The 450,171-nt window shown below is 56.1% G+C and carries 458 protein-coding genes, 5 tRNA genes and 1 riboswitch (2 of these 464 running past the window's edge); of the genes, 224 read left to right on the top strand and 239 right to left on the bottom strand.

The features are described from left to right. Window positions 1–624: the 5' portion of a ZIP family metal transporter gene (locus tag MY069_RS09675; RefSeq protein ID WP_482793575.1), read on the bottom strand. 210 nt of this gene lie to the left of the window's left edge; the window shows 624 of its 834 coding nt (coding positions 1–624); it begins with the start codon at window positions 622–624; the stop codon falls past the left edge of the window. A 132-nt stretch (window positions 625–756) separates the two neighbouring features. Here MY069_RS09675 and MY069_RS09670 point away from each other — a divergent pair, with 132 nt between their 5' ends. From MY069_RS09670 to MY069_RS09645, 6 genes are all read left to right on the top strand, one after another. Next, window positions 757–1,497 carry a ZrgA family zinc uptake protein gene (locus tag MY069_RS09670; RefSeq protein WP_482793574.1) on the top strand — a complete coding sequence of 247 codons (741 nt, stop codon included), beginning with the start codon at window positions 757–759 and terminating at the stop codon, window positions 1,495–1,497. Then, window positions 1,498–2,208, top strand: a complete 711-nt coding sequence (locus MY069_RS09665; protein ID WP_482793573.1) for an ABC transporter ATP-binding protein — start codon at window positions 1,498–1,500, stop codon at window positions 2,206–2,208. It abuts the gene before it with no gap. Beyond that, window positions 2,208–3,476, top strand: coding sequence for an ABC transporter permease (locus MY069_RS09660; RefSeq protein ID WP_482793572.1), 1,269 nt, complete (start codon window positions 2,208–2,210; stop codon window positions 3,474–3,476). The genes MY069_RS09665 and MY069_RS09660 overlap by 1 nt, the downstream gene beginning before the upstream one ends. 55 nt (window positions 3,477–3,531) lie before the next feature. Next, window positions 3,532–4,224 (top strand): DUF3299 domain-containing protein, encoded by a 693-nt coding sequence (locus tag MY069_RS09655; RefSeq protein WP_482793571.1) that lies wholly within the window; start codon window positions 3,532–3,534, stop codon window positions 4,222–4,224. A 75-nt stretch (window positions 4,225–4,299) separates the two neighbouring features. Next, window positions 4,300–4,509, top strand: a complete 210-nt coding sequence (locus tag MY069_RS09650) for an HIG1 domain-containing protein (RefSeq protein ID WP_482793570.1) — start codon at window positions 4,300–4,302, stop codon at window positions 4,507–4,509. Between the two features lie 7 nt (window positions 4,510–4,516). Then, the gene (locus MY069_RS09645; RefSeq protein ID WP_482793569.1) at window positions 4,517–5,089 is read left to right on the top strand and encodes a cob(I)yrinic acid a,c-diamide adenosyltransferase; all 573 of its coding nucleotides are present in this window, start codon (window positions 4,517–4,519) and stop codon (window positions 5,087–5,089) included. On the opposite strand, the gene uvrC is transcribed toward MY069_RS09645, so the two are convergent. After that, window positions 5,086–6,960 carry an excinuclease ABC subunit UvrC gene (uvrC, locus tag MY069_RS09640; RefSeq protein WP_482793568.1) on the bottom strand — a complete coding sequence of 625 codons (1,875 nt, stop codon included), beginning with the start codon at window positions 6,958–6,960 and terminating at the stop codon, window positions 5,086–5,088. The genes MY069_RS09645 and uvrC overlap by 4 nt on opposite strands. A gap of 32 nt (window positions 6,961–6,992) precedes the next feature. Beyond that, complete coding sequence (locus MY069_RS09635; RefSeq protein ID WP_482793567.1) at window positions 6,993–7,310, bottom strand: hypothetical protein; 318 nt, start codon at window positions 7,308–7,310, stop codon at window positions 6,993–6,995. Between the two features lie 161 nt (window positions 7,311–7,471). Between MY069_RS09635 and MY069_RS09630 the strand changes: the two genes are divergently transcribed. Continuing rightward, entirely contained in the window at window positions 7,472–8,683 is a 1,212-nt protein-coding gene (locus MY069_RS09630) for a pyridoxal phosphate-dependent aminotransferase (RefSeq protein WP_482793566.1), read from the top strand. A gap of 103 nt (window positions 8,684–8,786) precedes the next feature. Further along, window positions 8,787–9,251, top strand: a complete 465-nt coding sequence (locus tag MY069_RS09625) for a Dps family protein (protein WP_482793565.1) — start codon at window positions 8,787–8,789, stop codon at window positions 9,249–9,251. Here MY069_RS09625 and MY069_RS09620 read toward each other — a convergent pair. From MY069_RS09620 to MY069_RS09610, 3 genes are all read right to left on the bottom strand, one after another. Next, window positions 9,248–10,378 (bottom strand): diguanylate cyclase domain-containing protein, encoded by a 1,131-nt coding sequence (locus MY069_RS09620; RefSeq protein WP_482793564.1) that lies wholly within the window; start codon window positions 10,376–10,378, stop codon window positions 9,248–9,250. The genes MY069_RS09625 and MY069_RS09620 overlap by 4 nt on opposite strands. Before the next feature lie 53 nt (window positions 10,379–10,431). After that, window positions 10,432–12,321, bottom strand: coding sequence for a DNA mismatch repair endonuclease MutL (gene mutL / locus MY069_RS09615; protein WP_482793563.1), 1,890 nt, complete (start codon window positions 12,319–12,321; stop codon window positions 10,432–10,434). Between the two features lie 100 nt (window positions 12,322–12,421). Continuing rightward, complete coding sequence (locus MY069_RS09610; protein WP_482793562.1) at window positions 12,422–12,724, bottom strand: aa3-type cytochrome c oxidase subunit IV; 303 nt, start codon at window positions 12,722–12,724, stop codon at window positions 12,422–12,424. A gap of 164 nt (window positions 12,725–12,888) precedes the next feature. On the opposite strand from MY069_RS09610, the gene MY069_RS09605 reads away from it, so the two are divergent. Continuing rightward, the gene (locus MY069_RS09605) at window positions 12,889–14,364 is read left to right on the top strand and encodes an MFS transporter (RefSeq protein ID WP_482793561.1); all 1,476 of its coding nucleotides are present in this window, start codon (window positions 12,889–12,891) and stop codon (window positions 14,362–14,364) included. 11 nt (window positions 14,365–14,375) lie between these two features. Here the strand turns inward: MY069_RS09605 and MY069_RS09600 are convergent, their stop codons facing one another. Then, complete coding sequence (locus tag MY069_RS09600; RefSeq protein WP_482793560.1) at window positions 14,376–14,954, bottom strand: TadE/TadG family type IV pilus assembly protein; 579 nt, start codon at window positions 14,952–14,954, stop codon at window positions 14,376–14,378. Window positions 14,955–14,962: 8 nt separating this feature from the next. Then, a complete protein-coding gene (locus tag MY069_RS09595) occupies window positions 14,963–15,544 on the bottom strand; it encodes a TadE/TadG family type IV pilus assembly protein (protein WP_482793559.1) in 582 nt (193 codons plus the stop codon). Window positions 15,545–15,715: 171 nt separating this feature from the next. Between MY069_RS09595 and ispG the strand changes: the two genes are divergently transcribed. Next, entirely contained in the window at window positions 15,716–16,855 is a 1,140-nt protein-coding gene (ispG, locus tag MY069_RS09590; protein WP_482793558.1) for a flavodoxin-dependent (E)-4-hydroxy-3-methylbut-2-enyl-diphosphate synthase, read from the top strand. 6 nt (window positions 16,856–16,861) lie between these two features. On the opposite strand, the gene MY069_RS09585 is transcribed toward ispG, so the two are convergent. Both MY069_RS09585 and MY069_RS09580 read right to left on the bottom strand, forming a co-directional pair. Next, complete coding sequence (locus MY069_RS09585; RefSeq protein ID WP_482793557.1) at window positions 16,862–17,368, bottom strand: DUF1254 domain-containing protein; 507 nt, start codon at window positions 17,366–17,368, stop codon at window positions 16,862–16,864. After that, window positions 17,368–17,979, bottom strand: a complete 612-nt coding sequence (locus MY069_RS09580) for a DUF1214 domain-containing protein (RefSeq protein WP_482793556.1) — start codon at window positions 17,977–17,979, stop codon at window positions 17,368–17,370. The genes MY069_RS09585 and MY069_RS09580 overlap by 1 nt, the downstream gene beginning before the upstream one ends. 115 nt (window positions 17,980–18,094) lie before the next feature. On the opposite strand from MY069_RS09580, the gene MY069_RS09575 reads away from it, so the two are divergent. The 11 genes from MY069_RS09575 to MY069_RS09525 all read left to right on the top strand — a co-directional run bounded on the left by MY069_RS09575 (window position 18,095) and on the right by MY069_RS09525 (window position 26,886). After that, the gene (locus tag MY069_RS09575; RefSeq protein ID WP_482793555.1) at window positions 18,095–19,369 is read left to right on the top strand and encodes a glucuronyl esterase domain-containing protein; all 1,275 of its coding nucleotides are present in this window, start codon (window positions 18,095–18,097) and stop codon (window positions 19,367–19,369) included. A 40-nt stretch (window positions 19,370–19,409) separates the two neighbouring features. After that, window positions 19,410–19,895 carry an MAPEG family protein gene (locus tag MY069_RS09570; protein ID WP_482793554.1) on the top strand — a complete coding sequence of 162 codons (486 nt, stop codon included), beginning with the start codon at window positions 19,410–19,412 and terminating at the stop codon, window positions 19,893–19,895. Window positions 19,896–19,921: 26 nt separating this feature from the next. After that, window positions 19,922–20,995 (top strand): peptide chain release factor 1, encoded by a 1,074-nt coding sequence (prfA, locus tag MY069_RS09565; protein WP_482793553.1) that lies wholly within the window; start codon window positions 19,922–19,924, stop codon window positions 20,993–20,995. After that, window positions 20,992–21,852 carry a peptide chain release factor N(5)-glutamine methyltransferase gene (prmC, locus tag MY069_RS09560; RefSeq protein ID WP_482793552.1) on the top strand — a complete coding sequence of 287 codons (861 nt, stop codon included), beginning with the start codon at window positions 20,992–20,994 and terminating at the stop codon, window positions 21,850–21,852. The genes prfA and prmC overlap by 4 nt, the downstream gene beginning before the upstream one ends. A gap of 166 nt (window positions 21,853–22,018) precedes the next feature. Continuing rightward, a complete protein-coding gene (locus MY069_RS09555) occupies window positions 22,019–22,669 on the top strand; it encodes a DUF4167 domain-containing protein (RefSeq protein ID WP_482793551.1) in 651 nt (216 codons plus the stop codon). Between the two features lie 94 nt (window positions 22,670–22,763). Continuing rightward, on the top strand, window positions 22,764–23,111 hold the full coding sequence (locus MY069_RS09550; RefSeq protein ID WP_482793550.1) for an ArsC/Spx/MgsR family protein: 348 nt from the start codon (window positions 22,764–22,766) through the stop codon (window positions 23,109–23,111). 85 nt (window positions 23,112–23,196) lie between these two features. Next, window positions 23,197–23,460, top strand: a complete 264-nt coding sequence (locus MY069_RS09545) for a hypothetical protein (protein ID WP_482793549.1) — start codon at window positions 23,197–23,199, stop codon at window positions 23,458–23,460. Between the two features lie 56 nt (window positions 23,461–23,516). Next, window positions 23,517–24,554 carry a MaoC family dehydratase gene (locus MY069_RS09540; RefSeq protein WP_482793548.1) on the top strand — a complete coding sequence of 346 codons (1,038 nt, stop codon included), beginning with the start codon at window positions 23,517–23,519 and terminating at the stop codon, window positions 24,552–24,554. Window positions 24,555–24,598: 44 nt separating this feature from the next. Then, complete coding sequence (locus tag MY069_RS09535) at window positions 24,599–25,006, top strand: hypothetical protein (RefSeq protein WP_482793547.1); 408 nt, start codon at window positions 24,599–24,601, stop codon at window positions 25,004–25,006. A 77-nt stretch (window positions 25,007–25,083) separates the two neighbouring features. Next, the gene (dapF, locus tag MY069_RS09530) at window positions 25,084–25,893 is read left to right on the top strand and encodes a diaminopimelate epimerase (RefSeq protein ID WP_482793546.1); all 810 of its coding nucleotides are present in this window, start codon (window positions 25,084–25,086) and stop codon (window positions 25,891–25,893) included. A gap of 3 nt (window positions 25,894–25,896) precedes the next feature. After that, entirely contained in the window at window positions 25,897–26,886 is a 990-nt protein-coding gene (locus MY069_RS09525) for an endonuclease/exonuclease/phosphatase family protein (RefSeq protein ID WP_482793545.1), read from the top strand. Here MY069_RS09525 and MY069_RS09520 read toward each other — a convergent pair. After that, complete coding sequence (locus MY069_RS09520; RefSeq protein ID WP_482793544.1) at window positions 26,883–27,227, bottom strand: hypothetical protein; 345 nt, start codon at window positions 27,225–27,227, stop codon at window positions 26,883–26,885. The genes MY069_RS09525 and MY069_RS09520 overlap by 4 nt on opposite strands. Window positions 27,228–27,332: 105 nt before the next feature. Here MY069_RS09520 and mtaB point away from each other — a divergent pair, with 105 nt between their 5' ends. From mtaB to MY069_RS09480, 8 genes are all read left to right on the top strand, one after another. Then, on the top strand, window positions 27,333–28,610 hold the full coding sequence (gene mtaB / locus MY069_RS09515; RefSeq protein WP_482796694.1) for a tRNA (N(6)-L-threonylcarbamoyladenosine(37)-C(2))-methylthiotransferase MtaB: 1,278 nt from the start codon (window positions 27,333–27,335) through the stop codon (window positions 28,608–28,610). Then, window positions 28,607–30,325 carry a signal recognition particle-docking protein FtsY gene (gene ftsY / locus MY069_RS09510; RefSeq protein ID WP_482793543.1) on the top strand — a complete coding sequence of 573 codons (1,719 nt, stop codon included), beginning with the start codon at window positions 28,607–28,609 and terminating at the stop codon, window positions 30,323–30,325. Before mtaB ends, ftsY begins: the two co-directional genes overlap by 4 nt. Further along, window positions 30,322–30,927 (top strand): 5-formyltetrahydrofolate cyclo-ligase, encoded by a 606-nt coding sequence (locus tag MY069_RS09505; protein WP_482793542.1) that lies wholly within the window; start codon window positions 30,322–30,324, stop codon window positions 30,925–30,927. The genes ftsY and MY069_RS09505 overlap by 4 nt, the downstream gene beginning before the upstream one ends. Before the next feature lie 91 nt (window positions 30,928–31,018). Then, window positions 31,019–32,086 carry a hypothetical protein gene (locus MY069_RS09500; RefSeq protein ID WP_482793541.1) on the top strand — a complete coding sequence of 356 codons (1,068 nt, stop codon included), beginning with the start codon at window positions 31,019–31,021 and terminating at the stop codon, window positions 32,084–32,086. Further along, window positions 32,083–33,504, top strand: coding sequence for an MBOAT family O-acyltransferase (locus tag MY069_RS09495; RefSeq protein ID WP_482793540.1), 1,422 nt, complete (start codon window positions 32,083–32,085; stop codon window positions 33,502–33,504). Before MY069_RS09500 ends, MY069_RS09495 begins: the two co-directional genes overlap by 4 nt. Before the next feature lie 92 nt (window positions 33,505–33,596). Further along, entirely contained in the window at window positions 33,597–34,622 is a 1,026-nt protein-coding gene (locus MY069_RS09490; protein ID WP_482793539.1) for a LacI family DNA-binding transcriptional regulator, read from the top strand. Between the two features lie 77 nt (window positions 34,623–34,699). Further along, window positions 34,700–36,907 carry a prolyl oligopeptidase family serine peptidase gene (locus tag MY069_RS09485; protein ID WP_482793538.1) on the top strand — a complete coding sequence of 736 codons (2,208 nt, stop codon included), beginning with the start codon at window positions 34,700–34,702 and terminating at the stop codon, window positions 36,905–36,907. Between the two features lie 35 nt (window positions 36,908–36,942). After that, on the top strand, window positions 36,943–37,785 hold the full coding sequence (locus MY069_RS09480) for a TauD/TfdA dioxygenase family protein (RefSeq protein WP_482793537.1): 843 nt from the start codon (window positions 36,943–36,945) through the stop codon (window positions 37,783–37,785). Here MY069_RS09480 and MY069_RS09475 read toward each other — a convergent pair. Then, window positions 37,782–38,678 (bottom strand): hydroxymethylglutaryl-CoA lyase, encoded by an 897-nt coding sequence (locus tag MY069_RS09475; RefSeq protein ID WP_482793536.1) that lies wholly within the window; start codon window positions 38,676–38,678, stop codon window positions 37,782–37,784. The genes MY069_RS09480 and MY069_RS09475 overlap by 4 nt on opposite strands. A gap of 29 nt (window positions 38,679–38,707) precedes the next feature. On the opposite strand from MY069_RS09475, the gene MY069_RS09470 reads away from it, so the two are divergent. The 3 genes from MY069_RS09470 to MY069_RS09460 are packed head-to-tail and all read left to right on the top strand — an operon-like array spanning window position 38,708 to window position 40,654. Continuing rightward, window positions 38,708–39,910: a CaiB/BaiF CoA transferase family protein gene (locus MY069_RS09470; protein ID WP_482793535.1), complete on the top strand. Its 1,203-nt coding sequence runs from the start codon at window positions 38,708–38,710 to the stop codon at window positions 39,908–39,910. Next, a complete protein-coding gene (hisI, locus tag MY069_RS09465) occupies window positions 39,900–40,286 on the top strand; it encodes a phosphoribosyl-AMP cyclohydrolase (RefSeq protein WP_482793534.1) in 387 nt (128 codons plus the stop codon). Before MY069_RS09470 ends, hisI begins: the two co-directional genes overlap by 11 nt. A 50-nt stretch (window positions 40,287–40,336) precedes the next feature. Continuing rightward, a complete protein-coding gene (locus tag MY069_RS09460; protein WP_482793533.1) occupies window positions 40,337–40,654 on the top strand; it encodes a hypothetical protein in 318 nt (105 codons plus the stop codon). 612 nt (window positions 40,655–41,266) lie between these two features. Here the strand turns inward: MY069_RS09460 and MY069_RS09455 are convergent. Genes MY069_RS09455 through MY069_RS09445 form a run of 3 tightly spaced genes read right to left on the bottom strand, consistent with a single transcriptional unit; the run spans window position 41,267 to window position 42,117 of the window. Continuing rightward, window positions 41,267–41,482, bottom strand: coding sequence for a helix-turn-helix transcriptional regulator (locus MY069_RS09455; RefSeq protein ID WP_482793532.1), 216 nt, complete (start codon window positions 41,480–41,482; stop codon window positions 41,267–41,269). Beyond that, window positions 41,479–41,886 (bottom strand): hypothetical protein, encoded by a 408-nt coding sequence (locus tag MY069_RS09450; protein ID WP_482793531.1) that lies wholly within the window; start codon window positions 41,884–41,886, stop codon window positions 41,479–41,481. The genes MY069_RS09455 and MY069_RS09450 overlap by 4 nt, the downstream gene beginning before the upstream one ends. A gap of 21 nt (window positions 41,887–41,907) precedes the next feature. Then, window positions 41,908–42,117: a hypothetical protein gene (locus MY069_RS09445; protein WP_482793530.1), complete on the bottom strand. Its 210-nt coding sequence runs from the start codon at window positions 42,115–42,117 to the stop codon at window positions 41,908–41,910. A gap of 116 nt (window positions 42,118–42,233) precedes the next feature. Between MY069_RS09445 and MY069_RS09440 the strand changes: the two genes are divergently transcribed. Next, on the top strand, window positions 42,234–43,517 hold the full coding sequence (locus MY069_RS09440; protein WP_482793529.1) for an MFS transporter: 1,284 nt from the start codon (window positions 42,234–42,236) through the stop codon (window positions 43,515–43,517). On the opposite strand, the gene MY069_RS09435 is transcribed toward MY069_RS09440, so the two are convergent. Continuing rightward, window positions 43,514–44,971, bottom strand: a complete 1,458-nt coding sequence (locus tag MY069_RS09435) for an ABC transporter permease (RefSeq protein ID WP_482793528.1) — start codon at window positions 44,969–44,971, stop codon at window positions 43,514–43,516. The genes MY069_RS09440 and MY069_RS09435 overlap by 4 nt on opposite strands. Continuing rightward, a complete protein-coding gene (locus MY069_RS09430) occupies window positions 44,968–45,936 on the bottom strand; it encodes an ABC transporter ATP-binding protein (RefSeq protein ID WP_482793527.1) in 969 nt (322 codons plus the stop codon). Before MY069_RS09430 ends, MY069_RS09435 begins: the two co-directional genes overlap by 4 nt. Before the next feature lie 102 nt (window positions 45,937–46,038). Here MY069_RS09430 and MY069_RS09425 point away from each other — a divergent pair, with 102 nt between their 5' ends. Then, window positions 46,039–46,347: a TraR/DksA family transcriptional regulator gene (locus MY069_RS09425; RefSeq protein WP_482793526.1), complete on the top strand. Its 309-nt coding sequence runs from the start codon at window positions 46,039–46,041 to the stop codon at window positions 46,345–46,347. Here the strand turns inward: MY069_RS09425 and metZ are convergent. Next, window positions 46,334–47,521 (bottom strand): O-succinylhomoserine sulfhydrylase, encoded by a 1,188-nt coding sequence (metZ, locus tag MY069_RS09420; RefSeq protein ID WP_482793525.1) that lies wholly within the window; start codon window positions 47,519–47,521, stop codon window positions 46,334–46,336. The two genes, MY069_RS09425 and metZ, sit on opposite strands and share 14 nt — an antisense overlap. A gap of 62 nt (window positions 47,522–47,583) precedes the next feature. Here metZ and MY069_RS09415 point away from each other — a divergent pair, with 62 nt between their 5' ends. Continuing rightward, window positions 47,584–48,609, top strand: coding sequence for a 2'-deoxycytidine 5'-triphosphate deaminase (locus tag MY069_RS09415; protein ID WP_482793524.1), 1,026 nt, complete (start codon window positions 47,584–47,586; stop codon window positions 48,607–48,609). A 33-nt stretch (window positions 48,610–48,642) separates the two neighbouring features. On the opposite strand, the gene MY069_RS09410 is transcribed toward MY069_RS09415, so the two are convergent. Together MY069_RS09410 and MY069_RS09405 are read right to left on the bottom strand one after the other, a co-directional pair. Beyond that, a tRNA-Ala gene (locus tag MY069_RS09410) sits at window positions 48,643–48,718 on the bottom strand. A gap of 50 nt (window positions 48,719–48,768) precedes the next feature. Next, entirely contained in the window at window positions 48,769–49,293 is a 525-nt protein-coding gene (locus tag MY069_RS09405) for a TIGR02300 family protein (protein ID WP_482793523.1), read from the bottom strand. A 109-nt stretch (window positions 49,294–49,402) separates the two neighbouring features. Here MY069_RS09405 and aroA point away from each other — a divergent pair, with 109 nt between their 5' ends. From aroA to mscL, 5 genes are all read left to right on the top strand, one after another. Further along, entirely contained in the window at window positions 49,403–50,728 is a 1,326-nt protein-coding gene (gene aroA / locus MY069_RS09400; RefSeq protein ID WP_482793522.1) for a 3-phosphoshikimate 1-carboxyvinyltransferase, read from the top strand. Further along, window positions 50,725–51,372, top strand: a complete 648-nt coding sequence (gene cmk / locus MY069_RS09395; protein ID WP_482793521.1) for a (d)CMP kinase — start codon at window positions 50,725–50,727, stop codon at window positions 51,370–51,372. Before aroA ends, cmk begins: the two co-directional genes overlap by 4 nt. A 112-nt stretch (window positions 51,373–51,484) precedes the next feature. Continuing rightward, entirely contained in the window at window positions 51,485–53,281 is a 1,797-nt protein-coding gene (gene rpsA, locus MY069_RS09390; protein ID WP_482793520.1) for a 30S ribosomal protein S1, read from the top strand. A 95-nt stretch (window positions 53,282–53,376) separates the two neighbouring features. After that, window positions 53,377–53,676 (top strand): integration host factor subunit beta, encoded by a 300-nt coding sequence (locus MY069_RS09385; protein ID WP_482793519.1) that lies wholly within the window; start codon window positions 53,377–53,379, stop codon window positions 53,674–53,676. 102 nt (window positions 53,677–53,778) lie between these two features. Then, entirely contained in the window at window positions 53,779–54,195 is a 417-nt protein-coding gene (gene mscL, locus MY069_RS09380; RefSeq protein ID WP_482793518.1) for a large-conductance mechanosensitive channel protein MscL, read from the top strand. 85 nt (window positions 54,196–54,280) lie between these two features. Here the strand turns inward: mscL and MY069_RS09375 are convergent, their stop codons facing one another. The 3 genes from MY069_RS09375 to MY069_RS09365 form a co-directional block, all read right to left on the bottom strand. Continuing rightward, window positions 54,281–54,763 (bottom strand): Smr/MutS family protein, encoded by a 483-nt coding sequence (locus MY069_RS09375; protein ID WP_482793517.1) that lies wholly within the window; start codon window positions 54,761–54,763, stop codon window positions 54,281–54,283. 10 nt (window positions 54,764–54,773) lie between these two features. Further along, on the bottom strand, window positions 54,774–55,973 hold the full coding sequence (mltA, locus tag MY069_RS09370) for a murein transglycosylase A (RefSeq protein WP_482793516.1): 1,200 nt from the start codon (window positions 55,971–55,973) through the stop codon (window positions 54,774–54,776). Window positions 55,974–56,072: 99 nt separating this feature from the next. Further along, a complete protein-coding gene (locus tag MY069_RS09365) occupies window positions 56,073–56,687 on the bottom strand; it encodes a Tim44/TimA family putative adaptor protein (protein WP_482793515.1) in 615 nt (204 codons plus the stop codon). Window positions 56,688–56,811: 124 nt separating this feature from the next. Here MY069_RS09365 and secB point away from each other — a divergent pair, with 124 nt between their 5' ends. Then, the gene (gene secB, locus MY069_RS09360) at window positions 56,812–57,327 is read left to right on the top strand and encodes a protein-export chaperone SecB (RefSeq protein WP_482793514.1); all 516 of its coding nucleotides are present in this window, start codon (window positions 56,812–56,814) and stop codon (window positions 57,325–57,327) included. Here the strand turns inward: secB and dnaQ are convergent. The 5 genes from dnaQ to MY069_RS09335 are packed head-to-tail and all read right to left on the bottom strand — an operon-like array spanning window position 57,318 to window position 60,843. Next, window positions 57,318–58,016: a DNA polymerase III subunit epsilon gene (dnaQ, locus tag MY069_RS09355; protein ID WP_482793513.1), complete on the bottom strand. Its 699-nt coding sequence runs from the start codon at window positions 58,014–58,016 to the stop codon at window positions 57,318–57,320. The genes secB and dnaQ overlap by 10 nt on opposite strands. After that, window positions 58,009–58,620: a dephospho-CoA kinase gene (gene coaE / locus MY069_RS09350; protein WP_482793512.1), complete on the bottom strand. Its 612-nt coding sequence runs from the start codon at window positions 58,618–58,620 to the stop codon at window positions 58,009–58,011. Before coaE ends, dnaQ begins: the two co-directional genes overlap by 8 nt. Continuing rightward, window positions 58,617–59,429 (bottom strand): shikimate dehydrogenase, encoded by an 813-nt coding sequence (gene aroE / locus MY069_RS09345; RefSeq protein ID WP_482793511.1) that lies wholly within the window; start codon window positions 59,427–59,429, stop codon window positions 58,617–58,619. Before aroE ends, coaE begins: the two co-directional genes overlap by 4 nt. Continuing rightward, on the bottom strand, window positions 59,426–60,019 hold the full coding sequence (locus tag MY069_RS09340; protein WP_482793510.1) for a Maf family protein: 594 nt from the start codon (window positions 60,017–60,019) through the stop codon (window positions 59,426–59,428). Before MY069_RS09340 ends, aroE begins: the two co-directional genes overlap by 4 nt. Next, window positions 60,019–60,843, bottom strand: a complete 825-nt coding sequence (locus tag MY069_RS09335; protein ID WP_482793509.1) for a pyruvate, water dikinase regulatory protein — start codon at window positions 60,841–60,843, stop codon at window positions 60,019–60,021. The genes MY069_RS09340 and MY069_RS09335 overlap by 1 nt, the downstream gene beginning before the upstream one ends. 352 nt (window positions 60,844–61,195) lie before the next feature. On the opposite strand from MY069_RS09335, the gene hemE reads away from it, so the two are divergent. The 9 genes from hemE to MY069_RS09290 all read left to right on the top strand — a co-directional run bounded on the left by hemE (window position 61,196) and on the right by MY069_RS09290 (window position 71,207). Further along, a complete protein-coding gene (gene hemE, locus MY069_RS09330) occupies window positions 61,196–62,236 on the top strand; it encodes a uroporphyrinogen decarboxylase (RefSeq protein WP_482793508.1) in 1,041 nt (346 codons plus the stop codon). A 2-nt stretch (window positions 62,237–62,238) separates the two neighbouring features. Continuing rightward, on the top strand, window positions 62,239–62,670 hold the full coding sequence (locus MY069_RS09325) for a CopD family protein (protein WP_482793507.1): 432 nt from the start codon (window positions 62,239–62,241) through the stop codon (window positions 62,668–62,670). A gap of 126 nt (window positions 62,671–62,796) precedes the next feature. Continuing rightward, complete coding sequence (gene rho / locus MY069_RS09320) at window positions 62,797–64,092, top strand: transcription termination factor Rho (RefSeq protein ID WP_482793506.1); 1,296 nt, start codon at window positions 62,797–62,799, stop codon at window positions 64,090–64,092. A gap of 2 nt (window positions 64,093–64,094) precedes the next feature. After that, window positions 64,095–65,414, top strand: a complete 1,320-nt coding sequence (mnmE, locus tag MY069_RS09315) for a tRNA uridine-5-carboxymethylaminomethyl(34) synthesis GTPase MnmE (protein ID WP_482793505.1) — start codon at window positions 64,095–64,097, stop codon at window positions 65,412–65,414. Window positions 65,415–65,468: 54 nt separating this feature from the next. After that, the gene (gene mnmG, locus MY069_RS09310) at window positions 65,469–67,346 is read left to right on the top strand and encodes a tRNA uridine-5-carboxymethylaminomethyl(34) synthesis enzyme MnmG (protein ID WP_482793504.1); all 1,878 of its coding nucleotides are present in this window, start codon (window positions 65,469–65,471) and stop codon (window positions 67,344–67,346) included. Beyond that, on the top strand, window positions 67,339–67,965 hold the full coding sequence (rsmG, locus tag MY069_RS09305) for a 16S rRNA (guanine(527)-N(7))-methyltransferase RsmG (RefSeq protein ID WP_482793503.1): 627 nt from the start codon (window positions 67,339–67,341) through the stop codon (window positions 67,963–67,965). Before mnmG ends, rsmG begins: the two co-directional genes overlap by 8 nt. Then, the gene (locus tag MY069_RS09300; RefSeq protein ID WP_482793502.1) at window positions 67,958–68,770 is read left to right on the top strand and encodes a ParA family protein; all 813 of its coding nucleotides are present in this window, start codon (window positions 67,958–67,960) and stop codon (window positions 68,768–68,770) included. Before rsmG ends, MY069_RS09300 begins: the two co-directional genes overlap by 8 nt. 2 nt (window positions 68,771–68,772) lie before the next feature. Continuing rightward, window positions 68,773–69,702 (top strand): ParB/RepB/Spo0J family partition protein, encoded by a 930-nt coding sequence (locus MY069_RS09295; protein ID WP_482793501.1) that lies wholly within the window; start codon window positions 68,773–68,775, stop codon window positions 69,700–69,702. Window positions 69,703–69,878: 176 nt separating this feature from the next. Next, window positions 69,879–71,207 (top strand): cytochrome P450, encoded by a 1,329-nt coding sequence (locus tag MY069_RS09290; RefSeq protein WP_482793500.1) that lies wholly within the window; start codon window positions 69,879–69,881, stop codon window positions 71,205–71,207. 50 nt (window positions 71,208–71,257) lie between these two features. Here MY069_RS09290 and MY069_RS09285 read toward each other — a convergent pair whose 3' ends face one another. Beyond that, window positions 71,258–74,575: a S41 family peptidase gene (locus MY069_RS09285; RefSeq protein ID WP_482793499.1), complete on the bottom strand. Its 3,318-nt coding sequence runs from the start codon at window positions 74,573–74,575 to the stop codon at window positions 71,258–71,260. A 245-nt stretch (window positions 74,576–74,820) separates the two neighbouring features. Between MY069_RS09285 and MY069_RS09280 the strand changes: the two genes are divergently transcribed. Then, entirely contained in the window at window positions 74,821–75,123 is a 303-nt protein-coding gene (locus tag MY069_RS09280; RefSeq protein WP_482793498.1) for a hypothetical protein, read from the top strand. 45 nt (window positions 75,124–75,168) lie between these two features. Here the strand turns inward: MY069_RS09280 and MY069_RS09275 are convergent. Together MY069_RS09275 and MY069_RS09270 are read right to left on the bottom strand one after the other, a co-directional pair. After that, window positions 75,169–75,242: transfer RNA gene (locus MY069_RS09275), tRNA-Gly, on the bottom strand. Between the two features lie 36 nt (window positions 75,243–75,278). Next, window positions 75,279–75,363 (bottom strand) — tRNA-Tyr (locus MY069_RS09270). Window positions 75,364–75,457: 94 nt separating this feature from the next. Here MY069_RS09270 and MY069_RS09265 point away from each other — a divergent pair. Together MY069_RS09265 and MY069_RS09260 are read left to right on the top strand one after the other, a co-directional pair. Then, complete coding sequence (locus MY069_RS09265) at window positions 75,458–76,228, top strand: TrmH family RNA methyltransferase (protein WP_482793497.1); 771 nt, start codon at window positions 75,458–75,460, stop codon at window positions 76,226–76,228. 67 nt (window positions 76,229–76,295) lie between these two features. Continuing rightward, window positions 76,296–76,424 (top strand): hypothetical protein, encoded by a 129-nt coding sequence (locus tag MY069_RS09260; protein ID WP_482793496.1) that lies wholly within the window; start codon window positions 76,296–76,298, stop codon window positions 76,422–76,424. Here the strand turns inward: MY069_RS09260 and MY069_RS09255 are convergent. Continuing rightward, on the bottom strand, window positions 76,421–77,293 hold the full coding sequence (locus MY069_RS09255; RefSeq protein WP_482793495.1) for an ATP-grasp domain-containing protein: 873 nt from the start codon (window positions 77,291–77,293) through the stop codon (window positions 76,421–76,423). The two genes, MY069_RS09260 and MY069_RS09255, sit on opposite strands and share 4 nt — an antisense overlap. A gap of 84 nt (window positions 77,294–77,377) precedes the next feature. On the opposite strand from MY069_RS09255, the gene MY069_RS09250 reads away from it, so the two are divergent. After that, a complete protein-coding gene (locus MY069_RS09250; RefSeq protein ID WP_482793494.1) occupies window positions 77,378–78,376 on the top strand; it encodes an adenosine kinase in 999 nt (332 codons plus the stop codon). A gap of 123 nt (window positions 78,377–78,499) precedes the next feature. Further along, window positions 78,500–80,734: a TonB-dependent receptor gene (locus MY069_RS09245; protein WP_482793493.1), complete on the top strand. Its 2,235-nt coding sequence runs from the start codon at window positions 78,500–78,502 to the stop codon at window positions 80,732–80,734. Window positions 80,735–80,794: 60 nt separating this feature from the next. On the opposite strand, the gene MY069_RS09240 is transcribed toward MY069_RS09245, so the two are convergent. Then, window positions 80,795–81,397, bottom strand: a complete 603-nt coding sequence (locus MY069_RS09240) for a 2-hydroxychromene-2-carboxylate isomerase (protein WP_482793492.1) — start codon at window positions 81,395–81,397, stop codon at window positions 80,795–80,797. Window positions 81,398–81,487: 90 nt separating this feature from the next. On the opposite strand from MY069_RS09240, the gene MY069_RS09235 reads away from it, so the two are divergent. Continuing rightward, window positions 81,488–81,826, top strand: coding sequence for a winged helix-turn-helix transcriptional regulator (locus tag MY069_RS09235; protein WP_482793491.1), 339 nt, complete (start codon window positions 81,488–81,490; stop codon window positions 81,824–81,826). A gap of 336 nt (window positions 81,827–82,162) precedes the next feature. Then, on the top strand, window positions 82,163–83,125 hold the full coding sequence (locus tag MY069_RS09230; protein ID WP_482793490.1) for a sugar-transfer associated ATP-grasp domain-containing protein: 963 nt from the start codon (window positions 82,163–82,165) through the stop codon (window positions 83,123–83,125). A 28-nt stretch (window positions 83,126–83,153) separates the two neighbouring features. Here the strand turns inward: MY069_RS09230 and rbfA are convergent, their stop codons facing one another. From rbfA to trmB, 9 genes are all read right to left on the bottom strand, one after another. Further along, window positions 83,154–83,573, bottom strand: coding sequence for a 30S ribosome-binding factor RbfA (gene rbfA, locus MY069_RS09225; RefSeq protein ID WP_482793489.1), 420 nt, complete (start codon window positions 83,571–83,573; stop codon window positions 83,154–83,156). After that, window positions 83,570–84,097, bottom strand: a complete 528-nt coding sequence (locus tag MY069_RS09220) for a YcxB family protein (RefSeq protein ID WP_482793488.1) — start codon at window positions 84,095–84,097, stop codon at window positions 83,570–83,572. Before MY069_RS09220 ends, rbfA begins: the two co-directional genes overlap by 4 nt. A 106-nt stretch (window positions 84,098–84,203) precedes the next feature. After that, window positions 84,204–86,780, bottom strand: coding sequence for a translation initiation factor IF-2 (gene infB, locus MY069_RS09215; RefSeq protein ID WP_482793487.1), 2,577 nt, complete (start codon window positions 86,778–86,780; stop codon window positions 84,204–84,206). Window positions 86,781–86,832: 52 nt separating this feature from the next. Next, window positions 86,833–87,507 (bottom strand): RNA-binding protein, encoded by a 675-nt coding sequence (locus tag MY069_RS09210; RefSeq protein WP_482793486.1) that lies wholly within the window; start codon window positions 87,505–87,507, stop codon window positions 86,833–86,835. Continuing rightward, a complete protein-coding gene (gene nusA, locus MY069_RS09205; protein ID WP_482793485.1) occupies window positions 87,488–89,302 on the bottom strand; it encodes a transcription termination factor NusA in 1,815 nt (604 codons plus the stop codon). Before nusA ends, MY069_RS09210 begins: the two co-directional genes overlap by 20 nt. Before the next feature lie 5 nt (window positions 89,303–89,307). Further along, a complete protein-coding gene (locus tag MY069_RS09200; protein ID WP_482793484.1) occupies window positions 89,308–89,904 on the bottom strand; it encodes a ribosome maturation factor RimP in 597 nt (198 codons plus the stop codon). Between the two features lie 103 nt (window positions 89,905–90,007). Then, window positions 90,008–90,217: a cold-shock protein gene (locus MY069_RS09195; RefSeq protein WP_482793483.1), complete on the bottom strand. Its 210-nt coding sequence runs from the start codon at window positions 90,215–90,217 to the stop codon at window positions 90,008–90,010. A 181-nt stretch (window positions 90,218–90,398) separates the two neighbouring features. Further along, entirely contained in the window at window positions 90,399–91,313 is a 915-nt protein-coding gene (locus MY069_RS09190; RefSeq protein ID WP_482793482.1) for a TonB family protein, read from the bottom strand. A 47-nt stretch (window positions 91,314–91,360) separates the two neighbouring features. Beyond that, complete coding sequence (trmB, locus tag MY069_RS09185) at window positions 91,361–92,071, bottom strand: tRNA (guanosine(46)-N7)-methyltransferase TrmB (protein ID WP_482793481.1); 711 nt, start codon at window positions 92,069–92,071, stop codon at window positions 91,361–91,363. A gap of 133 nt (window positions 92,072–92,204) precedes the next feature. Here trmB and MY069_RS09180 point away from each other — a divergent pair, with 133 nt between their 5' ends. From MY069_RS09180 to MY069_RS09155, 6 genes are all read left to right on the top strand, one after another. After that, window positions 92,205–93,326 (top strand): glycosyltransferase family 2 protein, encoded by a 1,122-nt coding sequence (locus MY069_RS09180; protein WP_482793480.1) that lies wholly within the window; start codon window positions 92,205–92,207, stop codon window positions 93,324–93,326. Next, a complete protein-coding gene (locus MY069_RS09175) occupies window positions 93,245–93,865 on the top strand; it encodes a class I SAM-dependent methyltransferase (RefSeq protein ID WP_482793479.1) in 621 nt (206 codons plus the stop codon). The genes MY069_RS09180 and MY069_RS09175 overlap by 82 nt, the downstream gene beginning before the upstream one ends. After that, window positions 93,862–95,391 carry a hypothetical protein gene (locus MY069_RS09170; RefSeq protein WP_482793478.1) on the top strand — a complete coding sequence of 510 codons (1,530 nt, stop codon included), beginning with the start codon at window positions 93,862–93,864 and terminating at the stop codon, window positions 95,389–95,391. The genes MY069_RS09175 and MY069_RS09170 overlap by 4 nt, the downstream gene beginning before the upstream one ends. Before the next feature lie 77 nt (window positions 95,392–95,468). Further along, window positions 95,469–96,710, top strand: a complete 1,242-nt coding sequence (locus MY069_RS09165; RefSeq protein WP_482793477.1) for a multidrug effflux MFS transporter — start codon at window positions 95,469–95,471, stop codon at window positions 96,708–96,710. Between the two features lie 69 nt (window positions 96,711–96,779). Beyond that, window positions 96,780–97,718, top strand: a complete 939-nt coding sequence (locus MY069_RS09160; protein ID WP_482793476.1) for an NAD(P)H-dependent flavin oxidoreductase — start codon at window positions 96,780–96,782, stop codon at window positions 97,716–97,718. A 68-nt stretch (window positions 97,719–97,786) separates the two neighbouring features. Next, the gene (locus tag MY069_RS09155; RefSeq protein ID WP_482793475.1) at window positions 97,787–100,003 is read left to right on the top strand and encodes a M3 family metallopeptidase; all 2,217 of its coding nucleotides are present in this window, start codon (window positions 97,787–97,789) and stop codon (window positions 100,001–100,003) included. Between the two features lie 399 nt (window positions 100,004–100,402). Here the strand turns inward: MY069_RS09155 and MY069_RS09150 are convergent, their stop codons facing one another. The 3 genes from MY069_RS09150 to MY069_RS09140 all read right to left on the bottom strand — a co-directional run bounded on the left by MY069_RS09150 (window position 100,403) and on the right by MY069_RS09140 (window position 104,456). Beyond that, entirely contained in the window at window positions 100,403–102,481 is a 2,079-nt protein-coding gene (locus tag MY069_RS09150; RefSeq protein ID WP_482793474.1) for a cadherin repeat domain-containing protein, read from the bottom strand. Between the two features lie 396 nt (window positions 102,482–102,877). Next, window positions 102,878–103,297: a VOC family protein gene (locus tag MY069_RS09145; RefSeq protein ID WP_482793473.1), complete on the bottom strand. Its 420-nt coding sequence runs from the start codon at window positions 103,295–103,297 to the stop codon at window positions 102,878–102,880. A gap of 70 nt (window positions 103,298–103,367) precedes the next feature. Then, window positions 103,368–104,456 (bottom strand): glutathione S-transferase family protein, encoded by a 1,089-nt coding sequence (locus MY069_RS09140; protein WP_482793472.1) that lies wholly within the window; start codon window positions 104,454–104,456, stop codon window positions 103,368–103,370. A gap of 232 nt (window positions 104,457–104,688) precedes the next feature. Between MY069_RS09140 and MY069_RS09135 the strand changes: the two genes are divergently transcribed. From MY069_RS09135 to MY069_RS09100, 8 genes are all read left to right on the top strand, one after another. Continuing rightward, window positions 104,689–105,393: a MotA/TolQ/ExbB proton channel family protein gene (locus MY069_RS09135; RefSeq protein WP_482793471.1), complete on the top strand. Its 705-nt coding sequence runs from the start codon at window positions 104,689–104,691 to the stop codon at window positions 105,391–105,393. Next, entirely contained in the window at window positions 105,393–105,836 is a 444-nt protein-coding gene (locus MY069_RS09130) for an ExbD/TolR family protein (protein WP_482793470.1), read from the top strand. The genes MY069_RS09135 and MY069_RS09130 overlap by 1 nt, the downstream gene beginning before the upstream one ends. Before the next feature lie 3 nt (window positions 105,837–105,839). Next, window positions 105,840–106,739, top strand: a complete 900-nt coding sequence (locus tag MY069_RS09125; RefSeq protein ID WP_482793469.1) for a hypothetical protein — start codon at window positions 105,840–105,842, stop codon at window positions 106,737–106,739. A 22-nt stretch (window positions 106,740–106,761) separates the two neighbouring features. Further along, the gene (gene tolB, locus MY069_RS09120) at window positions 106,762–108,135 is read left to right on the top strand and encodes a Tol-Pal system beta propeller repeat protein TolB (protein ID WP_482793468.1); all 1,374 of its coding nucleotides are present in this window, start codon (window positions 106,762–106,764) and stop codon (window positions 108,133–108,135) included. Window positions 108,136–108,270: 135 nt separating this feature from the next. Beyond that, complete coding sequence (gene pal / locus MY069_RS09115; RefSeq protein WP_482793467.1) at window positions 108,271–108,819, top strand: peptidoglycan-associated lipoprotein Pal; 549 nt, start codon at window positions 108,271–108,273, stop codon at window positions 108,817–108,819. A 108-nt stretch (window positions 108,820–108,927) separates the two neighbouring features. Then, on the top strand, window positions 108,928–109,971 hold the full coding sequence (gene ybgF, locus MY069_RS09110; RefSeq protein WP_482793466.1) for a tol-pal system protein YbgF: 1,044 nt from the start codon (window positions 108,928–108,930) through the stop codon (window positions 109,969–109,971). Continuing rightward, entirely contained in the window at window positions 109,941–111,125 is a 1,185-nt protein-coding gene (gene tilS / locus MY069_RS09105; RefSeq protein ID WP_482793465.1) for a tRNA lysidine(34) synthetase TilS, read from the top strand. The genes ybgF and tilS overlap by 31 nt, the downstream gene beginning before the upstream one ends. A gap of 74 nt (window positions 111,126–111,199) precedes the next feature. Then, window positions 111,200–112,063, top strand: a complete 864-nt coding sequence (locus MY069_RS09100) for an aminotransferase class IV (protein ID WP_482793464.1) — start codon at window positions 111,200–111,202, stop codon at window positions 112,061–112,063. Here the strand turns inward: MY069_RS09100 and MY069_RS09095 are convergent. Beyond that, on the bottom strand, window positions 112,058–112,624 hold the full coding sequence (locus tag MY069_RS09095) for a hypothetical protein (RefSeq protein WP_482793463.1): 567 nt from the start codon (window positions 112,622–112,624) through the stop codon (window positions 112,058–112,060). The genes MY069_RS09100 and MY069_RS09095 overlap by 6 nt on opposite strands. 39 nt (window positions 112,625–112,663) lie before the next feature. Then, window positions 112,664–112,948 (bottom strand): SemiSWEET transporter, encoded by a 285-nt coding sequence (locus MY069_RS09090; protein WP_482793462.1) that lies wholly within the window; start codon window positions 112,946–112,948, stop codon window positions 112,664–112,666. Between the two features lie 171 nt (window positions 112,949–113,119). Here MY069_RS09090 and MY069_RS09085 point away from each other — a divergent pair, with 171 nt between their 5' ends. Further along, window positions 113,120–115,105 (top strand): methylmalonyl-CoA mutase family protein, encoded by a 1,986-nt coding sequence (locus tag MY069_RS09085; protein ID WP_482793461.1) that lies wholly within the window; start codon window positions 113,120–113,122, stop codon window positions 115,103–115,105. A gap of 3 nt (window positions 115,106–115,108) precedes the next feature. On the opposite strand, the gene MY069_RS09080 is transcribed toward MY069_RS09085, so the two are convergent. Beyond that, window positions 115,109–115,693, bottom strand: a complete 585-nt coding sequence (locus tag MY069_RS09080; protein ID WP_482793460.1) for a hypothetical protein — start codon at window positions 115,691–115,693, stop codon at window positions 115,109–115,111. Between the two features lie 140 nt (window positions 115,694–115,833). Here MY069_RS09080 and gpmA point away from each other — a divergent pair, with 140 nt between their 5' ends. The 4 genes from gpmA to MY069_RS09060 all read left to right on the top strand — a co-directional run bounded on the left by gpmA (window position 115,834) and on the right by MY069_RS09060 (window position 117,809). Beyond that, entirely contained in the window at window positions 115,834–116,547 is a 714-nt protein-coding gene (gene gpmA / locus MY069_RS09075) for a 2,3-diphosphoglycerate-dependent phosphoglycerate mutase (protein WP_482793459.1), read from the top strand. Continuing rightward, entirely contained in the window at window positions 116,544–116,987 is a 444-nt protein-coding gene (locus MY069_RS09070; protein WP_482793458.1) for a bifunctional diaminohydroxyphosphoribosylaminopyrimidine deaminase/5-amino-6-(5-phosphoribosylamino)uracil reductase RibD, read from the top strand. Before gpmA ends, MY069_RS09070 begins: the two co-directional genes overlap by 4 nt. Window positions 116,988–117,108: 121 nt before the next feature. Then, the gene (locus tag MY069_RS09065) at window positions 117,109–117,513 is read left to right on the top strand and encodes a PTS sugar transporter subunit IIA (protein WP_482793457.1); all 405 of its coding nucleotides are present in this window, start codon (window positions 117,109–117,111) and stop codon (window positions 117,511–117,513) included. Continuing rightward, window positions 117,510–117,809, top strand: a complete 300-nt coding sequence (locus MY069_RS09060; RefSeq protein ID WP_482793456.1) for an HPr family phosphocarrier protein — start codon at window positions 117,510–117,512, stop codon at window positions 117,807–117,809. The genes MY069_RS09065 and MY069_RS09060 overlap by 4 nt, the downstream gene beginning before the upstream one ends. A 2-nt stretch (window positions 117,810–117,811) precedes the next feature. Here MY069_RS09060 and MY069_RS09055 read toward each other — a convergent pair whose 3' ends face one another. The 3 genes from MY069_RS09055 to obgE are packed head-to-tail and all read right to left on the bottom strand — an operon-like array spanning window position 117,812 to window position 121,469. Then, the gene (locus MY069_RS09055) at window positions 117,812–119,245 is read right to left on the bottom strand and encodes an SLC13 family permease (protein WP_482793455.1); all 1,434 of its coding nucleotides are present in this window, start codon (window positions 119,243–119,245) and stop codon (window positions 117,812–117,814) included. A gap of 50 nt (window positions 119,246–119,295) precedes the next feature. Next, the gene (gene proB, locus MY069_RS09050) at window positions 119,296–120,426 is read right to left on the bottom strand and encodes a glutamate 5-kinase (protein WP_482793454.1); all 1,131 of its coding nucleotides are present in this window, start codon (window positions 120,424–120,426) and stop codon (window positions 119,296–119,298) included. After that, entirely contained in the window at window positions 120,423–121,469 is a 1,047-nt protein-coding gene (gene obgE, locus MY069_RS09045; RefSeq protein WP_482793453.1) for a GTPase ObgE, read from the bottom strand. Before obgE ends, proB begins: the two co-directional genes overlap by 4 nt. Window positions 121,470–121,622: 153 nt before the next feature. Here obgE and MY069_RS09040 point away from each other — a divergent pair, with 153 nt between their 5' ends. After that, on the top strand, window positions 121,623–122,537 hold the full coding sequence (locus MY069_RS09040; RefSeq protein WP_482793452.1) for a tetratricopeptide repeat protein: 915 nt from the start codon (window positions 121,623–121,625) through the stop codon (window positions 122,535–122,537). Then, window positions 122,534–123,430, top strand: a complete 897-nt coding sequence (locus MY069_RS09035) for a hypothetical protein (protein ID WP_482793451.1) — start codon at window positions 122,534–122,536, stop codon at window positions 123,428–123,430. The genes MY069_RS09040 and MY069_RS09035 overlap by 4 nt, the downstream gene beginning before the upstream one ends. On the opposite strand, the gene MY069_RS09030 is transcribed toward MY069_RS09035, so the two are convergent. From MY069_RS09030 to MY069_RS09015, 4 genes are all read right to left on the bottom strand, one after another. Further along, window positions 123,427–123,984 (bottom strand): GNAT family N-acetyltransferase, encoded by a 558-nt coding sequence (locus MY069_RS09030; protein ID WP_482793450.1) that lies wholly within the window; start codon window positions 123,982–123,984, stop codon window positions 123,427–123,429. The genes MY069_RS09035 and MY069_RS09030 overlap by 4 nt on opposite strands. 34 nt (window positions 123,985–124,018) lie before the next feature. Then, window positions 124,019–124,573 (bottom strand): GNAT family N-acetyltransferase, encoded by a 555-nt coding sequence (locus tag MY069_RS09025; RefSeq protein ID WP_482793449.1) that lies wholly within the window; start codon window positions 124,571–124,573, stop codon window positions 124,019–124,021. 99 nt (window positions 124,574–124,672) lie between these two features. Beyond that, entirely contained in the window at window positions 124,673–124,942 is a 270-nt protein-coding gene (rpmA, locus tag MY069_RS09020; RefSeq protein WP_482793448.1) for a 50S ribosomal protein L27, read from the bottom strand. A 40-nt stretch (window positions 124,943–124,982) separates the two neighbouring features. After that, complete coding sequence (locus MY069_RS09015) at window positions 124,983–125,663, bottom strand: 50S ribosomal protein L21 (protein WP_482793447.1); 681 nt, start codon at window positions 125,661–125,663, stop codon at window positions 124,983–124,985. 220 nt (window positions 125,664–125,883) lie between these two features. Between MY069_RS09015 and MY069_RS09010 the strand changes: the two genes are divergently transcribed. Next, on the top strand, window positions 125,884–128,064 hold the full coding sequence (locus MY069_RS09010; protein WP_482793446.1) for a caspase family protein: 2,181 nt from the start codon (window positions 125,884–125,886) through the stop codon (window positions 128,062–128,064). A gap of 67 nt (window positions 128,065–128,131) precedes the next feature. Here the strand turns inward: MY069_RS09010 and rpsU are convergent, their stop codons facing one another. Beyond that, window positions 128,132–128,338, bottom strand: coding sequence for a 30S ribosomal protein S21 (gene rpsU / locus MY069_RS09005; RefSeq protein WP_070961778.1), 207 nt, complete (start codon window positions 128,336–128,338; stop codon window positions 128,132–128,134). Window positions 128,339–128,465: 127 nt separating this feature from the next. On the opposite strand from rpsU, the gene MY069_RS09000 reads away from it, so the two are divergent. Together MY069_RS09000 and MY069_RS08995 are read left to right on the top strand one after the other, a co-directional pair. Beyond that, window positions 128,466–129,101 (top strand): COQ9 family protein, encoded by a 636-nt coding sequence (locus MY069_RS09000; RefSeq protein ID WP_482793445.1) that lies wholly within the window; start codon window positions 128,466–128,468, stop codon window positions 129,099–129,101. A 91-nt stretch (window positions 129,102–129,192) separates the two neighbouring features. Continuing rightward, window positions 129,193–129,810 (top strand): TetR/AcrR family transcriptional regulator, encoded by a 618-nt coding sequence (locus MY069_RS08995; protein ID WP_482793444.1) that lies wholly within the window; start codon window positions 129,193–129,195, stop codon window positions 129,808–129,810. On the opposite strand, the gene MY069_RS08990 is transcribed toward MY069_RS08995, so the two are convergent. Both MY069_RS08990 and MY069_RS08985 read right to left on the bottom strand, forming a co-directional pair. Next, the gene (locus tag MY069_RS08990) at window positions 129,793–130,821 is read right to left on the bottom strand and encodes a threonine aldolase family protein (RefSeq protein ID WP_482793443.1); all 1,029 of its coding nucleotides are present in this window, start codon (window positions 130,819–130,821) and stop codon (window positions 129,793–129,795) included. The genes MY069_RS08995 and MY069_RS08990 overlap by 18 nt on opposite strands. A 3-nt stretch (window positions 130,822–130,824) precedes the next feature. Then, a complete protein-coding gene (locus MY069_RS08985) occupies window positions 130,825–131,595 on the bottom strand; it encodes an SDR family oxidoreductase (protein WP_482793442.1) in 771 nt (256 codons plus the stop codon). Window positions 131,596–131,848: 253 nt separating this feature from the next. Here MY069_RS08985 and MY069_RS08980 point away from each other — a divergent pair, with 253 nt between their 5' ends. Continuing rightward, complete coding sequence (locus MY069_RS08980) at window positions 131,849–132,310, top strand: NUDIX domain-containing protein (RefSeq protein ID WP_482793441.1); 462 nt, start codon at window positions 131,849–131,851, stop codon at window positions 132,308–132,310. A gap of 312 nt (window positions 132,311–132,622) precedes the next feature. Here the strand turns inward: MY069_RS08980 and pgsA are convergent, their stop codons facing one another. Continuing rightward, window positions 132,623–133,171: a CDP-diacylglycerol--glycerol-3-phosphate 3-phosphatidyltransferase gene (gene pgsA / locus MY069_RS08975; protein WP_482793440.1), complete on the bottom strand. Its 549-nt coding sequence runs from the start codon at window positions 133,169–133,171 to the stop codon at window positions 132,623–132,625. A 301-nt stretch (window positions 133,172–133,472) separates the two neighbouring features. Between pgsA and MY069_RS08970 the strand changes: the two genes are divergently transcribed. Next, the gene (locus MY069_RS08970; protein ID WP_482793439.1) at window positions 133,473–133,715 is read left to right on the top strand and encodes a DUF1150 family protein; all 243 of its coding nucleotides are present in this window, start codon (window positions 133,473–133,475) and stop codon (window positions 133,713–133,715) included. 13 nt (window positions 133,716–133,728) lie between these two features. On the opposite strand, the gene MY069_RS08965 is transcribed toward MY069_RS08970, so the two are convergent. Then, window positions 133,729–134,715 carry a 2-hydroxyacid dehydrogenase gene (locus MY069_RS08965; RefSeq protein WP_482793438.1) on the bottom strand — a complete coding sequence of 329 codons (987 nt, stop codon included), beginning with the start codon at window positions 134,713–134,715 and terminating at the stop codon, window positions 133,729–133,731. Window positions 134,716–134,871: 156 nt separating this feature from the next. Here MY069_RS08965 and MY069_RS08960 point away from each other — a divergent pair, with 156 nt between their 5' ends. Both MY069_RS08960 and fabA read left to right on the top strand, forming a co-directional pair. After that, complete coding sequence (locus tag MY069_RS08960; RefSeq protein WP_482793437.1) at window positions 134,872–135,333, top strand: SH3 domain-containing protein; 462 nt, start codon at window positions 134,872–134,874, stop codon at window positions 135,331–135,333. 102 nt (window positions 135,334–135,435) lie between these two features. Then, window positions 135,436–135,975, top strand: a complete 540-nt coding sequence (gene fabA / locus MY069_RS08955) for a bifunctional 3-hydroxydecanoyl-ACP dehydratase/trans-2-decenoyl-ACP isomerase (RefSeq protein ID WP_482793436.1) — start codon at window positions 135,436–135,438, stop codon at window positions 135,973–135,975. Here fabA and MY069_RS08950 read toward each other — a convergent pair. Continuing rightward, window positions 135,972–136,775 (bottom strand): hypothetical protein, encoded by an 804-nt coding sequence (locus MY069_RS08950; protein ID WP_482793435.1) that lies wholly within the window; start codon window positions 136,773–136,775, stop codon window positions 135,972–135,974. The genes fabA and MY069_RS08950 overlap by 4 nt on opposite strands. 102 nt (window positions 136,776–136,877) lie before the next feature. Continuing rightward, a complete protein-coding gene (locus MY069_RS08945; protein ID WP_482793434.1) occupies window positions 136,878–137,381 on the bottom strand; it encodes a hypothetical protein in 504 nt (167 codons plus the stop codon). A 172-nt stretch (window positions 137,382–137,553) separates the two neighbouring features. Between MY069_RS08945 and MY069_RS08940 the strand changes: the two genes are divergently transcribed. Next, the gene (locus MY069_RS08940) at window positions 137,554–138,369 is read left to right on the top strand and encodes an enoyl-ACP reductase FabI (RefSeq protein WP_482793433.1); all 816 of its coding nucleotides are present in this window, start codon (window positions 137,554–137,556) and stop codon (window positions 138,367–138,369) included. Window positions 138,370–138,375: 6 nt separating this feature from the next. Then, window positions 138,376–138,963 carry an NAD(P)H-dependent oxidoreductase gene (locus MY069_RS08935; RefSeq protein WP_482793432.1) on the top strand — a complete coding sequence of 196 codons (588 nt, stop codon included), beginning with the start codon at window positions 138,376–138,378 and terminating at the stop codon, window positions 138,961–138,963. 20 nt (window positions 138,964–138,983) lie between these two features. Here MY069_RS08935 and MY069_RS08930 read toward each other — a convergent pair whose 3' ends face one another. After that, window positions 138,984–139,172: a hypothetical protein gene (locus tag MY069_RS08930; protein WP_482793431.1), complete on the bottom strand. Its 189-nt coding sequence runs from the start codon at window positions 139,170–139,172 to the stop codon at window positions 138,984–138,986. Between the two features lie 141 nt (window positions 139,173–139,313). Between MY069_RS08930 and MY069_RS08925 the strand changes: the two genes are divergently transcribed. Beyond that, complete coding sequence (locus MY069_RS08925; protein WP_482793430.1) at window positions 139,314–139,997, top strand: nitroreductase family protein; 684 nt, start codon at window positions 139,314–139,316, stop codon at window positions 139,995–139,997. Here MY069_RS08925 and MY069_RS08920 read toward each other — a convergent pair. From MY069_RS08920 to MY069_RS08890, 7 genes are all read right to left on the bottom strand, one after another. Further along, on the bottom strand, window positions 139,984–140,883 hold the full coding sequence (locus MY069_RS08920) for a CAP domain-containing protein (RefSeq protein ID WP_482793429.1): 900 nt from the start codon (window positions 140,881–140,883) through the stop codon (window positions 139,984–139,986). The genes MY069_RS08925 and MY069_RS08920 overlap by 14 nt on opposite strands. 26 nt (window positions 140,884–140,909) lie before the next feature. After that, window positions 140,910–141,596 (bottom strand): uridine kinase, encoded by a 687-nt coding sequence (udk, locus tag MY069_RS08915; RefSeq protein ID WP_482793428.1) that lies wholly within the window; start codon window positions 141,594–141,596, stop codon window positions 140,910–140,912. Window positions 141,597–141,602: 6 nt separating this feature from the next. Next, window positions 141,603–142,019: a Fur family transcriptional regulator gene (locus MY069_RS08910; protein WP_482793427.1), complete on the bottom strand. Its 417-nt coding sequence runs from the start codon at window positions 142,017–142,019 to the stop codon at window positions 141,603–141,605. Window positions 142,020–142,037: 18 nt separating this feature from the next. After that, window positions 142,038–142,508 (bottom strand): GNAT family N-acetyltransferase, encoded by a 471-nt coding sequence (locus MY069_RS08905; protein ID WP_482793426.1) that lies wholly within the window; start codon window positions 142,506–142,508, stop codon window positions 142,038–142,040. Continuing rightward, window positions 142,505–143,152 (bottom strand): tRNA (adenosine(37)-N6)-threonylcarbamoyltransferase complex dimerization subunit type 1 TsaB, encoded by a 648-nt coding sequence (tsaB, locus tag MY069_RS08900; RefSeq protein ID WP_482793425.1) that lies wholly within the window; start codon window positions 143,150–143,152, stop codon window positions 142,505–142,507. The genes MY069_RS08905 and tsaB overlap by 4 nt, the downstream gene beginning before the upstream one ends. Before the next feature lie 9 nt (window positions 143,153–143,161). Then, window positions 143,162–143,767: a malonic semialdehyde reductase gene (locus MY069_RS08895; RefSeq protein ID WP_482793424.1), complete on the bottom strand. Its 606-nt coding sequence runs from the start codon at window positions 143,765–143,767 to the stop codon at window positions 143,162–143,164. 127 nt (window positions 143,768–143,894) lie between these two features. Beyond that, entirely contained in the window at window positions 143,895–144,359 is a 465-nt protein-coding gene (locus MY069_RS08890; RefSeq protein WP_482793423.1) for a PaaI family thioesterase, read from the bottom strand. A 312-nt stretch (window positions 144,360–144,671) separates the two neighbouring features. Here MY069_RS08890 and MY069_RS08885 point away from each other — a divergent pair, with 312 nt between their 5' ends. Next, window positions 144,672–146,351 carry a hypothetical protein gene (locus tag MY069_RS08885; RefSeq protein ID WP_482793422.1) on the top strand — a complete coding sequence of 560 codons (1,680 nt, stop codon included), beginning with the start codon at window positions 144,672–144,674 and terminating at the stop codon, window positions 146,349–146,351. Here MY069_RS08885 and MY069_RS08880 read toward each other — a convergent pair. Next, window positions 146,317–147,558 (bottom strand): flavin monoamine oxidase family protein, encoded by a 1,242-nt coding sequence (locus tag MY069_RS08880; RefSeq protein ID WP_482793421.1) that lies wholly within the window; start codon window positions 147,556–147,558, stop codon window positions 146,317–146,319. The two genes, MY069_RS08885 and MY069_RS08880, sit on opposite strands and share 35 nt — an antisense overlap. A 309-nt stretch (window positions 147,559–147,867) precedes the next feature. On the opposite strand from MY069_RS08880, the gene MY069_RS08875 reads away from it, so the two are divergent. The 4 genes from MY069_RS08875 (at window position 147,868) to MY069_RS08860 (ending at window position 154,527) form a co-directional block, all read left to right on the top strand. Then, window positions 147,868–148,266, top strand: a complete 399-nt coding sequence (locus MY069_RS08875; RefSeq protein WP_482793420.1) for a hypothetical protein — start codon at window positions 147,868–147,870, stop codon at window positions 148,264–148,266. Window positions 148,267–148,321: 55 nt separating this feature from the next. After that, window positions 148,322–149,998, top strand: coding sequence for an AMP-binding protein (locus tag MY069_RS08870; protein ID WP_482793419.1), 1,677 nt, complete (start codon window positions 148,322–148,324; stop codon window positions 149,996–149,998). Between the two features lie 202 nt (window positions 149,999–150,200). Then, on the top strand, window positions 150,201–152,639 hold the full coding sequence (locus MY069_RS08865; protein ID WP_482793418.1) for a sugar-transfer associated ATP-grasp domain-containing protein: 2,439 nt from the start codon (window positions 150,201–150,203) through the stop codon (window positions 152,637–152,639). Further along, entirely contained in the window at window positions 152,632–154,527 is a 1,896-nt protein-coding gene (locus tag MY069_RS08860; RefSeq protein WP_482793417.1) for a tetratricopeptide repeat protein, read from the top strand. The genes MY069_RS08865 and MY069_RS08860 overlap by 8 nt, the downstream gene beginning before the upstream one ends. A 39-nt stretch (window positions 154,528–154,566) precedes the next feature. On the opposite strand, the gene MY069_RS08855 is transcribed toward MY069_RS08860, so the two are convergent. The 3 genes from MY069_RS08855 to amt form a co-directional block, all read right to left on the bottom strand. Then, window positions 154,567–154,827, bottom strand: coding sequence for an HP1242/YdcH family protein (locus MY069_RS08855; RefSeq protein WP_482793416.1), 261 nt, complete (start codon window positions 154,825–154,827; stop codon window positions 154,567–154,569). Window positions 154,828–154,913: 86 nt separating this feature from the next. Then, the gene (locus MY069_RS08850; RefSeq protein ID WP_482793415.1) at window positions 154,914–157,286 is read right to left on the bottom strand and encodes a DNA translocase FtsK; all 2,373 of its coding nucleotides are present in this window, start codon (window positions 157,284–157,286) and stop codon (window positions 154,914–154,916) included. Window positions 157,287–157,509: 223 nt separating this feature from the next. Further along, on the bottom strand, window positions 157,510–158,850 hold the full coding sequence (gene amt / locus MY069_RS08845; RefSeq protein WP_482793414.1) for an ammonium transporter: 1,341 nt from the start codon (window positions 158,848–158,850) through the stop codon (window positions 157,510–157,512). A 205-nt stretch (window positions 158,851–159,055) separates the two neighbouring features. Here amt and MY069_RS08840 point away from each other — a divergent pair, with 205 nt between their 5' ends. Further along, window positions 159,056–160,282 carry an FAD-dependent oxidoreductase gene (locus MY069_RS08840; RefSeq protein ID WP_482793413.1) on the top strand — a complete coding sequence of 409 codons (1,227 nt, stop codon included), beginning with the start codon at window positions 159,056–159,058 and terminating at the stop codon, window positions 160,280–160,282. Here the strand turns inward: MY069_RS08840 and MY069_RS08835 are convergent. Continuing rightward, window positions 160,236–160,658, bottom strand: a complete 423-nt coding sequence (locus MY069_RS08835; protein WP_482793412.1) for a hypothetical protein — start codon at window positions 160,656–160,658, stop codon at window positions 160,236–160,238. The two genes, MY069_RS08840 and MY069_RS08835, sit on opposite strands and share 47 nt — an antisense overlap. Window positions 160,659–160,715: 57 nt before the next feature. Further along, on the bottom strand, window positions 160,716–160,973 hold the full coding sequence (locus tag MY069_RS08830) for a BolA family protein (protein ID WP_482793411.1): 258 nt from the start codon (window positions 160,971–160,973) through the stop codon (window positions 160,716–160,718). 44 nt (window positions 160,974–161,017) lie between these two features. On the opposite strand from MY069_RS08830, the gene MY069_RS08825 reads away from it, so the two are divergent. Together MY069_RS08825 and MY069_RS08820 are read left to right on the top strand one after the other, a co-directional pair. Next, entirely contained in the window at window positions 161,018–161,635 is a 618-nt protein-coding gene (locus MY069_RS08825; protein ID WP_482793410.1) for a J domain-containing protein, read from the top strand. Window positions 161,636–161,679: 44 nt separating this feature from the next. Then, window positions 161,680–162,558, top strand: coding sequence for a lysophospholipid acyltransferase family protein (locus tag MY069_RS08820; protein ID WP_482793409.1), 879 nt, complete (start codon window positions 161,680–161,682; stop codon window positions 162,556–162,558). Here MY069_RS08820 and MY069_RS08815 read toward each other — a convergent pair whose 3' ends face one another. After that, entirely contained in the window at window positions 162,559–163,299 is a 741-nt protein-coding gene (locus MY069_RS08815) for a hypothetical protein (protein ID WP_482793408.1), read from the bottom strand. 251 nt (window positions 163,300–163,550) lie between these two features. Between MY069_RS08815 and MY069_RS08810 the strand changes: the two genes are divergently transcribed. Beyond that, window positions 163,551–164,849, top strand: a complete 1,299-nt coding sequence (locus tag MY069_RS08810) for an adenylosuccinate synthase (RefSeq protein WP_482793407.1) — start codon at window positions 163,551–163,553, stop codon at window positions 164,847–164,849. A 9-nt stretch (window positions 164,850–164,858) separates the two neighbouring features. On the opposite strand, the gene MY069_RS08805 is transcribed toward MY069_RS08810, so the two are convergent. Beyond that, window positions 164,859–165,902: a hypothetical protein gene (locus MY069_RS08805; RefSeq protein ID WP_482793406.1), complete on the bottom strand. Its 1,044-nt coding sequence runs from the start codon at window positions 165,900–165,902 to the stop codon at window positions 164,859–164,861. A gap of 160 nt (window positions 165,903–166,062) precedes the next feature. Further along, a complete protein-coding gene (locus MY069_RS08800; RefSeq protein ID WP_482793405.1) occupies window positions 166,063–166,845 on the bottom strand; it encodes a 3-hydroxybutyrate dehydrogenase in 783 nt (260 codons plus the stop codon). Window positions 166,846–166,925: 80 nt separating this feature from the next. On the opposite strand from MY069_RS08800, the gene MY069_RS08795 reads away from it, so the two are divergent. The 4 genes from MY069_RS08795 (at window position 166,926) to MY069_RS08780 (ending at window position 171,446) form a co-directional block, all read left to right on the top strand. After that, window positions 166,926–167,357 carry a DUF350 domain-containing protein gene (locus tag MY069_RS08795; protein ID WP_482793404.1) on the top strand — a complete coding sequence of 144 codons (432 nt, stop codon included), beginning with the start codon at window positions 166,926–166,928 and terminating at the stop codon, window positions 167,355–167,357. Between the two features lie 15 nt (window positions 167,358–167,372). Beyond that, the gene (locus MY069_RS08790) at window positions 167,373–168,197 is read left to right on the top strand and encodes a S1 family peptidase (RefSeq protein ID WP_482793403.1); all 825 of its coding nucleotides are present in this window, start codon (window positions 167,373–167,375) and stop codon (window positions 168,195–168,197) included. A 3-nt stretch (window positions 168,198–168,200) separates the two neighbouring features. Next, window positions 168,201–169,061, top strand: a complete 861-nt coding sequence (gene pyrF, locus MY069_RS08785; RefSeq protein ID WP_482793402.1) for an orotidine-5'-phosphate decarboxylase — start codon at window positions 168,201–168,203, stop codon at window positions 169,059–169,061. Window positions 169,062–169,244: 183 nt separating this feature from the next. Beyond that, a complete protein-coding gene (locus MY069_RS08780; protein ID WP_482793401.1) occupies window positions 169,245–171,446 on the top strand; it encodes a PQQ-dependent dehydrogenase, methanol/ethanol family in 2,202 nt (733 codons plus the stop codon). A 1-nt stretch (window position 171,447) separates the two neighbouring features. Here MY069_RS08780 and MY069_RS08775 read toward each other — a convergent pair whose 3' ends face one another. Beyond that, window positions 171,448–171,813: an MmcQ/YjbR family DNA-binding protein gene (locus tag MY069_RS08775; protein ID WP_482793400.1), complete on the bottom strand. Its 366-nt coding sequence runs from the start codon at window positions 171,811–171,813 to the stop codon at window positions 171,448–171,450. An 85-nt stretch (window positions 171,814–171,898) separates the two neighbouring features. On the opposite strand from MY069_RS08775, the gene MY069_RS08770 reads away from it, so the two are divergent. Further along, the gene (locus MY069_RS08770) at window positions 171,899–172,435 is read left to right on the top strand and encodes a hypothetical protein (protein WP_482793399.1); all 537 of its coding nucleotides are present in this window, start codon (window positions 171,899–171,901) and stop codon (window positions 172,433–172,435) included. 22 nt (window positions 172,436–172,457) lie between these two features. Here MY069_RS08770 and MY069_RS08765 read toward each other — a convergent pair whose 3' ends face one another. The 6 genes from MY069_RS08765 to MY069_RS08740 all read right to left on the bottom strand — a co-directional run bounded on the left by MY069_RS08765 (window position 172,458) and on the right by MY069_RS08740 (window position 177,529). Next, window positions 172,458–172,931 (bottom strand): CC0125/CC1285 family lipoprotein, encoded by a 474-nt coding sequence (locus MY069_RS08765; protein ID WP_482793398.1) that lies wholly within the window; start codon window positions 172,929–172,931, stop codon window positions 172,458–172,460. Window positions 172,932–173,231: 300 nt separating this feature from the next. Beyond that, the gene (locus tag MY069_RS08760) at window positions 173,232–174,173 is read right to left on the bottom strand and encodes a prephenate/arogenate dehydrogenase family protein (protein ID WP_482793397.1); all 942 of its coding nucleotides are present in this window, start codon (window positions 174,171–174,173) and stop codon (window positions 173,232–173,234) included. Further along, window positions 174,173–175,252 carry a histidinol-phosphate transaminase gene (gene hisC / locus MY069_RS08755; protein ID WP_482793396.1) on the bottom strand — a complete coding sequence of 360 codons (1,080 nt, stop codon included), beginning with the start codon at window positions 175,250–175,252 and terminating at the stop codon, window positions 174,173–174,175. The genes MY069_RS08760 and hisC overlap by 1 nt, the downstream gene beginning before the upstream one ends. Before the next feature lie 51 nt (window positions 175,253–175,303). Continuing rightward, entirely contained in the window at window positions 175,304–176,269 is a 966-nt protein-coding gene (locus tag MY069_RS08750) for an NAD(P)/FAD-dependent oxidoreductase (RefSeq protein WP_482793395.1), read from the bottom strand. A gap of 79 nt (window positions 176,270–176,348) precedes the next feature. Then, the gene (locus MY069_RS08745) at window positions 176,349–176,693 is read right to left on the bottom strand and encodes a P-II family nitrogen regulator (RefSeq protein WP_482793394.1); all 345 of its coding nucleotides are present in this window, start codon (window positions 176,691–176,693) and stop codon (window positions 176,349–176,351) included. Beyond that, window positions 176,690–177,529: a class I SAM-dependent methyltransferase gene (locus MY069_RS08740; RefSeq protein WP_482793393.1), complete on the bottom strand. Its 840-nt coding sequence runs from the start codon at window positions 177,527–177,529 to the stop codon at window positions 176,690–176,692. The genes MY069_RS08745 and MY069_RS08740 overlap by 4 nt, the downstream gene beginning before the upstream one ends. A 44-nt stretch (window positions 177,530–177,573) precedes the next feature. Between MY069_RS08740 and gloB the strand changes: the two genes are divergently transcribed. Genes gloB through MY069_RS08725 form a run of 3 tightly spaced genes read left to right on the top strand, consistent with a single transcriptional unit; the run spans window position 177,574 to window position 179,929 of the window. After that, window positions 177,574–178,335, top strand: a complete 762-nt coding sequence (gene gloB / locus MY069_RS08735; protein ID WP_482793392.1) for a hydroxyacylglutathione hydrolase — start codon at window positions 177,574–177,576, stop codon at window positions 178,333–178,335. Beyond that, on the top strand, window positions 178,335–178,775 hold the full coding sequence (locus tag MY069_RS08730) for a cupin domain-containing protein (RefSeq protein ID WP_482793391.1): 441 nt from the start codon (window positions 178,335–178,337) through the stop codon (window positions 178,773–178,775). The genes gloB and MY069_RS08730 overlap by 1 nt, the downstream gene beginning before the upstream one ends. A gap of 20 nt (window positions 178,776–178,795) precedes the next feature. Then, window positions 178,796–179,929: a serine hydrolase domain-containing protein gene (locus MY069_RS08725; protein ID WP_482793390.1), complete on the top strand. Its 1,134-nt coding sequence runs from the start codon at window positions 178,796–178,798 to the stop codon at window positions 179,927–179,929. Window positions 179,930–180,137: 208 nt separating this feature from the next. Here the strand turns inward: MY069_RS08725 and MY069_RS08720 are convergent, their stop codons facing one another. After that, window positions 180,138–180,947 carry a DUF6090 family protein gene (locus MY069_RS08720; protein WP_482793389.1) on the bottom strand — a complete coding sequence of 270 codons (810 nt, stop codon included), beginning with the start codon at window positions 180,945–180,947 and terminating at the stop codon, window positions 180,138–180,140. Window positions 180,948–181,296: 349 nt separating this feature from the next. On the opposite strand from MY069_RS08720, the gene MY069_RS08715 reads away from it, so the two are divergent. Next, the gene (locus MY069_RS08715; protein ID WP_482793388.1) at window positions 181,297–182,793 is read left to right on the top strand and encodes a M20 family peptidase; all 1,497 of its coding nucleotides are present in this window, start codon (window positions 181,297–181,299) and stop codon (window positions 182,791–182,793) included. A 125-nt stretch (window positions 182,794–182,918) separates the two neighbouring features. Here MY069_RS08715 and leuB read toward each other — a convergent pair whose 3' ends face one another. From leuB to MY069_RS08645, 14 genes are all read right to left on the bottom strand, one after another. Then, window positions 182,919–183,974 (bottom strand): 3-isopropylmalate dehydrogenase, encoded by a 1,056-nt coding sequence (leuB, locus tag MY069_RS08710; protein WP_482793387.1) that lies wholly within the window; start codon window positions 183,972–183,974, stop codon window positions 182,919–182,921. An 84-nt stretch (window positions 183,975–184,058) separates the two neighbouring features. Beyond that, on the bottom strand, window positions 184,059–184,361 hold the full coding sequence (locus MY069_RS08705; protein ID WP_482793386.1) for a putative quinol monooxygenase: 303 nt from the start codon (window positions 184,359–184,361) through the stop codon (window positions 184,059–184,061). Then, window positions 184,358–184,783: a protease inhibitor I42 family protein gene (locus MY069_RS08700; RefSeq protein WP_482793385.1), complete on the bottom strand. Its 426-nt coding sequence runs from the start codon at window positions 184,781–184,783 to the stop codon at window positions 184,358–184,360. The genes MY069_RS08705 and MY069_RS08700 overlap by 4 nt, the downstream gene beginning before the upstream one ends. Then, the gene (gene leuD, locus MY069_RS08695) at window positions 184,783–185,409 is read right to left on the bottom strand and encodes a 3-isopropylmalate dehydratase small subunit (protein WP_482793384.1); all 627 of its coding nucleotides are present in this window, start codon (window positions 185,407–185,409) and stop codon (window positions 184,783–184,785) included. Before leuD ends, MY069_RS08700 begins: the two co-directional genes overlap by 1 nt. A gap of 9 nt (window positions 185,410–185,418) precedes the next feature. Continuing rightward, entirely contained in the window at window positions 185,419–186,258 is an 840-nt protein-coding gene (locus tag MY069_RS08690; protein WP_482793383.1) for a VOC family protein, read from the bottom strand. Further along, window positions 186,255–186,926 (bottom strand): GNAT family N-acetyltransferase, encoded by a 672-nt coding sequence (locus MY069_RS08685; protein ID WP_482793382.1) that lies wholly within the window; start codon window positions 186,924–186,926, stop codon window positions 186,255–186,257. The genes MY069_RS08690 and MY069_RS08685 overlap by 4 nt, the downstream gene beginning before the upstream one ends. A 507-nt stretch (window positions 186,927–187,433) precedes the next feature. Next, entirely contained in the window at window positions 187,434–188,834 is a 1,401-nt protein-coding gene (leuC, locus tag MY069_RS08680; protein ID WP_482793381.1) for a 3-isopropylmalate dehydratase large subunit, read from the bottom strand. Between the two features lie 139 nt (window positions 188,835–188,973). Continuing rightward, entirely contained in the window at window positions 188,974–190,380 is a 1,407-nt protein-coding gene (locus tag MY069_RS08675; RefSeq protein WP_482793380.1) for a hypothetical protein, read from the bottom strand. Window positions 190,381–190,683: 303 nt separating this feature from the next. Continuing rightward, on the bottom strand, window positions 190,684–191,253 hold the full coding sequence (gene rplS / locus MY069_RS08670) for a 50S ribosomal protein L19 (protein ID WP_482793379.1): 570 nt from the start codon (window positions 191,251–191,253) through the stop codon (window positions 190,684–190,686). Next, entirely contained in the window at window positions 191,240–191,968 is a 729-nt protein-coding gene (trmD, locus tag MY069_RS08665) for a tRNA (guanosine(37)-N1)-methyltransferase TrmD (protein WP_482793378.1), read from the bottom strand. Before trmD ends, rplS begins: the two co-directional genes overlap by 14 nt. Beyond that, entirely contained in the window at window positions 191,965–192,651 is a 687-nt protein-coding gene (locus tag MY069_RS08660; protein ID WP_482793377.1) for a DNA-3-methyladenine glycosylase I, read from the bottom strand. The genes trmD and MY069_RS08660 overlap by 4 nt, the downstream gene beginning before the upstream one ends. Beyond that, the gene (locus MY069_RS08655; RefSeq protein ID WP_482793376.1) at window positions 192,635–193,912 is read right to left on the bottom strand and encodes an HlyC/CorC family transporter; all 1,278 of its coding nucleotides are present in this window, start codon (window positions 193,910–193,912) and stop codon (window positions 192,635–192,637) included. Before MY069_RS08655 ends, MY069_RS08660 begins: the two co-directional genes overlap by 17 nt. Further along, complete coding sequence (aroB, locus tag MY069_RS08650) at window positions 193,912–195,045, bottom strand: 3-dehydroquinate synthase (RefSeq protein WP_482793375.1); 1,134 nt, start codon at window positions 195,043–195,045, stop codon at window positions 193,912–193,914. The genes MY069_RS08655 and aroB overlap by 1 nt, the downstream gene beginning before the upstream one ends. Further along, window positions 195,027–195,599, bottom strand: coding sequence for a shikimate kinase (locus tag MY069_RS08645; protein WP_482793374.1), 573 nt, complete (start codon window positions 195,597–195,599; stop codon window positions 195,027–195,029). Before MY069_RS08645 ends, aroB begins: the two co-directional genes overlap by 19 nt. Window positions 195,600–195,692: 93 nt before the next feature. On the opposite strand from MY069_RS08645, the gene MY069_RS08640 reads away from it, so the two are divergent. Genes MY069_RS08640 through MY069_RS08630 form a run of 3 tightly spaced genes read left to right on the top strand, consistent with a single transcriptional unit; the run spans window position 195,693 to window position 198,176 of the window. Then, the gene (locus MY069_RS08640) at window positions 195,693–195,827 is read left to right on the top strand and encodes a hypothetical protein (protein ID WP_482793373.1); all 135 of its coding nucleotides are present in this window, start codon (window positions 195,693–195,695) and stop codon (window positions 195,825–195,827) included. Next, entirely contained in the window at window positions 195,817–197,415 is a 1,599-nt protein-coding gene (locus MY069_RS08635) for a hypothetical protein (RefSeq protein WP_482793372.1), read from the top strand. Before MY069_RS08640 ends, MY069_RS08635 begins: the two co-directional genes overlap by 11 nt. Next, window positions 197,415–198,176: a cupin domain-containing protein gene (locus MY069_RS08630; RefSeq protein ID WP_482796673.1), complete on the top strand. Its 762-nt coding sequence runs from the start codon at window positions 197,415–197,417 to the stop codon at window positions 198,174–198,176. The genes MY069_RS08635 and MY069_RS08630 overlap by 1 nt, the downstream gene beginning before the upstream one ends. Before the next feature lie 5 nt (window positions 198,177–198,181). Here MY069_RS08630 and hisA read toward each other — a convergent pair whose 3' ends face one another. Next, on the bottom strand, window positions 198,182–198,913 hold the full coding sequence (hisA, locus tag MY069_RS08625) for a 1-(5-phosphoribosyl)-5-[(5-phosphoribosylamino)methylideneamino]imidazole-4-carboxamide isomerase (RefSeq protein ID WP_482796672.1): 732 nt from the start codon (window positions 198,911–198,913) through the stop codon (window positions 198,182–198,184). Further along, entirely contained in the window at window positions 198,910–199,554 is a 645-nt protein-coding gene (hisH, locus tag MY069_RS08620; protein WP_482796671.1) for an imidazole glycerol phosphate synthase subunit HisH, read from the bottom strand. The genes hisA and hisH overlap by 4 nt, the downstream gene beginning before the upstream one ends. A 145-nt stretch (window positions 199,555–199,699) precedes the next feature. On the opposite strand from hisH, the gene MY069_RS08615 reads away from it, so the two are divergent. After that, window positions 199,700–200,839, top strand: a complete 1,140-nt coding sequence (locus MY069_RS08615) for a zinc-binding dehydrogenase (protein ID WP_482796670.1) — start codon at window positions 199,700–199,702, stop codon at window positions 200,837–200,839. On the opposite strand, the gene hisB is transcribed toward MY069_RS08615, so the two are convergent. After that, a complete protein-coding gene (hisB, locus tag MY069_RS08610; RefSeq protein ID WP_482796669.1) occupies window positions 200,836–201,429 on the bottom strand; it encodes an imidazoleglycerol-phosphate dehydratase HisB in 594 nt (197 codons plus the stop codon). The genes MY069_RS08615 and hisB overlap by 4 nt on opposite strands. Window positions 201,430–201,547: 118 nt before the next feature. Here hisB and MY069_RS08605 point away from each other — a divergent pair, with 118 nt between their 5' ends. Genes MY069_RS08605 through hslU form a run of 4 tightly spaced genes read left to right on the top strand, consistent with a single transcriptional unit; the run spans window position 201,548 to window position 206,578 of the window. Beyond that, window positions 201,548–203,533, top strand: coding sequence for a bifunctional diguanylate cyclase/phosphodiesterase (locus MY069_RS08605; protein WP_482796668.1), 1,986 nt, complete (start codon window positions 201,548–201,550; stop codon window positions 203,531–203,533). Between the two features lie 59 nt (window positions 203,534–203,592). Further along, on the top strand, window positions 203,593–204,153 hold the full coding sequence (hslV, locus tag MY069_RS08600) for an ATP-dependent protease subunit HslV (RefSeq protein ID WP_482796667.1): 561 nt from the start codon (window positions 203,593–203,595) through the stop codon (window positions 204,151–204,153). Continuing rightward, window positions 204,146–205,264 carry a hypothetical protein gene (locus tag MY069_RS08595; RefSeq protein WP_482796666.1) on the top strand — a complete coding sequence of 373 codons (1,119 nt, stop codon included), beginning with the start codon at window positions 204,146–204,148 and terminating at the stop codon, window positions 205,262–205,264. The genes hslV and MY069_RS08595 overlap by 8 nt, the downstream gene beginning before the upstream one ends. A gap of 9 nt (window positions 205,265–205,273) precedes the next feature. Next, a complete protein-coding gene (gene hslU, locus MY069_RS08590; RefSeq protein ID WP_482796665.1) occupies window positions 205,274–206,578 on the top strand; it encodes an ATP-dependent protease ATPase subunit HslU in 1,305 nt (434 codons plus the stop codon). A 5-nt stretch (window positions 206,579–206,583) separates the two neighbouring features. Here the strand turns inward: hslU and MY069_RS08585 are convergent, their stop codons facing one another. Together MY069_RS08585 and gluQRS are read right to left on the bottom strand one after the other, a co-directional pair. Then, entirely contained in the window at window positions 206,584–207,516 is a 933-nt protein-coding gene (locus MY069_RS08585) for a DMT family transporter (protein ID WP_482796664.1), read from the bottom strand. After that, window positions 207,517–208,338 carry a tRNA glutamyl-Q(34) synthetase GluQRS gene (gene gluQRS, locus MY069_RS08580; RefSeq protein WP_482796663.1) on the bottom strand — a complete coding sequence of 274 codons (822 nt, stop codon included), beginning with the start codon at window positions 208,336–208,338 and terminating at the stop codon, window positions 207,517–207,519. A 119-nt stretch (window positions 208,339–208,457) separates the two neighbouring features. Between gluQRS and MY069_RS08575 the strand changes: the two genes are divergently transcribed. Further along, window positions 208,458–209,504, top strand: coding sequence for a hypothetical protein (locus tag MY069_RS08575; RefSeq protein ID WP_482796662.1), 1,047 nt, complete (start codon window positions 208,458–208,460; stop codon window positions 209,502–209,504). Here MY069_RS08575 and msrA read toward each other — a convergent pair. Further along, window positions 209,501–210,157, bottom strand: a complete 657-nt coding sequence (gene msrA, locus MY069_RS08570) for a peptide-methionine (S)-S-oxide reductase MsrA (RefSeq protein ID WP_482796661.1) — start codon at window positions 210,155–210,157, stop codon at window positions 209,501–209,503. The two genes, MY069_RS08575 and msrA, sit on opposite strands and share 4 nt — an antisense overlap. A 104-nt stretch (window positions 210,158–210,261) precedes the next feature. Here msrA and MY069_RS08565 point away from each other — a divergent pair. Next, a tRNA-Ser gene (locus tag MY069_RS08565) sits at window positions 210,262–210,352 on the top strand. A gap of 83 nt (window positions 210,353–210,435) precedes the next feature. Continuing rightward, window positions 210,436–211,347 (top strand): EamA family transporter RarD, encoded by a 912-nt coding sequence (rarD, locus tag MY069_RS08560; RefSeq protein WP_482796660.1) that lies wholly within the window; start codon window positions 210,436–210,438, stop codon window positions 211,345–211,347. 126 nt (window positions 211,348–211,473) lie between these two features. Here the strand turns inward: rarD and MY069_RS08555 are convergent, their stop codons facing one another. Together MY069_RS08555 and MY069_RS08550 are read right to left on the bottom strand one after the other, a co-directional pair. Then, window positions 211,474–212,598 carry a serine hydrolase domain-containing protein gene (locus tag MY069_RS08555; RefSeq protein WP_482796659.1) on the bottom strand — a complete coding sequence of 375 codons (1,125 nt, stop codon included), beginning with the start codon at window positions 212,596–212,598 and terminating at the stop codon, window positions 211,474–211,476. After that, complete coding sequence (locus tag MY069_RS08550; protein ID WP_482796658.1) at window positions 212,595–213,077, bottom strand: GNAT family N-acetyltransferase; 483 nt, start codon at window positions 213,075–213,077, stop codon at window positions 212,595–212,597. Before MY069_RS08550 ends, MY069_RS08555 begins: the two co-directional genes overlap by 4 nt. Window positions 213,078–213,160: 83 nt before the next feature. On the opposite strand from MY069_RS08550, the gene MY069_RS08545 reads away from it, so the two are divergent. Continuing rightward, complete coding sequence (locus MY069_RS08545) at window positions 213,161–214,048, top strand: HpcH/HpaI aldolase/citrate lyase family protein (RefSeq protein ID WP_482796657.1); 888 nt, start codon at window positions 213,161–213,163, stop codon at window positions 214,046–214,048. A 132-nt stretch (window positions 214,049–214,180) separates the two neighbouring features. Beyond that, on the top strand, window positions 214,181–216,028 hold the full coding sequence (locus MY069_RS08540) for a DEAD/DEAH box helicase (protein WP_482796656.1): 1,848 nt from the start codon (window positions 214,181–214,183) through the stop codon (window positions 216,026–216,028). Between the two features lie 3 nt (window positions 216,029–216,031). Here the strand turns inward: MY069_RS08540 and MY069_RS08535 are convergent, their stop codons facing one another. From MY069_RS08535 to MY069_RS08525, 3 genes are read right to left on the bottom strand one after another with little or no spacing between them, the layout of a single operon-like run. Continuing rightward, window positions 216,032–216,469: a hypothetical protein gene (locus MY069_RS08535; protein ID WP_482796655.1), complete on the bottom strand. Its 438-nt coding sequence runs from the start codon at window positions 216,467–216,469 to the stop codon at window positions 216,032–216,034. After that, complete coding sequence (locus tag MY069_RS08530) at window positions 216,466–216,777, bottom strand: hypothetical protein (protein ID WP_482796654.1); 312 nt, start codon at window positions 216,775–216,777, stop codon at window positions 216,466–216,468. Before MY069_RS08530 ends, MY069_RS08535 begins: the two co-directional genes overlap by 4 nt. Window positions 216,778–216,789: 12 nt before the next feature. Continuing rightward, window positions 216,790–217,065 (bottom strand): TetR/AcrR family transcriptional regulator, encoded by a 276-nt coding sequence (locus MY069_RS08525; RefSeq protein WP_482796653.1) that lies wholly within the window; start codon window positions 217,063–217,065, stop codon window positions 216,790–216,792. A gap of 410 nt (window positions 217,066–217,475) precedes the next feature. Here MY069_RS08525 and MY069_RS08520 point away from each other — a divergent pair, with 410 nt between their 5' ends. Continuing rightward, entirely contained in the window at window positions 217,476–219,272 is a 1,797-nt protein-coding gene (locus tag MY069_RS08520) for a tetratricopeptide repeat protein (protein WP_482796652.1), read from the top strand. 133 nt (window positions 219,273–219,405) lie between these two features. Here MY069_RS08520 and MY069_RS08515 read toward each other — a convergent pair whose 3' ends face one another. Continuing rightward, complete coding sequence (locus tag MY069_RS08515) at window positions 219,406–221,058, bottom strand: NAD+ synthase (protein WP_482796693.1); 1,653 nt, start codon at window positions 221,056–221,058, stop codon at window positions 219,406–219,408. A gap of 63 nt (window positions 221,059–221,121) precedes the next feature. On the opposite strand from MY069_RS08515, the gene MY069_RS08510 reads away from it, so the two are divergent. Both MY069_RS08510 and MY069_RS08505 read left to right on the top strand, forming a co-directional pair. Further along, window positions 221,122–222,318 (top strand): FAD-dependent oxidoreductase, encoded by a 1,197-nt coding sequence (locus MY069_RS08510; RefSeq protein WP_482796651.1) that lies wholly within the window; start codon window positions 221,122–221,124, stop codon window positions 222,316–222,318. Window positions 222,319–222,390: 72 nt separating this feature from the next. Then, window positions 222,391–224,106, top strand: a complete 1,716-nt coding sequence (locus tag MY069_RS08505; RefSeq protein WP_482796650.1) for an N-acyl-D-amino-acid deacylase family protein — start codon at window positions 222,391–222,393, stop codon at window positions 224,104–224,106. A 242-nt stretch (window positions 224,107–224,348) separates the two neighbouring features. On the opposite strand, the gene rlmN is transcribed toward MY069_RS08505, so the two are convergent. The 5 genes from rlmN to MY069_RS08480 all read right to left on the bottom strand — a co-directional run bounded on the left by rlmN (window position 224,349) and on the right by MY069_RS08480 (window position 227,888). Continuing rightward, window positions 224,349–225,503 (bottom strand): dual-specificity RNA methyltransferase RlmN, encoded by a 1,155-nt coding sequence (rlmN, locus tag MY069_RS08500; protein ID WP_482796649.1) that lies wholly within the window; start codon window positions 225,501–225,503, stop codon window positions 224,349–224,351. A 77-nt stretch (window positions 225,504–225,580) separates the two neighbouring features. Beyond that, window positions 225,581–226,420: a CheR family methyltransferase gene (locus tag MY069_RS08495; RefSeq protein WP_482796648.1), complete on the bottom strand. Its 840-nt coding sequence runs from the start codon at window positions 226,418–226,420 to the stop codon at window positions 225,581–225,583. Window positions 226,421–226,481: 61 nt separating this feature from the next. Further along, window positions 226,482–226,847: a response regulator gene (locus tag MY069_RS08490; RefSeq protein ID WP_482796647.1), complete on the bottom strand. Its 366-nt coding sequence runs from the start codon at window positions 226,845–226,847 to the stop codon at window positions 226,482–226,484. Window positions 226,848–226,906: 59 nt separating this feature from the next. Further along, a complete protein-coding gene (locus tag MY069_RS08485; protein WP_482796646.1) occupies window positions 226,907–227,548 on the bottom strand; it encodes a histidine phosphotransferase family protein in 642 nt (213 codons plus the stop codon). A gap of 61 nt (window positions 227,549–227,609) precedes the next feature. After that, window positions 227,610–227,888, bottom strand: coding sequence for a hypothetical protein (locus tag MY069_RS08480; RefSeq protein WP_482796645.1), 279 nt, complete (start codon window positions 227,886–227,888; stop codon window positions 227,610–227,612). A 187-nt stretch (window positions 227,889–228,075) separates the two neighbouring features. On the opposite strand from MY069_RS08480, the gene MY069_RS08475 reads away from it, so the two are divergent. Beyond that, window positions 228,076–229,407, top strand: a complete 1,332-nt coding sequence (locus MY069_RS08475; RefSeq protein WP_482796644.1) for a peptidoglycan DD-metalloendopeptidase family protein — start codon at window positions 228,076–228,078, stop codon at window positions 229,405–229,407. A 55-nt stretch (window positions 229,408–229,462) separates the two neighbouring features. Here the strand turns inward: MY069_RS08475 and clpB are convergent, their stop codons facing one another. The 6 genes from clpB to MY069_RS08445 form a co-directional block, all read right to left on the bottom strand. After that, the gene (gene clpB / locus MY069_RS08470; RefSeq protein WP_482796643.1) at window positions 229,463–232,084 is read right to left on the bottom strand and encodes an ATP-dependent chaperone ClpB; all 2,622 of its coding nucleotides are present in this window, start codon (window positions 232,082–232,084) and stop codon (window positions 229,463–229,465) included. Between the two features lie 171 nt (window positions 232,085–232,255). Next, a complete protein-coding gene (locus tag MY069_RS08465) occupies window positions 232,256–233,143 on the bottom strand; it encodes an RNA polymerase factor sigma-32 (RefSeq protein WP_482796642.1) in 888 nt (295 codons plus the stop codon). A 541-nt stretch (window positions 233,144–233,684) separates the two neighbouring features. Further along, window positions 233,685–234,209, bottom strand: a complete 525-nt coding sequence (locus MY069_RS08460) for a CarD family transcriptional regulator (RefSeq protein ID WP_482796641.1) — start codon at window positions 234,207–234,209, stop codon at window positions 233,685–233,687. A gap of 178 nt (window positions 234,210–234,387) precedes the next feature. Beyond that, window positions 234,388–235,992: a stimulus-sensing domain-containing protein gene (locus MY069_RS08455; protein ID WP_482796640.1), complete on the bottom strand. Its 1,605-nt coding sequence runs from the start codon at window positions 235,990–235,992 to the stop codon at window positions 234,388–234,390. 29 nt (window positions 235,993–236,021) lie between these two features. Continuing rightward, window positions 236,022–236,486, bottom strand: a complete 465-nt coding sequence (locus MY069_RS08450; protein WP_482796639.1) for a peptidylprolyl isomerase — start codon at window positions 236,484–236,486, stop codon at window positions 236,022–236,024. 74 nt (window positions 236,487–236,560) lie between these two features. After that, window positions 236,561–237,262 (bottom strand): polysaccharide biosynthesis/export family protein, encoded by a 702-nt coding sequence (locus MY069_RS08445; protein ID WP_482796638.1) that lies wholly within the window; start codon window positions 237,260–237,262, stop codon window positions 236,561–236,563. A 110-nt stretch (window positions 237,263–237,372) separates the two neighbouring features. Here MY069_RS08445 and MY069_RS08440 point away from each other — a divergent pair, with 110 nt between their 5' ends. The 3 genes from MY069_RS08440 (at window position 237,373) to MY069_RS08430 (ending at window position 240,929) form a co-directional block, all read left to right on the top strand. Continuing rightward, window positions 237,373–238,884, top strand: a complete 1,512-nt coding sequence (locus MY069_RS08440) for a GumC family protein (RefSeq protein ID WP_482796637.1) — start codon at window positions 237,373–237,375, stop codon at window positions 238,882–238,884. 73 nt (window positions 238,885–238,957) lie between these two features. Further along, a complete protein-coding gene (locus tag MY069_RS08435; RefSeq protein ID WP_482796636.1) occupies window positions 238,958–239,650 on the top strand; it encodes a P-loop NTPase family protein in 693 nt (230 codons plus the stop codon). Then, window positions 239,619–240,929 carry an O-antigen ligase family protein gene (locus MY069_RS08430; RefSeq protein ID WP_482796635.1) on the top strand — a complete coding sequence of 437 codons (1,311 nt, stop codon included), beginning with the start codon at window positions 239,619–239,621 and terminating at the stop codon, window positions 240,927–240,929. Before MY069_RS08435 ends, MY069_RS08430 begins: the two co-directional genes overlap by 32 nt. Here MY069_RS08430 and MY069_RS08425 read toward each other — a convergent pair. The 5 genes from MY069_RS08425 to MY069_RS08405 form a co-directional block, all read right to left on the bottom strand. Then, the gene (locus MY069_RS08425; RefSeq protein ID WP_482796634.1) at window positions 240,880–241,854 is read right to left on the bottom strand and encodes a glycosyltransferase family 2 protein; all 975 of its coding nucleotides are present in this window, start codon (window positions 241,852–241,854) and stop codon (window positions 240,880–240,882) included. The two genes, MY069_RS08430 and MY069_RS08425, sit on opposite strands and share 50 nt — an antisense overlap. Next, complete coding sequence (locus MY069_RS08420; RefSeq protein ID WP_482796633.1) at window positions 241,851–242,855, bottom strand: glycosyltransferase family 2 protein; 1,005 nt, start codon at window positions 242,853–242,855, stop codon at window positions 241,851–241,853. Before MY069_RS08420 ends, MY069_RS08425 begins: the two co-directional genes overlap by 4 nt. Beyond that, the gene (locus MY069_RS08415; protein ID WP_482796632.1) at window positions 242,855–244,390 is read right to left on the bottom strand and encodes an exopolysaccharide biosynthesis polyprenyl glycosylphosphotransferase; all 1,536 of its coding nucleotides are present in this window, start codon (window positions 244,388–244,390) and stop codon (window positions 242,855–242,857) included. Before MY069_RS08415 ends, MY069_RS08420 begins: the two co-directional genes overlap by 1 nt. Window positions 244,391–244,521: 131 nt before the next feature. Further along, window positions 244,522–245,616: a DUF3137 domain-containing protein gene (locus MY069_RS08410; RefSeq protein WP_482796631.1), complete on the bottom strand. Its 1,095-nt coding sequence runs from the start codon at window positions 245,614–245,616 to the stop codon at window positions 244,522–244,524. A gap of 12 nt (window positions 245,617–245,628) precedes the next feature. Further along, window positions 245,629–246,099 (bottom strand): MarR family winged helix-turn-helix transcriptional regulator, encoded by a 471-nt coding sequence (locus tag MY069_RS08405; RefSeq protein WP_482796630.1) that lies wholly within the window; start codon window positions 246,097–246,099, stop codon window positions 245,629–245,631. Window positions 246,100–246,446: 347 nt separating this feature from the next. Between MY069_RS08405 and MY069_RS08400 the strand changes: the two genes are divergently transcribed. Beyond that, on the top strand, window positions 246,447–246,950 hold the full coding sequence (locus MY069_RS08400) for a hypothetical protein (RefSeq protein ID WP_482796629.1): 504 nt from the start codon (window positions 246,447–246,449) through the stop codon (window positions 246,948–246,950). Between the two features lie 75 nt (window positions 246,951–247,025). Next, on the top strand, window positions 247,026–247,331 hold the full coding sequence (locus tag MY069_RS08395; protein WP_482796628.1) for a helix-turn-helix domain-containing protein: 306 nt from the start codon (window positions 247,026–247,028) through the stop codon (window positions 247,329–247,331). Here MY069_RS08395 and MY069_RS08390 read toward each other — a convergent pair. After that, on the bottom strand, window positions 247,328–248,251 hold the full coding sequence (locus MY069_RS08390) for an Hsp33 family molecular chaperone HslO (RefSeq protein ID WP_482796627.1): 924 nt from the start codon (window positions 248,249–248,251) through the stop codon (window positions 247,328–247,330). The genes MY069_RS08395 and MY069_RS08390 overlap by 4 nt on opposite strands. A 111-nt stretch (window positions 248,252–248,362) precedes the next feature. Between MY069_RS08390 and MY069_RS08385 the strand changes: the two genes are divergently transcribed. The 3 genes from MY069_RS08385 to MY069_RS08375 all read left to right on the top strand — a co-directional run bounded on the left by MY069_RS08385 (window position 248,363) and on the right by MY069_RS08375 (window position 250,557). Beyond that, window positions 248,363–249,235, top strand: a complete 873-nt coding sequence (locus MY069_RS08385; protein WP_482796626.1) for an alpha/beta fold hydrolase — start codon at window positions 248,363–248,365, stop codon at window positions 249,233–249,235. Window positions 249,236–249,283: 48 nt separating this feature from the next. After that, window positions 249,284–250,027: a type I pantothenate kinase gene (locus tag MY069_RS08380; RefSeq protein ID WP_482796625.1), complete on the top strand. Its 744-nt coding sequence runs from the start codon at window positions 249,284–249,286 to the stop codon at window positions 250,025–250,027. A 62-nt stretch (window positions 250,028–250,089) separates the two neighbouring features. Further along, window positions 250,090–250,557 (top strand): GAF domain-containing protein, encoded by a 468-nt coding sequence (locus tag MY069_RS08375; RefSeq protein ID WP_482796624.1) that lies wholly within the window; start codon window positions 250,090–250,092, stop codon window positions 250,555–250,557. Here the strand turns inward: MY069_RS08375 and MY069_RS08370 are convergent. From MY069_RS08370 to MY069_RS08345, 6 genes are all read right to left on the bottom strand, one after another. Beyond that, on the bottom strand, window positions 250,516–252,312 hold the full coding sequence (locus MY069_RS08370; RefSeq protein WP_482796623.1) for a carboxylesterase/lipase family protein: 1,797 nt from the start codon (window positions 252,310–252,312) through the stop codon (window positions 250,516–250,518). The two genes, MY069_RS08375 and MY069_RS08370, sit on opposite strands and share 42 nt — an antisense overlap. Next, entirely contained in the window at window positions 252,309–252,731 is a 423-nt protein-coding gene (locus MY069_RS08365; protein WP_482796622.1) for a DUF1330 domain-containing protein, read from the bottom strand. The genes MY069_RS08370 and MY069_RS08365 overlap by 4 nt, the downstream gene beginning before the upstream one ends. 62 nt (window positions 252,732–252,793) lie before the next feature. Continuing rightward, window positions 252,794–253,360 carry an NUDIX hydrolase gene (locus tag MY069_RS08360; RefSeq protein WP_482796621.1) on the bottom strand — a complete coding sequence of 189 codons (567 nt, stop codon included), beginning with the start codon at window positions 253,358–253,360 and terminating at the stop codon, window positions 252,794–252,796. 5 nt (window positions 253,361–253,365) lie between these two features. Continuing rightward, a complete protein-coding gene (locus tag MY069_RS08355; protein WP_482796620.1) occupies window positions 253,366–253,797 on the bottom strand; it encodes a hypothetical protein in 432 nt (143 codons plus the stop codon). 4 nt (window positions 253,798–253,801) lie between these two features. Continuing rightward, a complete protein-coding gene (locus MY069_RS08350; RefSeq protein ID WP_482796619.1) occupies window positions 253,802–256,027 on the bottom strand; it encodes a S9 family peptidase in 2,226 nt (741 codons plus the stop codon). A 148-nt stretch (window positions 256,028–256,175) separates the two neighbouring features. Further along, window positions 256,176–256,787, bottom strand: coding sequence for a type III secretion system chaperone family protein (locus tag MY069_RS08345; protein ID WP_482796618.1), 612 nt, complete (start codon window positions 256,785–256,787; stop codon window positions 256,176–256,178). A 159-nt stretch (window positions 256,788–256,946) separates the two neighbouring features. On the opposite strand from MY069_RS08345, the gene MY069_RS08340 reads away from it, so the two are divergent. Beyond that, window positions 256,947–257,882: an MBL fold metallo-hydrolase gene (locus tag MY069_RS08340; protein WP_482796617.1), complete on the top strand. Its 936-nt coding sequence runs from the start codon at window positions 256,947–256,949 to the stop codon at window positions 257,880–257,882. A 9-nt stretch (window positions 257,883–257,891) separates the two neighbouring features. Here MY069_RS08340 and MY069_RS08335 read toward each other — a convergent pair whose 3' ends face one another. Continuing rightward, entirely contained in the window at window positions 257,892–258,626 is a 735-nt protein-coding gene (locus MY069_RS08335; protein WP_482796616.1) for a hypothetical protein, read from the bottom strand. Between the two features lie 84 nt (window positions 258,627–258,710). On the opposite strand from MY069_RS08335, the gene ettA reads away from it, so the two are divergent. Both ettA and MY069_RS08325 read left to right on the top strand, forming a co-directional pair. Beyond that, window positions 258,711–260,375 (top strand): energy-dependent translational throttle protein EttA, encoded by a 1,665-nt coding sequence (gene ettA / locus MY069_RS08330; RefSeq protein ID WP_482796615.1) that lies wholly within the window; start codon window positions 258,711–258,713, stop codon window positions 260,373–260,375. Window positions 260,376–260,419: 44 nt separating this feature from the next. Continuing rightward, complete coding sequence (locus MY069_RS08325; RefSeq protein ID WP_482796614.1) at window positions 260,420–262,042, top strand: amidase; 1,623 nt, start codon at window positions 260,420–260,422, stop codon at window positions 262,040–262,042. 1 nt (window position 262,043) lies between these two features. Here the strand turns inward: MY069_RS08325 and rfbA are convergent, their stop codons facing one another. The 4 genes from rfbA to MY069_RS08305 all read right to left on the bottom strand — a co-directional run bounded on the left by rfbA (window position 262,044) and on the right by MY069_RS08305 (window position 266,595). Beyond that, window positions 262,044–262,904, bottom strand: coding sequence for a glucose-1-phosphate thymidylyltransferase RfbA (rfbA, locus tag MY069_RS08320; protein WP_482796613.1), 861 nt, complete (start codon window positions 262,902–262,904; stop codon window positions 262,044–262,046). Between the two features lie 3 nt (window positions 262,905–262,907). Then, the gene (rfbD, locus tag MY069_RS08315) at window positions 262,908–263,804 is read right to left on the bottom strand and encodes a dTDP-4-dehydrorhamnose reductase (protein WP_482796612.1); all 897 of its coding nucleotides are present in this window, start codon (window positions 263,802–263,804) and stop codon (window positions 262,908–262,910) included. A gap of 11 nt (window positions 263,805–263,815) precedes the next feature. Then, the gene (rfbC, locus tag MY069_RS08310; protein WP_482796611.1) at window positions 263,816–264,364 is read right to left on the bottom strand and encodes a dTDP-4-dehydrorhamnose 3,5-epimerase; all 549 of its coding nucleotides are present in this window, start codon (window positions 264,362–264,364) and stop codon (window positions 263,816–263,818) included. A 68-nt stretch (window positions 264,365–264,432) separates the two neighbouring features. Beyond that, complete coding sequence (locus MY069_RS08305) at window positions 264,433–266,595, bottom strand: primosomal protein N' (RefSeq protein WP_482796610.1); 2,163 nt, start codon at window positions 266,593–266,595, stop codon at window positions 264,433–264,435. A 68-nt stretch (window positions 266,596–266,663) separates the two neighbouring features. On the opposite strand from MY069_RS08305, the gene MY069_RS08300 reads away from it, so the two are divergent. Together MY069_RS08300 and MY069_RS08295 are read left to right on the top strand one after the other, a co-directional pair. Beyond that, window positions 266,664–267,560, top strand: a complete 897-nt coding sequence (locus tag MY069_RS08300) for a tyrosine recombinase XerC (protein WP_482796609.1) — start codon at window positions 266,664–266,666, stop codon at window positions 267,558–267,560. A gap of 82 nt (window positions 267,561–267,642) precedes the next feature. Further along, the gene (locus MY069_RS08295) at window positions 267,643–268,467 is read left to right on the top strand and encodes a DUF2793 domain-containing protein (RefSeq protein WP_482796608.1); all 825 of its coding nucleotides are present in this window, start codon (window positions 267,643–267,645) and stop codon (window positions 268,465–268,467) included. A 7-nt stretch (window positions 268,468–268,474) separates the two neighbouring features. Here the strand turns inward: MY069_RS08295 and MY069_RS08290 are convergent, their stop codons facing one another. From MY069_RS08290 to MY069_RS08235, 12 genes are all read right to left on the bottom strand, one after another. Further along, on the bottom strand, window positions 268,475–269,782 hold the full coding sequence (locus MY069_RS08290) for a glycosyltransferase family 4 protein (RefSeq protein WP_482796607.1): 1,308 nt from the start codon (window positions 269,780–269,782) through the stop codon (window positions 268,475–268,477). Window positions 269,783–269,785: 3 nt separating this feature from the next. Further along, window positions 269,786–270,655, bottom strand: a complete 870-nt coding sequence (locus tag MY069_RS08285) for a glycosyltransferase family 2 protein (RefSeq protein ID WP_482796606.1) — start codon at window positions 270,653–270,655, stop codon at window positions 269,786–269,788. Window positions 270,656–270,673: 18 nt separating this feature from the next. Next, the gene (locus tag MY069_RS08280; RefSeq protein ID WP_482796605.1) at window positions 270,674–271,774 is read right to left on the bottom strand and encodes a hypothetical protein; all 1,101 of its coding nucleotides are present in this window, start codon (window positions 271,772–271,774) and stop codon (window positions 270,674–270,676) included. Between the two features lie 120 nt (window positions 271,775–271,894). After that, window positions 271,895–272,662 carry an FkbM family methyltransferase gene (locus MY069_RS08275; RefSeq protein ID WP_482796604.1) on the bottom strand — a complete coding sequence of 256 codons (768 nt, stop codon included), beginning with the start codon at window positions 272,660–272,662 and terminating at the stop codon, window positions 271,895–271,897. A 34-nt stretch (window positions 272,663–272,696) separates the two neighbouring features. Then, window positions 272,697–273,365 carry a hypothetical protein gene (locus tag MY069_RS08270; RefSeq protein WP_482796603.1) on the bottom strand — a complete coding sequence of 223 codons (669 nt, stop codon included), beginning with the start codon at window positions 273,363–273,365 and terminating at the stop codon, window positions 272,697–272,699. Between the two features lie 47 nt (window positions 273,366–273,412). Beyond that, window positions 273,413–274,192 carry a hypothetical protein gene (locus MY069_RS08265; protein WP_482796602.1) on the bottom strand — a complete coding sequence of 260 codons (780 nt, stop codon included), beginning with the start codon at window positions 274,190–274,192 and terminating at the stop codon, window positions 273,413–273,415. A gap of 19 nt (window positions 274,193–274,211) precedes the next feature. Next, window positions 274,212–275,168 (bottom strand): hypothetical protein, encoded by a 957-nt coding sequence (locus tag MY069_RS08260; RefSeq protein ID WP_482796601.1) that lies wholly within the window; start codon window positions 275,166–275,168, stop codon window positions 274,212–274,214. Then, a complete protein-coding gene (locus MY069_RS08255; protein WP_482796600.1) occupies window positions 275,165–276,163 on the bottom strand; it encodes an exostosin domain-containing protein in 999 nt (332 codons plus the stop codon). Before MY069_RS08255 ends, MY069_RS08260 begins: the two co-directional genes overlap by 4 nt. After that, window positions 276,164–276,856, bottom strand: coding sequence for a hypothetical protein (locus MY069_RS08250; protein ID WP_482796599.1), 693 nt, complete (start codon window positions 276,854–276,856; stop codon window positions 276,164–276,166). It abuts the gene before it with no gap. After that, window positions 276,856–278,697 (bottom strand): glycosyltransferase, encoded by a 1,842-nt coding sequence (locus tag MY069_RS08245; protein ID WP_482796598.1) that lies wholly within the window; start codon window positions 278,695–278,697, stop codon window positions 276,856–276,858. The genes MY069_RS08250 and MY069_RS08245 overlap by 1 nt, the downstream gene beginning before the upstream one ends. A gap of 14 nt (window positions 278,698–278,711) precedes the next feature. Next, the gene (locus MY069_RS08240) at window positions 278,712–279,656 is read right to left on the bottom strand and encodes a sulfotransferase family protein (protein ID WP_482796597.1); all 945 of its coding nucleotides are present in this window, start codon (window positions 279,654–279,656) and stop codon (window positions 278,712–278,714) included. Window positions 279,657–279,674: 18 nt separating this feature from the next. Further along, window positions 279,675–280,472: a hypothetical protein gene (locus tag MY069_RS08235; RefSeq protein WP_482796596.1), complete on the bottom strand. Its 798-nt coding sequence runs from the start codon at window positions 280,470–280,472 to the stop codon at window positions 279,675–279,677. Window positions 280,473–280,739: 267 nt separating this feature from the next. Here MY069_RS08235 and MY069_RS08230 point away from each other — a divergent pair, with 267 nt between their 5' ends. The 3 genes from MY069_RS08230 to MY069_RS08220 are packed head-to-tail and all read left to right on the top strand — an operon-like array spanning window position 280,740 to window position 283,865. After that, window positions 280,740–282,263, top strand: a complete 1,524-nt coding sequence (locus tag MY069_RS08230) for a hypothetical protein (RefSeq protein WP_482796595.1) — start codon at window positions 280,740–280,742, stop codon at window positions 282,261–282,263. Next, window positions 282,264–283,115, top strand: coding sequence for an ABC transporter permease (locus MY069_RS08225; protein WP_482796594.1), 852 nt, complete (start codon window positions 282,264–282,266; stop codon window positions 283,113–283,115). Window positions 283,116–283,118: 3 nt separating this feature from the next. Continuing rightward, the gene (locus tag MY069_RS08220) at window positions 283,119–283,865 is read left to right on the top strand and encodes an ABC transporter ATP-binding protein (protein ID WP_482796593.1); all 747 of its coding nucleotides are present in this window, start codon (window positions 283,119–283,121) and stop codon (window positions 283,863–283,865) included. A 5-nt stretch (window positions 283,866–283,870) separates the two neighbouring features. Here the strand turns inward: MY069_RS08220 and MY069_RS08215 are convergent, their stop codons facing one another. From MY069_RS08215 to MY069_RS08205, 3 genes are all read right to left on the bottom strand, one after another. Further along, window positions 283,871–286,033: an AGE family epimerase/isomerase gene (locus tag MY069_RS08215; protein ID WP_482796592.1), complete on the bottom strand. Its 2,163-nt coding sequence runs from the start codon at window positions 286,031–286,033 to the stop codon at window positions 283,871–283,873. 86 nt (window positions 286,034–286,119) lie between these two features. Further along, on the bottom strand, window positions 286,120–287,091 hold the full coding sequence (locus MY069_RS08210) for a KpsF/GutQ family sugar-phosphate isomerase (RefSeq protein ID WP_482796591.1): 972 nt from the start codon (window positions 287,089–287,091) through the stop codon (window positions 286,120–286,122). Window positions 287,092–287,133: 42 nt separating this feature from the next. Beyond that, window positions 287,134–288,114: an NAD-dependent epimerase/dehydratase family protein gene (locus tag MY069_RS08205; RefSeq protein WP_482796590.1), complete on the bottom strand. Its 981-nt coding sequence runs from the start codon at window positions 288,112–288,114 to the stop codon at window positions 287,134–287,136. Between the two features lie 257 nt (window positions 288,115–288,371). On the opposite strand from MY069_RS08205, the gene MY069_RS08200 reads away from it, so the two are divergent. After that, window positions 288,372–289,187 (top strand): 3-deoxy-manno-octulosonate cytidylyltransferase family protein, encoded by an 816-nt coding sequence (locus MY069_RS08200; RefSeq protein WP_482796589.1) that lies wholly within the window; start codon window positions 288,372–288,374, stop codon window positions 289,185–289,187. Next, window positions 289,187–289,798, top strand: a complete 612-nt coding sequence (locus tag MY069_RS08195; RefSeq protein ID WP_482796588.1) for a histidine phosphatase family protein — start codon at window positions 289,187–289,189, stop codon at window positions 289,796–289,798. The genes MY069_RS08200 and MY069_RS08195 overlap by 1 nt, the downstream gene beginning before the upstream one ends. Before the next feature lie 180 nt (window positions 289,799–289,978). Here MY069_RS08195 and kdsA read toward each other — a convergent pair whose 3' ends face one another. Then, on the bottom strand, window positions 289,979–290,827 hold the full coding sequence (gene kdsA / locus MY069_RS08190) for a 3-deoxy-8-phosphooctulonate synthase (RefSeq protein ID WP_482796587.1): 849 nt from the start codon (window positions 290,825–290,827) through the stop codon (window positions 289,979–289,981). A 176-nt stretch (window positions 290,828–291,003) separates the two neighbouring features. Between kdsA and ahcY the strand changes: the two genes are divergently transcribed. From ahcY to MY069_RS08175, 3 genes are all read left to right on the top strand, one after another. Next, on the top strand, window positions 291,004–292,398 hold the full coding sequence (gene ahcY, locus MY069_RS08185) for an adenosylhomocysteinase (RefSeq protein ID WP_482796586.1): 1,395 nt from the start codon (window positions 291,004–291,006) through the stop codon (window positions 292,396–292,398). A gap of 23 nt (window positions 292,399–292,421) precedes the next feature. Then, on the top strand, window positions 292,422–293,603 hold the full coding sequence (gene metK, locus MY069_RS08180) for a methionine adenosyltransferase (protein ID WP_482796585.1): 1,182 nt from the start codon (window positions 292,422–292,424) through the stop codon (window positions 293,601–293,603). A gap of 161 nt (window positions 293,604–293,764) precedes the next feature. Further along, the gene (locus MY069_RS08175; protein ID WP_482796584.1) at window positions 293,765–294,763 is read left to right on the top strand and encodes a glycosyltransferase family 2 protein; all 999 of its coding nucleotides are present in this window, start codon (window positions 293,765–293,767) and stop codon (window positions 294,761–294,763) included. 3 nt (window positions 294,764–294,766) lie between these two features. Here the strand turns inward: MY069_RS08175 and galE are convergent, their stop codons facing one another. The 6 genes from galE to MY069_RS08145 all read right to left on the bottom strand — a co-directional run bounded on the left by galE (window position 294,767) and on the right by MY069_RS08145 (window position 299,053). Continuing rightward, entirely contained in the window at window positions 294,767–295,753 is a 987-nt protein-coding gene (galE, locus tag MY069_RS08170; protein WP_482796583.1) for a UDP-glucose 4-epimerase GalE, read from the bottom strand. Window positions 295,754–295,840: 87 nt separating this feature from the next. Then, window positions 295,841–296,017 carry a DUF4169 family protein gene (locus tag MY069_RS08165; protein WP_482796582.1) on the bottom strand — a complete coding sequence of 59 codons (177 nt, stop codon included), beginning with the start codon at window positions 296,015–296,017 and terminating at the stop codon, window positions 295,841–295,843. 2 nt (window positions 296,018–296,019) lie between these two features. Next, complete coding sequence (locus tag MY069_RS08160) at window positions 296,020–296,319, bottom strand: aspartate decarboxylase (RefSeq protein WP_482796581.1); 300 nt, start codon at window positions 296,317–296,319, stop codon at window positions 296,020–296,022. A gap of 24 nt (window positions 296,320–296,343) precedes the next feature. Continuing rightward, complete coding sequence (locus MY069_RS08155; RefSeq protein ID WP_482796580.1) at window positions 296,344–297,105, bottom strand: AAA family ATPase; 762 nt, start codon at window positions 297,103–297,105, stop codon at window positions 296,344–296,346. Between the two features lie 20 nt (window positions 297,106–297,125). After that, window positions 297,126–298,523 carry a class II fumarate hydratase gene (gene fumC, locus MY069_RS08150; protein ID WP_482796579.1) on the bottom strand — a complete coding sequence of 466 codons (1,398 nt, stop codon included), beginning with the start codon at window positions 298,521–298,523 and terminating at the stop codon, window positions 297,126–297,128. A gap of 77 nt (window positions 298,524–298,600) precedes the next feature. After that, entirely contained in the window at window positions 298,601–299,053 is a 453-nt protein-coding gene (locus MY069_RS08145) for a DUF2147 domain-containing protein (protein ID WP_482796578.1), read from the bottom strand. 110 nt (window positions 299,054–299,163) lie between these two features. Between MY069_RS08145 and MY069_RS08140 the strand changes: the two genes are divergently transcribed. Beyond that, the gene (locus MY069_RS08140) at window positions 299,164–299,568 is read left to right on the top strand and encodes a DUF1489 family protein (RefSeq protein ID WP_482796577.1); all 405 of its coding nucleotides are present in this window, start codon (window positions 299,164–299,166) and stop codon (window positions 299,566–299,568) included. Window positions 299,569–299,572: 4 nt separating this feature from the next. Here the strand turns inward: MY069_RS08140 and MY069_RS08135 are convergent, their stop codons facing one another. Then, entirely contained in the window at window positions 299,573–300,061 is a 489-nt protein-coding gene (locus MY069_RS08135; protein WP_482796576.1) for a hypothetical protein, read from the bottom strand. 58 nt (window positions 300,062–300,119) lie between these two features. Then, window positions 300,120–300,857 (bottom strand): enoyl-CoA hydratase/isomerase family protein, encoded by a 738-nt coding sequence (locus MY069_RS08130; RefSeq protein WP_482796575.1) that lies wholly within the window; start codon window positions 300,855–300,857, stop codon window positions 300,120–300,122. A gap of 152 nt (window positions 300,858–301,009) precedes the next feature. On the opposite strand from MY069_RS08130, the gene yghU reads away from it, so the two are divergent. Beyond that, on the top strand, window positions 301,010–301,885 hold the full coding sequence (yghU, locus tag MY069_RS08125; protein WP_482796574.1) for a glutathione-dependent disulfide-bond oxidoreductase: 876 nt from the start codon (window positions 301,010–301,012) through the stop codon (window positions 301,883–301,885). A gap of 24 nt (window positions 301,886–301,909) precedes the next feature. On the opposite strand, the gene MY069_RS08120 is transcribed toward yghU, so the two are convergent. Both MY069_RS08120 and MY069_RS08115 read right to left on the bottom strand, forming a co-directional pair. Further along, on the bottom strand, window positions 301,910–303,145 hold the full coding sequence (locus tag MY069_RS08120; RefSeq protein WP_482796573.1) for an acyl-CoA dehydrogenase family protein: 1,236 nt from the start codon (window positions 303,143–303,145) through the stop codon (window positions 301,910–301,912). A gap of 33 nt (window positions 303,146–303,178) precedes the next feature. Continuing rightward, window positions 303,179–304,309 (bottom strand): iron-containing alcohol dehydrogenase, encoded by a 1,131-nt coding sequence (locus MY069_RS08115; protein WP_482796572.1) that lies wholly within the window; start codon window positions 304,307–304,309, stop codon window positions 303,179–303,181. A gap of 106 nt (window positions 304,310–304,415) precedes the next feature. Between MY069_RS08115 and MY069_RS08110 the strand changes: the two genes are divergently transcribed. The 4 genes from MY069_RS08110 to MY069_RS08095 are packed head-to-tail and all read left to right on the top strand — an operon-like array spanning window position 304,416 to window position 307,385. Then, the gene (locus MY069_RS08110; RefSeq protein ID WP_482796571.1) at window positions 304,416–305,408 is read left to right on the top strand and encodes a Gfo/Idh/MocA family protein; all 993 of its coding nucleotides are present in this window, start codon (window positions 304,416–304,418) and stop codon (window positions 305,406–305,408) included. A 41-nt stretch (window positions 305,409–305,449) separates the two neighbouring features. Further along, a complete protein-coding gene (locus MY069_RS08105; protein ID WP_482796570.1) occupies window positions 305,450–306,010 on the top strand; it encodes a TetR/AcrR family transcriptional regulator in 561 nt (186 codons plus the stop codon). Next, window positions 306,007–306,897 (top strand): sterol desaturase family protein, encoded by an 891-nt coding sequence (locus MY069_RS08100; RefSeq protein WP_482796569.1) that lies wholly within the window; start codon window positions 306,007–306,009, stop codon window positions 306,895–306,897. Before MY069_RS08105 ends, MY069_RS08100 begins: the two co-directional genes overlap by 4 nt. A gap of 32 nt (window positions 306,898–306,929) precedes the next feature. Continuing rightward, window positions 306,930–307,385, top strand: coding sequence for a RidA family protein (locus MY069_RS08095; protein WP_482796568.1), 456 nt, complete (start codon window positions 306,930–306,932; stop codon window positions 307,383–307,385). Here MY069_RS08095 and MY069_RS08090 read toward each other — a convergent pair. Next, window positions 307,382–308,053, bottom strand: coding sequence for a cupin domain-containing protein (locus MY069_RS08090; protein WP_482796567.1), 672 nt, complete (start codon window positions 308,051–308,053; stop codon window positions 307,382–307,384). The genes MY069_RS08095 and MY069_RS08090 overlap by 4 nt on opposite strands. Before the next feature lie 9 nt (window positions 308,054–308,062). Next, entirely contained in the window at window positions 308,063–308,638 is a 576-nt protein-coding gene (locus tag MY069_RS08085) for a TetR/AcrR family transcriptional regulator (RefSeq protein WP_482796566.1), read from the bottom strand. Window positions 308,639–308,753: 115 nt separating this feature from the next. Here MY069_RS08085 and MY069_RS08080 point away from each other — a divergent pair, with 115 nt between their 5' ends. Beyond that, window positions 308,754–310,592: an ABC transporter ATP-binding protein gene (locus MY069_RS08080; protein ID WP_482796565.1), complete on the top strand. Its 1,839-nt coding sequence runs from the start codon at window positions 308,754–308,756 to the stop codon at window positions 310,590–310,592. 28 nt (window positions 310,593–310,620) lie between these two features. Here the strand turns inward: MY069_RS08080 and MY069_RS08075 are convergent, their stop codons facing one another. The 3 genes from MY069_RS08075 to MY069_RS08065 all read right to left on the bottom strand — a co-directional run bounded on the left by MY069_RS08075 (window position 310,621) and on the right by MY069_RS08065 (window position 312,277). Further along, entirely contained in the window at window positions 310,621–311,238 is a 618-nt protein-coding gene (locus tag MY069_RS08075) for a beta/gamma crystallin-related protein (RefSeq protein ID WP_482796564.1), read from the bottom strand. 88 nt (window positions 311,239–311,326) lie between these two features. Then, window positions 311,327–311,641, bottom strand: a complete 315-nt coding sequence (locus MY069_RS08070) for a winged helix-turn-helix domain-containing protein (protein ID WP_482796563.1) — start codon at window positions 311,639–311,641, stop codon at window positions 311,327–311,329. A gap of 15 nt (window positions 311,642–311,656) precedes the next feature. Beyond that, the gene (locus MY069_RS08065; RefSeq protein WP_482796562.1) at window positions 311,657–312,277 is read right to left on the bottom strand and encodes a hypothetical protein; all 621 of its coding nucleotides are present in this window, start codon (window positions 312,275–312,277) and stop codon (window positions 311,657–311,659) included. A 132-nt stretch (window positions 312,278–312,409) separates the two neighbouring features. Between MY069_RS08065 and MY069_RS08060 the strand changes: the two genes are divergently transcribed. From MY069_RS08060 to MY069_RS08005, 12 genes are all read left to right on the top strand, one after another. Further along, window positions 312,410–314,263 (top strand): AMP-binding protein, encoded by a 1,854-nt coding sequence (locus MY069_RS08060; protein WP_482796561.1) that lies wholly within the window; start codon window positions 312,410–312,412, stop codon window positions 314,261–314,263. 9 nt (window positions 314,264–314,272) lie between these two features. Further along, a complete protein-coding gene (locus MY069_RS08055; RefSeq protein ID WP_482796560.1) occupies window positions 314,273–315,172 on the top strand; it encodes a hypothetical protein in 900 nt (299 codons plus the stop codon). Between the two features lie 63 nt (window positions 315,173–315,235). Next, a complete protein-coding gene (locus MY069_RS08050) occupies window positions 315,236–316,189 on the top strand; it encodes an alpha/beta hydrolase (protein WP_482796559.1) in 954 nt (317 codons plus the stop codon). 71 nt (window positions 316,190–316,260) lie between these two features. After that, complete coding sequence (locus tag MY069_RS08045) at window positions 316,261–318,522, top strand: S8 family peptidase (protein ID WP_482796558.1); 2,262 nt, start codon at window positions 316,261–316,263, stop codon at window positions 318,520–318,522. A gap of 35 nt (window positions 318,523–318,557) precedes the next feature. Next, on the top strand, window positions 318,558–319,049 hold the full coding sequence (locus MY069_RS08040; RefSeq protein WP_482796557.1) for a hypothetical protein: 492 nt from the start codon (window positions 318,558–318,560) through the stop codon (window positions 319,047–319,049). Window positions 319,050–319,052: 3 nt separating this feature from the next. After that, the gene (locus MY069_RS08035) at window positions 319,053–319,688 is read left to right on the top strand and encodes a hypothetical protein (protein ID WP_482796556.1); all 636 of its coding nucleotides are present in this window, start codon (window positions 319,053–319,055) and stop codon (window positions 319,686–319,688) included. After that, window positions 319,688–320,851, top strand: a complete 1,164-nt coding sequence (locus tag MY069_RS08030; protein WP_482796555.1) for a M23 family metallopeptidase — start codon at window positions 319,688–319,690, stop codon at window positions 320,849–320,851. Before MY069_RS08035 ends, MY069_RS08030 begins: the two co-directional genes overlap by 1 nt. Before the next feature lie 147 nt (window positions 320,852–320,998). After that, window positions 320,999–322,057 carry a hypothetical protein gene (locus tag MY069_RS08025; RefSeq protein ID WP_482796554.1) on the top strand — a complete coding sequence of 353 codons (1,059 nt, stop codon included), beginning with the start codon at window positions 320,999–321,001 and terminating at the stop codon, window positions 322,055–322,057. An 86-nt stretch (window positions 322,058–322,143) separates the two neighbouring features. Further along, window positions 322,144–322,731, top strand: coding sequence for a NifU family protein (locus MY069_RS08020; protein WP_482796553.1), 588 nt, complete (start codon window positions 322,144–322,146; stop codon window positions 322,729–322,731). A gap of 51 nt (window positions 322,732–322,782) precedes the next feature. Next, entirely contained in the window at window positions 322,783–323,652 is an 870-nt protein-coding gene (locus MY069_RS08015) for an EamA family transporter (RefSeq protein ID WP_482796552.1), read from the top strand. 35 nt (window positions 323,653–323,687) lie between these two features. Continuing rightward, complete coding sequence (locus MY069_RS08010) at window positions 323,688–325,139, top strand: lipopolysaccharide biosynthesis protein (RefSeq protein WP_482796551.1); 1,452 nt, start codon at window positions 323,688–323,690, stop codon at window positions 325,137–325,139. An 8-nt stretch (window positions 325,140–325,147) separates the two neighbouring features. Beyond that, a complete protein-coding gene (locus MY069_RS08005; protein ID WP_482796550.1) occupies window positions 325,148–325,864 on the top strand; it encodes an inner membrane-spanning protein YciB in 717 nt (238 codons plus the stop codon). On the opposite strand, the gene MY069_RS08000 is transcribed toward MY069_RS08005, so the two are convergent. After that, the gene (locus MY069_RS08000) at window positions 325,861–326,397 is read right to left on the bottom strand and encodes an NUDIX hydrolase (protein ID WP_482796549.1); all 537 of its coding nucleotides are present in this window, start codon (window positions 326,395–326,397) and stop codon (window positions 325,861–325,863) included. The genes MY069_RS08005 and MY069_RS08000 overlap by 4 nt on opposite strands. A 105-nt stretch (window positions 326,398–326,502) precedes the next feature. Here MY069_RS08000 and MY069_RS07995 point away from each other — a divergent pair, with 105 nt between their 5' ends. Continuing rightward, a complete protein-coding gene (locus tag MY069_RS07995; RefSeq protein ID WP_482796548.1) occupies window positions 326,503–327,012 on the top strand; it encodes a MarR family winged helix-turn-helix transcriptional regulator in 510 nt (169 codons plus the stop codon). Window positions 327,013–327,015: 3 nt separating this feature from the next. Here MY069_RS07995 and MY069_RS07990 read toward each other — a convergent pair whose 3' ends face one another. The 4 genes from MY069_RS07990 to ccmA all read right to left on the bottom strand — a co-directional run bounded on the left by MY069_RS07990 (window position 327,016) and on the right by ccmA (window position 329,330). Continuing rightward, on the bottom strand, window positions 327,016–327,168 hold the full coding sequence (locus MY069_RS07990) for a hypothetical protein (RefSeq protein ID WP_482796547.1): 153 nt from the start codon (window positions 327,166–327,168) through the stop codon (window positions 327,016–327,018). 3 nt (window positions 327,169–327,171) lie between these two features. Then, window positions 327,172–327,939 (bottom strand): cytochrome c biogenesis protein CcsA, encoded by a 768-nt coding sequence (gene ccsA, locus MY069_RS07985; protein ID WP_482796546.1) that lies wholly within the window; start codon window positions 327,937–327,939, stop codon window positions 327,172–327,174. A gap of 20 nt (window positions 327,940–327,959) precedes the next feature. Then, on the bottom strand, window positions 327,960–328,619 hold the full coding sequence (locus MY069_RS07980) for a heme exporter protein CcmB (protein ID WP_482796545.1): 660 nt from the start codon (window positions 328,617–328,619) through the stop codon (window positions 327,960–327,962). 135 nt (window positions 328,620–328,754) lie between these two features. Then, window positions 328,755–329,330: a heme ABC exporter ATP-binding protein CcmA gene (ccmA, locus tag MY069_RS07975; RefSeq protein WP_482796544.1), complete on the bottom strand. Its 576-nt coding sequence runs from the start codon at window positions 329,328–329,330 to the stop codon at window positions 328,755–328,757. Between the two features lie 146 nt (window positions 329,331–329,476). Here ccmA and acnA point away from each other — a divergent pair, with 146 nt between their 5' ends. Further along, on the top strand, window positions 329,477–332,164 hold the full coding sequence (acnA, locus tag MY069_RS07970) for an aconitate hydratase AcnA (protein ID WP_482796543.1): 2,688 nt from the start codon (window positions 329,477–329,479) through the stop codon (window positions 332,162–332,164). A 58-nt stretch (window positions 332,165–332,222) separates the two neighbouring features. Beyond that, a complete protein-coding gene (locus tag MY069_RS07965) occupies window positions 332,223–332,873 on the top strand; it encodes a DUF1223 domain-containing protein (RefSeq protein ID WP_482796542.1) in 651 nt (216 codons plus the stop codon). Window positions 332,874–332,891: 18 nt separating this feature from the next. Here the strand turns inward: MY069_RS07965 and phaR are convergent, their stop codons facing one another. Continuing rightward, window positions 332,892–333,461, bottom strand: a complete 570-nt coding sequence (gene phaR, locus MY069_RS07960) for a polyhydroxyalkanoate synthesis repressor PhaR (RefSeq protein ID WP_482796541.1) — start codon at window positions 333,459–333,461, stop codon at window positions 332,892–332,894. Between the two features lie 173 nt (window positions 333,462–333,634). On the opposite strand from phaR, the gene phbB reads away from it, so the two are divergent. Then, window positions 333,635–334,360: an acetoacetyl-CoA reductase gene (gene phbB, locus MY069_RS07955; protein ID WP_482796540.1), complete on the top strand. Its 726-nt coding sequence runs from the start codon at window positions 333,635–333,637 to the stop codon at window positions 334,358–334,360. Here phbB and MY069_RS07950 read toward each other — a convergent pair. Continuing rightward, on the bottom strand, window positions 334,357–335,124 hold the full coding sequence (locus tag MY069_RS07950; RefSeq protein ID WP_482796539.1) for a thermonuclease family protein: 768 nt from the start codon (window positions 335,122–335,124) through the stop codon (window positions 334,357–334,359). The genes phbB and MY069_RS07950 overlap by 4 nt on opposite strands. Before the next feature lie 237 nt (window positions 335,125–335,361). Here MY069_RS07950 and MY069_RS07945 point away from each other — a divergent pair, with 237 nt between their 5' ends. Next, window positions 335,362–336,510, top strand: a complete 1,149-nt coding sequence (locus MY069_RS07945) for a tyrosine-type recombinase/integrase (protein ID WP_482796538.1) — start codon at window positions 335,362–335,364, stop codon at window positions 336,508–336,510. Here the strand turns inward: MY069_RS07945 and MY069_RS07940 are convergent. After that, window positions 336,477–337,916, bottom strand: a complete 1,440-nt coding sequence (locus MY069_RS07940; protein WP_482796537.1) for a DEAD/DEAH box helicase — start codon at window positions 337,914–337,916, stop codon at window positions 336,477–336,479. The two genes, MY069_RS07945 and MY069_RS07940, sit on opposite strands and share 34 nt — an antisense overlap. Further along, complete coding sequence (locus MY069_RS07935; RefSeq protein WP_482796536.1) at window positions 337,913–339,163, bottom strand: hypothetical protein; 1,251 nt, start codon at window positions 339,161–339,163, stop codon at window positions 337,913–337,915. The genes MY069_RS07940 and MY069_RS07935 overlap by 4 nt, the downstream gene beginning before the upstream one ends. 163 nt (window positions 339,164–339,326) lie before the next feature. Between MY069_RS07935 and MY069_RS07930 the strand changes: the two genes are divergently transcribed. After that, window positions 339,327–340,565 (top strand): DNA cytosine methyltransferase, encoded by a 1,239-nt coding sequence (locus MY069_RS07930; RefSeq protein WP_482796535.1) that lies wholly within the window; start codon window positions 339,327–339,329, stop codon window positions 340,563–340,565. Between the two features lie 118 nt (window positions 340,566–340,683). Here the strand turns inward: MY069_RS07930 and MY069_RS07925 are convergent, their stop codons facing one another. The 3 genes from MY069_RS07925 to MY069_RS07915 form a co-directional block, all read right to left on the bottom strand. Further along, window positions 340,684–341,496: a hypothetical protein gene (locus MY069_RS07925; protein ID WP_482796534.1), complete on the bottom strand. Its 813-nt coding sequence runs from the start codon at window positions 341,494–341,496 to the stop codon at window positions 340,684–340,686. A gap of 100 nt (window positions 341,497–341,596) precedes the next feature. Further along, window positions 341,597–342,088, bottom strand: coding sequence for a hypothetical protein (locus tag MY069_RS07920; RefSeq protein WP_482796533.1), 492 nt, complete (start codon window positions 342,086–342,088; stop codon window positions 341,597–341,599). A 94-nt stretch (window positions 342,089–342,182) separates the two neighbouring features. After that, window positions 342,183–342,557 carry a hypothetical protein gene (locus MY069_RS07915; protein ID WP_482796532.1) on the bottom strand — a complete coding sequence of 125 codons (375 nt, stop codon included), beginning with the start codon at window positions 342,555–342,557 and terminating at the stop codon, window positions 342,183–342,185. 619 nt (window positions 342,558–343,176) lie between these two features. Here MY069_RS07915 and MY069_RS07910 point away from each other — a divergent pair. The 5 genes from MY069_RS07910 (at window position 343,177) to MY069_RS07890 (ending at window position 348,154) form a co-directional block, all read left to right on the top strand. Further along, complete coding sequence (locus MY069_RS07910; protein ID WP_482796531.1) at window positions 343,177–345,147, top strand: AAA family ATPase; 1,971 nt, start codon at window positions 343,177–343,179, stop codon at window positions 345,145–345,147. A gap of 307 nt (window positions 345,148–345,454) precedes the next feature. After that, on the top strand, window positions 345,455–346,066 hold the full coding sequence (locus MY069_RS07905; protein ID WP_482796530.1) for a helix-turn-helix domain-containing protein: 612 nt from the start codon (window positions 345,455–345,457) through the stop codon (window positions 346,064–346,066). Next, window positions 346,053–346,535, top strand: a complete 483-nt coding sequence (locus MY069_RS07900; RefSeq protein ID WP_482796529.1) for a hypothetical protein — start codon at window positions 346,053–346,055, stop codon at window positions 346,533–346,535. The genes MY069_RS07905 and MY069_RS07900 overlap by 14 nt, the downstream gene beginning before the upstream one ends. 360 nt (window positions 346,536–346,895) lie before the next feature. Next, window positions 346,896–347,693 (top strand): hypothetical protein, encoded by a 798-nt coding sequence (locus MY069_RS07895; RefSeq protein WP_482796528.1) that lies wholly within the window; start codon window positions 346,896–346,898, stop codon window positions 347,691–347,693. An 89-nt stretch (window positions 347,694–347,782) separates the two neighbouring features. Next, window positions 347,783–348,154, top strand: a complete 372-nt coding sequence (locus MY069_RS07890; protein WP_482796527.1) for a hypothetical protein — start codon at window positions 347,783–347,785, stop codon at window positions 348,152–348,154. Here the strand turns inward: MY069_RS07890 and MY069_RS07885 are convergent. The 3 genes from MY069_RS07885 to MY069_RS07875 are packed head-to-tail and all read right to left on the bottom strand — an operon-like array spanning window position 348,097 to window position 350,567. After that, window positions 348,097–348,372: a helix-turn-helix transcriptional regulator gene (locus MY069_RS07885; RefSeq protein ID WP_482796526.1), complete on the bottom strand. Its 276-nt coding sequence runs from the start codon at window positions 348,370–348,372 to the stop codon at window positions 348,097–348,099. The two genes, MY069_RS07890 and MY069_RS07885, sit on opposite strands and share 58 nt — an antisense overlap. 12 nt (window positions 348,373–348,384) lie before the next feature. After that, window positions 348,385–348,984 carry a hypothetical protein gene (locus MY069_RS07880; protein WP_482796525.1) on the bottom strand — a complete coding sequence of 200 codons (600 nt, stop codon included), beginning with the start codon at window positions 348,982–348,984 and terminating at the stop codon, window positions 348,385–348,387. A gap of 8 nt (window positions 348,985–348,992) precedes the next feature. Next, complete coding sequence (locus MY069_RS07875; protein ID WP_482796524.1) at window positions 348,993–350,567, bottom strand: hypothetical protein; 1,575 nt, start codon at window positions 350,565–350,567, stop codon at window positions 348,993–348,995. Between the two features lie 189 nt (window positions 350,568–350,756). Between MY069_RS07875 and MY069_RS07870 the strand changes: the two genes are divergently transcribed. The 3 genes from MY069_RS07870 (at window position 350,757) to MY069_RS07860 (ending at window position 352,954) form a co-directional block, all read left to right on the top strand. Further along, window positions 350,757–350,833, top strand: a tRNA-Arg gene (locus MY069_RS07870). A gap of 50 nt (window positions 350,834–350,883) precedes the next feature. Next, window positions 350,884–352,374, top strand: coding sequence for a sulfatase-like hydrolase/transferase (locus tag MY069_RS07865; protein WP_482796523.1), 1,491 nt, complete (start codon window positions 350,884–350,886; stop codon window positions 352,372–352,374). Window positions 352,375–352,486: 112 nt separating this feature from the next. After that, the gene (locus tag MY069_RS07860; RefSeq protein WP_482796522.1) at window positions 352,487–352,954 is read left to right on the top strand and encodes a hypothetical protein; all 468 of its coding nucleotides are present in this window, start codon (window positions 352,487–352,489) and stop codon (window positions 352,952–352,954) included. Between the two features lie 55 nt (window positions 352,955–353,009). On the opposite strand, the gene MY069_RS07855 is transcribed toward MY069_RS07860, so the two are convergent. Further along, window positions 353,010–353,918 carry an SMP-30/gluconolactonase/LRE family protein gene (locus MY069_RS07855; RefSeq protein ID WP_482796521.1) on the bottom strand — a complete coding sequence of 303 codons (909 nt, stop codon included), beginning with the start codon at window positions 353,916–353,918 and terminating at the stop codon, window positions 353,010–353,012. A gap of 56 nt (window positions 353,919–353,974) precedes the next feature. Beyond that, window positions 353,975–354,496, bottom strand: coding sequence for a dihydrofolate reductase (locus tag MY069_RS07850; protein WP_482796520.1), 522 nt, complete (start codon window positions 354,494–354,496; stop codon window positions 353,975–353,977). A 94-nt stretch (window positions 354,497–354,590) separates the two neighbouring features. On the opposite strand from MY069_RS07850, the gene MY069_RS07845 reads away from it, so the two are divergent. Continuing rightward, on the top strand, window positions 354,591–355,337 hold the full coding sequence (locus MY069_RS07845) for a hypothetical protein (protein ID WP_482796519.1): 747 nt from the start codon (window positions 354,591–354,593) through the stop codon (window positions 355,335–355,337). On the opposite strand, the gene MY069_RS07840 is transcribed toward MY069_RS07845, so the two are convergent. The 6 genes from MY069_RS07840 to MY069_RS07815 form a co-directional block, all read right to left on the bottom strand. Further along, complete coding sequence (locus MY069_RS07840) at window positions 355,334–356,917, bottom strand: FMN-binding glutamate synthase family protein (protein WP_482796692.1); 1,584 nt, start codon at window positions 356,915–356,917, stop codon at window positions 355,334–355,336. The two genes, MY069_RS07845 and MY069_RS07840, sit on opposite strands and share 4 nt — an antisense overlap. Window positions 356,918–356,988: 71 nt before the next feature. Next, complete coding sequence (locus MY069_RS07835) at window positions 356,989–358,125, bottom strand: acyl-CoA dehydrogenase family protein (RefSeq protein WP_482796518.1); 1,137 nt, start codon at window positions 358,123–358,125, stop codon at window positions 356,989–356,991. Continuing rightward, window positions 358,125–359,339 (bottom strand): acyl-CoA dehydrogenase family protein, encoded by a 1,215-nt coding sequence (locus MY069_RS07830; RefSeq protein WP_482796517.1) that lies wholly within the window; start codon window positions 359,337–359,339, stop codon window positions 358,125–358,127. The genes MY069_RS07835 and MY069_RS07830 overlap by 1 nt, the downstream gene beginning before the upstream one ends. Before the next feature lie 102 nt (window positions 359,340–359,441). Continuing rightward, window positions 359,442–359,831, bottom strand: a complete 390-nt coding sequence (locus tag MY069_RS07825) for a SnoaL-like domain-containing protein (protein WP_482796516.1) — start codon at window positions 359,829–359,831, stop codon at window positions 359,442–359,444. A gap of 68 nt (window positions 359,832–359,899) precedes the next feature. After that, window positions 359,900–360,130 (bottom strand): hypothetical protein, encoded by a 231-nt coding sequence (locus MY069_RS07820; protein WP_482796515.1) that lies wholly within the window; start codon window positions 360,128–360,130, stop codon window positions 359,900–359,902. After that, complete coding sequence (locus MY069_RS07815) at window positions 360,088–361,473, bottom strand: glycosyltransferase (protein ID WP_482796514.1); 1,386 nt, start codon at window positions 361,471–361,473, stop codon at window positions 360,088–360,090. The genes MY069_RS07820 and MY069_RS07815 overlap by 43 nt, the downstream gene beginning before the upstream one ends. Window positions 361,474–361,732: 259 nt before the next feature. On the opposite strand from MY069_RS07815, the gene MY069_RS07810 reads away from it, so the two are divergent. Both MY069_RS07810 and MY069_RS07805 read left to right on the top strand, forming a co-directional pair. Next, window positions 361,733–362,326, top strand: coding sequence for a deoxyribodipyrimidine photo-lyase (locus MY069_RS07810; RefSeq protein ID WP_482796513.1), 594 nt, complete (start codon window positions 361,733–361,735; stop codon window positions 362,324–362,326). Window positions 362,327–362,774: 448 nt separating this feature from the next. Then, a complete protein-coding gene (locus MY069_RS07805; RefSeq protein WP_482796512.1) occupies window positions 362,775–362,963 on the top strand; it encodes a hypothetical protein in 189 nt (62 codons plus the stop codon). A 64-nt stretch (window positions 362,964–363,027) separates the two neighbouring features. On the opposite strand, the gene MY069_RS07800 is transcribed toward MY069_RS07805, so the two are convergent. Continuing rightward, the gene (locus tag MY069_RS07800) at window positions 363,028–363,546 is read right to left on the bottom strand and encodes a SixA phosphatase family protein (protein WP_482796511.1); all 519 of its coding nucleotides are present in this window, start codon (window positions 363,544–363,546) and stop codon (window positions 363,028–363,030) included. A gap of 123 nt (window positions 363,547–363,669) precedes the next feature. On the opposite strand from MY069_RS07800, the gene MY069_RS07795 reads away from it, so the two are divergent. After that, entirely contained in the window at window positions 363,670–364,305 is a 636-nt protein-coding gene (locus MY069_RS07795) for a peroxiredoxin (RefSeq protein ID WP_482796510.1), read from the top strand. Window positions 364,306–364,325: 20 nt separating this feature from the next. Here the strand turns inward: MY069_RS07795 and MY069_RS07790 are convergent, their stop codons facing one another. The 3 genes from MY069_RS07790 to MY069_RS07780 all read right to left on the bottom strand — a co-directional run bounded on the left by MY069_RS07790 (window position 364,326) and on the right by MY069_RS07780 (window position 366,944). Continuing rightward, window positions 364,326–364,703 carry a hypothetical protein gene (locus MY069_RS07790; RefSeq protein WP_482796509.1) on the bottom strand — a complete coding sequence of 126 codons (378 nt, stop codon included), beginning with the start codon at window positions 364,701–364,703 and terminating at the stop codon, window positions 364,326–364,328. 83 nt (window positions 364,704–364,786) lie between these two features. Beyond that, window positions 364,787–365,551, bottom strand: a complete 765-nt coding sequence (locus tag MY069_RS07785; protein WP_482796508.1) for an SDR family NAD(P)-dependent oxidoreductase — start codon at window positions 365,549–365,551, stop codon at window positions 364,787–364,789. A 103-nt stretch (window positions 365,552–365,654) separates the two neighbouring features. Next, the gene (locus tag MY069_RS07780) at window positions 365,655–366,944 is read right to left on the bottom strand and encodes a TAXI family TRAP transporter solute-binding subunit (RefSeq protein ID WP_482796507.1); all 1,290 of its coding nucleotides are present in this window, start codon (window positions 366,942–366,944) and stop codon (window positions 365,655–365,657) included. Between the two features lie 148 nt (window positions 366,945–367,092). On the opposite strand from MY069_RS07780, the gene ftsH reads away from it, so the two are divergent. The 3 genes from ftsH to MY069_RS07765 are packed head-to-tail and all read left to right on the top strand — an operon-like array spanning window position 367,093 to window position 370,293. After that, on the top strand, window positions 367,093–369,015 hold the full coding sequence (gene ftsH, locus MY069_RS07775; protein WP_482796506.1) for an ATP-dependent zinc metalloprotease FtsH: 1,923 nt from the start codon (window positions 367,093–367,095) through the stop codon (window positions 369,013–369,015). 3 nt (window positions 369,016–369,018) lie between these two features. Further along, the gene (locus tag MY069_RS07770) at window positions 369,019–369,252 is read left to right on the top strand and encodes a BolA family protein (protein ID WP_482796505.1); all 234 of its coding nucleotides are present in this window, start codon (window positions 369,019–369,021) and stop codon (window positions 369,250–369,252) included. A gap of 39 nt (window positions 369,253–369,291) precedes the next feature. Then, window positions 369,292–370,293: a sensor histidine kinase gene (locus MY069_RS07765; protein ID WP_482796504.1), complete on the top strand. Its 1,002-nt coding sequence runs from the start codon at window positions 369,292–369,294 to the stop codon at window positions 370,291–370,293. Here the strand turns inward: MY069_RS07765 and MY069_RS07760 are convergent. Next, the gene (locus MY069_RS07760; RefSeq protein ID WP_482796503.1) at window positions 370,290–370,460 is read right to left on the bottom strand and encodes a NepR family anti-sigma factor; all 171 of its coding nucleotides are present in this window, start codon (window positions 370,458–370,460) and stop codon (window positions 370,290–370,292) included. The two genes, MY069_RS07765 and MY069_RS07760, sit on opposite strands and share 4 nt — an antisense overlap. Before the next feature lie 114 nt (window positions 370,461–370,574). Here MY069_RS07760 and MY069_RS07755 point away from each other — a divergent pair, with 114 nt between their 5' ends. Next, complete coding sequence (locus MY069_RS07755) at window positions 370,575–371,303, top strand: response regulator (protein ID WP_482796502.1); 729 nt, start codon at window positions 370,575–370,577, stop codon at window positions 371,301–371,303. Window positions 371,304–371,320: 17 nt separating this feature from the next. Here MY069_RS07755 and MY069_RS07750 read toward each other — a convergent pair whose 3' ends face one another. Both MY069_RS07750 and MY069_RS07745 read right to left on the bottom strand, forming a co-directional pair. Further along, window positions 371,321–372,259, bottom strand: coding sequence for a DUF4349 domain-containing protein (locus MY069_RS07750; protein WP_482796501.1), 939 nt, complete (start codon window positions 372,257–372,259; stop codon window positions 371,321–371,323). 75 nt (window positions 372,260–372,334) lie between these two features. After that, window positions 372,335–373,069 carry a DUF6065 family protein gene (locus MY069_RS07745; RefSeq protein WP_482796500.1) on the bottom strand — a complete coding sequence of 245 codons (735 nt, stop codon included), beginning with the start codon at window positions 373,067–373,069 and terminating at the stop codon, window positions 372,335–372,337. Between the two features lie 56 nt (window positions 373,070–373,125). On the opposite strand from MY069_RS07745, the gene MY069_RS07740 reads away from it, so the two are divergent. Beyond that, a complete protein-coding gene (locus MY069_RS07740) occupies window positions 373,126–373,623 on the top strand; it encodes a prolyl-tRNA synthetase associated domain-containing protein (protein WP_482796499.1) in 498 nt (165 codons plus the stop codon). Here the strand turns inward: MY069_RS07740 and MY069_RS07735 are convergent. Further along, window positions 373,544–374,710 (bottom strand): substrate-binding domain-containing protein, encoded by a 1,167-nt coding sequence (locus tag MY069_RS07735; protein WP_482796498.1) that lies wholly within the window; start codon window positions 374,708–374,710, stop codon window positions 373,544–373,546. The genes MY069_RS07740 and MY069_RS07735 overlap by 80 nt on opposite strands. Before the next feature lie 48 nt (window positions 374,711–374,758). Continuing rightward, the gene (gene murI, locus MY069_RS07730; protein ID WP_482796497.1) at window positions 374,759–375,568 is read right to left on the bottom strand and encodes a glutamate racemase; all 810 of its coding nucleotides are present in this window, start codon (window positions 375,566–375,568) and stop codon (window positions 374,759–374,761) included. A 101-nt stretch (window positions 375,569–375,669) separates the two neighbouring features. On the opposite strand from murI, the gene MY069_RS07725 reads away from it, so the two are divergent. Continuing rightward, complete coding sequence (locus MY069_RS07725) at window positions 375,670–376,299, top strand: hypothetical protein (protein WP_482796496.1); 630 nt, start codon at window positions 375,670–375,672, stop codon at window positions 376,297–376,299. Here MY069_RS07725 and MY069_RS07720 read toward each other — a convergent pair. After that, window positions 376,282–377,595 carry an NAD(P)-binding protein gene (locus MY069_RS07720; RefSeq protein ID WP_482796495.1) on the bottom strand — a complete coding sequence of 438 codons (1,314 nt, stop codon included), beginning with the start codon at window positions 377,593–377,595 and terminating at the stop codon, window positions 376,282–376,284. The two genes, MY069_RS07725 and MY069_RS07720, sit on opposite strands and share 18 nt — an antisense overlap. A 169-nt stretch (window positions 377,596–377,764) precedes the next feature. Here MY069_RS07720 and MY069_RS07715 point away from each other — a divergent pair, with 169 nt between their 5' ends. Further along, window positions 377,765–378,679: a DMT family transporter gene (locus tag MY069_RS07715; protein WP_482796494.1), complete on the top strand. Its 915-nt coding sequence runs from the start codon at window positions 377,765–377,767 to the stop codon at window positions 378,677–378,679. On the opposite strand, the gene MY069_RS07710 is transcribed toward MY069_RS07715, so the two are convergent. The 4 genes from MY069_RS07710 to MY069_RS07695 form a co-directional block, all read right to left on the bottom strand. Further along, window positions 378,674–379,492: a PhzF family phenazine biosynthesis protein gene (locus tag MY069_RS07710; protein WP_482796493.1), complete on the bottom strand. Its 819-nt coding sequence runs from the start codon at window positions 379,490–379,492 to the stop codon at window positions 378,674–378,676. The two genes, MY069_RS07715 and MY069_RS07710, sit on opposite strands and share 6 nt — an antisense overlap. Before the next feature lie 116 nt (window positions 379,493–379,608). After that, the gene (thiD, locus tag MY069_RS07705; RefSeq protein WP_482796492.1) at window positions 379,609–380,430 is read right to left on the bottom strand and encodes a bifunctional hydroxymethylpyrimidine kinase/phosphomethylpyrimidine kinase; all 822 of its coding nucleotides are present in this window, start codon (window positions 380,428–380,430) and stop codon (window positions 379,609–379,611) included. Then, window positions 380,427–381,014 (bottom strand): hypothetical protein, encoded by a 588-nt coding sequence (locus MY069_RS07700; RefSeq protein WP_482796491.1) that lies wholly within the window; start codon window positions 381,012–381,014, stop codon window positions 380,427–380,429. Before MY069_RS07700 ends, thiD begins: the two co-directional genes overlap by 4 nt. Next, complete coding sequence (locus MY069_RS07695) at window positions 381,015–382,805, bottom strand: long-chain-acyl-CoA synthetase (RefSeq protein ID WP_482796490.1); 1,791 nt, start codon at window positions 382,803–382,805, stop codon at window positions 381,015–381,017. It lies immediately after the preceding gene. A gap of 130 nt (window positions 382,806–382,935) precedes the next feature. On the opposite strand from MY069_RS07695, the gene MY069_RS07690 reads away from it, so the two are divergent. The 4 genes from MY069_RS07690 (at window position 382,936) to MY069_RS07675 (ending at window position 388,275) form a co-directional block, all read left to right on the top strand. Further along, complete coding sequence (locus MY069_RS07690; RefSeq protein WP_482796489.1) at window positions 382,936–383,814, top strand: acyl-CoA thioesterase; 879 nt, start codon at window positions 382,936–382,938, stop codon at window positions 383,812–383,814. Between the two features lie 48 nt (window positions 383,815–383,862). Continuing rightward, on the top strand, window positions 383,863–385,263 hold the full coding sequence (locus MY069_RS07685; RefSeq protein WP_482796488.1) for a CCXG family PEP-CTERM protein: 1,401 nt from the start codon (window positions 383,863–383,865) through the stop codon (window positions 385,261–385,263). A 173-nt stretch (window positions 385,264–385,436) separates the two neighbouring features. Next, entirely contained in the window at window positions 385,437–387,371 is a 1,935-nt protein-coding gene (locus MY069_RS07680) for a DUF4332 domain-containing protein (protein ID WP_482796487.1), read from the top strand. Between the two features lie 142 nt (window positions 387,372–387,513). Further along, a complete protein-coding gene (locus MY069_RS07675) occupies window positions 387,514–388,275 on the top strand; it encodes a phosphodiester glycosidase family protein (protein WP_482796486.1) in 762 nt (253 codons plus the stop codon). Here MY069_RS07675 and MY069_RS07670 read toward each other — a convergent pair whose 3' ends face one another. After that, window positions 388,276–389,790 carry a hypothetical protein gene (locus MY069_RS07670; RefSeq protein WP_482796485.1) on the bottom strand — a complete coding sequence of 505 codons (1,515 nt, stop codon included), beginning with the start codon at window positions 389,788–389,790 and terminating at the stop codon, window positions 388,276–388,278. It abuts the gene before it with no gap. Between the two features lie 67 nt (window positions 389,791–389,857). Here MY069_RS07670 and MY069_RS07665 point away from each other — a divergent pair, with 67 nt between their 5' ends. The 4 genes from MY069_RS07665 (at window position 389,858) to MY069_RS07650 (ending at window position 392,016) form a co-directional block, all read left to right on the top strand. Further along, the gene (locus tag MY069_RS07665) at window positions 389,858–390,676 is read left to right on the top strand and encodes an MBL fold metallo-hydrolase (protein WP_482796484.1); all 819 of its coding nucleotides are present in this window, start codon (window positions 389,858–389,860) and stop codon (window positions 390,674–390,676) included. Continuing rightward, on the top strand, window positions 390,673–390,912 hold the full coding sequence (locus tag MY069_RS07660) for a DUF2164 domain-containing protein (RefSeq protein ID WP_482796483.1): 240 nt from the start codon (window positions 390,673–390,675) through the stop codon (window positions 390,910–390,912). Before MY069_RS07665 ends, MY069_RS07660 begins: the two co-directional genes overlap by 4 nt. Beyond that, a complete protein-coding gene (locus tag MY069_RS07655; RefSeq protein ID WP_482796482.1) occupies window positions 390,893–391,264 on the top strand; it encodes an ArsC/Spx/MgsR family protein in 372 nt (123 codons plus the stop codon). The genes MY069_RS07660 and MY069_RS07655 overlap by 20 nt, the downstream gene beginning before the upstream one ends. A gap of 71 nt (window positions 391,265–391,335) precedes the next feature. Further along, the gene (locus tag MY069_RS07650; protein ID WP_482796481.1) at window positions 391,336–392,016 is read left to right on the top strand and encodes a methyltransferase domain-containing protein; all 681 of its coding nucleotides are present in this window, start codon (window positions 391,336–391,338) and stop codon (window positions 392,014–392,016) included. On the opposite strand, the gene MY069_RS07645 is transcribed toward MY069_RS07650, so the two are convergent. Beyond that, the gene (locus tag MY069_RS07645; RefSeq protein WP_482796480.1) at window positions 391,994–392,815 is read right to left on the bottom strand and encodes a hypothetical protein; all 822 of its coding nucleotides are present in this window, start codon (window positions 392,813–392,815) and stop codon (window positions 391,994–391,996) included. The genes MY069_RS07650 and MY069_RS07645 overlap by 23 nt on opposite strands. 114 nt (window positions 392,816–392,929) lie before the next feature. Next, complete coding sequence (locus MY069_RS07640; protein WP_482796479.1) at window positions 392,930–393,664, bottom strand: CPBP family intramembrane glutamic endopeptidase; 735 nt, start codon at window positions 393,662–393,664, stop codon at window positions 392,930–392,932. 86 nt (window positions 393,665–393,750) lie between these two features. On the opposite strand from MY069_RS07640, the gene MY069_RS07635 reads away from it, so the two are divergent. The 6 genes from MY069_RS07635 to MY069_RS07610 all read left to right on the top strand — a co-directional run bounded on the left by MY069_RS07635 (window position 393,751) and on the right by MY069_RS07610 (window position 400,913). Next, window positions 393,751–394,425 (top strand): TetR/AcrR family transcriptional regulator, encoded by a 675-nt coding sequence (locus tag MY069_RS07635; protein WP_482796478.1) that lies wholly within the window; start codon window positions 393,751–393,753, stop codon window positions 394,423–394,425. A 235-nt stretch (window positions 394,426–394,660) separates the two neighbouring features. Further along, a riboswitch (TPP riboswitch) is annotated at window positions 394,661–394,792 on the top strand. Next, a complete protein-coding gene (locus MY069_RS07630) occupies window positions 394,784–395,530 on the top strand; it encodes a hypothetical protein (RefSeq protein ID WP_482796477.1) in 747 nt (248 codons plus the stop codon). Its footprint overlaps the riboswitch before it by 9 nt. A 43-nt stretch (window positions 395,531–395,573) precedes the next feature. Beyond that, window positions 395,574–397,451, top strand: a complete 1,878-nt coding sequence (gene thiC / locus MY069_RS07625; protein WP_482796476.1) for a phosphomethylpyrimidine synthase ThiC — start codon at window positions 395,574–395,576, stop codon at window positions 397,449–397,451. Between the two features lie 289 nt (window positions 397,452–397,740). Then, on the top strand, window positions 397,741–398,532 hold the full coding sequence (locus MY069_RS07620) for a hypothetical protein (RefSeq protein ID WP_482796475.1): 792 nt from the start codon (window positions 397,741–397,743) through the stop codon (window positions 398,530–398,532). 731 nt (window positions 398,533–399,263) lie between these two features. Beyond that, complete coding sequence (locus tag MY069_RS07615) at window positions 399,264–399,809, top strand: SixA phosphatase family protein (RefSeq protein WP_482796474.1); 546 nt, start codon at window positions 399,264–399,266, stop codon at window positions 399,807–399,809. A gap of 369 nt (window positions 399,810–400,178) precedes the next feature. Then, complete coding sequence (locus MY069_RS07610) at window positions 400,179–400,913, top strand: DUF3299 domain-containing protein (RefSeq protein WP_482796473.1); 735 nt, start codon at window positions 400,179–400,181, stop codon at window positions 400,911–400,913. A gap of 109 nt (window positions 400,914–401,022) precedes the next feature. On the opposite strand, the gene MY069_RS07605 is transcribed toward MY069_RS07610, so the two are convergent. Together MY069_RS07605 and MY069_RS07600 are read right to left on the bottom strand one after the other, a co-directional pair. Then, window positions 401,023–401,985 (bottom strand): peptidoglycan-binding domain-containing protein, encoded by a 963-nt coding sequence (locus MY069_RS07605; protein WP_482796472.1) that lies wholly within the window; start codon window positions 401,983–401,985, stop codon window positions 401,023–401,025. Window positions 401,986–402,300: 315 nt separating this feature from the next. Further along, a complete protein-coding gene (locus tag MY069_RS07600; RefSeq protein WP_482796471.1) occupies window positions 402,301–402,795 on the bottom strand; it encodes a hypothetical protein in 495 nt (164 codons plus the stop codon). 70 nt (window positions 402,796–402,865) lie between these two features. Here MY069_RS07600 and MY069_RS07595 point away from each other — a divergent pair, with 70 nt between their 5' ends. Further along, window positions 402,866–403,312 (top strand): VOC family protein, encoded by a 447-nt coding sequence (locus MY069_RS07595; protein WP_482796470.1) that lies wholly within the window; start codon window positions 402,866–402,868, stop codon window positions 403,310–403,312. Between the two features lie 24 nt (window positions 403,313–403,336). Beyond that, on the top strand, window positions 403,337–403,741 hold the full coding sequence (locus MY069_RS07590; RefSeq protein WP_482796469.1) for a hypothetical protein: 405 nt from the start codon (window positions 403,337–403,339) through the stop codon (window positions 403,739–403,741). Here the strand turns inward: MY069_RS07590 and fdxA are convergent. The 5 genes from fdxA to MY069_RS07565 form a co-directional block, all read right to left on the bottom strand. Continuing rightward, window positions 403,738–404,079 (bottom strand): ferredoxin FdxA, encoded by a 342-nt coding sequence (fdxA, locus tag MY069_RS07585; RefSeq protein WP_482796468.1) that lies wholly within the window; start codon window positions 404,077–404,079, stop codon window positions 403,738–403,740. The two genes, MY069_RS07590 and fdxA, sit on opposite strands and share 4 nt — an antisense overlap. Window positions 404,080–404,152: 73 nt before the next feature. Next, window positions 404,153–404,596: a tellurite resistance TerB family protein gene (locus MY069_RS07580; RefSeq protein ID WP_482796467.1), complete on the bottom strand. Its 444-nt coding sequence runs from the start codon at window positions 404,594–404,596 to the stop codon at window positions 404,153–404,155. A gap of 7 nt (window positions 404,597–404,603) precedes the next feature. Beyond that, window positions 404,604–404,897 (bottom strand): RNA-binding S4 domain-containing protein, encoded by a 294-nt coding sequence (locus tag MY069_RS07575; protein WP_482796466.1) that lies wholly within the window; start codon window positions 404,895–404,897, stop codon window positions 404,604–404,606. Further along, window positions 404,890–407,673: a helicase-related protein gene (locus tag MY069_RS07570; RefSeq protein WP_482796465.1), complete on the bottom strand. Its 2,784-nt coding sequence runs from the start codon at window positions 407,671–407,673 to the stop codon at window positions 404,890–404,892. Before MY069_RS07570 ends, MY069_RS07575 begins: the two co-directional genes overlap by 8 nt. A gap of 46 nt (window positions 407,674–407,719) precedes the next feature. Beyond that, entirely contained in the window at window positions 407,720–409,342 is a 1,623-nt protein-coding gene (locus MY069_RS07565; protein ID WP_482796464.1) for an ArnT family glycosyltransferase, read from the bottom strand. A 210-nt stretch (window positions 409,343–409,552) separates the two neighbouring features. Here MY069_RS07565 and MY069_RS07560 point away from each other — a divergent pair, with 210 nt between their 5' ends. The 8 genes from MY069_RS07560 to MY069_RS07525 all read left to right on the top strand — a co-directional run bounded on the left by MY069_RS07560 (window position 409,553) and on the right by MY069_RS07525 (window position 419,049). Beyond that, window positions 409,553–412,843, top strand: coding sequence for a TonB-dependent receptor (locus MY069_RS07560; RefSeq protein WP_482796463.1), 3,291 nt, complete (start codon window positions 409,553–409,555; stop codon window positions 412,841–412,843). Between the two features lie 37 nt (window positions 412,844–412,880). Then, on the top strand, window positions 412,881–413,948 hold the full coding sequence (locus MY069_RS07555) for an agmatine deiminase family protein (protein WP_482796462.1): 1,068 nt from the start codon (window positions 412,881–412,883) through the stop codon (window positions 413,946–413,948). After that, window positions 413,945–414,790: an N-carbamoylputrescine amidase gene (gene aguB, locus MY069_RS07550; RefSeq protein ID WP_482796461.1), complete on the top strand. Its 846-nt coding sequence runs from the start codon at window positions 413,945–413,947 to the stop codon at window positions 414,788–414,790. Before MY069_RS07555 ends, aguB begins: the two co-directional genes overlap by 4 nt. A 45-nt stretch (window positions 414,791–414,835) precedes the next feature. Continuing rightward, complete coding sequence (locus MY069_RS07545; RefSeq protein ID WP_482796460.1) at window positions 414,836–415,459, top strand: rhomboid family intramembrane serine protease; 624 nt, start codon at window positions 414,836–414,838, stop codon at window positions 415,457–415,459. Between the two features lies 1 nt (window position 415,460). After that, complete coding sequence (zapE, locus tag MY069_RS07540) at window positions 415,461–416,543, top strand: cell division protein ZapE (RefSeq protein ID WP_482796459.1); 1,083 nt, start codon at window positions 415,461–415,463, stop codon at window positions 416,541–416,543. 181 nt (window positions 416,544–416,724) lie between these two features. Continuing rightward, window positions 416,725–417,708: a M20/M25/M40 family metallo-hydrolase gene (locus MY069_RS07535; protein WP_482796458.1), complete on the top strand. Its 984-nt coding sequence runs from the start codon at window positions 416,725–416,727 to the stop codon at window positions 417,706–417,708. A gap of 179 nt (window positions 417,709–417,887) precedes the next feature. Next, entirely contained in the window at window positions 417,888–418,367 is a 480-nt protein-coding gene (gene bfr / locus MY069_RS07530) for a bacterioferritin (RefSeq protein ID WP_482796457.1), read from the top strand. 28 nt (window positions 418,368–418,395) lie between these two features. Further along, on the top strand, window positions 418,396–419,049 hold the full coding sequence (locus MY069_RS07525) for a CDGSH iron-sulfur domain-containing protein (protein ID WP_482796456.1): 654 nt from the start codon (window positions 418,396–418,398) through the stop codon (window positions 419,047–419,049). Here the strand turns inward: MY069_RS07525 and MY069_RS07520 are convergent. After that, entirely contained in the window at window positions 419,046–419,981 is a 936-nt protein-coding gene (locus MY069_RS07520) for an alpha/beta fold hydrolase (protein WP_482796455.1), read from the bottom strand. The genes MY069_RS07525 and MY069_RS07520 overlap by 4 nt on opposite strands. Before the next feature lie 80 nt (window positions 419,982–420,061). Continuing rightward, window positions 420,062–420,367, bottom strand: a complete 306-nt coding sequence (locus tag MY069_RS07515; RefSeq protein WP_482796454.1) for an SCP2 sterol-binding domain-containing protein — start codon at window positions 420,365–420,367, stop codon at window positions 420,062–420,064. A gap of 165 nt (window positions 420,368–420,532) precedes the next feature. Between MY069_RS07515 and MY069_RS07510 the strand changes: the two genes are divergently transcribed. Continuing rightward, window positions 420,533–422,080 (top strand): acyl-CoA carboxylase subunit beta, encoded by a 1,548-nt coding sequence (locus tag MY069_RS07510; protein ID WP_482796453.1) that lies wholly within the window; start codon window positions 420,533–420,535, stop codon window positions 422,078–422,080. Here MY069_RS07510 and MY069_RS07505 read toward each other — a convergent pair. From MY069_RS07505 to MY069_RS07485, 5 genes are all read right to left on the bottom strand, one after another. Next, window positions 422,077–422,577 carry a hypothetical protein gene (locus MY069_RS07505; RefSeq protein ID WP_482796452.1) on the bottom strand — a complete coding sequence of 167 codons (501 nt, stop codon included), beginning with the start codon at window positions 422,575–422,577 and terminating at the stop codon, window positions 422,077–422,079. The two genes, MY069_RS07510 and MY069_RS07505, sit on opposite strands and share 4 nt — an antisense overlap. 795 nt (window positions 422,578–423,372) lie before the next feature. After that, window positions 423,373–424,086 carry a hypothetical protein gene (locus MY069_RS07500; protein WP_482796451.1) on the bottom strand — a complete coding sequence of 238 codons (714 nt, stop codon included), beginning with the start codon at window positions 424,084–424,086 and terminating at the stop codon, window positions 423,373–423,375. 89 nt (window positions 424,087–424,175) lie between these two features. Beyond that, complete coding sequence (locus tag MY069_RS07495) at window positions 424,176–424,868, bottom strand: MBL fold metallo-hydrolase (RefSeq protein ID WP_482796450.1); 693 nt, start codon at window positions 424,866–424,868, stop codon at window positions 424,176–424,178. 15 nt (window positions 424,869–424,883) lie between these two features. Next, complete coding sequence (locus MY069_RS07490; RefSeq protein ID WP_482796449.1) at window positions 424,884–425,402, bottom strand: paraquat-inducible protein A; 519 nt, start codon at window positions 425,400–425,402, stop codon at window positions 424,884–424,886. Between the two features lie 32 nt (window positions 425,403–425,434). Then, complete coding sequence (locus tag MY069_RS07485) at window positions 425,435–426,028, bottom strand: DsbA family protein (RefSeq protein WP_482796448.1); 594 nt, start codon at window positions 426,026–426,028, stop codon at window positions 425,435–425,437. A gap of 98 nt (window positions 426,029–426,126) precedes the next feature. Here MY069_RS07485 and MY069_RS07480 point away from each other — a divergent pair, with 98 nt between their 5' ends. From MY069_RS07480 to MY069_RS07470, 3 genes are all read left to right on the top strand, one after another. Beyond that, a complete protein-coding gene (locus MY069_RS07480; RefSeq protein WP_482796447.1) occupies window positions 426,127–426,453 on the top strand; it encodes an antibiotic biosynthesis monooxygenase in 327 nt (108 codons plus the stop codon). A gap of 80 nt (window positions 426,454–426,533) precedes the next feature. Continuing rightward, on the top strand, window positions 426,534–427,451 hold the full coding sequence (locus tag MY069_RS07475; protein WP_482796446.1) for a M48 family metallopeptidase: 918 nt from the start codon (window positions 426,534–426,536) through the stop codon (window positions 427,449–427,451). 15 nt (window positions 427,452–427,466) lie between these two features. Next, complete coding sequence (locus MY069_RS07470; protein WP_482796445.1) at window positions 427,467–428,423, top strand: SDR family oxidoreductase; 957 nt, start codon at window positions 427,467–427,469, stop codon at window positions 428,421–428,423. Here MY069_RS07470 and MY069_RS07465 read toward each other — a convergent pair. Then, window positions 428,420–429,052, bottom strand: a complete 633-nt coding sequence (locus tag MY069_RS07465) for a hypothetical protein (RefSeq protein WP_482796444.1) — start codon at window positions 429,050–429,052, stop codon at window positions 428,420–428,422. The genes MY069_RS07470 and MY069_RS07465 overlap by 4 nt on opposite strands. 266 nt (window positions 429,053–429,318) lie before the next feature. On the opposite strand from MY069_RS07465, the gene katG reads away from it, so the two are divergent. Then, entirely contained in the window at window positions 429,319–431,514 is a 2,196-nt protein-coding gene (katG, locus tag MY069_RS07460) for a catalase/peroxidase HPI (protein ID WP_482796443.1), read from the top strand. Between the two features lie 50 nt (window positions 431,515–431,564). Here the strand turns inward: katG and MY069_RS07455 are convergent, their stop codons facing one another. The 7 genes from MY069_RS07455 to MY069_RS07425 all read right to left on the bottom strand — a co-directional run bounded on the left by MY069_RS07455 (window position 431,565) and on the right by MY069_RS07425 (window position 438,507). After that, entirely contained in the window at window positions 431,565–431,951 is a 387-nt protein-coding gene (locus tag MY069_RS07455; protein WP_482796442.1) for a VOC family protein, read from the bottom strand. Further along, entirely contained in the window at window positions 431,948–434,530 is a 2,583-nt protein-coding gene (gene metH, locus MY069_RS07450; RefSeq protein ID WP_482796691.1) for a methionine synthase, read from the bottom strand. The genes MY069_RS07455 and metH overlap by 4 nt, the downstream gene beginning before the upstream one ends. A gap of 84 nt (window positions 434,531–434,614) precedes the next feature. Next, the gene (locus MY069_RS07445) at window positions 434,615–434,968 is read right to left on the bottom strand and encodes a DUF1428 domain-containing protein (protein WP_482796441.1); all 354 of its coding nucleotides are present in this window, start codon (window positions 434,966–434,968) and stop codon (window positions 434,615–434,617) included. Then, window positions 434,965–435,519, bottom strand: a complete 555-nt coding sequence (locus MY069_RS07440; protein WP_482796440.1) for a pyridoxamine 5'-phosphate oxidase family protein — start codon at window positions 435,517–435,519, stop codon at window positions 434,965–434,967. Before MY069_RS07440 ends, MY069_RS07445 begins: the two co-directional genes overlap by 4 nt. Before the next feature lie 29 nt (window positions 435,520–435,548). Then, a complete protein-coding gene (locus tag MY069_RS07435; RefSeq protein ID WP_482796439.1) occupies window positions 435,549–436,625 on the bottom strand; it encodes a homocysteine S-methyltransferase family protein in 1,077 nt (358 codons plus the stop codon). After that, window positions 436,622–437,533: a methylenetetrahydrofolate reductase [NAD(P)H] gene (gene metF, locus MY069_RS07430; RefSeq protein WP_482796438.1), complete on the bottom strand. Its 912-nt coding sequence runs from the start codon at window positions 437,531–437,533 to the stop codon at window positions 436,622–436,624. The genes MY069_RS07435 and metF overlap by 4 nt, the downstream gene beginning before the upstream one ends. Next, complete coding sequence (locus MY069_RS07425) at window positions 437,530–438,507, bottom strand: ArsR/SmtB family transcription factor (protein WP_482796437.1); 978 nt, start codon at window positions 438,505–438,507, stop codon at window positions 437,530–437,532. The genes metF and MY069_RS07425 overlap by 4 nt, the downstream gene beginning before the upstream one ends. Before the next feature lie 167 nt (window positions 438,508–438,674). Between MY069_RS07425 and MY069_RS07420 the strand changes: the two genes are divergently transcribed. The 6 genes from MY069_RS07420 (at window position 438,675) to MY069_RS07395 (ending at window position 442,847) form a co-directional block, all read left to right on the top strand. After that, a complete protein-coding gene (locus MY069_RS07420; RefSeq protein ID WP_482796436.1) occupies window positions 438,675–439,448 on the top strand; it encodes an MlaA family lipoprotein in 774 nt (257 codons plus the stop codon). Between the two features lie 3 nt (window positions 439,449–439,451). Continuing rightward, window positions 439,452–440,084 carry an MlaC/ttg2D family ABC transporter substrate-binding protein gene (locus MY069_RS07415; protein ID WP_482796435.1) on the top strand — a complete coding sequence of 211 codons (633 nt, stop codon included), beginning with the start codon at window positions 439,452–439,454 and terminating at the stop codon, window positions 440,082–440,084. Window positions 440,085–440,196: 112 nt separating this feature from the next. Then, a complete protein-coding gene (locus tag MY069_RS07410; protein ID WP_482796434.1) occupies window positions 440,197–440,883 on the top strand; it encodes a CPBP family intramembrane glutamic endopeptidase in 687 nt (228 codons plus the stop codon). A gap of 39 nt (window positions 440,884–440,922) precedes the next feature. Continuing rightward, window positions 440,923–441,357 carry a PaaI family thioesterase gene (locus MY069_RS07405; protein WP_482796433.1) on the top strand — a complete coding sequence of 145 codons (435 nt, stop codon included), beginning with the start codon at window positions 440,923–440,925 and terminating at the stop codon, window positions 441,355–441,357. Between the two features lies 1 nt (window position 441,358). Beyond that, window positions 441,359–442,309 (top strand): alpha/beta fold hydrolase, encoded by a 951-nt coding sequence (locus MY069_RS07400; RefSeq protein WP_482796432.1) that lies wholly within the window; start codon window positions 441,359–441,361, stop codon window positions 442,307–442,309. Window positions 442,310–442,355: 46 nt separating this feature from the next. Beyond that, window positions 442,356–442,847, top strand: coding sequence for a GNAT family N-acetyltransferase (locus MY069_RS07395; protein ID WP_482796431.1), 492 nt, complete (start codon window positions 442,356–442,358; stop codon window positions 442,845–442,847). A gap of 345 nt (window positions 442,848–443,192) precedes the next feature. Here the strand turns inward: MY069_RS07395 and MY069_RS07390 are convergent, their stop codons facing one another. Next, window positions 443,193–443,639, bottom strand: a complete 447-nt coding sequence (locus MY069_RS07390; protein WP_482796430.1) for a group III truncated hemoglobin — start codon at window positions 443,637–443,639, stop codon at window positions 443,193–443,195. Continuing rightward, window positions 443,636–444,073: an Rrf2 family transcriptional regulator gene (locus MY069_RS07385; RefSeq protein ID WP_482796429.1), complete on the bottom strand. Its 438-nt coding sequence runs from the start codon at window positions 444,071–444,073 to the stop codon at window positions 443,636–443,638. The genes MY069_RS07390 and MY069_RS07385 overlap by 4 nt, the downstream gene beginning before the upstream one ends. A 91-nt stretch (window positions 444,074–444,164) precedes the next feature. Here MY069_RS07385 and MY069_RS07380 point away from each other — a divergent pair, with 91 nt between their 5' ends. Beyond that, complete coding sequence (locus tag MY069_RS07380; RefSeq protein ID WP_482796428.1) at window positions 444,165–444,650, top strand: hypothetical protein; 486 nt, start codon at window positions 444,165–444,167, stop codon at window positions 444,648–444,650. Window positions 444,651–444,661: 11 nt separating this feature from the next. Here the strand turns inward: MY069_RS07380 and MY069_RS07375 are convergent, their stop codons facing one another. The 3 genes in view from MY069_RS07375 to MY069_RS07365 are tightly spaced (each overlapping or abutting the next) and all read right to left on the bottom strand, a layout consistent with a single transcriptional unit that may run on beyond the window. Then, on the bottom strand, window positions 444,662–446,698 hold the full coding sequence (locus MY069_RS07375; RefSeq protein ID WP_482796427.1) for a DUF7408 domain-containing protein: 2,037 nt from the start codon (window positions 446,696–446,698) through the stop codon (window positions 444,662–444,664). After that, window positions 446,695–449,466: a DUF4159 domain-containing protein gene (locus MY069_RS07370; RefSeq protein WP_482796426.1), complete on the bottom strand. Its 2,772-nt coding sequence runs from the start codon at window positions 449,464–449,466 to the stop codon at window positions 446,695–446,697. The genes MY069_RS07375 and MY069_RS07370 overlap by 4 nt, the downstream gene beginning before the upstream one ends. Next, window positions 449,463–450,171 carry the 3' portion of a DUF58 domain-containing protein gene (locus tag MY069_RS07365; protein ID WP_482796425.1) on the bottom strand. The gene runs 155 nt beyond the window's last position, so only the last 709 of its 864 coding nucleotides appear in the window; the start codon falls outside the window, past its right edge; the stop codon is at window positions 449,463–449,465. Before MY069_RS07365 ends, MY069_RS07370 begins: the two co-directional genes overlap by 4 nt.

Raw genomic sequence — 450,171 nt, 5'->3', positions numbered from 1 at the left:
GGCCACAAACAGCAGCAAGCCAGCTGACAAGGCGAACAAGCTGCCCAAGACTGCTTCACCCAAACCAAACATGACCGGTCCGGACACCAATACGCCAAGCGGGGTCGTCGCCGCGGCAGCCAGGAACGCCCATGTAAAAGACCAGCGATTGGAAACGCCATGTCGGCGCAAAATTGCGAACGCGATGATCCCTTCAGGAAACTCGTGCATAATCAGGCCGAGCGCGGCGAAAACGCCAGACGAAAAACTCGCCGCAAACGTGACCGCATAAATCGCACCATCAATGAAGGAGTGGATCGCAATCGCCACAATCGGGGTAATCGCTTCACTCGGCAGTTGCGATGGCGCGCGTTCGGGAAACAATGCTTTGATCGAATAATGGACGACCAAGCCGCCAAAAAAACCTATCGCCAGCCAGGTCGGCGCCCGCGCTGACAGCGCAAAGGCTTCAGGCACAATGTGTAGGAACGCGATGGCGGTCAGCAGACCCGCTGCTGCAACCCCAAACAGGTCGGCATGGCGCAAGCTCCAATCGCTGCGCATCGCCACGGCAAGCAAACCCAATGTCGTGACAAAGGCCGCGATCAATCCGAAAAAGAGAGGAGCTTGAAGCGATTCAAACATGATGCGTGAAAGACGCCCAGGCGGCGCCAGAATGCCCTATTCAATTCAAAGAAATGTTATAGTATCTCAAAACAACGTCTGCGCGAGGTAGTCTTCGCACCTAGCCCTGTCAAATAAAAGCTGGAGTCTCATATGTTTCGGTCATCTCTCCTCGTCGCGGTTAGCGGCCTCGCACTTGCTGCCTGCCAACCCGCCTCTGATGCGCCAACCGAGCTCAGCGCTGAAACGCCGCCGGTCATCGAAGAATCGGTGGATGTGGTTGAGACGGTTGAAGCTGAAATCGAACCTAGCTCGAACGCGGTCGAAGAGGTGGTAGAAGCTGCAGCGGAGCCTGCTGAAGAGCACGATCATGACGACGAAGACCACGCAGATGAAGGCGATGATCATGACCATGACGAAGAACATGAAGATCACGCTGACGAGCACGACCATGATGAGCATGCGCACGAAGATGACGACCATGATCACGCAGGTGGGGAAGCGCATGTCCACGGTCTATCTGAACTCGCCGCGAGCTTGGATGGGTCAACCTTAAGCGTAAATGTCGAAGGCGCGCTGGCAAATTTCGACCTCGAGGAGAGCTTGCGGACCCTAGACGACCCGTCAGCCTATACCGATCGCACGGCGGAAATTGTTGGCGGCGATTGTACCCGCTCCGGCGCAACAGCCAGCATTCGGCCGATTGGTGATCATGGCAATCTTGTCATTGACCTCACCTATGATTGCGCCGCACCCGACACGCTCGAAGCGATCAATGTAACGGGCTTTCAAAGCTTTGCCGGGTTTGTGGAGGTCAATGCCGTCTTCCTGACCGAAACGGGTCAAACCGCTGAAACCTTGACCGAGAGCGACACCCGCCTAGACCTCAACTAGATGACCACACCGATTGTACGTCTGTCTGACCTGCGGTTCGCATGGCCTGGGCACTCGGCTTTGCTCGAGATCAGCTCGTTTGAGCTAGCGCCGAAAGAGCGCTTATTCCTGCGTGGGCCAAGCGGGTCGGGAAAATCGACCCTTCTGGGCTTGATTGCCGGCGTTTTGGAAGCGTCAGATGGTGATGTCTGGGTGATGGATCAAAACATGACCCAGCTGTCTGGCGGCCGGCGCGATCAAGTCCGTGCCGACCATCTCGGTGTGATCTTCCAGATGTTCAATTTGGTGCCCTATCTCTCAGTTGTGCAGAATGTCATTTTGCCCTGCCGGTTCTCAAAGCAGCGGCTGCAAAACACCCAAGCCAATGGCGGCCCAGAATCCGAAGCGAAACGCCTACTCGAGCGTTTAGGGTTGGAGGATGCGGCCCTCCAGGCGCGAAACGTCACCGACCTATCTGTCGGTCAGCAGCAGCGCGTTGCCGCGGCACGCGCACTCATTGGCCACCCTTCTTTGGTGATCGCCGATGAGCCCACTTCGGCTTTGGACACCGACATGCGCGACCGGTTTATTGAATTGCTCAGCGAAGAAGCGGCCCGCACAGGCGCGGCCCTGCTCTTTGTCAGTCATGATTCCAGGCTCGCGCCCTTGTTCGACCGCGCCATCGATTTGACCGAGATCAATCTCGCCGCTTCCCAGCGCGAGGCCGTGTAATGGGCGTTTCAATTCTCGGCCTGGCCTGGCGTAGCCTGATGAACCGCAAAGTCTCAGCGCTGTTGACGGTGTTCGCGATCGCGCTGTCTGTCGCGCTCTTTCTAGGGGTCGAGAAAGCCCGCAACGCGGCTAAATCTGGTTTTGACAATACGATTTCAGGCACCGAACTGATTGTTGGTGCGCCTTCCGGCCAGATCAATTTACTGCTCTATTCAGTGTTCCGCTTGGGGAATGCGACGGCCGAGATTTCATGGCCCGCCTATCAAGAGCTCAAGGCTCGTGAAGATGTTGCCTGGACGGTGCCGATCTCGCTCGGCGACAGTCATCGCGGCTATCGTGTGCTGGGCACAAATCGCGGCTATTTCGAGCATTACAAATATGGGCAAGGCCAGCCGCTCACCCTCGCCGAAGGAGAGGAATTCGAAGATCTGTTTGACGCAGTGATCGGCGCCGACGTGGCAAAATCACTAGGATATGAGCTTCAGACCCCCATTGTTATCACCCACGGGCTTGGCGCAGGCGGGCTGGCAGATCACGAAAATCGGCCCTTCCGGGTTGTCGGAATCTTGCGCCCAACCGGCACACCGGTCGATCAGACGATCCACATCTCGCTAGAGGCCATGACCGCCATCCATGTCGGATGGGAGACCGGCGCGCGCAATCCGCTCGCCGATTCGCTCACCGAAGATATGGTTCGCAGCTTTAATCTTACGCCGAAAACCGTAACCGCAGTATTTGTAGGTCTGAGAAACCGCTCCTCAGTGTTACGCACCCGGCGAGCCATCAATACAAGCATGTCTGAGCCGTTATTGGCGATCATTCCGGGTCAGGCGCTGGCTGAGCTTTGGCAAGTGATGGGTACCGCGGAACGCGTTTTGTTGGCAATTTCAGCCTTCGTGATTGCGGTTGGGCTGGTCTCGATCCTGACCAGCATTTTGACCAGCTTGAATGAACGGCGCCGTGAAATGTCGATCCTGCGCGCGACTGGGGCGAGGCCGGCGCATATCTTTACGCTTTTGGTGGTGGAAGCGGCGGTGCTCGGATTTGTCGGTGCCGTGCTGGGCGCAGTTTTGATCCAAGCGATCTTTGCGATCGCCGCGCCAATTTTATCGGCCCAATACGGGGTCGCACTGATCGGCACCGGCCCGAGCTTGGTCGATCTCTATACGATTGGCGTCGTCACACTCGCGGCATTTGTCTTGGGAATCTGGCCTGCTTTGACCGCCCTCCGCCGCTCGCTCGCTGACGGGCTAACTGTGAAACTGTAATCACAAGCGCGACAAACCCCTAGCCGTTGATCCTGTTCGGTCCTAATTAGGGTTTATGAAAAACATTCTTGTCTCTTCAGTCGCGCTCAGCCTTTTGGTCGCTTGCGGACAATCTGCGACCCCAGATGCCCCAGCAGCGGAAGCGCAAGCCGCTTCGACCTCACCCGATACCAGTTCCAATGAACCGCAAGTCGGCGACAAGATCCCTGAACCGCAAACGTCCAGCAATCGAGCAAATGCCGACCGCCTTGCCGCTGCCGAAGAAAAGGCCAAAGATCTGGAAACTCGCGGTGTGCGCGAGATCGGTTGGGAAGAACTTCTGCCTGAAGGCGAAGAAGAACGCCTTGCGCAACTCTATCAGCAGCAAATGGCGATGCTCTATTCCGGCGGTCCCGTTGCCGAGGGATCTGCCGCCGATCAGATGATTCAGATCGGAACCTTCAATACGGTTCCAGGACTGAATGAGACCAAAATCCGTATTCCAGGATATACGGTGCCGTTCGAGTTTGGCGCCAATGCGGAAATCAAAGAATTTTTGCTGGTGCCTTATTATGGCGCTTGCTTGCACGCGCCGCCGCCGCCACCGAACCAAACGGTGTTTGCAATCGCTGAAGAGCCGATCCGGCTGCGGGACCTGTCGCAAGCGGTTTGGCTTGAGGGCACGCTGTTCACACAAACCCAAGAGTCAGAGCTGGCAGACGCGGCTTACACCATTCGCATCGATCGGATTGAAACCTACGAATATTAGGCGCGGCTGCCTGCCCCATGGCCGAATGCCCCTTTGCGCTCTATCTCTTGCGCATCAGAAGGAAAGGGCCGGAACATGGCCACTGCACTCACTATTGGTCTTTACGTCGCGATCGGGATTCTGGTCGTCATCCTCGCCATGGGCCTGATCAATCTTACCCGCACCGATGACGAACAACGCTCGCGCTCAAATCAGTTGATGCGCATGCGCGTCATGGTCCAGGCGGTTGTCGTCGGCATCCTCGTCCTGCTCGGCATTGTTGTCGGCTCGATCAACCTGTTCTGACCCATCCATGGTCAAACTCGATAAAATCTATACGCGCACCGGCGATGGCGGGAAAACGCGGCTCTCAACGGGCGAACCCGTCGACAAATGGCACCCGCGCGTCACCGCTTATGGCACCGTCGACGAGACCAATGCCGCGCTCGGCGTCGCCGCTTTGCATGCAGACGGAGAATTGCTGCAAGCGATCCGGCGCATCCAGAATGATTTGTTTGACCTAGGCGCCGACCTCGCCACCCCGGACCGGGGCAAGAAGCTCGAATGGGAACCATTGCGGATTGTCAAAACGCAGGTCGACCGGCTCGAAAGCGAAATTGACGCGATGAATGCGGATATTGCACCCCTCGATAGTTTCATCCTGCCCGGCGGGAGCGCTTTGGCGGCGCATCTCCATGTTGCGCGGACACTCTGTCGCCGCGCGGAACGGCAAGTCGCCGAATTGGCTGCGCTTGAAGATGAAATCGTCAGCGCTGAGGCTTTGGCCTATGCCAATCGGCTGTCTGATTGGCTCTTTGTCGCCGGCCGCGTTGCCAATTCGAATGGCACTGATGATGTGAAATGGGTGCCAGGCGCAAACCGTTAGCCGCTATTAAAATGCCCATAAATGCGCTCAGCCAAAGCGGCAGAGACCCCCTCCACTTCTTTCAAATCGGCGAGTTTGGCGCGCGAGACTTCTTTCGCAGAGCCGAAATATTGCAACAGGGCTTTCTTTCGAGACGGGCCAATGCCTTCGATTTCGTCGAGCGGGTTTTTCTTGATATCGGCGCTGCGTTTGGCACGGTGCGCGCCGATGGCCCAGCGGTGCGCCTCATCGCGTAGCCGCTGTAGATAGTATAAAACAGGCGCATTCTCCGGCAGGCGGAAGGGCGCGCGACCAGGCTGAAAGAATTGCTCGCGACCGGCATTCCGCTCCACGCCTTTGGCAATCGACACCAAATTGATGTCGGCGGGAGACAGACCCAGATCACCAATCGCTTCAATGACTGAGCTGAGCTGACCAAGCCCACCATCAATCAAGACAAGATCCGGCCAATTGGCGCCATTGCCCTCTTCGCGTTCTTTCAAAGCGCGGGCGAAGCGGCGACGCATCACTTCGCGCATCATGCCATAATCATCACCAGGCTCGAGGCTCGAATCCTTAATGTTGAACTTGCGGTACTGACCCTTTTCGAAGCCCTCTGGCCCGGCCACCACCATCCCGCCGACCATATTCGACCCTTGAATATGAGAGTTATCATACACTTCAATCCGCTGCGGCGGCTCTTCAAGATCGAAGGCTTTCGCAACTTCCTTGAGGAGACGCACTTGGCTCGCACTTTCCGCGAGTTTTCGGCTCAGCGCTTCAGCAGCATTACGGCTCGCCTGTTCAACAAGTGACCGTTTTTCGCCTCGCTGAGGGGTTCGAATTTCAACTTTGCGATCGGCTTTCAGCTCCAGTGCCTCCGCGATCAGCTCGCGGTCTGACGGATCGTGATTGGTCAAGATGAGCCGCGGCGGCGGTCTTTTGTCATAGAACTGGACCAAGAAGGCGGCCAAGATCTCGGCGTCGCTTTCGCCCTTTTCGTGTCGCGGGAAGTGAACTGTCGCGCCCCAGTTTTGACCCGCGCGAATGAAGAAGACTTGCACCGCCGACAGCCCGCCCTCCATCGCAATGGAGAAAATATCGGCCTCTTCAATCCCGTCCGGATTAATGTCTTGCTGGGCGCGGACATGGGCGAGCGCGCGGATACGGTCGCGCAAACTTGCCGCTCGCTCAAAGTCCATATCCTCCGCGGCCTGGCTCATCTGCGCGGCCAGATCGGTTTGCAGATCCGTCGCTTTGCCGCGCAGGAAGTCCGCGGCCTGATCGGCAAGCGCTCGATATTCTTCAGGTTCCACCAAACCGACACATGGCGCGGCGCAGCGTTTAATCTGATGCAACATGCAAGGGCGTTGGCGGGTGGAATAGACGCTGTCTTCGCAGGTTCGAAGCAAAAAAGCTTTTTGCAGGGTATCAATCGTTCGCGTCACCGCGCTGGCGCTCGCAAATGGTCCGAAATAGTCGCCGCGGTCTTGTTTAGAGCCGCGATATTTCAGCACTTGCGGCGCTTCATGATCGCGCCGGATCAAAATATACGGAAAAGACTTGTCGTCGCGCAGCAGGATGTTGAAGCGCGGCTTCAGCGATTTGATCAGGCTGGCTTCTAGCAGAAGCGCTTCTGTTTCACTTTCGGTGACCACGAATTCCATGCGCGCAGTCGCCATGATCATTGCCGCAATCCGCTGCGTTTGACCGCCAATCCGCGAATAAGACGCTACGCGTGCTTTCAGGCTCTTGGCCTTGCCGACATAGAGAACCGTCTCGTCCTCGCCAAACATACGGTAAACGCCTGGCTTCGCGGGAAGCCGAGATAGATTATCTTTGATGATATCAACCCCGCGCAAGCGCGCCGAGGGAGGAGGCGAGTCAGACATGACGCCAATTTAGGGGTGGAATGCGTCGCCGCCTAGATCCGAAAGATACCGCTATAGCTTCCGCCGCCTGACTCAATCAGTGCGCCGCCGCCAATCAGGACAACCCCAATCAGCAAAACAGCGCCCGCAAATTGTCGGCCAAGGCTGCCAGGATTGTATTTCCGCCGGGCGCGCGCGACAATGACATAGATCAAAAACAGAATGAATGCGCACAGATAAAGTGTCCGCTCTTCATTGCTGAGATCGTTGATATAGCTGCCGATTTCACCAAAATAGAATTCCACATCGATCACGAACTGATCGATGGCTCTTTGGTATAGGTCCGTACTGGCACTACGTATGAACAACATAGCCTTCATCCTTGGTCCCCAAGCCCCGAGACTTATAGTCCTAATGGGTCACAACATTACTAACGTAAGAGTTGAAATTTAATCGATCGCAAATCAATTACAGACGCTTGCACGCATGCGCATAGCGGCTTACACGGGCGGCGTCCTATTGGAGATACGCCATGACCAGCCCTTCATTTCTGAGCGAAGCCGTCAACCGTGTGGCCCCGTCAGCGACTATCGCTGTAACGACGAAAGCTGCGGAATTGAAAGCGGCGGGCGAGAATGTGATTGGTTTAGGCGCCGGTGAGCCTGATTTTGACACGCCTGATCATATCAAAGCCGCAGCGATCCAGGCAATTCAAGAGGGTAAAACCAAATATACGCCTGCCGATGGTCTGCCCGCGCTGAAAGAAGCGATTTGCGCCAAGTTCAAACGCGATAATGACCTGACTTACACGCCTGCACAGATCCATGTCGCTCCGGGCGGCAAGCCGGTCATCTATAATGCGCTCGTCTCGACCCTGAACGAAGGCGACGAGGTGATCGTACCGGCGCCCTATTGGGTGTCTTATCCAGAAATGGTGAAACTGTGCGGCGGCAAACCCGTGATCGTCTCTTGCGGCCCGAATGCCAAATACAAGCTGACACCGGAAGCGCTCGAAGCTGCGATCACGCCGCGAACCAAATGGTTGATCCTCAACTCACCATCTAACCCGACCGGCGCCGCTTATACACGCGATGAACTTAAAGCGCTGGGCGAAGTGTTGCTGCGCCACCCGCAAGTGTGGGTGATGACCGATGATATGTACGAGCATTTGGTCTATGACGGGTTCGAATATAGCACGATCGCGCAAGTTGAACCTGGCCTCTATGATCGCACGCTGACCATGAACGGCGTCTCCAAAGCCTATGCGATGACAGGCTGGCGGATTGGCTTTGCGGGTGGCTCTGAAGAACTGATCAAAACGATGCGTAAAGTCATCAGCCAGACCACTTCTAACCCGAGCTCCATCTCTCAATATGCTGCAATCGCGGCGCTGAATGGTGACCACAGTTTCTTGGCCGAGCGCAATGAAGTCTTCCGCCAGCGTCGGGATATGGTTGTGGCAGAACTCAACAAAGCGGAAGGGTTGACCTGCGACACCCCAGAAGGGGCGTTTTATGTCTACCCATCTTGCGCGGGCGCGATCGGCAAAACGGCGCTATCTGGCAAGCGGATCGAGACCGATACGGATTTCGCCTCTGAGCTTCTGGAACAGGAGAAAGTGGCGGTCGTGATGGGCGAAGCGTTTGGCTTGTCGCCCGCGTTCCGCGTCTCTTATGCGACCTCAACCGAAGCCCTGCAGGATGCGATGGCGCGGATCCAACGCTTTTGCGCAAGCTTGTCATAGTCGTCTAGCCATAGAAACCTTCTATAGAAGCTAGTTCGACTTCCAATTTGTATCCCAAGAAACGCCTCCCATCTCGAAACACACGAGATGAAAGGAGGGTTTCATGGCACTTGAAATCGGATTGAACGAAGCGAGCCGCACACAATCAGTCGGCGCTCTTAAACGCGTTTTGGGAGAGACCTATGCGCTTTATTCCAAAACACATGGCTATCATTGGAACGTCACGGGCCCGAACTTTCAGGCCCTGCATACGATGTTCATGACCCAGTATACTGATCTTTGGAATGCGCTCGACGAAATCGCGGAACGTATCCGCGCGCTTGGAGCGTTTGCGCCTGGATCTTCTGGTGAAATGCTAGAGTTCGCAACGATCGGACCAGACAATACGGTTCCGGATGCGCCCACCATGGTAGCAAATCTAGCGACCGGTCATGAAGTCTTGGCGCGGGCGCTGCGGGACGGCATTCAGGTCGCCGAAAGCGCCGGCGACGATGTCACCGTAGACCTCTTGATCCAGCGCGCCACGCTCGCTGACAAATCGGCTTGGATGCTACGCTCCAGCCTCTAATTGCGAAGAAAAGTTGATGCGGTCGGGGCTTCGAACAATCGATAGCAGCTCCGGCCGGATCCTTTCGCTTCATACAGCGCAAGGTCTGCATATTTCATCAAGGTCGCCGAATCTCCGGCGTGTAGCGGCGCGCAAGCCACCCCGACAGACGCTGAACAGGCGAGATCAACGCCGCCAATCTGATAGGGACGCGAAAGCGCCGTCACCAGTCGTGCCGCCATCAAACAGGCATCCATCGGGTTTGGTGTATTGCGAGTAATCACAACGAACTCGTCACCCCCCAGCCGCGCCGCCCAATCATCTCCGCGAATGGTTTTGCGAATGCGTTTGGCGACCTGGTTCAACAAAGCGTCTCCGGCTTGGTGGCCATAGGTATCATTGATCATTTTGAAATTATCGAGATCGATCGCGAGCATCGCAACATTCTCGTCTTCGGAACTGTTGCCGATGTCTTTCTCAATCCGGTTCTGGAACGCGTAGCGGTTCGCGAGCCCCGTCAGCATGTCGTGTTCGGCCATATGGCGCAGGCGGCCTTGGGCTTCGATCCGGCGGGTCACATTGGTGCCAACGCCAAGATAACCGATCACCTCGCCATGACGATTAAGGCGCGGCGTCGCCGACAAAGAAATATGATATTTCTTGCCCGCGGGATCCTGCATGACTGAAAGGATATCTGAGTAGGGTTTGATCGCTTGTAGCGCGGCGAGCATTTTTTCTCGTTCGCGATCCTCAAGCTTGATCACATGCATATAATGGTGACCAAGGATGGTGGTCTTGTCTGGGGCAATCGTACTCATCATCCGCCCGCCGCATGTGGTGATGTAGCCCTCTAAGTCGGTTTCCCAATACAGGTCTGTGGCGAAATCCGCGAGATTCGTGAGCTGTCGATCCGCGGTCTCATCAGCGAGTTCGGTGCGGTGGCTTTCGCGGGCAATGATCGCGACACAGCTTATCGTGATCAGCAAAGACACAACCACTTCGAAGATCAAAACCTGATGGGAAAACCCGTAAACGACGTCAAAGCAAATAAACGCAAGTTGAACCAAGCCAAAGGCAATAAGCGCATAAAACGCCACGGAATACCCGTTGCGGCTGCCGCTGGTCAGTGCTTGTCCATCACCTGTCATGCCGCATTTATACACGCGCAGGTTGATTTTTCGTTATGTCTCAGGCGTTTGACCTAACGGCGACCGAATAAGCGCTCAATATCCGCGAGCTTTAGCTCAACATAAGTTGGACGCCCGTGATTGCATTGTCCCGAATGCGGCGTCGCTTCCATTTGCCGAAGCAGCGCGTTCATCTCTTCCGCATTGAGGCGGCGTCCAGCCCGCACAGAGCCGCGGCAGGCCATATTGCCCATGACCTCTTCAAACTGCTCTTTCAAAGCCAGTCCGGCATCATATTCAGCAAAATCATCCGCCAAGTCTTGGATCAGACCCGCGACATCCATTTCACCAAACAAAGCGGGCGTGGCGCGGACGCAGACCGCACCTTTGCCGAACGGCTCAAGCTCTAGACCCAGCTCCGCCAGTTCAGGCGCGCGCTCTAAAACCCGCACGGCTTCATCCTCGGTCAGCTCAACCACGTCCGGGATTAGAAGCGCCTGGCGTTTGACGCCGCCAATCTCCATTTGGCGTTTCATGTCTTCATAGACCAGGCGTTCATGCGCAGCGTGCTGATCGACAATCACGATTCCATCATCTGTTTGCGCGACGACATAAGTCTCGTGTAATTGCGCGCGCGCGACCCCTAAAGGGAAGTCAGTGATGGGCGCGGCCTGTTCGGGTTCCACCCGAGCCGACGGCTGCCCATCAGCCGCAGGAGAAGCGGAATCGAAAGCCGTATATGACTGCGACTGCGGCGCTTGGAAGCTTGGGTTTGAAAATCCAGACACAGGCGCTGTGGGCCTTGCGGTTCGCGGGTCCGCCCATAGCGTCGAGGGTCGAAACACATCCGCTTGAACTGGTTCAGCTTGCGCCTTCCCGAGCGCCGCTGCGGCGACGGTCGTGCTGGCACGATGCCCCGCCGCCGCCAGCGTATGCCGCAAAGCACCAATGATTAGCCCACGAACATTGCCAGCATCGCGGAACCGAACTTCAGTTTTCGCCGGGTGGACGTTCACATCCACATATTCTGGATCGAGATCGACAAATAAAGCCGCCATCGGGTGACGGTCGCGTGCCAGAAAATCTTGATACGCCGCGCGGATCACTCCGTTGAGCATACGGTCTTTGACTGGGCGGCCATTCACAAACAGATATTGGCGCTGCGCATTGCCGCGATTGAGCGTTGGCAGCCCCGCAAAACCAGACAGGCGCACGCCCTCGCGTTCGGCATCGACAGCCAGCGCATTGTCCCGAAACTCGCGCCCCATAATCGCGCCTAAACGCTGCAAACGGCCATCCTCGGTATCGGGATGGGCAGCGTAGCGAAACACGCTACGCCCATTGCTTTCCAGCGAGATCGCCACATCCGCTCGCGCCATGGCGAGCCGTTTCAAGGCATCGGTGATCGCCAGCGTCTCTGACCGCTCAGACTTCATGAATTTCAAACGCGCAGGGGTGGCATGGAAGAGATCCCGCACCTCGATCCGCGTGCCGGTCAGCCCTCGGCCTGCAAAGGCGGCGGGTTTCGGGCCTTCAATTCGGCCCGCTTCGACAAACAGCTCTGCCGCGTCTTCGCCTGCCGCGCGGGAGGTTAGTGTCATCCGGCTGACCGAGCCAATGGAGGGCAGCGCTTCGCCGCGAAATCCCATTGTGTGTATATTGAGCAGATCAATCCGCCCATCTTCACCGGGGCTAAGCTTGGACGTGGCATGCCGCTCGAGCGCGAGCCGCATATCCTCACCGCTCATCCCGCAGCCATCATCCTCAACGATCAGACGTTTCAGGCCGCCGCCTTCGATTGAAACGCTGACCGATCGGGCGCCTGCATCTAAAGCATTTTCGACCAATTCTTTGATCGCCGCAGCGGGCCGTTCAATGACTTCGCCGGCCGCAATCCGATTAACAGCATCGGGCGGCAGCTGGCGAATGATGGGTCGCGAGGTCAAGGGGGCGCTGTCAGGCATAGCTCAAAGGTAAGGGCGTTCAGCGATTCGCGCCAGGGATCGGGACATGAAAAAAGCGGCCGCCAAGGCAGCCGCTCGTCTCAATCAATCTGGTCTCTTTCTAGAGGACCAATTGGAACAAGAAAATCAGCAGCTGAACGAACAAAGCCAAGCCGGACAGGGCAATCATCGTGGCCACCCAAGCACCGCCAAAGCCCATGCCGAGACCAATCACAATCCCGCCGCCTGCGCAAATCACCAGCGAAACCAGCCAATTCATGCCCATAGACAGTGTGAAGGTCGCGTGTGCCAGCATGAGTAGCGTAATGATCGCGCCCCATGCGCCAGCCTTCATCGTGCCGACATACATGCTCTTTTGAGCGTCGATATTCATTTCACCGCGGGTATAATCATTCGCAGCCATCATAGTCTCCAAAACAGGTTTGCTTGTCTTTATCTGCGTCATTGCGCGCGTCAAGCGCAGCGTATGTCGCAGCGTGACACCCCAGCATTCGCTCTTCCCAACTGTGTCGGAATGTTTCAGGGTTGTCACAAAGCGCCAAGAAGTAGCGCGATGGGAGTCTGTTTATGAGCCACGCGCCGACCGACGCGACGTCTGAACTTCAACCGGCCACCGGAGGCGCATTTGACATAAAGGGACTGGCCTGGGCGATTTTTGAATGGGCCCGAAACCCTTATTACAATGTCATCGTCATCTATGTGTTCACGCCCTATTTCGCCAGAGAGGTGGTTGGCGGTGGGCCAGCCGGTCAAATCGTTGTCGCAAACACGATCGCCGCGGCAGGACTGATCATGGCAGTGCTTGCGCCAGTCTTGGGCGTAATCGTCGATAAGGGCGGGCGGAAGAAGCTGTTCATTTTCGCGGTGCTTTTATTGATGGGCATTTGCTCGATGGGACTTGGCCTAATCCTCCCGGAAACGCCAGGGGCGGTGCCGATTGGAATGGTGCTCCTGGCCACCGCTTATTGCTGTTACACAATCTCGGAACTTCTGCATAATTCCTTACTCCCCGCTGCCGGTGAACCGAGCGCTTTGCCGATGATTTCGGGATTAGGGTTGGCAATGGGAAATGTCGCCGGCGTTATCATGCTAATCGGGTTGATTGCCCTTTCCTATCTCAACCCCTGGGTACAATCTCAACCGAACGGTATCGGCCCATTGTCGGGCCCAATTGTCGCGATCTGGTTGGGAATTTTCATTATCCCGTTTTTCTTGTTCATGCCTGACCGGGTAGGAAGCATAGGCAGCTGGCGTTCAGGCGCGGTCAAAACCTTCACGCCTCCGAATTTCAAGCTTTGGGGCGCGCCCCCTGTTCTGAATTACTTGTGGTCAGGACCGATAAATGCGTTCCAGTTCGTCTTAGAAAAATTCCGTGAAACGCCAAATGTGATGAAGTTTTTGCTGGCGCGAATGATCTATGCAGACGGGTTAGCCGTGATCCTGACAATGGGCGCCGTTTACGTTGCGAATATCTTGGGTTGGAGCCTCACCGAGGTCATGGTTTACGGCATTGCCGGATCTCTCATTGGCGCTTTAGGCGGTTTTGTCGGCGGCGCCCTTGATGGCTGGCTCGGACCAAAACGCGCGCTTTTGATCGAACTGAGCGCGATTTTGATCCTGCTCATCCTGCAGCTTTCGATCACACCGGATGCTTTGCTTTTCGGACTCATTCCAGCAGGCCATGACGTTTGGAACGGCTTTGGAACAGGCCTGTTCACACGCCTCTCGGATGTCGTTTACTTCTGCATGGTGGCGCCGGTGGGGATTTCGATCGTCGCCTGCATCTCTTCTAGCCGATACATGCTTGTACATATATCTCCGCCTGACCGAATTGGTGAGTTCTTTGGTTTCTACGCGATGGCGGCGAGCGTTACCGTTTGGATGGGGCCCATATTGGTCAGCGTTATGACCGCCGCTTTCAACGATGAGCGGATCGGCTTTTCAGGCGTTGGCTTGCTATTCTTAGCCGGTCTGATCGGAATTGCGTTCTTTGTCGATGCCGACAAAACCCCAGAGCATATGAAGCCTAATCCGATCTACTGACGCCCGCTCTATTAGGGCGAAGCGTAAGCACAGGAAAACGCGCCATCTGAGCGGTCACGCGTAATCTCATCAACCCGGCGCGGGCGCAGATAGAAAGTATCTGACAGCTCTTTGGCCGTGCTGAAGAAATAGCCGATATTTGAGTTATAATCGAACTCAACCTCAGCCATGATCAAAGTGCCATCGGTAGGGATCAGGTTTGGCGGAATGGTCATGGTTTGATCTACGGCATGGGCGGTTAGGTTACAGCCATCGCTCCACGCCACTTTCACGTCGCCGCTGTCTTCATACAGACTTGTCACTCGGATCCGCGCACCGGTCATATCATTTGGCTGCATCACCATCCGGGCCGCTTCGATAATATCGCTCAGCTCATCATTATTGACCGATGCCGCGCGAGAGGTCAGGTCTCCCAGCGCAGCGGTGGCGCCGGTGACTTTGCGGTCAAGCGTCATCATGATCGATAGCTCGATACAGCCAAAATAGATCATCGCCATAAGCGGCGCGATCAGCGCAAATTCGACAGCAGAGATGCCATCCTCAGATTTGCTCAGCTTACGTTTGCGAAACGAAGACAACCCAAACATCATATCAGTCCTTAAGGAGACGCCGAGGAATTACCGAACGGCTCATTCCGAAACGCGATCGTGGCCTGCAGAAGGCGGCGATTATTACTCATATTCGCCAGCGGCGCGCTCATCACAGGGATGATCAAATCCCACTCATAAAAGACGCGAACAACGACAATATCATTCTGCGCGCCTGGAACGAATCCAAATGTGTCGGTGGCCAGATCACCGGTCGCTGGATCTAACGGATCAGGGTTGCCGGTGCCGGCAAAATTGCTGAAGGTTTGAACATCGAGTTGCAGTTTTGAATCGCAGCTCAAGAGTCCAAACAGCTCCGCGCAAACATCAGTTTTGAACTGCGCTTGGTCGAACCCAGCTTGTTGGAATTGGCCAGTTCGGATCGAACGGGCCGCTTCACTGGCGCCGTGCTCCAAGATCGATGACATGATGAAGATCACACAGACTTCAAGCAGTCCAAAAATCAGAAAGAAAAACGGAACCGCGATCATCGCGAACTCGACCGCTGCGACTCCACGTTTGTCGCGCGCAAATTCGTCGAACCGCTTTTTCCACCGCGGTGCGAAAACGCCTAGAGTTGGTAATTCGCGCATGGCCCACTCCGAGATACGTGCCTGTCCCATTGGGTGCACATAGCAGACCATGTTTTCCGGACGGTTTAGTCGATAGATGAAATTTGATCTATTTCCTGCGGCATGTCGGGGCCTTTACCTGACCACAATCTTCCACCAAATGGAGCGGTATAAGACGTATAAGGCGCCGCTATGACGCATAATCCGATCCGCCCTTGGCGTAACATTGACCGCCGCACCTCGCGCCAGATCCAAGTTGGATCCGTCGCGGTCGGCGGTGATGCGCCGATTTCTGTGCAGACGATGACCAATACGCCAACGCCGGATGTCGCTGCGACGCTCGACCAGATTCAACGCGCCGCCGATGCCGGTGCCGACATCGTGCGCGTGTCTTGTCCCGACCAAGACTCAACCACTGCGTTTGCGGCAATCGCGAAGGGCTCGCCCGTGCCGCTCGTAGCAGACATCCACTTTCACTATAAGCGCGGAATCGAAGCGGCCGAAGCGGGCGCCGCCTGTCTGCGCATCAATCCCGGAAATATCGGATCAGCAGACCGGGTCAAAGACGTGGTCAGCGCAGCGCGTAACAATGGCTGCTCGATCCGTATCGGCGTGAATGGCGGCTCGCTCGAGAAGCATTTGCTCGAAAAATATGGTGAGCCTTGCCCTGAAGCGATGGTGGAGAGCGCGCTCGATCATGCCCGCATCCTCGATGATCTTGGGTTTCACGACTATAAAATCAGCGTCAAAGCTTCCGACATGTTCCTCGCTGTGGCGGCTTATCAGCAGCTTGCTGAAGCGACAGACGCGCCGCTCCATTTGGGCATTACCGAAGCCGGCGGGCGGCGCATTGGCACTGTAAAATCCTCAATTGGGATGGGCAGTCTCTTGTGGATGGGGATTGGCGATACGATCCGCGTCTCACTGTCCGATGATCCGGTTGAAGAGGTCAAAGTCGGCTTTGATATGCTGAAATCGCTCGGGCTCCGAACCCGCGGCGTAAACATTATTTCTTGCCCCAGCTGCTCGCGCCAAGGCTTTGATGTCATCTCCACCGTGCAGACATTGGAAGAACGCCTCGCGCACATTGCTGAACCGATCACGCTGTCGATTATTGGCTGTGTCGTGAACGGCCCTGGCGAAGCTGCAATGACCGATCTCGGCTTCACCGGCGGCGGCAAAGAGAGTGGCATGATGTATGTCTCTGGCCGGCCCGATCACAAACTATCAAACGCCGATATGGTCGAGCATATTGTTGAACAGGTCGAAGCCAAGGCTGCTCGTCTGAAAGCGCAGCGCGACGCTGAAACAGACCCTGTCGCGGCAGAGTAAGCCTATTTAATCAACCACAGCGCAGGTCGCGCCAGACACCAGGCTTGCGGCCGCGTCATGTTGCTCTTGGGTGGGCGCCAATCGGCGGATTAGCGCAATCCCGCGCCCGTCCAGTTTCAACGCGCCTTCACGATTATTCTCAGCGGCGCGCCGAACCTCGATGCCTTGGAAATCACTCTCGGGGCCGAGATCCGCAACGAATACATTGTCGGTTTTAGAGTTAAAAATCGACAGCGAGCCATACCCCTCACCCGTCGGAGCATTGATGAAAACGGGTCCCGAAATCGTATCAAACCGGCAAATGGCATAAGCGAGGTCTGGCGATGGCCGAACAATGCGCTGAGTTTGCGGTGTTTGACGCGGGGAGGCGACAAACACATTCTCCGGCAGGCCTTGGGACTCAAAAGTTTGGTGCGCTTTTCCCATGATGAAGCTGGGTATGCTGGTGAGCACAAAAAAATGTCCGAGCAGGCCGCTCAACACAAAGGCAATCAAAGGGACGATCAAACGCATTAGCTGACCCCCGTATCACAAGACAGGCGCTCAATTCGCGGTGCGGGAAGTGAAACCGTAGGCTCCTCGAGCAAACGCGCCTCGGGCTGATACAGACGCAATGTCAGATCAAACGTGTCGCCCGCTTTGCTTGACACCCAGGCGGACCCGTCATCGGGCGCGTCCGCCGATACCTGAAACGCCCAAGCGCTCGCATCCCCCGCGCCGGTCTGTTCGGCTTGGGTTTGATCGAAGGACAGATGCCCATCCTCATTCATCGGCAAACGATTGTCCGGATCGTAGAGCGTAATTGACCACCATGCGGCCGGCATCACGCCGCCGGAAACGCGATAGGTACATGCTTCGCTTAACGGCTCACCGGCATCATCTTCAGTTTTCAGAAAATAGACCGCTTCTTCTTTGCGGAGGCCCATCAAGCCATTGCGAGCGACGCGGGCGCGGACATAAGGATCGGCGCTTTCGGATCCGATTGACCAATCACTGCGCCAACCATCAACATCAATCGCGTTCCCAATGGTTGGACCGCCGGAAATCATTCCACCAAACCAGAGCGCCGTCAGCGCCCCAAAAATGACCCCCAAAATCACGGCGATGATGGACCGAACGAGCATTTGCATACGGCTTTATATCGAAGATCGCGCAGTCGTGAAGATAGATTTCGCGCCCGTCGCTTGCCATCGCCGGTGGTCGAGTTAATCGGAAACGGGGCCAAAGGAGACGCCAAGCATGATCTGGCAAATTCTGAAATGGATGATGCGTCTAATGTTAGGCGCGATTGTCGTTGGCGGCATGTCCGCCTGCACGATGCTGGGCCTGAATTATGCCAGCCTCGAAACCGATAATCGCGCGGCACCAACCCCAGACATCACCCTGCCCTTTGATGCGGACCGCGCACGGGAAATCCTCGAAGCCGAACTTTACGGTCCTTGGCCTGAAAACTTGCCCGTAAGTGCCAGCGAGCCCCGGACAATTGACGCAAATTATCTCGATGGCCGCGGCACGCTCGAGGAAATCACGCTCACCATCGGAGAGGGCGCAGGCGCGCGCAGTTTCCCCGTTGTGATCGCGATCCCAAATGAGGCACAAAATCAACCCGTCCCGCTGCTGATCAGCCAGACGTTCTCAAGCAATTGCTCTGTCTTTCGAAATGACCCCGTCACCCAATTTGGCGGCGGCGTCTGCGAAGGCTCAGAAATGACCGGCACGGTCGGTTTCATCGCGACCAATATTTTTGGCACCTATATCGCTTATGCCCCAATCGACCGCTATTTCGATGCCGGTCTAGCCTATGCAAGTTTCTCGGGTTGGAGCTTTGTCCCAGACACGAACGGGTCCGCGCAAACCACAATGGCCGACCTCGAGCCAGGACCACAACCCACCAGCGCCTTGATGGCTTGGGCCTTCGGTTTTCATGCGGCCGCTGGCGTGTTCGGCGAGGATGCTCGCATCGATGCCAGCTCAATCGCTGCGATTGGGCACTCTCGCTATGGCAAATCAGCTCTCATCGCTTCTGGTTGGTCTGACCAGATTGCGGCGGCTGTGGCCCATCAGTCCGGATTTGGCGGCGGCTCAAGCTCTCGTTCTAAGACGGGAGAGACTTTGGTGCGGATGGCGAAATCCTATCCCCACTGGCTTCGTCCAGACCTTGCGACGGATTTGGAGGCCGGTGTGGAGCTGACCTTGGATCAGCATTTCCTGCTCGCGCTCTCGGCCCCGAAGCCGATCTTTCTAGGCAATGGCCGACGCGATGTTTGGTCGGATCCGAACTCCTCCTTCATCCTCGCCCGCGCTGCCGACCGGGTCTATGAAGCGAGCGGCGTCAACGGCCTGCCGGACGCTGCGAAGATGCGCGATTTCGTACCCGGCGCTGAGATCTCCTACTGGTTGCGCCCAGGTGGGCACAGCGTTGTCTCCGAAGATATTGACGCATTCACCGCCTTCATGACCGCGCATTTCGGACCCGATTCCCGCAACGAAACGGGTTTGCAATCGCATCGATAAGCCCTAGCCTTCCACAATAACAACTATGCGGGAGGCAATAATGGAAATGGAAGCACCGGATTTCAGCGCGGCTTTTTCGACGCTATTGGATGGACAAGTGGCAGAATTGCAGGCGTTTTTGACGCCGGTTCTGATCCTCGTGTGTTGGACCTTGATCATGTGGATATGGATGTACGCGACGCGTATTCCGGCCATGCAGAAAGCCAAAATCGATCCGGATTCGGCGCGCCATCCCGGAACCTATGGCGACAAGTTACCGGCAAATGTTCGGTCGGTCGCTGACAATTACAATCACCTGCACGAACAACCGACCATCTTCTACGCCTTGATGCTGTTTGCTGGGCTCACGGGCGGCGATAGTTCGCTGATGCTGAACCTCGCCTATGCCTATGTCGGTATCCGGATATTGCACTCTTTCGTGCAAATCTTGTCCCCGAAAGTCATGCTGCGCTTCATGGTCTTTAGCCTTGGATCCATCGTTCTAATCGTGATGGGCGCGCTCGAAGCCTTTCGGGTCTTCCTGTAGGGCGCGATCCGGTTTAGAGGCGGGGCATGGCCACAATACCTCAGTCCCGCCTTGAACAAGTCATTGAACGATTCGAAGAGGTCGAAGCCCGTATGGGCGCGACGACCGATAGCGATGAGATTGTTGCGCTGTCGCGTGAACACTCTGAGCTAAAGCCAGTGGTAGATGCTGCGCGCGATTTGATTGCCATGCGCGATGGGCTCGAAGAAGCTGAAGCCATGGTCAAAGGCGATGACCCAGAAATGGCCGAACTCGCCCAAGAAGAACTAAACGATCTAAAGGCCCGCATCCCCGAAGCCGAAAGCGAGATGCAACTCTTGCTCTTGCCCAAAGATGCGGACGACAAAGCCAATATCGTGCTCGAAGTTCGCGCTGGAACCGGCGGTGACGAAGCGGCCTTGTTCGCAGGCGATCTGTTTCGAATGTATTCGCGTTACGCCCAGCTTGAAGGCTGGAAAGTCGAGGTACAAAGCGCCTCAAGCGGCGATGTTGGCGGCTATAAGGAAGTGATCGCAAGTGTCGAAGGCGATGGCGTCTATGGCCGGCTGAAATGGGAATCTGGGGTGCATCGCGTCCAGCGCGTGCCCGCCACTGAAACCCAAGGCCGGGTGCATACGTCTGCCGCTTCAGTCGCGGTTCTGCCCGCGCCTGAAACCGTTGAGATTGAAATCCGCAATGAGGATATTCGCATCGACACGATGCGTGCGTCTGGCTCAGGCGGCCAGCACGTGAACACCACCGACTCGGCGGTGCGGATCACCCACTTGCCGACCGGCATCGTTGCGACCAGTTCGGAAAAGTCGCAGCACGTGAACCGCGATAAGGCGATGCAGCAGCTAAAAATCCGGCTCTATGAAAAAGAGAAGCAAGAGCGCGATGCCGAACGCGCCGAAGCTCGCGCCTCGCAGGTCGGATCCGGCGACCGTTCTGAAAAAATCAGAACCTATAATTATCCCGAAAACCGCGTCACTGACCATCGGATCGGTCTCACACTGTATGCCCTGGATAAGGTGATTGCTGGCGATAAGCTTGAAGATGTGGTCAGCGCGCTGATGACCGAGGACCAGGCCCGCAAACTTGCCGCCATGGAAGACGCGTGAGCGAACCCACTGCGACAGATCTGATCCGCCAAGCCGCTGTCCAACTCGCCGAAGCGGGCGTGCCAAGCCCGCAACATGACGCGAAAAAGCTGTTGCGATTTGCGCTCGGCGCCCAGGGTGACACAACCTCAGATTTGGACCAGAGCCTTATCAGTCCCGAAGACCTGGCCCGTTTTAAATCCTATATCACGCGCCGGACGAAGCGAGAGCCGCTGCAACATATCCTGCAATCTGCGTCGATCATGCATCTCGATCTAAAGTCAGATGCTCGGGCTTTGATCCCACGCGATGACAGCGCAGAGATCATCGCGGTTGCCCAGCAGCGTCTAGACGCTCGGCAAGCCGATCCTCTCACCATCGCCGATCTCGGCACCGGTAGCGGAGTTTTGCTCGCAGAGTGTTTGCACGCCTTCCCCGCCGCCTCGGGCATCGCGGTGGAAGCGAGCGCGGAGGCGTTGAGCCTGGCGGAAGAGAATTTCAGCCGCCTTGGGCAGACAAAACGCGTTTCGACGTTTTTAGGCTCCTGGACCGCATGGACCGGCTGGAGCGCTTGCGATCTCATCGTCTCCAATCCGCCTTATATTGAAAGCGCCGTCATTCCGACCTTGGCGCCGGAAGTGCGAGACTTTGATCCACCCGCTGCGCTTGATGGCGGACCTGACGGGCTCAACGCTTATCGCGAGATCATCGCGCATGCTGCCAACCGAATGAAATCTGGTGCACATCTGATTTTGGAAATCGGATATGACCAAAAGCATTCAGTCTCTAAGCTCTTGGAATCTGCGCAATTTACCGATCTTTTCTACCAACAAGACCTTGGCGGAAACGACCGCGTTATCGCAGCGATAAAATCTTAGCAGATAACCCCTTGGCGAATCCGAAATCGCGCGCTACGTAATCAGCCAAGGTCAGCGATATGGGGGCAACCTATCCGACCTTTAGCCAGCGCGACAGTGTAGGAAAGAGTTCAAGCCTCGCGCGTAAACCGTCCGAAAATCGGACTTTGAAGATCAGGAATTGCCTATGGCCATGCAGCGCAAGCGCCGTCGCCGCTCGGGTGGAAACAATAACAATAATCCAAACCCAAACCGCCACTATGAGAGCAATGGGCCAGATGTCCGCATTCGCGGATCTGCACAGCAAATCTTGGATAAATATCTGCAATATGCGCGCGACGCCCAGACAGCAGGCGACCGGGTAAAGGCCGAAGCCCTGTTCCAACACGCCGAGCATTATGCGCGCATCGTCGCTGTGTTTGAAAAGCAAAAAGAAGAAGCGCGCATCGAACGCGAAGCCCGCGAAGCTGCACGCGCTGAAGAGCGCGCGCAACGCGACGCCGAACGCGCTGCTCAGGCGGGTGATGAGGGAGAAGATGGCGCCGAGGCTCCGGAAACGGGCGAACCAGCCGAAGCCAGCAGCGAAGAAAGCGCTGAGGCACCCAAACCGCGTCGCCGCAGCCGCAAGCCACGCGAAGAATCAGCTGACACAAGCGCCGAAAATGGGCAGGATACCCCAGAGGTGATCGAAGCCTCAGACGACGCGCCAGAAAAGCCGAAACGCCGCCGCTCTTATGCGCGCAAAGCTGACGCCCCTGTCGAAGCAGTGGAAGAAGCAGATGGCGTTATGAAAACGCTGGCCCGCGGAGCCGATGAAGTGGTTGCCGAAGCCGAATAGGCGCTAAACCATGCTGGCATCTGTCGGCAAACCAAATAGCAAACGTCCTGTCGCACCCAAAGCGTGTGCGACATTGCTCTTAGGAAGGTTTCTTATGACTTATATTCTCATACATCACGCAGGCTGCAGCACGTCGAGAAAGGGGCTTGCGCTACTGCAAGAAAATGGCATCGAGCCTGAGATCCGCAAATATATGAATGCTGGGGAGAAACTCAGCGAAGACGACCTCAAAGACATCGCCAAAAAGATGGGTGGCGTATCCCCACGCGCATTCTTGCGCGAAAAGGACGCGATAAAGTTCGAATTGCCGGAAACCGCCAGCGACGCCGATGTGTTTGCCGCAATGGTTGACAATCCAAGACTGATCCAGCGTCCGATCGGCATAAAGGGCGATAAAGCGGTCGTCGGACGCCCGAACGAAAAACTACTCGAAATTGCATAATCGATAAAATTTCATCGATTGAACACACGCCAATTCAACCAGCACCTGCGATAGAGATGATCGATCTCATTCACAGGTGTTTGGTATGTTGGCGCTTCAGCTCCTCGCAATCACATTTCTGGCTTTGTCCGCGGCCTTTATGTTTGGTCCGGTCGTAGTCATGTATGGGCCGCGCGTCATGCCGGCTCTGATGCGAGACGCGCAAGCCCGCTTCGTTCTGGGGTTTCTCGGATCGGCCGCGATCCTGACGCTCGTCTTGCCGCAATTTGGATCGGCGCTCAGCTCAGGCGGTGGTGCGATGACCTTGGTCATGGCGGACCTTTTCACCATGCAGTTTAGCCTCGTCTAAGACGGTTTCGCGGCGATAGGCTTGACCGGGTTGGGGCCATGGCCCTTTAAGGCCCGATGACCAAATCGAATCCAGGCAATTTCTTTGAGGATTTCCATATCGGTATGGAAATTCATCATGCGACGCCGCTCACGCTGACGACCGGCGATATTTCCCTCTATCGCGCGCTTACAGGCTCGCGCCATGCGCTGTACAGCGCTGCCACATTTGCTGAAGCGAACGGGTTTGACGGGCTCGCGATTGATCCGCTGCTGGCCTTTCATGTGGTCTTTGGCAAAACCGTGCCCGATATCTCGCTCAATGCGGTCGCCAATCTCGGCTATGCGGATGGGCGGTTCCCAGTGCCGGTCTATCCGGGCGACACATTGAATGCGGTGTCTGAAGTGATCGGGGTTAAACAGAACTCGAATGGCAAAACTGGCGTCGTCTATGTGCGCACACGGGGCTTCAATCAGCGCGGCGAAGAAGCCTTGTCCTATGTCCGCTGGGTGATGGTCAATAAACGCGATCCAGGTTCTCCAGCACCCGAAACCGTCATTCCAGATTTGCCCAAAGCCGTAGATCCCACCAGCCTAGCCGCGTCACCCGCTTATACGGATTGGAACACAACCTTATCAGGGTCACCGCATCGTTTTGCTGATTATGAGGTCGGCGAAAAAATCAATCATGTCGACGGCATGACCGTCGAAGAAGCCGAGCATCAGATTGCCACCCGGCTCTATCAAAACACCGCGAAAGTGCATTTTGACGCCCATGCGCAGAAACAGAGCCGTTTTGGCAAGCGCCTGATTTATGGCGGCGTGGTGATCTCTATTGCCCGGGCTCTTTCCTTCAATGGCCTCGCAAATGCCGCCGAAATCCTCGCAATCAATGGCGGCACGCATGCTGGGCCACTATTTGCGGGTGACACAATCTATGCCTGGAGCGAAGTCCTCGACAAAGCCGAGCTGAACGACACCACTGGCGCGATCCGCTTGCGCTTGGTTGCGGTTAAAGATCAAGACCCGGCTGAGTTCACGTTGCGCGGCGATGACGGCAAATATGCACCTGGCGTCTGTCTTGACTTCGATTATTGGGCCGCCATCCCGCGCTAAGGTCTCTCCTTTCAGAAATCGTGTGGCCGCCCGATATGGGCTAAATGTCCACGCTTTCCGGCCTTCCGCTTGTTTCTATCGCGCTTGCGACGATGATCTCAGCGTTCATCCGTCTGGTGCAAACGATGCAATTGCGCCAGCGCGTCGCTTTTGGTCATACGGGCGTCCGCGAGCTTGCTGAACTATCCGGTGTCACTGATCCACAAGACTTACAGGATGTGTTTGGCCCGCCCGGCATGAACCGGATCTGGGCGAATGTGAACCTGGCAACGATAGAAGCCAAACGCCGCCTCGCGGGCAGTTTAATGAGCGATTCACGCCTGCATTGGTATTCTATCGCCGCGGGTATAGGGGCCTTCATTATCAATCATTGGGCGGCGCAGATCTTGCTGTTAATCGCGGCAATTATTCAATCCGGGGCCTGGCTCAGCGCCACACGCTTGCCAAAGTAAAGTCTTTCAATCCCCATACAGGACGATTATGTCTCGCGCCGGATAGACCTTAGCCGGATGACCTTAGAGAGGGTGCAATGCGCATTTGGAAAATGAACGGAGCAGGAAATGCTTTCGCCGTGTTCGACGCGCGCGAGGCCAAATTTGCGCCGTCTGAAGCGCAGCTGCGGGAAATTGCCGCCAGTATGAAAGCCGATCAGATCATGGCGATCGAGAATGATTTGCGCGCCGATGCTTTTCTAAGATTCTGGAATGCCGATGGCAGCGAAGTCAAAGCCTGCGGCAATGGCACACGAGCGGTCGCCCACCTTCTCTTAGAGGAGAGCGGCAAAGACGAAGTTCGGATCCAAACCGAAGCCGATCTGCTCAAAGGCGCGCGCGCCGATCAAGGATTGGTCAGCGTTGATATGGGTTCGCCGCTGCTGGGCTGGGAAGACATCCCACTTTCAGAGAAAATGGATGTTCGCGGCGTCGACGTGAAAATCGGGCCAATGGACGATCCTTACTTGTACATGCCGGCGGTGGTCAGCATGGGCAATCCGCACGCGGTTTTCTTTGTCGACGATGTCGACGCTTACGATATTCCCTCCATCGGTCCTCTGGTTGAGTGGCACCCAACCTTTCCCGAAGGCACCAATGTTGGCTTTGCGCAGATTATCGATCGCGAGACGATCAGGCTGCGCGTCTGGGAACGCGGCGCCGGTCTGACCAAAGCCTGCGGCACAGGCGCTTGTGCCGCCCTGGTTTGTGCCGCGCGGGCAGGAAAAACTGAACGCAAAGCGAAGCTCATCTTGGATGGCGGCGATCTGCTCATCCATTGGGACGAGGCGACCGATCATGTCATTATGACAGGCCCGGTTGAGCTTGAAGAGAGCTTTACGGTTTAGTTCATGGTCCTGTTTGGCGGTTTCACGACGAAGCGAGAGTTGATTGTCTTCGGCTTGTGTCTCGCTGCAGCCTTGGCTTGCGCGGCAGCCATCGTTTCGCAGTTTGGCGCCACGTCATTTTTCTTGTTCGAAGTCTATCTCAGCTTGCTGCCGCAAATATTGGTGTTTTGCGTCGCGGTGATCGCCTTGTCTGCCTATTCGCTGCCGCGCCTCACTGCCGGGCTCGCGGCATTGACCTTTGTGACCGCGTTGCCGTTCCTGACCTTTTCAAAGTTTGAACGACCAACCGGCCCGGCGTGTGGACCTGAAGAGTGTTTTCGGATTCTCACCATCAATCTTTGGAGCGAGTCGGATTATCTTCCAGCGCTGGCCGAGCTTATTCGCGAATACGAAGTCGATATTCTTATCGTCAATGAATCATCCGTGGACACAATCGATCCAGCGTTTGAGGATATTTATTTCCCTCAATATGACACTGTGGTGCACGCCACCTATCTGAACATGCCGCGCCGTATGGGCAATCCGATCAGTTTCATGTCACGCGAGCCGGTCAAAGGTTTTGAGCGCGTTCTTCATCCCGATACTGGCGGACGCGCGTACATCGCCGCGGACCTGGACGAACAATGGGATGGTATCCGCGTCATCACCGGACACGGAATGACCCCGACAAGCCAGACCGGCCTGGCACAGCGCAATGCTTTGCTCGAATATCTCACCAATGTGGCGGAAGAATCTGAGAGTTTTATCTTATTAGGCGATTTTAACATGACCCCCTGGTCGCCAACCTTCGCGACCCTACCCGGAAAACGCGCCGGAGACCCAAGGCTCTCTATGACCTGGCCGACTATCTTTCCGCTGCTCGGAATGTCGATTGATCACATCATGTTTTCCGACGATTTGGAGCTGGTCGACTTTCAAATCCTTCGCTCAATTGGTTCGGATCATTATCCGCTCTTGGCGCAGTTTCGGCGGCGTGACCCAACCGCGCCTTAAAAATCCGACGCCGCATAGAGCGCATACCCAACCGAGATGATGCTGAAAAAAGCGGCTAATAAGCCTTTGAGTAACGTAACCTCGCCTGGGCCTGAACGCCAGCGTCTCAGCGCTGTAATCAAGCCCCCCAGCGTGACTCCGATCAAAGCCGGAAAGAATACCAATACTAGGATAAAGCCCCAACCCATTGGGTCCTGGGTATTGGTCGCTAGTTTATAGATTACCGGCACGGCGACCATTGCGGACATCGCTGCACAAGCGCCAATCCAGGCATAGCGGCGGATCATCAAAGCACCCGCCAATGGGAACACAAATGAGAGCAACATTAAGACACCAAGCATGGCGCGTCCCTTTCCAAATCTGTTTGTGAATATACGCTCACTTACATCTACCGTCAATCCCCTCTTGCCCTTCTTGTCCGGCAACGCGATATGCCCCGCAGCACCATGCCCGCACCGAAACCCACTTCCCGGCCCTCGCAGGTCATAACACTTGGCTGTCGCCTCAACAGTTATGAGAGCGAGGTCATGCGCGCGCATGCCGAAAAAGCAGGCCTCGACGGCGCGATCATCATCAATACCTGCGCCGTAACCGCAGAAGCGGTGCGGAGCGCGCGCCAGACCATTCGCCGGGCAGCGAAAGACAATCCAGAGGCTCCGGTGATTGTCACAGGATGCGCCGCCCAGATTGACGCAGATATGTTTGCCAAAATGCCGGAAGTCACCCGGGTCATTGGCAATCATGAGAAAATGCAAGCGGAGACGTGGCGGCCTGTTGATCTGCTTGGCGGCACCGAAAAAGTCCGGGTCAATGATATCATGTCGGTGGAAGAAACCGCCGGTCATCTGATTGACGGCATGGACGGGCGGGCCCGCGCTTATGTTCAGGTCCAAAATGGCTGTGACCATCGCTGTACGTTCTGCATCATTCCATATGGCCGGGGCAATTCTCGCTCAGTTCCGGCGGGCGATGTTGTGCGGATGATCCAGAGACTGGTTGAAACCGGCCATCATGAGGTTGTACTCACCGGAGTCGATCTGACCTCCTGGGGCGCAGATCTGCCGGGCAGTCCCGAGCTTGGAAACCTGGTGCAGCGGATCTTGAAACTCGTCCCAGACCTGAAACAGCTCCGGATCTCCTCGATTGATGCGATTGAGATGGATGAGGCCCTGTTTGAGGCGATGGCCGATCCGCGGATTGCGCCCTTCATGCATTTAAGCTTGCAGCATGGCGATAATCTCATCCTCAAGCGGATGAAGCGCCGTCACTCCCGGGAACAAGCGATCGAACTCGCGCAGCGACTACGATCGATCCGCCCGAACCTAGCGCTCGGGGCGGACATTATCGCAGGCTTCCCAACTGAGACCGAAGCAGCGTTTGAGAACTCGTTGCGACTGATCGAAGATTGCGACATCGCCTTCTTGCACGCCTTTCCTTATAGCCCGCGGCCCGGCACGCCCGCAGCACGCATGCCGCAGCTGGATAAAGCCGTAATCAAGGACCGCGCCGCGCAGCTCAGAGCCGTTGGTGCCGCCGCACTGATTAAGCATCTCGATACCCATATTGGCAGCGAGTCTGAGGTTTTGATTGAGCGTGGAAATCAAGGCCGTTTACCAGATTTCACGCCGGTGACCTTTGACGGTGACAGCGGCGAGGCTGGACGCCCTCTGCAGGCGCGGATAATCGGACATGACAAGACTAGATTAGAGGCGGTCGCTTTATGATCCTGTGGTTCGGCAAGAAAAAGAAAAAAGAAGAGGCGCTGCAAGCTGGCGCCGAGATGGAAGCGCCGGAACTTTCCGCCGAAGAACTCGCTGCGAAACAGGCTGCAGAAGCGGAATCCGCGCGCTTGGCCGAGGAAGAAGCGGCCCGCAAAGCAGAAGAACAGGCCGAAATTGAGCGTAAAGTCGCCGAAGCCAATCGCGCCTGGGAAGAACGCCAAAAGCGCGAAGCAGCAGAAGCTAAAGCTGAATCCGCCCGCCTCGCCGAAGAAGCAGCGGCGAGAGAAGCCGCGCAGCTGCAGGCTGAACGCGACGCAGAGGCTGCGCGTCTAAAAGCCGAAGAAGAAGCCCGCGCCGCGGAAGAGGCCGCACGCGCGCAAGCCGAAGCCGAACGACTCGCCGCCGAAGCGGAAGCGAAGGCCGCTGCGGATGCCGAAGCGCAACGTGCCGCCGATGCCGCGCGGTTAGAAGCTCAACGCCTCGCAGCAGAAGCCGACGCCAAGCGGCGCGCCGACGAAGCCGCTGCAGAAGCCGCACGCCAAGCGGAAGAAGCGCAAAAACAGCGCGAGGCAGAGGCCGCCGCCGCGCGCGAAGCCGAACAGGCCCGCCGCGCCCAGGAAGAAAAAGCCAAGGCCGAGCTTGCATTGCTTGAGCAACGCCGCGCCGATGAAGCGTTGCGCCAACAGCTGGCCGAAGAACGCGCCCGCCGCGAAGCCGAGCGCCAAGCCGCTATCGCTCGCGGCGAACCTGATCCCTATGCCGAGGTGGCTGAGCCTGGATTTTTCTCCAAGCTCTCCTCTGGTTTGGCCAAATCTTCGTCCAAAATGGGCAGCTCGATCACCAGCCTGTTTACACAGCGCAAATTGGATGACGAGGCGCTGGAAGATCTCGAAGACATTCTACTGACCTCTGACATGGGCGGCAAAGTCTCTGCACAAATCGTCCAAAACCTCGCCAAAACGCGCATGGATAAGGATGTCACTGGCGATGAAATCAAACAGGCGCTCGCCGATGAAATCGAAGCGATCATGTCACCGCGTGAGCAGATCGTCGATTTCTCAGACGGATCTCGACCGCGCGTCGTTTTGTTTGTCGGGGTCAATGGCTCGGGCAAGACCACCACGATCGGTAAGATTGCGTCCAAACTCCAGGAACAGGGCGCCAAAGCCTTGCTCGTCGCCGGCGATACATTCCGGGCCGCGGCGATTGAGCAGCTGACCGTGTGGGGTGAACGGGCAGGCATTCCTGTTATGGCCAAAGAACCAGGCGCCGATGCGGCTGGGTTGGTCTATGAGGCGATCGAGAAAGCCAAAGCCGAAGACCTCGATCTGGTGCTGGTCGACACAGCTGGCCGTTTGCAGAACAAAACCGAGCTGATGGCCGAACTTGCGAAAATCGTTCGCGTAACGCGAAAACTGGATCCGGACGCGCCACACGATGTCATCCTGGTCTTAGATGCCACGGTCGGTCAAAACGCGCTCAGCCAAGTCGAAGCGTTCCGTCACACCGCTGACGTCAGCGGCATCGTGATGACAAAACTCGATGGCACTGCCAAAGGCGGCGTCCTGGTGGCAATTGCAGAAGCGCACGCTTTGCCGATCCACTTTGTTGGGGTCGGCGAAAAGGCCGAAGACCTGCAGCCATTTTCCGCCCACGCCTATGCCCGTGCGCTGGTCGGGCTTGCGGATATGCCGGTTGAAGAAACCGAGCCCGCATGAGTGAGGAAAAAGACGCCCTCCGCGCTGCGCTGAAAGAGCGCCGTGAAGAGCTTGCCGCCCGTGATCCGGACGCCGGTGAGACGCTCGCTGATAAGTTTCCGATGAAGCTGTTCGAGCGCTATGGCCCTACCGTTGCGGTCTATTTGCCGATCGGAAGCGAGATTGATCCTCGTCCGCTTATGGGGAAACTCGATGCGGCTGGCGCTAAACTCGCGCTGCCCTGTGTCCAAGACGATGCCACCATGGTCTACCGCGCGTATCGGCGCGGCGATATGCTAGAAAAACGACCGTTTGGTTTGCTTGAACCCAATCCGGAAGTTCCAGAGATTCAACCGACGCTGGTCATCACCCCGCTTTTGGGTTTTGACCGCAGCGGCAATCGGCTTGGCTATGGTAAAGGCCATTATGACCGCGCCCTCACCCGGCTGAGGGATCAAGGCCGCGTTTTTGTCTGCGGCTTGGCATTCTTTGGCCAAGAGGTCGAAGCGGTTCCGGCGGAATCGCATGATGTGCCGCTGGACTGGGTGATGACGGAGCGCGGCTCAATCCCGATCTTCATGATGCGCGCGATGGCAGAAAACACGCCAGACGCAGCGAATTAGTCGCCTAAGACACGAATTGGCAAGCTGTTTGCTTCTAATGAGGCGAACGGGGAGGGGTCGTCCCGTTCTGAAGCGATACAGGAACGACCGAATGCACTGGAGTTTTTTTGCTGTTGCGGCCCTAGGATTGCTGTTGGCGCACGGCCTCCGGCTTCCTCTGGCAGGATCTCGGACTATTGCAGGCGTCGCCTTTTTGGCAGGCTTGCTCGCAACCGTGGTGATGATCAAATCCCTCGCTGCTGCAAACGATATTGGCCGAACCACAGATTTCGACCGGTTCGTGAGCGCCGCCGTTGAGGAGGTCAGCCACGATTTTTCACCGATCATCGTCTTTACCGGCGCCAGCTATTCCCGAAACGGGATCGACCCCGAACGCCTGACACTCGCGCTTCGCGAGCGCGGCTACACGCACCGCGTTGTCAGTCTCTCGATTGAAGCCGCGTCGATCTTAGAGCGCGACCAGCATTTGCAACAATTCATCGACCTGTCCGGCAAAGTGCCTGATCTGGTATTTATTGAGGTGGCCCAGGATTTCGATCATCGCGCCGCATACATGTTTGGCAATTCAAAGTTCAACATGCGCGCCATCGATCAGTTCGACCTAAAAACCTCGGTCTGGACGGGTTTCGGCATTCTTGGTGGCGCCTGTCAGGGCCTTAAGGGGTGCGTTTTGGATGCTGCTTATCTTGGTCTGCATTCAGCTCTAAACGTCTTAAATGTGGGTCTAATCGGCGGCGGCGAGCCGACGGCAAAAGTCGCGGCCAAACCTGCCTATGACCCGCAATCAGAACCACGCGCCGAGTCCGAACACACGCTCAGCCTTAAAATCGAACCCGCTGAAATCTATCAAGGACCGCAATGGGTTCGCTCATTCCGGTATCAGCAACAACAACGTCTGCTCGACCAAGGCACAAGAGCAATCGCTTATTACCAACCCCCAACCCTCGACCCACAGGCCCGCGCCTATGTCGATGGATTGTGCGAAGGGGAGCTGTTCGGCTTTGACTGTTTTTCACCAAATGACCGATCGCTAATGGCGAGCCTGAACGGCGATCACTGGTTCGATCCGAGCCATCTGCTCGATAGCGGCACTGCGATTTATAATGCCTGGCTGGTCGAGGAAATTATTGCATCGGGGATCCTGGAGCGCGGCCAATGATCTTTACCGATGTCATCTTCTTTGTCTTTCTCGGCGTTGTTTTCAGCGCCTATTGGGCGCTTAAAGGCAAAGAGGCACGGCTAAACCTGCTGCTCTGCGCTAGCATTATTTTCTATGGCTGGTGGGACTGGCGGTTTCTCGGCCTGATCGGCTTTGTCATCCTGGTCAGCTGGGGTGTGGCGCTGTTCGCCTCACAACGCAGACCCGGCACACGCGCCCGCCGGATCGCTTTGATCTTGGGAATTTCCGCCAATCTCGCCGTCATCGCCACGTTCAAGTATTTCGGCTTTTTCGCCGATAGCGCCCGAACCATGCTGGCGACAGTCGGGATCGATCCCGGCTGGACCGCGCTAAATATTCTCCTGCCAGTCGGGATCAGCTTCTATGTGTTCCAGGCGATTTCTTACATTGTCGACGTGGCCCGCGGGGATTTAGGCGCTGAGCCGCGTTTGCAGCGGGTCGCGCTTTATGTCGCTTTTTTCCCGCAATTGGTCGCCGGTCCGATTGTCCGCGCTGCCAGCTTCTTCCCGCAAATGGAGCGGGAGAAAAAACTAAGCAGCAAATTGGTCTTCACGGGTCTTCGCGCTTTCGCGCTGGGGTTCGCCTATAAAGCTGGGATCGCTGACAATCTCGCGCAATTTGTCGACCCTGTGTTTGGCGATGCGCAAGTGACGGGTGATACCGACCTCGCTGTCTGGTCCAATCTGGCCTTGATCAGCTCAACCCTGGCTTTTGCCGGCCTGATCTATTTTGATTTTGCGGGCTATTCTTTGATGGCGATTGGGGTCGCGTGCTGGTTTGGCTTCTATATTCCGAAGAATTTTGATCACCCTTATGCAAGCGCTGCGATTGATGATTTCTGGCGCCGTTGGCACATATCGCTGTCTTCTTGGCTGCGCGATTATCTTTACATCCCGCTGGGTGGAAACCGGCTTGGTGAGCGTAAAACCTATCGCAATCTGATGATCACCATGGTGCTGGGTGGCCTCTGGCACGGCGCGGCTTGGACCTTTGTCGCTTGGGGCGCAATGCATGGCGCAGCACTGGCCGTCCACCGGGCGTTTTTCAAAGGCAGATCCGCGATTGGGTTCATCTATGGGCTGATCGCAACACAGGTTTTCGTCCTGCTCACTTGGGTCCCGTTCAGAGCCGAGAGCTTTTCCGATACGCTGGTGATCTGGTCCGCCTTTACCGGCCTCAGAACCGGCGGCAGCGCGGAAATCAGCCTCTGGATTTGGCTTTTGGTGCCTCTAATCGCCTTGGATGCGGCACTCGGCAAAGGCGGGTTCAGCAAAGTCATCAATAGCCGTATTTTGAGGCAACCCGTCATCTATTGGGGCGGATTGGGCGCATTGGCTGGAATAATGCTGGCTCTTTACCCATTAGAAGCTTCGCCCTTTGTATACTTCCAATTCTAGTCAGTTGGGGGGCCAGCGATGCAAGCACACACGGGCAGATTGCGTTCCGATCCAGAATGCGCCAAAAAAGCGTATCAATTGGGAGATGACCTATGGGCCTAAGCCGCCCCCCACGCGCGATTACGATTGATGACGTCGCTGAACGCGCGGGAGTTTCCGCAAAAACCGTCTCTCGGGTTTTAAACAATGAACCCAATGTTCGGCCGGCCAAACGCGAACTGGTGATGAAAGCCGCACGCGAGCTTGGCTATCGCCCGAATCCGGCGGCCCGCAGCCTTGCTGGGTCGCGCTCGTTTTTGATTGCGCACCTGCATGACAACCCGGTCCCGGAATATATCACTGCCGTTAATACCGGCATTTATGAAGCCTGCCGCGCGAATGGCTATTTCTTGCTGCCGGAACCTGTTGATCGCACCGCTCCAGACTTTCTGGATCGCCTGCAAAGCTTTTTGATGACCTCGCGCGCCGATGGCGTCGTGCTTACGCCGCCGCTCTGTGATGACGCAGACATTTTGGCTCTGCTCAAAGACAATGGCACCGCTTATGCGAGTCTGTCACCCGCCCGCCAGCCAGAAAACACGCCGGTCATGCGCCTCGATGACCGCTTGGCCGCGATGGAAATGGTCCGCCATTTGATCACGCTGGGTCATAAGCGCATTGCCTTTATCGCTGGCCCCGCCGGACATAATGCATCGACCGGACGACATGAGGGCTATCTCGATGCGATGAATGAAGCGGGCCTAAAAGTGTCGCCAGCCTTAATTGCGGAAGGCGATTATTCTTTGCGCTCTGGGCTAGAGGCGGCCGGACAGCTGATCAGCACTGACCCAAAACCGACCGCGATTTTCGCAGCCAATGACGATATGGCTGTCGGCGCGATGACGGCGGTCATGGCGGCAGGCCTGAAAGTCCCAACCGAGATCTCGATTGCGGGCTATGATGACACACGATTGGCGTCTGCGGTCTGGCCGCCGTTGACCACTATTCGTCAGCCTGTCGTTGAGATGGGACGTCGCGCAGCCGAACGGTTGATGAGTTCCGACAATAATGACGCCGTCGAGGAAGTCTTCGATTTCGAACTCATCGTCCGCCAGTCAACCGGCAAAGTTTCCGGCTAAATGACGCATTGTTAGACGAAGTCGCTTGTCCTCTCCCGGATCGGCGCTAAACCATTCCTCAAACATGGAGGAATGAGATGCGATTCACGCTTTCAGCAGTCGCTGCCACCGCGCTTCTTGGCGCGTGCACCAGCTTAAGTGAAGACACCCAGACAATTGAAGAACCGGTCGCCGAGGTCAGCGCTGAGGCTGATACCGAGGCGGTTATTGAGGCCCCAGACATGGCAGAAACAGATCCATATCTTTGGATGGAAGAGGTTGAGGGCGAAGAAGCGCTCGCTTGGGTCAACGCCCAGAATGAACGCTCGCTCGCGGCGATCAAATCGCACTCTGTTTTTGAGGACAACCACGCCAAAGCGCTTGATCTTGCGACATCGACGGATCGCATTCCGTACGGTACCGTCCGCGACGGCCTGGTCTATAATTTCTGGCAAGATGAGACCAATGTGCGCGGCCTTTGGCGCCGGACCTCATTGGAGAGCTACAAAACCGCGGAACCAGAATGGGAAACCGTGCTCGATTTCGACAAGCTCGCCGCCGATGAAGACAAGAACTGGGTCTTTAAAGGCTCAAATTGTTTTAAGCCGCAGGGCGCCGAGAAAACGCTTTGTTTCGTCTCGCTCTCTGATGGCGGCAAGGACGCGGTCATCAATCGCGAGTTTGATCTTGACGCAAAAGCCTTTGTGGAAGGCGGGTTCGAAACCACTGAAGCCAAACAAGGCCTAACCTGGATTGATCATGACACCGTCTTGATTGGAACCGATTGGGGCAATGATGGGTCGACCCTGACAGAGTCTGGGTATCCGGCATCGGTTCGCCTCTGGAAGCGGGGGCAAAGCCTTGATGAGGCGACTGAACTCTACGCTGGCCAAGCGTCTGATGTCGGGGTTTGGCCATGGTCGTCAGAGCTGGATGACGGCACCATGATTTATGGGGCGGTTGAATCAGACACATTCTTCACCAGCACTTACTATTTGTTCGAGAATGGCGAAGCGATCGCGTTTCCTTTGCCGAAGAAATCCTCGCTCGGCGCGGATTATGAAGGCTGGCAATTTGTGACTCTGCAAGAAGATTGGACGGTCGGTGACACCACGTTCAAAACCGGCGACTTGGTCGCATTCGATCTGCAGCAATTCCTCGACACGAAAATCCTCCCGCCGGTCGAGCTGGTGTTCCGGGCGAATTCTCGCCAGGCGGTAAATGGAGTCGCGGTCTCAAAATCTGCGGCTCTATTGTCGATCAATGATAATGTGGCTGGCAAAGTCTTGCGCTTGCAGCGATCTGATGCCGGTCTCTGGGAGACCACTGATGTTGCCCTGCCGGGAACCGGCCAAGCCGGCATCGCCTTCGCCAATGATGATGAAGAGGCGGTTTTCATCAATTATGAAGGCTTCCTAACCCCGGATAGCTTGCTCTCCTATGACGCAGCCACCAATTCCACGACCGGGCTGAAATCCCTGCCAACCAAGTTCAATGCGGATGGACTTGTCGTCCATCAGAAAGAAGCCGTCTCAAAAGATGGCACCAAGATTCCGTATTTTGTCGTCCACAAAGATGGCATCACGCTGGATGGATCGACCCCAACTTTGCTCTATGCCTATGGCGGTTTCCAAGTTTCGATGCGTCCGAGCTATAGCGGCGGCATTGGCCGCATGTGGCTAGAGCGCGGAGGCGCCTATGTGCTCGCCAACATTCGCGGCGGCGGTGAGTTTGGACCAAGCTGGCACCAAGCCGGTTTGAAGGGCGATCGCCAACGCATCTATGATGACTTTATCGCGGTCGGTGAAGACTTGGTTTCGATCGGTGTCACCAAGCCAGAACATCTCGGGATTATGGGCGGCTCGAATGGCGGCCTGCTAATGGGCGTCGCGCTGAACCAGCGCCCCGATCTTTGGAACGCGGTCGTGATCCAAGTGCCTCTGCTCGACATGTTGCGCTATCACACGCTACTCGCGGGTGCGTCTTGGGTCGATGAGTATGGCGATCCGGACAATCCGGAAGAACGTGCCTTCTTGGAAACAATCTCGCCGTATCACAACTTTGATGGAAGCGCGGATTACCCAACCCCACTCTTTGTGACCTCCACCAAAGATGACCGTGTCCATCCGGGGCACGCGCGCAAAATGGCGAAACTGTTCGAAGACGCTGGCAAGCCGTTCCTCTATTATGAGAACATTGATGGTGGCCATTCTGCGGCAGCCAACCAGAAAGAGCGCGCCAAGCGGACCGCACTTGAATTCACCTATCTGTACGAGCGCTTGTTTCCGGCAGACGCGGCGGAATAGATAGACTCAGACAATATCGAGCGTAGACTGCCTAAATGGCTTCTACGCTCGATATTCTTCCTATTGCAGGCGCACTTGGCGCTGAGATTTCAGGCGTTGATCTCTCTGGTGAGATTTCAAACGCTGCTTTTGATGAAATCCACCAAGCCTTTCTCGACCATCATGTGATCTTCTTTCGCGGCCAATCGGGTTTGAGCCCCGAGGCGCAGAAACGCTTTGCCAGGCGCTTTGGGACGCTGAATGTGCATCCTTATGTCAAAGGCATGGAGGGTCATCCTGAGCTTCTAGAGATCATCAAAGAACCAGAAGACAAGCTCAATTTTGGCGGTGGTTGGCATTCGGACATGTCCTTCCTCGAAGAGCCAGCCTTGGGCTCCATCCTGTTTGGGATCGAAGTGCCCAAATTTGGCGGAGACACATTGTTCGCCAATCAGATTGCCGCTTATGAAGCGCTGTCAGATGGCATGAAAGAGATGCTAGGGGGCCTGAACGCCATTCATTCCGCCAGCCGCGAATATAGCGCCAAAGGCGCCTCGGCGCAGGCGCGGCAATCGATGCAATCTGATGTCGCGGTTGAAGCCCCAGAATATGAGCACCCCGTGGTGCGCACCCATCCAGAGACTGGGCGCAAGGGGCTTTATATCAATCCAGCCTTCACGCTCCGGTTCGCGGGCATGACCAAGCGCGAAAGTAAACCCTTGCTCAATTTCCTCTTCGACCATGCGCGCGATGAGCGGTTCACCTGCCGGTTCCGATGGAGCGAGGGTGCAGTCGCGTTCTGGGACAATCGCTGCTGCTGGCACTATGCGCTGAATGATTATCCCGGTCAGCGCCGCCATATGCGCCGCGCGACGGTGAATGGCGATCGGCCGTATTAGGCTGGAAATCCGCCCGCTTTGCTGAGGCTTGAGCTCACCGGATGCCCGAGCGCGCCCTCAAGCCATTTCGCCGTCTCGATCAATTTTCCAAGATCGAGCCCGGTTTCAAACCCAGCGCGTTCGAGCATATAAACCACGTCTTCAGTTGCCACATTGCCCGTTGCGGCTGGCGCAAACGGACAGCCGCCAATGCCGCCACAGCTCGCATCAATCACGTCCACACCAGCCTCAACCGCTGCTGCGACATTGGCTAGGCCCGCGCCGCGCGTGTCGTGAAAGTGCAGGCGCAAATAGACATCCGGCGCTTCCATACGCACGCGTTCGATCACAGTGCGCACATTCCACGGGGTTGCGACCCCAATCGTGTCGCCTAAGCCGACTTCTGCAACACCGGCACGCTGCGCTTGTGCCGCAAGATTTGCCACGACGCCCGGATCAACCTCTCCAGAAAATGGATCGCCGAAGGCCACGGAGATTGTTGCCGATAGTGGAATTTCCGCCTCATGCACCAGCGGCGCGCACTGCGCCAGCATGTCCGCGCTTTGCTGCGGCGTCATGCGCTGATTGCGTTCGCCAAAGCCTTCGCCCGCGACCAGAACGAAATTGATTTCATCAGCCTGCGCATCAATCGCACGGCGAATGCCTTTTTCGTTCAAAGCCAGCGCGATGTGGCGGGTTTTCTTGCCACGATCCAAGCCGCGAAACACCGCACCACTATCGGCCATTTTCGGCACCGCTTTTGGAGAGACAAAGGAGCCAGATTCCATGCGTTTTACGCCGCATGCTTCAAGCCTCGCAATGAATTCGAGCTTCTGCTCCGTGCTCAAATCTGCAGGATCATTTTGTAAGCCGTCGCGCGGGCCAACTTCCACAATATCAATACGTCTTGTCATGGGGCCTATTTAGCGGGCATTGAGAGCGAATGACAGAACCGATTGTACAGCCGCCGCTTTCCGGTGTCCGGGTGATTGAGCTCGGCCAATTGATCGCTGGGCCATTTTGCGGGCAATTGCTCGGCGATTTTGGCGCTGAAGTGATAAAAATCGAAGCGCCCGATCGGCCAGACCCCGCTCGCGATTGGGGCGCGGTCAAGGTCAATGGCGAAAGCGTCTTCTGGGCGATCATTGCGCGCAACAAGAAGTCGGTGACGCTAAATCTCCGCCTGAAAAAAGGCCAAGAGATCCTGAAACGTCTGGTCAGCACCGCGGATGTCTTGGTCGAGAATTTCAGGCCAGGCACGCTGGAAAAATGGGGGCTGGGTCCGGGCGTCCTGCACCAAATCAATCCGCGGCTCGTGATTACCCGAGTCTCAGGCTATGGGCAAACAGGTCCTGAGAGCCATAAACCTGGCTATGCGAGTGTGGGCGAAGCCAAGGGCGGGCTGCGGCACCTGATCGGTGAACCAGACCGACCTCCGGCCCGGGCGGGTGTTAGTCTGGGCGACACGATGACCGGCACCTTCGCCGCGCTAGGGACGATGATGGCGCTTTTCCACCGCGAGAAATCCGGTCGTGGCCAAGTCGTCGACGCCGCCATCTATGAAAGCGTGATGGCGTTTATGGAGAGCCTGATCCCGGAATACGCCCTGGGCGACCATGTTCGGCAACGCAGCGGCGGGATCTTACCGCGCATCGCCCCGTCCGGCGCTTATCCGTGCCGTGACGGCATGGTCATTATCGGCGCTAATCAAGACACATTGTTTGAGCGCTTGTCGCAAATGATCGGAACCGATTGGGCCAGCGATCCCCGCTATGCGACCCATGATGCCCGCGGCGAGCATCAGCTTGAACTCGACGAATTGATCTCATTGTGGACGCGCGATCAGACCATGGCGGAGGTTCTGCGCCAATGCGAGGCACATGCGATCCCGTCTGGTCCGGTCAATACAGCTAAGGAAATGCTGGCCGATGAGCATATGAAAGCGCGCCAGGCCATCCAAAACATCTTCTCGCCTTTGCTGGGAAAAGACGTGCCGATGCAAAATGTCGTGCCGAAACTCGAACTGACCCCTGGCACGATTGAAACCGCCGGACCCGCACTCGGCCAAGATACAGGCGCAATCTTAGATATCCTGGGCTACAGCCCCGAGGATCAAGCTGCATTGAGAGACGAGAATGTCATTTGAGCCCCCCCTGCCAAAGGCTGATCAGGATGAAACGCTAGAGCTGCGTCCGAATTTCAATGCTGATGGCCTCGTCGCCGCGATCGCGCAAGATGCGGACACGAACGAGATTCTAATGCTGGCTTGGATGAATGAAGACGCCTTGCGCGCGACCCTCAAAACCGGGCGCGGGACCTATTGGAGTCGATCCCGTCAAGCGCTTTGGGTGAAAGGCGAAACATCTGGCCATGTGCAAAATGTCGTCTCGGTTCAAATCGATTGTGATCAAGACGCGGTCTTATTGCGGGTGCGCCAAACCGGCGGCGCTTGTCATACTGGGCGTAAATCTTGTTTTTACCGAACCATCGATCCTGACACATTTCGCCTGACACGCGAGTAAACTGGTACGTATATTGCTTTTTAAGCTTCATAGTTATTTGTGAGGCTGATGTGTTCGGACTGTTTGGGCGAAAAAAAGAAACGATCGATCTGTCGAATGTGATCGATAAACCCAAGGAACGACGGGCGTCTGTGCGTAACGACACTTTTGCAGATGCGGTTGCGATGACGGAAAAGGGACGCTTTCTCAAAAAGGGAATCGCGCTCGATCTGTCCGCAAATGGGTCACGCCTTCGATTTGAAAACAATGACAGTGTCTCAGATGGTATGGTGATCAAAATTGCGCGCTATGGCATTAAACGACGCGCGCGGACCTGTTGGCGGACTCGCACAGATGTCGGCATCGAGTTCATGGACGAAGTCGAATAGGGCTTCACCCGCCTCTGATTTATCGCTGGACATCACCCAGAACAATGCTATGTCGCGGGCAGAATAGGCATGTCGCTGAACATGTTTGGTTCGAATCCGGAACGAAATAGCTAAACTATCCACAGAATCGCGCTTCCTGTGGAGAACGTCGCCGATTCCGAAGGATTCTGCGCCCCGGCCTATCGACTCTTTTCAGATCTGAGTCATTCTACACCTGTCGGCAGAGAGGACCGGGAAGCCACCGGAAAGACTGTCGGAAGAACGTCGCGCCCGGACGAAGTTGGCTCAAGAGCGAACCTCAGAAATGGGGGAACCGAAGGAGCTAGCGGAGATGAAGGGAAAGGTACCGCGGCGTCTGTCAGACCTCAACTAGAGGGGCGAGACAGGGCCATATCTGCGAACGGGGCACGAGCCGAAGCGCAGACCAGAAAGAACACCGGCAACGGGGAACTGGATGGTGGGACTTAACAAAACCGCGCAAGCGGAACGGGAAGTTTCAGGTCTCAATTGAGACGCCAGAACAGGGACTTAGCGGAATCTGTTCGAGCGACACAAATGAACCAAACGGGGTGCGAGCCGAAAGGTCCGCACCCCTCTTGGTTTTTGGGGTCCTTATTGCGCCGCCATTTGGATTTCGGTCTCATCATCAAAGATTTCCTCAATCGATTTCTCAAACAAGCGCGCGATGGCAAATGCGAGGGGGAGGGACGGATCATATTTTCCGGTCTCAATCGCATTCACAGATTGCCGAGACACTCCGAGATGGTCTGCGAGCGCTGCTTGGCTCCAACCGCGCTCCGCGCGAAGGGCTCGAATAATGTTCTTCACGGGCAATGCCTCCCGCCAATCACATAAGTCGAGATGCCATAAGCAACGAAGAAGAACGGTCCAAACCAGAACACTTCTATTCGATCAATCACATGGAAAAGCTGCAGGAAACCGGCCACGAAAATGGCGCTAACGGTTAGAATGCCGCCCCATGCGAAGCCGCGAAGCTGCACGATTCGGGAATATTCGTCGGTTTCTTCTGCGTAGCGCATCATCACAAACAATGTGGCGATCACTGGTGCTGCAGAGCCAATTGCAAGAGTCGCTTGCAGCCATTTCGGCTCAGGATCGAGCTGATTGAGCCCAAACGATCCGCCGAGAATGACAATCAAGTAGACGACCATCAATGGCCAGAAGGCTCGATGATACCGGCGCTTTGCCGACTTAAAGGTTTGTTGGGTCACGATCCGTGCTCCTATTTTGTCTTAGATGACGAGGTCGTTGAAGGCTTGCGATTTTGCGTGTTGCTGTTCTGCGTGGCGCCACAGCCAGACCATCGCAGCAAGCGCCGGTAAGCTCAGCAGCGGGCTGAGCCAAGCCGGCCCAAAGACGCCGACGGCAAATCCAATCTGGACGATGAGGCTGATCGCAACGGTCACGACCGCAAGCGATTTTATGGTTTTCGTGTCAGGCATGGGAACCTCGTATATGTCAAGCTCACTTGTCACTTAGACAAGGAAGCTTGTCATGTCAAGCGTCATTGACAAAATTTCTCATTGCGAACTTCTCTCTAAGGAGTAGGACCGCGCGCATGGCCATCGCTCCCTCTCTGCAAATCTTTCGCTTCAGAGCTTATTTGCAGTTCTGGTTGATGCGCGTGTCAGTTGCGTCGGCGCGGCAAATGCAATTCGTCGCCATAGGTTGGCAAGTCTACGATCTCGCGCGCGACCCGATTGAAATCGGTGGCATGGGGCTCAGCATCAATGAAGCGGCCTTTATGCTTGGCTTGGTCGGCTTGGTGCAATTCATCCCCGTTCTCCTGCTTTCCCTCGTCGGTGGTCAAGCCGCCGATCGGCTTAATCGCAAGATGATCCTCGTGGTCAGCAACCTGTTCCGCCTCGTCGGAACAGTTGGTTTGCTGCTCACCCTCACCCTGCCTGCAAGCCAAGCCTTACCGCTGATTTTTTGCGTTGCGGCTCTGCTTGGCACCGTCAACGCGTTCACCCCAGCGGCCGCGAATGCACTCTATCCGCAATTGGTCCCGCGCGCGGAGCTGCCCGTCGCCATCGCGTTTAACTCGCTCGGCTTCCAAACCGCCAAAATTGTTGGCCCGGCGATTGGCGGATTGCTCCTCGCCGCCGGTGGGCTCTATCTGGTCTATAGCGTTTCGTTCGGCCTGATCGCCTTTGCTATCTTGTCGATCGCCACCGCAAAAACCCCCGCGCATCAAAAGCTCAACGATGCCAAAGGCTTCGACATGATTTTCGAAGGCCTGCGATATATTGGCCGCAATAAAATCGTACTCGGCGCAATTTCGCTCGATCTCTTTGTCGTCTTCTTTGGCGGATTAGTGGCGCTGCTGCCGGTCTTTGCTCGGGACATTTTGCAAGTTGGCGAGGCGGGTCTCGGTTTCTTAGCCGCGGCACCAGCCATTGGGGCGCTCACCGTCGCGTTCTTATTGGCAAGAAAACCGCTCACCCGCCGGGTTGGCCCGTGGATGTTTTGGGCGGTTGGCATTTTCGGCGCGGCTACTTTGGTGTTTGGCCTGTCTTCGATTTTCTGGCTCAGCTTCGCCGCCTTGATCGTCACCGGCGCAGCGGATGAGATCTCCGTCTATGTCCGTGCGTCGCTGATTCAATTGGCGACACCTGATGAGATGAAAGGCCGGGTCACGTCCGTCTCCTTCATCTTTATCTCAGCGTCGAATGAGCTTGGCGACTTTCAAAGCGGGGTCGCCGCCAGGCTGCTCGGCCCAGTTGGCGCGGTCTTGTTTGGCGGCGTCGTTGCGATCGGCGTCGGCCTGCTATGGATCAGGCTGTTCCCGCAGCTCGCCCGCGCCGATACATTTGATGGCGTAGAAGAACAGGCAATCTAAGCCGCGCTCTTCTTTCCTGGAACCAGTTTGCCAAAGAAAGCCCATACATCATTAACGCCGGCGCCGTGCACGGCCCCTGCGCGATAAACGCGTGTGGCTAGATGAAGAATCACAAACGTCGTGAGCGCCATCAGTCCCAATTGAGACAGAACTTCCCAAAGCGGCGGCTCGGTCGGCATGCGCAAGATGAGCAAGAATGGAGTGAACACTGGTACCCATGCCATGATTTCGATCAGTGCCGATTCTGCGTCCTGAATCGCAAAAGCCAACATCGCCAATGGCGCCATCAGCGTGACAAAGAGCGGCGTCATTAGCGTTTGCGCTTCCTGGATTGTGTCACACAATGAGCCAAGCGCCAGGAAGAGCGAGCCATACATCAAATAGCCCAGAACGAAGCTGATAATCGCGGGCACAAATAGCGCCGGATTGGCCGCCGCGGTGAAAATCGCACCGAAGAATTGCGCCACGTCCGCAGAGATCATGTCCCGCGCAAGCCAGGTCATAATGCCCGAGCCGATGCTCCAGAATCCAACCAGCGTGAGCGATAGAAGCAAGACCGCGAGCAGCTTCCCGGCCAAGAGATGAGGGAGTTTGACCGAGGTCAGAAGACTGTCGAAAATCTTGTTTGACCGCTCCTCAATCGTGCCCATGAGCAGATAATTGATCACCGAGAAGATCAAGAACCAAAGCGAAAAAGCCATCATGATCGAGACAACAAAGGGCGCCTGATCGGCCTGTGTGACTTCAGATTCTATGTCTGCATCCTCGCCGGTTCGCACGCGCTGCTGGGTCACATCGCGCCGCGCGGCGCGAGCCACGTTCAAGATGCTGCGATCGACATTCACGGTCGCCAGCGCACGATCGAGCTGCAATTCGCGTTCGGCCTGACGTGCAAAACTCATCAAAGCCTGGGCTTGCAGGTTTTCAGACCAATACTCAATCTCGCCCGACTCATCATTGACCACAAAAGCCGCAAATAAAGGTTGGGGCCCTTCATCGGTCTCGATCAAAGTGGCGCCGGTAATATAAGGCGCGAGATCGGCGCTATTGGTCACTGGCGGGTCAACTTGAACAAAGTCTTGCCGCGGCAACATGTCTGGAACGCCGCCCGCTTGGGCGAAGGCTTCTTCAACGCTGGCACCGTCTTCGCGGGCCGCATCGAAAGTTTCTAGCTTTTCGCTGTCTTGGTTTTGCGCCACCGCAACAGGATCAAGCATGGCCCGCGCCGTGACAGAGACCGATTCGGTCATTTGTTCCTGCAAAGCGTTTGTGAATGTGTCGCCAGCTTCGATGACCGCAAAATAGCGGGTCGGTTGTGCGTTTTGGGCGAGCGTTGGGGCGAGAATGAAAATGCCGAGAATGATCGGCGTGAACAGCAATCCGAGCCAAAATCCCCACGCGGAGACATAGCCGAGATAATCGCGCATCGTAACAAGATAGGTCGATCGGATCATGCCGCTTCCCTCCCCTCAGCCGCATCAGCGGCGAGTGTATCGGTCAAGTCTTGCGCCTCTGCCTCACTGACCAGCGAGACAAAGACATCTCTCAACCGGGCCTCTTGCGGCGTGAAACTGGTAATCGGCGCGCCAGAATCGAGTGTCGCCCGCAGTGCATCTTGCGAGCTTTGAGTTTGGCTGAGGCTGACCCGCCAATGATCGCCATCCTGGACCGCTTCAAACCCTAACGGGCCAAGCGCCGCGCTAAGATCAAATCCATCCGCAACGCCGATATGGACCGCGCGTCCCAGGGCCGCAAAGGCGTCGTCTAGCGTTCCATCGAACACTTTCCGGCCGCGCGCCATCATCACGATTTTTTCGCAAAGCCGTTCAGCGTGTTCCATCACATGGGTTGAAAACACGATCGTCGCGCCGCGCTTGTGTTCTTCAATGATCAAGTCTTCCAACGCTTGCTGGTTGACCGGGTCGAGGCCCGAAAAGGGCTCGTCCAGGATCAGGAAGTCTGGCCTGTGCGCCAAGGCGGAGAGAATTTGAACTTTCTGCGCCATCCCTTTTGAAAGCTTGGTCACACGGCTGCGCCCAAACTCGCTCAGCCCCATCATTTCAAGCAATTCGTCGGCCCGCGCTTTTGCATCTCGGCTCGTCATGCCTTTGAGGCGCGCGAAATAGGTAATGATCTGGCGCGGGCTCATTTTTTTGTAGAGGCCGCGTTCTTCCGGCAGAAAGCCAACGCGCTTGAGCGATTCTAGATTTGGCGGCGTGCCGAGCAGGCTAACCTCACCGCGATCTGGCGAGAGCACACCGAGCGCCATACGCAGGCTGGTCGATTTGCCCGCCCCGTTTGGTCCCAGAAATCCAACAATCGACCCTTTCGGAACGTCAAAATCGAGATTGCGAACAGCTTGGAATCCTCCAAACCATTTGCTGACCCCACTCATTTTAAGCGGCAATTCTTCGCCCATTCACGCGCTCCGGCTTTGAATCTTCTGTTTATCGATATGTAGAGCAACTCTTTTGCCCGGCTAGACTTGCCAAGCTCTTAAAGAGTGCACAGGATAAAATCCATGAAGACGCCGTTCTTTCCTCCAGGTGGAGGTTTGGCTGACGGGCGGGGGATTGAGACACGTAGAAAACGTGACGAAACACTCCGAAATTCGGATGCCAAATCTTGCGCGCCAGAACACACCTCAAACGGGTGTAATGGAACTGAAACGCTCGCATCAATCGAGCGCGCTTTGCTGCGCCTGGCGTCTGGAACCTTCGGGACCTGTGTCTCTTGCGGTGCAGATATCAGCCTAAAGCGCCTCGAGAAGAACCCCGCGGTTGAGACCTGCGCTTCATGTCAGGATGTCGCCCCGTTTAAAGCGCACTAAGCGCCTGGCTTAGGTCCGCGCAGAGATCATCCGCATCTTCAAGCCCAACCGATAAACGGATCCAGCTTTCGTCTAGACCCATTTCAATCTGCTCTTCTTCAGACAGCGCCCGGTGCGTGGTCGAACTTGGATGGCAAGCCAATGATTTGGTGTCGCCGAGATTGTTTGAAATATCGACCAGATTCAAACCATTGAGGACTTTGAACGCCTCTGACCGCGCCCCTTTGACGGAGAAGGCAACCAGTGTGCCGCCGAGCTCCATCTGCTTTTTGTGCACCTCGTGATGCGGATGATCCTCGCGCCCGGGATAACGCACCGCCTGAACATTTGGATGGGTCGCGATCATATCCGCGACTTTCGCGGCATTAGTGCAGGCCTGGCGCACGCGAAGATCGAGTGTTTCGAGGCCTTTCAAAACCACCCAAGCATTAAACGGTGACGCCGCTGGCCCGGTATGACGCAGCCATGGGTCAATGTGTTCTTCGATAAATTCGCTTTGGCCCAAGATCGCACCGAGCAAAACTCGCCCCTGTCCGTCCATATGTTTGGTGGCGGAATAGACCGCGATATCGGCGCCGAGCTCTAAAGGCTTTTGCAGCACTGGCGTCGCGAACACATTATCGACCACCAGCAAGGCGCCCGCTTGGTGCGCCAGCTCTGCCACTGCAGCAATATCCACCGCCTCCAAAAGCGGGTTGGATGGGCTTTCGATCAAGACGAGCCGGGTTGGTTTTGACAAAGCCCGCTTCCAAGCGTCCAGATCGCTGCCATTTACAAACTCGGTTTCGACGCCATAGCGCGGCAGAATGGTCGAACAAATATGCCGGCAGGAGCCAAACAGCGCATTCGCCGCCACCACGCGGTCGCCAGCGCTGCAGGGCGCAATCATCGCCGACGAAATCGCCCCCATGCCAGAAGCGGTTACCCGACACGTTTCAGCACCTTCAAGCGCGGCCAGCCGCTCAGCCAGCATTTGGTTGGTGGGGTTGCCATAGCGCGAATAGACATAGCCCTCTTCGTCCCCCGACATCCGCGCCGCAGCCTGTTCGGCGCTGTCATAAGCATAGCCGGAGGTGAGGAACATCGCCTCTGAGGTCTCGCCAAATTGCGAGCGCATGGTTCCACCACGCACCAATTTGGTGGCGAGGGCCCATTCATCACTGCGCTTAGTCATAGCGAAATCCTTTGCATTCGAAGCGCATCGTCATAAGCCTTAGCAGGTGAAGGGATCAAGCCATGGCAGATGGAAAATCGGGCGTATTAGCAGACCACGAGCTTGCGGCTCTGTTTGATCGCGGCGCGATTTCATCTCAAAGCGCGCTGGATTCGGACCAGATTCAACCCGCCAGTTTGGACTTGAGATTGGGGTTCGTGGCCTATCGAATCCGCGCCAGTTTTCTGCCCGGTGGCAGCCGCAGCGTTGATGAAGTTCTAAATGAGCCTGGCACCCGGCTCCACCAAATTGAACTGACGGCGCAAGGCGCGGTGCTCGAAACAGGCTGCGTCTATTTGGTGCCACTGCAAGAGGGATTGGAGCTCCCAAGCGACGTGTCTGGCCGGGCCAATCCGAAAAGCTCGACCGGCCGCATTGATGTGTTCACGCGGGTCGTTACCAATCAATCTAAAGCGTTTGACGATGTTCCAGCCGCTTATGCGGGGCCACTTTGGCTTGAGATCAGCCCACGCACGTTTCCGATCTTGGTCCGTCCTGGTGATCGCCTGGCCCAGCTGCGCTTGCGGCGCGGAACCAGCACAGACACATCTGAAGAGACGGTTTCAATTGACTTAGATCAGCCGAAAGGTGAGCCGGTTGGCTGGCGGGCCAAGCGGCATGGCGGCCTAATCGATCTGCGCGCAATCGGTCAGCATGATGTGCATGAGTTTTGGGAACCGCTTTATGCCCGGCGCGGGCGATTGATCCTCGATCCCGAAGAATTCTATATTTTGGCGAGCCGCGAAGCGGTGCAGATCCCGCCCGCTCAAGCCGCTGAAATGGCCCCAATCGCGCCAGAGCTGGGCGAGTTCCGGGCCCACTATGCTGGATTCTTCGATCCAGGCTTCGGCACAAATCAAGGCGGCAGCCGCGCGGTTTTAGAAGTGCGCTCGCGGGACGTCCCCTTCGTGCTCGAGCACGGACAACCCGTCGCGAAACTGGTTTATGAGCCAATGGCGGCTGAACCCAAGGCGCTATATGGCGGCAAAACCAGCAATTATCAGGGCCAAGGCCTGAAACTTTCAAAGCACTTCGCGCGACCGGACTGATCACGCACCGCAATTCTAATTGTCAGAAAAAAATGGTGGAGCCAGACGGAATCGAACCGACGACCTCTTGCATGCCATGCAAGCGCTCTCCCAACTGAGCTATGGCCCCAACTTTATGGGAAAGGCGGGCATAGAATTTCCAGGCCCGCCAATCAAGTCCTATTTATCATCGCCTTGCGGTTCGATGTCGTCAGCATCTGGCTCGCCGAGCTCATTGCCATCATCAAGATCGATATCATCGCCGAGATCAAACTCTTCATCGAGATCGATATCGTCGCTATCATCGTCGTCTTCATCATCGTCGACGCCGTCTTCGCTAAAGCCTGCTGGCATTTTGCCTGGCGCTTCATCGTCTTCGTCGCCGCCTGACATATCGAGGACAACCTCATCCTCATCGCCGCCAAGTTCTTTGGCTTCGTCTTCTGTAGATTCTTCTTCATCTTCTGAAGTTGCAGCGGCTGCTTTGGCGGCCTCTTCTTCTTCCAGATCTTCGTCTTCGTCCTCAGGAACAGCTTCCTTCGCCGCAGCCGCGCGGACTTTGGTCTTCGTGGCTTGTACCGTCTCATCGGCAGGATCGAAGGAATGACCGCATTTCGGACATGTCGCGGGACGCTTGTTTAAGTCGTAGAATTTTGACTCGCAGCTCGGGCAAACCTGTTTGGTGCCAAGTTCTGGATCAGCCATATTTTTCATCCGTCCGTGTGAAATTCATTGCAGGCGCGCTTGCCAGAAACGCTCCCGCCTGTCAAAGCGCTTTTCGCTAGGTACTGTAACTAAAGGAAACCACTAGAACATGGTGTGGACTTCCCATCCGGTGAAACAGATCACCGGAACTCTGCGTGCGCCTGGCGATAAGTCATGCAGCCACCGCGCGCTCATTCTTGGCGGCCTTGCAAAAGGCACCTCTGAAATTTCTGGCCTGCTCGAAGGCGAAGACGTGCTCAATACCGGCCGCGTGATGGCCGCCCTCGGCGCGGACGTCGAACGGGTTGGCGAGGGCGCGTGGCGCGTTGAAGGCGTTGGCCCCCGCGGCCTGCAATCGCCAGAGACCGATCTCGACTTCGGCAATTCTGGCACCGGCTCGCGTCTGATGATGGGCGTTGTCGCTGGGTATCCGATCGAAGCGCGCTTTGTTGGCGACGCGTCTTTGTCGGGCCGGCCGATGGGCCGGGTGCTCGATCCGCTCAGCGAAATGGGTGTGACCTATGAAGCGAGTAACGGCAAAACCCTACCGCTTAAGCTGACGGGTCGCGCCGATTTGAACGCGATCTCTTACCAGCCCCCACATGCTTCAGCGCAAGTGAAGTCGTGCATTCTACTTGCCGGACTGAATGCGCAAGGCATCACCCAAGTCAGAGAGAGCCGGATCACCCGCGATCATTCTGAGCGCATGCTGCGCGGCTTTGGCGCCGAGGTGAAAAGCCAGCGCGCGGGCGCCGCGAACCTGGTCTCAATCGAAGGCGGTCAGTCTCTGACCGCGCAAGAAACGCTGGTTCCGGGCGATCCGAGCTCAGCGGCCTTCTTGGCTGCTGCGGCAATGATCTCGCCGCGGGGCGGGGTCGTGGTGGAAGCCATGATGTCGAACGAGACCCGGGATGGGTTCTATCGCGCCGCCGCTCTGATGGGCGCGCATGTCGGCGCGGAAGATGTTGGCGATGCGGCCGGCGAACGCTTGATTGATATGAGTTTCGAGACCGCTGACCTTCGCGGCGCAGAGATACCCATCGATCTCGTCCCCAGTATGATTGACGAATTTCCCATTCTCGCGGTGCTCGCCGCCTTTGCGACGGGAACCACCGTGGTTAAAGGCGCCGCCGAGCTGCGCGTCAAAGAAAGCGACCGGATTAAGGCCGTGGTCGCGATGTTGCGCGTGAATGGCGTCGAAGTCGAAGAAACTGAAGACGGCTTTATCGTCCAAGGTTGCGGCGGCGCTGTGCCTGGCGGCGGCCTCGTTGAAACCCATCATGACCATCGTATCGCCATGAGCGCTTTGGTCATGGGGACTGCCTCACAAAAGCCGATCTCGATCGATGATGCTGCGATGATCGCGACTAGCTATCCAGATTTCATGGCGCATATGGCAGAATTGGGGGCGGATCTTCAGGAGGGAGCCGCATGATCATTGCGATTGACGGAACCCTCGCCTCTGGAAAAGGCACCATCGCGCGTCGCCTGTCGGCTTGGTATGGCCTGCCGCATATGGATACAGGTCGCCTTTATCGCGCTACTGGCGTCGCGGCTTTGCATAAACAGGCTGATTTCTCTGATCCCATCGCCCTCGCCGATGTCGCCCGGACCCTCGACCTGAACGATTTCGAGGAAGAGGTTTTGCGAACGGCCGAGGCGGGTCAGGCCGCCTCAAAAGTCGCTGCGGTGCCTGAGGTTCGCGCCGCTTTGCTGGAGCTGCAACGTGCATTCGCCAATCAACCAAAAGGCGCGGTTCTCGATGGACGCGATATTGGCACGGTGGTTTGCCCGGACGCGGATGTAAAGCTATGGGTCGACGCCGATGTCGAAACCCGCGCAACACGGCGCTGGAAAGAGCTCACCAACAAGGGCGAAACGCTGTCACTCGAAGAGATGATCGCTCAGCTCAAAGAGCGCGACAGCCGCGATAAAAACCGCGCTGATGCACCAATGATTGCAGCAGCAGATTCAGTCTTGATCGATACCACTCACCTGACTACAGACGCGGCTGTGGATAAAGCGCGGGCAGCGGTCGAGGCCGTGATCGCCCAAAAGTCCGAGCGTTCTGAGCCTTAAAGCTCAAATCTAAAGGCGCTCTCTAGCTTATCCCTGACATCGCAGCGACGTCGGACCGAAGGCATAGGGCCTTCTGCCGTGAACCCCGTAATGCTGCGCTTTTGGAGACCCCATGACTGACTCAATGAATCCCTCAACTGAGGATTTTGCCTCAATGTTTGAGGACAGCGCTGGCGCCGCCACTCTTGTAGAGGGCAAAGTTGTTCCAGCGACCGTCATTTCTAATAATGGCGACTATCTTGTACTCGACGTAGGCCTGAAAACCGAAGGCCGTGTCGCGTCAAAAGAATTCCTGCTCGAAGAGAAGCAGCCTGAAGCTGGCGATATTGTCGAAGTTTATCTCGACCGTATCGAAAACCTGATGGGTGAAGCTGTTCTGTCGCGCGACAAAGCCCGCCGCGAAGAAAGCTGGATCCGTCTGGAAGACAATTACAACAAAGAAGAGCCTGTTAAGGGCGCGATTGTTGGCCGTGTTAAAGGCGGCTTCACAGTCGACCTTGGCGGTGTGAATGCCTTCCTTCCTGGCTCACAAGTCGACATCCGTCCGGTCCGCGACGTGGGCCCACTGATGAACGAAGTTCAGCCATTCGCCATTCTCAAAATGGACCGCGCCCGCGGCAATGTTGTTGTTTCTCGCCGCGCCATCCTCGAAGAGAGCCGTGCCGAACAGCGTGCGGAAATCGTTGGTGATATGAATGAAGGCGATACTCGCGAAGGCGTCGTCAAGAACATCACCGATTATGGTGCGTTCGTTGACCTTGGCGGCATTGATGGCCTCCTGCACGTCACTGATATGAGCTGGAAGCGCGTCAATCACCCAAGCCAAGTCGTCAATGTTGGCGACACGGTGAAGGTCCAGATCATCAAGATCAACCCAGAGACTCAGCGCATCAGCCTCGGCATGAAGCAGCTCGAGAGCGATCCTTGGGACGATATCGAAGCCAAGTACACCGTTGGCACACGCATGTCTGGCCAGGTCACAAACATCACCGATTATGGTGCCTTTGTTGAGCTCGAAGACGGCGTTGAAGGTCTGATCCACGTCTCTGAAATGTCCTGGACCAAGAAAAACGTTCACCCAGGCAAAATCGTGTCTACGTCTCAAGAAGTCCTCGTTGAAGTGCTCGACGTTGATTCTGAGAAGCGCCGGATTTCGCTTGGTCTCAAACAGACTCAAGACAATCCATGGTCGGCCTTCATGGCTGAGCATCCGGTCGGCACCGACATTGAAGGTGAAGTCCGCGGGATTACTGAGTTCGGTCTATTCGTTGGCCTCGGCCCAGACCTCGATGGTATGGTCCACATCAATGACATCTCTTGGGAACAGTCTGGCGAAGAAGCCATTCAGGCGTTCCAAAAAGGTGACTCTGTTACGGCCCGCGTCCTCGACGTCGACACTGAGAAAGAGCGTATCTCGCTCGGCATCAAGCAAGTTGGCGGCGATCCAATCGCAGACAATAGCAGCGTGAAGCGCGGCGCGATCGTCACATGTACAGTGACCGAAGTTGCGTCTGGCGGCATCGAGGTTGAATTCGGCGACCCAGCCGTGAAAGCCTTCATCCGTCGTTCTGACCTGTCTCGCGATCGCAGCGAACAGCGACCAGAGCGTTTCGCGGTTGGCGACAAGCTCGACGCGAAAGTCACCCAGGTCGACAAATCTTCACGCCGCATCGGTGTCTCAATCAAAGCGCTTGAGATCTCTGAGGAGCAAGAAGCTGTTGCACAATACGGGTCTGCAGATAGCGGCGCGTCACTTGGTGATATTCTTGGTGCCGCTCTGGCAACCGGCGAGCCGGCAGAAGCTGAGGCAGAAGCCCCGGTAGAGGCAGAAGCCGAAGCCGCCGTCGAAGAGAAGCCTAAGAAGAAAAAGGCGACCAAAAAGAAAGCTGAAAAAAGCGACGATGCGTAAGCTCGTTTACATCCAAACCTAACAATAAGGTAATGGATAAGTATTTTGCGACGGAGGCCTAGTCTCCGTCGCATTTTTCGTTTAGGTTCAAAGACATGCTGAGATCTGAACTCATCGCTAAACTTGCAGACGAGAATCCGGAACTCCGTCCGGAGGACCTCGAGAAAGTCGTTGGGGTTATCCTCGATGAAATCGCCGACGCTTTGGCGCGGGGGGATCGCGTTGAATTGCGCGGCTTTGGCGCCTTTTCGGTACGCCACCGCAAGGCCCGCAAAGGCCGTAATCCGCGGACCGGCGAATCGGTCAGTGTTGCCGAAAAATCTGTTCCATTCTTCCGGCCCGGCAAAGAGCTTCGGGCTCGGGTGAATGACGGCGTCGATCCCGAATCCCGCTAGGGTTTTCGTAACCCCTCCTGAATATGAAATTTGACGCGGCAGCAGAATTCTCACATTCTGCGCGTATGGGCTTTCGGGTCTGGAGAATAGAAGGGGTATAAAATGTTCAACGAATTCAAAGAGTTTGCCATGAAGGGCAATCTTGTCGACATGGCGGTTGGTTTCGTCATGGGCGGCGCGTTTGCCACTGTGGTCACAGCCTTTATCCAAGGCGTCTTCCTACCAGCGCTAAGCCCCGTACTCGGCGGGCTCGATTTTGGCAGCTGGCAATATGTCATGACACCCGCCGTTCTTGGTGATGATGGTACCGTCGTCACGGAAGCAGTGTCGATCAAGATTGGCGAATTTGTTTCGGCCATCATTTCCTTCCTAATCGTCGCGTTCGTGATGTTCATGATCATCAAGGGCATGAATAATATGAAGAAAAAAGAGGAAGAGGCACCCGCGGAGCCACCAGCCCCGCCGCGTCAGGAAGTGCTGCTCGAAGAAATTCGCAACCTTCTCGCGAAACAGTCGTAAATCATTAACGCGACATCGATATAGACACACACAAGTAGAGTGTGTGGCGTGTTCAGGGGCAGCTTCCGGCTGCCCCTCTTCATTTCTAGCGCCGTCTCAAAAACACATACCACGCGCCGCTGCCGCCATGTTTCGCATGGGCCGGTGCATAGCCGCTAATCAAGCCGCGCGCTTCCGGAAGTTCCAACCAATTCAAAAACGCTTGGCGCAAGACGCCCTGCCCTTCCTTGCCTTTACCCGTAATCACGATCACGCATTGCGAGCCCTTGGCTTGTTCGCGCGAGAGAAATCCCGGCAAGACTCGAAAGGCCGAGTCTCGTGTGTGTCCATGCAGGTCAAAGCTCGCGGAGATGGCTTGGCGGCCGCGGCGAACGCTGCGCTCATTCTGCCGGTTTTGAGGTACGGCATGCGACTTTTTCCGGGAAAGTTTTAGCGGGAGCGGCTCTGCGTCATCTTTCTTACGGGCGGTGCCAGAGGGCGTGCCCCGCCGACCTGACATAGGCGTCACGTTCCGGGACGCGGCCGCCCAGGCTCGTTTTTCTTGGTCAGAAAGTTTCCGTCCGCTCATAAGCGGTGTTCTAGGGCGTTAGCGTCATCGGTCTAGAGCCAGACCCCTGCGCCAAATTGCGCTGCTGCAATCGCTCTGCCACCGCGGTTGGCAGCAGCACCCAAAGCCGGCCCGGCGCATTGACCGTATCTGCCGCTGCTCCGGCCCGCTCTCCCGTGCCGAAATAGAGATCGCCGCGCACCGCGCCCTTAATTGCGCCGCCTGTATCTTGCGAAACCAAAAGCCCAGACCAATCACCGCCAAGGCCGGGCGCGGTCGTCTGCACAAACATCGGCACCCCGCCCGCATGAATGCCAAGATCAATCGCCATCGAACCCAGGGGCGTCAGCGGCACCCCAAACGACCCTTTCGGGCCCAGACGTGGATCACCCTCCGGCTCCAAATTGAAGAACACAAAGCGCGGATTGGCATTCATCGCCTGGCGAGCACGCTCGGGAGTTGTGCGATCCATCCAAGCACGGATGCCTTGCATGCTTGCCTCGCCCCGCGCGATCCAGCCGCGTTCGAGCAGCCAATTTGCAGTTGAACGAAACGGCTGACCATTATTCGCCGCATAAGCCGCCCGCAGGGTTCGCCCATCGGGCAAAAGGAGGCGCCCAGATCCCTGGATCTGAAGAAAGAACACATCCGCCGGATGCGCATAGGCCAGGGGCCGAACTCCTTGGCGGGTGATCTCAGCGCGAATGGGATATTCCCGCCGCGAGCCATCCGGCAGAGTTTGATAGACTTTGCCCGACGAGGTAATCAAATCGTTCGGTCGCCCGGGAACCGGCTCCGTAAAGGGCGGTTCTGGTCGAAGCCGCGCTTCATATGTCGGCTCGAAATATCCGGTGAACCGACTTTTGCCATCCGGCGCGACGATCTCGACTGGGGTGAACAAAGCCTGCAACACCGCGCGGGCGCTGCGATCATCATTGATCACATCAAGCGCGGCGCAGGCCGGAGTCCAATCGGCGACACGGCCCGCCCATGCAGCATTGTCAGAGAGAAGACTTTGCGGAGACCGTTTGGCAAACACTTCACAGCTGCGCCGCAAAGCCGCGAGGCCCGGCGCCAGATTAGCGGCATCCCAGCCCGGTAAAACGTCATAGGCCACCGGTTTCGGAGTAACTGGAAAAGAAGTCGGATCGATCGGCGGGCGGGTTTCTAAAACAGGAGACGGCCGCGGCGGCGGAGTTCGGCCTGCATTGGTCACACACCCAGACAGCAATAAGAGCGCGCCGCATAAGAGCCCTAGAATCCTCATCAGGCGAGACTAGGCGTGTTCGGTAGGCAAGCTCAAGTTACCAATCTAAGGCTTTTTGTGGACCTAGTCAGCGGTATCCACATCATCGAGGATCCAGTTCGGATCGTCCGAGCTGGTTTGACGCATGAAAGTCCAAAGTTCCGAGGCTTTGCTTGTCGTCTCGCCATCGCCTAGTTCAGATTCGTAAAGAACTGTCACGCGTGCCATACCATCACTCGCCAATGAGGCGTCGGTGATTTCAGCCTTACGGACCCGCAACAGTTGCATCCCTTCAGCACCTGTGGATTCCCGCTCTGTGATCGCGGCGTCCCAAGCTTCATAAACATCCGTATCAAGCAGCGGTTTGAGCGCGCCACGATCGCCGCGCGCAAAGGCCCCAACAATCATTTCATAAGCAGAGCGAGCGCCCTGCATAAAGGCGCGCGGATCGAAATTTCCATCCGCTTCGAAGATCGCTTCCATGCCAGCCGCGGCAGGACCTGTGAAAGACGGGCGCAATTGTACGACATCTCCACCTGTTGGTGCCGAGGTCGATGGCGTGGGCGTTGGCGCTGGTGACGGCATGCGACCGCGACCCTCTGGCGGACCCTCATCTTGGCCAAGCGTCACGAAGAGACGCCACCCAACAAAAAGGGCGATCCCAGCCAAAACGAGAAATTCAATCATAGAAGAGGACATGTTCAGTTCTTTTAGCAGTCTTTGTGCCACTCATATAGGTGCTTTTCAGCAAGTGCCACCCACCGTTGCGCCACATTGTGGCACATGTTACGCGCCAGTAATCCTAGAGTTAGAGTGAAGGTCGATGACAGATACCCCAGATATGGCGACTCCGCCGCAAGATAATGCCCCTCAACAGGGTCCCGCCATTCGTGTGCTGAGCCAGTACATCAAGGATCTCTCTTTTGAGAATCCAGGGGCGAGCGTGCAAGCCCAGCCGAATATCGAACTTGGGATTGATGTCGGCGCTGCGCCAAAGCCTGGTGAAGAAGGCGTATTTGAAGTCACCCTTAAACTCAAAGCCCGCGCTGGAACGCAAGACACCGCTCTGTTCCTGCTCGAAATGGATTATGCCGGACAGTTCCATCTGCAAGGCTTTGGTGCCGCCGATGTTGAGCCGGTTTTGTTGATTGAATGCCCGCGCATCCTGTTCCCATTTGCCCGCCGGATTATCGCTGACATATCATCTGAAGGCGGCTTCCCGCCATTGCGGATTGATCCGGTCGATTTTGGCGCGCTTTATAACGCTCAGAAACAACGCGCCGCGGCGGCTGCCGCTGAGCAGGCCAGTGCCGCACCTACCCAAGAGCCTCAGGCGTAACGATTCCAGATCGCATCCTCGCCGAGCGTTCCAATAATCTCGGCGTGGTTGCTCTGCTCTTCCTTTGAAATTTCAGAATTGCGCGGGGTCGGTCTTTGCGCTGCTGGTGCACGCGTGCCGTCTGCGGATTGGTTCTGCTGTCCAAAATCAAATCGGTGCGCACGACCGCCCAGTAATTCGAGATAAACCTCCGCCAAGAGCTGACTGTCCAGCAAGGCGCCGTGATAGGTCCGAGCATCTGAATTCACATCAAACCGTCGGCACAGCGCATCCAAACTCGCTGGCGCGCCGGGGAATTTTTTCCGGGCGATCATGACCGTATCGACCCAGCGCTCTTCCGGGATCTCGGCTTTGCCGCACCGCTTGAGCTCCATGTTCAAAAAGCCGCGGTCGAATTTCGCATTGTGCGCCACGATGGTCGCGTCGCCGACAAATTCTAAAAAAGCATCGACAATGGATGGATCTTCAAAAGGCGGTTTATCGACCAGGTCGGCATCGGTGATCCCGGTGATGCGGATTGTGTCTTCTGATACCGCGCGGCCTGGATTGATATAGGTCTGAAAGATTTTGCCGGTCGCGACATGATTGATCAGTTCAACCGCGCCCAATTCGATCACACGATCATCCTTGTCCCATTCGAGACCGGTGGTTTCGGTATCAAATGCAATTTCGCGAACCACATCACTCATCGGGATTCTCCGCGGCCAATTGGTTTAGAAGCTCGATAATGGAGTGAACCTGTGCGCGGGCGAAGTCAAAGCCAAAAGCGGTGTTGATGATGAAGTCGGCCCGGGCACGTTTGTCGGCATCTGCCATCTGTTTCGCTTTGATCTGTTCGAACTGCTCTTCGCTCATTTCCCCGCGCGCTAAGACCCGATCGCGTTGGACGTCTGCGGGAGCTGTGACGACAGCCACATAGTCGCAACGGGTCTCTCCGCCGGTCTCAAAAAGGAGCGGAATGTCCAGCACCGCAAAAAACGCCCCGCTCTCAAGCGCTTGCTGGCGAAAGCTCATCTGGCTGAGCCCAACCAATGGGTGCACAATCGCTTCTAAGTCGCGCATCGCCTCCGGATTATCTACGACTTTCGCCCGAAGTGCGGCACGATCCACCCCGCCATTTTTGAGGATATCGCCAAACTTTTCGGACAAAGGTCCGACCGCGGCACCGCCCGGTTCATAGATTTCATGCACAGCTGCATCGGCGTCATAGACGGGGATACCGGCCTCTTTGAACATTGCCGCTGTGGTCGACTTCCCCATACCGATCGATCCGGTCAGACCAAGAATAATCATTGCGTTGCCCTTATCGCGAATTGGCAACGCTCGAGCGCCGCATCGAAACTTGGCATTTCGCCAAACCAAGATTCGAAACTATAGGCTGCTTGCGCCACAAGCATGGTCAACCCGTCCTTCGTGTTCCAGCCCTGCTCCGCTGCGTGCGCCAATTGTGGTGCAGCGATCTTGCCGTACGAGATGTCAAAAAAGGTGCGGCCCTCGCCCTTAGGCAGCGCGAGCACATCTCCGCCATATCCCATACTGGTCGTATTGACCACGATCGTTGCCGAATCGATATAGTCTTTATACTGAGCGATATCACCAAAGGCGGTTGCCGATGCACCGAATTCAGCGGCTAACTCTGCTGCTTTTAATACCGTTCGGTTCACAATCGTAACCGGGATATTTCTATTCGTCAGTGCAAAGACGATTGCGCGTGCGGACCCGCCGGCGCCGAGCACCAACACCCGTTCTTCCGAACCTTTGGTCTCGCCTAAGGCGCGCAAGAATCCAGGGGCGTCAGTATTATCCGCATGCCAATGGCCGGGGGACTGGAAGGTGAGCGTGTTCGCAGCCCCAATCTTCGCCGCTGCTTTGGTCGCCTCGGTACAGGCCGCAAGCGCATCGTGCTTATGAGGAAGCGTGACGTTCACGCCAATTATATCTCTGGATTCCAACGTCTTAAGCGCTGAAGAGATTTCTCCTGCGGGGACATGCATTGCCTCATAAGTGGCATCAATCGAAAGATCGCGCAGCCAACCATTATGAATAAGCGGGGACATGGAATGGGAAATTGGATCGCCAATAACCCCCAATAATTTGGTCATGTCTCTAGCAATCCTCGTACTCTGAAATAGTCCAGCAAGGGCAAAAGCGGCAGACCCAAAATAGAGAAATAGTCACCTTCGATTTTTGAAAAAATCTGCGCGCCCATGCTTTCAAGTTGATAAGCGCCAACCGTGGTCAATAAGGCATCTCCGCAGGACTCAATATACGTATCGATAAAATCGTCGCTCAGTGTACGGACAGTCAAATTGGGTCTGGCCAAATGGCGCCAGATCGGTTCGCCATTTTCGGCGATGACGATTGCCGTTTCTAGTGTGTGGGATTTCCCAGAAAGTTTGCGAAGATGATCCGCTGCTGCGGCCAAATCCGCTGGTTTATCGAAGGCGGCTCCATCCAGATTAAGCATCTGGTCGCCGCCAATCACCAAGCCTGGTTCAGATCGAGAAACTTTCACCGCCTTCATTTCCGCCAATTGCATGGCTTGGTCCCGGACGTTCATGCCATCGGCGCGCATGGCCTGTTTGGCGGTCTCTTCGTCAACGTTCGGTTTGAACGAGCGGGCTTCCACCCCAGCACCAGCAAGAAGTGCTCGGCGGCTGGCACTGCCTGAGGCGAGGACAATTTCTGTCATTACACAAACCCTCGACGCTCATTGAGCTTATTCAAAATCGCGGCGGCGGTCTCTTCAACGCTGCGTCGAGAGACATCAATCACTGGCCACTTATTGCGCTGGAACAAACGGCTCGCTTCGGTCACCTCGGCGCGCACCGCTTCTTCATCGACATAATCGGTTTTGCTATTCTCGTTCAAGGAGACGAGCCGCTGGGACCGAATTTGCAACAACCGCTCGACCCCAATTTTTAAACCGACCACCATTGGATGCTCAAGCTGTTCAACCAATTGCGGCAGAGGAATGCCCGGCACCAGCGGAATATTGCCCGCTTTCACGCCGCGATTGGCGAGATAGACGCAAGTCGGGGTTTTCGAGGTTCGACTAACGCCAAGCAAAACCACATCGGCATCAACCAGCCCGCTGACATTCTGCCCATCATCATGATTAAGCGCGAAATCGATGGCAGAGATTCGCTTAAAATACTCTTCATTCAAGGCATGTTGGCTGGCGATTTTTTCACTCGCCGGAATGCCAAGATGGCGGGACAACATATGGATTGAGGGGTCCAAGACCGGCAGGGTTTGGATTCCGCGCTGGCTGCAGAATTGTTCGAGCTTCCGGCGCAAGGCTTCATCGGAAATCGTGTACCAAACCACGCCGGGCGCGGCTTCGATTTCGGCCATCACACGATCTAATTGGCGTTCGGACCGGACCAAATAGTAATTATGCTCGAGCGGAATCGTACGATCGAATTGCGCGGCGGCGGCCCGCATCACGGCATTCAAAGTCTCACCGGTCGAGTCCGACACTAAGTGAACGTTAAAGTAGATCGATAATCGCATAACCAGCCTAAAATCTTCGTTTCTTCCTGTGCCGGAGGTGTGCGAATTCGACAAGCCCTGTGGATGCATTGTGGAATTCGTAGAAAGCGGCCGAATCCGACTCTGAATCGCACAGATGAACGAATCTGACTCCCTCGGTTATCGATCTGTTCCAAACAGGCGTTTCAAGCCATAGTTAACACTTTATTTACTTTTGAATCAGCAGGTTAACAAAAAGTAAATTGCGCGACAAACTGGGGATAGACTGTGGATAGTGGCGGGACAAAAGCTCTCAGGCCGCGTTTTCCACGAGACTCCGCGTTTAATAATGATAAGGCCTACGGATTATTTTTTCTGGGTTTTTAAAGTTCCTATGGCTGATCCTGTTTCATCACGTTTTCTGAAAGTCCTTTCTGGCACCCCTTCCTCCCCAGTTCCCATCTGGATGATGCGACAAGCCGGGCGACATCTCCCAGAATATTTGGAGCTGAGAAGCCGGGCGAAAGACTTTCTGGATTTTTGCTATTCTCCCTCAATGGCCGCTGAAGCGACGCTGCAACCGATTGCGCGCTATGATATGGATGCCGCCATTCTCTTCGCCGATATTTTGCTGATTTTGGACGCTATGGGTCTAGATGTGCGGTTCGAGAAAGGTGTGGGACCTATTGTCGAGACCGTGGAGAAAGAGGCCGATCTCAATCGCGCTTCTGTGGAAACCGCAACGCAGCGCCTGTCGCCAGTTTATGAAACGGTCGATCGGGTCAGATCAAAACTCGCTGATGATAAAGCGCTCATCGGATTTTGCGGTGCGCCTTGGACAGTTGCCCTTTATGCCATCGAAGGGCGAGGCGGCACCGATAAGAGTAGCGCCCGCGGATGGGCCTATATCAAACCTGATCTCCTCAAAGGGCTTTTGGATCGTCTAATTGAAATCAGCGCCCATTATCTCGCCGCGCAAGTGAAAGCTGGCGCCGATGCGCTGATGATTTTTGAATCTTGGGCTGAAGGTGTGCCGTCCGACTTATTTCAAATGCTGGTCGTTGAACCGAATGCGGCGTTGGTCAAACGGGTAAGAGACCTCGGGGTTACGGTTCCGATTATTGGCTTTCCGCGCGGCGCTGCAACCATGCTCGGATCTTATACCAGCCAAGTGCCGATTAACGGGGTTGGATTGGATACCGCGATCTCGCCAGATTTTGCGCGTGCGACAGTGCCAGATACAATCGCTGTTCAAGGTCATTTAGATCCGGTGCTTCTGATTGCAGGTGGTGATGCGATGGAGCGCCGCGTGCGTGAACTACTCGAAGCCTATGAAGGCCGGCCGCATATTTTTAATCTCGGCCATGGGGTTCGCCCGGAAACGCCAATTCCGCATGTTGAACGTGTGGTCGAAATCGTTCGGGAAGGTCGCTAGAGATGTCGCTCTATCTTTGGGTTCAGGCTTTTCACATTATTTTTGTGATCGCTTTGATGGCCGGTCTTTTGATCTATCCGCGTTATAAATTGCACCAGATCAAGTCCCAACCGGGTGAAGAACTGTTCGAGACGATGCGCGAAGCGTCGAATCGTTTGCGCAAGATCATTCTCAATCCGGCTTTGGTCTTGGTTTGGATCCTGGGCATTACGATGCTGGTTCTCAATCCGTCTCTGCTCAGCCAAGGGTGGATGCATACCAAGCTGGTTTTGGTTCTGATCTTGAGCGGTCTGCATGGCTATTTCATCGGTTTGGGGAAGAAAATCGATCGCGGCGATCAGGCCCACACACCAAAGACGATGAAGATGCTGAACGAGCTGCCCTTCGTGATCATGTTCTTCATTGTATTACTGGCCGTTCTAAAACCGTTTTAGACGCTTCACAGCCCGCCCTCTTGACCATATCGCTTCAATTGATCATATGCGGATCAAGTCGCCGTCCGGCGCATAGGCTGATTCCAGCCGACTTTTCCCAACTATAAATTTGGATACCGGCACCCCATGCCTGATACCGCACCCGAACTCGAACTTCCGTCACAAGTTTATCTGCGCGAGCTGAAAGCGAAATCTCCAACCGATCTCTTGGCCTATGCTGAGATGTTGGAAGTGGAAAACGCGTCCTCATTGCGCACACAAGATATGCTCTTCGCGATCTTGAAAGAGCTTGCCGAACAGGAAGTCGAAATTATCGGCCGCGGTGTGGTCGAGGTTCTGCAAGATGGGTTCGGCTTTTTGCGCTCGCCAGAGTCGAATTACTTGGCCGGGCCGGATGATATCTATGTCAGCCCAAAAGTGCTCAAGAAAGCCGGTCTCAAAACTGGCGACACAGTCGAAGGCCCGATTGCCGAGCCGGGTGAAAATGAGCGTTACTTTGCACTGACAGACGTGAGCTCAATCAACTTCGAAGATCCTGAAAAAGCCCGCCAGAAAGTTCACTTTGACAATCTGACCCCGCTTTACCCAGAAGAGCGCCTTTTGATGGAAGGCCAAGATCCGACCAAGAAAGATCGTTCGGGCCGGGTGATCGATATTGTCTCGCCAATCGGTAAAGGACAGCGCGCGCTGATCGTTGCGCCGCCGCGGACCGGTAAAACTGTTCTGCTCCAAAATATCGCCGCATCCATCGAAGAAAATCACCCTGAGTGTTACCTGATCGTTCTGTTGATCGACGAACGCCCAGAAGAGGTGACCGATATGAAGCGGTCTGTGAAGGGCGAGGTGATTTCATCTACCTTTGACGAACCAGCTTCCCGTCACGTGGCGGTTGCTGAAATGGTCATCGAGAAAGCCAAACGCTTGGTTGAGCATGGCCGCGATGTGGTGATTCTGCTCGATTCTATTACTCGTCTTGGCCGCGCTTATAACACGTCGGTTCCAAGTTCCGGTAAAGTCTTGACCGGTGGTGTCGACGCGAATGCGCTCCAACGTCCGAAACGATTCTTCGGTGCCGCGCGGAATGTCGAACATGGCGGCTCGCTCACCATCGTTGCAACCGCGCTGATCGACACCGGCTCGCGGATGGATGAAGTGATCTTTGAAGAATTTAAAGGCACCGGTAACTCTGAAATCGTTCTCGATCGGAAAGTTGCCGACAAGCGAACCTTCCCAGCCATCGACATCATGAAGTCCGGCACCCGGAAAGAAGAGCTCATCACCGACAAAGTCCAACTTCAGAAGATTTACGTCCTGCGGCGTATTTTGAATCCGATGGGCACCTCGGACGCGATCGATTTCCTGCTTGATAAGCTCAAGCAAACGAAGACGAATGACGAATTCTTCGAGGCGATGAAGAACTAAAGATGACCCTGCGCCGGGACACGATTTGTGCTCTGGCAAGTGGTCCGCCGCCCGCGGCGATCGCAACCCTTCGGGTTTCGGGTCCGGACGTTCGCGAGATTATCCGTCAGCGATTATCATATCCGGAATTGAAACCGCGCCACGCCACTTTGGTCGAGATGCGAGATGAATCCGGGAGCGCAATTGATGAAGGCCTCGCGGTCTTTATGCCCGGACCGGCCAGCTATACCGGCGAAGATACACTCGAGCTGACCCTTCATGGGGGGCGCATCATTATTGAAATGGCGCTCAAATCATTGCTCGCGTCTGGCGCGCGTTTGGCAGAGCCCGGAGAATTCACTCGCCGCGCTTTCGAAGCTGGGAAACTTGACCTCACGCGTGCAGAAGCCGTCGCTGATCTGATCGATGCGGAAAGCGAGGCCCAACTGGGTCAGGCTCTGCGCCAAATGGGCGGCGCACTTGAATCGCTTTATTCCGGTTGGCGCGTTCAAATGACCGACTGTCTGGCACTGCTCGAAGCCAGCATTGATTTTCCAGACGAAGAAGATGCGCCTGATCGCGTCGATGGCCCCGTGACGGAAAAGATCAAAAAACTTTTAGGTCAGTTGGATCAGGCCTTGGCCGAAGGGAATATTACCGAAAGGATCCGCGACGGGTTCCGAGTCGCGATCTTGGGCAAACCCAATGCGGGGAAATCGACGCTTTTAAACCAACTTGCCAAGCGTGAAGCGGCGATTGTCACCGATATTCCCGGTACGACCCGAGATGTCGTCGAAGTCAGACTGACACTGGGCGGATTTTTGGTCTGGGTTTCCGACACGGCGGGCCTCCGCGAAACCGATGATATTGTTGAAGCTGAGGGGGTTCGCCGCGCGCGCCAGGCCGGGGCCGAAGCGGATGTTCGGATCTGGCTGGCAGATGCCAGAGAGGGATTCGAAACAGACGCGGTGGGACCAGAAGATCTCTTGGTGTTGAACAAGTCAGACTTGGCCGCACCCGATGTTTCACGTGAAACACTCCGGATCTCTGCCAAAAATGGCGAAGGGATTGATCGTGTGGAAACCGCGATTGTCGAGCGCTTGGCAAACATGACGCGAAACTTAGCCGCGCCGATGATTACCCGAGCGCGGCACCGCCAGGGGATTGAGCGCGCGAAGACCCATCTCGAGATCGCATTGGATCACTTACATTCTGGAATGGGGGCGGAGTTCGCCGCCGAAGAAGTTCGATTGGCGAGCCGCGAATTAGGGTCGCTTACCGGACATGTGAACCCGGAAATGGTGCTCGGCGCTGTGTTTTCTTCGTTTTGTATCGGTAAATAGTCTGTTTCTGCGGCCGTGAGTATTATATGAGGCGCCAAGCATAAGGCGGTTTAGATGAGTGACGTTCAGTCTTTTGATGTGATTGTGGTCGGCGGCGGCCATGCCGGATGCGAAGCCGCGTCGGCCGCAGCGCGTATGGGCGCGCGTACCGCTTTGATCACGCATAAGGTGGAAACGATTGGCGAAATGTCGTGCAATCCGGCCATTGGCGGATTGGGAAAAGGCCATTTAGTTCGCGAAATCGACGCGCTTGATGGATTGATGGCGCGTGTCGCCGACCGGTCCGGAATCCAATTTCGGATGCTCAACCGATCAAAGGGCCCTGCCGTTTGGGGACCGCGCGCACAAATTGATCGCTCGCTGTACCGGCAAGCGATGCAAGAAGAGATCTTGGGTCACGAGAACTTAGACGTCATTGCCGATGGTGTAGAAGACTTGATGGTTGAGAATAATCAGGTCGCGGGCGTGATTGGGGAATCCGGAACCGCTTACTCGGCCCAAGCGGTCGTCATTACCACGGGCACATTTCTGAAAGGGATCATCCATCGCGGCGCCGAGCGCATTCCGGCGGGCCGCGTCGGCGAGAAGCCGGCGATTGGTCTGTCGGATCGCCTCTATGCTTTGGATCTCCCAATGGGGCGATTGAAAACCGGAACGCCGGCGCGCCTAAAAGGAAGCACCATTGATTGGGACCGCCTTGAGATGCAGCCCGCAGATGAGGTGCCAATCCCATTCTCATTTGCCACAGAACAGATTGAGGTGCCGCAAATCGCTTGCGGGATTACATTCACCAATGCGGCGTCTCACGAGATTATCGCAGAGAATATCAATCAATCAGCCGTTTATTCCGGCGCGATTGCTGGGCGCGGTCCGCGCTATTGCCCCTCGATCGAAGACAAGATCCACCGCTTCGCCGACAAAACGCGGCACCAGATCTTCCTCGAACCAGAGGGCCTCGAGGATGACACCGTCTATCCAAATGGGATTTCAACCTCCCTGCCCTGTGAGGTTCAGGACCGTTTCATTCGAGAAATCGAGGGATTGGAGACTGTAGAGATCTTGGAATATGGCTATGCGATTGAATATGATTATGTCGATCCGCGAGCTTTGGATGCTGGCCTTCAAGTCAAAGCGCTAGATGGACTGTTCCTGGCCGGGCAAATCAACGGAACGACCGGATATGAAGAAGCCGGGGCGCAAGGTCTGGTCGCTGGAATGAACGCTGTGCGTTTTACGCGCAAGGAACCCCGCGCGGTATTCGATCGCGCCGAAGCCTATATCGGCGTCATGATTGATGATTTGGTGACACGCGGCGTGACCGAACCCTATCGGATGTTTACATCGCGGGCGGAATACCGATTGTCTCTGCGCTCTGACAATGCCGATCAACGTCTCACCGCGCGCGGCATTGATCTTGGCCTGGTTGGGCCGGATCGCGCCGAGATGTTTCACGTGAAACAAAAAGCGTTGGAGGCCGGGCGAGTTCTTTTGCAATCCTTGGAAATGACGCCGAATGAGGCGCAAAAGCTCGGATGGAAAGTCAATCAAGATGGCCAACGCCGAAGCGCCTGGGAATTCCTCGCCTATCCGAGCATTGATATGGACGCGATTGAATCCGCCTTCACTGATGTGGCGGCTCTTGAGGCCTCGATCAAAACCCAACTCGAAATTGAAGCCATGTATGCCGGCTATATCGAACGCCAGAAAGAAGACGTGGCCGCATTGCGCCGGGAAGAGTCGCTCGCGCTTCCTGGGGATCTCGATTACGGATCCGTCGGCGGGCTGACCAATGAGGTCCGAGCAAAACTAGAAACGATCCGCCCAGCCACACTTGGTCAGGCAGGTCGGATCGAAGGTATGACTCCCGGCGCCCTCACCGCCTTGCTCGCCTATGTGCGACGCCCTGGACGGAAACGCTCTGCAAATGGCTGATCGCGACGGCTTTGGCGCCGATGACTTCCAAAAAGCCACAAATGTTTCACGTGAAACATTGGATCGGATCGAACGCGTGGTGGCGGAGCTCGACGAGTGGCGCACCAAGATCAATTTAATCGGGCCCTCTGAGTTTGATCAGGTCTGGCGCCGACATGTTTTAGATTCGTGGCAGCTTTTTTCGCATATTCCTGTGGATGGAAAAATCGTCGATCTTGGGTCTGGGTCTGGTTTTCCGGCCTTGGTTCTGGCGGCGGGATTCTCCTCAAAAGAGTCTCAGATGACGATGATTGAAAGTGTTGGAAAGAAATGCGCTTTCTTGCGCGCGGCCGTCCAGGCGGTGCAATTACAGGCAAATGTCGTCCAAGGCCGCGTCGAAGCGATTAACCCTGTCCAAGCCGATTGCGTCACGGCGCGCGCCTTTGCGCCGCTTCCGAAACTTCTGGATTATGCCGAACCTTGGTTTAAGAGAGGCGCATATGGAGTCTTTCCAAAAGGACGTCGCTGGCAAGAGGAATTGACGGCGGCGCAGGAATCTTGGAGATTCGCCTATGAAGCGATTCCCAGCCTAACTGGGGATGGGGCTATCTTGAAGATTTCGGAGGTTTCACGTGTCTAACGGGAATACACGCATTCTAGCCATTGCCAATCAAAAAGGCGGGGTCGGGAAAACCACAACCTCGATCAATCTCGGCACCGCCTTGGCGGCGGTTGGCCGTAAAGTCTTGGTCATTGATTTCGATGCTCAGGGCAATGCCTCGACGGGCCTCGGGATTACGCGTCCTGAGCGCCAGCTCACAACTTATGATGTCGTCGTTCACAATGAATTCTTGGGCGATGCGGTCTTGAGCACTTTGGTGCCGCGCCTTGATATTGTTCCGGGCGATGAGAACCTGGCCGGGGTCGAAACCGAATTGTCGAACGATCCTCACCGGTCTTACCGTCTGCGCAACGCGCTTCGGTCATACATCGAAAAGGCCGCGTCCCGTGGAAAGACTGAGTATGACTATATCCTGATCGATTGCCCGCCATCTTTGTCGGCGCTGACGATTAACGCGATGACCGCGGCGGACTCGCTCTTGGTACCGTTGCAGTGTGAATTCCTGGCGCTTGAGGGGTTGAGCCAACTTTTGAAAACAGTTGAGCTGGTGCGGTCCGGGCTAAATCCAGATTTGGATATCCAGGGGGTCGTGCTGACCATGTATGATCGCCGTAACAATTTGTCGGATCAAGTTGCCGATGAGGTACGCTCAGTCCTTGGGACGAAAGTCTATAACACAGTGATCCCGCGAAATGTTCGCCTGTCTGAGGCGCCAAGCTTCGGCAAGCCAGCTTTGCTATATGATTATCGGTGCCCGGGCAGCGAAGCCTATATTCGCCTCGCGTCAGAAATGCTTCAGCGCGAACGCGCACTTCGGGGGTAGGCATGGCGCCAGAACCAGCACGGGGAAAACAAAACCGACTCGGCAAAGGCTTGTCCGCCTTGATCGGCGAAGTTGAGGGCGTTGGCCTTGCAGCTCCAGATGCAGCTGAGTCTAGCGCCAGTGGATCTGCGTCCGGCGCCGTCTTGGAGTTTGCCATTTCAGACATTCGTCCGAACCCAGCCCAGCCGCGACGGACATTTTCTGAAACAGAACTCGAAGAACTCGCTGCCTCCATTCGGCAGCGCGGAATCTTGCAACCGATCTTGCTTCGTCCCGATCCAGATGCGCCCAATCAATATCAAATTGTTGCGGGCGAACGGCGATGGCGGGCGGCGCAACGCGCGGGTCTTTCCACCATTCCAGCAGTTGTTCGCGAACTCGACGAATTGCAGTTGCTTGAAGTTGGGATCATCGAGAATGTTCAACGTGAAGATCTCAATCCGATTGAAGAAGCCGAGGCCTATGGCGCGCTAATCAAACGGTTTGGTCGCACCCAAGAAGACTTAGCCGAAAGCGTGGGCAAATCGCGGGCGCATATCGCTAATACGATGCGGCTTCTCAATCTTGGCGAGACCTCACGGGAGCATCTGCGACAGGGGCGAATTTCAGCGGGGCATGCGCGGGCCGCTTTAGGCGCGCCAGATCCGGATCCGGTGGTCGATATGGCTGTGGCGAAACGCATGTCGGTTCGCGAAGTTGAAGCACTGGTCAAACGTCTCAAGGATGGCAATGCGCTCGATACGGTCGCGCAAAAGATCAACCAAAATGACAAAGACGTCGATACCGAGGCACTTGAAGCAGACTTGGCGCGGGTTTTGGGCCTGAAAGTGGATATTCGGCAAGGCGCCTCTGGCGGTGAGTTGCGGATCAAGTATGGCGATCTCGAACAATTGGACGAATTGTGCCGCCGGTTGACTGCAAAGCGCTCTTAAATATCTGTTTTTATTAAACTTATATAGCATTTTTCGTGATCTATTCGGTGGAGATTTACGTTTGCTTCCCGTGGCGTCATCATCTCAAATCCACGATTTTTGGTTTTCACAGGCGTAAAAACACATAGGCTAGTGCGCATCGTCACTTGTTTTAGAGCGACATGCGGAGATGCCCCATGGCCGATACATCTTTTGAGACGCCTACCAAACTTCAGCGCCCGAAGCTGAGTTACAAAACGCCAGCGCATCCTGGATATTTGGAGCGCGGCGCGAAAGTCACGCCCGCTGCGGACCTAGACCTCGCCACCATCGATCTTGCGGATACGGAAGTGTGGCGGCAAAATAAAATGTGGGATCGGTTCGAACGTCTCCGCAAGGAAGACCCGATCCACTATACCCCAGACAGTTTCTTTGGGCCTTATTGGTCAATCACGCGGCGCGATGATATTCTCGCGGTCGATTCAGACCATAAGCGATTTTCGTCCGATGCCAGTAATGGCGGCATCACGCTGAGCAATATGGGCGAAAGCTTAATCGGTCAAAGCTTCATCACGGCCGACGAGCCGATTCATTCCGCGCAACGCAAAACCGCCCAACCGGCTGTCGCGCCGACGGCGCTGCGAGATTATGAACCACTAATCCGTGCGCGCACCCAAAAAGTGCTGGATGAACTGCCTGTCGGCGAACCATTCGATTGGGTCGACGCGGTGTCGATTGAATTGACTGCGATGATGCTTGCGACTTTGTTCAACTATCCGCAAGAACGGCGCCGTGAATTAACCCGATGGTCGGATGTCACAACCAATCCCGCCGACCCGGACATTTGCCCGGGCGGAATGGATCAGTGGCGCGAAGAGCTTGGTCAATGCGCTCAAGTCTTCTGGGGTATCTATCAAGAGCGCAAAAATGCCGACCCTGCGGCCGATTTGATGAGCTTGCTCGCGCATGGTGAAGCCACCCGCGACATGAACCCGTATGAGATGTTGGGCAATGTTATCCTGCTTATCATTGGCGGCAATGATACGACCCGAAACTCAATGTCGGGCGGGGTTTATGCGCTGAACAAGTTCCCTGAAGAATATGCGAAGCTGAAGGCCAATCCGGACCTGATCCCGAATATGGTGTCAGAAATTATTCGTTGGCAAACACCGCTGGCCTATATGCGCCGGACCGCGCTCGAAGATGTTGAGATGCACGGCAAGCTGATCCGAAAAGGTGATAAGGTGGCGATGTGGTATGTCTCGGGCAATCGCGATGAAAGCTTCTGGGACGAGGACCCCAACCGCCTAATCATCGATCGGAAACAGGCACGCAATCATGTCTCGTTTGGCTTTGGCATTCACCGCTGTGTTGGTAACCGGCTCGCCGAATTACAATTGCGCATCCTTTGGGAAGAGATTTTGGAACGGTTCGAAAATGTCGAAGTGCTCGATGAACCAAGCCGCGTTTCTAGCAGTTTCGTTAAAGGCTATTCTTGGTTGCCGGTGATCTGCCACCCAAAATAAAAGGGCGACACGAAATACGCGCCGCCCTCTTCTATGTTTCTGACACTCGCTTATTCAGCAGCAAGCGATTCTAAGAGCGAATCCACCGCTGCCTCGAGCGGAAGATCGCGGCCGAGTTCTGCAAATTGCGGCGCATTATCGACTAGGATGTCCGGCTGAAGCTCTTGATTTTCAAGCGGACGATTTTGCTGATCCAGTGCGGGCAGCTGCGGAATACCGAACACTAAATCCCCAGATACTTGGCCTTCCCACCAAACCGCGGTGGCCGTGCCTGGCACCGGCATGCCGACTGTCTTCCCAAGATCGAACAGATCATAAGCGTAAGGGAACATGTGGGCGTTGGAATAATTGCCTTCATTCATCACTACGGCAGAAGGTTTGGTCCACCGCTCTTCGGGGGCGCCGGATACGATCCGGCCGCGGGCGCGCAGATTGAAATAGGCCTCGCCATCGAGCAGCGTTACCAAATCATCATGCAACCAGCCGCCACCATTGAACCGAGTGTCGACAATCACCGCCTCTTTATCGAAGTTTCGACCAAAGAGTTCCGAGAAGATTTGCCGGAAGCCGGTATCATTCATGCTTCGAATATGGACAAAGCCAATTCGCCCGTCAGAGCGCTCTTCGACAATTGCGCGGCGGCGATCGATCCAGCGATCATAAAGGGCGGCGCCCTCTTCTCCGCGCGAATAAGTGCGCACCGTGATCGTCGTGTCTTTGTTTCCGAGGGTTAAACGGACGCGATCGCCGGCCTTGCGATTGAGCAGTTCAAACGCGTTTTGGGTGCCGGTGATCGACTGGCCATCGATCGCTGTAATGCGATCTCCAGCCTCAATATTCAGTGTGTCGCGATCCAAGGGTCCATCATCCAGGATTTCGCCAATGCGTAGCCCTTCGCCGCCATCGAGATCGAAAATCACGCCGAGTGCCGCGGTCTGATCGCTCATGCCATTCCGGCCCCCGCGATAAAACATCCCGGTATGACTGGCATTTAGCTGACCCAGCATTTCTGACATGATCACTGCAAAGTCGCGATTGTTCGAAACGGCGGCAACTTTCGGTTTATACGCGGCTTGCATCGCCGGCCAATCGACGCCGTGATAATTCGGGTCATAGAATTTGTCGGCGACTTGGTGCCAGGTGTGATTGAAAATATAGAGCCGTTCCGCGTCCGTGCGCAGGCGCATTTCGGCATTGGTCTCAACCGGTGACACTTTGATATTGTCGCCAAGTTTCGCCTGTTGAAGACGGCCATCGGCCAGGATGACCAGCATCGAGCCATCATCGGAAATCTCCAAGCTCGCCGAGTCCGCGCCAAGTGGCGCAACTTTGCTAGCGCTGCCTTCAACCAAGTCATTCATCCAAAGATCATACCCGCCTTCAAATGCGGCGAGATAATAGAGCTTCTTCATATCTGGTCCGAGCACTGCGTCTGCCAGATCAGAAGATTGCGGGGTCAGTCGAATGGTGCGGTCTTTGATGGCGTCAAAATCGATGGTGACATCATCATCTTCGCCGCGCTTCGCTGCCAGATTTAGAAGCTTGGCGATGTCCGCTTTCGGCGTGTCATCCTCATCTTCGTCTTTGGAGTCTTCGTCTTCATCCTCGTCTTCGTTCTTTCCATCTCCGGATTTTTCCAAAGCGGCACGCTCTTGCTCGGACAAGTTGAACCGGGTCCAGCTCGCTTCGTTTAAGAAGGCGCCAACAATATCGCCTTCAGAGCCCCAAGACCCATGCGTGCGTTCGCCATAGCGGTCGGTGAACCAATAGACTAAGTCGCCGCTGGAATGCCAAACCGGCCCACCATCAAAATAGCCATTGACTGAGATGTCTTTGGCGAGCGCAGAGCCATCCACCGGCGCCAAGCCGATATCGGTATAGAAATAATAGCCGCGCGGGGAAAAGTCCGCGGCGACCCATTTCGAGTCTGGCGAGAAGTTAAAACTGATATCGCCGTCGGCATAAGAATAGTTCTGATCCGCGGTAAACAATGTGCGGAGATTGTCTCCATCCGCATCCATGACCCGAATAGAGTCGCGGTTTTCGATGAAGCCGATCTTCTCGCCATCTGGGCTATAGGCCGGTTGGAAGGCATTGCCGCCGGCGGGTTTGTACACTTGTTTAGTTTCGAACTTCACCGCCATCGAGAAACGCGGCGCGTTGTCTTCGGCAATGCTGGTCTCATAAATGCCCCAGCCGCCTTCTTGCTCAGCCGCGTAAAGCAGCGTGCGGCCATCCGAGGAGAAAGAGACAGAACGTTCTTGGCCCGGCGTATCTGTGACGCGAACCGTGTCGGCAAATTCAGTGTCCGTTACAAAAATCTCGCCACGGAAGACATAAGCGATTTCAGACCCGTCCGGTGAAATATCAAATTCTGAAATGTTGCCCGCTGCTGGCAGCGGTTGGTCTTCGCCGCCAATTCGTCCGGCGGGAACCGTAATCGCAACCGCTTGCGATGTGCCGCCCGGAGCGATTTTTTGGATCACCCCATGATAGGTGTAGACCAGAGTGCCATCCGAACTGATCGACGTGGCGCGGGCCGGGTGTGGTCCATGCTGGGTCAGGGCTTCGCTGTCGCCCGTCTCGAGATTGACACGGCGCAGATTGAATGTGCCGCCATCGACTTCAGACTGCATATAAAGGCTTTGCCCATCAGCCGACCAAGCCGGGGCGTGGTCGCCGCCGGGCGTATCGGTTACTTTAGTATGGGCGCGGCTTTCGAGATCATAGATCCAGACATCACGTGCGAAGGAGCTGACATCGCGTTGGCGCCATTCATTCTCATAGGCTTTCTCATCGCGATAAGCGATCTTTGTGCCGTCTGGACTGTAGCGCGCATCCATGCCCGGAACGGTCGTGACCATGCGCGGGGTGCCGCCTTGGATCGAGACTTCATAAAGCTGCGGCAGCGCGCCAGTCGGGAAATAGCTAGAGCTCGCCGATTGTCCGCGAGAAGATGAGAACAGAACACCGCTGCCATCTGGGGCGAAGTCGCTCGGATAATCATTCGCGTCATGATAGGTGAGGCGGCTCAGGCCGGTGCCATTCGCGTTCATCACAAAGACGTCGAGATTGCCGTTTCGGTCTGAAGCAAAAGCCAGTTTTGACCCATCGCGTGACCAGACTGGCATGCCGTCCCAGCCATTATCGCGGGTGATCGGTGTCGCCACCCCGCCATTGCTGGACACGGTCCATACATCCCCATGTGCGGCAAAAGCGATTGTGCTGCCATCGGGCGAGATGGCCGGTGTTTGGAACCAAGTTTCATTTTCAGAAACCAGGTCGTCCGCGCTAAACCCCTGCGCCAGAGCTGCCTGAGAGACAGCTAAAGCAGCAGTGAGGGTCATGATCGAAAGCGACTTGCGCATATTTTACTCCCAGCTGTGACGTTTGTAATTTGTTAACGAGCTGAGCCACGCCCCTCAAGCAAAGAATAGGGATTTTCCAAGATTTGTTTCAAATCCAACCGATTCTTTCTTTCGGAGGCATGATTGAGGATGATTGATCTCAAAATTCTGGGAGCGAAAAGAAAGACGTGACCCTCTTTGCGGCTTTATCTCGCCTCTCTCAATAGAAGCCGAAAACGACCGGCAGAGCAGATGGAGACGCAGAGATGGTGTTTGGGTGGGGACAGAAATCGAAAGAATGGCCGCTCGACAATGGGCGCTTTCTCGTGGCGTCGTGGTCCTATGTCAGCTTTTTGCTCTGTCCTGTCAGTCGATCGACCCGGTGGTTCATTGTCGGCGATAAGCGCTCTGAGGATCATGAACTAAACAAGCAGCAGCTCGAGCAAATGTTTCCCGAAGGCCGTCCGCAAATTCCACTTTGGAGCCGCTATGGATTTTGGATGGTGTTTGGCAGCCTCTTTGTCATCGGGTTCATAATGCAAACATTCTTCCCCGAGCAGATGCAGTAAACGCGCGCCGGCAGGCAACGGAATAGTTTCGAACGAGAGAAAAGTTGGAGCGGGTACACGGAATCGAACCGAGCTCAACAGCTTGGAAGGCTGCCGCATTACCACTATGCTATACCCGCTCACGGGTGCGGCCTCTATAGCATGGTTTGTGTAAGTGGTGGAGGGGACTGGATTCGAACCAGTGTACGCAAAGCGGGCAGATTTACAGTCTGCTGGATTTAACCACTCTCCCACCCCTCCGGGGTCACTTACACAACGCCATTTGACGCCGCGGTTTCCGACCGTCATTAGGGGGTTTTGACACCTCCGTCTTTCAACCGGAACCGGCCTTATAATGAGCAAGCCCCGCCCGCGCAACCGTCCTAATTCACACAAGCGTAAATCGCCTTCTCGCCCCAGTGGTTCGGGCGAAAATTGGCTTTGGGGCGTGCATGCGGTGAGCGCTGCTTTGGCCAATCCGAAGCGCAGACTAGTGCGTTTGGTCGGCACCAAAAATGGACTAGATCGGTTGGCCTCAAAGCCTGGCCGATCTGAGGTGGTAGAGCCGAGCGCGATTGATAGTTTGCTTCCGCGCGACGCCGTTCATCAAGGCCTGGCGGCGCAGTTTGAGCCTTTGCCAGCCATGCAGATTGAAGACGTGATAGAAAGCGGTGTCACCCGTGTCGTCGTTTTGGATCAAGTCAGCGACCCTCATAATCTCGGCGCGATTTTTCGTTCGGCCGCAGCATTTGGCTTTGGCGCGTTGATCCTACAAACCCGCAACGCCCCGCCAATCTCTGGCATCGTTGGAAAGGCAGCGGTTGGCGCGATCGAGACCGTGGATGAATGCCGGGTGGTGAATATTGCCCGGGCGCTCGATGCATTAAACGAGGCCGGGTTCCACACCATTGGCCTTGCCGGTGAAGGTCGCGCGCAAATCGATCAGGCGGTGGCGGGCGCGGCAAAGCTTGCCATTGTGCTCGGCGCAGAAGGTCCAGGGCTTCGACCCGGCGTTGCCAAGGCGTGCGCAGAACTGGCCCGTATTCCAATCGAGTCAGAGATGGAAAGCCTGAACGTATCCAACGCAGCGGCGATCGCGTTTTATGAGGCCGCTCGCAATACCTAAGGGTTTTTCCCAATTGTAGAAACTGGGCCTCCTTGCTTGGATCGCTGCCAAAGATGGAAGGCAATCCATGGGAAATCTCATCATCGATCCACTTGCGATCGCGGCTTTGGTTGGGTTTGGTGTGCTGATCTTGATCTCGCTCGGGATCACTATTTGGTTGATCCGGAAAGCCGGAAAAGCGCCAGGCGAACGCTAAGCCAAGCGCTCCTTCACCGCTCGCGCCATGCGCGGCCCAAGCTCTGGGCCTTCTTTCGGATAGAGATAAGGCTCAATCAATTCGAGCTCCATCAGAACCAAACGCTCATCCGCATCGCGGATCATATCGACGCGGGCATAGAGCGGCGCCTCGTCCATAAGTCCGAGAATTGTGGTGGCGTCAGCCATATCTTCGGCGCTTGGCGACACGGGAGTCTCCCAACCGCCATAAGTCGACTGGATGCGATAATCGCCTGATTTCGCTTGCTTGAGCAGCGCATGCGAGAAGGTCCCATCGATAAAGATGAAGCTATATTCGCCCTCTTCTTGGATCTTGCTCAAGAAGGGCTGCACCATCATCGGATAAGGCATGTCCGGGAGCGCGTCGGACGGAGATAAGCGATATTGGCCATCTGCCCCGGCGCCGATCTGGCGCTTAAAAACTAGATCCTGACTGCCGAGCTGATCAAAAGCCGCAACGAACTCTGCGGCGCCCACATTATCGATCCAGAGAGTTGGAATGGTCCGCGCGCCCTTGGTGGCGAGCTCTTTCAAATAGCGTTTATCGCTGTTCCAGCGCACTGTGGCGGACGAATTGAACAGGCGGGTCTGGCTTTCGATCTGCTCAAGCGTGGCGAGGAAATGGTCCGGCTGATCCCAATAATCCCAAGTCGTGCCAATGATAGCCGCACCGTATTGCGCCCAGTCTTGGTTTGGGTCAGCCCAATCCACATCTTCGAGGATCAGTCCCTCAGCTTCGAACGACTCCCGCAAAGCGGTCATCATATAATCATGCTCAAACGCATCGCTTCGGCGAAGTGGTGATCCGGGTAGCGTCACTTTCGAGGCGAGATAGGCAATTTTTGTCATGCCGCCCCCTTAACTGGGCTCTTTGGTTGCGTCCAGCATCTGCATCTGGCACATCCCGCCAGGGTTCAATCCAGGGATATCTCAATGACAGCAGTGGTTTATGATGTGGTCGGTCTTGGCAACGCGATCGTCGACGTGATTTCAGCGCAAGACGATGCTTTCCTCGTCAAATGGGGCATCAATAAAGACGCGATGAACCTGATTGAAGAAGACCGGGCGGATTTGCTGACGGAGGCATCTGTCAACGCGGTTGAGACTTCAGGCGGATCTGGCGCGAATACGATTGCCGGCATTGCCAGCTTTGGCGGCAAGGCGGCCTATATTGGCAAAGTTGCCGATGACCGGCTCGGCAAAGTCTTTAAAGCCGATATGGAAAAAGGCGGTGTGCCGTTCGAAACCGATCCTCTGCTCGATGGTCCAGCTACAGCCCGCTCTATTATTTTTGTCACCCCTGATGGCAAGCGCAGCATGAACACATTCCTTGGTGCCTCGGTTGAGTTTGCGCCGTCTGATGTTGACCGCGCCATGGTTGAGGCGGGCGGCATTCTCTATCTCGAAGGCTATTTGTTCGACAAAGAGATCGCCAAATCGGCCTTCGTGCACGCCGCAGAAATTGCGCATGCCGCGGGCCGCAAAGTGTCGCTGACTCTGTCAGACAGTTTCTGCGTCGACCGTCACCGTGACAGTTTCCGCCAATTGATCCGCACCCAAGTCGACATCCTGTTTGCGAATGAAGAAGAATTGCTCAGCCTGTATGAAACAAGAGATTTCGACGCAGCGCTTGAACAGTTGCGCGCCGAAACCGGCCTGGCAGCGGTTACTCGCGGCGAGCATGGCTCTGTCATTATTGGCGATGGCGACCCGATTGCGGTGCCCGCCGAACCCGTAAGTGAAGTGGTCGATACGACGGGTGCTGGTGATCAATATGCGGCAGGATTCTTGTTCGGCGTCGCACGCGGCTTGCCGCTGGCCACCTGTGCCCGGCTCGGTCATATCGCGGCGGCGGAAGTGATTTCTCATTATGGCCCGCGCCCAGAAGTGCCCCTGGCGACCCTCGCGGCGAAAGCCGGCATCGACGCCTAAACGCGCAAGATCTTACACCAACGAGTTCAAATATCGCTCGCGAAAATTTGACTGCCGGCCTCCCTTTCAATGGGGGCCATAATCGAACAGGGAGAGCGGACCTAAGCAAGAAGGTCGTCTCCCATGTTCAAATCTGCGTTAATGTCCAGCTCGCTCGCCGTCCTGGTTTCTTTGTCTCTCAGCCCAAGCGCGACTGCGCAGACTGAAGAAGCAGGCTTACAGCTCGAAACGGTCACCGTGACCGCCACGAAGAAAGAAGAGAATATAAAGGATGTTCCTTCGTCTCTGACGGCCCTCAACGAAGATCAAATCAACGCGTTTGGCGCGGCGGGTGATGATATTCAATTCTTGTCTGCGCGGGTGCCGTCGCTGGTGATCGAGTCATCCTTTGGGCGGATTTTCCCACGGCCTTATATTCGCGGCCTTGGAAACACCGACTTTGATCTGAATGCCTCGCAGCCGGTCTCTTTCATCTATGATGAGGTCGTGTTCGAAAACCCAGTTCTGAAAGGCTTTCCGGTCTTTGATACAGAACAAATCGAAGTGCTGCGCGGGCCTCAAGGCACACTCTTTGGCCGCAACACCCCTGCAGGCGTGATCAAATTTGACAGTGTTAAACCGACCGATGAATTCGATGCCTACGTCAAAGGCTCGTATGCGAGTTTCGAGACGATCCAACTCGAGGGCGCGGTTGGCGGTCCGATCAGCGATACGGTTTCGGTCCGGCTTTCGGCCCAATATCAAGAACGCGATGCCTATATTGATAACCAGGTTCTGGGGTCTGCCGGAGACGCAGGCGCATATGAAGATTTTGCCTGGCGCGCGCAGGTTCTGTTTCAGCCGAACGCGCAATTTGATTGGCTCTTAAACGCGCATGGACGGTCCCTCGATGGCGGCCAAGTGAGCTTCCAAGCCAATGCGTTTGAAACGGGCCGCGCGGGCCCCCGGCCTGGCTTCGATCGGGAGATCAGTTTCTCAGATTCGGCGGCGGATAGCGTGCTCGACACCGATACGTTCGGGATCACGTCGAAAGCCGATTATGATTTTGGCAGCGTCACCGGCACCTATGTGTTCGGCTATGAAACCGTCGAAGTGTTTTCGCGCGGCGATGTCGATGGCGGATTTGGCGCAGCATTCCTTGGGGAGGGGAATTTCGGTCCTGGCTTCATTCCATTCCCGGCTGAGACGGCCGACTCAATTGATGACCATCAGCAAATCACGCATGAATTCCGCCTATCCAATTCTGAAGACGCAGCACTGAACTGGACGGTTGGGCTCTACTTCTTCGATGAAGAACTGGACATTGGATCCTTCAATTTCGATACGATTGCCAATGGCGCGCCAAATGGCGAGGCGTTCCAAACACAAGACACCGAAGCTTGGGCGATTTTTGGCTCGGCCTCTTATCAGTTGACCGACCGCCTGACCGGGACAGTGGGCTTGCGCTATAGCGATGACAGCAAAGACTTCACCGCCATCCGCCCGAACGCGCCTTTTGTCGGAACCGCTGGCGCCCTCGGCCCGATCACGGTGTCGGTTGGCGATGAACAGGTCAGCGGCGATCTCAGCCTGACCTATGCGGTCGATGACGATACCAATATTTATGGACGTTATGCGCGCGGCTATCGCGCGCCAAGCGTCCAGGGACGGATCTTGTTCGGAGACGCCGTCACCACGGCAGATTCCGAAATCGTTGACTCGTTCGAAGCCGGTGTGAAATCGACGCTTCTAAATGGCCGGGTCGATGCAAATGCGGCGGTCTTCTATTATGAAGTGTCAGATCAACAGCTGACCGCGATTGGCGGGGCTGGGAATTTCAACCAGCTTCTGAATGCTGACAAAGGCGTGGGTCAGGGTTTTGAACTTGACCTTCGCGCGTTGGTGACAGAAGCGCTGACTTTCAGTGCGGGCATTTCGTACAATGATACGGAAATTCAGGATACCGGCCTCACCGCCGGGATTTGCGGATCGCCTTGTACTGTGCTCGATCCGATTGATCCGGTCACGGGCGGCGCGTTGATTGATGGCAACCCCTTCCCGCAGGCGCCAGAATGGATCGCCAATTTTGCCTTCGACTATCGCCGCCCCTTCTTAGAGGGTGAGCTCTTTGCCTCCACCGATTGGTCGTATCGCAGCGATGCCAATGTCTTCTTGTATGAGTCGGTCGAGTTTACCTCGGACGGTTGGTGGGAAGGCGGCGTGTCAGTTGGCTATTCGCAAGGCCCATGGACCGCCACCGCTTTTGGCCGAAACATTACCGATGAAGTTGGCGTCGTCAGCGCCATCGACTTCAACAATCTGTCGGGCATCTTCAACCAGCCGCGTGTTTATGGCGTTGAGCTTGGTTGGAAATTCTAAACTGAGCGAGGCGTTGAAGACCTGTTTAAGCCGTCTTCAACGCCTCGCTCATCGGCTGGCTTAAGCGCGTAATGCCTCTTCGGCATAGTCTAAGCGGTCATGGCCAAAGAACATTTCGTCACCGACAAAGAAAGTTGGCGCGCCAAAGGCGCCGCGTGCGACCGCCTCTTCTGTGTTGGCGCGCAGCATGGCTTTGGTTTCGGCAGCGGTTCCAAGCTCCCAAAGCTGGTCAGCATCAAAACCTTCAGACCCGAAGGCTTTTTTGAACTGGGCTTCATCACCGGTATCGATGCCGCCTGCCGGCTGTCCCCAGACATATTTGAAACCCGCATCCAATAATTTGTACTGCTGCTCTGGATTGTCTTCCAAACGGATCGTCGCGCCGGTCAGCGGGCGGGTGTTCATCATTGGAAAGTGCGGGTTTGAGAAGATCTCAATACCATGACGTTTGCAGCAGCGCGCCATATCTTTGAGCATATATTTGCCCTTAGCAGCGACCATGCCCGGAGGCTGGTTTCCGGTCGCTTTCATGACGCCGCCTAAGAACATGGGTTTGACCTTTAAGGTTGCGCCGGTCCGCTCAATCACGCCTGGAACAACGGCCCAGCCAAGAAATGAGGTCGGACTCATATAATCAAAAAAGAATTCTAGTGTCTTCGCCATGATGGATCTCCTGCCGGTCTGAAAGCTGATTACAGCTTTTCACAAAGTTCTGATTTGGAACTTAGAGCAAATCAGGTTAAGCCTGCAAGTATGAAATGGACTGACCTCGACGATAATTGGTGTCCCGTGGCGCGAACCCTCTCTTTGGTGGGCGATCGCTGGACCCTGCTCATTCTGCGCGATTGCTTTCTCGGCCTCTCGCGCTTTGACCAATTTGCCGACAGCACTGGTGCAACTCGGCACATTGTGTCGGACCGCTTGAAGCGCTTGGTCGAGGCCGGGATCTTAGAGAAAAGAGCCTATTCAGAACGCCCTAAACGCTTTGAATATGTCTTGACGGAAAAGGGTCACGAATTCTCGCCAGCTCTGATGGCGTTCAAAGACTGGGGCAAAAAACACCTCCCCGTCCGGCGCGCGACACAGGGTTAGCCGGAAGAGAATCCGCTGACACCTGCGGCGGCAGGTGTCCATGGACCATCAATTGCGACGAAGCACTTGGCAGAGTCCGTGCCTGGATACCTGCCTTCGCAGGTATTGACGGAGTTTCGGGACGAGGCCCGGACCAGTTCAATTCCCTCGAAATCGGCACGGCGTTTGCACCATTTCCCCTAGAAAGCATTATGGGGATTGAGCATCTTGTTGAATCAAATATTGCGGCGTACCGGGACTCAGGCGGCGTCATACATAGAAAACCGCCGACGACATTTGGGGAACAAGAATCTTGCGGCCCGCACTCTCTCGATTCTGGCCGAGAATGGTCAGAAATTGAGCCCGGTAGATCAGCGCAAATGTCGAGACTATGCCACTGAGACATTGGGCGACGCCAAGTACGAGCATTGGTTACGCGTGTTCTCCGTCGTGCGCGAGGGATTCCAGGATGGATGGATTCCGGACGACTATTATTTCGACCATGTCATCCCGCGCTGGAACGGCACGCCCGGTAAGACCTCCTATTTGAAATCAGTCTCCAACGCGCTGCTGAACACAGAAATGCTGCCCGATATTTTGGTTCAGCTAAATGGCCTATTTTCAACGCCAGATGGCAAATTCGTTGCTGACCTCGAGCTCAAAGACCATCTCTTTCAAGGTACCGATCGGATCATCTACAAAGCCGATAGCTCCATCCAAGGCCGCGGCATTCGCGTCTGCACCCCCGAAGACTTCGATCTTTCCGAAATCAAAGCGATGGGAAATGGTGTTTTCCAATCCTTTATCGACCAACACCCTAGTCTGGATAAGTTTGCGCCGGGCAGCGTCTCTGCCTTGCGCATGACCACAGTCAAGACCGATGAGGGTGTGGTTGAGCTTCGAGGATGCGCGCTGCGATTTGGGCGCGCGGGGTCAGATTATGTCAAAAGCGCCGAACATTTGGCTGTCCCGCTCGATCTGCACACCGGCGAATCTGGAGCAGTGGCTTACGATTCCCACTTCCTAACGCGTACTGTACACCCCGATACAGGAGAGCGTTTCGAAGGTCTGATCTATCCTGAATTCGAGGCCGCGAAGCGTGCAGTTCTTGATCTCCATGGTCGGTTGAATCTGTCCAGATGTATCGGTTGGGATGTTGTGGTTGATGCGGACAATCAGACCAAAATCATGGAATGGAACGGATTCTATAACGGCCTGCGTGGGCACGAAGCGATGGTCGGGCCCAGCATGACGGGTCTCGGTTGGGAAAATATGTGGAAAGAAGAATTCGTGACCCGCTCATATACGAACATGAACTAGGTCGCCTAGTCCGTGCGCCCGCCAGGCGCTATTCCACTTCCGGATCAAGATCCCTTGCCACTTCAGCGCGGCGGAAGACCGCGTCCATGTCGGCGGCTTCGTCATAAGAGAGGTCGGCGATGAAATGCAGTTGCGGGGTGAACTTCATATCAATCTCGCGTCCGAGCCGGCCGCGCAGAAAACCAGCAGCCCGGCCTAAAGCCTCGGCAATCTCTTCCATTTCGGCTTTGCCGGATTTACCCAGCGCGGAGCAGAAGACATTGGCGTGCCGCAAGTCTGGAGACGATCGCACCTCGCCAATCGTAATCGCCACCCCTTGCAGCACGGGGTCGCGAAACTCTTCGCGAGCAATAATTTCGACCAGGGCGTGACGCACAAGTTCGGCGGCGCGCAATTGACGCTGCGAGGGCGGACGCTCCCCATGATTTTGTTTTCGGCTTCGGCTCATGCGCTCTTCATGCCCTGCCCAAGGCGCCGCATAAAGATCTCGCACGCAGTTTTTTCGCCAAACCAGTCATGCGGCAGCATTAAAGGTTCAACCCCATCGAAACAGACCAGCGTATAGCTGCGGGTGCTCTTAATCTCGTCAATCGCATCCCAATCGATATGGGTTTCAACCAAGCCGCGCCGAACGATGAGCGCGTCATCCTTCAACTCAATCTTGGTTTCTTGCTGCATTTCGCCGGCCCGGCCATGGCTATGACGATAGGCCCAGCGCATGAAAATCAGATACCAAACAATCCCCGCCATCGCCGCGCACATGGCGGAACTCATCGTCACCCAATACGGGCTCATATCGATCTTATTCAGGGCAGCACGGGATAAGAGCGCCATCCCAGCGCCGATAATCGGCGCGGTCACGCCAGCATAATACAGCGTGGTCGGCCCGATTGTGCCGCTGCGAATGGCATTCGTCAGACGTTTGGCGTCGCGTTTCGTCAGCGCGCCTGAGATGGTTAGGCCGGTCTCCATCGGTTCGGTCTACGGCAAACAGTTTGGCAATTCGAAAAGGGAATAGATAAAAATAAAAAGACCGCACGAAATCGCGCGGTCTTTCTAAGATCAGATAGTGGCTGGCTTAGTCGAGGGTTCGAGCGATCATCTCAACTTCGAAACACTCGATCTTATCGCCTTCGCGAATATCCTCGTATTTCTCGAACGCCATGCCGCATTCCATACCATTGGTTACTTCCGGCACTTCGTCTTTGAAGCGTTTCAGCGTTTTCAGCATGCCTTCATGTATGACGACATCATCGCGCAGTAGACGCACGCCGCAGCCGCGTTTCACGACGCCTTCAGTAACCTTACAGCCTGCCACTTTACCGACTTTGGTAATGTTGAAGACTTCCAGTATGTCAGCATAGCCGATGAAGGTTTCTTTCTTCTCTGGCTCCAGCATGCCGGAAAGCGAGGCTTTCACATCATCGATCAATTCATAAATGATCGAATAATAGCGAATTTCGACGCCTTCTTTCTCGGCCAAGTCGCGTGCTTGTTTATTGGCACGAACGTTAAACGCAAAGACCGGCGCGCCTGAAGATTGCGCCAGCAGGATGTCGCTTTCGGAGATACCGCCTGCGGCACCGTAAACGACATTTGCGCGAACTTCTTCAGTCGACAATTTCTCAAGCGATTGGGTGATCGCTTCGACCGAGCCCTGAACATCGCCTTTGAGGACGATTGGCAGGTCTTTGGTATCGACGGAGCCATCTTTGAGGCTGGTCATGAATTGCTCGAGCGAAGCGCGCTGGGTCGCAACACCTTGCTTCTGGCGCTTCATACGCTGGCGATACTCGGTAATTTCCCGTGCCCGCGCTTCACTATCAACGACATTGAAAGCGTCGCCCGGCTCTGGCGTACCATCGAGACCAAGGATCTCTGCAGGCATCGCCGGCACAGCTTCTTTCATCTGCTGGCCGCGCTCATTGACCAAGGCGCGAACCTTGCCCCATTGCGCACCGGCGACGACAATATCGCCGCGCTTCAGCGTACCGCGTTTGACCAAGACCGTTGCGACCGGGCCGCGGCCTTTATCGAGTTGCGATTCCACGACAATACCATCGGCATCCCGTTTTGGATTCGCTTTCAGTTCTAGCAGTTCGGCTTGCAGCGTGATGGCTTCGGTCAGGGCATCGAGGCCCGTTTTCTTCAGCGCCGAGACTTCAATCGCCTGAACTTCACCGCCCATGGCTTCAACTTGAATGTCATGCTGGAGCAAGTCCGTCAGCACACGGCTGGCATCGGCTTCTGGTAGATCAACTTTGTTGACCGCGACAATGATGGGCACTTCCGCCGCTTTCGCATGGTGGATCGCTTCAATCGTCTGCGGCATGACAGAGTCATTCGCAGCAACCACCAAGATCACGATATCGGTGACATTTGCGCCGCGCGCCCGCATCGCCGAGAAGGCCGCGTGGCCAGGTGTATCGAGGAAGCTGATTTTGTCGCCAGACTTCAATTGCACCTGATAGGCGCCGATATGCTGGGTAATCCCGCCAGCTTCGCCTGCGACAACGTCGGTTGAGCGCAGGGAATCCAGGAGCGAGGTCTTACCATGGTCAACATGGCCCATAATCGTGACGATTGGCGGACGACCTTCGAGATCTTTTGGATCATCATCCACGCCTTCAAGACCGATTTCGACGTCGGCTTCAGACACACGTTTCACGGTGTGGCCAAATTCTTCAGCGATCAGTTCCGCAGTATCAGCGTCGATTATGTCGGTTGAGCGGAGCATCTCGCCTTGCTGCATCATGAATTTCACGACGTCGCCGACGCGCTCTTTCATCCGACCGGATAGGTCTTGCAGCGTGATCGTTTCTGGCAAAGTGACTTCGACAGACACTTTTTCTGATTGCTCGCCACCGGCCCGGCGTTCGCGTTCGCGCTCACGGGCCCGTTTTACTGATGCGAGTGAACGCTGACGGTCACCATCATCGCCGAGCGCTGAGGCAATCGTGAGTTTGCCGCGCCGCCGTTTGGCATCACCGCCGCCGCGGCCACCACGGCCACCGCCTTGGTCACGCCGATCACGGTCATCGCGATCGCGTCCGCCTTTTCGGCGTCCGCCGCCAGAGCTGGCCGCCGCTTCAAGATCAGCTTGGCTTGGCGCAGCACCGCCGCGGCCTTGGCCTTTGCCGCCGCGCTCAGGGCGGCTAGATTTCGCTTCCTCAGCCGCTTTTTTCTTCGCTTCTGCTTCAGCCTTCTTACGCTCTACCTCTTCGGTTTTGCGGCGGGCTTCGGCTTCTTCGCGCTCTTTTTCTTTTTGCTTATTGGCTTCCTGCTTTTCTTGCAGGGCCTTGGTTTGCGCTTGCTGTTTCTGCTGTTCAGCTTTGCGAGATTCTTCCGCCTTCTTGCGCTGCATCAGCACTTTTTGGCGTTGGACAAGCTCTTCGACCGTAATGCCGAGTTTTGCGGCAGCCGCTTCTAGCTTGGACGGTTCTTTGCCGCCCGCACCCGGCTTTTTCCCGGTCGGTTTTCCAGCCGCCCCCGGCTTGGATTGTGCGCCAACTGTGCGACGCTTTTTGGTTTCGACAACCACTTGTTTAGACCGGCCATGGCTAAACGTCTGCTTGACCGTGCCGGATCCACCGCCACGTGAAACAGTGAGGGGCTTGCGCCCAGTTGTCGTACCTTTGTCTTTCGTATCGCTCATGCGTACCCTGGTGTTTAACCTTTCCTTCGAAGCGCTTGCCAACCGCCCCTGTCTACAAAATTTCCTGTCTGCCGGAGAACCAGCCTGTCTCAGGCGCGTCTCTGAATCCAATCAGTCGCTGATAGGCGATTGAAAAAGCATCCGAGAGGGAACCTTGCTCAAGCAGCGCATGTATCACATGCTCCCGCCCAAAGGCTATGCCCAATTCAGCAGACGACAGTGCGCCCGCGACTTTCACGTCTTCATATATCGCCTTGGCAAGAAAATGAACCTTGTTACGGCCATCTTCTGCACCATCACTGGCTTCAATCAGCCAGCCCGGTTCCTGTTTGCGGATATAGGTGCGCACTTGGTCAAACCCAAGCACCGCCACACCACTCTTCTTCGCCATGCCCAGCAGGCCCATGCAGCGTTGTAAGAGTTGGCGTTCAATCTCTTCAGCGAGGCCGTCCATCGGTTGGCTTTGCGCTTTAAAGGCCCGTGAGAAGACCCCTGTATCGAGGCCATCTTTAATCACCGCGCGGTTGGCTGTGACCCAAGCGCCACGCCCAGGTAGTTTTCCGAAAACGTCTGGAACGACGGTCCCGTCTGGGCCGCGAACAAAGCGAATCAGCGCGTCGGGCGCTAAGCGCTCGCGCGTGACCGCACACTGGCGAACCGAGCCGCCAGCGCGCTTGTCCTGTCGCGCCTCTAGGCGCTGGTCGCTATCATTGAGGGTCTGCGGCATCGTCGCCGCCCTCCATGAGTAGATCTTCGTCGAGATCTAAGCCTTCAAGTTCCGCCAGAATGTCCTCGTCGCTGATATCAATGCTCTCTTCCGCGGTGGTCTCACTGTCTTCGCTAACGGATTTGCCGAGCTCTCCAAGCGCCAGCAATGCGCGCTCTTCTTCGGTGAGGTCAGTTTGCTCTGCGCCCGCGGCTTCAGCAGCCATTTCGGCCTCCAGCTGTTCAAGTGCTTCAGGCTCAATCCAGCCAGCAATGACGCGCGCTTTCATAATGAAGAGCTGCGCATCGTCTTTGCGCATTTCGCCTTTTTTCAGGATGCCATCCTGCCAGACGGGCTTGCCTTCTTTATTATTCTCGCGCCAGCCGGTGAGGTCATCTGGCACCAGGCCAGCCACGTCCTCAACGGTTTTGACGTCATTCTCGCCGAGCTTCACGGCAAATCCTGGGGACATGCCATCGAGTTCCATCACAGCGTCTTCGACGCCAAGCTCAAGCCGTTTCGCATTCTGCTCGGCAGCGAGTTTCTCGAGATACTCGCGGGCACGCTCTTGGATCTCTTGAGCAACTTCTTCGTCAAAGCCTTCAATCTGCATGAAGTCTTCGGCGCCGATATAGGCGATGTCTTCAACGGCCTCAAACCCCTCTGAGGCCAGCAATTGCGCCAGGGTCTCATCCGCATCGAGAGCGGTCATGAACAATTCGGTGCGACGCTGGAAATCGATTTGGTAACGCTCAGAATCGTCGCTTTCAGTGACCAAGTCGATTTGCCAACCGGTCAGCTGTGACGCGAGACGGACGTTCTGACCGCGGCGACCAATGGCCAGCGGGAATTGCTCGTCAGCGACGACCACTTCGACGCGGTGCTCATCTTCGTCGAGGACCACTTTCGAAACTTCTGCTGGTTGTAGCGCGTTCACGATGAAAGTCGCATCGTCATAATTCCAAGGAATGATATCGATCTTCTCGCCAGACAGCTCGCCAACCACGGCTTGCACCCGGGCGCCCCGCATCCCGACACAAGCGCCGACAGGGTCAATTGAGCTGTCGTTTGAAATCACGCCAATCTTAGCACGCGAACCTGCGTCACGAGCACATGAGCGAATCTCGATCACACCTTCATAAACTTCCGGCACTTCAGCAGCGAACAGTTTGACCATGAAGTCAGGGTGCGCGCGTGACAGGAAGATTTGCGGGCCTTTGATTTCGCGGCTCACTTTGTAGAGATAAGCGCGAACCCGGTCATTCGGCTGGAAATTCTCGCGCGGAATGCCGTCATTGCGGCGAATAATGCCTTCGGCGCGGCCGAGATCGACAATAACATGGCCATATTCGACACGCTTGACGATGCCGTTGATGATCTCGCCTTCGCGGTCTTTATATTCGTCGAACTGGCGCTGACGCTCCGCGTCACGCACTTTCTGCATGATCACTTGTTTCGCAGTCTGTGCAGCCACACGGCCGAAATCGAAGGGCGGAAGCTCTTCTTTAATCTCGTCGCCAAGCTCGAGACTGGCATCAATCTTCTTCGCTTCGGCTAGCGAAATTTGCTGGGCTGGATCCTCAATCTCTTCCGGATCGACCACGGTTTGAATGCGCCACAAGCTTTGCTCGCCGGTCTCATGGTCGATCAGCGCACGGATATCGTGTTCCTGGCCGTAGCGAGACTTCGCGGCCTTCTCGATCGCTTCTTGCATCGCTTCGATCACGATGGCCCGATCAATCGCTTTTTCTTCTGCGACCGCTTTCGCGATCTGCATGATTTCAAGCCGGTTTGCGGAAACGCCTACATTACTCATGGGGCTCAGGCTCCAGTCTCTTGGTTATCTTCAATTGTATCAGATTCGGCCTCGTCTGTTTCGAGGCTTTCAAAATCTTCATCACCGGGTTGCGGCGGCAGGGTGCCGTCGGTTGTGGCGGCATCAATCAGCTCATCAGTCAAGATGAGGCTAGCTTTCGCCATCTCGTGCAAGTGGGCAACCAATTCGCTGTCATCGTCGAGCAGCATCGCGACGCCATTCTCGTCTTCGCGCTGGATCACGCCTTGAAAACGGCGCCGGCCGTCGAGCGGCATGGTCAGTTCCAGCTTTGCCAGATGTCCGACCCAGCGGCCAAAATCGCCAACCCGGGTCAGGGGCCGATCAATCCCTGGGGTTGAGACTTCCAAGCGATAGGCTTCGCTGATCGGATCTTCCGCTTCCAAAATCGGCGACAGATTGCGCGAGAAGGTGGCGCAGTCTTCAACATCAGTTGGCGCGCCGCCCGCTTTTTCGATCATTATCTGAAGCAAAGGCCGCTTACCGCCCATCACCCGAATGCGCACGACTTCAAGCCCGAGCTCGCTGGCAAGCGGGTCGGCCATGGCCAAGATGCGGTCTTCTTGAGGGCTAAGGGTGATCAATTCTGGTATTCTTTCAGACAAATAAAAGCGGCGGCCCCGTTCCCGGAACCGCCGCCGATATGTTTCGACTTGCCGCCTAGATAGGCGCAAAGTCCGAATTTGTCTACAACAGTTTCAGATCGACCGCAGAGGTTTTTCCGCGACGTTCGTCATTGTAGAGCTCATATTCTACCGGCTGGTCATCCTGCAGACCTTGCAGGCCTGAGCGCTCAACCGCGGAAATGTGTACAAACACATCTTTTCCGCCTTCGTCAGGCACGATGAATCCAAAACCTTTTGTGGCGTTAAACCACTTTACTTTTCCGGTGGGCATATTGGCCCCTTTCCGTTAGTCCGCGCCGGTTCTGCACTGTGCAGTCGGTCGCTGTGTCGATTACGGAGAGGTAGGGACTTTAATTATCCGCCGGTCTGGCGGGGTCTTCTCAATTCAGACCGGCCGTATTCGATGGCGGACCTAAGCTCACATTACAGAGCCTCGGTCAAGCAAAACCGGTTTAGCGGATCTGAAAAACCAAGGGTTGCACGACGTCTGTGCGTTCCAAGCGACACGAGATGCCAACTTGATCCGGATCATCTGGCTTGAACCGCCATTGCCCAACCACGCGCAAAGATTTTTCATCGAATTCCTCAATCGGCACCGATGCTAGCACTTTTGGGTTGATGACCTGTCCTTCATCATCGAATTCCAGACCTAAGATGACGGCCCCAAACTTCCCGCGAAGCGCCTTTCCAGAAGGATAGCGCATTTTTGGACGCTGGATCATCCGCCCCGAGCAATGCGGTAGGCCCGCCTCATCTTCGCTAAGCATTGCCTTTGCGCTGAGGGCGTCTTCATCAATATTATAGCTTTTGAGAATGGCATCGAGCTCGTTGTCGGACGGGTGTTTTTCGCGTTCCGCTTCGAAATAGGCGTCCATAGCCATACCCCAGGCATCGGCTTTCCATTTCAAATCGTCGGCCCATTCTGGTGATTCTTCAGCGTTGCCGATTTGCTGGCGGCAAAAGCCTTCCACATGTGCCATTTCTGACATCGCTTCGCTTTTCTGCCGGTGATTGAACAGCGCTACAGCGGCTACATACTTCGTTTCAGCATATTGCCGCGGCAGAATATCCGCGACGGGCTCCAAATGATTGCTGGCGGCCAGCGCGCTATCACGCATATCGCCATATTTGGCGGCGGCCGTATCGCTCAAGACAAGCGCCAAATGAGCATTCACCGATTCCACGGTCGGGTCGCCTTGATAGCGGTCGAGCGCCTCGGCCAAAGCCGTCCGGGTTTGTTTATCTGCCGCTTGAGTGAACGCGTCATGGGCGGATACAATTTCCGTCACATCAAGCTCTTGCGCATGGCTCGCCGCACCCAGGCCCAAAAGCGCTGAACTCAGAAAAAACAAAGACAAAACCCGCATTCCATACTCCCAGTATAAGAGCAGTATGAGACGCGACTTTGTGGAGGTCAATCAGCCGATTTTTTGATTGAAAAGTCGTAATAAACAGGCGCGATATCGCCGAGTTTTTTCTCTTGATAGCGCGTTTGAACATGATCGGCAGGCGCGTTTCGCCAATCATCGGCGCAGGTAGCGGTCCAGTCAAAAGCCGGGTGGGCCAGAAACCGTTCAAGCGCTTCATCCGCATAGGATCGCACATCTGTTGCGAAGCGAACGCGGCCGCCCGGCTTCATCACGCGCGCGAGGGCATTTAGAAAATCCGGTTGAATAATCCGCCGCTTTTGATGGCGCGCTTTAGGCCAAGGGTCTGGGAATAAGATAAAGGCGCGATCCACGCAGTTCTTCTGCAGGCCGTCCACCAATTCGCGCCCATCTTCCGGCCAGATTCTGACATTCTGGAGCGCCGCATCTTCGACCTGTCCGAGCAGTTTGGCGATGCCTTCGAAGAAGACCTCGCTGGCCAGGATCCCGGCTTTGGGATTTCGGCGCGCTTGGCCGCTGACATGCTCGCCGCCGCCAAAGCCGATTTCGAGCCAGATTTCCTCCGCGTCTGGGAAGAGTTGTTTCGGGTCGAGTTGGCTGCCGGGCTCGATCGGCACCTGCAAGCGCGGCAGTACCTCATCCATCAAGATTTTCTGGCGGCCCGATAACGGTCGCCCGCCGCGCCGCCCAAAGGTTTTGAGCGGCTGAGACGCTGGATCTGTTTTGCGGTCATTCATAGCGATCTAAGCCACGGTTGCAGGCATGAAGTCGCCGCCCTCTGCACCAAAACTAACCATTCCTCAATCTGTTTATGCAAATTTGCCCGCAGGCCGGAACGTATATCGGTCGTGTAGAGTTTTTGAGGACAGTATGGATAAGTTGCCAGAGACAGCGATCCCTGATTGCGTGTCAATCATCGTCCCGACCTTCAATGAAGACGAGAGCGTGGCCCTGCTCGCCGAGCAAGTGGCAACGGCCATGGCCGAGCTTGGATGCGCTTATGAGTTGATCTTCGTAGATGACGGATCGCGCGATGGTACCGCAGCCGCGTTGGCGGCCCTAGCTGAGGCCCATACTGAAATCCGGGTCGTCGAGTTCCGCCGCAATTTCGGCAAAGCCGCAGCCCTTGATGCGGGCTTCCAACTCGCCAAAGGCGATATCGTTTTCACCATGGATGCTGACCTGCAGGATGATCCGGCAGAGATTCCGAACTTCCTCGCCAAGTTGGCGGAAGGCTATGATGTTGTGTCAGGCTGGAAACATGTCCGCCATGACCCGATCGATAAGACCCTGCCATCAAAACTGTTCAATGGCGTCGTCAGCCGCTTGAGCGGGGTCAAGCTCAACGATTTCAATTGCGGCTTCAAAGCCTATCGCCGGGAAGCGGTTGAAGAATTGTCGCTGTATGGCGAACTGCACCGGTTTATCCCCGTCCTGCTACACTGGGACGGCTATAAAGTTGGCGAGATCCCGGTCAATCACCGCGCCCGGCAATTTGGGGTATCGAAATACGGGTTTGGCCGCCTGTTCAAAGGCGCGCTGGATTTCCTGGGCGTGATGCTGAACACCCGCTACGCGACCCGCCCGCTGCACGTGTTTGGCGGCGCTGGCATGGCGTTTGGCGCGATTGGTGGCGCGGCTTTGTTTTATCTCTCCGTGCTTTGGCTGCTCGGCGCTGGCCCGATTGGCAATCGGCCGCTTTTGTTCTTTGGCATGCTGATGGTAATGACCGGTTTCCAGTTCATCACAATTGGTCTGCTCGGCGAGTTCGTGCAGCGGCAAAGCGCCCAGCCGAAACGGCGATTTACGATCCGCGCCCTGCGCAATTTCGAGTCAGAGACAACCAATACAGACCGGCTTCTAGCTGAGCTAAATCGCGCCTCGGCGCGTCTACGAGAGGTGCACAATCAATGGCAGCCACAACCATCCGCGCCGACACAACCGAGCGCCATGTCAGCAAATACAACAACCCAAACCCGATCCACAGGCTAAGTCTCGGGCGCTTCTATGACGAGGTTGCTAAAGAACTTACCGAGATCGCGCCGACCAATGTTTTAGATTTCGGCTGTGGGGAGGGCTACATCCTGGATATGTTGGCGGCCCGCGACGTGTCGCTGCCCGGCTATCAAGGCCTAGACTTGCGCACCGACGCTTTGGATGAGGCGCGCCGCCGCTGGCCGAATACAAGCTTTGAAGAAGCCAATCTGTTTGATCCAAAATTCGATGCCAAGCGCTATCATACCGTTATGGCGCTGGAAGTTTTGGAACACTTGTTTGAGCCAGAAAAAACGCTCGAACGATTGGTGTCTCTGGCCGATGAGTATTTGCTCCTGACGGTTCCGAATGAGCCCTGGTTCCAAATGATGAATCTGGTCCGCGGCCGCGATCTGATCCGGCTCGGCAATCATCCCGAGCATATCAATCACTGGAACAAGCAGACATTTGCGGAATTTGTTGAGCCCTATGCAGAGGTCGTACGGGTGACCACAAGATTCCCATTTGTGATCCTGATTGCCAAACCGCGAAAATGAGCCTGAGCGCCATAAAACCTGAACATATTGCATTAGGCATCGCTGCAACCCTTGCAGCGATGGTGGCGCTATGGCCGCTTGGGATCGGTGTTGACTACATCAACCACTTGGCCCGGACCTATATCGAAGGCCATCTCGCATCTGAGCCCGCATTGCAGCAATTCTATGCGGTCTCGTTTGGGTTCATTCCTGACTTGACCATGGACATGATCGTGCCGTGGCTGTCGCAGGTGATCGGGATCTATGCCGCGGGTGGCGTCACAGTTTGGCTCGCATTGGCGTTGCCGCCGCTGGCTGGATTGGTTCTCGCGCGCAGTCTTCATGGCCGCGTCACCTGGCTCTCGCTGCTCGGCTTTCTGACCGTCTTCAATGCCAATATGGCTTGGGGTTTCGTCAATTATACAATCTCGAGCGGCCTTGCTTTATTGGCATTTGCGCTATGGGTGCGGATGGAGCCGAGTGTGAAGCGGACCATCATATTTGCCCCAATCGGCCTATTTCTCGTCGCCAACCATGCCCTGGCATTTTTGTTGTTTGGCTTCTTGGCATTTTGCTGGGAAGTGATTGGATTCTTTCAGAAAGGCCAAGCACCCGTCTGGAAATTCGCGAGGCAATCGCTGTGTCTCGATCTCCCGGCAATGCTCGGCGGCTTGGTATTTTTGGCTTTGTCGATGCAGAGCGCCGTCGATCTGCCGAAGACCGTCGCGCCAGCCGATAGTTTCAAAGATAATTTGCGCCTTTTATTCGCGGCGACGGAGTTCGGAAATCGCCCGCTCGCGCTCCTCGCTCTGCTCGCAACCGCAGGGTTTTTCGGTCTGGCCATTCGCAATCGGTGGGTCAGTTTTTCCGATCGGACGAGCTGGCTATGCGGCGCATTTCTGGCGCTCGTCATCGTCATGCCAGCTTCGATTTTTGGAATTTGGGGTCTGCATTTGCGATTCACCGCGCCTTTGCTGATCGTCGCGGCTGCATCAATCTCAATGCGTGCTGAATTTCCGTCGCGGTTGAAACCCGCTTTGTCTGCAGGGTTCGCTGCGCTCGCAACGCTTCTATTTGTGAATGCGGGCCTGCAAATGTCTAAAACCCACAGCAAAGCAAAGGGGTTACAAGACCAACTTGCAACGCTCCCCGAGGGCTCAAAACTTCTAGGTGTCTATGCAGATCCCTCATCTCGAACCGCATTCAATTCGCATGCGCTTTCATTCGCAGTGATTGAGCGGGCGGCTTATATTCCGAACCTGTTCACCAACACATCTTTTGTCGATGTCACGCCGGCCATGGTGGACTTGCACATGCCGCAATCGGACGCGGTCTTGGCGCAGAATCTCGCCCTGCTCGCCGAGCGTCCGGCCGTCCCATCAGAGAATGGCTATTGGTCCAAAGACTTCGCGAATGATTGGCCGCGGCGGTGGGACTATTTGCTGATGTTCAAACAGCCGGATCAAGCGGCTTTGTCAGACCTTCCTGTGTGCGCGGTTTCTGCAACGCCGGAAATCATTCTCTATAAAACCGAGCCCTGCGACTAAAATTAACCGAGAAAACGCTTGCGATTGCAACGAGGCAGGTTCACAACCCGCGCCTTGTTTAAGTGTGAGTGAACTCGGTGACCCAACTCGATCCAGCTGCTGCGAAGGAGGCGCCGACCCCGGCCCTACCGCTGCCGCGATGGGAGCTGGTCATCATGGTGGCCGCGCTGATGTCGCTGAACGCCCTCGCGATCGACATCATGTTGCCGGCGCTCAGCAATATTACCGACTTCTACAACCTGCAGCGCGACAATGATCAGCAATTGGTGATTTTTGCTTATATTGCCGGGTTTGGCGCACCGCAGCTCGTTTTCGGTCCGATCTCGGATCGCTATGGCCGCAAAGGATTGCTCAGCATCTGCCTGATTGGTTATGCGATTGCAGGAATCGCCTGCATCATGACCAGCTCATTCGCGACGCTGCTCGTCGCGCGCTTTGTTCAAGGAATATTTGCGAGCGGTGTTCGAGTGATTGCGGTCTCGATCGTGCGTGACTTGCTGGCGGGACGCGCCATGGCGCGGATCATGTCTTTGGTGATGACCGTGTTCATGGTGGTCCCGATCTTGGCGCCGACCATTGGCGCGGGGGTAATGCTTGTAGCGCCGTGGCAATGGACCTTTGCCTTATTGAGCATCGCAGCTGTTTTAAACTTGATCTGGATCCAAATTCGGTTGCCAGAAACCCTGCTGCCAGCCGATCGGCAGCCCCTCAATCTGCACCAGACCGGCAGCGCCTATTGGCAGGTTTTGACCACGCGAATTACGCTTGGCTATATGTGCGCGAGCGGGGTGATTTTCGGCGCGCTATACGCTTTCATTGCAGCCTCAGAGCAAGTCTTCACAGATGTGTTTGGACAGCACGAAACCTTTGCGCTCTGGTTTGCCGGGGTTGCGGCTTCGCTGGCGGGTGCAAATTTCCTGAACTCACGGATCGTCGAAAAGTTTGGCATGCGCCGGATCAGCCATACAGTGCTCGTCCTGTTCATTGTTTTGGCAACGACCAATGTGATCACGCTTTACACAGTCGGTGAGAAGCTTTGGCTGTTCTATCCGCTGTTTTGTTTGACCTTTGGCTGTTTTGGCATGCTTGGGGCGAATTTCACGGCTTTGGCCATGGAGCCGCAGGGCAAGATTGCTGGCACTGCGAGCGCTGCGTATGGCTTTGCCTCGACGACCGTTGCCAGCCTGATTGGCTATCTCGTGGCCGGGCAGTTCAACGGCACGGTTGCGCCTTTCATGCTGGGTTTTGTCACGCTCGGCGTGAGCTCGCTGGCAATCATCTTTGTGACAGAGCGGTTCAAGCTTTTCCAAACCCGTTAGAAACGCTTGCGCTTCCGCAGCGGGAGGCGCTCTATCTCGCCAAAACACATAGACGTTAGAGGACCCAGCATGGCGCTCAAAACCCGTATCACTGAGATGCTCGAGATCGAGAAACCGATTATTCAAGCCGCAATGGGGTGGATCGCCCGGTCGCAACTCTCATCAGCCTTTTCCAATGCTGGCGGCATGGGAATTATCGAGACTAGCTCTGGCGAGTTGGATGCGGTGCGCGATGAAATCTTGAAGATGCGCGACCTCACCGACAAGCCGTTCGGGGTAAATGTTGCCCAGGCCTTTGTTCGCGATCCTGACATTGTTCAGTTCGTGATCGACCAAGGCATCAAATTTGTCACGACATCGGCAGGCAATCCCAAGAAATATACAGGCCTTCTGAAAGAGGCTGGTTTGACTGTGTTTCACGTCGTCCCAAGCCTGAAAGCGGCGCTCGGTGCGATTGATGCGGGCGTGGATGGGCTGATCGTTGAGGGCGGCGAAGGCGGCGGGTTTAAGAACCCCAAAGATGTCGCCTCAATGGTCTTGATCCCGCAAGTCTGTGAAGCGGTGGATGTGCCTGTGGTCGCCGCAGGCGGTATTATGGATGGTTCAACCATGGCGGCGGCGTTTTCGCTTGGCGCCGAGGGCGTGCTGATGGGGACGCGCATCCTCTCCAGCGCCGAAAGCCCGGTGCATGAGAATTGGAAACAAGCGATTGTTGATGCCGACGCCACCGATACGGTCTTCCTCAACCGTGACGGCCCTGGCCCAGCGCTGCGCGCGCTTCGGACCGAGCGCACCACGCGGATTGAGCAAGACGGCGTCGAGAATATTTTCGGCGAGTTTGCGGGCACACAGAATGTCTATTTCGGTGGCGATTTGGAAGCTGGTATCGCGCTAACCGGCCAAGTAGCGGGCCGGATTAAGGCCGTGCGCCCTGTCGCGGACATCCTCAACGAGACCATGGATCAGTATGAAGCGACGGTCGCGCGGCTGAGCCAATTACAAGTGTGACAGCTTTGCTCTAGGCGGCTCGGCTAGAAAATGGTTAGATATCCAACGATTTTCTCAAAGGTGCCCAAATGACCGCAAAAAACTACCTCCTCGGCAGTGCTGCTGCTTTCACGCTTTTGCTCGCAGGATGCGATATTGTTCGCACCCCTGGCACGGAAACAGCAACCGGACCGGAGGCCGCGAGTGTCGAGGCGCCGGATACGACAGAGGTTGAAACCGCGTCGGTCGACACAGCAGCGCTTGCGGATAACCCGCTTCTGCAAGACTGGGACACGCCCTATGGCGCTCCGCCTTTCTCGCAGATCAAGGATGAGCACTACTTGCCCGCTATTGAAGCCGGGATTGCCGAACTCGAAGCTGAGGTAGAGGCGATTGCCAGCAATCCGGACGCGCCCACATTTGAAAACACAATCGTCGCTTTGGACAAAGCTGGCAGCACGCTGACCAAAGTTTCGCTCGCGTTTTCAAACATCACATCCACCGACACCAATGAAACGCTGCAAGGCTTGGCTACGCAAATCTGGCCGAAAGTCACTGCGGTTGGCGACTCAATCAGTTTCAATGCGGATCTGTTTGAGCGTGTGAAAGCGGTGAGAGACGCCGCTGATACGATGGACCTGGACGAGCAAGATCGGCGTCTGATCGAGCTGACTTATCGCGGCTTTGAGCGCGCCGGCGCCACGCAGAGCCCAGAGGTCAAAGAAAAAGTTGCGGCGATCAATGAAGAGATCTCATCGCTGACCACGCAATTTGGTCAAAACCTCCTTGCCTCAACCAAAGCGTTTAAACTCGAAGTCACGGATGAAGCCGAACTGGCGGGCCTGTCTGACAGTTTCAAAGACGCGTTGAAAGACGGCGACAAATGGGTCCTGACCGTCGATCGCTCTGTCTATGAGACTTTTATGGCGCAGTCTGAAAATCGCGATCTGCGTAAGCAAATGTTTGACGGCTATCGCCTGCGTGCCACTGAAGGCGAAACCGACAATGGGCCGCTCCTCATCAAAGTTGCCCAGCTGCGCGCTGAAAAAGCTGAACTGCTCGGTTATGACAATCACGCGGCTTACATCCTCGAATATAATATGGCGCGCACCCCGCAGACTGTGGAAGACTTCCTCGTCCGCGTCTGGGAGCCGGGCCTGGCCCAAGCCAAAGCCGAGCGTGACGAGATGCAGGCCTTGATTGGCGACGAGTTTACCTTCGCTGGCCATGATTGGTGGCACTACAGCGAGAAAGTCCGCCAGGATAAATATGCCTTTGATAGCAATGTCTTGAAGCCATATTTTGAGCTCAGCGCCGTGCGCCAAGGTGCCTGGACTATGGCTGAGCGCTTGTTTGATATCACGCTGGAAGAGGTTGATGTTGAGGGCTGGAACCCGGTCGTCACCGCCTATGACGTTAAAGACAAAGCCACTGGCGAGCATCTCGGCCTGTTCCTGATGGACATGTATGCCCGTGACAGCAAACGCGGCGGCGCCTGGATGAGCACTTATCGCCCGTCCACCAATTATGATGATGCGCCAGAAGTGCGCCCGATCATCAACAATAATCTCAACCTGATCACCCCGGCCGGGGATGGTCCGACCCTGATGAATTTCTCAGAAGTTGAGACTTTCTTCCATGAGTTCGGACACGGTCTGCATGGTCTGCTGACCCAGGTTAAATATGCCGAATTCTCAGGCGTTGACGGGCCGCGGGATTATACCGAATTCCCTGCTCAGATCCTTGAACATTGGGCCGGCGAAGAAGAAATGCTGGCTGAATATGCGCTACACTATGAGACGGGCGAAGCGATCCCGATCGAGCTGATCGAGAAAATGCGCGAAGCGGCGAACCATAATCAAGGTTTCGCCACGACCGAGTTTATCGCCGCGTCCTTGCTCGACTTGGCCTGGCACCGGCTCAGCCACGAAGAGGCGCTGGCAATCACCGATGCGCGCGCATTCGAAAAAGAAGTGCTCGACGGCTATGGCCTGATCGAGGAAATCGAGCCGCGCTATCGCAGCCAATATTTCGCGCACATTTTTTCAAGCCCAGTTGGCTATAGCTCTGGCTATTACGCCTATCTCTGGTCAGAGATTTTGGATGCGGACGGTTTCACCGCCTTCAAAGAAAAAGGCGACATCTGGGACCCCGAACTCGCCGCCACCTTGAAAAAGTGGGTGTATGAATCCGGTGGCCTCCGCCCAGCAGACGAGCTATACCGTTTGTTCCGCGGGTCTGATCCAACCATCGAACCGCTGCTCCGCATCCGCGGCTTCGAAACCGATGAAGCGGGTGAAGGCTAAAAGTTACGTTTCTTATTGGAGTGAGAGACGACTACAGAAAGCCGCTCCGAAAGGGGCGGCTTTTTTTGGTGGGTTTAGAGAAGAGTGGATAAATGGCCTGAGGCGCCAAAGGTGGATAGGCCCTCGTCCTTCGACTTCGCTCAGGATGAGGCTAAAAGGGCCATCTCTACCTGCGTCCCCCTCGACAGCCGCAGGCTGTCTGAGGGCCCATCTCGAACCCATCCACCCGAAGTAATTTAAGCTGGCCCCAAATGGTTTCTTGCAGCAACGGCTTCGGATCAGGTCCGAGGGAGCGCGTGGAAGAACAAGCGAGCCATACGCATCCTCTGCGACAGCCGGAGATGGATCCTCAGACCGCTGCACGGTCGAGGATGACGCCTGCGCCGTCCGCCCCCCCCTTCAGTCAAACGCGTCGCGCAGGTCGAGGGGCGCGGTGGTGCCATGGGCGGCGGCGATTCGGCGGCTTGCGATGAGGTACTCGCCTGACGGGACCGAACCTCGAAAATAGGAGACAAGCAGTTCTGGCAGACCATCTCCATCAACATCCTCAAGCAAACTCACTTGCGACTCGCGAAAGCGCTCATAGGTCAGCATTTCGGGCAGAAGAATTTCCGCCGCTTCAGCGGGGATCGGATCATCAATTGTAAACTGAGAAAGATCTTGAGCGATTAAGCTGCCCGGCCAGATGATGAGTGTGTGCTCAGAAACCGTCACCGCATCGTCCCGCAGGTCACCATCAAGATCGCCAACGATTTTAAGCCCGCGCAAGCGCTCTTTCTTTTCAACCAGGGGCGATAAGAAAACGCTGGGGAGCATAGTGTACTCGAGCTTGACGAGCGCGTTGCCGGCGGCTTGCAAATCCGCGCCAAAAAGGACCGCGGTTCCATCGCCGCTGAGCCGCGTAGGGTCATTAAATTCGATTGCATAGTCGTGAGAGAACACAGAGAAAACGACTTCGTTCAACCCATCACCATCCAGGTCTCCGTTTGGGTCGATTCCCGTGAAATTTCCGAATTGAGAGATTTTGATGAGATCCGGAAATTCGAGCTCATCTAATTTCACTTGGCCATCTGGATCGGTGAAAATAGCTGCCCCGGAGACAATTGAATAGTCTGGACCAAACGTGCTAAACTCAATAATCGGATGTTCTCGTGGCACCGAATCCCCGATGAAAAAATCATCCCAACCATCGCCAGTGACGTCGCCTACACTGCCGAACGCTATATTGGTGGCTCCATAATCGTCTGTTACCTGTTCGACGTCGAGAAACACCACTTCTCCAGATTGCGGCGTAGCGCTTTGCATGTCGAACATTCCAGACTCGCCAAGAACCGGTCCGCGACTGCCAGAGACAAAGATAAAGTCGGCAAAGTCGGACCTAAGCGCCCTCGTATAGACAATATCCGTGGCGCCATCGCCATTAAAATCGCCCGAGATATTGGTCGCCAGCTGCACTGGCCGATTCAGTCTTTGTGGGTCGTTTTCCAACCCCTGGCATTCCATCGTATTTGGATCGATGAAAGAGTTTGCCGCGCCACCTAGGCGAAAGGTGTTTTCTGATTCTCGCTTCATAATTGCAGGCGGAGACAGGGTTGCGAGGTCCAGTGGGTTGGGCAGCGCGCTAAAATTTGTTACATTGAGCCCGACCAGGGCGGTGAACGAGGTGTCATTTGCAAACCGATCAAGGCACCATTCTACGGGCGTATGCGATAGCGCTAAATAGTGCTCACCCAAGCGATTTCGCCCGACAAAGACGGTTTGGGGCGCGATCGTATTGCTCGAACCAATGCCCTGGCCGTCTAAGTCATAATCGACGCCGGGCTCTACCGTGAGGGTGAGCGCGATATCTCCCATCCGCAGCCGCGCATGGGTTTCAGAGAGCATGGTTGAAACAGGAGCGATATAAGCGACATCCGCGCTGCGATTCATAAGTTTGTTCGTCCCCCAGGCGATCGCGCCTGCATCCCCGAAATCTGAGGGTTGGATGACGGCGCGGTGATTCACGTCGTTCGCATACTCAATTTCAATCAGGCCATCGCGCGGAACGTCGTCCACCGCGAGCGTGATCTCCTCGCTTGCCGTCCCGCCATTGCCGTCATCGACCATAACCGTGAACGAGTAGCGATTGTCTTGATCTGTATCGCTGGGGGTTTCGAAGTCGAGCGGCGTAGCAACGACCAGCTCGCCCGCCTCGGTCACCTGAAACGCGCCCGCATCTGGACCGGTGACCGAAAAACTCAAAGTGTCATCATCTGGGTCGGCGGCACTTATAGTCGCAATCAGCAATGCGGTCTCGGGGATAGATGCGGGCGCATTGACGGCCAGCGTGGGGGCTTCGTTTGGGGGTGGTGGAGGCGGCGGAGGCGAGGGTGGATTGGACGCCGTCGACGGTGCAGCCGTTCCAGACGATGAACCACCTCCACAGGCGGCGAGCGCAAGGCAAGATAAGATGAGTACTGGTGTAAGATTTCTCTTCATTCCTGTTCTCCCAGAATAAGAAGAACCTAAATGAAAAATGGATACAAATTAAAAGAATAGAAGACTTGAATATAGAAACACTGGGATAATAATTATACAGAATACCCTAGTTGAAATCTGATCCATGATGGTTTCGGGTTTTGCTAAAGGGCACCGCGCGCCTCATCCTGAGCGAAGTCGAAGGACGAGGCGTGTCGACCTAGAAGCCCCGCCCTTTATCCTTCGACTTCACTCAGGATGAGGGCGTTTGGGGTTAGCCCACCCGTCGACCCCAGCGGAGGCTGGGGTCCACGGACAAATTTGTGCCACCAGCTCAAGGGGTCGTTGCGGGCCGTGGATACCTGCCTTCGCAGGTATCGGCGGAAGTGGGGAAACACGGCGAGCTAGTTCAACCCGCTAAACCTCAGGCCACAGCATTTCAGGGTGTTTCATCGTTTTGATCTCGAGCACATTTTGGTTCGGATCGGCGATGAAGAAGGTTTCTTGCTCATACTTGTCGCCTTTGAAGCGGCGATAAGGGTCGTCGATATAGGTTAGGCCCGCCGCAGCGATCCGGTCTTTAAGCGCGTCAAAATCGTCTTGAGTGAGGTGAATGCCGAAATGTGGCACCAAAACCGCGCCCATATCGACATCATGGCGGACCGTAGGCAGGCGTTCTTCGCTCTGGTGCAGCGTCAACTCATTGCCCCAGAAATTGACATCGACCCAGCGCCCCTCCTCGCGATTGCCGAGCTCGCAGCCAAGGACATCGGTATAGAATTTCACAGTGGTCGAGAGATCGCCTGCAGGGATGGCGAGATGAAGGACGGCCGACATGTTTATGCCCCCAATTGTTTCGTTTGCAACTAATTAGCCTACGATTGGGGGCAAAGGAAGGTGAATTTGCTTACGCAAGTGCCAATTTATAGTTTCGGCGTGTCAGACGGGGATTGATGCGCAGCGTCTTAAACGCCGATGCGTCAATCGCGTCTAAAAATGAGTCCGCCCGCTTTTTGTCAGACGGCAGCATCATCAAATACACGTCCAATGCGTCTTGCAGGCGGAGCAGCGAAAACGTCCGAGCGGCGATCATCCCGCTATGCCCGCCCGTGGTGAACGGGATCATGCCCATGCCGCGCGGCACCTCGGATTTTGGCTCGGCGGTGCGAGCCCATTCGGTGAACAGCTCATTGGTCTTGGAGAGGACCGGCAAGTGTTCCCCGAGCGCAACTTTAAGAATCGGCAATAGCGTGGCCGGCAAATCGTCTTGCGGCACCAACTCGCCAGTCTTGCCGTCGCCGGCGATGACCCGTTCGACATAGTCCGCCACTTTCGGCGCAGTGCGTTTCATATGTTCGCCGGTGAATTTGTCTCTGTATTGGTGGGCGTAGAGCGGCCCGATCATCGCAAAATCGGCATAACTCGCTCGCGTGCCGAGCATATATGGGAGCGTCTCTAAATGCGCGGATAGATCGACGAGGAATTGTTCATAGGCTTTCTCGACCCCGGGGATCGTCTCTGGCGTGATCCCGAGCATGGGAACAAAGGAGCGGAAGCGCTGACCAACGGCTTTGCCCGCTTCATACTGTTCCTCAGGCGTGGCGTTGGGAGCGGCGCTTTTGCCAAACTCGCCATAGATCCATTCTTCATTGTGATTCCAGCGATAATGCATGGCCGGCAGGGTCATCCATTCATCTGCGAACAGTTGCAGCAGGAATGTCACCATGCGCTGTAGCGGGGTTTCCGGTATTGCCTTGGGGTCAGAACTCTTGGCTTCGAAATGCGCGATGATATCAGCTGTGTCTTGGACGTATTCGCCCTCCGGCGTTTTCAAAACCGGGATCACTGGCCAGCCAATATTGGCGATGATTTCCGATTTCATCACGTCTGGGGTTGGAGCAATTTCGTCAAACGCAATCCCGCGCCAGCGCAGATAGGCGCGCGCTTTTCCGGTGAAATAGCTCATCTCGCTGCCAAGCAACGTATTCTTGGTCACTTTGGTGTCTCCTCCGCCGGTTTTGGCGTCATCTTAAGGACCAAAAAAAACCAGTTCCCGCAACTAACAAGTTTCCCAGAATCGAGATTTCGTTAACCCAATCGCGGCATGCCGATGAACATTGCAGATAAGACAGCGGCGCGTCACGTTTCCGCCCGATTCTCCGCAGATAGAAACACGAGCTTTTCAAAAGGCGGCGCTGACCGCCAATCAGAAGGATTGAGAGACGCGTATGGAGTCACAAGCGCTAGGCGACGTTCACGCCCAAGGGGCCTTTTCCATGTTCGAATTGATCATGGCGGCGGACCCGGTGGTTAAAGCCGTTCTGATCGCCTTGATCATTGCCAGTATCTGGTCATGGGCCGTCACCGCCGAGAAATTCTTTGCGATTGGTGGCGCCCGAAAAAAGGCAAATGAGTTTGAAGACGCGTTCTGGAACGGTCGCGCAGACGATTATGAAATGCGACCAGGGCAAACGCCTGACAATGCTGGCGCCCGCTTATTTGCGGCGATTTCACGCGAATGGCGCGATGCCAAAAGTGTGTCTCCGAACGAGCATGGCGCATTGGTCGCGCGGGCCGAACGGTCTTTGCGGGCGACGGTTGATCGCGAAGTCGGCTCTGTCTCGAATGGGATCGGCGCGCTCGCGACGATCGGGTCCTCGTCGGTCTATATCGGTCTGTTCGGGACCGTTTGGGGCATTATGAACGCGTTCTTGAACATCAGCGCCCAAGAAGACACGAGCCTTGCCGTCGTTGGCGGTCCGATTGCCGAAGCGCTGTTTGCCACGGGTCTTGGCTTGATCGCCGCGATCCCGGCTGTGATTTTTTACAATAAGTTTTCTGGCGACTTGAACCGCTATGCCGATACGCTCGATGCATTCAGTCAGGATCTACTTGTGCGTCTGTCGCGCCGTGCCAGCGATGGGCCTGTCTAATGGCGGCGCCTATTAGATCCGGCGGCAGTCGCGGACGGCGGTCGTTCAATGCCGAAATTAACGTCACCCCTATGGTCGACGTGATGCTGGTTCTATTGATCATCTTCATGATCACAGCGACCGCATTGCAGCGCGGTGTTGAGGTCAACCTGCCGCAAGCCGCAACCAGCAGTCTCTCCGTTCCCAAAACAACGCCTCTGCTCGTGACGGTTACCGCGGACGCAAAAGTCTATCTCTCAGAAACCGAGATCGAGGTCGGCGAGCTGACGGCAAAACTCCTCGCGATTGCTGAAGAAGGTTATGAAGAGCGTATCTTCCTGCAAGGTGATACCGATGCCGCTTATGGCGCTGTGCTGGGCGTGATGACGCAGATGAAAAATGCAGGCTTCACAAATATCGCCTTGGTGACCGACCCGAAAGCGCGTGCGGAGCGCGAGGGCTAAGAGATGTTGCGCGGCTTGCCTGCTTCAATCATTGCCCACGCTGCGATTTTCGGAGCGTCCTATGTGACGTTTCCTTATTGGGGCGTGTCGAGCCGCGCCTATGTGGTTGAGGCGGTGGATGTCAATTTTGCTGAGCTTGGCGAGATTACCAATATCGCGCCGCTGATTGAGCAAGAAACCGAAGAGCCAGAGGAAGCCGCCCCAGAAGAGCCCGAGGAAGTTATTCCTGAGGAGCCCGTTGAAGAGGAACTTCCAGAGGCCGAACAAGACGTTTCAAATGAAACCCCTGAACCGGTGGAAGAAACGCCGGAAGAGGTTTTGCCTGATTTTGAGCAGGATCCGCCTGAAGAGCCGGAAGACACGCCCGAACCGGAACCTGAGCCAGAACCTGAGCGCGATATCGCGCCCAAGCCACCCAAAGATCCGCTCGCAGACTTCCTCAATCAGAGCGAAACAACTTTTAAGAGCGAGATCGAAACTCGGCGCGAGCGCCCTGAGCCTAAACCTGTTCCCAAGGAAGTGCCTCAAACCGCTCTGAAAGACGCGCCGAAACCGGCTGAAACACGCAACCGGCGCGGGTCCGGTGAGCGCAATGGAAATACGGCGCGACTAGAAGCGCTAATCGGCTCGCGGATCCGCAATGAATGCTGGGCTGGGGTCGACGATTTGCCGAACCCTGAACGTTACAATGTTCAGATGAAAGTGTTTCTGAACGAAAACGGCACGGTTGCAGATTTGGAAGTGATCGACCCTAAGGGCCGGCAAAGCTCGTATATGGGCGTGGCTGTCGATCGGGCGACGCGCGCCGTCGGCAAATGCGCCCCGTTTAAGCTGCCAGCTGATGATTATGAAATTTGGAAAGAAATCGATGTCTATCTAGGGCTAGGTTATGCCAGTAGGTGAGTCGGAAACCAGGAGTTATGCAATGCTGAAACGACTAATATGTGCTGCTTTTGTAGGGCTTCTAGGGACCTGGTCGATGGCTATGGCGCAATTGGAAGTCGTGGTTGATCGCGCCGATCTAAAACCAGTTCCGCTCGCCGTCCCCAATTTTGAAGCGATCGGCGTTGCACCTGAAACCGCGCAATTGATCAGCGATGTGATCCGCTCTGACTTGGAATCGACCGGCCTGTTCACGATCACGCCGGAAGAAGCCTATATCCAAACTGACCTGAACATTGAGGTCGCGCCGCGCTTTGCCGATTGGAAAATTATTCAAACCGATGCGTTGGTCGTTGGGACGGTCGAGCAAATTACGCGCGACGGTAATGATCTCATTCGCGGGTCGGTCCGGATGTGGGATGTCTATGGCGAAGAGCTGATGCGGTTTGAAGATTCTGCGGGGCGCCAAGTTTCGGGTCGCCGGTTCACCACGACCCCCGAAGATGCTCGCCGGATTGCCCACAAAATTGCAGATGCGATCTATACTCGCCTGACCGGTGAGGATGGATATTTCGATACGCGGATCGTGTATATTGCGGAGACGGGCCCGAAAAACGCCCGCATCAAACGCCTCGCGATTATGGATGCCGACGGCGCGAATGTTAAATATCTCACCAGCGGTGCGTTCACGGTGCTCACGCCGCGCTTCTCGCCGGAAGCTCAGCAGATCACTTACATGTCCGATGAGGGCGGTATTCCGCGCGTCTATCTCTACGATTTACGCCGCGCGCGCCAAGAAGTGCTGGGCAATTTCCGCAGCATGACATTTGCGCCTCGCTTCTCGCGAGACGGCAATTCGGTACTCCTGACGCAAGCCACGAATGGCAATTCAGATGTCTACATTATGGATCTGCAAACGCGCCAGAGCCGCCGTCTGACAGACCATCCAGCGATTGATACATCGCCCTCTATGTCGCCTGATGGCCGCCAGATTGTGTTCAATTCAGATCGCGGCGGCAGCCCGCAGCTCTACATCATGAACACAGACGGATCACCACGCACTTGCCCATCCGGTGGCCGCGATGTCGCGTGCCGGATCACATTCGGGACAGGGCGCTACTCCACACCTGTTTGGAGCCCGCGCGGCGACTTGATCGCATTCACAAAACAAACCCGTGGCCGCTTTCATATTGGCGTGATTGGAATTGATGGCCGCGGCGAGCGTCTGTTGAGCGAATCCTATTTGGATGAAGGTCCAGATTGGTCGCCAAATGGGCGGGTTATCACATTCTTCCGCGAAGCTTTTCCGGGCGCATCACCGACCCTGTGGTCTGTCGACCTAACCGGCCGCAATCTTCGTCCGCTTCCGACGCCCACAGATGCTTCAGACCCGGCCTGGTCGCCGCTGCTCGAATAGGCTATGAGAATCGCGAAGATTCTGAAATCTCAGTAATCTTCCCAAAAACAGAAAAATTGGCGTATACGGTGACACGAAGTTGACAAATATCACGCCTAATGCACGTGGTGTGCGCGTAAGCAAGGAGAGACCTATATGCGTAAGCTTATGATGACATCTGCATCCATCGCCGTTTTTATCGGTGTAGCAGCATGTTCTTCCACCCCTGAACCAGAACCGGTAGTTGTGGACGAGCCCGAAGAAGTCGTGGTCGTTGAAGAACCAGAAGTCGTCGAAACTGAGACTTTGCCACCGGTCCCAACCGGCCCTGTCAAAGGTTCGCTCGAAGATTTTCAAGTAAACGTAGGCAATCGCGTCTATTTCGACCTGGACCAGTATCGCCTTGGCTCCGACGCTCAAGCCATCTTGCAGCGTCAAGCGGCTTGGCTGGCATCTTATCCGAACGTGAACATCCTTGTTGCAGGTAACTGCGATGAGCGTGGCACACGCGAATATAACTTGGCACTCGGTGAGCGCCGCGCGTCAGTGGTCAAGAACTATCTCGTTGACCTCGGTGTTGATCCTGCGCGGATCCAAACCGTTTCTTACGGCAAAGAGCGCCCAATCGCGCTTGGCTCAAACGATGACGCTTGGGCACAGAACCGTAACGGGTTCACACAGCTGATTTCAGGCGCAGTCGGCTAAGCCAACTGCAATTAACGAAATTGAATTGGCCGGGCGTCACATTTTGGCCCCGGCCTTTTCATATCTGAAACGCATTGACTTAAATCGCTGAAGTGGAGCCCGTCTGAAATGCTGCGTAATTCTCTGGTTTCGATCCTGACATTCACAGCACTGGCGATGACGCCTTCGAGTGAGGCCCAAAGGCAGCCTGCTCAAATTATCCAAGGCGCCATAAGCGGTGAGCTTGCTGCTACGGTTGAAGATTTGCGGGTCAGCAACGCGCAATTGCGAGCGCGGATGACAGGAATTGAGTCCGACAAAGCTCAGCTCACCGGAAAAGTGGAAACGCTGCAATTCCAATTGTCGGAAAGCCGCAGTCAGATTGATCGCATGCAAGGTGACGACGCTGAACTCCAACGCTTGATTACCCGTCTCGAAGCGCGGCTATCCGAGCAAGAAGAGACGATTGCCGATCTCAACCGCCAAATTGTTGCGCTGCGCCCCGAGCCAGCCTTCTTGTCCTCCGATGCAGGATCGCTTGGTGGTCAGGACGAGTCAGAGATTGTCTCGACTATGTCTGCGCCTGAGGCGCAATCTATCGAATCTAATACAGGTCCCACGCGGATTATCCGTCGCGTCGAAGGGGATTTAGACGAACAGGCTGGCGATGCGATCACGCAGCTTGGCCCAAATGGGCAGCCAATGCCGCAAGGCTCGCTTGGAACGCTCTCTGCGAGCGCGCTTCCCGGCGATGCTGGAGAACTTTTTGCCGAAGCGAAATCGCGGCTATTACAGTTCGACTATTCTGGTGCGGAGGCTGCGTTCCGGGCATTTCTAACCCAGTTTGGCGATGATCCGCAGGCCGGCGAGGCGCAATATTGGCTTGCCGAAGTCCTCTACCAACAAGAAGCTTTCCCAGAATCGGGGGCGGCGTACACTGACATGATCCGGTCGTATCCGGATGATCCACGCGCGCCTGAAGCGCTGGCAAAACTGGCGCGTTCGATGCGTCTGGTCGGCGACACCGCTCAGGCTTGTAATGCTCTCGATCTGCTGCCGCAGCGCTATCCAAACGCATCCGGCGTGACCAAAAACCTGGCCGCGGGCGAACGCGTGCGGTCTGGTTGCGATAGTCAGGCTAGGTGCGGTTCGGCGCTGATTTTGACGCTCTGATCGAGCGATTTAGCCCCGACAATTCTCGACCTATTGCGATTGCCGTCTCGGGCGGTAGCGACTCGATCGCGCTGCTCTGTCTCGCTGATGATTGGGCGCGGCGCGCGGGCCGAAAACTGATTGCGCTGACGGTCGATCATCAGCTGCGCCCCGAAGCCAAAACAGAAGCCGCGTGGGTCGCACGTGTCTGCGCAGGCCTCGGTCACCCCCATAAGACACTCAAATGGACCGCGCCCCGGCCAAGCCAAGCCGCCGCAAGACTAGCGCGATACGAGCTCTTAGCGCAGACCGCCCGAGCGTATGGAGCGAGCTGCTTGCTCGCAGGGCACACATTCGACGATGTCGTCGAAACGGCCATGATCCGTCGTCGCCGCGGCATTCGTGATGCGACGATTGCTGGGCCAGTCCTCGCCGCACCACTTCCGGTCTGGCCGAGTGGTCGGTCTGTGACTTTGCTTCGCCCTCTAATTCAGACGACGCGATCCGATCTGCAAACTTTCCTAAAGACCCGTCACCAAGGGTGGGTCGATGATCCGGCCAATGCCAATCCGGCCTATGAACGGGTGCGCGTGCGTCAGTTCTTTTCCCGGCATCCTCGCCTGGCGGCGCTCGCGAAAGCGTTCGTCCGGGAGCAGCAAAACCGGCGCGCAGCACAACAACATGCGCTCGCGGAGGAAATGGCGCGGGTGACGGTCGATCCGAGCGGTTTGATCGACACGGGCGCCGCTAAGATCTCCCCTACCCTCCTACGGCTGCTGATCCGGTGCGCGAGCGGGTCAGCGCACGACGCGCGAGATGGGGCGGTTCGTGATCTGATCACTGCGTTGTCGGCCCCTGGGCAGCGTCAAACGCTGGGCGGCGCGTGGGTGCAGCGTACAAAAACGGGCTTCCTGATCGGGCGCGATCCGGCGCACGACGCGGGCGCAGAGGATACAGATCTTTTTGATGGCCGGTTTGAACGAGACCCGGCGGAAACCCAACCCCCTTCGAAGGATCTTCCATTTTTGGTGCGCCAATCCGCTCCGCCCGGGCCGAATTGGCGCGAAATCATCTCCGAGCGCTTGGTCCACCTTATTACTTGTTACCAAACGCCTTTTTTGGAGTCGGTCCAACGCGCCCTGGAACATGAAAAGCAGCTGGTGGATCTTCAATAAAAGATCTGGAAACCGACTCGATTTATACGCCCAGAAAGACGCGAAAAGCGCAGACCAATAAGGAAGAATGGGTCATGTCTGAGACCGATTGGGTGTATCTAAATGGTGAGTTTCTGCCTGCGCGAGACGCGCAGATTTCACCTTTTGATCGAGGTTTTCTGTTTGCTCAGTCGGTCTATGAAGTTACGTCTGTGTTCAATGGCAATCTGATCGATTTCGAGCCGCATATGGCGCGCCTCGCTCGATCGCTTCAAGGCGTAGAGATCGAAATGCCAGCGCTCGATCTTGCCGAATTGCATCGCGATTTGATCGACCGCAATCAGGTACAGGAAGGCCTGATCTATCTCCAAGTCTCAGCTGGAACGCATGGTCCGCGCGATTTTTATGGACCTGAAACGCTGACGCCGTCAGTGTTCATGTTTGCCGCCCATCGGAAACTGATAGGCGATGTCGCCCGCGATGGGCTTACCGCGATCTCGCAAGCCGACACACGCTGGCTCCGGCGCGACTACAAAACCACACAATTGGTGTCGCAATCGCTGGCCTATCGCGCGGCGCGGCGGGCCGGAGCAACGACTGCGATCCTGCATGAGGATGGCATCGTGACGGAAGCGGCCTCTGCCAATCTTTGGATCATCTCATCGTCCGGCGCGCTGGTGACGCGGAACCTGTCAACGGCACTTTTGCCAGGCATCACCCGCGCGCGTGTGAAAGCGCTGTTCGGCGACATCGAGATCGAAGAGCGCGCGTTTTCGCTGGACGAGGTTTGGGCAGCCAAGGAAGCCTTCACCAGTTCAACCGGGGCGATGATCGCGCCCCTCCTAGCGCTCGACGGTAAGCCAATTGGAACGGGCGCTCCAGGACCAATGACGCGCAAGGTCCAAGCCGCCTATTACGGGTATATTGGCGCCGATGTCAGCGCGATCGACTGGTTATGATTTCGGCTCGTCTGGGTCGATAATCTCGCCTTCAAATGTGAACCCGTCCCCATCATTGGTCGCGTCATCGGCCGGATCATTTGATTGCATTTGCGAGAACATATCTTGCATCTGATCCATCATACCCGCCATTTGATTGACCCCGATCCGCGCACCTAGGCTCGCGCCAATGATCGCCACAATGGCTGGGAGAACGAGATATCCAAGATCTGCCATTTGAATTTGAGGTTGGAATTCGGTGGCTTGGAACAGCGCCGCGACCAAAGCTGCAATGCCGAAGGCGAACCCATATCCAACCACACCGATTGCAAGGCGCCGCACCGACCCGCGATAAGGCGAGGGTTTCACTTCTGGCGCATCTGGGGAAAGCGCTGACTTGAGATCAAAGCTTGGAAACGGACTGACCATGCGAATGATGATCGTCGTGGCGGTTGCGGCGAGTGCCAGCAATGGAATGACCATGATGCTTCGATTCATGGCGCCAGCGGCCATGGCTGCGGTCACAAAAGCGATGGGGCCCGCAAGCCGAAGGAGCAATGGAAGAAGCAGTGTCGTTGGCATAGCGCGCCTTAAAGTAGCCCGGCCCCATGCCTAGCCCGATCAGACCTGCGCTGGCAACGGGGCTGCTGGTGTGATCAGCACGGCACGGACCTTAAGGCTCAATATCGTCGCAGCCAGCGCCAATGTGATCGCATTGGCTAGAATGATCGGCAAAGCACCCACCATAAAGCCATAGACGAGCCAACCTGCCACGCCGGCTGTAAACAGGGCATACATGCAGAGCGATATGCCATCTGTCTTGCCAGTCCGAAGCACCATTAAGGTTTGCGGTAAGAATGAAATGGTCGTCAGGATGGCGGCGACCAAGCCGATCATATCTGTCATATTCTACAGCTCCGAGTGAGCGCGCCATTTAGGGGATATGATCGAGGCTGACATCGCATAACAGCACACCGCAGACATGCGCCATTGCATAACATGCTTCGCGCGCCGGAAAGCTTGCGGTCAGGGCAAGCTTCCCGCATCCTGTCCCTCTATCGAGAAACGGAGACGGTCTTGCCAGACACCGCCTATCAGCACGCGCCGGACCGGCCCTGGATCTTCCGGACCTATGCGGGCCATTCCACCGCAGAAAAGTCCAATGCGCTCTATCGGTCAAACTTGTCAAAGGGACAAACGGGCCTCTCGATCGCATTCGATCTGCCGACTCAAACCGCTTATGATGGCGATCATATCTTGGCGCGCGGTGAAGTTGGCAAAGTCGGCGTCCCGGTCGGTCATCTTGGCGATATGCGCACTTTGTTCGATGCCTTGCCGCTCGAAGAAATGAACACGTCGATGACAATCAACGCGCCAGCGGCTTGGCTGCTCGCGCTTTACATCGCCCTCGCTGATGAGCGAGGCGACGATCGGCAAAAGCTGCGCGGCACTACGCAGAACGATATTATCAAAGAATATCTCTCACGCGGGACCTATGTGTTCCCGCCCAAGCCCAGCATGCGTTTGATCAGTGATATGATCAGCTGGTGCTATACCGAGGTCCCGAAATGGAACCCAATGAATGTCTGCTCGTATCACTTACAAGAAGCGGGCGCGACACCTGAGCAAGAGCTCGCTTATGCGCTGGCCACGGCGTGCGCTGTCTTGGACGCGGTCCGCGACGGCGGGCAGGTGCCAGAAGCCGATTTCCCGACCGTGTTTGGACGCCTCTCTTTCTTTGTGAATGCAGGCGTGCGCTTCGTGACCGAGCTTTGTAAAATGCGCGCCTTTGTCGATCTATGGGAAGAAATTGGCCGTGAGCGTTATGGCGTGACGGATGAAAAAGCGCTGCGCTTTCGCTATGGGGTTCAGGTCAATTCGCTGGGCTTAACGGAGCCGCAGCCTGAGAACAATGTCTATCGGATTTTGATTGAGGCATTGGCGGTCACGCTGTCCAAACGTGCCCGGTGCCGCGCTTTGCAATTGCCGGCTTGGAATGAAGCGCTGGGCTTGCCCCGGCCCTGGGATCAGCAATGGTCGCTGCGGATGCAGCAAATCCTCGCTTTCGAAACAGACCTTCTGGAATATGAAGATCTGTTCGATGGCAGCCATGTGATCGAGGGCAAAACCTCCGCCTTAAAAGCGCAAGCGCGGGCGGAACTGGCCAATATCGACGCGATGGGCGGGGCGGTCGACGCGGTTGGTTATATGAAAGAAAGCTTAGTTGGCGCGCACATTGAACGGGTCAAAGGGATTGAAAGCGGCAGCCTACAAGTGATTGGGGTGAACGCCTTTACCCAGTCCGAAGAGAGTCCGCTCGGCGCGGGCAATGAAGCGATCCAGACTGTCGATCCGATGGTCGAGCGGCAGCAAATCGATGCGTTGAACAAATGGCGGGTTGGGCGAGACAATGGAGCGGTCGAGCAAGCGCTATCAGATCTCCTCGCCGCAGCCACTTCCGGCGCGAATATTATGGAGCCGAGCATCGCGGCAGCAAAGGCAGGCGTCACAACCGGCGAATGGGGCGCAACTCTGCGCCAGGTGTTTGGCGAGTTTCGCGGGCCGACGGGCGTCAGTGTCGTCATTGATACGGGCGGAGATGAGAATATCGAAGCCACCAAAGCGCGCGTCGAAGCAGTTTCAGAGCGACTCGGTCGAGACCTCACTTATGTGCTCGGCAAGCCGGGCCTGGATGGTCACTCTAACGGGGCGGAACAAATCGCGGCGCGGGCACGCGCGTGCGGGATGCAAGTCGTCTATGAAGGTATTCGGTTCACGCCGTCCGAAATCGTTGCGCAGGCCGCAGAAGCGAACGCGCATGTCATTGGCCTGTCCATCCTGTCTGGCAGCCATCTCGACTTAGTGCGGGAAACGCTCGCTGAGATGCAGAAGCAAGGCCTGGAGGCCGTTCCGCTCGTCGTCGGCGGCATTGTTCCGTTTGAGGATGAGCAGGCGCTCCGACAAATGGGTGTTCGCGGGGTTTACACGCCGAAAGACTTCAAGATCACCGAAATCATGGATGATGTTGTCGATGTGGTCGAAACTGCCTGGCTCAATGCTTAGTAGCTACCACTGCCCGAGCCGACGGAACCGGATTTCACTTAGCTCGATGCCGCGCGTCTTGTCCGGAACAACCGGACGGACAGAAAGATAGTCGAGCGCCACGCTATTCTCGAGCAGTTTGCGCGGAATATCGACTTCGGCGGTATAAGTGTCCCAGTCCGGTTTGAGGTCAAATTTGATCCAGCCTGTGTCGCCAGCTTTGCCGGTGGAATAATTGAACTCGAACGCCTCCGCCCCAGCGCCAGCGGCGGGTTTTACGGTCAGAGAGATTCGCAATTTGTGGCCGGCATAGACGTTCTCCAGGTCAGGACCGAGCCGGAAATGCGCATTGCGTTGGACATCGGCATCATTCGCGTTTTCCTCGGCGCGGATGGTCAGCACATCATCTTCGAGGTTCAAGTCATAGCCTTCAAAGCCATCCATCCGGCACAGGTCCCGGCCTTTAAGAATGATCAGGCTATAATCAGCTGGGCCGTCGGCACCGCCAAAGGGGCCGCATTTAGGACGCTGCCAGCCGAGATAAAGAGAGGCCGTCACCATGGCCGCGACGATCGCTGCTATGATCGGATAAAATACGTAATCTCTCAAACCATTGTGTCCTGTGGCAAGGTGATTGCTTGGTAGGCTAGCATTCCTGCGTACGCTCTGATAGCAACGCGCTCGACGAAACGCGACCCACATTCTGGTGTCAGTCGCAGCCCTTACGACTTTGCAATGAAAGACGCCCTATGCCGAAGCTCATTCTCACCCGACACGGCCAAAGCCAATGGAACCTCGAAAACCGGTTTACCGGCTGGTGGGATGCCGACCTAACGGAAAAGGGTGTTGCCGAGGCCAAAAAGGGCGGTGAGCTGATCAAAGCCGAAGGCCTCACCCCGACCTTTGCCTTTACCAGTTACCAAACCCGCGCCATTCGGACTTTGTGGCTCGGCTTAGCGGCCATGGACCGGGCTTGGATCCCTGTTGAGAAACATTGGCGCCTGAACGAGCGCCATTATGGCGGCCTGACCGGGCTCGATAAAGCAGAGACGGCTGAAAAACACGGCAAAGACCAAGTCCATATATGGCGCCGCTCTTATGATATCCCGCCGCCGCCGCTGGAGGCTGACAGCCCTTATAATTTGGCGTCCGATGCGCGCTATGAAGGTGTGCCAGTACCTGATGCTGAGAGTCTCAAACTAACACTCGAACGCGTCTTGCCCTATTGGGACAGCGCCATTCGACCGGTGCTGGAAAGCGGCAAAGACACAATCATCTCGGCGCATGGGAATTCGTTGCGCGCTTTGGTCAAACACTTGTTCAAAGTCGCGGACGAGACGATTACGGGTTTAGAAATTCCGACCGGAAATCCATTGCTCATCGATCTCAATGAGGCGCTGCTGCCGACTGCAGCGCGGTATCTCGATACAGAGCGTGCCCGCGATTTGCCGGAGCTGCCATGAGCGCTCATGCCCTGCATATGAAGCGAGCCGTAGAACTCGCAGCCTTTCAAGCGGGGCGGACAGGGAAAAATCCGAGCGTTGGATGCGTCATCTTAGATCGCGACGGGCATAGACTGAGTGAAGCGGCCACCGGCGATGGGGGACGCCCGCATGCCGAACAGCTTGCCTTGGTGAACCTGCCTGTTGGTGCGGCGGTTGGCGGCACAGCCTATGTCACGTTAGAGCCATGTCGGCAGCGATCGACGCAAGAATCCTCGTGTTCTCAACGTCTTGTGGAAGCGGGACTTGCGCGCGTTGTGATCGCGACGCGCGATCCACACCCGCTTGGCAATGGCGGGTTTGAGCGCCTTCGCGAAGCGGGAATCCAGCTCGATCTTGGCGTTTTGCAAGCAGAGGCAGACGCGTTTTACGCCGAATTCTTTGCCAGTGTTGCCTCCTGAAGGCCGTGTCTGGCCCACCACAACACAATTGTAAGTTCGCACAATCCTGACAAAACTGACTTGACCTTAACCTTTGTGGTGTCAGCTTCATTTCAGTACGGTGAGTAATTGGAACGGTCCCATGATCGGAATCGTCGTTGTCAGTCACGGAAAACTAGCGCACGAGCTGGTGCGTGCGGCCGAGCACGTGGTCGGTCCACAAGATGCGTTTGAAGCGCTTTCGATCGAAGCTGAAGACGATATCGATGAGCGCCGCGATGAAATCCGGGAAACGGTCAAAGCCTGCAATACTGGCAAAGGCGTGATCATACTCACCGATATGTTTGGCGGAACGCCCTCTAATCTCGCGCTCTCGAGCCTGACAGCAGGCAAGATCGACGTCATCGGCGGGGTCAACCTTCCGATGCTTATTCATTTGGCACAAATTCGATCTGACCTAACTTTGTCTGAAGCCGTGCAGGCGGCGAGCGATGCCGGTAAGCGCTATATTCGGATTGGGTCGCAAGTGATGAGTCGCGCAAAATGAGTGAGCAGACCCGTCAAATCCAAATCGTAAATCGCAAAGGCTTGCACGCGCGCGCCTCTGCCAAACTGGCAGAACTCGCCCTGAAACTTCCGACAAAAGTGACGGTGAGTTTTGAGGGCGAAGAAGCAGATGCTCGATCGATCATGGATTTGCTTTGTCTCGGCGCAGGAATTGGCAGCACGGTTGAGATTATGGCCGAAGGCGAGGATGCCGTTTTCGCGCTCGATTCGGTCGAAAACCTGTTTGCCGACGGGTTTGGCGAATTGGCAGAAGACGCCGCTTGCGCCTGTAAGTAAGCCTACAGCACTAGCGGTGCGAGCCAGAATCCGATTGCCGTAATCACGACAATGCCAATTAAGTTCACACGGAACCCGCGCTGGATCATTTGCGCGATGGGCACTTTGTCCGTCGCATAAATGATCGCATTCGGGGCGGTTGCAACTGGCAACATAAAGGCGCAACTCGCAGCCACTGCTGCGGGTGCCAAGAGGCTCGTCGGTGCCGCCCCAATTGCTGTGGCCAGCGCCCCCAAGATTGGCGCCAGCGTCGTCATCGTCGCCACATTGCTGGTCAGCTCTGTGAGAAAGATAACCAGCGCCACGACGGCCGCGATAAAGAAAATTGGCGGTAGCACGGATAGGGTTGCCAGCTGATCGCCAATAAAGGTCGAAAGCCCGGTTCGGGTCACCGCCTGGCCCAGGCTGATGCCGCCCCCAAACAGGATCAGCACGCCCCAGGGCAGTTTTACCGCTTCATCCCAGGTTAGAAGCGCCCGTTTCCTTCCCATGCCCGCGGGTACCAAGAACATTGCGATTGCTCCGGCGATAGCGATGCCCATATCCCCTACCGCCATCAGCCAGGGATAGTTCCATCCGCCTGCCTCCGCGGCGAGTTGAACCGGGACGCGCAAGACCCAAAAGGCTGCGACCACACCAAACACGATCGCGGCACGCGCTTCTGGTGCAGTCACCCCGCCCAACTCGCTGCGCTGTTGACGCACTTCCCGCATCGCAGCGGTGCCATCTCCTAAATCAGGAAGCCTGCGGGTCACGGACCACCAAGCGACCGGGATTAGCAGCGCTAACGCGGGCACACCAAAGCTCATCCATTGCCCGAAGCCAATCGTAGTTTGGGTGTTCTGTTCCAGCCAATCAATGGCGATGAGATTGGTCGGGGTTCCGATTGGCGTCGCCACCCCGCCAATTGAAGCGGCATAGCAAACCCCCAAAAGGAGCGCGGACACAAACTTGCCCGACCGGTCTTTCAAGGCGGCGGCCGCGGAAATCGCGATGGGCACCATCATTAAAGTTGTGGCGGTGTTGGAAATCCACATGGACAGCAAGGCGGTTGCGATCATGAAGCCGAAAATCAGCGCTGCGGGATGCGAGCCAACGCGCGAGACGATGTTCAAAGCAATCCGCTTGTGTAGCCCCCATCGCTCAATCCCTAGCGCGATGACAAAGCCGCCAAGCAGCAACATCACAATCGGGCTCGAATATCCCGCAGCAGCTTCTCTTGCGCTGCCCGCGCCGATCAATGGAATAATCACCAGCGGCAGGAGCGAGGTGACAGGGATCGGGATTGGTTCGGTGGCCCACCATATCGCCATCCATGCCATCAGTGCGCCAATTGCCCAAGCTGAGAAAGAAAGTTCTTCTGGAGGACCTGCGAGAAGCATGAGCGCCGCGATAATCGGTCCTAAAAACAATCCGATACGTTTGGTCAGGCTCATAGACTTATCCATTCGCGCACAGGGCAGATCTTAGCGGCGAGTGTCAAGATTTAGCGTTCTAAAACCAAATCATTTCTGTGCACGATGGCGGGACGCCCGCGAAAGCCGAGTTCTTGTTCAACTTGATCAGATTGCAGGCCCGCGATGCGCCCAATATCGGCGGAGCTACAGGCCGAAATCCCTTTGGCGATGGTTTGTCCGCCCGGATCTTTAATCGCGACCGCTGCGCCGCGCGCAAATTCGCCCTCTGTTGCCGTCACGCCCACAGGCAGAAGGCTTGCGCCATCCGCAAGCGCCTTCGCTGCGCCAGGATCGACGAGGATCGCGCCTTCGGGGGTCAGATGACCTTTCAGCCAGATTTGGCGCGCTGTGTCAGGGGTCAGTGCAGATGGGATCCAAGTGGCGCGAGCGCCGCCCAACAAAGCTGTAAGCGGGTAGTCCGCATCACCGCGCGTGATGATCGTGGCGCATCCTGCGCTTTGAGCGATCCGCGCAGCCATCAGTTTGGTGATCATGCCGCCACTGCCTAAACCGGCCTCGCTATTGCTGCCGCTGGCCATAGCATCGTGTTCAGGGCTGAGATCACGAACAATCGCGAGGTGTTTCGCATTTGGGTCTTGGCGTGGATCGGCGGTGTAGAGCCCATCAATGTCAGACAGCAAGACAAGCACATCCGCGCTCATCATCTGCGCAACGCGCGCGGCAAGCCGGTCATTGTCCCCATAGCGGATCTCATCCGTGGCGACGGAATCATTCTCATTAATCACGGGCAGCGCACCGGCGCCGAGGAGTGTTTCAAGCGTCGCCCGCGCATTCAGCCAGCGCCGGCGGTTTTCCGTATCTTCAAGCGTCAGCAACGCTTGGGCCGGGGTAATCTTATGCGGAGCAAAGGCTTGCGCGAGCGCCGCCATGAGGAGCGGTTGCCCCAAGGCGGCGGCGGCTTGTTTTTCCTCGAGTTTTCGAGGTCGTTCCGGGCCGAGATGATGCCGACCCAGCGCAATCGCGCCAGAGGAGACGAGGATAATTTCCTGCCCAGCAGCGCGGCGCTCGGCGATGTCCTGCGCGAGCTGATCGAGCCAGTTTTGGCGCACTTTCCCAGCTTCCGCAATCAGCGCGGAGCCGACTTTGATGACCAGCCGTTTTGCGTTGTGGAGATGGTCTGTAGGCGTCTTTTGGGTCATCCCAAAGGACTCCAATCATCGTCCACAGTATCAGGGTCCTGTTCTTGGACCTTGATATCACCAAGCGCACTGAACATCTGACCAAGCGCGGTTTTGACGCCTTCGCCGGTCACCGCCGAGATGCGCAATGGCTCATGTCCGCATGCGGCTTTTAGGAGCTTCGCTTGCTCATCGATGAGTTCGTCATCCAGAACGTCCACTTTCGACAACGCGACAATTTCCGGCTTGGCCGCGAGTTCTGGATCATAGGCTTCGAGCTCTTCGCGAATGGTCAAATAGGCCTGATCGGGATCGTCTTGGGTGCAGTCGACCAAGTGGAGCAACACCTTGCAGCGCTCGACATGGCCTAGAAAGCGATGCCCGAGCCCGATGCCGTCGGCAGCGCCCTCGACCAGGCCAGGAATATCCGCCAAGACAAAGCGCGAGCCAACCCCGAGATCAACGATCCCGAGGCCCGGATGCAACGTGGTGAACGGATAATCGGCAATCTTTGGTTTCGCCGCTGTGGCGCGGCTCAAAAAGGTCGACTTGCCCGCATTCGGTAGCCCCAAAAGCCCGGCATCAGCGATCAATTTCAGCCGTAACCAAAGGACAAACTCCTCGCCAGGGTCCCCTGGATTAGAACGCCTCGGCGCCTGATTGGTGGAGGTTTTGAAGCGTAGATTGCCCCAACCGCCATTGCCGCCTTTTGCGACCATCACGCGTTGTCCGACTTCGGTGAGGTCAGCGATCAGCGTCTCTTGGTCTTCCTCATAGATTTGTGTTCCAACCGGAACAGCGATTGTTTTATCCGCACCACCGCGACCATGGCGCTGTTTCCCCATGCCGTGCCCACCGCGTTCAGCTTTGTGATGCTGCTGGTAGCGATAGTCGATCAACGTGTTGAGCCCTTCCACCGCTTCAACATAGACATGCCCGCCGCGACCACCGTCTCCGCCGTCGGGCCCGCCGAATTCAACATAGGCTTCGCGGCGGAAAGAGGCGCACCCATTTCCGCCATGGCCGGCTTTGACATAAATCTTGGTTTGGTCGAGGAATTTCATCGCGCTCTCATAGGCGATCATGGCAGCAAAAGCGAGCGAAGCCTGCACGAAGATGGCAGGGGAGATCACGCAGACTTGAAATTGGGTTTCTGGACTCTGGTCAAAAAGCCGCAAGAATATAGATCTTAGCTAGGACCCCGTGGAGGACAGGTGATGAAACGAGCCCTTTTAATAGCCGTCGCAGCGATCGCATTTAGCGGCGCCCCAGCCATTGCAGGCGGGGGTGGCGGGAGCTCTGGCTCATCCGCGCCGAGCAGCTCAGGACCGAGCTATGATCCCGTTGAAGAGTATCAAGCGGGGGTCGAGCACCTCAAAGCAGGCGAATATTCCAAAGCGGAGCGGGCGTTTAAGCGCGTCACCAAAGTCGCGAAAAAAGATGCCAATACGCGCTATATGCTGGGCCTCGCGCATTATGGACAAGAAGAATTCAAAGCGGCTGCGAAGTCGTTTGAGCGTGCGGTAAAATACGATGCCAAGCTCTATCAAGCCCATGGCAAGCTTGGTCTGTCTTATCTTCAAATCGACAAAGCCGACAAAGCCGATGGCGTCTTGTCGGGCTTGCAGGCCGCTTCCGCAGATTGTGCGGAGACTTGCCCAGAGGCGAGCCAGATTGCCGGTGCGATCGCGGAGATCGAATCCGCGAAAGCCGCACCTGAGGCGATTGAAACCTCAAGCGTCGCCCCACTCGTGCAACAGGTCAGTCTCGAAACCGGAGATGTGCTCTATTCGGAAGCGCTCCGGCTAATCAATCTTGGCGCGTATGATGATGCGATTGCTGAGTTGCGCGCAGCGGGCGAAGTCCTCGGGCCGCATCCAGACGTGCTGACCTATATCGGCTTCGCGAACCGCAAGAAGGGCGAGAAAGACACCGCTTTTGCCTACTATAACGCTGCCCTCACCATCGCACCGGATCATCTCAGCGCGAATGAATATCTTGGCGAGTATTATGTTGAGCTTGGTGAGCTGACGCGCGCCAAAGCGCAATTGGGGAAGCTCAACGCGCTGTGCCCGTTTGGCTGCGCGCAAACCGAAGAGCTCTCTAAGTGGATTGCTGAAGCCGAAGCATGAGAATGATCTTTGCGATCGCGGGCCTTTGTTTCGCGATCGCAGCTTGCCTAGGGCCAATAAAAGATAGCCCGGCGCGTGATGTCGATCTCAAGGCATTGCAATGGATCAGTTCGGATGCGGACCGGGTAGACCACCTCACGCAGCAGCCTGCCACATGCTTGAAGCGCCCCGATGATGCATCGGTTCAGCGCGGAGAATTGTTGTTCAACAGTCCGCTCTTACTCGGCGGGCAGGCCGCGAAAGCAGGCCTGAGTTGCGGTTCTTGCCACCGGAATGGGCGCGGTAATCTCGAGTTTGTCTTTGTCGGCATATCCGGCGCGCCAGGCACGGCGGATGTGACCAGCGGTCTGTTCTCTAAAGTGCGGGCCGATCAGGTGTTTAATCCCATTGCGATTCCAGATCTGGCCTTACCACACGGGCAAATCAATGTGGACCGAACCGAGGATGACGCACTCGAGGCCTTCTTGGCCGCGCAAATCACGGAGGAGTTTTCTGGAGAAATGCCAGAATCTAACGTCGTCGCTGATGTCTCAGCCTATCTGCGGGCCTTGGATGCGGCTGCCTGCGATGCTGGTGCCAAAGAACGCCAAACCTGGCGCGATGAGATAAGGCGCTTGCGGGCCGGAGCGTCCTATATTGATGAGCCAGACCATCACGACAGCGCCCCCTACCGCGCCGCCATGCGGGCATCGCTCGGGCGCTTGTTTGAACGATATGCGGGGAATGAATTTGACCGTCTCCGCCAATCTATGATCTCGCTCAGCCGTGACCTTGCGAACACTGATTATGGGGAAGATCTACAATCAAGATTAGATGCGCTCGAAACCAATCTCGCGGCGGGCGAGGCGCAATCTCTATACGATCGAGAACGGTTGAAACAGGTCCTGCCTTAATGCGCGACCAGTTTCAGTGCGAGGTCGGGATCGGTGCCTTTGGTGTAGCGAATACAGGGACTGTCGGTCCCGCGCGCCAGCCCAAACAATGAGGTTTCGCCAACCGGTTCGAACCCGAGTTTACGCAAAATCACGCCAGAAGCAGGATTGTCGGTAAAGTGCCCGGACGAGAAGCGCTCTATTTTTCGCTCATTCTCCGCCCAATGCAGGAGCGCGGATGCCGCTTCTGTTGTGTAGCCAAGCCCCCACCATGGCTCTCCGAGCCAGTATCCAACCTCCCAAACTTCAAACGGTAAGAGACGAAGGCTGACACATCCAATCATGCCATCCAGTGGGTGGGTGATGGCGAATGAATAGCTCGTATCCTCGGACCAACTTTGCGGAATCTTGTCGAGCCAAGCCTCCGCGTCGGCCATTTCGAATGGATGCGGCACACGGCCCAAATTCCACGCAACACCCTTCACGCCAAGGCGCTCGACAATATTCGGCGCATCTTGCGGCAGCGGTGGTCGAAGGACCAAACGCTCGGTTTTGATGATTACGGGATCAGCCATCGCTCCCTCCATTTAGCGAATGCGTGGACTTATCTCAATGTCTGTCTGACAGCCTGTGGGGCGGATCAGCGCGTAAAACATAGCGCCAGGCGGCGTCTTTCCCGCCTCGCGCTAATGAGTAGAGCTGATCTTCTCCGCGCCGCTCAAAGCCAAGTTTCTCTAAAACGCGGCCCGAAGCAGGGTTGTCTTGGAAATGACCAGCAACAAATTGCGTGACCCCAAATTGCGCCGCGCCCCATTGCATCAAAGCAGTGGCCGCTTCCGTGGCGACGCCTTTGCCTTGCACAGCTTTGTCGACCCAATAGCCAATTTCCCAAGCATCGCCGCTGGTGCGATTGAATCCAACAGAACCAATAACGCCCGCCTCTTCATGAGTGATGACAAAGGCGTATTCCGTGCCTTGCGCGCGCGCCTTATCGGCATACGCCACCCAATCGAGGGCATCTTTCGGCGCATAAGGATGGGGCAACCGCGCCAGATTGCGGGCCATTTCTTTGTCATTCACACAGCAAGCGATTTGCCGCGCGTCTTTTGCCTCTGGGGGTCGCATCAAAAACCGCTCGGATTTGAACTCGAATGATCTGGCCATTTGAGGTCTCCAATAGGAAGGCAAAGAAAAAGGGAGGCAGTGGCCTGCCTCCCCTTGGAATTCTTTGGCCACCTCCTCGGCGGCCCTATCGTGACCGCGCTATTCTGCTGCGTCCGCGAGCGGTGCCACTGACACGTACTGGCGGTTGCCGCGCTTACGGGTAAATTCCACTTTGCCTTCTACGAGCGCGTAGAGGGTGTGGTCTTTGCCCATGCCGACGCCGCGACCTGGATAGGTCTTGGTGCCGCGCTGGCGGATAATGATGTTTCCAGGAATCACGTGCTCGCCACCATATTTCTTGATGCCAAGGTATTTAGGATTCGAATCGCGTCCGTTCTTCGACGAGCCGCCTGATTTCTTATGAGCCATAACCGGTCTCCAATCTCTAATTCAGCTTATAGCCGAATGTTTAGCCTTTCGCGAGCTCTTTCGCCTGGGCGACCCAGTCATTGCTCTCAAATTTCCCTGCTGCGCCGATTTTCTCTTCGAGCGCTTCGATGTCAGCTTTCTTCATTTTCGCGATTTGAGCGAAAGTGGTGATGCCTTCGGCTTCTAGCTTGCCAGCAAAGACTTTGCCCAGACCCTTCATCACGGTCAGGTCGTCAGCTTTGGCTGGGGCAGCGGCCTTTTTAGGTGCGGCTTTCTTAGCGGCTGGCTTCTTCTCAGCAGCTTCTTTCTTCGCGGCTGGCGCTTTTGCTGCGGCCTTAGGTGCGGCTTCTTTCTTAGGAGCCTCTTCCTTTTTCGGCGCTGCTTTCTTCTTCGCTGGGGCTTTCTTGCCGTCTGCGAGGATAGATTCGATGGTCACAACTGTCTCGAGCTGACGGTGACCTTTCTTACGGCGGTAAGTGTTGCGCTGACGCTTCTTCATGATCAGCACTTTGGCGCCTTTACGCTGTTCGGCGACTGTGCCGACCACGCTAGCGCCTGAAACCATAGGCTCACCAATGGTTACTTTCTTGTCGTCACCTAGCATCAGAACGTCTTCAAACGTGACGCTTTCACCAGCGTCTGCGGTGAGCTTTTCAATGACGATTTCATCGCCTTCGGCAACTTTATACTGTTTGCCACCTGTCTTAATGACCGCGAACATGACGCTCGTCCTTCTCAGAACTCAAAAAATGAAACTTTGGCCGCTGCCGAGTCCGGCGCGGACATGAAGGCGCGGGTAAACACCAAACAGGATCATGAGTCAAACCCATTTCCGCATGAAATGCAGGGTATGGCGCTTTTCAGACGGGTGAGGGGATTTCAGCCCTATTGCTGCCCCAGTCAGAAGTCACTTAAATATGAGATCGAAAGGGGAGACCGCGATGACCAAAAGGCTCGTGCGCAAAATTTGCGTCTTGTGTTGGATGATCTTTGCCGGGTCCACGCTAACCATAGCGCAGGCGGATGACCGACGGGTTGCCTTGGTGATCGGGAACTCAGCCTATCAAAGCGTCGCCCCACTCGCCAATCCGCGAAACGATGCGGCCGATTTAACCGAAGCGCTGACGCTGGCAGGGTTTGAAGTCATTGAAGGTTTGGATCTCACCCGCGATGAGATGACATCGACCATCCGAGAATTTGTTGACCAGCTGGACGGCGCATCGACTGGTCTTTTCTTCTATGCCGGGCATGGCCTGCAGATCGACGGGCGCAATTATATGATCCCGACAGATATGGTGCTGCGCTCCGAAGCCGACCTGCAGCTGCAAGCCATCGATATGAACCTGGTCCTGGCGCAAATGGAGCGCGATCCACGGGTCAATATCATTATGTTGGACGCTTGCCGGGATAACCCTTTCGCGCAGTCAATGACCCGGTCGCTGGCAGGCGGCTTGGCGCCGATGGAAACTCGCTCCGTGGGCTCATTGATTGTCTACTCGACCCAGCCCGGCGCGGTCGCCGATGATGGCGTGGGCCGGAATAGCCCTTTCACTAGCGCGTTCCTGAAATATGCCAATCAGCCTGGTCTTGAGATCCAACAGATGCTGCGCCGGGTCCGCGGTGAAGTCATCGCTGCGACGGATAATCGGCAAGTGCCGTGGGACCACTCGTCTCTAACCGGCGATGTGTTTCTGATCCCGCCGCGGGATGGTGTTGATACTGATGCGGAGGCGATCCAAGGGCTCGAGCTGACTGACTCGCAAGTGCAATTGCAAGTTTGGAATGATGCCAAACGGTCTGGATCGGTTGATGTGCTCCGTTCCTTCATCAGCCAATTTCCGGCGAGCCCGTTTACCCCGTCTGCAGAAGCAAGAATTCGCGGCCTTGAACGAGAAGCGGCACAATCCGGCGATCCTGTCGCCGATGCGATCAATCGCCAGGTGGCCTATGGCGTGGTCACCGATGCGCCCGAAGAGCCTTACGAATACTACGCCAATGCCCGGGTTTATGAATTGCGCGGTGATGCTGCCAATGCGGTACGGATGTATGAGAAATATCTCACGTTCGCCCCGGAATATGTCGACCCGCACTATCAATATCAGCGCTATTTGAGAGCGACTGAAGGCCGGACCGCGGCGCGCGAAATTTACAATGAGATGAAATTTGATCGCCCGGATGATCGCGTCTTGCAATTTGCCGCGGCACTGCTGCAGAGCCCAACCCAGCGCAAAACCCAACTCGAAGCCTTTGTTGCCGATCATCCAGATTTTGCTCCGGCGCTTTATGCTTTGAGCCTGGATTTCTCGCTGCGCCGGCTGGGCTCGCAGACCACGGCCGATAAGCGCCGCGAGCGGGAACTGCTTGAGGATTTCATGACGCTGCATGAAGACGGCCAATATGTGAAATTCTTCATCGACAAACCAGCCGCTGAAACAGAGTTGGAAGATGCTGAAGAACGCCTTGCCGCGCTATCCGTCATGGCGAGCGAGGCGATGGAAAACCCCGTCTCGATGACGACGATGATTGGCGGCGGCGGGTTCACGTTGACGTTCCTGATCGCGGACTTGGCGCATGGCGAAATCTTTGTTCGCCGCCCCGGCCAAGACTTTGAATCCCTTGGCATGACCAGTTATCGAAACCCGACCACAGGCGCCTTGATGCCGACGATGTATTTCGAGCTGCCAATGGAAGCTGAAGCGATGGACATGGAGGTTAAATATTTCGACGCCAAAGGGGTGGAACAGGGCCCCTATCTGATCAGTTTTGATCCGGTTTCAGCGCTCTACGACTCGATCAAAAACACCTATATGGCGGCAAGTGAGCGGCAATGGGTGCACTTCCAATATTGGGAAGCCGACGAGGACGAGCCGGCTTATGTGAACGTAATATTCCCGGTGCTTGATTATCCATGTGTGGTCGAGAAGGCCTTCTTTGCGATTGATAGCGAGGTGCCGGATCAACCGCTCGAATTTGCCGCTTGCGATCCGTTAAAGCCGCTCAACTCAAGCTGGACAGTCGACTCAATTGTCAAAGTGCCGCCCGAAACCGGTTATGTGTCGCTACAGGTCCACTATAAGGACGGCGAAGTGACGGATGTGAAACGCTATCCAGTGAAATATTAGGCGCAGATACGAAAAAGCCCCCGCGCCATGAGCATGGGGGCTTTCTTAAATCGCTTAATCAGGTCGTTTAAACGAGACCCTCGCGCTGGGCGCGCTTCCGAGCAAGTTTGCGAGCGCGGCGCACAGCTTCTGCTTTCTGACGAGCCTTCTTCTCAGATGGCTTCTCAAAATAAGTGCGAGATTTCATTTCACGGAACAGACCTTCACGCTGCATCTTTTTCTTTAGAGCGCGTAGGGCTTGTTCGACATTATTGTCGCGAACGGTAATCTGAATAATGGTCAACTCTCCATAATGGGTCGGGGCAGCAAGGCTGCAGATGTGCGGTTGTGGCCTATTGGGGCCGAGATCAAGCCGCGCCTATAACATGTGGATACCGCCTTGCCTATCCCCGGACTCAGATATGTCGACTCCTTCACAAATCCTCCTCGATCGATGGCTCGATGCCCTTTTGCCACGGGTCCCAGACACCGGCTGGACCATGGTCTCAGCCAAGCAAGTCGCCCGAGAAATCGATCTCAGCGCCGGCGAACAGGCCCTGGCCGCGCCAAATGGGATAACCGATCTGATCGACCGATTTATCGACCGCGCGGTGGATGAGGCGCTGGTTGGTCTTTCCACGGAAACGATGGTGAACCTGCGGACGCATGAGCGGGTTGCCGCTGGTCTTAAGGCCTGGCTGAATGCGCTGGACCCGCATCGCGAGGCCGTTCGCAAAGCCGCAGGCCACGGCCTATTGCCTTGGGGCGCGGGTGCGGCGGTGAAACGTATCTGGTCGATTGCCGACGCGATTTGGGAAGCTGCGGGCGATACCGCGACCGATTACAATCGCCAAACCAAGCGAGCGCTGCTCAGCGCCGTGATCCCCCGTATTGTCCTGTATTGGCTCGAACAGCCAGATTCGGACCGAGTCGACCGATTTATCATGCAACGCCTACAAGAGGCGATGAAGCTCGGCCAAACCGGCGGCAAAGTTTTAAAACCCGTGCTTGATCTGGCGGAACGACTGAAGCGCCGCCGCGAAGCCCCCGACCTGTAGCGCCAATTACAATTCGTCTCATGGCAGTTGCAATGTCTTTGATCTCAGGTCTACAAAGAAAGGCCGAGCAATTTGGGGTATGGGAGAGAGTATGCCGCGGCCGGCCGGTGTTCGTAATCACGACTTTGAAGCAAAAAAGACCGCATTATTGGATGCGTTGTCGGAATTTGCGTTGAGCGATGATTTGCGGCGCCCCTCGCTTCGCCAGTTTGCAATTGCGGCAAAAGCGTCGGAGCCGACTCTGCGGCACTATTTCAAAGATCGCCAAGGTCTTGTGATCGCGATCCTTGGGCATATCCATAAGCGCGCCATCCCGCTTTGGGAAGTGATCGCAACCGGCGCCACAGATACTGCAACCGCGGTCAAAGAATATTTTCGTGTCACCGAGGCCGGATTAACCCATGGCGGCTTCGCGCGAGCCCATGCGTTTGGGATAATCGAGGGCATGGCGGATGAGAGAGTCGGCCAGGCCTATCTCGAATATTTGCTCGATCCGGCGCTAAAAGCGGTCGCTGATAAAATGGATGCGACGCCCGGAAAGCCGGAAACCGAGGACGAGCGCCGCGCCTCAGCCTTTATGATGCTCTCGCCGATTTTGGTGATGACGCTGCATCAGCAATTGCTGGGCGGCAAAGAGGCCTCCCCCGTCGATACAGAGGGCTTTTTGAAACTGATGCAAGGCTGGCTGTCTTCAGGCCTGAGCCAATAAGTCACGCATACCGTCCAAGGCGCTTTGCGGCGTCGCCCAGCTGCACACGAACCGATATGACCCGCCCGGCCAGGGATAGAATTTTACCCCGGCTTCTGTAACCGCTGCTTCCACGTCCGGCGGTAGGATCGCGAAGACTTCATTTCCGTCGGTCGGATAGGCAAGCGAAACGCCCGGCTTCGAGCAGAGCAAGTTTGCGAGCTGATTTGCTGATTGGTTCGCATCGCGCGCGAGCTCTAACCATAGGCCGTCTGTCAGCATGGCTTCTGCTTGCGCTGCAAGGAACCGCATTTTAGGCGGCATGTGTCCGGATCTTTTAGCGCGCGCTTTTAGGGCTTCGACCTGCCCGCGCATGTCCCCGAACAGGATGATGATCTCACAGCCAATCGCGCCAGTTTTGGTCAATCCGAGCGTCAGGACATCTATGCCCGCTTTCCAGGTCATCTCAGCTGGGCTTGCGCCGGTTTTGACCAGGGCATTGGAAAGGCGCGCGCCATCGAGATGCGTGTTTAGCCCGCCCGCATGTGCGAGTTCGGCATAGTGGCGGATCGCGTCTGCAGAATAGGCCGTGCCGCATTCGGTTAAATTGGTCAGCGAAAGCGTTTCGAGCGGAGTCTCATGAACAAAACTTGGATCATTTTTCGCGAGTGCATCGCGCAATGCGGCTTCGTCAATTTGGGCGCCATGACCCGGCAAAAGGCGTAGTTTTGCGCCGCCGCTAAAAAATTCAGGGGCGCCGCGTTCGTCGCGTTCTATGTGCGCTTCTTCGTGGCAGGCAATGGCCCCAATCGGTGAGCACATTACGGAAAGTGCCAGTGCATTTGAGGCGGTGCCGCTGGCGCAAACCCAAAACTCAAAATTCTCTGTCTCGAATGTCTCGGCGAGCAGTTTTCGAAGTCTGGCGGTCACATCATCCGCGCCATAGCTTCCAGCGGATCCTGTATTTGCCGCGGTGATCGCTTCGATCACTTTAGGGTGGGCTGGCGCGGTTGTGTCTGAAGCAAAGTCCATGGCTTAGAGCATGACGTCGGGCGTTTGCCACATCAAGTGTTGCCCGCCATCGCTGGCGATCATCTGGCCGGTTATGCTATCGGCCTCAATCAAATAGCGCAGCGTCTTTACGATCTCGCCCGGATTTGAGCCTTGTTGGGTCAGCGTCGCTTGCGCTTCAGCTGCAAACTCACCGGGCTTTTGGTGCACATTCTCAAGCGTCGGGCCGGGCCCGATCCCATTGACGCGGATATTTGGCGCGAAGGATTGGGCCAGTGTTCGCGTGGCCGTCCAAAGCGCCGATTTGGACAATGTATAGGTGAAGAAAAGCGGGTTCAGCTTTAGGACGCGCATGTCGACCATATTCACAATTAAGCCGGCTTCATCATGGGGTAGCGCCCGCGCGAAATGCTGAGCGAGTAATACAGGGGCGCGGAGATTAGGCCCCATATGAAAGTCCCAATTCTGGCGTGAATGCTCAAGCGCCGTATCGTCTTCAAAGGTCGACGCGGAATTCACCAGCAAGGTGAGCGGGCCGCCAAGCGCTTCTTGGGCGGCGCGTTCGAGCGTCGCGGTCTGTTCTTCGTCGGATAGGTCAGCTTGCACCAATTCGGCGCGGCCGCCGCGCGCCATGATCGTCGCGGCGGTCGCTTCTGCGCCGGATTTTGATCCGCGATAGTGAACAGCGACCGACCAGCCATCTTCGCCAAGCGCTTCGGCCATGGCTTTGCCCAAGCGCGCACCGGCGCCAGTGACGAGCGCGCGTTTTGGTCCTTCAGATACACGAATAGCCATAAGTGTCCTCTCCGCTCAGATGGCGCCGGACATGCGCAGCGCGCCATTTAAACCGGCGCAGCGCTTAAAGGTCGCGTCTAGTCGAGGCGACGGAAGTCGATCAGATTCAAGATTGCGAATACCGCGACAGTTGCGAGAATGGCCCAGACAGATGCGTGGATCATGATGACAGCCCTTTAAAAATCTGGCGTCCTGTTAAACCGTCTTTGGTGATTTGGCGAGCCCTATTTGCCAGAACAAAAGGAAACATGCTTTGGCAGATCTTCGAACACATGTGTTTCGGGCTTGGTTTCGACTATCTCGGCCGATGACTTTAGGCGCACGCGCCCTGGTCTTGGATGAGGCTGGTCGGGTTCTGCTGGTCCGTCACACGTATATGAAGGGGCTCTTCCTGCCTGGGGGAGGCGTCGAGCGCGGCGAGACTGTGCTCACCTCTCTTGGCCGCGAGCTCGAAGAAGAAGCCGCTCTGCGACTCACAGGGACGGCGAATTTGGTCGGCATTTTTTCCAATCACCGTATTATGAAAAATGACCATGTCTGCCTGTACCGGGTCGAGGCAGCTGCGTGGGAGGACAACGGCACGAACCCAATTGGGCGAGAGATTTCGGAATTGGTCTGGTGTGACCCTGCCGACCCACCAAGCGATACCACGCCAGGGACGAAGCGCCGTTTGCACGAGCATGTTACGGGCGCGCAACCGCCTGCGCATTGGTGAGGATTACGTCCCAGCAAACGCGAACACGGCGGGAAGTGCCATGAAGATCATGGCGGCGAGCAGCAAAAGCATCGGCCCGATTCGTTTCCAAACATGTCTCATAAATCTGCTTAGACGCCGGAAAAAGGGCGCGATTGCGGACCAGATAGCGGCACAATTTTGACGGGAAATTTAAGGGCGTTTTAACGCCTCTATGCGAAATCACGCTCGCTGATCAGATGTCTTAATTCTGATCCGAGCAAGCAGGAAAACGGCGCATCGTCCCACTCCCCCTGATGTCGCTGACACGAACTGAAACGGCCGCGCTATGATTTAGCGCGGTCGTTTTACATCTGCGAGCAAGGTTCCGACATACAGGCCGAGCGTGTAGATCGATAAAACAGCGGCCGCCCAGATCAGCGCAATTCCGAGCGACCAAACCAAGCCGCTGGCGATCGGCCCCGCCAATAAGAGGGCGCCAATTCCGACCATTTCCAAAGCGGTTTTCCATTTGGCGAGTTGAGATACCGGCATCTCGATCTGCGGGAAAAGGCGCAAGACAGTGGCCACAATGTCCCGCGCAACAATCAGGCAGGTTGGAATTAAGATGGTCCAGTCGCCATTTGAGAGCATGGTTAGAGCAATCAGGCTGAGCCCAACTAAAAGCTTGTCGGCGACGGGATCTAAGAACGCGCCAAATTTGCTCACCGCGTCGAAGCGACGCGCCGCCCAGCCATCCAAGAAGTCCGTCAAAGCCACCAGGATGAATGCCAACAAGGGCCACACGGACGATGGCGCGACATTCAAGATAAGCCATCCAACCAAGGCCGCCAGCACACAGCGGCTCATCGTCAGAGCATTAGGCAGCCATTTCAGCGACATCGAAAATTCCTTGCTGCTCAGGGTCATAGAGGGTGCCGGTCTGGCGGTCCAGCAGCGGAATGTGCTGGACGACGCTCCGACCCTTCGACGCTGCTTGTGTCCTGGATGACCCAGGTTTCAGGCTCCGCCATATTCTCGACGTTTCACGGTTTCCTAACTCAATGTGAACGATCATGCCTTGATGGTGACAAGGTGGCTTCCTAGATTCACTCTAACACCGATCCTCTTATGGCGGGCTGCCACGATGGGGCCTTGTGAGTGTCGAGTGTCCTGGTCCTGTCTGAAACGGAAGGAGTAGACCATGAATGACCTTTTAAAGCCGACCACCGGTGACCAAGATTTCAGCCGGTTTGTCTATTTCCGAAATATCAATGAGCGCGAGCTTGCGGAACTGCCGGCCGATGCGCTGAGCGGCGTCGATGATGTCGAAGAGCTTGTCGTCGTGACCAATGGCGATGGCCAAAAACTCGCGATTATCGAAGGGCTCGAGGCTGCTGAAGCTGCCGCTGAAGCCTATAAGCTGCATGCGGTGAGCGTGCACTAGAAGCTGCAGCGTCTCACAATATAGCTGGGATCACGCGATCAGGTGGGCGATGCCCATCGGCGAAGGTCTTGATATTGATAATCACCTTCTCGCCCATCTCGTTGCGTCCTTCGACTGTAGCCGAACCCATATGTGGCAACAGAATGACGTTTGGTAGTCCCACCAAATCTGGGTTCACCGCAGGTTCGCGCTCGAACACATCGAGCCCTGCGCCAGCGAGTCTGTTGGTTTTCAGCGCGTCCGCAAGTGCCGCTTCATCAATCACTTCGCCGCGGGCGGTGTTCACGATAAACGCGTCTGGTTTCATCAGCTCCAATCGGCGCGCATTGAGCAGATGAAACGTCGCTGGCGTGTGCGGGCAGTTTACCGAAACGATGTCCATCCGCGACAGCATTTGATCGAGACTGTCCCAATAGGTGGCGTCGAGCTCTTCTTCGATCAGGTGCGAAACTTTTTTGCGATTATGATAGTGGATTTGCAAGCCGAACGCTTTCGCACGTCGCGCCACGGCTTGGCCGATTCGGCCCATGCCGATAATCCCGAGGCGCTTGCCCGCGAGGCGGCGCCCCATCATCCAAGTTGGCGCCCAGCCATCAAACTTGCCTGCTTCCATCAGCTCGATGCCTTCATGCAAGCGGCGCGGGACGGCGAGAATGAGCGCCATCGTAACATCGGCCGTGTCGTCCGTCAGAACACCAGGCGTATTGGTGACTGTGATGCCGCGCTCATTTGCGGTTTGAACGTCGATATTGTCGACGCCTGCGCCAAATTGCGCGACCATTTTAAACTGATCTCCGGCTTGGCTGAGGACTTTGCCATCAACCTGATCGGTGACCGTGGAGACCAAAACATCTGCGCGGCTTACAGCGTCAATCAATTGCTTTTCTGTGAAAGCTTCGTCGGACGCGTTCAGCTCGGTATCAAATAGTTCCTTCAGGCGCAGCTCGACCGCGTCGGGCAGGCGACGCGTGACAATAACCTTTAGGCGCGTATCTGACATTCTTCCTCGCTTTCTGAACCGCGCTTAGCAGAGCAAATGCACATCGCCAATGCGCTGTTTTACGGACGATTCATCTCAATCGGTAAAAAAGCAGTCATGACTGCGCCGTTTCTTCGTATATTGCTTTGCCTTGTCCTGTTTTTCGGCGCTAGCGCGATGAGCGTAGAAGCGCGGCAATCTGCAGACATTGTGAAGATTAGCCGGTTCTCAGGCAAGCCCTTACCAAGATTTGAATCGCTTCGATATTCAGCTGTTCATGGTCGCCAAGGCCCGAATTTGGATCACCAAATTCTCTGGCGCTATGAGCGTGAAGGCTTGCCGATGCTGGTTGTACGGGAAACTCATGGTTGGCGCCGCGTGCGAGATCCGGATGGCGACGAGGTTTGGATGCAGGCGCGGATGCTCTCGGCGGACCGTACGGTTTTGGTCACGACTGAGGTCGAGCTAAAGCGCGATCCCGAAGCCGCCTCGCGTTCTAAAGCGCGTTTGAAATCGGGCGTCATCGCAGAGCTGATCGCCTGTGACGCAGGATGGTGCGAGGTCAAGATTGAGAGAAATTCTGGATACGTCCCGCAATCGACCCTTTGGGGCACAGAGGTCGCGACCGGCAATCTCTGATCTGCAAAGCCTTGCCGCACAGCCGCCAAGCGTTTAAGGGGCCGGGCTACCCTGTCTGCACCGAGCGCAGATGTCACAAAATCAACAAGCGAGGCCAGTTCTATGAAGGGACCGCACGAGTTTCACACCCCGCAGCCGTCTTACAGCAAGGAAGACCTCCTCAAGTCCGGCGCAGGCGAACTGTTTGGCCCTGGCAATGCACAATTGCCCATCCCGCCAATGCTCATGATGGACCGGATCACCGAAATCTCTGATGATGGCGGTGAATTTGGAAAAGGTCATGTCGTCGGTGAGTTCGATATTCACCCAGACCTTTGGTTCTTTGAGTGTCACTTCCCAGGTGATCCTGTGATGCCTGGATGTCTCGGCTTGGATGCGATGTGGCAAGCCGTTGGCTATTGGCTCGGCTGGACCGGGTCTTACGGCAAAGGTCGCGCCCTTGGTGTGGGCGATGTTCGCTTCACCGGCGAGATCACGCCAGAGACCAAACTGGTTCGCTATGAAATCGACATGAAGCGTGTGCGTCGCGGCCGGTTGGTCCTCGGCATCGCCGATGGCCGAGTCTATGCCGATGATGAAAAGATCTATACCGCCAAGGATATGCGTGTCGGCTTGGTCGATAAACTCGGCCTCAAAGGCTAAGGCACATAGACCGTGTAAACGACCTCGACCTGGAAATCGAAGGTTCCAAGGGAGAGGTCATAGCCGGTTAGATTCGCTGCCGCGATCGAATATTCTGCGTCAAACCGAACCGACTGATCGGCGATGGTGCCGGGCTGCGCAGCAGTGCGCTGATTGCCGGTGAAGACATTTCGCGGCACGCGCAAATCCCATAATCTAAAGGTCGGCGCGAAACCGGCTGTCGCGCCGCCGCTATGCGGTAGCTGTGCGCTCGAGCCAAAGGCCAGACCATCATCCCCGCTTTGCGTCATCGATAGCTGCACGCGCGTGATCTGGAGCAAAATAAATTCAGTGAACGTCGTCGGCGTAAAGGCCTGAGCATCGATGGCGAAGGGCACATTCGAGGCAACATAGAAACTCGAGGATTGCCGCACAGCATCGACCCGCGCATCCGTAATATTCTGAAGCCCGAAAGAAGTGAAAGCATCAGCGCCGCTGACAACGCCATCCCCATTTGTATCGGTACTGATCGTGCCGCGATCGGTATTGGTGAGGAGAAACGGCATCCCGCCGGTTGCGCTGGCAAGCCCGTCTTGGGTCGGGACCAGTGACCCTGTCACCACCGTGTGCACATCGCTAGAAATTAGATCGGTATCGCCGGACGTCGCCGCGCTATTTCCGGTGCCGGAATCGACAATCATATCTGAAACAACAGGGGCGCCGCCCGCTGAGTCCGCGGCCCAAACAATGACCAGGCCGTCCAGCCTAAAATGGGGCCGGTCGACCAGCTCGGCGTGCGCGCTGCCATGTATGAGACACACGCCCGCGACGGCCCCTAATAGGAGCAGTTTGTTTAGAAATGTCCGCCTCATCCTGGTATGGTAAACACCGGAGCGCTAAAATCTGATTAAGCGCAACCGCCCTTATTCGCCCACGGCGCGGATGATCAGGTGATCAAGCGTGTTCTCATCCGATGTGAGTTCCAAAGTCAGGGTTTGGGTTCTGGGCGCGCCCGGCCTGATCGCTGTTCGACCGACTTGTTCGAACAGGCGCGATGATCCGGCGTGGATCTGCCCTTGTCGCACTTGCGCATTGGCGCCTTGATTGATCACGCGAACAGAGATCGCGTCAGAGCCGTCAGCGTGCGGGGCTTCGATCACAAAGCCTGTATTGCTGGCGATCTCGAGGATCATGCGATCCGAGAGGTCTTGAATGGGATCAAGCGTACCCGCGCCAATCATGGAGGTGGCTTGTTGAGGTCCGGCGCCGAGCGCGACCGCTGGGCCTTGGCCGACTTTGATGCCATCTGCCCAAACCAGCACTTGGGCCGATTGTGAAAACCGCACTTCGTGCACCGTCCCAGCCGCCGCGTTCTGCGCGAACGCGGTCGATAGGACCAAAAAGGCACCGATGCGAAGCAAAGCCAATTCCACCCCCGGTTTGGTTAAGGCGCATTAAGGATATGATTCGCACTGCATGATCTATGCCGCATAACTCGCGCCGGAATCGTCGCGCGGCCAGCAGTCACATTGCTTGACGGCGCAGGCGCGCCCGAATAGCCCTCAGAAACTTATAAAAACAGGCAAGGAGCGTGCGCACATGGCTGAATATGGAGACATGCCAACCGGAAATCTAATGGCGGGCAAACGCGGCATCATCATGGGTGTTGCGAATAAGAACTCAATCGCCTGGGGAATTGCGCAGCAACTCGCCGCACAAGGCGCCGAGATTTGCTTCACCTATCAAGGCGAAAGCCTCGAGCGCCGGGTTCGGCCCTTGGTCGAAAGCATTGATATGGACTTCATGGTGCCGGCTGATGTGACCGACGATGCCAGCATGGACGCGGCCTTTGCAGCGGTAAAAGAGAAATGGGGCAAAATCGACTTTCTCGTCCACTCGATTGCGTTTGCGGGCAAAGATGAGCTGATGGGCTCTATGGTCGCCAACACGTCTCGCGAAGGTTTTCGCCGCGCGATGGATATCTCGGTCTACAGCTTCATCGATGCCTCACGCCGCGCCTCAGAGATTATGCCTGATGGCGGCGCGATCATCTGCATGACCTATCTCGGCGCAGAGCGCACCGTGCCGAGCTATAATGTGATGGGTGTCGCCAAAGCCGCACTTGAAGCGTCGACGCGCTATGCGGCACGCGACCTCGGCACCCAAGGCATTCGCGTCAATGCGATCTCAGCCGGTGCTATGCGCACACTCTCACTGGCGGGTATTCGCGGCGGCAAATCTCTGATGGGCACTGGCAAAGACTGGTCCCTGCTCAAAGAAGACACCCGAATGGAAGGGGTTGCAGGTTGCGCGCTTTATCTCTTGTCGCCGCTCGGCCATTCGATTGCCGGTGAAGTTTTGCACGTAGATGCGGGCTTCCATGCGGTCGGGGTTCCGGAGCTGCCGGAGGAGTAGAGGCAAATGGCCGATAAAATATTCCTTTGGGTCGCGCATCCGCGTGAGAACTCGTTTAGCCATGGCATGGCCGACGCGTATCAGCGCGGGGCAGAGTCGAATGGTGCTGAAGTCCGGCGGATGAATCTGCATGATATGCAATTCGATCCGGATCTCACGGACGGCTATCACCAGCGCAAAGATTTAGAGCCGTGTTTGGAAGAGTGGCGGGAAAACCTGCTTTGGTGTGACCATACCTGCTGGGCCTATCCTGTTTGGTGGGGCAATATGCCAGCCAAAGCGAAAGGCGTGATTGATCGGGCATTCTTGCCTGGGTTCGCGATGGAATATCATGAGGATGACCCCTGGTGGGATAAGCTTCTCAAGGGGCGCAGCGGCGATGTCTTGCTGACCTCAGATGCCCCGGCTTGGTTTGATCAGCTCCTCTATCGCCGCCCGGCTGCTAATCAAGCGAAGCGGGCGGTGATGGAATTTTCTGGCATCAAGCCTGTGCGGGTCCTGCAAGTTGGAACCGTGAAAGGCGCCAAAGAAGCAAAACTTAAATCCTGGATGGATAAGGCCTTTCGCCGCGGCGTGGATGCGGCGCGTCGCTAGCGAGTCTGCTCTCTAAAGACCTATCGCGCCAAACGACTGCGGACGCGGCGACGTCGGCGCACGAGCGTGTTTTCGGACAGTAAGATCTCATTGTCATTCTCACCGATCAGATTTGGACCTGACGGATCGCTGGGCGCGCGATCTGACTCAATGGCAATGGCCTCTGTTTGCGATGGCTCGAAGTGGGGTTGTTTTAGGGCGTTCGTCATAATGACCTCCTTGGTGTATAACTAAGGTAGTACACCTACATACTAAGTCTGTCAATTCCGTTTTCAAGATTTTTTAGATGCACCGCTCTCTTGCCTGTTGGCGGCGCCCAGGCTTTATCTCGGCAGTGACTTGGAGGCTTTATGAAGACATCCCCAGATACCCACGTGCCGCTTAGCCCAGACTTCCCTCATTATCCGGAAGCAGAGATGCAAGCGCGGGCAGTCGCGTTTCACACACAAATGCAATCGCGACGCTCAGTTCGCGCTTTTTCGGACCAGGCCGTCCCGCAAGAGATCATTGAGCAATGCGTTCTCGCCGCTGGCACCGCCCCGAGCGGCGCCAACCACCAACCTTGGTACTTCGCTTGTGTGGGCTCCCAAGCAAAAAAATCGGAGATCCGCACGGCCGCAGAAGCCGAAGAGCGCGAGTTCTATTCCGGCCGCGCGGCGCAAGAATGGATCGACGCGCTAGCGCCTATCGGCACTGATGCCGACAAGCCCTATATGGAGATCGCGCCCTGGCTGATTTGCATTTTTGCCCAGCGCCGCGGCGGGGTGCGCGACGGCGAAGACAAGAAGAATTACTATATCCATGAAAGCGTCGGCATCGCGACCGGCATGTTGATCGCCGCTTGCCACAATGCGGGGCTCGCAACGCTGGTCCACACACCCAATCCGATGAAATTTCTAAATGGGATTTGCGGGCGGCCAGAGACCGAAAAACCCTTTTTGATCTTGGTGGCTGGCTATCCGGCTGAAGACGCGATGGTGCCAAACCATGCTTTGATTAAAAAGCCGCTCGGAGACATTGCTAGCTTTCTTTAGCCGAGGTCACCGTGATCTTCGGGCCTGATAGGTAAATCCAAAACACGCTTTTGCGCTTGCCGTCTTCAACCACGCGTTCGGCGCGGACATTGACGCCCACCTCGCCACTCACATCTCGCGGGAGTTTGTTATTCTTGAGATCCTGGGGGTCGCCCTCAACCATGATTGCGTACTGATAGGTCTCCCAATCATCTAAAATGAGGTCGGCCTCAATCGATTGCCCGGCCTCGAACGCCAATGGCAGCGGCGCTTCAAAAGTCCCGACCACGCTGACAAAGAGCTGCGTGACATAGAAGCCGGTATCGCTTCGGCTCACCCCAACCGCCATATGAGTGACCTCAGGGTCGAGGATGTTTTCCCGGTGTCCTTCGCTCTGCATCAATTCCTTGTGCAGATGTTCGACGACATGATTGCGTGTCGGCAACTCAAATCCGGGCAAGAGCAGACAAGAGACAACCTGATCGTTCTGATCGGTGCAAACCGCGGGTCCGAATTGCGCAACATTTTCCGCCGAACGATCCAATACAAGGCGGCGATCAAAGGCGGCAATGCGATCTCCGTGTCGGAACCCGTCAGGCGACTGGTGTGCGAAGAAGGCGTTCACGCCCATATCGAGACTATGAAAGCGCGCTGCGGGACGCGTTTCAGCACGAACTTTCAAGCGTTTGAGGCCTGCTTTTTCGCGCTCTTTATTGATTTCCCGCTCAAACTGCTTCTCGGCCTCGAGATCGAAGCGGAACGTGTCAGGCAGGTTTTCCAGGCAGGCCGTCCCGTTCTCGACATAGGCGGTGAGCGCAGTCGAACGATCCTCAGCGGACATCTCGCACGCAAAAGCGGGCAGCGAGGCCAATACAGCCCCAACAAAAATCGATAAAAAACGCAGCATTTACCGGCAGTGTAGCCGGAAAAACCTTAAATCACACCTTCCGAACGCAGGCGGTCCGCTATTGGCGCCAGCATCCGTGCAATCGCTTCATCGGTGGGTCTCACTTGGCCATAGGCCGGTAAGCCTTCATCGGCGATGACCAAATCGGCCTCAAACATGGCGGGATAGGTGTGCCGATAATGCGATGACCGAACCGTTCCCAAATACTGCCCCAGGACGCTGGCGACGCTTCGTCCGCGATCGAGAACGTCTCGGCGGAGGCGTCGAGCCAGCCGTAAATCGTCCGGCGTGTCCACATAGATCGAGAGATCAATCAACGGCTTTAGCTCCGGTACCGATAGGGCGTGGATCCCCTCTAGGATAATGATTGGCGCCGGTTCGATGGTCAGCGTGTCCGTAGCGCGATCGTGCGCATCATAATCATAGATGGGCTGTTCGATCGTTCGGCCAGCTTTTAGATCCGCCAATTGGCGCGCCATCAGGCTCGTTTCTTTACTGATCGGATCATCATAGTTTACGCGCGCGATGATTTGCGCCCGCTGCTCTTCGGTATCGGCCGGGCCGTAATGGCTCATCGGCCAGTAATAACCGTCCTCGGCAAAGATCACGACGCCGATATCTTGGCAGAGCGTCACTAGAGCTTCAGCGACAGTTGACTTTCCGGAGCCAGAGCCGCCGGTGAGTGCAATCAGATAGGGGCTTGAACGGCTCACGAGGGATTAATCGTCGGACTCTTTCAGGGGTACGGCGTACAGCTCCAATCGATGATCCACCAAGCGATAGCCATGCGCCTTCGCAATCTCGATCTGCAACCGTTCGATTTCCTCATTGTGGAACTCGATCACTTTGCCTGATTTGACGTCGATCAAATGATCATGGTGCTCATCTGGCACTTCTTCATAGCGCGCGCGGCCATCGCCAAAATCATGGCTTTCAATGATGCCATATTCTTCGAACAGCTTCACGGTTCGATACACCGTTGCCAACGAGATGTTCTTATCAACGGCATTGGCGCGGCTATGTAGCTCTTCAGCGTCGGGGTGATCGTCCGCCAAAGAGAGAACGCGTGCGATGACCTTGCGTTGCTCGGTCATGCGGAGGCCTTTTTCGGCGCAGAGTTTTTCCAGTCGATCCATGCGCGTTCCTCTAACCCGTTAGTGAGTTTCCTGTCTAGCCAGGTGTTTCGTCATTAAGATGGCGTCAATCCGCGGTCCTTCAAGGCGATTATAGTAGCCGGAGCGGCGGCCATCGCGCTGAAATCCGATATTTTCATAGAAAGAAATCGCCGCCGGATTGTCAGCCGCGACGTCGAGCAGCCATTTTTTGAGTCCGCTCGCGCTCAGGTCTCGCTCCAAATAAGCTACGAGATCTCGCGCAAATCCCCGGCGTTGAACCTCCGGCGCTGTAGCGATCGTCAATATCTCCGCGTCGGGCGCAACATATTGCACGACCAAAAAAGCGGCGAGCTTTGCGTCTTGCCATCGCCCGATGGCTCGCGAGCTCGCCAAAGAGAGGTTTTGTCGAAACGCGTCAGCGCTCCAAGCGTCGCCAGATCGAAACACGCGTCGATGCAAGTCCGCCATCGCATCAGCATGTTCAGGCAGCAGCCGCGTTGCGCGTGTCATGCTTTCGACTTGCCGCTGGGCAGGGCGGCGTCTGGCGCGCGCGCATAGGTCGGTCGGGCGGGGCGCAAGTCCGGGTCAAGACGGCTCGCCGCGATCGCCGCGCTGATTGCGTTCGGGCGGGCCTCATGGACCGGGGTGTCGGGGAAGGTGGATATGAGCGCCTGAGGATCTCCAAACAGCATATGCGGCCGATCGGTCATCAGCTGGACTAATTCCCTTGCGCGGATCTCCATCGCCGATCCAGTGGCCATCCCAGATCTAAATGTTTGCGTCCAGAAGGTGATGTCCGGCGGCCGTTTTTGGGCGGGCAATGCAACCAAGGCTGAGCCTTGTTGGCCCTCAGGCAGGGCGGCTTCCAGGCTGGTCACGCCGACACACGGTTTGCCGGTGGCGAGGCCGAGGCCGCGCGCGAATGCGACCCCAACGCGGATGCCAGTGAAACTACCCGGACCTGTGACTACGGCGTAGCGCGTGATGTCCTCGAAAGACAAATTGGCGTCGGCGAGCAAGGTTTTCGTCAAACCCGGCAATCTTGCATCTTGGCCGCGCATCATTGGCTCGCACAGCCCAGCCAGCGTCTCGCCGTCGCGAACAATTGCGAGATCGCAGGCGGGACCTGCCGTGTGAATGCCAAGAACGATCATGTAATTGCCCTATAGGATGAGGCAGGCCTCATCAAAACTCAGGCGCGGACTGCGCTCAAAGATGGTCGACTCGTCGCCATGACCGAGATTGCAAAGCCAGTTTGAGCGCCAGGTTTTTGTCGCTTCATTGCCGAGAAAAAACTCCTCATCGACCCCTGCATTGTCGAAACCGGACATCGGTCCGCAATCGAGGCCAAGCGCCCGGGCTGCGAGCATCAGATAGGCCCCTTGGAGCGTGCCGTTTCGGAAGGCGGTCAAATGCCGGTTCTGTTCGTCGGCAAACCAATCTTTAGCGCCTGGATTGTGTGGGAAGAGTTGCGGAATTTTCTCATGGAACTCCAGATCATGTGCGATGATCACCACCCAAGGTGCGGCGAGGGTCTTTTCGACATTTCCTTCCATCAGAAACGGTTTCAATCGGGCTTTGGCATCTGATGATTGCAAAAAGACAAATCGCGCGGGCGAGCAATTTGCGCTCGTCATCCCCATCTTTGTCAGATCATAGGTCGCGCGGATGAGGGTCTCTGGAACGCTCTCTGGCGTCCAGCCATTATAGGACCGCCCAGTCCGCCAAATTTGATCTAGCGCAGAATCATTTACCGGAGTTTTGGTCATCGCCTTGCTCGCCCTCAACACATCATTTGAAACTAGCAAACTTGTTCGCTGAAAGGCGCGCAAGGCGCAAGGGTGCAACCGTCATGCAGTTGCTGAAACGGGTGGTGCTACGGCTTCGGTTTTTTGCTTAAGCGGTCGACTTAATTCGCCAATTGACTTCCATGGTCGCGACCTCGACATCGTCTGCATTGGTCAGGACAACATCGACGAAAAAGTTCACAACGCCGTCTCGGGCGAAATCACCCATGATCTCGTCACCTGTGCGGCGCAGCTTGCCCTCTGCGTGGATCACGCCGCGAGCAGATTTTTTATAGGCAATGTTCGCCTCAACAATGGCGGCGCGGACAACTGCGATTTTGTCGGCAAATAAAGACACAGACGCGGCGCCAGAAGCAGCTTCGCCGAGCGTGAACAAAGCGCCAGCATGTTGCGAGCCCATATGGTTTTGCGTCTCTTTAAGATCTGGTAATTGCGCGGAACCGTGGCCGTCGGCGATCACCAGCAGCTCAATTCCAGTGTGTTTAGCAAAGGGGACATTCTGTTCGAAGAAGGCCTTCATGAGGGTGTACAGTTGGTCTTTTTCGTCAGACATCAATTTTTCCAATTCTTACATTCACGAAAATATACTTTTGGTTTGCGTGCCGGAACAAATCAATCACAAATCTAGTTTTCAATCGAATAATGAGAAGCCGAGACTGCCGGCGTCGCCTGAGCCCTCATTTTCGGTATTGAACATGCTCGAATTCCGTTTCGGCTGACCGGATTTCCATTTGATTAAGCTCGAAAAGCAAATTTCATCGATTAACCAAACAGCAAGCAAGATTTATCCTTCCTAAAAAAACTGAGCGCAGATTGCCGATCTTCGCGACCAGTTTTTCAAGACATATCTGGCATATGCCCGATTATGCGCATTTCCACGGCCTCGGTTTTCAATAGCATCGTTCACGGCACGCTCGACCTCCCTGATGGGCGTTTGCGACAAGCCGTCTTGCGAGAGCTGTTTGATCAACTCGCCTCAGTGATGAAGCCGCTGGCTCTAATCACAGCGATTAACAGCACCGCGGTGACGCTGATTTTCGCCCAATTTACGATGTGGTGGTTGGCCCTGATTTGGTGGGCACCGATTTTGTACTTCGCTTTCTTCCAATGGAAAGGTGCTGTTGCGATGTCTTCAGTGCCAAAGGATGCCGAACTCAAGGGCGGCTTCCTCAAGAAGGGCGCGCGTAATAATTTCTTTTTCGGGGCTTGGTGGGCCTCGAGCTGTCTGATTTTCGCAGGACCTGACCCGGCCGCTAATATCACACTTGCTGCTCTCTCGGTTGGCATGTGCGCCGCAGCTGCGGCCTGTCTTGGCTCAAATGCCGGCATGTCAGCGCGGTTCTCAGCTGGCGCCTTGCCGGTCACGATTTTCTCGCTGCTATTTATTGATGGCACCGCGGCGATCATCACGACCGCGATGGGCAGCACGCTTGGCGTGACCATGGTCTATATGGCTCACCTGAAATATCACGACACGGTCGAAATGCTCCGCGTCCGATTGGGCCTCGAACTCTCTAAGGGGCGCCTCGAGTCTGCTGTGAGCACACTGGGAATTGGCCTCGAAATCCAAGACAGTTCCGGCGATGTCGTGTTCTCTAACCAAACGATGACCGACAATCGGGAAGCAGTGACCCACGGCACGCGAACCCGCGAAGGCTTCTATTTCTGGGAAGGCCGCTATTATCGTCAGACCGAGTTCAATGGCGTTGAAGGTGACCAAATTGAACTGGTAGAAGATGTCAGCTCTTTGGTTGAGAGCCAGCAGACGATCTTGGAATCGCGCAAGCAGGCCGAACAAGCGCTACAAACCAAATCGGCGTTCTTTGAATCGATCTCGCGCGAAGTGATTTATCCAATCAAATCGATCATGAAATATGCACGGCTCTTACAGCCAGATTCGCGTATCCAGTTCGATTCTGAAGAGCTCGGCAATCTCGCCAACCTGATCATGAACGCATCTAAAGACCTTGAGCGACTGATGTCGTCGATGACCCGTCACTCTTTGGATGATAATCAGCATATGGTTGACGCTGAGATGATTAAGCTGCGCGAAATCTTCGCTGAAGAGCTGTCCGAAATGGGCCAAAGCGAGCTCGACAAAGCGACACTCAAAGCTGTGATCAATGCCGTGCCGGAAGAATTGCTCGTCCGATCTTCGGCCAGTGGATCTCTGACGCGCGCCCTGGGCCAAATGTGTCTGAAAACACAGCGGACGGTAGGCGCCTCCGGTAAATTGTCGCTGCATGTGCGGGCGATGCCGGACGGATCCGATGCGATTTGCTTCATTATTCGCGGCGTCTATGGCGACAAGCGAGACGACATTGTCGACAAACCCGCGCTCGTCATATCAGGCGAAGAAGAAGTCACACTCGATGCTTATGCGACTTACATGTCTGCGACGCATATCGAGAATTTAGGCGGCCAGTATCGCGAAGACTTAGATGGTGAAAAGTCTGTCAATCTCATTGCGATCGTGCCGGCTGATCATGTTCAGAGTGTTGGCAACGCGATCAAGGCGCTACCAAAGGCAGCAAACGCGCGTTAAACGCCGAAATCGTAGAGACGGCTTCATGCGAGAAGCTCGAGCCTGAATGGAAAGTTCGTCGTTCGCCCTGCATATCCGTCATCATTTGCAGTAGGCCATTGCGAATATCTTCCGGATCATAGGTCGGCATATATTGCCAAATCACCTGTTGGACGATGCGGGGGTCAAGCGCGCCTTTGCGGCGGGCATCGAACACGGCAAGCTCGGTCAATTCGTCGGGTGTATAGGCGATTGATAGCTGACCGACGCTGAACAAAGTGCGCCCATCCTCTTCTGGGCATTCATAGCGATAGTATAAAAGTTGGCCGTCATTGGCATCGGTGGCGCAGGTTTCGCTCCAGGCATTGACCGGCGCGTCATGAGGCCAGTCTTCAACGGATAAAAGCGTCGTCGTGTATCCGGACCATGAGATCGAGGCGGCAATTTTTTGCTCAGCGTGCGTAGCATCGGTCATGCCGCAAAAGTCAGACATTGGCAGCGTGTTAATGAGGTAATCGGCGTCAAACCACTCACCCGACTCTGTGCCCACGCGGACGCCTGTTTCGGACCGCTCGACTGACTCCGCTTTTGTGTTGAGGTGAATTTTGAGCGCTTCTGCAAACGTATCCCAAAAATGCTGCCAGCCCTTTTCCGGCATCACCGTGAATTTCAGCAGGCCTGTGAGCAGCATGTCGAAATCGACCCAACGCATGGCATGCAGCAAAGGCAATCGGTCGAGATATCCATAGCCGATCGATGTCACCACGCGGTGCATCATATTCTCAATTTTTCCGAGATTATTGGCGCGCAGCCAGTCTCGCGTCGGCTGCGCCAGAATCTCATTGACACTCGTATCGCCCTTGTCGGCCCGCGCCATCAGCGCCCGGCGTTTTAGCGCATATTTGATCGCTTGAATGGGGAAGGCTGGACCACTGCCATCGCGGATATAGCTCATCAGCTCGCGTCCATCGATTCGCTGCGCCCGCATATAATTGCGCTTAATCCCGAGCTTCTTCATCTGTTTGAGGACGTATTTGTGCGACCAAATCGCGTAACAGGTGCCGAACTCAACCACATGGTCACCGATCGGGTTGGACAAGCATTTGCCGCCAACCTTGTGCGACGCCTCAAGAATTTTCACGTTCTGAACGCCGCGATCTTTCAGCATGCGGGCCATAGTTAAACCCGCCGGCCCGGCCCCTAATATTATGAAGGATGAGCTACTCATAAAATAAACTTCACTGCTGAAATCCCAATTGAAGTGAATTCGTTTACGATCTGTGTTTAGTTTCTGCCTAATCGCATTTGGAGAGCACCAGAAAGGTCGCCAGCGGGTAGATTAATGGATTTATTCTTAAGCCTTTTGATCACTGTATTTAGGTCTGTATTAGGACCTAGAGATGCGAACGTATGGGACGGGACACGATTTACCGTCAAGCCGAGACGTTGGGACAAGGACCGGCGCGGACAATTATTCGCATCGCGAATCCCATCCTTCATCGATTTGTCGCTAGTTAAATTCTTCGTAGAGACGCGTATGTCGGCGGTTGTTCGAAAGCATGGTTGGATTCCAATTGTGCTGAGCTCGGTGCAAGTTCGCGCGCAACCAAACATTCCGAACGGCGCTCTGACGATCCACACTCGGGTGGTCGGCTGGCAAGACCAATATGTTGAGATTTGGCATACTTGGAGCGACGAAACCGGCGCCGAAGTCTTGCGCTCCATTTACCTCACACGGGTCACGCACCCGAAGCGCCATAAGGTGACCGGCGCTGATATGCTGCGAGAACTTAAAGAGGCGATTGTCGAACGTCCGCTGTCGCAGACCGCACGGCAGCAATTGTCAGACTATTTCCGCATCAAAGAAGCCAATCGCACGGCCGGGCAGATGTCCGAAGAGTATGCCAATTATTTGAAATTCATCGAACAACCGTAACGAGATTCAAATCCAAATTCGGTATGCCAAAGCGTTCCCAAATTAGAGACGCAATATGGCTATTCAAACCACCGCAAATCCAAAATTCGTTAGCAAGCCAGGCCTTGATCTCAAGCCCGGCTGTCTGCACGAAAAAATCAGCCAAGCGCTGACAGATTATGCGGACCAGCCATTCCTAACCACTGCCCTTCCGACCGGGCATTCTGAGACCACGGACTTCAAAACAGCGATTGAGTCGGCGCAAAAGCTGGCAAACTATTTGCGCGAAGACCTTGGCTATGCGGAAGGCGATGTGGTCGCGATCCAGTCACCGAATTGCACGTCTTACATCGTTTCCATGCTCGGCGTGTTCCTCGCTGGTCTGACCCTAACCAATGTGAACCCGCTCTACACAGCGGCTGAAACCCGGCGACAGTTAAAAGATAGCGGCGCGCGCTGCGTCATTGGTTCGACCATCTTCTCTGAAATGATCGAAGAGGCCGTTGAAGGCACAAAAGTCGACAAAGTGATCGCGATTTCTGTCACTGACTTCTTTCAGCCGATCATGCGCAGCGGCTTGAATTTCCTTCTGCGTAAAGTCAAAAAACTCGACCGCCCGTTCCAAGGCCCGCATTCGACGCTGAAAGATGTTCTGTCTGCAGCAGCGACACCAGAGTTCGACCAGTTTGACCGCGTTGCGGGCTTAGATCCTGAGCGCGACACGATATATCAGTATTCTGGCGGCACCACGGGTGTCTCAAAAGGGGTCCGTCTGTCTGAGCACGGGCTGATGAGCAATATCGCGCAATTCACAATTGCCAGCCCAGAGCTTCTATTGACCCCGAAACAGACCATGTTGCTGGCTTTACCAGTCTATCATGTGTTTGGGATGCTTGCCTCAGTGATTGCGATTACCAATGGCGGGCATTTGGTGTTGATCCCCAACCCGCGTCCACTGACCAATATGAAGCCCGCCTTCAAAAAGTTTAAGCCGGACGTGTTCCCAGGCGTGAATACATTGTTCGAAAAGCTGCTCGAGGAAGATTGGTTCCAAGAGTATGGTCAAAGCATCAAGATCACGATTTCTGGCGCGGCCGCCTTGCACGACCATACCGCTCAAAACTGGATGGCGGCGACCCAATCGAACATCATTGAAGGCTATGGCATGACCGAGGCGACCACGTTGATCGCGGTCCGAGATCACGCCATCAGTAAATCAAGCGGGTCTGCGGGCCGAGCGTTCCCGGGTACCGATATTCGCATCCTGCACAATGACTTGATCACGGATCAGCCTGGTTTGGTTGGAGAAATCCTGATTTCAGGGCCGCAAGTGATGAAAGGATATCTTGGTCGCGAGCAAGAAACGGCCAATGCCTATCTCGGCGAATGGTTCAAGACAGGCGATATGGGCCGGTTTGATGAGGAGGGTGAGCTCTACATTGTTGACCGGTGCAAAGACATGGTCCTGGTCAGCGGCTTCAATGTCTTCCCGAATGAGATTGATGGCGTTCTCGGCACCTGTCCTGGTATTACCGAAGCGGCAGCGGCTGGCATTCGGACAGAATCGGGCGCGGAAGAATTGCATGCTTTCGTCGTGACCTCAGATCCTGATTGCACAGCGGATTCGGTCCTGGCCCACTGCCGAACCCACCTGACCGGCTACAAAGTGCCGCGGAAAGTACACTTTATCGAAGAGTTGCCGAAAAACCCGATCGGCAAGATTCTTCGGCGCCACCTACAGGATTACGCGTAAGCCACGATCTCTGCCTTAATATTGCCCAACCTTAACCTGACTTAGAACATTGCCAGTGCTCCGGAGATGGCATAAATGCCGCCCGGAATTGGTTAATGTTGCTGATTGTTAAGCGGACCACCCCCTCCCTACAGTGTAATAAATACGCCGTTTGGACGAGGTCGTCAGTTATTAACGATCCAATGTGGGATGGGTGATAAGGATGAACTTGCAAGCGCGCCTTTGGGCGACCGTACGACATCCGAGTAGCTGGCTGATCGTGGCCTGCGTGGTGCTGGCTGTCATGCATTTGAGAAGCTCGCCAACGCTGCCTAATCAGTTACGCGCGATTACGATGTATGACTTCTCTCTGGCGATGAGTTTCGTCGGTGATGATCGCGATGTCGATGTCACAACATTCTTGCCGTCAGACGATGAGCGCCAAGATATTGTCCGCGAGAACATTATCTCCGGACAGCTCCAATTTGATGACCAAACGGATCATTCAGGTCGCCGCGGCATGTGGTCTGGCGATCAAGGCCGCGAGATTCGTTATCACGCGCTGATTACCTCAAAAGAGCTGATCTATGATCTCGATCAATCGCTGCAGGTGCCGCAATTCCTGCCCGAACAATACAATCAGTATTTGATCGAAGAAGAAGGCATCCAAGTCGGCCATCCCGAAATTCGTGATCTGTGGTCAAGCATCCAACCGGATGACAGCCGCGAGCTCGTGCCGGTTCTGACGTCGATCTATGATTATACCTATCAGGGCATCGAAGGCGCGCCATTTAAAGGCTTCACCGACGCCCTAACCGCGCTGCGTCTTGGCCGCGCCAGTTGTAATGGCAAAGGCCGCCTCTTTGTGGCGCTCGCGCGCACTAATGGGATTCCGGCCCGTCTGGTTGGCGGTGTGATCATGAATGAAGGGTCTAAGAAGACCTCGCACCAATGGCTCGAAGTTCTGATTGAAGGTCGCTGGGTGCCGTTTGACCCAACCAATGGCCATTTTGCCAGCCTGCCTGAAAACTATCTGCGCCTTTATACCGGCGACCACGCTCTGTTTCGCCACACGCGCAATATCAATTTTGACTATCGGTTTACAATCAATCCGGTCAGCCAATCCCCTGCCCTGTTCGAGTTTGATGAGAACGAGCCGACGCTAAACCGCTTCAATGCCGCACAATTGATGCGCCTGACCGGACTACCGGAAGAGATGATCGGCGTATTCCTGCTCTTCCCACTTGCAGCTTTGGTGACCATCTTCCTGCGCAGCGTGGTTGGATTGAAGACATTCGGTATTTTTATGCCAATGTTGATCGCTGCAGCTTGTGTGAATACCGGGCTCTGGCTCGGGCTCGCTACATTCTCCGGGATTGTTGCCTTTGCCATTTTAGCGCTGATTTATTTCAACCGGTTCAATGTGCTGAAGATCCCCCGATTAGCCGCTGTGATTACGATCTGTACGGTCTTGTTTGTCGGTGTGCTGCTTTGGCTTGGTAATCGGACCAGTTTGCAGTTCGGGATCCTGGCTTTGTTCCCGGTGGTGATTATTTCCTTCCTCGCCGAGCGGATCCACAACATGCTCGATGACGAAGACTGGAAAGGTCTTGCGACGTCTGGTGCTGGCACAATCGTCACCATCATTGCTTGCTATATCGTGTTCTCGTCGGTGCTGTTGAAAGGCCTGTTTGCCTTGATGCCAGAATTGTTGCTGCTCGTATTGGGCGTGCAGCTCGCAATCGGCCAATGGTCCGGCATGCGGTTGCAAGAATTTGTACGCTTCCGCTCGATCCTCGACAAGGGTCCAGTACTTGGGATGAATGCCCGCAATCGCCTTCTGATAAACAAGCTAAACTCAAAAGAACTACTTGATCTTGCTGCGGATAAGTTGCGAACCAAAGAAATTTTACAAGCCGCAAACGTGCCGGTGGCCAAAACCTATGCCGTCTGCGAGTCTTTCCGTGATTTGCCAGAATTTATGCAAACCGTCTCTGATTTCGGCGCTTTCGCGCTGAAGCCTAATCGCGGCTCGCAGGGCAATGGCATTCTGATCATACGTGAGCGGGACGGCGACAATTTCGTCACCGCTGGCGGCCGGACATTAAAGCCAGAACAGCTTTCCAAACATGTCGGCGAAATTCTCCACGGCGCCTATTCGCAAGGCGGTGAAGAAGACTTCGCTTATGTCGAGCCGCTCCTGAAGCAGCATGAAGCAATCAGCAAGATTGCCGATTTTGGTCTGTCAGATATCCGTGTGATCTTGCACGAGAACAAGCCTGTCTCAGCCATGCTGCGCCTGCCGACCAAGAAATCTGGCGGCAAAGCGAACTTGCACCAAGGCGCCGTCGGTCTCGCGATTGATATCGAAACCGGCAAGATAACTAATGCTGCGCAGCGCGGCACCGCGATTGAAGAGCATCCCGATACGGGCGCTAAATTGATCGGTATGAAAATTCCAAAATGGCGTGAGTTGATTGATATTTCGACACGCGCCTCGAAAGCCATCCCTCTGGGCTATATCGGCGTCGATATCTGTATCGACCAAGATCGTGGCCCCCTCATTCTGGAAGTGAATGGCCGTCCCGGCATTGAGATCCAGAACGTTCAACAAAAAGGCCTCGTAGAAGACCTCACCAATAAGGAGCTTGCCCATGCATGAGCAATCACCTTTCTTCTCGGCGCCAGCGCTGAGTGCCTTGGCGCTGGCCATCGCGGCCGTCGCTTTAGTGGCTGAATTCGTTGTTCGCAGCGATGAAGACACCGCTATCTCACGCGCCATTTCCTCAGATGATCAGCAAGAGATCGAGCTCGTAGATACGAGTGATCTATCTGAAGACTTCCACGAGGATCTCGTGGAAATCGTTCAAAACACCTCTTTGTCGCCTTTGTCTTATGACCGGCTTCAAACCACGCCATATTTCCGGCGTGCGAGCGATGCTGATAAGCCAAAATTCGCGGCGCATGTCGGGGAACTACTGACTTCTCGTAAGCGGTTTGAAGAAGCGATTGACGTGCTTAAAGGGTTGCCGCCTGAGCAACGCATCGAGCATGGCGCGTCCTTCTCATACGCGCTTGCCTTTCGCGGTGCTGATCGCATTGATGCGGCGATTGAGGCTTATGCGATCCACCTCGCGGCGAACCCCAATCACAATCCGGGTTATGTGAATTACGGGATCCTGCTTGCAGAGACCGGTCAGCATGAAGAAGCGATCCGTGTGTTCGAACGCTCTGTCGACATCACCAGCAGCTCACGCAAAGGCAAATCCTTGTCTCTGCTCGGTCAATCGCAAGCCGTGTTGGGGCTGTACGAAGACGCCGTCGATTCATTCGATCGCTCAATCCAATTCCGCCCCGATAGTGGCCCAACCTGGCGCCGGTTTGCGACAGCCAAAGCGCGTTCGGGCCTCTACGAAAGCGATGAAATTGAAGCCGACTATCAGCGCGCCTTAGCATTGGCGCCCGATAGCGCTGTAACGCTCTCCGATTGGGCCGAGTTCAACTTCTCTTTTGGCCGGTTTGAAACCGCGCTGCCCATGTTCCGGGAAGCGAGCGCCCAAGCGCAGAACGATTTCGACATCTTATTCTCTCGATCGGTGAACTTGCTGGCGTCCGAACGTCCTCGTGCAGCGCGGCAGATCATTCGCCGGATGGCGAATGTTGAGATGTCGACTGAGCAAGGGCTGTTGCTCAAAGGCCTGCAAGAAGCGAGCGGTGTGATCCGCCCGCCAACGCCGGAAACCAAAGACGATATCTGTATCGAGCGCGCCGATAATGAGCGCCTGATCTATGTCTGTATGCTGCTTCAATTGGAGCTAGACGATCTTGAGGCCGCGTCTGGGATCGCCGCAGAACTGCCTGAAACATCCATCTTCACACAGCCCGCCGCATTTGCGTTGGCGCGCTATGAGTATCGTCAAGGCTCGCCAGAAATGGCCGCGGAGCGCTTGGATGTGCTGCTCACTAAGAACCCGCAAAGCCCGCTCTTCTGGCTTTATAAAGCCCGCAGCCTGGCGATCAGCGAGCAAAACGAAGATGCCTTGATGGCGTTCGGAAAGGCGTTGGAGCTCAATCCAGAAAGCCGCAAAACGACGCTCGAAATCAGCGATCACCTCATGGTCATGGAATATTATGATCAGGCGGAAGAGATTTTGATGAGCTATCTTTTGCTGAAGCCAAATGATGCGCCCATCCTACTCGCGCTGGCCAGCGTGCAAGAAGCCGCTGGCGCTCCCGAAGACGCCGAGACGACACTGCTTCAGCTCATGGATATGAGCGAAGAAGACGATGCGGAAACCACGCAAAAGCTGGTCGCCGTGCAAGTCAGTCTGGAAAAATATGCCGACGCGCTCAGCAATGCCGACAATCTGCTTGAACAAGACCCAGCAAATACAGACGTTCGGCGTCTCCGTGTCGAAGCGCTGGTTGCGCTCGATGAAGATGAAGAAGCGGATGCCGAATTGGATCGAATTCGCCGCTTGGAACCTGCTGAGTCATCGGAAAACGGCGCCTCAGAAGAGTTCGCATCAGCCTCATCAGCCGCACCATAAAGAAGGCGGCGGGGCGCGCTTAACGCCTCGCGCTTTAGGTCAACGTATTGTCCGTGAAAAGCTTCCGGGCTGGAGCATGGCGTAAAGCTGATCCTTCAGCATCATACGCTCCCGCCGAAGCGACAACTCGGTTGCGTCTGCGACCGGCTCGATCCGTTCTTCCATTCGATGAATGGTACGATTGATCTCGTGATATCGCTCCGCGAGTTTAGCGAAGTGCGGGCTTGTCCGACGCATTTCTTGAATACGAGCTTTATCTTGCGGGAAATCGTCCACGAGTTCGTGTGGCGTATGGCTCATAGCAAACGGCTCCTCTGGTGACTTTAGACCAGAGGAGCCGAAATTTTCAGGGCTCGTCACTTAGGAAAAGTGCCTATATCGCCGCGTTATTCGGGGTCGCCGTGCTTCAGAATAGTCCGCTTGCCGGCATGATTCGGAGCAGAAATTACGCCTTCTTCTTCAAGCCGCTCAATTAGCGTCGCGGCTTTGTTATAGCCGACTTTCAAGCGGCGCTGCAGATAGCTGGTCGAGGCGCGCTTGTCGCGCAGTACGATCGCCATGGCTTGTGCGTATAGGTCTTCATCCTTGTCGCCTGTCGACGTGCCCAGCATCGCATCCATGATGACGCTGCCGGTGCCGTCTTCCGGCTCTTCCAGGACTTCAGGATTATAGTCCGGCTCTCCGCCATTCTCGCGCAGCCAATCGACCACCGCTTGCACTTCTTCATCCGAAACGAACGGACCATGGCAGCGCTGAGTTTTCACGCCAGCGGCTTGATAAAGCAGGTCGCCCATGCCGAGCAGCTGTTCAGCGCCTTGCTCGCCCAGAATGGTCCGCGAGTCGATTTTCGTCGTCACCATGTATGAGATCCGAGTCGGGAAGTTCGCTTTAATCGTGCCGGTGATGACGTCGACGGATGGACGCTGCGTGGCGGTGATCAAGTGAATACCCGCGGCCCGCGCCATTTGCGCCAAGCGCTGCACGCATCCTTCAATCTCTTTACCCGCAACCATCATCAAGTCGGCCATCTCGTCGATCACGATGACCAGGTTTGGAACGTGATCGAGCGGCAGGATCTCGGTCTCATATTGCGGCTTGCCGCGATCATCAAAGCCAGTCTGGACTTTGCGCGTCATGTGCTCGCCGCGCTTGCGGAATTCCGCTGCCTTCTTGTTGAAACCCGCAAGGTTGCGGACCCCAGCCTTGGACATCAGCTCATAGCGCATTTCCATTTCGCGCACCGCCCATTGTAGCGCCAACACAGCCTTTTTCGGATCGGTCACCACCGGCGAGAGCAAGTGCGGGATGCCCTCATAGATGCTGAGTTCCAGCATTTTTGGATCGATAAAGATGAACCGGCACTCTTCGGGGGGGAGTTTGAAGATCAGCGACAGAATCATCGCATTGACCCCGACTGACTTACCAGATCCGGTTGTTCCCGCGATCAATAGGTGGGGCATTTTTGCGAGCTCGACCACGGTCGGCGCGCCGCCAATGTCTTCCCCGAGCGCCATTGGAAGTGCCGCTTTGGTCTTGGTATAGGCGTCATTGTCGAGCAATGAGCGCAAATACACCGTTTGGCGTTCGTCATTTGGCAGTTCGATACCGATCGCGTTTTTGCCGGGCACAACCGCAATCCGGCAGGAGACCGCGCTCATGGAGCGGGCGACATCATCGGCGAGCGAGATCACTCGCGCTGATTTCACACCAGCGGCGGGTTCGAGTTCGAACAAGGTGACAACGGGACCAGGACGGACTTCGCGAATGCGGCCGCGAACACCGAACTCGCGGAGCACTTCGGCTAGGCGATTAGCTTTGACGAGGAGCGCGTCCTCGTCGATTTCATGGCGCTGTACCGGCGGCAATTGCAACAGGTCCATTGGCGGAACTTTCGCGCCACGCGCTTTCCGACTGCGTTTGACTTGCGTTTTGGGCACAGTCGCTGAGCGCGGCGCCATGACGGTTAGTGATTTTGGCGTTTGAGTTGGTGCCTCAACCTCTGCTGTCGCTGCCTCCGGCTCTTGCTCTACAAAAGCTTCTTTCGCACGTTCGCTGTCGGCCGCATTGGCTCGGCGGATTTGTAATCCTTCCGGCGCGCCATCGCTGTCGATTTCCGTTTTCTTACGCTTTAGCAGGCTGAATAGACCGCCAGCTTGGCGCGCCGCACGGGCGCCCGATTGGCTGGCGGCTGCTTGGAGAAGGCGGGCATCCCCGCGGCGGAATCCAAGAGCTGCAAAGGCGCAGGTCATGGCTAGTCCGCCTGCGAGCAATCCGGCCAGCAGTTCCGGCATCGGCAATAGAAGGGCTTTGAACGGCATCACGGAAAGATCGTGCAAGCCATCCCCGATCATGCCGCCGAGCCCAGCGCGCAGAGGCCATGAGGTCGGAACTGGCCAAGCTGCGAAACAGGCCGCTGATAGCGGTACAAATAGAAATCCGAGCATCCAGCGACGAATTTTGGGCGCGCCAATCAAAACTGTGCGCATAGCGCCGCCAATCATCAAAGCCAGCCCGGCGACCCATGCTGACCATCCGAGCATTTGACGCATCATATCGGCAAAAACAGCGCCGCCAGACCCAAACAGATTTGCGACTTCGCGATTGGTTGCGGCGTTCCAACTCGGATCGAGCGGATCGTAAGTGCCCACGCTGCCGCAAATAAATACGCCTACGGCAAAGGCGCCGGTCCCGGTTATGATCCGCCAAACAGGGTCTGAGACCTCTCGCATCTGGCCTGCGTCTGCGATTGTATTCGCCATAATCTACACTCCGGTCACGTGGGACGTTCTGAACCAAAAATGAAATTACAAGCGCGGCCTTAAAACGGCGCTAACAGACACGGTTTTGCTGCAAAGAGATTTGATACCGGGCAGAAAAAACCCCCGGTCGCAAAAGCGCCGGGGGTAAGTCGGGAGGAAACGCTTCCAAACTGAGGGAAGCGTAGGATTGCCCGGGCTAGCCAAGCCAGCCCTGGCAAAGGGGTTAGGAGGCGAACTCTGGATAGGCTTCGACACCTGTATCCGCTCGGTCGAGGCCGAGTTGTTCTTCCTCTTCGCTGACGCGAACGCCGATGGTCACTTTCAGCGCGATCCAAATGATTGCTGACAAAACCGAGACCACGATACCGGTCAAAACAATGCCCACGAGTTGGCCAACATAGCTTGCGTCGCCGGTAAGCGCGCCGGCTTCATCGACCGGCGGCATGATGTGATTGCCGTAAGAGGCAGCAACAATGATCGTGCCCCAGATACCGCAGACCAAGTGAGCAGGGATGGCACCAACAACGTCATCGATCTTTAGCTTGTCGAGCAATGGAACCGTCAGAACCACCAGAACACCACCGACCGCACCGATCAGAACTGCAGCCCCCATGCTCGGAGCGAGTGGCTCGGCGGTGATCGAGACCAGACCACCAATCGCGCCATTAAAGGCCATTGTTGGGTCAACTTTGCCTTTGTAGAGCACAGCTGTGAGGATCATCGCAGCAAGCACACCACCGACAGCCGCCATATTCGTATTGGCGAAGATCTTGGCGACGGCATTGATGTCATCGAACGTGCCCGCAGCCAGTTGAGACGCGCCGTTAAAGCCGAACCAACCGAACCACAGAATGAACGTACCCAGCGCCGCGAGCGGAATGTTTGACCCTGGCATTGGGTTCACTTTCTCGCCGAAATATTTACCAGCGCGTGGCCCGATAATGATTGCCCCAACCAAAGCTGCCCAGCCCCCTGTAGAGTGCACGAGCGTAGACCCCGCAAAGTCTGAGAACGCCCACTGAGAATCGAGATAGCCGCCGCCCCATTCCCAGGAGGCTACGATTGGATAGATAAACGCTGTAAGAACGGCCACGAAGGCCAGGAATGACCAGAGTTTCACGCGTTCCGCCACGGTTCCAGAGACAATTGACGCCGCGGTCGCGACGAACACCATCTGGAAGAACCAATCAGAGCTCGCGGCATAGCCGGTGTCTAAGTTTTCTTCGCCACTCCAAATGAAGTCGGGCACGCCAATCAAACCTGCATCGGTGAGTGTGCCGGAAGGATAGGCCATATTGTAACCAATCAGCCAGAACATCAGGCCGGCGACCGAGAAAAGTGCAACATTTTTAAGCGACTGCATGGATGCGTTTTTGGACCGCACCAAGCCAGACTCGAGGCACAGGAAGCCTGCTGCCATGAACATGACGATCAAGCCGCCAATTAGGAACAGATAGCTGCTATCGACATAAGCGCTGACCGCGCTAGCGTCTTGAGCATGAGCTGCCAGTCCCGCCATTCCTGCAAACGGCAGCAGCATTGCGCCCCGCTTCGCTGTTTTCATCCATAAACTCATTGCCCGTAATCTCCCGCAGCTCTGGTTAAGTGACAGAGGCAAAAAACCCGTCTGCCTAGATTTCTACCAGAATTAAAAAGCTACTCGTCTGCGGGGCGGCGGCATTTGACCAAATTTCGAGCAGGCTGCGACCCAAACGCCCGTTTGTCTGTCAGGCATGGACCAGATGCAGTTCTGCTCATACGTAATCGAGATGACTGAGCAACTCTTCGATGTGGCGATCGTCGGCGCAGGCCCGACCGGAGCGAGTTTGGCGATTGGATTGGCCCAGGCCGGACTGCAGGTCGCGGTGATTGATGCCCGCGATCCCGCTGTCACACCGCCAAGAGATGGTCGCAACTTCGCTATCGTCACAGGCAGTTGGCGATTGTTGGATCGGTTGGGCATCGCGGCGCAGCTTTCGGATACCAGCCAGCCGCTCAATGGACTTGAAGCAACCGATGGCGGTACGCATTTTTTCGGCCAGCCATCTGTGCTGTTTACAAAAGAGGATCTTGAAAGCGCCGATCCGGATGAGCCGCTTGGCCAAATGGCCATGGCTGAACCCCTGCAAGCAGCGCTGGATACAGCTCTAAAGAATGAGTCCGGGATTGAATGGTTCGCCCCGGAGCGGTTTGACCAGGTGCAGGTCGACGGCGGTCAGGCGGTGATCAGTTGCGAGAGTGGCCGAAAAATCCAAGCGCGCTTGCTCGTCGGGGCGGATGGGATGAATTCACCGGTTCGCCAAGCCGCAGACATCTCCACTGAAGGGCGCGACTATGGCAAATCTGTTTTCACCGCGAATGTGAAACTCAGCGCCCCGCACAACGGCATCGCCCGGCAATTGTTCACCCCGGAAGGCCCATTTGCCACGCTGCCGCTCCTAGGAGATCGCGCCAATCTGGCCTGGTATATGAAGCGCGGGGCTGCTGAAACGCTCGCGCAAATGCCGGTCGAAGCGGCCGAGGCCGAGCTTAATCAGCGATTCTCAGATTTTGCTGGCGAGATGAAGATTGAAGGCCAGGCAGGATCGTATCCTTTGGTCCTGCAATTGGCGACGGCGATCACAGCGCCGCGGATTGCGCTGGTTGGAGATGCGGCGCGGCGGGTTAATCCGCTCGCAGGTCAGGGGCTCAATCAAGGCTTCCGCGATGTCGCGGATTTGATCGAAATCGCGCAGGACACATTGCGCATTGGCGGCGAGATCGGGTCGCCGCAAATGCTAGAAGCCTATAGCGCAGCGCGACATTTCGATGGCGCGGGTACGGCACTGGCGCTCGACGCCATTGATCGCTTATTCTCAAATGACTCGATGTTGACCAAGCCGGTTCGCACATTGGGCTTGCTCGCGGCGGCGAAACTCCCGCCTTTGCGGCGTTTCCTGGCTCGAAAAGCTAGCGCAACAGAAGCTGGCGTAGCCGGTCCGATGACGGATTGGTAGGTCGCTCCAACCACAACACGCCTGAATTGTAGAGATATAGGAACGCGTCCGTGGACTCTTGCGCCGCCCGTCCCGCGAGCTCGCCTGCCATGCGGCGATTAGAGATGCGCTGTAAACACGCTAGGCCAATCATCGGGATGAAGGTCCACCACGCGACAAAGAAGGTGGTCAGGATGCCGCCCAGCAACATAATGTCTGAGACCATATCGAGTAGCCAAATGCGATTGGCATAATGGGTGCCGAGATTTTTCAGAACGTCCAAGCGGCCATGCAGGTAATCCGCATCAAGCGCCCACGTTTGATCAGGCGTTGCGGGAATCCGCACGGTCATATGCCCTGGATCTTGCGGAAGATCATGTTTCGCTTGTGCAGACATTCTACGCTCCGTCATCAGTAGAATACGCCTGAAGACTTAACGAAATCTGTCCTTAAATTATGAACTTGCCTTAATGGAGAGCGCATGTAGGCCGGTCTCAAATTCGGGCTTTAGCGCGGAGAGGATGGCGCGCTGGGCGGCGACCCGAGATTGGCCTGCGAACGCAGCGGAGACAATTTTGATCGTATAATGGGTTTCACCTTCCGGCCGCGCTCCGGCATGGTCGGCATGTTTGTGGCTATCATCAACCACTTCGAGTTCGCTCGGCGCAAAAACTTTTATTAAAATCTCACGAATACGGTCTGATCTGATCATAAGTTCTGGTCTCTTTAACCCGAAGCAACTATGTTACCTCGCCTATGGATGACGGATATAAATATCGCCCACGTTTCACCGATATAAGAGTGAAGCCCACGGCCGACGAGTCCTCGCGTGCAAAAGCGCAGGAAACGCGAACCTGTGAACACCCGAGTTGTGATTTGGCCGGAGAGCATCCTGCGCCTAAACAGTTTGGGGACGGCAAGCACTATTTCTGCAAACGCCATGCGGCGGAGTATAATAAGAGCTTCAATTTCTTCGACACGATGAACGAAGAACAACTCAAAGCGTTCAACGAGAATGCGCGCTACGGGTTTAAACAGACATGGAAGTTTGGCGCCGGTCCAATGGGCGGCAACAAAGCTGGTAAGGCTGAAGATCCGAGTACGTGGCAGGGCGCCGAGTTCTTTCAAGACCGCGCCGCCGCTCGCGAAGAAAGACGCGCAAACCGGTCCGCGACAGGGCTCGCCAAGCGCGCCCTCGAAGAGTTGGACCTGGACGCGAAAGCAAAACCGCCAGAGATCCGCGCGCGCTATGCCGAATATGTCCGCCGCTTCCATCCGGACTCCAATAGCGGGGACCGGTCTTCGGAAGAAAAACTGGCGCGCGTGATCCGAGCAGGCAAAACGCTGAAAGCCGCAGGCCTTATGAAGGACTGACGTCTTTTCTTGCGAAATTACGAAAATCAGAGCAATTTCAAGGGATGGAAGAGGCCCCTCAGCTCTCTTATGCGCCCGATTTTGATCACCCGTTCAAACGCGGCATGGTCAGAACCATCGAGCGTCTTTCAGGTCAGCCCTATCTGCAAAAACTGTATGAGACCTATCGCGCGGATCTCACACATGAGCCGTTTTTTGCCGCAGCGATCAAACTGCTTGATCTTGATGTAGAGTTTAGTTCCAGACGCCTCGCCCAGATCCCCGCGACAGGGCCTTTGGTGGTCGTCGCCAATCATCCATTCGGTGTGTTGGACGGCCTCCTGATTTCATGGATCATCTCGCTGCGCCGAACTGATTTTAAAGTCCTCACCAATGCGATCTTGGATGGTGCGCCCGAAGCGCGAGACTGGCTTTTGCCGATTGATTTCGCCAACACGAAAGCAGCGCGAGCGACCAATATCGCCACGCGGGCTGAAAGTTTGGCCCGATTGAAGAATGGCGAGTGCATTATTGTCTTCCCAGCGGGCGGTGTCTCGACTTCACCAACGCCATTTAGCCGAAGCGCCGTCGACGACACGTGGAAGCCGTTTACCGCCAAACTGATCAGTCGCAGCGCCGCGCATGTCACACCAATTTTCTTTGAGGGCCAGAACTCACGCCTGTTTCAATGGGCCAGCCATATGTCGATTGAACTTCGACTCGCGCTCATTTTTCGCGAAGTGAAGAGGCGGGTTGGGACAGCGGTGCCGGTACATATCGGCGAAACGCTGACCCCAGATGTGCTCGCCCATGCAGGAAAGCGCCACGAGCTGATGAATTTTCTGCGCGATCAGACATATCAGATGGCGCCGTCCAAACAGCAGGCTTCAATTGCTCGCGCGCAAAAGCGGTTTGAAGCATCGAAGCCCGCCATTTTCCACTGATTAGGGGATATAGACGGTGTAGATCACCTCAGCTTCGACGTCGAACGTGCCGTCGCTGAGGTCGATATTTCCGGTGTTCCAACGATAGTCGAGATCGAAGCGAACCGATTGCTCGACAATGCTGCCGGGTGACTCGGCTGTGCGGCGATTGCCCCGGAAGATGTCATTGCCGCCGGTTAAAGTTGAGAGGCGACGATATCCGCCCCATTGCATCCCTGAAGCGGGCGAATTGCCCGAATGCGGAAGCTGCGCAGCGCCGCCAAATGACAGGCCATCATCAGTTCCAGACTCCGTCATCCGCATGCGCAGGCGGATGAGGTTGAGATCGGCAGGGTCTCCGGCCGAAGATGCGGTGACGTCGATGTTAAACGCTTTGTTTGTGGCGACATAGAAACTGCTCAATATGTCGCTGCGAATGGTGCGAACGTCTGTATCACTGTCGAGGCGGAACGGGTTCAGCACATCCGATGAGGAAGTGAAGCGATCGCCCTGCCTTGTCGTTTGATTGCCACTCCCCGGAATGTCTTGAATACGCAACGTGGCGCCGGTTCCGTCCGCAAAGGATAGGTCCAAGGCTTCGAGCGATCCAGTGACAACGGTGTGAACGTCGGTTCCGATCAGATCGGTGCTTACGCCATTATGCTCAACAATAAAGTCAGAAGCGATGGGCGTTGTGCCAGCTGAATCAGCCGCCCAAACGATCGCCATTCCGTCAATCCGGAAATGTGGTCTGTCGACCATATCAGTCATCGCAGGCTGTGCAGCCCACGCTACGGTTCCGGCACATATTACGCCCATGCGTAAGACGTCGCCGAATTTCTTTCGGTTCGTGTCCCTCATGAGGCTGGGATATCAGAGCTTTGTTCTGATCCAGATAAATGAATCGATGGAATTTTATCGAATTAACCAAGTGAATTGGCCAGTCGGGGCCTTGCCTTTTTAGGCCAAACGGGGTCAGTGGCGCGGGTCTATTTCTGACGGAGTTCTTCGACATGGCAGGAGTTGTGGTTGTCGGCGCCCAGTGGGGCGACGAGGGCAAGGGGAAAATTGTGGACTGGCTGTCCCATCGCGCGGACGTCGTGGCACGCTTTCAAGGCGGCCATAATGCCGGACACACATTGGTCATCGATGGGACGACCTATAAGCTGAACTTGCTCCCCTCGGGTGTGGTTCGGGGCGGCAAGCTTTCTGTGATCGGCAATGGCGTCGTCGTCGATCCATGGCAATTGCTCTTAGAGCTCGACAATATGGAAAAAGCCGGGATCACTTTGACCCCGGATGATCTATTGCTGGCCGAGACCGCCTGTTTGATCCTGCCTTGGCACCAAGATCTCGACGAGGCGCGCGAAGGCGCGGCCAGCGATAAAGCGAAAATTGGCACAACCAAGCGCGGGATCGGCCCGGCCTATGAAGACAAAGTCGGGCGCCGTGCCATTCGTGTCGCCGACCTTGCTGACGAGGCTGCGCTGGATCAAAAGCTCGACCGGCTGATGGCCCATCACACGCCATTGCGGGTTGGATTGGGGCTCGAAGCTCCGGATGCCGCGGCGCTTAAAGCAGAGCTTCTGAAGATCGCCCCGAAAATCTTGGCGTTTGCAGGGCCGGCCTGGAAAGTGCTTGGCGAGAGCCAGAAGCTTGGCCGCCGGATTCTGTTCGAGGGCGCGCAAGGGGTGATGCTCGATGTGGATCACGGCACATACCCCTTCGTGACCTCTTCAAATGTGGTGTCGGGGCAAGCTGCTGCCGGGACGGGTTTAGGCCCGCGCGCGGTCAGTTATGTGCTCGGGCTTGCAAAAGCCTATACGACACGGGTTGGAACGGGTCCTTTCCCGACCGAGCTGTTTGATGAGGTTGGCCAAGGCCTTGGCGAGCGAGGACATGAGTTCGGCACGGTTACCGGTCGCGCTCGCCGATGCGGCTGGTTCGACGCGGTTATGGTCCGCCAAGCCTGCGCCGTGTCTGGCGTGGATGGATTGGCACTCACCAAGCTCGATGTGCTGGATGGGATGGACGAGATCAAAGTCTGTACAGGCTATAAGCTCGGCGATGAGACGATGGACTATTTGCCGGCTACGGCGGCGGCGCAAGAAGCGGTCGAGCCGATTTATGAGACGATGCCAGGCTGGAGTGGATCGACCCGCGGGGCGCGATCGTGGAATGATCTGCCGGCAGAGGCGGTTAAATATGTACGCCGTCTCGAAGAATTGGTTGGCAAGCCATGCGCGCTGGTATCGACATCGCCTGAGCGCGAGGATGTCATCCTGATGCGCGACCCGTTCGAGCAGCGCTAAGTTCGTTTTTTAGAAGTTTGGCATTTGCCCGGTCGCGGCCCAAGGCATGCCGACGGCCAAGATCACACTAATGATGAGCCCAATCAGCGCGCGGCCCGCATCTGAGCTGACATCCACGAGGGCGGCACCGCGTTCTCGCAAGGCCGTGACAAAGGAAATCGCCATTTCGCGACCCGCGAGCAAGCCAAGGAAGACCCAAGTCGTGCTCATCGGCACATCGTTGAGTTCTTTGAAATAGAACAAGACGATCGCGTAAATCAGGTCGACAATCGTGGCCGCACGGATATCGGTTGTGTGGGTTTTCGACAGGACGATCTTTTGGATTTCACCGCCGCGGGTCTTGAATATATAGGCCATCATCGCGGCCATTAAGAGCGCGCCGCCAATGATAATCTCTGGCTTGAACACCATCATCGCGATTGAGCCATCGTCAGCATAGACCGGCTCGCGCGGCATGAAGACGAAAATATTGGCAAAGTCTTGTAACAGCCAAGTCCACCAGAGAAAGCCGGTCGTGCCCCATTGGAACACGGTCCACATCGGATGCAGGCGTTCGTCACCGTCTCGCGTACGCCCGACCCAGACTTCCCACATGCGGGATATGAGCAGCCACACGACAGCCCCGGCCGCGAACGCAACGACATAGCCGGTCAGCGATTTGATCAGCATGCTGCCCATAACGCCTTCGGTTGCCGAGCCGCCTGATAGGGCAAAAACGGTAAGCACCAGGAATGTCGTCGACACAGGAATGCCGTAACGGGTGAGGAATAAGAGCACGATGGGCGGCAGGGCGTGCCACCATTCAATGCCGCCTTCTGGATACGGAATTTTGTTCAGCTTCCCATCGGCGATGTCGCCGCCGCCATAGAAAAGTTGGAAAACGAGCGCCGCCACCATGATCCCAGCAGCGAACATCCAAAGGAGCCACCAAGGCCGGTGCGAGTTTGAGGCAAGGAATGTCCCGAGCGTTTGGATCGAGTCATTTGCGATGACGGCATAAGCGGCAAAGAAAAAACCGATCAGGGCGAAAATCTCATAACCAGCAAGTGACATGAAAGCTCCGAAGCTCGCTCGATTGACGCCCAATCGACTCGCTGGCTAACGGATTACAGAAGTGAGATCAATCATATGAACGGTCATTTCGTGATCCAATTACAGCTGGCTATGCAATAGGTTTTATCGATCAAAGGCAGGCGTTTCATCCGTAACCGGATTATTGTGCCACCCAGCCTCCGTCCATGCTCAATATGGCGCCATTGATACCGTCTCCACCGACAGAACATAGGAAAGTCGCGAAGGCGCCGATTTGTTCGGTTGTGACGAATTCTTTGGTCGGTTGGGCCGCAAGGAGGACATCGCGTTTGACTTCCTCTTCGGTAATGCCGCGTGCTTTTGCTGTATCGGCGACCTGGCCCTCCACCAGAGGCGTGTAGACATAGCCCGGGCAAATCGCATTGCAGCGCACACCATGCTCAGCCCCTTCCAAGGCGACCGTTTTCGTCAGGCCGGCAATCCCATGTTTGGCCGCGACATAAGCTGATTTATAAGGCGACGCGACCAGCGCATGCGCGGATGCGGTATTAATGATGCGCCCCCAGCCTTTCTCTTTCATCCCCGAGATCGCCATCCGGGTTGTATGAAATGCAGCGGATAAGTTGAGCGCAATGATCAAATCCCATCGCGATACGGGGAAGTCCTCAATTGGCGACACGTGCTGCACGCCAGCATTGTTGACGAGAATATCGGCGCCGCCAAAGTCCCGCGCGACATAGCCCATCATGCCTTCAATCGCATCTGGATCGGTCAAGTTGGCTCCGGAAAAGCCAGCCTTTACACCATAAGTGTCGGCGATTTCATCTTTCAGCGCCTCGGCTTCTGAGTCGGTGGCGAGGCCGCTGAGGACGATATCGGCGCCTTGCTCCGCGAGGGCTTTGGCGATTCCCAACCCAATTCCGCTGGTCGACCCGGTGACGAGCGCGGTCTTTCCCTTAAGCATTTTGCGTCCTTTCATCTTGAGTGCTGCACCGGCCTTGGTTAGAGCAATTAGAGATGGCTTAATAGGCGAGACTTTTACCCATGACGGCAACGTTTGAATCTTTTCGCCAAGGCTTCCCAGATTTTCTCTTAATGACGGGTACAGCAGGCATTTTGCTGCTGGTCGCGAGCACGATTTACATTCTGCTCACGCCTTGGAAAGAGCTGGCTTTGGTGCGCGGCGGAAATGGCGCAGCGGGCCTCGCACTCGCAGGCGCGATTGCGGGACTCGCCATCCCGATTGCTTCCTGCTTGGCATCGAGCCTGACTTTGGTCGACCTTCTCCTCTGGGGCACTGTTGCCTTGCTTCTGCAACTTTTGACCTACCGTATTATCGACATGATTTTGCGCGATATTCCCACTCGTATTCAAAATGACGAGGCCGGAGCCGCGATCGTGTTGATCGCCGCGAAAATTTCCGTCGCGCTGTTGCTCGCTGCCGGTCTTTGGGATCCGAATCTTGGACGCGTGTAAGAGGAGCGACTGATTGTGCTGAGACTGATCCCGGATTGGGTCATTTACGCGCTCGTCCTCGGCGTCGTCCTGTGGGCAATTTTTGATGGTGGCTCTGATGATGCGCCGCCGCCGCCGCCTGAAGCCATCAAGGAAGAAGGCGCGATGTTGCCGCCGCCCTCAGCCTTTGATGAGCGGGTCTTGGTTCAGGTGACAGCCCCAAAGAACGGCATCGGAACGGCTTTCGCGATCAATGGACAAGGCCAATGGCTAACCGCCCGGCATGTGGTTGACGGCTGCAATGATGTCTCGCTCTTGGTCGCGCCTGGCCAGTACGACCCCGCACGCAGCATCATCGTATCTGAGCAATTTGATCTCGCCCTGATCGAGACTGAAACCAGCCCCAACCCGGCGCCGATGAATACGCAGAATGATCTCACCATTGGCTCTTACGGGTTCCATGTCGGCTATCCGCAAGGCCGGCCTGGCGAGGCGGCTTCTCGGCTTTTGGCGCGGTCGAACCTGATTTCGCGCGGCCGCCGGTCAAGCAGCGAATCGGTTTTAGCTTGGGCGGAAACCGGCCGCACGCGGGGATTGATGGGCTCGCTCGGCGGCTTAAGCGGCGGCCCTGTCTATGATGAAGACGGCAATGTGCGCGGCGTGATCGTTGCCGAAAGCGCACGTCGGGGACGGATTTACACGGCCGCACCAGAAGCCGTTGCGGCGTTCATTCAAGCCACGGGCGCCCAGACACTGGGAGAGCCTGCACGGGAATTTTCTGCATCGACCTATGGCCATGAGGCCGATCATGCGCGCCGCAATTTGCAGGTGGTCAAAGTCGCTTGCAGCGTAGATGAGTAGACCATGACATTCGCTGATCGTTTTGTTGCTGCCGCGAAAGCGCATGGCCCGCTTTGCGTTGGGATTGACCCTCATGCGGGCCGAATCCCTGACTTATTTGGCGGAGATACGCCTGAAGGCCTCGAGAAATGGGGCATCGCACTGGTTAAGGTCGCTGCAGGCCGGACCGGTATCATTAAGCCGCAAGTGGCGCTGTTTGAACGTCATGGCTGGCAAGGAATGCGCGCTTTAGCGCGCGTTTGCGACGCGGCGAAGGAAGCTGGCCTTTTGGTGCTCGCGGATGCCAAACGCGGCGATATCGGCTCGACAGCGGAAGGGTATGCCGCCGCCTATCTCGCGAAAGACGCGCCATTTGCCTGTGATGCGCTGACCGTGAACCCGTATATGGGCCTTGATACAATTGAACCGCACGTGCGCGTGGCCGAGGCCTCAGGAAAAGGCGTCATCGTCCTCGCGCGGACTAGCAATCCTGGAAATGCAGACTATCAGGCGCGAGATCTTGAAGGCGCGCCGCTTTATGCGCGCGTGGTTGAAAACCTAGCGCCAATGATTGAACGCTTACAGGGTGAGAGCGGGTGGTCGGGCCTGATGTTGGTGACCGGCGCGACGGGGCCAGATGAAGCGCGCAAACTCCGCGCGCTCGCGCCTAGAGCTTTGTTTCTCGTCCCGGGCTATGGCGCTCAAGGCGCTGGCGCATCCGAGGCGGTGGTTAGTTTTGTGTCTGGTGAAGGCGGCTGCGTGAATGCGTCGAGATCGGTGTCGTTTCCAAGCGGGTCTGAAACCGCTGGCTCGATCAGCGAATGGGAATCTCTGATTGCCGCGGCGATTGAGGCAGCTCAATCGGATCTGAAAGCCGCGCTCTAAGCGTTTAGCCTTTGACCAAGGCGGTCGGCCAGGGACGGCTGAAAATCAAAAATGTGACCACGTTTTTTGTCAGTTTCGACACTTGCCGCTGGGTCGTGTCTCGACTGGACGTCGATCTCGTCTAGTGTAAGAACCCTAAAACGGCGCGTCAGACGCCCAGAGTGAGGAAACGAGGAAGCGTTCATGAAACCGCTAAACATTGCGGCCGGTTTGGCTGCGTCTTTATTTGTGCTGACCGCCTGTTCAGGCGAACAGAGCCCAGCGTCCGATGCCAGCGATACTGCGGCAACCGCCGAAACTTCGACAGAAGAGGCGGTTTTTGCAGACGTCTCAGACGACCGATTAAACAATGCGGCAGCGACGCCGGCTGAATGGCTCGGCTATGGATTTGATCGGGAAGAAACCCGGCATTCGCCGCTCACCGGCATCAGCAAGGAAAATGTCGCTGATCTCGGTGTGGCCTGGACCTATGATCTCGCCACCTCGCGCGGCGTGGAATCGACCCCGATTGTGATTGACGGCGTGATGTATGTGACCTCGGCTTGGTCTATCGTGTACGCTTTGGATGCAAAAACCGGCGAAGAACTTTGGGTCTATGATCCCGATGTTGACCGAGCCGTGGGTGTGAACGCCTGTTGTGACGTCGTCAATCGCGGCGTCGCCGTCTATGAAGGCAAGCTATACCTTGGCGTGATTGATGGCCGCGTCGAAGCGCTCGACGCGAAAACGGGCGAGCGGATCTGGTCGAAAGTCACCGTGGATCAGTCCAAACCTTATACGATTACCGGCGCGCCTCGCGTGGTCGATGGCAAAGTCCTGATCGGAAATGGCGGCGCAGAGCTTGGGGTGCGCGGCTACCTTAACGCCTTAGATGCGGAAACCGGCGAACTGATTTGGCGTTTCTATACCGTTCCGAGCGCTGACAAACAGCCAGATGGCGCGGCCTCTGACAGTGCTTTTGAGACGATCGGAAATGTCTCTTGGGGCGATACGGGGGCTTGGACCACCGATGGCGGCGGCGGCACCGTCTGGGACTCTATTATCTACGATGAAGAGAATGACACCGTGATCTTTGGCGTCGGCAATGGCTCGCCTTGGAATCAAACGCTTCGCGACCCGTCGGGTCTCGACAATCTCTTCCTCTCGTCCATCGTGGCCGTCGACGCTGATAGCGGCGAATATAAGTGGCACTTCCAGACCACGCCGGGCGATAATTGGGATTACACGGCAACCCAAACGCTAATCATTGCCACTTTGCCTTTGGGCGCGAATGGCGCTGATCGGCGGGTTGTGATGCAAGCCCCGAAGAATGGCTTCTTCTACGTTCTCGATGCGACGACGGGTGAGTTCATCTCTGGCAATAATTACGTGCCGATGAATTGGGCCACCGGGCTGACTGAGGATGGTCGCCCGATTGAGGTGCCAGACGCGCGCTATTCTGAAATCCCATACTTGCAGACCCCTGGCCCGCTTGGCGGGCACAATTGGCATCCAATGGCATTCAATCCGGATGTTGGCCTGGCTTATATTCCGGCTCAGGAAATTCCGCAGGCCTATGCTACGGATCTGCGCTTCCAAGACAATTCTTCGAAGTGGAATACGGGCGCAGATTTCGCCGCTGGCGTGCCGCAAGTCCTTCCGGGTGAAGTTGCCAAATTCCTACGCTCGGGCCTGAAAGGCCGTCTGATTGCTTGGGATCCGGTTGCGCAAGAAGCGCGTTGGACAGTTGAGCATGACGGTCCGTGGAATGGCGGCGTGCTTTCAACCGCAGGCGGGGTCGTCTTCCAAGGTAAATTGAACGGCGAGTTCGCGGCTTATGATGCTGCGACCGGCGAAGAGCTTTGGGTTCAAGATGTGAAGTCCGGTGCGGCCTCAGGTCCTGGCACATTCGAAATTGATGGCGAACAATATGTGACCATTACGACCGGATGGGGCTCGGCTTATCTGCTTGCAACTGGCGCGCTCGCTGCGCCCGATGCAGTGCCGCCTTCAGTTGGTAAAGTCGTCACCTTTAAGCTCGGTGGCACCGGCGCCATCGCAGATCTCGACGTGGCCATGGTCGAGGCGACGCCGAAAGCGGAGCAGTTTGGCACTGAAGGCCAACTCGCAGAAGGTCTGATCCATTATGCACGTAATTGTACGGTCTGCCACGGGCCGTTCGCGGCAAGCTCAGGCGTTCTTCCAGACCTGCGTTGGTCGGCTTACACAATGAATGCAGAGTCCTGGAAAGGCGTCCTCATTGACGGCAATTTGCAGTCCATCGGCATGGTTTCATTTGCAGATGTATTGTCAGAAGACGAGGTCGAAGCGATCCGCGCCTATGTCGTACAACAAGCGCACAATGCTGAAGGCCTAGCCGCTGACGCAGGTGGCGGGAGCCAATAAACTAGGCGACGAAAAGACCCAGTTCTTTTTGCTTCTTTTTAGACAAGCCATCGGCGACCAGCCGGTGGCTTGTTTCTATATAGGCCTTGAGATCTTCATCCTTCAGGCCGGGCGCTGCATAATGCTGGATCCATTTCATCCCGCGCGAGGCAAGATAGGGCGCGGGGCGTAGACCTGGCTGCTCACTTAAGATCTCGAACGAGAGTGGTGTGACTTTAAACGTCACAGCAAAGACATCTTCATCGCCCCATCCGGCCACGGCGAAGACTTTGCCGCCAACCTTCCAGACATGACTGCCGCCCCATTGCACAACCCGGCTTGTTGCCGGAAGCGCCATACAAAAGTCATTGTATTCATCCAAAGTCATGCCAAGATCATGACAGAGCCAATAGTTGACTTCAATCCATGTTGGATTGCGGTTACGATAGCTTAATATTGAACGGGCGGCATTGATGCAGTTTCTTGCGATCCTTATCGGATTTTTTGGGTTCATAGCGGTGTGGTACTGGCGCATAAAAGCGCTGCAGGAAGTCGCCAAGGATGGCCGCAAGGTCGCTGAAACTGTTGCTAACCTGCCGCGTAAAATGCGTTTCAAGAATAAAACGGGCAAAGGCGGTTTGGCGGTGGTCGATGATCCGCGCGAAGCCGCAACCATCTTAATGCTAGAGATCGCGCAAGCCCGCGGGACGCTGACCGAGCGCCAGGAGGCTGCGATCCGCGGTGAGGTGATGCATCATTTCGAGTTCGATGAGGCTGATGCGAATGCGCTGATTGGCCAAGCAGGTTGGCTGTCTCGGAATGGCGGTGCAAGCCATGTGGTGATGTCCAAGATGACCGATTTTGTGCGCCAATCACCTGGCATGACCGCGAAAGAGCTGGTCGATCTTGATGGCATGCTGGTGGCGATATCAGAAGCTGAAGGTGACCCGACCGACAGCCAATTAGACCTGCTGACCATCTATCGCGACAAAACAGGCCTGCGCGTTTAGCTTTCCAGAGGCTCCCGGCGGCTTAAGCGCCGCCTAGATTGGCTAAGACATCAGATGCGTCATAAGCGTCCGGATTGTCTGGTTTAGCGCCGCTGACGGTGACGATTTCCATCACATGTTCGACCGAGCTCGATCCGCCGCCGAGCGGGAGCGCAATCCCGACACCGACTCCGACACTGCTGCGGCCGCTTGAGCCGCCAGATCCGCCAATCGAGACAGACGATCCGCCGCCAGAGAGTTCGCCCGTGTCGCTATAGGCGGTGACGATTTGGAACCAGTCATCTCCGCGCTCTAGTGTGAGCTCGGCCGCGCGCCTTAAGGCTCTACTTCGTGCCAGTTCTATACTGGTGTCCGTGTAGGTGATGCGAAAACGGTTATTCTCGATCGGTAAGACAGAATAGCCAGCGCCGCCATCGCGGGTGGCCGGTCCGTATGGCGATTGTGTCGCGCAGGCGCCGACCAATGCCAAAGCTGAAATCGCAGCCCATTTCATCATAAGCTCGTCCTCCTCTCCCGATCTGAGACGCGTGCATTTCAGCACGTCCAAATGAACCTGAACAGAACACAACTCAAAATGAACGGTCGCTAACACATTACAACGCGTTCATTCATCTTGCTTCCTGTAATGCTTATTACAGGACGGGGACAGGTGAGGTGATCGAGTATCGCTAAGATCCGCAGGCGTCCGACCGCGAGAGTTGATGTGCACGTCCGTAGGCGCACGATGCTCAGCGCGAAGGGGTCGCTTAATTGCGGCTTAGGAACGGGCGGCGTTTTAAAGGGGAGCGGCGCCCGTTCACTCTTCTTGGTCAAGATCGATGTGGCGGCGCCCAAAATCGGCTTCCGCCGTATCTAGACCGGCATCAATAATCGCTTTTCGAATCCCGCGGGCGCGAGAGAATTCCTTCATCAACATGTCGCCATCACCCCAACGAATGGCGCGTTGCAGGGCAGCAAGGTCCTCGCTGAACCGGCCCAAGGTTTCGAGCACAGCATCCTTATTGGTGAGAAACACGTCGCGCCACATGGTTGGATCTGATGCGGCGATCCGCGTAAAGTCGCGGAAGCCGCCCGCAGAATATTTGACCACTTCGCCTTGCTCGACGCTTTCCATATCATAGGCGGTCGAAACGATATTGTAAGCAATCAAGTGCGGCAGGTGCGATGTGATGGCGAGCACGCGATCGTGTCGATCCACGCCCATGGTTTCAACTTTCGCTCCAAGCCGTTGCCAAAACGCGGTCAGCCGAGCCACGGCTGCATTGTATTCGGTGGATGCGTTCTTTCGCGGCGTTAGGATGTGCCACGTCTCTTGGAATAGGCTTGCAAAGCCTGCTTCCGGACCAGATTTCTCAGTCCCTGCAATCGGGTGTCCAGGGATAAGATGGACACCTTCGGGGCACGCCTCTGCCATGTCGGCCGCGGCTTTCGCTTTTACCGAGCCGACATCGGTCAAGATCGCTCCGACCGACAAGTGACTAGCGACCTGCGCCGTGACTTCTTTTAAAACACCAACGGGCGTGCACAGGATGACGCAATCGGCATTCATGACCGCGCCTTCGGCTGTGTCAAAGACCTCGCCCGGAACAACGCGTTTCGCGCGGGTGCGCACGTCCTCTGAACTGTCCCACAAGGAGATGTGTTCAGCGCCGCCATAAGCGTTCACAGCATGCGCGATCGATGACCCCAAGAGGCCAATCCCGATAATGGCGACGCGTTTAAACTCAGGATCGGCCATTAGCTTTTCGAGAATTTCTCAATCGCGGCGATCAAATCATCATTCTGCTCAACCGTGCCGATTGAGGCACGAAGGCAGGTCGGCAATCCGTAAACATTCACGTCGCGAATCACGATCCCTTCGCCGCGTAAAAACGCGTCGGCTTCGGCACTGGTTCGGCCAGCGTCCTCAGGAAACTCGATCAACACAAAATTTCCGACGCTGGGGAAGGTTTTGAACCCGGCCTTTTCAACCGCGGATTTCACCCGAACCAGCTCAGCCTCATTATGCTCGACCGATTTGGCCATGAACGTGTCGTCGTTCAAAGCCGCTATGCCGGCCGCTTGCGAAACTGCGCTGACATTGAACGGACCGCGTGTGCGGTTCAGAGCATCCGCGACGCTTTCTGGCCCATAGGCCCAGCCGAGGCGCAACGCCGCCAGGCCGTGAATCTTGGAAAATGTCCGGGTGACCAGCACATTCGGCATTTCTCCAGCCAGTTCCATTCCGGCGCTATAGTCGTTCTTTCGGACATATTCGGCATACGCGCCATCCAGAACCAGCAAGACATTTTCCGGCAAGGCGGCGTGCAGGCGCTTCACTTCGGAATAAGGAATATAACTGCCGGTTGGATTGTTCGGATTGGCGAGGAAGACAATTTTGGTGTTCGCATCGACCTGTTCGAGCATTGCGTCGACATTGGTCGTCAGGTCAATCTCAGGCGCGCTCCGGGTTTCGGCACCAGCTTGTTGAGCGATCAGGCGATAGACCAAGAAGCCGTGTTGGCTTTGCACGATATTGTCGCCGGGCCGAAGATAAGCACGACCGAGCAGCTGAAAGATTTCATCCGAGCCAGCACCGCAAACAATCCGGTCAGGCTCGATGCCGTATTTGGCGCCAATCGCTTCGCGCAATGCGCTCGCCGCTCCGTCAGGATAAAGTTCCATATGTTTGGCAGCTTCGATCACGGCCGCTTGCGCCGCCGGGCTGCAGCCAAGCGGGTTCTCATTGGAGGAAAGCTTATGCGCGCCAACCAGTTTTTGGCCGCCTTTACAGGGCGTGATTTCCAGGATATTCGGCAGCGCTTTAGGGCCGGTCATCATTGGTCTCCATCATTGAGCTAGCTGACCTGCCGGGAACAGGCGCGAAAATCAAGTGCCTGAAAGGGTGTCAAACTCATCTGCAAGCTCTGATGCGCTTAAAAAAGCCGCTTCGACTTTGCCGCCGAGACACCAATCGCCGCAGGCGGCGAGTTGCAATTCCGAGTCCAGTAAAAACGGCGCGTCCGTTGACTTTCTTGTCGCGGCATAGCGCCAGCGATGCATGGCTTGGTGGGGCGCAATGGAAAGATCTGTGCCCGCGAGCGAAGACGCAGCCTCTAAAAGCGTTGCGCGGATTTGATCTGGATCAGATTCCAAATGCGCCTCCGCCCATTCATTGTCGGATTGGATCAAGAGCGAACAAGGCGTCGGTCGGCCTGGCTTATCGGAATTGATCGCCATCCAGCCAATCGGCGGCGTGCCAGATTTCAGCGCCGTCCAGGCTAAATCCAGCGGGGATTCGAACCCGAGCATGAGCGCGAAACAGCCCATCATCTCTGCTTTTTGAAGCTCTGACTGACCGGTGAAATTCTTGGGCAACAAAGCTGCACTTTGAGCGCTGGGCGCGGTTGAGACGACCCAATCAAACGGACCAATCTTGGCGCCGTTTAAATCGATCAGAGACCAACCGTCTGGCCCGCGCTTGAGGCGCTCTACGTGAACTTGAGTTTGGAGCGACAGGTCTTCTGCGAGCTTTTTGCAAAGCGCGTTCATCCCTGGGGCTGCAACCCATTTCTCTTTGCTCGAGAGGCGCGCGCCACCAACCAGCTCGACCGTTTCCGGCCATGGTGCGATCGATCCTGTCTCGCGAAACGGCTGCAAGAAGGCTCGGAACCGGTCTGTTTCAGCGGTAAAATATTGAGCGCCGTGATCAAACGCGTATGGATCAGCTCTGCGCGTCGACATCCGGCCGCCAGGACCGCGCGCTTTTTCAAACACGGACACATCGTGGCGCGCCGCTAGTCGGCTGGCGAGGGTTAAACCCGCCAAGCCTGCCCCAATGATTGCGACTTTCATACCTCGCCTCTTATCAATCGAAGTCACGACTTAAGCCATGACCCCGCGATTACGAGGAAATAATTGTCTGAGATCGAGTTTAGTTGCCGATCGCTTGTTCGTTGCGCTCGCCTGTCCTAATTCGAACGATGGTTTCGAGATCAGCCACGAACACTTTCCCATCGCCAATTGTGCCTGTATTGGCGGCATTGGTAATCGCTTCGACGACGCGTTCGGTTTGTGAAGCAGCGCAGGCCACTTCGACCTTCACCTTTGGCAACAACCGGACTTCATACTCGGCGCCGCGATAAACTTCGGTTTTGCCCTGCTGGCGGCCATAGCCGCGAACTTCTGAGACTGTGAGGCCAGACACATCCGCCTCACCCAGCGCGTCAATCACAGCATCCAGACGGCTTGGTTTGAAAATAGCTGTTACGAGTTTCATGTTGGCCCGCCTCCGATTGCAGAATTTGTTGTACTGGTACTGGCTTGAGATGTGACGTCAATTCTAAGGTTTTCGCCATCGTCAGCGCGGATGCGCCCTGCTAGTTTTCTAGGCATGACAGGCTTGGGTTTGCTCGCCTTTACAGCTTTTGTGACCGGTGCCGCCGCGCTTCCACTTGGTTTTGAATAAAGGCGTTTGACCGCCTCCACCAAAACAATGCCGCCGAGACCCGGCAAAGCGAGCTCGCCCGCGCGCTCCCAAGATTTCGAAGCGGCGGTGATCAAGCGCCAATCAAGCGGCGGCATGTGGACTGCGGTTGTCGAGGCGGTGACTTGGAACAGACTGTCATTCAGAAACCGCACCAATTGCCCGCGCGTCCACGGCCGACCATGCCCGAACGGTTTGCTATCTACCAATGACCATAAGCTGCGGCGATTGGTAACGGCCACCACGATCCGTCCTTCGGGCGCTAGAACGCGCCAAGCTTCACGCAATAATTGTCTTGGGCTGTCAGCTTCTTCCAAAGCATGCAGCAAGAAAACCCGATCAAATAGACCTTCTGGAAAAGGCAATCTGTGTTCCGGTGCAACGCATAAGGTCTGGCCGCGCTCAATCGATAATCGAACCTCGCCAATCTCCTCTGGAACCGCCCCGAGACAACATGCAGCTTCCGCCTGCCAAAGCGGCAAAAGCGGGCTAGGAAATCCTATCCCGAGCACCCGTTGACCGTCGCAATTGCCCCAAAGATCCGTCATTCGTTCTGACATCAAACGCGCGGCGCATTGCCCAAGACGGGTTGCGTAAAAGGCTTCTAGGGTTGCCGCGGGCTGGCGCATATGGCTCTAGTCTTTTCAATTGTTTCTACCCAGGAGATGGGATCATGCTGACCATACATCAATTCCCCTGCTTAAGTGATAATTATGGCTATCTCGCTCACGACCCGGTTTCTGGGGAAACCGCAGCGATTGATACGCCAGATGCTGACAAGTATTTGGAGGAGGCAGCGGCCCAAGGCTGGACCATCACTGCGATCTGGAACACCCATTGGCATCCGGACCATGCCGGCGGCAATCTCAAAATCAAAGAGGCCACGGGCTGCACAATCATTGGTCCAAAAGGCGAAGCTGAGAAAATCCCGGGCATTGATCGCCCGGTTGGCGGCGGCGATACGGTCGCGCTAGGCGCCATGACTGCGAAGATCATTGATGTTCCGGGCCACACGCTTGGCCATATTGCGTTTCATATGCCGGATCAGAAGACAGCCTTTGTCGGCGATGCAGTCTTCGCGCTTGGCTGTGGCCGGGTGTTTGAAGGTGATATGCCGATGATGTGGAACTCGATGATGGCGATCAAAGCCCTGCCGCCTGAAACCACGCTCTATTGCGCGCATGAATATACCCAAGCCAATGCCCGTTTTGCTGAAACGATCGAAACCGGCAATGCCGCGCTAAAGTCCTACATCGCCGAGATTGATGATAAGCGAAGCCGTGGGGAGCGGACGGTGCCAATTCAGCTCTCGCGCGAGCTAGACACCAATCCTTTCCTCCGCGCTGACGTGCCAGAATTGCAAGCCGCGATGGGTCATCCTGGGGATGCCGCTGCGACCTTTGGCGAGATTCGTGGGCGGAAGGATCGGTTCTAGTGGTCGCTCTGTCGGGGGACTTTGGCGCTAGTGAAATTATTCGCCTGCTCGGCATGAAAGCCCATCCCGAAGGCGGACATTATGCCGAAACCTATCGCAGCCCCGGCGACGAGCGCGCAAGCTCAACTGCAATCTATTATCTCTTGCAAGCTGATGAAGTATCGGCCTGGCACCGCGTCGATGCTGAAGAGCATTGGCTGTGGCACGCTGGCGGGCCGCTTGCGCTGACCCTGTCGCCGCCGGACGGCACAGGGTCAGCGGCGCATGTGCTGGGGCCTGATCTCCGCGCCGGACAGCGGCCGCAGCTCACCGTGCCCGCCAATCATTGGCAAACCGCAGAGAGCCTTGGCGCGTGGACACTGGTCTCGTGCGTGGTGGCGCCGGGCTTTGAATTTTCAGGATTTGAACTCGCGCCGGAACACTGGCGTCCTGACGTCTAGGGGCCAATTAGGAGGAAACATTGGTAGAAATCCATGGCCATTGCGCCGACAAATTTGCGGGCGTGAAAACCGCGTTCGAAACGAATTTCACTGCCCATGACGAGATTGGCGCCAGCGTCGCGATCACTCATGAAGGGGAATTTGTGGTCGACCTTTGGGCGGGGCATTTGTCACGCGACAAAACCCAGACCTGGGACGAAAACACAATCACCAATGTCTGGTCGAGCACCAAGACCATGGCGGCCATGAGCCTGCTGGTTTTGGCGGATCGAGGCGAGGTCGATCTTCATGCCCCCGCCGCGAAATACTGGCCCGAATTTGCGGCGGCCGGAAAAGACAAAGTCGAGGTCCGCCACTTTCTATCTCATATGGCGGGCTTGTCCGGCATGGACACGAAAGTCGAAGGCGACGCTTTGTATGACTGGGACTGGATAACCCGCGAACTGGCCGCTCAAGCGCCGTGGTGGGAGCCGGGGACGGCCTCTGGATATCACGCGCTCACTCAAGGCCATTTGATCGGTGAAATCGTGCGACGCGTGACGGGCCAATCGATTGGCGCCTTTTTCGCAAGCGAAATTGCCGGACCTTTGGGCGCTGATTTCCATATTGGCACTGGAGACGAGCACGCCTCGCGTATCTCACCGCTCACGCCGCCGCCTGAAAATGTGCGCCCGGCCAATGATGGATCCGTGGCGTCCAAAACTTTTGCCAACCCGCCAATTGAAGCGACCCGAGCGATGGAGCCGGGTTGGCGCAAAGCTGAAATCCCTGCAGCCAACGGCCATGGCAATGCCCGCAGCATTGTCCGCGCGCAAACCGCGATGGCCAATGGCGGTGAGGCATTTGGCAAACGGATCCTGTCTGAAGCTGGCACCCGACGCATATTTGAGCCGCAATCGAATGGAACGGACTTGGTTCTAGGCATCCCGGTGATGTTTGGCATGGGCTATGGACTCAACAATCCCGCTGCCCCGCTTGGGCCTAACAAGCATATTGCTTATTGGGGCGGGTATGGCGGGTCGATCGTGATTGTCGACCAAGACGCGCGGCTCTGCATTTCCTATGTCATGAACCGGATGGAACAAGGCACGACCGGCGATGTGCGAGGCCTATCGCTGGTGATGGCGGCCTATCAGGCCTTAATGGCCGAGTGAAATCGGCGCCGAGAATTTTCTGACGATTGTGTTTCGGTGCGAAGTCGAATTCGCGATTCTTCTGATCGCGCTTTGATCTGGCTGAAGTTAAGAGTCCATTTCAGAGCGCTTCCTGCCATTTAGCTAAGAGGTGGTTCTGGGGCGAGTTAAGGCCTCTCGGTTAGCGCCGCATTCGCAGTCAATTCGGCTCGCAAGACTGCCGAGCGAACTAAGTATCGTCGTCCTCAGTGACGCCTAATTGCAATTCTATCTGCTCCAGCAATGACGTGGCGCTGTTGTGAGCGCCGCCGAGCATCGTCAAATGTCCTTGCCCCCAACCAAGTTGAGTGCGCAGGGTGGCAATGAGTGATGGACTCTCCGCAACTAAATTTAAAAATTCTGCCTTCTCTAAACCATAGTATGGAGACAGGCCGTGCTCTATCCCAACGTCTATCGCGCGATTCCGAGCGGGTCGTAACGTTACATCTTGTGCTTTGATCAATGCTCCGGTGAGATAGCGATAATTTTGCAAATCTCGCACAAGACCCTCGTCCTGGAGCAAACCCAGCTCCCCGCCACTCACCAATACGTCAAATGCGGTTGTGCTAGGCTGTGCATTACCTACAAGAACGGAGTATCCCCATAACTCGCCATCCAAAGTCCCGACGGCGTCATCGAATTCCTTCGTACGGCCGCCAAAGTAAGCTTCCACGAATTCCTCGTATTCGACGCCATCGATCCCGGAAAGAAAGTTTAAATTTCTATCATTCTGGACGGACGCGGTCTCCAGAGTGTAGTTAATAACCGTAATTTTTCCATACGCGCCATCCAATGCGGTCTCATAACTGGCAATGTCGGATCGGAGGTCATTCGCAATATTCTGAAGAATGAGAGTTTCGCGCTGGCGATCACCTTGCGCCTCATTCCAGTTGGCGACCTGAATACCGATGAAGACACCAATCACAACGATGACGAAGTCGATCCCGACTGCGAACCAGTTCTGATCTTTGACGTGTTTTGTAACGCGGCGAAGCAGCATTCTTGTCCCCAATCTCTTTCTTAAGGGACCATGGAACAAAGTCGAAAAAATGCAAAGCCTTACATCTGACGGCGTTACCGTCAGCGACCGGTTTAGGGCGACTTAAGCCGCTCGCTTATGTCGGCTCAGCACTCGAAATCACAGGAGTGACCAAAGGCGGAGACAGGCACTTGCGCGTGTAAGGATTGTGGCCCCTCTTGCGCTTGCCCAAACAGCGCCAACTAAACGCGCGCCTTTATAACGCTTAGATGGGTCGATTGGTCCTGCGCGACATAGCTCGCGCAAGGTGATCCTTGCTAATTCCTGCTCTGCTCGCCAAACTCTGGGAAAGATTTGGGAGGCGGCCAGCATGGTCAAACGTGTTCTTTTCGGGCTCGGCGGGGTTCTGATCCTTGTCATTGGCATCATTTTGGTGCGCACATTCAATTATGGCGGCGCCCCGCAAGATGTGCGCGAGATTGTGCTTCCAGACGTCCCCGAATTTGATGCGATGGTGGCGGCTGAACATCTCGGCGAAGCGATCCAATTCCGCACGATCACCGTCGCGCCCGGCGATCCTCGGGAAGGCCAAGAAGGTCCTTGGCTTGAAATGCAGGCCTGGATGGAAGAAACCTATCCAGCCTTCCACGCCGCGGCGAACAAAGAGACCATCCCGGGCGGCGATAGTTTGCTCTATACCTGGGCCGGCAGTGACCCGAGCTTGGATCCGCTGCTGCTCATGGCGCACCAAGACGTCGTACCGGTCAATATTGGAACCGAAGAAGATTGGGGCGCGCATCCCTTCTCTGGGGATATCCTCGATGGCTATGTCTATGGCCGGGGCGCGATTGACGATAAGGGCTCGATGGTTGGCCTATTCGAAGCTTTGAATGCACTTGCGCTTGAAGGGTTTCAGCCTAAGCGCACCATCCTCCTCATGCTCGGCCATGATGAAGAAGTCTCTGGTTCAGGCGCATCCGCTGGCGTTCAGCTGCTCAAGTCTCGCGGCATCTCCCCGATCATGGCGCTTGATGAGGGCTTTATGGCGATTGAGAACAATCCCCTTACTGGCAGCACGGTTGCCTTTGTTGGGGTTGCGGAAAAGGGTTATGTGACCTTCCAGCTGACCGTCACCGCGGAAGGCGGGCATTCCTCGACGCCGCCGCGCAATAGCGCCACTGTGCGCCTGTCGCGGGCTTTGATCGCGCTGGATGAAAACCAAATGAGCGCGGATTTGAACAACCCGCTGGTCTCGGGCCTGTTCAAAGCAACCGGGGCAGACATGCCCTTTGTGCAACGCATGGCCTTTGCCAATCAATGGCTGTTTGGCGGCTATTTGAAAGGTGCGCTCGGACAGACGCCAGCGGCAAATGCAATGATCCGAACAACCACTGCGCCAACTATGCTGACCGGCTCGGCGAAAGAGAACGTTTTGGCCCAACGCGCGACCGCGATTATCAATTTCCGGATCCACCCAAAGGATACGGAAGAGAGCATTCTGGCGCATATCAAAGAGGTCACCAAAGACATTGAAGGCCTAGAAATCACCTATGGCCGCACCGGTATTCGCGGCGCTGGCGCCTCTCCGGTCAGTCCGATGGACAATCTCGCCTTTGGTGTTCTGTATGCGGTGGCGGCTGATTCAAGCGGCGCACCCGTGGCGCCTGGCCTGGTCCTTGGCGCAACAGATGGACGGTACGCGACCGCGATCACCGATAGTGTCTACCGCTTCATGCCGGCGGTAATGTCGCCCGAAGACCTCACCGGCTTTCATGGCACAAATGAGCGGCTGACGGTTGAGAATATGGGCCGCCTCTCGAAAGGCTATGCCCAGATCATTCTCGCTATGGATGCGAATGCTGAATAGGTTGGCAGGGAGGGGATCAGTGATTTCGCGCGACTCATCCTGAGCGAAGTCGAAGGATGTCTATCCCGAGCTGCACCGCCCTCGTCCTTCGACTTCGCTCAGGATGAGGGCTATTCTTTGCGCGACTAAAGCGCGGCGATAATTGCGTCGCCCATTTCGCTGGTCGACAGTGTGCCGCCGAGATCGCCAGTGCGGGCGCCCGCTTCGAGCGCTTTGCCAACCGCAGCAAATAATCTATCCGCCGCTTCAGGACGCCCGAGAGACCATCGCAGCGCCATTTCAAGCGACAAGATCGCGGCGCAGGGATTGGCTTTGCCTTGTCCCGCAATATCCGGCGCTGAGCCGTGCACGGGCTCATACAGGCCGGGCTTGCCATCATAGCTCAGCGAAGCACTTGGCAGCATGCCGATCGAACCGGTTAGCATTGCGGCTGCGTCTGAGAGGATGTCACCAAACAGGTTGCCAGCCAGAATGACGTCAAACTGTTTTGGGTCACGGACCAATTCCATCGCGCAGGCGTCCGCTAAAACATGGCGGAGGGCCACGCCGTCCCCTTCAGCTTCGTGCAGCGCAATCACGGTTTCGCGCCAGAACAAGCCGCTTTCCATGACATTGGATTTTTCAGTTGAGGCGACCTCACCGCGGCGACCGCGCGCGATTTCAAAAGCGACGCGCGCGACGCGATCAATCTCGCCTTTGGTGTAGCGCGAGGTTTCATAGCCAAAGCTCTTATCGCCAATTCCGCGCTCAAATCCGCGCGGCTCGCCAAAATAAACGCCGGAGGTGAGCTCGCGCACAATCATAATATCGAGGCCTTCGACCACCTCGCGTTTGAGGCTCGAGGCATCCACCAAAGCGGGGAAGCAAAAGGCAGGACGCAGGTTCGCAAATGTATCCATCCCTTTGCGAAGCTGCAAAAGTCCCATTTCTGGACGTAGGTGGCGATCGACGTCGGCCCATTTCGGGCCGCCAACCGCGCCGAGTAATACGGCGTCACTCGACTTAGCTTTGACCATGGCATCTACAGTGAGGGGTTCGCCATGGGCATCAATCGATGCGCCGCCGACCAGGTCTTCGGTAAACTGAAGCTCGGGGACGAGCACTTCCGCGACCCGTCGCGCTTGTTCGGTGACTTCCGGTCCGATCCCGTCTCCGGGCAGCAAAAGCAGGGTCTGGCTCATAGCATCCTCATCCAGCGAAATTCGAGTTTCGCGCCATAGACCAGGTTGTGGGTAAGGAGTCTACTGCGACCAATAGAGCGGCGTTTACAGCGGCAGGGGTTCCGGCTCGGCCTCATACATCCGAACTTTTAGATCTTGCGGACCAATTTCCGCCAGCGCTTGGCGAAACTCCGCCATATGCGGTTCAGCGAAATGGCTGATCAGCGCGTCTTTGTCTTTCCAGCGCTCGATAATCCGCAAGAGGTTCGTGTCGATCAGATCGCGGCGATAGGCGTATTCGATACAGCCTTCTTCGAACCGGCTGGCGACGATCATTTTCTTCATCGCCGCTTCGGCTTTGTCCCAGGCGCCTTCAGGAATGCTGGCGCTGCCTTCAACGATAATCATTCCACCACCTTTATCTTTAGCTTCAGGGTTTCGGCGACATCTTGTGGGGACCGCTCATAAGAGAGGACCAAATTAGATTTGCCCGTTGAAAGCGCTTCGAACACGAACATCTGGTGCCCTCCGCTGCCGGTGATGCCTTCAGGCGCCGGGTCGGCAAAATAGTCATCGCTGAGCTGATCGACTTTTGAGGCATCAATGTCTTTGAGATACCAATAATAGCCGGTGGTCGGATTAGAATCGAGCTTCAGATTGAGCTTGCCGCCCGGGCGCAGCGTGACCTCAGTGCCAGATTCGGGGTCAGTGAAGGTCTGCACGGGCGCAGCGCCTTCGAGGCCGCGCACTTCGGGTTTGGTATTCATGATATCCGGGATACAGGCGCTGAGCAGGAACACGCTGGATAGAATGGCGATCGTGGATTTCATCAGACGGTCTCCAACCAGGGTGTAGCCAGTTTGCGCTGGGTTTCAAACGCCGAGATCGCGTCTTCGGCTTGCAGGGTCAGCGCAATATCGTCCAAGCCATTGAGCAACTTTTCGCGTCGGCCTTCATCATAATCGAAACTGTGCTCCACCCCATCTGGCGTCGTCAGCGTTTTGGTCTCAAGATCAACTTCGAACACGCTATTGCTGCCGCCAGCTTCAGCTGCCAGAGCGTCACAAACCTCAATCGGCAGCGCGATGGCGAGAATGCCATTCTTGCCGCAATTATTGTAGAAAATATCGGCAAAACTCGGCGCGATCACACAGGTAATGCCTTGGTCCAGAAGCGCCCAAGGCGCGTGTTCCCGCGAGGAGCCACAGCCGAAATTCTCACCCGCTATCAATACGCCTGCATCGCGATAGTGCGGCTTGTTCAAAACAAAGTCGGGATTGGGCGAGCCATCTGCCAAAGTCTTCAATTCGTGGAACAGGCCGACGGCGAGACCATCGCGTTCTGTCGTTTTCAAAAACTGTTTGGGGATGATCATGTCAGTGTCGACATTTACCATCAGCTTGCCCTTATCAATTAGGGGCGCGGCGGTTGAGCGAAGTTTTGTGAAGGCTTTCATATCGGCTGTCTAGCGTGAGGAATGGGCGATGAACAGGGTTGGAACGCCTTGCGTGCCATTTCGCACGGTGAACACTTCAGACCCAGGTTTGCGGCCAGTGCGAATTTCGCTGACATCAAGCCCTGTACGTACAAGGCGAGCATGCGCCGCCTTCAAATCATGGGCTTCCCAGGTCAGCCCCCAAATCTGGTCCGGGTCGCTCATGTCTTGCTCGGTTCCGAGCCGGTTGATGACTTCCAATGTCAGCCCGCCTAGACGAAAGAAGAGGAAGCGCGTTTTCCACTGCTCTGCTGTGCGATCAAGCGCAAAGCGAAGGCCGAGCCTGGCGCCATAATTGGCAACGGCACGTTCCGGATTTGGCGTGTTTATGACCAGATGGTCCAGCGCAGAGACCGAGCCTGGTGAGGGGTGCGCTGCGACGACGGGCGTTTCGGTTTGCAGCACGAAGGTTTTGATCCCCGCCATTACCGCATCCGGAATTCGGAATCGCTGCCATGATCGTTCCGCACCGGTATTTTCATCCGTGCTGGCGCCATCGGTTATCTCATCGGGACTGAGGCCGCGGCGGCCCATATCATGATGATCTTGGCCGATATCATCTGATCGATAGACGAGCGAGGTCAGCTGCGCGCCGTCCTTCGTCATGTCTCGTAATTTTTGCGCGGTCTCGCCGTCCCCGTTTGGGGCGAGCAATTCGATGGCTGTATTGCCGACGGCGAATATGGTTGAGGCGGTGTCGGCGGTTTCAGCGCGCCAAACTGGGTCCTCGCCGAGCAGGGTCTGATAGTCGGCGGTCGCGGCTTCGATCTCCGGACAGAGCAAAACAAAATGATCGAGCGACGTGATCATGACCGGAACGCCTCCAATCGCTTTTTCTGCTCACCGGATGCATCGAAATTACTCGGATCGAGCCAGGCTTCAAATGCTGATTTCAAGGCCGGCCAATCTTCATCCGTCATCGCAAACCAGGCGGTGTCGCGGTTCTTGCCTTTGACGACCATGTCATTGCGAAAGACGCCTTCGAACTGGAACCCAAATCGCGCGGCAGCGCTTCGGGAAGCGGCGTTTTCATTGTGGCACTTCCACTCATATCGGCGATAGCCAAGTTCTTCGAAAACATGGTTTGCCATCAGATACATGGCTTCAGTTGCTTCTGGTGTGCGCCTCAGCGCGCGCCCAAACGAGACGCAGCCAATCTCTGCACTGCCATGACTTTCCCGAATACGCATATATCCCGCCATTCCGAGAACAGTGCCGTCCTTAACGCTGCGTATGACAAGCAGTTCCCAACCTAAATCAGCGCAAACGTGGGTTAAAGTTTTTTCAAATTGCGCCTGATCTTTGAAGGGCCCCAGGGGCATAAAGTCCCACAAGTCGGCTATATCCGGCGCTGCAATCGCCTCGTACAGCCCGTTGGCATGCACGCCCCAATCGACCGGCTCGAGCACCACGCGACCTCCGGTCAATGGCCATTGCCCCGGGCGTTCTCGCGGAGTCCAATCATGAAGGTTATTCATTTTTAAGGTGATCCCTTGTTCGCAACAAATTGCTAAACACTCCGACTGCCAGGAAAAAAGCTCCCGAGATTGCGAGCATTGTAGCTGTGAATCTGTTCGATTCTTTCAGTTGTGATACGGGCATCAATACTTCACCCGTGAGCGTCCGAATCTCAGCTACGGTCCTGTCATTAGGTTGGAAGCTCACGATGACTGGTTCGCCTTTAGCAGCATCCAAGCGATTCCGAATGTCTTCAAGTTTCTTCAGATTCAAGGATGAGTGAATGATATGGACCTCAAAATGTGAGTCATCGTAGAGGATTCCAACTTCTATCCGACTTTTTCTCCGAATGAGGCGATATCGCCTGCGTTTGGTCGGTGCCACTTGTTCTGCTGACAGTAATTTTCCCTTATAGGTAATGAATTTCGAAGGCTCTACGGATGTGAATGCATACCCCAAAGACGCAAACAAGAAGAGTATTCCGAACAAACCGAAGAAAACCATCGCAAGTTCTTTGCTTACTCTTTTCACCCCCCGATGACCCCAGTGATTGCGGCTCTGGCGGCGAGATGCGGGCTCATTAGATGGGTGCGCCCCCCGCGGCCTTGGCGGCCTTCGAAATTGCGATTTGAGGTCGAAGCGCAACGCTCGCCAGGCGCTAGGATGTCGGGGTTCATGCCCAAACACATGGAGCAACCCGGTTCACGCCATTCAAATCCAGCGGCCGCGAATACCTCATCCAATCCTTCGGCTTCTGCTTGGGCGCGAACCAGGCCGGAGCCTGGGACGATCATCGCCCGCACGCCGTCTGCTACTTTTCCAGACTTAGCGACATCGGCCGCGGCACGCAGATCCTCAATCCGAGAATTTGTGCAGGATCCAATAAACACACGCTGCACCGGCGTTCCCGCTAGTTTGGCGCCGGCCTCTAAACCCAGATAGTCCAGTGCGCGTTCCGCAGCCGCCATTTTGACAGGGTCACTCATCGAAGCTGGGTTCGGAATAGAAGCTGAGAGGGGGATGGCCTGTTCGGGGCTTGTGCCCCATGTGACGGTGGGTTCGATATCCGAACCATTGATCGCGATCACTTCATCCCAAGCCGCGTCATCATCAGAGTGGAGCGTGCGCCAATGCCGTTCCGCAATTTCCCAGGCGCCGCCTTTCGGAGTCGATGGACGCCCTTTCATATACTCAAAGGTCACGTCATCCGGGGCGATCAGGCCGGCGCGGGCGCCGCCTTCAATCGACAAATTGCACAGGGTCATACGCCCTTCCATGGACAGCGCCCGGATCGCTTCGCCGCGATATTCCATGACATAGCCTGTTCCGCCTGCGGTGCCGATCTTGGCGATCAAATGAAGCGCGAGATCTTTGGCGGTCACCCCATCTGCGAGCGTGCCGCTCACCTCGATCGCCATATTCTTCATTTTTCGCGCACGCAGGGTTTGTGTCGCGAGAACATGCTCGACTTCTGAGGTCCCAATCCCGTGGGCCAAAGACCCGAACGCGCCATGCGTCGAGGTATGGCTGTCGCCGCAGACAATGGTCATCCCGGGTTGGGTGCGGCCCTGCTCAGGACCGACAACATGGACGATGCCATTATTGATATGGCCCATGGGAAAGAACTCGATCCCATAATCCTCAACATTTCGGGTCAAAGCCGCCAACTGATTGCGCGCCGCTTCATCGCGGACCCCATCGAGACCTAAGCCTTGGTTTTCGGTAGGCGTATTATGGTCCGCCACCGCCAGCGTTAAATCCGGACGCCGGACCCCCCGTCCCGCAGATCTCAAGCCAGCAAAGGCCTGCGGGGTCGTCACTTCGTGGATCAAGTGGAGATCGATAAATAGGAGCGCTTCACCCGTCGCCGCGTCTTCACGCACAACATGTTGGTTCCAAATCTTATCGTAGAGTGTTTGTCCGGCCATCTCAGTTCCACCTTTCAGCCGCGTGTATCAGCATGCGCCGACCGTTTTCGCAAGTAGCTGATAGAGAAAAGGGCTGGCAGGAAAATCCCGCCAGCCCCGTTTCAAGTCTATTGTCGGCAAAGTGCCGACAATTATGGGTTTAGTGACAGTCGCAAGGTGCGCCGATATTCAGCACAACCAAGCTTGCGCGAACGGTCTCATAGCGAGTTGCGTTCGTCACAGTCTCAGTTTTTGGAGTGACCTTACGGATCTCAACTGGCTGAATGATTTTGCGGTGAACCGGCTGATAGACATCGCGATGCGTAACCGCCTCGAAATAAGTCTCAGAGTGCTCTTCTTGATACTCTTCGGTCAGTTGCGGGATGTAATTCACAACTGTGTCCGGGATCGCAACTGTATGAGTCTTGCCGGCAAGCGTTTCTGACTCATAGCGTGTGGCACGCGTTTCAGTTTCCGTCCGGCCCTGGAGGACTTCGTTGACGACCGGTTGGATCGTCGTGACCACGACAGGCTGGATGATGTTGCGTGTGACATTGTCGATATACACGTCTTCAACTTCCAACACAGTCCGCTCTGTGACACGTGGTGTGATCGTCTCAACCACTTGTGGTGCGGCAACTGTTTCAACACGAACTGGAAGACGCTCTTCTTCATAGCGCGTATCTTGCGTGACGCTCTCAGTCGTACCGCGCAGGATTTGACGCTCGATTGGTTGAACGGTTGTCACGGTCTTCGGCTGATAGACGTTACGGGTTGCGATATAAGGCACAACGCGTTCTGTGATCTGCTCTTCCGTCACTGTCGTGATGTCTTCAGTGATGTTTTCGATCGTCGCTGGGATCGCGACAGAGTTGCGCTGAACAGGAGCAGTCTTCGTCTCGTAGCGGATCTCATTGGTGATCGTCTCTGTCACAGGGCGGATAATCCGGCGCTGAACAGGCACAACAGTTGTGCGCTCAACCGGCTGAATGATCTCGCGGCGCGTGATCGCGTCATAATAAGTCTCGGTGACTTCTTCGACGGTTTCAGTTGTGACTTGTGGGATGTAATTCTCAACCACGGCCGGAACTTCATCGCGCTCATAGCGGGTCGCCAAGCGATTGGTTTCGTAGATGCGATCTTCGGTGATGTCTTCAACAGACCCCTGCAGCACTTCTTGTGTGATCGGCTGGATCAGTGTGCGTTGAACCGGCTGAGTGATCTCGCGGCGGGTGACCGCATCGACATATTCAGTCGTTTCTTCGATCTCTGTGCGGGTTTCGATCTGCTCTTCGACATTCTCGCAGCAGAGCGTGGTTTCGATCGCTACTTCGGAGCCGCCCAAATAGCGGACGTCCGTGTTGCCACCATTTGCGCCTGAGCGCGAAATGATGTCGCGAATTTCGTCATCCGACAAAGCGCGGTCCGATGTTGCGTCTCCGGTGACGACGTAGCGTTCACCAGCGGCTTTGCCGTCCCAGCTTGTTTGGTCGCCGTCCGCCATCGCGGTGAACGGAAGCAGGCTGACTGCGGCGATGCCGACAAAAATCGACTTAGAAAGTTTCATATCTCTTTTTCCCCTTCTATGTGACTTTTGAAGCCACTTGGCAGGCGTGTTCTTGAAGACCCGACCCATTTCGGGACACGCTTGTGCGCTACGCAAGAACTGCGCCTATCATTTCGTATAGGAAATGAGGGGGGCTTAACCAATCGGATTCCCCCCATGCGAGAAAATCCACTGCTTTTTTAGTGATTTACCTGGCTGAGAAAGCGTTAAGCACCGCACAGAAATAGAAGATATTTACCCTTCCAGGCATGAAAAAACCCCACTCTTTCGAGCGGGGTTTTGTATCTGAGTTCGTTGTGCGAACTATGCTTCGCTATCACCTTCTGGCGCTGCGTCTGCAGCAGCTGCTTCAGCTTCAGCCGCAGCGGCTGCAGACGCATCTTCAGCAGCTTTCGCTTTTGCAGAAGCTTCACGCTCTTTTGCAGCTTCTTCGCGGCGCGCCACTTTCGCAGCATCGCGCTGACGGCGAAGCTCTGTTTTAGAGGTTGTGATCTCTGTGGTTTCCATACCGTGACCGGTGGTCCGTTCGGCGATACGGGCAGATTTACCGCGGCGATCGCGGAGATAGTAAAGCTTGGCGCGGCGGACGCGGCCTTTGCGCTTCACTTCAATGCTTTCGATCATTGGCGACACGACAGGGAATACCCGCTCTACGCCTTCGCCGAAAGAAATCTTACGAACCGTGAAGTTCTCGTTGATGCCTTGGCCAGCGCGGGCAATACAAACGCCTTCATAGCGCTGAACGCGCTCACGGTCGCCTTCTTTAATTCGTACGTTCACCGAAAGCGTATCGCCTGGTGAAAATTCTGGGATGGTTTTGCCAGCGGTGACGCGGGCAACTTCTTCAGCTTCAAGCTGTTCAATCATGTTCATCGTCCGTCTCCGACGCTCGCAAATTGGGTCCATTTCGGAAAGCCGCCCATAAATCGGGTCGGCGGTGTTTTGTCAATGCCTCTGCCTGCTGATTCCTCCACTCTTCGACAGCTTTGTGATCACCGGACAAAAGAACAGCTGGCGTTGTGTGATTTTCCCACTCTCTTGGCAAGGTATAATGCGGGTATTCTAGCAAGCCATTTGAGAAGCTTTCTTCCTCAACCGAAGCCTGATTACCTGCGACTCCAGGGATCAACCGCAGCACGGTTTCGAGCATCGCCATCGCAGCAACATCACCGCCGGCGAGAATGAAATCTCCTAGTGACACTTCGATCAAGTTTCGGTGCTCAATCACGCGTTGGTCGAGCCCTTCAAAACGGCCGCAGAAAAAAGTCAGTCCCGGCCCCTGCGCCCACGTCTCGGCCAATGACTGAGAGAATGGGACGCCGCGCGGGCTAGGATATATGATGGGACCGCGCGCCGGTCCTACATGATCGATTGCAGCGGCCGCAACATCTGGGCGAAGCACGAGCCCGGCGCCACCGCCAGCGGGTTTCTCATCAACTTGCCGATGTTTGCCCAGACCAAAGGCGCGGAGGTCAACTGTATCGAGCGACCACAGGCCCTCTTGGCGCGCCCGCTCCAAGATAGACACGCCCAGCGGCCCGGGAAACGCGTCTGGGTAAAGCGTAATAAAGGTGGCGGCGAAGGTCATGACGGACCGATAGAGAGCGCGAGGAGACGCGAGAGCTCAGCGCGCGGCAGGTTTGATTGTGCTTGAAGCTCTGTAAACGCGGCATCGATGGCTTTCAGTGCGGTTTTGCTCGTGGCGCTCGGTTTATCGAGCACACCCTCGCGCACCAAAGCTGCGCAGACATCTTTTGATGCGATCCAATTGTCATAGCCTGAGAACCGCAAGAAGTATTGCGCGGTCGCGCCGCCAAGGCGAGACCCGTTCTTGCCGAAATAGGCGAGCAGGCCTGACTGATCATCTGCGGGCCAGTCCGACAGAAACGCGCCAAAGCTGCCATACTCTTTTGCGGTAGCGACAATGAAGCGCGCGTTTTCAACCGTCGCCGTAATTTTCTGTCCATTGCGGACAATGGCGGCATCAGCCAGCAGGCGATCAAGATCTTCATCTGAATAGAAGGCCACGCGATTCGGCTGGAAGCCGTCAAATGCGGCTTCGAACCCCGGCCATTTGTTGCGGATCACTTTCCAGCTGAACCCAGCGCTGAACACCGCCTTTGCCATCTCCGCCAAATAGCGATCGTCGCTGACGGATTTTAGGTCGGCGACGGCGTGCTCATTCTTGGCCTGTTCCAGCACGTGTTCTCGCGAGCCGTGATGCTGAGCGGCCAAATCTAAGATCTCTTCAAACTTACGCATCGGGCGCATCGCGTTCTTCGCGCACAGGCATGACTTTTAGGCCTGTAATCTGGTTGCGGTTCTTGCGGGCGATATCAAAGCGATAGCCATAAAAGGCAAAGCGCTGGCCTGGTTCCGGAATAGTCTGGGCTTCGTGGATGACCAGTCCGGCAATGGTCACGGCTTCTTCGTCCGGCAATTCCCAACCCATGGCGCGGTTGAGGTCGCGAATGGTCACCCCGCCTTCAACATAGACCGAGCCATCCGATTGCGGGCGCACGCCCCGCACGACGATATCGTATTCGTCGCGGATATCGCCGACAATCTCTTCCAGAATATCTTCTAGGGTCACAAGCCCTTGCAGGGCGCCATATTCGTCGACGACCAAGGCAAAATGACTGCGTTTCTTCAGGAAGTGATCGAGCTGATCTTCAGCAGCGGTGGTCTCAGGAATGAACCAAGGGTCGCGGCAAATCTCCAAAATATCGAGGCCCGAGGTTTTGCCGTTATTTCCGACGATCGCGCGTAGCAGATCTTTGACGTGCAATATGCCAACAATCTCTTCCTGATCGCCTCGGAACAGCGGCAGGCGGGTATGCGGGCTTGCCAGCGCTTGGCGGACAATCGCATCAGCGGTCTGATCCGCATCAATCATGGTGATATTTTTTCGGTGGATCATGACCTCTTCAACGGTCATATCTTTCAGGTCCAACGCGCCCACCAGGCGGTGCCTGTTCTTCGCGTCGAGGCCTTCTTCAGAATGGTGGAGGTCGATCGTGCCGCGAATATCTTCTTCGGCAGACACGCCGTCATCCGGCGGTTTCACGCCGATCAAGCGCAGCGTGATGTTCACGATGGCCTGAATGCCAGCGACAATCCAACTTGCGACCGCGACAAACCAGGAGATCGGTCGAGACACGGTCATCGCCATCGCATCGGGCCGAGTGATCGCATAGGTCTTGGGCAAGACTTCAGCAAAAACCAATACCAAAACCGTCATCACCGCTGTGGCCACTGCGACGCCGCTTGGGCCGGGCATCAAGCTGACAAATAGGCTGGTGGCGAGCGCCGACGCTAAGATATTGACGAGATTGTTGCCGAGCAGGATCGCGCCGATCAGGCGTTCGCGGTCTGAGATGAGTTTGTTGACGAGGCTTGCGCGCTTGTCACCATCCTTCTCGAGTTGGTGCATGCGTGCGCGGCTTGCGGCTGTGAGCGCCGTTTCAGACCCGGAGAAAAATCCCGACAGGCTGATAAGGACCAGAATGGTCAGTAAAGTGCCGATGATCATCAGCTTTTTTGCAGCTCCTCTTGTAGAAAGTCCTGTACGTCTGACAGGTCTGCATCTGGATAGATAAAGGCTTGCCCAAGTCCTTTCGCAAGGATCAGCGGGACTTTTCCGCCGCGGGCTTTTTTGTCTTGTCGCATTGCCTCAACCAATTGGCCTGCTTCGTAAGGCCCCCCAGCAAGGCTTGGAAGATTGGTTTCAAGGCCAGAGTCTTGGATCAGTTGCACGCCGTGCTGGGCGTCGGATGCTGAGATTAATCCCAAGCGCGCTGAATATCGCAAAGCGAGCGCCATACCGGTGCCGACCGCCTCGCCGTGTAAGAGATCAGGCCCATAACCATTTGCGGCTTCGAGCGCATGCCCGAATGTATGGCCAAGATTGAGTAGGGCACGTACCCCGCCTTCGCGCTCATCTTCTGCAACAATGCCCGCTTTAGCGCGACAAGACACGGCAACGGCTTCGGAGATTGATGCTGAGTCCAATTCAAGGACTTGACTTCCGTGGACTGTTAGCCAGTCGATGAAAGCCGGATCATTGATCAAGCCGTATTTGATGATTTCGGCATAGCCTGCCCGGCGCTCACGCACTGGTAGCGTTTCAAGGACATCCGTGTCAGCCAAAACCAGACGCGGCTGATAGAATGCGCCGACAAGATTCTTACCGTGCCGATTATTGACCGCGGTCTTACCGCCCACAGAGCTGTCGACCTGTGCCAGCAAAGTTGTGGGGATTTGAACAAATTGCATGCCGCGCTTCATCAAAGACGCCGCAAGGCCCGTCAGATCGCCAATCACACCGCCGCCAAAGGCGATCAGCACATCATCGCGGCCAGCACCTTGCTCCAACAACCAGTCCAAGGTCTCACCGAGCAAGGCCCAATTTTTCGTACTCTCGCCAGCCGGTAGGACCTTTTCCAACCCGGTCAGACCGGTAGCGGCCAACCCGTTTTGCAGAGTCGCGCCATGCAGCGCCCAAACGGTCTCGTCGCTAATGATGAAAACCCGCTTTTGTTTGGTGAAGGGGGCAATCAAGCGTCCGGCTTGGGCCATTAATCCGGCGCCAATCAGGATATCATAGCTTCTTGTCCCCAGCTCAACGCGGACTTTTGTGGGCTCGGTCAGGGTTGCGGCGTCCATGTCTCCAGGGCCTTAATAATAGAGGTGACCGTTTTGGAATGCGGCCCGTCCACACTGTGGACCGTTACGTCAGCGAGCTCATATATAGGACGGCGCTGATCAAACAAGTTGGAAAGCACTTGTTTGGCATCTGGACGGCGTAAAAGCGGGCGGTGATTGCGGCGAGATACTCGTTTCCACAAGGTTTCGAGGTCTGCGTTCAGCCAGACGGTGACAGCTTTTTCGCGCATAAGATCGCGTGTCTCAGCATTCAGATACGCGCCGCCGCCTGTCGCCAGAATTTGCGGCGGTTCGCTGAGCAGGCGGCTCAACACTTTATGTTCGACCCGCCGGAACTCTTCCTCGCCATGCAAAGCGAAGATGTCGGCCACCGAGAGCCCGGCGGCTTTTTCGATTTCATCATCGCTGTCGACAAAGGGGCGCCCGAGTTTGTTTGCCAATCGCCGGCCAACCGTAGACTTACCCGCGCCCATCAAGCCAACCAGGGCAACAGTCCGCCCGGCCCACGCCTCATTTCTGTCGGTTTTCAAGGTACTAGATCGGTCTTCAGCCATGGTCTTTTCGGATCTTCCAAACCTGTCCTATACAGGCAAAACGGTTCCGGCAATCTTTGACCATGGCGAAACCCTGCGAAAGGCAAACACTCGATGCGCAAATGGCTGATCATTCTTCTCGTAATTTTGGTGGCAGTTTTCGGCGTGCTTTGGTGGCTCGGCTCGTCTTTAGAAGAGCATAAGCCAGAGGCCGGCGAAACGCGCATGGAGATCGAGCATGTCCTTTAAGGGCATTTTACTCGCTGCCGGTTTTTTTAGTCTCAGCGTATCAGTTCATGCGCAAATCGAATCAGAAAGTCTGGACGATCTTAGCTCATGGGGACAAAGGTTTCTGCCCGAGACCGAGCCAGAATTTTCAAGTGATCTTTGGCGCAACTCAGACAATCAGACCCTACTCGCGCTGCTACAATCGATAGACGTCCGCAGCCTAGGACCAGCCGAGAAACGCCTGCTGCGCCGGATCGTTCTCTCGCCTGCGACACGCCCTCGCGGAGAACGCGCCGAAGATCTACTCGCTCAGCGCGCGCGCTTGATGCTCGAACTCGGCGAGGCCCGGGCTGCAGCCGCGGTGGCGCCAGAGCTTGGCGAAGATTCTCGCGGGCTGGATCCTGAGACATTTGCGATCGATCTTGACTTGGCGAGCGGCCAAGAAGCGTCGGCGTGCCGAGCTTTAAACGGCGCGACGGGTGAAGCGCATTATTGGTACAAATTGCGGGCGGTCTGCGCGGTCCTCCAAGACAATTTCTCAGGCGCGGAACTGGCGATCGAAATTGCCGAAGCGCAAGGCGTTGAAGATGACTGGATGATCGCTGCAATCTTCGCCGCGGCGGGCGATGTGCCCAATCCGCCAAATGCGCGATTTGATACCGGTCTGAACATCGCCCTGTCGGCCAAAGCAGATCTGGATATGTCGAGTTTCACACTGGACGGCGGCCGGCCGGATCTCTCGGCTGCTGCAGCCCGCCGACCAGGGATTCCGAATGATTTGCGCGTCAGGTTCGCCGAAATCGCCAGCGAGTTTGAATTGATCTCGGTCGAAGAACGGCGCGCGATTTTGAAAGACCGGTTCGACTCTGAAGAGGCAGCAACTTTTTCTGCGCTTGAAGTCGCTCTTGCTGACTTGAAAGACCCACTCGTCTCGGATGGAGAGCGTCATAGCCAATTATCTGGCGTGTTGCGCGCGGCGGCTCTGGCAGATCTGACCACATATCGCACCACGGCGAGCCTGTTCTTGCCGGACTTGCAGCAGCTGGTTCAAACACCGGTCGCGGCGGATTTTGCGATCGATTATGCCAAGGCGGCGATGATTGCGGGGGATCGCGAGACCGCCTTGGACTGGCTCAATACGTTCAATTTTGAAGGCTCAGGCGAGCCGGATCCGTATCAGATCGCGGTGATCGAAGCGCTCGATATTCTTGCTGGCGGCGAGGCGTCGCGGCCGTCTTTGGTGGCAATCGAGGCGCGTTTGATAGAAGCGGTTGATTCGAATGAACGTGAACGCCAAGCCGGCGCGATCTTGGCGGCCTGGACCGGGCTGGGATATCCGGTTTCCCCGCTTGGCCGGGATTTTATTGCCCAGCTCTCGGACCGCGGCGAACGGATGGCGCAAGGCCAACAGATTGGGCTTCGGGCTGCGGTATTGTCCGGAGCGGTCGCCGAATCGGGCCTTCTGGTTTTGGCAACGACACGGGGTGAGCCCGGCCGCCTCGCGTCTCCCGATTTTACCGACTTGCTCGCGGCCTTAGTCGCGCTGGGCGCCGAAGATATTGCGCGGGAGCTGGCCATAGAGTCCACAGAGTTTTGGAAGGACCCATAATGAAAATTGCCATCGCCGCCTTCGCCTCGGCAACCGTCCTTGCCGCATGTTCGACCGTCTCGCATGAGCACCATCACACTGACCCAGCTGAAACATTACGTCCCCCGCCGGGCTCGAATCTTATGATGCGTGCGCCAATTACGATCTCAGATGACTTAGAAGTGATCATTTCCGATGTCGTGATCCCGGCAGGCGCAACGGTTCCCCGGCATTTCCATCCAGGCGAAGAATTTGTCTATGTGATTGAAGGCTCCGCTGTGCATGTCGAAGCGGGAAAGCTGGATCAAATCTTAAAAGCTGGCGACGCTTATGTGATCCCGCCGCAAGCCGAGCATGCCCCGCGGGGTGGGCCGGACGGAGCGCGCGCGATTGTGTTCCGCGTCCACAAGCAAGGCCTGCCGGAGCGCGTAAACATGGGCGAGAATGGCCCGGTTGCCGATCAGCAAAGCTTCGAGTTCGACCAACCGTCTGAACAAGTAACTACATTGATGGATAATATTGACTCGCGCGGTGATTATCACTGCCATCCCATGGCGAGGCGGGCTGTTAAGTGCTTTGCCGACAGTGCGCGAGAGCTTTACGTGTTTACTGAGCCTGGCGATCCCGCCCACCCGTCTGCATTGTTCCGAGGGTTCGTCGCTGGTGCGGATGGCGTACCGATTTTGAAAGAAGCAGGATGGTCTGCGGTTGATGAAGAGACCGCGCAGGTATTTTTCAGATCGGTTTATGGCTGGCCGAAAACCAGCACACAAAAAGACTAATCGCTTCAGCGCGCCGCCTCGAGTGCTTCAGCGGGCTGCAAATCGCCATCATAAAGTGCGCGGCCGAGGATTGAGCCGGAAATTTTGCGCTGACTTGTATGGGCCCTCAGATCATGGATGTCCTGAACCGAGGCAACTCCGCCGCTGGCGATCACCGGGATCGAAACCGCGTCGGCTAGCTCGCCCGTGAACGCGACATTCACGCCGGTCTTCATGCCGTCGCGCGCAATGTCGGTCACAATCAGGGCCGCGACGCCGCAGCCTTCAAAGGCTTTGGCGAGATCGACGGCCTTCATATCAGACGTTTCGGCCCAGCCTTCGACGGCGACCATGCCGTCTTTGGCATCAATCCCAACGACGACTTGGCCTGGAAGCGCTTTCGCAGCGGCTTTGACCAAGGCTGGGTCTCTTAGGGCTACTGTGCCTAGAATGACGCGCGAAATACCAGCTTCCAGCCACGCATCAATGTGCGCACGGGTGCGAATGCCGCCGCCAAGCTGAACCGGCACGTCGGTTGAGGCGAGGATCGACTTTACGGCGTCTGTGTTCGCGCTTGCGCCATCGAAAGCGCCGTTCAAGTCGACCACGTGAAGATACTCAAATCCGGCGGCTTTGAATTTTGCGGCCTGATCGCCTGGATCAGGATTGTATTGCGTCGCCTGGTCCATCTCGCCGCGCAAGAGCCGGACGCATTGACCGTCTTTAAGGTCGATGGCGGGGTAGAGCTTAAATGTCATGACGGGGTCCAGAGCACAAAATTAGAAAGCATTTGCAGACCAACCCGTTGGCTTTTCTCGGGGTGGAACTGGGTCGCAAAGATATTGTCGCGCGCCACCGCGGCGATGATGGTTTCGCAATACTCGGTTATTGCCGCCACATCCGTTTCGGCTGGATTGCGATAGGCATAGGAGTGCGTGAAATAGACGTGCGGGTCTTCGCCGAGGTCTTTCAAGATCGCATGATCTTGCCGAAAGCTCAGCGCGTTCCAGCCCATATGCGGTACAGCGAGCCCATTGCCAGGATTAATCCGGTCGACATCGCCTGGGATCCAATCGAGCCCTGGCGTCTCACCATCTTCGAGGCCGCGCGTCGCGAGTAATTGTTGGCCAACGCAAATGCCGAAAAAGGGCACGCCGCGATCAATCACCGCCTCGGTCAAGGCTTCGACCAGGCCATCATGCTTGCGCAAATTCGCGGCGCAGTCGGCGAAATGCCCGACCCCTGGCAAGACGATCCGGTCGACATGCGCGATTGCATCTGGATCTGCCGTGATGCGTATTTCGCGCGTCTTTTTGGCATTGTTGGCGGCCACCCGCAGGGCGCGTGCGGCGCTGTGCAAATTGCCTGATCCATAATCGATGAGCGCGATTGTCTTCATGGCGCTGGCCTTAGCGGAGACAGCGACCCACGAAAAGAGCCCGAAGTGGAGAAATGCTGCGTTTCGCGACGATAGTCTGGTCATTTATCCGCACACTTGGCAGGAGAGAGCATCTATTCATGCACGAGCTTAAAGGGCGCAACTCATGTCACTTCCCGATACCTATTTGCAAATGGTCTCCACCCTCACCGAAGAGGGCACGCTTCGAATGGAGCTGGTGGAAAAAGAAATGCCTGAACCAAAACCAGGCCAGATCATTGTCCGCGTCGAAGCGACACCAATTAATCCGTCAGATCATGGCGTGATGTTTGGCTGGTCGAATATGGCGGCGGCCAGTAGCTCTGGGTCTAGTAAGGATACCGTGCTGACGGCGCCAGTGCCAGAACAAGGCATGCGGATGATGAAAGCCCGAATTGGCCAAGCGCTTCCGGTTGGCAATGAGGGCGCTGGGACTGTGGTTGCCGCAGGCGAAGGCGACTATGCCCAAAGCCTTGTTGGCAAAATCGTCGCCGTCATGGGCGGCGGCATGTATGGCGAGTATCGCGCCGTTGATGCGATGATGGCGCTGCCGCTTCACGAAGGGAATACCGCAAAAGAAGGCGCGTCTTGTTTTGTGAATCCATTGACCGCACTCTGCTTCCTTGAGACGATGCGCATGGAAGGCCACACAGCAATTGTACATACAGCTGCTGCGTCAAACCTGGGCCAAATGCTCAACCGCATCTGCCAGGCCGATGGCGTGGATCTGGTCAATATTGTTCGCAAACAAGAGCAAGAAGATCTGCTGCGCGGCATGGGCGCGAAATATATCGTGAACTCCAGCAAAGACAGCTTCATGGCCGATCTGATCGACGCCATTCACGAAACTGGCGCGACACTTGGCTTCGACGCCACCGGCGGCGGCAAGCTCGGTTCCGACATTCTGACCGCAATGGAAGGCGCTGCGGCGCGGACACCAGGCGCTTACAGCATTTACGGCTCAGTCGCGCATAAACAGGTCTATCTCTATGGCGGGCTCGACACGTCACCGACCACGCTCAGCCGCGGCTATGGCATGGCGTGGGGCGTTGGCGGTTGGCTCTTGCCAAACTTCCTCGCCAAAGCGGGTCAAGACGTGGCGATCCGCTTGCGCCAGCGCGTAGCTGACGAGCTGACAACGACATTTGCGAGCAATTACACCGATGAGCTGTCGCTCTCGGAAGCGCTACAAGCGGATGTGGTTGCGAAATACAATGCGAAAACGACCGGACAGAAATACCTGATCTGCCCCCAAAAGCCGCTTTAAAGGCTGCCTTTAGTGCTGGCGGCGGCCCCGGCGAGTTTTGCGTCCGGGGATACCGCCATGCGCAAGGCGCGCGCGACCGCTTTAAAACTGCTCTCAGCGATATGGTGATTATTCTCACCATATAGGTTTTCAATGTGCAGACACATGCCGCCATTGCCGGCAAAGGCTTGGAAGAATTCTTTGAACAGCTCGGTGTCCATGTCGCCTATTTTGTCGCGCGGAAAATCGACTTTCCAGACAAAATACGGACGTTTGCAAAGATCGATGGCGGCCCGGCTGAGGGTTTCATCCATCGGTAGATAGGCATGGCCGTAACGTGTGATACCAGCAAAATCGCCAAGCGCCTCTTTAATCGCTTGGCCGATGACGATCCCAGTGTCTTCTACAGTGTGGTGGCCATCAATGTGCAAATCGCCTTTGGTGCGAACCTTCAAATCGATGAAGGAATGGCGCCCGAGCGCATCCAGCATATGATCAAAAAAACCAATCCCGGTTGAGATATCCGTCTTGCCTGAACCATCTAGGTTCAGGGTCACCGTGATATCGGTTTCCTTGGTCTTGCGCGAAACTGTAGCGATTCTGTCCGTCATGGCGGTCCAAATAGGGTTTAATTTCTTTGTCGGCTAGCACAGATCTGTTCACGACTCCCTAAACAATTGGCGTCAGAACAGATCTTTGAGGGTCGAGTACGGGATAAAGGTTGCCGGTTTGAAACCAATTCGGGCACTTTCGAGATCGTTAGCGCGGGCGAGCTTTGCCAATGTCTTGACATCGGCCGCGATGCTATTGGGCGGTCTATTGTCTGGGATTTTCACCGCCTTCTATTTCAATCAAGCCTATCACGCCTATGAGATCAGCTCGCTTGAGAATGGACGTCAAGTCGCTCAACTGATCACCGAAGAGCTGGCGCAAAACGAAATGAACGCGATTGATATCGCGATGACCAATACATTGTCAGATCGCGCAATCTTGCTCAGTACAGAAGGCGAAGTTCTCTCTGGCAGCCTATCCGCGGCCGCTGACAAATACGCACGCTCCTACCCGCTCACCTCTCAAGGCACTTTGATCGGCACTTTGGTCTATGCGCCAAGCCTACCATTTGAGCCGCCTATTCCGTATTGGATCGCCTTCCTGATCTGCCTCGGCGTGACGCTGATCTCCGGCATCACGATGCGGTTCTTTGCGCTCACGGTTGTGGATTATGTCGGCCAAGTTACCCGATTGGTCGGCGATTATAGCCTGGTCGATAATAGCCGCCAGAAAGTCTCCAAATTTGCCTTTGCAGAATTCCGGCAGCTCGCCCTTGCGACGACCCGTGCGACGCGTCGGGTGTCAAAAGAGCTCGAAACGCTCCGCGCGACGGCTCGGCTGGACGAGCGTACGGGCCTGATCAATGAACCGGCTTTTCTCGACGAGCTAAAGCAAGCCCTCCAATCCCTCGTTCCCGGTGCGCAAACCGTGCTGGTCACGATTGAGGTTCAGCCGCAACTCCAACATTCAGAATCGATTAGCCTGAACTTGCCTTCTGAAGCCTACGCTATGGTGTCAGAGCGGTTGCAAATGTTCGCGTCGCAATCGGCGATGAAACATGGGCATCAGAAAAGCGATTGGATTCTTGGTAGCTTGTTCTCCGAACAATTTGCGCTGTTGATCAAAGGCGGCAGCTCAAAGGATGAGATCGCCGCGATCATTCGCGAATTGCTCGGCGAGTTCCGTGTGCCGCTGCAAATCAACGGACAGTCTTTGCCAGTGGTGCTGAGCGGCAGCATTGTTTTGGTGCCGCAGGATGGCGACTCACTTAGCAAAATTATGGACCGCGCCCAGGCGACGATCGATGATCTACGCCTGAAATCGCGGTCTGGATTTGCATTCTACTCGCCCAAGCTTGAGCGCCAACGCGACGCAAAGCTGAAACTCGAAAGCGAGTTGCGCCAAGCGGTCCAAGAAGATCGTTTCGTGCCGCTCTTCCAACCGAAAATCAATTTGAAAACGGGTGAGATTTGCGGTGCCGAAGCCTTGGCCCGCTGGCAATTGGAAAATGGCCGCCTGGTTTCGCCCTCTGTGTTTATTGAGCTTGCAGAAGAGTCTGGTCTGATCGGACAGATCGGCGATCAAATCATGCACAAGGCTTGCGTCGAGGCCGCGAAATGGTCCCGCACAGGCTATCCGGTCAGCGTCGCCGTCAATGTCTCCCCCAAGCAGTTTGAGGATGAAAATCTCGCCGAGACGATCTTGGACGCGCTTGCAAAAGCCGGATTGTCGCCGCGCCAGCTCGAGATTGAAATCACTGAAAGCCTCGCCATCCAACAACCGGAACGCGTGCGGGATGTGCTGGAGCCTCTTCGCCAGCTCGGTATTAAACTCGCCGTTGATGATTTCGGCACCGGCCACTCCAACCTCGCCGTGCTGACCCAGATCGATTTTGACGTGTTCAAGATTGATCGCCAATTCTTGATGGGTACGCCGCAAGACACGCAGGCCAATGCGATCGTCGATATGATCCTGTCTATGGCGACGACGCTTGAGATGACAATTGTCGGCGAAGGGGTCGAAACCGAAGAGCAGGCGGCCTTCCTCTACAACCGTCACTGCGATATCGGTCAGGGCTTCTTGTATAGCCCGCCCGTTTCAGCTGTCGCGTTTACAGAAATGCTGAAAACTCAACCCTTTATGCTGAAGAAAAAGTCCGCCTAATTTGCGGAATGAGATCGCAGGGCTTGTCTTTTCGTAGATTCTCAGCCATTTAGAGTTTTATGATAAACGATAAATCCGGAATCGGACCAGAGTGGCACGGAACGACCATTCTAGCCGTCAGAACTAATAAACACGTAGCCATGCTGAGCGATGGGCAAGTGTCCATGGGCCAGACCGTTATGAAGGGCAATGCCCGCAAAGTGCGGCGGATTGGTGGCGGCGATATTCTGGCAGGTTTTGCCGGTGCGACGGCCGATGCGTTCACGCTATTCGAACGCCTAGAGCAGAAACTTGAGCGCTTTCCAAACCAGTTACAACGCGCTGCGGTAGAGCTCGCCAAAGAATGGCGAACCGAGAAATATCTCCAAAAACTCGAAGCGCTGCTAATCGTGGCCGACAAAGAAACGACGCTTGTAATCACAGGATCAGGCGATGTGCTCGAGCCGGAATATCCGGTCGTCGCGGTTGGCTCGGGCGGCAATTACGCGCTGTCGGCGGCCCGGGCTTTGGTCGATTATGAAAAAGACGCGGAAACGCTTGGCCGCAAAGCCATGGAGATCGCCGCCGATATTTGCGTCTACACAAATGCCCATTTCACAGTGGAGGTCTTAGATGTTTGATCGCACGGATCTGCGGGCCGCGGTTGGCGCCAATATTATCAGCGCAGACCAAGCCTCTCGATTGGAAGCTTTTCTCCTGTCACGCAAAGATGATGGCGTCGGCAGCGAGCAGATTGGGCAAGAGAACCTTCGCTTCTTGGCCAATTTCAATGATGTTTTCATCACGCTCGGCCTGGTAATTCTGTTTATCGGGGTAACGACCTTCGTGACCATGATGGCCGCGCCCATGCTCGCCGAAGGGGTGATCCTGGCTGGGGTCGTGTCAGCGCTGATCGTGGGCGGCTTGGCTTGGGTCTTATTGGAGTATTTTTGTGGGCGCCGCCGATTGCTCCTACCGAGCATGGCATTGACCCTCATATTCTCGCTCTTCGTCTCGCTTGCAGTCACGGTTTTTGCGGCCAGTATGATGGGCATTGATCCAGAATATGAGCTGTTCCAAGTCTTCTCGACCACCGGGCGTCTGGGGGTCATTGGCTTCTTAGCCGGCGCAGTTGCTGCTGGCACGGTCTATGCCCGGTTCCGGCTACCCTTCTCGCTGGCTGTTGTCGCGCTCGGTGTAGCCGGCGCGGTCTATGTTTTCCTCGGCTTCTTCGGCAATAGCGGCTGGCTGATCGGCGGCGCAGGCTTCTTCTTGATGGGCCTCGTCACGCTCGCGGCAGCGGTGTGGTATGACATGAAAGACCCCGAGCGGATCCGCAAAGCCTCCGACAATGCTTTCTGGCTCCACCTGGCTGCGGCCCCGCAAGTGATTATCGGGGTCAGCACAATGGTCACGGGCTCTAACATATTTGCCGGCTCAACCAGCGGCACTGACAATTCAACCCAAGGCCTGACATTGCTCGCCGTTCTATTGACGATTGGTGTCGTGTCGCTTGCCCTCAATCGCCGGGCCTTGATTGCGGCAAGCCTTGTGACCTTCATCGTCACGCTCAGCTTTGTGCTGAGCCGAGCAGGCTTAGACGCTTCCAACATTTTCATCATGGTGACGATTTTGATTGGCTCCGGGGTTGTGCTGCTTGGTGCGGGCTGGAAAACCGCGCGCAGAGCGGCGCTTGTAATTTTCCCCAAAGGCGGCACATGGAACCGAGTGTTTCCACCTGAACCTGCTTAGAAGGTCTGCATGACTGAATTGACGCCAGCCGAGATTGTCTCGGAGCTAGATCGCCATATTGTTGGACAACAAGATGCTAAGCGCGCTGTCGCGCTGGCTTTGCGCAATCGCTGGCGCCGCAAACAGGCGCCAGAAGGCCTGCGCGAAGAGATCACGCCCAAGAACATTTTGATGATCGGGCCAACCGGCGTCGGTAAGACCGAAGTGTCTCGGCGATTGGCAAAGCTTGCCAATGCGCCATTCCTAAAAGTCGAAGCGACGAAGTTCACCGAAGTGGGCTATGTCGGCCGCGATGTAGAGCAAATCGTTCGCGATTTGGTTGAAGCGGCGATTGGCATGCTGCGCGATCAAAAGCGCAAAACGGTCGAGGATCAGGCGCGTGATACGGCTGAAGAGCGTTTGCTCGATGCTTTGGTCGGCGCCGACGCACAATCTTCCACCCGTGAAGTCTTCCGCCGCAAGCTGCGAGACGGCGAGCTCGACGACAAAGCCGTGGATATCGATCTGGCCGAGTCACAGGGCCCGATGCCGATGATGGATATTCCTGGTGGCGGTGGATCGATGGGAATGATCAATCTCGGTGATATGCTGGGCAAAGCCATGGGTGGTCGAACCAAACGCGTTCGGACCACGGTGCGCGAAGCCTATCAGCCGCTGATCGACGAAGAAGCTGATAAGCTGATCGATGAAGACACAATTGCCCGCGAGGCCGTGCGTGCGGTTGAGGAAGACGGTATCGTGTTCCTGGACGAGATAGACAAAGTCGCTGGCGCCTCTGGCCGGTCCGGCGCGGATGTCAGCCGCGAGGGCGTGCAGCGGGATCTGCTGCCGCTGATCGAAGGCACAACCGTTTCGACCAAGCGCGGTCCGGTCAAAACCGACCATATCTTATTTATTGCTTCTGGGGCGTTCCACGTCTCCAAACCGTCTGATCTCTTGCCAGAGCTACAAGGCCGCCTACCAATTCGGGTCGAACTGACGGCCCTGTCGCGAGACGATATGCGGCGGATCTTGGTTGAGCCGGAAGCCTCGCTCATCCGTCAACATCAAGCCCTGATGCAGGCGGAAGAAGTGGAGCTGACATTTGAAGAACCTGCCATTGATGCGCTCGCGGACTTGGCCGTGAAAGTCAATGATAGTGTCGAGAATATCGGCGCGCGCCGTCTGCACACTGTGATGGAGCGGCTATTGGACGAGATCAGTTTCACCGCGACCGACCGTAAAGGCGAGACCGTGACGATCACAGAGGACTATGTGACCGCGCAATTGTCTGACCTGGTCGGCAATGCCGACTTGTCTAAATTCATTCTTTAGTCGCTTCAGTCGACAAATGTACTGATTGGTTTGGGCGCGCCGGGCGTCGCGATGGGCTCGCGGCCGCGTTGTGCGATCAAGATCCCGATCAGGATCAAGAAGCCGCCGCCTGCCTGCAGAGGCGCGAGCGGTTCATCAAAGAGCTGCCAAGAGATGGCCGCCGCCACCACCGGCTGCACCAGAACCAACACGCCCGCAATGGCGGCGCGCGTATGGCCGAGGCCTGTCACGATAAGGCCTTGCCCGGCAATCTGAACGGTAAGCGCCAAGAAGAGCGGGACAATGAACCCTGACAGATCCGCTGGGAGGAAGCTTTCTCTAAAGCCGAGCACGAGCACTCCGGCGATGCCAAGCTCGACCACGGTCAGCCAAAAAATTGTCTCCATACCGCCAAGGGTTCGGCGGGCAACTTTTGAGGCGACCAGATAGCCTGAGACCAAAACGGCAGCGCCAAGCGCCAGAAGATCGCCGCGCAAATCTGCTTTTCCCTCAGCCCCGCCGCCCAAAGACAGTGCTGCTGCGCCAACCAGCGCGATCAGGACGGCCAATCCCCAACGCCAAGTCGGGCGTTCTTTGAGGAAAATCCAGGCGGTAATGCCGACACAGATATTCCCCAAATTCACGATGAAGGTTGAATTGGCGACCGTCGTGAAAGTCAGCGACCAGTGCCAAAGGCCTATATCAAGGGCGAAACAGGTGCCCGCGATGATGACAACGGCGTTTGGCTTTGCCGGTAAGCGCCGCTGAACCAAGATGACCAAGAGAAACAATATGGGCAGCGCAAACGCGTAGCGCCAAAACGCGATCGCTTGCGGTCCGAGATCATCTAAGCCCAGCCGCAATCCGATCGGCGCCATACCAATACAAATCCCGCCGGTTAAGACCATTGCGGGCCCAAACCAACCGGGCATCGGTTTCGGAGAATTCAGTTCCGTCATTTACGCAAATCCCAATTGTGCGCGGATCTCAGCAGGCGAGATACCATCTGCTCGAAGGCTGGCAATGGAGGTGCTCTTCTGTCGTTTAGACAGTTTCTGACCGTCATCGTCTAGCAGGAGGGCATGGTGCTGATAGATCGGTTGCGGCCACCCCATCAAGGCCTGCAAGAGCGTGTGGATATGCGGCGCATCAATCAGGTCTTCGCCGCGGATGATATGAGTGATGTTTTGCAGCGCATCATCATGCGTGGCGGCGATATGATAGGCGCTTGGGCTGTCTTTTCGCGCAATCACGATATCGCCATGCGGGGCTGGATCGGCGGTGCGCGTAACCAATCCATCTTGGGTCATCTCTTTGTAACTGAGCTCTAAGTAAGTCTTTCCCAAATGCGCCCGCGCGCGATCAAGCGATAGCCGCCAAGCATAGGGCACGCCAGATTCAAGCAGGCGCGCTTCCTCGTCTGCCGCGTGCGGACCCGGGCGTTGCGGCTGGTCCAAATCTGCGAGCGCCGCGCGGGTCCTGAAGCAGCGATAAGCCAGCCCCATTTCATTTAATCGATCAACGCAAGACTGATAGGCGCCAAAATGCTCTGATTGGATCCGCACTGGCTCCGGCCAGTCGAATCCGAGCCAGCGAAGGTCTTCGTAAATCGCGTCCGTATATTCAGGTCGGCAGCGCGTTGTGTCGATATCTTCAATTCGCAACAGCACCTCACCCCCAGCTGCCTCAGCGGCGCGCCAGACGTGAAAAGCCGACAGCGCGTGTCCCAAATGAAGAAAATAGGTGGGAGAGGGCGCAAAGCGGGTGCGAAAGACGCTCAACTGTGACCTCCTCGCCCCGACTCCTAAGGGAATCGTGACCTAGCAGTCATTTTGCATTGCGAGAATGCCTCCCCGTGGGGTATCGACGTCACAGTTGTGTAATTCCAGGCCTAACACTCATGCCCGAACAGCTTTCTCCTCTGATCGAGTGGTTCAATGCCACGATCGCCGGATCGGCGCTGTGGAGCGGATTGGGCCTTCTCGCAGTCAGTTTCGTTGCTTTATATCTGCTCATCTTGGCCGTCCGAGGGATCACCGCCTTAGTCGGCTTGATCATGACTCATCTAGCAAGCCGCAAGCGGCGGTCGACGCAAGGCTTTGGATTAGCGATCTCGCCGCTCTCTGGTCCCAAAGGCCGGCAGCAGACCAAAGCGGTCATTTCGGCTCTGGAAACGCATCTTGAACAATTCATGTTCGGCTCGCCGTTTGAGATCGTCCGTGCCCCAAAATTGCGGGCACAAGGCGCCAAAGGGCTGCGCGCTGCAGCGACAACCTGGCTCGAAAAGTCTTCGACGGATTTGATCGTGTGGGGCTACCGTCCGAACGGTAAAACAGAGGCTTCGCGCGTTGAAGTTCTGTCTTTAGGCGGCTCGCTACCGCCAAGCGATGCGATGCATTCCGAAGGCCTCTTGCCTTTCGTCACAAGTGCTAACCAAGAATCGACCTCGCGCACCATCGCCTATTTGATCGCCCGCGCCTTGCAGCCGGGTCTCGGCGACGGCTCTGCCTTCCGCGCTGATAAGCTGGCGCCGGTTGCAGACATAATCATGTCCTGCCTGCAGGATGAGGACGCTCTGCCGGCGCGAACCCGCAATACGCTAGAAACCGATTATTGCTCCATGGCGCTGGCGCTTAACACCGAAACCCACTTGACCCGCGTGGTCGAACTCCGTCGGCGCCGCCTGGCCGGAGACGAACCGCTTGCCCCGGCTGCAGAAGTCCAAGCTCGGATTGATCTCGGTCGCGCGCTCTTGCTGCTCTCAAACTCAAATTTCGATCCGGTTCGCGTGCGCGAAGCGATGGATCATCTGAAAGTTGCCGTCGAACGACTGCGCGCCGATCCGATCCTGCAGCTGGCCCAGCAGACCAATCAGGCGGTTCAGCAAGGCCAAGAGATGCTGTCAAACCGCAAGCGTTTTTCAGTCACCGGCGGTTCAACCATCTAGTCGAGCGCGTGCGCGCCGGGCATTGGGCAGGTCACACCAGTCCCGCCAATTCCGCAATACCCCGCTGGGTTCTTCGCCAGATATTGCTGGTGATAATCTTCGGCTGGATAGAACGCATCGAGCGGTTTGATCTCAGTGGTAATCTCTCCGCGGCCGGCGGCGCTTAAGGCCCGATTATAAGCGTCACGGCTGGCGATGACCGCCGCCATATCGCTCGCATTCACTGTATAGATGGCCGAGCGATATTGGGTGCCAATATCATTGCCTTGACGCATGCCTTGGGTCGGGTCATGGCTTTCCCAAAACATTTTCAGCAAAGCATCCAGCGACACAATCTTTGGATCATAGACGACGCGCACCACCTCCGTGTGCCCGGTTTTGCCTGAGCAAGTTTCTTCATAGGTTGGGTTCTGCGTGTAGCCGCCCGCATAGCCGACTTGGGTGACGTGGACGCCCTCAATCTGCCAGAACACGCGCTCTGCGCCCCAGAAACATCCCAAGGCGAAGACAATTTCGCCGAAGCCTTCAGGCACCGGCGCGTTCAAGTCTTGGCCATTGACGAAATGTGTATCGGCCGTCGGGATCGCCATGGCGCGGCCAGGCAGAGCCGTTTCGCGTGTGGGCAAATCTAAAGGTTTGCGAGAGAAAAGCATGTCGCCTCCATGAGCCAGTTCGACCCTCAATATGGGCCATGTGCAGCCAACTGCAATGTCCTCTCTTGCGATATCGCCTCCCTCCAGTATACAGCCCGGCTTATGGTGAGGTGGCCGAGTGGTCGAAGGCGCACGCCTGGAACGCGTGTAGGCGGTATCCCCGTCTCCAGGGTTCGAATCCCTGTCTCACCGCCACTTTCTAGGATTTGCTCTGACTAGCCTCGTTGCAATCACAAGTTTCGGGTAGCGTTTGCATTCGATCAGAGTTACCGGGACGCATGTCTTCGAATCTGCGCCTCGGATTTCTGTGCTGTCTCGGATGTTACACAATCTGGGGGTGTTTGCCGCTTTATTTCCGGGTCTTGGATCACATCGCGCCTGAAGAAATGTTGGCGCATCGGATTATCTGGAGCGTGCCGACAGGCCTGATCCTCATTCTCATTGCGCGCAATTGGTCTCAGCTGAGTGCGGCTTTGACCCGGCAGCATCTCCTGTGGCTCGGGATCTCGGCGCTTTTGATCGGCGCCAATTGGCTCGTCGATATTTGGGCGGTGAGCCAAGAACGGGTGATGGAGGCGAGCCTTGGTTACTATATCAATCCGCTGGTCAATGTGCTGATCGGCGCCGTGTTCTTTTCTGAACGATTACGACCCGCCCAATGGATCGCAGTTTTGTTGGCGGGCGTGGGTGTGGCGGTGATGACCAGCGCGCTTGGATATTTACCCTGGGTGGCGCTGGTCTTGTGCTTCACCTTCGCGTTTTACTCTGTCATTCGCAAACAAGTTCAAGTCGACAGCCGCGCCGGATTTGTTGTTGAAGCCGCGCTCCTCGCGCCGCTCGCCCTAATTTGGCTCGGTTGGTTTGTGGGCCAGCCTGAAGGTCGTTTGATTGGTGATGGCGGGTGGGACATTCCGCTGATCCTCGCCTCTGGGCCGATTACCGCGGTTCCGCTGATCTTATTTGCGATTGCCGCAAAAAGATTGCGCCTCTCAACCATTGGGATGATGCAGTATTTGGGGCCGACGCTGCAATTCTCGATTTCGGTATTTGTCTTCAAAGAAGCCTTTGGTCTGATCCACGCCATCGCTTTCGCGTTTATCTGGACGGCGGTGCTTGTGTTCACCATTGATAGTCTGATGGGCGAGGCAAAGGCGCGGCGTTTGGCGCGCGCGGCCGCCTCAGTGCGCTAAAGAAAAAGACCCGGCCAAGGCCAGGTCCTGAAGTAAGTAAGTGGAGATTACTGAGTTTCCAAACTCAGACCTTACTCAGCAAGGCTCGTGCCAGAATGTGAGAACACAATTACCGGTAGAGTGCGATTACAAACAACCATAAACCGCCTGCAGCAAGCGCGTTGCTCTCGGATCGGCCTGGAGGCTGTTCGATTGGCGGTTCATCACATAGGCAAGGCTGAGCCCGCGATCTGGATCGCCGAGCGCTAAAGACCCGCCCCAACCCGAATGGCACAAAGTCTCGGGGTTCGGGCCGTATAGGCCAATATTATTGCGCATCACACCGGCGCCAAATTCAGTGACATAAGGCAAGACGAGATCCTGGCCCTTCACGCGGCTCTGGATGAGTGCTTCGAAGGCCGCTTCTGAGATCACACGCTTACCTGCCAAATGTCCTTGGTGGGCATAAATGCCGTAAAGTTGTGCCACCGCTTTCGCCGTTCCGATCCCATTCGCAGACGGGATTTCGATCTCGCGCCAAATCGCGCCGCCGCGATCTGGAGAAGCCCATTTGGTTAGGAACGCCGCGCGGGTCGCGTCATTGATCTCGCCCAAATCAGGCAGCGCGCGCGGCCGCATGATATCAGCCACTCGGTCATGATTGGCTGCATGTGTGCCGATCTGGAAGTCGATACCCGCGGGACCTGTAATACCTTCCCGCAAGATGGTTCCAAGACTTCGGCCATCGATCCGGCGCACGATTTCGCCGATTAAATAACCCCAAGTCAGAGGGTGATAGCCATGCTGTGTGCCAGGCTCCCAGAGCGGCTTGAGTGGCGCCAGCGCGGCTGCGCACGCGGGCGGATCAAGCCACAGGCCCGGATCGATCGGGTCGGTAAAGCCGGGCAAGCCGGCTTGGTGTGACACCAGTTCAGCAATCGTCACGGCGCCTTTTCCGTTTGCGCCGAACTCAGGCCAGAGGTCTGCCACGAGGGTCTCATATCCAGCCGGCAGAGCATCGATCACATGTGCTAAGGTCAGAGCCGCAATTGGCTTTGTCGTGGAATAGATCGGGACAATGGTTTCGGCGTCCCAGGTCTTCTCTTTGCGACGGTCGGCATAACCACCATGCAGATCGATGATCAGCTCGCCATCCAGGAATGCCGAGAAGCCAGCGCCCAATTCATCATCGGCAGCAAAATTTGCTTCGAATACGTCACGCACCGGCTCAAAGCCTGCGGCGACGTGGCCTGAGATTGGTGTATCGGTCATGTCTCGCTCCCAAGCTCAAGCCGCATTTCGGCACGCTTTAGTTCTTGTCCGTCCACTTTAACAATCTCGTGTTGAACCACCTCAAACCCCATTGCTTTAAAGGCGGGTTGAGCCATTAGGCTGGCATGGGTCGAGAGCGATGTCTCTCTGCCCGCGAGCGCTGCGGTTTTCACCGCATCGAATAGCTTCCGGAACAGGCCCTGGCCTTGGGCGGAGGGACGAATATAGGCGAAGTCGACATAGCCGCCTGGTTCGAGGCTCATAAATCCAGCGCGCCCCGACGCGTCATCAGCGACGATCAGCGTCTTACCGGACAGCCGCTCCGCCCAGGCCGGGCCTGAGCGCGGCGCTGGCATCCAGGCCTGCGACTGCGCCTCAGAATAGAGAGTCGGTCCATTATGGATCGCGTCATAGATGAGCTGCCCCAGCGCGTCATAATCGGCGGGTCCACCGGCTCTGATTTGCAGCGTCTCTGACATGATTGACCCCGGGCCAGTGGTTGATTTCATCTGCGCGAACGGGCAGTCCTGTCGCACTCTCTACTGTCCGTCAAGGAGCCTCTATGTCGACCCACGCCCACCGTCCGCGCCGCTCTTGCCTCTACATGCCCGGTGCCAATACGCGCGCATTGGAAAAGGCGAAATCATTAGCCGCTGATTGCGTGATTTTCGATCTTGAGGACGCCGTGGCCCCGGACGCGAAACTCGATGCCCGCACCGCCGTCACCGATGCGGTGAAAGCGGGCGGCTATGGGCCACGGGAAGTGGTCATCCGGATCAATGGGCTCGATACAGAATGGGGCCTCGACGATCTGAAAGCCGCTGTCGCCGCGGGCCCAGATGCGATCTTGGCGCCGAAAGTCATTGATGGCGGCGATATTGACCGACTCCATGATGCGATGAGCCGCGCCGGCGCCCCGGACGAAATGGGCTTATGGGTGATGATTGAGATGCCGAAAGCCATCCTCAACATTCAAGACATTGCGGAAGCGGTTGGACGCACACGCCTAACCGCCTTTGTCATGGGCACGAATGATCTCGCCAAAGAGCTGCGCGGGGTCAATGATCCGCCGGTTCGGACTGCGTTCCAGACCTCGCTTGGCCTTACAGTGGCGGCGGCGCGGGCCTATGATTTGCTCGCCATTGATGGCGTGTTTAACGGCATTGGCGATGAAGATGGCCTCACCGCAGAATGCGAGCAAGGTCGGCTCATGGGCTTTGATGGCAAGACGCTGATCCACCCGTCACAGCTCGCCGCCGCGAATACCGTCTTCGCGCCGGCTGAGGCGGATGTTGATCAAGCCAAAGCGGTGATCGAGGCTTTCGCAGATCCGGAGAATGCCGGCAAAGGCGTGCTGAAAGTGAACGGCAAGATGACCGAGCTCTTGCATCTCGAAGAGGCTCATCGGACTGTTGCAGTCGCCGAAGCCATTGCAGCGATGGGCAGTTAAAGCGGCGGGCACTGCGGCTATCTGCACATATCATTATGCAGATCTGCAGATAACGAGTATCTGCAGCGGATTGAACCTCGCCATCTACCCTAGATCGTGCGGGATGCTTCAAGAGCATTTGAAAGCCCGAACATGATATCCGAGTTTGAGATCGCTGCGCCGCTTGCCCAGGCGTTGGCCGATAAAGGCTATGACGCGCTGACGCCTGTACAGGAGGCAGTCTTGGATCCGGCTTTATCAGGTCGGGATCTGCTCGTATCGGCGCAAACCGGATCTGGCAAAACAGTCGCTTTCGGCCTGGCGCTAGCTGCGTCGATCTTGCGCGATGACCGTCTCCCAGACCCAGATATGCCAGCTGCGCTTGTGGTGGCGCCGACGCGCGAACTCGCGCTGCAAGTCACCAAAGAGCTGCAATGGCTGTTCGCTGCCGCTGGCGGGCGGGTCGCGTCTTGTATTGGCGGGGTGGATATTCGCGACGAACGCCGGGCGCTCTCGAAAGGCGTGCATTTTGTTGTCGGCACACCAGGACGATTGGTCGACCATATCCGGCGCGGGTCGCTGGATCTTGCCGAATTGCAAGCCGTCGTTTTGGATGAAGCCGACGAGATGATGGATATGGGGTTCCGAGAAGAGCTCGAATATATCCTCGACGCTGCCCCCGAAGATCGCCGGACGCTCATGTTCTCGGCCACAGTCTCCAAGCCGATCGCGAGACTGGCCGAGGCCTATCAAAATGACGCCGTGCGGCTCAATACGGTGTCGGCGGAATCGACCCATAGCGATATTGCTTATCAAGCGATGACCGTTGTGCCAGCGGACGTTGAGAAGGCGGTGATCAATACGCTACTTTTGCATGACGCGCCAAACGCCATCGTCTTCTGTTCGCGGCGAGATGCCGTCAACAAGCTCACCTCGCGGCTGACCAATCGCGGGTTTTCCGTGGTCGCCCTGTCTGGGGAGTTCAGTCAAAAAGAGCGCAGCAATTCAGTCCTTGCGATGCGCGACGGGCGCGCCAGGGTCTGTGTGGCGACCGATGTCGCCGCGCGCGGATTGGATTTGCCTGGACTCGATTTGGTCATTCATGCCGACCTGCCGCGCAACAAAGAAGGGCTTCTACACCGCTCTGGCCGGACCGGTCGCGCGGGCCGCAAGGGCGTTTGCGCGCTGATCGTGCCGGTGCGCGCCCGCCGCCGCACCGAGCGCCTTTTGCAAGATGCAAAGGTCGAGGCAGAGTGGCGCTTGCCGCCCTCGGCAGAAGAAATTGATGCTGCGCTGAACGAGAAATTACTGGTCAGCGATGTGTTCCAAACCCCGCCCGCGGATTCAGAAGCAGCGCTCGCTTCTGCCCTGCTCGAAAAATATCAACCAGAGCACTTGGCCGCCGCGATCATTCGCCTGACCCGCGCGACAGATTCTGCGCCTGAAGTGTTGCAGGACCCAGGCGCGCAAACACAAGGCCGACCACGTAAAGACCGTTATGACCCCGATCGCGATTTCCCGCGCGAAGATCGCCGTGAGCCGCGCGAGCATGGCGGTCGTCGAGGATCAGATTTCACAGACGGTCAATGGGTGAAACTCGGCGTTGGCCGTAAGAAAAAGGCCGATCCTAAATGGCTGATCCCGATGTTGTGTAAGTCTGGAGGCTTTTCCCGCAATAGTATCGGCGCGATCCGCATCGACCCGGATGCGACACATGTTGAGCTCAAGCCAGAGGCCGCGCAGAAACTGATCGAGGCGGCTGGCGATCGGCAGATTATCGATAAGAGCATTTGGGTCGGCTTGGCGGATGCGCCTGACGAAACGGCTCCACGCCCGAAACGGCGCGATACTGGCAAGAGCAAAGGCCCGCGAAAGGTTCGCCGTCCTGAAGATGACAAACCGAACGGTCAGAAGTTCAAAAAGAAGCGCACCGGACCGAAGAAACCCCGCGGTCCAAACGGAGAGAAAAAGCGCTCGAAAAAGCCCAAGACCCGACCTTAAGGCTTAACCTCGCCGGATCGCCCAATAGACAATATAGGCGGCGATGAGCTGTTCCAGCCAGGCCAGAGGCAATGCCGCCCAGAGGAAGCTGATGGGCGCCAATCCCACGTTCGCCACGCCGATCCAGAGCAGACCAAATACCGGGACGGTGAAACAGACAGACCCAAGCACGACATTTCGGATCGACGCGCCGAATTGCTGCAAATAGATCCAAAAGAAGCCAGTTGCCGCCAGGATTAGGATCGTGTCCCAGATTATCCAGGACGCGAAGATGGCGGGCGTCACAGCGGGGATATGATCGGCCTCTGGAAAGGCATCATGCAGCATTGGTTTCACCAGGCCGAAATAGCGCGCCACTTCGGATATATTGATCCAGATGAAATTCAGTCCGAGCGCCAGCCAAAACGCTTTCGGGACTTTGGATGTGAGCGATGTCGTCATGGGGCAATCCTCGTTTCCAATAGGTCGAGTAAGGTCCCCACATAGTCGCGCAGCTCACTGGCCTGATCCGTCGCTCGAGAGATCGACCACAGCCCTTGTGCCGTGAGGGTCAGAAAGGCACCGAGCGAGGCGATGTCTTTGCCTGAGAGATTTGGCGCAGCCGACCTGAGCGCGGTTTTGAACGCTTCCGTGAGGCGCTGATTATGCTCCGTCACTTTGGTAGCCACATCCTGATCGTGCGGCGCGGTTTCCGTCATTGCATTGGCCACGAGGCAGCCAGGTCCTGGCAGGCCCACACTCTCGGCCATATTGATTTGCGTCTAGAAATAGGCGCGAATGCCATCAAGCCCGGAGGCGCCGGTACCACCTGTCTCCATCGCCGCTAATGCAGGCGCGACCACCGTGTCCCGATAGGCGGCAAACCCCGCCAGGAAAAGCGCCCGTTTGCCGCCAACATCTGAATAGATCCCGTGCCGGCTAACGCCTGTGGCTTTGACCAAATCGTCCATGGATGTGGCGGCATAGCCATAATGCCAAAACCTATGCATGGCCGCTTCGACGAGCGCATCTTTGGTATGGGACTTGGGGCGGGGCATGTGGAAGACGTAGCAGAACGATTGTTCTGTTGCAGGTGGTTTCTCTTTCAGGAGGGCTGTGCCGTGCGTGAGGTAGCGGGAATTACAGTTTCGCCGAAGGATTGCGTCTAAAGGGTAGGGCTCTGCTCTTTCCTAATAGCGGACGTTAGCTAAATGACCGGAACCGCCCTAAACGAATCGCGCACCGTTTCTGTATTGGCGCATGGAATGACGAAACTAATCGAGTATATTTTGGCGCCGCTTTCAAACAACTCGTTGCAATCGATCTTCTTCACACAATTTTTCGTGTGTGCTAGCGCTCTAAGAAGGCGAGAGAGGGCTGGACGCTGAATATTATCAATGAATTGAGGAGGCGAAACGTATTCCGGGTCGCAGGGGCGTATGCCGTCGTCGCTTGGCTGTTGGCGCAAGTGTCCGTCATTCTAGAAACTGCGCTCGAACTGCCAAACTGGTTCGACTCGGTCATCGTCTCAACACTGTTGCTCGGCTTTCCGGTTGCCCTCTTACTGGCATGGGCGTTCGAGATCACACCAGAAGGCGTCAAACGCACGTCCGCAGATGCGGAAGCAGACTCAGAGGCCATGCGGGGCGTCGATTTCGTCGTGATTGGCGGGCTTGCGCTCGTCACTGGACTGATTGGCTGGCAGTTAACCACTATGGGTGGCGAGCGATCGCCAGATGAGCGTGCGCCCGCCATTGAAGCGGAGCCGGAAACAATTGCTGAGCGCAATCTTCCAACAGACCCCGAACTTGCCTCAATCGCCGTGCTGCCCTTCGCCGACCTTTCGGCTGAAGGCGATCAAGACTTTTTCTCCGACGGCATCTCGGAAGAGATTCTCAACGTTCTGTCGCGCGTGGATGGGTTGAAGGTCGCGTCGCGCACTTCGGCTTTTCAATTCAAAACCCGCAGCGACGTCTCCATCCCGGAGATTGCCGTTGAGTTGGGGGTCGCGCACGTGCTCGAAGGGTCGGTCCGCAAGGCGGGCGAAAATGTCCGGATAACAGCACAGCTGATTAAAGCAGGGTCAGACGAACATCTTTGGTCGGGAACATTTGATCGCGAACTCACAGTCGAGAGTATTTTTCAAATTCAGGACGAAATTGCCACTGGCATTGTGAGTCAGCTTGGTGAGCAGATGGACCTTGGCCGCGCCAACACACTCAGATTTGCGGCCGCTGCCGATACGCAAAATCTGCGCGCCTATGAGGCGTATCTTGAAGGGCGCGATTTGCTATCGCAGCGCAACGGCGAGACCCTTCCAGACATTATTGCCTCCTTCCAACTCGCGACAGAGCTTGACCCGGACTTTGCCCGTGCATGGGAAGCCCTCGCAGCCGCCTATAATGTCGCCCCCGCATATTCTCTCGCAAACCCAGACCCGCAAGACTTCCCGGCGAAGTCCAAAGCGGCCGCCGAAGCCGCGTTGGCGATTGATGATCAATTGCCGCTAGCGATCGCGATTTCTTCGGGTGTCGGACAAGAATCCGGAAAACCTGATTTCGCGGTCTGGCTCGCCAGCATCGATGCCGGTCTTGCTGTGGATCCCAATGAGGCAGTGCTGATCGGCTGGCGCGGCCAATATCTGACTTCTCTCGGTTATTTTGAACAGGCCGAGCGCGATCTGCGCCAGGCGCTTGAGCTCGACCCAGCAGACGAGATTTCTGCCGGCTGGCTAGTGCGCAACCTCATTCTCCAGAGACGACTGGAAGAGGCGTATGAGCTGTTTCGTACGCGCGCCGATCTGTCGGAAAGCAACGGCCAGCTGCGGGGAATGGTGGCCTTGGTTTTGGCTGCAGATGGACGGATGGACGAGGCGGTCGGCCTGATGGAAGAAGGGTCGCCGCCCGGCATCGACATAGAGCGTATGAAAGTCGCCTATTTCGAACCCGTGGACGATCCGGATCAAGCGCTGCAAGATTTTCTGGCGGCGCTTGGTCCTTTCGCTCAGTTTTTGGAGTCGCTCGACGAAATGCCAGGCGATTTGCTGCACAATTTTGGCGACTATGCCCGCATCACAGTCAGCAATAGCCGAAGCTGGGACTTGGTTGTGTGGCTGTACCATCGCCCCGAATTCCTGCAATCACCCGACCGCTACCGGCTGATGGATGAGCTGGGTTTGGAGGCCTATTGGCGGACAAACGGCTTACCGCCCCAATGCCGATCGATTGAAACGCTGCCAGATGGCCGCGATTATATGTGCGAATGAAAAAGCATCGCAGGAGATTAGGCTGCTCTCGAAGGTCCGCTTTTGATCCAAATATACTATCATGAACGTCCTTGTTAGGGCGACTTGAGCCGCAGAGCTTATGTCTCCTATTGCTCGCAACGAAGCCCAACCCTTACCCATCCCGAAACCGATTCGTGATCGGATAACGCCTGTCACGCCCGAAATTCTTTGAGCCAACTTTCACGCCGGGTGGCGCTTGGCGGCGTTTGTATTCGGCGATGTAGAGCAAATGTTCGATCCGTTTGACCACGGCGCGGTCATGGCCGCGGGCTAGGATCTCGTCGACCGTTTCTTCGGCATCAACCAGGCCGCGCAGGATGTCATCCAACACATCATAAGGCGGGAGCGAGTCTTCGTCTTTTTGGTTTTCGCGCAGCTCTGCGCTTGGCGGTTTGGTGATGATCCGCTCCGGGATCACTTCTCCGCCAGGGCCGAGCGCGCCCAGAGGCACGCCGGTATTGCGCCAACGTGAGAGGGCGAAAACTTCAGTTTTGTAGAAATCTTTCAAGGCATTATAGCCGCCGCACATATCGCCATAAAGCGTCGCATAGCCGACCGCCATTTCTGACTTATTGCCGGTCGTGACAACCATATGTCCAAACTTGTTCGACAGCGCCATGAGCGTGAGCCCGCGCAGGCGCGATTGGATATTCTCTTCGGTTGTGTCGGGCTCAGTCTCTGCGAAGGCGTCGCCAAGCATCTCATCGAGCGCGCCGACGCCTGGCGCGATATTGATAGTGTCATAGCGCACACCGAGCGCTTCGGCGCAGGCTTTGGCGTCTTCGAGACTATCAGAGCTGGTATATTTGCTCGGCATCATCACGCACCAGACCCGGTCTGGCCCGAGCGCATCGACGGCCATCGCAGCGGTCAGCGCGCTATCAATCCCGCCCGAAAGCCCAAGCACGACGCCTGGAAAACGGTTCTTGTTGACATAATCGCCGAGCGCCAGCGTCGCAGCGCGATATTCAGCTTCCCAGCCAGTGGTCAGCTTGGCCGGCTCATCGGCGGGCACGAAACGGTGGCTCGCACCATCAAAGGTTACAATTGCAGTGCCGGTGACGAAATCGCCAAGCAATTGATGCTCGGTGCCGTCAAAGTCGACCGCATAAGACGCGCCATCAAAGACCAGCTCATCCTGGCCGCCCATCTGGTTCACGAACAAATATGGCACGCCGGTCTTAGCCCAGGCGGAGAAGGTTGTGTGGCGCTCGACATTGACGGTCCGTCGCCACGGCGAGGCATTCGGCACCAGTAGAACCTCAGCGCCTGCTTCGTGCAGAGCGGCTGGGACGCGCGAATACCAAATGTCTTCGCAAATCGCGATGCCGACTTTGACGCCGTGCATCTCGACAAGGGTGTGATCGCCCTCGCCAGGATCAAAGATCCGCTTCTCATCGAACACGCCATAATTGGGCAGTTCACGCTTGTCATAGCGCAGCCGGATCTCGCCCTCTTGGAGCAGGAGAACTGAGTTAAACAGCTTTCCATCTTCGGCCCATGGTGAGCCAATGAGCAAGGCCGGCCCATCTTTGGTCTGGGCTTTCAGCGCTTCAATCGCCGCCATCGAGTGCTCGACCGCTGCCGGTTTCAGCACCAGGTCCTCGGCTGGATAGCCGAGTATGAACAGCTCTGACAGGACGACAAGGTCAGCGCCTTTGGCTTTGGCCTCTTCGAGGGCGGCCTCAGTTAAGGCTTTGTTTCCTTTAATGTCTCCCACCACAGGATTGAGCTGAGCAACGAGCATTTTGAGCGATTGAGTCATGCGCTTCAGGTAGGAAGTTTTTGTCTTGGTGACAATCACCACACGGCGACGCATGGTGCGGAAATGAGCCAAGCGCGAGATATCGGCATTGTTGGCGCTGGCATTGGTGGTCTGGCGCTCGCCAGCTTGTTGGCGCGTGATGGGCATCGCGTGCGCGTCTTCGACCGGTTTGCCGAGCCGAAACCAATCGGGTCGGGTCTAATGTTGCAACAGACCGGGTTGGCGGTGTTGGACCAGCTGGGTTTGCGGGCAGACATAGATGCGCTCGGGACGCGGATTGAGCGGCTTTGGGGCCTGACAACACCCTCGCAACGCCCCGTGCTCGATGTGCGATACGCCAAATGGAAGCCGGAGCTCTATGGTCTTGGCGTGCAACGTGGATTGATCTTTGAGGCGCTCTTAAGGGCGGCGAAGGATGCTGGCACGGAGCTTGTCTTAGACGCGCCTGTCGCGACTGCAGACCCGTCGGCGCCGTCCATCGTGCTGGACAGCGGAGCGCGTATTTCCGGCCTGGATCTTGTGGTCTACGCCCATGGCGCGCGGTCGACGCTGACGCCGAGCGAGAGGGGTGTGGATCTGCCATATGGCGCGCTTTGGGCGACGCTGCCCTGGCCGAAAGACAGCGATTTTGATGCGACGGCTTTGGAACAACGCTATCGCGCCGCGCATCAAATGACGGGTGTCATGCCGTCTGGGCGATTGTCTCAAGATGGACCTGAAACGCTGACCTATTTTTGGTCGATCCGCGGCGATCAAGAAGCGGGCTGGCGCGCGGCGCCATTGGACGCGTGGAAACAAGACGCGATCGCCCTTTGGCCGGAAACAGAGCGGCTGATGACGCACTTTCAAACGCATGATGATCTGACCTTTGCGCGCTACCGTCATCACACGGCTCGCACTCCTGTAGAAGGCAGATTGGTGCGAATCGGTGATGCTTGGCACGCCGCCTCGCCGCAATTGGGCCAAGGGGCGAATATGGCGCTGCTTGATGCTTGGGCGCTGGCTGAGGCTTTGCGCGCGTCTTCAGATCTGCCAGCGGCGCTGCAGCACTATTTGAACCTGCGCCGGGACCACGTGCGCCTCTATCAGATCATGACCTGGCTCTTCACGCCCGTCTACCAAGGCGATAGCCGCATTCTGCCCTGGCTACGCGATTGGCTGGCGGCGCCGCTCAGCAAGATTTGGCCTGCACCGCCTTTGCTCGCCGCCATGGTGTCAGGATCGATTGGCGCTCCGCTCAAGCGCCTCGGTCTGCGGTAATGCTCTCCCGGCGACAGGTTTGACAGCGGGCCGGGGGCTGGCACACTCGGGGGCAGCACGCAGGAGGTCGCTATGTCCGAGCATGATATCGTCATCCGAAATGGCTTTGTCATTGACGGCACTGGCACGCCGGGCCGCGAGGCGGATATTGCGATCCAAGACGGCAAGATTGCCCATATCGGTGAGGTTTCGCGGCAGGGCGCGGAAGAGATCGACGCCAAAGGCAAGCTCGTCGCACCGGGCTTTGTCGACATCCATACGCATTATGATGGCCAAGTGACTTGGGGCGACGCGCTGTCGCCCTCGTCCAATCACGGCGTCACCACCGCGATCATGGGCAATTGCGGTGTCGGCTTCGCGCCGGTGCGCAGTCATGACCATGACCGTCTCATTCGCCTGATGGAGGGTGTGGAGGACATTCCATTTCCAGTCTTGGCCGAAGGATTGCCATGGAATTGGGAGAGTTTCCCGGATTATCTCGATAGTCTCACAGAGCGTCCGTTCGACATTGATGTTGGGGCTCAGCTGCCGCATGCCGCGCTCCGCGTCTATGTGATGGGCGACCGCGGCGCCAATCGCGAAGATGCGACCGAAGAGGATATTGGGGCGATGGCGGCTTTGGCCAAGTCAGCCGTTGAAGCCGGCGCTTTGGGCTTTTCAACGTCACGCACGCTGAACCATCGCACCTCTGATGGTCAGCCAACGCCGACCCTCACAGCATCTGAAGCAGAACTCACCGGAATTGCCAACGCGCTCGGTGAGGCGGGCAAAGGCGTATTACAATTTGTCTCCGACTTTAATGACCCGCAAAAAGAAGCCGCCATGCTCCGCCGGATTGTTGAACAATCGGGCCGCCCGCTCTCTGTGTCCTTGGCCCAGGCCGATGTTGCGCCTGAAGGATGGAAGCTCTTGCTGGGTGAGATTGAAGCGGCGAAAGCCGCGGGGCTAGAGATGCGCGCGCAAGTTGGGCCGCGCCCCGTCGGGCTCTTGCTCGGACTAGAGCTCACGCTCAATCCATTCTCGGGGCATCCGGTCTATCAGACGATCGCGAATGAGCCTTTCGAAGCGCGCTTAGCAGCATTGCGCGATCCAGCTTTTCGGGAGCGTTTGTTGAATGACGAGCCGGATGCCGAGAACCCATTCGTGAAATCGATCCTACGCAGCTTTGGCAAAATGTTCGTGCTGGGCGATCCGCCGGATTATGAGCCGACCGAAGACAAAACCGTTGCCGCGATTGCGAAAACGCGCGGCACGACGCCGGAAGGGGTCGCGCTCGATCTAATGCTCGCAGACGAGGGCAGGGGCATGCTCTATCTGCCTTTCTTGAACTATGCCCAAGGCAGTTTGGATCCGGTCAAGACAATGCTGGAAAGCCCGGCCAGCCTGCCGGGCCTCTCTGATGGCGGCGCGCATGTTGGAATGATTTGCGACGGGTCTTTCCCAACCACGCTGCTGACGCATTGGGGACGGGATCGGTCACGGGGGGAAACCTTGCCGCTAGAATTCCTGATCAAGCGCCAAAGCCACGACACAGCTGCGTGGGTTGGGCTGAAAGATCGCGGGGTCTTAGCGCCGGGCTATCGGGCGGATCTCAATGTGATCGACTTTGATCGGTTAACCCTTCACGCGCCCTATATCGTGCATGATTTGCCCGCGGGAGGACGGCGCTTAATGCAGAAAGCGGATGGCTATGAGGCGACGCTGGTCGCGGGTGAGATCATTCAGCGTGGCGGTGAGGCGACAGGGGCAAAGCCAGGGCGATTGGTGCGCGGGGCGCAGGCGCTTTAACCGCTCCAGATCATCCGCTTTGCCAACGAAAGTTGGCATCCATGGCGGCTGCGTAGACGAATCGAATATGTACTCCACCGCCATAGGTCCTGACTTTCGTCAGGAGTGCGGAACATGGGTGCATCGGCTACAAGCGCCTGAAAAACACATGATCCATAATTGCCTCATCCTGAGCGAAGTCGAAGGATGACTCCGGGACGGGCTCGCAAAACATCCTTCGACTTCGCTCAGGATGAGGACTGTTAGTCCGCTTGCTCTAAGGCCTCGCGGCGTTTCTCAGCGGCTGATTTCTTGACGCTTTCAGACCGGAGCTGGCCACACGCGGCAAAGATATCGCGGCCGCGCGGGGTCCGGATCGGGCTCGCATAACCGGCGCGATTGACCACTTCGGCAAAGGCTTCAATCGTTTCCCAATCTGAGCATTCATAAGGGCTGCCCGGCCAGGGATTGAACGGGATGAGATTGATCTTAGCTGGCACACCGCGCAGTAATTTCACCAGGTCGCGGGCTTCGGCGAGGCTGTCATTCACGCCTTTCAGCATGACATATTCAAACGTCACGCGCTTTGAGTTGTTGAGCTCAGGATAAGCGCGGATCGCGTCGAACAGCGTTTGCAGATCGTATTTGCGATTGATCGGCACGATCTCATTGCGCAGATCATCGCGGACCGCGTGTAGCGAAATCGCAAGCATGGCGCCGGTGCGGGCGCCGAGTTCAGGAATTTTCGGAGCGACACCCGCCGTGGAAACAGTGATCCTGCGACGGCCAATGGCAATGCCGTGACCATCGCTAATCGTGTCGATCGCTTCAGCGACATTGTCGAGATTATAGAGCGGCTCGCCCATGCCCATGAAGACAATATTGGTCAGCCGCCGGTTTTCCATACTGGCAGGCCATTCGCTGATTCCATCGCGCGCAATCATGACTTGCGAAACGATTTCCTGCGCCGTCAGATTACGTACGAGCTTTTGCGTGCCGGTATGGCAGAAGGTGCAATTCAGTGTACAGCCGACTTGGCTCGAAACACAGAGCGCGCCGGATTTGCTAACATCGGGAATGAAGACACTCTCGCCCTCGACGCCAGGTTGAAACCGAACTAGCCATTTTTGCGTGCCATCGATTGAGACTTGATGATCGGCAATGTCAGGCCGGTCGAGCGTATATTTCGCAGCCAGAGTCTCGCGCAAATCCTTGGCGACATCGGTCATCGCCATAAAATCCTGGCAGCCCATATGGTGGGCCCAGCGGCGGATCTGTTTCGCGCGCATGCCAGCCACTTTCGGAGCGAGACCAAGCGTTTCCATCTCCGCTTTCAAGGCAGGCAAAGACAGACCCGCCAGCGATTTCTGGGCAATGGCGGCATCAGCGCGTTTGGAGAGATCAAGCTCGATTTTCATGCCGCGCCTATATCAGAGGGGACCGCGAAATGCACCCATTCGGGCTCAGTTTTGAATGATTGCAAGATTTGGGTCGCTTAAGCGACAGCCACTTTATCTTTGACGGCCTGTTTCTCGAACGCCCCGCGCATGTTCCGAGACGGCTTGATCACGTCTGAAACCCCTTCAACCGATTCATCGGCGCCGAAGAAAAGATAGGCGTCGGGGAGCATTTGCTTGCTCAGGGTTTCGAGCACTTGGCGTTGAGCGGGTTTGGCCAAACCGCCGACCACGTTGCTGCACAGAACCACATCAAAACCGCCAAGATCAGAGGCAGGGTTTAAGAGGTTCTGACGTCGGAAGAATACCGTGTCGCGCAGCTCGTCTTTGATTTCCCATTCGCCATTATCGTGACGATTGAAATTGGTCAGAAGGCGATGAATTGAAAGGCCTTTTTGAACTTGAAAGTGGCCATAGACGCCGCGTTTTGCCGCTTCGATACAGTCGGTCGACAAGTCTGAGCCGATGATCTCGACTTGCGCGCTTGCAAGCGCGGATCCAACTTCTTCGCGCAGCCGCATGGCCAGCGACCAAGCTTCCTGGCCGGTTGAGACGCCGGCGCACCAGACTCTCAGTTTTCCAGATTTGGACAATTCTAACCGTTTTGGCAGGGCATGCGTGACGATTTGCTCGATCACATCACGTTCGCTGAAGAAGCAGGTTTTCTTACTGGTCAGCGCGGCCGCGACCTCTTGTTCAAACCGTGGATTAGGGCGCGCCTTGAGGCATTGAACCAGATCATCCAGGGTCGCAAAACTCTCACGGCGCGAAATGTTGCTAAGACGGGCATCCATCAAATAGGATTTGGTTGGCGCAAAGTGCTGACCACTGTTTCGCAGCGCTAGGTCTGCAAGCTCATTAAATGTGGCTTCCTGCATGCGTCTGCATCCCCCAGGGGCTAAAAGTTACCAAAAAGCGCCATTTTATTAAGAAATACCTTCAGACCAGGCCAACTTCTGCAAATTTGCTTTCGACAATCTCGGCATCGAACGGCTTCATAATATACTCGTTCGCGCCAGCTCGGATCGCCTCACTGATATGTTCGGAATCGTTTTCGTTCGTGCAAAACACAACCACTGGGTCTTTGCCGTGATCCTCTCGGCGGAGCGCGCGCAAGAAATCCAGGCCATTCATAACCGGCATATTCCAATCGAGCAGAATAGCGTCCGGCATGTCTTTACGGCACATTTCAAGCGCTTCCGCGCCATGTGCGGCCTCTGAAACCGTGAAGGATAGGTCTTGAATTATCCGCCCCGCAACAGTGCGCACGACGCGTGAATCGTCGACAATCAAGCAGTGTTTCATGACAGACCCGTTTAAGTTGCAACCGCTCAGACTATGGGTTGAAACTGCTTAACAGAGTCTTATCCAGCGGCCCGCATGCTATGGGCGACGAAGCTGACATGTTCTTCGGCTGCCGTAGCCGTGATCTCGCCGCCCAGGTCACTTGCAACCATTTTCGCGAACAGAGGCTGGATCGTGTGCGCGGACCAACCCTCCTCTGGGGTGCCGCCGGCGAGCACTGTTTCAGTGAAGGCCGATAGGCGCGCGCGGGGGCCTTTGGCATCGGCAGCGACTTTCAATCCTCGTTCATCATTGGCGACCGATAGGGTGACAACTCCGCCGCGCGGGATTGAAGAGGTCGCCATGATCAGCAAATTCATCAATACGCGCGCATGTCCGCAGCTAAAATGTTCAGTATCGATATTCCACTCGACACTTGGTTTGTGGCTTTTCATGAACCCGTCGACGATTTTGCGGACTTCATGCCGATCCGCAGCTGTGTCGGAGAGGCCGGCTGAGCCAAACGCATAACGGAGCAGCTGAATGCGCGCGCCAGCAGCTTCTGCGCCATTGTGCAAGAGCTGCTCTGCCTGGGCTTTCATGTCGGCATCGCCGGGTTCTTCCATCAGCTCTAAGGCCGAATTCACCGACGCAACCGGTGAAATCAAATCATGACAGATACGCGATGCAATGAATGCTGCGAGACGGGATGGTTCAATCATCTCAAAACCCCAATAGACCGATAAGAGATGTGTCTAACCGATTCGCGGGGATTTGACGTGTCTAATCATTCAGGTCTTCAGGGCGATCGATTTCATCATATCCGTCACGCGCACTTTTGAAGGTGAGGAAGAACAATCCACCCGCCAGCGCGAGGCTCATAACGACGCCTAAGCCGTACGCGATCCAGCCATGCAGACTCATATTCACACCAAGATCGCTCCACATGGTGGCGACCGCCCAAAACGTCGCTGCAAGGCCAATGATCGCGGCGAGGATGAGGAGCAAAGTTGATTTCATCTCTTCGGATCTAAAGGTTGGCGGCTTGATGTCTATCGGCATTTTGTCTCGCGGCGGGAGGCGCCGCGTCGCACAATCGATCATGACTGAATTTAAATCTATGCGGGCGTCCAATTGCTTGCCAGCGTGTGCTACAGGTTATTAAGTCTTTAACGGCACAATTCTTGAACGAAACTGGCCAAGAAGATTCAATTGCGACGGGAATTGCCCCGGTGCGGGAGTAAGCCGAGTGTTAAAATCGATGTCAGCTGGAATGCGAAGCCTTGTCGCCATTGGCGCTTTGGTTGGTCTGTCTGCAACGACCGTCTATGTCCTCGATATGCAAACCCCGGAAACGATTGAAGCTGAGGTTGAGCCAGAGATTCCGCCCAGTCTGGCGTCCATCGCCATCGAGCCTGAAGATTTTGGCATTGCCGAGCCGCTGGATGTGCGTACAGCCAAGTTGAAGCGCCGCGAAACGCTTTCTGATGTGATCAATCGTTTGGACCTGCCCAATAATGATGGGCACCGCGCGCTATACAGTTTGACCTCGTCTGATTTGCTCGATGCACGTCGGGCTTTGCCGGGAATGCAGCTGACGGCGCATGTCGCAGACGACACGCTGAACGCGGTCAGTATCGAACTAGATGCGAGCCGGCGCTTGCTCGCTAAGCGGATGCCAGACGGCGAATACAAAGCGATGGCATTGGACGCGCGCCTGATCCCGCAACCAATGATCGTTAAAGGCAGTATCGAAACAAGCCTCTATCAAGACGCTCAACTGCTCGGCGCTGAGGATCAGCAAGTCGTCGATTTCGCGCAAGTCTTTGCTTATGATTTGGATTTCCAGCGCGAAGTTCATCCCGGCGACGCGTTCGAAATGGTCTTCAATGTGATGACCGATGAGCGCGGCAATGTCATTCGTCGCGGCGAGGTTTTATATGCGGCCCTGAACGGCAAAGCAGTGAATAAGTCATTCTATCGTTTCACCACGCCGGACGAAAACATCACTGACTATTTCCAAGCCAATGGCGAGAGTTCCACCAAATTCTTGATGAAAACGCCAATCAATGGCGCGCGGCTTTCGTCGCGATTTGGCAAACGCCGTCATCCCATCAGCGGCTATACGAGACTACACAAAGGCACCGATTTCGCGGCGCCAACTGGCACGCCAATCTATGCGGCTGGGAATGGCGTGGTCGAGCGCGCCAGCCGGTATGGCGGCTACGGCCATTATATCCGTATCCGTCACTCGAAAGGCTATAAAACGGCCTATGCCCATCTCTCGCGCTATGCTCGCGGTATGCGCAGTGGCCGCCGCGTGCGCCAAGGTGAGACGATCGGTTATGTCGGCTCTACCGGGGCCTCAACCGGCCCGCACCTGCATTATGAAGTCTACAAGAATGGCAAACCTGTCGATGCGATGCGGCTCAAGCTGCCAACCGGGCGCAAGCTTGCTATGGATCCAGAAATTCTTGCCGAGTTTGAAATCGAACGCGACCGGATCGACGAGATACGGATGGCAGAAGAGCCGCCTGTGCCAGGTATTCTAACCGCCGCAGCTGCTCCGCCTGCACCATAGAAAAGCCCGCCTCGCTCGCGCGGACGGGCTTTTGGTTTGAGCTATATAGAACTCTCTAGTTCAATGCTGCGGCACCTTTGGCGAAATCATTCGGCACGCCATTGAGGGTGAGGCTATCAGCCTCGGCATCGACTTTGATCGTCTCGCCGTCATGGATACGGCCTTCGAGCAGCAATCTCGCCAGCGGATCTTGCAGCTCCTTTTGGATCACACGTTTCAAAGGACGTGCACCATAAACCGGATCATAGCCGCGATCCGCGAGCCATTGCCGCGCTGCCTCGCTGAGCTCGACTGACATTTTCCGATCTTTCAGCAAGCTGCCAAGACGAGCGATTTGGATATCGACAATATGATCGATTTCGCCGCGTCCGAGGCGTTGGAAGAAGACCGTTTCATCAATTCGGTTGATGAATTCAGGTCGGAAATGAGCCCGGATTGCGGTTGAGACCGCTTCGCGTTGCGCTGGGCTCAGCTCGCCTTCATCACCACTCGCAATCGCATCGGCGCCAAGGTTGGACGTCATGATCACGACTGTGTTCTTAAAGTCCACCGTTCGGCCCTGGCCATCTGTCAGGCGCCCATCATCGAGCACTTGCAGCAGCGTGTTGAACAGGTCGGGATGCGCCTTTTCAACTTCATCGAACAGCACAACTTGATAAGGCCGCCGCCGAACCGCTTCGGTCAAAACGCCGCCCTCATCATAGCCGACATAGCCCGGAGGCGCGCCGATCAGACGTGCGACGGAATGCTTCTCCTGAAACTCAGACATGTCGAGGCGCAACACCGCGCTGTCATCATCGAACAAGAATTCTGCCAGGGCCTTGGTCAGCTCGGTTTTACCGACACCCGTTGGGCCGACAAATAAGAAGGACCCAATCGGTCGGTTCGGATCTTGAAGACCTGCCCGTGCGCGGCGCACGGCGTTCGAGACCGCTTGCAGCGCATCCTCTTGGCCGACGACCCGTGCTCGCAGCGCATCTTCCATGCGGAGCAGCTTTTCGCGCTCGCCTTCCAGCATTTTGTCGACTGGAATACCAGTCCACTTGCTGACGACGCTCGCAATGTGATCTGGACGGACTACTTCGGAGACGAGGCTGCCATCGTCGCTTGCTTCTTCGCTGCCTTCGACATCGGCGATGCGTTTCTCCAATTCTGGAATGGTGGAGAATTTTAGCTCGGAAGCGGTTTGCAGGTCGCCGACGCGCTGTGCCTCAGCCATTTCGGCATACGCCCGATCCAATTCTTCTTTGGCAGAGGCTGCGCCTTTGAGTTTGTCCTTCTCTGCCGCCCAAGCGGTGGTCAGCTCATCAGATTTGGTTTGCAGCTCGCCAATCTCACCTTCGATCGTCTTGAGGCGATCGACCGAGGCGTCATCCTTTTCCTTTTTCAGGGCTTCAGCTTCGATTTTTAGCTGCAGCAGCCGCCGATCGATTTCATCCAATTCTTCCGGTTTGGAATCGACTTGCATGCGGAGGCGCGAGGCGGCCTCATCCATCAAGTCGATGGCTTTATCGGGTAAAAAGCGATCGGTGATATAGCGATTGGACAATGTCGCGGCCGACACAATCGCGCTGTCGCTCACCCGCACGCCGTGGTGGGCCTCATACCGGCCCTTGAGGCCGCGCAAGATCGAGATGGTGTCTTCGACCGTCGGCTCATCGACGAACACCGCCATGAACCGGCGTGCCAAAGCGGCATCGCCTTCAACATATTTGCGATACTCGTCGAGCGTCGTCGCGCCCAGACAGTGCAGCTCACCGCGCGCCAATGCAGGCTTAATCAAGTTCGAGGCATCCATCGCGCCATCGGTTTTGCCCGCGCCAACCAGCGTATGCATCTCGTCAATGAATAGAACGATGCCGCCTTCAGCCTGCTCGACTTCTTTGAGAACCGCTTTGAGCCGCTCTTCAAACTCGCCTCGGAATTTCGCACCCGCGATCAGTGCGCCCATGTCCAAAGCAAGCAGACGTTTGTCTTTGAGACTTTCGGGCACGTCCCCGTTCACGATTCGCAGCGCCAGGCCTTCCGCAATCGCGGTTTTACCGACGCCAGGCTCACCGATCAGCACGGGATTGTTTTTCGTCCGGCGCGATAGAACTTGGATTGCTCGGCGGATTTCCTCGTCACGGCCAATCACCGGATCGAGTTTCCCCGAGCGCGCATCCGCGGTCAGATCGCGGGTATATTTTTTGAGCGCCTCATAGCCTTCTTCAGCATTTGCGCTATCCGCAGTCCGGCCTTGGCGGAGCTGGGTGACAGCCGCTTCGAGGAGGCTTGGCGTGACGCCGGCTTGGGCCAGCGCCTCAGCTGCTTTGCTTTTCTTGAGCCCGGCCAGCGCAATCAGCATGCGCTCGACCGTGATGAAACTGTCGCCGGCTTTCTTGGCGCCGGCTTCGGCCTCTGCGAAGAGCTTGGCGGTGCTTTGGTCGAGGCGTAGACCGCCTTGCCCGCCGCTGACTTTCGGGATCGCGCCTAAAGCGGCATCGAGCATTTGCGCGACGCGTTCAGGCTGACCGCCTGCCGCGCGAATAAGATTCACCGCCAGCTGGTCGCGATCCTCAAGCATGGCTTTGAGAATGTGCTCAGGCAGGAAAAGTTGGTTGGAATTGGCAAGGGCCGCGGTTTGGGCCGCTTGCAGCACGCTTTGCGCGCGTTCGGTATAGGTTTCGAAATTCATTACCGTCCCCTTTCAAAGGCAGATCAGGGTCCGCCAACCAGGTTGCACGGACGAAGGTTTTTGTTTGGGCCCCGCTCAGCAGCGACCCGTTCGGATCTCATGTGGGAATGCGAAAACGGGTTCGCAAGCGGTAAACATGCGAACCCGTCCATCAGGATCTGATAAAGCCGATTAAGTCGCGGGGATGAGTCCCGATTTTTCTGGATCGCCTACCATCTTGGTCAGCGTCTTGCGCAGCTTGTTCAACGCTTGGTGCTCAATCTGGCGCACGCGCTCCTTCGAGATGCCAAGCCGCTTACCGAGCACTTCTAAGGTCACACTATCATCCGTGAGGCGGCGCTCAGAAATGATCAGCGTCTCGCGCTCATTCAGCACTTGCAGCGCTTCGGCGATCCACTCTTTGCGTTTCTCATTGTCGCGCTCTTCCATCACTTGCTGATCCGGCGTGGCGCTTTCATCTGGCAGGAGATCTTGCCATTGCGCGTCGCCATCGACGGCGAGTGGGGCGTTAAGCGAACGATCTGAGGCCGAAAGGCGAGAAGCCATGCTCTCAACATCGCGCTCCGGCACGCCGAGATGTTCAGACACCCATTTCTTATTCTCAGCTGTCATGATCGCGTCGCCGGTATCATCAATTTTCGCGCGCAAGCGGCGGAGATTGAAAAACAGCGATTTTTGCGCCGCGGTTGTCCCGGTTCGGACGATGGACCAATTGCGCAAGACATAGTCCTGAATTGAAGAACGAATCCACCAGGCGGCATAAGTAGAGAAGCGAACTTCACGGGAAGGCTCAAACCGGGCCGCGGCTTGCATCAGACCGACATTGCCTTCTTGCACCAGGTCAGCGAGCGGCAGGCCGTAATGGCGAAATTTCGAGGCCATTGAGATGACCAGCCGCATATAGGCCGTGGTCAATTCGTGGAGGGCGCGTTCATCCTCATGATCACGCCATCGCCGCGCGAGATTGAGCTCATGTTCTGCCTCAAGCATAGGCGCTTTCATGGCTTTGCGAACAAAGCTGCGATCTGGATTACCACCGTTCTGACTTATCGACGCCATGTCACCTCCCAAACCCGTTAAGGGTGTGTTCATAGATGTTTACGAGACCTTTCCGCGCATGGATCAAAAAAAGTCTTGAAAAATTTTTGAGCGCTCTAAAAGCGGAGAAACAAACGGGTGAATGGCTTTTGGTGGGCGCCCCAACAGAGAGCATTAACAGGCGTACTTTCGTCCGTTTTCGGTGTCGGAGGGGACACACCTAGATCATTCATCAGCGTCATCCTCGACCGCGCAGCGGTCTGAGGATCCATTTCCGACAGGTGCGGCGTGAGAACAAGGTTCGAGATGGACCCTCAGACATCCTGCGGCTGCCGAGGGTGGCGCGCACGGTTGGTGCAGTCTATGAGCCTCATCCTGAGCGAAGTCGAAGGACGAGGCGGGCGCACCGCAAGCGCCCGGAAGCACGGCCCTTCATCCTTCGACTTCGCTCAGGATGAGGGCCTATCGTGGGACCGTTCGCTCACTCCCCCCAAACAAAAAAACCCCGCCGTTTCGGGCGGGGTTTTGGTTAAGTCTCTGCGCCGCTTTCCGGCTCGCCCTTTCAGGCGGCTTTTTTCTTTTTCGCAAGCGATTCAGCCAAACGATCCATCGCCACGGCATGGTCGATGCTTTCGACGGCCGCCAGCTCGCGTGCCATGCGATCCAGCGCGCTCTCATAAAGCTGACGCTCAGAATAAGATTGCTCTGGCTGATCTTCCATTCGGTGCAGGTCGCGTACGACTTCCGCGATTGAGATCAGGTCGCCAGAATTGATCTTGGCTTCATATTCTTGGGCCCGGCGCGACCACATGGTGCGTTTGATACGCGCCTTGCCGCCGAGTGTTTTTAGGGCATCGTCGACCAGTTTAGAGCCTGCTAAGGCGCGCATTCCTGACGCAATCGCACGATTGGTCGGCACGCGCAGGATCATTTTGTCCTGATCAAACGAGACAACATAGACTTCCAAGGTCATGCCGGCGACTTGCTGCTGCTCAATCGCTGTAACGGTGCCAACGCCGTGGGCGGGGTACACAATTTTCTGACCTGCTTCGAAATCTAGCTTCGTTGCCGCATCTGCTGTTGCCATATGGGGAACCTCTTCTTCTACGCAAACGAGCCACGTTGCCGGCGAGAATTCTCGTCAATTGCCGACATAAGCATGGCTCGGATATGGTGTTATGAAGATTTTCTATAGCATAAACCGATCCTATTCTCAATAGGCGCCTTAAATTCTCATTTAGATTTGGGAATTTTCCCCGAAATCGCTAGCTGGCAGGCATTTCAACCGTAAATCGCGCGCCGCCGGACTGCCGATTTTCTGCGATGACCGTCCCCATATGGCTGGCGACAATCTGCGCGACAATCGACAGGCCAAGCCCGGAATTGTTGCCAAACGCTGCCCCTTCGGGTCGATCGGTATAGAACCGCTCAAAGATCTTTTCGAGCTTGTCAGCAGGGATGCCCGGACCATTGTCTTCGACCAAGATTCGCGCCGTGGTTTGCGGGCCTTGGCGGCCTTGTTCCAGCGTCACAGTGACTGAATCTCCTTCCGGAGAGAATGAGCGTGCATTGTCGATTAGGTTGCGCAGTACTTGGCCCAGCGGTCCTTCCCGGCCGCGCACGGTGAGACCCGCATCCATGGTCGCGTCCTTAAACGTGACGCTGACATTGCGCTGGTGTTCCAGGCCTTCATAGGTGCGGATAATATCTCGGACAAAGCGCGAAATATCGAGCCGCTCTGTCGGGATCCGCGTATATTCCGCCTCTAAGCGCGAGGCGTTGGAAATATCCGTGATCAGGCGATCAAGGCGCTGAACGTCCTGGGCGATGACTTTTCGCAGCTTTTCGAGCGCGACGGGGTCATCTTGCACCATCTCGGCAGTTTCAACGGCGGAGCGAATAGAGGTGAGCGGGTTTTTAAGCTCATGCGCGACATCCGCCGCAAAGGATTCATTCGCCGTAATCCGCTCGAACAGCGCTTCCGTCATTGCCTCGACTGATTGGGCCAAATGGCCAATTTCGTCATGGCGCTTTGAAATGCGTTCCAGGTTCAACTTGTTGCTGGACCCGCCCCTGATTTTGTCGGCTTCGCTGGCCAATTTTCGCAGCGGGTTGGCAATCCCGATTGTGAGGAGTGCTGACGTGATCAAAGCGACCAGGATTGCGACCGCAATGAACGGCACCAAAGCCGTCCGCTCGGCCCGAATAATCGCGTCAATATCATTAGATTCAAGCGTCAAAACGCCCACCACCGCTGAGACGTGCTGGATCGGGAGAGAGACCGAAATGATTCGCTGCCCGCGATCATTGAAGCGTTGGCTGGCGGCTTCATTGCCGATGAGTGCCTCCGCAAACTCTTCTTCAAAAGTCAGCGTGCGCACCGCATCTTCGCCCTCAGAGGGGCGGAAGGACCCAAGCACGGAGACCGCCCATTCGGACAGGCTCTTGCTCCAGACCGTCAGCCGATCGGGATCTTGTAAAGGCGGCAGGTTTTCGACAATTACCCGGTCAGATAGAAAATAGCTGTCGCCAACCAAAATTCCGTCTGTGCTGTAAATCTTGCCGCGCATGGTTTGCGGCAGAGACAGCGACGCAATCGCGTCCTTGGCCAGCGTATCATCTAAGATCGGTTGCGGTTCGCCATAAGCGGCTTCATCGCCAATCAGGTTGGCCAAAAGCTGGGCTTGGCCAATCAGATCTTGTTTCTTTGAGACGACGAAACTTGCCCGCATCTCGTTTAAGACCATCGCGCCGATGATCAGAATGATTAGCCCAGCGAGGTTGGACGCAAAGATCAGACGCGCGATCCTGGAGCCGAGCAAACGCCCGCCCCAGGCTCGAAAACTGCGTCTGTTTCGCGTTGCCGCCATGTCCCAGTCTCGTCTACCGAAGCTGAACCTTAGCCGTCTGCAGCAACTTTCATAGAGACAATGGAATCTGGATTGCGCGGCGGTTCGCCCTTTGCCAGCTGATCGATGACGTCCATGCCTTGGGTGACTTGGCCCCAGACGGTGTATTGATTGTCAAGGAAGCCAGCATCGTCAAAGCAGATGAAGAATTGGCTGTTGGCGCTGTGCGGTTGATTGGTCCGCGCCATTGAACAAATGCCGCGAACATGCGGTTCAGCGTTAAACTCGGCCTGCAGGTTCGGTTTGTCAGACCCGCCCATGCCAGTGCCGTTTGGGCAGCCGACTTGCGCCATGAATCCGTCAATCACGCGGTGAAAAATGATGCCGTCATAAAAACCCTCACGGGCCAGTTCGCGAATTCGGTCGCAATGGCCAGGGGCGAGATCGGGGCGCAGTTCAATCTTGACGCTCCCTTTTGAGGTTTCCATCAGGATCGTGTTTTCGGCATCAGCCATAGCGAGAAGCTCCTATTATCGGTTTCAATCCCGCATAAGTGCTTCGTGTGGCAGTTAAAAGGCCCGATTAGCGGTTATTGCCCGCGGATATCGTAGAATAGCGAGAAATCGATGGGCAGTGCGTCGCGAATATATTGGCGCACAAACAGGTTTTGATCAGCAATCGCTTTGCGGGTGACATAGACGACGTCGAACCGGCGCAAAGGCGACCAATCGGCAAGGCTCGGATCATAAACGCCCGCTTTCAGATCGAACACCGCTGACTTGACCTCGCCGCCCGGCATCCGGCGCATCAGCACCACGGTGCGGGCATTGCCGGTTTCGGTGACCCCGCCGGCCATAATGATGGCCTGAAGCGGGTCGATTTGGCCGGGCATATCAAACATGCCAGGCGCAGCAACGTCGCCGCCGACAAAAATGCGTTGCGACTGCGTGCCGGTTAAAAGCACATCAATGTCGGGATCATTTAACTCTCTCGCCATCGCGGTTTGAACGCCATCGCGGACTTCATCGACGGTACGCGCAGCGGCTACGATTGGCGGGGAGTAAGGCATCCGAAACAAGCCGTCGGGTCCGACTGTGACCGTGCGCGTCAGCTCCGGGGCGGTGTGGACAATCACTTCAAGCTGGTCGCCAGGCGCCAACAGGTAAAACGCATCGGCGCCATCTTCATGTCGCCACTCCTTTTGCGGGAAGACAGCCGATTCGACCGGCGCCTTCATCTGGCACGCGGATAGAAAAAGAGGGATGAGAGAGAGACCAAGTAGGCGTTTCATGACTCACCTTAAGTCCTAAAAAACTCAACTAAATCGTCGGTGTTAATGTTTAAGGAAGTATCAATCGAATAGGAACAAGTTGTTCGAATTGGCGCTTGGAGCCTATAGGAATGAACGACATAACTGACTGGGGACCTTCCGGCATTTTGCCGGCGGAAGCGGCCATTGTGCCTGCGCGTCCACGGCTGGGCTATGTCGATTTGATCCTTCAGCTTTGGCGGGCGAAATGGCTGATGATGCTGGTCGGATTGCCGATCTTTGCCGCAGGGCTGTTTTTCGCCTTTCAGATGCCGAAAACCTATGAGTCCCATTCCTCGCTCTATGTCACATCCGGCGACGAGGTTCGGGCAAGCTCTGTTCTGAACGATGCAAATTTTGACACTGGCCCAGGCCTTCAAGAGGTCATCCAAGGCGAGCTGCAAATCTTACAAACTCAGCTGGTCGCGGAACGGACCCTGTCGCGCTTCCCGCTGGACCGGATCTATCCGAAACTCGCAGAGGCGCGCGACAAAGAGCTCGCACAAAGCAGCGCCGACGAGGCCGGGGCAATTGAGTTTGAGTATTTTCAAAAAGGCGTCGACGCGCTTCAAGATGGATTTACCGCGGACGCTTCGCCGAACTCGAACATCATCTCTGTGGGGTTTAAGCATGAAGACCCGCGCGCGGCGGCGGAAATTCTCAATGCTGCGATGGCGAGCTATCTGCAAAGACGGGCCGAATTGTTTGGTAGTCGCCCAGTCGATCAGCTTCGCGCTGAGCGCAAACGCTTTGAAGGCGAGCTCTTAGAGGCTGAAGCAGCGATCGCTGAATTCTTGCGAGAGAACAGTATCGGAGACTTCGCGAGCGAGCGCTCAACCGCGCAGACCCTCTATTCGGCCATCTCCAACGAATTGTTCAATGTCCAGTCGAGACGCAGCGCGGCGCAAGGTCAGTTGTCTCGTACGCGGACGCAACTTGGCACCACCAACCCAGAACTCGATTTATATGTCGAAGACTCAAGTGCGCAACGCCTCCGGGAGCTTGAGATTGAGCGCAATCAAGCGCTCGTCAATTACACGCCAGAAAGCCGGCGTGTCCAAGCCATCGATCGCCAAATTGCCGAGCTCCGCGCGTTTTTAGACCAGCAGAGTGCGCCCGTCGGAACCGTCCGTCGCGGTCCCAATCCTACGTATCAAGCGCTCGAATCGTCTCTGAATACGGCCGAAGCTGAGGTCGACTCGCTTGATCGCCAGCGCGTGGAACTCGAACGTCAGCTGCAAGCGGTCCAGGACAAAATCAATCGCTTCACAGCGTTAGAGCCCGAATGGAATGAGCTTCTGCGCAACCGTGATCTGATCGAAGCGAGTGTCCGCAATGTCGCCGAGCGGGAGCAGAGAGAAGACACGGTGGCGGGCCTGGCCACGCAAGAAGCCGATAGCGTGAAAGTCACTGAACCAGCGACGGTGCCGATTAAGGGCAGCAGCCTTAAAGCACCAGTTGCGGCTTTGGCGCTCCTATTTGCCGGCTTCACCGCTTTGTTGGTTGGGCTGTTTCGGGCGTTTACGCGCCGCGGCTTCGCAACCCCAAACTCTTTGCAACAAACCTTGGGGATCCCGGTCTTGGGCATGGTCAGCCGGTCCTAGAATCGGGTGCGGAAAAGAACGTTAACCATGACTATGATACGTCTTAATCCATCAGTTTGAGCTCAGGTGCTTGATGCGCGATCTTCGTGAAGAACTCGATCCAGTTTGGCGATCTGCGATGCGTTTAGGCGCTTCGGCAGACACGGCCCGCATCTTGATGTTCACCTCCGCGCTGCGCGGAGAGGGTGTGTCGAGCATGGCCGCTAGCTTTGCCTGTATGGCGGCGCGCCGGTCGGAGAAACCCGTTTGGTTGGTCGATTTGGATTTGCGCGGCAATCCGCAATTCAAGGCTTTTAAAGAGGGCTTTGCGCGGGACGTCGGCAAACCGGGTCGCGCCTATGATGCCTCGCTTAAACAGACGCCAATCTATCGTGTCAGCCCAAGCGCCAAAGCGGGGCAACACGATCGGCTGCTGACCGCTAACGAGATTGAAGGCCTGCCAGTGCTCGTCACGCGGTTTCGGGGCGAACGCCTGTCGGCGGGCGAAACCGTAAGCCTGCGAGACTCGCCAGATTGGTGGCAAGCGGTGCAGCAGATTGCTGGCTGGATTGTAATCGATGCGCCAGCTTTATCGCACTCGTCCGCGGCGCTTACTATGGCGCGAATGGCAGATGGGATCGCGCTTGTGGTCGCCGCCGACCACACCACGCCCGCCGAGGTGGAGAGCGCTCGCAGTGAACTAGAGGCCCGGCAAGGCCGCGTGCTTGGCGCCGTCCTAAACAGGGTGAAAGCCGATGCACGGTTCGCCAACCGCTTCAGCGCCTAACCCTGCTGCACAGACCGCTGAGACCCCGGTCAGCCGCTATGAGTTCGCGTTTCTCATTGGTCTTTTGCTTATCTTCAGCGAAGGCATTCTGCCGCGATTGGTGTCTTCGGGCGGTAGCTCGGACGGCTCGGCGCTGCTGCGATTGCTCTGGCTCCCGGTCTACGGGATCACCTTTATCGGCCTGGTTTGGAAAGCCAAAGCGTTCGCTGAAACGTGTTTGCGTCTTCCTTTTTTGATGGCTCTGATGATGGTTTGCGCCTTGTCGTTCATGTGGTCGATTGATCCGGGCCTTACCCAGCGGCGAAGTCTCGCAATTGTAATGACCACCGCCGCGGGCCTTTTCGTCGGCACGCGATACTCTTGGCGGACGCTGTTGCGAGCGCTCGCGATCACCTGGTTGATTGTAGCGGTGGCAAGCTTTGTCACTGGTGCGGTGTCACCCTCATTTGGACGCGACTTCGAGGTTCATGGTGGCGCCTGGAAAGGCCTGTTCTATGAAAAGAACCAGCTGGGCGGGCACATGGCGCGGGCCGCCCTGGTCGCGGCCTTCCTGATTATTATGGACCGGCCGTATCGGCGCGTTTGGGTAGGCGTTTTGGTGCTCAGTATCTTATTGGTCCTGCTCACGACTTCGGTGACGTCTCTGTTGGGTTTGCTCATCGGACTAGGCATTCTTGGTGCCGCGATGGTGATGAAGCGCGGCATGGCGACAGGATTGGTGCTGACCTGGAGCGCTGCGATTATGGGCGGCGCCGGGCTCGGGATTTTGCTGCTAGCGCCCGACTTGGTCGTGCAATTGCTGGGCCGAGACCTGACACTTACAGGCCGTACGGACATTTGGATCGTCTTGACCGACTATATCTCTCAGCGCCCCGCCCTTGGTTATGGCTATGGTGCATTTTGGGATGATGGCAGCAATCCGGGCAATTGGGTTCGCGAGACTCTGCAATGGGATGCACCTACCGCCCATAATGGCTGGTTCGAAGTCACTCTGGCGCTTGGATTGGTCGGGTTGGCGTTTCTGGTGCTCGATTTTTTGATGACCCTTTGGCGGGCGGCTTTGACATCGGTAAATCTGTGGACGGGCGTTTTCGCGCTGGCCTTCTGTGCGCAGTTTTTCTTGTTCAATCTGTCGGAAAGCGCGTCGCTTCAGCAAAACTCGCTGATCTGGCTGATCTATGTGGCGATTGCCGCCAAACTGACGCGGCGTCCGAAAGGCTTGATCTTGATCAAGCCTGCTCGAGCAAGTCTGCAGCCTCAGGGGCTGGCACAGACTTAGGCGATTTCTGTTTAAGGGCGGCGGCGCCATAGAAGCGAAAATCAACCCACCAGAATATTTTGGAGATGCCGCGGACCGCTTTGTCCAATTGGAACGCGCGCCCTGGATGCCGGATCAGGCTAAGGCCAAGCCATTGCATCCCGTGGAAGGCGGCTTTTCCAGCCCCGATCACCATCCACTTGGCGATAATATCCGGCCGGTTTCGGTTGCGAAACCGCTCTAGAGTGATCGGCGCTTGTCCATAAGAGAAAGCTCGAAGCAGCGTGTAGCGTAGCGAAACGCGAGCGGGCAGGGGGTGCTCCCAAACCGGCGCTTCAGCGGCCCAGGCAAAACGAGCTTTCGCCTGTCGGACGCGTCCGAACAGGATATCATCCTCACCGCCGCTTTCATTCATTTTGACATCAAACCAGGGCGCTCCACCGGGGATTTGCGCAAAGTCGATGAGCGCGTTTCCGCAGCCAAAGGACGCGTGCGTAAATCCGCTGGCCAGGTCGGGCTCGCGAGCAAAGAAATGTTCGAAATAGGCCTGATGCCGTCTTTGGCCTTCCGGCAAAACAGTTTGCACGGGGCCGAAGGTAACGGCAGCTGGAAAGGCTCGATAATTCTCTAAGATCGATTGCAGCCAATCTTGCGGTGCAGTTTGGTCATCATCCAAAAACGCCACGAGGTCGGTGTCGACGACTTGCATCGCCGCATTACGCGCATTCGCAACACCTGGCTCGGGTTCGTGTAAGGCGACGAGATCGATGTCATCGGGGCATTCCCTGACCAATTGGGCCAGTGCGTCCGAGGCGGTTGCGGTTGGCGTATTATCGACAATGATTAATCGAAACCCATTCGCGGCATAAGTCTGCTCGAACAAGCTTCGCACCGCGGCGAGCAGGCCATTTGGGCGGTCAAACGTTGGAACGACGACGCTGATCATAGATGCGCCCCATAAACGGATGCGCGATAAAGTTTCAGTCCGAACAGCCTGGCTTTGATAGGCGCAGCACGAAACTTTGCGAGCTTGAGGGAAAAGGTTTCAAGCAAAGCGCGGCCTGGAAATTGGCTCAAGGTGCGGGCCAGCCGATAGAGCGGCGTCGATGCCATCTCGTCCGGATGGCGTGCAATCAGTCGGGCGAAATTCTCTGCAGAGCTTGCGTATTTTTCGATCAGTGTCGCGTCCGGATCTAAGCCGAGATGGGTGGCAGTATTGTCGATATGTATGACCGGGTAGTTCGCCACCACGCGCAGACCCCAATCAACATCCTCCCAGCCCCAACCTGTAAAGCCAGGATCAAATTCGATCGTGTCTAAGATATTGCGGTGCGCGAGAATGTTAGAGGTGAATACGTACCGGCCAGGCGCTTCGGCGCGAGCTTTGGCATCAAGGCATTCAGATGCAGACGATTGGGCCGCGTGCAGATCCGTTTCGATTGTTGGACGGACGTTTCGGAGGCTAAAACCGCCAGCGACCAAAGCAGGTTCGGTCTGAGTTTGAATCGCGTCCAAATAGTTCGTCAAAAACCGGTCATCATCCGGCAGCATATCGGCGTCGAGGAATAGGATCCATTTTGACTCCGCCAGCGCTTTCAATCGATTGCGGGCATGACTGCGCCCGACATTTTTTGGCGCGCTGATTAATCGCGCGGGCCCCGGAAAGCGCATCACATGCCGGGCCAGCTGGCTGGTCAGATCTGCATCAACTGAGCCATCGTCAAAAATCAACAGCGTGCATTGATCCGCTCCGTCGAGACGGGCAAGGCGGCAGAGCAGAGCATCCGCGCTGTCTTTCCACGTTGGAACGCAAATCGAAATCTGCGCCTCACCAGACTTGGAATTGGTGAACACATCTTCCCTCGCATCGGTCTTGCCGACGGGAAGGTGATCCTGCGCAGCAGGCCTGCACTTCACATCAAGAGAGGGGCTTAACTTAGTCATCATTAACGCAGTTTTTTCGCATCTCCCAACAAGCGTGGGACGGTCATCAGCATGATATAGAGATCTAACCAGAGCGAAGACCGGTTGACATATTCCATGTCCAACCGCACCCGCTCGCGCACCAATTCTTTGGTGTGGACAGGCCCCCGTGAGCCATTGATCTGCGCCCAGCCAGTGATGCCAGGTTTGGCCCGGTGGCGGTGAGCGTAATCGCCGACGATGCCCTGAACAGCTTGTTCTTCTGTGGTCATACCAACCGCATGCGGCCGTGGACCGACAATCGACATCTCGCCTTTCAGGACATTGACGAGTTGCGGGAGCTCATCAATCGAGGTTTGGCGGATAAACCGGCCGATTCGCGTAATGCGAGGATCATCAGCCAAAGTTTGTTGCGAAATGCGTTCAGCTGCGTCTGGGTCGTCGCGCATTGACCGAAACTTCCAAACTTTGATGATTTGATTGTTAAAGCCGTGCCGCTTTTGGCGAAACAGCACAGGGCCTCTGCTCTCAAGCTTGATGGCAATTGAGAGGATCAGAAAAAGCGGGCTGAAAGCGAGCAACATCAGGCTAGCGAAACCGAAATCAAACAGGCGCTTTGAAATCGCGCGGCGGGCATCGTGCGGGCTGCCTGAGACGTAAGCGGCCGGGGAGTGCGCGATCTTGGCCAGGCTTTCTGTCTCTGGGTCAAAGCCTTCAAGGTCGAGCAAAAGCACGACCCGTTGCGGCAAGACCCGCAGGCGATCAATCAGGACTTTCACGCGATCACGCGCATCAGATGTCACTGTGACAACGATGCGATCAATCTCTGGCAAACGCTCCCAAGCGAGTAAATCATCGAGGCGCCCCAAGAGCGGAGCATCGCCAATCGAGCGCGGCGCGCGCGATAAGCGATCATCGAAAACGCCGACAATGTTAAGCTCACGGGTTTTTGCGTTGCGGGCAATCATCCTGTGCGCGTTTGGCGTGGCGCCAACGATCACAACATTCTCACTGATCCACCCAGCGCGGCTCATTTGGCGGCCCAGCACGTTGAAAATGATGTGCAAACACGTAACCGCTACCCAGGTCGCATAGGTCGCTTGTGTGACCCGATGCGACAGTTCGATGGGATAGAGCCAATGTGCGATGAGCGTCAGGCCGATGAGCGCGAACCCTAGTCCGTACGCAACGGCGATTAGATGATCTAAGATCTGTTGATTGAGGCGCAGCCGGTAGGCCGCGACCGCGCGCAACGCCCATGATGCGCTCACTGGAATCAGCAAAAATGGTAGAATTTGATACAGGGTCGCTGATAGCAGTCCGATTCCGGATTGGAGCAAAACATAAACCGTAATTAGACTTGCAATGGCCATGTCAAACCATCTTAGCGCCACGCGGAGGCCAGCTACGCGAAATGGAATACGCCGCGTCGGCAGCTGCGCTGATGTGACGTCAACTGCATCATTTGCTGGGGTTCCGAGCTGTTTGGAACCAGAAATAGGGGCTGGTTTTTGGCTCGGCGCCAGAACTTCAGCTTCCTGTGATAGACCCGTCGACATTCAACTACCCTGTGTGCGCAATCTCAATCTTGCATAACAAGATCAAGATTAACCTTCGCCCCTTTGGTAAATTTGATGCAATTCCAGGGCCGTATGGCGGGGCGAGCGGGTTTTTATGCCAATCGAGTTTACTAAAGTTTGTCCTTCACCCATTCGCGGGTGAGGAAACCGTCGATGACATCACAGACCAAGCCAATCTCTGTCAGCGCGCTGATATAGCGATCCGGATCGACCAGTGGCTTCCAGACCGACCCGGCTTCAAATTGGTCATCAGCTTCCAGAGCCAGCGTGAGATGGTCGCCTTCAAAGATGCCGCGCAGTTTCCCGCCTTTGAAATGCCGCTCAAGGGCGATCAATCGCTCCATGCGGTCAGGGGTCAAAAGCGCGCGCGCTTCGACTTGATCGTCAGAATAGATGGTAAAATTATCTTCGAGTTCTTTCGCGACCAAGTCGACCTTTTGCAGACTCTTGTCGCCGAAAAAGCCTTTCCACCAGCCCTGGCGCGCTATCAAAGTCCGCCCAAGAAAGCGCTCGGGATACTGAATGTGAAATAAAAGTCCCTGAAAGACCGTGACCGTCCGCCGGTTTTTCCCCGACCCGCGTTCTTCGGTGAGTTTGCATTCGACCAAAGAGAAGTGGGTTTCCGCACGATCGCCTTCGATCAGATCCTCGAATTTGCGATCATCATAGCCTGGAAGCAATTTAGACTCTCTAAGCGTGTCAAAAGCGGGGGTTGGCGCATCGCCATCGGTCGCAACGGTGAATAATTTGTTGGCGCCGCCTGATTTTAGCGCATTGGAGGAGATCCAAGATCCCGCGGACTTCCAATCCGAAATTCCGCTGACATCAGGATGCAGGGTTTCATACTTGAATCCGAACGATTCTGCGGCTGCCCCGACAACCAATTGTTTGGTTTCTGATTTAACTCGAAACAGTGGAATCCAGGAAGCGGCGCTGCCTATGCCTGTGACAGCGACGGCGGCAAAGATCACGAAGATCAAGCCAGCGCCGCGGGTGGCGAAAATAATCAGCAGCGCGGCCGCACCGACAATCAGCCCCAACCATAGAGTCCGATTGCGAGCTTTAGAGATGATCGATCGGCGTTCGGTCTCGCGCTGTGCCAGCGCGGGTTCCAGGACATCCGTCCATACTTTCATCGCGTTCTTAAATTCGGGCCGTTGTGCAACCAGTGCAGAAAAAATCGCGTCAGTGATGCCGCTCGACATAGCCGATCCCTCTTATTCGTCGTCGCCCCATAATGGTCTATCGGGGGAGACGACGCCTGACAATCTGGTCAGCAAACGGTGCAGGGTTTCAGCTTCTTCCCCACTCACAGCGTCTAGAAGTTCCCGCTCGCTTTCAATCGCCCGCGGGATGACGGCAGCATAAATTGCTTTGCCTTCATCGGTCAGGCGCATGGGCGCACGCCGACGATCATCGGAGTCGATATTTCGCTCAAGAATGCCGCGTTCGATCAGGCTGGCCGCAGCCCGGCTGACGGTCGGTTTGTCCATGAGGGTACGTTGCGCAACCTCGGTACTGGTCAGGCCTTCGCGCTCGCCCAGCACAGCAATAATCCGCCATTGCCAGACCGAAAGCTCAAACTCTTGCTCATAGATTTTCGCAATTTTGCTCGAGACGGCATTTGATAGAACAGAAAGCCGATAGGGCAGAAATCCATCTAGACTGAGGGCAGGTTGGTCGCTCATGTAGTCCTCCACGAAGATTGCTCTAGCACTATCCGCCAGACCTGAACACGTTGTCTTGTCACGAAATTATCGCGCAACAGCAAGCACGGAATTCGATCTTGCCCGCAAAAGATCTGCCTAAAGTTTGAGACGTCAGGACAATGACAAATGACCCGTGTTCCATTTTTTGGATTTGAAACACCAAGACAATATCAACGGAGCGGCCAATGTCAGAAGCAGCACCTCATGAGACAGAGCCAGGGCTAGAGGTTGCCTCGACAACATTTCGGGTTTGCGCCGAGGAGTATACTTCATTTCTCTCCCCCTATTTCCGGGCACGTCCGACGCAAAAGGCCTTTGATAACAGGATGACATTGGTACATGCGTGGCAAACCCAAAGCTTTGTCGCTGCACATGCTGAGAATACACCGATATTTCGAAATCGCACGCAGAAAGAAATCCAAGATGTCGGGCATTTGCTTGAGATTACGCGTTTCATCACGGGTGGAGAATACGGCATTTCGGAAGAGTCCATCATCCATCGTATGCCAGGTCCAATCTATGTCATGGATCACCGGCACCCTTTGCAAAGCATGACGAGCGCCTATCGTGTACAGCAGCTATTCGTTTCGCGAGCTGAACTGAACATTCCGGAAGATTGGAGAATTTGCGAGCGTGTGATCGCAGCCGACACGCCGATTGCCCGCCTACTGCATGAGTCTATGACAGAATTTTACACGGCCCTCGTCCAAAATCATGGCTTCATCCCGCCTGAGATTGTGGAGCGGTTTCAAGCGCTTCTCAAAATCAATTTGGGTGTGCATCCGCAACGCAGCGATGTGCGTGCGCAACTGCGACAAGTCTTATTCTAAAAGATCTGTGTCTATATCGAGCAAAATCTTGGAAACCCTCAATTCTCTACGGAAACGATTTTGCAGGCTTTCGGCGTGTCTCGGGCATCCCTTTACCGCATGTTTCAGCGCTATGATGGGGTGCGGAGTTATATCACGCAGCGCCGGTCTGTGCGCGCGATTATAGAGATTGCCGCACCGCCAAAGATTCGCGGCGCCCTCCGGCGAGCGGCGGAACGATGGGGTTTTTCAACCCAGCCAAACTTTAATCGGACGATCAATAAACTCTTTGGCGCGCCGCCCAGCAAGCTGCAGCCCGTGAAATCTGAGTTCCAAAATTTCACCTCTGAAGGGGCTCAAATTCTCGAAGAATTCGCTGAGTTAACCGCAATCGCGGCTTAATTCGCGGCGCGGGTCACTTCGTCGATGGGGATAATGTAGTCTCGTGAGCAGAACTGACAGTCGACTTTGAGCGTACCGTCTGGCTCGACCATTTCCCGCAGGCTCTCATCTGCCATGCCTTGCAGCGTGCCGACCAATCGGTCGCGATTACACGTGCAGACATCATCTAAGGCCTGCGCATCGCTGTCCATTGCGACCCCACCTTCATGGAACAAGCGATAGACGAGATCCGATGCCGGAAGCGCTGGATCTGTCAGCTCCTCATCGGTTACGGTGGAGAACAAAGCTTCGGCTTCGCGCCACCCCTCTTCGGTATCCCCGCGCGCGTCGTCGCCGGCGATTTTCTGGATCATCATCCCGCCAGCTCGCCAGGATCCGCTTTCATCAACATGGACGGAGAGCCGGATCTTGGTTTCAACTTGTTCAGAGCGATTGAAGTAATCTTCCGCACATTGCGCCAGTGAGCCTTTCGCCAAAGGTACGATACCCTGATAGGGCTTCATGTCGGTATTCTCATAGACGATGATCAAGCCGAGCCGTCCGGTCGCGCCAAACAGTTGCGGCATGTGCGGCTTGTCGCCTTTATTGACCTTATTCAGCCACGCCCAACGCTCCGGCTCATGTCGCGCATAGCCGCGCAGTCCCCCGGATTTCGTGTACTCGCCGACCAGCATTGAAACCGGGCCGTCGCCTTCGGCTTGAGCGAGGACCTTGCCCTCAAACTTCATGCCTGAGCCGACCAAGGCCGACAGCATCACGGCTTCACCGAGGATTTCGGCTAAGTGCTCAGGATAAGCATGGCGCTTCAAGATTGGAGAGATTGTGCCTTCTGATAGGCGAATGATGCGTCCGCGCACGGGCAAGCCTTGCGGGCTGAAGCCAGCAACAAAATCATCCATTGGAACATTTGTTTGCGTCATGGCGCTCTCCATAGAAACGAACGGCGCCATGTGGCAAGCCTGTGTGTATCTTACAAGGTTTCTGCGGCAGCAGGGGTCGCCAGGCCGCGCAACGCACACTAGCTAAGCCGCATGACTGCACCAGACCGATCCGACACCTTTACCTCGCAACGCCTGACGCTCTCTTATGCCGAGTGGGGAGACCGTTCGGCGCCGCCGCTTGTTTTGGTTCATGGTGGCCGCGATCAAATGCGCAGCTGGGATCGCGTCGCTGCGCGCCTCGCCAAGGCCTATCGCGTTATCGCTTTTGATCTACGTGGACACGGCACAAGCGATTGGGTGAGCGATGGTGATTATGGCGTGATGGATCATGTGTATGATCTCACCAGCCTGGTGGACCATTTAGAATTTGACCGGTTCACGCTGCTTGGACATTCCTTGGGCGGGAACATAACACTGCGCTTTACTGGCCTTTTTCCAGACCGAATTGAGAAGCTGATCGCGATTGAAGGCTTGGGACCGTCGCCGAAAATGCTGGTCGAGCGTCAATCGCAGCCGCTGACAGAGCGCCTGACCAATTGGATCGAACAGCGTCGTTCGCTTTCAGACCGCGGACCGCGAATCATGGAAAATCTTGCTGCCGCAGAAGCCCGCATGAAGGCGGCGTTTGAACATCTGCCTGATGATCTGATCCACCATTTGACCAAAACTGGGGTCAAAGTGAATGCGGATGGAACCGTTAGCTGGGCTTATGATCCCGCGGGGATGGGTCGATCGCCAGCAGATATAAGTCATGACGATTTCGTTGAGCTGTGGACCAAAATCACCTGTCCGACGTGGCTGGTCTATGGCGCCAACAGTTGGGCGTCTAACCCGGCAGAAGATGGCCGGGCGCGTCATTTCAAGAACGCGCGTGTGAGCCTTATCGAGGAGGCGGGGCATTGGCTGCACCATGATCAGTTCGAAGATTTCATGACCCAGCTTGAAGGCTTCCTTGGCAGCTAAGGTCTCCCGTCTTAGAGACGATGGGACGTCAGTAATGTGGAGCCTTTTATGAGCACGGATCCTATCATCCCCATGACTGTTGGGATCGAGCCGCTGGCCCAGCGCGTCCATGACATTCATGCCGCCGACTCCGGCCTGATCATCGGGCTCACCGGGTCGGTCGCGTCGGGCAAAAGTACATTGGCGCGCCATCTGGAGCAAAGCCTCGAGCCGCCGCTAAACGTTGAAGCCGTTTCAACCGATGGCTTCCTGTTTATGACCGAGTATCTGCGCGAGAACGGGCTGTTCGAACGCAAAGGCTTTCCGGAAACCTATGACTATGCCGCGATGCAGGCAGCGATTGAGTCTGTCCGGTCGGCGCCGACGGACTTTCCGGGCTATAGCCATATCACGTTCGACCCAGAACCCGATCTGACCCGAACCGTGGCCCCATCAGATATCGTGATTTTGGAAGGCTTAGGATTTCGTCCGCGCACGGGCCAAGGGTCGGACAATGAACCTGACCTTCTGATCTATTTGGATGCAGAGATCGATCACATCGAAGCCTGGTATGTTGAGCGGTTTCTGCGGTTCTGGCACGCGGCCGAGCATGACCCAACAAGCTTTTACGCCCAATTCCGACATATGAGCGAGCCGCAACTGATCGAGTTTGCCAAATCGGTTTGGGCCGGCATCAATCTGCCAAACTTGGAAAACCATATCCTGCCGATGCGCGACCATGCCGACCTTGTGGTGAAAAAGGATGCTGACCACGCCATCACCATAACCCATGACCGATGGTCACGCAGCTGACGAGGCCTTGCGCACTCTGCTCACGGGACCGATATGGGCGCTTCAATTCGAAGAGGTGAGACATGGATCGCGCGGCGATTTATCAAGATCTGAAGGATGAAATCGATAGCGTTGTTGCGGGCGAGACTTATATCCCTGCACGCTATGCCAGTGCGGCTTGTCTGCTATCGCAAGCCTTTTCCCCACGCTTTTTCTGGACCGGTTATTATGTGGTTGATCCGCTAAAGCCGGAAGAATTGGTGGTTGGACCTTATCAAGGGACATTAGGCTGCCTGCGCATCCCGTTTGGCAAGGGCGTGTGTGGGGCCTGTGCGGACCGCAAAGCGAGCATCATCGTTCCGGATGTTCACGCCTTTCCGGGCCATATTGCCTGCGACAGTCGTACCAACTCGGAAATCGTGGTGCCTGTGTTTGATGCCAGTGGCTCGCTCGCTGCCGTTCTAGATGTCGACAGCGAGCAGGCCGATGCGTTTGATGAGACAGACCGGTTAGGGTTGGAGGCTATCTGCCGGACCCTCCTCACCGCTTGAGGCCAGCACTGGCGCCTCGACTGGCGGCGTGATTTGAGGGATAGCAGTCTCGATTCGGCTGAACAATTGGCGTTCCATAATGTCCAGCTTTTCAGCGCGGACCCCGGTTTTGGCTTCAATCGATGGGTTAAACGTCATCCACTGATCTTCGACCGGATGATAGATTGGCCAAACCGGCAGGCCGTCGCCATTCGGATCGCCGGTCTTGGCAAAATTCGTCCAATAAAGCCCCATCGCTTCGGTCAGGACTTCATCCTCGTCGGTGAGCCCGGCGAGTGGACTATGGGAGCCAAACACAAAGAAGATTTCAGCCGCATGGAAGGCGCCAATGGTTTGGGTTTTCGACGGCGACACACGAGTGAAATGGTAGAGATAAGTCGGCATGCCGCTGAGCCAGTTTGCGCGCGCCAGAAAGCGCATATGCACGCCAAACAAATCATCGCCCAACATGTCCGTTTCGGCGTTCTGATAAGTCTCCGGATCATCAAGCCCATAGAGTTCAATCAGCGCGTCAGCATCGGCATCGCCATAGAGCTCTCGCAATAAAGCCAGCCGATCTTCCAAAGCATCAGGGAATTCTGGCGCCAGCACGGTTGGGATCTGCATGCTTGGATAAAACAACGTGGCTTCATCCGCATTGTAGCCGGCAAGGATCGGCACATTATGGATTTGATTATCTCTAATCGCTTGACCCATCAGCTGTGGGATCACCACGCCATCAACCGTCGGCAGAGCATATCCGCCGAGGTGCATCTTGTTTGGAATGTGGGCCACAATATCTGCGGCTGGAATGGCGCGCAGGTCGGCGGCGCTGGCATCCGCGGCGGCGATGCCGTCAAAGAATTCCATGCCCGCTTCATGCATGGTCAATCGCCCATCAATCGCAGTGGTCAGACCGTTGGCATTATAGGTTGAAGCCCCGCTCTGCAGGATCGCTTTGTGGAACAGGCCTTCACTCAAAGGCGTCGACATAATCTCGGTCACAGATTGCGCGCCTGCGCTTTCACCGAAGATGGTCACATTGTCTGGATCGCCACCAAAGGCAGCAATATTGTCTTTGATCCAGGCAAGCGCGGCGACTTGATCGAGCAGGCCGTAATTGCCGGAGACGCCGCGCGGATCATCGGCGCTTAGAGCAGGGTGGGCGATATAGCCAAATGGCCCAAGCCGGTAATTAATCGTCACCAAGACGACGCCGTTTTCGACCAACTGATTGGCTTGGTAGATGCTTTGCGAGCCGGCGCCGGTTTGGTGGCTGCCGCCATGGATCCAGACCATGACCGGCTGCAACTCAGACCCGCCGGCATTTGCCGTCCGAACATTCAAGAACAGACAATCTTCGCTCTCTTCCGGCGGTGGGCCGCTCTGCAACGCCACAGTTGCCAAATGGCGCTGCACAGCGTTGAGGCCCATGCCGTTTAAAAGATCATTCAGGAACTCGCCGCTACCCGAGCGTGCTTGCATACATTCGGCGCCAAATACTGTGCCGTCGCGAACACCGTCCCATGACAAAGCCGGTTCAGGCGCGCGCCATCTCAGGTCGCCAACAGGCGGGGCGGCGAAGGGAATGCCATTGACTTGGATGATTTGGTCATTGTTGGGATCGATGCCTGCTTGGATTTGCCCTTGGTCGAGCGAAATTACGGCGCCTTTTTCAAGTGGCGGCGGCGCTTTAGTGATCATCCAAATCAATCCGCCATAGGCTGCTGCGGCGAGCGCAATGATGGCTGCGAGGGCGATCAGAATCCATTTCATGTCTTTTCTCCATGCAACCAAAGCGGCCGAGTCACGATGAGGTCCTGGCATAACAGTCCTGCGTCGCGGTGCCGAGACATTGATTTATAGTCTGGATGATTGAGGGTTTTGATAAAGGCCTGCCGGCTAGGAAATGAGTTCACCAGGACACAATCCCAATTGCCGCCGCCAATGAAATAACGCTCCGTGGTGGCGAGCAAGCTGGTCGTGCCGCCGACTTCGGCCGCTGCTTTGGTGAAGGCTTCCGAATAGCGAATATAAGCGGTCTCGCCTGAACAAACCTCGCCATATTCGGGGTCACCCTCTTGATAGGCGGCTTTGACGCGGAATTTCAGTAAATTGATTTGGCTAACGGGCCCCTCATGCGGGTCATCTCGAAAGGCTCGGAACTGATCGGCGGTCGGTTGAAACGCTGGCATGGAATCTCCTCCAGATGGACTGACGATATTAGTCGTTGAGCGCCTTCGCTTTGCAAGCTTGTCTACGCGTTAGGGCGCAGATTTGGATGTTTGAGAAAATAGCGTTCCGCATAGAACAAGGCTGCAGAGTGGAGGGCGTGTTGGACCTCGAACTCTTCATAGGCGAGGAATTTAGAATAGGGCATTTCGAGCACTTCGATCTCTTCATTCGGATCAAGCGATTGCTGCGCTGATGGAGTGCACCCCAGCGCCAGATAGTAGAAGATCTCATTGTCCTGTGTGGCTGGGTTCGGCCAGCAGCGGCCGACAAGACGCATGTCGCGCGCTTCATAGCCAGTTTCCTCGACCAATTCGCGCCGCCCAACCGCTTCCCAATCGGTCTCACCGGGATCAGAAACCCCGCCAGGAAACGCCGTCAGGATCTTCTGCGCAGCATGACGATATTCTCGCACAAGCACGACATTGCCAGCGTCGGTCACCGGGATGATTGTCACCCATGGGGTTTGCTCGATGACGTGATAGGTCTCGACCACATGACCGTCCGCCCGAACACATTTATCCGTCCGGACGCCCAGAAATTGATCGCGGAAGGTCTGTTTGCTTTCCAGAATTTTCCAGGGTTTGATCACTCTTACTATTCCAGTTTCTTGATGGTTGCCGGGCATTGGGCCAAGGCTTTGCCCAGCTCGAACAAGCGCTCCGGTTGCTGCGCGAGCATTCGGTTTTGGAACTCCTGGAGCTTCTTTTGGTTACCCGAAAACAGATATTGGGTCTCTTCGCTGAAATCCTCTTGGTTCATGACTTCTGAAGCCGTTTCCGCACGGCATCGGCAAGTTTCGATTGCGCCGCCTTGCTCCACACAGATCTTATTTCTCGCTTCGATGGCGGACTCTTTCGACGCGAATTGCCGCTCATTGACTCCATGAGTGTCGGAGGCCGATTCAGGCGTGACGACGAGTGGGACATCCTTGAGCGTTTGGATGGGTTTCACCCAGAATAAATTGTCGGCATCGGCTGTGCTCGCCAATAGAATCAATACGATCGTCCCCACAATCGATCGCAACATTGTCCTACTCCTTCTTCAAATGCCGATCCAGAAAACTCATCCGTGTCTTCATCAAATGCGTGCCTAAGGCCTCGCCACGAATGCCATGCCTTTGGCCGGGATAAGTCATTAATTCGAAGACAATGCCGCGCTGCTGCAGCTCCGCCATCAGGCGCGTGGTATTGTCGAAGGTGACATTGTCATCGGCCATGCCATGGATGAGCATCAAGTTTGGCAGCTCGGTTTCGAGTTTCTCGAGATGATGGAAGACGGAAGAAGCGTCATAGCCCTCGGCATTGTCCTGGGGGGTGTCCATATAGCGCTCGGTATAGAACGTGTCATAGAGCGCCCAATCGGTCACCGGTGCACCGGCGACAGCCGCGGCGAACGTGTTCTCAGGCGCCTGTAGGATCGTCATCAGCGTCATGTAGCCGCCATAGGACCAGCCTTGAATGCCGACTCGGTCGCTATCGACAAAGGGCTGAGATTTCAGCCAATCCACGCCGACCAACAGATCGCGTACTTCGGGGATCCCCATTTGGCGATAGATCACATCCTCAAACTGGCGTCCGCGATTGGCCATGCCGCGATTGTCGAGTCGAAAGACGACATAACCTTGGCGGCTATAGAATTGATCCGACAAACGTTCCCAATTGCGATTGACGGTTTGCGCATGCGGTCCGCCATAAGTCTCAACCAAAGCCGGATAGGTTTGGTTTGGATCAAAGTCCGGCGGCAGCTGAATGGAATAGTAAAGCGTTTGGCCATCATCAGCCGTCAGCGTCCCATATTCCGGCACCGTATGGTTTGCGAGATAGGGCGCATAAGGATGGCTTTCATCGAGCTTGTTTTCCTCGATCCATGTTATCAGCGATCCATCGGCGCGATAAAGCCCGGTTTGTGACGGCTGGGTGGGGCTGGAACTAACGCCGACAAAACTTTCCCCATCGGGCGCCAGGGTCACGGCCCAGAATTTCCCCGCCTCGGTGATCCGCGAGGGGTCCCCGCCATCTATTGGGATGCTGTAAAGATGGCGCTCCAACGGTGTGTCGCCAAAGCCGGTGAAGAAGATTTTCTCGGCCGGCTCAATCACCCCGGCGATGCTATCGACTGTGAACCCCTCTGGCGTGAGCGGCACAAATTCTTCGCGTCCATCGGCTCGGCTGGCGAGGATTTGGCGATGCCCGCCTGGCGGCTCGGCGCTGAGTGTGTACATGAAGGCAGCGGTGCTGAAATCGCTTTGCAGATTGATCCAGGTCTCATGGGTTTCAGTGAATACATAAGCGGGATCGGTTGCCATCGCCTCGCCATCTGCGGGCATTCTAATGGTGGTGATATCATAGTCAGTTTGATCACGATTGATCCGGCCAATGAACAGATTCTCTCCGCCCGTGCGGCCATTGCGGAAATAGACTCGCGCGAGATACTGATCTGTCGCGGGTCCCCAATCTTCGCGGCGCCAATTGATTTTTGTCACCTCGCCGGTCGCCATATTGCGGACGAATAGATCCACAATCGCGTTTGGGCGTCCAGCGCGCGGATAGCGCTGATCGATGACGGTCACATCTTCGGCGGCAATATCGAAGCGTGGGATGATATCGACGGTGCTCTCATCGACTTTCGTATAGGCGATGAACCGGTCGTCTGGGCTCCACCAATAGCCGGTATAGCGGTCCATCTCTTCCTGCGCGACAAACTCAGCGATCCCGTAAGCGATCGCATTTTCAGGCTCCGCAAGCGGGGTCAGAAGCCGTTCGTCGCCGCTGGTCAGATCAATCGCATAGACAGAACCATCGCGGACAAAACTGACATAGCCGCCGCCAGGAGAGACCTTTGCGTCATACTCAAATGCATCGGTATCGGTCAGCTGGCGCGCCTCTGGGCCTGAAGCGGTGAGCGTGACCAAGTGGAGGTCGCCGCCAATCGGGACGAGGATTGTATCCGCTGTGCCCCAATCATAGGAAACAATGCCCTTCCGACCAGCAATCCGCTTGCGTTCTCGAAGGGCCTTTTCTTCTTCAGAAAGCTCAACCTCTTCTGGCTCAAGGATCTTGGAATCGACCAGCAGGCTCTGCTCGCCAGTTGCCACATCAAACTGCCAGAGATCATATCGGTCCCCTTCATCCTCACGCGCTTTGAGGAAGGTGACCCGTTTGCCATCCGGGCTGTATTTGACCCCACTTGGGGTTGGGCCGGACAGGCTTGGGCTGGCAAAGAGACGTTCGATTGTAAGAGGTTCTTGGTCGACCATAGCGCTCGTTTCGGTTGGGGATGTTTGGGCGAGTGATGCAGCACATGCGCTCAACAGCAGCACGCTTGCCGGAAGCATAAGAGATTTCAACATAGTCAGAAGGGCTAACCCGCCCCGCTCCGCTTGTCAGCCCTTCTTCCTAATCGCCTTAAATATCTTCGCCATCATCCCGCAAAATGCGGTCGAGCAATTTCTGGATTTCTGCGTTTGAATCACCGCCGCCAAAGCTCATCGCGCCGGAGGAAAATGTGGTGCCATAGGTTTTCACCAGCGTTACTGTCTGCGCCAAGGCTGAAACGAAATCCTCTTGGCTCAGCGTCGTCATACGATGCATGAAGGTAGACCAAAGCTGACCTTGGGCCACCGCATAGCGCGCATCCAAAGCTGTATCGAAATTGGCTTGCATAAGCCGCCGCAATTGAGCGCCTGATAGGCCATCGCTGGGGGCAATCTGCGAGAAGAGGCGCATCCGATCTGCATTCACGTCAAAGACCAGCGTGACGGCTGTATCGTCTATGCTGAATGTGGCGCCGTTCCCCGTTAGCCGAGCATCTTCATCTATCGCGGTGATGATCTCAAGCAGGCCGGTTGCGGCGATAACCGTCTCTGGCACCTCGTCTGCGGACGGTTCGGTTTCGGGCTCAGCCTCTGGAGCGGAATTACCGTTCGGTTCGGTCTCTTGCGCAAGAGCGATTGGCGCCGCCAGACTCAAAGCGACGGCGAAAATGAATCCGGAAAATGGGACACGATTGAAGGACATGCGGGCTCCTTGGATCTTTCTGTAGATCCTAGACAGCCCCGGCTTGGCGGCAACTCGCATCTCTTCGCAAAACGATCATCTCTTCGTGATAGTGATGAATAAATGATTTGATTATTATTCACAAACTGTGCTAATGATGCCGAGAATAGGAGGTGTCAGATGCTAAAGTGGACCATTCGGATCGTCGGAGTCTTGGCGCTTATCTTCGGCCTACTCTTTTGGTGGCTCATCCTAAGCGGATCGAACGCGACCAAGACGGCACCGGGCGTCTTTGATATTAGCGATTGGCGTTCGAAAGCTGCGGCGCCGACGTCTGACCTGCCACTGGAAATCCGTATTCACGAAATTGGCCGCGATATGGCGCCGCCCTTTGCCGCGCAAGCAGGCCGCTTCGGCGCACCAATTGCGATGAGCTATAATGCAGTTGAAATCGTCTATCCTGATCGCAGCCTGATTGTTGGTGGGGCGGTCGACCGGGTGACCGCCGAAGGCATGACCCAATCCGCCGCCGATTGGCGCTTCAGCGATGCGGCGTATGAAACGCTATTGGCGAATATGTTGAGCGCCGAACACGTACTGATGACCCATGAGCACCTCGATCACGTCATGGCGATTGCGCGTCATTCCGATCCTGCTGCTTTGGCGCCAAACTTGGTGCTAAACGCGCCGCAGATTGAAGCGCTTCCGCTGTTCGCTGATGGCACCTTAGACCCCGCGCTTGCCAATCTATCGCCGCGCTTGTCGGGCCAAGTCGAGACGCTCGCGCCGGGCATCGTTATCGTGCCCGCCGCAGGGCATACGCCTGGCAGTCAAAATGTGTTTATCACGCTCCAAAATGGCGAAGAGATTCTGCTGATCGGCGATATTGTCTGGAATATGGCCGCGATTGAAGCACTGAAGACCCGGCCTGTACTGACCCAATATCTGGTCTTCCGTCCGAATTACGAGAACCGCCAAGCGATCAAAGAACAAGTCCGCGCCCTGCACGACATGATTATGCTGGAACCCGATCTAACCGTCCTGCCCGCGCATGATCGCGCTTGGATGGTCAGCGCTGCCGAAAAGGACGGGATTTCATTTCTCGCGGCCGACTAAACCGGGCGGTTAAAATTGTCCCGCACTCCAAAGTTCGGCGACAGTGCCAGAGGCGGTCGCTGCGATAATATCTGCGACCGTCACAATCACGGCAATCAGAGGGGCTTTAATGATTAGGCTGGTCATGGATAGTCGGCCCTGCATCCCGCGTGCGTAGGTTAGCATATAAGCGAGCATATTGAGGCTCAGCCCAACCAGCGAGTACACCCAGAACGTCTCCGATGAGATTAATGGCATCACAATGACCGATGCGACCGACAAGACGAGACCCACGGAGATGACTGCAAAATAAAGCCTCAGCCGCGCCACCCAAGACGTTCCCTTCCCCCAAAAGAAAAGCATCGAGCCGACAAGACCATGCACCAGCATATAGGCGAATGGATAGATGAAATTGTATCCTGCAAAGATCGTATCAACCCTCTGCCTTAGCGATGGTGCATTATGATCTTCGCCCAGGATGGCTGAAAACTGAGAGAGAAGAGTTTGGTACAGAACACCGTCTTCAGCGGCCCAGAAAAAACTCAAAAGACTGAAAACGGTCAGGATCGAAAAGGCTAGGCGCAGGGTGGGTGTGTATTTGCTGCGCCAATCGAATACGCGGGCGCTTTCAAACACGGCTTTCGGGCGTCTGAATAAGTCATAGAGCGTCTTCACGCCTCGAATATTCAGGCCAAATAGATCAGCAAGCAGTGAATCAAAGTCCGGCTTCTGCAGCGCGGGAGGCGTCTCTTTATCCTCGAGCATCCGGTTCTGTCCCCCATTGCCTCTTGCACTATTCTAGAGCGCGAGTAACACACGGCAAAATTTATCGAATTTGGAGCACACCGCATGGCCGGACCGCAATATGTTTATCACATGCAGGGCGTCTCAAAGACCTACCCTGGTGGCAAGCAGGTTTTTGAGAACATTCACCTTTCTTTCTTGCCGGATGCGAAGATTGGTGTGGTCGGGGTGAACGGCGCCGGTAAATCGACGCTGCTCAAAATCATGGCCGGTGTTGAAACCGAGTTTAATGGCGAAGCCTGGGCGGCGGACGGCATTAAAGTCGGCTACCTGCCGCAAGAGCCACAGCTCAATCCGGATCTCTCTGTGTTTGAGAATGTCGCCGCTGAATGCCCAGAAAAGCAGCTGCTCGATCAGTTCAACGCGATCTCTATGAAGCTCGCCGAAGACTATACCGATGAGCTGATGGAAGAGATGACGGCGCTGCAAGAGCAAGTCGACGCCGCTGACGCTTGGGATATCGACAACAAAATCGAAATGGCGATGGAAGCTTTGCGCTGCCCGCCAGACACGGCCGATGTGAAAGCGCTCTCTGGTGGTGAGATCCGCCGCGTCGCGATTTGTCGCCTACTTCTGTCGCGCCCTGACATGATCCTGATGGACGAACCCACCAACCATTTGGACGCCGAAACCGTCGCCTGGCTGCAAAACTATCTGATCAATTTCAAAGGTTGCGTGATCCTGGTTACTCACGACCGCTATTTCTTGGATGACATCACCGATTGGATCCTCGAACTCGATCGCGGCCGCGGTATTCCGTATGAAGGCAATTACTCGGCCTGGCTGGAGCAAAAAGCCAAGCGGATGGAGCAAGAAGCCCGCGAAGACAAAGGCCGCCAACGTGCCCTCGCCAAGGAACTCGAATGGGTCCGTTCAAGCCCGAAAGCTCGCCAAGCCAAGTCGAAAGCGCGGATCGCGTCTTATGAGGAAATGGCCAATAAAGCGGAGCGGGAAACCGTCTCTAACGCCACGATTCGCATTCCCCCTGGGCCGCGCCTTGGGAATAAGGTTTTGGAAGCTGAAAAGCTGCGCAAAGGCTTCGGCAATAACCTCTTGATCGAAGACCTCGATTTTAAACTGCCACCGGGCGGTATCGTTGGTGTCATCGGGCCGAATGGCGCCGGTAAGTCGACGCTGTTCAAAATGATCCTCGAGCAAGAGCAGCCGGATGCTGGAACGCTCGAACTCGGCGATACCGTGAAGCTCGGTTATGTCGACCAGAGCCGGGATAAGCTCGACGATAAGAAGAATGTTTGGGAAGAGATTTCCGACGGGCTCGATGTTATCAAGCTCGGCAATGTCGAGATGAATTCGCGCGCCTATGTCAGCGCCTTCAACTTCAAGAAGACCGATCAGCAAAAGCCGGTCGGCAAACTGTCAGGCGGGGAGCGCAACCGCGTCCACTTAGCCAAAATGCTGCGCGAGGGTGGCAATTTGCTCCTCCTCGACGAACCGACCAACGACCTGGACGTTGAGACGCTGCAAGCGCTCGAAGAAGGCCTTGAGAGCTTCCCAGGCTGCGCCGTGGTGATCTCGCACGATCGCTGGTTCTTAGATCGGATGGCGACGCATATTCTTGCCTTTGAAGGCGACAGCCATGTCGAATGGTTCGAAGGTGATTTCAGCTCTTATCTTGAAGATAAGAAGCGCCGCCTCGGCCCCGAAGCGGTTGAGCCAAAGCGCGTAAAATTCAAGAAGTTTGAGCGCTAGAACAAATGCGCTAAGTCTGTCACCAGATATTGGAGGCGTTGGAAATGAGAAACCTGTTTATGGGCGCGGCGCTTGTCGCCATGTGCGCGGCTTGCGTTGTCGAAGTTGGAAACTCTGACGACACTGTCACTGAGGAGACACAGGACATGTCCTACACGCCGTCTGCCTTGCTCGCGCAAACCCTTCCAGAACTGTCCGGAGCGCTGGCGTCTGGAGACCTGACATCTGTTGAGTTGGTCACGGCCTATCAAGACCGGATCGATGCGGTGGATCGCAGTGGGCCCACGCTACAATCGGTTCTGGCGCTCAATCCGAATGCGCTCGCCGATGCCGAAGCCAGTGATGCCCGCCGCGCCGCGGGTGAAGCGCTCGGACCACTCGACGGCATTCCGATCTTGCTCAAAGACAATATTGAGAGCCTCGACCCCGTTGCGACAACCGCAGGGGCGCTTGCCCTGAAAGACAATGTCACTGGGCGCGATAGTCCACTTGTGGCAGGTCTGCGGGCGCAAGGCGCGATTATTCTCGGCAAAACCAATCTCAGCCAATGGGCCAATTTCCGCTCTAATGATTCGATGAGCGGATGGTCAGCGCTCGGCGGCCAAGTGCGCAATCCGCATATGCTGGACCGAAACCCATGTGGATCGAGTTCCGGCTCGGGCGCTGCCGCTGCTGCCTCGCTGGCCGCGGGAACTGTAGGCACTGAAACCAATGGCTCAGTGATTTGTCCGTCCAATGTGAACGGCATTGTCGGCTTCAAACCGACCGTTGGCCTTGTGGCACAGGACTATATCGTCCCGATCTCTTCCTCCCAGGACACGGCTGGGCCGATGACCAAATCGGTCATGGGATCAGCGATGATGCTCGATGCGATGGCGACCGGTGCGGCGAAAACCGACTATGTCGCTGCCTTGGATGCAGAGAGCTTGTCTGGTCAGCGCGTGGGCGTGTTGCGCTTCGCGCAAGGCGAAACCGCCGACATCCAAGGCCAGTTCAACGCAGCGCTCGCAATTCTCGAAGCCCAGGGTGCGATCCTGGTCGAAATCGAGTCTTTCGCGCCTGACGCGGAGAATTTTTGGGGCGATGCGCTCTCTGTGCTTCAATACGAGTTCAAGCACACATTGAATGAATATCTCGCTTCGACGCCAGAGACCGTCTCGACACGAACGCTGACGGATTTGATTGCCTTCAATACTGCGAATGCAGAGATTGAATTGGCGCTCTTTGATCAAAGCCTTTTTGACGCCTCTGACGCTATGGGTCCGATTACGGACGAAGCCTATCTGACGGCGGTCGCGAATATCCAATCAGCGTCACGCGAGAATGGCATCGATAAATTGCTCAGCGATTATGATGTCGCCATGTTGGTCTCACCCTCAGGCCCACTCAGCCCGCGGATTGATCCTGTGAATGGCGATAATTGGCCAGCTTGGGCTGGCGCAGGATACCTCGCCGCTATTGCCGGATATCCCCATATCACCGTGCCCATGGGTAGCGTGCATGGCGTGCCGATTGGGTTCTCGATTATGGGCGCCAAAGATGCCGACGCGGACATCCTGTCTTGGGGCTATGCGTTTGAACAGGCGAGCAACTTGCGGGTGGAACCACAATATCTGCCAAATGCCGAAGCGCGGCCTGAAATCGCTGCGGCGATGAAGGCGAAGTGATCTAACTCACCAGGCGTTTCAGGTATTCGCCATACTCATTCTTGTGATCGGCGGCGAGTTTTAACACTTGCTCCCCGTCGATCAGATTGAGATGCCACGCCACTTCTTCCGGGCAGGCAATCTTTGAGCCGGTCCGTTTTTCTACGGCATGTACATATTCAGCCGCTTGCAACAGGCCATCAAAGGTACCCGCATCGAGCCAGGCAGTGCCTCTCGGCAGGACCTTCAACGACAGGTCACCGCGCTCGAGATAGGCATTGTTGACGCTGGTGATCTCAATCTCGCCACGCTTTGATGGCGTTACTGATTTTGCGATATCAACGACTTCATTATTGTAAAAATAGAGGCCGGTCACCGCGAGGTTGCTTTTCGGGTTTTTCGGTTTCTCTTCGATCGAGATGACTTTGCCATGCGCGTCTTGTTCGACCACACCAAAGGAAGAGGGATCGGCGACGGTGTAGCCAAAAATCGTGGCGCCTGTGTTTTCCGTATTGATGGTCTGCAGCTGTTCACCCAGCCCAGCGCCGTGAAAAATATTGTCGCCCAAAGCCAAGGCGCAGGGGTCATTTGCGATAAAGTCTTCGCCGATCAGAAACGCATCCGCGAGCCCGCGTGGTTCGTCTTGCTTGGCATATTGGAATTGGACGCCCCAATTCTCACCGGTTCCCAATAGCTCTCTAAACATCGGCAAGGCTTGCGGGGTCGAGATGATCAGAAAATCCGTCACGCCCGCGAGCATCAGTGTCGTGATCGGGTGATAGATCATCGGCTTGTCATAGACAGGGAAGAGTTGTTTCGAGATTCCGCGCGTGATCGGATGCAATCGTGTTCCGTGGCCGCCCGCCAGAATAATCCCTTTCATGCCCTAGCGTCCTTCATCCATCAGCCGGTTCACAGTCTCTCGCACGCCATCGCGCCAAGGTTGCGGTCTGATCCCAAACGTATCGGTGATCTTGCGCGTGTCGAGGCGAGAATTTCGCGGTCGCGCCGCTGGGGTCGGATAGTCCGAACTGGGGATGCGGTTCAAGCCAATCTTACAGCCGGTGCGGGCTTCATAGAGCTCGAATATGAAGGCCGCGACGTCCGCCCAGGAGGCTTCGCCCGCCGCGCTGAAATGGTAGGTGCCGAAAAGGTCTGGGCTAGGATCTTCGAAAATTCGTTGGGAGATCGCCAAAATCGCCTCGGCGATTTCATGGGCGCTTGTCGGACAGCCAATCTGATCATCGACCACCGACGCGCTACCCTTTTCCTGGGCCAAGCGTAGCATGGTTTTGACAAAATTGCCGCCATATGGGCTGTATACCCAGCTCGTTCGCAGGATGATATGTGCCGCATGCGTATCCCTTAGCCGGACCTCGCCCTCAAGCTTGGATGCCCCATAGACATTGATCGGGGCTGGGGTGCCGGTTTCTAGAAATGGTGCCGATCCCTCGCCATCAAAGACGTAATCGGTTGAGATGTGAATCAATGGCACATCATTCGCGGCACAGAGCGCGGCGAGCGTTCCAACGCCTTCGGCATTGATCGCAAACGCCGCTTCTTTTTCGGTCTCTGCTTGGTCCACCGCAGTATAGGCCGCCGCGTTCACCACCAGATCCGGGCTCGCAAGTTCGATCGCTCTTTTTAGGGAATCGGGATCCGCCAGATCGACCTCGGGGCGGCCCATCGCGGTCAATTCAAGATCGTAAGCCGCATGCCGCTCCTTCAGCGCTCGGGCCACTTGCCCAGATTTTCCGATACATAAGAGTTTCGCTGCCCGCATCACTCAGTAACTCAGAAAACCGGCGCCAAAGCGCTGAGCTTGGGCAGAATCTGGTCTTTTTCAGAGAGCGTGACAGACCGTCCATCGAGCGGCCAGGCGATGCCAAGATCTGGATCATCCCACGCAATGCCGCCTTCTTCGTTCGGGGCGTAATAGGATGAGACTTTATATTGAACATGGCAGTTGGGCGTGAGCGTCAAATAGCCGTGCGCAAAGCCTTCTGGGACGTAAAGCTGTTTGCCGTTCTCAGCGGTCAGCTCAGCACCGACATATTGGCCATAATTCGGAGAGCCCTGACGAATATCGACCGCAACATCGTAAATCGCCCCTTGGGTGCAGCGGATCAGCTTGGCTTGTGCGGCGGGTGGTTTTTGAAAATGCAGTCCGCGTAAGACCCCAGCCTGTTGAGAATACGCATGATTGTCCTGAACAAAGGGTCCGGAAATGCCCGCTGCTTCAAACGTGTCAGCGCGAAAACTCTCAGAGAAAAACCCACGCGCATCGCCATGCCGTTTGGGGGTCACAAGGATCACGTCAGGAATGGCAAGGCGTTCGAACAAGCTTCGATCTCCAAAGGTCTGCTGATGCTAAACGACAAAACAGCGCCGCTTTCAATCTTTAGGCTGCCTCACAGGAATGAATAAGGGTCAATATCCACTGCCACGCGCGCGGCATTGGGGAGTTTCAGGGCTTTAAGCCAGGTTGCCATATAGGCGGAGAGGTCAATGTCGCGCGGCGCTGTGATCAGAAAGCGCAGGCGATGCCGTCCACGTAAAAGACTGATCGGTGCGGGGGCGGGACCGTAGACGGTGACGCCATCGCCATGCGGCGCCGCTTTTCCCGCAAGCAGCCCAATCTCTTTCGCCATGCCCGCATCTGGCGCGGACAAGACCATTGCCGCCATCCGGCCGAATGGCGGGAGCGTCAATTCCTCGCGGACATCGCGCTCGATTTGCAAGAATCCATCGCGATCGCCCGCCGCGAGCGCTTGCATCGCTGGATTGTCCTGTTGATAGGTTTGGATCAGAGCGCGGCCCGGGCGTTCGGCTCGGCCAGCCCGGCCTGCAACTTGGCTTAGTAGTTGGTAGGTTCGCTCACCGGCGCGTAAATCGCCGCCTTGTAAGCCGCTATCGGCATCTACCACCCCGACCAGGGTCAAGTTCGGGAAATTGTGCCCTTTGGCGACGATTTGCGTGCCGACCAAGACATCGATTTCGCCTTCGGCCATGCGTTCGACAATCCCGCGGGTCGCCTCGCCGCCCATGGCTGTGTCCGACGAGAAGATCTCGACATGCGCGTCGGGGAGGAGCACCCGAACTTCTTCCGCCACGCGTTCAACGCCGGGGCCCACCCCCATCAGCGAGTCTTTCGCGCCACAAAGCGGGCAATTGTCTGGTTTCGGCATCGACCAGCCGGTGAGATGACAGACCAATCGATTGGTGTAGCGGTGCTCGGTCAGCCAACTTTCCGTGCCGGGGCTTTTCAATCGCTCGCCGCAGGCTTTGCAGATGACCAAGGGCGCATAGCCGCGACGATTGAGGAAGAGGAGGCTCTGCTCTTTCTTCTCAAACGTCGCGATCAAAGCCTTTTTGAGCACCGGCGACAGCCATTGGCCTTTTTCAGGGGTATTGGACTGCAGATTGACGAGGTTCATATCCGGCAGTCGGGCCGCGCCAGGTCGGGCAGATAATTTGAGGCGTTTATACCGGCCCGATTCGGCGTTCACGACGGTTTCCAGCGCAGGCGTGGCGGAGGCTAAGATGACGGTCGCGGCCTCGAGTTTTGCCCGCATGACGGCCATATCGCGGGCATGATAGCGCACGCCGTCTTCCTGTTTGAAACTGGTATCATGCTCTTCGTCGACAATGATCAGTTTGAGGTTGGAGAAAGGTAGGAACAGCGCAGAGCGTGCGCCCGTGACGATCCGCGCGCGGCCATGCGCGACTTCGCGCCAGGTGCGGCGGCGCTGTTGATCACTCAGCGATGAGTGCCACGGAGCGGGGCCTGCACCAAACCGCGCTTCGAACCGTTCATACACAGCTTGGGTCAGGGCGATTTCCGGAAGCAGGACCAAAATCTGCGCGGTTGGATCTTTTCGGAGCGTTTCCGACATCGCTTCGAAATAGACTTCAGTTTTGCCCGAACCCGTGATCCCATCCAGCAAGAAGGGCTGATAGTCGCCCGCTTGCACCGCAGCGCGGAGGGATTGCGCGGCAAGCGCTTGTTCCTCGGTGAGTGCCGGACCTTCGCGCTCAGGATCTGGAGCGGGAAAAGGGATATCGGTGTCACGCGTTTCTGCGCTGAGGCTCCCTGTTTCGACCAAGCCTTTGACCACGGAGGCGGAAACTTCCGCCGCCTTGGCGAGCTCTGTGGCGCTTGCTGCTCCGATCTGAGCCGCTGCCTCTAAGATTTTCTCCCGCGCCGCGGTCATCCGATTGGTGCGGTGACCGGTCAGTTGATAGACGGTTTGGGTCGGCGACGGTGAAAGCCCGCCGCGCGACCGCAAAGCCATGCCGAGAACTTGGCCTGGCCCCGCAACATTATATCTGGCGCAAAAGGTGATGAAGCGCCGCATCGATTCAGGCATTGGCGGGGTTGGAAAGACACTATCTACAAGTTTCAGCTCGCGCTCTGGGTCCGCTTCAACAATCTCCCACACGACGCCCGTGCGCTCATATTTGCCCAATGGCGCGCGTACATAAGAGCCAAGTTCGACCGCCATCCCGTCCGGGATAAGATAATCAAACGGCTCCGGAAGCGGCAGGGGAAAGAGGATGCGGGCCACGGGCATTTGCTCTCCATAGCAAAGCTCGCTCGCGCGGAAACCCGTCATTAAGCATGATGAGCGACACTTCACTCATGACTTTGATTGACGGCTTTTTAGATTTCATCGAGCGCGAGCAACGCCTCGCGGCGAATACAGTTGAAGCCTATCGCAGCGATTTGGACGAGTTCATGGGCTTTCTGCGCGGTCATTTAGGGGCTGAGCCCGGCATGCGGGCCTTCGCAGAACTCCAGGCGCGGGATATCCGATCCTTCCTCGCTGCCCGCCGACGTGATGGTTTGGCGGATGCGTCGATTGCCCGTCTTCTTTCGGCGATTAAGAGCTTGTACCGCTGGTTGGATCGCGCGCATGGCGTGGAAAATCCTGAGATCGCGTTCTTAAGTGGTCCCAAACGCGGCCAACGTCTGCCGCGGCCGATTTCTGAAGTCGCCGCCAAAGACATGCTCGATCAAGCTGAACTGATCCAAGAAGAGCCTTGGGTCGCGGCCCGCGATGTCGCCGCGCTCAGCCTGATGTATGGCGCCGGTTTGCGGATCTCCGAGGTCTTAGATCTCGCAGGCGACGTCAAAAATGCGCCAGAACGGCTTCGCATCAAAGGCAAGGGCGGCAAGGTGCGGATCGTGCCAATCATTCCGGTCGTTCGCGACGCGATATTGAGCTATGCCAGCCTCTGTCCATATGCACTCAATGCGCAAACGCCTTTGTTTTATGGCGCGCGCGGAAAGCGTTTGCAGGCGCCAATCCTACGCAAACAAGTGCAAATTTTACGCGGCGCGTTGGGCCTGACAGAGAGTGCCACACCGCATGCGCTCCGCCATAGTTTTGCAACTCATCTCCTCGCCCATGGCGCCGATCTTCGCGCCATCCAAACCCTGCTTGGCCATGCCAGTCTCTCAACCACGCAGGTCTATACTGGCGTCGAAGCCGGGCATCTCAGGAAAGTCCATGCGAGCGCCCATCCGCGCGGATAGATGAGGATTCGGTCCGGCCAATCCGACTGAATAGGCGTGAAGCAAATAGTCCGGTTTGATTGCATCAGACAGGACCATGCCTATGGATTTTTCCGCAAATCTCACATTGCCTTATATCTTGCCGAACCAGGCACAGAAACATGTTACCTTGAATGAAAGTCTGCGTCGGCTTGATGCTCTGGTACAAATCTCGGTCATCTCGATGGATGAGACTGATCCACCATCAACTCCAGAAGAGGGCGACCGCTATGTACCTGCGGCAGCAAGCACGGGGCCTTGGGCAGGCAATGAGGGCAATTTGGTTGCCTATCAAGATGGCGCTTGGGAGGTCTATCCACCTGAGATCGGCTGGATTGCGTGGGTCGAGGCAGACGGCGCCTTGGCGATCTATGATGGCGCAGATTGGGTCACGCTTGGACCGGCCTCTGAACTCGAGTCGCTTGGGATTAACGCGGTCGCTGATCAGAACAATCGCCTGATCCTAAGCGCGAATGCCAGCTTGTTTGATCATGAAGGCTCGGGGCATCAGCTTAAAATCAACAAAGCGACGGACGCCGATACGGGCAGCCTGGTTTTCCAGACGGCGTATCAAGGTCACGCCGAAATGGGACTGTCGGGAAACAATGATTTCAATGTGAAAGTCTCGCCTAATGGACAAACGTTCTTGAACGCTATTCTGATCCGTCACGATAATGGCAATGTCGGCGTGGATACGTATTGGCCGACGGCGAAACTCGATGTTTCTGGCCCGGTTCGGATTGGTCAGGTGACCTGGGCTGAGTTGCCGAATCCGGCCAATGTGGGCGCGGGCGCGCTGATCTATGTTTCAGATCAACCAGGTGGCGCTTCGCTCGCCTTCAGTGACGGCACAAATTGGCGAACCGCTCATGACAGGTCTGTCGTTTAGAGGGCGCCTAGGTTCGGTCTGGCGCGGCGGGGATTTGTTCAAGGTGAGTTCGCATTTTGGTGCCGACGCCCGCGGCACTCGCGACGCGTTCGATGTGCGCTTTACCGGCATTCGCTAACTGTGTCCTGGCTGGCGCATCCTCGGCCAGCTTGCGCATTAGGCGGACCGCTTCATCGTGATCGGGATCAGCCCATTCTGCATCTGTGTCGCCATAGATACCGTATTCGTCCTGGCACGGAATGAGGCGAGATCGGACGAGGCCTGCGTTTGCCTCTGTCGTAAAATCCATATTGCCGGACCAATCGGTGCAGATCACAGGCTTGCCGAGCGCCATGGCCTCTGCCAGGCCCAATCCGAACCCTTCAGAGCGGTGAAGGGACACCAAGACATCGCAGGAATTGAGCAGCGCCCATTGATCTTTTTCACTAAGCGATGTGTCGAGGATTTCGATATTCGCAGCACCGTGGATCGCAGCATTCAAATTGCTCATTGCGGTTTCGCTGCGGGCGAGGTTTCGGGTTTTGACAATTAAGCATCTACTCGGATCGTCGCCAAACGCTTCTCTAAAAGCGCGGATCGTAGCGATCGGGTTTTTCCGCTCAAATGAGGACATGCTGTCAGCCATGGTCAGAAAGACCAGCTGATCTTCAGCCATTCCATATTTCGCCCGCGCCGACTGGATGGTTTCTGGCGGCGCGACGGCATGCCCGAAGACGTGGATATCTGGCGCATCCTGATGTTTGCGCAAAGCGCTCGCGGTAAAGCTGCTAATCGTCCAAAGCTCGGACAGGTACCGAAACGCTTTCTCCCAGCCAGTCGGAAAAGTGGGCAGCTCCCATGCCCAATAGCCGATCGTGTACCAGTTGCGCCCACGCTCAAGCCCGAGATGCTGCATAGCAGACATCGTCTCCGGACCGTTCAGTTGAACGATCAGCGTGCCCTCCACATCGTCCGGCATAGGTTGGCAGGCGATCTCGCTGGTTAAATCTACCGGCGCAAAAGGTTCTGATAGATCAACCGCAATCGGATTAAGGCCCGCCGCCTCGAGCGCGCGATAGGTGGTCCGCGCCGCCTCGCCGATCCCATTGGCGGTGCTGAACAGGCCCGCGACAACAAGCGGCGCATTTGGGTCGCTTGGGCGGTGTGGGGCAGGGCGGGCGATCATTGACCTTGCATACGCGCTCTGCCAGCGCGGCCCAGCCAAGGTCCATAGGCGGTGCCGCCAGGATTCCGGCACGCGGCCCCATACCGACCGCAGGGCGTGCATGACGCCCAGCCGCAGCCGTGTGATCGGACTAAGCGACGCCTCTTGCACCTTTTACGGCCTTTCAAATTTCTGCGCCGCCCAGCGCATTTGCTGAAGCTCAGCGGGCTCAAGATATTTCGCAGCTTGGTTCAAAAATGCGTTGGCTTCGCGGGCAAAGTCGTCTTGGCCGATGTCTTCGTCTGCGCGGAGCTCTTCCAAATAGGTTGAGGCCCAGTGGGCTTGTGATCGGCCCAGATGGCGCTGGCTCAGTTCGAGCCCTTCCAGCGCGACCGTCGCCCGCATCGTGTTGGTGATGCAATCTGAGTGCAGTCGCGATTGCGCGATCATTTGCTCAACAAATCCAATTCGATCTGGAAACGCGCGGAACGCCCGGATCCAGTAATCATAGTCAAACGCGGTCTTGAGATCGCGATCAAGATCGCCAATCAGCGTCAGCGCGGAGGTCTTTAGAAACACGGTCGGTTGGCAGATAAAGCTTCCGCCTTCAAAGCCCTTTAGGCCGACGTCTGGTTTCTGTGTCGGATAGGGTGCGATCGAAGCACCGGTCTCATCGACATGCTCTCCGCGACCATAGCACATCAGCCAATCGGGCTGGCTTTGAAAGGCTTCAACAATGCGCGCGATCGCGCCGTCGGCATAAAGATCGTCAGAGTTCAGCCATCCGATAATCTCACCGCGGGCCTTGGAGAAGGATTTGAAGATCGCATCGGCCGGACCCGCATCCGGTTCTGAGACCCATCGCAAGTTCGGGTTCTTCGCGCCAATCCGGGCCAGAATATCGGGCGTTTCATCGGTCGATCCGCCGTCAGAGATAATCAGTTCCACATTCGAATAAGACTGGCCGAATACACTCTCGATAGACGCTTCAATGTACTGAGCCTGATTGAAACTCGGCATAGCGATGGAAACGAGCGGCGTCATGGGTTTTGGATCGTCAGTTCATCGTTTGAGCCAAGGCAGCCATTTGCGCAGTGACGGTGGGTCGGTGGGCTCTTTTTGTGTCGGCGTTGAATTCCACAAAGCGACGGCGACTTCAACCGCATCATTGAAATCAGGCACTACCGACTCCGCCTCTTCGGGATATTGTGAAAAGTCTTCAGAAAAGAGCGGCGCGTCTCGATCAGGAAACGCCATTTGCCTGAGCCGTTCATTGGCTTTGTCGAACTGGCGATAGAATGAAATCGCCTGATGCTGGGACAGGGGGTAGTATTTCCCGGCGAATAATTGTCCGACACGGCGCACCATTTCTGCGCGCCTTTCGTCAGTCCGATCGCCAGGCGGGTTCGGATAGAGATGGTTGAGCGCATGAATGAACTGGAAGCCTTGGCGATTGAGCGAGCGATTGTGGCGATGCGGGACAATGCTCAGCTCCGGCAACCCTGACGCCGCGCAGAAATCAGAGACCAGGCTGTCATTTGGCCAATGGTCTGGATCGTAGATGCGGGGGCGCATGGCGTCCGCTCCAAACCCATCCGCCCAGCGCGCGTAAATTTCGTCATAGGCATAATATTTTGGCGCGCTGTTCAGCGTTTTCAGGATATTGTCCAAGGTGACCTGGGCAGATGATTTGAGCCGTGTCGACAAGAGCGACAGAGCGAGCTCATCCTGGCGGCGAAAATAGACCAAGACTTCAAATGTCTCGACCCAGCGCTCGAGAAACGACTTTAGCGCGGTGATTTCGCGATCAAGATAGAGCCGGCTCTGAAAGTGTTCGGATGATATGATCAGCGTGTCCGCCGACCCGGCCGTCGCAAACTCTTCGTTGAGCGTCTGCGTGAGTGTCTCGCGAAACGCGTCTTGGCTGGCTTTATCCGTGATCCCAAGCTCGCGGCCGGTGTCCTGGTTCCACGGCGCGTGGTGCACGATGGCGACAAATTCCCATTGCGAGGAATGTTCGGTATCGGCAGCAATCGGGTGGAAGTAGCCGTGCTTCTTCAACTCGGTCCGATTGCTCTTCAAATATTCCTGAATTGCAGTGGTTCCGGTTTTTTCCGTACCAATATGGAGGATACACTTTTTGAACGGCTTTGCGGAAGACATTTGATTTAATCTATTCGTCCATCGTTCAAAACGCAGGTGAAAACCTATTAGACCAGCTTTGCAGTGTCGCAAAATCGGAAAATTCAGCTGCGCTGTCTTAGAGGGCGCTCTTGACCCTTGTTATTCCTCGGCAAAAGGATCGGTTACAGGCTCATTGGCGTGCTCGCCGAAGCCGTGCTGCCATTTCGACCAGACGACTTTGCCTTCCGTATATTGCCACGGCTTGAACTTGATTTCCTGATTGCGCAGGCGGTTATTGATCATCACCAGATCGACCAGCGCCAATTGCCCGAAATAATAGGCATTGTCGCAAATATCGAACATCCGGAACCCGCACTTTTCCAGCAAGGCGGCGCGCGAGCACAGGTCTTGGCGTCCAATCGATGCTTCGATAATGACGAAAGATGCCCCGCCAATGACATCTTGTCCGCCGTCGATAATCTTCTCTTCAACACCATCGACATCGAGCTTGATCAGATAAGACAGATCGCCCAGGCCTGCGCGGGTCATCACGCTATCGAGGCGGCGGGTTTCAATTTCTTCGATACTGACCAGAAAATCGAGGTCATCATCGCGCTCTGGTTTGATATGCGAATGCGTGACACGACCAGAGCCATCGACACTCGTATTGTGCAGATAGAGCATGCCATCCACGTCGCTAAGCGCTTGTTTATGCAGCGTATAACTGATCCCCGCATCCTGGTAATTTTTCTCAAGATCCGGATGATAAGTCGAGACGGGTTCGAACAAGTGATGATGTTTGTCGGCATAGACATCCATCAGGAAATCAGTTTTGCGCTGTGCCCCAATATCGATGATCTGCTCCACCGCACCAGGCGCGATTTCGCGATTGATCCGCAAAGATTGTTGAAGAGTTGGGTATCGCATAAACGCTCCAGACTGCCGCAAAGGCGGACTTACATCATGTAACGGCGAGATAGGCTAGTTCCGAAAACGTATCAGAGCGCTTCGTCGCGTCCGCAATGCACTTTCGATAGGCCGTGTGCATCTCTGGCGAACCCCTTTTTTCGTCGTCCGTCCCGGTATAACGGAACGTATTGAGGCGCTCGGATGTGATCGCATTGCGCGGGAAATTGATGGCTTCTAAATAGCTCGCGACATTTTCGCGGGTCAGGTGTGGGCCATAGTGGAGGATATCACCCCCGGTTTCTTCGTAGAGGGCGAAACTCTTAATATAAGTATCCCTAAGCCGGGCTGGGTGATCACCGAATTTTTTGATTGCCGAGGCCATATACCCGCCAGGCGCACGCATGCAGAAAAGAGAGCGGGCAGGTGGGCCGAACATGGACACCAGAAAGCGATACTCTTTTATCGAACTATTTGCCTGCTTATAGATCATGTCGATCTGCTGGCCCCAGCCTTTCCTCGCGTTTTCGTATATATTGTCGGACAAGTGAGAAAGATAGCTTTCGAGATCGAGACCGACGACGAGATCGGCTTGATGCAATACGCGCGCTAGCCCGGGATCAGACGCAAATTTCAGTGCATTCGAGTTAAACAAGCCCAGCATATAGGTCGTTCCGGTGCGGCCTGCGCCATGGATGAACCACCAGTTTTTCAGCTTTCCCATAATCTACTTCAACCCATGCGAGGGCGTCCTAATCGTCCTGAGTAAGACTATCTTTTTTGAATCACTATTATGCGATTGTCTGATTTTATTGGGCTGGGTAACTCAAATCCAGCACAATCGGCTCCCAATGAAAGACTAGAGATCATTTCTACCAGTAGTTTGAAAGTTTTATCTGACATATCCTCGATTAAATACAAGCCATTTTGTTTAATATAGGGCCACACGGTGCTGAGCAGGCAAAGGTTGGATCGAAATTCGTGCAGGCCATCGTCGAGAATGAAATCTATGCCCGATGCGAGATCTGAGTCTTTCAGATATGCAGCAATTTGAACGGGGTTTAGCTGATTGATGTAGTTGGTCTTGATACGGTCCTCTTCGAACAGAACCCGGGGATCGATATCTCCGCCGTTCACAATTGTTTCGCTGTTTCGAAGATATTGGCGCCACCCTCTCAATGAGGCTCCAAAACTGTACGAGTCCGCCATCGCGGATGGGACGTCTTGGTTTGGTGTCCCAATGCCAATTTCGGCGAAAGCCAATTTCGAGTGCCGAAAGGGAGACAGAATCTCATGATAGACTTGAGTATAGTTGTGCGCGACCGGTTTGTTGCACCGATTAGCGATCATATCATCACAAAGCGGGCTGTATGTTTTGCTGTTGATGCGGTCGCAAGCGGTGTTGAACCAAGCTTCGGCCGAGCTCCGAACCAAATCGGCTGGAAATTGTGATGTTCCCGGCGCGAGCTGACGGTCTTCAAAGGCTTTATTGAACTCAAACGGATTCAGGCTTTCAAAGGCATGAAAATTCGCTTCTGTTTCTAGCGGCATGATGAAATACTCCTGCTGTCTATTGGCTGAGGGCGAGCTCAAAATTCGGCTTGCCGTTCACGAAGGCCTGTTGAGCGGTGTTTTGAATGGACAAAGGCCATTCTTTAGAAGAGATGATATCGCCATTTCCGAGCACGATATCTGGCAAATCGATTGCGAGCTGCTCGCGATAAAAGCGCGTGCCGTCCAAATATCCGTCCAGCGGGTTCATCGCGGCGAAATGATAAATCTCGCCGCGGGCCTTGGGGATACCACCTTTGCGCGCGTGGAACTTACGACCCGGGAAATCGAATTTGTGATCGCTTGTATTCGGCGAGGTGAGCTGCAACAGAGCGCCATAATTGTGCTCGGGCACGTCAATATCGGTCTGCGCGAGGCCTATGCCCCAAAGGGGTTCATCGCTCAGCTGACCGGGGCGGCTAAAGTAAGATGTTTTGAACGCTTCATCATCGTTCAGCATCATCTCCAAGAGCTCTCGCCCTTTTTTGAGCACGACATTGTCGCCGGTGTTTTGATAATAAAACACACCCCAATTGGTGATGTAGACACCAGGCGCGAGGCCCGCCTGCACGACTTCATCAATGTCCAGAGTGTCGCGGTAGCACTTTCCCGAGGTTTTCAGATTGGCCATCACGCCGAATGGGCGGTCAGAGAACAGGTTCCAAAACCGGTCAATATCATCACCAATCAGCAGGCAATCGGCATCAATATGCATGCAGCGATCGAATGGGCTGTATTGTTCGAGCACAAACCGGCGGACAAACATGCCGTCATAAGGTGACGGGGGATCGAACGCGATAATATGATCGAAAAGGCCCGAATAGCATTTCGGCACTGACAATCCCCCGGAGATCATCAAGGCAATTGGTCGATCATCATTATATTTCAGCGAACAGGCAGCCGAGACCGCAAGCTCCAGATAATGGTGCTTATTGGCAGCAATCAGAATGTACCCCTCAGAAGCCGGGCCCGTCATGCCAGTGCCTGCTGAATGATCCCGGCATAGCCGCCGGGGCCAACATGATCGAATAGGGTTTTGCCAGCGGCCATCATCTCTAATCGCTCTGCATTTGAGGTGCGTCTCGCGCGCTCGACCGCGCGGCGATACCCGTCCTCAGAGTCTTCCTCAATAATCGCTGCTCGTTCCCACAGATCAGAAGGTCCGGCAAGGTGTAAGGCGCGCGACAAGATGATCGGGATGGAGCCGAGTGCCAAACTCTCGAAAATGCGAATGCTGTTTGGGCCCGATCCGGTTGGGCAGAGGGTGAACCATGACTGGCGGATCGCATCGAGATAGTCCTGTTTCATCTGCGCTTCGGTTGCCAGCTGGGATTCAGAGGCGGTTCGTCCTGCGATTTGCTCGTCATAGACAGCGCGATCAAAATGCCAGCGCTCGCGCTTCACAATGTGTAGGTCGCCAAATCGGCCTTCGTCCTCGAAAATCTTTTCCCGCACATTGGTCAGATAGATGGCTGGATTATAGGCCCCGACGAAATTAGCCAGATGGCGCTTCTCTGATGGTGTGCTGCCCTCGTAATCGGGCGCTTGGGCCGGAAATAAAGGGAAGGGATGAATGCGGATCCCTTTGGAGGTTTGGTAGGAATGCACCGCATGCGCCCAAAAAACATCCGTGATGTCCAGCGCTTCAAATAGGTCGAAATAGTTGATCGCGCGGATATGCTGAGCGACCGTGACACGCCTCTCCGAGCTTGGCAGCGCGGCGGTTTTCTGGCCCTGCAATAGTGCTTGTAGTATGTCAGTCGACTTGCTGGTGCGCGTTTTCAGGCCATCCATTAGGGTCGCCCAAGCTAGTCCATAATAGGCAAAGCCAAGTGGCTCCCGAACCGAGTGCAGGCTGCGATAGGCCGCTTCTTCGGTTGCGGCAGGTCGCTGCCAATGTTTGTCATAAGCGATGATGGTATTGGTGCGCTCAATTGGTGTTTGGATTTCGTCAGATTTCCCCATATCCATCTAACTCGCCAACAGGGCCAACAGATCGCTGCGGCAATCACTAAACCGCCTCGCAGCTTGGCGCTCTTCGTCTGATGCGCGCTGATCTTCCAAAGTCGTCGCATTCAGCTCTCGCAGGGTTTTCATCCCGCCTTTCAAGATCTGGTTTTCATAGGCGATGACCGGGAAATAAAAATCGAGTGTCAGTTTCTCAAACACATCAGGGCATTTTAGATTGCTATCCGGCAAGGCGTCGCGAAGCACCCATAGGTAGCTTTTGGTCAGGCCGTCCATTGCGGTTGGGCCATCGCCTTTTAGATTTTCGCTTGTTTCTGTGCAGTCAACATCGCTGGTCGAGCTTAGCGTATGAAACAGATTTCTCGCCCAAAAATCAGCGACAGAACGATTGTGAGAGCGCAGCGCGAAGATCTTTGCCGCCGGGATTTTGAAGGACTGGACTTGGCCAAGCAGCGGGTAAAATACTTGCGCGGCGTTTGGCACTCGGCGGTCGAGGACATATTGCGAGAGGCCCGACAAGCTGAGGCTCGCTATCGCCCCTTTATCCGCCGCTTCGCAATGAATTTTGACCTGCGAAGGCGCTAAGCTGAGGGCCAAAGCGGACTTTTGCGAGGTCGCTTGAAACAATAGCTGGTCGAAGGCTTCGCAATGGGGCCCCGCTTCTAAAAATTCTGAAACCGAGAAAATGAGCGACATCAGGCACGCTCCAATTCATCGGCTCGCAACAAGCTCTGCCAGTCGGCGTGGGTTTGACTGAGCCATTCGCCGCAGCGTGCGATTTGAATGTCGTTCAGGCCAAGCTCAACATTCTCCGCCATCAGCGTGCCCGCGCGCATGGTTGGCGTATAGCGATGGTACCATTCCGACCCGGAGCTGAGCTCGGTTGCAAATGTCGGACGGTCTTGCGCCAGCGCGTTGAATTTCAGCCAGACATCATCTGCATAGGGTGCATAGCGCATGATCTGATCGGTGTCGGTGACCGCGCTGCTATCGAAGAAACCGGGCGGGTAGAGAACACCGCCTGCACCGGTGGGAACGAGATTGAAGGACGGCTCCGGCGTCCGCGCTTCTCGCTGCCAGTCACTATAGGGGCCGATGCTCCCATCATTTGCCACGGTCATCATGTGGCAACGATTGCCAATCACCGCCTTTGGATATTTGCGATGCCCGCTAAGCAGCCGTTCCATCGAATAAGGCTGATAGATCACGTCATCATCGACGATGACATACGGCATTTGCGTGTCGAAATGCTCCGTATGAGTGAACTTATCGTATTGGTGCCGAGTCGACTCAACGAAGTGGAGTTTCAGGCCAGACGCCTCAAAGGCGCGCAATTGCGATGGCAGCCAGTTCGCGTTCGGGATCTCATCTTGACCTAAGAAGAGGTGGATATGTGCAGGCTTCACGCTCTGCTCAACCAATGATCGGATGACAAAATGCAGGGTCGAAATGCGCGCCGGGAACGACGTCAAACCGATCTGATAAGCGGGATGAGACTCTGCAGCGGCGGGGACGTCCAGCCGAGCCATGCGGGTGTCTTCCTGCTGGCCAAAACTCTGCGTTTGCGTTTTCAGATCGGCTTTTGCCGCGCGCAAATCCGCGATCATGCCTGTGCGCTTTGTTTGCGCCACTAGAAGGCGATCTTCAGCGTCACCCCAATCCTCTCCCAGAGCGGCTTTGGTGGCGGCTTTAAGGGCTTGAACTTCGCCCGCCGGCAACTCAGCGGACTGTTTCTGGAACAGCGTATCGAGCACCGTGTAAGCGAGATGGGTTCGAAGTCTCTCATCCCCGGTCTTCAAAAGCTGCAATATGTCTGGAACATGGGTGCATTTGCGCCGAAACGCGATCAAGGCGCTGGCGGCGGCTTGATCCAAATCTGAATATTCGCTGGTCAGCGTGTCGAGGATCGAGGTCCGGGTCTTGTCCAAATTGGCGGAGATCCCTGGCTCAGCACCGCGAATGGCCCAGACTTCCGGAACGATTGGGATGTTTGCTCCATCCGCATACAGACCGCCAAGCTGCAGCGTATCGCTATCTGTTTTGTGTTTGCGAGAATCGAACCGGTTAGCGCGCAGCAAATCTGTGCGAGCAAATAAAGCTTGGTGGCAAAAACCAAGACTGGCCATTTTGAACGCCTCGCCGGTCTGCCAAGACGCCCAAACATTATCGCCAAGCTGGCCCCAAGCCATGCAGCCATCATAATCTTCTGTTTCAAGAAAGGCTTTCGCTTTGGCCAGAACGTCATCAGAGGCAAACACATCGCCTGAATTCATGAAACACAGATATTTGCCGGTCGCGAGATCAAGCGCCTTGTTCATCGCATCATAAACGCCGGTATCGGGGTCATGGCTGGACCGGTGGACCAGCCCCGCTTGTTTCCAGAACTCGGTGAGCTCCAGCGTACCATCGTTAGAGGCGCCATCAATGATCACATATTCGAAGTCAGCATCTTTCTGTCGGAAGACAGACCGCGCCGTCTTGGTCATCGACCAAGCATGTTTGTATGACACGGTGACGACTGAGAAAAACGGTCTCACGGCTCTCTATCCCCTTACACCGCACTGTCATAGTTCAGTTTTTCGACGAGTTCGCGATAGGAACTGCAGTTCAACTGTTCACGAAGCGTGTCATCAATCGGCGAGGGCGGGCGTGGTTCGATGGTTCCGCTGGTTCGGCCGCTATCGCCCGAGAATTTAAAACTATCGAACACTTCTTGGAACTCAGCGAAATAGTCGAGGTCCAAGTGGCCACATATGGTTTGCATCACCTCATCAGGTGCCGCGACAAAATCCTCATACCGCACAATAGGGATCCCCGAATACGCTGCTAAGAAGGATAGATACCGTTGGCAGTATTCATCAAATGTATTCGGCGTAAGATGGCTGTCCCATCCGGCTTTGACCATGGATTGATAGCTCCGCGCCGGGTGTCGAACCGTGACCAGAGACACGATCGGAAGCTCGGCGCCAGCGAGGATGTTTTTGAGCGTGTATCGATTGTCGCGCCCTTCGCCATAAAGGAAGTGGCTATGCGTATGGTCGCGCAGAACAAGGGCTTTTCCCGACCGCTCTAGGTGTTCCGCGACCTGTTTGATCGAATTGCCAAAAAGGTCGGCAACCAATGCTGGATCCGGCGCTGAGCCCGATTGGTGGAGCAGGGCGACCAGGTCGGTCGGGCTAAAGCGATCCAGATCGCCGCGAAATGGGATTGCGCTCAGCGGATCAACCTCATTGAGGACAATCGTGTTCGCCATTGAGGCGATACATTTAGCGAGCATCGTCCCGCCGGAGCAGGAAAAATGATGGATCGTTCGTAGTTTCAGCCGCGGTGTCTGTTCGAGTTCCTGCAGCGCTGTGATGGCGTTTTGAATTGTCTGGTGCGGCTCTTGATCTGATTTGAGCCGACGGGCCCGCGGGTTTGGCTTCAGACCTGCCCCATGCGCTAGATCTTGGATCTCCGCGAAGAGGGTCGACACCTTTTGTTTCAGCTCAGCCATAAAAGACCCAATTCCATTCTACTCGTCCGCGCTCAAAGCGGACTCAGCGCGCGCGAGACGGGTTAGAATGTCTGCGACCAGTTTTTCAGTCGCTTTGTTCTTGGCGAACAGGTCGGCATATCGCTGCTCCAGCGCGTTGAGGTTGTTGACCGCCAGTTTTCTCTGCTTTTCGACGTTCGAGTCCTGACCGTCTTTGTAAGCCTGTAAATCGGTGGCGATCTGTCCATAATCCTTCGCGAACAGCAAAGTTTCGAGCGACGGGTGCCGCTCTGACGCTTGCACGACCAGCCGAAACCCTTGGGTCGTCATAAATTCGGTTACTTGCTTTGTGGTGTTAAGCTCAGCGTCGGCCTCCCCGGACCAGGACCGCATACTCACGACATCAAACAGGCCGAGACCGTCCGGCGCGCCTTGCAAAAGGTCCAAGCCGTCCAGCCGGTCGATGACCAGCCAGTTAAACGGCGTTTCAGCCTCATCGACAAAGGTCTGCAACGAGGTCGAGGCGATTTTGGTTTCCGAGATCTGCTCTAGATTTTTCCAAATCGGCGTCAGCGCCGACGCGGGCACGAAGCCAGATTCACGATCGAGGCTATTTTTGAAGAATGCCACCTCGCCGCCTGTGGGACTAATCGCAGATTTGCTGAGGGTGAGCCCCAAAGTTGCTAAGGCTTCAACCTCTGAGACATGTTTTAGGAACCCATCATCGGGATGCGCGAGCGTCATCTCCGCCCCGCCCAGTTCTGCAAGTTGGCGTAAGCGCTGCGGCATAACCGCCCCTAAAACCAGAATGGCTTTCGGCGGCAAAATCTTGCTCAAGAGCAATTCTGTGTCTGTGATGCTTGGCTGACCCAACTCAAACCTCAATATCTCTGAACCTTACACGTACAAAATAGACGCGCATTAATCGACCCCGCGTTTACGATCTTGTAAATGCATCAGCCGCTTTGTGCTTTGAAGTTCAAGGATCTTTCACTATTCACTTCCACTGAACATCGGAAGTACACATAAACAGTGGCGTGGACTCAGATTATCTGGTTTGGAAAGCGCTTGTGGGACGCGAAACACCTCGCGGGAGAGTAATTTATGACCATTTTGGTGACATGCGGCATTCATGATGAGTGGTGCACCTTTGCCCAAGGTCGACTCGAAAGTATGGGATTTAACGCGCCGGTCGCGTCTACGCGCTCAAACATGTCGGCGGCGGAGCTGACAGAGAAAATGCTGGCGGTGAGCCGGCCACACGGCAAGACCTCCTATAAAGACGCCACTCCGGAGCTCGGACAAGCCTGGCATATCGCAGCGGCGGATCTGATGATCGCCAATGCCACTCAGGAGAGTTGGGGCTGGGCTCATCCTGACAATTTACGTTTCCTGGAATTTTGGAAATCCTTCGATCCAAATTGCCGGTTCGCGCTCGTCTATACATCGCCGGCCGAGTTTATCGCGCGTGAAGTCGCGGTCGAGGATATGGAAGGCGAGGGCCTTGAAGAGCTGGTCGCGCGCTGGCGTGATTATCATGAAGAAATGCTCCGCTTCTATCATGCCAATAGCGATGTTAGCATGCTGATAAATATGCACAATTTTGAGGATACAGCGCAACCGATCGCGACGCTTTTATCAGATCGTCTCGGGATCAATGCGACGCGTCTCAATGAATCAGAATTTCTGTTCCAATCCGCCTTGATGGATGTCATCGCGGAGCGATTGTTGGATCAAGAACTTGAGCTTGCAAGCCTCTTTGAAGAGCTTGAAAACTCAGCCGACCTGCCGATGAACTCGTCAGCCTATTCGCGCCGCGACTTAACCCGCAAAGCCTATCAGGAACACGAAGAGAACCTATCCGGCCCAGACGCAGCGCAAGACCAATTGCTCGCCGCGCAGAGACAAATCGATCAACTCACCCAAGAGCTTGAGGCTGAACAACGCGCGAAAGAGGCTGAAAAGCAGGAAAAAGAAGCGCTAGAGCGCGCCGCGAGCGAAGCGCATGTTCCGCAGCTTCTTGAGAAACAATTGGAGCAAGTACGCGAAGAGTTGCATCTCTATTTCAATAAATACCAAGAGCTGAAAGCACAGACGGCTAACAGCCAGATTGGCGGGCACTCAGCCGGAGCGGATGATGAGCAATCGAGTCATCCCGCGATTGAAATGGATCTGCGGTCTTACATTGATGGCGAGGGCTGGCACCAAGCCGAAGATCAAGGCCGTTGGGCCGGCGCTGCCCTGAACAGCACCCTCCGCCTTCCCGATTTAGATCAAGGCAAATACCGGGTCAGCGTCAGGATAGTCGATGTGATGGCGCTCGACATTTTGCGGGGCATGTCGCTCGCCATAAATGGTGCGCCCCTGGCTGGGCGTCTCAAGATTTTAAGCGATATGGGTGGTCGCTTGGCCCCGCTGCGCCGGGCCAAAGCCCATGCAAGCAATATTGAAAAGCCGCTGCCTGCAACATTGTCCGCAACTATCGAACCGACCCAATTGCGCGTGAATGACGCGAATTTTCTGTCGATCCTCAGTCCCCGCGCAGTGCATCCCCCCTCTGTCCATGGACCCGATGACCGGTTATTGTCCTGTTGTATCGAACGTGTGAGCTTTCACCGGGTAGCGTAAATGTTAGATTCCCAAAATTTTCGGCAAGTCCAAGTGAAGCAGCAATCGCTGAGCGGTTTCCAGATGCAACCGAAAGCGGCTGTTAATGATATCGTTCAAGGCGCCTTGCTGTGGCGGGTTTGGCTGTCGCTGTCTTGGCAAGAATTTGTCTCAACCTATCGGCGCTCACTGATTGGTGTGTTTTGGGTGATGCTGTCTTTTGCTGCCTTTGTATTCATCAAGCTGACGATTTTCTCCTCGCTACTCGGCGCTGATGATGTTCGCTATTATGACGCTTATTTGGTGATCGGATTTTTCATGTGGGTGTATTCCCAACAGGCGATCATGACCGCCCCAGACACATTTGTTAGCTCCGGTGGCTGGATCCGCAGTGAGGCGCTGCCGCTCTCGACCTATATATACAAGATGGTGATGCGCGAGATTTACAATCTCCTTTTCACCTTCGCTGTGGTTGTGATCGCGCTGATTTATTTGCAATATCCAGTCGAGATTGAGGCGCTCTATGCGGTTCCAGCGATATTATTCCTGTTGCTCAATGCGTTTGCGATCAAGCTGATGCTCGGCATTATTGGCGCGCGTGTTCGAGATATCACGCACTTGGTCAAAGCGATCATGTTACCAATGATGTTCCTGACGCCGATTTTCTGGATGCCTTCGCAAATGCCGAACTTGATGAAAGTTCTATGGTGGAATCCACTTTTCCACGCGATTGAGATTTTCCGAGCACCCATTCTCGACAGCGAGTTTCCGACCGAAAGCTGGATCTTCATGGGCGCCGTATTTGCAATTGTCTCTACGTCGGGCTTCTTGCTGTTCGCGCGCCTACGCCAGCGCATCGTCTTCTGGTTCTAGAGCATGGCCCAGATCGATACGTTTAACCTCTCGCTACACTACCCGCTCACCGGCGGCGCGGATCGCAATATCAATGCGGATCGTGAGCCCGATTCCATCGTTACTGTCGGCCGGAAAAAGTATATTTTGGCCTTGCGCGATATCAGTTTTTCGATCCAGCGCGGTCAGAATATTGGATTGGTGGGGCGCAATGGCTCGGGGAAATCAACTTTGCTGCGAGTGCTCGGTGGCATCTACACGCCGACCAGCGGCCAAGTTGTCACCTCCGGCAAGATTTCTTCGCTATATGGTATGAATCTCGGCATCCAGCCCGATGCGACCGGTCGGCAGAACATTGTTTTTCGCGGCATTATCAAAGGTTGGTCGCGGCAAGAACTGAAGCAGCGCATCCCCGAGATCATTGAGTTTAGTGAACTGGGCGATTTCATCGATTTGCCGCTTCGGACCTATTCCGATGGCATGCGGATGCGGCTCCTATTTGCGATCGCCACCTGTTTCGCGCCGGAAATCCTATTGCTTGACGAATGGATCGGGGCCGGGGATGCGAGCTTCCAGCAAAAGGCTGGAAAGCGCATGAATGATTTGGTCGATGAGGCCGGGATTACGGTCGTCGCCAGCCACAATCGCAACCTCATTCAAAGCGTCTGCGAGCAAGGCATATGGCTCGATAAAGGGGTCATGCGCGCCTATGGGCCGATTGCTGACGTCTATAAAGAAATGGATGCCCATTTCGCCAAAACAGGCGGTTAGTGGTCCTAAAGCAGCGGCGCGAATGCTGTGACGACATGATAGAGCATGCTCGCTGGAACGGCGTTCGAAACCGGCGCACCGCTCGCATCCACCTCATCCATCCAGCCGCCGTCTGGTCCAGCATCGAGATAGGTTTCGAGTATCTTATTCAATAGGGTTTCGGCTTTCGCCCGCGATGCGACCCCAGGGTGCAGCAAGTACGCCCGGAGCATTTCGAGCTGATGCCATAAACGACTATTCGAATTGGTGATCTCGCCGTTTTCACGTAGCGCATTGATCGCAAAGCCGGTTGCAGAATTGAGCCCAGACTCGTCAGCGCGGCGGATCAAACGCCGGCGCCAGCTCAAGGAATCATGGCCAGCGACCTGATCATAGATCGACAAGAGCGTGGCCCATTCATAATGGTGCCCAGGCTCAAAAATCACTTGGCTCGGCGACGTATTTGGTTGCCAATCCTGTTCAAAAAATTCGGCCATGACATCTGTCGATGGATCGAAAAAGTGTTTCTCAAACAGATTGACCGAAATTCGCGCGCGCTCGAGCGCCGAAGCATCGCCGGTGGCTTCATGATAAGCCAGCATCGCTTCAAGCATATGCATGTGCGGGTTAGAGCGTCGCGGCAGCGTTGCGGGCTCAGCATCAAACCATCCGCCATGCGTGGCATCTTTCAGGTTCGCGTCGATGTAAGCGAGTGCGTCATCAGCAATCTTCAAAGCGCGCGCACTGCCAGTGGCTTTGTAAGCGGCGGCGCCTGCTAAGATGATGAAAGCGTGGTCATAAAGATCGCGCTTTGTGTCGATCGGCGTGCCATCGGCAGAAATCGTGTGCACCCAGCCGCCCTCGGGATGCCGCAAGCGGGTATCGATATAGTCGAGCCCCTTTTCGATCAGCGGGGTTGCAGCTTCTGTGTTCGGCCAACCCATTTCGATCGCTTGTGAGAAACTATACACCTGCCGCGCTTGCACACGGACGCGGCGGTCGGCTTCTGTGTCAGGCGTACCGCTAAGATCAAGCTGTTCGACAAACCCGCCATGGACTTCGTCCCAGGCCTTTCCAGACCAGACATCGAATGCCTTCCAGAGCCAATCTTTCGCGCGCTTCTGGACCGTTTCGGAGATGCCGAGCCGGTGACGGTTTTGCTGGACCTCGGCGCCCAGTCGTTTCACCGCGCTATCATCACTGGTCGGCGTGATCATGATTTCACGCTCGGTCGCGACGATCACGAGATCCGACACACCATTCACGGAAACGGCGGGGCCTTCAGAGCGCACATAAACACCCTCGGACTCAGTCAAGACCACTGGACCGGACGTATAATTGTCGCGCGCATCTTCAGTCAGCAGTTCGTGCAAGGCGTGATAGCCGCCAATATCGCTCCAGCCCATATTCACCGGTACGGTTTGGACATTCTCAGCCTTTTCCATCACTGCATAGTCGATCGACAAGCTCGGCGTTGCTTCAAAAGCCTGCGGGTCGAGATGCATAATTTGCCCCTCGCAACTTGCCATGGCCGCTTGCGTGCCGGAGAGAATATCGGGCGAGAAATGCTCGAGCGCCTCGAGCATCACACCGGCTTTGAACAGGAAAATACCGGCATTCCAGTAGTAAGACCCTGCTTCCAAATAGGCTTGTGCGGTGGCGCGATCCGGCTTTTCGACAAATTGCTCAACAGCCTTGATGGCGGCTTCGCCAGCGCTCGCTTTGATATAGCCATATCCGGTAGCGGGATGGTTTGGTTCAATACCGAAGGTGACAATCGATCCCTCAGCAGCGGCCTGCGCAGCGATGGCAATTGCATCTTGGAAAGCAGGCACGTCTTGGATGTCATGATCGGCGGATAAGATCAGGATTAAGTCTTCTGGCGCGCTTACCAGACACGCCGCGGCCACAGCGGGTGCGGAGTTTCGGCCAAACGGTTCTAGGATCTTACGAGCAACAGGAAGGGTTTGTTCCAAGAGTTCTTGGTGCCGCTTCGACCCGACCACAAGCGGGGTCGCAAAGCTCAGACCATGGCCGGTATTTGACGCAAAGCGCAGCGCCGTTTCTTCGATCATGCTGCGATCAGATGTAAGCGCTAAGAACTGCTTCGGTGTTGCTGGGGTGGAGAGGGGCCAAAGCCGTGTGCCGGCACCACCACAAAGAATGACCGGATGGATTTCGTATTTCATCGTGATCCCAGCAATATCTTAGGTTTGGCCGTCCCGACCTCTTACCGCAGAATGATGCAGAATTCATGCCTGAATTCGACGTGCATTTAGACGACGCCAATCGCCAAACAGTCATGGACATGTAGCAAGCCGATCGGCACGTTCTGCGCATCGACAATAAACAACGCTGTGATGCGATACTCGCTGAGCATAGAAAGCGCTTCTGCGGCCAGTCCGTCTTCTTGGATCGTGCGCGGGTTTCGGGTCATGATGTCCGCGGCGACGACATTGCTTTGGCCATTTGCAAGGGCCCGCCGGATGTCGCCATCGGTGATGATGCCGCTGAGTTTTCCAGCCTCAATGATGCCGCAACAGCCGAACCCGCCAGCCGTGATCGCCTCGACCACTTCGCTAAAACCTGCATCCGGCCCGCAGAGCGGCATCTGCTTGTGATGCATCAGGTCGGTGACCCGTTTCAGCGCCGCACCCAACTTGCCGCCGGGGTGGAATGTATGAAAATCGCGTTGGCTAAAGCCTTTGAGACGAAGCAGCGCGACTGCCAGCGCATCGCCAAAGGCGAGCATTTGCGTGGTCGAGGTTGTCGGCGCCTTAGTGATGCCGCACGCCTCGGCGGATTTCGGGACGAGCAGCGCGACATTTGATGCTTCCGCCAGCGTCGACCCGGCGCCCGAAGTCATGCCAATCAAGGGAATATCGAACCGGCCGCAATAGCCGATAATATCGCCCAGCTCTGGGGTCTCACCCGAGTTTGAAAGCGCCAGCACAACATCATCATCGGCGATCATGCCAAGATCACCATGACTCGCTTCACCAGGATGGACATAAAGGGCTGGAGTGCCGGTGGACGCAAATGTAGCTGCGATCTTGCGTGCGACATGTCCAGATTTACCCATGCCGGTGACGATCGTCCGACCTGATGCACTGTTGATCGCGTCCACCGCAGCCTGGAAAGCGATAGCCAGCGGCGCCTCATCGCTCTGCAACGCATCGGCCAGGGCGGAGAGGCCAAGCTGTTCTGTTTCAAGCACTTCAAGGGCGGTCAGCCGGGGCGAAGACATAATCAGGCGTCCTTAGATCAGATGACGAGCGGTCTAAATTGTTTAGCAGTAATTCGTCCAGTGGTGGTTGAACCAGTCAGTGAACCGGCCGAGCCCCTCTTGCAGGCTGACCTTCGGCGAGAAGTCCAGTTCGGTCCGGGCGCGATCAATCACCGCCCAGGTTTTTTCGAGATCGCCTTTTTGCATTGGCTCATAGATTTTCTCAGCTTCCTGGCCAACGCCCTGTTCGGTAAACTGAATTAAATCGGCCAGCGCTTCGGGGCGATCGTTTCCGAGATTGTAGACCCGGTGCGGTACAGGCAGATCTAAGCTGCTGGCGGGGCGATCAAGCGCCGCGATTGTCCCAGCGACGATGTCATCAATGAACGTGAAGTCCCGGCTCATTTTGCCATGATTGAACACCCGGATCGGCTCACCTTTCAAAATCTTCTCAGCAAAGATCCAATAGGCCATATCGGGCCGGCCCCAGGGGCCATAGACGGTGAAGAAGCGAAGTCCGGTCAAAGACAGCCCATATAGCCGCGCATAAGATTGCGACATCACCTCGTTCGACTTTTTGGTCGCGCCATAGAAGGAGACCGGATCATCGGTCTGGTCGCTCTCCTCAAACGGGATTTTAGAATTACCGCCATAGACCGATGATGAGGACGCATAGACAGTGTTTTCCGCCTCAAGTTGGCGCGCCAGTTCGAGCATCGCGAAATGCCCTTGCAGATTGGCTTCGGTGTAAGCGGCTGGATTCTGTAGTGAGTACCGCACCCCTGCTTGCGCTGCGAGGTGTAATATTTTGGTCGGACGCCGACCGTCTAAAGCCAAATGCAGCGCCACTGGAGAGGCCACATCGACCTCATGGAATGAAAAATCACCAGAGGCGCACAAGGTTGCCAAACGATCCTGTTTCAAGCGCGATGAATAATAGTGATTGAGGTTATCAAACCCGATTACTGAGCGTCCTTGCGCCAAGAGGGCTTGCGCGACATGCGCGCCGATAAAGCCTGCAACTCCTGTGATCAGGACAGTCATATTCTTCCTTTGCGGCCAATAGGATGAGGCCTCAGTCTGGTGTCACATAGGTGTTTTCCACCCAGGCGAACACTCGCGCGCTGACATTTGGGTGCAGCTTAGTCGCTCCTCGATCAGAACTTGCTGGGGGTCAAGGGATTTCAAACGATCGTATTCAATTGTGGGCGGGGTTTAATGTGGCGCGCGCTTGGAATTGCCCTAGGGGTTGAGTAAGAGCCGAAATGACAGGTTTTTTGGTTTAAGTTCAAAGGGTGAGCATGAAGACGCTGATCGTTATTCCATCGCGCTATGCGTCAACCCGGTTTCCGCAAAAGCCATTGCATCTGATCGCCGGGAAATCCTTGCTGTCTCGAGTTGCCGAAATTGCCAGAACCTGTGCCGAAGGTTCAGCTGACATTTCCTATGTGATCGCAACCGATCATGAGGCGATCGAAGCGCATGCCCAAGAGATTGGGGCGCCGGTTGTGATGACCGATCCAGACCTGCCGTCTGGCACCGACCGCGCGCTCGCGGCAGCCAATGCGGTTGCGCCGGAGGTTGACTTTGTCGTCAACCTACAAGGCGATGCGCCCTTCACACCGCCTGATTATATTTCGGCGATTATTGAGGCTGGGCGCGGCACCGCGCTCGATGCGGTCACACCGATCGTGCAGATGTCTTGGGAAGATTTGGACGAGGTCCGCGAGCGCAAAATACAAACGCCCTTTTCTGGAACTTCTTGCATTGTGAATGCGCAAAATGAGGCCTTGTGGTTTTCGAAGAATATTCTTCCTGCAATCCGCAAAGAGGAGCAATTGCGGGAGACCGAACCGCGCTCGCCGGTTTGGCGCCATATTGGGCTGTATGGCTATAAACGCACCGCGCTGGAGCGGTTTGTGGCCTTGCCTGAAGGTCATTATGAGCGGCTGGAAGGGTTGGAACAGCTCCGTTTCTTAGAGAACGGGATGCGCATTCAAGCGGTGAAAGTCGCGCCCAAGCAAAGCGCCATGTGGGGCATCGACACGCCGCAAGACGCCGAACATGCCGAGCACCTCATCGCGAAATTTGGCGAGCCGCTCGAGGCGGATCGCTAATGACGGATATCTATATCGTCCGTCACGGAAACACATTCGACAAAGGCGATACCGTCACCCGGGTCGGGGCACGAACAGACTTGCCGCTCTCATCTTCTGGCCAGACCCAAGCCGAGGCACTGGCATTACATTTCATGGTCACGCTTTCTGACGGGTTCGATACTGCCTATTGCAGCCCGCTGCAGCGGACACGGCAGACCGCTGAGGCGATTCTGGCGGTTCGCACCCCCCGTCCAAATTTAGAGACGCTCGAATTCCTGCGGGAGGTCGACTATGGCGTCGACGAGAACCAGCCCGATGAGGCAGTGATTGCACGCCTTGGTGAGGCGGCTTTGCAAGCTTGGGACGAGCAGGCCGTGGTGCCGCCAGGATGGAGCGTGGATCCCGAGGCAATAAAAGCGGCGTGGAAACAGCTGATTGGATCTTTGGCCCACGAGCCTGCTGAGCGCGTTCTGATCGTGACATCAAATGGGGTCGCGCGGTTCCTGTTGGATGCTGTGACCACGTTTGAAACCGAGCCGCAATCAATCAAGCTGAAAACCGGCGCTTACGGGCATATCCGCACCAGCGGCGATGAGGTGAAGCTGATGGCGTGGAACGTTCGGCCTTAATGCATTGAGGTTGTTGGCGTCACCCTCGACAGCCAAAGGCTGTCAGAGGGTCCAGCTCCGAATTTACTCACTTGCCGCACAATATCGAGATGGATCCTCAGACCGCTTCGCGGTCGAGGATGACGCGATGATTGAGGGTATCATCCTTCGACTTCGCTCAGGATGAGGCAAGCTAGTAGCCTAATTCACAATCTCGTGGATGGCTTTCAGCTCGCTGAGGAGCGGCTCGGCTGCGCTCAACGGCAAGCAGCTCGGGCCATCACAGAGGGCTTTATCGGGATCTGTGTGAAACTCTAAAAAGACCCCATCAGCGCCCGCGGCAACGGCAGATTTTGCAATCGTCCCAACCCCTTCCCGGCGTCCGCCGGTAGAGGCGCCGGCGGTGCGCGGGTCGGCGCCTGGCAGCTGTACCGCATGGGTCGCGTCAATCGTCACCGGACAGCCGAGTGATTGCATGTGCTGAATGCCGAGCATGTCGACGACGAGATTGTTATAGCCGAGGCTGGTGCCGCGTTCGCAGAGGATGAGGCGGTCGCCAGGCAAGACCTCGCGGACTTTTGAAACGATATTCTTTGTGTCCCATGGCGCCATGAATTGCGTTTTCTTGGCGTGGACAACGGCGCCATTCTCATCGGCGGCCTTTGCGGTCGCGATGACCAGGTCTGTTTGGCGCACGAGGAAGGCTGGAAGCTGCACCAAATCAGCGACTTTTGCGACGGCATCGGCCTGATGAGGTTCGTGCAAATCGGTACAGATGCCGACCCCAAGCTCTTGCTTGATCTCGGCCAACATCGGCACGCCTTTGTCGAAACCAGGTCCGCGATAAGACGTGATCGACGACCGATTGGCTTTGTCGAAGCTGGCTTTGAAAATGTAGGGCAGTCCCAGCCGCTCGCAAATGGCTTTCAGTTCGCGGCCAACGGTGAGAGCGAGGTCCATATCCTCAAGCACATTCAGGCCTGCAATTACTGCAAGTGGGGCGCCGGTGCCGATTTTCCAATTGTGAGATGGCAGTGTGACCAGGCTCATTCGAGGCCTCCATACTGGGCAAGATATCGCCCGCTCTTAGTCAACCTCAGCCGCCTTGGCCAGAGGCACCCGGCAGGCATCTTCCGGCTTTGCGCAGCCGCAAAGACGAATCCCGGCTGTACAAAGCTTTCCGTCGTGATATAGCCCTCCCAAACTTCATATAAAGGATCGTTGATATGTCTCAGGACTACGCCGTTGCGGACATCAGCCAAGCTGATTTTGGCCGGATGGAAATCGAGATTGCAGAAACCGAAATGCCAGGCCTGATGGCCGCGCGTGAGGAATATGGCGCAAGCCAACCTCTGAAAGGAGCCCGTATCGCAGGCTCTCTGCACATGACGATCCAGACCGCTGTTCTGATCCAAACCCTCGAAGCCCTCGGTGCAGAAGTGCGTTGGGCAAGCTGCAACATTTACTCTACCCAAGACCATGCGGCTGCGGCGATTGCTGATGCGGGTACGCCTGTTTTCGCTCACAAAGGCGAGACGCTGGATGAGTATTGGCAGTTCGCGGACCGCATCTTCGAATGGCCGAATGGCGAGACGGTGAACCTGATCCTCGATGATGGTGGCGACGCGACCATGTATCTGATCCTCGGCGAAAAAGCTGAAGCCGATCCCTCCGTGCTCGACAATCCTGGTTCTGAGGAAGAAGAGGCGCTGTTCCGCCAAATTCGCAAGCGTATGTCTGAAACGCCAGGCTGGTTTGCACGTATCAAAGCCGGCATTCGCGGCGTCTCGGAAGAGACCACGACCGGTGTGAACCGCCTCTATCAGCTGGCGAAGAAGAACGAGCTTCCCTTCCCAGCGATCAACGTCAACGACTCCGTCACCAAGTCGAAATTTGACAACAAATATGGCTGTAAGGAATCGCTCGTCGATGCGATCCGCCGCGGCACCGACGTGATGATGGCCGGCAAGACCGCTTTTGTCGCAGGTTATGGCGATGTCGGCAAAGGCTCTGCGGCCTCGCTCTCAGGTTCTGGCGCACGCGTCACGGTCTCAGAAGTTGATCCGATTTGCGCCCTGCAAGCGGCGATGGACGGATATGATGTCCAAACCATCGACACGATGGCTTCTAAAGCTGACATTTTCGTCACTGCGACCGGCAACAAGGATATCCTGACCGTCGATCATATGCGGGCGATGAAAGATATGGCGATCGTTTGTAATATCGGCCATTTCGACAATGAAATTCAGGTCGAAGGCCTGCGTAATTTCAAGTGGACGAACATCAAGCCACAAGTCGACATGATCACTTTCCCAGATGGCAAGCGGATTATTCTTCTGTCTGAAGGGCGTCTGGTGAATCTCGGTAACGCGACCGGTCACCCAAGCTTTGTGATGTCAGCCTCGTTCACCAACCAGGTCTTGGCGCAGATCGCCTTGTATGAAAACAAGGGTGAGTATCAGAATGATGTCTACACGCTGCCAAAGCATTTGGACGAGAAAGTAGCGATGCTGCACCTCGCCAAGCTTGGCGTAGAGCTGACCGACCTTTCCAAAGATCAAGCCGACTATATTGGTGTCGAACAGCAAGGGCCGTTTAAGCCTGAGCATTATCGCTACTAATCTAAGGCTACAGGAGAAGAGCTATGCCGCTACAGCATCACGAGTTTACATCTGAAAGCGTCTCTGAGGGACACCCAGATAAGGTCTCAGATCAGGTTTCCGACGCCATTGTCGACTTGTTCTTAAGCAAAGACCCCACCGCAAAAGTCGCGGTGGAAACGCTGACCACGACCAATCGCGTGGTGCTGGCTGGTGAAGTTCGAACCAATAATGGCGCGGTCGTCACCAAGGATGAGATGAACCAAGCCGCGCGCGACGTGGTCAAAAAAATTGGCTATGAGCAAGACGGCTTCCATTGGGAAAACATGGTTGTCGAAAACCATGTTCACGGCCAATCGGCCGAAATTGCGCAAGGCGTTGAGGCCGGCCAAGGCCTGCACCAAGAAGAAGGCGCGGGCGATCAAGGCATCATGTTCGGCTATGCCACCGATGAAACGCCGGAGCTGATGCCAGCAACTTTGGTCTATTCGCATCAAATCCTGCGCGAGCTGGCGGAGCTGCGCCACAATGGCACCCATGCTGAGCTCGAACCGGATGCGAAAAGCCAGGTTACGCTGCAATATGATGGCTCACGCCCGGTTGGCGTCAATGCGATCGTGGTTTCCCACCAGCACAAGGATTCCGCGACGCTGGAAGAGCTGCGCGAGATTATCCGCCCCGTCGTAAAAGGCGTTTTGCCAGACGGATGGTTCCCTGAGGAAGACAAGTTTTTCGTCAATCCAACCGGCCGGTTCGTGATCGGCGGTCCAGATGGCGATGCTGGTCTGACCGGACGGAAAATCATTGTCGATACGTATGGCGGTGCAGCGCCGCATGGCGGCGGCGCGTTCTCCGGCAAAGACCCCTCAAAAGTTGACCGGTCTGCTGCTTATGCCACGCGCTATTTGGCCAAGAATGTCGTCGCCTCAGGCCTTGCTAAACGTTGTAATATCCAAGTCAGCTACGCGATTGGCGTCGCCCAACCGCTCTCGCTTTATGTTGATACGTTCGGCACCGGCGCGGTTGGCGAAGACACGATTGCCAACAAGCTCCGCGAACTGGTTGATCTCTCGCCGCGCGGCATTCGCAACCATTTGAAGCTCGAAGCGCCGATCTATAGCCCGTCTGCCGCTTATGGCCATTTTGGCCGCGAGGCGACGCCGGATGGCGCTTTCAGCTGGGAAAAAACCGATCTCGTCAGCGAGTTGCAGGCCCTGCTCAAGTAAAAACCAACTGATTCATGATCGCTCACAGGCTGCCTCCAATATGGGACGGCGGCTTGTGATTTGATATGAAATACAAAATTACAGTTGTCGTCCTAAATCCGATGTGCATACCTCTATAGGAGAATGATCGGGGATCCGTCCTCGGCTTTAGGGAGTCATTCGTGAGTAGTGTAAAGCCGTTCTTCTCTGTGGTCATTGTCAATTACAATGCCGGAGACCTCCTCCAGAGTGCCATCGATTCACTTAAAAATCAGACATTTAGAGATTTTGAGGTGCTTGTCGTGGACAATGATAGCCAGAAGAATCCGATCGGAAATCTCGATATATCTGACCTCCCAGCCGTTCGCGTGATAGGCGAAAAAACCAATCACGGATTTGCCAAAGGCAATAATATCGCCGCCAAAATGGCAGAGGGTAAGTGGCTCGCGCTGCTCAATCCGGATGCAACCGCGGACGAAAATTGGCTTTCGGAAATTTATAAAGCGACGGTGCGGCACGAAAACTGCCGCGTTTTTGCGTGTAGTCAGATCAATATGGATGCACCCGAACTGCTCGATGGAGCAGGGGACGCTTATTTCGCATTCGGTATTCCATGGCGCGGCGGCTTTGAGCACCCGATCTCGGCGCTGCCCAATAAGGATAGTTTTTGCTTCAGCCCATGTGGCGCCAGCGCGGTCTATGAGCGCGATCTATTTCTAGAGATTGGCGGCTTTGACGAGCGGTTCTTCTGCTATTGCGAAGATGTCGATCTCGGCATTCGTTTGCAATTGAGCGATGAGAAATGTGTCTTCCTGCCAGATGCGGTGATCCACCATAAAGGCAGTGCGACATCCGGCCGGTATTCGCACTTCACCATGTATCATGGCTTCAGGAACCGGACCTGGACCTATCTCAAAAATATGCCGCTTTCGGTTCTTCTTCTGACCTTGCCCGGCCACTTGGCGCTGATGCTCTATATCTATCTGCGAAATGTCGGACATGCGGATATTAGCGGCATGCGCAAAGGCATGTGGCACGGTTTGAAAGATGGTTGGGCCTTGCGCTGGCAGACCGACTATAAGGTCAAGCCGACGCGCAAGGCGATTTGGAACCTTGTCCGTTCCATGGCCTGGAACCCGGTTCAGCTGTCACGCCGAGGCGTGCATGTCTGGGCGGTTTAACCCCTAAGAGACTTTCCAAACGCGTTTGTGGAAATTCCACGCTGACGAGACAATCGTGTCCATATCAGAATGTTGCGGCACCCAGCCCAAAACCTCTTTCGATTTCGATGTATCAGCATAAAGCGCGATCGCATCGCCAGCGCGGCGCGGTCCAATCTCAACCGGCACAGGCTTGCCGACAGCGCGCTCGACGGCGTCTAGGACCTGTTTCACGGTAAACCCGTTTCCGGTGCCGAGATTGAGCTGCAGGCTCTCTCCAGTCTCATTGATATGCTCCGCGGCGAGAATGTGCGCCGCGACCAAGTCTGCGATATGGATATAGTCGCGAATACACGTGCCGTCCGGGGTGGGATAATCATCGCCAAAGAGCTTCATGCCTTGGCCGAGCCCTGCTGCTGCCTTGATCGCGTTCGGGATCAAATGCGTTTCAGGATCGTGCTCTTCCCCGACTTCCCCGTCGAGATCAGCGCCCGCGGCATTGAAATAACGCAACGCCGCATAGCGTAATCCTTCAGCGCGCGACATGTCCTCAAGAATGGTCTCGACCATCAGTTTCGAGCGTCCATAGACGCTGACTGGGCGTTTCGGCATGTCCTCAACCAAAGGCAATTTCTCGGGATCGCCATAGATCGCGCAGGTGGAAGAGAAGATAAAATTCTGAAGCCCCAGATCCAGCATGGCCCGAATGACGTTCAGCGTTCCGGCGACATTATTCTCATAAAACGCACCCGGCGCTTTCTCGCCTTCGCCGACTTCAATATTGGCAGCAAAATGCATCACCGCATCGGGGCGGGTTTTCTCAAGCGCAGCGCGAATATCTTCCTCGTTGCGGATATCGCCTTCGATCAGCTCGCCCCATTTCACCGCATGGCGGTGGCCGCTGGAGAAATTGTCGAACACGATCGGCTCGCGACCACTCATCTTGATCGCTTTGCACGCATTGGCGCCGATATAGCCAGCACCACCGATCACGAGAATTTTCTTGATCACTTGGTTTAGTCCCTTTGATTGTCCCAGCCTGGGAAGGCTTTGCCTTAGCCTGGGCAAACACTCAAGGATCGCGCCAATTTTTTGCGTTCAATCTTCCAGTTTGGACTGATCGACATTGTCTTTGTGTCGTTTGGATTGAGCTGCGTCACGGGCCTTTTCAGCTTTCGTGCGGCCATATTTGATCCGGTTCTCCTGCGCGCGCTGTTCTTTGTCAGCGCGCGCTTTGGCTTTACGAAATTTGCCCAAATTAACCGGTTCGACCAAACCTATTCTCCGCGATGAGTGTTCCGCCACTGCTCCATGGCGAGAGAGATGGCAAAGGTCTCACGATATTTCGGGCTCGAAGCGGGACGCGGCGCTTTGGCCGAAGTCAGCGCCATAATCTCCGCCAGCATATTATGCGCAGCCCCCGCTTGGCCGGCTCCAATATAAGCGTGCAGCTCAACCAGAGCGCTCGACAAGGGGTCATTGGCGCGGATCACAAAATAGGGTTCGTCATCGGCCAAACGCGGCATGACATCGAATTCGGACGGATTGGCTTTAGAGCCGACGGGCGCTGTGTTCATAGCGTGATCTTTCAGAATCTAGTTTCAGTCTTCGTTTACATCATCTGATTGCAAAAGCATGTCTAGAAAGACGTCTGGTTTGTTCAAAAATTGACGCGTGAGATCGACATGTTCGAGGGCGTCCCAAGGTAGGCGCTCTGGCCCCGTTTCGGTCATCTGATAAATCCACGCATTTGGATAGGCGAGAATGATGGGCGAGTGGGTTGCGATAATAAACTGACTGCCGTCCTGAACCAGGTTGTGCAAATGCGTTAGGAACGAGAATTGCCGATTGGGGGACAGCGCGGCTTCAGGTTCGTCTAAAATGTAGAGGCCTTTGCCCTCAAAGCGGTTCCAAAACAGAGACATGAAGCTCTCGCCATGCGACTGTGCATGAAGGGCTTTGCCGCCATACCGGTCCGGGTTCGCGACGTCGTCGATGTAAGAACTCTGAGCATAGAAGCTCTCGGCTCTGAGGAAATACCCATCTTTAGGCCGAAAGGGGGCTCGAACGAGCCGAAGGTGTTCATGAAGCTGTGAATGTGTGGCGCGCGTTGAAAATGCGTGATCGCGACTGCCGCCCTCGGGATTAAATCCAGCGGCAACTGCAATCGCTTCGATTAGGGTGGACTTACCGCTACCATTCTCGCCGACGAAAAACGTCACCTTCTCGTGCAGCTGTAGTTTTTCCCAACTTCGAACGGCGGGCAGATTGAACGGATACGCGTCTTCATGCCATCGATCATCTCGAACCTGATCGACATCCATGATGTAGCCATCGAATTCAACGGCGTAGCGTTCTTTCATTTTCTCCCACCCGTTCGGGCTTAGCTTGGTCCGATCATCTTCTCAGGCCGGACAATCGCGTCGAAATCCTCCGCCGGAATGCCGTCTGCGATAGCTTCTTCGCGCAGGGTTGTGCCGTTCTTGTGCGCCGTTTTGGCGATTTTGGCGGCACGGTCATAGCCGTATTTTTCCTTAAGCGGTGTGACCAACATGAGCGAGTTCTCGAGGCCTTTTTGGATATTGTCGAGGCGGGGCTCGATGCCGACCACGCAATTCTCGGTGAAAGACACAGCCGCATCGGCGAGCAAACGGATCGATTGCAGCAAATTATAGCTCATCATCGGATTGAACACGTTGAGCTCAAAATGCCCCTGGCTGCCGGCAAAACCGATCGCGGCATTATTGCCATGAATATGAGCGCAGACTTGCGTCATCGCTTCGCACTGGGTCGGGTTCACTTTGCCCGGCATGATGGATGAGCCGGGTTCATTTTCAGGCAATGCCAGCTCGCCAAGGCCAGAGCGCGGGCCGGAGCCTAAGAAACGGATATCATTGGCGATTTTGAAGCAGGACATGGCCGCGGTTGTGATCGCGCCATGCGCAAACACCATGGCGTCATGGGCGGACAGCGCTTCAAATTTGTTCGGCGCGGTGACGAAGTTCAAACCCGTAATCTGCGCAATCTTTTCGGCAACGCCTTCAGCAAATCCAATTGGGGTGGAGAGGCCGGTGCCAACCGCGGTGCCGCCTTGGGCGAGCTCAAGCAGTGCGGGCAGCGTTTGCTCGATCCGCTGGATCCCCATCTCAACCATTTTCGTATAACCGGAGAATTCCTGGCCGAGCGTCACCGGCGTGGCGTCCTGGGTATGGGTGCGGCCAATCTTGATAATATCTGTCCAAGCTTGGGCTTTGTCATTGAGCGCATTGTGCAGCTGTTGCAGGGCGGGCAGCAGGCGGTGGGTGATCTCTTCGGCACACGCAATATGCATCGCGGTCGGGAACGTATCGTTTGAGCTTTGGCTCATATTGCAGTGATCGTTGGGATGGACCGGGCTTTTCGAGCCGATCTCGCCGCCGAGGATTTCGATCGCACGATTGGCGATGACTTCATTGGCATTCATGTTTGATTGCGTGCCAGACCCAGTCTGCCAGACGACCAGCGGGAAATGCGCATCGAGCTTGCCTTCGATGACTTCATTCGCGGCGGTGATGATCGCGTCACCGAGTTTCGCATCAAGTTTGCCGAGCGCCATATTGGTTTCAGCCGCGGCGCGTTTAACGATGCCCAGAGCGCGGACCAACGGAAGCGGCTGCTTCTCCCAGCCGATCTTAAAATTGCCAAGCGAGCGCTGCGCCTGCGCGCCCCAATATTTATCGCCGGGAACTTCGACAGGCCCCATTGTATCTGTTTCGACCCGAGGTGTCGCATCTGTGCCCATAATGACGTCTCCTTGCTGGCAAAGCCGCGAGGTAGCACGCCGAACCGAATCCGCAAGCGCTAAGGGGTCACAGGGGCCTAATTCGTAGCCGGCGCAGAGGCCTGTAGGGCTTGTGGCGCCTCTTCCCAAACTTGGGTCTGGCAGATTGGACCGATACAGCCTTTGACCTGCAAGCGCCCATCATCCAGGCGCTTCAGCCGTGACGCATAGGTCTTATCATTCTCGGGGTCATAGATCGTACCGCCGCGCCAATCTTTACGGCGCTTCTCAAAGCCTTGCAGCATGAGCAGGCCAAGCACGGGCTCTCCCGCTTCAGTCAGCGCCGTTTCTGGCGTCATCCCTGGTTCCATCGCTTCCGGATCAATCCAAGAGACGCGGCCGCAAGGGCTGCCATTGCCACAGTCTTCGATTGTGACCGTGGAAGTTTTGGCTTGGGTCAGGAAGGTGCCGAACACGTCATGACCATCTTGCGCCTGCGCTGACAGTCCCAAGATCGCAGCGCTTACACCCAGTCCCGCCAATTTCCACATGCTCTTATTCCTCAGATTATCCACAATGCTCTATTGGTTATGACGCGACGCGACAGAATTTCCACCTTCACAGGCATTAATATGCGTTTACCTTTGGATATATGATTCACATGGTGAAACTCTGTGTTGGGGCTGATGATGCAAGCGACATTGAGCGCTGGCAGCAGCGTTTGATGCAGACCTCGCCTTTTCCCTTTCACCAAACGCGCATGGTTCCAAAGCGCGGCGGCGAACTGCGTGATGGCGGCTCGATTTTCTGGGTCACCAAAGGGATTATCTTGGTGCGGCAGCGGATACTAGATGTGAAAGAGATCACCGATCGCGGTGGACGCAAAGCCTGCGAACTGGTCTTTGATCCTGAATTGATCGCCGTCGAACCGACGCCAAAACGCGCCTTTCAAGGCTGGCGCTATTTGAAACCTGAAGATGCGCCGGTGGATCTGAAGGCTGGATCCGGAACCATTGAACTGCCCGCCAATCTGCGCGCTGAGTTGCGGGCCGCAATGGTCTGGTAGCGTTTTAGCGCAGTGTTTCGAGCACGACGCTTGGGTCTGCAGCGCAAGACGCTTTTGCAGATGTTGCCACCAAGCTTGGGGCAGGGGCGCGACGCTGAGCCGCCAAGGCCATAAGCTCCGCATCCGCGAACAAAGACGATAGACGCCGCAAGCTTTCTCGCTTGGGTTTGGCATCTGCGCTGGTTTCGAGCGTGTTGAGTTGGGCTTCGGATTCAGCTGCCATGCCGCGGAAGATGCAGCCAAGATCATTCGGGCCACTGGTGTCATCGATCCAGATCGCGAGGTCAGCAGAGGTCCGTCCAAACCGATATAAATCCAATGCGAATTCATCGGTCAGCGAGAGCTCTTCGCCAAAGTCGACGGCAAGCATCATATCAGCAGTAACGCCTGAGAGGCGCGCGGCTTCTTGGCCCCATTGGCGCGCAAGATCAGCACTCGCATGCGCGGACACTGGCAGCAGGAATAGAATACAGCTTGCAAATAGGCGTTTCATCACGGCACGCTTTCGGTCTTGTTCGCCTAATAGGCGAGCAAAGCCCGTGCCATCGACGCTATTTCTTCATAAACGCGCCAATCCGTGCCTGCATATCTGGCCCGACGCCTTCATTCTCCATAATCTCCCACTGCAGACCGGCATCGAGTGCGTCATTGTCTGTGGCTTCGAGCAGGCGTTTATTCGCGGCGTGTGAGAAGGGGGAATTGGCTAGGATTTGCATGGCGAAAGCGCGCAAATCGTCTTCGAAAGTCGCGTCGGCGAACACCGCTTCGCAGAGGCCCATGCTCAGCGCCGCATCGGCGCGCACGGTCTCAGCGGTGAACATAAGGCGTTTTGCGGTCGCGATCCCGACCCGGCGCGGCAAACGTTGGCTCATGCCCCAAATTGGCGTCAGCGCCCATTTGGCATGCGTATCAGCGAATTTCGCAGACTCTGCGGCCAAGATAAAATCTGCCGCCAGCGCCACTTCCAGCGCACCCGTATAGCAATGATTATGCACTGCCGCGATGACCGGTTTTGGGAGTTTTTCCATCATCCGCAGCGTCTCAGAATGCCAGCCGGGGGAGGGGACCTTTTCGCCCTCGGCGATGTCACCAAGGTCATGCCCGGCTGAGAAACACTTCCCAGCTCCCCGGAGGATGACGCAGCCAATCGAGTCATCTTTTTTGAGATCAATGATGTGCTGGCGAAGCTCGCGAAACATGCCGACAGTCAAAGAGTTCAACTTGTCGGGGCGGTTCAGCGTTAGCCAGCAGAGGCCATCCTCATCTTGCCGCAATACTAAGTCGCTCATTTTGGCCTCCTCCTATTGGGTCTTCCTGCCATCAATCAGGGCTCACCTAGGGTTCGCATAGACCCTATTCCGAATCTATCCCTAGGCTTTCGCGAGGGCATGCGCCTATGTAGGCTTACAGAAAATTGCAAAGTATCAAGAAGGAGCGCCCTGTGGCTGACACCGAATATACCCCTCCAAAAGTGTGGACCTGGGACCAAGAAAGCGGCGGACGCTTTGCCAATATCAATCGTCCCATCGCAGGGCCGACGCATGATAAAGAGCTGCAAGTCGGCAAACACCCGATCCAGCTTTACTCACTGGGGACACCGAACGGCGTCAAAGTTACGATCATGCTGGAAGAGCTTTTGGCGGCCGGACATTCAGGCGCAGAATACGATGCTTGGTTGATCAATATCCAAGACGGCAATCAATTCGGCTCGGGCTATGTCGACCTGAACCCGAACTCAAAGATCCCAGTTATGGCGGATCACTCGACCGATCCTGTCACGCGCGTATTCGAAAGCGGATCGATCTTGGTCTATCTCGCCAACAAATTCGGCGCCTTCATTCCAGACGACCATAAAGGCCGGACAGAAGCGATGAACTGGCTGTTCTGGCAAATGGGCTCCGCGCCATATCTTGGCGGCGGCTTCGGACACTTCTACGCCTATGCCCCCTTCAAGATGGAATATCCGATCAATCGCTTCGCAATGGAAGTGAAGCGCCAAATGGATGTGCTCGACCGCCATCTCGCCGACAATGAATATATGGCCGGCAGCGAATATTCGATCGCTGATATGGCGATCATGCCTTGGTATGGCTCAATGGCCAAAGGCATCCTCTATGAAGCGGCGGAATTCCTGTCTGTGCACGAATATAAGAACGTCATTCGCTGGACAGACACATTGATGGAACGTCCAGCCGTTCAGCGCGGCCAAATGGTCAACCGTGTCTGGGGCGAGCCGCACCGTCAGCTGCCAGAACGCCACGATGCTAGCGACTTCGAAACCAAGACGATGGACAAGCTCAATCCCGACGCGAGCTAATTCAATGTCCGGATCGGCGGTCTGCTAAAGCAGATCGCCGCCTGCTGCTGCTGCGGTGGTGCCGTCTTTTTTGAAAGCACGGATCACGTTTTTACCGGTGATCCATTTGTGCACTTCGTCTGGTCCATCAACCAGGCGTTGCGAGCGGATATGCGTGTACCAGGCGGCGAGCGGGGTATCGGTTGAATAGCCGAGCGCGCCATGTAGCTGGATCGCCGTGTCGACGACCTTGTGCACCATATTTGCGAGGAAGACTTTCGCGATACCGTTTTCCTGGCGGATATCGAGGCCATTCTCGGCCTTGTACGCGATATGCATGAGCATCAGCCGCGCGATGTAGAGCTGGCTTGCGCAGTCGGCCAGCATGAATTGAACCCCTTGGCGGTCTTCTAAGCCTTTGCCGAAGGTCGATCGCTGGGTCACATGCGCAGTGGCAAGATCCAAAGCGCGCTGCGCCATCGCGACATTGTGCATGCCGTGCCGCAGACGCCCATATCCGAGGCGATGCTGGCCCATGGCAAAGCCTTGGCCCTCGCCGCCGAGCAGATTTTCTTCTGGCACAACCAGGTTTTCAATTGCGATCTCGCAATGGGCCGCGCCCATGGCTTCTTGATAGTCTGTATGGAGCGCCATGGTCGGAATGTTGCGGATGATCCGATAGCCTGGGTTGGGCAACTCGACGATAAAAGTTGAGAACTGCTGATGCCTCGGCGCTTCAGGGTTGGTCTTCGCCATGATCACAGCGATATCGGCGACATTGGCGGAAGAGGAATACCATTTCTCGCCGTTTAAAACATAATTGCCTTTGCCATCTTTCTCCGCGCGGGTTTGCATCCCCGTCGCATCAGCGCCCGCGGCTTTTTCCGTCATCGAATAGCAAATGCGCTTTTCGCCGTTCAGGAGCGGCTTGAGGTATTTCTCTTTTTGAAAGTCGGTCCCATGTGCGAGCAAGGTCAGCATGGTCGCGTCATCTGGACCTTGGCTGTTCATAGACAATGCGCCGAGATGGCTTTGCCCGAGTTCCATTTGAACGAGCGCGTTGGCTAAAGGTCCAAGTCCCATGCCGCCATGTTCGGTCGGGATGAAGGGAAGCCAAAGACCTTGCGCGCGCGCTTTCTTACGCAAGTCGCCGAGCACGACATCTAAGGCTTCGCCCGCCGCGAGGCGTTTTTCGGCCGGGATGCATTCATCCTGTACCCATTGCCGCACGCGTGCGCGCACCTCTTTGGCGTCATCTGGGATAACAAAATCGATGGCCATGCTGTTTCCTCCTCAATCTATCCGGCGCGGACTCTACAGCGCTTGTTCAAAAATCCGCTCATAATCGGCCTGCTCGGCGGGGCGGGCATTGCCGCGATGGGCGAGATCATTGAGGGCAAACTCTACAATTCCGGGGCCGTCAGAGGCTTCAACGCCAATCGCGCTGAGCGTGCTTGGAATATTGATCGCCTCATTCAGTTTCGCGATCTCATCACCGAGATCCGCGTTTTGAGACAGACCCATGGCGAACTTTAGACGCTCATATTTTTCCGGCGCGGCGCCTTCATTAAAGCGCAGCAAGTGCGGCAAGAAGATCGCGTTCAGCGTTCCATGGTGGAGTTTTTTCTCTTTCAAACGTCCCGCCGCGTGGCTGAGGGCGTGGACCGAACCGAGACCTTTGGTGAAGGCCAGGGCGCCCTCATAGCTTGCCATCATCATGTTCCAGCGGGCGTCCTTGTCAGACCCGTCGGCGACAGCGCGTTGCAAGGCGCCATTTTTGATCGCGCGGTTGAGGCCGTCATAACCGACGCCTTCCGCGGGCGGGTTCACCGCCGGAGTCAGGACCGCCTCAATACAATGAGTCACCGCATCCATGCCCGTCGCCGCGGTTAGGAAAGCGGGCAGGCCGAGGGTCAGGTCCGGATCGCAAATCGCAGTGGCGGGAATGAGGTGCGGCGAGGCGAACGTTTCCTTCCGACCATTATTCATGGTCGTGATCATGCCCACTGAAACCTCTGATCCCGTGCCCGCTGTTGTCGGCACAGCAATCAAAGGCGGCAGTTTGCCAATATGTTTAGCGCCGCCAGTAATCGCTGCATATTTTTCCAAAGGACCGCCTTGGCTGGCGAGCAGGCCGACCGCTTTGGTCAGGTCCATGGCAGAGCCGCCGCCCAAGGCGACCAAGCCGTCGGCGTTCGCCGCATTATATTGTTCGGCGACCGCGATCGCTTGGTCTTCTGTCGGATTGGCGACGGTATCGGCAAAAACCGCCGCGGGCTCCATGCCGAGATTTTCGAGCACTGTGTCGAGCAGGCCAATGGCTTTAATGCCTGGATCTGTGATCACCATCGGACGGGTCACACCAAAACCGGCCAAGGTCGGACCGAGCTTGGCAATCGCTCCATGATCGAAAATACAAGTGGTCAGAAAGTTCATGACGGGCATGGCTGGGTCTCCAGATTGGTAATTTCCTTATTCGGAGCCTAGAAAGCCTAGAGCCGAAGGGAGAGCAATCTCTCCCCTAGCGGCAGCATGACACAGGAGAGATGGTATGGCGGGACTGGGAATAGGCTTATTAGGGGCTGCGCGGATCACCGACAAAGCCGTCATACATCCGACCCGTGTGATCCCGCAGACTTACATCGCGGCGGTCGCGGCACGCGATCGGACCCGCGCTGAAAGCTTTGCCGCGAAGCATAATATTGGTGCCGTGCTGGATAGCTATGATGACGTGATCGGATCCGAAGATGTCGCTCTGATCTATAATCCCTTACCGATCAATCTGCATGCCGACTGGACCATCAAAGCGCTCGAAGCCGGTAAGCCGGTTCTTTGCGAAAAGCCGTTTGCGATGAATACGGATGAGGCCCGCGCGATGCTAGCTGCGTCGGAGGCGAGTGGGCAGCGGCTGATAGAGGCCTTTCATTATCGCTATCACCCTGCCTTTGAGACCTGCTTGGCCTGGCTCGCAGCAGATGAGATTGGCGAGCTGAAAGAAATTCACGCCGCGTTCGATGTCGAGATCAAAGACAATGGCACTGAAATTCGCCACCGCGTTGAGACGGGCGGCGGGGCAATGATGGATCTTGGCTGCTATCCTCTGCATTGGGCGCTCTCTGTGACTGGTGAAGCGCCGAAAGAGGTGGAAGCTTCTGCGACGCTGACAGCGGCTGGGGTCGATGAAAGCATGCGTGCAGAATTGAGCTTCCCGTCCGGTGCGGTCGCGCATTTAACCACGAATATGGGTCCAGGTGCAGAGTTCCGGGCGGAGATGAAACTGGTTGGAACGGCTGGCGAAATCACCTTTGTGAACCCGCTTGCCCCGCATAATAAATTTATTCCGGGACGCCTTACCAGTTCACGGGGGTGGGAGGCCGAAATCAGTCCGATCAGCACCTATACGTATCAGCTCGCGACGGTTTGGGACGCGCTCCAAACTGGCGTGCCGCTGCCGACCGAGGGCGATATGATTTTGCGCCAGCAAATCGTTTTGGACGCGGTTTACGAGTCGGCTGGGCTGAAGCATCTGCGATATCTGGAATAGCGATGTTGACATATTAGAATCATATGAGACATAAGTGTCTCATGTCAAATTCACTTCGCCTTTCCTCTCGCGATGCGATTATCGAAGCCGCATTCGAGGTCTTTAGCAAGAATCCCGGCGCGGCTTTATCCGACGTCGCGGCGCGGGCAGGTGTTGGTCGGGCGACGCTGCACCGCCAGTTTGCCAGTCGTGACGACTTAATGCGCGCCCTGTCGAAAATTGCCTCTAAAGAAATGGAGGAAGCCGTCGAGACGGCTTGCGCCGATGCCGCCTCTTATTCTGAAGTCGCGCGCTTGGCGTTGAAGGCGCTTATTCCACTCGGCGACCGTCATGGCTTCCTGGCGCTGGAATCCTTCGCCGATGATCCTGAAACGCAGGCCGCTTTTGCTAAAGAGCAGCAAGAGACTGCCGAAATGGTCGAAGCTGCTAAAGGCGAAGGCCTGTTCGACACAGCTGTCCCGACGAGCTGGATCGTGCAGGCCTATGACCACCTCATGTATGCGGGCTGGGAAAGCGTCAAATCGGGCGAAACCACCCATGAGCAAGCCGCCACTTTGGCTTGGCGAACCCTGATTCACGGCCTTGGGAGACAAAAAACATGACCCCAGAAACCCTATCCGAATACGGCACTCATTTTGATGATGCCTTCTTCTTGATTGGCGCTGTCATCTTGCTGATCGAGCTCTTGAAAGGCTTTTTCTCAGGCGAGATGAAAGGCCGAAAACTGCTCGATATGGTGGCCAGCGCTTCGACCCAGATTCCGTATCTCCTGGTCGAGATCTTCCTCATGTCCTTCATCTATGTCGGCATGGTCGTGGTCTCTGAGACCTTCGTCACCTGGCAAATGCCTATCACGCTTTGGACCGTCTTGCTTGCGGTTTTGGTCTGCGATTTCACCTACTATTGGGAACACCGATTGGCGCACCAAATTCGATTGCTGTGGACTCAGCATGCGGTGCATCACTCGTCGCGCGAGATGAATATTGTGGTGGGTGTCCGGTTCGGTCCATTTGAAAGTTTCGCATCGGCGGCGCTGCATTTCCCGCTGGTCTTTTTGGGCTTTCCGCCGGAACTGATCTTCTTCGGGATCATCTTTGTCCTGGCCTATCAAACTTGGATCCATACCGAGCTGATCGGAAAGATGGGGCCACTTGATGGTGTGCTCAACACGCCCGCCAATCACCGGGTCCATCATGGCTGTGACGATAAATATATCGACAAGAATTATGGCGGCGTCCTGATCATCTGGGACAGACTGTTCGGCACCTTCCAGGCCGAAGAGGAAACACCAAATTATGGGCTCAAGCGCGACTATGACAGCGTCAATCCGCTTTCAGTTTGGTTCTCTGAATGGCCGGGTCTGTTCGCGGATATGAAACGGTCTAAGAGCTTCGGTGAGACTTGGATGTACCTGTTTGGACGACCGGGTTGGAACCCAAAAGCGAAACCCGCTCCCAAAACGCTTTCCGAACAAGGACACACCAGTTAAGCCAAGGGGATAATTGCTCCGGAGACATTGTCATGCGCCTCGCTTTATTTGCTGCCGCCTTTGCCATCCTCTCTGCTTGCGAAACGCTCCCGGCGGAAAGTCCAGAACCGAGCGAGATCCGGCATTATGTCAAAGACGCCTATGAGGAGGCCGGATTTCCCTTCTCAAGCGCCGTCGAGACAGATGGCTGGATCTATCTCGCAGGCGAGCTCGGAACGACGCCAGAGGCCGGGCTGGTGCCTGGCGGCATTGGCCCTGAAACACGCCAAACCATGGACAATATTCAAGCCACGCTCGAAGCCAATGGCTTAGGCTGGGACCGCGTGGTTAAATGCACGGTCTTTCTCGCCGACATCGCAGAATGGCCGGCTTTTAATGAGGTCTACAAAACCTATTTCACCGGCGATTATCCGGCTCGGAGCGCGCTTGGTGCCAGTGGGCTGGCGCTTGGCGCCCGGGTCGAGATTGAGTGTATCGCGAAACGCTAAGCGGCTTCGGTTAGCGCCGCCAAGTGTCCAGTTTTGACATAGATCAAACAGCCTTCATCTGACCAAGGTGTGTGCTTAGAGCCATGCGGACTGCGCAACCAAGTGCCGGCGGGATAATCGCCAAACTCATCTTGGAACGTGCCCTCCAGCACAAGGATTTCTTCGCCGCCCCAATGCTGGTGCGGCAAGAATTTTGTGCCCGGGGCCCAGCGCACAAGCGCGGCGCTTTCCGTGCCATGACTGTGCAAAGGCAAAACGGTGAGGCCCGGCACCTGACCGGACAGAAATTCTGCGTCAGCGGTGCCGATGACTTTTTGTTCGGTATCGGCTTCGTCAAATTGGTGCAGCTTCACAAAAATTGTGCAGCCATCCTTAGAATGCGGCGTGTGTTTGGAACCAATCGGATTGCGGACATAAGTGCCCGCGGGATAGTCGCCATGCTCGTCTGAGAAGACGCCCTCGAGGACGAAAAATTCCTCGCCGCCACCATGTGTGTGTTCGCTAAAGTAAGAGTCCGGTGCGTAGCGGACGATCGATGTGGCGCGGGCGACTTCTTCGCCGATCCGGTCAAGCATTTGACGGTCTACGCCAGCCATAGGCGAGGCCACCCAGTCCCGATCTTCAGGGCGAAGCACGACGCGTTCATTGAAATCTGCATTCAGTCTCATCTTAGGCTCCTAATGCGGGCGGGTCGGTGTAAGACGCGACAGAAAGGCTGCTGTCGCTTGATCAAAAAGGGTGACGTCTTCCGCTGCGCGAGCGCTCAGTTGCGCACCTTCCATCAGGGCCAGCGCCGCGCGGGCTTCGGCGTCTGGGTCGCTCAAATAAGCAACGGTGCCGTCTTCTACCCCTTGCGCGAAAACCTGGCTCAACCAAGCCACACTGTCTTGGTGAAATTGCGCGAGGAGATCGAGTACTGGTTCCGAAAAACTATCGCGCCCGGCGCTCATCGAGACACAAAGGCAAAGCTGTGTCCCATCTGCGAGGGCATCGCGATAGACGGATTGATAAGCGCGAAGTTTGTCGGCGGCATTGACATGATCGCGATCAATCTCGGCGAGGGTTTCGGCAAATCGCACGGCATAGCGTTCGATCAAGCCGAATGCGAGATCAGCTTTGACCGGGAAATGGTGGTGTATGCTCGCCTTTCTTATCCCAACTTCGCGCGCGAGGTCGGCATAAGAAAAAGCGTCAAACCCGCGCTCGCGGGCGGCGCGTTCGGCGCTATCGAGAAGGGCGGAGCGTGTATCCATAGCGCCGTACCTAGTGGTAGGTAGTTGCAAATTCAAGTGCACTGATCTGCTTTCTTGACAATTGCCGGGTCATACCGCCCTTTGCCCTACAGATTAGAGTAAAGGCAGACCCCGCGTGACAGCTCCCATCCTGACAGTTCGAGACTTAAAAGTTGCCTTTGATACGCCTGATGGCACGGTCAACGCCGTCAAAGGTATCAATCTGGAGGTCTCTGCTGGAGAATGTCTGGGCATTGTTGGCGAGTCCGGCTCGGGCAAAAGCCAAACCGTGCTTGCTGCGCTTGGCTTGCTTGCCGACAATGGCACCGCCACGGGCTCGGTGATGTTTGACGGAACTGAAATGCTCACCGCCGACGCCAAGACCCTGCGCAATATTCGCGGCGACCGGATGTCGATGATTTTCCAAAATCCACTGACCAGCCTGACCCCGCATATGACAGTCGGCGCGCAAATGCGCGAAGTCCTGCGGCTGCACAAAGGCTTGAAGGGTGAAGAGGCCAATAAGGTTTGCGTCGATTGGCTTGAACATGTCCGCATCCCCGAAGCCCGTCGCCGTATGGATCAGTTTCCGCACGAACTGTCCGGCGGTATGCGTCAGCGCGTGATGGTCGCGATTGCGATGCTCTGTGGTCCGCAGCTTCTGCTCGCTGACGAGCCGACCACCGCACTTGATGTCACCGTTCAGGCGCAAGTGCTTGACCTGATGGATGAACTAAAGCGCGAAACAGGGACCGGGATTGCGCTCATTACGCACGATATGGGCGTGGTTGCGCGGATGTGCGACAGGGTCGTGGTGATGCGGTATGGCGAGATTGTCGAGACTGGCTCGATTGATGAGATCTTCTACAATCCCCAGCACGAATATACGAAAATGCTGCTCGATGCCGTGCCGCGGATTGATCAACCTAATCGTCCAGGTCGTCCAACATTAGGGCCTGAACCGGGCGCGGATATTGAGCCCATCCTCCGTGCCGAGGATTTGAAAGTCCATTTTCCGATCAATATTGGCGGCGGCCTGTTTGGGAAAACCAAGCCGCTCAAAGCGGTCGACGGTGTCAGCTTCAACCTCAAGCCTGGCGAAACCCTCGGCGTGGTTGGTGAGAGTGGCTGCGGAAAATCTACCCTGGCACGTGCGGTTCTGAAACTCGTCCCGCAAACCGCAGGGACCATTGCTTGGATGGGGCGCGATATTTCAAGCGCAGATCGCAAGACGATGAACGCGCTGCGCGACGATCTACAAATCGTTTTCCAAGATCCGATGGCGAGCCTCGATCCGCGCATGACGATTGGTATGTCGATCGCTGAACCGCTGACGGTTCATTCGCCCCAGCTTGATAAGGCGGCACGTGAAGCCAAAGTCCAAGAAATCATGCCGCGTGTGGGTCTGGACCCGGCCCTGATCAACCGCTATCCGCACGAACTCTCCGGCGGCCAGAATCAGCGGGTCGGCATCGCCCGGGCGATGATCTTGGATCCGAAATTGGTGATCTGTGATGAGGCGGTCTCGGCTTTGGACGTTTCAGTTCAGGCGCAAGTCGTCGATTTGCTCATCGAGCTTCAAAAAGAGTTCGGCTTGGCGATGATTTTCATCTCGCACGACCTGTCTGTTGTGCGTGAGATCTCGCACCGGGTCATGGTGCTGTATCTCGGTAAAGTCGTGGAGATCGCAGGCCGGCAAGAAATCTATGAGGATGCTCGCCATCCTTATACGCAAGCGCTGATCTCTGCTGTGCCGAACCCTGATCCTAAAATGGAGCGGGCGCGGGACCGGGTGAAATTGCAAGGCGACTTGCCAAGCCCGCTCGATAGCCGGGCGCCGTTGCGCTTTCTCAAATCCGAAATCATCGATGACCCTGACGCACAGCAATATGCCCCGAAGCTGATCGAAATCGCTCCAGGGCATTTGGTGGCTGAGCACGACCCGTTTGAGGGTTCGGGAGGGTTGCGGGCCTGAGTACGCTCAGCCGGGGGGAGAGGGTCCCCTATTTCGAGCAGAGTACGTCGACGAGATTGCGCCGACCCCGGTCTGCATAAACCACTTTTCCAAGTCCCATTTCGCGACAAAACTGATTGGCATTGCCGCGGCCAACCGGAATGCGGTCGCCATAGGCATCTTTCGGGCGCGGGAAGAAGACTGTGCGGCGACCTTCAATCCCCTGATTGTGGCTGTGATAATTGCCGTGCCCGCGATGGTCACGGTGATCGCGTCTACGATAGCGGTCATCACGGCGACTGCTGATCCGTCGCGGTGAGCCATTGAGCGGACGCAGCGAGCTAATATTGTCATTCATGCGGATCGCACTGAGGTGCCCTTCGGGACGATCAATCACGACACAGCGGCCGCGAAAATCCGGATCGACGCAGACTTCCCAAGCGCCGCGAACATCAATCGAGGAGACAGTGTCGTTAAAGCCGAGTTCGCGCAGATTGTAGACCGGGCCATCAATCGCCAAAGCTGAGCCCCGAAATTCTGGATGCTTAAAGATAACAGCCTCGTCATTGCCGCCGCCGCGATGGCCATAATTATCGGCAGCAGCGGGCAGAACAGATGCCAGGCAAACAGTCGTGGCGAGGGCGAGGGCTTTCAAAGCGCGTGTCATATTGAACGGTCCTTTATTCAGTCTTGAAGAGACCTGTAGGACCCGCAACCTGAACGCGCTGGGAGGGAGATTTTCAGATTGCGTTCAGCTATTCGGCGGCGCGCATGAGGCCCTGCATCCGGTCAATCCAGATCAACCAGGCCTTGCGCCCATCATCCGTCAGGAAGACCCGCGTCTGAGGCCGCCGCCCGACAAAGCGCTTTTCCTGGCGCACATAACCGGCATCTTCAAGCTTGCGCAAATGGGTGGATAGATTGCCATCCGTGGCGCCGACTTTTTCCTTTAACTCTCCGAAGATGGCCGGGCTGACTGTTGAGAGATAGGCCATAATTCCGAGCCGCAAGCGGCCATGAATAACGTCATCAATCTGGGCATGGTCGAATGGATTGGCGTGATCAGACATTTATCTGTCCCTCTCCTAAACAACGCTTTTCGGTTCATTCCGCATTAGGAAGAGGCCCGGGATCAGCACGGTGACAAAAGCACCGAGCGAGGCCACAGCCCAAGTGAGATCTGTCCCGTCGAACCAGATCGCCAAAGCCACCATAGAGAGTGCGCCGAAGCCTGCATAAGTCAGGGTTTTGACATTTCCCATTACACCAGATGTGATCAGGCCGGTGCCATAGATGGCAAAGACAATCGGTAATGACGCTTCAAAGCCCGGGGCGGCGCTGCCTTGGATAATTGATTTGACTATCAGCGTACCAAAATAGGCGAACAGCGCGAACCCGCCCGCCATCCAGACGGTGCCCTCTGAGCGGTTGCCGACGGAATTGCCGCCAGGTTTGTTGCGGATCGAATAGCCTAGGATCGCTTGGCCGATAATTCCGACCACAATGAAACTACCCCAAACCCAGCCATAGGCGGCATCTGGCCAGCCGACCATGTTCGTGGTGATCGCAAAGTGTAGGAAGTAGGCAAGGCTGGTGAGCACACCCCAAAACGTCAGGAAACGGCCACCGAGCAGCGGCGCTTGTTGTCCGGCTTCAGCGAGGTCACGTACATAAGCGAGATCATCTTGCAGGGTCGTCTGGTTCATCGAGAAAACTCCAATAACTTTGAATTACAAAGTACTCTTTATCGAAGGAGTGTCAATGCCCCTGATTTCGCTTGGCGCCGCCGCCCGTCGCGCTAGGATAGAGAAAATACAAAATCACCTGAGGAAACGACCATGCCAGACGCTGCCAGTCAGCCGCCTTTCCGCCCGCTTGCGCAAAAACAGCCAGACATAGAGTGCGTGCGAAAACCGGATGGCACGATCTATCTCAAACAACGTCACGAACCGGGCGACCGCCCGCGCACGATCCCGCATGCGCTTGCAATGCGGGCTGAGATGCATCCAGATCGCGACTGGCTGAAACAGCGCAACCCCCAGACGGATGCCTGGGAGACCATCACTTATGGTGAGGGGCTGAAGCAGACCCGGGCGCTGGCGCAAGCATTTCTGGATCAAGGCGCGGGGCCTGATGCACCGGTTATGATCTTGTCGGGCAATTCGATCGAAACCGCTTTGGTGATGGTGGCCGCGATGACCATCGGCGCTCCAGCAGCCCCGATCTCAGTGCCTTACTCTCTGATGTCGAGCGATTTCGCCAAGCTCAAACACTGTTTCCAATCGGTGCAACCGAAAGTGATTTTTGCTGCGCAGCTAAAGCCGTTTGAGCCTGCGATTGCGGCGCTAGGCGATCATGGCTGTACAGTCATCACAGCCGATGGCGCGAATGGTGCGGTTTCTTATCACGGACTTCTAGACACTGTGGTCACTCCGGCCGTCGATGCCGCGCTTGAGGCTTTGAGCGATGATACAATCGGCAAATATCTCTTTACATCAGGCTCAACCGGCATGCCAAAGCCTGTGCCGACAACGCAGGGTGCGATGTGCTCGATGATCGCCGGTGTTGAAGGGCTTCGCGATGATGCTCGCGATCCTGAATATGATCCGGATGTGCCAGACAATGTCCTCGATTGGCTGCCTTGGAACCATATTTCTGGCTCGAACGTGAACTTCAATGGCGCGCTCTGGACGGGCGCGACTTTCTGGATCGATGGCGGCAAGCCCACACCCGCTTTGTTCGGCGAAACCATTCGCAATGTGCTCGATTGCAAACCATCGACGTTTGGGACAGCCCCGATTGCGCTCGCGATGTTGGCTGAGGCGATGGAAGAAGATGAGACGCTGCTCAAAGCCTTCTTCGCGAATATGCGCTCCATCGGATATGGCGGCGCGACGCTTTCGGATGATTTGTATGACCGGCTTCAGAACTTAGCGATCAAAGCCACCGGGCGCCGCATTCCGATCATCACCATGTATGGCGCCACCGAGACACAAGGCATCACCGTGGTCCATTGGGAGGTTGAGCGGGTCGGCTTGATCGGCCTACCATTGCCGGGTCTGACCCTGAAATTGGTGCCGACCATGGGTAAGCTCGAAGTCCGCGTCAAAGGCGAAACCGTGATGCCCGGCTATCACAATCTGCCTGAGAAGACCGCCGAAGTGTTCGATGAAGAAGGCTATTATCGCCTCGGCGATGCTGCCAAATTCGTCGATGAGGATGACCCGAACCAGGGCATCATCTTTGATGGCCGGGTCGGCGAAGACTTTAAACTCTCGTCTGGCACTTGGGTTAGCGTGGGTGTGCTGCGTCCTGATCTTGTCGCGGGCTGTTCGCCCCTGGTCTTTGACGCGGTGATTTGCGGCCAAGACAAGAATTTCATTGGCGCCATGTTCTGGCCATCGCCGGTCGCGTTCGAAGAATATGTAAAGAACGCCGGCGGCGATCAGATGGCGGCCTTTATTGCCTTTACCAAAGACTTGGCCGCAAAGGTCGCGGCCTTCAATGCGGCTGAACCGGGCTCATCGCGCCGGATCAAACGCTTCTTAGTCATGACCGAGCCGCCAAGCATTGATAAAGGTGAAATCACCGACAAGGGCTATGTGAACCAACGCATGACGCAAGACTGCCGTGCCGATTTGGTCGCCAGTCTATTTGTCGATTCGCCGCCGCCAAATGTCGTGCAGCTCTAGCGCAATCAGATGACGGAACCGCGCCACCAGCCGGGTTTGAAGCTTGGACTGATCAGCCTCGCCATTGTGGCGATTGCCTTCCTTGCGGCTTTCTTGGTCGTGCCAGGTCCGTCCGAGTCGGGCGCGGAAGAAACGGAGTTGCCGCAGCCCATCGCTCTGCTTGACCAACTAGCGGACGCCCCAACCCGCCATGCGGTCGAGGCGCTTCGGGCGGTGGTTCCGGCCACCTATGCAGAGCTTAATCAAACCGCTGCGTTTGCCTTGGCAGATGGCGCTCAAGACGATGCCCTCGCACGCCTCGTTCTAGAAGCTCTGTTTAGCCAGTTTCAAACCCAAGCTCTATCACTGCGGTCTGCCGAGAGCGCGAATTATCAGTCTATCATTGCGGGTCTCTCAGAAGGACTCGGCCAACTCAAAGCCAATCAAAGCGCCTGGTGCAAAGGCCCGACCATTGCCGGGTTTCTAACCCAGAACGAAGATGAGCTGGTCCCAGCGCTCCTTTCAGAATTCCCTTATCAAAGCCCGCAATACGATTGGGCAATGGACTGGATGACCACAATCTTATCTGCGGCAAAACAGGCCCAAGATAGACCTCGCCGCTATGCACGCCCCGGGCCGAGAGACGAGACCATCCTGCAGCAAGAAGGCTTAGCGTTGGGGTCTGAGCAATGGGCCTTGGCCTTGCAAATAGCGGCTTTCGCAAACTCTGAAGGCACCTCTTATAGCCAGATGCAGGAAGTGATTGCCGGGATGGATGTCTGCGACCTGGGCATTGCCGTCGAAACAGTCTCTGCGCGCCTACCCAGCGATGTCCGCGCGCGCATCTGGGCGGACCTGATGCCAGAGATTATGGTCGGCAATACGCCCTATGTCATGTTCCGGGTCACTGATTACTTTTTCATCGGTTGAAGGCTCACGAAAACTTCTGCCTTTAAATCACCATGAGTTCGCGCTTATGGTTCGCGCATGGCGATGGATGACACTCTCAAGTCTTTTATGGACAAGTTTAAAATGCCGGACTTTTCCGGCATGGATTGGAAAGGCTCAACCGATGGTTTGCGGCAGAGTTTCTATCGTGCCAGCCGGTCGGTGGAACGGGATTTACCGGATCTGGCCGAGCTTTCAAATCTCGTCGTCGACGGCGCCGATGGGCCGCTTAAGGCACGTCGATATGTACCGCTGGCAGCGGGCATAGCGCCCGCCCCGGCCATTGTGTTCTTTCATGGCGGCGGGTTTGTGCTTGGCGATCTAGATACGCATGATGTGATTTGTCGGCGGCTCGCTGCGAGTTCGCGTTGCCGGGTCTTGTCGGTCGACTATCGCCTCGCCCCGGAAAACCGCTTTCCGGACGCGCATCGCGACGCGCTTGCCGCCTGGCAATGGGCAACCGACCGGAACAACATTCTCGGCTTCGATCCGGATCGGATTGCCGTAGCGGGCGACAGCGCAGGCGGTAATCTCTCTGCTTTTATCGCTCAAGAAACCGGACGCACTGGCGCGCTGATGCCCGCCTTTCAATTGCTGCTCTATCCGCTCGTGCAATTCGTCGACATTCGCGCCAAGCGCCTGACCTTTCAAGAGGGCGGCTTTTTCATTTCGCCAAACCTGTTTGACTATTTCCGAGACAGCTATGTCGAGAAAGAAACCGACCGGATGGATAAGCGGGTGTCGCCGCTCTTCGCGCCGGATGAAGACTTTGCCGGTCTGGCGCCTACGCATATGGTTTTGTGCGGCTGGGACCCGCTTAAAGACGAAGGCAAAGCCTATGCCGCGAAACTTGCCGCGCATGGCGTGCCGGTGACGATTAAAGAACATCCCGGCATGGTGCATGGCTTTATGAATATGACGGCGGTCTCGACGCCCGCCCGCAAAGCGATTGAAGATGCAGGTCTGGTGGTCGGACGTGCCCTTGGCGCACGCGAATAATTCGCTCGCCACGAGATTGACATATGGTTAAGATACTCCTTCGGGACTGGGTAGATTAGGGACTTAGAACCATGGCTAGAACAGCGAAATGGGTTAAGCGAGCCACTCTAACGGTCAGCGCATTGACCTTGATTGGTCTGGTTGCTTGTGACCGCCAGGATGAGAGATTGAACCGCATTGGCGAGCTTGGCGATGCCGTCCTCGGTCAGCTCGGCGGAGAAGACGTCACCAATAGTGATCGACAAAAATATGCATCCGTCTCAGTTGATGCTCGGGCCTTTGCGGGCACGATCCTTGAGCGCACGGTTGCGGTTTCTGAGGATGAAGCTGCGCCGCGCTTTGTCATCGGATCGATTGTTGCCAAACCTGCCGCGCTTCCGGCTTCCATTGAAATGTCTGCGGTCTTGGCCGAGCCCGAAATGGCGATGGAGGTCGTGGTTGATGAGCAATCAGAAGCCAAGATTATCGTTCCCGACCAGAAAACCTTAAACGAAGCGGTATTAGACCCCGGCGTGATCCGGCGAATTGAGTTGCCGGCCTCAAAACGTCGATCGATCACCGTCGTTGATCCAGAAGACCGCGTCAGGCAAGCGCCTGTGGTCATGGATGATCGTCCGGCCCTACCACGCGCGCCTTTGAATGATACGATTTATCAAAAGCGTGCAGAGCGACAGATTGAAGAAGATCCAGATAATCCGCCGCTCGCCAGAACCCGGTCATTGGCAATCCAGCTGCCGGCAACGCCAGAAGAGCGTATGGCGCAGCTGCCCAAACTCGATCCAAAAGTTGCGCAGCGCGCGTTGATCCTGCCGAATGCGGCTTTGCAGCGCCAATTGGTGGCTGAGGAGCGCATGATCCAAACCGCCACCAAGTTTAATGTCGCGGCGAGCATTCAGCGCTCACGGTCTGGCCAGATGGTGATTGAAATTGGCTCAGATGCATTGAACCCCACCAATTTTACCGAAGCCGTTCTCCAGCAAGGCCGGATCGCGCTTGAGCGTGGGGTTGAGTGCGATGAAGTGGCTGCGACCGGTGAGAACGCCAATCCTTTGGTTTCGATGGAATGCGTGATCCAAGACCTCAAAGCCTCCGGCGAGTTCGAATATGTCGAGAAAGACTGGTTCTATGAGCACCAGATGATCCGCCACCCGGGCCAAAGCGAAGGTCCGACTCTGATCACGCCAAATGATCCGCTTTTCGGTCTGCAATGGCATTATAAGTCGCAAGGCACGGGCGATGGTCAAGCTGCGGGCGGCGCCGGGTTTGTCGATTTCTGGACCAACCAAGAGACCCAAGGATCGTCTGAAGTCGTGGTCGCAATCGTTGATACTGGATTGCAAATGAACCACCCGGATATTGTCAGCTCCGCCAATGTTGTTCAGGGCTGGGACATGGTCTCTGACATCGACGTTGCCAATGATGGCGACGGCCGGGACAGCAATGCAGACGATCCCGGCGATGTTTGCCCAGAGCGGAATGTGCTCACCAACACTTATCATGGCACGCATGTCGCGGGGATTGTTGGCGCCGGCTCGACGAATAATTCAGATGGCGTCGCGGGCGGCGCGTGGAACGTTAAAATCGTTCCTGTTCGCGCACTCGGAAAGTGCGGCGGCAAGCTCTCAGACATTAACGATGCGATCCGCTGGGCCGCTGGAACGATCCCTGAGTTCAATGAGCTTGGCGAGGAGGTTTGGAACGACAATCCCGCCGATATTATCAATCTCTCGCTCGGCCTGTTCAAATCCTGTCCGGCCTCGATGCAGGATGCGATTGATGCTGTGACTGAGCGCGGCGTGATTGTCGTGGCCGCGGCTGGGAATAAAGGCGTGCCAACTGAGTTATTTGCGCCGGCTGGCTGCAATAATGTTGTGACCGTCGCAGGTGGCGATGCTCGTGGTCATCTCGCGCCTTATTCGAACTATGGCCCCTCAGTGGATGTTTTGGCGCCGGGCGGCGACCTGACCCGGGATGATGACGGGGACGGCAATCCGGATGGTGTGCTCTCTACGAAAACCGCTGAAAATTGCGAAGACCCGCTGACCGGAGCGCCCGTTGCAACCTGCTATTATGCCTATGAGCAGGGCACCAGCATGGCGACCCCGCATGTCGCTGCGGCACTGGCTTTGATTAAGTCCAAACGTCCCGACCTAGACCCGAGCGGCGTTGTCTCGACTTTGATGTCCGGCATTAGCCCGATCCCCGAGAACCAGTGCACAGGCCTGTGCGTGAGATTCCCAGGCGCGATCCCAACCGTTGAAGATGAGGATATGTGCGTGTTGCCATGTGGCGCGGGATTATTGAATTTGGCGGAAATAGACTTGTCGGAGTGATGGGCGCTTAGGGCAGCGAAATAAGGGGAGAGGCAATGGCGAAACAGGAGGCGGCACCGCATTATGGCGGTCAGATTGGAATGATGGCGCTAGCAAGCATGCTCGTATTGACTGGCTGTGTCGCGTTCGCAGATCAAAGCGGCAGCACCGGCTTTTTAGCTGGCTGGTCAAAGGGCGGCGGATCGACGGATGCGATCGTGCTCGCGCAATCCAGCCCCAATCCGGCGCCGGCAGCGACTTTCATCGTTCGGTTCAAAAACGAACCAGCTTTGGACTCCATCTGTCGCAATTTCCGTCGCGACGAAGCGGGCACCCGTGCGGCCTATAAAGCTTGGGCCAATGCACATGATCAATTGGACGGACTGTTTTTGGTTCGAGCGAGCTATTCAGGGGAACTGATCCTCGGCTTGCCGAAAAACGATCCGGCTGGACGGAGCGCTCGTGACGTTGTTGCGGCGCTAGAGACCATTGATAGTCTCGCTTATGCCGAAATCGACAGCATCGCGACCACGAGTGAAGAGGGATAATCCATGCGTGCCTATTTAATCTCTGCCGTTACTGCGCTCGCGCTCACCGCCTGTGACCAGGTCATTGAAGTCGAACCCGTGGAACCCGAAACGCCGCCGCCGGTCGAAACCGCTGAGGCGCCATCGCCAGGGGTGGAAGCGCCCACGCTGCCTGCACACAACGCCGCTGAAACCAAAACGGCGACCATCGATTGGGCCGCCGCGCGACAAGATTATGCAGCCCGCGACATTGATGATGATGTGCTTGCGCAAGTCGCGAGTGGAAGCTCGATTGCGGTGCCCGTGCTGCTGCCTGATGCGCCGTTTGGAGTCGCCGCAGCTGGGTCAGATGACGGCTTACAATTTCGCCCGCTCGCCGACGGCTATTTCGCGGTCATGAAGGGCGAAACGTATGACATGGTGATCAATGGCACAGACAAATTGGTTGCTCTGCCGGATGGTGAAGGCGCCGTCACCGATAGCGAACTGGCGTTTGAAGAAACGATGACGGGCGCCCAGGTCTCGTTCAGCCGTTACGGCGCGTCTTATCTGGTCGAGTTTATGTGCCATGACCCTGCCACGGCGATGAAGGGGTCTTGTATTAGTGAGGATGATGCGCTCGCAGAAGTCGAAGCGCTCCTGATTTCAGGAACACAGTGATGAAGAAATCTCTTGGATTAATTGCGGTTTCCGCGCTGGCTCTTGCCGCTTGCGATGCCGTGCGCGTGCCGGGCGATGGCAGAGAAGCGCCGCCACCACCCCAAACGTTCCCGGATGATGCGCCGGGCCCGCCACCCCCCGTCGTGCCCGTAACCGATCCTTGGAATGAGGGCGATATACCGCCCCAAGATCCAGAACCGATTGATGAAACCCCGGCCGAAGAAGACCCTACAGATCCGCCTAAAATTCCCGCCGACCCCGAAGTGCCGGGCGACGGCGACCCTGTTGACCCAGGCCAAGGCGACGATACTCCGCCAGAGCCAGAGCCAGAGCCAGAGCCAGAGCCAGAGCCAGAGCCAGAGCCAGAGCCAGAGCCAGAGCCAGAGCCAGAGCCAGAGCCACCAGTCTCCCCTCCGCCCCCGCCACCCGCGACGGTGAAGTTCGAATATTATGCGCCGGGCGATTTGATCCCTGGCACCGGTTTCGGCCGAGGCGATGACACGGTCTATGCGCCAAATATGCTTTTCCCGATCAAGTCGGCACCAACCTTCCCGCAATCCATGGTCTATCGTTTAGGCGGCGCGGTTGGGGGTGACCAATGCGATCCAGCAAATTATCAAACCGCGTGGCGGGATAATTTCTGTGAGCAGCGGAGCAGAAATCGCAACACGCCGCTATGCCCAACCAATCAAGTCCATCAGGGCCAAGACATTCGTGTCGGAAGCGCGGCCGACTGCAATGCTCTGCGCGCGCAATCGCCGCGCGATCGCGGCCTGCACGAAGTGATCGCCGTTGAAGATGGAATTATCCAACATATCGGGACCTACTCGGTGAAGCTGAAGGGTTCCGAGACGGGTATCATTTACTCTTACCTGCACCTGAATATGCGGCGCTTGCGCGTTTCCGCGATGGATAATGTCAAAGCGGGGGACACGCTTGGCTTTGTTTCGAATGATTTTGGCGGCACGCCGACCACGTTCCACCTCCATTTTGAGATGAAGGCGCCGATCGAAGGCGAAGGGATCGTCCATGTTCCGCCTTACATGTCTCTGGTCGCTGCTTATGAGCGGCGGGAGCAAGGTATTGGGAAAGAAATCGAAGATGATCTGGTTGCAGTTGCTAGCGCGCCGGTGATTGTCGACCCGTCAAAGCTCATCGAATAGGCGGAATCTGCAATTTTATCCACAGATTCCCGTATAATATCAGGGCACGGACTTAGTCTTGCCAAAGTTTAAACCGTTAATGACTTGTAAACGGCGTATTATTTGCGACTAGTGATTTTAACGCCACAGTTCACGAGTTAAAAAACGATGCCAGCTGCTGAAAAGCTCCCCGTAGAATATGTTGATGCAAACACCAATGACGGGAAGCCAGTTGTCACGCTAATCGGCGCGGATATGTCCGAAGCCTACCTCGACGATGCCGAACCCAGCCCAACCATGGAAGCCTTATCCCGGTTTTGGAAGCGTCTCGTCGGCATGTTCAAACTCGGCTTGGTTCTGCTTTTGGTCGGCGGCTATCCGGCAATGACTTTGCTTAGCCATAAAGTTGATTCTAGCGCCATCGTGCTTTCGTCGGCAACGCCTTGGTACTCAAATGATGCCGGCACCGCGACGACCCTGCTCGGGCGCGAATTGAAAGTCACCGGCTGGGCGAATGATCGCTCTTGGTGGCACCCGCAAGCACGTCTGACCGCGCTTCCTGCCTGGCAAGATGGTGTAACCGGCGCTTTGTCTGATTTCACGCTGCTCGCATCTGAGCACGCAGCCCTGGAGCCAGGTGCTCCGGATACGGATCTACTTGCCGCAGCGCGTCTTCTGGTGCCTTCGCAAGAAGCCGAAGCGACCCCGCGCCTGAACGCGGCAGCGGAAGCGTTACAAAGCTATGAGGGGCGTCTCTCGCGCGGCCTTGCAGCGCAGCCCAAGGGGCTGGGGGTGCTGTTGGACGAGCTCGCGCTTTATAAGCGCTGGGCTACAGACTCCGAAACACGGCTCCGTTCCAGCGTCGATCGCGCCGAGGCGTGGCCAGCCTCACAAGCCGATATCGAAGCGATTTATATGAGCCGGGCCTACGCCCAGGTCGCCTCGCAATTGATGATGTCATCGCTGATCCAAGAGCCGGACCTGGTTTACACTCGGTCTGCTGCCGAAGCCCGGGATCGCGCGATTTTCGCTTGGCGCCGCGCCGCGACGTTCAACCCGCTAATTGTTTCCAGCCAAGCGGGCACGGGGAGTTTTCTATCCGATCACCCCGCTGCGATGATGTTCTATCTGAGTGAAGTCAACACAGCGACGACCCAATTCATCGACGCTCTGCAGGCGCAGGCCGATGAAACCATGGCGGTTGCAGAGGCGACGGCGGCCGAATAGGTCGCAGCCTTCTCTCTCTTGAAATATCGAGGCGCTGGGCTCACTTACGAGCTAAGTTACTCCTGTCAGAGAGAGGCCACGGCACAATGTTTATTCAAACAGAACCCACGCCCAATCCAGATACGCTGAAATTCTTGCCGGGTCAGCCGGTCACGGGCGCGACCGGGCCATATGATTTTGCTTCTATCGATGAGGCGGGCACCAGTCCGCTGGCACAGGCGCTGTTCCAGGTTCAAGACGTTGTGCGCGTCTTCCTCGGCAGTGATTTCATCTCCCTGAGCAAATCTCCAGAGGCCGATTGGAAACATGTTCGGCCGATGGCGCTCGCGGCAATCATGGATCATTTTGTGGCCGGGCTGCCCGTGATGGCAACGGGCGGAGCTGATATGGCTGCGCCTCAAGAAGGGGCGTCGGTTGACGATTATGAAGGCGATGCGGCAGAGATTGTTGGCGAGATTATTGAACTGATCGAGACCCGCGTCCGGCCAGCCGTGGCCCAAGATGGCGGCGATATCGTCTTTCACGGCTTTGACGAGGAATCGGGCATTGTACATCTCGCCATGCGCGGCGCGTGCGCCGGTTGTCCGTCCTCCACAATGACCTTGAAACAAGGCATCGAGAACATGCTCAAAGCCTATGTTCCGGAAGTCACGGCGGTCGAAGCGGCGCTTTAATCTCATGGCGAAAACCTTGACTTCCATGCGGCCGATGCGGCACGCGGCGGGATGAGTTCGAGCCTGTTTCCGATTGCATTGTGCCTATTGTCTGCGGTCACTGTCGCAGCGACCAATCTATTCGTGAAACGCGGCGGCGACGTTCTCTCGACAAGGATGATTGTTTCGATCGCGATGGCGCTGAGCGCGCTTCCGTTCGTAGCATTCGTGCCTTTGCCGACCCCGGCAGTTTGGGGCGCGCTCGCTATTTCTGTCGTGGTCCATTGGTTCTATCAGTTTGCGATGATCCGCGCTTTGCATCGCGGTGACCTCTCCTTGGTCTTCCCTGTGATGCGCGGTTTGGCGCCGCTGCTGACAGCGATCACTGCAACGGTGGCGCTCAATGAAACACCGGGATTGCTCGGATGGCTTGGTCTGGTGATCGCAACTGGCGCGCTCATCGTCTTTGCCACGCCAGAAGAAAAAGGCGGCAAACATCCGCCGATCAAACAGGCGGCTCTGTTTTGGGCGATGGTGACTGCACTCGGGATCGCGTTCTATTCGGTTGCGGATGCCAATGGCACGCGTATCGCGGCCGATGCCAGCACGGTCTTCACATTTGTCGTGTGGCTCTTTCTCCTCGACTGGATTGGCATCACGACAGCGATGTTCTGGGTCCGGAAAGGCAAAGTCTGGGCGGATATCGCGCCGCAAATTCGCGACGGTGTGATCGGCGGTTTGCTCGGGTCGGTGTCTTACGGTGCAGCGCTTTGGGCGTTTACCATGACTGAAGCCGCAAACGTTACGGCCATCCGCGAAACATCGGTGGTGTTTGGCGCGATATTTGGTGCGGTCTTCCTGAAAGAGGCGTTCGGCCCGCGGCGCATTCTCGCGGCGGGCGGCCTGGCATTTGGCCTGATGCTGTTAGAATTCGCGCCTTAACCCTGTCTTGGCATAGACAATGCTAAGGCAATTGCATGAAGCTTCTTCGTCATCTAGCCGGATATCTTCCCGTCAATATCGCCAGCGGCATAGCCGCGTTTGGCGGCGTTTATGTCTATACGCGGCTGCTCGGCCCGGAAGATTATGGGCGCTACGCCTTGATGTTCTCGGTAATGACCCTGGTGCACATGCTATCACTAACCTCAGCGGAAGCGGCAACGTTTCGATTTGCTGGCGAGGCCAAAGCTAAGCAAAGTCTACCCGACCATTTCCGCACCACGTTGTCGCTGACCTTCCGGTCTTTGATCGTGGCGGCGGTTTTGATCGGCGGATTGGCCATCGCGCTCGGTAATTTGCCGGAATATCTAAAAATCCTGCCCTGGATTGCGCTACTCATCCCGGTCAACTCGATGATCCAGATGGCGCTTGAAAGTCATCGCGCGAGTGAAAATGTCGGGCGCTACGCTTTGATCGCGACCTCCAAGACGCTGGGCGGGTTTATTTTCGGTGCATTAATTGCCTGGCAAACCGGGTTTGGCGCCGCGTCGCCCTTCATCGGCGCGCTTTTGGCTGGCTCAATTTGGCTGGTGACGGAAACGCGATGGCTGTTCGGACAAGCCAAGACTGGCAAAACGGATGCCGGACGGCGCAGGGCATATCTGATGTTTGGCGCCCCGATCGCGGCGGCTTTGGTGCTGGATTTGATCTTATCGGCTGCGGACCGGTTCTTGATTGCGCTCTTCCTAGGGGAGGCCGCTGTCGGCGAATATGCAGCCGGATACGGCGTCGCGGATAAGAGCGTCTTGCTGATTTGTGCCTGGGCCGCAATGGCCGCGTCTCCATTGGTCATGGCTGCTTATGAGCGCGGTGGTCCCCAAGCCGCCGCAGACGAATCCCGGGGCCTTATTCGCACATTGCTCTTGATCGGCGTCCCAGCGTCAACGGGCCTCGCCTTGGTTGCAACACCGCTCTCTGAAGCCTTGATCGGTGAAGCGGTGCGCGACGGCGCGCGTGAGATCATTCCGTGGATCGCTTTTGCTGGGCTGCTCAATGGTTTGATCATCCACTATTATTCTGAAGTGTTTAATCTGGCGCACCGAACCGGAGAGCTGGCCATGCTGATGTTGATTCCGGCTGGCGCCAATATTGCGCTAAACCTCATCCTGATTCCGCAGCTTGGACTGTTTGGCGCGGTGCTCGCGACCTTGCTCAGCTATGGCCTTGGTCTTGGCATTCTGGCCGTGGTTGGTCGCCGCTTGGTGCCGCTGCCAATGCCGCTCAGTGACCTTGTCAAAATCGGCATCGCCGCGCTCGCCATGTGTCCGGTGATTTGGAGCCTGCCATCATGGGGCAGCTGGCCAGAGCTATTTCTGAAAGTCGCGCTGGGCGGACTAACGTACGGCGTGGTGGCCTTTGCGCTTGACGCTGGCGGCGCACGCGGGTTTGTGAGCGAGAGAGTCACATCCAAAGGACGCGCGTCAGCGTAAACCGCCCTATGAGCGAACAAAAAAACGATCTCGGCACCGCAGCCGATAAAGCCAATCAAATTTGGGCCGATCTGGTGCCTGTTATTGGCTTTATTGGCGTCTACAATGTGATGCGAAACATCAATATTAATGACACCTGGGCGAGCCCAGATACCGCGCTTTACTGGGCGACAGGTGTGTTGATCATCGCCACGCTGTGGGCGGTCTCGAACTATCTTCGCAAAGGCGAAGATGTGCCGCTTTTCCTGATCTTTACAGCGACCATTGTGGGCGGATTTGGCCTGCTTGGCATCATCCTCCAGGAAAAATCATTCCTATTCATCAAGCCGACTATCCAGCAATTATTCCTCGCAAGCGTGATCCTGGGCAGCATTGCTCTGGGGCATAACATTTGGAAAGTGATGTTCGACAAAGTGTTCGATCTACCAGATTTTGCTTGGCGTACGTTGGCGATACGCTGGGCGTTATTCTTCATCGCGATGGCGTGCTGGAACGAGTTTCTGTGGCGGTATTATGCACCCGGTTTTGAAGAGCCTTTGCGCATTCTAGGCGCCACGATTGCACCGGCCGGGAGCTATGAGTTTCTAGGACTCACTTTCGGTTCACGAGACGCGGAAGATGTTTGGGCGAACTGGAAGCTCGGCAATATGGTTATCACCTTCATCTTCGGCGCTGCGAACGTGCCTTACACGCTCAAACATCTCAGAGAACCTGCTGAGGCCTAACGCGTCAGCGCGTCCGTTCCGGGTGGATTCGCAAAGGGCGCAAACGTCTCTTGGTGACGGGTTTCGGCATAGTGGGTGAGTGCCCAAACCACGGTTGGAAAGGCGAGTTCTGACCAGGGAATATCTTTCCACTCGACCAGTTTTACCTCTTCGCTCTCCGGACCAACGCCATAGTCGCCGAGCAGTTTGGCCCGAAACATCACTTGCACTTGGCCAATCCGCGGGACTGAATAGACCGCCAGCAGGCTATCGATTTCGATCTGTGCGAGCGCCTCTTCTTGGGCTTCGCGCTGCGCGGCCTCTTCGACGCTCTCACCCAATTCCATAAATCCGGCGGGCAGCGTCCAGAAGCCTTTACGCGGTTCAATTGCGCGTTTGCAAAGCAGGATTTTGTCGTCTTTTAGAACCACCGCGCCCGCGACGATTTTTGGGTTCTGATAGTCAATAAACTCACAGCGCTGACAGACGCTGCGCTCTTTATCGTCGCCCTCTGGAATCTCCAGAGCGAAGTCAGGACTGGGTTTGACTGTCATTTTTCTGTCAGCCTCTCGCTTTATGGGAGAATTCAATTGATCTGCACACGGTATTTTTGCTTTGTAGATCTATTCAGGGCTGAATCAGGAACTAAGGCGGCGGTGATGAGCAAGCAAGAGACGAATACGGAATTTACGCTGTCGCGCTCCGTGACACACCTTTTGCATCGCGCCCAGCAGGCTGCGGTAAACGAGTCCGCCAACGGATTGGCCGAGAAAGGCCTGACCATTCGCCAGTTTGCCGTCCTCGCGGCGCTGAATGATGAGGACGGACAAAGCCAGGCGAGCCTAGTCGACGTCACCGGCATAGACCGGTCGACCCTCGCCGACATGGTGTCGCGGATGGAAAAGACCGGCCTGGTCAAGCGGGTGAAGTCAAAAGAAGACGCTCGGGCCAAGGCAGTCTCTCTGACCGAGGCGGGCAAGACGGCGTTTCAAGGCGCGGCGCCTGAAGTCATGGAAGCCGATGAAATCCTGACTGAAGAGCTCCGCAAATCGCGCCGCGAAAGCCTGCTCCTCTCGCTTGCCATAATCTCTGGCGATTATGAGGAAGAGGAAGAAGAGCCGCGCAAGTCGAAGAAGAAAAAGAAGAAGAAAAAGAAGAAAAAGAAATAGGCGCTAAGCCTGATCTTCTTCTTGCTGCAGCCGGTCGAGCCGCGCTTTGGACCCGTGAACGCGCAAAAAACTATAGCCGATCATGAGGACCGGGATCACAATTCCTAAAATCGTAATCGACCAAACATAGATCCCGTCATCCGCAAAATCTGGCATCGCTCACGCCCCTTCCAATTTTTGGGCGAGCAGACGGTCGCCTTGTTGGGCATAGACCTCTGCCCGCATCAGCATCATGATCATCGCTGCGGCGAGTAGGGTGTGACCGCCAAAACCCCAAAGGAGCTGCTGCAAATAAACGGGGTTCATCCCGCTGCCTGCTTCGCGCGGTTCTGGGCTGCCAATGCTGATCACGCTGGAGGGTTGGTGGATGGTGGTGGTCTGCCACATATCGACTGAGACTTTGATGATCGGCACATTGACCATCCCGACCATGGCCAAGATGGCCGCGGCCCGCGCTGCTTTTTGGCGGGTTTCGAGTGCGGCTCGGAGCGCCATATAGCCGAGGAATAAAAAGAATAAGACGAGCACGGACATGAGCCGGCTGTCGCCAAGTATGAGATTGTGCCAGCCCGCGCCCCAGCCTTTCTGGCCCCAAATCGATCCCGTGATGAAACAGAGCGCGGTATAGCCAGCACCGATCGGTGCAATCGCGCGCGCAGCGACATCGGCGAGTTCGTGGCGCCAAATGTACCAAACAAAACTCGCGCCTGCGAGCGCCGCATAGAGCCCCATGCAGAGCCAGGCCGAGGGGACATGGGTGAACATGGCGCGCATCAGATCGCCGCCCTGTCGCTCATCGGGCGGCACCACGAGAAGGCCATTGTACAGGCTCCAGCCAATCATTACCGCGCCCAGTACAAAACAGATCGGCACGGCCAGGCGCGAGAACCGCATAAAACGGAGCGGATTGGCGAGATAAGACAGCATGCTGGACAAATAGCCTTCCTCTACTCTGCCGCCAACCGCAAAGCGGCGCCCATCGCAGCAGGTGCGACACCAAGCGCAAACAAGGTGCACGCGGCGAGGAAGAGGAAGCTCGGACTATCGAGCCCAGACTCGACCATCTGCACCCCGAAGATCAATGCCGGGACATAGAGCGGCAATGCGATCAGGGCGATTAAGAGGCCTGCGCGTGACACACTTGCTGATAGAGCCGCTGCGACGCCGCCCCATAGGAAAAACACCAAGCCGCCCATCGCATAGCCGAACATAGCAGGGATCATTTTTTCAGTCGGCACGCCGAGCATGAACCCGATCAGCGGCGTAAGCAGTACCAGCGGAAACCCAGAGACAAGCCAATGGCTGACTGTCTTGATCGCGGCGACCAAGGAAATCGACCCTGTGTCCTGCAGCCACAAATCTAAAGCGCCATCTTGTAAATCGGCTTGGAACACGCGCTCGAGGGTCACCATCGAGGACAGGGCTAACGCTAGCCAAAGAATGCCAGGACCGACATGGCTGAGAAGTTCGGCCTCCGACCCGAGGGTGAAGGGTACCATTGTGGCTGTGCCGGCAAAGAAGCCGAGCGGCAAAAGCAAGCCCGCGCCAGATGCCCAGGCTTCTGATAGCGAGGAGCGGAAGGCTGAGAGGAGGGGAGCTGCGTTCACAATCTCACCTCCTTCCGTCAGGTCCTGCGCAGGCAGGACCCCATGGCATTTGATTTAGCATTGGATGCGTTGGCGTGATCGGTCCGTGGACACCTGCCTTCGCAGGTGTCGGCGGGGGAAGGGAGGTGCAAGTCGTCACAGCACCACCTCCCCATTCGCTTCAATCGGGGACGCGCCATGCAGTGCCGCAATCACGGCGCCACCGTGCGCGCGATGATCTTCAATTCGGCGCGCCAACAGTTTTTGTCCTTCTGTATCAAGCGCATTGAACGGCTCATCCAAGAGCCACAATTTACGGTCTTCGAGCGCGAGCCGGGCCAGGGCCGTCCGTCGCTTTTGCCCAGCTGAAAGCATACGGCAGGGTACATTGGCGGGCCGGGCCATGCCGATCTCCTCCAAGACCAGATCGACAGCCACGTTGCTGCCCCAAACGCGCGCCCAATGTTGCAAATGGCTGCGGGGTGTTTCGTGTGCTTTCAGGCCATTGGTGTGACCGATCCAATGATGCAATCCGTTGCGCTCAATCGATCCTGATTGCGGTTCGGATAGGCCCGCAAGTTGGCGCAGAAGCGTTGTTTTCCCTGACCCATTCGCTCCGCGCAACAGGATCAGCTCGCCCGCGCTGGCGCTCACTGAAATGTCCCGAAACAGCACACGTTCCCCGCGGACAGCGCCCAGGCCCTCGCCTCGTAGAAGCGGCGTTTTACTCACAGGCACTTGTCTCCGTGAGCAAGCGCGTCGTCTTAAGGTCAAACGCGAATTGCCTTGGTGCGAGTGCCACCCTATTTGATGGACAAGACACCAAACGCGCCAATCTCACGCGTGCACTCACACTAAATAGAGAGGTTCGATTGCCCATGCCTTCCCTCGACAGCTTCAAGGCTCGTAAGACACTGACCGTAAACGGTAAGGATTACACTTACTACTCCCTCAATGCCGCAGCCGAGAACGGGCTGGGAGACATTTCCAAACTGCCCGCGTCGCTGAAAGTCTTGCTCGAGAACATGTTGCGCAATGAGGACGGCACGACCGTCACCAAGGACGACATTATCGCGTTCAAATCTTGGCTCGACAATCGCGGCAGGGCGACCCATGAAATTGCTTACCGGCCCGCCCGCGTCCTGATGCAGGATTTTACCGGGGTTCCCGCGGTCGTCGATCTCGCAGCCATGCGCGATGCGGCAGAGAAGCTCGGCTCAAGCGCCGATGCCATCAACCCGCAAGTGCCGGTCGATTTGGTGATTGATCACTCTGTCATGGTCGATAGTTTCGCCGGCCCGCAAAGCTTTCAGCGCAATGTCGAGATTGAATATGAGCGCAACCAAGAGCGCTATGAATTCCTGCGCTGGGGCGCATCTGCGTTTGAGAATTTCCGCGTTGTGCCGCCCGGCACCGGCATCTGCCACCAAGTGAATCTAGAATATCTCGGCCAAACCGTGTGGACCAAAGAGGTGGATGGCGAGACGATTGCTTACCCAGATACCTGCGTCGGCACAGACTCGCACACAACGATGATCAACGCTTTGTCCGTCCTCGGCTGGGGCGTCGGTGGGATTGAGGCGGAAGCGGCCATGCTCGGCCAGCCGGTCTCGATGCTGATCCCAGAAGTGATCGGGTTCAAATTGACCGGGAAACTACCAGAGGGTGCCACCGCCACGGACTTGGTCCTAACCGTCACCAAGATGATGCGTGATTATGGCGTGGTTGCAAAGTTCACGGAATTCTTCGGTCCCGGCCTCGCCAATCTCACGCTCGAAGATGAAGCCACCTTAGCGAACATGTCGCCAGAGTTTGGATCGACCTGCGCCTTCTTCCCGGTGGACGATGATACTATCACCTATTTGACCAATACCGGCCGAGATGCCGACCGGATCGCGCTCGTGGAGGCGTATGCCAAAGCTCAAGGCTATTGGCGCCCCGACATGGACGACCCGGTCTTTACCGATACGATCGAGCTTGATCTCTCCACCGTGGTGCCGAGCATTTCCGGGCCGAAGCGTCCGCAAGACCAAGTGTTGCTCTCAGAAGCCGACAGCAAGTTTGCTGAGGCAATGGCCAAAGAATTCGGCACCGCCGCCGATGATGCCACCGCCATTCAAGTCAAAGGCGAAGACTTTACCGTCACCCATGGCGATGTGTTCATTGCCGCAATCACGTCCTGTACAAATACGTCCAACCCTAGCGTTCTCATCGCAGCCGGGCTCGTCGCGCGGAAAGCGGCGGCGCTTGGGCTTAGTCGCAAGCCTTGGGTGAAGACCTCTTTCGCGCCGGGTTCGCAAGTGGTGACCGATTATCTTGCGAAAGCCGACCTGACCAAAGATCTGGATGCGCTTGGGTTCAACCTCGTGGGCTATGGTTGCACGACCTGTATCGGCAATTCCGGGCCATTGCAGCCTGAGATCGCGGCAGCCATTGCCGAAGGCGACTTAGTGTCGTGCTCAGTGCTTTCAGGCAACCGAAACTTCGAAGGCCGCATCGGCCCGGACATTAAGGCCAATTACCTCGCCTCGCCGCCACTGGTTGTTGCTTATGCGATTGCCGGATCACTCAAGATCAACATCACCACAGACCCGCTCGGCCAAGATCAGAATGGCGATGATGTCTATTTGAAAGACCTCTGGCCGAGCTCGCATGAAATTGCGGAGATCATGGCCGAATGCGTCACGCCGCAAATGTTCTCTGAGCGCTATTCAGACGTGTTCAAAGGTGATGAGCAATGGCGCGATATCGAAGTGTCTGGCGGTAAGACATATGGCTGGCCATTGGGCTCCACTTATGTGCAGAACCCGCCTTATTTTGAGGGTATGACCGGCGATGTCGAAGCACCGGCAGACATTCACAAAGCCCGCGTCTTGGCCTTGTTTGGCGACTCGATCACAACCGACCACATCTCTCCGGCCGGATCGATCAAAGCCTCCAGCCCGGCGGGTGAGTATTTGCAGAGCAATCAAGTCAATGTGCTTGATTTCAACTCCTACGGGTCGCGGCGGGGCAATCACGAAGTGATGATGCGCGGCACGTTCGCGAATATTCGCATCAAGAACCAAATGGTGCCGGGCGTCGAAGGCGGCGTAACGGTTCATCACCCGAGTGGCGACCAGATGCCGATCTATGATGCCGCGATGCGCTATATGGAAAAGAATGTCCCGCTCGTGGTCTTCGCAGGCACGCTCTATGGCAATGGCTCGTCCCGCGACTGGGCGGCGAAGGGCACGATCCTGCTCGGCGTCCGCGCCGTGATTGCGGGCTCGTTTGAACGGATCCACCGCTCCAACTTGATCGGTATGGGCGTGTTGCCGCTTGAACTCGACAATGGCGTGACCTGGCAATCTCTAGGCTTGAAGGGCGATGAAGAGATCACGATTGAGGGTGTTAATTCCATCCAACCGCGTCAGAAAGTCGAGGTACAAATCACACGAGCCGATGGCTCGAAAGTGACCGCAACCACGACGGTTCGCATCGATACAGACAATGAACTCGACTACTATCGCAATGGCGGGATCTTGCATTATGTGCTGCGCAATCTAGCGCATGAGGCGGCATAACGCAGTCTTCACGGGCAAGTGAGTTTTAAGTCTAGGAAGAAACGGCTATGACGACGCCATGATACGTTTCTTTGCTTTGCTTGCGCTGATGGCGCCTGCTTTTGGAACGGCTGCGGCAGATGCCGAGCGGCCGGTCCTGATTGAGCTATTTGCCAATCAGAACTGCCCGGCTTGCCCAAAAGCGCATCGCACGATGAAACAGATTCAAGCCGAACGAGATGATGTGTTCATCCTGACCTGGACGGTCAATTATTGGGATTATCTTGGCGATCCTGATCCAATGGCAATGCCTGTCTCAAAAGATCGGCAGATGGCCTATACTGACCGCCTCAGCCTGCGCGCGCCTTATACGCCGCAATCGTTCTATGACGGTGCAAAAGAATGCCCAGGCACCAAAAAGCGCCAAGTTCGCAAGCAGATCGAGAAACGCCTAGACTTGCGCTCAGAGCAAACGCCAACGCTCGCTTGGGATGGGGAAGCGGTGCGGGTTAGCGGTGAAAGTGACAAGACGCTGGAAGTCTCAGTCGTGGAATATCTCAGTGGAGAGGCCAACCATACGACCATGGTCAATCCAGTGACCAAACAAGACTCCCTCGGATTCTGGTCCGGCGAAGACGCCACGTTCGATCTCAGCTGCGCGTCCACGTGCGCTGTCTTGCTGCAAGAACAAGACACAGGCGAAGTGATCGCCGTGAAAGCGCTGAATTAAAGCAGTAAAGCTCGTGAATTAGTGTTTGCGTGAGAGCGCGTCGAGTTGCTCTTGCATCGCTGCCATTTGGACGCGCAGCAAATCCATGGGATCATCCATGCGCGGCGCGTCTTTATCACCTCGCTTGGCCTTCTTTGTCGCCATGCCCGGCGTGAACATGCGCATCGCATTTTCGAACATTTCCATATTCGCGCGCGCTTGCTTTTCGAACATCGTGAACGGATTAGAGCTGCCCATGGCAGACTTCCAACGCTCTTGGCTTTCGGCAAAGCTGTTCATGCTCATTTCAAGCCAGGCTGGCAGCAGGCTTTGCGATCCCGCGCCATAAAAGCCGATCAGCTTGCGCAAGAAATTCACTGGCAGAGCACCTTCGCCTTTGTTCTCTTTTTCAAAGATGATTTGGGTCAGCACTTGTCGCGTTAAGTCTTCGCCAGACTTGGCATCGACGACTTCAAAATCCACTTCTTTGCGGACCAGATCAGACAGGTGATCCAATGTCACATAGGATGAGGTTGAGGTGTCATAGAGCCGCCGGTTCGCGTACTTTTTGATAATGACGGTATCGCTCGCACCGTTTGATTTCGCCATTTCACACCCTTTCATAGCACGTATGCTAATGTTTTGCTCGTTTCTGCGCCGCGTTCTGCTAAACTCGCGAGACCGACGAAAGTCCGATTGCAGCATCTAGCAGGAAGGTGCTTACATCGAATTGAGCACACGCAGCAAATTTTATGCTGCGCAGCATAACGGGAGGAACTGGCATGTCTAGAACGGCACTGGTGACGGGCGGAACGCGCGGAATTGGCTTGGCGATTTGCGCAGGGCTGAAACAGGCAGGATATGCCGTGGCTGCCAATTATAGCGGCAATGACGCGGCCGCTAAGGCCTGTGAAGAGGCAATTGGGGTCAAGGGCTATAAGTTCGACGTCGCCGATTATGATGCCGTTGGCGCCGGCCTTTCAGACATCGAAAATGACCTCGGCCCGATCGATATTTTGGTCAACAATGCGGGCATCACCTGGGATGCGCCGTTTCACAAGATGAGCCTGGAACAATGGCAAAAGGTCATCTCGGTGGATCTCGACTCAGCCTTCAATGTCACAAGACACGTCTGGGAGGGCATGCGCGAGCGCAGATTTGGGAGGGTGATCAATATCTCCTCGATCAATGGCCAGAAAGGCCAGTTTGGGCAGGTTAATTATTCGGCCGCGAAAGCGGGCCTGATCGGGTTCACAAAAGCCCTCGCCCAAGAAGGCGCAAAAAAAGGCATCACCGTGAATTGCGTTTGCCCTGGCTATATCGACACAGAAATGGTCCGTGCGGTGCCTGAAAAAGTGCTCGACAGCATCATCTCAACCATCCCTGTCGGGCGCCTCGGCAAGGCTGAGGAGATTGCCTCAATGTGCGCCTATCTTGCCAGCGACGAGGCGGCGTTCATCACCGGCGCCACGATGACAGTGAATGGTGCGCAAGATATATCCAACTAGTTGGATGCCTCGAGGCTGAGATGGAACGGATGGCTCAGATCAAGCTCGCCGCCTGAAACCCGACCTCGGATGAAAACCTCCGTACCGTCTGCAAGCCCGCACGCTGTGCCAGCATCCTTGCGAACAGCGAGTAAAAGCGTCGCGCCCTCAAGCCCGCGCAGACAGGCGGGCGGATAACGGGTGTCCGCAGGCACCGGCGCAGTTGCGCCCAAAACCCCGCGGACAAAAAAGAACCCGTTTGCATCCGGCGTGATTTGGTCGGCGCTCCACACTGCATAATCAGACCGCGCCCAAAGTCCGCGTCGCTCTGACCTCGCCGCCGCTTCATGGTCGAGAAGCTCACGCCCCCGCGCCGCCGTACTGGGATAGAGCCTCACCCAGGCTGCGCCCGCCTCAATCATCTCTCTGTTCAGCCACAATTTTGGCCCCGCACCATCAATCGTCACGACGTGTGCTAGGGCGCGATCGTAGCGGTCGCGGGTCAGCCCAGGATAGTAAAGCTGCACCCGCCGGCCGAGCGCCATATCTTCCAATCGCCGCGCACTCTCGCCCGCATGTGGCGCGGGAACACCGCTCTCAGGATACATGGCCGGAGCTTCAATCGAGACCAGCCGTACGCTTTGGCCCGTGTCGAGCACCAAAGCGTCGCCATCAATAATCCGCGTCACCCGCCCGGTTTCCCCCGGCTGCATATTTGGAAGCGGCGAAGACGGCGCGCAGGCTGGAAGCAGCAACAGACCGAAAAAAATCAAAGCGCGGACCATCCACCCTCTTCAATCTGTCCCCACCAAAGCGTAGAGATGACCATACGGTCCCGTAGCTCAGCAGGATAGAGCAACAGATTCCTAACTGCCCGCAAGCCTCCGTCATGCACCATCATTTGACGTCTGGGGCGCTTACAACGCTTTAATATCAGCGCACTGTTCCGTCACTGGCCATCATGCGTCGTCGACGAACCTCGCCGCCGCTGGGCCTCACACTGGGTCTAGAAAGGACGGGACATGACGGTGAAGTTTACTCAGGCGTTGATTGATAAGGCGGTCACTCAGCATGATCGTGGCAGGATTCTCTATGACAGCGAGCTTGCGGGCCTGCGGCTCGTCATCGGCAAGAAGACGGCAACCTACAAGCTGGTCACCAGCATAAATGATGGAAGCAAGAGACACGTGTCGCTAACAGTCGGCAGGTCTAATCTGCTGACGCTCAGAGCGGCTCGTGACCATGCCCGAGAGCTGAAGCTCAAGCTGCAGAGGGGCGAGGACCCGAGGCGACCAAAGGATGAATTTCCGACAGTCCGTGAGGCTCTCGATGACTATCTAAAAGCACCGAACCTCTCGAAGCGCACCGTGGAGTTCTATGGCGGCGCGGGCGAGCGTCTTGGGTCGCTATTGAAGGTGCCAGTCGACAAGGTCACACCGCAACTTTGCGCTGACCTGCACACGAAGCTCACCAATAGATGTGGTCCATCTGCAGCAAATGGATCGCTTCGTACATTGAAGGCGGTCCTCAATCATCAAGCCAGGACACTGGACCTGCCGCCTAACCCGGTGACGCGTGGCGTTCGCATGAATCCCGAGCGGCCTAGAGATTGGTCGATCGCGCCCGAGGACATGCCGGCGATGTGGGAGAAGCTGGAAGCGATCGACGATCCGATCATGCAGGCGCTGTGGACGACGCTTCTTTTCACAGGGCTCAGAAGCGCTGATGGCAGATCGATCAAATGGGAACACATCGATGATGATGGCGTGCTGACCGTGCCGAACCCCAAGGGCGGTGAGCATCGCGCCTTTAAGCTCCCCATCGCCGACTTTGCACTCGAGCGGATCAGGGCGCTGCCACGCTTTAATGAATACGTGTTCTATTCGCCCGCAGCGGAGAAGGGATATGTCCAACAGCTCAGACGGCGAACTGGCTTTCCGTATTCACCGCACCAGATGCGACACACCTTCAGGACGATGGCGTTCGAGGCGGGCGTCGACTTTCAGACGATTGTTGTCCTGATGAACCACTCGTCGCCGCACGTCTCGTTCAACTATGTGACGCGTGCAAACCTGCTGGGGCCGATGCGAGATGCGATCGAGCGGATCGAGGAGAGCATCGTTAAGTATCGAGCATCTTACTCAACAGTCTCATCCAGATCTGACACTTGATCGACTTCAGGCAAGCGGTTCGTGCGCAACAGCTCACACATCTGATCTCTCGAAAGCTGCGAGACTACCTCGCCGACCGCGCCATCCCCCAGAAGGCTACCAGCGAGAATCGACTTTCGCTCCAAAGCGGTAATGATGGCATCCTCGATCGTGTCCGCGGCCAGCAGTCGCGTGTAAGTGACCGGTTGCGTTTGCCCAATTCGATGATTTCGATCTTGGCTCTGAGCGTAATGATCGTATCGCCAAGACAGAGACTCATACACCGTGTGGCTCGCAGCGGTCAGTGTGAAACCAGTACCCGCAGCCGCTGGGTTAGCGATCAGAACTCTCAACTCTTCGCCCTCCTGAAACTCTCGGGCGATGTCTTGGCGAACGTCATTCGGGGTCCCACCGTAAATCGCTGCCGCGCCAAAGCGTTGAAAGCGCTCCAGCATAACCTCAATCGAACGAATGTAGTTCGACCACAAAATCACTTTCCTGCCCTGGACTGACATAATTTCGGCGAGGATGTTATCCAGCGCGAGGAACTTTGCTGGGTCGCGCTCCAGCTCGGGAAACAGAAGCTGAGGGTTAGTGGCAATTTGCACTAGCCTGGTGAGCTGGCTCAATGCCGTACTTGCAAACGCAGTGTACTGTTCGCCGGTCATCGCTTCGATTTCACAGACCATCTGATGACGCATGTCATCGTACAGCGTCCGCTGCCACGGCTCCAGTTCGATACGCACGTCCACAAACGATTTATCCGGAAGGTCGAGGCACTGTTCTTTGGTGCGCCTCAGAATAAGCTCATCCACCACCGAACGGATTCGGGGATCATCGGGACGGGAATCCAGCGTTGCCGAAAACGACTCGACCGTCCCCAGCGGGTTTCGACCAGGGCGAATAATCCCTATCTGCGTATGCAGGTCCGTCGCGGTGTTCGTCACAGGGGTGCCGGAAAGCAGCCATCGATAAAGAGCGTATGGCGCGAATTCCTGGGCCGCAATCGACGTTTGCGAAGACTGGTTTTTGGTCGCGTGAGACTCATCCAGAACGAGCACGCTGCGACGGCGCTGCAATAATGCAAGGATCGCGGTGACCTCTGAGCGCGAAGTTTCATAGCTGGTGACGATCACGCGAGCATCCGGTTGGTGGAAGATTGCGCGCCGCCGTTTCGGAGAGCCTTCTGCGATCGCAACCGTCAACTGTGGTGCAAATTTCTCGATCTCCGCCTTCCAATTGCGCTTCAAAGAATTCGGACACACTACCAGCATTTGCTCCACCTTGTTGCGAAATAGCAAAGTAGAAAACGCGTCTATGGCCACAAGGGTTTTGCCCAGACCTTGCTCGAACGCGAGCAGGCCGCCAGACTGGCCCGTTAGGAATTCTGCCCCTTCCTCCTGATGATGAAGCAACTTGTACGTCACGTGCTAGGTCCTCCGTGTTTCGACACGAGCCCATCGAAGTATTCGTATGCATCGCGAAACTCTGCGATATCCGAGGCCGAAAGGTCCAGCACATCAGCTCTACTCGCTTTGTTTAGCGTTCTCGCGGCCTTTTTAAGGGCCAAGCGATACGGATGAACTCCGTCGTGCACCTGGTCTTCAATCAGATCGATCGTTTGCTGGAGAGAGGCGACATCTTCATCGTCGAATTCTCCATCGCCGCGATCGATTGCCCGCTTTACCGCTTGAGTGATCCCCGCAATCCTGGCCTTCGGTCCGCTATTTTGATCTTGCACTTGTCTCGCTAGCTTGTTGGCAATGTGCTCCTCGCCGGAAGTCAGTTGCTGCCAGCTATCTGGGTCGTCATGAAACTCCTTCAAGAAACGCGCATCTCGGTATTCTTTGAAAACGTTGTTTCGCACCATGTCGAAGACTTCGCCTCGAAGATCGTCGAACGCCGAATTGCCATAGTCCCTTATCTGCGGACCAATCCCCCGCGCCTTGCTAATCTCTTCGAGGACACTGAACTTGTCGGCGGCGAGCCGTTGCGCATTTGGATGATCATCGATGTGCTCAATAAACTTTCGCGCAAATTCATACGCGCTTTTGAGCCGAGCCACCCAAGTTTCTGATCTCCCCATATTCTCTGCCAACTGAGCTTGGTTCATCAACGGCGGGCTACCAGGTGATCCGACAACCGTATCGTAGACAAACCCAGCTTCGATGTACCGACCCCAAGACCGCACACCACTGCCGCGCACGTGAATGCCGGCCAGCAAAATCGCGACGTCCTTTTCTCCAAACTCTGGCGGGAGGACTTTGGCAACAACGGTCCGATAAACGCCTTCGTTCTTGCCGCTTTTGTACTTGCGGTCGAGCTCTCTGAGGATTGTCACGCGGGTCGCGCCCTCAAGAACCAGGTATTTTCCAGTTTTCGTTCGCTGGACATAGATCGGCGTCATCTGCCCGATCTCGTTGATCGATTTCTTCAGTTGATCATATCCGGGGGTTCGCCTCAGAGCCTGTTCCAATTCGAGTTCATTGGAAACGGCTTCGGTGACGGTGGTTTGAAGTCGTGGGTTGTCAGACCACAGAGCCACATCGTCATTCACGTTGAGCTCCAGTTCGCGAAGCTCCCAGTCTTTGTTTCCAATCTTCTCCAAGTGGACCCGGTCAGGCTTACCTGGGAGGCTTTCGAGCGTAGTAGGCGCGTCAGTTGCAGCAGTCATTTTTTTATCTTTCCTATCTTGCCTGCGCAAGACTGCGCAAGATCATGCAAGCGCTTCAAGCACACCGTTTCCGCAAAGTCAAGCGGCCTCCGCGAATTGGCTGATAAAAATGTTTACGAATCTGCCGTATCGATTCATAAGAGAACCAATAGCGAACTTATGGATGACGATGGTCACGCTCACTACCCACCTGGCGACCGTCCGATCGCCCGCAGGAAAAACCTGCGTTGATCTGTTTTCTGGCGCTGGCGGATTTGCTGTCGGTTATCGGCAAGCTGGCTGGAGCGTCGTTGCTGCAAACGATCTAGACTCCGCTGCAGGAGCTACATTTCGCCATAACTTCCCCGAATCCGTGTTCTTCGAAGGCGCAATTTCCTCACTCTCGGTAGAAGCGATTCTCTCATCATGCGACCTGAAGCCTGGCGATTTGGACTGCCTGATTGGGGGACCTCCCTGCCAATCGTTCAGCTATAACAACCACAAGCGAACAGCAGACGACGAAAGAGCAGGTCTCTTTAGAGATTATCTGCGCATCGTCGAGGGCCTGCACCCGAAGACAATTATGATGGAGAACGTCCCAGGGATCCTCACCATCGGAAGTGGTGCAGTAATAGATGAGATCCGAGCGTGTCTCGGAAATCTCGGATACGATGTAGACGCGCGAGTTTTGGCGGCCGAACTGTACGGTGTGCCGCAAGCACGCCGTCGAGTATTTGTTGCAGCGACCCGAATTGGTAAGGCGTCGGACCTACTGCCGAATCCTACCCACTGGTTGAACCGCTTGTGCACCGATCGTGCAGGTCGACCAATCGACAGGCCGACCGGAGATCTCGAGCGGATTCCAACTGTTTGGCAAGCCATCAGCGACTTGCCGGAGTTGCGAAACGGTGAGGGGGACCACTGTTCGACGTACGGTGGCAAACAAGCCACGACGAAGTTTCAGCGCGAGATCCGAAATGGCTCGAAGAAACTGCTCAATCACGTTTGCAGCAAACTCGGAACTGTGAACCTGGAAAGAATGGCGCATATCCCAGAAGGAGGAAATTGGCGGAATATTCCGCGAGAGCTTCTCCCCGCTGGGATGCAACGCGCTAAACTCACGGATCACACCAAACGGTACGGGCGTCTTGAACGTTCAGGATTAGCCTCGACACTTCTGACGAAGTGCGATCCGCATTGGGGTGCCTATATTCATCCAACTCAGGATCGAACGATCTCCGTCCGCGAGGCTGCGCGCATTCAAGGATTTCCAGACACCTTTCATTTCAGCGGTAACCAGATCAGTTATCATTTTGAGCAGATCGGCAACGCTGTTCCTGTTCAACTCGCGAAGGCAATCGCCCTCAGCGTGGGCGAGCACATTACCGACGCTGCGCGGGTTAATGAACGCAGCGCTGCGTGAACACCGACGACAACGGACACTTATCTCAAACAGTTTGCGCGAAATTGGCCGCCAGCCTTGCGGCTGACGGCCTTGGTCGGGGGAGGAGACGTCCCCATCCGGCGAGGACCGGATCTCGTTACTCGGTGACGGCCTCGGCGAGCAGCTCTGGGTTCTCGGCGCCAACGCGGTGGTAGGCGTCGTAGAAGTCTATTCCATCCTTCTCCGCTCGCGACTTTGCAAGCGTCTCCAAACGCTCGTTCGCTTCGCCCGACTTGCGGATGGGCGCGCCCGCTGAGGCCGCCTTCCGCATCGCCGCGAGCGTCGCACCCGGATCCTTGACGTTTCCGAACTGGTCGCGCTCAGCGCCGTCCAGCACACTCTCGGCGGTAGGTCCGCCGTTCAAAGATTTCTGCATTCCGTTTTCCTTTCCTTCTAAGATAGTCAGCGCCTCCGTGCGCGCCGCTTCCACGAAATCGTCTCGGACTTCGCCGCCCGACCTGAGCTTGTCGGCGATGGCATCGAGCTTCACGATGGCATCGATCACGTCGTCGGTCGGTTGCAGCCAGTCGAGGCGCTTTCGGAGCTCGCCGAGATCGGCGGCCGTTATCAGTTCCTGAGTGTCGTTGGCGACGCGGAGCATTGCGTTTGCGGTGTCGACAATACGCATGAGACTTCGACCGAGAGGAGTTTCCATGGCCGCGTTCTGAGCGTCGCGGCGCGTAGCACCTGTGACCTCAACCAGAGAATCCTCGATGTCTCGGATACGCGCGGTCGCGGTTTCTACCAAGCGCTGCATCATCTGACGGACGTTTGCGTCCTGTTTGGCCAGGACGGCAGAAGCCGCGATCGTCGTGAGCTCTTTCGCCTGCTCTCGGCTCTTGAGAATGAGTTGATCGCTCGCCTGCGCCACGAGTTCCCTGAGTTGGTCGAACTGGTCATCTCGTTTCATGATGTCGATCCTCGCTGGTGTCTGTGCCGGTCGGTCCACGGCGGAGACCTCGCTAAGGCGGAACTTCTCCATGCGGCGCCGACGGCCCTGTCTGTGTCTGTCATTGGTCAAGTGGGTTCTCCGATCCGAGAGTTTCGCTGAGGGTGCGCCACTTGCTCGGACCTCCGGGCATACGGATCAATCCCAACCTGGCGCTGAACGATCGGGCACCGTGCCACATGGCAGCGACGAGCATAAACTTCCGCGCATTGACATCGCGGCGCCGACCTCCGTGGCGGACGATTATGGCGCTCTGTTCTTCGATCGCGACGAACGATTCCTCCAGGGCGCCGATCGCCGCGTCCATTCTGGTGGCAGCATCGGCGAGCGCGCGCTCGGCCGCTTCGCGAGCGAGCATCGACTTCTTGGCGCGATCAGCTTCAGCGGCTTTCTCCGCTTCGGCAATCGCCTTTCGCTCGGCTTCGGCCTCGAGCGCCTTTAGCTGCTCATCGAGCGCTGCGTCTTCATTTGCTTTCAGGTCCCTGCGCAGCGCCGTCCGGCGTTCTCGCATGGGCGCCTTGTTACGTATTGCCTCGATGGCGTTGGCGAACATGCGATGCCTCCATGGTTTGCGTTCGTTTCGCCCGTGTGGGCGTAGGCGCTCAACAAGCCGCGAAAGCGGGCACCGCGTAAACCCGCGTGACGGTTCAAAGGGCGTACAATTTAGGGAGGATCTCGCGGTCCCGCTTGCGTCGTTCGCTGCGGAGGCGAGACGCCTGGTCTAGGTTCGAGCGCTGACTGCGCACAAATGCGAAGCGGGCCTCACACTCGTGCACGATGTTGAGCTTGTGGACCAGCGCTGCCATCACGGGCTCGGTCTGCCGGAGCTCCCTCATCGAACCGCAGCGCGATGCGGCCTCGAGAACTTCTTCCACGCTGAATTGCGACCTGGCGCGAAAACCGGTCAGCGGCATGTCTCGCCAGCGGCGGACGTCGTCCGGATGGAGGGCGCGCGAGACACGCAGGTCGAGGTCCTCGAGTCGATGAGCGCCGACGCGGTACAGTACCTCTGTCTTGTTCATGCAGATGCGAACGGCAGTCGCTAGCGGTAATCTGTTTCTCATGAGCGATTGGATGCCGCGCGCGAGCACTTCTCAAAACCAGCGTTTCGGAGGGCTGACGTGCGCCGCTGAGAGCACGTTCAGAAGAGGAAAACCGGTGCGTTAATCATGTAACCTACTGACGCCTGGACGATCGCGCTCCGTCGCAAACAATAGTATCTTGAGGGGTTGACCGCTGGTATATTGGGGTGGCTCGAACTGAGGGTTTGCAGACCTGGAGCACCTGCACATCCTCAAAGCGAGCGGCCGATCTGCGACAACAGACCGGCCAAGTGCATAACCCAACGACGTGTGGAGAACACCGCGCGTCCCAACAGAGAGGAAGCATGATGTGCTCCGAACATATGGCGGATAAACCGCCCCGTAAGCCAGTCTTTTTCACGGCTGCGCAAATGGCCGAGATACTCGGCATCAAACTCCATTCGCTCAGGATGTACCGGTCCCAGCGACCCGATCGACTTCCGCCCCACGTCAAACACGGTCAGCGCCTCGCGTTTGGGCTTGAAGAGCTCCGTATGTGGGCAAAGGAGCGGAGACCCTTCGACTTCGATGCGATCATCGCAAGAGCGGAGGCGCTCCGATGAACAGAGAAATCAAAGCGCTAAAGGCGCTAGATGCGGCCGCACGAAAAGCTGAACTCGAACCGGCGTATGTGCTGCTCAAGTCTGAAAGAGGGGCCTGTCAAAAACGCTGGCAAGAAAGACGTCCAAGCCTCAATGAGTGCGTCGCCTGGATCGGACGCGGCAACCACGTCGGCATCCAGCCAGGCTCAATGGGCGCCGTGGTGTTTGATTCCGACGGCGGATCGGGACCGGAGGCAATCGCCGATTGGGCCGCTCAGCGTGACGCGCTCATCTGCCTGACACCATCCACCAGCGGAAACCCGAAAAAGGGACACGCCTGGTGCCGCGTCGAGGACTACTCGAACGCAGAGGGCGAAGCCACGCACATCAAGAACGGCAAGTGGGCGTGCTCAGCGCCGTTCGATGAATCGGAAGGCGAGATCAGAGGTTGGTCTGCGCAGGTCAGGCTCACATTTAAATCTATGGAGATGCTCACCAAGGCGCTCGTTTCCAATCGCTTCAGCGAGGGAGAGATGCTGCTGGCCGAAGACGTTCGCTCCCTCTACTCGTCCAAGGCACAGACCGCAGATCGGGAATTCTGTTCAAGCGAAGGCGTCGAGCTGACCGGAGCAAACCTGCCCGCTGATGTTGCGGATCGCTTGATGGACCCTGAGCGCGCCGCGCGCTTTGAAGAGCTTTTCGCTATCGCGGGTCGGCTCAAGGGCGAGAGGTTCTCGTTCGATACCGTGCTCGACGTGATCGCTCCCTACGTGCGCGCATGGCCCCCGCAGGACGGTAAGTTCGACGGCGCAGAGATGCATCGTCACCTCGCCGAGGCCTGGCGAAAGCTGCCCGCTGTCAGCGATCCCGCAGATGACTTTGAAGACGATCTCGAAGACCTGGTCGAGATATCTGCGCCAGAGCGAAAGAGTAAGCCACGCTTCCTAGACTACTTCGATCTCAGCGAGATGAAGGATCCAGAATGGTTGGTGGAGGGCATGATCCCGGTCGGCTCGCTCGGGTCCATCTTAGGTGAGTCGCAGACATACAAGACGTTCTTCGCGCTGCGCATCGGTCTCGCGCTCGCGGTTGGTGCCGATCCATTCGAAGGCCACGGGCCTAACGAGCGACTGCCGACCCAGCTCTTCTTCATAGCCGGCGAGGGCGCTGAGACTCTGAAGCACCGCGTAACCGCCGCGCTTGAAGACCTCAATGTATCGCCCAGCAAAGATGGTTCGGACGGCAACTGGGAGGGCTCGCCGCCGATCTGCTTTCAGCCGATGCCGACCGCGATCAACGACCCAAAGGAGTTCGAGAAGCTTCAGAAGGCGATAGCGGCAGCGCGTCTGCCGGACCACCGCGTGCTCCTGATCGTGGACACGCTGTCTCAGAACTTCAGCGGCGACGAGAACTCGACCAGCGATATGCGTGGGTTCGTCCGCAATCTCGATCAGCTCAAGCGATCGCTGCGCGCCCCCGTAGGCGACGGCAAAGAGGAGGATGCCACCGTAGTGTTCATCCACCATCTCGGCAAAGACAGATCGAAGGGCGCCAGGGGGTCTTCTCTTCTGCTGGCAGACGTCGATTTCCAGATTACCCTGTCTCGCGCGAAGAACGCCTTGGCGTCTGAAGTCACGGTGACGAAGCAGAAGGCGGCCGCTATCGGGCCAGTCGGTATTCTGCAGATGCGTCAGACCGCCGGTATGGGTATGGACGCTACATTGGTTTGCGAGCCAATGCTCGTGCCCAATCGTCCGGATCCAGGGCCGGCTCTCGATCGCCAAGCCTGGATCGTTGAAGTTTACCAGCCTGGCATTCGCAGAACCGAATTGATCAATCAAATGGCTGATGAGTTCGGCATTTCACCCAGCACGGCAGGGCGCGCCGTCAGCAAGTTCTTAAGAGACTATCGAGAGCTCTCCGTCGAAACCGGTCCAAACAACAGCAAGATCATCAAGGGAGAACTGCTCCTGGAAGAGCTCGAATAGGCGATCTGGTTGGTCATGGCGTGAACAACCGGTTTGTCGCTCCGGTTGGTCGCGACAAACCCAATAAAAACAAGGCTTAGTCGTATGCGGGAAGTCACGCGACCAACCGGTTGGTCGTCTAGTCGCGCGCTTATATAAAGCGCGACGACGACTAACCAGGTCAGACTTTGCAATCTCGTGGAGATTAGCCCCTTAAGTTGAACCGCCTGCAAGCGCATACGATGCGGGGGTTCGGAAGGCCTTTTAGCGCGTAAACTCAGTCGATGTGGCCGAGAGGCCTGAACTCAAAAACTTTCTGGAGATCAGCATGAGGCAGCATGGCCCGCCCGCCGTTCTGGCCGACGAGCAAAACGAAGATCAGTTCTTCCAGGCTATCGAAGATAATGACGGCAATCTATCTGCCGCAGCGCGAGACGTGGGTCTCAGCCGCGCCGCAATCTACAAGAGGATGCGCCGTCTGCCAGAGTTCGGGCTGCGCGTTGACGCTGCCCAGCGATCTGCACGGCGGCGCAGATCCTCTTCTCTGCATTCGAAAGCGCAGGATCACCTGCAGAGCCTTCTAGACCATTCTCGCCATCCGCTGGTGGACGATAACGGAGAACCTGTTCTGGATGAAAATTTCGAGCAGGTCATGGTCTCGACGCTATCGGTGAAGTCGATCGTGGACGTGCTCAAGGAGACCCGCCAGGCCGTCGAGGGCGAAGCGCCGCTGGTGGCGCTGCAGGTCAACGAAGGCCGCAACGATGATCGAACAACATTCGTTATGGGCGAGCAGAGATCGACCGAGGAGCTCATGAGAGCCTACGGTATAGCTGAAGTGTCACCCGATAGCGCTGAGGCCACCGAGGAGGTCTGCGCTGCTCTCGATGGCCACACAATCGATGCTGAATTCGAGGAGATCGAACGTGACGAGGATTGAGATCGATAACGGCGACGGGACGCTTAGGGTTGATGACGTCTTGGTGCACGCTGTCCCAAGCGCAGAAGCGGTGGCATTCGTCGATCAGAGTGTGAAGGACGATGCACTGAGGTTTGCGGCGCGCATCGAGGACATGGAGCTGCTGGCTCGGATGGAGGCGTGCCCGGTGCTGTCCGACGATCCCGATGCGATCCGCGTGAACTTCGTGACGCCTGATCCTGAGTTAGAGGATTTATTGAAGCGCCTGGGCGATGACGCCTGGGATCCAGAGACGGGTCGAATGCGCGCCTTCATGTGCAGCTTGCCCCAGGTCGTCGATGGTAGGGTCTATGTGGGGTGCGGCCACTTCGACAGCGCCGCCGAGCAGCAGGCGACAATTGAGTTGCTGGCTCGGAGCGCGCTCACGACGGCGCAGAAGCGAAGGCTGATCAAGCGGGTCACAGACACGCCGATACGCCTCAACACCTGATTGTAAATCTGCTGCTCTTCGGCGCGGCGCTGATGTCGCAGCTGAGCCTGACGGTTGAGTTCGAGCGCGAGACCCAATGGAGACCTATTGGCCGTGTCATTGGGCCAAACTCGAATCCGAAAAGCCCGAAGGGCCCCTTCTGCGATTTGGCTCCCCGGCCAGTACGACGCTTTCCGCGTTTCCAAATCCGCCGAGCGTTCCAAAATTTCCCGCTGATTGGCGGGATGCCCTCGCAAATTTCTCTGAAATTTACGGCGAAATCTTCTGAAAGTCTGAACGAAATCTTAAGTGATTGCACGCAAAGTGCACAATGCACATTACGTGTTGTTATGTGCATTTGTTCAGATAAGGAGTAACACTATGAACGCGAAAACTAAGACCGATTCGAAGCCCGCAGTCATGATCGGCGTCTGTATCGACTGCGGAGGAATGCCTGTGATTCACGAGGTGACCGGCGGTGTCGACTTTGCAGAAGCTATCGCTTCTGCGAGCCCGCACCGCATCCCATCTGACGTCAGTGCGGCGGTGGGCTTTCTCGAAACCAACGGAAGGTACAGGGAACCTGGCTCCATCTACTCGTTCGACGACCTGTCCGGTACGGACGGCGTCGAGCCCTCGGGACCATGCCCAGAGGACCCGGGCGACGCGGACGCTGATCCAGCTGAGCGAGGCGACGGGTACCTAGTAAAGGCTTCCAAGCCAGGGTTAGACTTTCGGTTGGGTCACGGATCGACTGTCAGGGAGGCTATTGTGTGGTCCGTCCGCGATATCAGCAGCGAGTTGCACTATGGGAGCATCGGGCCTGCGGCCAAGTGCCTGTCCGGAGGTGCACCTTTTGAGCTTAAGTGTGGCACCGTCCTCGAGGTCGTTGAGATGCGCCCAAGACGCATCGTTATAGTGGAGCACAATGAGCTTGGCCTCGATTGCGTGCGCACCATCGCCGGGCAATCGCTGCCTCAGATAGTAGAGGAGCTTGAGTTCCGAGGCGATCACCGTTCCTGCCTCGCCGAATTGGAACGCGGTGAAACTTACCTCAAAACTGACGGGGCCTGCTCGACCGAGGTCTTTGAGATCGGTGCCGAGGACCTCGGTTTCGTAGAAACGCTGCGATCGTCGAGCTTGTCGGAACCAGTACACCGAAATGTCGTTGCGGCTTAGCCTCAAACGCTTTCAAGATCGGGGGAACCCCTTGCACTATAAGTGCAGGGGGCGCTACTTTTTGAGAGACCGAATCGCGGAGGAGCATCGTGGCCAATCGCATCAACATGACCCTGGACGACGACCTGTTCGAACTCGTCCAGATCGAGGCCGAGAAGCTAGCATGGAGCGAGGCGGCCGTGATCCGGTACATGCTCCGCCAGGCCTTCGACCTGCGTCGTGGCGGCATAGGCGATATGGCCCGTAAACTGATATCTGAGGGGCAGACGAACGCCGAGACACTGGCGGCCGTTAAGGCGGAGTTCCCCGATGCCGCGACGAGTGCCGAGTCTATCGCGTGGTACCGCAGCCAGATGCGCCGCGAGGGTCTGGATGTTTTGACCGATCGCGAGGCGCGGAACGCTCAGACGCGCAGCTCCTTTTTGGCGTCGACCCACTCCGCGATGTCTTCGGCGTCGTAGATCACCCTGCCGCCAATGCGCGCGAAGCGGGGGCCGTCGCCCGTGGCGCGCAGCCGTTCCATCGTGCTGGTCGACACGCGGCATCGCTCGGCGGCCTCATCGGATGTAAGGTATCTGCGGACCCGTGCCGTCAGCGCGGTCTCTATGGCGTCAAGCCTGGCTTCGATCGTCCGTTCCATCTCGCTAAGATAATGCTTGCGACGCAGCTCGTAATCCATCGAATGAGAGCCTCATCGAAAATGGAACATATTGATCCGAGTAATATTCGACACAAAGGCTCGTAATATGATTGCGATATTTCTTTCGATTCTATCGGCATTTTCGGCCGCATGGGGGAGGGTCGCTCCTACTTCTCCAAAAGCTCGTTCCATCATTTTTGTGTTAGTATCGAGAGCGGTATCAACGATGGGGGCGGCCCATTTCTTCGAAAGAAACGTGGGGTCTGGCTTCGGTAAAGCGATATAGAATTTCACGGTCTTCTTGATTCCTTTGCCTAGAAATTTTCCCACGGCCTCACCCGCGGCTTCGTTCCTTCGGCTTTTGAGAAGCGGAGACAAAAAGCGTTCGTCTTTTCCTCCGAAGAGCGAAACACCATAGGAGGATTCATAGGTGTCAGATACGAATGCACTCGAGATTCTCTCTGTTGTTCGGAAACTAATTCTATCACCGATTTCTCGCACGGTGGCGTCTTCTAATTGAACAGAACTGTCATCTTCCGAAAACGATTGAGTATAGAAACTCTCATCATATCGGCTTTCAATGACTGGAGTTTCATCTCTGAGTATTCTCTCAGACGTCCCGTTTTCAGAATGCTCTTTTGGGTGTGTCATGGATTACTCTAGTCCTGATAGGCCAAGACAATCTCTAGCACCACATCATGTACATTGGGCATGCTTTGTGTATCCGGTTGGTCAGACACATAACCAAGCAACTCGACTTTCCATTCCACCATGGGGTTGAGATTGCGTAGAGTTTTCGCACCCAAGAGCTCGACCGATTCTCTCGATGAATTTAGTGTAATATTGGGCAACAGAATAGCACCTGGTGAGTTCGGATCGTTTGGTGAATGCGTTAGCCTTATCTGAAATGGACCCGAACTACTTTCTTCGCTTACGACGAATGCAGTTACTGCGCGAATTCTTAGATTTTTCATGCCCGAAAAATGGGTTTCATCTATTTCGGGCCACCAAATTTTGCGGTTCGAAACAGGAAACTCTTCAGGTATTAGCGCACGCAACGAAATCGGAACTCGAGCTTCTTTATCTTTCTGAAGAAAAGAGTTTACTCTACTAATATGTTGCCGCACCCAAAGCAGACAGTTATCGTAGAACACATCGTTTTCTTTGTTAGTTGGTAGTTTATCCACCTCGTCCAACATCGACAGCATTCCTGTGCGAGCGGACTTCATGCGTTCAATTGCCTCGCCAAAATCGAAATGAATTCGCTTCTCGAGACCAAGCAGTCTTTTCTCGTAGTGTAGTGGTTTTGACCCAGATGTGGATCCTTCAATAATACTTGCGTTTCTGGCTCTTTCCGCAATTAGATTGTCTTTCGTGGCTTGACCTTTTCGATGTGCGTCATCTGCGGCGGTAAATGCCTGATCCAATCGCTTATTTTGCGTATCGAGCGCTTCAACTAAATTAGCCAATGAACTTTTGTGTTGGACAACCCAATCCATCCAAGTTCGCCATGCGCGTTGCTCTCCAGTTCTGGTCAGGTAGTCCTTCGCGTCAATTTCCGTGGAGCTAAAGCGCCCCTTCTTCCGGTTGAAGATCGCTGCCTCAGCGAGTTTTCTACCATTTAGCTTTAGATAATAGAGTGGCCATCCGCCCATGTTCGCCGGCTCCGCGATTGCTGCTTCATGGTCCCACTTCATGCGCAGCGTGAGGTACTTCTTTTTGTAATTTTTGAGTCTCGAAATTTGGTTTTTTATACTTGCTGTCGCCGACTTTTCGGCTTCCCATATTTTGTACAGTCGGCGATACTCATCTTCATACATTTTGTTTTTAAGTTCACTGTTGATAGTCTTGATCCGAGCCGCCGCGTGATTAACTCTCACGCGTTGTTCATAAGAGCTGGCGGCAAGTGCATCATATGTACCTCGATTAGCTAGAACACGATCCAACAAGTCTGCTGCTTCATCCAAATGAAACTCGAACTGGTTGGGGGATAGCGCAGGAGGTGACCGATCCCTGTCGCGTTCAAATGCATCCAAAGCTCCCCTAATCGGATCTTTGTTCTTTATCCTCGGAGTCTTTTCGTCACTGTGACTGTAACCGTCCGATCCGGGCTTCGGTAACGTGCGCCTTGGCGTCTCGCTTAAGATGGATTTCAGCTTTTCTTCGATTGCCGCAATTTCTTCTAGCTCACGATCGATCAACTGATCGTTTTGCGATTTATTGTACTTAGACATTCTCGTCCCCCCGCGCATAGATTTGATTGCACTATTGTTCATAGAATGGTGTTCATCAAGAAATATTCGATTCGAGCTTTTATTTGCGAACTTTATTGAGCCTCATTTGGGTCTAGAGGCAATTCTCAGGTCTTGGCCGTCACCTCCGGAATGGATAAGGTATTGTATCGGTTGCCTTTACCGCCGGTCGGTCCCGTAGCTCAGCAGGATAGAGCAACAGATTCCTAATCTGTAGGTCACGCGTTCGAATCGCGTCGGGATCGCCAATTGAGTGCGATAGGGTTAAGGCTGTGCTGGGTCTAAGTGAGACGTTTTGATGCTATTTGTTCGCGCGTGTTTTGCTGGCCTTTTGATGGGGCTCACGAGCGCGTGCTCTCAACAGCCAGAAGTGCCGGCGCCGCATATTGTTGTGCTGATTGCTGACGATCTCGGGCTAGATCAGGCGCCGTGTCATAGCGAGGAGACGCGGATGCCATATTTGCAGTCGCTCTGTTCGCAAGCTGTCGTGTTTGACCGGGTCTATACCCATCCCTATTGCACGGCGAGCCGGGCCGCCTTGATGACCGGCCGCCATCCGTTTCGGCACGGCGCGGATGATGTGCGAATGAAGGCGCGTAAGCTGCCGCTTTCGGAAGTTACGATCGCCGAACTGATCAAGCAGAAGAGCGCGCTCAATTATCAAACCGCCGGGTTTGGAAAATGGCATTTGGCCGATGACGAGAATGGCGGCAATCGCAATCCTAACCTGCAAGGGTTCGATCACTTTGCCGGCAATCCGCGCCAGCATCACACCTATCGATATTTTGATTTTGAGTGGTTCGAGAATGGCGAGCAGGTCGGCCCGGTCAGCACCTATAAAACAACTTTTCTAGCCGATCAGGTGATCGCCTATTTTCAAGGGCAGGCTGGTTCGCAGCCGCAATTTACATTGGTGAGCTTTACCAGCCCGCATAAGCCGTTTCATGCGCCACCAGAGGCGCTCCATTCTTTTGGAGACTTGCCACCGCAAACCCTCGTAGGCACGCGTTCAGATACGCCGGGGCCAGATGCCTACCGCGCCAATCGCCGGGAACCACGGCTTGATCGCTACTATTTTGCGATGCTCGAAGCTTTGGATACTGAGATCGCGCGGCTCGTAGAGACGCTGACGCAAGAGACTGATCGGCCGATCATCTTTCTGTTTCTCGGCGACAATGGCTCAGCGGCGGAAGTTTTCGCGGCCGTTGATGGCGAAGCGGTCCGCTCTAAAGCGACCCTTTATGATGGCGGTGTTCGCGTGCCTCTAATGGTATGGGGAGAGCCGATTGACCGAGCCGGACGATCCGACCAGCTGCTTCACTTGGCTGACCTCTTCCCGACCCTCGCAAACTTGGCCGGAGTAGAGCGCGATGAGGTTGCGAGCCTAGGCGTGCCATTGGATGGTGTGTCTTTCATCTCAGAATTGGTCGGTTCAGATGACGCGCTTGAGGGTCGCGATTTTGTGTTTTTCGAGCGCGGCAATGATGATGTCTTGCCATTCGCGTTCGGGGCGGTCGATCGGCAAGGCCTCAAACTCATTCTCCGCGACCCTGACCGCGAGACCAATTACAGCCGCGGCCAATTGGTTGAGATTTACGATACAGAGGCCGATCCGCTCGAGGTTCGCAATTTGCTCGAAACGCCCTGCGCGATGCCGGATACACGGGTCACCGATCTGTATGAGTTCATCGTCTCCAAAGCAGCCCAAAATCAAGCTCATTCTGATTGGTTTGAGCCGGAATTGTATGACGCCCTGCTGCGCCAATCGCGGGCGCGCTGCGCGGAATAGAGCGAGCCAAAGCCGCACCCCCCAAACCAATCTCCAGCAGCGTTAAGCAAGGCTTAATTGAAAGCGCGCATTTTGCTTGAAAAATATAAGAGCTTGTCTTGGAGATTAATCAATGCTGCGTGCAACTGCGTTTGCGCTGACCCTGCTCAGTGCGTTTTCTGCGTCCGCCCATGCCACCGGTTTGAAAGCCACACAGATCGTCGAAGTGGCGACGATTATTGTGGATGTCGACGGCAATGAAACAACATCCTATTCGCAGGCGACTGAGGTCGAACCGGGCGAGCGGGTGCGTTACAGCCTAGCCTATGCGAATGAAGGCGCGGACGAAGCAGAGAATGTCAGCTTGGTGATGCCGGTCCCGACCGTCGTAACTTATGTTGAGGGCTCGGCACACGGCAGTGTTGAATTCTCGGCTGATAATGGCCGGTCTTATGCCGCGCGCGAAGACTTGATGATTGGGACGGGCGAATATGCTCGCCTCGCTGTCTCCGAAGAGATCACACATATCAAATGGGCGTTTTCAGATCCGATCGCACCGTCCGCGAACGGCACGGTCAGTTTTGAGGCGGTTCTAAAATAGAGCCTCAAAATCCCGATTGAGATGCCCCGGGCCGCCTGCGGTGCCGGGGCTTTTTCTAGGCATAGTAATTGAGTTTTAGTCCGGGTTCAGGCCAGCGGCATTTAGCGAGTTTGCCGGTACCGGACAGCGTTACCCAGGCCTCGTTCAAGCCCTCGCCGCCAAAGCAAATATTGGTGACGAAGGGGTCTGGGAAGGCAATATGCGAATGGGTACCGTCAGGGGTCAGCGTTGTGATCCCACCATTCAGAATGGTCGCAACACAAATGTTGCCGGAGGCCGCGACGGCGAGACTGTCAAAATATTGAAGCTCTGGCATCGTCGCCACCACGCGACCCGCATTGAACGGTGAGCTTGGCGCGATCTCTCCGGGTGCGGAAAGATCAAACGCCCAGAGCCGCGCTGTCATCGTATCAGCCATGTAGACGGTGTTCTCGTCCGGCGAGAGGCCGACGCCATTTGGCGAGGTGTGGTGGTGGTCGAGCTCCACGGCTTCGCTGGCGCCGTTTGCCAAAAAGAACAGGCCGCCAAAATCGCGATGGCGCGGATACGTTTTGCCATGATCGGTGAAATAGAGATTGCCGTGTCGGTCGAAGACCAGATCGTTCGGGCCTTTTAGGGGGTGGCCTTCCACCGTGTCGAGCAGGCGTTCGACTTTTCCGGTTGAGAGGTCAATGCGTTCGATCCGGCCGCCTGAATAATCATCTGGGCAATGGCCTGGGATCAGGAGGCCGTCGCGCTGATGATATTTAAAACCGCCATTATTGCAGATCCAAAGCGCGCCGTCTGGGCCGATCGCAGCGCCATTTGGTCCGCCGCCGGGCGTGGCGATGACTTCCGTTTTTCCGTCGCCCCAAATGCGCGTGATGCAGCCTTTGGAAATCTCGACCAGGATGATTGAGCCGTCTTCCATCCAAACCGGGCCTTCTGGAAAACCCAAACCCTCGGCGACAATATCAAAATCCATGCGGCGCTCCTGCTGTTTGCCAGCATTTTGACGAGCCCGCAGGAAAGGCGCAAGCGCTAAGCGTTGCGCTCCAATTGCCGGATCACGAAGTCGAACTGGTTTTTTTCGTTCGCGGTGACGGCTTCGCGGCTTGTTTCGTTGAAATCTGACTCATTGAAGTCCGGGAAGGTCGCATCGCCTTCAATCTCGGTGTCGACTTCTGTGATGTAGAGACGGTCGGCGCGGGGCAGGGCAGCGGCATAAATGGCGCTGCCGCCGGTCACGAACAATTCGGTTTTTCCGGCAATCGCTGCGAGGCCTTTGCCAGCCTCAATCGCGGCATCAAGTGAGGTGTATACGCGCGCGCCAGGCGCCGCATACTGGCCGTCGCGACTGAGCACGATATTGTCCCGGCCGGGCAAGGGGCGTTTGGGCAGGCTCTCCCACGTCTTGCGGCCCATGATGACCGGGCAACCTTTGGTGGTCGCTTTAAAATGCTTCAAATCATCAGAGAGGCGCCACGGCAAATCATTATCTTTGCCAATCACGCCATTGCGCGCGCGTGCCACGATCAGGCAGAGCTTTATCGATGTGGTCAAGGCCTTCTCCTGGGGTCGATGCGCGCTAGGTGTTGGCCTTAGGGCGGTTTGCCCCTTATGAGCAACTGTCGATTTGAGTCATGAAAGAAGATCTATGATCCTAGCCTTTTGGGAAACCTTTGTTGCGATCCTGACCAATAATCGGCCAGGATTTTTGATTCCGGTCATCTTGGGATTGGCGGCGTCAGTCGGGATCTTGTGGAAGCTTGGCGGGCGACTTTGGGCAATCATTTATGTGATGATGATCCCGTTTTTGAATTGGTCTTTTGGTGTGGTGCCGAACATTCAATTTGTCGGACCTTGGGTCGATTCCGCGAGCGCCATGTTCTCCTTCATCTTCCCAGCCGACACGCCTGATCCAGCGGGCTTGATGCTTCACCCGCTCACCTTGGTGACGGGCTTGGTGTTCGTTGTTCGCGATTTCGTGCAGCGTGAGATGCGGCAATGGGTTTTGCTCGCCATGGCAATGGCTCTGGCTTGGTCAATGTACTATGCTTGGATTGTCATCGTGATCGCCTCAGGGCTCGCTTTCTTTGTGTCCGAGTTTTTCGATTGGCTGCTTTTCACATTCACCAAGATGAAGCTGTCCAAGCGAATTCTATACTCGAGCGCCGTGGCGACGCCGATCGATACAACCATTTTCCTCTATGGCGCCGATCTCGCCAAGCAGATGCAACTGGGGATGGATCCGGGCAACACGCTGACCCTGGCCAATTGGATCGTCTTTGTCATCGGTAAGATGATTGGCGCCTTTGTTGTATCCGACATGATCCGGCGCCGAGAGAATGCCGGGATTACCGATCCATATGAGGACCTGCCAGCCCAGTCTTCGATGGTTTAAGCGGGCGCGAAACTGTCCGCCTGCGCCATCGCCCAGACCTCGGCGAGACCGGTATTTTCAGCGGCCTCTAAGAGCTCGCCTTTGGCGACCAATTCATAGGCGAGGTGCGCCGGTAGGGCTTCATCTTCAGTCACTCGGTGGATGATATGATGCGGGGCAAGCTCGGACGGGTGCTGGCACCCCGTGGCGCCGACAACTTCCATTAAAGCGGCCACCGTATTCTTATGGAAATGATACACATAATCGGCTTTGTCCGGCACTACGAGCCCGCGCTGACGACCAAGATCTGAGGTCGCGATGCCGGTTGGACACGTGTTCTTATGGCACTTCAGCGATTGCACACAGCCGAGCGCAAACATGAAGCCGCGCGCTGAATTGATCCAATCGGCACCCAGCGCCAATGAGGCCGCCATATTGAAGGCTGAGAGCTGTTTCCCGCTGGCCGCGAGCTTGATGTCGTCTTTGAGCCCGCATCCGACCAGAGCGTTGCGCGCAAAGACCAAGCCTTGGCGAAGTGGTGTGCCGACATGGTCAAGGAATTCGGCTGGCGCCGCGCCCGTGCCGCCTTCCGCGCCATCAATCACGATGAAGTCGGCACGCTGCCCCGTTTGGACCATGGCTTTACAGACGGCTAGAAATTCCCAGCGATTGCCGATGCAGAGCTTGAACCCAACCGGCTTTCCACCGCTCAGCTCGCGCAGCTGATCAATGTAATTGAGCAAGCTCTTTGGCGAGTCGAAAGCGGTGTGGTGCGCCGGCGAGTAGCACGTCTGGCCGATTGGAATGCCGCGCGCTTCGGCGATTTCCGGGGTGACTTTTGCGCCAGGTAAAACCCCGCCATGGCCAGGCTTGGCGCCCTGACTCAGTTTGATCTCAATCATTTTGACCTGATCAAGTTTGGCCGTCTCTTCATACTGGACCGGATCAAATCCGCCATCCTTGGCACGGCAACCAAAATAGCCAGAACCGAGCTCCCAAACCAGATCGCCGCCGCCGGCTTTGTGATAGCGAGAGACGCCGCCTTCGCCGCTATCATGATAGAAGCCGCCTTTTGCCGCGCCGCGATTCAGCGCTTCGATTGCGTTCGCACCGAGTGAGCCGAAACTCATCGCCGAGATGTTGAACACGCTCGCTGAATAGGGTTTGGCGGTGCCAGGCGCGCCGACCAGAATGCGCGGGTCCGTCTCTGCGGGATGATTGGCCGTGATAGAGTGCGCCAGCCACTCATAAGGCGGCGCATCAATATCGAGATGGCTCCCGAATGGCTCAACCGAAGACACGTTGCGGGCGCGATTATACACCATCGCGCGCTCTTCATGATTAAACGGGCGACCCTCAGTTTGGCTCTCAACAATATAGGATCGAAAGAAGGGGCGGAGCTGTGCCGCCAGTCCGCGCAATCGGCCCAGAAGCGGAAAGTTTCTGAGCAGCGTGTGCCGGGTTTGTAACAAGTCGTACACGCCAACCAGAACGAGCAGGCCTAAAAGACCGGCAAGGACATAGAGCCAAGGCGCGGCCTGCGCGCTCCCAATCGCGAGGCTGAATAAAATGACCACGGCCAAAAACGGAATAAAGCGGATCAAAAAAGGCTCCCCTCAGATCTTTGAGGAGAGCCTATTCTTGTCCGGGTTTTCCGGTCAATGCTCAGCGATTAGAAGCCGTTCAATTTCGCATAGCGATCGCGGTGATAACTGGCGCCGCCGAGCAAGGCTTCTTGGACGCGCGCGCGCTTCATATAGAGGCCACTATCATGCGCATCGGTCATGCCGATCCCGCCATGGAATTGCACCGTCTCGTTCGAGACTAAGTGGATCAGTTCAGACGCTTTGGCTTTTGCGAGGCTTGCGAGTTCCGCAACATCATTGCGGTTCTCATCGACCCCAGACAATGCAGCGGCGATGCAAGAACGAGTCAGTTCCAGTTCTGTGAACATCTTCGCTGCCCGGTGCTGCAAGCTTTGGAACGATCCGATCAGTTGACCGAATTGTTTGCGGGTCTGCAAATATTCGAGCGTCATATCAAACGCGGCTTGGGCGCTGCCCAAAGCTTCGGCGGCGAGGGCAATTCGGCCGCGATCGAGCGCAGGCTCTAGAATTTCCCAGCCTGCATCGACCGCGCCGGTAACGTGATCTTCGCCGACCGCAACGTCTTCAAGGTGAAGATGCGCCGCGCCATGGGAATCGACCGTGTTGAGCGCTTGGACGGTCAGTCCGTTCGCGTCATTCGGCACGAGGAAGAGGCTGATCCCATGTGCCTGACCGGCTTCGCCAAAGGTACGTGCGGCAATGATGAACGCATCAGCATGATGCCCGTCAGTGACGAAGCGCTTGGCGCCATTCAGTGTGTAGCCTTGGCCATTGCGTTCGGCTTCGGTCGCGATGTTGAGCGGCGCATGGTGGGTGCCTTCGTCCACTGCCAGCGCGACCGTGGTCTCGCCACTTGCAATCTTGGGGAGCCATTCCGCTTTCAGTGCTTCAGAACCACCGAGGATGAGCGTGCTGGCGCTGAGGACGGCAGATTGCAAAAGCGGTGTTGCGGCAATCGTGCGGCCTTGCGCTTCCATAATTTGACCCATGGCGACCATGCCGAGGCCAACCCCATCAAACTCTTCCGGGACAAGCACGCCGAAAAAGCCGAGCTCAGCTAGTTTGCCCTTGGTGTCAGCATCGATGCCATTAGCGCCGCCATCGCGCAATTCGCGCAGGCGGGTGACCGGCATTTCATCGCGCGCGAACGCCATCGCTGTGTCGCGCAACATTTGTTGGTCTTCAGAAAGAATGAAGCTCATTATTGGTGATCCCGTAGGCCGAGAACGCGTTTCGCAACCACGTTCAGATTAATCTCACTGGTGCCGCCTTCGATCGAATTGCCTTTCGAACGCAGCCAGCCGCGGGTGGCTTTCTTGGCGTCGTCAGCAAAGCCGTCACCTTCCCAGCCCAGACCATCGGTGCCGAGCGCTTCGACCAGAAGCTCGCACTTGTCTTGGTTCATTTTTGCCGCCGCATATTTCATGATCGAAGCTGTATGGCCGACTTCTTGACCGGCTTTGGCTTCTTCAGTTGAGCGCTGCACGGTCAAACTGAAGGCCTTTGCATACATCAAATGATCGGTGATCCGTGCCCGCAAATCGCCATCAGAGACGCGACCGGTCTCATCGACGCCGACATGCTGTTTGGCATATTCTTGCGGCGGCAGGATGCCGGACCCGCCCGTGCCGCCAAAGCCGCCCGCGGAAATAGAAGACCGCTCAAATTGCAGCAGGCGTTTCGCGATCGTCCAGCCGCCATTCAGTTTACCGACAAGCTGCTCTTTCGGGACTTTGACGTCGGTGAAGAAAGTCTCGCAGAACGGCGAAGAGCCTGAAATCAGCTTAATCGGCCGCGCTTCGACGCCTTCTGTTTCCATATCGAAGACCAAGAAGCTGATGCCTTCATGCTTGACGGTTCGATCTGTCCGCACCAGGCAGAAAATCCAATCGGCTTGGTCTGCATAAGAGGTCCAGACTTTCTGGCCATTGATCAGCCAATGGTCGCCTTTGTCTTCGCATTTGGTTTGCAGGTCTGCGAGATCCGAGCCTGCGCCCGGTTCGGAATAGCCCTGACACCAGCGGGTCTTGCCTTTGACAATATCAGGAATGAAGCGCTTCTTCTGCTCATCATTGCCAAATTCAAGCAGAGCTGGACCGAACATCCAGAGGCCAAACGAGAACAGAGCCGGGCGCGCGCGGATGCGGCGCAATTCCTGTTGAAGCACACGGGCTTGGGCTTTGTTGAGCCCACCGCCACCATATTCAGCTGGCCATTCTGGCGCCGTCCAACCTTTTTCGCCCATCCGCTCAAGCCAGACTTTCGAGTCCGGGTTTTTGAACTGTTCGCGTTTGCCGCCCCAGACGATCTCATCGTCCTTCATCGGTTTGCGCATGCTTTCAGGGCAGTTTTCTTCGAGCCAGGCACGAACTTCACTGCGGAAGTCGTCGAGCTCCTCTGGGGCATCAAAGGCCATTATAGTCTCCCGATGAGGTGCCGCGGCACCTTGTTTAATCTATCGTGGGCTGAACATAGACAGCCGACTGGGAGATGACCATGTCTGACGTTGCGGCAGAATTTACTCGCCGATGGCGTAAGCAAACTCCTCGCGAGTGATCTTGCCCGCCTCGTTGACATAATAAGTGCCAATCTCGCGCATTTGCATCCGCTCGCCAGTCTCCTTGGTTGTGACATCTAAATCGAAGATGACGCTAAATCGGTCAGAGCCGTGAACAAATGGCCCCTCGGCGGCGCTGGAGTGAACCTCGTGCGCGCTGTACCACCATTCGCCTTTCGCCTTGATCGCCTCAAGGCCCGCTGCTTCAGCGCTGCCGCTTGGCATCGGCACCGCCTCCATAGAGATCGCATCGGCTGTATAATGAGCGTTTTGGAAGTCGGTTTCCTTTTGCTGATCGCAATGTTCGATCAGAGATTGCCCGAGTTGCATCAATTCTTGTGGTGTTGGCATTCAGTCCTCCTTATGTATGGAACATAAACAGAACAAAATAGTGTAGGAGTCAAGTTATGTTTTGGTGATTAGAAGCGCCCGAACATGCTGTTCTCTGGACCTGTATCGACGCCAACTAAATTCATGATGTGGACGACGATAAGGAATAGGCCAAAAACGCAGGCAATCATGACCAGTCCCCAAGGCACTTGGTGCGGGCGCTGATCTTTTTTGCGGACGGTGCCCATTTTCGATTGCGCAAACACACCCAGCCCAATCAAACAGGCGGCGAGGCTGAGGCTGATGATCCAGTCGAGCAATGTTCTAAGCCTTCATCTGGTCGCGGACGATGCGGGGTCTTTGCCCAGAAAAAAGGATTCTTCGCAAGCTCCCAAATGGCGCGATAGGCAGCGAAAGAGTGAAGCGGCCAATAAAATGGCTGAGTTAGGATCGCGAGGACTCTTTGAACCGTCCACGGTCCGGGCGCGGCGAGCCCGCCTGTCAATCCGTTCGCCAGCCCACTGGCTAATAATAGGCTCCCAGCCAAAGCCAGCTCAAACTCAGGCAAGACCAGTGCGGCCGCGACAAAGGCGAAACAGGGCGCATGAAAAAGCGGCGCAAGAATCCCGGCCCCAAGCGAGAGCTGCATTGAAATAAAGGCTACAAAACCCATCTGGCGGCACGTTTTTACCGGTTTGCGCATCAGAACCAGCCATGTCTGAATGTGGCCCTTAATCCAGCGGCTGCGCTGGGCCATCCAAATGCTCGGGCGGGTCGGCGCGTCTTCATAAGTCGGCACGGATATCGTTGCTGAACAAAGCGAGGCGCGCGCCAAGCGCATCCCAAGGTCAGCATCCTCAGTGACATTCCAGGCATCCCAGCCGCCCAGGCTGAGCAAGGCTTCTTTGCGAAAATGATTGCTGGTTCCGCCCAAGAGTAGGGGCATCTGATAAAGCGACAATCCTGGCAGCAGGAGCCGAAACTGGATCGCATATTCCAGCGCCCATTGTGCCGCGAGCCAGCTTTGATCCGCATTGTCGGCGACCAACGGCGCTTGCAGACAGACCAGCCCTGCCGGACTGTTTTTGAAGGCTTGATAGGTCGCTCGGAGCTGGCTCGGATCAGGAAGGTCTTCGACATCATAGACGGTCACGAAGTCGCCGATTGCATGGTGCAGACCGTGATTGAGCGCGTTTGGCTTTGTCCGCGGGCCACCTGGCGGAATGATACATAGCCGTGTTTGGGCCGGGAACGGCGCGGCTTCAGCAGCGATCAGGGTTTCGGTGTCATCGGCTTCGAGTAGGAGGATAATATCGAGCCGGTCCGCTGGCCAATCGAGCGCGTTCATTGCCATCGCGATTTGCCCCATCAGATCCTGTTCGCGATAGGCGGGGATTAGAATACTATAGATGGGAAGCTCGCTATCCGCCGTATGCGGCACCGTCCGGTCGGTCGGCGATCGGCGCAGCACCCACCCCGCAAATAGGAGCGTGCTGCGCCATGCGATCATCGCGAAAAAGAGGGTAAAGAGCAGGCTAGGCGCAATACGCGCCACACCGCCAGGGAAGAGTAAGCCGCCAATCCCAAGACAGGCCAAGCAAATACTGATTGTGGCTTGTTGCGGCGCGTTGAGCCGCGACTTGTAGGTTAGCTCGTCATCCAATGGCGCGATCGGGATAGATGCGCGGCGGGCATATAAGGTATCAGAGTGCTCAGAAGTGAGTCGATCTTCCGAACTCGTGCGATTTTTATTATGATTGGTGCCAGAATAGGCTTCATTATTGTTTTCGATTTATTTTCACCTCGAAACAATAATGAAATCAATACTTATAATATTCAAACGCCCAGAGGTTGCATTTCCTTAATATTGATTCTGTTGTGAGGGTGTGGACAAAGCGCGAACTTGTTCTATATATGTTCTTATGAGTGGATTGCATATCATCTGGTTTCGGAACGATCTTCGCGCCCATGACCATGCGGCTTTGCGCGGGGCATGCCATGCCGCCGAGCGCGATGGTGGGGCGGTTTTAGCGCTCTATGTCGCATCGAATGACAGCGCGGGCGATCGTGATGCGGCGCGCCGATCCGCGGCTTTAGACGATCTTCGCATCGGTTTAGAACAACGCGGCGCGTTGTTACATCTCCGCGAAGGGGCAGCGCTAGATGTGTTTTCTGAACTGCATCGATTGCACGGTGTGCGCAGCCTGCATCTCCATGATGTTCCATTTGAGGATGCAGAGGCGCCCCCGATTGAGTCTTGGGCGTTGCGGGCGGGGGTCGCGTATCGGACCTATCCGCAATTTGGACCAGCTGAAGCACCGGACGCATTTACCTCGGCAGCGCACCATTGGGACGCGTATATGGCGCGTCCAAGGTTTGAAACGCCAGATATTGAAAAAGCGGCGAATATTGGCATTGGGCGCTGGGCGGAATTTGAGCAGGCTGGGGCCGGGGAGCAAATCGAAGGCGATTTAGGTGGACGTCGCCGCGCCATACAGCTCTTGCGCGCCTTTTAAGGGGCGGTCTCAGATCCGCAGCGTATTGCGATCACGGAGGCAGATTCCGGTGCCGCGTTCTATGATGTCTTAAAGCCGTTTCTCAGGCTCGGCGTGTTGTCGGTCCGCGAGGTTTGGCAAGCCGCCAATAGTGCCCATTATCAAATGCGGCACGCGGGTCAGGATATTCGGGCGGCTTCGATCAAGAGTTTTCTCCGGCGCTTGCCAGAATTGCACCAATCGCAACGGTTAAAACCCGTACGCAAACCCCACAGTCAGGCGCCTGATAGGCCGTCTAAAGGTCAGCAATTGTCTTTGGGCCTATAAAAGGGGCTGAAAAAAATTACCGAAAAACGATAAGAGCATATTGAAAAACAATAAGGGGTGTGTTAGATAAGTCTTCGTCAGAGAGAACTCAAAAGGGTCCTCTGATCCGGGAAACCGGGCTATAAAAAGAAGGATAAAACACATGCAAGCGACTGCCTCCCAAGTCACCTCACCCCGTCTCGACGCCGATTCGGTCTTCATCACCGACATGTTCGAAGATGAACCTGCCGACCACATTCTACCTGTGCTGAAGCAGGAAGCGAAAATTTCCGGCCGCGATCATCTTCTGGTGCGTCGTCGCCGTCGTGAGCGCCGCCTCGCGACGCGCTAGGCCTGTCTAAATCTCGCGCGTACTCGCCCCGTCGTCAAAGCGGGGCGATTTACGTTGTGGGGTTTTATAGATCGAGCAGATCTTTGGGCTTGATGAAGTTGCGCAAGCGGAAGTGCGCTGGCACGAATGCGCCATCTTGTTCGGCTTCAAACAGGACCGCCGCGCCGGTCGGCAATTTGGCGGCGATTCGAATGGCGGCTTGATGATCAAGACTGCCCGCTTCGCGCAAAATGCTGAGCGCCAAATCATGCAGGCCGGGATTGTGGCCGATCACGATAAGCGTGCCGACGCCATCATTGTCAGCAATCAAATCAGCGATGCCGCGCTCTCCGGCGAGATAAAGATCATCCTCGAGCGAGATCTCACAGCTGCTGAATGTGTTCGAGAGGTGCGTCCAGGTTTCACGCGTCCGGCGCGCGGTCGAAACGATGGCGCGTTGCGGCGACCAGCCTTCGGCCTTCAGCGCCCGCGCCATCGCTGGCGCCGCTTCGTGGCCAATAGCAGTGAGCGCGCGCGCATGATCATCGATCCCCTCTGACCAGGGCTCGGTCTTTGCGTGACGCATTAAAATCAGTCGCTTCATCAACGCCCCTTCAGCAATGTGCAGGAAAACTAAACCCGCGAGTCAGACTTGCACGGTTGGAACACCCCTGCATAGGCCTCACTTTCGCTGCAGAAATCAAGCCAATTCCCTAGGAGATGTCAGATGAGCCTGCTGCTTGGCGACACTGCCCCCGATTTTGAAGCTGAAACCACTGCTGGTCGAATCCGGTTCCATGACTGGATCGGCGATGATTGGGTTGTGTTTTTCTCGCATCCTGCTGACTTTACACCAGTTTGCACGACAGAGCTCGGCTATACCGCAAAGCTCAAAGACCGCCTGGCAGAGCGCAATGCCAAAGCCCTGGTGATCTCAGTCGATACTGTCGATCAACACAAAAAGTGGATCGACGATATCGAAGATACCCAAGGCACCACCGTCAATTTTCCGATCATCGGAGACCCGGAAAAGAAAGTGGCGACGCTCTACAATATGATCCATCCGAATGCGGACGCGAAAGTCACCGTCCGGGCCGTGTATGTCATCGACCCGAACAAAAAGATCCGCGCCTCAATCATTTATCCGCCATCTGCTGGTCGGAATTTCGATGAAATCCTGCGCCTGATCGACAGTTTGCAGCTCACCGACCACCATAAAGTGGCAACGCCGGTGAACTGGCAGGATGGCGAAGACGTGATCATCGTTCCTAGCGTCAGCAATGACGAAGCCGATAAGCTTTTCCCGAAAGGCTATAAAGAGATCCGGCCTTATCTGCGCACGACACCGCAGCCAAATAAATAGGAACGAGCCGCGGCGCGCACCTATTCAAACGCGCAGACATATTTACCGTCGCGATCTGTAGAGATCGTGACCTTGGCGCCATTGTTCATTTTCTTTGAATCGTTGCTGCAGGTATCCATCTGCTTTTTGCAGATTTTGCTGCCATTTATATAGAGCTGTACCTTGCAGCGGTTTTTGCCATTGCCGGTGCAGCCATAAGAGTCGGTCTCACCCCCGGAAGCTGTTTTCAGTTTCTCTTCAAAGCTGCAAACTGAATCGCCGCCGCTATAAATATAGACATTGGCCTTCAGCTCGGTTTGGTTTTCGACCGTAAAGCGCGAATTCGCATCAGCTTCCAAGGTCAGAAACAGACCTGCGGCGGATGCCAGCGCGATGGCAGTCAGAGATTTGAAGAGCATAATTTGAGTCCTTTCGCACTACCGGCCTAATGGCGGTGAAAAGGCTCAACAATTGTCGGATCTGACAGTCCAGAACCCGTGCGCTAAACGTGGTTCCACCAAGCGACATCTGAATAGGCGCGCAAGTCGAGCTCATGGGTCCAGGCGGAGCGATGTTGCGTGGCGACGTGATAATAGGTTTCCGCCATCTCTGCAGGGATCAGCAAACCGTCTTCTGCGCCGCGGGTTTCGCGCAGTTTCTGGAACAATTCTGGCCCCAGCATTTTGCCGAGCGTATCGGGCGCATCGACCGCGCCATCGACCAGGATATGCGTCACGTGGATGCCCTTTGAGGCATATTGCGCATTTAGGGTTTGGCAGAGCATCCGGCGCCCGCCCATCGCGGCCGCGTGAGAGTGCTGGCCACGATTGCCGCGCACCGCCGCGGTCGCCGAGGTCACGATAATGGTCCCGCTGCCGCGCTCTTCCATCAGCGGGCAAACCGTTTTGGCGAGCCGGAACAGACCAAAAGTCGCCAGCCGCCAGCCCATTTCGAAGGCTTTGTAACTGGTGTCTTCTAGCGGCCGGTCCCCGATCTGCGCGCCAAGATTATAGATTACCGTTTCGATCGGGCCGATATTCGCTTCGACATGGGTGACAGCGTCTTCGATGGCATTGTCATCAATCGCATTGAGCAAAAGCCCGGTCGCCTCGCCGCCGGCTGACTTGATGCCGTCCACAAGCTTATCGAGGCCCTCTTTGTCGCTGCGTCTGCACAAAACCGCATGATAGCCTTCGCTGGCAAACTTGGTTCCGACCGTGCCGCCAATGCCTGCACCGGCGCCGATAACGAGACAAACAGGTTTCATGACAAAGACTCCTTAGTTCTTTTTTGGAACTATGCCTTTGGGACGGCGCGATCGTCAATCCTGATCGTGGTAAACCGTCTGAATATCTCTGCTGATAAGCGGGTTAGCTATTGCCGGTTTTGGCGGCTTGCCGGGCAATCAAGGCTTCGACGAAATTGATATGGCTGCGCAGATGATAGAGCTCATCATTGTACGAGACCGGCACATCCACCTGACCAACTTCGTGCTGCATGGCTTGAATATCAGACAGAACGCTTTGGCGTTCCACATCGCCTTTGGCGTCGAAGCCGCGCCGTTCAAGCTCGTGCAGATCATTGTACCAGACATAGATTTTCCGGCGGATGCGCCAGCGATAGACAGGCGGCGCCATCTGCACCAATGGGATCAACAAGGCCAATAATGGGATCAGAAAGACCCAAGCGCGCTCGAGAAAGTTCGCCCAGCCAAAGGAAAAATAGCGGCGCAGGAAGGTCGGGCCATTGCGATAATATCGCCGTGCTTCATCCGACAGCGGCAAGTCTGTCCGCGTCTCGTCAGGAAAACTATTTGCCCGGCTGAGGATCGAGCCGCCATTATGGATCGTCTCGGCTGCTTCCAACAAGACAGATTGCAGAGCAGGGTGAAGGTCATCAACGACACCAAGCTGCGCAATCGCTGAGATCAGTTCGACATCCCCGTCGGGGATGTCACGGTCCATATCGACGACGCCATCAAACAAGGTCTCAGGCGACAGCGCATCATCGCGCATGGACAGGCCTTTTGCGCGTTGCATCCCGATCAGGCGAACATTTGGTCGGATTAGTAGGTCTTGAATACAGCCGGTTTCGACGCTGGCCGTGAACACAGCGGCATCGACCTCACCGGCCAGGAGCGCAGACACAGCCGCGCTGCCAGACAGCGCCACGATTGGTTGCCAGGTGCCGCCCCATTCAGACTGCAATCTTTCGGTCATGGCGCGCGTTCCAGAGCCAGCGGCGCCGGCGGCAATCCGCGCCTGTTTCAGATCGCCAAAATCACGGGCGCCATCCATCGCTTCACCGGCCCGCGCGAACACCCAAAAGGGCTCAGCAAACATGCCGCCTAAGGAGAGAAGCTGCTCGCGATCTTCATCGCTCGCGATCCCGCCTTGCAGCAGCGCGACGTCCGCCTCTCCGGACTTGAGCAAAGAGAAATTTTCAACCGTTCCGGCCGTCTCTAGCACTTCGACAGTGATTCCATGTTCGCTAAGCGCGTCAGCATATTGCTGGGCGAGTGCGTAATATTGTCCATCTGCCCCTCCGGCCGCAAAGCGAATGTCCATTGGCGGCGGCGGCGCGATGAAACGCATCGTGATGATCAAAAGGATAAGCAAACCAGCCGCAAGAGGGCCGTAAACCTTCAACACATCTTTCATGAATTAACCCTCAACTCGGCGCGCTTTGGCGCCCAAACTGTGACCATAGATGAAGCTTATGGCATAGATTGACAGGATTTGAGTCGTTTTCATGAAATCATTCCCCTATATTAGGCATCACTGACTTCTCTAACGTCTGGAATGATCGATGAATATGCGGAATCTCGCAGTTTGGGGCCTGATCGCAGTCCTCCTCTTAGGCCTTCTGGCCGTGATGCAAAGCAACCCGTCCCAAGCGGGCGCTCAGAAAGTAGATATTTCTGAGATTTATGATCTGGCTGAAAGCAAGCAGCTCGCGGAAGTGACGATCACCCCGACCAAGGTGACGGCGGTGACAACCGGCAATGAGCGGATCTTTGCGCAGAAGAGCCAAGACCTTGGCGCCTTGCGGGAGCGGATGATTGAGCTTGATGTCCCGTCAGTCGTGGATGACCCTGATACTGGCTTCAATCTCGGCGATTTGATTGTCGGCCTGTTGCCGATCATTTTCATCGTCGCGATCCTGATTTTCTTCATGCGACAAATGCAAGGCGGCGGCGGTGGCCGTGGCGCGATGAGCTTTGGCAAATCCCGCGCCCGCCTGCTGACAGAGAAGCAAGGCCGCGTCACGTTTGACGATGTCGCCGGGGTCGATGAAGCCAAAGAAGAACTCGAAGAAGTTGTCGACTTCCTCAAAGACCCAGCGAAATTCCAGCGCCTTGGCGGCAAGATCCCCAAAGGCGCGCTGCTTGTCGGCCCACCCGGAACCGGTAAAACGCTCCTCGCCCGCGCGATTGCTGGCGAAGCGGGCGTACCATTCTTTACGATTTCAGGCTCTGATTTTGTTGAGATGTTTGTCGGCGTCGGCGCCAGCCGCGTCCGCGACATGTTCGAGCAAGCCAAGCGCAATGCGCCGTGCATCATCTTTATTGACGAGATCGATGCGGTTGGCCGGTCGCGCGGCGCCGGACTTGGCGGCGGCAATGATGAGCGAGAGCAGACGCTCAACCAGCTGCTTGTCGAGATGGACGGGTTTGAAGCGAATGACGGGATTATCATCGTCGCGGCGACCAACCGCCCAGACGTGCTCGACCCTGCGCTTCTGCGGCCGGGCCGGTTCGACCGCCAGGTCACGGTCGGCAATCCAGACGTGATTGGGCGTGAGAAGATCCTCAAAGTTCACATGCGCAATGTACCTCTGGCGAAAGATGTTGAGCCTAAGATCATTGCTCGCGGGACGCCTGGTTTCTCAGGGGCGGATCTCGCAAACTTGGTCAATGAAGCGGCGCTTTTGGCCGCCCGGCGCGGCAAGCGTGTGGTCGCCATGTCCGAGTTTGAAGACGCCAAAGACAAGGTCCTGATGGGCCCAGAGCGCCGCTCTATGGTGATGAGCCAGGATGAAAAAGAGCTCACCGCCTGGCACGAAGCAGGCCACGCCATCGTGGCGATGAAAGTGCCAAAGGCCGATCCTGTGCACAAAGCGACGATCATTCCACGTGGCCGCGCGCTCGGCATGGTCATGCAATTGCCCGAGGATGATAAACTGTCCATGAGCCGGATCGAAATGACCTCTCGCCTCGCGATTATTATGGGCGGCCGGGTCGCGGAAGAAGAGAAGTTTGGCGATGATGCTGTCACCGCTGGCGCGGCCTCTGACATTCAGCAGGCGACCCGCCTGGCACGCGCCATGGTGACGCGCTGGGGCCTCTCTGATGAGATCGGGCCAGTCGACTATGGGGAAGATCAAGGCCAGGTTTTCCTCGGCCAGCAGCTGGTTCAGTCGTCTTCTGTCTCGGAAGAAACCTCCAAGAAGATCGAAGAAGAAGTGCGCAAGCTGATCCAAAAGGGCATGGATGATGCGCGCGACGTGATGACCAAATTCCGCGATCAGTGGAGCGCGCTCGCTGAAGCCTTGCTTGAATATGAGACGCTTACCGGGGACGAAATCCGGGCGCTGATCAATGACGGCAAACTGCCTGAGCGGCCAGACGAGCCGGACGAACCGCCACGTCCAAACGCAGCTGTGCCGGTCATCGGCAAGCGCCGTAAGGACAAAAGCAGTGATTTTGGCGGCGAGCCGGAGCCCGCTTAACCCATGGCGATGACCCGTGAAACTTTGGAAGGCTTCCTAACAGAAGCCTTCCCGGACGCTGAGATTACCCTGACTGATCTCGCTGGTGATAATGATCATTGGCAAGCAGAGATCATCTCGCCGCAATTCAAAGGCAAGACGCGCGTGGCTCAGCACCAGATGGTCTATGCTGCGCTGAAGGGGAACATGGGCGGCGAATTGCACGCGCTCGCGCTCAAAACCCGCGCCCCTGCATAAGCAGCAAAAAACGGCTCGACGGCTGAAAGACTCACCCTAATGTTGGGTGAAATGACTGCGGATCTTCATAAGACAATTTTTCACCGCATGCCGAATGCGGCGATGATATTGGATGCAAATCTCGTATATGTAGACGCCAATGAGGTCTATTGCCGGGCCGTGCAGCGCAGCCGTGAACAGCTTCTCGGACACTTTGTGTTTGACGTGTTTCCAGACACGCCAGAGCGGGTTGCCCAGATCCGTGAAATTTTTGAACGAACGCTTGCCGGCGCAGCCACTCAACTCGAAGCGCAACCTTATCGCTTAGATTTGCCCGACGGTCGGGTTGAGGAGCGCATCTGGCAAATTGCGCAATTCCCGATTCATTGTGACGAGGGGCATGTCCAATATTTGGTTCAGCGGGCCGAAGACGTCACCGAACGCGAAGCGCTTCGGGGGCAACGTGATTTGGTCACCGCCGAGCTCAACCACCGAGTTCGGAACACACTGGCAGTGGTGCAATCCGTCGCCGATCAGACGGGCATGATGTCGAATGACATTGAAAGCTTCCTCACGAGCTTCAATGGTCGGCTAGGTGCAATGAGCCGAAATTTCGCAGCGCTGACCGACTCGCATTGGCAAGGATTGGATTTTGAATCCATATTGCGCACAGAGCTTGAACCCTATGCTGGACCGGTCCTCGATCGCGTCAAAATTGAGGGCGAGCCGATCACGCTATCCGTTAGGGCGAGTAAGTTCACCTCGATGCTGGTGCACGAATTGATCACTAATGCCTCAAAGTACGGCTTTCTAACGTCAGAAAAAGGGGAGCTCTGTTTGCGATGGTGGATAGACAAAGATCGTTTTCATGCGCAGTGGACTGAATCCGGATTGGAAGACATCCGGTCTCCAGAGAAGACTGGATTTGGATTTCAGATGTTCGACATGATGCCAAATGTCGACGTTGACTTTGCCTTCAAGCCAGATGGCCTAGATGTACAGTTCAGCGTGCCAGTTGTATCACACTCAGCCACGGGGGAAATCGAGTTTGAACGCGCTTAACTCTTCTTCGTGCTGCGTTCGGCTTCTTTCAGCGCGTCAATCAGGCGCTGCAAACGGTCTGGAATTTTCTCGTCTTGAACGGCCTGATATTTTCGGCGAAGCGCTGCAGCCAGCGTCTCCTCAGCTTCATCTGAAGCGGGCTTGGCGACTTTTTTTCGATCGATCAAAGTCACCCCTCCCCTTGAGCAAGCTATTCGTCGATTTGCAGGACCATAACTCAGAGACTCCACCGAAAGGTCAATCTGCTTTAAGCAGTTGTCTTTATTGGGAGAAATAAAATCATGTGGGCTTCCGAGCGAATAGAGAAATTGGTTCCATATCTGCGCCGATACGCGCGTGCAGCGACGGGGGACACGCAAATTGGCGACGCCTGTGTTGAACGAAGTTTGGAACAGCTTTTAGAGCGGTCCCTGCACCCCGATTTTGACTTTGATGCCTATGATCGCGAAGGCCTTTTTCAACTGCTCGACGAAGAGCTCCACCGGATTCAATTGACCCGGCAGGCGAAAGCACGGCGCGCGCTATTGCTAACGGCCGTCGAAGGATTCCCGCTGCCCGTTGCCTGCCGCGTCTTGCGGGTTCGGCGGGATGAACTTCTCGAATTGATGGAAATGGCCGAAAAAGATTTTGCCGCTTCTACAGCAACCGGCATGCTAATCATCGAAGATGAACCCTTCATCTCGGCTCAATTAAAGCGGATCGCAGAAGGCTTAGGTCATCGCGTCGTCGGGATCGCGACGACCGCGGGGCAGGCCGTGTCGATGAATGCGGCGCATAAGCCAGATATCGTCTTGTGCGATATTCACTTGGCTGACGGCTCCATGGGAACAGATGCGATCGCGGATATGCAGCTTCCTGAATCGGTGCCGGTTGTGTTCGTCACCGCCTATCCAGAAAAATACCTCTCCTCAATGAATGAGGGGCCATCCTATTTGATCACCAAACCGTTCAATCCGGACTATCTAAAAGCGGTGATCGGCCACGCGCTGATCAATGTGCAAAGCGCATAGCCGATCAAATTCGCGGATTAGCTCTGAGGCTTGGTTTTTCCTTTGCGCCCGCGCAGACGCGGCCAAATCAGCTTCAACCAAATCCACAAGAACAGCGCGAGCAACAAGATCCATGGCAAGCCCACTGCAAAGGCCGTGATGACCGCGGCAATGGCGCTGGAAAGATTGTAGAAAAAGTCTCCAAACGCTTCCCCAAGCGGGTTTTCGCGAGAGCCGCTAAAGGCGGGAACTTTGGTCTGATAACCAATTGTCAAAGATGACATGGAGACCCGCAGACGCAGCGTCTTCAATTGCGCTTCAATGCTCTCAATGTCTCCGGTGACGCGCGCCAATTCCCGCTCGATTTGCAGCAACTCCCCGAGCTCACCATCGCGGCGCTCGAGCAGATTGAGCAAGCGCCCTTGCAGCGTTTTTTGAGCCTCCAGGCGGGCGCCCGTATCGATGATTTGACGGGTTAGGTCTTCGGCATTGGTCGAGCGCTGGGTGATCTCGCCACCTGCGGATTCAGCATCGGCTTCAACACCCGCCATAAAGCTTTCAATCCAATCCGGCGTTGCGCGGATAGATAGATTGCCAGAAGCAAAGTCTTCTTCCTGGCTGTAAATATTGGAATTGATGACGATACACGTATTGGTGCCGGCGCTGCGGCAGGCTGCGGTATGGGCAGCCATCATCGGGTCGACGCCGCCTTTGGGCAAGGTCAGACCGAGATTGTGGCTACAGGCAATATATTGCTCAACCGACGGCTCTCCGGAGGTGGGTGTCGTCGGCGCGGGCTCCATTTGTGGCGCTCCGGCGCTTTTCAGACGCGCGCCACCATCGAATTCCATAGCTTCATCGGCCATCACTGGCGATGGCGCTGCGGGCTCAAACCCGGCTTCATCATATGAATTCCCGCCGCCACAAGCGGCCAGTCCTAACGTTCCAAATGCCAGCATCCAGGTGCGCAATTTCATCTTGTCCTCCATCACCCTTACAATTCTGGGGTTCAATCAGGGCGAAATCGGGATCGAAATCAAGGCGTTCTGGCCCTAAACGTCTTTCGGAGGCTTGAGGCGGCGTTTGGTGACATGACTATCGACCTTGTCGCCGGTTTGCTTCTCGCCGCGCATATAATGGCGCTGCCAGCCCGCTTCGACCGCTTCTTTATCGCCTGAAACCAGTCTCTTATTGAACTCGCCGCGGCTTTCTGCCCAGCCATGAAAGTCTTTTTCCAACTCCGGATTGCTGCTCAGCAATTTCCGCTCCGGTTCGATCTCTTCAAGCTTGCCATGCTCGATCGGCACGATGAAGCAAAATGGCTCGCCTTTCTCGAAGATCACTTCTCCTGGACGCGTCATTTGCCAGTTCATCGTAAACGGGAAGGGCAGCCAATCAGTTTCAACCAGCCCCGTCAGTGGCGCGATCCCGTCTTTGAAAAAGTTCGGCGCGCCCATGGTCATTAGGCCCCAGCCGGGAGGCGTCCGGAACAAGTGTCCGGTATGAAAGGTGACAATGCCGCGCTGAAAGTGACTGTCCGCAAACGAGGGTATCGCCCGCGGATCCCCGCGTGTCTTAAACGAGATATCATCTTTGCCAGGACCGCCATTCCAAATGATCTTAAGGTCCATCGGACACAAAATTTCCCAGCCGGTTGAATTGGCCATGGAGAGCGGCAAGCAGCGGTAGGGTTGCCGATCTGGGAACGCATCCATCCAGTCCCGATTGCTGCGTCCCGGAACGATCTCAGGCGCGACATCATAAATTTTATAGCAATCTAGGTGCATGGCTGGTCTCTCATCCTGGGCTTGACCGTTTGTCGATTTCCTGCCCCAAGGCCGGTATGTCTGCAAGCCCATCTGACCTTTTCGCCTATCTTGATGACCTTGGGATTGTCCATCACACGGTCGAGCATGCCGCCACCTTTACCGTAGAGGAGGGGCGTCATCTCAAAGCCTCGATGCCGGGCGGGCACAGCAAAAACCTGTTCATGAAAGACAAGGACGGCACGATCGTCCTGATCTCAGCTTGGGCGGACAGTCAGTTGAAACTCAATCAATTGCACAAGCTGATCGGGACACGGCGTCTATCATTTGCGAGCGCTGAACTGATGGTCGAGTGTTTAGGGATCGAGCCAGGGTCTGTGACCGCATTCGCGCTGATGAATGATAAAGATCAACGCGTCCGGTTCATCGCTGACGCCGCGCTGATGGGCTTCGACAGAGTTAATTTCCACCCGCTGGTCAACACCGCGACGACCTCTATTGCGCAGGAAGATCTTCGACGGTTTGTTGAGGCGACGGGGCATTCTCTGACGGTTGTGGACTTTTCGACGCTCTAAGCGCCTCCAAGACAGACGCGCGGATCAGGACCCGTTCGTCTTGCGGCAGCGGGATCAGGCCTTTTTCTGCCAAATAACCATCTGGTCCCCAAGCATCTTCCTGGGTGAACTCTTCAATGAACTCAAACAGCCCCGGCACAATGGTCAGATTTTCGCGTTTCACATAGACATACATGCTGCGGGAGACGCCATAATCGCCACTGGAAATATTCTCAAAAGTCGGCGCGACGTCCCCGATCTTGCCGCCTTTCACCCGGTCGAGATTCTGTTCCAGGAAGGAATAGCCGAGCACCCCAACAGAATCCTCATTACGCAGGAGCGTGTTGATAATCGAGCTGTCATTCTCGCCACTATCGATCCAAGCGCCATCATTGCGTATTTCCCGAGCGCGCGTGGAGAACGCTGCTGGATTGCTGTCTCGTAGAGCCTGAAATTCAGGCACCCCAACCGCGCCGCGTTCCATGACGATCTCAGCAAAGGCGTCTCTTGTGCCAGAGGTTGGCGGTGGTCCTGACACCAAGATGCGCATATTTGGCAGCTCAGGGTTGATCTCGCTCCAAAAACGATGCGGGTTGGCCTGCCAACCGCCCGACCCGTCTGGCAACTCAGCGGCAAGTGCGGTGAAGATCTCGGTTTTAGTGAGATTTAAGTCTGGACCCAGCTTCGCGTTCGCTAGAACGATGCCGTCATAGCCGATTTTCAGCTCAAACGGATCGGTGATCCCTGCATCTAGACAAAGTGCGCGTTCGCCATCTTTGATTTTGCGCGAGGCATTGATGATGGACGGCTCATCTGGACCAATTGCACTGCAGAAGGCTTTAAACCCGCCGCCGGTGCCTGTGGTTTCGACAATTGGCGCAGGATGCGGCGAGACCGCTCCAAATTGCTCAGCCACTGTCGTCGAAAATGGCGCGACCGTAGAGGAGCCGACGATTTTGATTTTTTTTGCATCGCCCATGGCTTCCAGCGGCACGGCGAATTCTTGTTCCGGCAAGCTGGACAGATCGGTGCTCGGACCGCACGCGGTGATCCCAAACAGGGCGATGATGGCAAAGGCGTAACGCAAAACGTGCTCCGAGACCGGCATTGGCGGCGTCTTAGATCGATTGTGTGACAGCAAGATGATTGCCGCTCGTTATTCGACAGCGATGAAATCAACCGACTCATAGCCAAAGCGCCGGCACACTTCGATCAGGCGGGCTTGCTTGTTTGGCAGACTGGTCAGCCAGACGTGTCCGCCTTCATGGCCGGATCGAGCACTCTTGGGCAAGACTCGAAGCGTTTGGCGCGCAATCGCTTCGCCGCTATCGATAAAGGTCACTGGTCGCGGTACTGTGGCGGCCAGTTCACCGCGAATGAGCGGAAAATGCGTACACGCCAAGACCACCGTGTCGATGTCGTCACCGCCATCAGCCCCGAATAAAGGGGACTGGGCGTCTCGAAACGCCTCTAGAGACACCGCTTCGCCAGAGGCGATTTGTTCGGCCATCCGTACCAAAGCGACCGAGCCATGCATGATCACGCGCGCCTCTTTGGCGAAATCCTCGATCAGTTTTGCCGTATAGTCGCGCTGCACCGTGCCCGGCGTCGCGAGCAGGCCTATCGTCCCTGTCCGGGTCCGGGCGGCAGCGGGCTTGATTGCCGGGACCGTGCCGACCACAGGAATGTCCAAGACCGCGCGAACTTCTTCCAGAGCAAGCGTGCTGGCCGTATTGCAGGCAATGACAAACACATCCGGCCGCGCCACTTGGCACAGCGCTTTCGCGACTTTGGGCAAGCGGTCGCGCAACTCGGCGTCGGACTTATTACCATACGGAAAGAAGCCGCTATCGGCGGCATAATCGACTGACAGGGTCGGCGCTAAAGCCTGCAATTCTCGCGCAACGGTCAAGCCGCCCATACCAGAATCGAAAACAAGAACATTGCCGGTCAGTTGATTGGTCATGGCTTCTGGTAACGTGGTTTGTTTGAGCTGGGAATTGTCAATGCTTGCTCTCTTTCAAGGGACTTGTTATTGTGCGCCGCAGCAAAGCGTTGGAGCCTGCCATGTCTGATCAGAATCTGCCCCAAGACGCAGCGCCTTTATCTCCATTTGAATATTGGCAAGAAAGCTTCAAGACCTGGGTCGACTTTTCCCAGCGGACATCACGAATCGTTGCCAATCAAATCAATGGAACGCCGAGCGGCAAACGTGGCCTAGAGGCCGATGCAGATACGCTGACAAGCGAGCTGTTGCGGACGTTCTCAGATATGAATTTGCGGCATTGGCAAAACACGGCGCGCTTATTGGAGGGCTTGCCCGGCTGGGTTCAAGTGCCGAGCAATATGACGGGGTCGGCCTTGGTCGATTGGTTCGACAAATTCCAGCGCCAGTCTGGCTATGCGGCAGCGACGCCGCCTGCTCCGAAAACGCCAGCAAAACAAATTGCGCCGGAACTGCTACCAGCGCCGGACGGCACCGCGGATGATTTGACCCGGATCAAGGGCATTGGTCCAAAACTCTCCACCCGCCTCAACGATCTCGGGATCTATCACTTCAAGCAAATTGCCGCTTGGTCAGAGACCGAGGCGCGCTGGGTGGATGAGAATCTCGCCTTTAACGGACGCGTGGCCCGAGAGAAGTGGATCAAGCAGGCGCGCGCGCTGACCGCAAATGGATCAGCCCTCGTCCATTGAGGGCGCGCGGCGGGCGATAAGGCTCTGTAACCACTGGCTGGCAGCCGCAAAGGTTTCCGGTTCGGGTGTTAGGACTTGGTTGGGGGAGGTTGATCGCCAGTGCCTAAGGCTCGGATGGCGTCCCCAAGCGCTTTGATTGGCGAAACTTTGCTGCAACGCTCGGACAAAATCCAAGGGCGTATCTGGACGTGCAAGCGGCCGGCAGAGCGCATTCTTTACATTGTTTGGCCCCGGCAAAAGTTCGATCTCAGCGATCATCCGGGCCGACAGACATGGATCAGCAAGGGCGCAAGCTTGCAGATTGATTTCGTCTTTTTGGAAAATGGCCGGCAACGCACGCGGCAAAACCGGTTTGGCCGAACAATCGATATACAGCGTTTGCTTCGGCATGCCTTCCTCGCCTTCGTTCAAAACCAAGCCTTGCGGAACGATCTGGCGAACATGGCCTTTGCGGATGATCTGCGTGATCGCGCCCAGCGAGGCCAAGTCGGACAAGGGTTTCGGCGCCGCATGATGCATGCTTGGGGTGATGTCAGTGCTGGCTCGCCCCGTATGTCCGCGCTGCACCATGAGCGCGAAAAGCGTCTCCACATTGACTGCTTCTTGAACCAGGTTTGCTAAGTTGAGGGCGATACGCGGATTAGCAATTGAGGGGTCCAAAAACCAGGCTTCCCGGGGTTTCACCCAGCAAATTCGATCGGAATGAATACCGCTGCTAAGCAAGTACAGCGCTGTATCTGTGCCCGAGGTGCCGGCCCCAATGATGCAATATCGCTGATAGTCGCTTTCTAAATGGCGCACGTCTTCCGCCAACGCGTGTGGGCTGACAATGTCGATCTCGTTCTCATAACTCAGGCAGGGAACATGTTGCAGGCGCGACCAACGGCCGTTTCGGGTTGCACTGATCACCTTTTTGGCAATCTTGATCTGTTTGAACCTGGCCTCGCCAATCGGCCGAATGCGACCGCTTCCCAAATACTCATGAGCCGGGAAATATGCAGCGCGGCCCGAGGCCAGAATGTGATCTCGCATCACCGCATCGGCATATTCCAGAACCGTGGGTGGGCCGATCTGTGACCCCGTAGCGCGATGGGGTTGAGCCGCTAAGAAAGCGCTCATGGGATAAGACGGGATACCAAAATCCGCGGGATCATATTCAAGCTGGGCATGCCCGTATGCATCATTCCAGGCGCCGCCGGGTCGGTCATAGCGATCGGTAATAATGATCCGCGCATTGGGTTTGCGCAGAATTATACTTGCAGCTATCAGACTACTGATGCCTGATCCAATGATCAAATAATCACAATGCAATATCGGTTACTTTTTAAAGCTCAACAAGAACAAGTAATAAGAAATACAATAACAATAAATAAACTCGATTACTGCAAAACATCGCATCACCGCTTCAGGCGCTTGACCTCGACCCTCCGCCGCTTAATGCGATGCGAGACTTGCGGTGAGGCAGATGCGCGAAACACGCACCCCAACAGATTGGATCCTATTCGCTGTGCTGACCGCCTTGTGGAGCGCAGCCTATGCGTTCACGCGCCTGGCAGTGAGCCAATCTGACCCAAGCGCCGGTTTGCCGCCCCAGCTGATTATTCCAATTCGTCTCACCGGTGGAGCGGTCCTCCTGCTGATTGTCGCCTTGATCAGCGGTCAAGCGTGGCCGCGTTTAGGCCAATGGCGGACATGGCTGGCAATGGCGCTGATGGGCTTTGTCGGCACGGTCGCACCATTTTTGTTGATCACAATCGCCCAGCAAACCGTCGATTCTAGCCTGGCAGCGCTCTATGTCTCGGCTGCGCCGCTCTTCGTCGCGGTGATGGCGCATTTTGCCTTCCATGATGACCGAATGCATGTGCGCAAAGTGCTCGGGATATTGGTTGGGTTTGCCGGGGTCGCCATTCTGTTTGGGCCAGAAGCGATTGCCTCGTTCGGCTCGGCCAGCGTGCTGGCGCAAGCTCTGTGTTTGCTCGCGACGTTCTTCTATGCCACCTCCTCAATCACCGCCCGCTTTGCCAAAGACATTCCACCCTTCGTGTTCTCGGCTGGATTTCTCTGCTTCGGCGCGGTGATCTCATGGCCGCTTCTCGCGTTCGTTGACTATGACACGCTCCAGCCATCCGGCAGCGCAATTGCTGGCGTGATTGGGCTTGCCATTGGACCGACGGCGATGGCGTCACTGCTTTATGTTATCCTAATTCAGCGGACCAGCGCGACCTTCATATCCCTGACAGGCTACACAATTCCGATCTGTTCAGCGGTGGTCGGTTATTTCGCCTTTGCAGAGATGCAAAGCTGGAACGCGTTCGTTGCCTTCGCGCTGATCCTTGGCGGGGTTTGGGTTTCCCAAAGGGCCAGCGCGCCCCGGCTATAAGTGAAATAGCCCTTCGATCACCGTCACGCTCTGGCCGCGAAGTTTGACCCGATCCCCGACCAACTCCGTCTCGATATAGGCGCCGCGTCCAGGATAGGCCTGGAAACAGGTTGCTTCTGTCTTCCCGGTCAAGCGTTCGACCAAAGGTGCGATCATACAGTGCCAACTGCCCGTGGCGGGATCTTCTGGAATGCCGCTGCCAGGAGCAAAGAAACGGCTTGTGACATCAACCTCGTCGCCATCCAGCGCGAGGCAGCCAAAGTTACCAAGCCCCCAATTCGCATCCTTGCTGCCCAAGGTTTTGAGCCGTTCAAGGTCCGGCGATAGAGCTCTGATCTCCGCCGCAGTTTCATAGACCGACACATAACAAGGCCCAGCAAAGGCTTGAACGGGCGACTTGCCGAGCGCTGCGGAGATTTCGGCATCGACGTCCGTGTCAGCGATCGGCTGCGATGGAAAATCCATTTCGAGCCGACCATCTTCCATGCGTGACACAAAAAGATCGCCGGATTTGCGCGTCTGGAACCGGATTTGAGCGCCGTCATAGCCGCCAATCGTATAAAGATAGTGGCCGGATGCGAGCGTTGCATGCCCGCAAAGCGGCACTTCCACGGCTGGAGTAAACCAACGCAGCTCCCAAGCGCCGTCGCCTAAGGGCACAATGAAGGCGGTTTCCGCGACATTGTTTTCGGCGGCGATCTTTTGCAGCGTTTCATCTGGCAGAAAGGCCTCGAGCGGCATCACACAGGCCTGATTGCCTTCAAAGGTCTTGCTCGCAAACGCGTCGATTTGTGCAAAAGGAATGGGTGCCATCGAAACCTCCTGTGTTTAGGAGGCGGAAGCTGTCACACGCACCAGTAAAGCACAAACCATGATTTCTAAGCGGTCGATCAGTGTTGCTGATCTGCTGAATTTAACTATCCGGCCCGTCAGTTTTCCTGATTCAAAATCGGCCAATTATGTGCCACCGGTCCATGCCCTTTGCCGAGCTGCGGGGCGTATTCGATGGCGGCGTGGAGATAGTCACGCGCTTGGGCAACCGCGTCATGCATGGCCAGATCTTGCGCGAGCAGAGCGGCGCAACCGCTTGCCAGCGTACAGCCTGTGCCGTGCGTCGAGCTGGTCTCGATCCGCGCGCTTTCAAAGATCCACTCGCCATGTTCGGTTTGCAAGACATCTTGGATAATCGCACCAGGCACGTGTCCGCCTTTGACGAGCGCACCTTTCGCGCCACGTTCGAGCAAGGCCTCAGCCGCGCGTCTCTGGCCATTAATGCCATCGACCGCTTTGCCGGTTAGCACTTCGGCCTCTGGTGCATTCGGTGTGACCAGAGCAGCGCCTCGAATCAAAAGGGAGGCGATGGCACTGATTGCGTGCTCATCGACCAATCGATCCCCTGAAGTTGCGACCATAACCGGATCGACGACGCGCGGGGTCTGCTTGGCGAAAGTATCGAGCGTTTCCGCAACGTGTTCGACCAATGGTGCGGACCCGAGCATGCCGGTTTTGATCGTATCAGCGCCAAGATCGGTGAGACAGGCTTGCATTTGCGCGGTGACGGCATCTATGGCGACGGGCCAAACCCCATGCACGCCGGTCGTGTCCTGGGCGGTGATCGCGGTGATGGCCGTCATCGCATACCCTCCCAGCAGCGTGACGGTCTTCAGGTCCGCTTGGATCCCCGCACCGCCGCCACTATCCGAGCCCGCGATAATTAGAACCCGGCCGGAAGGCGTGTCATTCTCGCTCATTCGATCGGGGCCGCGCCCCATGTGGGCGGCGGCGCTTCGACTGGCGTGGTGAGATCAAACTCGACGCGAAACAAGCGTTCAGGTCGGCTCATTTGATAAGTGAATTTGGCGCTGGGCTCGATCTCAATCCGCCACGTGTTTTGGGTGGAGACCTCTATGCCTTCGCGGACAAACAAATCCTTGGTTTCCGCATCGGCGGGGAAATCTTGCGCGGCAATCGTGCCAGTGCCATCACTGTCGCCACCATATTGGGTCACAGCATCCTCGCTACCATCGCGGTGGCGGTGATCATGTTTGAGGCGCACGCCGTCGACAGTGCGCGTGATCACCCAGGTCCGCGATCGATCGTCATTGACTGCGAAGGGAATCAGGATCGTATTGCCTTCGCAAGTGGCTGGGCCCATGCGCATATCCGCGGTCTGAAAATCCGCGTCGGCCGCATCAGTGCTAACCAGCTCGCCCGCATAAGCTTCACCATTGCATAGCGCGCTCAGTCGTTCGAAATAACGCGCTTCAGGCGCTGGCGCATCCGGGCTACCGCACGCCGAGAGCAGGGCGCCGCAGAGGATGACACGCCGCCACATTTAGAACTTCACCGCGCCGGAGAGGATTGTTTCATGCGCGTCTGGTGTCAGCGGCTCATATTTGTTGGTCTGTGGATCATAGTACCAAATTGGCTCGCTGACGATCGACGGATCAAAGCCGTCTTTCACCAATTCGACTTTGCGATATTTGAACGTGCCGGTGGTTTCGGCTTCTCTCTGAACCCGAATGAAAAGCGGGATGGCATATTTTGGTAGATGCTCACCGAGCCATGCATACAGGCCGTCAAAGTCGACCTCGCCATTGGTCGTGATCGCCGCCATGCCGGCCCGGCCATCTGTACCCGGGACGCTGACGCCATAGACATTGGCGGTTGAGATACCCGGCGCGCGCGCCACAAATTCAGCGACCTCATTGGTCGAAACATTCTCGCCCTTCCAGCGGAACGTGTCGCCGATCCGGTCGATGAAATAGACATAGCCGTCTGCGTCTTTCGACATCAGATCGCCGGTACGGAACCACATATCGCCTTCCTCAAAGACGTCACGAAGGATCTTTTTCTTGGTCGCTTCTTCGTCATTGTAGCCTTCGAAGCGGGTGCGACTATCATCGCCGACTTTGCCAATCGCTTCGCCCGGTTCGCCTGGAAGCGCTTTGATGCAGAAACCATCATTGCCGCGAATTGGTTTCTCCTCGACCACGTCAAACTTTACGAACGCGACGTGGCCATAGACGCTTTTTTCGAGATAGCTGGGGATCCGGCCAACCGCGCCAACTTTGCCATCGAATCCGAGAAAGCTGACATTGCCTTCAGTCGAGCCATAAAACTCGCAGACATAGGAAATGTTGAACCGGGTCAGGAATTCTTCCCAAATGTCGGGCCGTAAGCCATTGCCGAATCCGGTGCGGATCTGATGCGCGCGCTCTTTTGGATGCGGCGGCGAGTTGACCAGATAACGGCACAGCTCGCCAATATAAACAATCGAAGTTGCGCCCTGATCGGCAGCGTCATCCCAGAATTGCGAGGCTGAAAATCTCTTCCGCAAGATGATGCTCGCGCCGGTCATCAGCGCTTGGCCAACCCCGCAGAGGCCGCCTGTACCGTGATAGAGGGGCAGGGTGATGTAAATTCGGTCGCGCGAGGTGATTTTACACGGCCCGATAAACGACCGCATCATGCCTTGCGTCCGCGCTTGGGTAAGCCGCGCCGCTTTTGGTAGGCCTGTCGTGCCGGACGTATAAACATAAAGGCAGAGATCTTTGCCGAGCAGCTGGGCTCGGTGTTCGCGGCCGGGGCGCAGTTCGGATGCACCCGCCAGCGCAGCGGTTAGGTCTTGGCCTTCGCCGCCGCCAAAGGACCAGACTTTCGGATCGCCTTCAAACAAGCCGTCTGCGCTGCGAATAGCTTCGTCTTGATCCGCGCCAGTCAGGATCAGTTTGGCATCTGCGATGTTCACGCAATGGGCCAGCGCTTTGTCGGTCAGGTTGTGATTGATCAGCCCCACCACAACGCCGATTTTCGACAGGCCATACCAGAAGGAAACATATTCGGGCCGGTTTTCCATGAACAGCGCGACGGCGTCACCAGCTTGCAGGCCGAGGCCGAGCGCCCAGTTCGCGACTTTGTTCGCGAGCGCGTCCATCTCCGCATAAGTGGTCAGTTTGCCCTCAAACCGCCAAGCGACATTATTCGGGTATTTATCCACCACTGCTTCAAAATCGTCAGCAACGAGATTCTTGGAATCCGGCGCAATATCGTCGGTCCATTTTTTTACCCGTTGCAGGGTGAGGATTGTGTTCGCCTCACGCTTAATGGTTTGAAACAAACCCATATCGCCTCACTTCTTGTTTCCAGCCCACTGATTATCTATTCGACACCTAGGTTGCGTGTCGCATGGTTTCCAGTATCTGGCATACTTGTTACGCATGACGCAGCAATATTTATTCTGAAAGGGGCTCAAAATGTCAGATCCTGTTGGCGATTTGCTACATCTTATGGACCTTGAGCGCTTGGAAGTAGATCTGTTTCGCGGCCAAAGCCCCGAGAATGAGACCAATCAGCGGGTATTTGGCGGCCAAGTGATCGCACAATCCTTAGTCGCGGCCTATCGCACGGTCGATACAGAGACCCGGACCTGCCATTCATTGCATGCCTATTTCTTGCGGCCAGGCGATCCGTCGATCCCGATTATTTATGAAGTCGACCGGTCGCGCGATGGCGGCAGCTTCACCACCCGCCGCGTCGTGGCCATTCAGCACGGCAAACAGATCTTCAATATGGCCGCCTCCTTCCACAAATTGGAAGACGGTTGGCACCACCAGCACACAAAGCCGGACGTTCCCGAAGCCGATAGCCTGGATGACCGGATCGAGTGGCGTAAAAAATTCGCGGAACGCCTGCCCGAGCGCCATCGCGGGCATTTTCTTCGGCCGCGCCCGATCGAAATCCGCGAAGTCGATCCGCTCGATCCGTTAAAGCCTGAAAAAGTCAGTGATGTTCAGCACCTATGGTTCCGGGTCCGCCGCGAGATTGATGAGCAGCCATGGCTGCACCATTGTTTGATGGCCTATGCGTCCGACATGTCTTTGCTGGGCACGGGCAACCGCCCACACGGCGTATCTTGGATGACCGGCGAGTTGATGTCGGCCAGCTTGGATCATGCCATGTGGTTCCACGCGCCGATCAATTTCAGCGACTGGCATCTCTATACAATGGACAGCCCCTATGCAGGCGGCGCGCGCAGCTTCAATCGCGGCTCGATTTTCACCCGCGATGGGCAATTGGTCGCCAGCGTCGCGCAAGAAGGGCTGATGCGGCCGATCAAGCGAAAAACCAAATAGCTGAGAAAGCGCGTTTTCGAATCATTGACGCCGCTCTAAACTCAGCCCGTGGGACATTTCATTCAGCTGCGCCGATTCTTCCAAGGCCTCCTCTTGGCGGTGATCTGCGTTCCAAGCGTTGCGGCTTGGGATTGTATGAATGTGCACCGCACGCTGGTGACCGTGACCGCAAATGCGTCAGGCCACAGTGACGAAACACGGATCGACCTGACCGCCGCAGATTTCCCTGCCGATTATGTGTTCACCAGCGATGGCCGAGATGTACGGGTCGTTCTCGCAAGTGATGATGTCACGCCCGTCGACCATATCGTAACGGGCTGGGACAGTTTCACCCGCACCGCGACGCTCTATGTGAAATTGCCAAACATTGGGCCGCTGAGCTCAACCAGCGTCTATGTCTATTATGGCGACCCAAGTTTAAGCTCAGCGGGCGATACAGACGCCGTGTTTCCAAGCTCTGGTTTGCGATTGCGATCGCGGGTATCCTCCGCTGACCCCACCGATGCGGCGAGTGCGCGAGCGGCCTATATCAACGCCACCACGGATGTGGCCGATCAAGTCCGAACATCGATCTCTGGCCTCAATAATCGTGCGCTTGGTGGCTCGAACGGGAATTTCGGCTGGTGCATTAGCGCGATGATCGAAGTGACCCCTGCCACGGCCGGACTGTGGGGCTTCCGTTACGGCGCTGATTTCGGACATGGCGGACACCTTTATGTCCAGGAAACTGAGCTCGAGGCGCAATGGAATGATGATTTGTGGTGGGCCGGGAATTTTAATGATGCCCCGCAGGTTCTAGAAGGCACGATCTCGCTCGATGCTGGCTGGCATCGCTACGAAGCGCTCGGGTTCGAAGGCTGCTGCGATGGCCCGGTTGGCTGGCAGGCTCGGGCCCCCGGGGGCAGTTGGCAAGATATGTCGACGGCGAACTTTTCGATGCGCGCCAGCCAATGTGTGTCGACCAATGCGACGATTTCCACCAGCGCGCCGCAATCTTGTTCAGCCGAACCGAATGTCGAGAAATCAGTTGTGGTGATTTCTGACCCGGTGGGCTCCCTATCACCATTCGCGCTGCCTGGCGCGGTGGTTGAATACACGATCGATGTCACCAATGATGGGCAGCGCCTCGATAATGGCAGCGTCTCGATCACCGATAACCTGCCTGACGACGTCAAACTAATCGTCGCTGGCAGCGCCGCCTTTGAGCTGGTCGACGGCTCCACCACCTCTGACCTGTCGCTAAGTTGGGGCGGGGCGGGCAGCGCCTCTGACGGGGTCTCTTTCTCAACCGATGGCGTGACCTTTACCTATACGCCGAGCGTCGATGCGGATGGCGCGGATCAAGCGATCACCCATGTTCGCTTCGATCTAGATGGCGCGATGCGGCAGCGAATTGATACCGCGCCGGACCCCAGTTTCGCTATTCGATTTCGCGCGATCGTCGAATAAGGCGGGCTGAATCTGGCCAAAAGGTTAAACCGCTGTTAACTGTTTCAGCCCAAAAGTCAGGGAAACGTTAACCATCTGGACGCCGGCCGTCACCGCAGAAGTGACATTTGTGGAACTCGCAAATCACCCTAGGGCTGGCCGTTCAAACAAGGCTGTCAGAGGGCTGACTGACTATGAACTTGCTAGAGCTTGTCATTATTGCGCATCGCTGTCGCTCGACCCATCACTTCATCGCATTTGATGCGCTGCAATTATTGGGCGGGAACCATGCGAGCGATTGGAAGAACCTGCTGCTGAAGCATCACACGCAGCTTCTAAAGGGTGCCAAGGCGCCGGATGCTGAATTTAAAGACTTCCAGAACCATGTCCTGCATGTCGAAGATGGCGAGTGGGGCGGGGCGCGCGATGCCGCCATGGAATGGTATGGCAAAGCGGTGGAAGCCTTGCGCGAAAAGAAATGGTCCAAGGCGGCCTATGCGCTCGGCGTTCTGACCCATTATTATGCCGACCCAATTCAGCCTTTCCATACAGCGCAAAGCGAAGAAGAAGGCACCATGCACCGGGCGCTCGAATGGTCGATCGCAAAGTCTCGCGACACAATCAAAGCGTTGATTGATTTACGCGGCTATCCGCACGTCCATGCCGGTACTGAGGTCGGATTTGTTGCCGATATGGTGCTGGCGGGCGCGAAATATTCGAACCCGCATTATCAGACTTTCATTGATCATTATGACCTGCACAAAGGCGTTGCTAATCCGCCCGAAGGCTTGGATCAGACCCTTCTCGATATCATCGCCGACTTGGTCGCCTATGCGACGGCGGGGGTTGCGGTTCTGTTTGAACGCGCCTTCGCGGAATCCGGCGTGAAGCCACAAAAAGTGGACCTCGACCTGCCGGGTTATTTTGCTGCCCTCGACATCCCGATCCGCAAAATCACCAAGCGGATGGCCGACGCGAGCGATCGCAAGACCGTCGAGAAAATGTATGAGGAATTCGTCGAGACGGGGAAAGTGGTGAAAAACCTGCCCGCCGACGACAAAAAGATCCGGGCTTTGCATTGCAAACATATCCTGCGGCAACCGCTCGAATGGCTCGACATGATGCCGATCAAGCCGATTGGTACCAAACATGTGCCGCTGCCTGAGCATCCTCAGCCGGTTGAGTATCAGCTGAAAGTTGTGCCTGTCCCTGTGGAGGGCGCGATGGTGGAAGAGCCGGTCGAGCGCACGCCAACGGTTGCGGCGGATCCAGAAGTTTTCGATCCACCCGAGGCGGAAATCGTCGAAGCGCCGGCCGAAGAGATCGCCGAAATCGAACCAGTTGCCGCGAATGACGCCGAAGCGATTGATGAACCAGAACCGGAGCCAGAACCAGAATTAGAGCCAGAGCAAGTGGTTGAAGCGGTCGCGGAAGAGGCTCCCGAAGAGGTTGCAGCGGTGGACGCTGAACCGGCGGAGCCAGAAGACGCGCCGGTCGAGCCAGAACCTGAACCAGCCATAGAACCGGACGCCGCCATCGCTGCCGAAGCAGCCTCGGCCGCAGAAGCGATGCTGGCCGAACTCAACGCTTCCGATGATGAGGCCGAACCCGAAGAAGTGACGCTAGACACGCCAACCGAACCAGAGCCTGTCGAAGCCGAAAGCGTCGAAGAAGAGGAAGTGGACGAACTAGAGGCGCGTCGCCTCAATGCTCTAACCCTCGACTCGCCAGTTGTGGACGCGCCCTCTATCGGTCCAAAGACGGCATCGCGCCTCGAGAAAGTCGACATCATTACGATTGGCGACTTGCTTGCAGCCGATCCCGCACACACCGCACAAGCACTGAATGTCCGCTATATCAAAAGCGACACATTGATCGATTGGCAGGACCAAACGCGATTGATGGTCGAGGCGCCGGGTCTGCGCGTACTCGACAGTCAGATCTTGGTTGGCGCCGGTATTCGCAATGCCGAAGACCTGGCCAAAGCCTCCGCGACGAAAGTGTTCAATGCGGCCACAAGTTTCCTCGACACACCGCAAGGGGCCCGTGTACTTTGGGGCGGGGACAATAATGTCGATAAGAGCGAAGTCGAGCAGTGGATTGATCTGGCGAAAGCCGCGCGTAGCTAGCGCTTGCGCCAATTCTTGCACCGATTTCAGGCCCGTGGCCGTTTTCGCGCCACATTCACATAGACACTGCGTTGATCGGCTGAGCGAACCCCGCCATCGTCTAGTGGGGCTGGTTCGTCGCCTGCTGTTGAAGGAGATCATTTTGCGCCTCTGGGCTCTCTTCCTCATCATCTTGTGGTCGCTGGTCGCGTGTGCCGAAGCGCCAGCGGGGCCTGAGCCTGCATCAGGTGAGCGCGCTTGCAAGGAACTTTCCCATAAAGGCGACGCCTATACGGTCTGCGCATTCTCGATGTCCGAACATGAGATCCGCCTGTTCCACAGCGATGCGGAGGGGGAGCCTTATCGACAGTTCACCACGCTTGAACGTGAGCTCGATGAGCAGGCTTATCGGCTGATTTTTGCGATGAATGGCGGGATGTATCACGAAGATCGAAGCCCCGTTGGCTTCTATCGCGATGAGCATGGCGACCGGGCCACTGTGAACACCAATGATGGGCCAGGCAATTTCCACCTCAAGCCCAATGGCGTGTTCTGGATCGCGCGCTTTCAAGCCGGCGTGTATGAGAGCCAAACCTATCTCGATCTCGGCATTGATCCGATCTATGCGACGCAATCAGGACCGATGTTGGTGATCAATGGTGAGCTTCATCCCGGCCTAAATCCAGATGGCACCTCGCACCGCCGCCGAAACGGCGTTGGGGTCAGCGAAGATGGCTTCATGGTCTATTTCGCGATTTCAGACAGTGCCGTGACATTCCATGATTTCGCGACCTTGTTTCGGGATGAAATCGGGGTGCCAAATGCGCTCTTCTTGGATGGCCAAGTGAGCCGAATTTTTGCACCAGAGATCAACCGCAATGAAGTGGGATCTGATCTTGGGCCAATCGTTGCCGTGGTTGAATAGCTACTCGACTTGAACGCGATACTGGATCGTAAATGTCGGATTGGCGGTGCCGTTCGCCCCATTCATCGCGCCATCAAATTGCAAATCGAAGCCCGCAACACTCGGGTCGAACCCTCCGTTTGGCGTCATGCTCCCGCCGCCCGAGGTTAAGAACGTGACGCCGTCGCTGCCGTCTCCGAGACTGCCAAAATCGAGGCTTAAGCCGCTAGCATTCGACCCGCTGCCATCAATGAACACGAACGGGCTGCCTGCGCCGTTAAAGTTACCGGTAAACAGGCTCGTATTGGGGTCAAGCATATCGCCAATCGCCACCGTGCCCGCATCAGCAATGCCGCGTCCGGTATTGGTAACTTGAATGGAATAGACCGCCCAAGCCCCAGGAATGCTGAGCGGGTTCAGCGTGCCATTGATCGGATCTTGCACAATCGCGACGGATTTTGTGACGAGGAAATCAGGTTCGCCGCGATTGAAGCAAAGGTCATCAACATGCCAGTAATCAAAGTCCGACCCGTTGCCAGAACTCAAGCGAAACCGGACGCGGAAGTTGGCGTGCAATGCTGCTGCGGGCACGGCATAGGTCCGTTCTAGAATCTCACCGGGCGTACCGCTGCCGAGAAAAGTCTCGAGCGTGACCCAATTGTTTGAGGCATCGAGATAGTCAAAGCTTAGATCTTCACCGCTTTCAGGATTTTCTGAAAACGTATCTGACCCGCGACGCACCCAAACATCGATATCGGTCATGCCAGCAGAATCAAAGGCCAGTGAGGTCGCCGTCACGGTATCATGGCGCAAGAACATCGCATTGCTGGATGATTGGAATGTATCACCATTGATCCCAGCTCGGGTGGCATTGGTTGCGGTCCAATTGCCAAATCCACTTTCAAACCGTTCGCACAGGCCGACGCCCATGCCGGACGGTAGCTCGACGGGTGGCGGTGTTCCGGTTTCAACCAAGAGCACATCATCGATATGCCAGTAATCATAGCCGATCCCGCCATTCGCCGGTGGGCCGCCGCTGCCACCTGTTTGTCGGAAACGGAGGCGGAAACCTGCGTGCAGTGCGCCGATGGGAAGATCTAGGCTGACATTGGTGATCTCGCCATTTGGGCCCGCACCAAACAGCGTTTCAATCGGGATCCAGTTTGCGCCGGAATCTAGATATTCAAAGACAAAGTCTTCGCCCGCATCGACATCTTCACTAAACGCGTCGAGGCCCTGGCGCAGCCAGGCGGTGAGGGTCGCGCCGGTCACCGCAGACAGGTCAATGATCGGGCCGGTCAGTGTCGCAACGTCGCCGCGGGTAAAGGCTGAACAGGATCCTGAATTTGAGGTTTGTGTGCTGACGCCGGTGAGATTGCTATCCGATCCTGTCCAGAGCGGAGACAGCGTGCCGCACCCGGCGCCGCTATCAAAATCATCTTGTAAGAGAACGTCGCCTGGGGCCGCATAGGCCGCGCCCACGCCAAAGGCGCATGCCGCTAGTCCGGCGAGTATTCGATAACGACCCCTCGTCATACATTCGCCCTAGCGCCTGCGTGTTTACACTGGTTTAATATCGCCGATCCACCCGGGAGAGACTGTCATGCGCACCGTAATTTTGTCTTTGCTATCCTGCTTTTGGTTGCCGCTCGCGCACGCGCATCCTGAAACACCAGCAGAGACGACTTATCTCGGCAATGAAGGCATCATGGTTAGCGACGGCCATACGACGGTCTTGTTCGATCCATTGTTCCCGAACGGGTTCGGCACGTTTCAATTGGTGCCAGAAGAGATGCGGCTGGCTTTGATGGCTGGCGAAGCGCCGTTTGAAGCCGTGGATGCGATTTTTATCAGCCATATGCATCCCGATCATTTTTCCGTCGATGAAGTGATCAAATATCTGGATACGCATCAGCATGTGCGGGCCTATGTCCCTGCTCAAGCGGCGGAATGGATGCGTCAAGAAACTGAAAGCGAAGAGATCTTCGAACGCGTGATTGAAATTCCGCTCGAGTATCAAGACGCGCCGCTGAGTTTTGAAGAAGGTGAACTGCAGATCGATGTGGTGCGCATTCCGCATGCGGGTTGGCCCGGTCGTGCGGACGTCTCCAACCTGGTTTGGCGGGTGACCCTGGCCGATGGCATTACGGTGATGCATTTGGGCGATGCCGATCCCAATGATGTTCACTTCGCGCCCTTAGAGGAACATTGGCAGGCCAAACGCACCCACACAGCCTATCCGCCTTATTGGTTTTTCGGGATGGGCGATGGGCCGCTTATTCTTGATCAACGCCTAAATAGCGAGCACGTAACTGGTATCCATGTACCGGTGGAGGTGCCGCCCCAATTGGTGGTCACCGGCGCTGACTTCTTCCACCTGCCGGGCGAAACGCGGACCTTGGAAAAGCCGGAAGACGAATGAAAAAGATCAAACTCAGTCCTGAGCGTCGCGAGCGCCTGACGGGTCAGTTACAGACCCTGTTTCAAGCTGAATTTGACGAGCGTCTGTCTGACTTTCGCGCTGAGCAAATCTTGGATCTGATGCTCGAAACACTTGGCCCCGGCATCTATAATCAAGCGGTGCAAGACGTCCGCGCGCATTTGCAATCCAAGCTCGACGATTTGGATGGCGAGGTTTATGTCGACGATCGAACTTGATCGGACCCAAGGAGACGACATGGCGCTGACCCTATACGGCTTGAAGAATTGCGACACGTGCAAGAAAGCGATGAAAGCGCTTGAGGCGGCGGGTAAAAGCTATGATTTCGTCGATATCCGCGCCGAGGCCAAGCTCGAAGACCTTGTCCCAGGGTGGCTCGCAAAGGCTGGCGCTGATGTACTGGTCAATCGCCGGTCGACGACATGGCGGACCTTAAGCGAAGCCGAGCGGGAAGGTGCACCAGAGGGGCTACTGATCTCCAATCCGACGCTGGTCAAACGTCCGGTGATTGTCAGCGGCGCAGATGTTCATGTGGGGTGGACCAAACAGGTTCAATCAGAGCTCCTGTGACCTGATCCTTGAGTCTTTGCGAAAGCTGGTGATAACCGCCTAGGGATCTAAAAACGTAAGCGGGAACCAAGGTGCAGGAAGTCGAGGCGAAATGGATCGAACAGGCGCTACGAGCCTATCCGGCCGAGTCGTTGTCGCCAATTCTCGACATTGGCAGCCAAACCCTCGCCTTTCGAACGGAAGAAAAGCCGTATATTCACAATGACTTATTCGCGCCTCTCATGGCGCGGGGGATCACGATAATTCATTCGGATTTGCAAGAAGGCGAGGGGATCGACATCTCTGCCAACCTGCTCGACGAGGCGGGCTATGCCGAAATCAAACGAACCGCGCCGCGCACGATTTTCTGCAACAATGTGTTAGAGCATGTGCTTGATCCGGCAGAGTTCGCCAATCGCTGCTTTCGTCTGCTGCCGCCGGGCGGGCGCCTGGTGATGACCGTGCCGAAAAGCTATCCCCACCATCGCGACCCAATTGATACAATGTTCCGTCCAACGCCGGATGAAATCAGTGCGCTGATTACCGAAGCGCATGAGGTTCTCGTCGCTGAGATTATCAATACTGGCTCTTATCGCGACAATCTCAAGAAGCGGCCATGGATCATTTTCCGGCAGATTCTAAGGCTGCCCTTTCCATTCTTGGGGTGGACCAAGTGGAAGCGCTCAATGAAAAAATTCTATTGGATGATCTGGCCGTATCGCCAGTCGTGTGTGGTGCTCCAGAAGCCGCTTACCGGCGTTTCCGCGGATTGAGGTAGAGGTCTTCTTCCTCATGATCCAAGTCAGGATGAACCTTTCCGCGTAAGACTTGCTCTGAGAGTTTCCGCACATGGCTTTTGCTGGCGCGATTAAATTTCAGCACTGCGCAAAACAGTTCGAGCACAGCTTCAAGTTGGCGGGTGCGATGCTCAGGATCCAGACGCATCATCCAGGCACCGCCGAGATTGATCAATTGGTGATCAAGCACGCCAATTTTGCGGCCCTTATGATCATAGAGACTATAGTCGGCGCCAAAGCTGATTAAATGTCGCCGCAGCGTGTAGAATTTGACGCTGTCTTTGGTCTGAATGAAGAAACTATATTTCTCCGGCATGAACGGCCATTTCACCGCGCATCGCTCAAGCTGGATCAGCTGTTTGTGGCGCGCCAGGTTGATTGAAAAGACCGGCACCGGCTGCCCGCCCGCGGCGAGCGACAATTGCACCGATCGGCCAAGCAGCATTTCCGCGGTGCCGCGCCAGCCCAGTGTCTCTGAAAACAGCCGGATCACCAACCGCCGGTCAAACCCCTCGCTGCCATCCCACAGCTCCTGGCGATAGCCGATCAGCGCCTCTCGTTTACCGTCAATGACGGTCTGGCCATAGAGTTCCATATCCTTGGTGAACTGATCAGAGGCGGCCTCGTTTTGAGTTCGCTTCATGATGCCGATTTCAGCCGTATTGAGGTCTGTCGCCCAAAAGTCGACTTTGACTTTCGGTCGTTTCGGTTTGCGCGTGGCTTTGGTGCGCGCCATGTCGGCGGCTGTGGGGGCCAGGGCTGCTGCGTCCGCCATTTGAGGTCTCCGCTGGATAAGAGAATCGGTTGGCCTCAATCTCGGGCCCAGACGTCAGCATTTGGTTAATAGAACGGCATGTGCTGTTAAGCTCTGTTAGTGGCGCTTGTATTGCTAAGCCATCGCAATCTCCCGCCGCGCCGCCCAAGTCATCGAATTGTTGATCATATCAACAAAGACATGGATCGCGATGGCCGGCCAGATCGAGCCTGACAGCACAAAAATCAGAGTCACAAGCCCGCCCATGATAAACACAGCTGGCAATTGCGCAGCGCCTTGATAAGCGTGCAAAATCGTGAAGATCAACAAGGCCGCCAGTGCTGCCATCCAGATCGGTACGAACAAGCTAAACGCCCAGATCAAAAAGCCGCGGAAAATAATCTCTTCAGTGATCCCGGCGGTGACGCTGAGCAAGTGGAACAATTTACGCTCTTCGTCGGAGTGGGGAAGGAAATTGGTCATGATTGGCGACTTGGCGAGGCCATTTTGCAATTGCGCGCGCGCCGATTTCGATTTCACGACGGCCGTGAATTGGATTGCAAAAAATAGCGCGACCAGACCGGCGAGCCCCCAGCCGGCCATCGGGCCCCATCCGGATTGCAGCGTAAAGCCAAGATCAGCCCAATCCCGACCGCTTGCTGCCCATAAGACCAGGATCGGCAGCGCGACTCCCCACAGCAAGAAGATCGTCTGCGTATAGTGTTTCACGCGCACACCAGGTTTTCCCGAAGCCAGCTCCGCTCGGCTTTTGTTGAGTGTGAGCAAGGCCTCAAGCGGCAGCCCAATGATAATCACGCCGAGTAAAAAGATATCCACAAGAGATAGTCCCGTCGCATTCAATACCGACATTTTCGCCTCTAATTTCGCTTCCAATTGAGAGGGATATAGATTAAACTGAATATGAATTCAAGTTCAATTTTTGAAATGAGACCGATATGGCGCCGAACCACCCCTCCAATCCTGCCCCGAAGCGCCCTCAACAAACACGCGCCATTCGTACCCGAGAAAAGCTGATGGCGGCGCTTGAACGCCTGCTGCGACGCCATGAGTTTGAGAACATCTCGGTGCAAGACATCGCCAAGGAAGCCGGCGTCGCCGTCGGCTCGGTCTATTCGCATTTCAAAGACAAAACCGCCTTCTTAGAGGCGCTGCTGGCGGCATGGCGCGAGCAAGTTCAGGCGCGGCTGAAAGTTGCGGAAGAACAAGACGCCGCGGCCGCGTTTCGTGCCATGGGCAACTTGCGTGTGGCGCTGTTTGAGATCACCAAAGCTGTGCACGCGCAAACGATCGAGAATGGCCACATCCTGCGGGCCATTCACACCTATGCGCGCTTGCACCCGGAGCTTGAAGAAGACGACTGGGCGACGCTGGTGATCCGAAGTTTTGGGCCGATTTCGGACCTGCTGACCATTTATGCAGACGAGATCACACTCATAGACCATGACCGCGCCACCAACATGTTGGGCGTCTTTTTCAACACGATCTTTATCCGCGCCGCTTTGATGCCAAGCGATGCCCTGATCGAAGCCGCAAAGCTTGATGACGAGACCATGATTGGCGAAGTGACTGATATGGCACTCGGCTATTTGACCCTGCCGCGCGGAGGTTAGTAGAGCGTGGTCGTGAGATGGGTACAAAATTTCCGGCGACTCCAGCGCAGGCTGGGGTCTAGGGACATGTGTCTGCCACAAAGACCGCTGGGAATTCCGAGCCATGGATACCAGCCTCCCAATCGAGTGGAGTGCAAAGCTGCGCTGGCATCGCCGGTGATACACAGGAATACCGCCGCCGCCCCAGTCATCCTCGAATAAGCGCTTGCTGTCGCCGCGGAAAAGTCTATTCTAAGCGCCATCCGAGGGGCGCGTTTGGAAGCGCTGAGATGGGGCCGATCCGCTCCAGCACCCTTAGAACCTGATCCGGCTAGCAGTCTTATCGGAAGGCGCGCGAACCGGCGTAGGAACGGAACCGATGAGCGAAACACTCGGATCATTCACGATTGATCGACGCTATTGCGGCCCTGCTAATTCTGGCAATGGCGGCTATGTTTCTGGCCGCATGGCGAATTTCATCCAAGGACCAGTTCGTGCCCGCATCACCGCGCCGCCACCTCTAGAGACCGAACTGACCGTGATCGCCGAGGGTGAGGGCGTCGCAGTGATGATTGGCGACCAAAAGCTCGCCTCAGCTGTGCCCAGCGAGGTCGAAATTGACTTGCCAGACATCCCATCCGTGCAAGGGCTAGAGGCCGCCCATGCAGCTTATTTGGAAGATGCTGAGGATCACCCGATTGCCCACTGTTTTGTCTGCGGGCCAAAGCGAGACCCTGGTGATGCGCTGCGCCTATTCACGGGACCTGTGCCGAACAGTCCGGTCAATGCCGATGCCTGGGTGCCGCACGCGGATTTTGCTGGCGAAGATGGCCTCATTCGATCCGAAATCCTCTGGTCGGCTTTGGATTGCCCATCGGCCTTTTCCTTGCGCCATGGCAACACCAAGCTCTGCTTGCTGGGGACGCTGACAGCGGAGATTTACCGCCGCCCAGCACCTGGCGAACAGCTGATTGTGATGGCATGGCCGCGCGGCGTTGAGGGCCGCAAGAACTTCGCGGATGCCGCGATTGTCGATGCCGATGGCGACGTGCTCGCCGCCGCCAATGCCGTCTGGATAGAACTCACTGACCCGAACATGATCGCCGCGATGAAGGCAGGGTCTTAGCCCTTATCCTCGCGCCCCAACGCTTAAACAGAAAGACTGCGCTATGAATAAACCCGTTGATCAAGCCGATTTCGAAACCCCAGAGGTTACCACTGGCCCGCTGCCCTCGAGCCGGAAAGTTTATACTCACCCTCAGGCCGATCCGTCGCTCAGCGTGCCGCGCCGGATGATTGATCTCCACCCCACGGCGAACGAGCCGCCGGTTCCGGTCTATGACACGTCTGGCCCCTATTCAGACCCAAGCGTCACGATTGATGTCGAAAAAGGTCTCGCCCGCCCGCGCACTGAATGGGTGCTCGAGCGCGGCCATGTCGAGGCCTATGCTGGCCGTTCTGTGAAGCCCGAAGACAATGGCGGGGCCACCGGCAAATATCTCGCCCGCGAGTTTCCGATCCAGCACCAGCCTCTGCGCGGTACTGGCACGGGTCCGGTCACCCAGTTCGAATATGCCAAGGCCGGGATCATCACCAAAGAGATGATCTATGTCGCCGAGCGCGAAAATCTCGGCCGCCAGGAAGCGGTCGAAAATGCCAAAGCGCAAATCGAACAAGGCGAGAGCTTTGGCGCTGAAATCCCGGAATTCATCACCCCAGAATTTGTCCGCGATGAGATTGCGCGCGGCCGCGCCGTGATCCCGTCCAATATCAACCACCCGGAGCTTGAGCCGCAAATCATTGGCCGCAACTTCCTGGTCAAGATCAATGCCAATATCGGCAACTCCGCCGTCGCTTCATCCGTTGAAGAAGAAGTCGAGAAAATGGTCTGGGCGACCCGCTGGGGCGCCGACAATGTCATGGACTTGTCCACCGGCCGCAACATTCACAACACGCGCGAATGGATCATCCGCAACAGCCCGGTCCCGATCGGAACCGTGCCGATCTATCAGGCGCTTGAAAAAGTGAATGGCGTCGCTGAAGATCTCACTTGGGAGGTCTATCGCGACACGCTGATCGAACAGTGTGAGCAGGGCGTCGACTATTTCACCATCCATGCCGGGGTGCGGCTGGCTTATATCCACCTCACCGCTGAGCGCGTGACCGGCATCGTCTCGCGCGGCGGCTCGATCATGGCGAAATGGTGCCTGGCGCATCATGAAGAGAGTTTCCTCTACACCCATTTTGCCGACATTTGCGACATCATGCGCGCCTATGACGTGACCTTCAGCCTCGGCGATGGCCTCCGTCCTGGCTCGATCGCTGACGCCAATGATGCGGCGCAATTTGCCGAGCTCGAAACCCTTGGTGAGCTGACCAAAATCGCCCATGCGCGCGGCTGCCAAGTGATGATTGAAGGTCCGGGCCATGTGCCAATGCACAAGATCAAAGTGAATATGGACAAGCAGCTAAAAGAATGCGGCGAGGCGCCTTTCTATACGCTCGGGCCGCTGACCACAGACATCGCGCCGGGCTATGACCATATCACCTCTGGCATTGGTGCGGCGATGATTGGCTGGTTCGGCACGGCCATGCTTTGCTATGTCACCCCGAAAGAGCATCTTGGCTTGCCCGACCGCGACGATGTGAAAACCGGCGTCATCACCTATAAGCTCGCCGCCCATGCCGCCGACTTGGCGAAAGGTCACCCGGCCTCGCAGATCCGCGACGATGCGCTCTCCAGAGCGAGATTTGAATTCCGCTGGGAAGACCAATTCAACCTCTCGCTCGACCCCGAAACCGCGCGCGAGTATCACGACCAGACTTTGCCGAAAGAAGCGCACAAAGTGGCGCATTTCTGCTCCATGTGCGGCCCGAAATTCTGCTCCATGAAAATCACCGCCGAAGTGCGCGACTATGCTGACGGCCTCTCAGACAATGAGAAAGCCGACTTACAACGCCAAGCCGACGAAGCCCGCAAAGGCATGGAAGAGAAGAGCGCCGAGTTTAAGACGAAGGGGTCGCAGATTTATTTGGATGCGACGTAGGATTAGAAATCGCTCCAGTGCAGCGATTTCCCGGAGAAGGCCCAAGCGTAAGCGCGGGGCTGACTTACCCTGGGTGCGCCAGTGGGTAAGTATTGAGATCGGTTGAACCCAAATCCACAACGCAAAATAAACGGAAGGCAAGTGCAATTCACAGAGTTGTTCAAAAACTTTGAAAGTAGGGCCGAGAAACCAACACAAATCTGGATGATACGAATCATTCTATGGTTTCGCACAGCGCAAAACCTATCAAAGACGTGAATAAAGAATCCAGGGAAGACAAGGCAAACGAATGTGGGGAAATATTATTGGTCTCATCGCCATCGGCCTCGCGATACTGATTTACTTTCTCCAAAGGAGGCGCCGCAAACTCAACTATGTTACTCTGTTGCAGCCGATAGTTAACCGAGGAGCATTGTCGGAAAAAACTGGATTACAAGTTTTAGTCGATGGAGTTGAGGTTGACCGAGTTTATGTTAGCCGCATCATAATTTGGAACAGCGGTGATGAAACAATATCTCGAGATCAGCTGTTAACGATAGACCCACCTCGAATTGTACTTTCAGACGGCGAACTCCTGCATGCTGAAATTGAATCAAGTACTCGTTCTTCTAACAATGCGACGGCATTGATATCAGAAAATTCGATACGGCTCGATTTTGACTATCTAAACTCAAAGGATGGATACCGAGTTGCAATTACCCACACCGGTTCGGGAACGAAGCCGGAAATTGTGGGAGAAGTTAAAGGTATACCGAATGGTGTGAAGTTTGGACGCGTTAGACGTTCCAAGCGAATGAAAATTTTCGGCAGAATGTTTCCGAACCCGATAGATACTTTTTTGTATCTCATTTTGGGCGGTATCGGCTTGACGCTAGGGATATTGGGAATATTCGGGCCGGAGCTTTACCTGTTCACAGTTGAGAGTTTTGGTCGGGAAACCGCGATTTTTTTTGGGATTCCAATTGAGCGCACATGGTGGCCAAGCTTGCTTTTTTTGCTTGCAGCGTTCGTGATGATCGGCAGATATCGGGAAACGTACGGAACTAGACTGCATCCATCGCTCATTGACGATCTCTTTTAGCGTACAGTTAGCCACCCAATCCGACCCACTTCCGTGCTCTCTACACTTCCCCGCATCTTCTCCTGATGAGAGGCTTGTCCGGATCGGCTTGGCAGAGGGGGAGAGTGGCGGTCTGGTGGCTGGGCTTGGGGCTCCGAACCCCTTGTGCGGTGCCAGTCGGGGGAGCTCAGCCCATTGCTACGATGAGCGATGGCGAGGGTCGAACCTGTAAGAGCAATCCCCCCGGAGTTGTCCCGGACTTAGATCCGGGAGACCAAAGTTGAAAACATGCCGCCATGGGCGCGCTTTGACCAAGCGCAACTACGCCGTCTCGAGAGAGCGGCAGTTCACCTCGCGCCTGTTCCAAGCGCGCCGAGCCTCTTATCTCCCCTCAAGGTTTTGGCCTGTGAGGCTTTTGGTGCTGGGATCGCCTCATCCTGAGCGGAGTCGAAGGGTGAGGCGGCTGGCACAGGAAGCCCCGCCCTTCATCCTTCGACTTCGCTCAGGATGAGGGCGTTTGGGGGATTGGAAAATATCCGCTGACCCCAGCGGAGCGTTGCGCCCAACTCGATTGGGTGGCTGGGGTCCAGGGACGGATCTTTACCTTATGACCCTTGGGTGTATTGCGGTCCATGGATACCTGCCTGCGCAGGTATCTACGGAGCGTGGGATAGATGCGCCGGAGTTGGTGCCCGCGGAAAACACGCCTATGCCAATCCCACGCATCAATCGAATAGGTGAGGGATAAGGCGATGAAATTTGGAATGGCTCTGGCGCTTATTGCGCTGAGTGCATGTGCGGTGGTGGATAGCGGGTCTGCGCCGATGGCGGCAGCCGGGGAAACGCTTGAAATCTATCTGGTGCGCCATGCTGAGAAACAAAGCGGCGATGATCCGGCTTTGACCGAAGCGGGCCAAGCCCGGGCCGAGCGGCTGGCGGAGATCTTGGCAGGCAAAGGGCTGACGCATATTCACTCGACCCCATACCGGCGTACATTGGCAACCGCGGCTCCGATTGCCGAGCAGACGGGGATCGAGGTGCAACTATATGATGCCTCTGATCTTGCCGGTTTTGCGGATCAGCTGCGCGCGATGCCTGGAACGCATCTGGTCGTTGGTCACTCGAACACGACTCCGACTTTAGCGGCCGCGCTGGGCGGTGATCCTGGCAGCGGGATTGACGAGAAGAGCGAGTATGATCGGCTCTATGTGGTTCGCCTCAGCCCGGAACCGCCGACCAGCTCGATCGAGCGGTTTGGCGTGCGATATCAGGCGCCTACATTGGAGACGGCGGACTGAGCCCTGTTTTAGAGCTCAGCCTGCACGTCCCGCTTACTTTTTCTGGGAGGAAAGCGAGGACCCGGAGGCCCTCGCTTTGGAGTGACAATGGCGACCACTGGTATAGTCGCAAGTGTCTTGGCCGCACTATTTTGGGAGACGTGCCGCCAATTCTGTTGCCTGTCCCTTCCCTGTACCGGGGTCTCATCGGTTTGATCCGAACCACCGTGAAGTGACAGTATAACATTACCTTTACCTCGACACATGTGCTTGACAAGGGCAAAACAGCATTCCAGCTGCATAGGCGAAGCGCATGACGAATTTGGAACTTCTTTCGGCCGGCGATTCAGCGCAAATGGTCACCTGGTTTGTTGCGGAGTGTGCAGCTTGATGATTGGGCGGAGTATTGTGATCGCCATTGCGGGTCTAGTGCTGACGGCGTGCGGCGGGTCAGATCCGGCGCCTGAAACGGTCAGTGCGGCTGAGGCCCCGCCGCCGCTTCCAGAGGGCGCGGAAACGGTTGCGTTCGAGCGGCCAGGCGCCTCGGAAGAGACGACGCCTGACACCCCCGCAGATACAGGCGAAACAGAGCCGGTCTATTGGGGTGTTAAAGAGGGCGATCCGCTGCCGATCATGTGGGAAGACTTGATGCCGGAGGGCAGCGAAGAGGCCTTAATGCGCGAGTATGAAGCCTTCTACGCCATGCTCGAAAAGCGCTATGCGGCGAACACAACGACGCTCGCTGATGCGGCCGACCCGTATGCGCGGATTGAAGAAGGCTCTGAATTTGATTTCATGCCGCAACTGGGGGGCTTTGAAACGGTCGAAGAGCTAAATGGCGTTCTCATTCGGATGCCGGGCTATGTTGTGCCGTTTGATTACAAGTCCGATAGCAAACATAGCGCGTTTCTGTTCGTGCCTTATATGGGCGCCTGTATTCACACGCCGCCCCCGCCGCCCAATCAGATTGTTTTTGTGCGCGCGGACCCTGCGATCAAGATCTCAGACATTTGGGCGCCCTATTGGATTGAAGGCACGCTCTCGACCGAGAAAACCGAGAATGAGCTCGGCGATACCGCTTATGCGCTGAGCATGAGTTCGATCGAAGATTATGATAGTCCGTGAGGGCCGGGCGGCTCACAAAAAAATAGGCGACCCGAAGGTCGCCCATAGTCCCCTTTGTGGAGTGAGGCGTGCGGGATCTTATCGCCCCGCATCACCTCGGAGGTCTGTCTTAAGACAGCGCCAAGCCTAAGGCTTCGACAGTTGACATGGTCAGATAGCCGATCGGCAGACCATTGGCGCGTTGGAACGCTTCCATGGCTTGCAATGTGGCTGGGCCAAACTGACCATCGGCGGGAACCGAATAGCCCGCATTGGTTAGCGCGGCTTGGATCTGACTGATCGTGGCAGACGTTGCATTGGTTTCGCAAAGCACCTGGCGCCATTCTAGACCGCCAGCATTTGTGACCACGCGCTTCTCGACGGACTTATAAGTCGCGGGGATTTCGATCCGCTCTTCATAAGCTTCAGTCACCAGCTGCTGCCGCGTGACAGTCTCATAGACGGCTGGAATGATTTCTTCTTCCACCCGCGCTGGCTCGACCACCACTTCCTTGGTCACTGTTTTCGTCACCGCAGGAATGATTTGAACTTCCGTTCGCTCTGGCGAAACGAGGCGGGTTTTGGTCACCGTCTCATACTCGGCAGGAACTTCGACCCGGCACAGAAGCTCGCCGGTTGCGAGGGCGATTGTGTCGCTTGCTGAGACATTCTCGCGATCGCGTCCATACAGGCCATCGCCCTTTTTCCAAGTCGTATAGGCTTCACGAACCAAGACTTGCTCGGTGTAAGTCTCATACTGCGCTGGCACGACAATGCTCTCTTCGCGCTCTGGCTCGACAATGATGGTTTCTGTAACCGTCTCATAGACCGCAGGGACCATTTGATAGACGGTCGATGCTTCTTTGACCAAACGCTGCTCAGTGACCGTCTCATAGGTCGCTGGAACGAGTTTAAGTTCGAACGAAGCTTCACGGTCAATGACCTGCTCTGATTGAACTGCAATCGTGTCCGGGACGAGAACCCGCGCATAACATTCGCCCGCTTCTGCATTTGGCGGCATGTCCGCCGCTTGGCCATGAGCGGTCATAGCGATCGCCGCAGTGGCGACCGTTACGCATAGATACTTTCGCATTTTTATTCCCCTTTGTTTGGCGAGCAGAGGGGGTCTGGTCATCTATTTGGGATCAGCTTCGCCTCCATCACGAATGCTGATTAACCATAGACCTCTGCCGCGCCTCGATATCTAAGCGCCAAAGTGAACCGAATGTGAATATTGGTTAATCTAACGCACAAGCGAGCAAGCGATGGGTCACTAATGCGTTGAAAAAATTAAACTAATTATTGCAGCGCGTTACAGCTGTCTCATCAGGTAATTCAAAATAGAATCAAGCGGCTAGCAGGTGTTTCCATCGCTCTTAGCGTTCAGCTCGCCCCGGTTTGGACGGTGTTATTTTGCGGAATATTCCGCCTTGAACGTGTCACATGTCTCTATCGGTGCGGGTGTATCCATGCCGAAGACAATTTTCCATCCATGTTCTGTTTGCGCGAGCGTCATCGTGTTGACGCCGCAATTGACGATCTCGCCATCAACGCGGATGACAAAGGGCGCCCAGACTGTCGCCATATTGCCAAATTGCTCAGACTGAACCGCAAACAGATCCTCGTGCGCGCTTCCGACTTCGAGCGTGCTGACCCATTCGCGCCAGTTTGCTAACCCGTCCGGACTGACACCGCCATCCCCCAGCACCCGCCGAAACACACCATCCTCAAGCATAACTTCATCGATCATTTCCGCGTCGCCCTGATACATCCCGCGCATCAGGGAATAGACAGCGCTTTCAGGGGTCGAGAGGTCGACCGGGCCGAGCATCTCTTCTGGCGTCTGGGCGACGCTAAGGCCAACGGCCATGGCAGATACGGCAATCGCGATGAGGGGACGCATATGGAGCTCCTTGCAAAACAGTACCATCTCAAATGATGATCCGATCCCAACCTACGCCGGATCTTGCAAGATGACAAAATCTGCCGTGTTTGTTACAGCTTCGGGCATGCCGCCATTCCATCTCGCTTTTCCCGTCGATGATCTCGGGGCCGCTCGCCGCTTTTATGGCGACCTCCTAGGATGCGCCGAAGGGCGGAGCAGCGATCAATGGGTGGATTTCGATTTTTTCGGCCATCAGATCGTCGCACATTTGGCGCCTGAGGAATGCGCGCAGGCGGCGCGATCGAACGTGGACGGCAAGCAGGTGCCGGTTCGGCATTTTGGGCTCGTGCTGGATCTTGCAACTTGGCGGCAATTGGCGGATCGCTTGCGAAACAAAGTCGAGTTTATCATCGAACCTTATGTCCGATTTGAGGGAGAGTCAGGCGAACAGGCGACAATGTTCTTCGCAGACCCAGCGGGTAACGCCATCGAGCTCAAAGCGTTCGCGGATATGACGAATTTGTTTGAACCTTAACGGGTCCAATAAAGGGAGGGGGGAGTGGACATATTCACTCAATTCCACGCCGACCTCACGGCGAATAGTCCGGACTGGGTCAGATATTGGCTGGCTGGGCTTATCGGCGTTTTATCAGGATCGGTCCTGTTTGCGCTGTTTCGCGCTGAAGGCCGCGCCATATTGCTGGGCGTTCTCGTGGGAATGGCGATGACCATTCTGATCTATGCGCAGTTCGGCTTCACCCGCATTCTCGGTGTTGGGCATATTCTGTTTTGGACACCGACTTTGTTCTACATGCTGTCCTTGCAAGGCACAGCGGGCGTCGAACGGACCTGGTTTGGACGCTGGCTGTGGCTGGCGATTGCCGTGATGGCGGGCTCGCTCGTGCTCGATTATGCCGATCTTGCGCGCTACTTTTTGGGAGAACGTGGGCCGATCCGGCTCTAGTCGCCTTCGCCCGGATTCGGGCTAAAGAAGTCTGCCAATTTATTGGTCTTTTGAGCAAAATCTTCGCGATCCGCTGGAGGCTCTTTCATCCGCGTGATGTTCGGCCAGACTTTCGCATAATCAGTGTTCAGCTTCAGCCATTTTGCGTCTGGCTCATCCTCGGTATCGGGCTTGATCGCTTCAACCGGGCATTCAGGCTCGCAAACGCCGCAATCGATGCACTCATCCGGGTGGATGACCAGCATATTCTCACCCTCGTAGAAGCAGTCGACAGGACAAACTTCAACACAGTCCATGTATTTGCATCGGATGCACGCATCCATCACGATATAGGTCATTAGCGGGCTCTGTAATTCATAGTGCAGCGCAGCACATGGCTTTGGTGTAGGAACAAGTCAATGCACCGGACTGTCACGGTGCCTTTAGTTCTGCTCTTTTCTTCGCGTGAGCGCGGGTCACATCATCGACATGGAGCAGGCTGGCGACGTGGCGAATGAATGATTCTTCGTATTTGCACGCTTCGCCATCGGCGAATGATACGCGATACAGTCCTTCCACGACGCTGGCGCGTTCGCTTTGCTCCAGCGTTTTCACATGCCGCGTCAGCGCATGCGTGTCGGTCGCTTCTTCAGCGATCATTTCGCCGCGCTGCAGAACTTCATCGGCGCGATCGGCGTTCATATTGAAACTGGTGACTAAGATCTCAGCGATCATGTCGCTCTCGAGATTCGCATAAACCCCATCGACAAGCGCCGCTTCAACGAGCAGCGCTGCTGCTGCCTCATGCGGGTCAAGGTCGCGAACTGGGGCTTCAGGGCGATCGCTGCCAAAGATACGAGAAAGAAATCCGAACATGGCCGTCTTATGCGCTGGTCGGCAGGCGTCTGTAAAGAGTCTGAGCTTCCGAAGCTGGCCCGCGCCGTTCGCCTATATCGCAAATCTCCACGGTCTCAATCGATTTGGCTTTGTAAAAGGTCAAGATATCCCCAGGCCCGACACGCTGCCCGGCTTTGTCGGTCTTTCGGGTTTGCCCATGTTTTGTGATGCGGACCCCTTTGCGGGTCACATAGTCAGTTGCGATCGCTCGCGTTTTGAAAAACCGGGCGCGCCAAAGCCAAATATCGAGGCGGATGCCCTCGGCTTTGTCATCACTCATTCGGTGGTGTCTCGGGCGTGGCGTCGGCTGGCGCCGCTTGCGTTGCGTCTACCTGCGCTTTCGGATCTGGTGCGTTTGGGGCTGCGGACGTGCTCTCAGACGCAGGCTTTGGCTTCTTCGGCTTCCGCTTTTTGGGCTTCGGTTTCGGTTTTTCTGGCAACAAAGCTGCGAGCGCGGCGAACGGGCTATCCGGATCGGGCTCACGGCGCGCAGGACGGCGCTGGCCGCCGCCATGGGGGCGAGGCTTGCCTGAACCGCGATCTGGGCGCTTTCGCGGCCCACCTTGTGGCGGACCGCCTTTAGACTTGTTTTGCGGGCGGTTTTGCTTGCGCGCTGCGCGGCGTTGTTCTTGCGCGTCGAGGTGCGCTTTCGACTGGAACCGCCATAGTTTTACAGCGCCAGTTTCAGGATCCTTTTCCGCCGGCGCAATGCGAAACCCTTTCAGCACATTGTGAAAGTCTTCGAGCGGGCAAGAAACCATTGAGGCAAGCTCAGGCGGGATTTCAAACTTCGCCTGATCCGCTTCTTTGCGGCGCTTAGACAGCTCCCATCCAAGCCGTTCAGCAAGATCAGCGCGGACAGCGCGTTTGCCGAATCTCAAATAGCCTTGAGCTGCGAGATCCTCATCTGGCCATGAGCCATCGAGCTCAAAGCTTCCAGCGCCTTCGGGCGCTGTTTTACGTTCCCGGCCATCGGCTAGGGTTTGCAACAGCGCAACCAGGCGCTGCGCTGCTGGCTTTTGCGCATCCGGAACGTGCGCTGCAATTCGGCCAGATCGAATGCCGGCTTCCTTGAGCTTTATTCGATCCTCAGGCCCCGGCAGAAGAGCGCGGTCTTCACCGCGCAGGTCGCAGGCGGCGCCGGCTTCCAACAGGCGAAAAGCGAGACCGCGTGCTAGCCCATCAAGCTGCGTTTCATCTGGGGAGAATTTAAGTTTGAAATGGGTTGGCAGACGCTTTTGGATCTCTGCGCCGAGCCATTCATTCAATCTGGTCGAAGCTGCATCTTGCTGATGGGCCTCGGCATCCTGACCGCCAATCAGAGTGGCCGACGGTGCCAGCCAATGCGGCCCAGCCACGAGTTGGGCGACCGGCGCTTCATTCCAGATAATCTGCGCTTGGTCATTCAGCGCGAGTGCCGCTTCAGGGGCGCCAGCGATCGCTTTTAGGCGTTCTGCGATAATCGGCTCGAGCGCCTGCATCGCTGCGCTGCGCAGCGTTTTACCTTCCAAAGTCGAGGCATTGGAGTCCGGTTCGAAGGTTAGGCCGACAAGCTTGCCAACCATATGTCCCTCAATGGTTACTTCTCCGGTCTCGGAAACGTCAGTGCTCAAGAGGTCTTCCCTTTTCAATCCTGCAATCAGGGCCGTTGTTCGTCGATCTACAAAACGCTGTGTCAGCGCTTCATGCAAAGCATCTGACAAGCGATCCTCAATATCACGCGTTCTTTCGCGCCAATAGCTGGGATTTTCAAGCCAGTCAGAGCGAAAACTTGCGTATGTCCAAGTTCGGATCATCGCCAGGCGCTGTTGTAAGAGGCCAATATCGCCAAGCATATTGTCGAGCGCTTTCAGGCGTTCATCCATTGCAGTGTCACCTAAGCGCGCATCTGGATCAGCGAGGGTCTCTGAGAGACCTAGGACCAGACGGCCATGCCCTTCATGACCGGCTTTGCGAAAATCAGGCAAACGGGCGAGGTCCCATAGGCGGTGTATATTGCGCTGGCCGCGGACGTCGGGACCGATCGCTTCATCTTCCGCCATGCGTCGCAAGACCCATTCATCTAATCCATGCGGATTTTGCCGCAGACTAGGATGCGGACTTGGCCGTGCGAGGCTCGCAATCAGGGTTTTGATCGAGCGGTAATCTAAATCGCTATTGCGCCAGCTCAGGTCGGTAACAGGATCATAGCGATGATCTTCGATCGCGCGCACGACCTCGTCTTCAAAGGGCGGACAATCATTGGTTTCACCAAACTCGCCATCGTCTCGAAACCGTCCTGCCCGGCCAGCGATTTGGCCGAGTTCAGCCGAGCTGAGCCATCGATGGCGCCGACCATCAAACTTCGCGCGTCCGGCAAACGCGACGCGATCGACATCCAGGTTAAGCCCCATTCCGATCGCATCTGTGGCGACCAGATAATCAACTTCACCCGATTGATAGAGCGCCACTTGAGCATTGCGAGTGCGCGGACTGAGCCCGCCCATAACCACCGCGCATCCACCCTTCTGACGTCGCAACACTTCAGCGATGGCGTAGACCCTATCGGCGCTGAACCCAACAATCGCGGTCCGTTTGGGGAGCTTGGTGATCTTCTTCTGCCCGGCATAGGACAGCGTCGAGAACCGTTCTCTGACATCTGTTGATATGTCGAAATCTAAGTCGCGCAGTACGTCGCGCATGGTCTCGGCGCCTAGCAAGAGCGTCTCTTGCGTGCCGCGCGCGTTTAGAATTCGGTCCGTGAAGACATGGCCTCGGTCTTCATCTTCGGCGATTTGGATTTCATCAACGACCAGGCATTCGACCCGGACGTCGACCGGCATCGATTCCACCGTGCAGACCCAATACCGGGCCTGGTCCGGAACGATCCGCTCTTCGCCGGTGACCAAGGCCACCGCTCGTTCGCCTTTGGCTTTGACGACGCGGTCAAACACCTCGCGCGCCAAGAGGCGCAGCGGCAGCCCAATCATACCCGTCGTGTGCCCCATCATACGCTCCAGCGCATAATGAGTTTTCCCGGTATTGGTCGGGCCTAAGACGGCTTTCAATATGGCCATATGGATTGGATTAAATTGGTTCTCTGAGGGAAGGAGTGCGGGACGGCTAGGATTTCGGGCAGCGTTCAGGACGATCTATGTGCGAGTCCTGGAGATTTCCATCTTGGTCTTCAGTTTTAAATTGCCGCAACCAATCAGAGTTTCGCGTGAGCGGCTGATAATCGCTCGTCAAATAGAGCCGCAATTCTCGGCGCAGAGGGCATCCGTTTGATCTGTGCCCAAGATCGACACCAACAAAACCCTCAGGTTGCCAGCTCGCAAAATCAGCTTGAATTCGCGGGCGTAAATGCGAGCGAAAGCTCGCCACCAGCACGCGCGAGCTGTCTAAATCGGCGAGATCAACGCCTTCAGCAAAGCTCTTCGGTCCAGGATTATAGCGCCACATGACCAACGGCACTTTGAGTTGGTCTTTCAAATAATAGTCCAGCCCGTGCCAGATCTCGCGTTCATCAATGAGGATTGCGGTCGGCTGAAGACGTTCAACCTCGCGGGCCAGTTGTTGGCTGATGTCTTCCCAGCCGCGAACCCTCTTGAGATCATTGTCGCGGCCCAGCGCTGCACTCCAATTCGGCGGCCCCATCGCCAGAACAATCGCAAGCGTGCCAACCACAACCTGCAAACCGATCCCAACCCAGAATGCCGGTCGCCATCCGCGCGCGCGGAGGAGAAATCCGCCGATAAACACGCTGGCCGCCGGATAGGCTGTGGCTGCCCAATTGGCGTGCGCGCGCGAGAGTACGGCCTGAACAGCGATAATGGTCAGGACAGGAATGATGAAACAGGCGAGCCATGTCTCTTTTGCGCGCTGAGCGTGAGCAGCATCGCCGAGATCGGCGAGTTCAGGTTTAGGGCGAAGGAAGAAGATCCCCGCGATCAGCGCGACAAAGCCCACTGGTCCAAATACGCCCATCTGGTCGCCGAGGAATTTTGGCAGGTGATCGAGGTTAAACAATTCGCCGCCGAGGTTCGCATTATCGACTGTATGGCTGACGGTCTTAAATTCGTTCGCAGCATTCCAAATTAGGTGCGGCGCAAACACGGCGAGCGCGATCGCGATAAACCCCACGCCTTGCGGACTCAGCACGGCCGCGCGGGTTGGCTTATCCACCAGGCATGTAAGCGCCACGCCAATGGCGAAATAGATCATCGCATATTTGGACAGAAACCCTGCGCCAATCGAGATGCCGAGCGCGGCAATGCCGAGCCAGCCTAGGTCTTGTTCCCGCAGCCGCCAAAATAGATACAGCGCCAGACACCAGAATGGAAACAAGACCCCGTCGGTCGAGATTACGCCTGAGGATAAGATTATCCCCGGCATCAAGAGATAGGTGATGACGGTAAACAGCCCCGCCAATGGCGTGAACATACGCCGAGCAAGCAGGAACAAGATCGTTGCTGAGATAGCATGAAAAATCGGCGCAAAGAATCGAATCGCCCATTCGGAATCTCCGAACATCGCCGTCGCGAGATGGATCATCCAGGCGATCATTGGCGGCTTGGAATAATATCCCCATTCCAGGCTCTGTCCCCACCGCCAATATTGGGCTTCATCGGCATAGAGCTCCAACGGCGAGGCGAGCAGCAGAACAACACGTACCACCAATAAGCCTGTAATCAGGGCGATCGCGAGCGTTGTGGGGCGGTCCTGGAACAGTGAGCCTTGGGTCATAAAGCTCCCTTACGCGGCTTGTGGGGTGACATAAACCCTTCGCCGCATGTGTGGCTTATTTGCAATGCCAACCAAATGAGTCAGGCCTTTCAACAATGTCTTACAATACTGTCACAAAACTGTTGTGCAGCGTACCTAAGGGCTCGCAAAGTAGCTGCTCGAGCATCGAGATGGGGCTACTCTTCATAGTGGCAATTTGAGGGGAAACTCATGTCCAACTGGAAACTCCTATCAGGTGTGGCCGCCGCCTCCCTAATGACCGCAGCGATCGTCGCTCCGGCAGAGGCGCAGGTCACTACCTCTAATATTCGTGGCGTGGTCGTTGATGCTTCGGGCGCTGCCGTTGCCGGCGCGACGGTTACCATCACCGATACACGAACTGGAAATACGGATACCGCAACAACCAATGCTAACGGCGTCTACTCTGTCCGTTCGCTCCGTGTTGGTGGTCCTTACACGATCAGCGTTGATACCGCGGGTGGCGCGGCTGCACGCGAAAACGTATTCCTGCAAGTCAACGAAACCTTCGCAGGTGATCTTCAAGTTGGCGGCGACGAGCGCACGATGGATACCGTTGTGGTCACTGGAACTTCCGGTGGCGGCGTATTGGCGCAAGGCCCACGGTCTTCTTTCAACTTAGAGACGATTGAAGCGCTGCCAAGTATTTCACGCGACATCCGCGACATTGCTCGTCTTGATCCGCTTGTCTCGGTTGATCCAACCGATGATGGCGCCATTAAGATTGCCGGTACGAACAATCGCTTCAACTCTTTGACGATTGACGGGATCAAATTTAACGACCTGTTCGGCCTGAACGCTAATGGTTTCCCATCTCAGCGGTCGCCAATCTCAGTTGACGCCCTCGAGACTCTCGCAGTGGAAGCTGCGCCATATGACATCGAATTCTCCGGCTTTACCGGTGGTACAGTCAACATCCTGACCAAGTCGGGTCAGAATGAATTCTTTGGGTCTGCTTATTACTTCTATACCGACGATAGCCTCGCCGGTGACAAAGTGAACGGCAATGACGTGAACCAAGAGTTCGACGAAACCACTTGGGGTTTCACCCTCGGCGGGCCAATCATCAAAGACAAGCTTTTCTTCTTCGCAGCCTATGAAGATTTCGAAGCTGGTCAGCTGCTTGACGGCGACGATCTCCCGGGAGCAGGATCTGGTGTGAGCCAAGCGACCTACGATCAGGTGCGCCAAATCACTCAAGACGTGTACGGCTTTGACCCGCTTCAGTTTGGCGGCCTCGATCCAGTCACAGACCAGAAACTTCTGGCGACGCTTGATTGGAACATCAACAATGACCACCGCGCCAAGCTGACCTACATTGCCAATGAAGGGAATGAAATTCAGCCGCGTAATAATGGTGCAGACCTCGGGTCTCCATCGACTTGGTATGACCGTTCGGAAGAGACCAACGCATATGCGGTTCAAGTCTTCTCTGATTGGACAGACCGCTTCTCAACCGAAGTTAAGATCGCTTACTCAGAACAGATCACTGGCCAAATCGCGCTTGCTGGTTCTGATGTTGCGAACTTCGAAATCGATACACCAGAGGGTTCGGTCAGCATTGGTCCAGACCGGTTCCGCCACGCGAACGAGCTCGAAAACGAGCTTTGGCAGATCAAAGTCAAAGGTGAATATGACCTTGGCGATCACCTGCTGAAAGTTGGTTTCGAGCGTGACGACCAAACAACCTTTAACTTGTTTGTTCCAGGCTCTGAGGGTGAGTACACATTCGACTCGCTCGCAGACTATCAAGCGCGCATTGCGTCTGGTCTTGAGTATAACAACTCCGTCACCAATGATGAGAACGATGCTGCTGCGAACTTTGGTTTCGCGGTCAACAGCTTGTACATTCAAGACACATGGCAAGCGACTGATAAGCTGACGCTGACTGGTGGCCTGCGCTACGATTTCTACGATTCTGATGGTGAAATCGAAGAGAATCCAAACTTCGTTGCCCGGACTGGCTTTACGAACTCAACTGATGTTGACGGTCTCGACATTCTGATGCCGCGTTTCGGCTTCAACTATGCCTATAATGACGACATCACATTGCGCGGCGGTATTGGCCGGTTCTCTGGTGGTAGCCCAGCTGTTTGGCTCTCTAACAATTACTCAAACACTGGTGTTGCGATTGACGAAGTCGAGCTCGATGGCCCGATCACAGATGTCGACATCAACACGCTGCCAGCCGCTGCGACGTCTGCTCTGACGGCTGGTGACGGTAGCGTGAATGCGCTCTCTCCAGATTTCAAAGTGCCATCTCTGTGGCGCGCGAATATCGGTGCTGACGTGTTCTTCGACATCGGTCAGTATGAAGGCTTCAAATGGTCGTTCGACTATATTTATGGCGTGAACGATGATGCGCCATTCTGGACTGACTTCTCTTGTGGCGACCCAATTGGCGCTGCACCAGATAATCGTCCGATCTCTAATTGTGGTCTTGACCCAGCCTTCATCGGCACACTTGGCAACCAGCAAATCATCGATTTCTACCGCGAAGGTATTCCGGTGAATGCAGCCAACGCTGCGTTTGATACGGATGGCGACGGAACGGTTGAAGTCTCTGATGTCCAAGTGGCCCCACAGGCCACTGTGTTGACCAATATCGACAAAGGTAATCAGCAAGTCTTCACGACCCGTATCTCTAAAGATTGGGATGATCTGGGCGCGTTTGGTTCGCTCTTCACGAGCTTCTCTTACACCTGGATGGATGCGACAGACGCACACTCTGGAACAAGTTCGACGGCGACGTCTAACTATTCTGACTATGCGTCGTTTGACCGTCAGAACCCAATCGTTGCGGTCTCTAACTATAATCGTGAGCATGAATTCAAACTCCAACTCGATTGGGAAAAAGAATTCATTCAGGACGCGCCAACAAAGATCACTTTGTTTGCAAACCGCCGTGCGGGTCAGCCATTCAGCTATACATTTGATTATGGCACTGGTAGCCGCAGCGACTTCGCTTCACGAGCCTTTAACGGTATCCGTGAAGGGACTGCAGATGATGAAGGTCAGTTGATCTATGTCCCAACCGGGTTCAACGATCCGAACTTCTCGTTCACTGCGGGTGACGCCTCTACTTCATTCGGCGGTGATCAAGCAGCAGCGGATGAGTTCTTCGCATTCCTGCAGTCTTCAGGTCTGTCCAAATATGCCGGCGGAATTGCGCCACGGAACGAGTTCGAAAGCCGTTGGTACACAAGCGTCGATATGCGCTTCCAACAGCAGATCCCAGTTCCAGGCTGGCGTGACACGGATCGTCTGATCGCATTCCTCGATATCGAGAATGTCGGCAACCTGATCAATGACGAGTGGGGTTTCCTCGAGCAAGTTCGCTACGAGTACTTCCAACCAACCGCAAATGTTGACGTCGTGAATGGTCAATATGTCTTCAGCGACTTCCGTACGGATGCTGAGACACGGATTACAAACTCTGCTTCTCTTTGGCAGATCCAGCTTGGTCTGAAATACGTCTTCTAAAGACCAGACCAGTCTAACTTGAACAGGGCGGTGCAGAATGCGCCGCCCTTTTTCTTTGAGCTTCTCAAATATGTATGGCAAAGCCGCGCCCATGTCTGACGCATTGATCGTTCCGCCAGAATGGGCTCCGCAGGCTGCGGTTTGGGTCGGCTGGCCGCATTTGCGGGGCGAGTGGGGCGACGCCTTTGAGGGCGCTCGGCAAGAGATTGCCGGTTTTGTCCGCGCGCTTTGTAAAGTCACGCCGGTGAAGATCGCTTGCGGGTCGAAAGAGGCCTATGGAAGTGCCTGGTTTGCGCTTGAAGCGGAGATCGCTGATGGCCGCGTCGCGCTGCATACCCTGCTGGCCGGTGATATCTGGCTGCGGGATACAGGACCCATCGTCGCATTTGAAGGCCAGGTGCCGATGGCGCTGACCTTTAAGTTTAATGGCTGGGGTGGAAAATATGTCATGCCGGGCGATACGATGACCGCCGGTGGCATAGTTAGCGTCGAACAAATCGGGTCGCGATCTCATCCGTTCACACTTGAAGGGGGCGCGGTGGATGTCGATGGTGTGGGGCATTTGCTCACAACCCGCGAATGCGTCCTCAATCCGAACCGAAATGCCGGTTGGACAAAGCAAATCGCGGCGCAACACCTGAAACAAGCGTTTGGTGTCGAGACGATTATTTGGCTTGGAGAAGGCCTCAGGAACGACCACACTGATGGGCACGTGGACAATATTGCACGGTTTATTGGACCGGGACGCGTTTTGTGCCAAACGCCGTCTGGGCCGGATGACCCAAATGCGGATCGATTGACCGAGATCGAAGCGACCCTGAGGAGGAGCGGATTCGAAGTCGTAACCGTACCATCTCCAGGCCGGGTGTTAGATGATCAAGGCGAATGTGTTCCGGCCAGCCACGCGAATTTTCTGATCAGCAATGGCCATGTCTTCTTGCCGATTTATGAGGACAGGTTCGCCCCGCAAGCCGTAGAAACCCTTGAGGCACTGATGCCGGATCACAATATTATTGCTCTGCCTGCCCGAAACATCTTATCCGGAGGTGGGGCATTCCATTGTATGACGCAGCAAGTCCCTGAACCATTAAAGGCCACAAAATGAGTCGGACCATCAATGTCGCAGCGCTTCAGTCCGGGTTTGTGAAAGCCGATATGAAGGCCAATATTCGCGCGGTCAGCGATCTCATTCGGTCGGCCGCCTCTGAGGGCGCAGACATCATCTTGCCGCCTGAATTGTTCAGCGACCACTATTTTTGCAAAACGCAAGACGAGGCTCACTTCGCGACGGCCTATGAGTGGCCGGATCATCCCGCCGTATTAGCGATGCAAGACTTAGCTTCTGAGCTTGGGGTGGTGATCCCCGTATCGATCTTTGAAAAAGATGGGCCTGAATATTTCAATACGGTTGTTCTGGTCGATGCTGATGGCGCCGCGCTTGGGGTCTATCGCAAAAGCCACATTCCAGACGGACCGGGCTATCAGGAAAAATTCTATTTTCGGCCAGGCAATACCGGCTTTCGTGTTTGGGAGACCCTGAAAGGTCGGATTGGCGTCGGCATCTGTTGGGATCAATGGTTCCCAGAAGCCGCACGCGCGATGGCGCTCATGGGAGCGGATGTCTTGCTCTATCCCACAGCGATTGGCGCAGAGCCGCAAGATACTTCGCTCGACACTGCGGCTCGGTGGCGCCGCGCCATGCAGGGGCATGCGGTCAGCAATGTCATCCCCGTCGTAGCGGCAAACCGTATCGGTGACGAAGACGGACAGGTCTTTTATGGCACCAGCTTCATCTGCGATCACACAGGTGAAGTGGTTGCTGAATTGGATCGAACCGAGACAGGCGTAATTTCGAGAAGGTTTGATCTCGATGCGATCGATCAAGATCGCGCCGCTTGGGGATTTTTCAGAGATCGCCGAACCGATCTTTATGATGTTCTGCTATAGGATCTAAGAAGGGATTGCGCCGGATTGGAAGGCGCAAGGGCGAGTATGGATCAATTTTTGATGATTCCGGTGACGTCATTGCTCATCGCAGCGAACGTGATCGCCAGCCTATATGCGCTGTCAAACGCGCAATTTATGGAAAAGAACTTGTTCCATGTCGGCTCCATCCTGTCGCAAAAGGAATGGCACCGCATGGTCACGAGCGGCTTTCTTCATGGCGGCTTCCTGCATTTGTTCGTGAACATGTATGTCTTGTTTATGTTTGGCGGATTTGTTGAGCGTGCGGTTGGCCCAACGGGCTATTTGATTATCTATTTCCTCGCGCTTTTAGGCGGCAATGCGTGGGCGCTCCTCGAAAACAAGAATAAGCCGTTCTACCGCGCCCTCGGCGCTTCGGGGGCAACGTCTGGCATCGTGATGAGCTTTATCTTGTTCCGGCCATTTGAGCCTTTGATGATCTTCCCGATCCCTTTCTTCATGCCGGCTGTTGTGCTGGGACTAGCCTTTATCGTCGTCTCAGCGGTTTTGGCGCAGCGCGAGAATAAGACGATTGGACACGAAGCCCATTTAGGCGGCGCCTTTGCGGGTCTTTTAACAACAATCCTGATCGCGCCAGGTGCTTTCTCTAATTTCTCTGCACAAATAGCCCGTGCGCTTGGAGGCGGCTGATTTGGGCGCTGTAACCGACACCCTCAACACGCGTATCGAATCCGGCGCACTGAGCCGCGATCCTGCGCAAGTGGACGCGGCAGCTAAGCTCGATGATTTACTGTCCCGTCTCAAAAAGGGCGGAAAAGGCGGCTGGTTCTCTAAGCCGAAATCGATCCAGGGCCTGTACCTTTATGGCGGCGTCGGACGCGGCAAGTCGATGCTAATGGACGTGTTCTACGCGGCCTCACCTGTGCGGGCGATGCGGGTTCACTTTCATGAATTTATGAGCCGCGTACAGGACCGGCTAAACACCGCGCGCAAACGCAAAGATGTCTCAAATCCGATTTTCCCCGTCGCCAAACAATTTGCGTCCGAGGCGAAGCTGATCTGTTTTGACGAGTTTCAGGTCACTCAAATCGCAGATGCGATGATCCTTGCGGGCTTGTTTGAAGAATTGTTCAGACGCGGCGTCACCGTCGTCGCAACTTCAAACCGGCATCCTGACGAGCTTTATAAAGATGGGCTCAATCGGCATCTCTTCTTACCCTTCATCGAGCTTTTAAAAGCCCAAAACGAGGTTTTCGAACTGGCCTCCGAGCGCGATTATAGGCTGGAGCGTTTGACCGAGGCGCCGGTTTGGTATGCGACGCGCGAAGGAACCGCGCCGCTCGACCGAGCGTTTGAGCGACTCACGCTCGGGGCCACGCCGCAAAGCTGTATGCTGACGGTCAAAGGTCGCAAAGTGCCGGTCAGCCGAGAAGCGGCTGGGGTCGCGCGTTTCACCTTCGATGAGCTTTGCGCCCAACCCCTTTGGGCCGAAGACTATCGCGCCATCGCCGCGATGTTTCACACCATTCTGTTGGAAGACATACCGGTGCTCAGCCCTGCGAAACGGAACGAAGCAGCGCGGTTCGTGGCATTGATTGACACTTTTTATGAAGCAAAGGTCAAACTTGTCGCGAGTGCAGCGGCCGAACCGGAACAGCTCTACCCCACAGGCGATGGCAGTTTCGAATTCCAGCGGACGGTTAGTCGTCTTCATGAAATGAGATCCACCGAGTATATGGCTGAAGCGCATATTGTCTCGGTGGACCAGAAGTAGGCTCGGATCGGCGTAGCCGAAACTGGGAGGGAGGAAACGTCTCGCGCCCACCAATGCGAGGAGAGAATGCTCTCTCTGGCAGTTCTTACGCGGTCGTTCGCGAAATGGATCAAAATATTTTTTGCGCGGTCGGACCAGTCGATGCTAACGACGAGTGTGACAGACGTAAAAAGGGGTCGATGTGAATATTTATCGTAAGTCCATTGGGGTTGTGTTCGCGGCAGCCCTTTCCGCCTGCTCGGGCACCGCAACTGACACTTATGCCCCCAAACACTTTTCCGACGCTCCTGCGTTAGAGCTGTTCGAAGCCTTGAGTTCTGATGAGCTCGCAGGGCGAAAAGCAGGAAGCGTCGAAAGCGCCCAAGCACGCGAGATGATCATCGCGCGCCTGGAGGCCTTAGGTGTAGATCCCGTCGGCGGGGGCTTTGAGCATCCCTTCAAGTATGGCGCGTTTAGCGATCCAGAGACGGGCGCGGCCGCAGCTCCGAATAAAGATGGCGTCAATCTGATCGGTCTTATTCCGGGCCGCGAATCGAATGGCATATCGATGGTGATCTCTGCTCATTATGACCATCTCGGTGTGCGCGATGGCGAAATCTATAATGGCGCGGATGATAATGCGTCCGGCGTTATTGGCGCCCTAGCCATTGCTGAACATTTTTCGAAAACGCTGCCCAAGCATGATGTATTGTTTGTGTTCTTTGATGCGGAAGAGGACGGTTTTGGCGGCGCTGGAAATTTCATCACCAACCCGCCCGTCTCTCTGGATAAGATTGCGCTCAATCTAAATTTCGACATGGTCTCGCGCGGCGACAATGGCATTCTCTGGGCCTCTGGTACGCATCATTGGCCGGACATGGTGCCGCGCGTAGAGGCGATCGCCGAGATCGCGCCAGTCACGATCAGACGCGGGTATGATCAAGGCGAGGCGCGCGATGATTGGACGATGCTCTCTGATCACGCTGTTTTCTTCCGCGCAGGTATTCCCCACATCTATTTCGGTGTCGAAGATCATCCAGATTATCACAAGCCAACCGACGATTTTGAGAATGTCGATCAGGACTGGTTTTTGAAATCACTCGATACACTGATCATGGTGTCCGAGGCGATGGATGAAGATTTGGCAGCGATCTTCGAGATGCGCCAAAGCGCAGGCGAGAACTAGATCCAATTTTATTTTATAGAATTTGCTGCGAAATCAGCACCCTTCGGTGCGAGTGATTTTCAGTCGCCTTGCAAATGCCTCGCACTTTCATACTCAATTGTTTTTATTGAGTTTTTTCTTGATTTTCCGCAATTCAAAGCTATTTCTGTGGCCAATAAGTAGTTTTACGGAGTTATGCCATGAAGGGCGACGCGAAAGTCATCGAATTCCTTAACCAGGCGCTCAAGAATGAGCTCACGGCGATCAATCAGTATTTCTTGCACTCTCGGATGCTGAAGGATTGGGGCGTGAGCAAGCTCGGCGATTATGAGCACAAAGAATCCATCGAAGAGATGAATCACGCAGATTGGTTGATCGAACGCATACTCTTCCTCGGTGGTCTGCCAAATCTGCAAGACCTCGGAAAACTCCGCATTGGCGAGAGCGTCGAAGAAATCCTCAAATGCGACTTGGATTTAGAGGAAGACGCCATTCCGCTTCTGCGCGACGCGATGGAGCATTGTGAAAAGGTCCGCGACTATGTCAGCCGCGATCTGTTCGGAAAGATCCTCACCAATGAGGAAGAGCATGTCGATTATATCGAGACACAGTTCGACCTGATCAAGCAGATCGGCATCCAAAGCTATATCCAGCTGCAATCGGAAGCCAACGCTCACTAATCACAGCACCAACCGCCGGAGGATCCCCATGTCAAAGACCACAATTTTTGAATATAAAGGCAATTCAGAAACGGTGACATGGGATCGGCGACTTTGCATCCATGTTGGCGAGTGCGGCCGCGCAAAGGGCGACCTGTTTGTGACCGGTCGGGATCCTTGGTGCGATCCAAACCTAGCTGATCGTGCGGATACGTCGGCGGTCATAGCGCGCTGCCCGACCGGGGCCCTCGCCGTCCAAGATGCGGACGGATTACTGGTCGAAGCTGCGCCGTCTGAGAACATGGTTACGGTCTCAAATGATGGGCCGCTTTACGTTACCGGCGACCTCAACGTGGACGGGGCGGCGGATGACATGCATAGCGTGTCTCGCCGGGCTGCGCTTTGCCGATGCGGCGCTTCTAAAAACAAGCCATTCTGCGACAATTCCCATCGCGATATCGCGTTTCAGGACGCTGGCGCAGTCGGCGACACGGGTCTGGCTGAGATTGAGGCGGGCGGCCCGTTGGAGATCAAACGGATTCCAGACGGGCCGATTGAAGTCTCCGGCAATTTTTCCATTCGCGCAGGCTCGGGTCGTCAAGCCTGGTCGGGGCGTAAAGCCTATTTGTGCCGGTGTGGGAAATCCGCAAATAAGCCGTTTTGTGATGGCGCGCACAAAGAAGCTGGCTTTAAGGCAGACTAGATTTTCGCGCGCTCAAGCAGCCGGTCGAATCCGGCCCAAAACTCAGCGCGTTTGTCCGGTTTTTCCATCAGGATTTCGTGCATCGCGCCGTCAACCGTGACATGCTCGCAATTGGGCAAATGCTCTGCCACATGAGCGTGCGAGCGATTGTCTACGAGTTTCTCTTCGGCGGCGCTGGCGACAAAAATTGGAATATTGATGGCGCCTAACACGCTGGGCTTCGAGAAGCTTTCGAAAATATCCAATGAGGCGCCGAGCCAGCCCCAGGTGACTGGACCGAGTGACAATTCAGGGGCCGCATCTGTTAGATCTTTATTCAGCTGCCAATGCGGTTCGTCATTGGTCACGACATTGTCTTCAAACCGCTCTGGCGGACCTGGCTTTTGTGCGAAATCATCGGATCGGCCCATGACGCGCATGGCCCAGATGAAATAGCGTTGAACGCGTCCCAAAGGTAGGCCCCACATTGGCGCACAAAATGCGGCCGCGTCGACTTTCACAAGGCCTTGGCCGATCGCCGCCAGCGCGATAGCACCGCCCATTGAGTGCGCCAAAGAGACGTAAGGACGAGGCAATTCATCAAGCGCATCTAAACCGTTGCGAAGCGCCCCCATAAACGTCTCAAACCGGTCGATATGGCCCTTTTGCGGGTCGTCCAGCAAACGTTCCGACAGGCCTTGACCGGGCCAATCAATGATCAGAACCGCAAAGCCGCGCTCTTGTAACTCTCGGGCGACTTCGAAATATTTCTCAATAAACTCAGTCCGCCCGGGGCAAACAATCGTCGTGCCGCGCGGGCTCGCGACCGTTGCTGGCGCAAGGCAAGCCCGTAAGCGCCGTCCGCCAACGCCCTCAAACCAAATGATCCGCGCGCCATCTGGGCGCGGATTACCCGGGACGTCGACAATTCGATCTTCGCTTAGTGCAGCCATGGGTTACGTCCACAAAGTAAAAGCCTCATCCCGCGTGTAAGCTGGATGAGGCTCTCAATCAATTCAATCAGCGATCAAGCTTATGACAGCTTGCTCATGATGCTTTGCAGCTGCATGGCAACAGACATGTCACCGAGAACTTTCAGCTTGCCCTGCATGAAGGCCATGGTTGGATCCATTTGACCCGCAGCCAGCTTGGCAAAGTCTTCCCAGTCGACTTTTACAGTCGCATCAGCTTCTGCATCGTCATTATTCGCAACGCCAGCAGCGCCATCGATGAACAATTTGCCGATATCGCCAAAGTCAAATTTGACTTTCTTTGCAAATCCACTGTCGCCGCCGGCAACGGCTGCAGCTGCTTTTGAAGTAAGTTCAGCGAGATCCATCTGGAAGCCCTCCTATAAATTGCTCCTGGCGCTGATAAAGCAGGCGAAACTGGGCTCGGCAAGGGTGCCGTTGATGTAAACTGCAGGAACTTGAAAGCCGTTCCTAATTTCGCCTGCGCGTTTTGCGCTTGACCAACCGCGACGGAAGGTTTCGAAACAGTCGCTATGTCATGGGAAAAATCGATTGAAGAGCTCCGCAAACGCGAACGGCTAGCGGAGACAATGGGGGGTGAGGAACCGGTTTCGCGCCAAAAGGGACGCGGCAAGCTCACCGTACGGGAACGGGTCGCTTTTCTCGCGGACCCAGGCAGCTTCCACGAGATCGGCAAGATTGCGGGCCGGGCCACTTATAATGATGACGAAACGCTCGACAGCTTCATGGCGTCGAACTCTGTCATGGGCCGCGCCACGCTAAACGGCCGCCCCGCTTTCATTCTCGGTGACGATTTCACCGTCCGTGGCGGAGCCGCAGACGCCTCGATCCGCGGCAAACTCTTGCAGTCGCTCAAGCAATGCCAAGAGTATCGCATGCCGCTTGTGCAGCTGATTGATGGCACCGGTGGTGGCGGCTCGATCAAAATGTTCGAGCAGGATCCGCGCACTGATATCCCTGAGACCCCGGGCTGGGAGTATATTGTCTCCGGCATGTCGGAAGTGCCGTTTGTCTCGCTTGGGCTGGGCCCATGCGCGGGGATGGGCGCAGGTCGTCTCGCAGCGAGCCATTTCTCCGTCCTGGTCAAAGAGCTCAGCCAAGTGTTCGTTGCTGGCCCGCCGGTCACCCGCGCGCTGGGTGAAGATGTCACCAAGGAAGAGCTGGGCGGCTGGCAGATCCAAGCCCGCAACGGCACCGTCGACGCGGTGGTTGAAAGCGAAGCCGAAGCCTTCGAAGCGGCACGCCAATTTCTGTCTTACTTGCCCTCGAGTGTGCATGACCTGCCGCCCATCACGCCGCCAAATGATGACCCGAACCGCAAGGAAGAAGAGCTTATCTCCATCGTCCCAACCGATGGCAAAACACCGTACAAGCCGCGCAAGATCATCGCTGCCGCCGTCGATAAAGGCAGCTTCTTTGAGATCGGCGAGCAATGGGGCCGCGGCATCGTCACCGGCTTTGCGCGGGTCGATGGCCATCCGGTCGGCATCCTCGCCGGCGACCCATTCTTCCTCGATGGCGCCTGGACCGCCGATGTTTGCGACAAGGTCACCCGCCATATGGACCTGTGCTCGACCTTCCACTTGCCGGTCATCCACTTTGTTGACTGCCCCGGCTTTGCCAGCGGCGTGCGCCACGAAACCGCCGGTGTCACCCGCAAAGGCGTCCGGGCCATGGCGGCGGTCTATCAAGCGACCGTGCCGATCTGCGCCGTGGTCATCCGCAAAGCCTATGGCCTGGCGGGCAGCGCCATGTTCAACCCCAGCAAAGCCAAATGGCGCTATTGCTGGCCGAGCGGCGATTGGGGCAGCTTGCCGATGGCGGGCGGGATTGAGGCGGCCTATCGCAAAGAGATCCTCGAAGCCGAAGACAAAGCGGCCTATCTCAAAAGCCTGTACAAACGCTTCGACGCGATCGCCTCGCCCTTCCGTACGGCCGAGGCCTTCTATGCCGAAGAGATCATCGACCCGCGCGACACGCGGCCTTTGCTGGTCGATTTTGTGCACCATGCCTGGCGCGTGCTCGAGACCGGAACGACCAGCTTCGGCCCCCGGCCTTAATCGCTTTCGGTTGCAGGAGTCTCGATCGCGCGCCGATAGTCAATCGCCATGAATTCGCGCCAGCCGGTCTCGGTGAGGACGGCATCGCGCGCCTGCATCTCCCCCTCGCTGAACGTATAGACCGAGCGACCGATCTCGTCTGACGCATCGCCCCAAATGACACTGAGTTGACCGTCCTCAAACCGGCCTGCCAGGTCCAAAATTGCGCCGCGAGAATCTTCCCAGATGCCATCCACTTTGCCGTCTTGGAGGCGATACAAGCCGCGGCCAGAAAATATCTTCGCGCCATCTGATGCTCGAACCACAGCATAGGTTTGCACAACATGGCTGGCATGTTGGCCGGGTTGCCAGTCGGATGTACACGTGGCGGGGATGCCAAACCCATCACAAGCCGCGCTCCAGCTGCCCAGCGGGATCTTGTTTGGATCTTCGGCTTGAGCGCTAAGCCCGCTCAAAAGTGTGGCTGCGGCGAGGATGAGCGGCTTCATCTGGAACATTTTGGTCTCCATAAATCTTGCAATCCGAGAGACGGGTAAACTGGCTCTCGTGCTGGGTAGACGTTTGGCAGGGGCGAATACTGACAGCGCCTCAAATTTATTTTGTCATCCCGGGCAAGCTCCAATCCTCCCCACCGCCGATACCTGCGCCGGCAGGTATCCATGGACCGCAATACACCCACGTGTCACGAGGCACATATCCATCCCTGAACCCCAGCCACCCAATCGAGTTGGGCGCAACGCTCCGCTGGGGTCGGCGGATATTTTCCAATCCCCCAAACGCCCTCATCCTGAGCGAAGTCGAAGGATCAAGGGCGGCGCTTCCGGTCTACCCGCCTCACCCTTCGACTTCGCTCAGGATGGGGCCGGTCCAGCACCAAAATCCTCACAGGCCAAAACCTTGAGGGGATAGAAGAGACTAGGCGCGCTTTGAACAGGCGCGAGGTGAACTGCCGCTCTTTCGAGACGGCGCAATTGCGCTTGGTCAAAGCGCGCCCATGGCGGCATGTTTTCAACTTTGGTCTCCCGGATCTAAGTCCGGGACAACTCCGGGGGGATTGCTCTTACAGGTTCGACCCTCGCCATCGCTCATCGAAGCAATGGGCTGAGCTCCCCCGACTGGTACCGCGCAAAGGGTTCGGAGCCCCAAGCCCAGCCACCAGACCGCCACTCTCCCCCTCTGCCAAGCCGATCCGGACAAGCCTCTCATCAGGTGGAGATGCGGGGAAGTGTAGAGAGCACGGAAGTGGGTCGGATTGGAGGCTTATTAGTGGTGAAGCTAGATAGTTTCACATCTCACTCTTCGATGCCGAGGAGTATTAAATAAGCCCTGGCGAATTCTCTGCCGCTTTCTCTAAACCATTCTGGTCCTTCATCGAACGAAAAGAATGCGGGGGCAGATGATTCACCCAATCCAAGCTCTAGCCTGGATGGTCCGCATACAGTGCTTACCAATACGTCTAGTGCTAGTAAAAGAAGAAGTGCTTTTCCCTCTACTTCTTTCCTTTTTTCTCGTGTGCTTCCATCTTCTCCAGATGCATTTTCAACGGCGCTCAAACGCGACTTAAGTGTTGTAGATTTTTCATCATTAAAAATTTCACTCAGCTCAATTTCATCTGAAGGACTGATAGAGTGAGCGAGAAGATTTCGTTTCTTTCTGAGGCGATCTAAAATCGTGACGGTGGATCCTGGGACCCAGCCGAGCGCGAGCAAGAGTCGGAGCTTTGCCGAATCGGTCCCCAACGGCCCCATAGGCCCGAACAGCTCCTTTCGTTGCCGCTCTGATCCAAACCTAAGATGGTACTTTAGTCCCGCATCCATCCATTCAGAAATCAACGCCCAACATGTTATAACCGTCCTGAAGTTGTCTCCGGCTTTAATGATGTCAGCGGTTTTCTCAAGCTTTCCATAGGTAAATGGAAAGTCATCTAGTCGCTCCATTTCTTGTTGCCGTCTGGATTCATAAATGGCCTGAGCGACTTTCTGGATGCGCTGAGATGTTTTGTGCAAGTCGGATTCCTTTTCGCAGCTTGCTATCGAAATGCTCTTCGGCTTTTTGTTGGAACCTCAAATTTTATCGTAGACCCATCGCGAAAGCCTCACCCCAAAACAGCATCCGCCACGAACGGATTGTCCTTCCGCTCTTGGCCAAACGTGCTCATTGGGCCGTGGCCGGGGACGAATCTCATGCCGTCGCCGAGGGGCCAGAGGTTTTGCACGATGCTGTCGATCAGCTGTTGGTGATTGCCTTTTGGAAAGTCCGTGCGGCCGATGGAGCCGCGGAACAGGACATCGCCGACAAAGGCGAGTTGGCCTTGCTGGTGATAGATTACGACATGACCGGGCGTGTGGCCGGGGCAGTGGGTGACGCCGAAGGTCTCGCCGCCTAGGGTCAGCGTATCGCCTTCCTCAAGATAGCGATCGGGCTGGACATTCTTGCCGTCAGCAATGCCATATTTGGCGCCTTGGGCTTCGATATCGTCGAGCAGCCATTGGTCATCCTTGTGTGGGCCAATGATTGGGCAGCCGGTGCGCTCTTTGACGGCGGTGGCGGCGCCGGCATGATCGAGATGGCCATGGGTGAGCCAAACCGCGACAATCTTGACGCCAAATTGCTCGGCGGCGGCCATCAAACGGTCGGTCTCGCCGCCGGGATCGACGAAGACGCCTTCCATGGTCTCGCGGTGCCAGATTAGCGAAGTGTTCTGCTGCAGCGGCGTCACCGGGATGATGCGAATGTCGAGCTTTGGCTCTCGAGGAGGTTGGGCGGCGGTGTCGGTTTGATCAGTCATGGGTTCTAAATAGGGCTATTTGAAACGGGTGAAAGTGAGGCGCATCGTAGCCGCATTATTGAGCAGCACCCCAAGCGCGAAATAATACAGGCCGGCGCGGGTCTCGAAGCCGATATAGATGCTGATCTGGCTGATCCCAATCAGCAGCGCGGCCAGGAAGACGTCCAGCATCGACCATTTGCCGAGAATGTTCAGCAAAGTCGCAAGCTTCGGGCTCGGCGTGGCGCCTTGGCGGAAAATGATCGCCGCGGTCAGGGTTTTGGCGAGCGGGAAAATGCCAGAAAAGAAAATCACGACCAAGCCGAGAAAAGCCAGGCCGCTCTCAAACAGGGTCTGGACGATGCCGAACAGATTATATTCCTGCCCGCCAAAACCGAACGTATTGGGTTTCCAAATCGAGGGCAGGATAAGGCCGGTAATGATCAGCGCCGTGGAGGCATAAAGCGCCATTTCGCTGAGCACGTCCCAGATCGGGAGCGGTTTGTCCGCTTTCGGGGCTGGCTGGGTCTCAGCAGGCGTCGCAGTGTCCGTCATAGAATTAGTGATGCCGAGCCTATTTACTGGGGTCAACGCCTTTCCTGCGCCCAGATGATGGCGTCTTCGAGGCGGTCATCGCCCCAGAACAGCTCGTCGCCGACCCGAAAACTCGGGGCGCCAAAGATACCCAGGCGCGCGGCCTCATCGGTACGGGCGCGCAGTGCGGTTTTGGTCGCATCGGTCCCGGCATGCGCAAACCAAATCTCGGGATCAGCGCCGCATGCGTCGAGCGCATCCGCCAACACATCTGGGTCGGAAATGTCTTGGCCCCGGGCAAATTCAGCGGAGAACACTTCGCGCGCGAAGGATCCGCACCATGGCTCGTCTAAGGCTGCGGTCATGATCCGCGTCGCCTGGACCGTGTGCATGGGGAAGACTGGGGGGCGCTTGAACGGTAGGCCGAAGCGTTCCGCGCGGCGGGCGAGGTCGCGCCACATATAAGCGCCTTTGACCTCATCCAGAACAAAGGGCGAGGTCTCCCAGCCCTTGGCGCGGAAAATTGGCCCCAATAAAAAAGGTCGCCAGACAAAGCTGACATTGGCTTGTTTGAAAGCCTCTTCGGCCCGGGACACGGTCAGATAGGAATAGGTGCTGGCAAATTCGAACCAAATCTCAACCTTCATGACCGGCGCTCCTCGAATGCATTCAATATTCTCTCTACGCTCTGGCGCTGTGTCGCGATAGACTATCCTTTTCGAGTGCTGCGAAGTGGATCTTATGGATGATATTAAGAGTGTTTGAGGTCCAGTCTAAGCTGGGCGCGGCGCCCACGCTCATCGAAAAATTTGCGACCAGTTCAATTGAGGTTGTGAAGGACGCGCCTGGTAATCGCGGCTATTTTTTCGGGCGAGAGATCGCCGATGATGAGGGGCGCGTGATGTTTACATCGATCTGGGAGAGTCTCGAAGCGATCAAAACCCGGTTTGGTGAGACCTGGACAGAAGCCTTCTTACCGGACGGCTATGAAGATCTCATTCAATCTTGTCACGTTCGCCACATCGATATTAGCGATGGTTGGCGCTTTGAAGACGCTACCGCGAAGGATTGAACTGGGGTCAACGCCTTTCCTGCGCCCGGGCTTAGGGGTAAGTGAAGGTTAATCGAGTTTAGCGGGTGGAGTGCCTCGACATGCCAGGTGGACGTTTTGGAGTCATCATTATCGGCCTGATTGGCCTCGCAGTGTATTATTTCTCAAATCAGCAAGTGAACCCGTATTCCGGTAAGAGCGAGTTCAACACGATCTCCATCGATCAGGCGACAAAGCTTGGCGCGCAGTCTTATGTGCAGATGTTGCGGCAAGAGGGCGGCAATGTGATTTGCGGTGGCGGGTCGTCGAGCTGCGACGGCGCCGGGCGTCAAGTCTATCAAACGGTGAATGAGATCGGCGAGCGGTTGCGCCTCGCAGCGATTGAAATGGAAGAAGACTATCTCAAAGCCGGACACCAGTTTCAGCCGGTTGCGCGCGAGTTTGATTGGACCTTCAATGTCATCCAGTCTGAGCAACCGAATGCGTTCTGTCTGCCAGGCGGCTATGTGGCCGTCTATACCGGCATTCTCGACATTACCGGCAATTACGATAAGCGCGTCACGCTGGAAGATATTGCCGATGTCGACAAGCTTGCGGTCGTGATGGGGCACGAGATTGGTCATGCGCTGGCCCATCATGGCGCCAAGCGGATGAGCAATTCGCGGCTTGCGCAAATGGGCACGCTGGCGGTCGGGCTCGGCCTTGGCGACATGGATCCGGGCCAAGCGCAAATGGTCCGCCAAGCCATGGGCATGGCCGCGCAAGGCAGCTTAATGGCCTTCTCTCGGGATCATGAGACCGAGGCGGATAAGATCGGTTTAGAGCTTTTGGTGCGGGCCTGTTATGACCCGCGCGAGGCGCCGGAATTGTGGATGCGGATGGGTCAAATTGGCGGCGGTCAACGTCCCCCGGAATGGCTGAGCACGCATCCGGCATCAGAAACCCGGGCCGAAAATTTCCGCCGCTGGATGCCATCAGCGATTGAGATGTATGAGCAGCGCTGCGGGCGACTGAACTGATCTAGGATACGCAAGATGATCCTATTGACCGGGGCGAGCGGCGTGGTGGGGCGTGAGCTGGCGCCGCGTTTGCCGCAAGATCAGCTACTTTTGGGGCGACACCGGGCGCAGCCGAACAGTCCCGCGCCGCAAGTTGCGATCGATATACGTAAGCCGGGACTCGGCCTGTCTGACGCGGATCATGCCGCGCTCTGCAAACAAGTCGACACAATAGTGCATTGTGCGGCGATCACCGATATGAGCGGTGAGGTGCCGGAGCTCGCCGCCACGAATATTTCCGGTGTTCGCAATATTATCGATTTTGCAGAAGCCGCTGGCGCGCGTTTGCATTTTGTCTCGACCGCCTATTGTTCTGAAACCTATGGCCCGGCCGCGCCGGTGAGGTCGGAATATGTCGCGTCGAAACGCGCTGCGGAAGCCTTGGTTCGCGACAGCGGACTTGAATGGACGATCAGTCGTCCCTCGATCATTTCCGGTCATTCGCAAACCGGCGAGATCGCGACCTTTCAAGGCTTTCACCTGTTTATCGCGACGGTCCTCAACGGACGGCTGCCAATCATACCGCTCGAGCGCGATACTCAGTGCGATTTCATCCCGGCTGACTGGGTCGCGACAGGCATCGCGCGAATTGTTGAGGCGCCGAACTGGGGTGAGACCTATTGGCTGACCTCTGGCGCTCACGCTCTGACGATTGCGGAAATGATGGATTGCGGCCGGCAATTCGCCGCCGAAATGGGTCGCGATCTCAATCAAGTGTCGTGGATGTCACCGCAGCAAGTTGAAGCTGAGATTTTACCGGCGCTCCGCCCAAGACAACGCGAGCGGCTCCGGATCTTGGTTGATCTATCAAAAGTGATGGCGCGGCGCGCGCCTTTCCCGACACATGTGCCGGACGTCACCAAGGATGGCTTACGTGAGACGCTGCTCGCAAATCTACGCTATTGGAAGGCGCATAAAGGGCGTAAGGCTTAGTCGCCGCCGCCCATGCCGCCCATTCCGCCGCCCATACATTTACCGCATCCTCCGCCTCGGCGTTTTTTCTTGCCGCCGCCGCGACTGCGGAAGGTGAAGCTTGAGGCTGAATGCGTAAGCACGCTTGAGAAACTACGGCCGCTACCAATGACAATTGCACCGCCGCCACCATAGAAGCCGCCATCGACGCCATTGCCGACGCCGCCACTGAAGCTGGCGAGATCAAGCTGAATGTCGGTGCTGCGCTCTACGGTTCGAACGGTATGTGCTTGGCGATGGACCTCTCGACGGGTCACAGGGGCTGAGCGATGCGTCACAGTGCGCTTGGTGACAACCGGCGGGTGCTGTTTGACCACCGTCTGTTTGAACGAGCCGCAGCAAGGTTGTTGGGCGCTTTGCTTATGAATTTTTGGCGCCGGCTGAGGCGCGTGCGTTGGGCGGGCTGGGCAGGACCAGGCTCTTCCATCTTGGACCAAGTAACAGCCGGGTTCAGGAGGGGTCGGCTGGTGAGCCACCACGGGCGCAGGGCCACGATTGACGCGTTTGCCAGGTGTGCCATCTGCAAACGCTGGCACGGCGAACAGCGCAGAGATCGCAAATGTGGCGAACACTTTGTTCCAAATCGACATGGTTTTCGCCTCCTAAGCGAACTTCTAGGGCCTGCGATGTATATTGCCGCAAACCTCGAGCCAGACCCTAGAACCAGCACGGTCCTATATGCAATCGGCTTAACCCCTCGCGCGAGTTGTGTTCGCCTAAAAGGACACACGATATAGGAAAAACCTTTATGGGGTAACGCTATTATTGATTGGATAAATATGGATGGGCGCGATAGGGTGAAGGCATAGTTGCGTATCCATACCCAACACAATCAAGCACAGAGATAGGAGATTCCATGGCTGACGATATGAAATGCCCGATGCGCCAAGGTTTTAAAACCGGCGACATCGCCAATAAAAGCTGGTGGCCAGAGCAGCTGAACGTCAAAATTCTCAACCAGAATGCGCCGCAAGTCAGCCCGCTGGAAGATGATTTCGATTATGCGAAAGCGTTTGAGTCGCTCGATTATGACGCGCTGAAAAAAGATCTCGCTGACCTTGTGACCGACAGCCAAGACTGGTGGCCAGCTGACTATGGCAACTATACTGGCTTTTTCGTCCGTATGGCTTGGCACAGCGCCGGCACATACCGCACCTATGATGGTCGCGGCGGCGCCAATTCTGGTTCACAGCGTTTCGCGCCTCTGAACAGCTGGCCGGATAATGGCAATCTCGACAAAGCGCGTCGTCTGCTTTGGCCGATCAAGCAAAAGTATGGCAACAAAATCTCTTGGGCCGACTTGATGATCCTGGCGGCGAATGTCGGCATGGAAACCTGCGGTCTGAAGACGTTTGGCTTCTCTGGTGGTCGCGCCGATTGGTTCGAACCGGAAGAAGACATTTATTGGGGCCCAGAAGCTGACTGGCTTGCGGCCTCTGGCAATGAGCACAGCCGCTATGCTGGCCAGCGTGATTACAAAGCGACAGACGCTGACGCCAACAAGCTCGAAACGCCGCTCGGCGCGGTGATGATGGGCCTCATCTATGTGAACCCAGAAGGCCCTGACGCGGTTCCAGATCCGCTCGCAGCGGCGCACGATATTCGCGTCACTTTCGCGCGGATGGCGATGAATGACTATGAGACTGTCGCGCTGGTCGCTGGTGGTCACACATTCGGGAAAGGCCACGGCGCCGGTCCAGAAAGCGACGTTGGGGTTGAGCCAGAAGGCGCACCAATTGAGAACCAAGGCTTCGGTTGGATGAACGGCTATGCTTCAGGCAAAGGCGACGACACGACCACAGCTGGCTTTGAAGGCCCTTGGACACCAACGCCAGACACTTGGGATATGACCTATTTCGAAAACCTACTCAAATATGAGTGGGAAAAGGTCAAAAGCCCGGCCGGTCACGTGCAGTGGGCGCCGGTCGCTGGCCAAGGCGCGCCAGAAGCGCCAATGGCCCACGATGCATCTAAGACCCAGCCGCTAATGATGACGACTGCTGACATGGCGATGAAAATCGACCCTGAATATGGCAAAATCTCTCAGCACTTCTTGGACAATCCAGATGAGTTCGCTGACGCCTATGCTCGCGCATGGTTCAAGCTGACCCACCGCGATATGGGTCCAAAAACCCGCTATGTCGGACCAGAAGTGCCGCAAGAAGATCTGCTTTGGCAGGATCCGATCCCAGCCCACACAGGTCCTGTGATCAATGATGCTGAAATTGCTGATCTGAAAGCGAAAATTCTCGGCTCGGGCCTAACTGTTTCACAGCTGGTCAGCACGGCTTGGGCGTCTGCGTCGACCTTCCGCGACTCTGATAAGCGTGGCGGCGCCAACGGCGCACGGATCCGTCTCGCTCCAGCCAAAGACTGGGACATCAACAAAGCCTCTGGCGTTGCTGATGTGATCGCGAAGCTCGAAGAGATCCAAGCCGACTTCAATGCCAGCGGCACGCAAGTCTCAGTCGCAGACCTAATCGTCCTTGGCGGTTGCGCGGCGATTGAGAAAGCCTCTGGCGCCAGCGTTCCATTCACCCCGGGCCGTATGGATGCGACCCAGGAGATGACCGATGTCGAGTCGTACGACGTGCTTGAGCCGAAAGTTGACGGCTTCCGCAACTATCGTGACACGCTTGACCCACGTTCGACCGAAACGCTTCTGGTCGACAAAGCCGCGCTCCTCTCGCTATCGGCGCCAGAAATGACGGTTCTGGTCGGCGGCCTGCGGGTTCTTGGCGCGAACGCCAATGACTCGTCTGATGGCGTCTTCACAGACAATGTCGGCTCCCTTTCGAATGACTTCTTCGTCAATCTGCTCGACATGAAATATGCTTGGAGTGCAGCTGACCCAATGGAAGAAGTGTTTGAAGGCAAAGACCGCTCAACCGGGGCGGTTGTCTATCGCGGCACCCGCGCAGACCTGGCCTTCGGTTCAAACTCTATCCTGCGCAGCATTGCTGAAGTCTATGCCCAGAGCGACTCCAAAGAGCGCTTCACACGGGACTTCATCAAGGCCTGGGACAAGGTGATGAACTTGGATCGCTTCTAGACTTTAAGCGACCTGAAATAGAAAAGGCGGTCTCCGCGGAGACCGCCTTTTTATTTGGGTTCAATCAAATCCCAGAGATTGCCAAACGGGTCTTCGAACACCGCGACCGTGCCATAGGGTTCGCGGCGCGGGGTTTCGCGAAAGGTCACGCCGGTTGCGAGCATCGCAGCGTGATCCCGGGCGAAATCGTCCGTATGCAGAAAGAAGCCCACGCGGCCACCGGTTTGGTGGCCGATAGCGGCGTCTTGGGCTGGATCGTCAGCTTTCGCGAGTAGCAGCGCTGTTTCAGCACCTTTCGGCGCCACGCGAACCCAGCGTTTAGTGGTGCTGAGCGCCGTATCTTCGATCAGTTCGAAACCAAGTTTTCCGACATAAAAGTCAATGCCAGCGTCATAGTCAGGAACAATGAGTGTGACGCTGGCTATGGTTTGCGTCACGCCGCGACCTCTTCCATCTCGCCCGGATCATAATTCAAGATCGGTCCCAGCCAGCGTTCCGCGACGCGCAGCTCCATGCCTTTGCGGTTTGCATAGTCTTCAACCTGATCGCGCTCGATCCGGCCAACGGCGAAATAGACGCTCTCAGGATGACCAATATAAAGCCCAGAAACTGATGCGGCGGGCGTCATGGCGAAACTAGACGTCAGCTCCATGCCGATCCGATCGGCTTCCAACAGGCGGAACAAAGTCTCTTTCTCGGTATGATCCGGCTGGCAAGGATAGCCTGGCGCGGGTCGGATGCCGGAATAGCTTTCCTTGATCAGCTCAGCATTTGAGAGCGCTTCATCGCTGGCATAGCCCCAATGATGTTTGCGCACTTGCTCGTGCATATACTCGGCCATGGCTTCGGCGAACCGGTCGGCGAGCGCTTTGACCATGATGGCAGAATAATCATCGCCTTCGGCTTCGAACTTTTTCGCGATCTGTTCGGCCTCCGGGCCAGAGGTGACGGCAAAGCCGCCAATATGATCGCCGGCTTCGGCAACAAAGTCCGACAGCGCGAAATTGGCGCGCGTATTGTCTTTGACCATTTGCTGGCGCAGCGTGTGGAACGTGTCGCCGGTCTCGAGCTTGATGTCATCGCCCGCTCGCTCTGCGCCCCAGAAGCCGATCACAGCTTTAGGCTTGAACCAATCCTGGCCGAGGATTTGCTGCATCATATTTTCAGTGTCGCGCCACAAGTCGCGGGCGGCCTCGCCGACAATCTCGTCTTCGAGAATTTGCGGGAAACGCCCGGCCAGGTTCCAGCTCGAAAAATAAGGCGTCCAGTCGATGTAACGCGCGAGTTCAGAGAGGTCGAACTCTTCAAATATCTTCGTGCCCTTAAAGCTCGGCGCTTGCGGGGCTGGCGCCTCCAGCTTGTGGGCATGAGACCGGGCGACCTTGATCGGGTGACGCGGTTTTGGTGGACCGCCCGCCCGGCTGTCGCGCATGCGCTGATATTTAGCCTGCGCCGTCTCAACGAATAGAGGTCGGTCTTCGTCAGACAGCAAAGCCGAGACCACACCCACCGCGCGGCTAGCATCGGTCACGTGAATGGTCGGGCCATTGTCGCGGGCCGGATCAATCTTGACCGCTGTGTGCGCCGGCGAGGTCGTCGCGCCGCCTATCAGCAGGGGCTGTTTCATGCCGGTGCGCTGCATCTCGCGGGCGACATAGACCATCTCGTCCAGGCTCGGTGTGATCAGGCCGGAGAGGCCAATGATATCGACTTTCTCTTCTTCGGCTTTTGCGAGAATGTCCTCGCACGGCACCATGACGCCCATATCGACAATCTCATAGCCATTACAGGCAAGCACGACGCCCACGATATTCTTGCCAATATCGTGCACATCGCCTTTGACGGTTGCCATCAAGACTTTGCCGTTTGAGACATCGACCGTGCCGAGCTCTTCTTTCTCGGCCTGCATGAAGGGGTCGAGATAGGCGACGGCGGCTTTCATAACGCGCGCCGATTTCACCACTTGTGGCAAGAACATTTTGCCCGAGCCGAACAAGTCGCCGACCACGTTCATGCCGTCCATCAACGGACCTTCAATGACGTGAAGCGGACGGGCGGCAGCGGCGCGAGCTTCTTCAGTGTCGGCGTCAATATATTCGGTGATGCCATTGACCAGCGCATGCTCGAGCCGCTTGTTCACGGGCAGCTCGCGCCAGGATAGGTCTTTTTCCGCCGTCTTGCCTTTCTGGCCGCGGAACTGTTCGGCATAATCGACAAGGGCTTCGGTGCCCTCATCATTGCGGTTGAGGATGACGTCTTCGACCAGCTCGCGCAGCTTCGGCTCAATCTCATCATAGATGTCGAGCTGCCCGGCATTAACGATGCCCATATCCATGCCCGCTGGGATCGCATGGTAAAGGAAAACCGAGTGCATCGCCCGGCGGACCGGCTCGTTGCCGCGGAACGAGAAGCTGACATTGGAAAGCCCGCCCGAGATATGACAGCCGGGGCAAGTCTCGCGGATCACTTTGGTCGCTTCGATGAAATCGACGGCGTAATTATTGTGCTCTTCAATCCCGGTGGCGACGGCGAAAATATTCGGGTCGAAAATGATGTCTTCGGCTGGGAAGCCAACTTCTTCCGTGAGGATTTTGAAGGCGCGTTGGCAGATCTCAATCTTGCGCGGGGCGGTGTCGGCTTGGCCGACCTCGTCAAACGCCATGACCACGACGGCAGCGCCATAAGAGAGGCATTTGCGCGCCTGTTCGCGGAACTGGTCCTCGCCCTCTTTCATCGAGATTGAGTTGACCACGGCCTTGCCCTGTACGCATTTCAGGCCAGCCTCGATAACCTCCCATTTGGAGCTATCAATCATCACCGGTACGCGGGCAATGTCCGGCTCGGCTGCGATCAGGTTGAGGAATGTGGTCATCGCCTCAGCGCCGTCCAACATGCCCTCATCCATGTTCACATCGATGATCTGAGCGCCATTCTCAACTTGCTGGCGCGCAACTTCGACGGCGGTCGCGTAATCGCCATTGACGATCAGCTTACGAAACCGCGCTGAGCCGGTCACATTTGTGCGCTCGCCAATATTGACGAAGTTCTGGGAGGCTGAGGTCATTTTTGTGCTTGTTCTCGCAGTTGAGGTCGTGGCGAACTACTGTTCCCAGATCGTTTCGAAGCTGCCGATTAGCATGCGAGCACCATCGAACGGCATCTCCATCGTGTCGTCATTAAAGACCGGGTCGGCCATGCATTGTTCCATGCCTTTGTCGCGAGCCTCTTTGGAGGGCCACTCGATCCAGGAAAAGACGATCACTTCACCGGGCTCGGCTTTCACGGCCATCGGAAATGAGGTTACTTCGCCGTCTGGGACCTCGTCGCCCCAATTGTCCATCACGCGCAGGGCGCCATACTTTTTGAACACCGGGCCCGTAACGCGGGCATGTTCCAAATAGGCTTCTTTGTTGGCCGCCGGCACCGCGGCGACAAATCCATCAATATAAGTCATAAGTTCTCCTCCCGAACCAGGCCTTTCAGGCCATCAATGCTTTCCGCATTTTTCGCGTAGCGGCTTTCCACCCATTCTTCGGTCGATTTATTGTCGACATAGCGGGTCAGCTGATCGCGCTCGCCTTTGAACTCATAGAAGGGCACGCCCCAGCCGCAGCTATCTTGAATGCGGCTGAGTTTAACTTTGAACACCCCGCGCGCGCGCTCAAACCCTGGGAACATGCCGAGCATCTCGTCCCATTCGGGATGGTGCGGATTGACGACTTCGCCCGTTCCAAACAGGCGCAAAATATTGGCTGGGCCTTCAAAGGCACAGAACATAATGGTGATGCGGCCGTTCTCTTGGACATGCGCTTGTGTTTCGATCCCAGACCCGCCGAGATCGAGCCAGGCGACGGTCGTGTCATCAATCACTTTGAACGCGTCATAACCCTTTGGAGATAGATTAATATGCCCGTCCGCCGACAGCGGCGCCGAGGCGACAAAGAACATCTTTTGCTTCTCGATGAATTTGATGATCCGATCATCAAGCTTGTCGTAAACTTTCATAGTCCATGTCTCCTTGCGCTTTGGGGGCTCTAAGATGCCAGCTCGAAAGGTTCGAGGCCAGCCAGGCGCATTGTATTTTCTGCCTCCGCTGGATTGCGCGGCTTCACACCTTGGATCGCTTCATAAATTGCCGTGATGTGCTCGGGTGTTGTGCCGCAGCAGCCGCCAAGAATATTGACGATGCCGTCTTGTGCCCAGGCGCCAACTTCGCCCGCTGTCTCATGCGGCTCTTCATCATACTCGCCCATTTCATTGGGCAAGCCAGCATTCGGATAAGCCGCAACCAAAGTGTCCGCGACGCGCGAAACAGCAGCGATGTGCGGGCGCATCAGATCCGCCCCAAGCGCGCAATTAAAACCAATTGCAAACGGCTTGGCATGGCGGACAGAATTCCAGAACGCTTCAACCGTTTGGCCTGATAGGGTACGGCCTGAGCGATCAGTAATTGTGCCGGAAATCCAAATCGGGAGCTTCTCCAGCCCTTCAGCTTCGAGATCCATAATCGCTTTGATCGCAGCTTTGCAGTTCAGCGTGTCAGTAATCGTCTCGATCAAATAGAGATGCACACCGCCTTCGTTGAGTGCTTTGATCTGTTCGCGATAGGCTTGGTAGACTTGATCAAAGGTCACTTCACGCGCGCCTGGATCATTCACGTCTGAGCTCATCGACAGCATCTTATTCAGTGGACCAATCGAGCCTGCTGCGAAGCGCGGTTTGTGCGGCTCTTTCTCTGTCCACGCATCAGCCGCAGCACGGGCCAGTTTGGCGCCTTCGAAATTGATGTCGATCACAGATTGTACGTCGAGCGCATAATCATCCTGCGCAATCGTCGTTGCTGAGAACGTGTTGGTCTCGGAAATATCTGCGCCCGCTGCATAATAAGCATTATGCAGCTCGGTCACGCGCTCTGGCCGCGTGAGGCAGAGAATATCATTATTGCCCTTCATTTGGCCGGGATACGTGCTGGCGTCGAAACGGTCGCCGCGATAGTCAGCTTCTTCCAGTCCCATGCGCTGGAACATCACGCCCCAGGACCCATCCAGAAGTAGAATACGCTCATTGGCAGCGGCGTAGAGTTGATCGATACGGGTTTTACGGTCGGTCATAGGGATTGGGCTTTCGGTTTCAGGCCAAGCAGGCGGCAGGTCGACAGCGCCAAGTTCGCTCGGTTGAGCGTATAGAAATGAAAGTCGTTCACGCCTTGCTCGGAGAGTTTGTGGCAGAGCTCAACCGCAACGTTTGCCGTGATCAGCTCTCGTGTTTCCGGGTCGTCTTCGGTGCCTTCATAAAGCTTGTGCAGCCAATCCGGAACGGAAGCTTCAACCACTTTCGCCATGCGGGCGAGGCCGTTGAAATTCGGCTGTAGCATAATGCCCGGCACAATCGGCATGGTGACGCCGCCCGCGCGTGCGCGCTCTAGGAACGACAAATAGACATCCGGTTCAAAGAAGAATTGCGTGATGGCGCGGTCGGCGCCCGCATCTTGTTTAGCCTTTAAAAAAGCAATGTCTTCGTCCCAGCCGCGACTGTCCGGGTGTTGCTCAGGATAGCATGACACGCTGATCTCGAACCGGGCGTCCGGCGCGATATCGTGCTCGCGAATGCCTTGGATCAGATCAACACTGTCGCGATAGCCACCAGGATACTGCTCAAACTGTTCGCCCATGCCGCTTGGCGGATCACCGCGAAGCGCAACCAGATGACGAACACCGGCGGCCCAAAAGTCTTCCGCGACTTTCAGAACGTCTTGTTTGGTTGCGCCGACACACGTCAGGTGCGCGGCCGGGGCAAGCGGCGTGTCCTGGGCGATCTTAGCAACCGTCTTTTGGGTGCGGTCGCGGGTCGAGCCGCCCGCGCCATAGGTGACCGACACAAATTTCGGCGCCATTGGAGAGAGGCGCGCCACAGATTCCCAGAGCTTGGCCTCCATTTTGTCGGTCTTCGGCGGGAAGAACTCGAACGAGACATCCGGAGCAGGGGTGGTTTGTTGGGCGGCGACAGCGAGCGTATTCAAGCGGCAACTTCTTGTTGATTGGCAGGCCGAGCGGCGTTCCAGATGAGAACGCTCAGGCCTTGATCAAGGGAGGCAGGGGGGTCGAAACGGAGCGGGGTTTCTAGAGCCAGTCCGGCAGCATCGGCCCATCCAGACATATCTTCTTCACGAATGCCAAGGCGGCGATGACCTTGGGTTTCACGCAAGAATTCAAGATCATGCGGGGCAAAATCGATCACTAGAAGGCGTCCGCCGGGACGAAGAATCCGGGCCGCTTCGCTGAGCAAGGCGTCTGGTGATTCTAAATAGTGGAGCACTTGGTGCACCAAGACCAAGTCCGCGCTGGCGGTTTCAAACGGGGTCGCGGTGACATCGCCCTGCCGAACGCGCGCATTGCGGATTTCGGCGCGGTTGAGATTGGCGCGCGCCACTGTCAACATGTGATGGGAGAGATCGAGGCCTTCGGCTTCCTGGGCTTGGCTCGCCAGCAAAGACAGCATGCGGCCCGTGCCAGTCCCGAGATCGATGACGCGTTCAAAACTTTGCCCTGCCACCTGGTCCAAGATCGCTTGTTCGATGGCGTCTTCAGGATAGTAGAGCGCGCGCAAGCTGTCCCAGTCTTCCGCGATTTCGGAAAAATAAGCCTCGGCAGACGAGGCGCGATCGCGGCGCACGGTCTGCAAGGCCAGCGCATCACTTTGATAGGGTTCCGAGGTCAGGTCGATTTCGTCAAACAGCGCGTTCAACACGCGGCCCGCCCAAGCTTTCGAGCGTGCGCGATAGAACACCCAAGACCCTTCAGGCAGCCGCTCAACCAAGCCCGCCGTCGCCAGAGTTTTTAAGTGATGCGACAGGCGCGGCTGGCTTTGCTCTAAGATTTGAACCAATTCGCCGACCGCCAAATCGCCGCGTCGCAAAAGCGCCAGAATACGCAAACGCGTGGGTTCTCCAGCGGCCTTCAAGGCGTCTACAAGCGTGTCGGTCGAAATGGACATAAATCATATAAACGATCATTTATATGTTTTGCAAGAGGCGATTTACGCAATCGGGATGTGTTTCGCACGCCACACTTTTGCTGTATGTCTGAATATTCACATTAGGTTTATTTGATTTCAGGCATAGGCGCCCTCATATCGTCCGCCGATAAGAAGGACCGGATACGATGAGACTAGCTCTCGCACTGACAGGATCGGTAATGGCGCTTTCAGCTTGCGCAACCACAAGCGAGGATGCGTCTGCTACGGCAGTATATGACCCTCTCGAGGGCTGGAACCGCGGTGTTTACGCGTTCAATGATGGCGTCGACCGGGCAGTTTTGGAGCCGGTGGCGAAAGGCTATCGCGCCGTCACAAATGAACCCGTTCGAGATGGCGTTTCCAACTTTTTGACGAATTTGAACCAGCCGGTCGTCTTCGCGAACACTGTTTTACAGGGCAAGCCTGGCGCCTCGCTCGATACCGCGGTCCGGTTCTTTGTGAATACAACGGTTGGCATTGGCGGAATATTTGATGCTGCGACCCCTCTAGACGTGCCTCAACACCGTGAGGACTTTGGCCAAACGCTGGGCACTTGGGGCGTTCCGAACGGACCGTATCTGGTGCTGCCTTTGCTTGGCGCTTCGAACCTACGCGACACAGTAGGTTTTGGCGTCGATATGGCGTTCGATCCCCTCAATTATGCCCAATTTGATGGCGATACTGAAGTTCGGATCGGGCGACAGGTGGCCACGGTTGTATCGGTGCGCGAAAACGCCATCGAAGCTGTGGACGTCTTACGCGATCAACCAGAACCTTATGTGGCGCTCCGCCGCAATTATACACAACAAAGAGCCGCCGCGATCCGCGACGGTCGAGAGCAAGAAGACCCGTTCAAAGATTTGCCCGATTTCGATGCTTATGATTTCGGCGATGATGAAGATTTCGAGTCGGAGGAATAGATTATGATCTCTCGGAAATGGATCCTTTCAGCGACTATGCTAGCCGTTTCGGCGCTGCCAGCTTTTGCTGACGCAAAGACAGAAGAATATGTCCGCACCAATGCCAATGATGTTTTGGCCTCACTCAATTCACCGGGCCTGACGGCGGATGAACGTCGGGCGCAGTTCCAGACTTATATGGATGAGTTTGCCAATCTCGATGCAGTCGCAAAATTTGTGATCGGCAAATATGCCAAGCGCTTTTCAGACGAAGAAATGGAAGCGTATTTAACGACCTTCCGTGAATATGCGCTGGCGGTGTACGAGTTTTACTTCAACGAGTATCGCGGCCGAGACGTTAAAGTTGTCGGCTCGACGGATCGCAATGCGCGCGACTCGATTGTTGACACCGAGATTGTCCGTGCTGATGGCCAGGAACTTGAAGTGCGCTGGCGGGTCCTCAATCGCGGAGGTAAATATCAAGTCGTTGATGTCGCTCTGAATGCCGAAGGCAATCTGATTTGGCTGGCGATTGAACAGCAAGCGCAATTCCTGTCGATTTTGGATCAAAACAATGGCTCGTCTGACGCCTTGATCAATAAGATCAACAGTATGACGGACGAATTGGTCGCGATGCGTCCTGCGGACGCGAGTTAATCGCGCGGGTCCAATAGCGGCACAGTCTGAGCTTGTCTGTCCGGGCGCACGGCCTTAAGCCGAATCCATGCTAGGGTCTCATAGAACGCCACTCGCGCTTGGGCGTGAACCCATGATGGCCTTTTTCTGGGCGATCTTGGCGCCGGTTCTATTCCTCACCGGCGCTGCCATGCTGGCGCTTCAACTCGTGCCCAATTTTACGCCCGGATCGCTGGAAGAAATCGGCGCCTATCACGCTTTGTGGCTGGTTTCCTGTGTGGCGATGGCGCTTTGGTTCGCGGCAATGAGTTTCTGGTCGAGTGCGATCGGTGCTGGCCCATTTGCCGGAGACATGCGTGCCGAACCGTCTTGGTTCTTGGTCGGCGCGATCTTGGGACCGCTAATCCTGATCATTCCGAGCTTGCTGGTGGGCAGCTTCATGAGCGAGGCGGGGTGGCAATATCGCAGCGACGTGAATGAAGCAATTTTCGCCCCGCAAAATTGGTCTCTGGCTTATATTTTTGTCGCCGTGATCATGGCGCCAGTTGTCGAAGAAGTGGCGTTTCGCGGGGTGGCATTTGGAGCGATTATCGCCCGCGGTTTGAGCCCGGCCGCTGCGATTGTGCTGTCGAGTTTCGCCTTTGCCTTTAGTCATCTGCAATACTCGCCGGCGGCCATGTTTGTGGTGTTTCTCAGCGGCGTTGGCTTTGCTGTGCTTCGTTTGCTTAGCGGCACCGTGATCGTACCAATCATCGCCCATATGACAGCGAATGCGACGGTCTTATTCTTGACCTGGATCACCACCAATCCCCCAACGTGAGGGGTTGTCTGAACCCGATTGAAGCGTCATGTGACCGCCATGAGCGACGATCTCACCAAAGAACAAATATACGATATTCCTCCCGGTTACGTTCCTCTGCCATGGCATCGAGGGTTTGGGCGCCAAGTTGGGCCGCTTTTCGAGAAACGGGATGAGACCGGGTTTACGCGCGCCTTTCGGGTCGGCGAGCATCACACCAATGGCATGATGAATGCGCATGGCGGCATGTTGATGACTTTTGCCGACATGGCATGGGGATCTGCCGTTGAGAAAGACGAAGACACTTGGTGGGTTACGATCCGCCTGGTCTGCGATTTTCTGTCTGGCGCCAAGCATGGCTCTTGGATTGAGGGCCGTGGAGAAGTGCTGTCTGTGGTCGACAATATCTACACGGTCGAGGGCCGCATCTGGAGCGGTGACAAAACGCTGATGACCGGCTCTGGCATTTTCAAAATAATCGAGAAACGAACCTAATATGGCGGATGATTTCAAAGAAATGAGCCCGGAAGAGGCAAACCTCTTAGCGCGCTATCGCGGGGCAAAACCCGAAGCCCCAGCATGGTTCAATGAAGCGGTTGAAACGCCCTATGAAGAGGGGTTTGTCGAGACCGGCGGCGTCAAAGTGCGCTATCAGGCTTGGGGCGATCCGAGCCTGCCTGGCCTAATGCTGTCGCATGGCAATGGCGCGCATGCGCATTGGTTCGACTTTATCGCGCCAGCGCTCGCCAGCCAATATCGCGTCATCGCGCCGAGCTTTTCCGGCATGGGCGATAGCGATTGGCGCGACAAATACAGTTTCGAACGCTTCGCCGACGAACAAATGGCAGTGTGTGAGCATACCGGCCTTTTTGAAGGTGGCCAAAAGCCAGTCATCGTGGCGCATTCCTTTGGCGGTTTCATCACCCTGCACACAGCCCAGAAACACTCTGACAAGTTCGCTGGGGTGGTGATTGTGGATAGCGGCTTGCGACCTCCCGAAGACGAATGGGAGGGTCCGCCCCGCCGCGCGCGCGGCAATCGCGCCTATGCCAACCTTGAAGCGGCTTTGGCGCGGTTCAGGCTCGCGCCGCCGCAACCTTGCGAAAACCACTATATCGCTGACTATATCGCTCGACATAGCCTTAAACAAACCACCAATGAGGCCGGACAAACCGGCTGGATTTGGAAGTTCGATCCGCAAATCTTCTTCAATTTCGAGTTCAGCAAAATGTCGACGAATATGCTCGATGGGATTTCCTGCCGCGTAGCAATGATGCGCGGCGCAGACTCGGTTTTGGTGACCGATCGGATTTGGGATTATATGCGCTCGCTGCGCGAGGGCATGGACATGGTCTCGATCCCGGATGCTCAGCACCATGTCATGCTGGACCAGCCTTTGGCTTTCATTGAGGCGATCAAGGATCAGCTAAATCGCTGGAATTATTAAACTTAGGCGTTGCCTTTCAGCCCGGCCCGGTTAAACACCGCGCGCCATGATTGAAATCATTCCCGAGACTCCAAGCCTGCATGCCGCTCAGATTGAAGCGCTGTATGATCGCACCTTTGGACCGGGGCATTTTGCGAAAACCGCTGAGCGTTTGCGAGAATGCAATGCCTCCCTGCCGGAGGTGACCCGGGTGGCGGTGTCAAACGGTAAAGTGATCGGGGTCTGCCGCGTCTGGCCGATCTTTGTTGGTGCGGCCCGCACGCCATCCCTATTCATTGGACCCGTCGCCGTATCGCCAGATTTCCAAGGCCAAAGGCTCGGCCTGACCATCACCGGCGAAGCGCTCGAAGCGGCCACAAAAGCCGGCTGGGGCAGCGCGATCATTATCGGCTCGCCCACCTATTTTGGCGAACTAGGGTTTGAAGTGGTCGCCCCAGACCGTTTCACCTTCCCCGGCCCGCAAGACATGAGCCGCGTCATGGTGCTCGGACTGGCAGGGGATACGGACGCACTGCTCGGTCCGCTCAGCGCGCTATAAGGGGGAAAACTTAGCCCCATCAGGCCCTCATCCTGAGCGACGTCGAAGGAGATAGGGCCGTGCTTCTCGGAACTTTGCAGTGAGCCCGCCTCGTCCTTCGACTTCGCTCAGGATGAGGCTGAAATGGGATATCCCGACCCCACGCGTCCCCCTCGACAGCCGAAGGCTGTCTGAGGGTCCATCACTGACACGCTCGCCACGACGCACTAGCCGAAGATGGATCCTCAGACCGCTTCGCGGTCGAGGATGACGCATTACGCCCCTTGTGCGTCGCTTCGCGTTAGAGGTTCGCATCCAACACCCATCACTTAGCCACGCTCATTCATTATCATTGCTCCAACACGTTCACGCTGGCGCGCCGAGTGCCGGGATCCCAAAAATGGCAAGCTTTAGGCTACGGGCAATTCGTTCGGCGCGCTCCATGAAATAATCGACACAAGCACGATTGGACGTCAGCTCATTCAGGGTGGCTTCAAACAAGCCAAGCCAAATATCAAAGTGCCCAGGTTCAACCCCTGATATTTTGCGATGTGCCGGCACTGGCTTTCCGGAATACTGCCCCGTATTCATGGCGACCGATGCCCAAAATGCTTTCATAGTCGCCAAATGAGGGTCCCAATTACCAGCGATCTGCTCTTCGAAGATCGGTCCGAGCAAAGTGTGTGCTCGAACGCGCTGATAAAAGACTTCAACCATATGATCGATGAATGCTTCATCTATGCCCAGCGCCGCCGCCCTCGCTTGGATTTCCTGACGTCGCTCGTGCGCGCTTCTGATTCTCGTCGCAGTCATGCGGCACCTTTTATCAGTTCATGTAGCAACAGGTTTTTCTGAACGAGGTCCGCTACAGAATACTCATCCAAGACACTGTAGAAAGCCTCTACAGATTGATGCAGGATCGACTTCAGCTTGCAGGCTGGCGTGATCAAACACTGATTGGTCTCAGCGGCGAAACATTCAACCAAGACCGTGTGTCCTTCTAGGTCGCGGACCATTGCGCCGACGGAAATCCTATCGGCAGGGCGGGCGAGACGGAGCCCGCCATTGCGGCCGCGGACGGCGGTCACATACCCCAATCGGCTCAATTGATTGGCGACTTTCATGAGATGGTTTTTCGAAAGATCATACTTTTCCGAGACGTCTGCGATCGTGACCAGGTCATCCTTGCAAACCGCTAAATGCATGATCATCCGCAAGGCATAGTCTGTGTGAGCTGTTAATCTCATCGGCAATCTCCAAACATGCATTTCATATATTGCTTTTTAGGAAAGACGCAATACTTATACATGTACATTATATGCATCAAATGAGAAAACCATGCTGTCACATGTCGAAACGCCCGTTCTGGATGCCCTTTATGAAGCCCCAGATGCCGCACAGGTAACGCTTGTGTCCAAACCGGAAACTCAAACCGGAATGCCGTTTCCCGATCATCCGGAGCCGGATGCCAATGGCGTCAACACATCGGTACACCCCCGGGTCTATCAAATCCTCGGTGGCCTTTTCTTTGGTATTCTCGGCGTCTTCTACATGGTGTTCGCGGCACAAGCCGATACGGTTTTCATGATTGCCATCTGCGCGGTCTATTTTGCGATGTATTTCGGCACGGTCGCAGCTTTGGTGCGGGTCACACCTGACCGCACGAAGACACGACAGGGCTTCGATTCATTCCTCAACAAGCCATTTGATACATTTACGGGGCAAATCACCGGCCGAGAGGTGGTCATGCAGATTTGCTTAGTACCTGGACTGGTTCTGACGGGATGCGCCCTGATTGGGGTAATTATCGTATCCGTTAGATAGAGCGCTCTTCTTTAGCGCCCCTCGCGGCGCCAGGCGGCGAGGAGGGCGAGGAGGATGAGGCCGATGGCTAAGAGACCAGGCAAGAGCGGCAAGCTGGTTGAGCTTCTCACCGCATAAGCGCCGCGTTCTCTGAGCCCCAGCCAATTGTTTCCGCTTGCGTCAGCGCGGCGGCCGACCAGGCGCACATTTGGACGTTGGTCGGGGCGTTCTAGGTTGAAGACGCCGCCGCCGGAAAGTGTCGTCAGCGGGCGAAAGACATCTCCAGTCGCCTCCAATGCCGCGAATTCTTTCGGATTGGCAGGGCCATTGAGCGCCACCGCTTCCAAGCCGCCAGATTGCGCGCGATAGAGGCCGAGCTGATCAACCGGCACTTCGGCGCTACAGGCGCCAGGTCCGTCATTGCGCCAGTCTGGCTCTAAGAAACTGCCATCTGGCGTCTCAATGATCAGCGGTGCCGCGCGATCAGCTAGCGTGCGCAAATTGGCGCGGACGGTGTCGCCTTGCGCGAGCAATTGTAGCTGTCGTTCGTCGAGCTCTGGCTCTTTCATCAACCAGTGGACGGAGCGACGGATCAAATCAGAGAAGGGACCGCCGCCATCATAGCCGCGCGCCCAGAGCCAGATTTGATCAGACAAAAGCTGCGCGACACGGCCATCTCCAACCCGATCCACAGCAAAGAGCGGGGCGCCGTCTTCGGTGCGCATCAGGACATCACCTGTATCCGAGCGCGCTTGAATATAGCGCAGCCATTTGCCCCAGCGCCGACCGGTAAAGTCTTCGGTGATCGTATGGCGCATGCCTTCAGGCGAGAGCGTTGGCAGCACGTCTGTATTGATGATCTCGCCCGTCGGCAGAGCCGGCAGAATCCCTGCCAAAGGCGTCCGCGCCAGGCTGGCGCCGCCCGCGAAACTCTCACCTGCAACCACCAGCAAAGCGCCGCCTTCATCCACATAGCGCGCTACATCAGCGAGATAGCCCATCGTGATCACACCGCGTCGTTCATACTGATCGAAGATGATCAAGTCGAAACCGTCGAGCTTCTGTTCGAACAATTCCTCGGTTGGGAAGGCAATCAGCGCCATTTCCTCAAGCGGGGTGACATCGCGTTTATAAGGCGGGCGCAGAATGGTGAAGTGAACAAGATCCACCGATGGGTCAGACTTGAGCAGGTCCCGCCATACCCGCCCCGACGCGTTCGGGCGGCCTGTAACCAAAAGCACACGAAGGCCATCGCGCACGCCAGAAATGGTCGCGGCGGTACGATTATTGGCGAGAGTCAGCTCTTGCGGGCCTTCAGGGGTCTCGAACACGACGATATTGTCCCCGCGCCGCTCGACTTCGATGAAAATGCTCGTGTCTTCGCCCGCTTCGACATATTGCGCCTGAGACCGTCCGCCATTCATTGCATACATGAGCGGCACCGTGCCGCCCTCGGGATCATCGACCCGGACGACGAATTCAGCCGCGTCGCCGACAATGTCGAAATTCGGTGTTTCAACCAGGGTGATGCGGCGATCGCTGGCATCGGGATCGCCGGTAATGAGCGCATGAACCGGCCCGAGTTCGCTGATCCGGCTGAGATCGCTGGGTAGATCATGCACTTGGCCATCTGTGATCAGAAGCGACCCAGCGATACGGTCGCGCGGTACATCGGCCATCAAGCCTTCAAGCGCCCCTATCAAGCGCGTGCCGTCGCCTTGGGTTTCGACTTCAACCACCCGCAAATCGATCGCGGGATTAGAATCCAGTTCATCTTGCAAGCTCGCATAGGCGGCGCTGGCAATGGTTTCCCGCGCGCCGAATTCCATACTGTCGGATCGGTCAATGACGATCGCCGCAACCGACGGTAGCGGCTCGCGCTCCTCTTCCACAATCGCCGGATTAGACAGCGCCAAGAGCCCAAGCGCGGCCGCAAGTGTTCGTGTCAGCCAGGCTTTCCGAAATGCGATCAAATAGACGGCTAGCGTGAGCCCGCAAAGTGCCATCAAGCCCCAAAAGAGCGGCCACCCAATCAAGGGATCAAATGTCAGGCGGGACGCTTCAATCATGGGATGACCTCGTCTTCGAGATCAAAATCACCGACGCCTTCATCTTCGCCGAGCCGTTCGAGCAGGGCCGGGATGTGAACCTGATCCTCCTTGTAGTTCCCGGTCAGGATGTAGATGATCAGGTTGACGCCGAACCGAACCGACATCTCGCGCTGAATGTCGCCGCCATCGACGGAATAAATCGGCCGACCACGTTCATCTATGGCCCAGGCGGCGAGATAATCTGCGTCGCCGACAAACAATCGACTGACGCCATCGCCTCGGCGTTCTGTTTTGTCCGCCGCGCCCGTCGCTTCGATCCAAAGATTGCGGTTCTCATACCGGCCCGGAAAGCCTTGGATCAGGTAATATGACCGGGTCAGAACATGATCGACCGGCACAGGAGCGAGGGCGGGCGTGTCGAGGCCCGGCAGGACTTGGTCGAGGCCTTCAAAACTGTTGCGGCCGCCAATATTGCCGCCGCGCCGTGTGTCGATGAATAGAGCACCACCATTGCGCATATAGGCATTGAGGCGGGCAACCGCAGTGCTGCTCATTGGGCTTGGATTTTCAGGCAGCGACAAGAACAGCACGGGATAGACGTCCAGCGCATCGGTCTCGGGATTAACCGCGTGCGGGGCAGCAGGCTCAACGCTCGAGCGGCGGAACAGGACGAGGCTCAAGCCTTCAAGACCGGCTTTGGTTGCACGGTCGGTGCGCTCATCGCCGGTTTCGATATAGGCCAGCCGCATTTCGAGCGCGGCGGCGATTTCCTTATCGACATTGCGCTCTGCTTGGGCGAACGCCTCGCCGGGCGCGAACATGGTTCCAGATGCGATGACCAAGACCAGTCCCGCAGCTGTTTTGCGGAGCGCAGGAAGACGGCCCGCCAACACCAAGGCCACGATCAAATCAAGACAAAGCAAGAGCATGGCCATAGCGAGCAACACGCCGCCGAGCCGCAGTGTTCTGGCTTCTGTATCGCCGAGTAGCGTCGCGGCCGCAGGCCAATTGTTCACGGCCATTGGCGAATATTCTGCGGCGATGTTGAGGGCGCGGGTACCAGCGGGGCCCTGATAGAGCCCTGGAGGGTGTTCTTCGGACGGCACCACGGCGCCGAAATCTGCAGCGCGCAAGGGTGTGGCGCCTGCACTTGGCTGGGTCAGGCGACCGGCGCCATTCAGGGTCAGAGCTGGTGAATAGAGGCCTTCTTCATCGCTGATCGCTTCGCCGCGACCGGCCGCAATCGAGCGGCGGAGCATGTCCACAAACACGCCTGCATAAGGCAGGTCTGACCAATCTGGTCCGGCGGTCACATGAAACAGGATCAATGTCCCTTCGCCGCGGCGATCTGCTGTCACCAGCGGGCTGCCATCAGCTAAGCGCGCCCAAGTGCGGCGCGAGAGTTCCGGGCCAGGTCGTGCGAGCACTTGCTGGCGCACACGGATATCTTCGGGCGGGGTCAGCCCGGCAAAAGGAGATGTCTCCGGAAACGTTCCGAGCGGTTGCGGCTCTTCCCAGGTCAGCGTGCCGCCAATTGCGCGGGAGGATCGGCGCAGGGGCGCAGGCACCAAATCGTCTGATCCAGACACGGCTTGCGGACCCGCCATTCGCGGCCCGGCAAATCGGATCAGTGCGCCGCCTTCTTCGATCCAAGTCGTCACGGCGGCGCGCGAGTCGCTATCGATTTGACCAATATCGGTGAGGATGATTGCGTCTGGGTTTTCTTCGATCAGGTCGGTCAACTCGCCTTCAGAGATCGTCGCAAACGGTTCGAGGGCTTTGCGAACATAATGGATATCCGACAAAAGCGGTTGGGCCGTGCTGTCACCGCTGACCAAGCCAACCCGGCGGGTCCGGTCTGCACTGTCCCAGAGCCAAACGGTGCCCGCAGATGCTGCGCCGGTGACCTGAAAGCGCGCCACACGCGCCAACGCAGCGGGCGGCAGCGAGAAATTCGCGGTCGCAGCGTTTTCGCCCGCCGTAAAGTCAAGGTCCGCGGTCGCGAGTGCGGCCCCATCCAAAGTCAGCGCCGAGACAAAATGCGTCGATGCATCTTCAGAGCGCGCCCGGCGAGCGGTTATGGCGACCCCTTGCGCATCGCCTTGCAAACGGGTCAGCGCCATCGGTCCGCGCGGCGTGGCGGCATAGATGCTGAGCGGTGCCAACTCGTTTAGGGCGCGGGCAAATGGGCCGGCACTTTCCGGGTCTAAGCCATCGCTGAGCCATAAGATACGGCCCGGTCGGACCTGACTGGCTTGCAAGCGAGACAGAGCATCATCGCGATCAATGCCCCATGGTTGCGGTTGCAGCGACCGGATCCGCGCTTCAAATCCTGCTCGGTCGAGCCGTTCACTTGGATCTGCGGCAAGGGCCCGGGGCGCTGTCAGTAGAATGTGAGCGGGGGTATCGCGCGCCTCGCCATTCAGGGCGGAAAGCGCGGCTGATCGGATCTCGCTCCACCGCTGCGCGCTGGTCCAGCCATCATCGACGACGACCAGAACAGGTCCAGATTCTGTGCCAGGCGGCGAGACGTTTGGCGCATAGATTGGTTGCGCCAGCCCGAGAATGGCGAGCGCGGCTGCGCCAAGCCGTAAGAGCAAAATCCACCAAGGCGTGCGGTCTGGCGTTTCTTCATTCGGCTGAACATCATCAAGCAGGCGCAGGCTGGGCAATTGCGCTTGTTTTGGCGATGGCGGCGTCGCGCGCAGGATGAACCAGATGATCGGCAAGGCGACCAAACCCAAGAGCGTGAGCGGCGCCATCAAGAGGAATGGGCCGAGCGTCACGCTTTGCCCCCAAACTGCTCCAGAGCGAATTGCATCGCAGCTGCGCCTTTTAGCGCGGTTTCGTCTGTGCGATGTTTGACTAAAGCCCAGCCCATGCCGATGGCGAGCTCGGACAAAGCGGATTCGTGGGCGTTTAGTTTTTCGAGATATTCGTCGCGAACGGTTTCGGCACGACCAAACAGGCGATCGAGCGTCGCGCCTGGACGTGAGAACTTCGTTCGGCCCTTGAACGGAAAGCTATGTTCAATCGGATCCGAGACCGCAAACAGAACGCCATGGCGACATCTTTGCGCCAGCGGGGCGAGGCGTTTGCGCCAAACCTCGATGCCATCATAGAAATCGCTGGCGATCAGGGCGACGGCGTCTGCGCGTGGCGGCTCAAGTGCATTTTGAACCGGGCCGAGCATATCTTCGGCGAGCTTATCAGGCGCGGCTTTGCCGAGGCTTGGGGCTCGCGCACCAGAGATCAAGCCGATCCGCTCGCCCTCTTTGGCAAGCGCAATGCTGAGCGCCAATAGGATGGTGCGGGCGCGATCGGCTTTGGTTTCCCGTCCAGGTTCGCTCGACCAATCAAAGCCTTGATGCGGGTCGATCCAAGACAGGACCGTACGAGCTGTTTCCAGTTCGGTCTCACGCACGAAATACTCGTCGCCCCGGGCGCTGCGCCGCCAATCAATGCGATCAGCCGCATCGGTCTGAGCATAC

The organism is Hyphomonas sp. ske169 (genome assembly GCF_056850855.1).
Note: the sequence above shows the minus strand (reverse complement) of the source record. Positions and strands in the feature narration are given on the sequence as shown.

Excerpts from the sequence above, each read along its gene's own strand:
- MY069_RS08820 (WP_482793409.1), top strand. The coding sequence starts at position 161,680 with ATGGAAGAGGCCCCTCAGCTCTCTTATGCGCCCGATTTTGATCACCCG.
- trmB (WP_482793481.1), bottom strand. The coding sequence starts at position 92,071 with ATGAATGACCGCAAAACAGATCCAGCGTCTCAGCCGCTCAAAACCTTT.
- MY069_RS08760 (WP_482793397.1), bottom strand. The coding sequence starts at position 174,173 with ATGGCCGATCCTGAGTTTAAACGCGTCGCCATTATCGGGATTGGCCTC.
- MY069_RS07620 (WP_482796475.1), top strand. The coding sequence starts at position 397,741 with ATGTGGGGAAATATTATTGGTCTCATCGCCATCGGCCTCGCGATACTG.
- thiD (WP_482796492.1), bottom strand. The coding sequence starts at position 380,430 with ATGAGCGAGAATGACACGCCTTCCGGCCGGGTTCTAATTATCGCGGGC.
- MY069_RS08295 (WP_482796608.1), top strand. The coding sequence starts at position 267,643 with ATGGATTTTTCCGCAAATCTCACATTGCCTTATATCTTGCCGAACCAG.
- MY069_RS09485 (WP_482793538.1), top strand. The coding sequence starts at position 34,700 with ATGCGATTCACGCTTTCAGCAGTCGCTGCCACCGCGCTTCTTGGCGCG.
- MY069_RS09435 (WP_482793528.1), bottom strand. The coding sequence starts at position 44,971 with ATGATCCGATCGACCTATCTTGTTACGATGCGCGATTATCTCGGCTAT.
- MY069_RS09405 (WP_482793523.1), bottom strand. The coding sequence starts at position 49,293 with ATGGCTGATCCAGAACTTGGCACCAAACAGGTTTGCCCGAGCTGCGAG.
- prfA (WP_482793553.1), top strand. The coding sequence starts at position 19,922 with ATGGCCACAATACCTCAGTCCCGCCTTGAACAAGTCATTGAACGATTC.
- MY069_RS07930 (WP_482796535.1), top strand. The coding sequence starts at position 339,327 with ATGACGATGGTCACGCTCACTACCCACCTGGCGACCGTCCGATCGCCC.
- MY069_RS08875 (WP_482793420.1), top strand. The coding sequence starts at position 147,868 with ATGTCGGCGGTTGTTCGAAAGCATGGTTGGATTCCAATTGTGCTGAGC.
- ftsH (WP_482796506.1), top strand. The coding sequence starts at position 367,093 with ATGAATATGCGGAATCTCGCAGTTTGGGGCCTGATCGCAGTCCTCCTC.
- MY069_RS07445 (WP_482796441.1), bottom strand. The coding sequence starts at position 434,968 with ATGACTTATATTGATGGATTTGTCGCCGCGGTGCCGGCGGCCAACAAA.
- MY069_RS09175 (WP_482793479.1), top strand. The coding sequence starts at position 93,245 with ATGGCAGCCACAACCATCCGCGCCGACACAACCGAGCGCCATGTCAGC.
- MY069_RS09135 (WP_482793471.1), top strand. The coding sequence starts at position 104,689 with ATGGAGTCACAAGCGCTAGGCGACGTTCACGCCCAAGGGGCCTTTTCC.
- MY069_RS08780 (WP_482793401.1), top strand. The coding sequence starts at position 169,245 with ATGAAACCGCTAAACATTGCGGCCGGTTTGGCTGCGTCTTTATTTGTG.
- MY069_RS08515 (WP_482796693.1), bottom strand. The coding sequence starts at position 221,058 with ATGACTCAATCGCTCAAAATGCTCGTTGCTCAGCTCAATCCTGTGGTG.
- MY069_RS07835 (WP_482796518.1), bottom strand. The coding sequence starts at position 358,125 with ATGAGCTTCATTCTTTCTGAAGACCAACAAATGTTGCGCGACACAGCG.
- pgsA (WP_482793440.1), bottom strand. The coding sequence starts at position 133,171 with ATGTCGCTGAAATGGCTGCCTAATGCTCTGACGATGAGCCGCTGTGTG.
- MY069_RS08375 (WP_482796624.1), top strand. The coding sequence starts at position 250,090 with ATGGATCGCGCGGCGATTTATCAAGATCTGAAGGATGAAATCGATAGC.
- MY069_RS07580 (WP_482796467.1), bottom strand. The coding sequence starts at position 404,596 with ATGTTCGGATTTCTTTCTCGTATCTTTGGCAGCGATCGCCCTGAAGCC.
- MY069_RS09505 (WP_482793542.1), top strand. The coding sequence starts at position 30,322 with ATGAGTGAGGAAAAAGACGCCCTCCGCGCTGCGCTGAAAGAGCGCCGT.
- MY069_RS08545 (WP_482796657.1), top strand. The coding sequence starts at position 213,161 with ATGTCGACCCACGCCCACCGTCCGCGCCGCTCTTGCCTCTACATGCCC.
- MY069_RS07420 (WP_482796436.1), top strand. The coding sequence starts at position 438,675 with ATGAGACTAGCTCTCGCACTGACAGGATCGGTAATGGCGCTTTCAGCT.
- MY069_RS08280 (WP_482796605.1), bottom strand. The coding sequence starts at position 271,774 with ATGTCTTCCGCAAAGCCGTTCAAAAAGTGTATCCTCCATATTGGTACG.
- MY069_RS08850 (WP_482793415.1), bottom strand. The coding sequence starts at position 157,286 with ATGGCGAATACAATCGCAGACGCAGGCCAGATGCGAGAGGTCTCAGAC.
- MY069_RS08460 (WP_482796641.1), bottom strand. The coding sequence starts at position 234,209 with ATGGCAACAGCAGATGCGGCAACGAAGCTAGATTTCGAAGCAGGTCAG.
- MY069_RS08485 (WP_482796646.1), bottom strand. The coding sequence starts at position 227,548 with ATGATTGAACCATCCCGTCTCGCAGCATTCATTGCATCGCGTATCTGT.
- MY069_RS07475 (WP_482796446.1), top strand. The coding sequence starts at position 426,534 with ATGCCAGGTGGACGTTTTGGAGTCATCATTATCGGCCTGATTGGCCTC.
- MY069_RS08810 (WP_482793407.1), top strand. The coding sequence starts at position 163,551 with ATGGCAGGAGTTGTGGTTGTCGGCGCCCAGTGGGGCGACGAGGGCAAG.
- phaR (WP_482796541.1), bottom strand. The coding sequence starts at position 333,461 with ATGGCGAAATCAAACGGTGCGAGCGATACCGTCATTATCAAAAAGTAC.
- MY069_RS07795 (WP_482796510.1), top strand. The coding sequence starts at position 363,670 with ATGAGCCTGCTGCTTGGCGACACTGCCCCCGATTTTGAAGCTGAAACC.
- MY069_RS07995 (WP_482796548.1), top strand. The coding sequence starts at position 326,503 with ATGAGCAAGCAAGAGACGAATACGGAATTTACGCTGTCGCGCTCCGTG.
- MY069_RS07615 (WP_482796474.1), top strand. The coding sequence starts at position 399,264 with ATGAAATTTGGAATGGCTCTGGCGCTTATTGCGCTGAGTGCATGTGCG.
- mtaB (WP_482796694.1), top strand. The coding sequence starts at position 27,333 with ATGCCCGCACCGAAACCCACTTCCCGGCCCTCGCAGGTCATAACACTT.
- MY069_RS09555 (WP_482793551.1), top strand. The coding sequence starts at position 22,019 with ATGGCCATGCAGCGCAAGCGCCGTCGCCGCTCGGGTGGAAACAATAAC.
- leuB (WP_482793387.1), bottom strand. The coding sequence starts at position 183,974 with ATGAGCCAGACCCTGCTTTTGCTGCCCGGAGACGGGATCGGACCGGAA.
- MY069_RS09030 (WP_482793450.1), bottom strand. The coding sequence starts at position 123,984 with ATGGCTGATCCCGTAATCATCAAAACCGAGCGTTTGGTCCTTCGACCA.
- MY069_RS08220 (WP_482796593.1), top strand. The coding sequence starts at position 283,119 with ATGGCCCAGATCGATACGTTTAACCTCTCGCTACACTACCCGCTCACC.
- gloB (WP_482793392.1), top strand. The coding sequence starts at position 177,574 with ATGCTGACCATACATCAATTCCCCTGCTTAAGTGATAATTATGGCTAT.
- MY069_RS08205 (WP_482796590.1), bottom strand. The coding sequence starts at position 288,114 with ATGACTGTCCTGATCACAGGAGTTGCAGGCTTTATCGGCGCGCATGTC.
- MY069_RS08505 (WP_482796650.1), top strand. The coding sequence starts at position 222,391 with ATGTCCGAGCATGATATCGTCATCCGAAATGGCTTTGTCATTGACGGC.
- MY069_RS07425 (WP_482796437.1), bottom strand. The coding sequence starts at position 438,507 with ATGTCCATTTCGACCGACACGCTTGTAGACGCCTTGAAGGCCGCTGGA.
- MY069_RS08715 (WP_482793388.1), top strand. The coding sequence starts at position 181,297 with ATGGTCAAACGTGTTCTTTTCGGGCTCGGCGGGGTTCTGATCCTTGTC.
- MY069_RS08160 (WP_482796581.1), bottom strand. The coding sequence starts at position 296,319 with ATGAACACAGCGCCCGTCGGCTCTAAAGCCAATCCGTCCGAATTCGAT.
- MY069_RS09595 (WP_482793559.1), bottom strand. The coding sequence starts at position 15,544 with ATGCGCGAATTACCAACTCTAGGCGTTTTCGCACCGCGGTGGAAAAAG.
- MY069_RS07725 (WP_482796496.1), top strand. The coding sequence starts at position 375,670 with ATGTCTGATCAGAATCTGCCCCAAGACGCAGCGCCTTTATCTCCATTT.
- MY069_RS08450 (WP_482796639.1), bottom strand. The coding sequence starts at position 236,486 with ATGGCTGATGCCGAAAACACGATCCTGATGGAAACCTCAAAAGGGAGC.
- MY069_RS07845 (WP_482796519.1), top strand. The coding sequence starts at position 354,591 with ATGATCCTAGCCTTTTGGGAAACCTTTGTTGCGATCCTGACCAATAAT.
- MY069_RS07665 (WP_482796484.1), top strand. The coding sequence starts at position 389,858 with ATGCGCACCGTAATTTTGTCTTTGCTATCCTGCTTTTGGTTGCCGCTC.
- MY069_RS08120 (WP_482796573.1), bottom strand. The coding sequence starts at position 303,145 with ATGGCCATCGATTTTGTTATCCCAGATGACGCCAAAGAGGTGCGCGCA.
- MY069_RS07710 (WP_482796493.1), bottom strand. The coding sequence starts at position 379,492 with ATGGCACCCATTCCTTTTGCACAAATCGACGCGTTTGCGAGCAAGACC.
- MY069_RS08495 (WP_482796648.1), bottom strand. The coding sequence starts at position 226,420 with ATGCAGGAAGCCACATTTAATGAGCTTGCAGACCTAGCGCTGCGAAAC.
- MY069_RS09065 (WP_482793457.1), top strand. The coding sequence starts at position 117,109 with ATGATCGGAATCGTCGTTGTCAGTCACGGAAAACTAGCGCACGAGCTG.
- MY069_RS07405 (WP_482796433.1), top strand. The coding sequence starts at position 440,923 with ATGAGCGACGATCTCACCAAAGAACAAATATACGATATTCCTCCCGGT.
- MY069_RS09000 (WP_482793445.1), top strand. The coding sequence starts at position 128,466 with ATGTCGACTCCTTCACAAATCCTCCTCGATCGATGGCTCGATGCCCTT.
- MY069_RS08105 (WP_482796570.1), top strand. The coding sequence starts at position 305,450 with ATGTCAAATTCACTTCGCCTTTCCTCTCGCGATGCGATTATCGAAGCC.
- MY069_RS08100 (WP_482796569.1), top strand. The coding sequence starts at position 306,007 with ATGACCCCAGAAACCCTATCCGAATACGGCACTCATTTTGATGATGCC.
- ybgF (WP_482793466.1), top strand. The coding sequence starts at position 108,928 with ATGCTGCGTAATTCTCTGGTTTCGATCCTGACATTCACAGCACTGGCG.
- MY069_RS08595 (WP_482796666.1), top strand. The coding sequence starts at position 204,146 with ATGTTTGATCGCACGGATCTGCGGGCCGCGGTTGGCGCCAATATTATC.
- MY069_RS08380 (WP_482796625.1), top strand. The coding sequence starts at position 249,284 with ATGAGCACGGATCCTATCATCCCCATGACTGTTGGGATCGAGCCGCTG.
- MY069_RS08885 (WP_482793422.1), top strand. The coding sequence starts at position 144,672 with ATGCGCATTTCCACGGCCTCGGTTTTCAATAGCATCGTTCACGGCACG.
- cmk (WP_482793521.1), top strand. The coding sequence starts at position 50,725 with ATGATCATTGCGATTGACGGAACCCTCGCCTCTGGAAAAGGCACCATC.
- obgE (WP_482793453.1), bottom strand. The coding sequence starts at position 121,469 with ATGAAATTCCTCGACCAAACCAAGATTTATGTCAAAGCCGGCCATGGC.
- MY069_RS08550 (WP_482796658.1), bottom strand. The coding sequence starts at position 213,077 with ATGTCAGAGACGCTGCAAATCAGAGCCGGTGGACCCGCCGATTATGAC.
- MY069_RS09285 (WP_482793499.1), bottom strand. The coding sequence starts at position 74,575 with ATGCGCAAGTCGCTTTCGATCATGACCCTCACTGCTGCTTTAGCTGTC.
- MY069_RS08350 (WP_482796619.1), bottom strand. The coding sequence starts at position 256,027 with ATGGTCGACCAAGAACCTCTTACAATCGAACGTCTCTTTGCCAGCCCA.
- MY069_RS07830 (WP_482796517.1), bottom strand. The coding sequence starts at position 359,339 with ATGGCCTTTGATGCCCCAGAGGAGCTCGACGACTTCCGCAGTGAAGTT.
- MY069_RS08265 (WP_482796602.1), bottom strand. The coding sequence starts at position 274,192 with ATGCCGCTAGAAACAGAAGCGAATTTTCATGCCTTTGAAAGCCTGAAT.
- MY069_RS08415 (WP_482796632.1), bottom strand. The coding sequence starts at position 244,390 with ATGTCGACGGGTCTATCACAGGAAGCTGAAGTTCTGGCGCCGAGCCAA.
- MY069_RS09610 (WP_482793562.1), bottom strand. The coding sequence starts at position 12,724 with ATGGCTGCGAATGATTATACCCGCGGTGAAATGAATATCGACGCTCAA.
- MY069_RS09260 (WP_482793496.1), top strand. The coding sequence starts at position 76,296 with ATGGGAAATCTCATCATCGATCCACTTGCGATCGCGGCTTTGGTTGGG.
- MY069_RS07755 (WP_482796502.1), top strand. The coding sequence starts at position 370,575 with ATGTGGGCTTCCGAGCGAATAGAGAAATTGGTTCCATATCTGCGCCGA.
- MY069_RS09635 (WP_482793567.1), bottom strand. The coding sequence starts at position 7,310 with ATGTTGTTCATACGTAGTGCCAGTACGGACCTATACCAAAGAGCCATC.
- MY069_RS08880 (WP_482793421.1), bottom strand. The coding sequence starts at position 147,558 with ATGAGTAGCTCATCCTTCATAATATTAGGGGCCGGGCCGGCGGGTTTA.
- MY069_RS08490 (WP_482796647.1), bottom strand. The coding sequence starts at position 226,847 with ATGAAACACTGCTTGATTGTCGACGATTCACGCGTCGTGCGCACTGTT.
- rlmN (WP_482796649.1), bottom strand. The coding sequence starts at position 225,503 with ATGAAAATCGAGCTTGATCTCTCCAAACGCGCTGATGCCGCCATTGCC.
- MY069_RS08225 (WP_482796594.1), top strand. The coding sequence starts at position 282,264 with ATGTTAGATTCCCAAAATTTTCGGCAAGTCCAAGTGAAGCAGCAATCG.
- MY069_RS09240 (WP_482793492.1), bottom strand. The coding sequence starts at position 81,397 with ATGGCGAAGACACTAGAATTCTTTTTTGATTATATGAGTCCGACCTCA.
- infB (WP_482793487.1), bottom strand. The coding sequence starts at position 86,780 with ATGAGCGATACGAAAGACAAAGGTACGACAACTGGGCGCAAGCCCCTC.
- fdxA (WP_482796468.1), bottom strand. The coding sequence starts at position 404,079 with ATGACCTATATCGTGATGGATGCGTGCATCCGATGCAAATACATGGAC.
- rbfA (WP_482793489.1), bottom strand. The coding sequence starts at position 83,573 with ATGAGCCGAAGCCGAAAACAAAATCATGGGGAGCGTCCGCCCTCGCAG.
- acnA (WP_482796543.1), top strand. The coding sequence starts at position 329,477 with ATGCCTTCCCTCGACAGCTTCAAGGCTCGTAAGACACTGACCGTAAAC.
- thiC (WP_482796476.1), top strand. The coding sequence starts at position 395,574 with ATGAATAAACCCGTTGATCAAGCCGATTTCGAAACCCCAGAGGTTACC.
- MY069_RS08285 (WP_482796606.1), bottom strand. The coding sequence starts at position 270,655 with ATGACGCCGCTCGTTTCCATCGCTATGCCGAGTTTCAATCAGGCTCAG.
- MY069_RS08335 (WP_482796616.1), bottom strand. The coding sequence starts at position 258,626 with ATGCTCGAGGATAAAGAGACGCCTCCCGCGCTGCAGAAGCCGGACTTT.
- MY069_RS09525 (WP_482793545.1), top strand. The coding sequence starts at position 25,897 with ATGGTCCTGTTTGGCGGTTTCACGACGAAGCGAGAGTTGATTGTCTTC.
- rpmA (WP_482793448.1), bottom strand. The coding sequence starts at position 124,942 with ATGGCTCATAAGAAATCAGGCGGCTCGTCGAAGAACGGACGCGATTCG.
- ettA (WP_482796615.1), top strand. The coding sequence starts at position 258,711 with ATGGCCGGACCGCAATATGTTTATCACATGCAGGGCGTCTCAAAGACC.
- MY069_RS09470 (WP_482793535.1), top strand. The coding sequence starts at position 38,708 with ATGACAGAACCGATTGTACAGCCGCCGCTTTCCGGTGTCCGGGTGATT.
- coaE (WP_482793512.1), bottom strand. The coding sequence starts at position 58,620 with ATGATTATTCTTGGTCTGACCGGATCGATCGGTATGGGGAAGTCGACC.
- MY069_RS09430 (WP_482793527.1), bottom strand. The coding sequence starts at position 45,936 with ATGGGCGAAGAATTGCCGCTTAAAATGAGTGGGGTCAGCAAATGGTTT.
- MY069_RS09660 (WP_482793572.1), top strand. The coding sequence starts at position 2,208 with ATGGGCGTTTCAATTCTCGGCCTGGCCTGGCGTAGCCTGATGAACCGC.
- MY069_RS08770 (WP_482793399.1), top strand. The coding sequence starts at position 171,899 with ATGCAGTTTCTTGCGATCCTTATCGGATTTTTTGGGTTCATAGCGGTG.
- MY069_RS08140 (WP_482796577.1), top strand. The coding sequence starts at position 299,164 with ATGGTGAAACTCTGTGTTGGGGCTGATGATGCAAGCGACATTGAGCGC.
- MY069_RS07945 (WP_482796538.1), top strand. The coding sequence starts at position 335,362 with ATGACGGTGAAGTTTACTCAGGCGTTGATTGATAAGGCGGTCACTCAG.
- MY069_RS07480 (WP_482796447.1), top strand. The coding sequence starts at position 426,127 with ATGATATTAAGAGTGTTTGAGGTCCAGTCTAAGCTGGGCGCGGCGCCC.
- MY069_RS08655 (WP_482793376.1), bottom strand. The coding sequence starts at position 193,912 with ATGATCATCGGCACTTTACTGACCATTCTGGTCCTTATCAGCCTGTCG.
- MY069_RS09280 (WP_482793498.1), top strand. The coding sequence starts at position 74,821 with ATGGTGTTTGGGTGGGGACAGAAATCGAAAGAATGGCCGCTCGACAAT.
- MY069_RS07635 (WP_482796478.1), top strand. The coding sequence starts at position 393,751 with ATGGCGCCGAACCACCCCTCCAATCCTGCCCCGAAGCGCCCTCAACAA.
- MY069_RS08840 (WP_482793413.1), top strand. The coding sequence starts at position 159,056 with ATGACTGAGCAACTCTTCGATGTGGCGATCGTCGGCGCAGGCCCGACC.
- leuD (WP_482793384.1), bottom strand. The coding sequence starts at position 185,409 with ATGAAAGCCTTCACAAAACTTCGCTCAACCGCCGCGCCCCTAATTGAT.
- MY069_RS09540 (WP_482793548.1), top strand. The coding sequence starts at position 23,517 with ATGACCAAATCGAATCCAGGCAATTTCTTTGAGGATTTCCATATCGGT.
- MY069_RS07670 (WP_482796485.1), bottom strand. The coding sequence starts at position 389,790 with ATGACGAGGGGTCGTTATCGAATACTCGCCGGACTAGCGGCATGCGCC.
- rfbD (WP_482796612.1), bottom strand. The coding sequence starts at position 263,804 with ATGCGGGCAGCGAAACTCTTATGTATCGGAAAATCTGGGCAAGTGGCC.
- MY069_RS08860 (WP_482793417.1), top strand. The coding sequence starts at position 152,632 with ATGCATGAGCAATCACCTTTCTTCTCGGCGCCAGCGCTGAGTGCCTTG.
- MY069_RS08195 (WP_482796588.1), top strand. The coding sequence starts at position 289,187 with ATGACGGATATCTATATCGTCCGTCACGGAAACACATTCGACAAAGGC.
- MY069_RS08525 (WP_482796653.1), bottom strand. The coding sequence starts at position 217,065 with ATGCCCCGCCCCAAGTCCCATACCAAAGATGCGCTCGTCGAAGCGGCC.
- MY069_RS08305 (WP_482796610.1), bottom strand. The coding sequence starts at position 266,595 with ATGCCCGTGGCCCGCATCCTCTTTCCCCTGCCGCTTCCGGAGCCGTTT.
- MY069_RS08700 (WP_482793385.1), bottom strand. The coding sequence starts at position 184,783 with ATGAAATCCACGATCGCCATTCTATCCAGCGTGTTCCTGCTCAGCGCC.
- MY069_RS08345 (WP_482796618.1), bottom strand. The coding sequence starts at position 256,787 with ATGTCCTTCAATCGTGTCCCATTTTCCGGATTCATTTTCGCCGTCGCT.
- MY069_RS08260 (WP_482796601.1), bottom strand. The coding sequence starts at position 275,168 with ATGACGGGCCCGGCTTCTGAGGGGTACATTCTGATTGCTGCCAATAAG.
- MY069_RS08210 (WP_482796591.1), bottom strand. The coding sequence starts at position 287,091 with ATGTCTTCGCCCCGGCTGACCGCCCTTGAAGTGCTTGAAACAGAACAG.
- MY069_RS08085 (WP_482796566.1), bottom strand. The coding sequence starts at position 308,638 with ATGGATACACGCTCCGCCCTTCTCGATAGCGCCGAACGCGCCGCCCGC.
- MY069_RS08455 (WP_482796640.1), bottom strand. The coding sequence starts at position 235,992 with ATGGCGGCAACGCGAAACAGACGCAGTTTTCGAGCCTGGGGCGGGCGT.
- MY069_RS08775 (WP_482793400.1), bottom strand. The coding sequence starts at position 171,813 with ATGACTTTGGATGAATACAATGACTTTTGTATGGCGCTTCCGGCAACA.
- uvrC (WP_482793568.1), bottom strand. The coding sequence starts at position 6,960 with ATGTCTGACTCGCCTCCTCCCTCGGCGCGCTTGCGCGGGGTTGATATC.
- MY069_RS07600 (WP_482796471.1), bottom strand. The coding sequence starts at position 402,795 with ATGCGTCCCCTCATCGCGATTGCCGTATCTGCCATGGCCGTTGGCCTT.
- MY069_RS07505 (WP_482796452.1), bottom strand. The coding sequence starts at position 422,577 with ATGTTCCAGATGAAGCCGCTCATCCTCGCCGCAGCCACACTTTTGAGC.
- MY069_RS09015 (WP_482793447.1), bottom strand. The coding sequence starts at position 125,663 with ATGTTCGCGGTCATTAAGACAGGTGGCAAACAGTATAAAGTTGCCGAA.
- MY069_RS07645 (WP_482796480.1), bottom strand. The coding sequence starts at position 392,815 with ATGGCGGACGCAGCAGCCCTGGCCCCCACAGCCGCCGACATGGCGCGC.
- MY069_RS09325 (WP_482793507.1), top strand. The coding sequence starts at position 62,239 with ATGTCGCTCTATCTTTGGGTTCAGGCTTTTCACATTATTTTTGTGATC.
- MY069_RS08660 (WP_482793377.1), bottom strand. The coding sequence starts at position 192,651 with ATGCGCCCGATGCGTAAGTTTGAAGAGATCTTAGATTTGGCCGCTCAG.
- MY069_RS07605 (WP_482796472.1), bottom strand. The coding sequence starts at position 401,985 with ATGCGAAAGTATCTATGCGTAACGGTCGCCACTGCGGCGATCGCTATG.
- mscL (WP_482793518.1), top strand. The coding sequence starts at position 53,779 with ATGTTCAACGAATTCAAAGAGTTTGCCATGAAGGGCAATCTTGTCGAC.
- MY069_RS07790 (WP_482796509.1), bottom strand. The coding sequence starts at position 364,703 with ATGCTCTTCAAATCTCTGACTGCCATCGCGCTGGCATCCGCCGCAGGT.
- MY069_RS09150 (WP_482793474.1), bottom strand. The coding sequence starts at position 102,481 with ATGAAGAGAAATCTTACACCAGTACTCATCTTATCTTGCCTTGCGCTC.
- MY069_RS09220 (WP_482793488.1), bottom strand. The coding sequence starts at position 84,097 with ATGGAGACCGGCCTAACCATCTCAGGCGCGCTGACGAAACGCGACGCC.
- ispG (WP_482793558.1), top strand. The coding sequence starts at position 15,716 with ATGACGCATAATCCGATCCGCCCTTGGCGTAACATTGACCGCCGCACC.
- MY069_RS08255 (WP_482796600.1), bottom strand. The coding sequence starts at position 276,163 with ATGGATATGGGGAAATCTGACGAAATCCAAACACCAATTGAGCGCACC.
- MY069_RS07825 (WP_482796516.1), bottom strand. The coding sequence starts at position 359,831 with ATGCCAACACCACAAGAATTGATGCAACTCGGGCAATCTCTGATCGAA.
- MY069_RS08040 (WP_482796557.1), top strand. The coding sequence starts at position 318,558 with ATGGCGAAACAGGAGGCGGCACCGCATTATGGCGGTCAGATTGGAATG.
- metK (WP_482796585.1), top strand. The coding sequence starts at position 292,422 with ATGCCGCTACAGCATCACGAGTTTACATCTGAAAGCGTCTCTGAGGGA.
- MY069_RS08095 (WP_482796568.1), top strand. The coding sequence starts at position 306,930 with ATGCGCCTCGCTTTATTTGCTGCCGCCTTTGCCATCCTCTCTGCTTGC.
- MY069_RS08615 (WP_482796670.1), top strand. The coding sequence starts at position 199,700 with ATGTCACTTCCCGATACCTATTTGCAAATGGTCTCCACCCTCACCGAA.
- MY069_RS09480 (WP_482793537.1), top strand. The coding sequence starts at position 36,943 with ATGGCTTCTACGCTCGATATTCTTCCTATTGCAGGCGCACTTGGCGCT.
- MY069_RS08425 (WP_482796634.1), bottom strand. The coding sequence starts at position 241,854 with ATGATCAGCGTCGTCGTTCCAACGTTTGACCGCCCAAATGGCCTGCTC.
- MY069_RS08965 (WP_482793438.1), bottom strand. The coding sequence starts at position 134,715 with ATGTCAGATACGCGCCTAAAGGTTATTGTCACGCGTCGCCTGCCCGAC.
- murI (WP_482796497.1), bottom strand. The coding sequence starts at position 375,568 with ATGACCAATCAACTGACCGGCAATGTTCTTGTTTTCGATTCTGGTATG.
- MY069_RS09620 (WP_482793564.1), bottom strand. The coding sequence starts at position 10,378 with ATGACAGGTGATGGACAAGCACTGACCAGCGGCAGCCGCAACGGGTAT.
- gpmA (WP_482793459.1), top strand. The coding sequence starts at position 115,834 with ATGCCGAAGCTCATTCTCACCCGACACGGCCAAAGCCAATGGAACCTC.
- MY069_RS08365 (WP_482796622.1), bottom strand. The coding sequence starts at position 252,731 with ATGCCAGCGTTTCAACCGACCGCCGATCAGTTCCGAGCCTTTCGAGAT.
- MY069_RS08430 (WP_482796635.1), top strand. The coding sequence starts at position 239,619 with ATGCACGGTTCGCCAACCGCTTCAGCGCCTAACCCTGCTGCACAGACC.
- MY069_RS08270 (WP_482796603.1), bottom strand. The coding sequence starts at position 273,365 with ATGGGAAAGCTGAAAAACTGGTGGTTCATCCATGGCGCAGGCCGCACC.
- MY069_RS07735 (WP_482796498.1), bottom strand. The coding sequence starts at position 374,710 with ATGCCGGTCTCGGAGCACGTTTTGCGTTACGCCTTTGCCATCATCGCC.
- MY069_RS07520 (WP_482796455.1), bottom strand. The coding sequence starts at position 419,981 with ATGGCTGCACTAAGCGAAGATCGAATTGTCGACGTCCCGGGTAATCCG.
- nusA (WP_482793485.1), bottom strand. The coding sequence starts at position 89,302 with ATGAGTAATGTAGGCGTTTCCGCAAACCGGCTTGAAATCATGCAGATC.
- MY069_RS07610 (WP_482796473.1), top strand. The coding sequence starts at position 400,179 with ATGATTGGGCGGAGTATTGTGATCGCCATTGCGGGTCTAGTGCTGACG.
- MY069_RS07400 (WP_482796432.1), top strand. The coding sequence starts at position 441,359 with ATGGCGGATGATTTCAAAGAAATGAGCCCGGAAGAGGCAAACCTCTTA.
- amt (WP_482793414.1), bottom strand. The coding sequence starts at position 158,850 with ATGAAAACAGCGAAGCGGGGCGCAATGCTGCTGCCGTTTGCAGGAATG.
- hslV (WP_482796667.1), top strand. The coding sequence starts at position 203,593 with ATGATAAACGATAAATCCGGAATCGGACCAGAGTGGCACGGAACGACC.
- aroE (WP_482793511.1), bottom strand. The coding sequence starts at position 59,429 with ATGACCAAATTATTGGGGGTTATTGGCGATCCAATTTCCCATTCCATG.
- MY069_RS07965 (WP_482796542.1), top strand. The coding sequence starts at position 332,223 with ATGATACGTTTCTTTGCTTTGCTTGCGCTGATGGCGCCTGCTTTTGGA.
- MY069_RS08540 (WP_482796656.1), top strand. The coding sequence starts at position 214,181 with ATGATATCCGAGTTTGAGATCGCTGCGCCGCTTGCCCAGGCGTTGGCC.
- MY069_RS08910 (WP_482793427.1), bottom strand. The coding sequence starts at position 142,019 with ATGGATCGACTGGAAAAACTCTGCGCCGAAAAAGGCCTCCGCATGACC.
- dnaQ (WP_482793513.1), bottom strand. The coding sequence starts at position 58,016 with ATGAGTGATGTGGTTCGCGAAATTGCATTTGATACCGAAACCACCGGT.
- MY069_RS07385 (WP_482796429.1), bottom strand. The coding sequence starts at position 444,073 with ATGAGATTAACAGCTCACACAGACTATGCCTTGCGGATGATCATGCAT.
- MY069_RS08325 (WP_482796614.1), top strand. The coding sequence starts at position 260,420 with ATGAGAAACCTGTTTATGGGCGCGGCGCTTGTCGCCATGTGCGCGGCT.
- MY069_RS07490 (WP_482796449.1), bottom strand. The coding sequence starts at position 425,402 with ATGACGGACACTGCGACGCCTGCTGAGACCCAGCCAGCCCCGAAAGCG.
- phbB (WP_482796540.1), top strand. The coding sequence starts at position 333,635 with ATGTCTAGAACGGCACTGGTGACGGGCGGAACGCGCGGAATTGGCTTG.
- MY069_RS07765 (WP_482796504.1), top strand. The coding sequence starts at position 369,292 with ATGTTGGGTGAAATGACTGCGGATCTTCATAAGACAATTTTTCACCGC.
- MY069_RS08555 (WP_482796659.1), bottom strand. The coding sequence starts at position 212,598 with ATGACCGATACACCAATCTCAGGCCACGTCGCCGCAGGCTTTGAGCCG.
- MY069_RS08075 (WP_482796564.1), bottom strand. The coding sequence starts at position 311,238 with ATGACACGCGCTTTGAAAGCCCTCGCCCTCGCCACGACTGTTTGCCTG.
- aguB (WP_482796461.1), top strand. The coding sequence starts at position 413,945 with ATGAGTCGGACCATCAATGTCGCAGCGCTTCAGTCCGGGTTTGTGAAA.
- MY069_RS08070 (WP_482796563.1), bottom strand. The coding sequence starts at position 311,641 with ATGTCTGATCACGCCAATCCATTCGACCATGCCCAGATTGATGACGTT.
- MY069_RS07910 (WP_482796531.1), top strand. The coding sequence starts at position 343,177 with ATGAACAGAGAAATCAAAGCGCTAAAGGCGCTAGATGCGGCCGCACGA.
- MY069_RS07800 (WP_482796511.1), bottom strand. The coding sequence starts at position 363,546 with ATGAAGCGACTGATTTTAATGCGTCACGCAAAGACCGAGCCCTGGTCA.
- mutL (WP_482793563.1), bottom strand. The coding sequence starts at position 12,321 with ATGCCTGACAGCGCCCCCTTGACCTCGCGACCCATCATTCGCCAGCTG.
- MY069_RS07925 (WP_482796534.1), bottom strand. The coding sequence starts at position 341,496 with ATGAAACGAGATGACCAGTTCGACCAACTCAGGGAACTCGTGGCGCAG.
- MY069_RS08630 (WP_482796673.1), top strand. The coding sequence starts at position 197,415 with ATGAAAATTGCCATCGCCGCCTTCGCCTCGGCAACCGTCCTTGCCGCA.
- tolB (WP_482793468.1), top strand. The coding sequence starts at position 106,762 with ATGCTGAAACGACTAATATGTGCTGCTTTTGTAGGGCTTCTAGGGACC.
- MY069_RS09100 (WP_482793464.1), top strand. The coding sequence starts at position 111,200 with ATGTCTGAGACCGATTGGGTGTATCTAAATGGTGAGTTTCTGCCTGCG.
- MY069_RS08765 (WP_482793398.1), bottom strand. The coding sequence starts at position 172,931 with ATGATGAAATGGGCTGCGATTTCAGCTTTGGCATTGGTCGGCGCCTGC.
- bfr (WP_482796457.1), top strand. The coding sequence starts at position 417,888 with ATGAAGGGCGACGCGAAAGTCATCGAATTCCTTAACCAGGCGCTCAAG.
- MY069_RS08405 (WP_482796630.1), bottom strand. The coding sequence starts at position 246,099 with ATGAGCGACCAACCTGCCCTCAGTCTAGATGGATTTCTGCCCTATCGG.
- rplS (WP_482793379.1), bottom strand. The coding sequence starts at position 191,253 with ATGAACATGATTGAACAGCTTGAAGCTGAAGAAGTTGCCCGCGTCACC.
- metZ (WP_482793525.1), bottom strand. The coding sequence starts at position 47,521 with ATGACTAAGCGCAGTGATGAATGGGCCCTCGCCACCAAATTGGTGCGT.
- MY069_RS08645 (WP_482793374.1), bottom strand. The coding sequence starts at position 195,599 with ATGGCTGAAGACCGATCTAGTACCTTGAAAACCGACAGAAATGAGGCG.
- MY069_RS07655 (WP_482796482.1), top strand. The coding sequence starts at position 390,893 with ATGTCGACGATCGAACTTGATCGGACCCAAGGAGACGACATGGCGCTG.
- MY069_RS09550 (WP_482793550.1), top strand. The coding sequence starts at position 22,764 with ATGACTTATATTCTCATACATCACGCAGGCTGCAGCACGTCGAGAAAG.
- MY069_RS08960 (WP_482793437.1), top strand. The coding sequence starts at position 134,872 with ATGAGCGTAGAAGCGCGGCAATCTGCAGACATTGTGAAGATTAGCCGG.
- MY069_RS07570 (WP_482796465.1), bottom strand. The coding sequence starts at position 407,673 with ATGGCCATATTGAAAGCCGTCTTAGGCCCGACCAATACCGGGAAAACT.
- MY069_RS08740 (WP_482793393.1), bottom strand. The coding sequence starts at position 177,529 with ATGCGCCAGCCCGCGGCAACCCTAGAAGCCTTTTACGCAACCCGTCTT.
- MY069_RS07990 (WP_482796547.1), bottom strand. The coding sequence starts at position 327,168 with ATGCCAGATTTTGCGGATGACGGGATCTATGTTTGGTCGATTACGATT.
- MY069_RS09170 (WP_482793478.1), top strand. The coding sequence starts at position 93,862 with ATGAGCCTGAGCGCCATAAAACCTGAACATATTGCATTAGGCATCGCT.
- MY069_RS08005 (WP_482796550.1), top strand. The coding sequence starts at position 325,148 with ATGAGCGAACAAAAAAACGATCTCGGCACCGCAGCCGATAAAGCCAAT.
- MY069_RS08385 (WP_482796626.1), top strand. The coding sequence starts at position 248,363 with ATGACTGCACCAGACCGATCCGACACCTTTACCTCGCAACGCCTGACG.
- MY069_RS09095 (WP_482793463.1), bottom strand. The coding sequence starts at position 112,624 with ATGCCAACGACACTGCTTCTTCCATTGCTCCTTCGGCTTGCGGGCCCC.
- hisH (WP_482796671.1), bottom strand. The coding sequence starts at position 199,554 with ATGAAGACAATCGCGCTCATCGATTATGGATCAGGCAATTTGCACAGC.
- MY069_RS08935 (WP_482793432.1), top strand. The coding sequence starts at position 138,376 with ATGGCCGATAAAATATTCCTTTGGGTCGCGCATCCGCGTGAGAACTCG.
- MY069_RS09335 (WP_482793509.1), bottom strand. The coding sequence starts at position 60,843 with ATGCGATTATCGATCTACTTTAACGTTCACTTAGTGTCGGACTCGACC.
- MY069_RS08030 (WP_482796555.1), top strand. The coding sequence starts at position 319,688 with ATGAAGAAATCTCTTGGATTAATTGCGGTTTCCGCGCTGGCTCTTGCC.
- MY069_RS08575 (WP_482796662.1), top strand. The coding sequence starts at position 208,458 with ATGCCCGAACAGCTTTCTCCTCTGATCGAGTGGTTCAATGCCACGATC.
- MY069_RS07690 (WP_482796489.1), top strand. The coding sequence starts at position 382,936 with ATGTCAGATCCTGTTGGCGATTTGCTACATCTTATGGACCTTGAGCGC.
- MY069_RS08215 (WP_482796592.1), bottom strand. The coding sequence starts at position 286,033 with ATGAAATACGAAATCCATCCGGTCATTCTTTGTGGTGGTGCCGGCACA.
- MY069_RS08745 (WP_482793394.1), bottom strand. The coding sequence starts at position 176,693 with ATGAAACTCGTAACAGCTATTTTCAAACCAAGCCGTCTGGATGCTGTG.
- ahcY (WP_482796586.1), top strand. The coding sequence starts at position 291,004 with ATGTCTCAGGACTACGCCGTTGCGGACATCAGCCAAGCTGATTTTGGC.
- MY069_RS09630 (WP_482793566.1), top strand. The coding sequence starts at position 7,472 with ATGACCAGCCCTTCATTTCTGAGCGAAGCCGTCAACCGTGTGGCCCCG.
- MY069_RS07920 (WP_482796533.1), bottom strand. The coding sequence starts at position 342,088 with ATGTTCGCCAACGCCATCGAGGCAATACGTAACAAGGCGCCCATGCGA.
- MY069_RS08855 (WP_482793416.1), bottom strand. The coding sequence starts at position 154,827 with ATGAGCCATACGCCACACGAACTCGTGGACGATTTCCCGCAAGATAAA.
- MY069_RS07780 (WP_482796507.1), bottom strand. The coding sequence starts at position 366,944 with ATGAAAGATGTGTTGAAGGTTTACGGCCCTCTTGCGGCTGGTTTGCTT.
- MY069_RS08970 (WP_482793439.1), top strand. The coding sequence starts at position 133,473 with ATGAATGACCTTTTAAAGCCGACCACCGGTGACCAAGATTTCAGCCGG.
- MY069_RS07630 (WP_482796477.1), top strand. The coding sequence starts at position 394,784 with ATGAGCGAAACACTCGGATCATTCACGATTGATCGACGCTATTGCGGC.
- MY069_RS09365 (WP_482793515.1), bottom strand. The coding sequence starts at position 56,687 with ATGTCCTCTTCTATGATTGAATTTCTCGTTTTGGCTGGGATCGCCCTT.
- MY069_RS09520 (WP_482793544.1), bottom strand. The coding sequence starts at position 27,227 with ATGCTTGGTGTCTTAATGTTGCTCTCATTTGTGTTCCCATTGGCGGGT.
- MY069_RS07415 (WP_482796435.1), top strand. The coding sequence starts at position 439,452 with ATGATCTCTCGGAAATGGATCCTTTCAGCGACTATGCTAGCCGTTTCG.
- MY069_RS08480 (WP_482796645.1), bottom strand. The coding sequence starts at position 227,888 with ATGCCGATAGACATCAAGCCGCCAACCTTTAGATCCGAAGAGATGAAA.
- MY069_RS08795 (WP_482793404.1), top strand. The coding sequence starts at position 166,926 with ATGACGGCAACGTTTGAATCTTTTCGCCAAGGCTTCCCAGATTTTCTC.
- MY069_RS08940 (WP_482793433.1), top strand. The coding sequence starts at position 137,554 with ATGGCTGAATATGGAGACATGCCAACCGGAAATCTAATGGCGGGCAAA.
- MY069_RS08410 (WP_482796631.1), bottom strand. The coding sequence starts at position 245,616 with ATGTCGAGCGGCATCACTGACGCGATTTTTTCTGCACTGGTTGCACAA.
- MY069_RS07875 (WP_482796524.1), bottom strand. The coding sequence starts at position 350,567 with ATGTCTAAGTACAATAAATCGCAAAACGATCAGTTGATCGATCGTGAG.
- MY069_RS08370 (WP_482796623.1), bottom strand. The coding sequence starts at position 252,312 with ATGAAATGGATTCTGATCGCCCTCGCAGCCATCATTGCGCTCGCCGCA.
- MY069_RS08230 (WP_482796595.1), top strand. The coding sequence starts at position 280,740 with ATGACCATTTTGGTGACATGCGGCATTCATGATGAGTGGTGCACCTTT.
- MY069_RS08815 (WP_482793408.1), bottom strand. The coding sequence starts at position 163,299 with ATGGTCGACAGACCACATTTCCGGATTGACGGAATGGCGATCGTTTGG.
- MY069_RS08250 (WP_482796599.1), bottom strand. The coding sequence starts at position 276,856 with ATGTCGCTCATTTTCTCGGTTTCAGAATTTTTAGAAGCGGGGCCCCAT.
- secB (WP_482793514.1), top strand. The coding sequence starts at position 56,812 with ATGACAGATACCCCAGATATGGCGACTCCGCCGCAAGATAATGCCCCT.
- MY069_RS07950 (WP_482796539.1), bottom strand. The coding sequence starts at position 335,124 with ATGGTCCGCGCTTTGATTTTTTTCGGTCTGTTGCTGCTTCCAGCCTGC.
- dapF (WP_482793546.1), top strand. The coding sequence starts at position 25,084 with ATGCGCATTTGGAAAATGAACGGAGCAGGAAATGCTTTCGCCGTGTTC.
- MY069_RS09445 (WP_482793530.1), bottom strand. The coding sequence starts at position 42,117 with ATGCCTGACACGAAAACCATAAAATCGCTTGCGGTCGTGACCGTTGCG.
- MY069_RS07680 (WP_482796487.1), top strand. The coding sequence starts at position 385,437 with ATGAACTTGCTAGAGCTTGTCATTATTGCGCATCGCTGTCGCTCGACC.
- MY069_RS08835 (WP_482793412.1), bottom strand. The coding sequence starts at position 160,658 with ATGTCTGCACAAGCGAAACATGATCTTCCGCAAGATCCAGGGCATATG.
- MY069_RS09440 (WP_482793529.1), top strand. The coding sequence starts at position 42,234 with ATGGCCATCGCTCCCTCTCTGCAAATCTTTCGCTTCAGAGCTTATTTG.
- MY069_RS08805 (WP_482793406.1), bottom strand. The coding sequence starts at position 165,902 with ATGTCACTTGCTGGTTATGAGATTTTCGCCCTGATCGGTTTTTTCTTT.
- MY069_RS09070 (WP_482793458.1), top strand. The coding sequence starts at position 116,544 with ATGAGCGCTCATGCCCTGCATATGAAGCGAGCCGTAGAACTCGCAGCC.
- MY069_RS09600 (WP_482793560.1), bottom strand. The coding sequence starts at position 14,954 with ATGATGTTTGGGTTGTCTTCGTTTCGCAAACGTAAGCTGAGCAAATCT.
- MY069_RS08920 (WP_482793429.1), bottom strand. The coding sequence starts at position 140,883 with ATGCTGCGTTTTTTATCGATTTTTGTTGGGGCTGTATTGGCCTCGCTG.
- MY069_RS08035 (WP_482796556.1), top strand. The coding sequence starts at position 319,053 with ATGCGTGCCTATTTAATCTCTGCCGTTACTGCGCTCGCGCTCACCGCC.
- MY069_RS09295 (WP_482793501.1), top strand. The coding sequence starts at position 68,773 with ATGGCGCCAGAACCAGCACGGGGAAAACAAAACCGACTCGGCAAAGGC.
- MY069_RS07805 (WP_482796512.1), top strand. The coding sequence starts at position 362,775 with ATGCAAGCGACTGCCTCCCAAGTCACCTCACCCCGTCTCGACGCCGAT.
- MY069_RS09535 (WP_482793547.1), top strand. The coding sequence starts at position 24,599 with ATGTCCACGCTTTCCGGCCTTCCGCTTGTTTCTATCGCGCTTGCGACG.
- MY069_RS09155 (WP_482793475.1), top strand. The coding sequence starts at position 97,787 with ATGACCGCAAAAAACTACCTCCTCGGCAGTGCTGCTGCTTTCACGCTT.
- MY069_RS09650 (WP_482793570.1), top strand. The coding sequence starts at position 4,300 with ATGGCCACTGCACTCACTATTGGTCTTTACGTCGCGATCGGGATTCTG.
- MY069_RS09195 (WP_482793483.1), bottom strand. The coding sequence starts at position 90,217 with ATGCCCACCGGAAAAGTAAAGTGGTTTAACGCCACAAAAGGTTTTGGA.
- MY069_RS08675 (WP_482793380.1), bottom strand. The coding sequence starts at position 190,380 with ATGAAACTTTCTAAGTCGATTTTTGTCGGCATCGCCGCAGTCAGCCTG.
- MY069_RS08020 (WP_482796553.1), top strand. The coding sequence starts at position 322,144 with ATGTTTATTCAAACAGAACCCACGCCCAATCCAGATACGCTGAAATTC.
- MY069_RS07435 (WP_482796439.1), bottom strand. The coding sequence starts at position 436,625 with ATGACCGACCGTAAAACCCGTATCGATCAACTCTACGCCGCTGCCAAT.
- MY069_RS08705 (WP_482793386.1), bottom strand. The coding sequence starts at position 184,361 with ATGATTATCGTTGAAGGCAGCGCCAGCATTCCTGAAGGCGCCTGGGAC.
- MY069_RS07785 (WP_482796508.1), bottom strand. The coding sequence starts at position 365,551 with ATGAAACCTGTTTGTCTCGTTATCGGCGCCGGTGCAGGCATTGGCGGC.
- MY069_RS09290 (WP_482793500.1), top strand. The coding sequence starts at position 69,879 with ATGGCCGATACATCTTTTGAGACGCCTACCAAACTTCAGCGCCCGAAG.
- hisC (WP_482793396.1), bottom strand. The coding sequence starts at position 175,252 with ATGACCGGCCCTAAAGCGCTGCCGAATATCCTGGAAATCACGCCCTGT.
- MY069_RS07885 (WP_482796526.1), bottom strand. The coding sequence starts at position 348,372 with ATGGATTACGAGCTGCGTCGCAAGCATTATCTTAGCGAGATGGAACGG.
- MY069_RS09475 (WP_482793536.1), bottom strand. The coding sequence starts at position 38,678 with ATGACAAGACGTATTGATATTGTGGAAGTTGGCCCGCGCGACGGCTTA.
- MY069_RS09585 (WP_482793557.1), bottom strand. The coding sequence starts at position 17,368 with ATGCGTTTGATCGTCCCTTTGATTGCCTTTGTGTTGAGCGGCCTGCTC.
- MY069_RS09060 (WP_482793456.1), top strand. The coding sequence starts at position 117,510 with ATGAGTGAGCAGACCCGTCAAATCCAAATCGTAAATCGCAAAGGCTTG.
- MY069_RS08400 (WP_482796629.1), top strand. The coding sequence starts at position 246,447 with ATGACATTGGTACATGCGTGGCAAACCCAAAGCTTTGTCGCTGCACAT.
- MY069_RS08060 (WP_482796561.1), top strand. The coding sequence starts at position 312,410 with ATGCCAGACGCTGCCAGTCAGCCGCCTTTCCGCCCGCTTGCGCAAAAA.
- MY069_RS09180 (WP_482793480.1), top strand. The coding sequence starts at position 92,205 with ATGGATAAGTTGCCAGAGACAGCGATCCCTGATTGCGTGTCAATCATC.
- mnmE (WP_482793505.1), top strand. The coding sequence starts at position 64,095 with ATGACCCTGCGCCGGGACACGATTTGTGCTCTGGCAAGTGGTCCGCCG.
- MY069_RS09055 (WP_482793455.1), bottom strand. The coding sequence starts at position 119,245 with ATGAGCCTGACCAAACGTATCGGATTGTTTTTAGGACCGATTATCGCG.
- MY069_RS08065 (WP_482796562.1), bottom strand. The coding sequence starts at position 312,277 with ATGAACCAGACGACCCTGCAAGATGATCTCGCTTATGTACGTGACCTC.
- MY069_RS09385 (WP_482793519.1), top strand. The coding sequence starts at position 53,377 with ATGCTGAGATCTGAACTCATCGCTAAACTTGCAGACGAGAATCCGGAA.
- MY069_RS08895 (WP_482793424.1), bottom strand. The coding sequence starts at position 143,767 with ATGACCAAAACTCCGGTAAATGATTCTGCGCTAGATCAAATTTGGCGG.
- MY069_RS08690 (WP_482793383.1), bottom strand. The coding sequence starts at position 186,258 with ATGATCACGTCGCTCGATCATTTTGTTTTGCTCTGTCCGGAGATCGAA.
- MY069_RS07565 (WP_482796464.1), bottom strand. The coding sequence starts at position 409,342 with ATGACCCAAGGCTCACTGTTCCAGGACCGCCCCACAACGCTCGCGATC.
- MY069_RS07575 (WP_482796466.1), bottom strand. The coding sequence starts at position 404,897 with ATGAGTGATGACAAAGCCGAGGGCATCCGCCTCGATATTTGGCTTTGG.
- MY069_RS07740 (WP_482796499.1), top strand. The coding sequence starts at position 373,126 with ATGTCTGCAAGCCCATCTGACCTTTTCGCCTATCTTGATGACCTTGGG.
- MY069_RS08825 (WP_482793410.1), top strand. The coding sequence starts at position 161,018 with ATGGATGACGGATATAAATATCGCCCACGTTTCACCGATATAAGAGTG.
- MY069_RS09250 (WP_482793494.1), top strand. The coding sequence starts at position 77,378 with ATGACAGCAGTGGTTTATGATGTGGTCGGTCTTGGCAACGCGATCGTC.
- rsmG (WP_482793503.1), top strand. The coding sequence starts at position 67,339 with ATGGCTGATCGCGACGGCTTTGGCGCCGATGACTTCCAAAAAGCCACA.
- MY069_RS08275 (WP_482796604.1), bottom strand. The coding sequence starts at position 272,662 with ATGCGATACCCAACTCTTCAACAATCTTTGCGGATCAATCGCGAAATC.
- MY069_RS09255 (WP_482793495.1), bottom strand. The coding sequence starts at position 77,293 with ATGACAAAAATTGCCTATCTCGCCTCGAAAGTGACGCTACCCGGATCA.
- MY069_RS07745 (WP_482796500.1), bottom strand. The coding sequence starts at position 373,069 with ATGCACCTAGATTGCTATAAAATTTATGATGTCGCGCCTGAGATCGTT.
- MY069_RS07440 (WP_482796440.1), bottom strand. The coding sequence starts at position 435,519 with ATGAAAGTTTACGACAAGCTTGATGATCGGATCATCAAATTCATCGAG.
- ftsY (WP_482793543.1), top strand. The coding sequence starts at position 28,607 with ATGATCCTGTGGTTCGGCAAGAAAAAGAAAAAAGAAGAGGCGCTGCAA.
- MY069_RS08995 (WP_482793444.1), top strand. The coding sequence starts at position 129,193 with ATGCCGCGGCCGGCCGGTGTTCGTAATCACGACTTTGAAGCAAAAAAG.
- MY069_RS09490 (WP_482793539.1), top strand. The coding sequence starts at position 33,597 with ATGGGCCTAAGCCGCCCCCCACGCGCGATTACGATTGATGACGTCGCT.
- MY069_RS07700 (WP_482796491.1), bottom strand. The coding sequence starts at position 381,014 with ATGTGGCGGCGTGTCATCCTCTGCGGCGCCCTGCTCTCGGCGTGCGGT.
- clpB (WP_482796643.1), bottom strand. The coding sequence starts at position 232,084 with ATGAATTTCGAAACCTATACCGAACGCGCGCAAAGCGTGCTGCAAGCG.
- MY069_RS09425 (WP_482793526.1), top strand. The coding sequence starts at position 46,039 with ATGAAGACGCCGTTCTTTCCTCCAGGTGGAGGTTTGGCTGACGGGCGG.
- MY069_RS08390 (WP_482796627.1), bottom strand. The coding sequence starts at position 248,251 with ATGACGCAAACAAATGTTCCAATGGATGATTTTGTTGCTGGCTTCAGC.
- MY069_RS08440 (WP_482796637.1), top strand. The coding sequence starts at position 237,373 with ATGAACGACATAACTGACTGGGGACCTTCCGGCATTTTGCCGGCGGAA.
- MY069_RS09670 (WP_482793574.1), top strand. The coding sequence starts at position 757 with ATGTTTCGGTCATCTCTCCTCGTCGCGGTTAGCGGCCTCGCACTTGCT.
- rpsA (WP_482793520.1), top strand. The coding sequence starts at position 51,485 with ATGACTGACTCAATGAATCCCTCAACTGAGGATTTTGCCTCAATGTTT.
- MY069_RS08000 (WP_482796549.1), bottom strand. The coding sequence starts at position 326,397 with ATGACAGTCAAACCCAGTCCTGACTTCGCTCTGGAGATTCCAGAGGGC.
- MY069_RS09575 (WP_482793555.1), top strand. The coding sequence starts at position 18,095 with ATGATCTGGCAAATTCTGAAATGGATGATGCGTCTAATGTTAGGCGCG.
- MY069_RS07695 (WP_482796490.1), bottom strand. The coding sequence starts at position 382,805 with ATGGGTTTGTTTCAAACCATTAAGCGTGAGGCGAACACAATCCTCACC.
- MY069_RS08090 (WP_482796567.1), bottom strand. The coding sequence starts at position 308,053 with ATGAGACTGAATGCAGATTTCAATGAACGCGTCGTGCTTCGCCCTGAA.
- MY069_RS08240 (WP_482796597.1), bottom strand. The coding sequence starts at position 279,656 with ATGGCTGAGCTGAAACAAAAGGTGTCGACCCTCTTCGCGGAGATCCAA.
- proB (WP_482793454.1), bottom strand. The coding sequence starts at position 120,426 with ATGACCCAAAAGACGCCTACAGACCATCTCCACAACGCAAAACGGCTG.
- MY069_RS08435 (WP_482796636.1), top strand. The coding sequence starts at position 238,958 with ATGCGCGATCTTCGTGAAGAACTCGATCCAGTTTGGCGATCTGCGATG.
- MY069_RS07660 (WP_482796483.1), top strand. The coding sequence starts at position 390,673 with ATGAAAAAGATCAAACTCAGTCCTGAGCGTCGCGAGCGCCTGACGGGT.
- hslU (WP_482796665.1), top strand. The coding sequence starts at position 205,274 with ATGACTGAATTGACGCCAGCCGAGATTGTCTCGGAGCTAGATCGCCAT.
- MY069_RS09655 (WP_482793571.1), top strand. The coding sequence starts at position 3,532 with ATGAAAAACATTCTTGTCTCTTCAGTCGCGCTCAGCCTTTTGGTCGCT.
- MY069_RS08050 (WP_482796559.1), top strand. The coding sequence starts at position 315,236 with ATGGATGACACTCTCAAGTCTTTTATGGACAAGTTTAAAATGCCGGAC.
- MY069_RS08110 (WP_482796571.1), top strand. The coding sequence starts at position 304,416 with ATGGCGGGACTGGGAATAGGCTTATTAGGGGCTGCGCGGATCACCGAC.
- MY069_RS09235 (WP_482793491.1), top strand. The coding sequence starts at position 81,488 with ATGAAATGGACTGACCTCGACGATAATTGGTGTCCCGTGGCGCGAACC.
- MY069_RS07465 (WP_482796444.1), bottom strand. The coding sequence starts at position 429,052 with ATGTCGATTTGGAACAAAGTGTTCGCCACATTTGCGATCTCTGCGCTG.
- MY069_RS08530 (WP_482796654.1), bottom strand. The coding sequence starts at position 216,777 with ATGGCCGAGAGTGTGGGCCTGCCAGGACCTGGCTGCCTCGTGGCCAAT.
- MY069_RS09145 (WP_482793473.1), bottom strand. The coding sequence starts at position 103,297 with ATGTCGGCCGTCCTTCATCTCGCCATCCCTGCAGGCGATCTCTCGACC.
- MY069_RS07545 (WP_482796460.1), top strand. The coding sequence starts at position 414,836 with ATGGATCAATTTTTGATGATTCCGGTGACGTCATTGCTCATCGCAGCG.
- MY069_RS09210 (WP_482793486.1), bottom strand. The coding sequence starts at position 87,507 with ATGCCGCAGACCCTCAATGATAGCGACCAGCGCCTAGAGGCGCGACAG.
- MY069_RS08930 (WP_482793431.1), bottom strand. The coding sequence starts at position 139,172 with ATGACGAACGCCCTAAAACAACCCCACTTCGAGCCATCGCAAACAGAG.
- MY069_RS09190 (WP_482793482.1), bottom strand. The coding sequence starts at position 91,313 with ATGCGGGTTTTGTCTTTGTTTTTTCTGAGTTCAGCGCTTTTGGGCCTG.
- MY069_RS08535 (WP_482796655.1), bottom strand. The coding sequence starts at position 216,469 with ATGACGACATCGCTCACATCCAAAGTCCCGAAAGCGTTTTGGCTGGCG.
- MY069_RS07715 (WP_482796494.1), top strand. The coding sequence starts at position 377,765 with ATGCGCGAAACACGCACCCCAACAGATTGGATCCTATTCGCTGTGCTG.
- leuC (WP_482793381.1), bottom strand. The coding sequence starts at position 188,834 with ATGGCCGGACAAACACTCTACGATAAGATTTGGAACCAACATGTTGTG.
- MY069_RS07525 (WP_482796456.1), top strand. The coding sequence starts at position 418,396 with ATGTCAAAGACCACAATTTTTGAATATAAAGGCAATTCAGAAACGGTG.
- MY069_RS08340 (WP_482796617.1), top strand. The coding sequence starts at position 256,947 with ATGCTAAAGTGGACCATTCGGATCGTCGGAGTCTTGGCGCTTATCTTC.
- tsaB (WP_482793425.1), bottom strand. The coding sequence starts at position 143,152 with ATGATCGTTCTTGGCATTCACACGGCAGGTCCCGCCTGCGATCTCGCA.
- katG (WP_482796443.1), top strand. The coding sequence starts at position 429,319 with ATGGCTGACGATATGAAATGCCCGATGCGCCAAGGTTTTAAAACCGGC.
- MY069_RS08685 (WP_482793382.1), bottom strand. The coding sequence starts at position 186,926 with ATGAATAACCTTCATGATTGGACTCCGCGAGAACGCCCGGGGCAATGG.
- hisA (WP_482796672.1), bottom strand. The coding sequence starts at position 198,913 with ATGACATTTAAGCTCTACCCCGCCATCGACCTTAAAGACGGTCAATGC.
- MY069_RS09645 (WP_482793569.1), top strand. The coding sequence starts at position 4,517 with ATGGTCAAACTCGATAAAATCTATACGCGCACCGGCGATGGCGGGAAA.
- MY069_RS09010 (WP_482793446.1), top strand. The coding sequence starts at position 125,884 with ATGACCAAAAGGCTCGTGCGCAAAATTTGCGTCTTGTGTTGGATGATC.
- MY069_RS08925 (WP_482793430.1), top strand. The coding sequence starts at position 139,314 with ATGAAGACATCCCCAGATACCCACGTGCCGCTTAGCCCAGACTTCCCT.
- MY069_RS08055 (WP_482796560.1), top strand. The coding sequence starts at position 314,273 with ATGACGGAACCGCGCCACCAGCCGGGTTTGAAGCTTGGACTGATCAGC.
- MY069_RS08025 (WP_482796554.1), top strand. The coding sequence starts at position 320,999 with ATGCCAGCTGCTGAAAAGCTCCCCGTAGAATATGTTGATGCAAACACC.
- MY069_RS08355 (WP_482796620.1), bottom strand. The coding sequence starts at position 253,797 with ATGTTGCGATCGATTGTGGGGACGATCGTATTGATTCTATTGGCGAGC.
- MY069_RS07485 (WP_482796448.1), bottom strand. The coding sequence starts at position 426,028 with ATGAAGGTTGAGATTTGGTTCGAATTTGCCAGCACCTATTCCTATCTG.
- aroA (WP_482793522.1), top strand. The coding sequence starts at position 49,403 with ATGGTGTGGACTTCCCATCCGGTGAAACAGATCACCGGAACTCTGCGT.
- MY069_RS09265 (WP_482793497.1), top strand. The coding sequence starts at position 75,458 with ATGAGCAAGCCCCGCCCGCGCAACCGTCCTAATTCACACAAGCGTAAA.
- MY069_RS08015 (WP_482796552.1), top strand. The coding sequence starts at position 322,783 with ATGAGTTCGAGCCTGTTTCCGATTGCATTGTGCCTATTGTCTGCGGTC.
- MY069_RS08145 (WP_482796578.1), bottom strand. The coding sequence starts at position 299,053 with ATGTGGAAATTGGCGGGACTGGGTGTAAGCGCTGCGATCTTGGGACTG.
- MY069_RS08445 (WP_482796638.1), bottom strand. The coding sequence starts at position 237,262 with ATGAAACGCCTACTTGGTCTCTCTCTCATCCCTCTTTTTCTATCCGCG.
- MY069_RS07640 (WP_482796479.1), bottom strand. The coding sequence starts at position 393,664 with ATGTCGGTATTGAATGCGACGGGACTATCTCTTGTGGATATCTTTTTA.
- MY069_RS08130 (WP_482796575.1), bottom strand. The coding sequence starts at position 300,857 with ATGAGCGACTTAGTATTGCGGCAAGATGAGGATGGCCTCTGCTGGCTA.
- MY069_RS08300 (WP_482796609.1), top strand. The coding sequence starts at position 266,664 with ATGACTTTGATTGACGGCTTTTTAGATTTCATCGAGCGCGAGCAACGC.
- MY069_RS07390 (WP_482796430.1), bottom strand. The coding sequence starts at position 443,639 with ATGACTGCGACGAGAATCAGAAGCGCGCACGAGCGACGTCAGGAAATC.
- MY069_RS09545 (WP_482793549.1), top strand. The coding sequence starts at position 23,197 with ATGTTGGCGCTTCAGCTCCTCGCAATCACATTTCTGGCTTTGTCCGCG.
- fumC (WP_482796579.1), bottom strand. The coding sequence starts at position 298,523 with ATGGGCACAGATGCGACACCTCGGGTCGAAACAGATACAATGGGGCCT.
- kdsA (WP_482796587.1), bottom strand. The coding sequence starts at position 290,827 with ATGAGCCTGGTCACACTGCCATCTCACAATTGGAAAATCGGCACCGGC.
- MY069_RS09130 (WP_482793470.1), top strand. The coding sequence starts at position 105,393 with ATGGCGGCGCCTATTAGATCCGGCGGCAGTCGCGGACGGCGGTCGTTC.
- ccsA (WP_482796546.1), bottom strand. The coding sequence starts at position 327,939 with ATGCTGTCTTATCTCGCCAATCCGCTCCGTTTTATGCGGTTCTCGCGC.
- MY069_RS09625 (WP_482793565.1), top strand. The coding sequence starts at position 8,787 with ATGGCACTTGAAATCGGATTGAACGAAGCGAGCCGCACACAATCAGTC.
- trmD (WP_482793378.1), bottom strand. The coding sequence starts at position 191,968 with ATGACCTTCGCCGCCACCTTTATTACGCTTTACCCAGACGCGTTTCCC.
- MY069_RS07880 (WP_482796525.1), bottom strand. The coding sequence starts at position 348,984 with ATGACACACCCAAAAGAGCATTCTGAAAACGGGACGTCTGAGAGAATA.
- MY069_RS07470 (WP_482796445.1), top strand. The coding sequence starts at position 427,467 with ATGATCCTATTGACCGGGGCGAGCGGCGTGGTGGGGCGTGAGCTGGCG.
- MY069_RS07915 (WP_482796532.1), bottom strand. The coding sequence starts at position 342,557 with ATGAACAAGACAGAGGTACTGTACCGCGTCGGCGCTCATCGACTCGAG.
- MY069_RS09340 (WP_482793510.1), bottom strand. The coding sequence starts at position 60,019 with ATGACAGAAATTGTCCTCGCCTCAGGCAGTGCCAGCCGCCGAGCACTT.
- MY069_RS07560 (WP_482796463.1), top strand. The coding sequence starts at position 409,553 with ATGTCCAACTGGAAACTCCTATCAGGTGTGGCCGCCGCCTCCCTAATG.
- MY069_RS08800 (WP_482793405.1), bottom strand. The coding sequence starts at position 166,845 with ATGCTTAAGGGAAAGACCGCGCTCGTCACCGGGTCGACCAGCGGAATT.
- pal (WP_482793467.1), top strand. The coding sequence starts at position 108,271 with ATGCGTAAGCTTATGATGACATCTGCATCCATCGCCGTTTTTATCGGT.
- MY069_RS09035 (WP_482793451.1), top strand. The coding sequence starts at position 122,534 with ATGAGAATGATCTTTGCGATCGCGGGCCTTTGTTTCGCGATCGCAGCT.
- MY069_RS09025 (WP_482793449.1), bottom strand. The coding sequence starts at position 124,573 with ATGGCCAGATCATTCGAGTTCAAATCCGAGCGGTTTTTGATGCGACCC.
- MY069_RS08585 (WP_482796664.1), bottom strand. The coding sequence starts at position 207,516 with ATGACGGAACTGAATTCTCCGAAACCGATGCCCGGTTGGTTTGGGCCC.
- MY069_RS07935 (WP_482796536.1), bottom strand. The coding sequence starts at position 339,163 with ATGACTGCTGCAACTGACGCGCCTACTACGCTCGAAAGCCTCCCAGGT.
- MY069_RS07515 (WP_482796454.1), bottom strand. The coding sequence starts at position 420,367 with ATGGATCTCGCTGAACTTACTTCAAAAGCAGCTGCAGCCGTTGCCGGC.
- MY069_RS08830 (WP_482793411.1), bottom strand. The coding sequence starts at position 160,973 with ATGATCAGATCAGACCGTATTCGTGAGATTTTAATAAAAGTTTTTGCG.
- MY069_RS08750 (WP_482793395.1), bottom strand. The coding sequence starts at position 176,269 with ATGAAAGTCGCAATCATTGGGGCAGGCTTGGCGGGTTTAACCCTCGCC.
- MY069_RS07750 (WP_482796501.1), bottom strand. The coding sequence starts at position 372,259 with ATGAAATTGCGCACCTGGATGCTGGCATTTGGAACGTTAGGACTGGCC.
- MY069_RS09245 (WP_482793493.1), top strand. The coding sequence starts at position 78,500 with ATGTTCAAATCTGCGTTAATGTCCAGCTCGCTCGCCGTCCTGGTTTCT.
- MY069_RS07770 (WP_482796505.1), top strand. The coding sequence starts at position 369,019 with ATGGCGATGACCCGTGAAACTTTGGAAGGCTTCCTAACAGAAGCCTTC.
- MY069_RS08635 (WP_482793372.1), top strand. The coding sequence starts at position 195,817 with ATGTCCTTTAAGGGCATTTTACTCGCTGCCGGTTTTTTTAGTCTCAGC.
- MY069_RS09040 (WP_482793452.1), top strand. The coding sequence starts at position 121,623 with ATGAAACGAGCCCTTTTAATAGCCGTCGCAGCGATCGCATTTAGCGGC.
- MY069_RS09495 (WP_482793540.1), top strand. The coding sequence starts at position 32,083 with ATGATCTTTACCGATGTCATCTTCTTTGTCTTTCTCGGCGTTGTTTTC.
- rfbA (WP_482796613.1), bottom strand. The coding sequence starts at position 262,904 with ATGAAAGGGATTATTCTGGCGGGCGGCCACGGAACACGATTGCATCCG.
- rho (WP_482793506.1), top strand. The coding sequence starts at position 62,797 with ATGCCTGATACCGCACCCGAACTCGAACTTCCGTCACAAGTTTATCTG.
- MY069_RS08720 (WP_482793389.1), bottom strand. The coding sequence starts at position 180,947 with ATGCTGCTTCGCCGCGTTACAAAACACGTCAAAGATCAGAACTGGTTC.
- MY069_RS07810 (WP_482796513.1), top strand. The coding sequence starts at position 361,733 with ATGAGTGGATTGCATATCATCTGGTTTCGGAACGATCTTCGCGCCCAT.
- MY069_RS08155 (WP_482796580.1), bottom strand. The coding sequence starts at position 297,105 with ATGAAAGAACGCTACGCCGTTGAATTCGATGGCTACATCATGGATGTC.
- MY069_RS09160 (WP_482793476.1), top strand. The coding sequence starts at position 96,780 with ATGGCGCTCAAAACCCGTATCACTGAGATGCTCGAGATCGAGAAACCG.
- MY069_RS09665 (WP_482793573.1), top strand. The coding sequence starts at position 1,498 with ATGACCACACCGATTGTACGTCTGTCTGACCTGCGGTTCGCATGGCCT.
- MY069_RS07380 (WP_482796428.1), top strand. The coding sequence starts at position 444,165 with ATGCTGTCACATGTCGAAACGCCCGTTCTGGATGCCCTTTATGAAGCC.
- MY069_RS08890 (WP_482793423.1), bottom strand. The coding sequence starts at position 144,359 with ATGTCTGACGAAAAAGACCAACTGTACACCCTCATGAAGGCCTTCTTC.
- MY069_RS09125 (WP_482793469.1), top strand. The coding sequence starts at position 105,840 with ATGTTGCGCGGCTTGCCTGCTTCAATCATTGCCCACGCTGCGATTTTC.
- MY069_RS08510 (WP_482796651.1), top strand. The coding sequence starts at position 221,122 with ATGAGCCAAGCGCGAGATATCGGCATTGTTGGCGCTGGCATTGGTGGT.
- mnmG (WP_482793504.1), top strand. The coding sequence starts at position 65,469 with ATGAGTGACGTTCAGTCTTTTGATGTGATTGTGGTCGGCGGCGGCCAT.
- MY069_RS08865 (WP_482793418.1), top strand. The coding sequence starts at position 150,201 with ATGAACTTGCAAGCGCGCCTTTGGGCGACCGTACGACATCCGAGTAGC.
- aroB (WP_482793375.1), bottom strand. The coding sequence starts at position 195,045 with ATGGACGCCGCAACCCTGACCGAGCCCACAAAAGTCCGCGTTGAGCTG.
- MY069_RS08045 (WP_482796558.1), top strand. The coding sequence starts at position 316,261 with ATGGCTAGAACAGCGAAATGGGTTAAGCGAGCCACTCTAACGGTCAGC.
- fabA (WP_482793436.1), top strand. The coding sequence starts at position 135,436 with ATGAAGGGACCGCACGAGTTTCACACCCCGCAGCCGTCTTACAGCAAG.
- MY069_RS09090 (WP_482793462.1), bottom strand. The coding sequence starts at position 112,948 with ATGACAGATATGATCGGCTTGGTCGCCGCCATCCTGACGACCATTTCA.
- MY069_RS08870 (WP_482793419.1), top strand. The coding sequence starts at position 148,322 with ATGGCTATTCAAACCACCGCAAATCCAAAATTCGTTAGCAAGCCAGGC.
- MY069_RS09605 (WP_482793561.1), top strand. The coding sequence starts at position 12,889 with ATGAGCCACGCGCCGACCGACGCGACGTCTGAACTTCAACCGGCCACC.
- MY069_RS08135 (WP_482796576.1), bottom strand. The coding sequence starts at position 300,061 with ATGAAACGCCTATTTGCAAGCTGTATTCTATTCCTGCTGCCAGTGTCC.
- hisB (WP_482796669.1), bottom strand. The coding sequence starts at position 201,429 with ATGACGGACAGAATCGCTACAGTTTCGCGCAAGACCAAGGAAACCGAT.
- MY069_RS08985 (WP_482793442.1), bottom strand. The coding sequence starts at position 131,595 with ATGGCTATTCGTGTATCTGAAGGACCAAAACGCGCGCTCGTCACTGGC.
- msrA (WP_482796661.1), bottom strand. The coding sequence starts at position 210,157 with ATGCTTTTCTCTCGCAAACCTTTAGATTTGCCCACACGCGAAACGGCT.
- MY069_RS09415 (WP_482793524.1), top strand. The coding sequence starts at position 47,584 with ATGGCAGATGGAAAATCGGGCGTATTAGCAGACCACGAGCTTGCGGCT.
- pyrF (WP_482793402.1), top strand. The coding sequence starts at position 168,201 with ATGACATTCGCTGATCGTTTTGTTGCTGCCGCGAAAGCGCATGGCCCG.
- MY069_RS07555 (WP_482796462.1), top strand. The coding sequence starts at position 412,881 with ATGCGCCGCCCTTTTTCTTTGAGCTTCTCAAATATGTATGGCAAAGCC.
- rarD (WP_482796660.1), top strand. The coding sequence starts at position 210,436 with ATGTCTTCGAATCTGCGCCTCGGATTTCTGTGCTGTCTCGGATGTTAC.
- MY069_RS07595 (WP_482796470.1), top strand. The coding sequence starts at position 402,866 with ATGACAAAATCTGCCGTGTTTGTTACAGCTTCGGGCATGCCGCCATTC.
- hemE (WP_482793508.1), top strand. The coding sequence starts at position 61,196 with ATGGCTGATCCTGTTTCATCACGTTTTCTGAAAGTCCTTTCTGGCACC.
- MY069_RS07510 (WP_482796453.1), top strand. The coding sequence starts at position 420,533 with ATGTCATGGGAAAAATCGATTGAAGAGCTCCGCAAACGCGAACGGCTA.
- MY069_RS09500 (WP_482793541.1), top strand. The coding sequence starts at position 31,019 with ATGCACTGGAGTTTTTTTGCTGTTGCGGCCCTAGGATTGCTGTTGGCG.
- MY069_RS07905 (WP_482796530.1), top strand. The coding sequence starts at position 345,455 with ATGAGGCAGCATGGCCCGCCCGCCGTTCTGGCCGACGAGCAAAACGAA.
- MY069_RS07375 (WP_482796427.1), bottom strand. The coding sequence starts at position 446,698 with ATGATTGAAGCGTCCCGCCTGACATTTGATCCCTTGATTGGGTGGCCG.
- MY069_RS07395 (WP_482796431.1), top strand. The coding sequence starts at position 442,356 with ATGATTGAAATCATTCCCGAGACTCCAAGCCTGCATGCCGCTCAGATT.
- MY069_RS08465 (WP_482796642.1), bottom strand. The coding sequence starts at position 233,143 with ATGGCGTCGATAAGTCAGAACGGTGGTAATCCAGATCGCAGCTTTGTT.
- MY069_RS08010 (WP_482796551.1), top strand. The coding sequence starts at position 323,688 with ATGAAGCTTCTTCGTCATCTAGCCGGATATCTTCCCGTCAATATCGCC.
- MY069_RS07895 (WP_482796528.1), top strand. The coding sequence starts at position 346,896 with ATGAACGCGAAAACTAAGACCGATTCGAAGCCCGCAGTCATGATCGGC.
- MY069_RS08905 (WP_482793426.1), bottom strand. The coding sequence starts at position 142,508 with ATGACACGCGCAACGCGGCTGCTGCCTGAACATGCTGATGCGATGGCG.
- MY069_RS07855 (WP_482796521.1), bottom strand. The coding sequence starts at position 353,918 with ATGGATTTTGATATTGTCGCCGAGGGTTTGGGTTTTCCAGAAGGCCCG.
- MY069_RS08200 (WP_482796589.1), top strand. The coding sequence starts at position 288,372 with ATGAAGACGCTGATCGTTATTCCATCGCGCTATGCGTCAACCCGGTTT.
- MY069_RS08990 (WP_482793443.1), bottom strand. The coding sequence starts at position 130,821 with ATGGACTTTGCTTCAGACACAACCGCGCCAGCCCACCCTAAAGTGATC.
- MY069_RS09375 (WP_482793517.1), bottom strand. The coding sequence starts at position 54,763 with ATGAGCGGACGGAAACTTTCTGACCAAGAAAAACGAGCCTGGGCGGCC.
- MY069_RS07865 (WP_482796523.1), top strand. The coding sequence starts at position 350,884 with ATGCTATTTGTTCGCGCGTGTTTTGCTGGCCTTTTGATGGGGCTCACG.
- MY069_RS09570 (WP_482793554.1), top strand. The coding sequence starts at position 19,410 with ATGGAAATGGAAGCACCGGATTTCAGCGCGGCTTTTTCGACGCTATTG.
- MY069_RS08640 (WP_482793373.1), top strand. The coding sequence starts at position 195,693 with ATGCGCAAATGGCTGATCATTCTTCTCGTAATTTTGGTGGCAGTTTTC.
- MY069_RS07860 (WP_482796522.1), top strand. The coding sequence starts at position 352,487 with ATGCTGCGTGCAACTGCGTTTGCGCTGACCCTGCTCAGTGCGTTTTCT.
- MY069_RS08115 (WP_482796572.1), bottom strand. The coding sequence starts at position 304,309 with ATGCCCGTCATGAACTTTCTGACCACTTGTATTTTCGATCATGGAGCG.
- MY069_RS08420 (WP_482796633.1), bottom strand. The coding sequence starts at position 242,855 with ATGATGACTAAGTTAAGCCCCTCTCTTGATGTGAAGTGCAGGCCTGCT.
- hisI (WP_482793534.1), top strand. The coding sequence starts at position 39,900 with ATGTCATTTGAGCCCCCCCTGCCAAAGGCTGATCAGGATGAAACGCTA.
- MY069_RS07410 (WP_482796434.1), top strand. The coding sequence starts at position 440,197 with ATGATGGCCTTTTTCTGGGCGATCTTGGCGCCGGTTCTATTCCTCACC.
- MY069_RS09580 (WP_482793556.1), bottom strand. The coding sequence starts at position 17,979 with ATGCTCGTTCGGTCCATCATCGCCGTGATTTTGGGGGTCATTTTTGGG.
- MY069_RS07495 (WP_482796450.1), bottom strand. The coding sequence starts at position 424,868 with ATGACTGATCAAACCGACACCGCCGCCCAACCTCCTCGAGAGCCAAAG.